The 461,373-nt window shown below is 51.5% G+C and carries 441 protein-coding genes, 3 tRNA genes, 9 pseudogenes and 1 riboswitch (1 of these 454 cut by a window edge); of the genes and pseudogenes, 97 read left to right on the top strand and 356 right to left on the bottom strand.

The annotated features are described in order from the left end of the window. A pseudogene (locus tag MKY58_RS19945) lies at positions 1-237 on the top strand (tyrosine-type recombinase/integrase) (its annotated part extends 9 nt beyond the left edge of the window); the annotation flags it as partial. A 637-nt stretch (positions 238-874) separates the two neighbouring features. Here the strand turns inward: MKY58_RS19945 and MKY58_RS19950 are convergent. The 9 genes from MKY58_RS19950 to MKY58_RS19990 form a co-directional block, all read right to left on the bottom strand. Then, positions 875-1,822, bottom strand: a complete 948-nt coding sequence (locus MKY58_RS19950) for a hypothetical protein (RefSeq protein ID WP_339321782.1) — start codon at positions 1,820-1,822, stop codon at positions 875-877. Then, positions 1,819-2,340 (bottom strand): hypothetical protein, encoded by a 522-nt coding sequence (locus tag MKY58_RS19955; RefSeq protein ID WP_339321783.1) that lies wholly within the window; start codon positions 2,338-2,340, stop codon positions 1,819-1,821. The genes MKY58_RS19950 and MKY58_RS19955 overlap by 4 nt, the downstream gene beginning before the upstream one ends. Before the next feature lie 174 nt (positions 2,341-2,514). After that, positions 2,515-5,568, bottom strand: a complete 3,054-nt coding sequence (locus MKY58_RS19960; RefSeq protein ID WP_339321784.1) for a DEAD/DEAH box helicase family protein — start codon at positions 5,566-5,568, stop codon at positions 2,515-2,517. Between the two features lie 15 nt (positions 5,569-5,583). Next, on the bottom strand, positions 5,584-7,440 hold the full coding sequence (locus MKY58_RS19965) for a site-specific DNA-methyltransferase (protein WP_339321785.1): 1,857 nt from the start codon (positions 7,438-7,440) through the stop codon (positions 5,584-5,586). Positions 7,441-7,461: 21 nt separating this feature from the next. Continuing rightward, positions 7,462-8,118, bottom strand: coding sequence for a DUF4391 domain-containing protein (locus tag MKY58_RS19970; RefSeq protein WP_339321786.1), 657 nt, complete (start codon positions 8,116-8,118; stop codon positions 7,462-7,464). Further along, the gene (locus MKY58_RS19975) at positions 8,115-11,369 is read right to left on the bottom strand and encodes a helicase-related protein (protein WP_339321787.1); all 3,255 of its coding nucleotides are present in this window, start codon (positions 11,367-11,369) and stop codon (positions 8,115-8,117) included. Before MKY58_RS19975 ends, MKY58_RS19970 begins: the two co-directional genes overlap by 4 nt. A gap of 419 nt (positions 11,370-11,788) precedes the next feature. Further along, positions 11,789-12,145, bottom strand: coding sequence for a hypothetical protein (locus MKY58_RS19980; RefSeq protein WP_339321788.1), 357 nt, complete (start codon positions 12,143-12,145; stop codon positions 11,789-11,791). Between the two features lie 92 nt (positions 12,146-12,237). After that, complete coding sequence (locus MKY58_RS19985; RefSeq protein ID WP_339321789.1) at positions 12,238-12,435, bottom strand: hypothetical protein; 198 nt, start codon at positions 12,433-12,435, stop codon at positions 12,238-12,240. A gap of 86 nt (positions 12,436-12,521) precedes the next feature. Beyond that, a complete protein-coding gene (locus MKY58_RS19990; protein ID WP_339321790.1) occupies positions 12,522-14,249 on the bottom strand; it encodes an S-layer homology domain-containing protein in 1,728 nt (575 codons plus the stop codon). Positions 14,250-14,468: 219 nt separating this feature from the next. Here MKY58_RS19990 and MKY58_RS19995 point away from each other — a divergent pair, with 219 nt between their 5' ends. From MKY58_RS19995 to MKY58_RS20025, 7 genes are all read left to right on the top strand, one after another. Continuing rightward, positions 14,469-14,831 carry a helix-turn-helix transcriptional regulator gene (locus MKY58_RS19995; protein ID WP_110841797.1) on the top strand — a complete coding sequence of 121 codons (363 nt, stop codon included), beginning with the start codon at positions 14,469-14,471 and terminating at the stop codon, positions 14,829-14,831. Between the two features lie 240 nt (positions 14,832-15,071). Continuing rightward, complete coding sequence (locus MKY58_RS20000) at positions 15,072-15,785, top strand: hypothetical protein (protein ID WP_339321791.1); 714 nt, start codon at positions 15,072-15,074, stop codon at positions 15,783-15,785. Between the two features lie 85 nt (positions 15,786-15,870). Then, the gene (locus MKY58_RS20005) at positions 15,871-16,089 is read left to right on the top strand and encodes a hypothetical protein (protein ID WP_339321792.1); all 219 of its coding nucleotides are present in this window, start codon (positions 15,871-15,873) and stop codon (positions 16,087-16,089) included. 35 nt (positions 16,090-16,124) lie between these two features. Beyond that, positions 16,125-16,304, top strand: coding sequence for a hypothetical protein (locus MKY58_RS20010; RefSeq protein WP_339321793.1), 180 nt, complete (start codon positions 16,125-16,127; stop codon positions 16,302-16,304). A gap of 105 nt (positions 16,305-16,409) precedes the next feature. Continuing rightward, positions 16,410-16,592, top strand: coding sequence for a hypothetical protein (locus MKY58_RS20015; protein ID WP_339321794.1), 183 nt, complete (start codon positions 16,410-16,412; stop codon positions 16,590-16,592). 116 nt (positions 16,593-16,708) lie between these two features. After that, a complete protein-coding gene (radC, locus tag MKY58_RS20020) occupies positions 16,709-17,329 on the top strand; it encodes a DNA repair protein RadC (protein ID WP_339321795.1) in 621 nt (206 codons plus the stop codon). A gap of 97 nt (positions 17,330-17,426) precedes the next feature. Then, positions 17,427-18,299: a hypothetical protein gene (locus MKY58_RS20025; protein ID WP_339321796.1), complete on the top strand. Its 873-nt coding sequence runs from the start codon at positions 17,427-17,429 to the stop codon at positions 18,297-18,299. A gap of 313 nt (positions 18,300-18,612) precedes the next feature. On the opposite strand, the gene MKY58_RS20030 is transcribed toward MKY58_RS20025, so the two are convergent. Then, entirely contained in the window at positions 18,613-19,623 is a 1,011-nt protein-coding gene (locus MKY58_RS20030; RefSeq protein ID WP_339321797.1) for a phage/plasmid replication protein, read from the bottom strand. 184 nt (positions 19,624-19,807) lie between these two features. Between MKY58_RS20030 and MKY58_RS20035 the strand changes: the two genes are divergently transcribed. The 4 genes from MKY58_RS20035 (at position 19,808) to MKY58_RS20050 (ending at position 22,111) form a co-directional block, all read left to right on the top strand. Beyond that, positions 19,808-20,443, top strand: a complete 636-nt coding sequence (locus MKY58_RS20035; RefSeq protein WP_339321798.1) for a hypothetical protein — start codon at positions 19,808-19,810, stop codon at positions 20,441-20,443. A 16-nt stretch (positions 20,444-20,459) separates the two neighbouring features. Continuing rightward, positions 20,460-20,669 (top strand): helix-turn-helix domain-containing protein, encoded by a 210-nt coding sequence (locus MKY58_RS20040; protein ID WP_339321799.1) that lies wholly within the window; start codon positions 20,460-20,462, stop codon positions 20,667-20,669. A gap of 17 nt (positions 20,670-20,686) precedes the next feature. After that, positions 20,687-20,905 (top strand): hypothetical protein, encoded by a 219-nt coding sequence (locus tag MKY58_RS20045; protein ID WP_339321800.1) that lies wholly within the window; start codon positions 20,687-20,689, stop codon positions 20,903-20,905. Positions 20,906-20,983: 78 nt separating this feature from the next. Continuing rightward, positions 20,984-22,111 carry a site-specific integrase gene (locus MKY58_RS20050; RefSeq protein ID WP_339321801.1) on the top strand — a complete coding sequence of 376 codons (1,128 nt, stop codon included), beginning with the start codon at positions 20,984-20,986 and terminating at the stop codon, positions 22,109-22,111. Between the two features lie 256 nt (positions 22,112-22,367). On the opposite strand, the gene MKY58_RS20055 is transcribed toward MKY58_RS20050, so the two are convergent. The 5 genes from MKY58_RS20055 to nrdR all read right to left on the bottom strand — a co-directional run bounded on the left by MKY58_RS20055 (position 22,368) and on the right by nrdR (position 26,600). After that, positions 22,368-22,441, bottom strand: a tRNA-Ala gene (locus MKY58_RS20055). A 193-nt stretch (positions 22,442-22,634) separates the two neighbouring features. Next, the gene (locus MKY58_RS20060; RefSeq protein ID WP_339321802.1) at positions 22,635-24,002 is read right to left on the bottom strand and encodes an ABC transporter substrate-binding protein; all 1,368 of its coding nucleotides are present in this window, start codon (positions 24,000-24,002) and stop codon (positions 22,635-22,637) included. An 89-nt stretch (positions 24,003-24,091) separates the two neighbouring features. Then, the gene (locus MKY58_RS20065; protein ID WP_339321803.1) at positions 24,092-24,916 is read right to left on the bottom strand and encodes a carbohydrate ABC transporter permease; all 825 of its coding nucleotides are present in this window, start codon (positions 24,914-24,916) and stop codon (positions 24,092-24,094) included. After that, positions 24,913-25,797, bottom strand: coding sequence for a sugar ABC transporter permease (locus MKY58_RS20070; protein ID WP_339321804.1), 885 nt, complete (start codon positions 25,795-25,797; stop codon positions 24,913-24,915). The genes MKY58_RS20065 and MKY58_RS20070 overlap by 4 nt, the downstream gene beginning before the upstream one ends. 326 nt (positions 25,798-26,123) lie before the next feature. Beyond that, positions 26,124-26,600, bottom strand: a complete 477-nt coding sequence (gene nrdR, locus MKY58_RS20075; protein WP_339321805.1) for a transcriptional regulator NrdR — start codon at positions 26,598-26,600, stop codon at positions 26,124-26,126. Positions 26,601-26,744: 144 nt separating this feature from the next. On the opposite strand from nrdR, the gene MKY58_RS20080 reads away from it, so the two are divergent. Further along, positions 26,745-26,963, top strand: coding sequence for an alpha/beta-type small acid-soluble spore protein (locus tag MKY58_RS20080; protein ID WP_036707882.1), 219 nt, complete (start codon positions 26,745-26,747; stop codon positions 26,961-26,963). 127 nt (positions 26,964-27,090) lie between these two features. Here MKY58_RS20080 and MKY58_RS20085 read toward each other — a convergent pair whose 3' ends face one another. The 10 genes from MKY58_RS20085 to MKY58_RS20130 all read right to left on the bottom strand — a co-directional run bounded on the left by MKY58_RS20085 (position 27,091) and on the right by MKY58_RS20130 (position 38,567). Further along, positions 27,091-27,663 carry a lytic transglycosylase domain-containing protein gene (locus tag MKY58_RS20085; RefSeq protein WP_339321806.1) on the bottom strand — a complete coding sequence of 191 codons (573 nt, stop codon included), beginning with the start codon at positions 27,661-27,663 and terminating at the stop codon, positions 27,091-27,093. Continuing rightward, entirely contained in the window at positions 27,660-28,256 is a 597-nt protein-coding gene (gene coaE, locus MKY58_RS20090; protein ID WP_339321807.1) for a dephospho-CoA kinase, read from the bottom strand. Before coaE ends, MKY58_RS20085 begins: the two co-directional genes overlap by 4 nt. 13 nt (positions 28,257-28,269) lie before the next feature. Continuing rightward, positions 28,270-28,998: a manganese efflux pump gene (locus tag MKY58_RS20095; protein WP_339321808.1), complete on the bottom strand. Its 729-nt coding sequence runs from the start codon at positions 28,996-28,998 to the stop codon at positions 28,270-28,272. 151 nt (positions 28,999-29,149) lie between these two features. Next, a complete protein-coding gene (gene mutM, locus MKY58_RS20100) occupies positions 29,150-29,980 on the bottom strand; it encodes a DNA-formamidopyrimidine glycosylase (RefSeq protein ID WP_339321809.1) in 831 nt (276 codons plus the stop codon). A 51-nt stretch (positions 29,981-30,031) separates the two neighbouring features. Then, positions 30,032-32,698, bottom strand: a complete 2,667-nt coding sequence (gene polA / locus MKY58_RS20105) for a DNA polymerase I (RefSeq protein WP_339321810.1) — start codon at positions 32,696-32,698, stop codon at positions 30,032-30,034. 289 nt (positions 32,699-32,987) lie between these two features. Beyond that, entirely contained in the window at positions 32,988-33,647 is a 660-nt protein-coding gene (gene phoU, locus MKY58_RS20110; protein ID WP_339321812.1) for a phosphate signaling complex protein PhoU, read from the bottom strand. Positions 33,648-33,696: 49 nt separating this feature from the next. Continuing rightward, entirely contained in the window at positions 33,697-34,452 is a 756-nt protein-coding gene (gene pstB / locus MKY58_RS20115; protein ID WP_339321814.1) for a phosphate ABC transporter ATP-binding protein PstB, read from the bottom strand. A 169-nt stretch (positions 34,453-34,621) separates the two neighbouring features. Continuing rightward, the gene (locus MKY58_RS20120; RefSeq protein ID WP_339321815.1) at positions 34,622-35,809 is read right to left on the bottom strand and encodes a methyl-accepting chemotaxis protein; all 1,188 of its coding nucleotides are present in this window, start codon (positions 35,807-35,809) and stop codon (positions 34,622-34,624) included. 113 nt (positions 35,810-35,922) lie between these two features. Further along, entirely contained in the window at positions 35,923-36,651 is a 729-nt protein-coding gene (locus MKY58_RS20125) for a response regulator transcription factor (RefSeq protein WP_339321816.1), read from the bottom strand. Positions 36,652-36,779: 128 nt separating this feature from the next. Next, a complete protein-coding gene (locus MKY58_RS20130; protein ID WP_339321817.1) occupies positions 36,780-38,567 on the bottom strand; it encodes an ATP-binding protein in 1,788 nt (595 codons plus the stop codon). 169 nt (positions 38,568-38,736) lie between these two features. On the opposite strand from MKY58_RS20130, the gene yfbR reads away from it, so the two are divergent. After that, positions 38,737-39,348, top strand: coding sequence for a 5'-deoxynucleotidase (gene yfbR / locus MKY58_RS20135; protein ID WP_339321818.1), 612 nt, complete (start codon positions 38,737-38,739; stop codon positions 39,346-39,348). 101 nt (positions 39,349-39,449) lie between these two features. On the opposite strand, the gene MKY58_RS20140 is transcribed toward yfbR, so the two are convergent. The 13 genes from MKY58_RS20140 to MKY58_RS20200 all read right to left on the bottom strand — a co-directional run bounded on the left by MKY58_RS20140 (position 39,450) and on the right by MKY58_RS20200 (position 54,132). Then, complete coding sequence (locus MKY58_RS20140) at positions 39,450-40,319, bottom strand: SDR family oxidoreductase (protein ID WP_036707864.1); 870 nt, start codon at positions 40,317-40,319, stop codon at positions 39,450-39,452. Between the two features lie 211 nt (positions 40,320-40,530). Continuing rightward, positions 40,531-40,956 (bottom strand): hypothetical protein, encoded by a 426-nt coding sequence (locus MKY58_RS20145; RefSeq protein WP_212951956.1) that lies wholly within the window; start codon positions 40,954-40,956, stop codon positions 40,531-40,533. Positions 40,957-41,096: 140 nt separating this feature from the next. After that, positions 41,097-42,038 carry a malate dehydrogenase gene (gene mdh, locus MKY58_RS20150; RefSeq protein ID WP_339321819.1) on the bottom strand — a complete coding sequence of 314 codons (942 nt, stop codon included), beginning with the start codon at positions 42,036-42,038 and terminating at the stop codon, positions 41,097-41,099. Positions 42,039-42,049: 11 nt separating this feature from the next. Continuing rightward, positions 42,050-43,342, bottom strand: a complete 1,293-nt coding sequence (icd, locus tag MKY58_RS20155) for an NADP-dependent isocitrate dehydrogenase (protein ID WP_036707858.1) — start codon at positions 43,340-43,342, stop codon at positions 42,050-42,052. A 117-nt stretch (positions 43,343-43,459) separates the two neighbouring features. After that, on the bottom strand, positions 43,460-44,575 hold the full coding sequence (gene citZ, locus MKY58_RS20160) for a citrate synthase (RefSeq protein ID WP_212951968.1): 1,116 nt from the start codon (positions 44,573-44,575) through the stop codon (positions 43,460-43,462). A gap of 250 nt (positions 44,576-44,825) precedes the next feature. Then, a complete protein-coding gene (locus MKY58_RS20165; protein ID WP_339321820.1) occupies positions 44,826-45,215 on the bottom strand; it encodes an FxsA family protein in 390 nt (129 codons plus the stop codon). Beyond that, positions 45,215-45,727 carry a thioesterase family protein gene (locus tag MKY58_RS20170; RefSeq protein ID WP_339321821.1) on the bottom strand — a complete coding sequence of 171 codons (513 nt, stop codon included), beginning with the start codon at positions 45,725-45,727 and terminating at the stop codon, positions 45,215-45,217. Before MKY58_RS20170 ends, MKY58_RS20165 begins: the two co-directional genes overlap by 1 nt. A gap of 242 nt (positions 45,728-45,969) precedes the next feature. Beyond that, positions 45,970-47,394: a pyruvate kinase gene (gene pyk, locus MKY58_RS20175; protein WP_339321822.1), complete on the bottom strand. Its 1,425-nt coding sequence runs from the start codon at positions 47,392-47,394 to the stop codon at positions 45,970-45,972. A gap of 126 nt (positions 47,395-47,520) precedes the next feature. Then, complete coding sequence (locus MKY58_RS20180) at positions 47,521-48,504, bottom strand: acetyl-CoA carboxylase carboxyltransferase subunit alpha (RefSeq protein ID WP_339321823.1); 984 nt, start codon at positions 48,502-48,504, stop codon at positions 47,521-47,523. Continuing rightward, complete coding sequence (gene accD / locus MKY58_RS20185) at positions 48,505-49,398, bottom strand: acetyl-CoA carboxylase, carboxyltransferase subunit beta (protein ID WP_339321824.1); 894 nt, start codon at positions 49,396-49,398, stop codon at positions 48,505-48,507. An 85-nt stretch (positions 49,399-49,483) separates the two neighbouring features. Further along, positions 49,484-49,672: a hypothetical protein gene (locus tag MKY58_RS20190; RefSeq protein WP_036707848.1), complete on the bottom strand. Its 189-nt coding sequence runs from the start codon at positions 49,670-49,672 to the stop codon at positions 49,484-49,486. Between the two features lie 130 nt (positions 49,673-49,802). Continuing rightward, the gene (locus MKY58_RS20195; protein ID WP_339321825.1) at positions 49,803-50,306 is read right to left on the bottom strand and encodes a phosphatidylglycerophosphatase A; all 504 of its coding nucleotides are present in this window, start codon (positions 50,304-50,306) and stop codon (positions 49,803-49,805) included. A gap of 226 nt (positions 50,307-50,532) precedes the next feature. After that, a complete protein-coding gene (locus MKY58_RS20200; RefSeq protein WP_339321826.1) occupies positions 50,533-54,132 on the bottom strand; it encodes a DNA polymerase III subunit alpha in 3,600 nt (1,199 codons plus the stop codon). 148 nt (positions 54,133-54,280) lie between these two features. On the opposite strand from MKY58_RS20200, the gene MKY58_RS20205 reads away from it, so the two are divergent. The 3 genes from MKY58_RS20205 to MKY58_RS20215 are packed head-to-tail and all read left to right on the top strand — an operon-like array spanning position 54,281 to position 55,465. Further along, positions 54,281-54,607, top strand: coding sequence for a YtrH family sporulation protein (locus MKY58_RS20205; RefSeq protein ID WP_339321827.1), 327 nt, complete (start codon positions 54,281-54,283; stop codon positions 54,605-54,607). A 2-nt stretch (positions 54,608-54,609) separates the two neighbouring features. Beyond that, on the top strand, positions 54,610-55,104 hold the full coding sequence (locus tag MKY58_RS20210) for a hypothetical protein (protein ID WP_036707845.1): 495 nt from the start codon (positions 54,610-54,612) through the stop codon (positions 55,102-55,104). A 52-nt stretch (positions 55,105-55,156) separates the two neighbouring features. Beyond that, positions 55,157-55,465, top strand: coding sequence for a YtpI family protein (locus tag MKY58_RS20215; RefSeq protein WP_339321828.1), 309 nt, complete (start codon positions 55,157-55,159; stop codon positions 55,463-55,465). Between the two features lie 85 nt (positions 55,466-55,550). Here the strand turns inward: MKY58_RS20215 and MKY58_RS20220 are convergent, their stop codons facing one another. From MKY58_RS20220 to MKY58_RS20230, 3 genes are all read right to left on the bottom strand, one after another. Further along, positions 55,551-56,885, bottom strand: coding sequence for a DRTGG domain-containing protein (locus tag MKY58_RS20220; protein ID WP_036707840.1), 1,335 nt, complete (start codon positions 56,883-56,885; stop codon positions 55,551-55,553). Positions 56,886-57,017: 132 nt separating this feature from the next. After that, the gene (locus MKY58_RS20225) at positions 57,018-57,305 is read right to left on the bottom strand and encodes a hypothetical protein (protein ID WP_339321829.1); all 288 of its coding nucleotides are present in this window, start codon (positions 57,303-57,305) and stop codon (positions 57,018-57,020) included. A gap of 124 nt (positions 57,306-57,429) precedes the next feature. Then, the gene (locus MKY58_RS20230; RefSeq protein WP_339321830.1) at positions 57,430-57,777 is read right to left on the bottom strand and encodes a YlbF family regulator; all 348 of its coding nucleotides are present in this window, start codon (positions 57,775-57,777) and stop codon (positions 57,430-57,432) included. Between the two features lie 166 nt (positions 57,778-57,943). On the opposite strand from MKY58_RS20230, the gene MKY58_RS20235 reads away from it, so the two are divergent. Genes MKY58_RS20235 through MKY58_RS20260 form a run of 6 tightly spaced genes read left to right on the top strand, consistent with a single transcriptional unit; the run spans position 57,944 to position 64,560 of the window. Continuing rightward, a complete protein-coding gene (locus tag MKY58_RS20235; RefSeq protein ID WP_339321831.1) occupies positions 57,944-59,311 on the top strand; it encodes a YheC/YheD family protein in 1,368 nt (455 codons plus the stop codon). A 12-nt stretch (positions 59,312-59,323) separates the two neighbouring features. Further along, positions 59,324-60,445, top strand: coding sequence for a YheC/YheD family protein (locus tag MKY58_RS20240; protein ID WP_339321832.1), 1,122 nt, complete (start codon positions 59,324-59,326; stop codon positions 60,443-60,445). After that, the gene (locus MKY58_RS20245) at positions 60,445-61,815 is read left to right on the top strand and encodes a YheC/YheD family protein (RefSeq protein ID WP_339321833.1); all 1,371 of its coding nucleotides are present in this window, start codon (positions 60,445-60,447) and stop codon (positions 61,813-61,815) included. Before MKY58_RS20240 ends, MKY58_RS20245 begins: the two co-directional genes overlap by 1 nt. Further along, the gene (locus MKY58_RS20250) at positions 61,812-62,927 is read left to right on the top strand and encodes a YheC/YheD family protein (RefSeq protein WP_339321834.1); all 1,116 of its coding nucleotides are present in this window, start codon (positions 61,812-61,814) and stop codon (positions 62,925-62,927) included. Before MKY58_RS20245 ends, MKY58_RS20250 begins: the two co-directional genes overlap by 4 nt. Before the next feature lie 20 nt (positions 62,928-62,947). Then, positions 62,948-63,466 (top strand): GNAT family N-acetyltransferase, encoded by a 519-nt coding sequence (locus tag MKY58_RS20255; RefSeq protein WP_339321835.1) that lies wholly within the window; start codon positions 62,948-62,950, stop codon positions 63,464-63,466. After that, positions 63,448-64,560, top strand: a complete 1,113-nt coding sequence (locus MKY58_RS20260; protein WP_339321836.1) for a YheC/YheD family protein — start codon at positions 63,448-63,450, stop codon at positions 64,558-64,560. Before MKY58_RS20255 ends, MKY58_RS20260 begins: the two co-directional genes overlap by 19 nt. Positions 64,561-64,615: 55 nt before the next feature. Here the strand turns inward: MKY58_RS20260 and MKY58_RS20265 are convergent, their stop codons facing one another. The 15 genes from MKY58_RS20265 to MKY58_RS20335 all read right to left on the bottom strand — a co-directional run bounded on the left by MKY58_RS20265 (position 64,616) and on the right by MKY58_RS20335 (position 80,337). Beyond that, positions 64,616-65,317, bottom strand: coding sequence for an HAD hydrolase-like protein (locus tag MKY58_RS20265; protein WP_339321837.1), 702 nt, complete (start codon positions 65,315-65,317; stop codon positions 64,616-64,618). A 208-nt stretch (positions 65,318-65,525) separates the two neighbouring features. Continuing rightward, the gene (locus MKY58_RS20270) at positions 65,526-66,572 is read right to left on the bottom strand and encodes an S-layer homology domain-containing protein (RefSeq protein ID WP_339321838.1); all 1,047 of its coding nucleotides are present in this window, start codon (positions 66,570-66,572) and stop codon (positions 65,526-65,528) included. A gap of 106 nt (positions 66,573-66,678) precedes the next feature. Continuing rightward, the gene (locus tag MKY58_RS20275; RefSeq protein ID WP_339321839.1) at positions 66,679-67,938 is read right to left on the bottom strand and encodes a hypothetical protein; all 1,260 of its coding nucleotides are present in this window, start codon (positions 67,936-67,938) and stop codon (positions 66,679-66,681) included. A 2-nt stretch (positions 67,939-67,940) separates the two neighbouring features. Beyond that, positions 67,941-68,666, bottom strand: coding sequence for an RNA polymerase sigma-I factor (sigI, locus tag MKY58_RS20280; protein ID WP_212950434.1), 726 nt, complete (start codon positions 68,664-68,666; stop codon positions 67,941-67,943). Positions 68,667-69,007: 341 nt separating this feature from the next. Then, positions 69,008-69,205, bottom strand: a complete 198-nt coding sequence (locus tag MKY58_RS20285) for a YqaE/Pmp3 family membrane protein (RefSeq protein WP_036711879.1) — start codon at positions 69,203-69,205, stop codon at positions 69,008-69,010. Between the two features lie 176 nt (positions 69,206-69,381). Next, a complete protein-coding gene (locus MKY58_RS20290; RefSeq protein WP_036711877.1) occupies positions 69,382-69,951 on the bottom strand; it encodes a manganese catalase family protein in 570 nt (189 codons plus the stop codon). A gap of 88 nt (positions 69,952-70,039) precedes the next feature. Continuing rightward, on the bottom strand, positions 70,040-70,507 hold the full coding sequence (locus tag MKY58_RS20295) for a spore coat protein CotJB (protein ID WP_339321840.1): 468 nt from the start codon (positions 70,505-70,507) through the stop codon (positions 70,040-70,042). Further along, on the bottom strand, positions 70,507-70,731 hold the full coding sequence (locus tag MKY58_RS20300; protein ID WP_339325211.1) for a spore coat associated protein CotJA: 225 nt from the start codon (positions 70,729-70,731) through the stop codon (positions 70,507-70,509). Before MKY58_RS20300 ends, MKY58_RS20295 begins: the two co-directional genes overlap by 1 nt. Before the next feature lie 189 nt (positions 70,732-70,920). Continuing rightward, a complete protein-coding gene (ytvI, locus tag MKY58_RS20305) occupies positions 70,921-71,952 on the bottom strand; it encodes a sporulation integral membrane protein YtvI (RefSeq protein WP_339321841.1) in 1,032 nt (343 codons plus the stop codon). A gap of 11 nt (positions 71,953-71,963) precedes the next feature. Beyond that, complete coding sequence (locus MKY58_RS20310) at positions 71,964-73,319, bottom strand: hemolysin family protein (RefSeq protein WP_339321842.1); 1,356 nt, start codon at positions 73,317-73,319, stop codon at positions 71,964-71,966. 17 nt (positions 73,320-73,336) lie between these two features. Further along, positions 73,337-74,449 carry a radical SAM/CxCxxxxC motif protein YfkAB gene (yfkAB, locus tag MKY58_RS20315; RefSeq protein WP_036711871.1) on the bottom strand — a complete coding sequence of 371 codons (1,113 nt, stop codon included), beginning with the start codon at positions 74,447-74,449 and terminating at the stop codon, positions 73,337-73,339. 109 nt (positions 74,450-74,558) lie between these two features. Next, positions 74,559-76,796 (bottom strand): MMPL family transporter, encoded by a 2,238-nt coding sequence (locus tag MKY58_RS20320; RefSeq protein ID WP_339321843.1) that lies wholly within the window; start codon positions 76,794-76,796, stop codon positions 74,559-74,561. 12 nt (positions 76,797-76,808) lie between these two features. Beyond that, complete coding sequence (locus MKY58_RS20325; protein WP_339321844.1) at positions 76,809-77,918, bottom strand: HD-GYP domain-containing protein; 1,110 nt, start codon at positions 77,916-77,918, stop codon at positions 76,809-76,811. A gap of 133 nt (positions 77,919-78,051) precedes the next feature. After that, positions 78,052-78,879, bottom strand: coding sequence for an undecaprenyl-diphosphate phosphatase (locus MKY58_RS20330; RefSeq protein ID WP_339321845.1), 828 nt, complete (start codon positions 78,877-78,879; stop codon positions 78,052-78,054). Between the two features lie 21 nt (positions 78,880-78,900). Beyond that, positions 78,901-80,337 carry a bifunctional UDP-sugar hydrolase/5'-nucleotidase gene (locus MKY58_RS20335; RefSeq protein WP_339321846.1) on the bottom strand — a complete coding sequence of 479 codons (1,437 nt, stop codon included), beginning with the start codon at positions 80,335-80,337 and terminating at the stop codon, positions 78,901-78,903. A gap of 136 nt (positions 80,338-80,473) precedes the next feature. Between MKY58_RS20335 and MKY58_RS20340 the strand changes: the two genes are divergently transcribed. Continuing rightward, the gene (locus MKY58_RS20340; RefSeq protein WP_339321847.1) at positions 80,474-81,196 is read left to right on the top strand and encodes a molybdenum cofactor biosynthesis protein MoaE; all 723 of its coding nucleotides are present in this window, start codon (positions 80,474-80,476) and stop codon (positions 81,194-81,196) included. A 92-nt stretch (positions 81,197-81,288) separates the two neighbouring features. After that, the gene (locus tag MKY58_RS20345) at positions 81,289-82,338 is read left to right on the top strand and encodes an HD-GYP domain-containing protein (RefSeq protein ID WP_212950441.1); all 1,050 of its coding nucleotides are present in this window, start codon (positions 81,289-81,291) and stop codon (positions 82,336-82,338) included. Between the two features lie 180 nt (positions 82,339-82,518). On the opposite strand, the gene sufB is transcribed toward MKY58_RS20345, so the two are convergent. The 6 genes from sufB to MKY58_RS20375 form a co-directional block, all read right to left on the bottom strand. Further along, entirely contained in the window at positions 82,519-83,916 is a 1,398-nt protein-coding gene (gene sufB, locus MKY58_RS20350) for a Fe-S cluster assembly protein SufB (protein WP_339321848.1), read from the bottom strand. 21 nt (positions 83,917-83,937) lie between these two features. Further along, positions 83,938-84,369, bottom strand: coding sequence for a Fe-S cluster assembly sulfur transfer protein SufU (gene sufU, locus MKY58_RS20355; RefSeq protein ID WP_036711864.1), 432 nt, complete (start codon positions 84,367-84,369; stop codon positions 83,938-83,940). Next, a complete protein-coding gene (locus MKY58_RS20360) occupies positions 84,369-85,580 on the bottom strand; it encodes a cysteine desulfurase (RefSeq protein WP_212950445.1) in 1,212 nt (403 codons plus the stop codon). Before MKY58_RS20360 ends, sufU begins: the two co-directional genes overlap by 1 nt. Then, positions 85,577-86,881, bottom strand: a complete 1,305-nt coding sequence (gene sufD / locus MKY58_RS20365; protein WP_339321849.1) for a Fe-S cluster assembly protein SufD — start codon at positions 86,879-86,881, stop codon at positions 85,577-85,579. The genes MKY58_RS20360 and sufD overlap by 4 nt, the downstream gene beginning before the upstream one ends. Positions 86,882-86,903: 22 nt before the next feature. Further along, positions 86,904-87,686 carry a Fe-S cluster assembly ATPase SufC gene (gene sufC, locus MKY58_RS20370; RefSeq protein ID WP_212950446.1) on the bottom strand — a complete coding sequence of 261 codons (783 nt, stop codon included), beginning with the start codon at positions 87,684-87,686 and terminating at the stop codon, positions 86,904-86,906. A gap of 407 nt (positions 87,687-88,093) precedes the next feature. Then, the gene (locus MKY58_RS20375; RefSeq protein ID WP_339321850.1) at positions 88,094-88,555 is read right to left on the bottom strand and encodes a DNA starvation/stationary phase protection protein; all 462 of its coding nucleotides are present in this window, start codon (positions 88,553-88,555) and stop codon (positions 88,094-88,096) included. A 307-nt stretch (positions 88,556-88,862) separates the two neighbouring features. Here MKY58_RS20375 and mtnK point away from each other — a divergent pair, with 307 nt between their 5' ends. Further along, positions 88,863-90,089, top strand: a complete 1,227-nt coding sequence (gene mtnK / locus MKY58_RS20380) for an S-methyl-5-thioribose kinase (RefSeq protein ID WP_339321851.1) — start codon at positions 88,863-88,865, stop codon at positions 90,087-90,089. Further along, positions 90,086-91,165 (top strand): S-methyl-5-thioribose-1-phosphate isomerase, encoded by a 1,080-nt coding sequence (gene mtnA / locus MKY58_RS20385; protein WP_339321852.1) that lies wholly within the window; start codon positions 90,086-90,088, stop codon positions 91,163-91,165. Before mtnK ends, mtnA begins: the two co-directional genes overlap by 4 nt. Before the next feature lie 131 nt (positions 91,166-91,296). Here the strand turns inward: mtnA and MKY58_RS20390 are convergent, their stop codons facing one another. Continuing rightward, positions 91,297-91,599 (bottom strand): DUF1805 domain-containing protein, encoded by a 303-nt coding sequence (locus MKY58_RS20390; RefSeq protein ID WP_339321853.1) that lies wholly within the window; start codon positions 91,597-91,599, stop codon positions 91,297-91,299. Positions 91,600-91,798: 199 nt separating this feature from the next. Here MKY58_RS20390 and MKY58_RS20395 point away from each other — a divergent pair, with 199 nt between their 5' ends. After that, positions 91,799-92,335, top strand: coding sequence for a hypothetical protein (locus tag MKY58_RS20395; protein WP_339321854.1), 537 nt, complete (start codon positions 91,799-91,801; stop codon positions 92,333-92,335). Between the two features lie 55 nt (positions 92,336-92,390). Here MKY58_RS20395 and MKY58_RS20400 read toward each other — a convergent pair whose 3' ends face one another. Further along, on the bottom strand, positions 92,391-92,771 hold the full coding sequence (locus tag MKY58_RS20400) for a DUF423 domain-containing protein (protein WP_339321855.1): 381 nt from the start codon (positions 92,769-92,771) through the stop codon (positions 92,391-92,393). 173 nt (positions 92,772-92,944) lie between these two features. On the opposite strand from MKY58_RS20400, the gene MKY58_RS20405 reads away from it, so the two are divergent. Genes MKY58_RS20405 through MKY58_RS20415 form a run of 3 tightly spaced genes read left to right on the top strand, consistent with a single transcriptional unit; the run spans position 92,945 to position 95,033 of the window. Beyond that, positions 92,945-93,313, top strand: coding sequence for a hypothetical protein (locus MKY58_RS20405; RefSeq protein ID WP_339321856.1), 369 nt, complete (start codon positions 92,945-92,947; stop codon positions 93,311-93,313). Between the two features lie 5 nt (positions 93,314-93,318). After that, positions 93,319-94,170 (top strand): DegV family protein, encoded by an 852-nt coding sequence (locus tag MKY58_RS20410; protein WP_339321857.1) that lies wholly within the window; start codon positions 93,319-93,321, stop codon positions 94,168-94,170. A gap of 11 nt (positions 94,171-94,181) precedes the next feature. After that, positions 94,182-95,033: a DegV family protein gene (locus tag MKY58_RS20415; RefSeq protein ID WP_339321858.1), complete on the top strand. Its 852-nt coding sequence runs from the start codon at positions 94,182-94,184 to the stop codon at positions 95,031-95,033. Positions 95,034-95,179: 146 nt separating this feature from the next. Here the strand turns inward: MKY58_RS20415 and MKY58_RS20420 are convergent, their stop codons facing one another. The 20 genes from MKY58_RS20420 to MKY58_RS20515 form a co-directional block, all read right to left on the bottom strand. Continuing rightward, positions 95,180-96,328 (bottom strand): phosphodiester glycosidase family protein, encoded by a 1,149-nt coding sequence (locus MKY58_RS20420; protein ID WP_339321859.1) that lies wholly within the window; start codon positions 96,326-96,328, stop codon positions 95,180-95,182. A gap of 177 nt (positions 96,329-96,505) precedes the next feature. Next, positions 96,506-97,072: an undecaprenyl-diphosphatase gene (locus MKY58_RS20425; protein WP_339321860.1), complete on the bottom strand. Its 567-nt coding sequence runs from the start codon at positions 97,070-97,072 to the stop codon at positions 96,506-96,508. 244 nt (positions 97,073-97,316) lie between these two features. Beyond that, positions 97,317-98,069 carry a delta-lactam-biosynthetic de-N-acetylase gene (gene pdaA, locus MKY58_RS20430; protein ID WP_339325212.1) on the bottom strand — a complete coding sequence of 251 codons (753 nt, stop codon included), beginning with the start codon at positions 98,067-98,069 and terminating at the stop codon, positions 97,317-97,319. A gap of 135 nt (positions 98,070-98,204) precedes the next feature. Then, positions 98,205-99,302 carry a DUF4349 domain-containing protein gene (locus MKY58_RS20435; RefSeq protein ID WP_339321861.1) on the bottom strand — a complete coding sequence of 366 codons (1,098 nt, stop codon included), beginning with the start codon at positions 99,300-99,302 and terminating at the stop codon, positions 98,205-98,207. Between the two features lie 134 nt (positions 99,303-99,436). Then, positions 99,437-100,303 (bottom strand): class II fructose-1,6-bisphosphate aldolase, encoded by an 867-nt coding sequence (gene fba, locus MKY58_RS20440; protein WP_036711843.1) that lies wholly within the window; start codon positions 100,301-100,303, stop codon positions 99,437-99,439. 75 nt (positions 100,304-100,378) lie between these two features. Next, positions 100,379-101,359 (bottom strand): ROK family protein, encoded by a 981-nt coding sequence (locus MKY58_RS20445; protein ID WP_339321862.1) that lies wholly within the window; start codon positions 101,357-101,359, stop codon positions 100,379-100,381. 46 nt (positions 101,360-101,405) lie between these two features. Continuing rightward, positions 101,406-102,197, bottom strand: a complete 792-nt coding sequence (locus tag MKY58_RS20450; RefSeq protein ID WP_339321863.1) for a DeoR/GlpR family DNA-binding transcription regulator — start codon at positions 102,195-102,197, stop codon at positions 101,406-101,408. Positions 102,198-102,219: 22 nt separating this feature from the next. After that, the gene (locus MKY58_RS20455) at positions 102,220-103,281 is read right to left on the bottom strand and encodes an SIS domain-containing protein (RefSeq protein WP_339321864.1); all 1,062 of its coding nucleotides are present in this window, start codon (positions 103,279-103,281) and stop codon (positions 102,220-102,222) included. Between the two features lie 145 nt (positions 103,282-103,426). Then, the gene (locus tag MKY58_RS20460) at positions 103,427-104,212 is read right to left on the bottom strand and encodes a helix-turn-helix domain-containing protein (RefSeq protein ID WP_339321865.1); all 786 of its coding nucleotides are present in this window, start codon (positions 104,210-104,212) and stop codon (positions 103,427-103,429) included. A gap of 20 nt (positions 104,213-104,232) precedes the next feature. Further along, entirely contained in the window at positions 104,233-105,966 is a 1,734-nt protein-coding gene (locus tag MKY58_RS20465) for a histidine kinase (protein ID WP_339321866.1), read from the bottom strand. A 43-nt stretch (positions 105,967-106,009) separates the two neighbouring features. Next, positions 106,010-106,354 carry a hypothetical protein gene (locus MKY58_RS20470; protein WP_339321867.1) on the bottom strand — a complete coding sequence of 115 codons (345 nt, stop codon included), beginning with the start codon at positions 106,352-106,354 and terminating at the stop codon, positions 106,010-106,012. Continuing rightward, positions 106,355-109,339, bottom strand: a complete 2,985-nt coding sequence (locus MKY58_RS20475) for a glycoside hydrolase domain-containing protein (RefSeq protein WP_339321868.1) — start codon at positions 109,337-109,339, stop codon at positions 106,355-106,357. 100 nt (positions 109,340-109,439) lie between these two features. Next, positions 109,440-110,330: a carbohydrate ABC transporter permease gene (locus tag MKY58_RS20480; RefSeq protein WP_339321869.1), complete on the bottom strand. Its 891-nt coding sequence runs from the start codon at positions 110,328-110,330 to the stop codon at positions 109,440-109,442. 20 nt (positions 110,331-110,350) lie between these two features. After that, entirely contained in the window at positions 110,351-111,205 is an 855-nt protein-coding gene (locus MKY58_RS20485) for an ABC transporter permease subunit (protein WP_339325213.1), read from the bottom strand. 107 nt (positions 111,206-111,312) lie between these two features. Continuing rightward, on the bottom strand, positions 111,313-112,965 hold the full coding sequence (locus MKY58_RS20490; RefSeq protein ID WP_339321870.1) for an extracellular solute-binding protein: 1,653 nt from the start codon (positions 112,963-112,965) through the stop codon (positions 111,313-111,315). Positions 112,966-113,268: 303 nt separating this feature from the next. After that, a complete protein-coding gene (locus MKY58_RS20495) occupies positions 113,269-113,961 on the bottom strand; it encodes a copper homeostasis protein CutC (RefSeq protein ID WP_339321871.1) in 693 nt (230 codons plus the stop codon). Then, entirely contained in the window at positions 113,958-115,421 is a 1,464-nt protein-coding gene (locus MKY58_RS20500; RefSeq protein WP_339321872.1) for a leucyl aminopeptidase family protein, read from the bottom strand. The genes MKY58_RS20495 and MKY58_RS20500 overlap by 4 nt, the downstream gene beginning before the upstream one ends. Positions 115,422-115,466: 45 nt before the next feature. After that, entirely contained in the window at positions 115,467-116,894 is a 1,428-nt protein-coding gene (gene pepV / locus MKY58_RS20505) for a dipeptidase PepV (RefSeq protein ID WP_339321873.1), read from the bottom strand. 39 nt (positions 116,895-116,933) lie between these two features. After that, complete coding sequence (locus MKY58_RS20510; RefSeq protein WP_339321874.1) at positions 116,934-117,932, bottom strand: asparaginase; 999 nt, start codon at positions 117,930-117,932, stop codon at positions 116,934-116,936. Between the two features lie 32 nt (positions 117,933-117,964). Beyond that, the gene (locus MKY58_RS20515; RefSeq protein WP_339321875.1) at positions 117,965-119,149 is read right to left on the bottom strand and encodes an ROK family transcriptional regulator; all 1,185 of its coding nucleotides are present in this window, start codon (positions 119,147-119,149) and stop codon (positions 117,965-117,967) included. A 184-nt stretch (positions 119,150-119,333) separates the two neighbouring features. On the opposite strand from MKY58_RS20515, the gene MKY58_RS20520 reads away from it, so the two are divergent. After that, positions 119,334-120,557: an MFS transporter gene (locus tag MKY58_RS20520; protein WP_339321876.1), complete on the top strand. Its 1,224-nt coding sequence runs from the start codon at positions 119,334-119,336 to the stop codon at positions 120,555-120,557. 58 nt (positions 120,558-120,615) lie between these two features. On the opposite strand, the gene MKY58_RS20525 is transcribed toward MKY58_RS20520, so the two are convergent. The 7 genes from MKY58_RS20525 to MKY58_RS20555 form a co-directional block, all read right to left on the bottom strand. Further along, complete coding sequence (locus tag MKY58_RS20525; protein WP_339325214.1) at positions 120,616-121,509, bottom strand: carbohydrate ABC transporter permease; 894 nt, start codon at positions 121,507-121,509, stop codon at positions 120,616-120,618. A 36-nt stretch (positions 121,510-121,545) separates the two neighbouring features. Further along, a complete protein-coding gene (locus MKY58_RS20530) occupies positions 121,546-122,457 on the bottom strand; it encodes an ABC transporter permease subunit (RefSeq protein WP_036711825.1) in 912 nt (303 codons plus the stop codon). Between the two features lie 87 nt (positions 122,458-122,544). After that, on the bottom strand, positions 122,545-124,158 hold the full coding sequence (locus MKY58_RS20535; RefSeq protein WP_339321877.1) for an ABC transporter substrate-binding protein: 1,614 nt from the start codon (positions 124,156-124,158) through the stop codon (positions 122,545-122,547). Between the two features lie 400 nt (positions 124,159-124,558). Next, entirely contained in the window at positions 124,559-126,853 is a 2,295-nt protein-coding gene (locus tag MKY58_RS20540) for an AraC family transcriptional regulator (RefSeq protein ID WP_339321878.1), read from the bottom strand. Positions 126,854-127,229: 376 nt separating this feature from the next. Continuing rightward, positions 127,230-127,772 carry a YcxB family protein gene (locus MKY58_RS20545; RefSeq protein ID WP_339321879.1) on the bottom strand — a complete coding sequence of 181 codons (543 nt, stop codon included), beginning with the start codon at positions 127,770-127,772 and terminating at the stop codon, positions 127,230-127,232. Between the two features lie 165 nt (positions 127,773-127,937). Next, positions 127,938-130,676 (bottom strand): DUF5704 domain-containing protein, encoded by a 2,739-nt coding sequence (locus tag MKY58_RS20550; RefSeq protein ID WP_339321880.1) that lies wholly within the window; start codon positions 130,674-130,676, stop codon positions 127,938-127,940. A gap of 572 nt (positions 130,677-131,248) precedes the next feature. Then, positions 131,249-132,196, bottom strand: a complete 948-nt coding sequence (locus MKY58_RS20555; RefSeq protein WP_339321881.1) for a copper amine oxidase N-terminal domain-containing protein — start codon at positions 132,194-132,196, stop codon at positions 131,249-131,251. A 390-nt stretch (positions 132,197-132,586) separates the two neighbouring features. On the opposite strand from MKY58_RS20555, the gene yhbH reads away from it, so the two are divergent. Further along, positions 132,587-133,744: a sporulation protein YhbH gene (gene yhbH, locus MKY58_RS20560; protein WP_339321882.1), complete on the top strand. Its 1,158-nt coding sequence runs from the start codon at positions 132,587-132,589 to the stop codon at positions 133,742-133,744. A gap of 88 nt (positions 133,745-133,832) precedes the next feature. Here yhbH and MKY58_RS20565 read toward each other — a convergent pair whose 3' ends face one another. Together MKY58_RS20565 and MKY58_RS20570 are read right to left on the bottom strand one after the other, a co-directional pair. Beyond that, positions 133,833-134,414, bottom strand: coding sequence for an NADAR family protein (locus MKY58_RS20565; RefSeq protein ID WP_339321883.1), 582 nt, complete (start codon positions 134,412-134,414; stop codon positions 133,833-133,835). A gap of 35 nt (positions 134,415-134,449) precedes the next feature. Continuing rightward, entirely contained in the window at positions 134,450-134,878 is a 429-nt protein-coding gene (locus MKY58_RS20570; RefSeq protein WP_339321884.1) for a DUF1992 domain-containing protein, read from the bottom strand. 244 nt (positions 134,879-135,122) lie between these two features. Between MKY58_RS20570 and MKY58_RS20575 the strand changes: the two genes are divergently transcribed. Beyond that, a complete protein-coding gene (locus MKY58_RS20575; RefSeq protein ID WP_339321885.1) occupies positions 135,123-135,650 on the top strand; it encodes a CPBP family intramembrane glutamic endopeptidase in 528 nt (175 codons plus the stop codon). 53 nt (positions 135,651-135,703) lie between these two features. Then, positions 135,704-135,961, top strand: coding sequence for a CPBP family intramembrane glutamic endopeptidase (locus MKY58_RS20580; protein WP_339321886.1), 258 nt, complete (start codon positions 135,704-135,706; stop codon positions 135,959-135,961). 107 nt (positions 135,962-136,068) lie between these two features. On the opposite strand, the gene MKY58_RS20585 is transcribed toward MKY58_RS20580, so the two are convergent. After that, positions 136,069-136,638 (bottom strand): Uma2 family endonuclease, encoded by a 570-nt coding sequence (locus tag MKY58_RS20585; protein ID WP_339321887.1) that lies wholly within the window; start codon positions 136,636-136,638, stop codon positions 136,069-136,071. Positions 136,639-137,068: 430 nt separating this feature from the next. Here MKY58_RS20585 and MKY58_RS20590 point away from each other — a divergent pair, with 430 nt between their 5' ends. After that, complete coding sequence (locus MKY58_RS20590; protein WP_339321888.1) at positions 137,069-138,502, top strand: SpoVR family protein; 1,434 nt, start codon at positions 137,069-137,071, stop codon at positions 138,500-138,502. Between the two features lie 242 nt (positions 138,503-138,744). Here the strand turns inward: MKY58_RS20590 and MKY58_RS20595 are convergent, their stop codons facing one another. From MKY58_RS20595 to MKY58_RS20615, 5 genes and pseudogenes are all read right to left on the bottom strand, one after another. Beyond that, on the bottom strand, positions 138,745-139,437 hold the full coding sequence (locus tag MKY58_RS20595; RefSeq protein WP_339321889.1) for a response regulator transcription factor: 693 nt from the start codon (positions 139,435-139,437) through the stop codon (positions 138,745-138,747). 109 nt (positions 139,438-139,546) lie between these two features. Then, positions 139,547-140,212 (bottom strand): annotated as a pseudogene (locus tag MKY58_RS20600) (IS3 family transposase); the annotation flags it as partial. Positions 140,213-140,320: 108 nt separating this feature from the next. Continuing rightward, positions 140,321-140,602 (bottom strand): type II toxin-antitoxin system RelE/ParE family toxin, encoded by a 282-nt coding sequence (locus MKY58_RS20605; protein ID WP_339321890.1) that lies wholly within the window; start codon positions 140,600-140,602, stop codon positions 140,321-140,323. Continuing rightward, positions 140,603-140,836 (bottom strand): hypothetical protein, encoded by a 234-nt coding sequence (locus tag MKY58_RS20610; protein ID WP_339321891.1) that lies wholly within the window; start codon positions 140,834-140,836, stop codon positions 140,603-140,605. Between the two features lie 115 nt (positions 140,837-140,951). After that, positions 140,952-141,536 (bottom strand): restriction endonuclease, encoded by a 585-nt coding sequence (locus MKY58_RS20615; RefSeq protein WP_339321892.1) that lies wholly within the window; start codon positions 141,534-141,536, stop codon positions 140,952-140,954. 127 nt (positions 141,537-141,663) lie between these two features. Here MKY58_RS20615 and MKY58_RS20620 point away from each other — a divergent pair. Then, positions 141,664-141,817: pseudogene (locus MKY58_RS20620) on the top strand (SpoVR family protein); the annotation flags it as partial. 151 nt (positions 141,818-141,968) lie between these two features. On the opposite strand, the gene MKY58_RS20625 reads toward MKY58_RS20620, so the two are convergent. The 3 genes from MKY58_RS20625 to MKY58_RS20635 all read right to left on the bottom strand — a co-directional run bounded on the left by MKY58_RS20625 (position 141,969) and on the right by MKY58_RS20635 (position 146,282). Further along, positions 141,969-142,976, bottom strand: a complete 1,008-nt coding sequence (locus tag MKY58_RS20625; protein WP_036714951.1) for a LacI family DNA-binding transcriptional regulator — start codon at positions 142,974-142,976, stop codon at positions 141,969-141,971. A gap of 149 nt (positions 142,977-143,125) precedes the next feature. After that, a complete protein-coding gene (locus tag MKY58_RS20630) occupies positions 143,126-144,139 on the bottom strand; it encodes a globin-coupled sensor protein (RefSeq protein ID WP_339321893.1) in 1,014 nt (337 codons plus the stop codon). A gap of 247 nt (positions 144,140-144,386) precedes the next feature. Beyond that, positions 144,387-146,282: a PrkA family serine protein kinase gene (locus MKY58_RS20635; RefSeq protein ID WP_339321894.1), complete on the bottom strand. Its 1,896-nt coding sequence runs from the start codon at positions 146,280-146,282 to the stop codon at positions 144,387-144,389. 238 nt (positions 146,283-146,520) lie between these two features. On the opposite strand from MKY58_RS20635, the gene MKY58_RS20640 reads away from it, so the two are divergent. Further along, positions 146,521-147,264, top strand: a complete 744-nt coding sequence (locus MKY58_RS20640; RefSeq protein ID WP_339321895.1) for a DUF2161 family putative PD-(D/E)XK-type phosphodiesterase — start codon at positions 146,521-146,523, stop codon at positions 147,262-147,264. On the opposite strand, the gene MKY58_RS20645 is transcribed toward MKY58_RS20640, so the two are convergent. Both MKY58_RS20645 and MKY58_RS20650 read right to left on the bottom strand, forming a co-directional pair. Further along, positions 147,261-148,484 carry a PLP-dependent aminotransferase family protein gene (locus MKY58_RS20645; RefSeq protein WP_339321896.1) on the bottom strand — a complete coding sequence of 408 codons (1,224 nt, stop codon included), beginning with the start codon at positions 148,482-148,484 and terminating at the stop codon, positions 147,261-147,263. The two genes, MKY58_RS20640 and MKY58_RS20645, sit on opposite strands and share 4 nt — an antisense overlap. Before the next feature lie 80 nt (positions 148,485-148,564). Beyond that, entirely contained in the window at positions 148,565-149,221 is a 657-nt protein-coding gene (locus tag MKY58_RS20650) for a response regulator transcription factor (protein WP_036714954.1), read from the bottom strand. A gap of 324 nt (positions 149,222-149,545) precedes the next feature. Between MKY58_RS20650 and MKY58_RS20655 the strand changes: the two genes are divergently transcribed. Together MKY58_RS20655 and MKY58_RS20660 are read left to right on the top strand one after the other, a co-directional pair. Further along, entirely contained in the window at positions 149,546-149,953 is a 408-nt protein-coding gene (locus tag MKY58_RS20655) for a hypothetical protein (RefSeq protein WP_339321897.1), read from the top strand. Continuing rightward, the gene (locus MKY58_RS20660; protein ID WP_339321898.1) at positions 149,950-151,017 is read left to right on the top strand and encodes a phosphodiester glycosidase family protein; all 1,068 of its coding nucleotides are present in this window, start codon (positions 149,950-149,952) and stop codon (positions 151,015-151,017) included. Before MKY58_RS20655 ends, MKY58_RS20660 begins: the two co-directional genes overlap by 4 nt. 290 nt (positions 151,018-151,307) lie before the next feature. Here MKY58_RS20660 and MKY58_RS20665 read toward each other — a convergent pair whose 3' ends face one another. The 24 genes from MKY58_RS20665 to metA all read right to left on the bottom strand — a co-directional run bounded on the left by MKY58_RS20665 (position 151,308) and on the right by metA (position 179,768). Further along, entirely contained in the window at positions 151,308-151,562 is a 255-nt protein-coding gene (locus MKY58_RS20665; RefSeq protein WP_036714958.1) for an AbrB/MazE/SpoVT family DNA-binding domain-containing protein, read from the bottom strand. 282 nt (positions 151,563-151,844) lie between these two features. Next, on the bottom strand, positions 151,845-152,309 hold the full coding sequence (trmL, locus tag MKY58_RS20670; protein ID WP_339321899.1) for a tRNA (uridine(34)/cytosine(34)/5-carboxymethylaminomethyluridine(34)-2'-O)-methyltransferase TrmL: 465 nt from the start codon (positions 152,307-152,309) through the stop codon (positions 151,845-151,847). 129 nt (positions 152,310-152,438) lie between these two features. Then, positions 152,439-153,527, bottom strand: coding sequence for a 3-phosphoserine/phosphohydroxythreonine transaminase (gene serC, locus MKY58_RS20675; RefSeq protein WP_036714961.1), 1,089 nt, complete (start codon positions 153,525-153,527; stop codon positions 152,439-152,441). A 215-nt stretch (positions 153,528-153,742) separates the two neighbouring features. Next, a complete protein-coding gene (gene glnA, locus MKY58_RS20680; RefSeq protein WP_036714962.1) occupies positions 153,743-155,167 on the bottom strand; it encodes a type I glutamate--ammonia ligase in 1,425 nt (474 codons plus the stop codon). A 252-nt stretch (positions 155,168-155,419) separates the two neighbouring features. Continuing rightward, positions 155,420-156,472 carry a 3-deoxy-7-phosphoheptulonate synthase gene (gene aroF, locus MKY58_RS20685; RefSeq protein ID WP_339321900.1) on the bottom strand — a complete coding sequence of 351 codons (1,053 nt, stop codon included), beginning with the start codon at positions 156,470-156,472 and terminating at the stop codon, positions 155,420-155,422. A gap of 406 nt (positions 156,473-156,878) precedes the next feature. After that, positions 156,879-157,826 (bottom strand): 4-hydroxy-3-methylbut-2-enyl diphosphate reductase, encoded by a 948-nt coding sequence (locus MKY58_RS20690; protein ID WP_339321901.1) that lies wholly within the window; start codon positions 157,824-157,826, stop codon positions 156,879-156,881. Positions 157,827-157,882: 56 nt separating this feature from the next. After that, positions 157,883-159,346: a HAMP domain-containing sensor histidine kinase gene (locus MKY58_RS20695; RefSeq protein ID WP_339321902.1), complete on the bottom strand. Its 1,464-nt coding sequence runs from the start codon at positions 159,344-159,346 to the stop codon at positions 157,883-157,885. Between the two features lie 2 nt (positions 159,347-159,348). Further along, positions 159,349-160,038 carry a response regulator transcription factor gene (locus tag MKY58_RS20700; protein ID WP_036714965.1) on the bottom strand — a complete coding sequence of 230 codons (690 nt, stop codon included), beginning with the start codon at positions 160,036-160,038 and terminating at the stop codon, positions 159,349-159,351. Positions 160,039-160,174: 136 nt separating this feature from the next. Continuing rightward, the gene (locus MKY58_RS20705) at positions 160,175-161,788 is read right to left on the bottom strand and encodes a trypsin-like peptidase domain-containing protein (protein WP_339321903.1); all 1,614 of its coding nucleotides are present in this window, start codon (positions 161,786-161,788) and stop codon (positions 160,175-160,177) included. 485 nt (positions 161,789-162,273) lie between these two features. Then, positions 162,274-162,933 carry a response regulator transcription factor gene (locus tag MKY58_RS20710; RefSeq protein ID WP_339321904.1) on the bottom strand — a complete coding sequence of 220 codons (660 nt, stop codon included), beginning with the start codon at positions 162,931-162,933 and terminating at the stop codon, positions 162,274-162,276. Then, on the bottom strand, positions 162,930-163,976 hold the full coding sequence (locus tag MKY58_RS20715) for a sensor histidine kinase (protein WP_339321905.1): 1,047 nt from the start codon (positions 163,974-163,976) through the stop codon (positions 162,930-162,932). The genes MKY58_RS20710 and MKY58_RS20715 overlap by 4 nt, the downstream gene beginning before the upstream one ends. Positions 163,977-163,992: 16 nt before the next feature. After that, entirely contained in the window at positions 163,993-165,072 is a 1,080-nt protein-coding gene (gene liaF, locus MKY58_RS20720) for a cell wall-active antibiotics response protein LiaF (protein ID WP_339321906.1), read from the bottom strand. Between the two features lie 217 nt (positions 165,073-165,289). Then, the gene (locus tag MKY58_RS20725; RefSeq protein WP_339321907.1) at positions 165,290-165,499 is read right to left on the bottom strand and encodes a hypothetical protein; all 210 of its coding nucleotides are present in this window, start codon (positions 165,497-165,499) and stop codon (positions 165,290-165,292) included. A 113-nt stretch (positions 165,500-165,612) separates the two neighbouring features. Continuing rightward, positions 165,613-166,404, bottom strand: a complete 792-nt coding sequence (locus tag MKY58_RS20730) for a 3D domain-containing protein (protein WP_339321908.1) — start codon at positions 166,402-166,404, stop codon at positions 165,613-165,615. Positions 166,405-166,670: 266 nt separating this feature from the next. Beyond that, complete coding sequence (gene thrS, locus MKY58_RS20735) at positions 166,671-168,611, bottom strand: threonine--tRNA ligase (protein WP_212950533.1); 1,941 nt, start codon at positions 168,609-168,611, stop codon at positions 166,671-166,673. 382 nt (positions 168,612-168,993) lie between these two features. Further along, positions 168,994-169,896, bottom strand: a complete 903-nt coding sequence (locus MKY58_RS20740) for a putative sporulation protein YtxC (RefSeq protein ID WP_339321909.1) — start codon at positions 169,894-169,896, stop codon at positions 168,994-168,996. Between the two features lie 248 nt (positions 169,897-170,144). Next, the gene (locus MKY58_RS20745) at positions 170,145-171,722 is read right to left on the bottom strand and encodes a hydantoinase/oxoprolinase family protein (protein ID WP_339321910.1); all 1,578 of its coding nucleotides are present in this window, start codon (positions 171,720-171,722) and stop codon (positions 170,145-170,147) included. Beyond that, positions 171,722-172,849: a DUF917 domain-containing protein gene (locus MKY58_RS20750; protein ID WP_339321911.1), complete on the bottom strand. Its 1,128-nt coding sequence runs from the start codon at positions 172,847-172,849 to the stop codon at positions 171,722-171,724. Before MKY58_RS20750 ends, MKY58_RS20745 begins: the two co-directional genes overlap by 1 nt. Before the next feature lie 4 nt (positions 172,850-172,853). Further along, complete coding sequence (locus MKY58_RS20755; protein WP_339321912.1) at positions 172,854-174,176, bottom strand: cytosine permease; 1,323 nt, start codon at positions 174,174-174,176, stop codon at positions 172,854-172,856. A 49-nt stretch (positions 174,177-174,225) separates the two neighbouring features. Next, the gene (locus MKY58_RS20760; RefSeq protein WP_339321913.1) at positions 174,226-174,807 is read right to left on the bottom strand and encodes a TetR/AcrR family transcriptional regulator; all 582 of its coding nucleotides are present in this window, start codon (positions 174,805-174,807) and stop codon (positions 174,226-174,228) included. A 197-nt stretch (positions 174,808-175,004) separates the two neighbouring features. Continuing rightward, a complete protein-coding gene (gene mqnC / locus MKY58_RS20765; protein WP_339321914.1) occupies positions 175,005-176,138 on the bottom strand; it encodes a cyclic dehypoxanthinyl futalosine synthase in 1,134 nt (377 codons plus the stop codon). A gap of 294 nt (positions 176,139-176,432) precedes the next feature. Continuing rightward, on the bottom strand, positions 176,433-177,614 hold the full coding sequence (locus tag MKY58_RS20770) for an aminotransferase class I/II-fold pyridoxal phosphate-dependent enzyme (RefSeq protein ID WP_339321915.1): 1,182 nt from the start codon (positions 177,612-177,614) through the stop codon (positions 176,433-176,435). Further along, positions 177,607-178,797, bottom strand: coding sequence for an aminotransferase class I/II-fold pyridoxal phosphate-dependent enzyme (locus MKY58_RS20775; RefSeq protein ID WP_339321916.1), 1,191 nt, complete (start codon positions 178,795-178,797; stop codon positions 177,607-177,609). Before MKY58_RS20775 ends, MKY58_RS20770 begins: the two co-directional genes overlap by 8 nt. A 35-nt stretch (positions 178,798-178,832) precedes the next feature. Next, positions 178,833-179,768: a homoserine O-succinyltransferase gene (gene metA / locus MKY58_RS20780; protein WP_036715519.1), complete on the bottom strand. Its 936-nt coding sequence runs from the start codon at positions 179,766-179,768 to the stop codon at positions 178,833-178,835. A gap of 114 nt (positions 179,769-179,882) precedes the next feature. After that, positions 179,883-180,006: riboswitch (SAM riboswitch) on the bottom strand. Positions 180,007-180,450: 444 nt separating this feature from the next. On the opposite strand from metA, the gene corA reads away from it, so the two are divergent. Then, entirely contained in the window at positions 180,451-181,386 is a 936-nt protein-coding gene (corA, locus tag MKY58_RS20785) for a magnesium/cobalt transporter CorA (RefSeq protein WP_036715518.1), read from the top strand. A gap of 227 nt (positions 181,387-181,613) precedes the next feature. Here corA and MKY58_RS20790 read toward each other — a convergent pair whose 3' ends face one another. The 13 genes from MKY58_RS20790 to MKY58_RS20850 all read right to left on the bottom strand — a co-directional run bounded on the left by MKY58_RS20790 (position 181,614) and on the right by MKY58_RS20850 (position 191,596). Then, entirely contained in the window at positions 181,614-182,618 is a 1,005-nt protein-coding gene (locus MKY58_RS20790) for an HRDC domain-containing protein (RefSeq protein WP_339321917.1), read from the bottom strand. Positions 182,619-182,804: 186 nt separating this feature from the next. Then, a complete protein-coding gene (locus tag MKY58_RS20795) occupies positions 182,805-183,476 on the bottom strand; it encodes a stalk domain-containing protein (RefSeq protein ID WP_339321918.1) in 672 nt (223 codons plus the stop codon). A gap of 202 nt (positions 183,477-183,678) precedes the next feature. Continuing rightward, positions 183,679-184,560, bottom strand: coding sequence for an ROK family protein (locus MKY58_RS20800; RefSeq protein WP_339321919.1), 882 nt, complete (start codon positions 184,558-184,560; stop codon positions 183,679-183,681). Between the two features lie 190 nt (positions 184,561-184,750). Then, positions 184,751-185,605, bottom strand: coding sequence for a 5'-3' exonuclease H3TH domain-containing protein (locus MKY58_RS20805; RefSeq protein WP_339325215.1), 855 nt, complete (start codon positions 185,603-185,605; stop codon positions 184,751-184,753). A gap of 129 nt (positions 185,606-185,734) precedes the next feature. Continuing rightward, on the bottom strand, positions 185,735-186,094 hold the full coding sequence (locus MKY58_RS20810; protein ID WP_036715513.1) for an arsenate reductase family protein: 360 nt from the start codon (positions 186,092-186,094) through the stop codon (positions 185,735-185,737). Positions 186,095-186,148: 54 nt separating this feature from the next. Next, positions 186,149-187,171: an RluA family pseudouridine synthase gene (locus MKY58_RS20815; RefSeq protein ID WP_339321920.1), complete on the bottom strand. Its 1,023-nt coding sequence runs from the start codon at positions 187,169-187,171 to the stop codon at positions 186,149-186,151. Continuing rightward, on the bottom strand, positions 187,168-187,737 hold the full coding sequence (locus tag MKY58_RS20820; RefSeq protein WP_339321921.1) for a cob(I)yrinic acid a,c-diamide adenosyltransferase: 570 nt from the start codon (positions 187,735-187,737) through the stop codon (positions 187,168-187,170). Before MKY58_RS20820 ends, MKY58_RS20815 begins: the two co-directional genes overlap by 4 nt. A 32-nt stretch (positions 187,738-187,769) precedes the next feature. Beyond that, complete coding sequence (locus tag MKY58_RS20825; RefSeq protein ID WP_339321922.1) at positions 187,770-188,306, bottom strand: hypothetical protein; 537 nt, start codon at positions 188,304-188,306, stop codon at positions 187,770-187,772. A 202-nt stretch (positions 188,307-188,508) separates the two neighbouring features. Continuing rightward, positions 188,509-188,733, bottom strand: a complete 225-nt coding sequence (locus MKY58_RS20830; protein WP_246537324.1) for an aspartyl-phosphate phosphatase Spo0E family protein — start codon at positions 188,731-188,733, stop codon at positions 188,509-188,511. 274 nt (positions 188,734-189,007) lie between these two features. Further along, positions 189,008-190,219, bottom strand: a complete 1,212-nt coding sequence (locus tag MKY58_RS20835; RefSeq protein WP_339321923.1) for an aminotransferase class I/II-fold pyridoxal phosphate-dependent enzyme — start codon at positions 190,217-190,219, stop codon at positions 189,008-189,010. 13 nt (positions 190,220-190,232) lie between these two features. Continuing rightward, positions 190,233-190,733 (bottom strand): Lrp/AsnC family transcriptional regulator, encoded by a 501-nt coding sequence (locus MKY58_RS20840; protein ID WP_339321924.1) that lies wholly within the window; start codon positions 190,731-190,733, stop codon positions 190,233-190,235. A gap of 211 nt (positions 190,734-190,944) precedes the next feature. Beyond that, a complete protein-coding gene (locus MKY58_RS20845) occupies positions 190,945-191,337 on the bottom strand; it encodes a spore coat protein (RefSeq protein ID WP_339321925.1) in 393 nt (130 codons plus the stop codon). 22 nt (positions 191,338-191,359) lie between these two features. Then, the gene (locus MKY58_RS20850) at positions 191,360-191,596 is read right to left on the bottom strand and encodes a hypothetical protein (protein ID WP_212949062.1); all 237 of its coding nucleotides are present in this window, start codon (positions 191,594-191,596) and stop codon (positions 191,360-191,362) included. A 150-nt stretch (positions 191,597-191,746) separates the two neighbouring features. Between MKY58_RS20850 and MKY58_RS20855 the strand changes: the two genes are divergently transcribed. Next, a complete protein-coding gene (locus MKY58_RS20855) occupies positions 191,747-192,988 on the top strand; it encodes an FAD-dependent oxidoreductase (protein WP_339321926.1) in 1,242 nt (413 codons plus the stop codon). Positions 192,989-193,008: 20 nt separating this feature from the next. On the opposite strand, the gene MKY58_RS20860 is transcribed toward MKY58_RS20855, so the two are convergent. The 10 genes from MKY58_RS20860 to MKY58_RS20905 form a co-directional block, all read right to left on the bottom strand. Next, complete coding sequence (locus MKY58_RS20860; RefSeq protein ID WP_339321927.1) at positions 193,009-194,451, bottom strand: HAMP domain-containing sensor histidine kinase; 1,443 nt, start codon at positions 194,449-194,451, stop codon at positions 193,009-193,011. Continuing rightward, positions 194,448-195,161: a response regulator transcription factor gene (locus MKY58_RS20865; RefSeq protein ID WP_339321928.1), complete on the bottom strand. Its 714-nt coding sequence runs from the start codon at positions 195,159-195,161 to the stop codon at positions 194,448-194,450. The genes MKY58_RS20860 and MKY58_RS20865 overlap by 4 nt, the downstream gene beginning before the upstream one ends. Positions 195,162-195,306: 145 nt before the next feature. Beyond that, positions 195,307-197,511, bottom strand: a complete 2,205-nt coding sequence (locus MKY58_RS20870; protein WP_339321929.1) for a M1 family metallopeptidase — start codon at positions 197,509-197,511, stop codon at positions 195,307-195,309. 66 nt (positions 197,512-197,577) lie between these two features. Continuing rightward, positions 197,578-197,946 carry a YxeA family protein gene (locus MKY58_RS20875; protein WP_339321930.1) on the bottom strand — a complete coding sequence of 123 codons (369 nt, stop codon included), beginning with the start codon at positions 197,944-197,946 and terminating at the stop codon, positions 197,578-197,580. Positions 197,947-197,958: 12 nt separating this feature from the next. Next, a complete protein-coding gene (locus MKY58_RS20880) occupies positions 197,959-199,890 on the bottom strand; it encodes an ABC transporter permease (protein WP_339321931.1) in 1,932 nt (643 codons plus the stop codon). Continuing rightward, positions 199,877-200,644 (bottom strand): ABC transporter ATP-binding protein, encoded by a 768-nt coding sequence (locus tag MKY58_RS20885; protein WP_339321932.1) that lies wholly within the window; start codon positions 200,642-200,644, stop codon positions 199,877-199,879. The genes MKY58_RS20880 and MKY58_RS20885 overlap by 14 nt, the downstream gene beginning before the upstream one ends. Before the next feature lie 291 nt (positions 200,645-200,935). Then, positions 200,936-202,156: an MFS transporter gene (locus tag MKY58_RS20890; RefSeq protein WP_339321933.1), complete on the bottom strand. Its 1,221-nt coding sequence runs from the start codon at positions 202,154-202,156 to the stop codon at positions 200,936-200,938. Positions 202,157-202,253: 97 nt separating this feature from the next. Further along, positions 202,254-202,808 (bottom strand): hypothetical protein, encoded by a 555-nt coding sequence (locus tag MKY58_RS20895; protein WP_339321934.1) that lies wholly within the window; start codon positions 202,806-202,808, stop codon positions 202,254-202,256. Between the two features lie 104 nt (positions 202,809-202,912). Then, on the bottom strand, positions 202,913-203,332 hold the full coding sequence (locus MKY58_RS20900) for a DUF350 domain-containing protein (protein ID WP_339321935.1): 420 nt from the start codon (positions 203,330-203,332) through the stop codon (positions 202,913-202,915). Between the two features lie 53 nt (positions 203,333-203,385). Beyond that, positions 203,386-205,752 carry an endonuclease MutS2 gene (locus tag MKY58_RS20905; RefSeq protein ID WP_339321936.1) on the bottom strand — a complete coding sequence of 789 codons (2,367 nt, stop codon included), beginning with the start codon at positions 205,750-205,752 and terminating at the stop codon, positions 203,386-203,388. A 311-nt stretch (positions 205,753-206,063) separates the two neighbouring features. On the opposite strand from MKY58_RS20905, the gene MKY58_RS20910 reads away from it, so the two are divergent. Continuing rightward, complete coding sequence (locus MKY58_RS20910; protein ID WP_081992225.1) at positions 206,064-206,417, top strand: phage holin family protein; 354 nt, start codon at positions 206,064-206,066, stop codon at positions 206,415-206,417. A gap of 63 nt (positions 206,418-206,480) precedes the next feature. On the opposite strand, the gene MKY58_RS20915 is transcribed toward MKY58_RS20910, so the two are convergent. Further along, complete coding sequence (locus tag MKY58_RS20915) at positions 206,481-207,623, bottom strand: GGDEF domain-containing protein (protein ID WP_212949081.1); 1,143 nt, start codon at positions 207,621-207,623, stop codon at positions 206,481-206,483. A gap of 272 nt (positions 207,624-207,895) precedes the next feature. Between MKY58_RS20915 and MKY58_RS20920 the strand changes: the two genes are divergently transcribed. Then, positions 207,896-208,285: a cupredoxin domain-containing protein gene (locus tag MKY58_RS20920; RefSeq protein ID WP_036708543.1), complete on the top strand. Its 390-nt coding sequence runs from the start codon at positions 207,896-207,898 to the stop codon at positions 208,283-208,285. Between the two features lie 194 nt (positions 208,286-208,479). Here MKY58_RS20920 and MKY58_RS20925 read toward each other — a convergent pair whose 3' ends face one another. The 16 genes from MKY58_RS20925 to xylA all read right to left on the bottom strand — a co-directional run bounded on the left by MKY58_RS20925 (position 208,480) and on the right by xylA (position 238,346). Further along, entirely contained in the window at positions 208,480-211,554 is a 3,075-nt protein-coding gene (locus MKY58_RS20925; RefSeq protein ID WP_339321937.1) for a hypothetical protein, read from the bottom strand. A gap of 113 nt (positions 211,555-211,667) precedes the next feature. Beyond that, positions 211,668-214,115: a phenylalanine--tRNA ligase subunit beta gene (pheT, locus tag MKY58_RS20930; protein WP_339321938.1), complete on the bottom strand. Its 2,448-nt coding sequence runs from the start codon at positions 214,113-214,115 to the stop codon at positions 211,668-211,670. A 49-nt stretch (positions 214,116-214,164) separates the two neighbouring features. Then, the gene (gene pheS, locus MKY58_RS20935; protein WP_339321939.1) at positions 214,165-215,199 is read right to left on the bottom strand and encodes a phenylalanine--tRNA ligase subunit alpha; all 1,035 of its coding nucleotides are present in this window, start codon (positions 215,197-215,199) and stop codon (positions 214,165-214,167) included. A 643-nt stretch (positions 215,200-215,842) separates the two neighbouring features. Further along, positions 215,843-217,189, bottom strand: coding sequence for an ISLre2-like element ISTco1 family transposase (locus tag MKY58_RS20940; RefSeq protein ID WP_339320778.1), 1,347 nt, complete (start codon positions 217,187-217,189; stop codon positions 215,843-215,845). A gap of 132 nt (positions 217,190-217,321) precedes the next feature. Continuing rightward, a complete protein-coding gene (gene abc-f / locus MKY58_RS20945; protein WP_339321940.1) occupies positions 217,322-219,163 on the bottom strand; it encodes an ABC-F type ribosomal protection protein in 1,842 nt (613 codons plus the stop codon). 504 nt (positions 219,164-219,667) lie between these two features. Beyond that, positions 219,668-221,698: a beta-galactosidase gene (locus MKY58_RS20950; protein WP_339321941.1), complete on the bottom strand. Its 2,031-nt coding sequence runs from the start codon at positions 221,696-221,698 to the stop codon at positions 219,668-219,670. 30 nt (positions 221,699-221,728) lie between these two features. Further along, entirely contained in the window at positions 221,729-223,075 is a 1,347-nt protein-coding gene (locus MKY58_RS20955; protein WP_339321942.1) for a GH1 family beta-glucosidase, read from the bottom strand. 1 nt (position 223,076) lies between these two features. After that, positions 223,077-225,461: a glycoside hydrolase family 95 protein gene (locus MKY58_RS20960; RefSeq protein WP_339321943.1), complete on the bottom strand. Its 2,385-nt coding sequence runs from the start codon at positions 225,459-225,461 to the stop codon at positions 223,077-223,079. Positions 225,462-225,631: 170 nt separating this feature from the next. Further along, positions 225,632-227,956 (bottom strand): alpha-xylosidase, encoded by a 2,325-nt coding sequence (yicI, locus tag MKY58_RS20965; RefSeq protein WP_339321944.1) that lies wholly within the window; start codon positions 227,954-227,956, stop codon positions 225,632-225,634. Between the two features lie 103 nt (positions 227,957-228,059). Next, positions 228,060-229,781: an ABC transporter substrate-binding protein gene (locus MKY58_RS20970; RefSeq protein ID WP_339321945.1), complete on the bottom strand. Its 1,722-nt coding sequence runs from the start codon at positions 229,779-229,781 to the stop codon at positions 228,060-228,062. A gap of 109 nt (positions 229,782-229,890) precedes the next feature. Beyond that, positions 229,891-230,799, bottom strand: coding sequence for a carbohydrate ABC transporter permease (locus tag MKY58_RS20975; protein WP_339321946.1), 909 nt, complete (start codon positions 230,797-230,799; stop codon positions 229,891-229,893). A gap of 72 nt (positions 230,800-230,871) precedes the next feature. Then, positions 230,872-231,837 carry a sugar ABC transporter permease gene (locus tag MKY58_RS20980; protein WP_339325216.1) on the bottom strand — a complete coding sequence of 322 codons (966 nt, stop codon included), beginning with the start codon at positions 231,835-231,837 and terminating at the stop codon, positions 230,872-230,874. A 169-nt stretch (positions 231,838-232,006) separates the two neighbouring features. After that, positions 232,007-233,560, bottom strand: a complete 1,554-nt coding sequence (locus MKY58_RS20985; protein WP_339321947.1) for a response regulator transcription factor — start codon at positions 233,558-233,560, stop codon at positions 232,007-232,009. Continuing rightward, positions 233,553-235,346, bottom strand: a complete 1,794-nt coding sequence (locus MKY58_RS20990) for a sensor histidine kinase (protein WP_339321948.1) — start codon at positions 235,344-235,346, stop codon at positions 233,553-233,555. Before MKY58_RS20990 ends, MKY58_RS20985 begins: the two co-directional genes overlap by 8 nt. A gap of 77 nt (positions 235,347-235,423) precedes the next feature. Then, entirely contained in the window at positions 235,424-236,920 is a 1,497-nt protein-coding gene (gene xylB / locus MKY58_RS20995) for a xylulokinase (protein ID WP_339321949.1), read from the bottom strand. Positions 236,921-237,029: 109 nt separating this feature from the next. Beyond that, a complete protein-coding gene (gene xylA / locus MKY58_RS21000; protein WP_339321950.1) occupies positions 237,030-238,346 on the bottom strand; it encodes a xylose isomerase in 1,317 nt (438 codons plus the stop codon). Positions 238,347-238,650: 304 nt separating this feature from the next. Here xylA and MKY58_RS21005 point away from each other — a divergent pair, with 304 nt between their 5' ends. Further along, the gene (locus tag MKY58_RS21005) at positions 238,651-239,811 is read left to right on the top strand and encodes an ROK family transcriptional regulator (protein WP_339321951.1); all 1,161 of its coding nucleotides are present in this window, start codon (positions 238,651-238,653) and stop codon (positions 239,809-239,811) included. Between the two features lie 457 nt (positions 239,812-240,268). On the opposite strand, the gene MKY58_RS21010 is transcribed toward MKY58_RS21005, so the two are convergent. From MKY58_RS21010 to MKY58_RS21020, 3 genes are all read right to left on the bottom strand, one after another. Beyond that, a tRNA-Gly gene (locus MKY58_RS21010) sits at positions 240,269-240,342 on the bottom strand. Between the two features lie 81 nt (positions 240,343-240,423). Then, positions 240,424-240,497, bottom strand: a tRNA-Pro gene (locus MKY58_RS21015). 99 nt (positions 240,498-240,596) lie between these two features. After that, on the bottom strand, positions 240,597-242,669 hold the full coding sequence (locus MKY58_RS21020; RefSeq protein ID WP_339321952.1) for an EAL domain-containing protein: 2,073 nt from the start codon (positions 242,667-242,669) through the stop codon (positions 240,597-240,599). A 235-nt stretch (positions 242,670-242,904) separates the two neighbouring features. On the opposite strand from MKY58_RS21020, the gene MKY58_RS21025 reads away from it, so the two are divergent. Next, positions 242,905-243,228 (top strand): YbjQ family protein, encoded by a 324-nt coding sequence (locus MKY58_RS21025; RefSeq protein WP_036708518.1) that lies wholly within the window; start codon positions 242,905-242,907, stop codon positions 243,226-243,228. 11 nt (positions 243,229-243,239) lie between these two features. After that, on the top strand, positions 243,240-243,491 hold the full coding sequence (locus MKY58_RS21030; RefSeq protein ID WP_036708513.1) for a hypothetical protein: 252 nt from the start codon (positions 243,240-243,242) through the stop codon (positions 243,489-243,491). 85 nt (positions 243,492-243,576) lie between these two features. Here MKY58_RS21030 and MKY58_RS21035 read toward each other — a convergent pair whose 3' ends face one another. Together MKY58_RS21035 and MKY58_RS21040 are read right to left on the bottom strand one after the other, a co-directional pair. Beyond that, positions 243,577-244,536 (bottom strand): aldolase catalytic domain-containing protein, encoded by a 960-nt coding sequence (locus tag MKY58_RS21035; protein ID WP_339321953.1) that lies wholly within the window; start codon positions 244,534-244,536, stop codon positions 243,577-243,579. Between the two features lie 220 nt (positions 244,537-244,756). Beyond that, a complete protein-coding gene (locus MKY58_RS21040) occupies positions 244,757-246,304 on the bottom strand; it encodes a leucyl aminopeptidase (RefSeq protein ID WP_339321954.1) in 1,548 nt (515 codons plus the stop codon). Positions 246,305-246,525: 221 nt separating this feature from the next. Between MKY58_RS21040 and nfi the strand changes: the two genes are divergently transcribed. Together nfi and MKY58_RS21050 are read left to right on the top strand one after the other, a co-directional pair. After that, positions 246,526-247,200 (top strand): deoxyribonuclease V, encoded by a 675-nt coding sequence (nfi, locus tag MKY58_RS21045; RefSeq protein ID WP_339321955.1) that lies wholly within the window; start codon positions 246,526-246,528, stop codon positions 247,198-247,200. Positions 247,201-247,281: 81 nt separating this feature from the next. Then, positions 247,282-248,130 carry an MBL fold metallo-hydrolase gene (locus MKY58_RS21050; RefSeq protein ID WP_339321956.1) on the top strand — a complete coding sequence of 283 codons (849 nt, stop codon included), beginning with the start codon at positions 247,282-247,284 and terminating at the stop codon, positions 248,128-248,130. A gap of 164 nt (positions 248,131-248,294) precedes the next feature. On the opposite strand, the gene MKY58_RS21055 is transcribed toward MKY58_RS21050, so the two are convergent. The 4 genes from MKY58_RS21055 to leuB all read right to left on the bottom strand — a co-directional run bounded on the left by MKY58_RS21055 (position 248,295) and on the right by leuB (position 252,479). After that, positions 248,295-249,407, bottom strand: coding sequence for an ATP-binding protein (locus tag MKY58_RS21055; RefSeq protein WP_036708508.1), 1,113 nt, complete (start codon positions 249,405-249,407; stop codon positions 248,295-248,297). Positions 249,408-249,794: 387 nt separating this feature from the next. Then, entirely contained in the window at positions 249,795-250,202 is a 408-nt protein-coding gene (locus MKY58_RS21060; protein ID WP_036708505.1) for a hypothetical protein, read from the bottom strand. Between the two features lie 281 nt (positions 250,203-250,483). Then, on the bottom strand, positions 250,484-251,029 hold the full coding sequence (locus MKY58_RS21065) for a peroxiredoxin (protein ID WP_036708501.1): 546 nt from the start codon (positions 251,027-251,029) through the stop codon (positions 250,484-250,486). Between the two features lie 370 nt (positions 251,030-251,399). After that, a complete protein-coding gene (gene leuB, locus MKY58_RS21070) occupies positions 251,400-252,479 on the bottom strand; it encodes a 3-isopropylmalate dehydrogenase (RefSeq protein ID WP_212949115.1) in 1,080 nt (359 codons plus the stop codon). 243 nt (positions 252,480-252,722) lie between these two features. Here leuB and MKY58_RS21075 point away from each other — a divergent pair, with 243 nt between their 5' ends. Beyond that, positions 252,723-253,703: an aldo/keto reductase gene (locus MKY58_RS21075; protein WP_339325217.1), complete on the top strand. Its 981-nt coding sequence runs from the start codon at positions 252,723-252,725 to the stop codon at positions 253,701-253,703. A gap of 125 nt (positions 253,704-253,828) precedes the next feature. Here the strand turns inward: MKY58_RS21075 and ilvC are convergent, their stop codons facing one another. The 3 genes from ilvC to ilvB form a co-directional block, all read right to left on the bottom strand. Continuing rightward, the gene (gene ilvC, locus MKY58_RS21080) at positions 253,829-254,821 is read right to left on the bottom strand and encodes a ketol-acid reductoisomerase (protein ID WP_036708497.1); all 993 of its coding nucleotides are present in this window, start codon (positions 254,819-254,821) and stop codon (positions 253,829-253,831) included. A gap of 141 nt (positions 254,822-254,962) precedes the next feature. After that, entirely contained in the window at positions 254,963-255,448 is a 486-nt protein-coding gene (gene ilvN, locus MKY58_RS21085) for an acetolactate synthase small subunit (RefSeq protein ID WP_339321957.1), read from the bottom strand. Positions 255,449-255,450: 2 nt separating this feature from the next. Further along, positions 255,451-257,196, bottom strand: coding sequence for a biosynthetic-type acetolactate synthase large subunit (gene ilvB, locus MKY58_RS21090; RefSeq protein WP_339321958.1), 1,746 nt, complete (start codon positions 257,194-257,196; stop codon positions 255,451-255,453). Positions 257,197-257,988: 792 nt separating this feature from the next. On the opposite strand from ilvB, the gene MKY58_RS21095 reads away from it, so the two are divergent. Continuing rightward, positions 257,989-258,435 carry a GNAT family N-acetyltransferase gene (locus MKY58_RS21095; RefSeq protein WP_306433227.1) on the top strand — a complete coding sequence of 149 codons (447 nt, stop codon included), beginning with the start codon at positions 257,989-257,991 and terminating at the stop codon, positions 258,433-258,435. Positions 258,436-258,522: 87 nt separating this feature from the next. Here MKY58_RS21095 and MKY58_RS21100 read toward each other — a convergent pair whose 3' ends face one another. The 15 genes from MKY58_RS21100 to MKY58_RS21170 form a co-directional block, all read right to left on the bottom strand. Then, on the bottom strand, positions 258,523-258,852 hold the full coding sequence (locus tag MKY58_RS21100) for a hypothetical protein (protein ID WP_339321959.1): 330 nt from the start codon (positions 258,850-258,852) through the stop codon (positions 258,523-258,525). 173 nt (positions 258,853-259,025) lie between these two features. Further along, positions 259,026-259,988 carry an ABC transporter permease gene (locus MKY58_RS21105; protein ID WP_339321960.1) on the bottom strand — a complete coding sequence of 321 codons (963 nt, stop codon included), beginning with the start codon at positions 259,986-259,988 and terminating at the stop codon, positions 259,026-259,028. Next, positions 259,989-261,068, bottom strand: coding sequence for an ABC transporter permease (locus MKY58_RS21110; RefSeq protein ID WP_339321961.1), 1,080 nt, complete (start codon positions 261,066-261,068; stop codon positions 259,989-259,991). Further along, positions 261,068-262,603: an ABC transporter ATP-binding protein gene (locus MKY58_RS21115; protein WP_339321962.1), complete on the bottom strand. Its 1,536-nt coding sequence runs from the start codon at positions 262,601-262,603 to the stop codon at positions 261,068-261,070. The genes MKY58_RS21110 and MKY58_RS21115 overlap by 1 nt, the downstream gene beginning before the upstream one ends. Positions 262,604-262,720: 117 nt before the next feature. Beyond that, complete coding sequence (locus MKY58_RS21120; protein ID WP_339321963.1) at positions 262,721-263,755, bottom strand: BMP family ABC transporter substrate-binding protein; 1,035 nt, start codon at positions 263,753-263,755, stop codon at positions 262,721-262,723. A 422-nt stretch (positions 263,756-264,177) separates the two neighbouring features. After that, on the bottom strand, positions 264,178-264,537 hold the full coding sequence (rplT, locus tag MKY58_RS21125; protein ID WP_036708477.1) for a 50S ribosomal protein L20: 360 nt from the start codon (positions 264,535-264,537) through the stop codon (positions 264,178-264,180). A gap of 30 nt (positions 264,538-264,567) precedes the next feature. After that, on the bottom strand, positions 264,568-264,768 hold the full coding sequence (gene rpmI, locus MKY58_RS21130) for a 50S ribosomal protein L35 (RefSeq protein WP_036708474.1): 201 nt from the start codon (positions 264,766-264,768) through the stop codon (positions 264,568-264,570). 18 nt (positions 264,769-264,786) lie between these two features. Next, positions 264,787-265,284: a translation initiation factor IF-3 gene (infC, locus tag MKY58_RS21135; protein ID WP_036708471.1), complete on the bottom strand. Its 498-nt coding sequence runs from the start codon at positions 265,282-265,284 to the stop codon at positions 264,787-264,789. A 270-nt stretch (positions 265,285-265,554) separates the two neighbouring features. Beyond that, on the bottom strand, positions 265,555-266,793 hold the full coding sequence (locus MKY58_RS21140; RefSeq protein WP_036708467.1) for a glycosyltransferase family 2 protein: 1,239 nt from the start codon (positions 266,791-266,793) through the stop codon (positions 265,555-265,557). Positions 266,794-267,271: 478 nt separating this feature from the next. Further along, positions 267,272-267,682, bottom strand: a complete 411-nt coding sequence (locus MKY58_RS21145) for a hypothetical protein (RefSeq protein WP_339321964.1) — start codon at positions 267,680-267,682, stop codon at positions 267,272-267,274. Between the two features lie 12 nt (positions 267,683-267,694). Next, a complete protein-coding gene (locus MKY58_RS21150; protein ID WP_339321965.1) occupies positions 267,695-268,111 on the bottom strand; it encodes a hypothetical protein in 417 nt (138 codons plus the stop codon). Then, entirely contained in the window at positions 268,104-268,622 is a 519-nt protein-coding gene (locus tag MKY58_RS21155; protein ID WP_339321966.1) for a MauE/DoxX family redox-associated membrane protein, read from the bottom strand. Before MKY58_RS21155 ends, MKY58_RS21150 begins: the two co-directional genes overlap by 8 nt. Continuing rightward, positions 268,619-269,005, bottom strand: coding sequence for a hypothetical protein (locus MKY58_RS21160; protein WP_339321967.1), 387 nt, complete (start codon positions 269,003-269,005; stop codon positions 268,619-268,621). The genes MKY58_RS21155 and MKY58_RS21160 overlap by 4 nt, the downstream gene beginning before the upstream one ends. Next, entirely contained in the window at positions 269,002-270,795 is a 1,794-nt protein-coding gene (locus MKY58_RS21165; RefSeq protein WP_339321968.1) for an ATP-binding cassette domain-containing protein, read from the bottom strand. The genes MKY58_RS21160 and MKY58_RS21165 overlap by 4 nt, the downstream gene beginning before the upstream one ends. Then, positions 270,779-271,261 (bottom strand): hypothetical protein, encoded by a 483-nt coding sequence (locus MKY58_RS21170; protein ID WP_339321969.1) that lies wholly within the window; start codon positions 271,259-271,261, stop codon positions 270,779-270,781. Before MKY58_RS21170 ends, MKY58_RS21165 begins: the two co-directional genes overlap by 17 nt. Positions 271,262-271,842: 581 nt before the next feature. Here MKY58_RS21170 and MKY58_RS21175 point away from each other — a divergent pair. From MKY58_RS21175 to MKY58_RS21185, 3 genes are all read left to right on the top strand, one after another. Continuing rightward, positions 271,843-272,619, top strand: a complete 777-nt coding sequence (locus MKY58_RS21175) for a LytTR family DNA-binding domain-containing protein (protein WP_339321970.1) — start codon at positions 271,843-271,845, stop codon at positions 272,617-272,619. Between the two features lie 198 nt (positions 272,620-272,817). Then, complete coding sequence (locus MKY58_RS21180; RefSeq protein WP_036708445.1) at positions 272,818-273,345, top strand: phosphatase PAP2 family protein; 528 nt, start codon at positions 272,818-272,820, stop codon at positions 273,343-273,345. A 51-nt stretch (positions 273,346-273,396) separates the two neighbouring features. Next, the gene (locus MKY58_RS21185; protein ID WP_339321971.1) at positions 273,397-274,530 is read left to right on the top strand and encodes a glycosyltransferase; all 1,134 of its coding nucleotides are present in this window, start codon (positions 273,397-273,399) and stop codon (positions 274,528-274,530) included. A 153-nt stretch (positions 274,531-274,683) separates the two neighbouring features. On the opposite strand, the gene trmB is transcribed toward MKY58_RS21185, so the two are convergent. Together trmB and MKY58_RS21195 are read right to left on the bottom strand one after the other, a co-directional pair. Continuing rightward, a complete protein-coding gene (gene trmB / locus MKY58_RS21190; RefSeq protein WP_339321972.1) occupies positions 274,684-275,433 on the bottom strand; it encodes a tRNA (guanosine(46)-N7)-methyltransferase TrmB in 750 nt (249 codons plus the stop codon). Between the two features lie 207 nt (positions 275,434-275,640). Continuing rightward, positions 275,641-275,829 (bottom strand): hypothetical protein, encoded by a 189-nt coding sequence (locus tag MKY58_RS21195; protein ID WP_036708437.1) that lies wholly within the window; start codon positions 275,827-275,829, stop codon positions 275,641-275,643. A gap of 266 nt (positions 275,830-276,095) precedes the next feature. Between MKY58_RS21195 and MKY58_RS21200 the strand changes: the two genes are divergently transcribed. The 4 genes from MKY58_RS21200 (at position 276,096) to MKY58_RS21215 (ending at position 279,782) form a co-directional block, all read left to right on the top strand. Beyond that, positions 276,096-277,049, top strand: coding sequence for a TIGR01212 family radical SAM protein (locus tag MKY58_RS21200; protein ID WP_339321973.1), 954 nt, complete (start codon positions 276,096-276,098; stop codon positions 277,047-277,049). Further along, on the top strand, positions 277,050-277,634 hold the full coding sequence (locus MKY58_RS21205) for a class I SAM-dependent methyltransferase (RefSeq protein ID WP_339321974.1): 585 nt from the start codon (positions 277,050-277,052) through the stop codon (positions 277,632-277,634). Positions 277,635-277,761: 127 nt separating this feature from the next. Further along, the gene (locus MKY58_RS21210) at positions 277,762-278,733 is read left to right on the top strand and encodes a type I phosphomannose isomerase catalytic subunit (protein ID WP_339321975.1); all 972 of its coding nucleotides are present in this window, start codon (positions 277,762-277,764) and stop codon (positions 278,731-278,733) included. Positions 278,734-278,822: 89 nt separating this feature from the next. After that, the gene (locus tag MKY58_RS21215; protein WP_339321976.1) at positions 278,823-279,782 is read left to right on the top strand and encodes an alpha/beta hydrolase; all 960 of its coding nucleotides are present in this window, start codon (positions 278,823-278,825) and stop codon (positions 279,780-279,782) included. 77 nt (positions 279,783-279,859) lie between these two features. On the opposite strand, the gene MKY58_RS21220 is transcribed toward MKY58_RS21215, so the two are convergent. The 5 genes from MKY58_RS21220 to MKY58_RS21240 all read right to left on the bottom strand — a co-directional run bounded on the left by MKY58_RS21220 (position 279,860) and on the right by MKY58_RS21240 (position 285,381). Beyond that, positions 279,860-281,641, bottom strand: coding sequence for a DUF4080 domain-containing protein (locus MKY58_RS21220; RefSeq protein ID WP_339321977.1), 1,782 nt, complete (start codon positions 281,639-281,641; stop codon positions 279,860-279,862). 18 nt (positions 281,642-281,659) lie between these two features. Then, positions 281,660-283,522, bottom strand: coding sequence for a DNA helicase RecQ (recQ, locus tag MKY58_RS21225; protein ID WP_339321978.1), 1,863 nt, complete (start codon positions 283,520-283,522; stop codon positions 281,660-281,662). A gap of 240 nt (positions 283,523-283,762) precedes the next feature. Continuing rightward, the gene (locus MKY58_RS21230; RefSeq protein ID WP_339321979.1) at positions 283,763-284,299 is read right to left on the bottom strand and encodes a hypothetical protein; all 537 of its coding nucleotides are present in this window, start codon (positions 284,297-284,299) and stop codon (positions 283,763-283,765) included. Further along, the gene (locus MKY58_RS21235) at positions 284,296-284,592 is read right to left on the bottom strand and encodes a DUF6509 family protein (RefSeq protein ID WP_339321980.1); all 297 of its coding nucleotides are present in this window, start codon (positions 284,590-284,592) and stop codon (positions 284,296-284,298) included. The genes MKY58_RS21230 and MKY58_RS21235 overlap by 4 nt, the downstream gene beginning before the upstream one ends. 168 nt (positions 284,593-284,760) lie before the next feature. Next, a complete protein-coding gene (locus tag MKY58_RS21240) occupies positions 284,761-285,381 on the bottom strand; it encodes an NUDIX hydrolase (protein WP_339321981.1) in 621 nt (206 codons plus the stop codon). A gap of 128 nt (positions 285,382-285,509) precedes the next feature. Between MKY58_RS21240 and MKY58_RS21245 the strand changes: the two genes are divergently transcribed. Together MKY58_RS21245 and MKY58_RS21250 are read left to right on the top strand one after the other, a co-directional pair. Next, on the top strand, positions 285,510-285,665 hold the full coding sequence (locus MKY58_RS21245; protein WP_197069936.1) for a hypothetical protein: 156 nt from the start codon (positions 285,510-285,512) through the stop codon (positions 285,663-285,665). A gap of 236 nt (positions 285,666-285,901) precedes the next feature. Continuing rightward, positions 285,902-286,951, top strand: a complete 1,050-nt coding sequence (locus MKY58_RS21250) for an LCP family protein (protein ID WP_339321982.1) — start codon at positions 285,902-285,904, stop codon at positions 286,949-286,951. A gap of 208 nt (positions 286,952-287,159) precedes the next feature. On the opposite strand, the gene odhB is transcribed toward MKY58_RS21250, so the two are convergent. The 11 genes from odhB to MKY58_RS21305 all read right to left on the bottom strand — a co-directional run bounded on the left by odhB (position 287,160) and on the right by MKY58_RS21305 (position 301,255). Then, complete coding sequence (gene odhB / locus MKY58_RS21255) at positions 287,160-288,416, bottom strand: 2-oxoglutarate dehydrogenase complex dihydrolipoyllysine-residue succinyltransferase (protein ID WP_339321983.1); 1,257 nt, start codon at positions 288,414-288,416, stop codon at positions 287,160-287,162. Between the two features lie 6 nt (positions 288,417-288,422). Beyond that, complete coding sequence (locus tag MKY58_RS21260; RefSeq protein ID WP_339321984.1) at positions 288,423-291,299, bottom strand: 2-oxoglutarate dehydrogenase E1 component; 2,877 nt, start codon at positions 291,297-291,299, stop codon at positions 288,423-288,425. Positions 291,300-291,648: 349 nt separating this feature from the next. Then, positions 291,649-292,530: a DUF72 domain-containing protein gene (locus tag MKY58_RS21265; RefSeq protein ID WP_339321985.1), complete on the bottom strand. Its 882-nt coding sequence runs from the start codon at positions 292,528-292,530 to the stop codon at positions 291,649-291,651. A gap of 86 nt (positions 292,531-292,616) precedes the next feature. Then, a complete protein-coding gene (locus tag MKY58_RS21270; RefSeq protein ID WP_339321986.1) occupies positions 292,617-293,159 on the bottom strand; it encodes an AAA family ATPase in 543 nt (180 codons plus the stop codon). A 185-nt stretch (positions 293,160-293,344) separates the two neighbouring features. Further along, the gene (locus tag MKY58_RS21275; RefSeq protein WP_339321987.1) at positions 293,345-294,328 is read right to left on the bottom strand and encodes a family 43 glycosylhydrolase; all 984 of its coding nucleotides are present in this window, start codon (positions 294,326-294,328) and stop codon (positions 293,345-293,347) included. A 78-nt stretch (positions 294,329-294,406) separates the two neighbouring features. Then, positions 294,407-294,667, bottom strand: a complete 261-nt coding sequence (locus MKY58_RS21280) for a hypothetical protein (RefSeq protein WP_339321988.1) — start codon at positions 294,665-294,667, stop codon at positions 294,407-294,409. Positions 294,668-294,729: 62 nt separating this feature from the next. Next, the gene (locus MKY58_RS21285) at positions 294,730-296,214 is read right to left on the bottom strand and encodes an alpha-N-arabinofuranosidase (RefSeq protein ID WP_339321989.1); all 1,485 of its coding nucleotides are present in this window, start codon (positions 296,212-296,214) and stop codon (positions 294,730-294,732) included. 31 nt (positions 296,215-296,245) lie between these two features. After that, positions 296,246-297,091, bottom strand: coding sequence for a carbohydrate ABC transporter permease (locus MKY58_RS21290; RefSeq protein ID WP_339321990.1), 846 nt, complete (start codon positions 297,089-297,091; stop codon positions 296,246-296,248). Between the two features lie 51 nt (positions 297,092-297,142). Next, positions 297,143-298,018 carry a sugar ABC transporter permease gene (locus tag MKY58_RS21295; RefSeq protein ID WP_339321991.1) on the bottom strand — a complete coding sequence of 292 codons (876 nt, stop codon included), beginning with the start codon at positions 298,016-298,018 and terminating at the stop codon, positions 297,143-297,145. An 86-nt stretch (positions 298,019-298,104) separates the two neighbouring features. Beyond that, a complete protein-coding gene (locus MKY58_RS21300; RefSeq protein ID WP_339325218.1) occupies positions 298,105-299,319 on the bottom strand; it encodes an extracellular solute-binding protein in 1,215 nt (404 codons plus the stop codon). Between the two features lie 421 nt (positions 299,320-299,740). Next, positions 299,741-301,255: an alpha-N-arabinofuranosidase gene (locus MKY58_RS21305; RefSeq protein WP_339321992.1), complete on the bottom strand. Its 1,515-nt coding sequence runs from the start codon at positions 301,253-301,255 to the stop codon at positions 299,741-299,743. A gap of 357 nt (positions 301,256-301,612) precedes the next feature. Here MKY58_RS21305 and MKY58_RS21310 point away from each other — a divergent pair, with 357 nt between their 5' ends. Continuing rightward, positions 301,613-302,530, top strand: coding sequence for a winged helix-turn-helix transcriptional regulator (locus tag MKY58_RS21310; protein ID WP_339321993.1), 918 nt, complete (start codon positions 301,613-301,615; stop codon positions 302,528-302,530). Between the two features lie 105 nt (positions 302,531-302,635). On the opposite strand, the gene MKY58_RS21315 is transcribed toward MKY58_RS21310, so the two are convergent. The 3 genes from MKY58_RS21315 to MKY58_RS21325 all read right to left on the bottom strand — a co-directional run bounded on the left by MKY58_RS21315 (position 302,636) and on the right by MKY58_RS21325 (position 305,774). Further along, positions 302,636-303,469, bottom strand: a complete 834-nt coding sequence (locus tag MKY58_RS21315; protein ID WP_339321994.1) for a carbohydrate ABC transporter permease — start codon at positions 303,467-303,469, stop codon at positions 302,636-302,638. 3 nt (positions 303,470-303,472) lie between these two features. Then, complete coding sequence (locus tag MKY58_RS21320; RefSeq protein WP_339321995.1) at positions 303,473-304,366, bottom strand: sugar ABC transporter permease; 894 nt, start codon at positions 304,364-304,366, stop codon at positions 303,473-303,475. Positions 304,367-304,439: 73 nt separating this feature from the next. Next, positions 304,440-305,774, bottom strand: coding sequence for an extracellular solute-binding protein (locus tag MKY58_RS21325; RefSeq protein WP_339321996.1), 1,335 nt, complete (start codon positions 305,772-305,774; stop codon positions 304,440-304,442). Positions 305,775-306,339: 565 nt separating this feature from the next. Here MKY58_RS21325 and MKY58_RS21330 point away from each other — a divergent pair. Then, positions 306,340-307,257 carry a winged helix-turn-helix transcriptional regulator gene (locus tag MKY58_RS21330; protein WP_339321997.1) on the top strand — a complete coding sequence of 306 codons (918 nt, stop codon included), beginning with the start codon at positions 306,340-306,342 and terminating at the stop codon, positions 307,255-307,257. A gap of 108 nt (positions 307,258-307,365) precedes the next feature. Here the strand turns inward: MKY58_RS21330 and MKY58_RS21335 are convergent, their stop codons facing one another. From MKY58_RS21335 to araA, 5 genes are all read right to left on the bottom strand, one after another. Continuing rightward, entirely contained in the window at positions 307,366-308,490 is a 1,125-nt protein-coding gene (locus MKY58_RS21335) for a sn-glycerol-1-phosphate dehydrogenase (RefSeq protein WP_339321998.1), read from the bottom strand. A gap of 115 nt (positions 308,491-308,605) precedes the next feature. Continuing rightward, positions 308,606-310,276 (bottom strand): ribulokinase, encoded by a 1,671-nt coding sequence (locus MKY58_RS21340; protein ID WP_339321999.1) that lies wholly within the window; start codon positions 310,274-310,276, stop codon positions 308,606-308,608. Between the two features lie 181 nt (positions 310,277-310,457). Beyond that, positions 310,458-311,153 carry an L-ribulose-5-phosphate 4-epimerase gene (araD, locus tag MKY58_RS21345; RefSeq protein WP_339322000.1) on the bottom strand — a complete coding sequence of 232 codons (696 nt, stop codon included), beginning with the start codon at positions 311,151-311,153 and terminating at the stop codon, positions 310,458-310,460. 87 nt (positions 311,154-311,240) lie between these two features. Continuing rightward, a complete protein-coding gene (locus MKY58_RS21350) occupies positions 311,241-312,329 on the bottom strand; it encodes a GntR family transcriptional regulator (RefSeq protein ID WP_339325219.1) in 1,089 nt (362 codons plus the stop codon). A 131-nt stretch (positions 312,330-312,460) separates the two neighbouring features. Beyond that, positions 312,461-313,948 carry an L-arabinose isomerase gene (gene araA, locus MKY58_RS21355; protein WP_339322001.1) on the bottom strand — a complete coding sequence of 496 codons (1,488 nt, stop codon included), beginning with the start codon at positions 313,946-313,948 and terminating at the stop codon, positions 312,461-312,463. A 216-nt stretch (positions 313,949-314,164) separates the two neighbouring features. Here araA and MKY58_RS21360 point away from each other — a divergent pair, with 216 nt between their 5' ends. The 4 genes and pseudogenes from MKY58_RS21360 to MKY58_RS21375 all read left to right on the top strand — a co-directional run bounded on the left by MKY58_RS21360 (position 314,165) and on the right by MKY58_RS21375 (position 319,058). Further along, positions 314,165-314,893, top strand: a complete 729-nt coding sequence (locus MKY58_RS21360) for a TIGR02206 family membrane protein (protein ID WP_339322002.1) — start codon at positions 314,165-314,167, stop codon at positions 314,891-314,893. Between the two features lie 236 nt (positions 314,894-315,129). Continuing rightward, positions 315,130-316,053, top strand: a complete 924-nt coding sequence (gene cysK, locus MKY58_RS21365) for a cysteine synthase A (RefSeq protein ID WP_339322003.1) — start codon at positions 315,130-315,132, stop codon at positions 316,051-316,053. 153 nt (positions 316,054-316,206) lie between these two features. Next, entirely contained in the window at positions 316,207-316,971 is a 765-nt protein-coding gene (locus tag MKY58_RS21370; RefSeq protein ID WP_339322004.1) for an SDR family oxidoreductase, read from the top strand. 819 nt (positions 316,972-317,790) lie between these two features. Further along, positions 317,791-319,058 (top strand): annotated as a pseudogene (locus MKY58_RS21375) (IS1182 family transposase). A gap of 159 nt (positions 319,059-319,217) precedes the next feature. On the opposite strand, the gene MKY58_RS21380 reads toward MKY58_RS21375, so the two are convergent. From MKY58_RS21380 to MKY58_RS21455, 16 genes are all read right to left on the bottom strand, one after another. Then, positions 319,218-319,742, bottom strand: a complete 525-nt coding sequence (locus MKY58_RS21380) for a hypothetical protein (protein WP_339322005.1) — start codon at positions 319,740-319,742, stop codon at positions 319,218-319,220. Positions 319,743-319,956: 214 nt separating this feature from the next. Then, on the bottom strand, positions 319,957-320,670 hold the full coding sequence (locus tag MKY58_RS21385) for a YjjG family noncanonical pyrimidine nucleotidase (protein ID WP_339322006.1): 714 nt from the start codon (positions 320,668-320,670) through the stop codon (positions 319,957-319,959). A gap of 186 nt (positions 320,671-320,856) precedes the next feature. Continuing rightward, a complete protein-coding gene (locus MKY58_RS21390) occupies positions 320,857-321,057 on the bottom strand; it encodes a DUF4177 domain-containing protein (RefSeq protein ID WP_339322007.1) in 201 nt (66 codons plus the stop codon). A 104-nt stretch (positions 321,058-321,161) separates the two neighbouring features. Next, positions 321,162-321,914, bottom strand: a complete 753-nt coding sequence (locus MKY58_RS21395) for an enhanced serine sensitivity protein SseB C-terminal domain-containing protein (RefSeq protein ID WP_339322008.1) — start codon at positions 321,912-321,914, stop codon at positions 321,162-321,164. Between the two features lie 99 nt (positions 321,915-322,013). Continuing rightward, a complete protein-coding gene (locus tag MKY58_RS21400; RefSeq protein ID WP_339322009.1) occupies positions 322,014-322,901 on the bottom strand; it encodes a TIGR01777 family oxidoreductase in 888 nt (295 codons plus the stop codon). Positions 322,902-322,921: 20 nt separating this feature from the next. Further along, positions 322,922-323,362 (bottom strand): hypothetical protein, encoded by a 441-nt coding sequence (locus MKY58_RS21405; protein ID WP_339322010.1) that lies wholly within the window; start codon positions 323,360-323,362, stop codon positions 322,922-322,924. A 49-nt stretch (positions 323,363-323,411) separates the two neighbouring features. Continuing rightward, complete coding sequence (locus MKY58_RS21410; protein ID WP_339322011.1) at positions 323,412-323,846, bottom strand: VOC family protein; 435 nt, start codon at positions 323,844-323,846, stop codon at positions 323,412-323,414. A 42-nt stretch (positions 323,847-323,888) separates the two neighbouring features. Continuing rightward, positions 323,889-324,470, bottom strand: a complete 582-nt coding sequence (gene pgsA / locus MKY58_RS21415; protein ID WP_339325220.1) for a CDP-diacylglycerol--glycerol-3-phosphate 3-phosphatidyltransferase — start codon at positions 324,468-324,470, stop codon at positions 323,889-323,891. Between the two features lie 32 nt (positions 324,471-324,502). Next, positions 324,503-325,159 (bottom strand): HD domain-containing protein, encoded by a 657-nt coding sequence (locus MKY58_RS21420; RefSeq protein ID WP_339322012.1) that lies wholly within the window; start codon positions 325,157-325,159, stop codon positions 324,503-324,505. A 69-nt stretch (positions 325,160-325,228) separates the two neighbouring features. Further along, positions 325,229-325,648 carry a GNAT family N-acetyltransferase gene (locus tag MKY58_RS21425; RefSeq protein WP_339322013.1) on the bottom strand — a complete coding sequence of 140 codons (420 nt, stop codon included), beginning with the start codon at positions 325,646-325,648 and terminating at the stop codon, positions 325,229-325,231. A 36-nt stretch (positions 325,649-325,684) separates the two neighbouring features. Beyond that, complete coding sequence (locus tag MKY58_RS21430) at positions 325,685-326,158, bottom strand: NUDIX hydrolase (RefSeq protein ID WP_339322014.1); 474 nt, start codon at positions 326,156-326,158, stop codon at positions 325,685-325,687. 21 nt (positions 326,159-326,179) lie between these two features. Further along, positions 326,180-326,518, bottom strand: a complete 339-nt coding sequence (locus MKY58_RS21435) for an HIT family protein (RefSeq protein WP_339322015.1) — start codon at positions 326,516-326,518, stop codon at positions 326,180-326,182. A 47-nt stretch (positions 326,519-326,565) separates the two neighbouring features. Beyond that, positions 326,566-327,036 (bottom strand): GNAT family N-acetyltransferase, encoded by a 471-nt coding sequence (locus MKY58_RS21440; RefSeq protein WP_339322016.1) that lies wholly within the window; start codon positions 327,034-327,036, stop codon positions 326,566-326,568. A gap of 57 nt (positions 327,037-327,093) precedes the next feature. After that, positions 327,094-327,816 carry an SDR family NAD(P)-dependent oxidoreductase gene (locus tag MKY58_RS21445; RefSeq protein ID WP_339322017.1) on the bottom strand — a complete coding sequence of 241 codons (723 nt, stop codon included), beginning with the start codon at positions 327,814-327,816 and terminating at the stop codon, positions 327,094-327,096. 138 nt (positions 327,817-327,954) lie between these two features. Next, a complete protein-coding gene (locus MKY58_RS21450) occupies positions 327,955-328,464 on the bottom strand; it encodes a hypothetical protein (protein ID WP_339322018.1) in 510 nt (169 codons plus the stop codon). A 23-nt stretch (positions 328,465-328,487) separates the two neighbouring features. Continuing rightward, positions 328,488-328,874, bottom strand: a complete 387-nt coding sequence (locus MKY58_RS21455) for a hypothetical protein (RefSeq protein WP_339322019.1) — start codon at positions 328,872-328,874, stop codon at positions 328,488-328,490. A 123-nt stretch (positions 328,875-328,997) separates the two neighbouring features. Between MKY58_RS21455 and MKY58_RS21460 the strand changes: the two genes are divergently transcribed. From MKY58_RS21460 to MKY58_RS21470, 3 genes are all read left to right on the top strand, one after another. Further along, complete coding sequence (locus tag MKY58_RS21460; protein WP_339322020.1) at positions 328,998-329,300, top strand: putative quinol monooxygenase; 303 nt, start codon at positions 328,998-329,000, stop codon at positions 329,298-329,300. A gap of 219 nt (positions 329,301-329,519) precedes the next feature. Further along, positions 329,520-330,098, top strand: a complete 579-nt coding sequence (locus MKY58_RS21465) for a sigma-70 family RNA polymerase sigma factor (protein WP_339322021.1) — start codon at positions 329,520-329,522, stop codon at positions 330,096-330,098. Positions 330,099-330,105: 7 nt separating this feature from the next. Further along, on the top strand, positions 330,106-331,563 hold the full coding sequence (locus tag MKY58_RS21470) for a DUF4179 domain-containing protein (RefSeq protein ID WP_339322022.1): 1,458 nt from the start codon (positions 330,106-330,108) through the stop codon (positions 331,561-331,563). A gap of 545 nt (positions 331,564-332,108) precedes the next feature. On the opposite strand, the gene MKY58_RS21475 is transcribed toward MKY58_RS21470, so the two are convergent. From MKY58_RS21475 to MKY58_RS21580, 22 genes and pseudogenes are all read right to left on the bottom strand, one after another. After that, positions 332,109-332,756: an HAD-IA family hydrolase gene (locus tag MKY58_RS21475; RefSeq protein ID WP_339322023.1), complete on the bottom strand. Its 648-nt coding sequence runs from the start codon at positions 332,754-332,756 to the stop codon at positions 332,109-332,111. 237 nt (positions 332,757-332,993) lie between these two features. Beyond that, positions 332,994-333,509, bottom strand: coding sequence for a GNAT family N-acetyltransferase (locus tag MKY58_RS21480; protein ID WP_028612721.1), 516 nt, complete (start codon positions 333,507-333,509; stop codon positions 332,994-332,996). 58 nt (positions 333,510-333,567) lie between these two features. After that, positions 333,568-333,809: pseudogene (locus tag MKY58_RS21485) on the bottom strand (IS1595 family transposase); the annotation flags it as partial. A gap of 67 nt (positions 333,810-333,876) precedes the next feature. After that, complete coding sequence (locus tag MKY58_RS21490) at positions 333,877-334,470, bottom strand: DJ-1/PfpI family protein (RefSeq protein WP_339322024.1); 594 nt, start codon at positions 334,468-334,470, stop codon at positions 333,877-333,879. 121 nt (positions 334,471-334,591) lie between these two features. Further along, positions 334,592-335,404 carry a class I SAM-dependent methyltransferase gene (locus MKY58_RS21495; protein ID WP_339322025.1) on the bottom strand — a complete coding sequence of 271 codons (813 nt, stop codon included), beginning with the start codon at positions 335,402-335,404 and terminating at the stop codon, positions 334,592-334,594. Between the two features lie 16 nt (positions 335,405-335,420). After that, a complete protein-coding gene (locus MKY58_RS21500) occupies positions 335,421-335,603 on the bottom strand; it encodes a hypothetical protein (protein ID WP_339322026.1) in 183 nt (60 codons plus the stop codon). Positions 335,604-335,628: 25 nt separating this feature from the next. Then, entirely contained in the window at positions 335,629-336,246 is a 618-nt protein-coding gene (locus MKY58_RS21505; protein ID WP_339322027.1) for a cyclase family protein, read from the bottom strand. Positions 336,247-336,271: 25 nt separating this feature from the next. Continuing rightward, positions 336,272-336,832: an AAA family ATPase gene (locus MKY58_RS21510; protein WP_339322028.1), complete on the bottom strand. Its 561-nt coding sequence runs from the start codon at positions 336,830-336,832 to the stop codon at positions 336,272-336,274. Next, on the bottom strand, positions 336,723-337,595 hold the full coding sequence (locus MKY58_RS21515) for a GNAT family N-acetyltransferase (protein ID WP_339322029.1): 873 nt from the start codon (positions 337,593-337,595) through the stop codon (positions 336,723-336,725). Before MKY58_RS21515 ends, MKY58_RS21510 begins: the two co-directional genes overlap by 110 nt. Before the next feature lie 64 nt (positions 337,596-337,659). Then, the gene (locus MKY58_RS21520; RefSeq protein ID WP_339322030.1) at positions 337,660-338,907 is read right to left on the bottom strand and encodes an aminopeptidase; all 1,248 of its coding nucleotides are present in this window, start codon (positions 338,905-338,907) and stop codon (positions 337,660-337,662) included. A gap of 20 nt (positions 338,908-338,927) precedes the next feature. Continuing rightward, the gene (locus MKY58_RS21525; RefSeq protein WP_339322031.1) at positions 338,928-339,524 is read right to left on the bottom strand and encodes an AAA family ATPase; all 597 of its coding nucleotides are present in this window, start codon (positions 339,522-339,524) and stop codon (positions 338,928-338,930) included. A gap of 21 nt (positions 339,525-339,545) precedes the next feature. After that, positions 339,546-339,890, bottom strand: a complete 345-nt coding sequence (locus tag MKY58_RS21530) for a cupin domain-containing protein (protein ID WP_339322032.1) — start codon at positions 339,888-339,890, stop codon at positions 339,546-339,548. A 26-nt stretch (positions 339,891-339,916) separates the two neighbouring features. Continuing rightward, complete coding sequence (locus tag MKY58_RS21535) at positions 339,917-340,417, bottom strand: GNAT family N-acetyltransferase (protein ID WP_339322033.1); 501 nt, start codon at positions 340,415-340,417, stop codon at positions 339,917-339,919. A gap of 343 nt (positions 340,418-340,760) precedes the next feature. Continuing rightward, entirely contained in the window at positions 340,761-341,294 is a 534-nt protein-coding gene (locus tag MKY58_RS21540; protein WP_339322034.1) for a GNAT family N-acetyltransferase, read from the bottom strand. A 50-nt stretch (positions 341,295-341,344) separates the two neighbouring features. Continuing rightward, positions 341,345-341,503, bottom strand: coding sequence for a hypothetical protein (locus tag MKY58_RS21545; RefSeq protein ID WP_156124707.1), 159 nt, complete (start codon positions 341,501-341,503; stop codon positions 341,345-341,347). 256 nt (positions 341,504-341,759) lie between these two features. Further along, positions 341,760-342,794 (bottom strand): glycoside hydrolase family 18 protein, encoded by a 1,035-nt coding sequence (locus tag MKY58_RS21550; RefSeq protein WP_212949207.1) that lies wholly within the window; start codon positions 342,792-342,794, stop codon positions 341,760-341,762. A 23-nt stretch (positions 342,795-342,817) separates the two neighbouring features. Continuing rightward, positions 342,818-345,430: a transglutaminase domain-containing protein gene (locus MKY58_RS21555; RefSeq protein WP_339322035.1), complete on the bottom strand. Its 2,613-nt coding sequence runs from the start codon at positions 345,428-345,430 to the stop codon at positions 342,818-342,820. After that, positions 345,427-346,458, bottom strand: a complete 1,032-nt coding sequence (locus MKY58_RS21560) for a carbohydrate-binding family 9-like protein (protein WP_339322036.1) — start codon at positions 346,456-346,458, stop codon at positions 345,427-345,429. Before MKY58_RS21560 ends, MKY58_RS21555 begins: the two co-directional genes overlap by 4 nt. Positions 346,459-346,477: 19 nt before the next feature. After that, the gene (locus MKY58_RS21565; protein WP_339322037.1) at positions 346,478-349,609 is read right to left on the bottom strand and encodes a beta-galactosidase; all 3,132 of its coding nucleotides are present in this window, start codon (positions 349,607-349,609) and stop codon (positions 346,478-346,480) included. Continuing rightward, positions 349,606-350,925, bottom strand: a complete 1,320-nt coding sequence (locus tag MKY58_RS21570; protein ID WP_339322038.1) for a glycoside hydrolase family 125 protein — start codon at positions 350,923-350,925, stop codon at positions 349,606-349,608. The genes MKY58_RS21565 and MKY58_RS21570 overlap by 4 nt, the downstream gene beginning before the upstream one ends. 106 nt (positions 350,926-351,031) lie before the next feature. Continuing rightward, complete coding sequence (locus MKY58_RS21575; protein WP_339322039.1) at positions 351,032-352,318, bottom strand: alpha-L-fucosidase; 1,287 nt, start codon at positions 352,316-352,318, stop codon at positions 351,032-351,034. A 92-nt stretch (positions 352,319-352,410) separates the two neighbouring features. Beyond that, on the bottom strand, positions 352,411-353,799 hold the full coding sequence (locus tag MKY58_RS21580; RefSeq protein ID WP_339322040.1) for an alpha-L-fucosidase: 1,389 nt from the start codon (positions 353,797-353,799) through the stop codon (positions 352,411-352,413). A gap of 281 nt (positions 353,800-354,080) precedes the next feature. On the opposite strand from MKY58_RS21580, the gene MKY58_RS21585 reads away from it, so the two are divergent. After that, positions 354,081-356,378 carry a helix-turn-helix domain-containing protein gene (locus tag MKY58_RS21585; protein WP_339322041.1) on the top strand — a complete coding sequence of 766 codons (2,298 nt, stop codon included), beginning with the start codon at positions 354,081-354,083 and terminating at the stop codon, positions 356,376-356,378. 69 nt (positions 356,379-356,447) lie between these two features. Here the strand turns inward: MKY58_RS21585 and MKY58_RS21590 are convergent, their stop codons facing one another. The 6 genes from MKY58_RS21590 to MKY58_RS21615 form a co-directional block, all read right to left on the bottom strand. After that, positions 356,448-358,058, bottom strand: a complete 1,611-nt coding sequence (locus tag MKY58_RS21590) for an ABC transporter substrate-binding protein (protein WP_339322042.1) — start codon at positions 358,056-358,058, stop codon at positions 356,448-356,450. Positions 358,059-358,112: 54 nt separating this feature from the next. Continuing rightward, the gene (locus MKY58_RS21595) at positions 358,113-359,021 is read right to left on the bottom strand and encodes a carbohydrate ABC transporter permease (protein WP_339322043.1); all 909 of its coding nucleotides are present in this window, start codon (positions 359,019-359,021) and stop codon (positions 358,113-358,115) included. A 16-nt stretch (positions 359,022-359,037) separates the two neighbouring features. Continuing rightward, positions 359,038-359,970, bottom strand: a complete 933-nt coding sequence (locus MKY58_RS21600) for an ABC transporter permease subunit (RefSeq protein ID WP_339325221.1) — start codon at positions 359,968-359,970, stop codon at positions 359,038-359,040. A 486-nt stretch (positions 359,971-360,456) separates the two neighbouring features. Continuing rightward, positions 360,457-361,194, bottom strand: a complete 738-nt coding sequence (locus MKY58_RS21605; RefSeq protein WP_339322044.1) for a DUF4184 family protein — start codon at positions 361,192-361,194, stop codon at positions 360,457-360,459. A 4-nt stretch (positions 361,195-361,198) separates the two neighbouring features. Continuing rightward, positions 361,199-361,705 (bottom strand): GNAT family N-acetyltransferase, encoded by a 507-nt coding sequence (locus MKY58_RS21610; RefSeq protein ID WP_339322045.1) that lies wholly within the window; start codon positions 361,703-361,705, stop codon positions 361,199-361,201. Positions 361,706-361,711: 6 nt separating this feature from the next. Beyond that, positions 361,712-362,356, bottom strand: coding sequence for a zinc dependent phospholipase C family protein (locus MKY58_RS21615; protein WP_339322046.1), 645 nt, complete (start codon positions 362,354-362,356; stop codon positions 361,712-361,714). A gap of 145 nt (positions 362,357-362,501) precedes the next feature. Between MKY58_RS21615 and MKY58_RS21620 the strand changes: the two genes are divergently transcribed. Continuing rightward, complete coding sequence (locus MKY58_RS21620) at positions 362,502-362,717, top strand: excalibur calcium-binding domain-containing protein (RefSeq protein WP_339325222.1); 216 nt, start codon at positions 362,502-362,504, stop codon at positions 362,715-362,717. Positions 362,718-362,732: 15 nt separating this feature from the next. Here the strand turns inward: MKY58_RS21620 and MKY58_RS21625 are convergent, their stop codons facing one another. Together MKY58_RS21625 and MKY58_RS21630 are read right to left on the bottom strand one after the other, a co-directional pair. Next, complete coding sequence (locus tag MKY58_RS21625; RefSeq protein WP_339322047.1) at positions 362,733-363,017, bottom strand: aminoglycoside 6-adenylyltransferase; 285 nt, start codon at positions 363,015-363,017, stop codon at positions 362,733-362,735. 13 nt (positions 363,018-363,030) lie between these two features. Beyond that, entirely contained in the window at positions 363,031-363,579 is a 549-nt protein-coding gene (locus MKY58_RS21630) for a GrpB family protein (RefSeq protein WP_339322048.1), read from the bottom strand. Between the two features lie 168 nt (positions 363,580-363,747). On the opposite strand from MKY58_RS21630, the gene MKY58_RS21635 reads away from it, so the two are divergent. Genes MKY58_RS21635 through MKY58_RS21645 form a run of 3 tightly spaced genes read left to right on the top strand, consistent with a single transcriptional unit; the run spans position 363,748 to position 366,587 of the window. Further along, positions 363,748-365,052 carry an SPFH domain-containing protein gene (locus MKY58_RS21635; RefSeq protein WP_339322049.1) on the top strand — a complete coding sequence of 435 codons (1,305 nt, stop codon included), beginning with the start codon at positions 363,748-363,750 and terminating at the stop codon, positions 365,050-365,052. A gap of 17 nt (positions 365,053-365,069) precedes the next feature. Next, complete coding sequence (locus MKY58_RS21640) at positions 365,070-365,831, top strand: hypothetical protein (RefSeq protein WP_339322050.1); 762 nt, start codon at positions 365,070-365,072, stop codon at positions 365,829-365,831. Between the two features lie 27 nt (positions 365,832-365,858). Beyond that, complete coding sequence (locus tag MKY58_RS21645; protein ID WP_339322051.1) at positions 365,859-366,587, top strand: hypothetical protein; 729 nt, start codon at positions 365,859-365,861, stop codon at positions 366,585-366,587. A 146-nt stretch (positions 366,588-366,733) separates the two neighbouring features. Here MKY58_RS21645 and MKY58_RS21650 read toward each other — a convergent pair whose 3' ends face one another. The 16 genes from MKY58_RS21650 to MKY58_RS21725 all read right to left on the bottom strand — a co-directional run bounded on the left by MKY58_RS21650 (position 366,734) and on the right by MKY58_RS21725 (position 377,728). After that, on the bottom strand, positions 366,734-367,102 hold the full coding sequence (locus MKY58_RS21650; RefSeq protein ID WP_339322052.1) for a hypothetical protein: 369 nt from the start codon (positions 367,100-367,102) through the stop codon (positions 366,734-366,736). Positions 367,103-367,489: 387 nt separating this feature from the next. Continuing rightward, the gene (locus MKY58_RS21655; protein ID WP_339322053.1) at positions 367,490-368,059 is read right to left on the bottom strand and encodes a YdcF family protein; all 570 of its coding nucleotides are present in this window, start codon (positions 368,057-368,059) and stop codon (positions 367,490-367,492) included. A 121-nt stretch (positions 368,060-368,180) separates the two neighbouring features. Beyond that, on the bottom strand, positions 368,181-368,747 hold the full coding sequence (locus MKY58_RS21660) for a histidine phosphatase family protein (protein WP_339322054.1): 567 nt from the start codon (positions 368,745-368,747) through the stop codon (positions 368,181-368,183). A 79-nt stretch (positions 368,748-368,826) separates the two neighbouring features. After that, positions 368,827-369,483 (bottom strand): DUF3885 domain-containing protein, encoded by a 657-nt coding sequence (locus MKY58_RS21665; RefSeq protein ID WP_339322055.1) that lies wholly within the window; start codon positions 369,481-369,483, stop codon positions 368,827-368,829. A gap of 38 nt (positions 369,484-369,521) precedes the next feature. Beyond that, positions 369,522-369,986 carry a hypothetical protein gene (locus tag MKY58_RS21670; RefSeq protein ID WP_339322056.1) on the bottom strand — a complete coding sequence of 155 codons (465 nt, stop codon included), beginning with the start codon at positions 369,984-369,986 and terminating at the stop codon, positions 369,522-369,524. A 54-nt stretch (positions 369,987-370,040) separates the two neighbouring features. After that, positions 370,041-370,937 (bottom strand): alpha/beta hydrolase, encoded by an 897-nt coding sequence (locus tag MKY58_RS21675; RefSeq protein ID WP_339322057.1) that lies wholly within the window; start codon positions 370,935-370,937, stop codon positions 370,041-370,043. A gap of 34 nt (positions 370,938-370,971) precedes the next feature. Then, positions 370,972-371,598 (bottom strand): hypothetical protein, encoded by a 627-nt coding sequence (locus tag MKY58_RS21680; RefSeq protein WP_339322058.1) that lies wholly within the window; start codon positions 371,596-371,598, stop codon positions 370,972-370,974. A gap of 42 nt (positions 371,599-371,640) precedes the next feature. Continuing rightward, on the bottom strand, positions 371,641-372,144 hold the full coding sequence (locus MKY58_RS21685) for a GNAT family N-acetyltransferase (RefSeq protein ID WP_339322059.1): 504 nt from the start codon (positions 372,142-372,144) through the stop codon (positions 371,641-371,643). A 30-nt stretch (positions 372,145-372,174) separates the two neighbouring features. Further along, positions 372,175-373,365, bottom strand: a complete 1,191-nt coding sequence (locus tag MKY58_RS21690) for a kanamycin nucleotidyltransferase C-terminal domain-containing protein (RefSeq protein ID WP_339322060.1) — start codon at positions 373,363-373,365, stop codon at positions 372,175-372,177. 23 nt (positions 373,366-373,388) lie between these two features. Beyond that, positions 373,389-374,045 (bottom strand): hypothetical protein, encoded by a 657-nt coding sequence (locus MKY58_RS21695; protein WP_339322061.1) that lies wholly within the window; start codon positions 374,043-374,045, stop codon positions 373,389-373,391. Positions 374,046-374,092: 47 nt separating this feature from the next. Then, a complete protein-coding gene (locus tag MKY58_RS21700; RefSeq protein ID WP_339322062.1) occupies positions 374,093-375,082 on the bottom strand; it encodes a serine hydrolase domain-containing protein in 990 nt (329 codons plus the stop codon). 70 nt (positions 375,083-375,152) lie between these two features. After that, on the bottom strand, positions 375,153-375,635 hold the full coding sequence (locus MKY58_RS21705) for a GNAT family N-acetyltransferase (RefSeq protein ID WP_339322063.1): 483 nt from the start codon (positions 375,633-375,635) through the stop codon (positions 375,153-375,155). A gap of 55 nt (positions 375,636-375,690) precedes the next feature. Next, the gene (locus tag MKY58_RS21710) at positions 375,691-375,987 is read right to left on the bottom strand and encodes an antibiotic biosynthesis monooxygenase (protein WP_339322064.1); all 297 of its coding nucleotides are present in this window, start codon (positions 375,985-375,987) and stop codon (positions 375,691-375,693) included. A gap of 40 nt (positions 375,988-376,027) precedes the next feature. Next, entirely contained in the window at positions 376,028-376,534 is a 507-nt protein-coding gene (locus MKY58_RS21715) for a GNAT family N-acetyltransferase (RefSeq protein WP_339322065.1), read from the bottom strand. A gap of 269 nt (positions 376,535-376,803) precedes the next feature. Next, the gene (locus MKY58_RS21720; protein WP_339325223.1) at positions 376,804-377,133 is read right to left on the bottom strand and encodes a protein tyrosine phosphatase; all 330 of its coding nucleotides are present in this window, start codon (positions 377,131-377,133) and stop codon (positions 376,804-376,806) included. A gap of 46 nt (positions 377,134-377,179) precedes the next feature. Next, positions 377,180-377,728 carry a short-chain dehydrogenase gene (locus tag MKY58_RS21725; protein ID WP_339322066.1) on the bottom strand — a complete coding sequence of 183 codons (549 nt, stop codon included), beginning with the start codon at positions 377,726-377,728 and terminating at the stop codon, positions 377,180-377,182. 218 nt (positions 377,729-377,946) lie between these two features. Between MKY58_RS21725 and MKY58_RS21730 the strand changes: the two genes are divergently transcribed. Then, complete coding sequence (locus tag MKY58_RS21730) at positions 377,947-378,444, top strand: GrpB family protein (protein ID WP_339322067.1); 498 nt, start codon at positions 377,947-377,949, stop codon at positions 378,442-378,444. Between the two features lie 62 nt (positions 378,445-378,506). On the opposite strand, the gene MKY58_RS21735 is transcribed toward MKY58_RS21730, so the two are convergent. From MKY58_RS21735 to MKY58_RS21750, 4 genes are read right to left on the bottom strand one after another with little or no spacing between them, the layout of a single operon-like run. Continuing rightward, on the bottom strand, positions 378,507-378,881 hold the full coding sequence (locus MKY58_RS21735) for a hypothetical protein (RefSeq protein ID WP_339322068.1): 375 nt from the start codon (positions 378,879-378,881) through the stop codon (positions 378,507-378,509). A gap of 36 nt (positions 378,882-378,917) precedes the next feature. Next, a complete protein-coding gene (locus tag MKY58_RS21740) occupies positions 378,918-379,382 on the bottom strand; it encodes a hypothetical protein (RefSeq protein ID WP_339322069.1) in 465 nt (154 codons plus the stop codon). A 7-nt stretch (positions 379,383-379,389) separates the two neighbouring features. Continuing rightward, the gene (locus MKY58_RS21745) at positions 379,390-379,791 is read right to left on the bottom strand and encodes a hypothetical protein (RefSeq protein ID WP_339322070.1); all 402 of its coding nucleotides are present in this window, start codon (positions 379,789-379,791) and stop codon (positions 379,390-379,392) included. Positions 379,792-379,822: 31 nt separating this feature from the next. Further along, complete coding sequence (locus MKY58_RS21750; RefSeq protein ID WP_339322071.1) at positions 379,823-380,563, bottom strand: class I SAM-dependent methyltransferase; 741 nt, start codon at positions 380,561-380,563, stop codon at positions 379,823-379,825. 160 nt (positions 380,564-380,723) lie between these two features. On the opposite strand from MKY58_RS21750, the gene MKY58_RS21755 reads away from it, so the two are divergent. Then, positions 380,724-381,521 (top strand): TetR/AcrR family transcriptional regulator, encoded by a 798-nt coding sequence (locus MKY58_RS21755; protein WP_339322072.1) that lies wholly within the window; start codon positions 380,724-380,726, stop codon positions 381,519-381,521. 71 nt (positions 381,522-381,592) lie between these two features. On the opposite strand, the gene MKY58_RS21760 is transcribed toward MKY58_RS21755, so the two are convergent. The 4 genes from MKY58_RS21760 to MKY58_RS21775 form a co-directional block, all read right to left on the bottom strand. Further along, positions 381,593-383,140 carry an MFS transporter gene (locus MKY58_RS21760; RefSeq protein WP_339322073.1) on the bottom strand — a complete coding sequence of 516 codons (1,548 nt, stop codon included), beginning with the start codon at positions 383,138-383,140 and terminating at the stop codon, positions 381,593-381,595. Positions 383,141-383,379: 239 nt separating this feature from the next. Beyond that, a complete protein-coding gene (tnpA, locus tag MKY58_RS21765; RefSeq protein WP_007128375.1) occupies positions 383,380-383,853 on the bottom strand; it encodes an IS200/IS605 family transposase in 474 nt (157 codons plus the stop codon). Positions 383,854-384,045: 192 nt separating this feature from the next. Beyond that, complete coding sequence (locus MKY58_RS21770; protein WP_339322074.1) at positions 384,046-385,077, bottom strand: ketopantoate reductase family protein; 1,032 nt, start codon at positions 385,075-385,077, stop codon at positions 384,046-384,048. A 16-nt stretch (positions 385,078-385,093) separates the two neighbouring features. Beyond that, positions 385,094-385,834, bottom strand: a complete 741-nt coding sequence (locus tag MKY58_RS21775) for an acetoacetate decarboxylase (protein WP_339322075.1) — start codon at positions 385,832-385,834, stop codon at positions 385,094-385,096. Positions 385,835-385,978: 144 nt separating this feature from the next. Here MKY58_RS21775 and MKY58_RS21780 point away from each other — a divergent pair, with 144 nt between their 5' ends. Then, positions 385,979-386,869 carry a LysR family transcriptional regulator gene (locus tag MKY58_RS21780; protein ID WP_339322076.1) on the top strand — a complete coding sequence of 297 codons (891 nt, stop codon included), beginning with the start codon at positions 385,979-385,981 and terminating at the stop codon, positions 386,867-386,869. 63 nt (positions 386,870-386,932) lie between these two features. Here the strand turns inward: MKY58_RS21780 and MKY58_RS21785 are convergent, their stop codons facing one another. From MKY58_RS21785 to MKY58_RS21800, 4 genes are all read right to left on the bottom strand, one after another. Next, a complete protein-coding gene (locus MKY58_RS21785) occupies positions 386,933-387,544 on the bottom strand; it encodes a hypothetical protein (RefSeq protein ID WP_339322077.1) in 612 nt (203 codons plus the stop codon). A 40-nt stretch (positions 387,545-387,584) separates the two neighbouring features. Continuing rightward, positions 387,585-387,761 (bottom strand): hypothetical protein, encoded by a 177-nt coding sequence (locus MKY58_RS21790; protein ID WP_339322078.1) that lies wholly within the window; start codon positions 387,759-387,761, stop codon positions 387,585-387,587. Between the two features lie 56 nt (positions 387,762-387,817). Then, the gene (locus MKY58_RS21795; protein WP_339322079.1) at positions 387,818-388,558 is read right to left on the bottom strand and encodes a class I SAM-dependent methyltransferase; all 741 of its coding nucleotides are present in this window, start codon (positions 388,556-388,558) and stop codon (positions 387,818-387,820) included. A gap of 68 nt (positions 388,559-388,626) precedes the next feature. Then, a complete protein-coding gene (locus MKY58_RS21800) occupies positions 388,627-389,412 on the bottom strand; it encodes a hypothetical protein (RefSeq protein WP_339322080.1) in 786 nt (261 codons plus the stop codon). A gap of 229 nt (positions 389,413-389,641) precedes the next feature. On the opposite strand from MKY58_RS21800, the gene MKY58_RS21805 reads away from it, so the two are divergent. Next, positions 389,642-390,199 (top strand): hypothetical protein, encoded by a 558-nt coding sequence (locus tag MKY58_RS21805; protein ID WP_339322081.1) that lies wholly within the window; start codon positions 389,642-389,644, stop codon positions 390,197-390,199. Positions 390,200-390,421: 222 nt separating this feature from the next. Here MKY58_RS21805 and MKY58_RS21810 read toward each other — a convergent pair whose 3' ends face one another. The 6 genes from MKY58_RS21810 to MKY58_RS21835 all read right to left on the bottom strand — a co-directional run bounded on the left by MKY58_RS21810 (position 390,422) and on the right by MKY58_RS21835 (position 394,077). Then, on the bottom strand, positions 390,422-391,279 hold the full coding sequence (locus MKY58_RS21810) for an MBL fold metallo-hydrolase (protein WP_339322082.1): 858 nt from the start codon (positions 391,277-391,279) through the stop codon (positions 390,422-390,424). A gap of 172 nt (positions 391,280-391,451) precedes the next feature. After that, positions 391,452-392,153 carry a YjjG family noncanonical pyrimidine nucleotidase gene (locus MKY58_RS21815; RefSeq protein ID WP_339322083.1) on the bottom strand — a complete coding sequence of 234 codons (702 nt, stop codon included), beginning with the start codon at positions 392,151-392,153 and terminating at the stop codon, positions 391,452-391,454. Positions 392,154-392,492: 339 nt separating this feature from the next. Next, positions 392,493-392,771, bottom strand: a complete 279-nt coding sequence (locus MKY58_RS21820; RefSeq protein ID WP_339322084.1) for a hypothetical protein — start codon at positions 392,769-392,771, stop codon at positions 392,493-392,495. Positions 392,772-392,793: 22 nt separating this feature from the next. Further along, positions 392,794-393,300 carry a homoserine kinase gene (thrB, locus tag MKY58_RS21825; RefSeq protein WP_339322085.1) on the bottom strand — a complete coding sequence of 169 codons (507 nt, stop codon included), beginning with the start codon at positions 393,298-393,300 and terminating at the stop codon, positions 392,794-392,796. Positions 393,301-393,352: 52 nt separating this feature from the next. Further along, a complete protein-coding gene (locus MKY58_RS21830) occupies positions 393,353-393,514 on the bottom strand; it encodes a hypothetical protein (RefSeq protein ID WP_339322086.1) in 162 nt (53 codons plus the stop codon). An 89-nt stretch (positions 393,515-393,603) separates the two neighbouring features. Next, a complete protein-coding gene (locus MKY58_RS21835; protein ID WP_339325224.1) occupies positions 393,604-394,077 on the bottom strand; it encodes a DUF4830 domain-containing protein in 474 nt (157 codons plus the stop codon). A gap of 187 nt (positions 394,078-394,264) precedes the next feature. Here MKY58_RS21835 and MKY58_RS21840 point away from each other — a divergent pair, with 187 nt between their 5' ends. Further along, the gene (locus tag MKY58_RS21840) at positions 394,265-394,837 is read left to right on the top strand and encodes a sigma-70 family RNA polymerase sigma factor (RefSeq protein WP_339322087.1); all 573 of its coding nucleotides are present in this window, start codon (positions 394,265-394,267) and stop codon (positions 394,835-394,837) included. Next, positions 394,827-395,891, top strand: a complete 1,065-nt coding sequence (locus tag MKY58_RS21845) for a hypothetical protein (RefSeq protein ID WP_339322088.1) — start codon at positions 394,827-394,829, stop codon at positions 395,889-395,891. Before MKY58_RS21840 ends, MKY58_RS21845 begins: the two co-directional genes overlap by 11 nt. Before the next feature lie 136 nt (positions 395,892-396,027). Here the strand turns inward: MKY58_RS21845 and MKY58_RS21850 are convergent. The 4 genes and pseudogenes from MKY58_RS21850 to MKY58_RS21865 form a co-directional block, all read right to left on the bottom strand. Then, positions 396,028-397,202, bottom strand: a pseudogene (locus MKY58_RS21850) (alanyl-tRNA editing protein). 224 nt (positions 397,203-397,426) lie between these two features. Beyond that, positions 397,427-397,966, bottom strand: a complete 540-nt coding sequence (locus MKY58_RS21855) for a GNAT family protein (protein WP_339322089.1) — start codon at positions 397,964-397,966, stop codon at positions 397,427-397,429. A 112-nt stretch (positions 397,967-398,078) separates the two neighbouring features. Then, positions 398,079-398,459, bottom strand: coding sequence for a hypothetical protein (locus tag MKY58_RS21860; RefSeq protein WP_339322090.1), 381 nt, complete (start codon positions 398,457-398,459; stop codon positions 398,079-398,081). Positions 398,460-398,527: 68 nt separating this feature from the next. Then, a complete protein-coding gene (locus tag MKY58_RS21865; protein WP_339322091.1) occupies positions 398,528-399,046 on the bottom strand; it encodes a DNA topology modulation protein in 519 nt (172 codons plus the stop codon). 147 nt (positions 399,047-399,193) lie between these two features. Here MKY58_RS21865 and MKY58_RS21870 point away from each other — a divergent pair, with 147 nt between their 5' ends. Then, complete coding sequence (locus tag MKY58_RS21870) at positions 399,194-399,712, top strand: GNAT family N-acetyltransferase (protein WP_339322092.1); 519 nt, start codon at positions 399,194-399,196, stop codon at positions 399,710-399,712. Between the two features lie 181 nt (positions 399,713-399,893). Here the strand turns inward: MKY58_RS21870 and MKY58_RS21875 are convergent, their stop codons facing one another. The 9 genes from MKY58_RS21875 to MKY58_RS21915 all read right to left on the bottom strand — a co-directional run bounded on the left by MKY58_RS21875 (position 399,894) and on the right by MKY58_RS21915 (position 405,497). Continuing rightward, a complete protein-coding gene (locus tag MKY58_RS21875) occupies positions 399,894-400,433 on the bottom strand; it encodes a GNAT family N-acetyltransferase (protein ID WP_339322093.1) in 540 nt (179 codons plus the stop codon). A 25-nt stretch (positions 400,434-400,458) separates the two neighbouring features. After that, entirely contained in the window at positions 400,459-400,884 is a 426-nt protein-coding gene (locus MKY58_RS21880; protein WP_339322094.1) for a DUF1801 domain-containing protein, read from the bottom strand. A gap of 142 nt (positions 400,885-401,026) precedes the next feature. Further along, the gene (locus tag MKY58_RS21885; RefSeq protein ID WP_339322095.1) at positions 401,027-401,485 is read right to left on the bottom strand and encodes a hypothetical protein; all 459 of its coding nucleotides are present in this window, start codon (positions 401,483-401,485) and stop codon (positions 401,027-401,029) included. A 173-nt stretch (positions 401,486-401,658) separates the two neighbouring features. Continuing rightward, a complete protein-coding gene (locus MKY58_RS21890; RefSeq protein ID WP_339322096.1) occupies positions 401,659-402,453 on the bottom strand; it encodes an aminoglycoside phosphotransferase family protein in 795 nt (264 codons plus the stop codon). 33 nt (positions 402,454-402,486) lie between these two features. Then, positions 402,487-402,843: a GNAT family protein gene (locus MKY58_RS21895; protein WP_339322097.1), complete on the bottom strand. Its 357-nt coding sequence runs from the start codon at positions 402,841-402,843 to the stop codon at positions 402,487-402,489. After that, complete coding sequence (locus MKY58_RS21900; RefSeq protein ID WP_339322098.1) at positions 402,840-403,052, bottom strand: GNAT family N-acetyltransferase; 213 nt, start codon at positions 403,050-403,052, stop codon at positions 402,840-402,842. The genes MKY58_RS21895 and MKY58_RS21900 overlap by 4 nt, the downstream gene beginning before the upstream one ends. A 66-nt stretch (positions 403,053-403,118) precedes the next feature. Beyond that, the gene (locus MKY58_RS21905) at positions 403,119-404,024 is read right to left on the bottom strand and encodes a DUF5050 domain-containing protein (RefSeq protein ID WP_339322099.1); all 906 of its coding nucleotides are present in this window, start codon (positions 404,022-404,024) and stop codon (positions 403,119-403,121) included. A 72-nt stretch (positions 404,025-404,096) separates the two neighbouring features. Further along, positions 404,097-404,477: a hypothetical protein gene (locus MKY58_RS21910; RefSeq protein ID WP_339322100.1), complete on the bottom strand. Its 381-nt coding sequence runs from the start codon at positions 404,475-404,477 to the stop codon at positions 404,097-404,099. A gap of 120 nt (positions 404,478-404,597) precedes the next feature. Further along, a complete protein-coding gene (locus tag MKY58_RS21915; protein WP_339322101.1) occupies positions 404,598-405,497 on the bottom strand; it encodes a phosphotransferase in 900 nt (299 codons plus the stop codon). A gap of 152 nt (positions 405,498-405,649) precedes the next feature. Between MKY58_RS21915 and MKY58_RS21920 the strand changes: the two genes are divergently transcribed. Next, entirely contained in the window at positions 405,650-406,873 is a 1,224-nt protein-coding gene (locus MKY58_RS21920) for an ISL3 family transposase (RefSeq protein WP_036715897.1), read from the top strand. Positions 406,874-407,239: 366 nt separating this feature from the next. Here MKY58_RS21920 and MKY58_RS21925 read toward each other — a convergent pair whose 3' ends face one another. From MKY58_RS21925 to MKY58_RS21950, 6 genes are all read right to left on the bottom strand, one after another. Then, entirely contained in the window at positions 407,240-407,785 is a 546-nt protein-coding gene (locus MKY58_RS21925; protein ID WP_339322102.1) for a GNAT family protein, read from the bottom strand. Positions 407,786-407,819: 34 nt separating this feature from the next. Then, positions 407,820-408,254, bottom strand: coding sequence for an NUDIX domain-containing protein (locus MKY58_RS21930; protein WP_339322103.1), 435 nt, complete (start codon positions 408,252-408,254; stop codon positions 407,820-407,822). A gap of 204 nt (positions 408,255-408,458) precedes the next feature. Next, positions 408,459-409,052, bottom strand: coding sequence for a YdeI/OmpD-associated family protein (locus MKY58_RS21935; RefSeq protein ID WP_339322104.1), 594 nt, complete (start codon positions 409,050-409,052; stop codon positions 408,459-408,461). 322 nt (positions 409,053-409,374) lie between these two features. Further along, positions 409,375-410,136, bottom strand: a complete 762-nt coding sequence (locus MKY58_RS21940) for a DUF3600 domain-containing protein (RefSeq protein ID WP_339322105.1) — start codon at positions 410,134-410,136, stop codon at positions 409,375-409,377. After that, on the bottom strand, positions 410,126-410,710 hold the full coding sequence (locus MKY58_RS21945) for a sigma-70 family RNA polymerase sigma factor (RefSeq protein WP_339322106.1): 585 nt from the start codon (positions 410,708-410,710) through the stop codon (positions 410,126-410,128). The genes MKY58_RS21940 and MKY58_RS21945 overlap by 11 nt, the downstream gene beginning before the upstream one ends. Positions 410,711-411,728: 1,018 nt before the next feature. Further along, positions 411,729-412,001: a type II toxin-antitoxin system Phd/YefM family antitoxin gene (locus MKY58_RS21950; RefSeq protein ID WP_339322107.1), complete on the bottom strand. Its 273-nt coding sequence runs from the start codon at positions 411,999-412,001 to the stop codon at positions 411,729-411,731. Between the two features lie 320 nt (positions 412,002-412,321). Here MKY58_RS21950 and MKY58_RS21955 point away from each other — a divergent pair, with 320 nt between their 5' ends. Then, the gene (locus MKY58_RS21955) at positions 412,322-412,498 is read left to right on the top strand and encodes a hypothetical protein (protein WP_339322108.1); all 177 of its coding nucleotides are present in this window, start codon (positions 412,322-412,324) and stop codon (positions 412,496-412,498) included. Positions 412,499-412,591: 93 nt separating this feature from the next. Then, on the top strand, positions 412,592-413,023 hold the full coding sequence (locus MKY58_RS21960; RefSeq protein WP_339322109.1) for a stalk domain-containing protein: 432 nt from the start codon (positions 412,592-412,594) through the stop codon (positions 413,021-413,023). A gap of 730 nt (positions 413,024-413,753) precedes the next feature. On the opposite strand, the gene MKY58_RS21965 is transcribed toward MKY58_RS21960, so the two are convergent. From MKY58_RS21965 to MKY58_RS21975, 3 genes are all read right to left on the bottom strand, one after another. Continuing rightward, positions 413,754-413,891 (bottom strand): hypothetical protein, encoded by a 138-nt coding sequence (locus MKY58_RS21965; RefSeq protein ID WP_339322110.1) that lies wholly within the window; start codon positions 413,889-413,891, stop codon positions 413,754-413,756. A gap of 157 nt (positions 413,892-414,048) precedes the next feature. Further along, positions 414,049-414,918: a copper amine oxidase N-terminal domain-containing protein gene (locus tag MKY58_RS21970; protein ID WP_339322111.1), complete on the bottom strand. Its 870-nt coding sequence runs from the start codon at positions 414,916-414,918 to the stop codon at positions 414,049-414,051. Between the two features lie 240 nt (positions 414,919-415,158). Next, positions 415,159-415,335 carry a hypothetical protein gene (locus MKY58_RS21975; RefSeq protein ID WP_339321510.1) on the bottom strand — a complete coding sequence of 59 codons (177 nt, stop codon included), beginning with the start codon at positions 415,333-415,335 and terminating at the stop codon, positions 415,159-415,161. Between the two features lie 169 nt (positions 415,336-415,504). On the opposite strand from MKY58_RS21975, the gene MKY58_RS21980 reads away from it, so the two are divergent. The 5 genes from MKY58_RS21980 to MKY58_RS22000 all read left to right on the top strand — a co-directional run bounded on the left by MKY58_RS21980 (position 415,505) and on the right by MKY58_RS22000 (position 419,230). Then, a complete protein-coding gene (locus MKY58_RS21980; RefSeq protein ID WP_339322112.1) occupies positions 415,505-415,837 on the top strand; it encodes a sigma-70 family RNA polymerase sigma factor in 333 nt (110 codons plus the stop codon). Continuing rightward, positions 415,792-416,109, top strand: a complete 318-nt coding sequence (locus tag MKY58_RS21985; protein ID WP_339322113.1) for a hypothetical protein — start codon at positions 415,792-415,794, stop codon at positions 416,107-416,109. Before MKY58_RS21980 ends, MKY58_RS21985 begins: the two co-directional genes overlap by 46 nt. A 295-nt stretch (positions 416,110-416,404) precedes the next feature. After that, complete coding sequence (locus MKY58_RS21990) at positions 416,405-416,704, top strand: hypothetical protein (RefSeq protein ID WP_339322114.1); 300 nt, start codon at positions 416,405-416,407, stop codon at positions 416,702-416,704. A gap of 325 nt (positions 416,705-417,029) precedes the next feature. Continuing rightward, complete coding sequence (locus MKY58_RS21995; RefSeq protein ID WP_339322115.1) at positions 417,030-417,416, top strand: BlaI/MecI/CopY family transcriptional regulator; 387 nt, start codon at positions 417,030-417,032, stop codon at positions 417,414-417,416. Continuing rightward, positions 417,416-419,230, top strand: a complete 1,815-nt coding sequence (locus MKY58_RS22000; protein WP_339322116.1) for a M56 family metallopeptidase — start codon at positions 417,416-417,418, stop codon at positions 419,228-419,230. Before MKY58_RS21995 ends, MKY58_RS22000 begins: the two co-directional genes overlap by 1 nt. Before the next feature lie 66 nt (positions 419,231-419,296). Here the strand turns inward: MKY58_RS22000 and MKY58_RS22005 are convergent, their stop codons facing one another. Beyond that, positions 419,297-419,929 carry a glycoside hydrolase domain-containing protein gene (locus MKY58_RS22005; RefSeq protein WP_339321504.1) on the bottom strand — a complete coding sequence of 211 codons (633 nt, stop codon included), beginning with the start codon at positions 419,927-419,929 and terminating at the stop codon, positions 419,297-419,299. A 470-nt stretch (positions 419,930-420,399) separates the two neighbouring features. Here MKY58_RS22005 and MKY58_RS22010 point away from each other — a divergent pair, with 470 nt between their 5' ends. The 3 genes from MKY58_RS22010 to MKY58_RS22020 all read left to right on the top strand — a co-directional run bounded on the left by MKY58_RS22010 (position 420,400) and on the right by MKY58_RS22020 (position 422,461). Beyond that, positions 420,400-421,035: a hypothetical protein gene (locus tag MKY58_RS22010; protein WP_339322117.1), complete on the top strand. Its 636-nt coding sequence runs from the start codon at positions 420,400-420,402 to the stop codon at positions 421,033-421,035. A 1-nt stretch (position 421,036) separates the two neighbouring features. Further along, a complete protein-coding gene (locus MKY58_RS22015; RefSeq protein ID WP_339322118.1) occupies positions 421,037-421,594 on the top strand; it encodes a hypothetical protein in 558 nt (185 codons plus the stop codon). 345 nt (positions 421,595-421,939) lie between these two features. Then, a complete protein-coding gene (locus tag MKY58_RS22020) occupies positions 421,940-422,461 on the top strand; it encodes a VanZ family protein (protein ID WP_339322119.1) in 522 nt (173 codons plus the stop codon). A 2,388-nt stretch (positions 422,462-424,849) separates the two neighbouring features. On the opposite strand, the gene MKY58_RS22025 is transcribed toward MKY58_RS22020, so the two are convergent. The 4 genes and pseudogenes from MKY58_RS22025 to MKY58_RS22040 form a co-directional block, all read right to left on the bottom strand. Beyond that, a complete protein-coding gene (locus tag MKY58_RS22025) occupies positions 424,850-425,332 on the bottom strand; it encodes a hypothetical protein (protein WP_339322120.1) in 483 nt (160 codons plus the stop codon). A gap of 580 nt (positions 425,333-425,912) precedes the next feature. Next, positions 425,913-426,437 (bottom strand): pilus assembly protein, encoded by a 525-nt coding sequence (locus MKY58_RS22030; RefSeq protein WP_339322121.1) that lies wholly within the window; start codon positions 426,435-426,437, stop codon positions 425,913-425,915. A gap of 473 nt (positions 426,438-426,910) precedes the next feature. Then, a complete protein-coding gene (locus tag MKY58_RS22035; protein ID WP_339322122.1) occupies positions 426,911-427,543 on the bottom strand; it encodes a M23 family metallopeptidase in 633 nt (210 codons plus the stop codon). Positions 427,544-427,553: 10 nt separating this feature from the next. After that, positions 427,554-427,621, bottom strand: a pseudogene (locus MKY58_RS22040) (lytic transglycosylase domain-containing protein); the annotation flags it as partial. Positions 427,622-428,166: 545 nt separating this feature from the next. Here MKY58_RS22040 and MKY58_RS22045 point away from each other — a divergent pair. Beyond that, on the top strand, positions 428,167-428,361 hold the full coding sequence (locus MKY58_RS22045; protein ID WP_339322123.1) for a type II toxin-antitoxin system RelE/ParE family toxin: 195 nt from the start codon (positions 428,167-428,169) through the stop codon (positions 428,359-428,361). 314 nt (positions 428,362-428,675) lie between these two features. Here MKY58_RS22045 and MKY58_RS22050 read toward each other — a convergent pair whose 3' ends face one another. Further along, positions 428,676-428,996, bottom strand: a complete 321-nt coding sequence (locus tag MKY58_RS22050; RefSeq protein ID WP_339322124.1) for a hypothetical protein — start codon at positions 428,994-428,996, stop codon at positions 428,676-428,678. Between the two features lie 84 nt (positions 428,997-429,080). After that, the gene (locus tag MKY58_RS22055; protein ID WP_339322125.1) at positions 429,081-429,518 is read right to left on the bottom strand and encodes a DUF6557 family protein; all 438 of its coding nucleotides are present in this window, start codon (positions 429,516-429,518) and stop codon (positions 429,081-429,083) included. On the opposite strand from MKY58_RS22055, the gene MKY58_RS22060 reads away from it, so the two are divergent. Beyond that, a complete protein-coding gene (locus tag MKY58_RS22060; RefSeq protein WP_339320778.1) occupies positions 429,510-430,856 on the top strand; it encodes an ISLre2-like element ISTco1 family transposase in 1,347 nt (448 codons plus the stop codon). The genes MKY58_RS22055 and MKY58_RS22060 overlap by 9 nt on opposite strands. Positions 430,857-431,414: 558 nt before the next feature. Here MKY58_RS22060 and MKY58_RS22065 read toward each other — a convergent pair. From MKY58_RS22065 to MKY58_RS22100, 8 genes are all read right to left on the bottom strand, one after another. Further along, positions 431,415-432,965 carry a hydantoinase/oxoprolinase family protein gene (locus tag MKY58_RS22065; RefSeq protein ID WP_339322126.1) on the bottom strand — a complete coding sequence of 517 codons (1,551 nt, stop codon included), beginning with the start codon at positions 432,963-432,965 and terminating at the stop codon, positions 431,415-431,417. Beyond that, entirely contained in the window at positions 432,958-434,061 is a 1,104-nt protein-coding gene (locus tag MKY58_RS22070; RefSeq protein ID WP_339322127.1) for a DUF917 domain-containing protein, read from the bottom strand. Before MKY58_RS22070 ends, MKY58_RS22065 begins: the two co-directional genes overlap by 8 nt. Beyond that, positions 434,062-435,327, bottom strand: coding sequence for a cytosine permease (locus MKY58_RS22075; RefSeq protein WP_339322128.1), 1,266 nt, complete (start codon positions 435,325-435,327; stop codon positions 434,062-434,064). It lies immediately after the preceding gene. Between the two features lie 131 nt (positions 435,328-435,458). Continuing rightward, positions 435,459-437,042: a PucR family transcriptional regulator ligand-binding domain-containing protein gene (locus tag MKY58_RS22080; RefSeq protein ID WP_339325225.1), complete on the bottom strand. Its 1,584-nt coding sequence runs from the start codon at positions 437,040-437,042 to the stop codon at positions 435,459-435,461. A gap of 322 nt (positions 437,043-437,364) precedes the next feature. Then, complete coding sequence (locus MKY58_RS22085) at positions 437,365-438,018, bottom strand: lysozyme inhibitor LprI family protein (RefSeq protein ID WP_339322129.1); 654 nt, start codon at positions 438,016-438,018, stop codon at positions 437,365-437,367. A gap of 51 nt (positions 438,019-438,069) precedes the next feature. Continuing rightward, a complete protein-coding gene (locus tag MKY58_RS22090) occupies positions 438,070-439,566 on the bottom strand; it encodes a serine hydrolase domain-containing protein (protein ID WP_339322130.1) in 1,497 nt (498 codons plus the stop codon). Between the two features lie 929 nt (positions 439,567-440,495). Further along, positions 440,496-440,981 (bottom strand): DinB family protein, encoded by a 486-nt coding sequence (locus MKY58_RS22095; RefSeq protein ID WP_339322131.1) that lies wholly within the window; start codon positions 440,979-440,981, stop codon positions 440,496-440,498. Between the two features lie 263 nt (positions 440,982-441,244). Continuing rightward, positions 441,245-441,403 (bottom strand): hypothetical protein, encoded by a 159-nt coding sequence (locus MKY58_RS22100; RefSeq protein WP_339322132.1) that lies wholly within the window; start codon positions 441,401-441,403, stop codon positions 441,245-441,247. A gap of 416 nt (positions 441,404-441,819) precedes the next feature. On the opposite strand from MKY58_RS22100, the gene MKY58_RS22105 reads away from it, so the two are divergent. After that, a complete protein-coding gene (locus MKY58_RS22105) occupies positions 441,820-441,903 on the top strand; it encodes a putative holin-like toxin (protein WP_220687457.1) in 84 nt (27 codons plus the stop codon). Between the two features lie 525 nt (positions 441,904-442,428). On the opposite strand, the gene MKY58_RS22110 is transcribed toward MKY58_RS22105, so the two are convergent. The 16 genes and pseudogenes from MKY58_RS22110 to MKY58_RS22185 all read right to left on the bottom strand — a co-directional run bounded on the left by MKY58_RS22110 (position 442,429) and on the right by MKY58_RS22185 (position 456,567). Then, entirely contained in the window at positions 442,429-442,584 is a 156-nt protein-coding gene (locus tag MKY58_RS22110) for a DUF1572 family protein (RefSeq protein ID WP_339322133.1), read from the bottom strand. 398 nt (positions 442,585-442,982) lie between these two features. Then, complete coding sequence (locus MKY58_RS22115) at positions 442,983-444,185, bottom strand: hypothetical protein (RefSeq protein WP_339322134.1); 1,203 nt, start codon at positions 444,183-444,185, stop codon at positions 442,983-442,985. Between the two features lie 360 nt (positions 444,186-444,545). Further along, positions 444,546-445,248, bottom strand: a pseudogene (locus tag MKY58_RS22120) (IS256 family transposase); the annotation flags it as partial. A gap of 595 nt (positions 445,249-445,843) precedes the next feature. Continuing rightward, positions 445,844-446,170 carry an NUDIX domain-containing protein gene (locus tag MKY58_RS22125; protein ID WP_339322135.1) on the bottom strand — a complete coding sequence of 109 codons (327 nt, stop codon included), beginning with the start codon at positions 446,168-446,170 and terminating at the stop codon, positions 445,844-445,846. Between the two features lie 271 nt (positions 446,171-446,441). Next, on the bottom strand, positions 446,442-446,978 hold the full coding sequence (locus MKY58_RS22130) for a GNAT family protein (RefSeq protein WP_339322136.1): 537 nt from the start codon (positions 446,976-446,978) through the stop codon (positions 446,442-446,444). 255 nt (positions 446,979-447,233) lie between these two features. Then, a complete protein-coding gene (locus MKY58_RS22135) occupies positions 447,234-447,872 on the bottom strand; it encodes a YdbC family protein (RefSeq protein ID WP_339322137.1) in 639 nt (212 codons plus the stop codon). Positions 447,873-448,180: 308 nt separating this feature from the next. After that, a complete protein-coding gene (locus MKY58_RS22140) occupies positions 448,181-448,657 on the bottom strand; it encodes a DinB family protein (protein WP_339322138.1) in 477 nt (158 codons plus the stop codon). 227 nt (positions 448,658-448,884) lie between these two features. Beyond that, positions 448,885-449,268: a hypothetical protein gene (locus MKY58_RS22145; protein ID WP_339322139.1), complete on the bottom strand. Its 384-nt coding sequence runs from the start codon at positions 449,266-449,268 to the stop codon at positions 448,885-448,887. 235 nt (positions 449,269-449,503) lie between these two features. Next, a complete protein-coding gene (locus tag MKY58_RS22150) occupies positions 449,504-449,953 on the bottom strand; it encodes a hypothetical protein (RefSeq protein WP_339322140.1) in 450 nt (149 codons plus the stop codon). A 156-nt stretch (positions 449,954-450,109) separates the two neighbouring features. Next, positions 450,110-451,234, bottom strand: a complete 1,125-nt coding sequence (locus tag MKY58_RS22155; RefSeq protein ID WP_339322141.1) for a hypothetical protein — start codon at positions 451,232-451,234, stop codon at positions 450,110-450,112. Between the two features lie 211 nt (positions 451,235-451,445). Continuing rightward, entirely contained in the window at positions 451,446-451,994 is a 549-nt protein-coding gene (locus MKY58_RS22160; RefSeq protein WP_339322142.1) for a hypothetical protein, read from the bottom strand. Positions 451,995-452,118: 124 nt separating this feature from the next. Continuing rightward, positions 452,119-452,349, bottom strand: a pseudogene (locus MKY58_RS22165) (tyrosine-type recombinase/integrase); the annotation flags it as partial. 320 nt (positions 452,350-452,669) lie between these two features. Next, the gene (locus tag MKY58_RS22170; protein ID WP_339322143.1) at positions 452,670-454,208 is read right to left on the bottom strand and encodes a copper amine oxidase N-terminal domain-containing protein; all 1,539 of its coding nucleotides are present in this window, start codon (positions 454,206-454,208) and stop codon (positions 452,670-452,672) included. Positions 454,209-454,503: 295 nt separating this feature from the next. Continuing rightward, positions 454,504-455,013 (bottom strand): N-acetyltransferase family protein, encoded by a 510-nt coding sequence (locus MKY58_RS22175; RefSeq protein ID WP_339322144.1) that lies wholly within the window; start codon positions 455,011-455,013, stop codon positions 454,504-454,506. A 130-nt stretch (positions 455,014-455,143) separates the two neighbouring features. Then, positions 455,144-455,695, bottom strand: a complete 552-nt coding sequence (locus MKY58_RS22180) for a DUF2569 domain-containing protein (RefSeq protein WP_339322145.1) — start codon at positions 455,693-455,695, stop codon at positions 455,144-455,146. After that, entirely contained in the window at positions 455,692-456,567 is an 876-nt protein-coding gene (locus MKY58_RS22185; RefSeq protein ID WP_339322146.1) for an SDR family oxidoreductase, read from the bottom strand. The genes MKY58_RS22180 and MKY58_RS22185 overlap by 4 nt, the downstream gene beginning before the upstream one ends. Before the next feature lie 232 nt (positions 456,568-456,799). Here MKY58_RS22185 and MKY58_RS22190 point away from each other — a divergent pair, with 232 nt between their 5' ends. Further along, a complete protein-coding gene (locus MKY58_RS22190) occupies positions 456,800-457,537 on the top strand; it encodes an MBL fold metallo-hydrolase (RefSeq protein ID WP_339322147.1) in 738 nt (245 codons plus the stop codon). A 158-nt stretch (positions 457,538-457,695) separates the two neighbouring features. Continuing rightward, positions 457,696-458,787, top strand: coding sequence for a Xaa-Pro peptidase family protein (locus tag MKY58_RS22195; RefSeq protein WP_339322148.1), 1,092 nt, complete (start codon positions 457,696-457,698; stop codon positions 458,785-458,787). A 154-nt stretch (positions 458,788-458,941) separates the two neighbouring features. On the opposite strand, the gene MKY58_RS22200 is transcribed toward MKY58_RS22195, so the two are convergent. Both MKY58_RS22200 and MKY58_RS22205 read right to left on the bottom strand, forming a co-directional pair. Beyond that, positions 458,942-459,664, bottom strand: coding sequence for a queuosine precursor transporter (locus MKY58_RS22200; RefSeq protein WP_339322149.1), 723 nt, complete (start codon positions 459,662-459,664; stop codon positions 458,942-458,944). Positions 459,665-459,974: 310 nt separating this feature from the next. Beyond that, positions 459,975-461,369 (bottom strand): L-cystine transporter, encoded by a 1,395-nt coding sequence (locus MKY58_RS22205; RefSeq protein ID WP_212952801.1) that lies wholly within the window; start codon positions 461,367-461,369, stop codon positions 459,975-459,977. Positions 461,370-461,373 lie beyond the last annotated feature (4 nt).

Here is a 461,373-nt window from a genome sequence, read left to right on the forward strand (position 1 = left end):
AAGCGAAAAAAGCTGAAACCAATTCGCTTCCATGACCTACGACATACTTCTGCAACTTTACTTATTAATCAAGGTGTCCATGCTAAAACAATTTCAAGCAGACTAGGGCACGCAGACATTAGATCGACAATGAATGTTTATGGACATGTACTTCAATCCGCAGATCAACTTGCTGCAAATACATTTAATTCAATCCTATTCTCAGTGGCAGAAAACGTCTCAAATATTGATTCCTAACACTCTCATCCTTTAAGTGAATCGAATCGCGTTGTATAAAAAGAGCGCCTACTAATGGCGCTCAGAGTGTCGAGAAAGTCCAACGGACTTTTCGACACTCTAATTTTTATATGGGGAAACCATATCTTTTAAAATAAAAATCGATTTAAACCGCTCTGAGAACCCTACTTCAGTGACCGGTGAGGCAATTTTAAACCCCCTGTAAAAAAACATGGGGGTTTCTCGACAGCCTGAGCGCCTACTAATGGCGCTTTTTATCATCTGTAGCAAAATCATAACAGTTCATTGGAAATTTCGTCCCCACCTTTAACTTCATCAGAGCATAACATTTTGTAGTAAAACAAAAAAACCCTTGATTCCCAAGGGTTTTCTTTTATGGAGCCTAGGGGGATCGAACCCCTGACCTCATCGCTGCCAGTGTGGAGATGTACTGTCCTCTTGTTTTCCATGATGCCCGGAAGCCTACTCCCATAAGGCTTTTCGGGCATCGCTCTGTTTTGGTGTATCCCTCTGTTTCCGGCTGTTTTCGGGGGTTATGTGACCACAACTGTGACCACGGTAACAATTCACAGTATCTGTTGATTTCGGAAACTAAACGAAGAAGATGAGACTAGATCAGACACTCTTTAGCACACAATTATTCCACATCTTCGACGTCGTTTAAAGTCCACGACACTTTTTCTTGTCCAGCGGAGCTTCGGGTAATAATTTTTAATAACTCCGCACGACAACTTTTATCAAGATATCCTGCAGATTTTGAAACTTTATCTTTAACTATCCTGCCTACAATTTTGTTTCCATCAACTGTACAAAGCTCAAAGGAATTTGTCCTTACGTTAATTCCAGTTAATCTTCCTTGAAGGATAATCTCTTCCTCTCTCGAAGTTAATCTCTCATTAAGAATGGTGAAAATCTTATCCGCCTTATCTGGGTCAAAAGATACTTTTACTTCCTCATTTTGAGCTTGTGTTGTAGTCCAATTAATTTCTACTGGAACATTTAAATCACGTATACTCTTAGTCCAGTCCGTATAATATTTTAGGGTTCTCGTTCCCAATGATGAGATTGCATCAAGTAATGGTTCTTCATCATCGGAAGCATTGAATAGACTATAGAGTTCTGAAATAATCTGATGTTGAGGCACTTCATCCATGGACATTTGGTTTTCATGCTTCAAGTCAATAACTGCAATAAACGATCCTGCTTTAACAGTCTTAAGCACCCACGAGTTGCGTTCAATAATATCTTGTGGAATTGGACCACGGTTACTTGGCTGGTTGAATAATGTATTCGCAACACTGTCAGTAAGTGCTTGTAAACCACCAAGTACTGTTGTAAGTGTCCTTACTGGAATTTGTCCAGAAGGAAGATCTCTTGTTTCTAATCTAACCTCTAGTTCCTCTGAATGGCTTCGTACCTCTTCATTAATTTGACTTTTCAGATCAGTAAGTCTCTGCTGTAGTGAAGCAATCTCCAAGTTTGAGATATAATCTGGTAACCCTATAGCTTTATGATTCGCTTTGCAAACTTCAATAATTTCTTCTGTCTCTTTAATACGATTTGTTAGCTCATCGAAGGCGTTCATGGTTTTACACCTCCTGCCGTTATTGATATCAGCTCTTGCTGTTCTATCTGTACCATTCCCTTTGGTTCCCGGGATCTGTCAAAGCCGAACTGTCCCATCCAATAGGTCTGCATTATTGTATGATTCTGTTGTGGAAAAGCTTGCAGTTGTTGCGGGCTCCAATGCTCAAATGAAAAACAAAGATAAGCATCACAATCATAACCTCTGGAAACACGATTAATTAAATCTCCAAGTATAGCAGCTTGTTGCTGATCCTGAATATCCTCGGGATAGTAGAACAACACAAGATCAATATCATTAGGATCAATTTTTTGGGTAAGATAACTTCCATCTAGCCACACATAACGTGGAGGAAGGACTTGAAGTAATTGATCAAGCCACTGTCTGAAATTATTATAAATTGCTGTCCGACGTGTTGAAGTTGAAAAGTCATGTACAAATTGTTGTTCGAACTCATCTATTTTATAGGTGTGAATCCCAGGTGTCAGATTGCCATTCGGCGAGAATTGTTGTATCATAACCTGTTCTCCTCATTTTTCCCATTTCCACTTTATTCTATCCCCTAATTATAACCTAGTGCTTAATACTGTCAACGCTCTTTAAAAATTGTCAAGATAAAAACTTCTCCTGTTGTCCAACTAATAAAAAACCGAGGATCAGAAAAGATTAATCCCCGGCCCAATATAATATTGTTACCCCTTCACAATCTCCATCAACTTCTCGTAGTTGTTTACAACATCATACTTCAACTGATCTGAATTGAGCTTGGCAAAATGCCTCCGTGCACATTCAATCTTCGCCTTCTCTACTTCACGCAGCTCCATGGAGTCCAAAGAACCTTTCGTCTCAGCAATAAAGTAGATGTGCTTGATATCGCCTTCTTTGAATACAATCGCCCAGTCCGGGTTGTAGTCACCGACCGGGGTCGGGATGTAGAATCCGCGTGGAAGCTTAGCGTAAATGTTTACTTCCTTGCTCGTATCCAGCTCTTTCGCGAAAGCCCGCTCGATCTTCGAATCCGTCACCACATAGTCATAAATGTGCTTCTCAACAGCTATCGCGTTTTGCCCAAGCTGACCCTTCAGCGTGTTCTTCGTGAACACATCGGTATCGAACGTATCATTGATCACATCATACGTAATGGATTCAATGATCGTCGTCGCCTTCTGCTCGTTGATCAGTCTGGACGCCCGAAGTATAAACTCCTCGGGATTCTTCTGGAACAGCATGAACTTCGCTTGTTTGATGCCTTTCAAGATAGCCACAATCGTTTTTCTGGTGAGCTTTGTTTCATCCATCAGCTTGCCGATCAAGTCGTATTTGATCTTCGACGCCGCAGCTTGATGAACATAATCCGCGTCCGTCTCTCGAATTACGAACGCTTCTCCCTGCTTCAATTGTTCACGAGATTCGATCTCATTCATTTCACCATGCTTGATGGAATAACGAATAGAAGGCACTTCCAAGTTCATATCAATCGCCATGATGCTTTTCCGCACCAATTCTTCCGAATCGAACTGAACCGTGTAAACCGATTTCTTATTGATTCGGCTCCACAACTCCTTGAATTCTTTCTTATGGAAGTTGCTGTTCACCGTGATATTCGGAACTGTATTCTTCCGATCATCGTTCGTCATATCCGACTTGCCTTCAACATAGATCGATTTAACCAGTTCAATAAGCTGCTCTTGATGTGCATTCAGCTCGTCAGGTAGTTTGATGGTTTGTTCTTCTACAGCAGCAAAATAAGCATCCGTCAGATTGTAGTCATCATCGGTATAGCCGTTACGAATAAACGCATTCTGCAGCTTGGTTGCGAGTCTCTCATCAATCTTCAATTGTTCGCCGCGGGCATTCACAAGTACTTTTTCCAAGAAGAAGCTATTGTCTGCCTTTCGTGGGCGATCCGACAATGTCGCGGCAATCTCGCTCTGAAGCTGCTTGGCAAATTGCTCATAAGATTCACTGGCGACAACGGTCAATGCATTAATCTCGTGAACGTCAATACCCGGAATACTCGAATCGATCCGTTCGCCATACTTGTTCACGCAGAGGCGTAAACCTCGTCCAACTTCCTGCCGCTTCTTGATCGTAGAATCACTGTGCTTGAGCGTGCAGATCTGGAATACGTTCGGGTTATCCCAGCCTTCCTTCAACGCCGAGTGGGAGAAAATAAACCTTGTCGGTTCCTCAAAGCTGAGAAGTTGCTCCTTCTGTCGCATAATCAGGTCATATGCGTCTGCATCATCGGAGTCCGTTTCTCTGGCAGACACTTTGGAGTCAACGAACCGATTGCTCTTTTTGTCGATGGAGAAGTACCCTTTATGCGTATCCTTCACTTGAATGTTATTCAAATATTGAACATATGGGTCATCTGCGAACAATGACAGTTGTTCGTTCAGGAGTTCCATGTACTCTTCTTCAAAAATATCCGCATAATCGCCGTTCAGTTCGTTGCCGTCTTTATCGTATTTTCGATACTTGGCAACTTCGTCGATAAAGAAGAGCGAGAGAACTTTAATCCCTTTATGAAACAGTACCCGCTCCTTCTCGAAATGAGATTTCAGCGTCTCCCGAATCTGGATTCGCCGGAAATGAAGCTCGCTGACATCACCTTGCACGTCTCCGGCGAACAGCGTGACTCCATTAATAAAGCTGATGCTGTTATTCTGACCGTTGATCTCGGATACCTTGTAACCTTTATACTGCTCCAAATTCTCGGACAATTGATAGAGGTCATCGCCTGTGACGATCTTCTTGGATACTTTGGTTAATCCGGTTTTGGTTCGTTTTTCATACTCAAGTCTAGCAACGGGAGCATGCTTGTCGCTGACATCAATGCCTTCGAGGTAGACGTAGCTGTTCGTTCCGCTTGATCCTTTGACCGAGATGCCTTTCACACTAATTTTCTTGACCAGTTTCATGTTGTAGGCATCCAGAGCATCGAGGCGATAGACTTTGTTGTAGTCTTCCCGATGAGTTGCCGAATATCGCAGCGTAAACAACGCTTTGAAATCCTTCAAAGCCTCTTTCGTCTTCTTCCCCTCAACGGATTGTGGCTCATCGATGATGAGTATAGGATTTGTGCTGGCGATTACATCAATTGGTCGTCGAGATTGAAAGTCATCCAGCTCCATTGTAATTCTTCTTGCATCCTTACCTCTCGCATTAAACGCTTGAGCGTTAATAATCATAACGTTAATGCCAGCGTCACTTGCGAACCTATCAATATGAGGCAAGTCCTTGGAATTATAAACGAAGTAACGTGCCTTCGATCCATACTCCGCCATGAAGTGGTCTTCGGTAATCTGAAATGTCTTCAGTACACCTTCACGAATCGCGATCGAAGGAACAACGATAATGAATTTGCTCCAACCGTACTTTTTGTACAACTCGAACATCGTCCGAATATACGTATAGGTTTTACCCGTACCAGTTTCCATTTCAACCGTCAGATTGTACTTACCCTCAAGCCGCTCCGATAGTTTCAATCCATTCTGACGTTGTATCGCTTGAATATTGCCCAGGACTTCCTGATCGACTAGCTTGATAGGATTGTTCTTGAACCCATATTCCGAATCGTTGCCGCTTGTTTGCTGAAAGAGATCACCGATTTCCACACTCTTCTGACGACGACCTTTATCAAGCGTAAAGCGAGAGGATTCGTTGGGCTGTCCTTGAAATACGTCAACAATGCTCTTTACTGCATCCAATTGGAACTGCTGGTGTTTGAATTTAATCTTCATCGCTGCTCACCTTCCTTACAGCACTTGAATTTCAGTGCTTGGTGAGAGTAGCTTGAACAATTCTTCAACATTGATGCGAGCAGAATCATCCCGGAAGGAGCTGTCACGGAATACAACGCGAAGAGGTTGATCCTCTGCAATCTTCTTAATAACCGTCTCGGACACCTCTTCATCAAAGCTAGCGATTAAAGAGTTGCCTGCAACGTAATGGATGGTCTTCCCTTCTATTTCTCTGGATTCCATAGGCAATGAAAGCTCTAGTCCACACTCCAGCATCACTTGAATCAGCAAGTCTTCCCCAGTACGGTCTTCTTTGATGTTCGACGCCATATCATCTAGATTCATCTGGCCAAGCTTGTCCGGCGTGTAATACACATCTTTCATGTTACTGGAGTCAACTCGGTATACACGGAAACCGTAATCGATGTCTGCTCCTGTTTCTTCTTTGATCTTATTCGCTGCACGACGGATACGTTCTTTTCCGATTTCGCATATATTCTTGAAACCGGATTTGTACGCCGCTGATGTTTCATCTGTTTTCTCTGGAAGCTGTATCAATATATACTTTCGATTTCCACCATCTTCAGAATTCAGTTTCATTACCGAATGAGCCGTTGTTGCGGAACCGGAGAAGAAATCAAGAATCAGATCTTCCGTATTAGTTGTCTGTTCCAATAATGTCATAACTAAATCGGTTGGTTTAGGGAAATCAAATACGGACTCAGGAAATAGTTCTGACAATTCCCTTGTGCCGTGGACAGTATAGATGTCTGTTGAGATAAGACTACTGAATCCTGTATACTGACTACTCATTTCATTTAGAAAAAGTTTATGGCGTGGACGGCCCTCTGGACTTGAAGGAAACAATATTCTTCCTTCGTTTATTTTCTTCGTCATGGTCTCTCTGTCATATCTCCACCCCTTAGGTGGGCATGAATATGAAATACCTGTTTTAGGATCAATTAGATCGTAGTGTAAGTTTGGCCGCTTATCTATTGTAGCTAGTCCAGTTAAGTCTGCACTTCTCCAAGGACCTCTAGGGTCATTATCTGGATTAGAAAACTTGTCCAAATCCTTCAAACTACCTCTGAGAGTCGACAAATTACTTCTGCCATAACAGATAATATATTCATGATCTATTGAGGCTCCTGTCTTTGTCCTATTATCAACCATCTGTCTGCTCTTCCATATAAATTGACAAATAAAGTTTTCATTCCCGAAAATATCATCCAGTACCTCTCTCATATTCTTAGCTTCATTGTCATCAATAGAGATTAAGATAATGCCATCCTCAGTTAATAAATTTCTTGCTATTTTCAGTCTCGAATAAATAAATGTCAGCCAATCGCTATGAAATCGTCCATTTGATTCCGTATTTTGAAAAAAGCGAACGCCTTCATCATCAACTTGCCCTGAGTTCTCAAGATACTCATCTAAGGGCTCTTTGAAATTATCTTTATATATAAAGTCTTTACCCGTATTATATGGAGGATCAATATAAATACATTTTACCTTGTTTAAATAAGATTCCTGAAGCAATTTCAATACTTCAAGATTATCCCCTTCAATATATATGTTCTGAGTATTTTCCCAGTCAACACTGTCCTTTGGAAGTGGTCGTAAAGTCTTATCGATAGGGGTATTCGCATTAATAATTGATTCCTTCTTCCCCGGCCACGTCAATTGATACCGTTCTCTTTCCCCTTCAACAAGGTAGTCAGATAGCTCCTGTCTCAACAAATCAAAATCAACCGCACGTTTGATCTTTCCTTGTTCATCTCTTGCTTCTGTAATTACGTTAGGAAACAATTCTGCAAGCTTGTCGATATTGACCTGAGTCAGATCGACTGATTTCATCGTCAGTTTGTTCATGAAAGATTGACCTCCAGTTACTTAATTGAGAAGTTGATTCAATTCTTTACGTTTACGTTGCAGTTCCATATTCAATTCGACCTTGCGATTGAACTGCTTTTCGCCGCGAATCTTGGACTCCAGCCGTTGGCATTCAAGCCTCAGTTTATCTATGCTTGCTTGCCGCTCTAGAACGGCTGCAAGCTCCATTTCCGGCTTCGAGTTAATCGGCAACAGTTGTCGGATGATGTTCTCGTATACGGCCTTTAAATCAAGTCCTTGAATGATGTTCAGCTTCAATTCTTCTACAGGCTGCCATTCCGATTCGTGATAGGAACGTACAACGGAGCGGTTATCATCGGTCTGATTCCGCTCCTTGTAGGCGATTGCGAGCTTTGCCTGATCTTCATATATAATGACGTGCAGTATGGGGTAAGGAATCGCCTTGTCGATGCTCCGCAACAAATCAAGTGAGTAGGTTCGCTCTTTCAAGTGAACCTCAAACACCTGAATTTCCTCAATGTCATCTTTCGGTTCGAGACGAATCGTCTCTTTGGATAGTTTGTGCTTCCAGATGATCGACTCGACTTGCTCGGTAAACAGTTCCTTTAGATGTTGATTGGCGTGAAGCTTCTCATAGAACTTATTTTTCGGTATTTTGCGATTCACAAGTGTGCTTGATGGTAGCTTGAACATCATGCATCCACCTGCCGAATAACGACAAAGGTAATGAGTTCAAAGTCTTCAAGCCCTTTGACCGAATCAATTAAAGCCGTTGTGCCGCCCGAACTGAACAAGCTATCCAGATCGCCTTCTTCTTTAACCTGTACAATAGAGCGGATCGCTTCCTCAAGCAGCATGGAATAGGCATCCATCTTCCTGCCGTCTTTTGTCGCTTGATTGAAGCTGCGACATGCCTCCAAGACAGGTTCAGATTGTCCTCTGCACAGGGCTCGCAGAGCATCGAGTGTCTTCTTGACATCCATATGATTGGTGACGACTTCACCATCGTCACTCAAGTAGACCAGGTAGAAAGGATGCAATCGATTCTGCTTGTCCGGGTTCAATTCTTCATTCACATTGCGAAGAACGAAAATGACGCCGGGCTGTACTCCTTTATCTTCATCAGCAGATACAACGGCATGCAGTCCGCTTGGAACGGTATCGAGTTCGCCATTCTCTTTAACATAGTTCACCAAATCCATGCGGAAATCATTAAGACCTAAATCCGTTATGGATACACCCGTATTCATGTCGTCCAGATCGACGACTTCCTTCTGCAAGCGATTAAGCTGCTGCTTCCGGTATTCCAGATCGCTGGACTGATTGAACAGGACGTTGTCGTCGCCGGTTGCCGTCATATCCATGATGACCATGCGGTTCTCGACCCGTTCTTTCAACTGAATGTACTCGTCCAGCGTCATGTTGGGCCAGAAATTCACGAGTTGAATGGATTTGTTTTGCGAGCCGATCCGATCCACTCGTCCAAACCGCTGGATGATTCGTACCGGATTCCAGTGAATATCATAATTGATGAGAAAGTCGCAATCCTGCAAGTTTTGCCCCTCGGAGATGCAATCGGACGCAATGAGCAGATCGATTTCGCCATCGACATCAGGCATGGTCAGCTTCTTCTCCTTGGATCGCGGGGAGAAGCAGGTGAGTAATGTACTGATGTCATTCCGAAGTCCGGCGGTATTCTTGTTCTCATCGCTGCCGACAATTTTGGCGGTATCGATGTTGTATTTAGACTTCATGTACGCAGATAGATGGTTGTACAAATACGCCGCGGTATCCGTGAATGCACTAAAGATGATCACTTTACGATTGCCTGGATTGATAGGCTGTCTGATTTTATCATCGATGACATGTTTCAAAGCATTCAGCTTCTCGTCATGTTCGGGCGATACTTTCTGCATCTCTTCATGAAGAGCAGATAGAATGTGGTGATCGCTCATCAAATCTTCTTTCCATCGAAGCACATCCATATCGGATAGATTGATCTTGATGGTATCCCCGATGGTAAAATCATCATCCAACCAATCGTCATCATCGAGACTGGTATCTTCAATCTCGGTGTATCCAACCGCATCTGATTTTCCGCTTCGCTGATAAGCCTCAATTCTCTCCAATGTCTGACCGAGCTTGGATATCATCTTGGATAGCGTCAACCGGAAAGATTCCACGGAACTCTCTAACCGTTTGAGTAAATTGATCCGCATCAGGAGCTGCAAGCTGCCTTCCCGGTCCAATTGCTTGAAGCTCCCACTGCCGCCTTTTACACTCGTATCGTACATTTCTTCATACAGTCGCAAGCGACTCGGTTGAATGTACTTGAACGGAGCATAAATACCGAGGTTGATTCTGGACAACTCCATAAAAATATCATTATAGCCGATGACATCCGTTCTGTCTGTCAGATTGCAGAACTTGGATAAAGGCGGCAATCGCTTAGGAAATTCGCCGATCTCCTCCGCCTTGTAATACTTCTGAATGTGCTTACGGGAGCGAGCGATGGTCAGACTGTCTAGCAGTTCGAAGAAATCAAAGTCAAGCATACCTAGCAGCGTCTCCGTCGTCCGTTCAGCGGCATCCAGCTTAGACCACTGATTGAAGGCAGACTGGGCCCGTTTAAAGATGTCGTTGATGCCCCGCTCCGTTCCCAGCTTGTTGTTGATCTCTTCTGGATTTCCTTCATAAGCCAGTGCAAGCTGATTGCGAAGATCCATGAATTTGTTATTCACTGGAGTTGCCGACAACATCAGTACTTTCGTCTTAACACCGCTCTTGAGCACTTTCCGCATCAGCTTCTGATATCGGGTCTCTTTGTCCTTCTTCGCTTCGTTATTGCGGAAGTTATGCGATTCGTCGATGACAAGCAGGTCATAGTTGCCCCAGTTCAATCTGTCGAGCGGAATGTCATTGGACTTGCCTCTCTCACGAGAAATGTCGGTATGGTAGAGCACATCGTATCGCAGACGGTCGGCGTACAAGATGTTGTTGGTCACGTTCTGTTTGTATGTGAGCCAGTTATCGCCAAGCTTCTTCGGACATAGCAACAAGACAGACTTGTTGCGAAGTTCATAATACTTGATAATGCCAAGAGCAGTAAATGTTTTCCCGAGGCCGACGCTGTCTGCAAGGATACAGCCATTGTATTTCTCAAGCTTGTTAATGGCACCGAGCACCGCATCTTTCTGAAAGTGATAGAGCCGCTTCCAGATTTCCGTTTCCTTGAAGCCAGTTGCTTCGTTCGGCAATATGTCTTCCGTAATGTCCGACAAGAACTCATTGAAGATATTGTACAGAATAACGTAGTAAATGAACTCCGGCGAGTTCTCTTTATAAACGGATGAAATATGCTCGGCCACCTGATTTGTCACATCTTCGAGTTTGCTCTTGTCATTCCAGACTTGATTGAACAAATCGAAATACATTTTGGTAAACGGAACCTCATTGAATTTGTTCACCATCTTGGATAGAGCATTGCCTTTCTCATATCCAAGATCGACCGTCGTAAAGCCATCGACTGGCATGTATGTGATTGCATCGTCAGATGTCTGCAAATTCAACATCCCTTGCATTGCACCTGAAGTGCGATTCGACTTGAATGTGACTTTCTTACGAATCCAGTCGCTGCATTCTTTTGCAATCGCTTTGAGGTTCATTTCATTTTTTAGCCGGATTTCAAACTCTGAACCATACAGGTTCTTCTCCCGGGTCAACTTCGGAATGTAAAACTCTCGCTTCTCTTTCTTAATGCTATCCGCGATAAAGGTAGGTGAAGTGAATATAAAACGCACTTCTTCCACCTGATTCAGCTCTTTCATTAATGCTTCATAGGCGTAAATCGAAAAGCAGGATGCTGCAATCGATAGCCGCGAACCTTTTCGGATCGATTGTTTAAGGTCATCGCCGAGTAGACGGTCGATGTTATTGATAATGTCCATTGCTCACCTCTTGTTTACCGGGAAGTCAAACAACATTCTTTATTCGGCATTCATTGCCAGAATTCCTGTTGGACTAGTTCTTACTACCCATTTCTCCTAATGTATTTATCGGTAGGAGATCAGTTGTACTAAAGGGCCTCCAGATTATATATAGGCCGATCATTAATAATGTAACGTGAATTGGGTGTTGAATCGGCGTTTTATTGATTTATCCCTTCAGTACCGCCGCCAGAAGCACTGGGAGGCGATGAGAACGGTATTTTTTCTTACGTAGTCAACTGTTGTTGTTTCACATCGCCTAATCAATATTCTATCTATCGTAGGAATCGGGAAATTGTAACGTAGGATGAAATAAAAAGCCGACTTCGTCTTGAATCGGCTCGGGAAATTGAAACAAAAGCCGGATGTAACAGAAACATCTACATCCAGCCTCTTTTATGTGCGTACCATCCGAACCAGATGATTCCGGCAAGCATTATAGTGAGGAACGGAATTTCCTTTAGACAGTAGAGAACAAACCGAAGAAGATGGTAAGTAATCCATAAGCCAATGATGTACAGCGGCCATGTATAGATGTGTTCATACCAAAATGATCCGACCTCCAGCCGTGGCTTCAGCCAATAAATACCGATAGGATAGAGAGCAATCATCAAGATAATGATCAGACATCCGATACTTCCGGCAGTATCCTTGGGCCGCTCAGGCTTATGACCTAGCAACTTATGCAATCCCACTTTAAATGCTTCCCCTAAAAACAATTCGATGAGCTTATCCAATGTATATCCTGCCTCCCGGCTAAGTCCTTAAATGCAGACAAAAGCGGAAAGAACAGTTCGTCCTCTCCGCCGCGATGTTTCTTCCAGTAACTTCAGTATCCGTATCCTCCGCGAATACGGTCTTCCATGTGCGTAGCCTGAGTCAATAACAGACATGCGACAATGAACAAAGCAACGCCGATCCAGATATGTTTTCCCCTCTTTTTCGATATTGCAGTGATCGTGTAGACAATGCTGCTCACTTGAATGATTGCTCCGACGATTTTCAATAACAATGCTGTTGTTGCCATAATTCAGACCTTCCTTCTTACAAAGACATCATCCATTCTCCCACTCGTATAGTGAATTGCATTTTTCATGCGGATGGATTCACATTTTACAAATTGATTCTGCGGATGGATTTGCTGTCGTCATCGTAGAAAATGACATTGCCATTGTTGTCGAAACTCAACTGCTTCATTTTCTTGATCGGTGTACCATCCTTGTATTTCAGATTGCTCTCGTCAACGAAGGTAATCATATTACCACCCGTTCCCATCTCATACACCGTTCCCGCGTTCGTCATATACAGCTTGCCATTGTTCGCGGCTACGCTGTCAAAACGAATATCTTCATATTCAGATACCTTGTCCACCTTTACCGGAAACAGTTGCAAGCTGTACATTTTGCTCCGCCCAAACACATACAAGTTGTTGTTTGTCGCGAATGCCCCGGCAACTGGAGCGTAGCCGTAGTAATCAGACAGATCAATTGTACTGTAGTCCGTGCTGCTGGCTACCCGTTCCACCTGAGTCTGATTAAGCTGGCCCTCATACACATGCGATTCATGGGTGCCTGTAACACCGTACAGAACGCTCTTGGAATCAGGAAATGTGATGAAGTCATAGAACCGGGCTTCCTCATGGTTCAGGTCATACGCTACTACACTGACGCCGGATGTGATGTCGTAGATGATGGAACGAGCCGACACCTTCGCGGCAAGGTACAGCTTGTTGTTTGCATTGTTGTAAGCCAGCTTCATCGGTGTCAGACTTTTGTAGTCAAAGTGCTTGTTCTGCCCATTGGCATCCTTGTAATCCCAGTTGAAGTCTTTATCAATGGCTTTGTAGGTTTCTACAGTTCCATTAGAGTTGTTGAATTTACGAATCTTCATCTTCTGGCTGTCCAGAAAGTAGATGTTATTGTCCTTGTCGACAACCATGCTGTCGATCTGATTGATCTTGGCCATCCGTACTGGCCCGTCTACATCACCTGCACCTGATCCGCCAACAAGCGTTTCTACACTGAATTTCTCTGCTTGTGACGGCTGTTGCGGTTCGGTAGATGGTGATGAACCAGTTCCTGATGGGTTCGCGTTTGTTGTCGGAGGCGTTGGCGATGTAGTCGACGGATTGCCGCCCCCGACTTCTTTATTGTCACTTCCATATTGGTACGCCCTCCAGAGCATTACTGTAGCTTCAGCACGAGTAACGGTTGCTTGCGGACGGAATGTTTCATCGGGGAATCCGGAGACCAATCCATTCTCGACTGCGATGGCTACGTAATTTTTGGCGGACTCGGATATGCCGTTGTAATCTTTAAACATCGCTTGAATGGTGCTTTGATCTGGCAAGCGGCTCATATCGTATCCTTTTAACTTGACGAGGGCTACTGTGATATCTTCACGCAAGGCAGGTCCAGAAGGATTGAAAATGTACTGACCGTTCGCCGTACGGTACCCGTTCAGGTAGTCCTTAACCGCTTCTGCAAACGGTGATGCCCAGTTTGTAGCCGGAATATCGGAAAATGATGAATAATTCACCTTGTTTGGCTGAATACCTGAAGCCGTTACCATGATCTTTGCGAATTCAGCCCGAGTGATGGTGTTCTCTGGTCGAAACTTGTGATCTGGATAACCGTCAATCACTTTCCGATTAACCATTTCAGCTATGTACTTGTAAGCCCAATGGGTTGCCGGAAGGTCTGTAAATGACACTGATGGTGTCTTTTCCGGTGCATTCTGCCATTCTTCTCCGTACTCAGGTAGTGCTGCCGATGCTGTTCCAAGCATGCTGAACATTAAAAGTGCTGTAATGATTAGCGATGTCATTCTCTTCATTGACATGGTGTGTTTCTCCTTTCGATGCAGATGATTGTTTTTTCAGATTCTCTTTGGATGATTTTTTGTCTCTGGTTTTAGCGACACCTCCCCATTTGTAGTATTCTGGCAGTAGCCAGTCAGGGCTATTATACAGTTATTTAACTTATATGTGTAGTTAGAATGTCACTATGATAGGATAAGCGTATCAGTCGTCCTCTACTAATCTGAAGTAGGGGTGACGTAATGGTAGAATTCAAACAATTGGTTGGGGATCAAATCCGCAACATACGAAAGCTTAGAGGGATGACGCAAGAGCTGTTGGCGGAGCAATCCGGCCTTAGCTATAGCTATATAAGCGACGTGGAAAGAGGAACCCGTAATATATCACTGGAATCGCTGGGCAAGATCATTGCAGCACTCGGAATCAAGCCTGCCGAGCTATTTGAGATTGCAGATGGCAATGCAAAGCATCCTGATGCAGATGAGATTCAGAATAAGATCAGGGCTTTGAACACATTAATAGCTGATCGTAGCGTAGATGAGGTCAATTTCGTGCTTACAATGGCCCGCGAATTCCTGAACGCTATGGATCGCAAAGGACGTTAAAAGAAGACTGCATTCGATAAAAACGGCCCAATAGGGGGAAAAATCACATATATTTTCCGGTGGTACCACCCTGCATTATTTGCGAGGGGGTGGCCTGCCGTTTCATGCCCTACCCCTGTTGTACGAAAGACTTGGTATCAGTCGCTTGCCGACAGTGATCCAAGTCTTTTTTCGTTTTGAAACCCGGATTGTTGATTCTCGTAGACAATCACCATAACCGAATGAAAGGATTGCTGTTGAATGAATCAGATCGGAGAGCAGTTACAGGTGATGTATTTGGAATACTGGAACCGGTTGAAAAGAGCACTTGCAGATGGGAACGTTAACCTGCACAGCTTATCTAATCCGTTTCTGATCGATGCGGATGAGCCTTATCAAGAGGCTTCGATCAAAGTACTATTTGTTGGGAAGGAAACAAACGGTTGGGGACAATATATTGATCACGTAGATCGAGAACCGGAGGAGGCAATTTGCGACTTACAGAACGATTACATCCGGTTCAGGCGGGATGGTAAATGGGGACATACACCTTTCTGGAGAGCATGCAGAATCATCTATGATAAGCTAAATCCCGGCGGCCCTAAAGACGGTTATATGACCAGCAATCTAATCAAGCTCGATCAGAACAGGACAAGACCCTCACCCGAAGTTGAAGAGATTTTCTGCAACAATTTCCCGTTGCTACCTTATGAGATTAAGGTACTTAGTCCTGATGTTGTTCTCTTTTTTACCGGGCCGTATTATGACGACAGACTGCAACGAACTTTTGCCGGGTCGGTTCTGGATTCAGTGAATGGAATGCCGCTCAATCTGTTATGTCGAGTCATCCATGATAAGCTGCCGTATCACTCTTATCGTACCTATCATCCGAGCTACTCGTTGCGAGGAAATAAGGCGAAGGTAGCCAGATTCGATCCGGTAGTCGATGCCATCGTCAATCTTGTACAGCAATAAAATATTGATTTCCAGCGAGTCAGGGAGCGATCCTTGGCTCGCTTTGTTTTTATACCGCTATTCCACTTGAAAGGGGGTGAACAACATGGTTGTGAAAAAAGGATTGCCAAAAGATGTTTCTACCGTTCTGAAGCAGCTTGTTATGAATGGACACTTCAGTATGGCTGGCCGCGTTCTTCTAACCTACTGCCGCCGAACCTATGGCGTAGATGAAGAAACCGCCGCTCGCTGGACCGTTGCCTACTTTCAACGCGAATTTCCTCAACAACTGCAACGGCACAGGAAACGACTGGCTGGGGCGTGAGGATGTACGATTTTGGGAGAAAGGAGACTGGGAAGATGACTTATGAATCATTCAAGCGTAACAGCCAGAAAGAATACCTCGGATTCTGCGAACAAAAAGGATACATCTACTCTGTGACACTGGATGCAGGGAAGTATGCCGTTGTCGCACTTCGCAATGGGCAGGTCACGGTTCTGATTACTTACACCGTTCAGACATCGCCGATCTTTAGATGAATGGCGAAGCTCGCCGGAAACAGTTCATACAGATGATTGCAGATAGCCGTGCTGTTGTATCGACAGGAGGGTTATTTTTCATGCCATTGAAGGGAGGTAAGACACATGGAGAACGTGCAGGAGTTGTTAGCCAGAAGGAACCAATTGATGACAGCAATGCGGATGATGGATCGAAACGCCCGCTTTGACACTGAGGAAGGCAGGGTATATGCCCAAACACTGATCAAGCTGGTCATGATTGAAATGCAGATTGAAGCCCATGAAAAAGAAAAAATCGCCCGCAAATAGAGACGAGGCGATCAAGAAAAAAAGTATTGTCATCATCATAATTCAAATTCATCAATCACGCAACTGGAGGAGCCGCCGCGGTTTCTCCTTTTTGCATTTCAATGGAGGTCAACCACATGAATGTATATGAAATGCCGTCAATCAAAACGCTGTTTAGCGAGGCACTCGCCGAAAAGCCGGACTCCTATGTCGTGGATCAAATCTTTGCCCGTTTCCCGTCGCTGACCGATCTGATGAATGTCACGGAGCAGGAACTAACCGCCATCAAGGGCATCGGCAAAGTGAAAGCACGCCAAATCATCGCCGCCCTGCAACTCGCACGGAGATTGAATGCACCTGTTTACAGTCATCCGCATGTGATCCGCTCCCCCAAGGATGCAGCCGATTTGCTGGTTCCTGAGATGCGGTATCTGCAACAGGAGCACTTCGTTGTTCTTTTTCTGAACACCAAGAACCATGTCATCGGGCGACCGGAGACGATCTCGAAGGGTTCGCTCAATGCAGCCATCGTGCATCCACGCGAAGTCTTTCGAGCTGCCATCAAGCGATCCGCAGCCTCAATCGTAGTTTCGCACAACCATCCGAGCGGCGACTGCACACCGTCACATGAAGATATTCAACTCACGGCTCGTCTGGTCGAAGCCGGGGATGTTACCGGCATTGAAGTGCTCGATCATATCATTGTAGGCGGAGACCAATTCATCAGCCTCAAGGAACGTGGTCTTATGACTTCATAAACGACGGACATTGAACGCAATCCCATCCGCAGCGGCTCGCTATTATAGCTTGCCGCTGTATCTTTGACCATCAAATTCACATTGGAGGAATATACGCATGAACAACCATCAGCAACAATTTCAGTTACCAGCTGCAACGAACGGAAGCAAGGTCGAACTTCATCCGCATCCGGCAGTTTCAATTACGACAATTGTTGTTCTGCAACACATAACATTACCCGACGCTTCAAGGAAGCTCGTATGCGAATCGGAATGCCGGAATGAACGGATTGAAATCATGGTGCCGAAGGATGTTCCATTCAGCGGGCTGCGAGTCAAATTCAGGTTCATCCGTGAAACAATCGAGCAATTGAGCGGCTGGAAGGTATATCTGTTCAAAATGTACAGTCCCGGAGCAGTCAGCGGTGGAATGTTTGCAGATCGCCAGATGAAGGAATTGTACATCAATGTGGATTTATTGCGGATGCCTCTGCGGGCGATAGTCAAGCTGATCGGCAGCTTGCCTGATCTGCTGTCCGCATTATCAAAACGAGTGAAATCGGCTTTAGACGGATTGTACAAGTCAGACAGGACAAAGACCTTCCGAGTGAACCAACAAGCTTCTGTGGGGCTCACAGTAAGCGAGAATGGCCTTTGCTTCCCTTCCCATTATGTCTTTTCTGCGGACGAACTCTTTGTACATGTTTCGATCAACGACAATGAGGTTTATCTGCGGTTCGACAACGGATTGAGGATGTTCTTTCAAACGCATTTGCAGTTGCCCTTCTATGCTTACAAAACTCCCATCGAGGTCAATAACCAAAGCTACACCATCCCGTTGCCACTTGATGTTTGCAATGAACTGAAACGTGACCAGCAGGAATTGCGTTTTCGTGGTGTATACGGATTAAGGTTGTCCATATCCTGCATCAGCAACCGAAAAGCGGCTCGTTTCGCTCGCCAATTAAAGACCACCCTCTCCGCTCCCTGAGGGAGGACGTAAAGGGTTAACACCCTTTACAATCCCGTCACTCGCCGTACGGCGTTCCTCAGCTAACGCTGAGGACAAGTAAGAGTGTCGGCTTGTCGCACCGCTCAGTCAAGGGTTCGGCTTCGCCCCTACGGCCCTTGACTGGCTTCATGCGACTCGTTAACCAGACTCAGGTCCGTCGAAACTGACAAGAGAAGGGGCCCGCTCACTTCGTTCGCGGGCCCCAGACGCAAAAGCATGAAGATCGCTTTTCCGGATACAATGCATTCGTTATAATAGCATTATGGATGAACTACTTGGCTGCCCCATCTCTTTAGGTGAGGGCAGTTCTTTTTTTATCCCGCTTCTTAAGCTTCAGCGGTGGCAGATCAATGTCACTGAATACGATTTTGTCGGTTCCTAGCAGTTTATTCAGTTTATTGTAGTGGCTGTGGAAAGAACTGCGACTTTTGCTAAAAGCACGCCTACATGCACCTTCTCCTTCAAACTTCATGCGAGTCAGGAAACCAATAAGTGCATTTTTCGATTTGCCGCCCATATCCGCACGATTAATAAGGTCAAGCATAGATTCCATAGAGGATGCTTTTATTGGCTGGTCTACGCCTAATTGCGACAACTTCTGTTTTAGAATCTTCCTGGCATACGCTGGATCAAGCAGCTCGCCAACAAGACGGTGACTGCTCTTCTGACGCATTTCATAATCAGTCAGCTCCACTTCAAACCGCAATAAGCCTTTTGCATCACAGAGATGCTGTGCATGATCCGGTGACTTGTCTTTCTGATGCACCTCAGCGAACTTATTGTAAAACTTGATTATACTCTTGCCTTGCTTCCAAATTACCGATTCCGGTTGCCTGCTCCCCTTCGCACAATAGGTTGTTGGCTTGTAGCCGGGCAGACTGATGGAAGATAGTATCCTCAAGTAAGCTTCCAAATGGTTGTCAACCTTGAAGTTGTGGCAGACGTGGAGTTTTTCGACCTCACATTGTTCAATTCGTGGAATGTCAGACAACCGCAAACGCAGTTGGTATGCCAAGTGCTTCCGCAGTTTGCGATAAAAATGCTTGATGTCGGCAGGCGTAATCTCATACACATTGCTTCCATACATGTAATGTGGGATGGATACTTCGACTTTCATCCAACCCTTTTCGCTATCCTTCTTGTAGGTGTATGTAATACGCGGAACAGACTTGTCCTTAGTGTCAAACAACCTGCAAAAGACTGTGTTCGTATTCGGGTCTTCCTTGATGTCCGTCCATGGAACACTGTCTATTTCTTGCTGAGAAAGCTGCATACCAATATCGATTTTCACTGTATCTATCAATCTACTCACTCCCTATTGTTCTGTTAAAAGTACAGATGTTCACCTATTAGTGAAACTCGCAATTTTATCTAGCTTGTGAAAGTAGATTATCATCCTTTAATCTAATATTCAAGATAACCATGTCTTGAATTTTGGATTATAGTGGTGTATAGTATGGCTACAGAGTGAACAGGAGGATACCAGAATGAACAAGACAATCAAACTAAATCGTGAGCAATTCGAGGAATTAGCCGTAAAGGATGTTGGGCCAAGAATCCGCTACATAAGAGAGCTTCTTCAGAAGGAGTTTGGCGACCAATATTCAAGCAGGAGTGTGGCATTACGCATTGAGATTATCTCTCCGCAGGCATTGTCAGTAATTGAACGCGGGGAAACAAAGGATTGCCCTTACAAAGTCGCATGTGCGATAGCAAAGGATTTTAATGTCGATGTTACTTTGTTCAACGATGATTTTTATGAGCAAGGATTTCGCGTCATCAGCATTCCGTTTCAACAAGAAAAATACAGAACACCTAAGTACAGAAGACGCTTAGGGCTTATGCTCTTTGAAGTTGATAGTGATGATCGGCGTCAAATCATCCACTATGATATTTCTGAAAGAAAGCTGAATAGTGTCTACATGAAATTTGTTGTGTCAATGGCATATTCGTTGTTCAGCCTTTTTAATCTGAAGAATTATTCGAAGTCACACAATAAGATGGCCGCTGAAAGCTACTTGGACTGGAAGAAGTCGTCTCGTTGGATAACTTCAGATGAGTGGAGTAAACATTTTGATCAACTGACAGAGTCCAGTAGCCAACGTAAAACTTCAAAACAATAGAAAGGGGATTTTCAAAATGACAGTGCAAGCACAGAAGAAGAAAATCAAAGACTATCCATCCGTACTCAGCGTTGCCGACATTCAATCGATCTTGGGCATCGGACGCCGCCAAGCATATGAACTGGTCAACTCCGGCTGTTTTCATGTTGCACGAGCAGGTCGAAGGATCATGGTATCAAAAACGGTGTTTCTGACGTGGCTGAAGGGCTCAGCCAACCAAGATTGAGGAGGGAACCTAGCTACATGATCACTGGGAGAATCCGGAAAGGCGAGAAGTGGATCAATTTCATTGCTCCACTAATTGAGCCTGAAGAAAAAGCAAACCGCAAGCCGAAGTCAAAGAGCAGACGTCGAAGCAAGATCGAGGATAGGTTCTTTCTGCTGGAATGTATCGAACAAGGACTTATCTCACGAGAGGATTACGATTACATCATCAAGCATCCCAAGAAAGGGGGTGATTAAATTGAGCTGCAAAACCCGGTGGGCTGCTGAAGCTCGCCTTTTTTTGTCCGAACAATTATAAAGATGGAGGTTAACAGAATGAGTGTTAAGAAAGATGAAAAGCGAGGAACTTTTTACTTTGTCATTGATGCCGGAAAGGACGAGCACGGCAAGCGGAAGCAAATCAAGAAACGCGGATTCCGTACAGAGAAAGATGCCAAGCGTGAAATGCGGAAAGTGCAGCAACAATTGGATGATAACACGTATGTGAAACCATCCAATATGTTGTTTTCGGAGTTTTTGAAGGAATGGCTTGTAAGTAAGTCTGTTAAGCTCCGCAAGGTTACGCTTGAATCCTACACCCAACGTGTCGATCATCACATCAGCCCTGCACTTGGCCATTATGAGCTAACCAAAATTTCAACAGCCATGATTGAGAAGTTTTACATTAAGTTGAAAACGGAAAAGCAGTTGTCCGAGCGTAGCATCCTCGATATTCATAAAGTCTTGAAAAGTTCTTTTGATGCCGCAGTCAAGCGAAAATATGTATCTTACAATCCCGTTAAGGATGCTGAGACTCCAAAAGTATCTCAAAAGGAGATGACGGTCTGGGACTTACCGGAAACCTTGGCGTTCTTGCATGCAGCACGCGATAATCGACTGTATATTGCTTTCTTGTTGGCACTCAACACAGGAATGAGGCAAAGTGAAATTCTTGGCTTAACATGGAAGGATGTTGACCTTGAGAACGGTACTCTTACTGTAAGACAAACATTAAGCCATGACGGCAAGGAGTTGTCCCCACAAACAAAAACAAAAGCGAGTACACGAAGCATAAGCTTGAATAACAAGCTTATTGCCGAGTTAAAGAAACACAAGCGAATTTTAGCCAGAGAAAAGCTTGCCTGCGGGCCGCTGTACAAAGATATGAACCTTGTCGTCTGCACAAGCAACGGAACGCCGGTCATTCCGAGGAATGTATTACGAAGTTTTTATGCAATCATCAAGAAAGCAGAAGTTCCTCGAATTCGATTCCACGATCTCCGGCATACAGTTGCAACACTAATGCTGAAGGAAGGGATAAACCCAAAGATTGTAAAGGAAATTCTAGGACATTCGGATATCAGGATCACCCTTGATACTTACAGTCACGTATTGCCAAGCATTCACAAAGATACAGCTCAGAAATACGGTGACATGCTGTTTGGAAAAGAGAATATGCTCTGATCAAAAAGTTTTGTTGTATGACAGGTGCGGTCATGCGAACGAAACTTTTTGTCGTTTCCGGGGATATTTGTGACCACTGTGACCACGCTGACGGTTGAAATTTTTTGTGACCACAGTTGTGACCACGGCCGTTTTTGAAGAGTTTATTTTAGAATAGTTGAAGTCAGTGCAGTTCATTGCAGCATGCCTCACCACTCATCAAAAGCCGCAGACAAAAATAAAAAACCCTTATGTAGCAAGGGTTTGCAGACTTTTTTGGTGGAGCTAGGCGGAATCGAACCGCCGACTGATCGCTGCCAGCGACCTGTTTTCCCCCTAAACTATAGCCCCGTTTTAAGTTGTGACCTCTACACTGCCAGCGATGCGCTCTCCCAGCTGAGCTAAGGCCCCGTAGTATGTATCGCTCTTTTGAAGAGCACTCCTATAATATATCATAGCGGATAGAGTTGTGCAATACTTTTTTTCAAAAAAAGAAGACGCCCCGGCCTTAGAGGCCAAAAGGGCATCTCCTTCCACAGCAGTTTTATTTCACCGTCCGGTTATACTCCTGGATTTTGGCGGTAATCTCTTTCGCCGCGTCGTCCAGCGCCGCCTTTGGCGTCTTTTTGTTGTTGAGCACCTCTTCGATGGCGCCTTCGACGATTTGTCTCGCTTCCGGAAAAACGCCCATGACGGCGCCCTGCGTAGCCCGGTTCAGTTTGGTATTATGCAGCTGGTCGATCGCCGTCTGGAATTGCGGGAACTTCTTCAGATTTTCCTTCACGCTGTCCTGTTCATACGCTTTGGTCGTGATCGGGAAATATCCGGTGTTGATGTGCCAAAATGCCTGCTGCTCTGGCGAGGTCAGGAATTTGATGAATTCCCAGGCCGCCTTTTGCTCCTCGTCGGGACGGTTGTTCATCATCCACAGACTCGCGCCGCCGACGATGACGCCGCCTTCTTTGGCATCTGCCGGTTTCGGCAAAAAGCCCGTTCCGACCTCGAATTTGCCTGTCGTGCCGTCCACCAATCCTTTGAGCGCCGCCGTGGAGTCGAGGATCATCGCCACCTGGCCGGCGGAGAACGCTTTTTTCGAGTCGTCGGTTTTCCGTCCGAGATTGTTGGCTGCTTTTGTGTCGATCAGATCCTTCCACCACGTCATCACCTTCACGCCTGCGTCGGAGTTCACCAGCGATTCAGTCGCCAGGTCGTCCCGGCCGTTGCCGTTGTTGACGTATTCCGCTCCCTGGTTTGCGAAAAACTGCTCCATGAACCAGCCGTAAATCGCGAAGTTCGCGCCGACCGCTTTGCCCGTTTTTGAAATTTTGTCCGCGGCAGCTTTCAGCTCTTCAAACGTCTTCGGCGGGTTTTCCGGATCAAGTCCGGCTTCCTTAAACAAATCCTTGTTATAATACAAGATCGGATTCGACGTGTTAAACGGCATTGAATACAGCTTGTCGTCGAACGTATAATAGCCGCTGATGTTCGGTTCAAGCTGGCCGACGTCCCACCCGTCCTGATCGATAAAGTTTTGCATCGGCGTAATCAGCTTGGAATCGACCATGAACCGGCTGCCGATTTCGTACATCTGCACGACCGTCGGCCCTTCGCTGGTGCCCATTGACGCCTTCAGCTTGCTCAGCAAATCGTCATATGTTCCCTGGTACACCGCTTCCACCTGGATTTTATCCTGCGACTTATTGAAGTTGTCCACCAATTGATCCACGACCTTCGTCGTCGCCCCGCCCATGGCATGCCAGAACACGACCTTTTGCGCCCCGCTTTTCGTTTCGGCGCCTTTCGTACCGGGATCCGCCGCTTTCGGCTCTTCTTCTCCCATGTTCACGCTGCAGGCTGCCATCAGCAGCATTACCGCTGCCAGCATCAAACTTACAAGCCTCTTCTTCCCCATAGTCTGCATCATTCCTCCCCTTTTATTAAAAAACCTGCCTATTGCCTTGTATGACAAGCCCCGCCGCAAATCAAGGCCGATCACCGCTTTTATCCTTTTACCGCCCCCGCCGCGATGCCGCGCACCAGCTGCTTGACGCCAAAAGCCAGCAGGATGAAGGACGGCAGCAGCACCAGCGTCACCCCGGCCAAAATCAAATTCCAGGACATGACCTCGGCATGCTGCAGCATCGCCACCCCGATTTGGACGGTCCGCATGGACGCCCGGTTCGTAATGAGCAGAGGCCAAAGATAATGGTTCCAATGCGTCAAGAACACGTAGACCGAAAGCGTGGCCAGCGCCGGCCTGGAAAGCGGCAGCACGATCGAAAAATATTGCCGCAAATGCCCGCATCCGTCGATTTTTCCTGCGTCGAACAATTCGCGCGGCAGCTGCAGAAAAAACTGGCGAAGCAGAAACACCCCGAAAGCTCCGGCCATGAAGGGAACGATCAGCCCCTGGTAGCTGTCCATCCAGCCCCAGCTTTTGATCAGCAAATAGTTCGGAATGATCGTCACTTCCCAAGGGATCATCATCGTCGACAGAAACATCGCAAACAGTGCGTTTTTGCCTTTGAAATTCAGGAACGAAAAAGCGTAAGCCGCTAGGCTCGACGTCACGACCTGGCTGATCATGACCGCGGCCGATACGATAAAGCTGTTCAATATGAACCGGACGATCGGAAATCCGGCAATGGCCTCCTTGAAGTTCTCGAGATAGAAACGGGTCGGAAACAACGGCGGCGGAAAATTGGACACTTCTTTTTCGGTCATAAACGACGAAAACACCGTAAAAATAAGCGGATACAGCACCATCAGCGCCAACGCGGCAAGCAGGACGTACAGCAGCAGCGCAGTCGTTCGTTTCGCAATCATTGATAGTGCACCCTCTTTTCCAGAACTTTAAACTGCAGCACGGTCAGCGCCAAAATAATCAAAAATAGGATGAGCGCTTGCGCGCTGCCGATCCCGAAGCGGAAGTTCACGAAGGCGTCCTGGTATATGGAGTACACGATGACGTTGGTGGAGTTGATCGGACCGCCTTTGGTCAGGATATGAATTTGGCCGAAAGCCTGGAAAGCTCCAATCACCGACACGATCAAGGCGAAAAAAATCGTCGGCGACAACAGCGGCATCACGATCCGCACAAACGTGCGTACAGGTCCGGAACCATCGATTTTAGCGCTTTCATAAAGCTCCTCCGGAATGCCTTGCAGCCCGCTGGACAGCACGATGTACAGAAAACCCATGTTCATCCAAACCGTCATGATGGAAATGGAAATGAGCGCCCAGGCCGGGTCGGTCAGCCACGGAATCGGGCCAATGCTTACGAGGCTGAGAAAATAGTTCAACATCCCCGCCGTCGGATGGAACAGCAGAAACCAGATGATGGAGCCCGTACCAACCGAAATGACGATCGGCAGCGAAAATATGAATTGGAAAATCTTCATTCCCCGCAGCTTGTTGTGGGTAATCGCCGCCAAAAACAAGGACCAGATCAGCGAAGTCGGCACCGTATACAAAATAAACAACAGCGTAACGCTCAAATTCGAATACAACTGATGCGATTTGAACAGGGTGACGAAATTTTCGAACCAGACGAACTCGGCCACCTGTCCCCGAGGATCCGTAATCGTCATGCTCAAATAAACGGATTTCAGCATCGGGTAAAACAAAAACATGATAAATAAAATGATCGAAGGCGCCAGAAAAGCGTAAGCCAAGACATGCTCTTTCCAAACGTTCCGTTTGGACATCCTTCTTTTAGGATTTTTTACATTTAAAACGCTTTCATAATTAGACAAATCGATGACCCCTCCCATGTCTCCCGATGTATTTTCGTCATAACCAGCCCATATATGTTATTATCTTACATTTGATATTTTGCCGTTGTCAACGAATTTTCACAATTTATTTTCGAACAACCTTGACAAAATTAAAATAAATTTCAGAACTTTACAACGGCACATAAGTAAAGAATGCACCGAGAATGCCGTGTTTTTGCCGGTTAACCCCGGAAAATAAAAAAGACGCAAGCGGCTTGATGTCTTCCACCTAGCCGTTTGCGCCTTCGGACATCCGGTCATTCGACCGAGTCGGGCATCGTATTCTTCGAAAGCAGCCCCTTCAGCTCTTTCATGAACATGTTGATGTCTTTGAACTGCCGGTATACGGAGGCAAAACGCACATAAGCAACCTCGTCCACCGGATACAGCTGCTCCATGACCAGCTCGCCGATGTGGCGGCTTTCGACTTCCGCTACCGCGGTGTTGCGAAGCGCTTTTTCTACCTCGGACACGATGGCTTCAAGCTGTTCCACCGATACCGGGCGCTTCTCGCATGCGCGGATGAGGCCGCGCAGCACTTTGTCCCGGCTGAATTCCTCGCGGCTTCCTTCTTTTTTGATGACGATCAGCGGAGTTTCCTCCACCATTTCGAACGTCGTAAAACGCCTGCTGCATTTTTCGCATTCGCGTCTGCGGCGGATCGATTTGTTGTCGTTGGCCGGACGGGAGTCGAGCACCTTGGTGCCTGCGTAATCGCAGTAGGGACATTTCATGCATACTCACTTCCTTTACCTTGAGGGTGGATGGGATGATATCAAAATTACTTATAATTTCCAACTGAAAAACATCTAAAAAAGTGATGAAGTTTGAATCTTTGAGACATACTACTTTTACAAACAGCAAGGAGGTGAACATCAATGGCTCAAAACAACAACTCCAACAACCTGGTAGTACCTAAAGCTACTGCAGCCCTGAACCAATTGAAATACGAAGTTGCTCAGGAACTGGGTATCTCCATCCCACAAGACGGATACCAAGGTAACATGACTTCCTATGAGAACGGTTCGATCGGGGGACTCATCACTAAACGTCTGGTGACCCTGGCTGAACAACAACTGGCTGGTCAATTCCAATAATACATGCATCCAAAGAAGTATTGGGGCAGCCGATGAGGCTGCTTCAATACTTTTTTTGCCATGATGGGAAGCGTCAGAGCAAAACCCCGCTCATGGAATTACTTCGGATGGCTTGTCCGCCCCAAATTCAAAACTCGTTGTATATCCGCGTATATTGATTATAATAATAAATCACCCGCTGAACATAGTGCCTTGTTTCGCCGATGGGAATATCTTTGACGGATTCCAGCGTTCCGTCCCAAACTCCCTTTTTGAGCCACCCGTCCACCTTGCCCGGTCCTGCATTATAGGCCGCGATGACGGCGATGCGGTTCCCTTTGAACTGGTTGCTCAAATTTCTCAGGTACCAGGTTCCGATGGCAATGCTCGCCTCCGGTTTATGTTTGATATGGTCCATCGTCACTTCCGGGAGCTTGGCCTGCTCCATGACCCACTGGGCTGTATCGGGCATCAGCTGCATCAAGCCGAGCGCTCCTTTTTTCGATTCCTTGCCCAGCTTGTAGTTGGATTCCACGCGGATGATCGAGGCGACCAAAAACGGGTCAACGTCATAGCGCTCCGCCTGCTGACGAATGTTATCCTTGTAATAGATCGGGTAAAACCAGGACATCCAGTTCGTGCTGAAAAACAAAACCGCGACAAAACCGATGAACAGCAGCAGCAGGACTCTTTTTTTGCGCAAAAATCGAAAAGCCTTCATACATATCCCGCTTGAAGCCAGAACCGATCCACTTGCCGCTCCGTTTCCTCAGCGTCCCCGCTGTTGTCGATCACGATATCGGCCTTCCGCTTCTTTTCCTCAATATCCATTTGCGACCGGATCCTTGCCGCCGCTTCCTCCGCCGTCAATTGGTTTCGCCGCATCAATCGCTCCAGCTGAACGTGCTCCGGGGCATAAACCACCATGACGCGTTCAAACATATGTTCAAGTCCCGATTCGTATAAAAGGGGAATGTCCACGACCACCAGCTTGTCCGGATGTTCCCGCTGCAAATCGTCCATCCGCCCGCGGATCTCCTTCCGGATGGCAGGATGCGTGATGTCATTCAGAGCTTTGCGCTGGGAAGGGTCGCGGAATACGATATCCCCAAGCTTCTTCCGGTCGAGGGTGCCGTCCTCAAGAATAACGGCTTGTCCAAAATGCCCGGCAACCGCCGCCAAAACGGGATGACCCGGGAGCATGACTTCCCGGGCGATCGCGTCGGCATCGACAAGCAGAGCCCCTTTGTTGACAAGGAGCGCGGACACGGTGCTTTTTCCTGTTGCAATACCTCCGGTTAACCCGATATTCATGTGCAAAACCACCTCATAACAGCTTTATTATTCCCATGGCGATCAATAACAACGCCGGAAGCGCGGTAAAATGCCGCATCCATGATCTTGCCGCGAATTTAAAGCCGGTTTTCATGCCGACCACCAAAAACGTTCCGCTGAACAGCGCGATGACGAGCGCGGTCCAAACGGGCGAAAATCCCAGCAATGCAGCGCCGAGTCCGGCCCCGAAAGCGTCCAGCGATAACGCAATGCCAAGCCACATCGCCTCGAATCCCGAAATGCTGCCCGATTTATCGATATCGGCCGAAGACGGCGTCCGCAAAATGCGGATGACGAGGCCCAGCTTGCGGATTTCGAGCGAAAATACCGTTTGCTCCGGCATTTCCCTGGAAGCCGTCGACAACGCGGCCCCGCTTGCACGGCTTTGGTCCGAAGCTTTGATGTTTGCCGTATGTTTATCGTCATGTTTGTCGTCCCGTTCCTTTTCCTTCTGAATCACCAACTGGATCAAGGACCACGACCCCATGATGATCAAAATGACGGCCCCGACAACCGAAGCAGCGTCCGGTGATACGACGCGGGCCAAAAGCACGCCGACCTGCATCGATATATAAATGATGACGCCGGAACATATGGAGATGATGACGACGGACAACGACGAAATCTTCATCTGCCTCAACCCATATGTAATCCCGACCCCGAAACTGTCCAAACTTAAAGCAAACGCAAGCAGGAGCAGCGAAAAGACATGACTGAGCACCCCTGGTTTCCCTCCCCTTGTCGAAACGGCCGATCCCGAACCCGCGGCTCTGAAAAAGAACCGGGGTCTTGAAGCTTCCGTTTCCCCTGAAGTCCACTACGGTCTCAGTATATGGGAGGGACAAACAAGGAGTGCACGCCCATGCTTTTATTTAATCCAGGGTCTGGCAGACCGGGCAATAATGCGTACCGCGTCCGCCGACCACGGTCTTTTCGATCGGCGTTCCGCAGGTGACGCAAGGCTCGTTTTGGCGTCCGTAAATTTTCAGCTGATGCTGGAACATCCCCATTTCCCCTTGCCCGTTGACATAGGATTTGATGGAGGAGCCGCCAACCTCAACCGACTCCGCCAGCGTGGCCACGACTGCCTGGTGCAAAGCTTCAAACTGCTTGTCCGTCAGCGTGTTCGCCGGCTGCTCGGGGTGAATGCCCGCGCGGAACAGCGACTCATCCACATAAATATTCCCGATGCCGACGACATATGCTTGGTTCAGCAGAACCGCCTTGATTTTCGAAGTTTTTCCTTTTAGCGCTTCTTTAAACTTCCCGGGGGTAAAATCCGGATCCAGCGGCTCCAAGCCGAGCTTGTTTAGCGGCGGCAAAGCAAACTCTTCCCCCGGCTGGAATAAGTGCATCGTTCCGAACTGGCGGACGTCCTTGTAGCGAAGTTCGGTCCCGTCGGTAAAATGGAAAATGACATGCGTATGTTTTTCCACGGGATCGGAGCCGGCGTACACGCCGTATCGCCCCTCCATCCGGAGATGGGATACCAGGACCAGGCCGTCCAGGAGAATCCGCAAAAATTTGCCGCGGCGCTCCACGCCTTCGATCCGATGTCCTGCCAGCATAAAAGCAAACTGATCTATATCGTCAGGGCGCTGGATAATCCGCGCCAAATTTACGGTAACCCGGTCAATGACCTTGCCTTTGACCAATTGATTCAACGTTCTTTTGACTGTTTCAACCTCCGGCAATTCCGGCATGATGTCTTCACCTCATCCCCATTATAACGGATGCGGGGCCTTCATGGGGCATTATTTCGCTTCGTACCAATTCATGCCATAGCTGACTTCCGCTTTTAACGGCACGGACAGCTTCAGGGCATTTTCCATCGTTTCCGGCACGAGTTTTTTCATCAGCTCCAGCTCGTCTTCCGGCACTTCGAATACAAGTTCGTCATGCACCTGCAGCAGCATGCGGCTTTTCAGTTTTTGCTCCGCCAAAGCGGCATCCATATGCACCATGGCCAGCTTGATGATGTCCGCCGCGGTTCCTTGAATCGGGGTGTTCATCGCCGTACGCTCCGCGAACGAACGCAGATTGAAATTGCTTGCGTTGATTTCGGGCAGGTAACGCCTTCTCTCCAGCAGCGTCTTCACGTACCCGTCCCGTTTCGCATCGCGTACGATCTCGTCCATATAGCGCCGGACGCCGCTGAACGCATCGAAATATTGGTCGATGAAACGCGCGGCTTCCTTCCTGGTGATGTTCAGGTTTTGGGACAGGCCGTAATCGCTGATGCCGTAGACGATGCCGAAGTTGACCGCCTTGGCCGAACGCCGCATATTGGCATCCACTTCGTCCGCGGTGACGCCAAAGACGTCCATCGCCGTTTTCGTATGGATGTCCATGTCGTGCAGGAACGCTTCTTTCAGGCCTTCATCGTCGGAAATATGGGCAAGCACGCGCAGCTCGATTTGCGAATAGTCCGCCGCCAGGATATACCAGCCCGGCTCCGACGGCACGAACACCTTGCGGATTTTCCGGCCTTCCTCGAGGCGGATCGGAATGTTTTGCAAATTCGGAAACTGGCTGCTGAGACGGCCCGTCGCCGCGATGGTTTGTCGGTAATAGGTATGCACTTTTCCCGTTTCCGGCGAAATCTCCTTCAGGAGACCCTCCACGTAGGTCGATTGCAGCTTGGCGATCGTCCGGTATTGCAAAATGAGACGCACGATATCGTGGTATGGCGCAAGCTTTTCAAGCACCTCGGCATCGGTGGAATAACCCGTCTTCGTTTTTTTGATGACCGGAAGGCCGAGCTTCACGAACAAAATTTCGCCCAGCTGCTTCGGCGAATTCAAGTTGAATTCGGTGCCGGCGATCTCGTAAATATTTTTGACCAGCTCGTCGATCTGCGCCTCGAACTCTTTGCCCAGCTCCGTCAGATCGTTCTTGTTCACCGAAATCCCCTGTTTTTCCATGTCGGCCAAAATGCGCGACAACGGCATTTCGAGGTCATGGAACAGCGATGCCATTTCGTTGCCCTCAAGCTCTTTTTCCTGCAGCGGAATCAGGTCCAGAATGGCCGCTCCCTTGGCGGCAAGATGTTTGCTCAGGACCTCCGTCTCAGGCACCTTGTATTTTGCGCCTTTGCCGAAGACGTCCTCGTCGGACGCCAGCGTCTGCAGCCCGTATTTCGCCGCAAGCGCATGGAGGTTTTGATTGGATTCGGTCGGGTCGAGCAGGTAAGCCGCCAGCTGCACGTCAAACGATGCCCCGGCAAACGCAATGCCTTTCCAGTGCAAAGCCAGATCCGTCCGGTGCAGGTCATACCCGCGTTTTGGAACCCCGGCGTCCGCAAGCCACTTTCGGACAGGCTCCGCGGCTGCGGATTTCAAAACCTCAAACGGTACGTAGAAATGCTTCTCCGGACCGGAAAAAACCACGCCGACCACATCGGCATGATGGGGATTTTCCCCGTTTGTTTCCACATGCAGCGCTTCGATGGAGCCAAGCGCGTCGTTCAATTCGGCGATCCGGTCCTCGGTCAAAACCTCCACGTTCACTTCCTTGGCCGGAGCCTGCTGCGGGCCGGATGGGTCGGAGGCGCTGCCGTCTCCCTTGAACGACAAACGTTCGAGCAGCGATTTGAACTCCAGCTTCGCCAGCGCAGGACCTGCGCTTTCTTCCTTTAATCCATCAAAGATCATGTCGTCGAACGACTTGTCCAGCGGCACCTCGCGGTAAATCGTCGCCAGCTTTTTGCTGAGGACGGCATCCTCCGCGTGGGTTTCGATTTTTTCTTTCATCTTGCCCTTCAGCTCAGCGGTGTTCGCGAGCACTTCCTCGACCGATCCGAATTGATGAAGGAGTTTGAGCGCCGTTTTTTCCCCGACGCCCGGAATGCCGGGGATATTGTCGGAAGCGTCGCCCATCAGCCCTTTCAGGTCGATGATCTGCAGCGGCTTCAGGCCGTATCTTTCATGAATCTGCTCAGGACTGTACGTCTCGATTTCCGTTACGCCCTTGCGGGTAAGCCCCACCTGGACTTGGTCCGATGCAAGCTGGAGCATATCCTTGTCTCCGGTGACGACGAGAATGTCGTGTCCCGCTTCCTCCGCGATCCGCGATACGGTGCCGATGATATCGTCCGCTTCGTAACCTTCAAGCTCAAACTGCGAAATGCCGAATCCCTGCAGCAGCTCCTTCAGCAGCGGAAACTGTTCGGACAGCTCCGGAGGCGTCTTTTCGCGGCCGCCTTTGTATTCCTGGTATCCTTCGTGGCGAAACGTCACTTTGCCCGCGTCGAAAGCCACCATCATATGCGTCGGTTTATGGTCCTCGATCAGGCGAAGCAGCATATTCGTAAATCCGTACACGGCGTTCGTGTGCAGTCCCTTGGTGTTCGTCAGCGGGGGCATCGCAAAAAATGCCCGGTAAATGATACTGTTTCCGTCGATCAGAATCAGTTTGCTCATACAGCACCTTCCCTTTTTTAAACTTCCTTATTTCGAATGAAAATGACCCGTCGGATGTATTTCAATGAAGACGCACCGCTTGGTTGCGGAATGATCCCTTGCTTGATTTCTCAGCGGTTCGAGCGTTCGATTTCTTGTAAGCCATGCCTTCTAATATCTTAACACATGACCCTGTATTCGAGAAAAAAATCGGGGGCATAAATAGAAAAACACCGGAAAAATTTCCGATGTTTTCATCCATTTCAATGTTTAAAGCCAAATTGCTACCTTCTATGCGTTAAACAGCGTTTTACCGGTTCAAATCCGGGCGTTTTCCCGTCACGAGATACACGGCGCTTTCCCCGATGTTTGTCGCGTGGTCCGCGATCCGTTCGATATAACGGCCGACGAGCGTGAGCAGCAACGCTTGGGACAGCGAATCCGGATGGACTCTCATATGATCGTATAATTCCGTTAAAATGCGGCTGTACAACAGATCGACCTGGTCGTCGTCCTGCGCCATTTTGTAGGCAAGGTCGGTGTTTTCGTTCAAGTAGGACGTGATCGCTTCCTCGATCATCACTTTGACGATTTCCGCCATTTGCGGAATGTCGATCAGCGGCTTGATCAACGGCTCGCCCTGCAGGCGCAAAGTCACTTTGGCCACGTCAAGGGCAAGGTCGCCCATGCGTTCAAGATCGCTGGAGATTTTAAAAGCAACCAAAATTCTGCGCAAATCCTTGGCAACCGGCTGCTGGGTAACGATCAGACGCGACCCGATATCCATAATTTCCTCTTCCATCTGATTGAGCAGCACGTCCGCCTGCACGATTTCCTGCGCCTTTTCGCTATCCTGCGTCTTGAGGCTGAGAACCGCTCCGTCGAGCGCCTCAACGACATGCTCCCCCATTCGAACAAGCAGCGAACGCAGCTGGTCCAGGTCGTGATCCAATTCTTTTCTCCGAATCATGGCCGATGTTTCCCCCTATACAATTTTATTGACGTTGTTTCCTTCTGTATCAGCCGAAACGCCCGGAGATATAATCTTCCGTTCTTGCATCCCGCGGATTGCTGAACAGCGTTTTCGTCTCATCCGCTTCGACGACTTCCCCGTTCAGGAAAAAGACGGTCCGCCCGGATACGCGGGCAGCCTGGTGCATGTTATGGGTCACCATGACGATGGTGTATTTTTCTTTCAGCTCCTGCACGAGCTCCTCGATTTTCAACGTGGAAATCGGATCGAGCGCGGACGTGGCTTCGTCCATCAGCAAAATATCGGGGTTAACCGCCAGCGCACGCGCGATGCAAAGACGCTGCTGCTGCCCCCCGGACAAGCTGAGCGCGGAACGCTTCAAATAATCTTTGACCTCTTCCCACAACGCCGCTTGGCGCAGGCTTTCTTCCACGATGCCGTCCAGCGTGCTTTTGCTGCGGATGCCGTGGAGGCGCGGGCCGTAGGCCACATTGTCGTAGATCGATTTCGGGAACGGGTTCGGCTGCTGGAATACCATGCCGACGCGCTTGCGCAGCTCTTCCACGTAGACGTCCTTGGCATAAATGCCGACGCCGCCGATTTTGATGGAGCCTTCGATGCGCGCGCCGGCAATCATGTCGTTCATTCGGTTCAGCGTCCGCAGCAGCGTCGATTTCCCGCAGCCGGACGGGCCGATCAAGGCGGTGACCGTATTTTTCGGGATATCCAGATTTATATTTTTCAAAGCATGGAATTGTTCGTAATATAGATTCAAATCTTCGATTTCGATAATGTTTTCCATGTATAATTCAGGTCTCCTTCGTTCAATGGGATGTCCTGTCGATAAGCCGCTTGGGGCAGTTGGACCTGCAACTCCATTTCATTGTATAACGGTTATGTAAAAGCTGTGCGCCGCGATTGTAAACGCAGTGTAAAATGTAAAACCGAAAGATTCCGTTTTTCCCGCTATTTCAGTCTAATGTCCGCTCCAATTCCTGTTTTACGCTGAATGCCTGTTTGGCCGTATCCTGGGCGAGCCGGTATACCGATTGTCCCGTCTTCTCGACCTGATCCGTGGCTTGTTCGAGTTCCCCGAATATCCGGCTGCCTTCGGCCAACCGCTTCGCTCCGGACTCGATCCGGCGGACTCCCGACGCGGTCAGCGTCCCGGTTTCCCCGGCCAGCTCGCTGATGGATTCGAGCAGCTGCGAAATATCCGCGGCAAGCTTCCGGGTTTGGGAAGCCAGCGACCTGACCTCCGCCGCCACGATTTGGAAGCCCCGGCCCTGGCTGCCTGCATGGGCGGCTTCGATCGACGCGTTGATGGCGAGCAGGCCGCTTTGATCCGCCAGGTCGGCGATGCCTTTCGTCAGCGCGGAAATCTGCCCCGCATGTTCGATGAGGCGCTCCGCCTGCTCCTGATTGCGGTTCATGAGGGCTACGGCCTCGGTGTACGATTCGCCCGCTTCGTTCAGCCTCCGCCGGCCTTCCGCCGTCCATTCCTTCATCCGGAGGCATTCGGTTAACGTCAGGTTCGCCGCCTCTTCCACCTCGGATAAGGATTGTTCCATTCCGCTTACATGCCCGTAATTTTCAAGGACGGTATGCTTTCGCCGCTCTTCCGCTTCCTCCTGCAGCTCCCCGGACATTTTCATCAGGTCGAGCACCGTCAGCACGCCCGTGAACCGGCCGTTGTCGGTTACGATAACGCAATCGTAAAATCGCGACTCCGGTCTTGCCAAAGCGCTTCGGATCATCAAGGCCGGATCGTCATGGATGTCCAGCGCGAGAATTTCTTTTTCGCCAAAATCCTTTACCGGGCGGCGAAAATACAAATCGGCGGCAAAACGGCCGGTCAGCCTCCGGTAAAACGCCTCCTTCATCAGCAGTCCTTCCGGACGCATCCCTTCCCCGCAGATCACGATGCACGGAAGATGCGGCTGCTCCTTCAGCAGGTCGAAAGCTTCCCTGCAAGTCATGTCCGGGTCGACCCCCGGCACGTTTCGCAAATATCCGGCAGCGGACCGTCCGGGTCCCTTTGTTTTCGATTCGATGGACGCTGCTGTTTTGCCGGTTGCGGCGCGGCCGTTCCGTGCGCTCCCGGTACCTCGCCGATGAAGATCGTTTTCTGTCTTGTTCTCCATGTGCAGCGTGCTCAAAGTCGACTCCCCCTAAATATGTCTGTTTTAGCTGCATCATACCGCGGAAGGATTAACGGAGAATGCAGGAAGGATTCGGGGATTGTAAATTCCATAAAAAAAAGAAGCCCCCATCATTGCGGTTGATGATGAGCGCTTCCTTTGTTGATGACAAGTTTATATCCGACCCCGCGGATGGAGTCGATGTGCACCGATTCGGGTTCCAGCTCCAGCTTTTTGCGGAGCGAGCTGACATGGACGTCCACCGTGCGCTGGCCGCCGATGTAATCGAAGCCCCAAACGGCATTCATCAAATCGTCCCGGGTCAACACGACGCCCGGCTTGCGCGCCAAGTAAAGCAGGACCTCAAATTCCTTCGGCCGCAAACTGATGCTGGTTCCGCCCAGCAGCACTTCGTATTTCTCGGGGAAAATCTCCAGCTTGCCGAGACGGATGGCCGAGTCCGAGGTTTGCGGCGCAGCTTCCTCCTTCACTCCCGATACGCGGCGCAGCACCGTGGCGACTCTCGCTAGCAGCTCGGACACGCCGAACGGCTTGGTAATGTAATCGTCGGCGCCGAGCTTCAAGCCCTGGACGACTTCTTCTTCGGCATTTTTGGCAGTTAAAATAATGACCGGCGTCGTGATGCCTTTCCCGCGCAGCTTGCCCAGAATGTCGAATCCGTTCATTCCCGGCAGCATCAAATCCAGCACGATCAAATCGAACGGCTCCTGCACCGCGCGCTCGAAGCCGGTTGTCCCATGATCCGACGTAGTCACTTCATACCCTTCCTGCGTCAGATTGTAGGACAGCAATCTGGCGAGCGTCGGTTCGTCTTCGATAACCAGCAAACGCTGTGACATGTATTGTACCCCCGCTTCCATAAACAATGGTTTCTGCTTTAGCAAGTCCATTGTATCATTTCATTGTAAACGCTGTGTAAACAAACGCAAAAAGAGACGACCACGCTTGCAGCCATTTTACATTCATTTTATTCCTGCAGCATCGGCAGTTCAACCGTAAAGGTGGTTCCGATGCCCAGTTCGCTGTCCACGGAAATATCGCCGTGATGCAGCTCCACCAGGTGCTTCACGATGGACAGCCCTAAGCCGGTTCCGCCCGAACTTCGGGATCTCGCCTTATCCACGCGGTAGAACCTCTCGAAAATGCGCGGCTGGTCTTTTTTCGGGATGCCGATGCCGGTATCGGTCACCTTGATCACGACCTTTTCCGTTCCTTCGGCGTCCTGCAGCTCGCGGACCTTCAGCTCGACCTTGCCGCCGTCCTGCGTGTAGCTTACGGCATTGGACAGCAGATTCAGCAAAATTTGGCGCAGCTTGTCTTCATCCGCTTCGATAAACAGCTCCTCGGGAATATCGGCATGGAGCGCAATCCTTTTTTTCTCGGCCACGGTCGCCATCGTATCCATGATCGATCCGCAAAAAGAAGCCAAATGAACCGGCGCGTAATCCATCGGAGAACGCCTGGATTCGATTTTGGACAAATCGAGAATGTCGCTGATCAGCCGGTTCAACCGCTCGCTTTCGTCGTAAATGATCTGCAGGAAGGACCTCGCGGTTTCCTCGTCCTTGACCCCTCCGCCAAGCAGCGTCTCGGCAAATCCTTTGACCGCGGCCACCGGCGTCTTCAGCTCATGCGATACGTTCGCCACGAATTCGCTTCTCATGTTCTCGAGGCGGCGGATCGCCGTAATGTTCTGGAGCAGGAACAACATGCCTTTAAAACGGTCGTCCTCTCCGAACATCGGCACGCCGTCCAGTCGAAGAATCGTTTCCTCCGGCTGGTAGACGATCCGTTCCTCATGGATGAAATCCCGCTGCCCGATCCCATCCTGAATGAGGCGCGTCAGCTCGTAATACTGCTTCATTTCGGTGACGGAACGGCCCGTTAACTGCCCGCCTTTCAGATGCAGCATACGCTCTGCGGCCGGATTGATTAAAGCCACCGTACCTTCGGGGTTGACCAGCAATATGCCGGTGGTCATGTTATCCAGCACGCTCTGCAGCAGGTTCTCATTGTCGCGGATCGTTTGCAGCTGATTTTGCAGGCTGTCGGCCATGCCGTTGATCGCCTTCGCCAGCTCGCCGATTTCGTCCTTTCGCGTGATGTTGACCCTGGCGTCGTAATCCAGCTTCGTAATCCTTCCCGCCACTCTCGTGATTTTTTCCAGGGGGGACGTCAGTCCCGCCGCAACGCGGTAGCTGACAACCGCCGCCACGACGAACAAAATGGCCAAACCTCCCGCCATCAGCGTCCAGCCTTTCCGCACGCCCTGATCGACGAACGCCAGGCTGACCGACAGCCGAATGAAGCCGTCATAATCTTCTCCGGCCACGACGGGGACCGCAACATACAACATATCTTCCTTCAACGTGGAGCTATGTCTGATCGCATACCCCGATCCCTTTCGGGCGGCATCGACGATCTCTTCGCGTCCGCTGTGGTTGTCCATTTGCCGCGGATCGCTCTCCGAATCCCCGATGACCGTGCCGTCTTTCGATATAAAAGTGACCCGGGAGTCCGTCAAAGCCGCCAGCTCCCTGGCTTCGCGGGTATAATAAGCCATGGCGTCCCCGCCTTGCGTCGGGCGGAAATCAAAGGTCCGGCTGAGCAGCTGGATTTCCCGGATCATGTTTTCCTCCAGCGCCGATATATGGGATTTCTCGAATACCCGGGCCATGGTGAATCCCGCCCCGGCCATGGATATCCCGATCATGACCATTAAAATCAAAGTAAGCCTGATGCGAAAGGGTCTCATGTCATGTCTTCCTTTTCATGGATTGGCATTAATTCCTTCTCTTATCCTATCCCGAAATCTTCCCAATGAAAAGCATGCCGTTTCGGGTAGCCCGCCGTCCGGGCATAAGAGTATAATAATAACCGAATGTTAAGGCTGGATTAAATTTTTACCTAAGGAGCGTATTTCTTTGGACTTTCCGATGACTGCTTATTTGTACCGATTGCAATACATCCGGCGCTGGAGCCTGATGCGAAACACAAGAACCGAAAACGTCGCGGAGCATTCGTTCCACGTATCGCTGTTGACCCATCTGCTGTGCCTGATCGGGAACACGTATTTCGGCCGGAATTTGAACGCGGACCGCGCAGCCACCCTAGCGTTGTACCATGACGCCGTCGAGGTATTTACCGGCGATATCGCGACGCCGGTTAAACATAACAATCCCCAGCTGCTGGCGAGCTTTCGCGAAATGGAGAGCATTGCGGCACAGCGGCTGGCGGCGATGGCTCCTCCCGAGCTTCAAGGGGAATACGCCGCCCTGTTCCGCCAAGATTCGGGCGATGAGGAGCAGCGCGAGCTGCTGGGGTATGTCAAAGCCGCCGACAGTCTGGACGCCTATCTCAAATGCGCCTTGGAGGTCGCTTCCGGCAATCGCGAGTTCGCCGTAGCCAAAGAGCAGACCTTGGCCAAAATCAAGCAGCTTCAGCTGCCTGAAGCCGACTATTTCCTGGAGCATATGGCTCCGAGCTTCGACATGTCGCTCGATGAGCTGTCGCAGCTTGTGCCGGATTCGGAGTGACTTTTCGAACAACGCTGAAAGGAAACCGGAAACCGAACGCAAAAAAAAGGTTGGGCGGATCTTACATCCGCCCAACCTTTTTTGTTTTTTCGAGTACGCGATTAACCGTTGACGATCTCCCCGCCATTGACGTGGATGACTTGGCCGCTCACGTAAGAAGAATCGTCCGACGCCAGATAGACGTACGCAGGCGCAAGCTCTTCCGGCTGCCCCGGACGTTTCATCGGCGTATCTCCCCCGAATTGGCTTACCTGCTGCTCGTCGAACGTGGACGGGATGAGAGGCGTCCAAATCGGTCCGGGCGCCACCGCATTGACGCGGATGCCTTTCGGCGCCACGTTCATCGACAAGGCGCGCGTGAAGCTGACGATTGCGCCCTTGGTGGAGGAGTAATCGATCAGCGTCGGGTTGCCTTTGTAAGCCGTCACTGATGCCGTGTTGACGATGGCGCTGCCGCTCTTCAAATACGGCATCGCCATTTTCGTCATAAAAAACATGCCGAATATATTCGTACGGAACGTGCGCTCCAGCTGCTCCTTCGTAATATCCTCGATTTTCTGCTGCGGATGCTGCTCGGCGGCGTTGTTGACCAGAACGTCCAATCCTCCCAGTTCCTGCACCGTCTGGTTCACGGCGTTTTTGCAAAACGCCTCGTCGCCGATATCGCCCGGAATCAGCAGGCATTTGCGCCCTTCCTGCTCGATCTGCCGTTTCGTCTCCTCCGCGTCCCCGTGCTCGTTCAGGTATACGATCGAGATATCCGCGCCTTCTTTCGCGAACGCAACGGCCACGGCCCGTCCGATCCCGCTGTCGCCCCCGGTGATAATGACCTTTTTGTTCTTCAGCTTTCCGGCGGCAACGTAATCTTTCGGCTCGTATTTCGGCCGCGGATTCATTTCCGATTCGATCCCCGGCTGTTGGTTCTGGTGCTGGGGAGGCATTGTTTGTTTGCTTTGCTGATTTCCTGACATGATTCATGCTCCTTTCCGTGTTGATCTTGGCTTTGGGTCCATTTCTGGCACACAGGATACCATTCCCATATTAGGATGCAAGTAAAACAAACCCTTTATTCGTCCGACGATGTTTACTTACCCTGATATCCGGATCAATAAACACCGAAAAAAAACATCCTTCCCGCCATGGGAAGGATGTTTTTCCTTTATTTCAGCAAGTTAGTTCAAGTTAGATGATGTGGTTGTACACCATGAAAAACAGCATCACAAGCACGCAAATCGCCAGCAATGCGCTGAGCGTGCGGATTTTTCCGGTTTCGACCGAAATGTCGCGGTTATTTTTAATCCCGTCCACGGCAAGACGAAGCGGTTTGCCCATCATGCCGCTGATGGCTCCGATCGCCAAGAACAAAATAACGACAACGATCATCCAAGGCACGGAGTATTCCCCTTGGCTCATCAAATATCCGCCGGTAAGCAATTGAATGATCAGCGCGATTTGCGCATACGTGTTTAATCCGCGGATGGCCGTCGCGCTGCCTTCCTGGGCAGACAGGGACAATTTGGTCACTTTTCCAACGACGAACGGCAAAATCAAATAAAATCCCAGAGCAGCGGCACCAATAATATGTATGAATAACATTACCATTGCCATGAACAGTATCCCTCCACTAGTGTCTATGATTTAGATTACACTCATTATCATTTTACACCAACCAAAAGAAAAGAAAACCTCTAAATCGTGAACAAAATTAGAGGTTTTCTTAAAATGATGCATGCTTTACAAGCGGTCCGTTACGCGTTCACCACGGCGATGACGCTGCGGACGGAATCTGCCGATTTGTCGAGCGCCGCTTTTTCTTCGGACGTCAGCTCCAGCTCGAACACCTTTTCGATGCCGTCGCCGCCGAGAATCGCGGGAACGCCGAGGAACAAATCGTTGTAGCCGTATTCGCCTTCGAGGTAGGCGATGACCGGAATGATCCGTTTTTTGTCCTTAAGGATGGCTTCGGCCATCTGGACAAGGGAAGCCGCAGGCGCATAATATGCGCTGCCGTTGCCGAGCAGGTTGACGATTTCGCCGCCGCCCACGCGGGTCCGCTGCACGATCGCCTCGATGCGGTCCGCAGGGATCAGCTTGTCGATCGGGATGCCGCCGACGTTCGAATAACGAACGAGAGGGACCATGTCGTCGCCGTGTCCGCCAAGCACGAAGCCGCGAACGTCCTCCACGGATACGTTCAGCTCCTGCGCGATAAACGTGCAGTAACGGGCGGTATCCAGCACCCCGGATTGGCCGATGACGCGGTTTTTAGGGAAACCGAGCGTTTGGTACGCGACGTACGTCATGGCGTCCACCGGATTGCTCAGGATGATGACGATCGATTCCGGAGCGACCTTTTTTACGTTTTCGCAAACCGATCTCATGATGCCCGCATTCGTGTTCACGAGATCGTCGCGGCTCATGCCCGGTTTGCGGGCTACGCCGGCCGTGATGATGACGATGTCGGAGCCGGCCGCGTCGTCGTAGTTCGAAGTGCCGATAATCTGGCTGTCGAAGCCCTGCACCGGACTCGCTTCGAGCATGTCGAGCGCTTTGCCTTTCGTCGGGTTTTCCAGTTGAGGGATATCCAGCAATACCACGTTTCCTAGTTCTTTTTGAGCCAGCATTAAAGCCGTAGTCGCGCCGGTGAACCCGGCGCCTACAACCGTAATTTTTTTACGTGTTAATGCCATTTACCTCACTCCTACATGTTTTTGATGACTTCATCTGCAAACTCGGAGCATTTCACTTGGGTTGCGCCGTCCATCAGGCGGGCAAAGTCGTAAGTAACGGTTTTGTTGTTGATCGAAGTTTCCATGCCTTTGTAGATCAGGTCGGCCGCTTCCTGCCATCCGAGGTGCTCAAGCAGCATAACGCCGGACAGGATAACGGATCCAGGGTTCACCACGTCTTTGTCCGCGTATTTCGGAGCCGTGCCGTGCGTAGCTTCGAAAATTGCATGGCCGGTTACGTAGTTGATGTTCGCGCCCGGAGCGATGCCGATGCCGCCGATTTGGGCCGCAAGCGCGTCGGACAGGTAGTCGCCGTTCAGGTTCAGCGTCGCGATGACGTCGAAGTCGGTCGGACGAGTCAACACTTGCTGCAGGGCGATGTCCGCAATCGCGTCCTTCACGATGATTTTGCCTTCGGCTTCCGCAGCGCTTTGAGCGGCATTTGCGGCGTCTACGCCGTCTTTTTCCTTAATGGCGTCGTATTGGGCCCAAGTGAACACTTTATCGCCGAACTCCTGCTCGGCCACTTCGTAGCCCCAGTTTTTGAACGCCCCTTCGGTGAATTTCATGATGTTGCCTTTGTGAACGAGCGTAACGCTCTTGCGGCCGTGTTTGATGGCATATTCGACCGCGGCGCGGACGAGGCGCTTGGAGCCTTCGGAGGAAACCGGCTTGATGCCGATACCGGAAGTTTCAGGGAAACGGATTTTGTTGACGCCCATTTCTTCCTGAAGGAATTTGATGACCTTTTTCACTTCTTCGGAGCCTTCTTTGTATTCGATCCCTGCATAAATATCTTCGGTATTTTCACGGAAAATAACCATGTCGACTTGCTCAGGATGCTTAACCGGCGAAGGCACGCCGTTGAAATAACGCACAGGACGCAGGCAGACGTACAGATCGAGCTCTTGGCGAAGCGCCACGTTCAGGGAACGGATGCCGCCGCCGATCGGCGTAGTCAAAGGTCCTTTGATCGCAACGATATATTCACGGATGGCTTCCAGCGTATCGTTCGGCAGCCATTCTCCGTATGTATTAAAAGCTTTTTCGCCGGCGAATACTTCATACCACGCGATTTTTTTGGAGCCGCCGTAAGCCTTGTCCACCGCAGCGTCCAAAACGCGTTTCGATGCTTTCCAGATGTCGCGGCCGGTGCCGTCCCCTTCGATAAAAGGAATGATCGGGTTGTTAGGCACCTGGAGCTTGCCGTTTACGATTTCGATTTTTTCACCCTCGGTAGGAAGTGCGAACTTTTCCAATTTCATTATGAACATCCTCCTTCGTTTTCATAAACATGATTTCTGGATCCATAGACAGCCGCATAGGGGCTCCGAAAACGCGCGGCATGCGGCGCTTCGGTCCCCTGCATCATCTTTTGCCCGTTAAGCGCGTTGTTCCACCGGCACGTATTTCTGATCGGTCAAACCGACGTATTCGGCACGCGGACGGATGATCCGGTTGTTCTCGTATTGCTCGAGAATGTGCGCGGTCCATCCGGACACGCGGCTGATGGCAAAAATCGGAGTAAACAACTCGTGATTGATCCCTAGCTGAGTATACACAGAAGCGGAGTAGAAATCCACATTTGGACGCAAACCTTTTTGGCTCGTGACCAGGTCGTCGATCTTGACGGACATTTCGTACAGCCGCGTATCGCCTTTCATTTCGCCGAGCTCGCGGGACATTTTTTGCAAATGCTTCGCGCGCGGATCGCCGTTTTTGTAGACGCGGTGGCCGAAGCCCATGATCTTGTCGCGGTTTTCCAGCTTGTTCATGATGTACGGTTCCACGTTTTCGATCGATCCGATTTCGTTCAGCATTTTCATGACGGCTTCGTTGGCTCCGCCGTGCAGCGGCCCCTTCAAAGCGCCGATCGCCGAAGTCACGCCGGAATAGATGTCTGAAAGCGTAGCCACGGTTACGCGCGCGGCAAACGTGGATGCGTTCAGCTCATGGTCCGCATGCAGCACAAGCGCCTGATCCAATGCTTTCACCGAAACCTCTTCCGGCTTTTCGCCTCTCAGCATGTACAGGAAGTTTTCGGCAATGGACGCCCCGGCCAGCGGCGCCACCGGCTCCTTGCCGTCGCGAATGCGGGCCAGCGCGGCGATGACGGTAGGCAGCTTCGCCTGAAGGCGGATCGCCTTGCGTTCGTTCGCCTCACGGCTCATGTCATCGGCTTCCGCGTCGTACAAGGCAAGTGCCGATACCGCCGAACGGAGAGCAGCCATCGTGTTTGTATCTTTAGGATATGATTTCATTTGCTGGATGACTTGATCCGGAATGGTAGCTTCGTTGCTTAAATCCTGTTGGAGCTGTTTCAGTTCTGCCTCGTTAGGCAGCTTTCCGAACCACAGCAGATAGGCTACTTCTTCAAAACTTGCGTTCTGCGCAAGGTCATCGATATTGTAACCGCGGTATGTGAGCACACCGTCCACGATCGAACTGATGGAAGAAGCTGCGGCGACAATTCCCTCAAGGCCTTTCGTAGCTGTCATCGTACATCTCTCCTTTGTAAAACGGATTTTAAAACAGATCAAACGAGCCGTGAAAACATTTACATTTTATTTGAAAGAAAAAAGACGGCCGTCCGCCATTCTACCTGACAATGAAGGGCGCCAAGTAATGGAATCACTATTATCATAAAGTATTTTGTCGGATATGTGAACATAAGCGCCCCCGATAAGAGCATCAAATTGTTTTATCGGGTGAATAAAATAATTTTTATCATGCAGCCAAACGCTGCATTTAACGGCGATAAATCGTGATTTTTCCGTCTTTCATTTTCCGCTCGAGCCATCTCAGGATCAGGAAACGGTACAGCGGGCGGGTCAGCGGGAACACCATCGTAAAGCCCACGATGTCGGTAAGGAACCCCGGAACGACCAGCAGCACACCGCCGATAAACACGCATAACCCGTCGACGAGGTTTCTCCCCGGGACCTGCCCGGCGTTCATCCGAGCGCGCGAATCTTCCAGCACCTTGCGCCCTTCGAAACGCATCATGACCATCCCGATGACGGAGGTTACGATGGTTAACAGGAACGTGTTGCCGGCTCCGACCCGGCTTGCCACCAGGTCAAAGCCGTAAATTTCGGCAGCCACGACGATCAATACGGCAAGCGGCCATTTCCACATTACGAAACGCCTCCCCCGGCGAGCGCCCTCTCCAGTGCGGCATAAAGCTCCGGAGCGCTTTTGTCCAGCCTGACGGGCTGCCATTCGCGGCTTACCCATACGTGGCTCGTCGAACCCGACACCAGCAGCTCTCCGGGCAGCTCCAGCCCCTCTGCGCAGGCCATGGCATCCCATCCGCCGCGTTCCTCGGCCGAAAGCCTTCTTACCTCGTATGCATATTTGATCCTTAATTTCGAAAAGGAGGTCATCCGCGTAAAAATCGTAATTTCATCGTCATAGCGGGCAGGCTGGCTGAATTTCATGTCGAGGTCCGTGACGGGCAGCAACACCCCCTGCTCCTCCATGCTTCGGTATGTAATGCCAAGCTCGCGGATCATTTCGGTCCGCCCGATCTCAAACCAGTTCAAATAATTGGCGTGGTAGACGACACCCATCTGGTCGCTTTCCTGATAGCGAACCCGGATGGTTGTGCGGTACCAACGGCTGAGCTTGTCTCCCATGTCTTTTCCCATGTCTGCCAAAGTCCCTTCTTTGAAAATTCATGCATTGTTTCCAGTATAACATAGGGCTTCGCAACTCTCGAATTTGCGGCAAAAGACACCCCTATAACAGCGCCCGTTAGGTATTTTGTTCCATTTCATCTCCATATTATTCAATTAAACTCAGGCCTCCCGGAACCACAAAAAAGCTGCGCAGGAATCGTCCTGCACAGCTTTTCATACGGTCATACGGTATTTTCTAAAACCCCGGCAGCTTACTCGTTCGGGATTTGGCTTACTTTCACCAGGTTCGTCGAACCGGATTGTCCAAGCGGAACGCCTGCGGTAATGACAACCAGATCTCCCGGTTTTACCAGGCCGGATTCCAATCCGCCCTTCAGGGAGTATTCGAACATTTCGTCCGTGGAGCTTGCCGTTTTGCCTTGGATCGGCGTTACGCCCCAAGTTAAAGCCAGTTGGCGAAGCGTACGCTCTTTGGTCGTTACGGCGATGATCGGAGCCTGCGGACGGTATTTGGACACGACGCGGGCCGTCAAGCCGGATTCCGTGGAAGAAATGATCGCTTTTGCGTTCAAATCGAGCGCGGAGATCGCCACCGATTGGCTGATCGCTTCCGTCACGGTCGTTTCCTGCGCGATTCTTTGCTTCAGGAAAATTTCGCGGTAATTCAGCGCGGACTCCGCTTTTTCCGCGATGCGGGACATCGTCAGCACGGATTCTACCGGATATTTCCCTGCAGCCGTTTCGCCGGAAAGCATGATGGCGTCGGTGCCGTCAAAAATGGCGTTGGCCACGTCGCTCGCTTCGGCGCGGGTCGGACGCGGGTTGCGCTGCATCGAATCCAGCATTTGCGTCGCGGTAATGACCGGCTTGCCTGCAAGGTTACATTTCTCGATCATGCGTTTTTGCACCAAAGGCACTTCTTCCGCAGGAATTTCGACGCCGAGGTCGCCGCGGGCAACCATCAAGCCGTCGGAAGCTTCGAGAATTTCGTCGAGGTTGTCCACGCCTTGCTGGTTCTCGATCTTGGAAATGATTTTGATATGGCTTGCGTTATGCTTGGCCAGCAAATCGCGAATTTCTTGAACGTCGCTTGCTTTGCGGACGAAGGAGGCTGCGATAAAATCGATGTCCTGCTCGATCCCAAACACGATATCGTTGGCGTCTTTTTCCGTGATTCCCGGCAAAGAAATCGCCACGCCCGGCACGTTAACGCCCTTCTTGGATTTGATTGTGCCTCCGTTGACGATGCGGCATTTGATCTCGGTGCCTTCGACGCCGACAACCGTCAGCCCGATCAGACCGTCGTCGATCAAAATGGTGGAACCGACCTCCACGTCGTTAGGCAGGTCTTTGTAAGTAATGGAGATGCGGTCCTTGTCTCCCAGAATTTCTTCCGTCGTCAGCGTGATGTATTCGTCTTGAACAAGCTCGATCGGCTCTACGGCCAGTTTGCCCGTGCGAATTTCCGGACCTTTCGTGTCCAGCAGGATCGCTACGGTTTTGTTAAGCTCCTTGGCAGCCTGGCGGATGTTTTTGATCCGGTTGCCGTGCTCCTCGAAATCGCCGTGCGAGAAGTTCAGACGAGCGACGTTCATGCCTGCGAGAATCAGTTTCTTCGTGTTTTCCAACGATTCGCTCGAAGGTCCGATGGTACATACGATTTTAGTTTTGCGCATTTGGGTCTCCTCCGTTTTTCATAAAAAATCTCTCTATCCTAAACATCTATAACCAAAAACTTAATTTACTACAAATTTAAGGCTTTGTATAGGAACTTTGTCATATCTATCTTTGACAAGAAGTGCCTATTCTATTGCTGTGGCAGCCGAAGATTGCTCAAATGCGAATTTTCCGATTTTGCGGAATTTCCGGTATCTGTCTTCTTTCAGAGCTTCGCCGTCCATGCCGGACAGTTCCTCCAAATGCCGGATCAGCGCCTCTTTGATCGCCGAAGCCGTCCATTCGTAGTTTTTGTGGGCGCCTCCGACCGGCTCGGGAACGATCTCTTCGATCACTTCGAATCCAAGCAGATCCTTGGCCGTAATTTTCATCGCCTCGGCGGCCTGATCGGCCTTCGAAGCATCCTTCCACAAAATCGACGCGGCTCCGTTCGGCGAAATCGCCGAATAAATGGCATGCTCAAGCATCAGCACACGGTTGCCTACGGCCAAAGCAAGAGCACCGCCGCTTCCACCTTCGCCGATGATCACACAAATGACGGGAACGCCGAGCGCGGCCATATCCCGCAAATTGCGGGCGATCGCTTCGGATTGTCCCCTCTCTTCTGCTGTATTGCCCGGATACGCGCCTTTGGTATCGACGAACGTAATGATCGGGCGTTTGAATTTGTCTGCCTGCTGCATCAGCCGCAGCGCTTTGCGGAAGCCTTCCGGATGCGCGCTGCCGAAGAAACGGGCAATGTTATCCTTGGTATCCTTGCCCCGCTGCTGGCCGATGACCGTCACCGGTTTTCCGTCCAGCTTGGCAAGACCGCCAACGACGGCAAGATCGTCGCCGAACAGCCGGTCGCCGTGGAGCTCAATGAAATCGGTAAAAATAAGCTGAATCAGGTCAAGCGAGGTCGGACGCTGCTGATGTCTGGCCACATGCATTTTCTGACTCGGAGAAATGTTGGAATAAATTTCGTGTTCCAGCTCCGCATAGCGTTCTTCCAGCCTTGAAATTTCGTCGGAAAAGTCGATCCCCTTGTCCTGTCCGAACTGCTTCAGCTCGTTGATTTTTTGCCGCATCTCGACAAGGGGTTTTTCAAAAGGCAATTCTCCCGCCATTTAGTACCCCCCTTTCACGCTGTGCATCTCAAGGAGCTTGTACAGCATGGAACGAAGCTCTTTGCGATGGACCACCAGATCGAGCTGGCCGTGGGCCATGTTGAATTCCGCGGTCTGAAAATCATCCGGCAGCTTCTGGCGGATGGTCTGTTCGATAACGATCCGTCCCGCAAAACCAAATAGTGCTCCCGGTTCTGCAATGATGATGTCGCCAAGCATCGCAAAACTGGCGGAAACACCACCAAACGTTGGATCCGTGATCACGGAAATGTATAGACCGCCCTTTTCGTTAAAACGCGCCAGGGCAGCGCTTGTTTTCGCCATCTGCATCAGGCTGAGGATGCTCTCCTGCATGCGGGCCCCGCCTGAGGTCGAAAAGATGATGAGCGGCAGTTCTTTCTCCGTCGCGACTTCCACGGCCCTCGTAATTTTTTCGCCGACGACGGAGCCCATGCTGCCGGAAAAGAAATCGAAGCTCATGACGGCCACGACAACCGGCAGTTCATCGATCGTTCCTTGTCCGGTAACGACTGCCTCGCGCAGGTCGGACTTCATTCGCTGCTGCTCCAGCTTCGTCGCATACCCCGGGAATTCCAGCTCGTCCACCGATACCATGCCGCCGTCAAATTCCTGAAAGCTTCCTTCGTCCAGAAGCATATGGATCCGTTCCATGGCGTTCAGGCGCATATGGTACCCGCAGCTCGGGCAAACCTTCAAATTTTTCTCCAGCTCTTTGCTGTATTGAATCGTACCGCACTTCGGACATTTATTCATGAGCCCTTCGGGAACTTCCCGCCGGGGTCTCTCGCTTTCGCCAGGCTCGCCGCCTCTTCCTACACGATCTGAAGGAATGGTCGCGTACTTCCTTTTTTTCTGAAACAAGTCTTTAAACACAACTACACCTCTCCAGCCGTTTATTTACTCAGCCGCATCAATCGTTCAACCAATCTGAAACGCCGTTTACATTTATCCCGGGAGATTAAGGATGCAATATAGAATTCAGCACTTCCTGGACTTCCTCCAGCTCCCCGGAGGGAACCAGAATTTCAAATTGCTGCTTGGATAAGTTGACCGGACGGCTTTTCACCAAAAATCCTTCTTCGGTTAGCTTGGCCTGGATCATTTCCGCAACCTTCGCGGTTGGCGCGATATAGATGACCGTCCACATGCCTTTCGTCAGCCCCCTAATCTCATGTTTCTTTAGCCCGCATAATGAAACAATGATAACATAACTCTGTTTTTTCCCGCAAGAAAGAACGGTTCGGCGGATCAAGGGGCGTCGAAAGGCCCGGGATTGTTCAGGAGCCGGAAAGGCCGGAGCCGGGATATGTTTTGGCGCCTTCATGCCTGTGGGCGATGCGGGCCGACGCCGCAGCAGCAAGCCCTGCCACCAGATCGTCCAAAAAAACGTGGATTTCGCCCTTTTTATCGTTCAGCTCCGCGATGATCCCGGTTTTTTCTTTATCCAAATATCCAAAGCTCGTCAATCCGATCATACCATACACGTTGGTGATGCCGACAGCCAAAGTCTCGTCGACGCCATACAGCGGTTCATCCGCCTCCATGATGGCCTGAAGCGGCTGAGGCAGCAGCTTTTGCTCCGCCAGCTCGTCGAGGGCGATCCCCGTAAAAAGCGTATACTGCACCTCCCGCTTCCCAAGCACGGCTTTGACGCTTTCGATGCAATCCTGCACCGTCAAAAGAGGGTGGTAAGCCAGCTGGAGCTGGAGCACGATCTCCGCAATGTCCTCGACCTTGACTCCACGCCGGTTCAGCATGGCTACCGCTGCTTCATACGACATCCGTCATTCCCCCCGCATACGCCGCCGGGGCCTATGGTTTTCGAAAAAAAGCTCCCGGCGCTTCAAAATGTTGTCCCCAAAAGGGTGTTTCTAAGTGTATGCGGAAACGTCCGGAAACGTTCGTAAAATCGGGGTAAACGCCGGCGCAAGCGAGATATCGGCCGACCCGGGCAGTGCTTGATCGGAAGTCGTACAAGGCGCATGATCCCGTTAACCGAATTTTTAATTATTTGATCCGGACCGTCCCTTCGCCGAGCATCCGCTCCATCTCGGCAATGAGCCCGGACGAAGGATCGATCCGGTAAGCGTCGCTTAAAGCTAGCAGCTTCTGGCTTTGCTCATAGAACAGCACGGTCTGCGCCGGGCCCGGATGCTCCTGCAGGAGCACCTTCAAGCGGACAAGCAGGTCGGGATTCTGCTCCGTCTGCGGCGTTATTTTGACGAATACGCGCTGCGAAGCGGTTTTCCCCTGCCCCGGTGCAGCCGGCCGGTTGTCCGGAGCGGCGCCGCCGGCCCGCGGCTCTTCGGGGGCGGGCGCCGGTTTTCGTTCCGGCCGGGAATAGCTCTTTGCCGGGGCGGACTTGGCCTTGGAACGTCTCGCCAGCTGCGCGAGCGCCGCTTCGTCCAGCGGCAGCACGTCCTCTGCCAGCAGCTTGAAGCCCTCGTCCTGCTGCTGGACCTTGGCGCGGAGCGCCAGCAGAGCCCCTTTGCCGACATGCTGCGAGCAGCGCCTCCACACTTCCGGGAACAGCACCACTTCGCAGCGCTCGATCTGGTCCTCCACTTCCATGAAGGCCATCGCTTTTCCCTGCTTGGTCGTAATGGTTTTGACCGAAATGACCATGGCGGCGACGATCGTTTGCGATTCGTCGGCCGCCTCCGCCAGATCCATCAGGCGGTCGACGCCGGGGACGTCCAGCGCCGCATCGTAATCGTCGAGCGGATGGCCGGACAAATACAGGCCGAGCAGCTCCCGTTCGAGCTCCAGCTGCTGTCCGGCCGAAAACGGCGGGATGTCGGGATATTCGATATCCCAGTTCGGCGTCTCGACAAAATCAAACAGCTGGATCTGCAAATCTTCGCGCTCCTTGCGCCATTTCACAGCCGCTTCGACCGTTTCGTCGAGCATGGCAAGCAGCTGGGCGCGATGGCCGGGCAGCGAATCGAAGGCCCCGGCCTGGATGAGCGATTCGATCACCCGCTTGTTGCACACCCGCAGGTCGATCCGACGGCAGAAATCCAGCAGGCTTTCGAAAGGTTTTTCTTCCCTGACGAGCATCATGTTTTCGACGGCCTGCGTGCCGACATTTTTGATGGCCCCCAGCCCGAAACGGATATGGCCCGGGCCGTGCTGCGAACCCGCTTCGTCCGCGACCGGCGTAAAAAGCACGCCGCTTTCGTTGACGTCCGGCGGCAGCACCTCGATGTTCATCCGGCGGCATTCGAGCACGTATTCCGCGACTTTGCGGTGGCTGCCCATGACGGCCGTCAGCATCGATGCCATGAACTGCACCGGGTAATGGGCCTTCAGGTATGCCGTCTGGAACGCGAGCACCGCGTAGGCCGCGGCGTGGGCGCGCGGAAAGCCGTAATCCGCGAAGCGCACGATCATGTCGTAGACGCGGTTTGCGTCCTCTTCGCTGTATCCCTGCTTCAAGCTGCCGGCGACGAAATGGCTTCGCTCCTGATCCAGCACCTCGCGTTTTTTCTTCGATACGGCGCGGCGGAGCAAATCCGCCTCCCCGAGCGAAAAGCCCGCCATCAGCGAGGCGATTTTCATGATTTGTTCCTGATACACGATGATGCCGTAGGTATCGCTCAAAATCGGCTTCAGGTCCTCATGGGGATAATCGACGTCCACCAAGCCATGCTTGGACTGGATGAACTTCGGAATGAACTCCATCGGACCCGGGCGGTACAGCGCCACGACCGAAATGATGTCCTCGAAAACGGAAGGCTTCAGCTCCTTCAACACCCTGCGGATGCCGGCCGATTCCAGCTGGAAGATCCCCGTCGTTTCCCCGCTTCCGAGCATGTCGTACGTTTTTTCGTCGTCGTCGGGAATGCTTTGGAAATCCGGGACTTCCCCCGTCATTTCCCCAATCCATTTCATGCAGCGTTCGATGATGGACAACGTCCGGAGCCCGAGAAAATCCATTTTGAGCAGCCCGATGCTCTCCAGGTTTTCCATCGAATACTGCGTCAGCGCCGCTTGTTCGCTGCCTTCCTGCAGCGGCACCGCATCGGTGAGCGGATCGCGCGATATGACGACGCCCGCGGCGTGTGTCGAAGCGTGGCGGGGCATCCCTTCCACCTTCATGGCCATGTCGAGCAATTCGCGGATTTTCGCGTTTTGCTGCGCGTAAGCCTGCAGTTCCCCGCTCATCTCGAGCGCCCGTTTAATACTGATGCCGTGCGCGGACGGGATGAGCTTGGCCGCCTTGTCCACTTCCCCGTAAGGCACGTTGAGCGCCCTGCCGACGTCGCGCACCGCTGCCCGCGCCGCCATCGTGCCGAACGTAATGATTTGGGCCACATGCTCGTGGCCGTATTTGTCGGCGACGTAGCGGATGACCTCGTCGCGCCGCTCGTCGCTGAAATCGATATCGATATCCGGCATCGTCACGCGTTCCGGATTCAGGAATCGTTCAAAGAGAAGATGATATTTGATCGGATCGACATTGGTGATTTCAAGCACGTACGCAACGAGGCTGCCTGCCGAAGATCCCCTGCCGGGCCCCGTCACGATGCCTTGGCTGTGGGCGTAAGCGATAAAGTCCCAGACGATCAGGAAATAATCGCTGAAGCCCATGCTTTCGATGACGCCGAGCTCATAGTCCAGGCGTTTGTCCAGTTCCTCCCGGCCTTCGGGCGAGGTCCACAGCTCCGTTTTTTCATAGCGTTTGGCCAGGCCCTCGCGGCACAGGCTGCGCAAATACGCGGCCGAATCCATGCCTTCGGGCAGCGGCCGGTATTCCGGGAGAATGGACCGCCCGAATTCCAGCTCGAGGCTGCATTTGTCCGCGATCGCGGCCGTATTGGCGACGGCCTGCGGCACATGCGGAAACAAGCGGGCCATTTCCTCCCCGCTTTTTAAGTACAATTGGTCCGTCTGGATTTGCAGCCGGCCCTCATCCTCGATCGTTTTGCCCGTCCCGATGCAGATCAGCACGTCCTGCATGGCGGCGTCCTCGCGTTTCAAATAATGAACGTCGTTGGTTACGGCCAGCTCGATGCCAAGCTCTTCCGCAAGCTCGATCAACTGCGGGTTGACGCGCTTTTGTTCGGGCAGCCCGTGATCCTGAAGCTCCAGGTAGAAATCTTCCCCGAAAATATCGCGGTAACGGATCGCCGCCTTGCGCGCTTCTTCCGTCCTTCCATGCAGAAGATGCTGCGGCACTTCGCCGCCGAGGCAGGCGCTAAGGCAGACGATCCCCTCGTGGTGGGCCTTCAAGGCATCCATGTCGATCCGCGGTTTATAATGGTATCCTTCCAAATGGCCGATCGAGCACAATTTCATCAAGTTCCGGTAACCGGTCTCGTTTTTGGCCAGAAGGATCAGATGGTAAATCGGCTGGTCTTTGCGGCTGCCCCGCTCCTTGCGCGAGCCGGCCGTAAGATAAGCCTCGCAGCCGATGATCGGCTTGATGCCGGCCGCAACGCAAGCTTTATAAAAAGGCACGGCGCCGTACATGACCCCGTGGTCGGTCAGCGCCAGCGCCTTCATCCCGTATTCGGCGGCCCCGCGGACAAGGTCCGAGATCCGTGCCGCTCCATCCAGGAGGCTGTATTCGCTATGCACATGAAGATGCACAAATGAACTCATAACACTTCTCCTTTTGGTCCGCTTGGGATGCGGAAAGCGCCATCCCTTTATATTATTTTATCATAAACGCCGAGGCACCGCCCATAGAATGGAATAGAGACCATCGGACAGGCGGTATGCCCGTACCCCTCTGAAAGGAATGGATATGATGAGTACCTTTTTATCCAGAGCGATTCTCGATTTTTTCATCGCCTTCGGCATTGTCATCGGGGGGGCGATGGTGGGAGGCGTCGGAGCGGTCATTTCCCTTCAGCCCCCCACCCAGACAATGCTCGACGTGGCGGACCGGATCAAGATTTGGGCTCTCGCCGCAGCCATTGGAGGCACGATCGATCCGATGCGGGTCATCGAAAGCAACGTTTTGGGAGGAAATCTGTCCCCGGCGATCAAGCAGATTTTGTTTCTGTTGTCGGCCTTTCTGGGGGCCCACATGGGTAGCGAGCTCGTAAAATGGGTCTGCGGCGGTAAAGAGTAGCCATGAGGATCCCCCCATTCAACCGCTACCGCCATATTTCGCAGATCGCCGCCGTTTTCGTTTTGGGCGCCGTCGTCGGCGCGGTCGTATACAACGCCATTTTTCAGAACAGCTACAATTTGCTCTGGCTGTCGAATCAGGACTTGGAGAGCCAGCTCCAACAATACGATGACGATATTAAAACGTTAAAGAAGTACAGGCATCAGCAAACGGTCATCCGGGAGATCAAAATCCGCAGCGAGCAGCAGGAGCCCCCGCTCGATCCCGTCGTGGAAAAGGCCATCATCGTGAAGCTCGGGGACGATTTGGACGTGCTTCGCGGCCAGAACGTGTTCGAAATCGACACGTACAGCAAATTCGTCCGGAAGCTGCTCGACAAAAAAATATACCTTGTCCGCGAAAAGGAATATACCGTCGAAATCAAAACGCTGCTGCTGATGGAAGGGATGCTGCAAATCTGGGTGGAAATCCATCCGGTCAAAGTGCGAAATCCATAGAATCATGGTACAATGATCCTCATTAGGATTTAAAAGGGGATGTAAGCGACTGATGGTTATTTTCCTCCGCTATTTGCTTTTTGCGCTGCTGGTCGTTTCCTGCATCGGCGCGGCTCTGTACAGCAGCCGCTCACGGCGCGCGAAAGATGCCAGGGAACGCGGAATATACGGAGCCATCATGAATATTTTCATGGGGATCATGCTGGTCGTGCTGGCGCTGATTGCCATGTTCATGTTCAGGGGCTCGACGGTGGCCGTCATCATCGAAGCGGTGTTCCTGGTCCTCGGGGCCTTCAATATTTTTGCCGGCATCCGCAACCGCAGCTACTTTGGGCGCATGAAATCGAACGACGCGGGTTAAACCGGGCCCGTACCGCAAAAAGCCGGACGCTCCGCAAAGGTGCGTCCGGCTTTTTTGCTGCGCTTTTAAAACCGTCCCTGCAGCCCTAGCCGTGTTCGATGGACTGCAGCGTCAGGACCGCTTTGGCCACCAAGCTGTCCATGTGCGTCATTTCGATTTCCATCTTGCACGTCCGGCGGCTCGCCTCCAGCAGGCGCGGCATGACAGCGACGGGATCTTCGATCTGGACGGGCCGCACGAAATAGGTGGACATGTTGTCGAGCACGAAATCGTTGCCCGTCATGTCCTTCGCGGCGCGCAGCGCGGCCTGCGTCATGACCGTCGTCAGGATGCCTTCGGAAATCGTCCCAAGATCCGTCGCCATCTGCGGCGTAATGAAGCCGTGGAAAAACAGCCGCCCCTCTTCGTCCCGCTCATCGGCAAAACCGTTCCAGATCAAATGATCGAACGTCTCCCCAAGCTGCGGCTGCTTGCGTGCGTCGCGCATCGCCTGCAGCACTTCCTTGCGCGAAACGGTGGCCACCAGCTTGCGGTTTTTGTCGATGATCGGCAGGAAGTCGATGCCTTCCCACATCATCAGCTGCGCCGCCGACGCCAGCGAGGTTTGCAGCGTCGCGGTCACCGGATTGCGGACAAGCACCTTTTCGATGCTTTGCTCCGGCGGCAGGTTCCTCAGATCGCTGCGGTTGACGATGCCGAGCACCCGGTTCCATTCGTCGACGACCGGCAGCCGCGTATCGCCTTTTTGCTCGGACAACGCCAGGCTTTCGCCCGCCGTGCTGGACAGCTTGAGCGCATGGATTTTCGGCTTGCTGCCGACGATATCCTCCACGATCATGATTTTTTTCTTAATGAGCCGGTCGAAAATGGCCCGGTTAATTAGCGACGCCACGGTAAACGTATCATGCCGCGACGAAAAAATCGGCAGATTGAGCTGATCGGCCAGCGCCTTTACCTCTTTGCTCGTGCCGAAACCGCCCGTGATCAGCACCCCCGCTCCCTGCTCCAATGCCAGCGTGTGCGCGTTCTCGCGGTTCCCGACGATGAGCAGGCTTCCGGCGTCGATGTAACGGGCCATGGCATCCACCTTCATCGCCCCGATCACGTACTTATGCAGGTTTTTATGCAGGCCTTCGGCCCCACCGAGGACATGTCCTTCCACGATTTCAACGACATCCGCAAAGGTAAGCTGCTCGGATATGTTGCGCGGCTTCTTTTCGACCCGGACGGTGCCGATCCGCTCCTTCGTCACGACGATGCCGAGATTTTCCGCGTCCTTGAGCGCGCGGTAAGCCGTTCCTTCGCTGACGGACATTTCCCTGGCCAATTTGCGGACGGAAATTTTCGTGCCGACCTTCAGCCCTTCGATATGCAGCAGCAGCTGCTCGTGTTTCGTAATCGCGTCATCACGGCCTTCCAAGCTGTTACACCCCCATCACTTCAACTGTACTATTCTGTATCTATATCATAGCATTCCAAGGCGCGCAAAAAAAGCCGAAGCGCAAAGCGCCGCGGCTTTTTTCGTACTTTCATCCGGATTTTTGCAACATCCTCACATATGTTCCTGGCTATGCTGTTTTTCCTCCGGCCATTTCAATTGCCATTGACGCAGCTTCTCCGCCTTGATCCGGTCAAGCGTCTTCTGCTTCTCTTCGTCCACGCCGAGCAAATAATGCAGATGCGCCCCGATGACCAGAAAAGCGAACAGCGCCCAGGCGACCCCGAACGCCGACGTCCAGGACCAGCCTCCGCTAAAGGAAATCAGGGGCAGGGCATACACCAGCATGGCCAAAGCCACGATCAGATACAGGGAATGTTTGATTTTCTTTGCTTTTTTCATTTTGCGGCAGCTCCTTCACTCGTAAATCTATATTTCTACTCTATGAAGGCCGGCCGGAAAATATGAGACAAGTTTTGAAAAACATGCCTGCCAAAAAAAACGTCAGCGCGTCACCCGGGGGATATTACAAACTTTGCCCGCCGTAAAGGTCCTGAAGGCTGTCCGAAATCGTTTTGTTGATATCCTCGATGATCGTGCTGAGACGGCGTTCCGCATCAAACAAGCGGCGGATGTTCAGGTTGAGGCTGAGCACGTCGAAGAGCTTTTCCATCTGTTCCATTTCATCCTGGGACGGCATATCGCCGGACATCATCCGCTGCTGGATTTCCATCTGGCGTTTTCTGAAGTCCTCCAGCATGCGCTTGCTTTCGAGGTCTTGCTCGATCAGGCTCATCGCCGATTTGATGTCCTTTACTTCCTGGCATTCCTTCAGCGCTTTGGCCAGTTCATTCGTTTTGTCATAAATATTCATGTGTGTAGTTCCTCCTTACGAAATATGAAAGCTGCAGATCCCCGATTTTATAAAAATGGGTCAATCACCAAGGGATATATGTCCTCATATGATACATTACATGCAAAACGCAGATGCACCTTATCTGCCCTGTAGACATCAAGTTGCTGTTGGAAGGAGATCCACGATGTCCAAAAAAACGCTACCGGTCCAAATGTTCACTCCGGGCAATCTGAAGGAAAACGCCATTGTGCTCGGAGAGAAGCTGGTCAAACAGTGGAAGATTCCTACCGACCGTCCTCTGCAGTTGGCATTTGGTTCCTTCAGACAAGAGATCACCGTCGTTCCCGCAGCCAAATCCAGCGGACTGCGAATCAGTGAGCCTCTGGCCCGCCGAATGGGTCTTTTTTCTCGTCCGGTACTGAGGGCGGCCTATCATTCTACGAGTCGCACGCTCAGACTGGGACCGCTCATCAGCGTGCTGATCAGTCGGGACAATCCGGAACAACCCGATAAACCGTTTGGCTCCATATCCATGTTCTGCCGGGAACTGGTTAACGCCTGCCGGAAGCAGGGAGCCTATGTATACTTCTTTACCCCTGACCACATTCGGGAAGGAGCGGGCAGTATACAGGGTTGGGTATATGACGACGGGTGGCGCCAGGCGTCCATGCCGATCGCGGATGTCATCAACAACCGTCTCACCACCCGCAAAATGGAGAATAAACCTAGCGTACAGCATTTTATGAAAGAAGTAAAATCGCTCTACGGCGCGCATGTTTTTAATGAAAGGTTTCTGGACAAAAACGAGGTCTTCGATACGCTCAAAACCGACTCCTCCCTTGCCAGGTATATGCCCGAATCTTACTTGCTTACCGGTTTTTCCATGCTCAAAAAAATGTGCCAGCATTATCCGGTCGTGTTCCTAAAGCCGGTGCGCGGCAGTCTCGGCAAAGGCATCATCCGCATCGCAAGGCAACCGGACGGTACCTACCAGACGCTGGCCACTTCGACCGCCGGTGCCCGCAGGCAGACTTACTCCAGCATCACGAAGCTGTTTTCGGGTTTGTCCGGCAAAATGAAAACGACGCGCTACCAAATCCAGCAAGGGCTCAACCTGATCGACCATGCCAAAAGACCGATCGACTTTCGGGCTCTGGTACAAAAAAACGGGTCGGGGAATTGGCACGTGACATCCATCGTAGCCCGGATCGCCGGCGGCAACCATTTCGTTTCCAATCTGGCCCGCGGCGGCACCCTCAGCTCAGTCAAAGATGCAGTGAGCAAGTGCCTGCTGCCTTCGGAGGTCAAAAATACGGCTTACGTCAAGCTGCACCGGGCGTCCCTAGACATCGCCAGGGGAATCGACAACCTGATTCCGGTGCATTTCGGGGAGCTCGGCATCGACCTCGCGATGGACAATTCCGGGAAAATTTGGCTGCTGGAGGTCAACTCCAAGCCTTCCAAAAACGACAATACCCCGCTTAACGAGCAAAAAATCAGGCCCTCGGTCAAAAGGCTGCTCGAATACTGCTGCTATTTGTCCGGTTTTTAAAGGAGGCGCATCATGAAAAGCACCACGCTCGGGACGCTCGGCATCATGTGCTGCCGCCGCGCGGGCAGTCCCCCGTTTTCCGATGAAGGCTACTGCCGGAAACTTTCGGTTCTCGGCAAAAAATACGGCATCCGGGTCATCGTCTTTCGCCCGTCGGACGCTTCCAGGGACCGCACCTTCGTTCACGGTTTCATCTACGGGGAAGGCGGCTGGAGGCAAAGCCGGTTTCCTTTTCCGGATATCGTATACGACCGCTGCCTGTTCCACACCGGAAGGGAATTCAAACTGGCGGCAAGCCTGTTGTCGGATTCCCGGGCCGCCAAGGATTGGACCTTATGGTCGCGCGCGCTTCCGGGGAAGTGGCAGGTCTACCGGATTTTGAAAAAAGACCCCAGCCTTCTGCCTTACCTCCCTCCCACCGAGATCTACCGGGGGAAAAAAAGCCTCCTGGAAGCACTCGAATCCTACGGCGGCGAAGCGTTCCTGAAACCGAAGGGCGGGTCCCAAGGCAAAAACGCGCTCTATGTCCGGGTCGACCGGGAAAGCGGGACCTGGACGGCCAAAGGCAGGGACTCCCAAAACCGGCCCGTGGAAAAAATCTTCCGGTCCGAAGCTGCGGCGGTGCGGTGGGTGACGGAATTTACGGAAAACCGAACGTATATCATCCAGCCGTTTCTGCATTTGCAGGGCAGGAATGGCCGGTCTTTTGATACCAGGGTGTTAATGCAGAAAAATGAAAAAGGGTTGTGGATGCGAACCGGTACCGCGGTTCGGGAGGGCGCCTCGGGTAGCATCACATCCAATCTTCACGGCGGCGGAAAAGCCCTTCCCGTCCTGCCGTACCTCAGCGGACAATTCGGAGCCGATCAGGCGAAGCGGTTGACGTCCGTCATCTCGCAGCTGTCGGAGAAGATTCCGCCGATTCTGGAAAGTCATTTTGGCCGGCTCGGAGAACTGGGCATCGATTTCGGAATCGATACGAAAGGGAACGTTTGGCTGCTCGAAGTAAACTCCAAGCCGGGACGCACCTCCATCCGGCAGGCAGGTGATCCGGACAGCGCCGTTCTCGCGTCGGAAAATCCGCTCCGTTACGCCCGCTATCTACTGCTTCGACAACTTAGGAGGGTAAATTGATGAGTTTGACTTTTTGTAATGTTCATTTTTCGCAGAAGCCCGAGAAAGTCGTCTACGTTTCCAACAACTTACTGAAAAGCTTAAAGCTGTCCGGCAAAAAAAACATCCAGCTTCGTCTCGGGAGAGACGTGATCCATGCTGCCGTAAAGTCCATCAACAAACCGGGGAAACATCTGTACCTCGGCTCGGGCGTCCGCAACGGCATCCGCGTGCCTTCGGCCGGCGGCGTTTATATACGCAACCAGGATAACGAGTTTCAGCTCGGCCCGCTGATCGGCGTGCTTTCGGATGGGCCCACGAACACCTCCCAGCCTTTCGGGTCGCGCACGCAATTCATCAAGCAGCTGCTCCGGGAAGGCAGGAAAAAATGCTATATTTTCGCTTTTACGCCCCGGGACATCAATTGGCAGCAGGAAACGGTCAACGGTTACTTTCTCAGCGAAAACGGCAGCTTTTACAGGAGAACCGTCCCGCTGCCCGACGTCGTGTACAACCGGCTCCCGAGCCGGAAGGCCGAAACCTCTTCCCCGATCATCCAGCTGCGCGAACGCCTGGGCCGCAGGAAAATCCCTTACTTCAACTGGAGCTTTTTTAACAAATCGGATATCTACCGCCTGCTCGAAAACGATAATACCGTCAACAAATACGTTCCCGAGTCCCATATGAATCCGACCCCCGAAAAAATCAAGGAAATGCTGGAAAGGCATCAGTTCCTGTACTACAAGCCCTCAGGCGGCAGCTTGGGAAAAGGCATCTACCGCCTGACGTACCTGCCGAAAAAAGGCTATTTCGCCCGCTACCGAAAAGGAAGCGGCAACGTGCTGCTCCGCTTCAGTTCCTTTAACAGCATGATGCGGATGCTTCAGGCGAGGCACGGCCGGTCGTTAAGCTCCTATGTCATCCAGCAGGGGATCCGTCTCGTCGAAATCGACAACTGTCCCATCGATTTTCGCTTCCACATGCATAAGAACGGAAAAAACAACTGGGTGGTCGTCGGCATAGGCGCCAAAAAAGCCGGACGGGGCAGCGTAACGACGCATTTGAAAAACGGCGGTTCCCTGCTGACCCCGGAACAAGCGCTGAGCCGGGCCTTCGGGCCAAGATCCGAAGAAGTGCTGCAAAACGCCAAAAAAGTCGCCATTACGCTTGCCGAAGCCATCGAGTTCCACCACCAGCACCTGCTTGGCGAAATCGGATTCGATCTCGGGATCGATCAGGATGAGAAGGTATGGATGTTCGAAGCCAACGCAAAACCGGGCCGCTCCATCTTCAGCCATCCTTCCCTCAGGTCGGAAGGGAAAGCTTCTGTGGAGCATATTCTCGAACATTGCCTTTACCTAAGCAAATTCCGCAGGAGGGATTCCGAGTGACAACGACCATCAGCGAAGAAAACGGCAAACCCGTCGTCGCGATCCTGACGGTGTCGGGCGGACCGAAGTATTTCCGGGGAAACCTGGCCAACTTTGAAGATATCGTCAAGACCGGACAGGAAATGGGATATTTGGTCTATGTCGTGACGATCAGGGATCTCAAGCTGCAGGAAGAGCGGTTAAGAGGCTACACCCTCAATCCGGACGGCGAATGGGAGAAGCAGCTTTTCCCCCTCCCGAACGTCATTTACAACCGGATTCCTCAGCGGGAGGATGAACTGAAGCCCCAGGTCCGGAAAAAAATCAAGGAGTGCCTGGTCCATCCGACGATCAAGTTTTATAATCCGTATTTTTTCAATAAATGGCATCTGTTCGAATGGCTCAAAAAATCGAAAGCCACCGGGCATCTCGTGCCCAAAACCCGAAGGCTGCGGGGAGAGTCCGGCTTGCAAAAGATGCTTGAACGTTATCCGTCCCTCTATCTGAAGCCCGAAAGCGGCAAAGCCGGCAAAGGCATCATGATGCTGAAATACCAGCAGGACAAACCGCTTCCGTACCGCCTGAAGGTTCAGCATCATCGAAGCAGCACGACGTACAAGGGGGCCAGCATTCACCGGCTGTGGAAACGGATTAAAGCGGAAACCGGCACCAGCCGTTATATCGTCCAGCAAGCCATCGAGCTTGCGTCCATTGAGCAGCGCCCGTTCGATTTGCGGGTGCTGCTGCAAAAGACGGGAAAAGGGCAATGGGGCGTCACGGGCGTGGGAGCGCGCATGGCCGGCTCCAAAAGCATTACGACCCACGTCCCCCGGGGCGGCAGCATCGAAGATCCGGGCAAATTGCTGACGGCCGTGTTCGGCGAAGGCAGCGCGCCCGGCATGATCAACCGCGTCAAAACGACCGCGATCGTCATCGCCAGGCAAATCGAAAAGGCTTCCGGCCATCCGCACGGCGAAATGTCCATGGATCTGGGCGTTGACACCTCGGGCGGCATCTGGTTTTTCGAGGCCAACGCCAAACCGATGAAATTCGACGAGCCGCATATCCGCCAAAAATCGCTTGAGCGGATTTTCCAATACAGCCATTACCTTGCGAACGCCCAGAAGCCGTAACGTTAAAAGGAAGTGAGCAGATGCAAATTTCATCCCTCTCCCCGCAGGACGACTGGAACCGCCAGCACGCGCGCGTGCTGCGGTTTCTGTTCGACCACGGCGGGATCCGTTCGATGCGCGAAGATTATTTGCGGCTTGCCAGGGCTACCGAACATGAGCTGCAGGCTCCCGGCGCCTCCCTGCTGCTGGCTACGCTGCGGGGGGAAGCCGGACCCGTTCTGGCTGGAGCGAGCTTTGTGGCCGGCTACGGTAAAGACGCTTTTCTTATTGCGGTCCATCCGCTGTACCGCCGCAAAGGCGTCGGCTGCGCCCTCCTGAAAGCACAGCTTGACCGGCTCGGCAGATTGGAATGCCGCGCAGGGCTGAACCAGGTCCCCTTCCTGGGGCTTTGCTTTAAAGCCGGACTCACTGCCTCCTCCCTGGCCATGGCATCGACGGGCAGAACGCTCCTCCGTCTCGAAGGAAACGCGCCAAAAACAGACCGCCGCATAGCGGCCCCAACCAAAGAAGGTGAAAGATTGTGCCGGTTCCCGTCTTAGGCATTTTGACGCTATATCTGAACGACCATAAAGCTCTTGAGGAAAAACCCGTATACCAGAAAATGATCATCGAAGGCCGCAAAATCGGCCTGGACGTATTCGTATTTACGCCCATGGATGTCAGCGATTCGAAGCAAAAAATTCACGCCCTGGAATATGACGCAAAAAAAGGCGCATGGAGGCGCAGATGGCGTTCGTTCCCCGACATGATCTATGATCGCTGCCGAATCCAAAAAAGCTCCCGTTTCGAGCAGCTGCTTCAATTTCGCCGCCGATACGGGCATATGCAATTCCTGAACCGCCCGCTCCGCAATAAATGGACGATTTACGAGGTGCTTTCGCGGAGACCCGAATTCAAGAACTACCTCCCCGAAACCCATTTGTTCCATGGTTTTTCCGATGTGCACCATATGCTGAAAAAAACGCCGATCGTTTACCTGAAACCGATCAACGGCACCGGCGGACGCGGAATTTTGCGGGTCGAACGGATCAGAGGAACGCCATATTACTATATACAGGGCCGCAATCAACAGCGGAAAATCATCACGCCGCAGAAAATCCACGCTTCCCGCCTGGGGGCCGTCCTAAGCAGCTGGAGCATGAAAAACCGCTATTTGGTGCAGGAGGGAATCGCGGTCGATCTCCCCGACGGCAGGGTTCACGATTACCGGATGCTGGTGCAGAAAAACAGGGAAGGCGCCTGGGAGCTTACCGGCATCGCCGGAAGAGTCGGGGCGCGGCGCAGCGTCACGTCCAACCTCCATGGCGGCGGGCATGCCATCTCCTTCAACGAAATGATGGAACGATGGATCGACGATGAGGAGAAACGGCGCAAGGTGCAGCGGAGAGCCGAAAGGCTCGGCGTCGAGGTGGCTTCATTCCTGGAAAAGCAATACGGGGCTTTATGCGAGCTGGCGCTCGACCTGGCGATCAACAAAAAAGGGGAGATTTACCTGCTTGAAGTCAACCCCAAACCCGCCAGGGAGGTGTTCTCGCAAATCGGGGACGCCGAGCTGTACCGGAAGGCGATCGTGAAACCTTTGGAATACGCCGTGGGGTTATACGAAAAAATGCATGAGCCCTCGCACGAATAAAAACGGACGGACCGCGGATGACTCCGCGGCCCTGTCCGTTTTTTTTGCTGCAAGGTTATGCGTCCGGCTGCTCTGAATCCGCTTCCTCATAGAGCTTTAAAAGCTCGGCGAACGAAGAAATGAGCACGTCCGCTCCCTTGAGTTCTTCGTCGTTGCCGAAACCGGCATATGCACAGCCGACGGCGCACAACCCGTTTTTCTTGCCCGCTTCGACGTCGGAAGACCGGTCTCCGACCATCCATGCGGACTTTACGCCGTTTTCGTCCAGCAGCAGCTTCACCAAATCCACTTTGGAAAGCGTGCCGTGTTTGCCTGCGCTGTACAATCCGTCAAAAAGCGCGGCCAAGCCATGCGTCTCCACGATCCCGCTTATGTAATGCTCAAGCCCGTTGCTGGCGACAAACAGCTTTACGCCCCGCCGATGCAGCTCCTCGAGCGTTTCCTTTACTTCCGGGTACAGCAGCGTTTCCCCGCCTGCCAGCCCTTCCAGCTCCAGCTGCAGCAGCAGCTCGTTCGCGCGGGCGTGGGCCTGCGGGCTCCCGTCGGGCATAACCACTTTCCAAATATCTTCAAGCAGCATGCCCAGGCTTCCCAGCAGCCGCTCCTGCGGCGGCGTCGGAGACGTATAAAGCCCTTCGCTGCGAAGCGTGTCGAACAGCTTATGGTATGCCGGCAGAAGCACCGTTTCCGTTTGGAACAGCGTACCATCCATGTCGAAAATCATGGCCTCGGGACGGGTCCGTTTGCTTTGGTTCATTGGTTTTACCTCTTCCCTTCTGTCACTTCGATGTCTTTCGCTTGCTTATAGCTTATGATAAGGGAAGCCCTTCGGGATGTAAACCAAGGAGGACCGCTTTTGCTTGATCCCGCTCCTGCCATGAATTCTTGTTGAAAAAGGCCAGGAACGCATCATAGTCGATTTGTCCTGGCCCCGTTTCGCAAGCAATCCCTCTCAACGGAAAGGTTTACTTGCCGGTTTTTTTATCGGATTTTTTGCCGTTGCCCGCATTTTCGGCTTTTTGCGGTTGATCGTTGGCCGCAGGTTTCTCGCTTCCTTTGGAGGCCAGCAGTCTGGCGTCGACCACCTTTTGATCCAGAACGGTCAGAACCACCTTATCGTTAACGGCCAATTGATCTGCCTTGATCGCTTTGTTGTGATCGCCCACGAGCAATCCGCTTTCGATTTTGAAGGTGCCGATCTCCTGGTTTGCCGTTTCGACTTTGATCTCCCCGTAGGTATCCGCCGTTACCGACGCCGCGGGAAAGGAAATTTCCTTCACGGTTCCGTTCACTTTCACCGCACCGGCTTTTTCCATCAGGTCTTCGTTCGTTCTGTCGAGCAATGCCGCCATTTCGGCGCGGGTCACGCCCTTGTTCGGAAGGAACGTTCCGTTTGGATAACCGCTGATGAGCCCTTTCTCCATCGCGACTTTGACATAACCGACGGAAGCGGCGGGAATGGCGCTGGAATCTTTGAAGCTCAGCTTGGCTGCCGTTTGGGCCGACGCCTCTTTTTCGAAACCGAGAGATTTGACGAGCAGGCTGGATACCCAAACGCGGCTCGCCGGCTTTTCCGGCTGGATCTTTTCGTTCGCATCAAGCAATCCGTGGTCTAGAGCGGCAGCCACGTAACCTGCAGCCCAAGGATATTTCTTGCTCAAATGATCCGCATCCTGGAAAGGAAGGCTCGGGCTGGCAGATTTGGATTTCGCCTCCTCATCAAGCCCCATCAGGCGAACGGCCATGACGATCGCTTCAACGCGGGTCACAGGCTTGTTCGGACGGAACGTGCCGTCTTCAAATCCTTGGAAAACGTGTTTCGATTGCATTTTGAGAATGTTTCCTTCCGCCCAAGGCGCGTCATTGATATCCTTAAACTTCAGCGCGGCCTGAGCGCGAACCTCCGGCTTGGCGGAAGATGCGGCTTCGTTAGCCGATGCGGCTTGAACGGACAGGCTCAAGGCCAGCGATACGGCAAAGGTGGACAGCAGAATGTGTTTAACTTTTTTCATTTCTTCATCCCTCGCAAACGATAAAATTTAGGCTGCTTTTGTAGTAAGCACATATTTCATTACGCCGCGTCCCATCGTTTTGAGGGGGTCTTTCAAAAAAAATGAATCATTTATTTTTCGGACCGTTTTTCCCGCTGTGTTCTTCTGCCGCGTCCTCCGGAGCGTTCGCCGATTTGCCGCTGTCGGGCCGTACGCCGCGGTCGGCCGGCAGCTCCTCCTTGGGTTTGCCGTTTTTGGCTTGAGCGCCGCCTTTCGCCTGTTCGCCGCTTTTCCCTTGGACGTTTTTCTTGGCCGAATTGCCATCCGCTTTTTTCTCATCATGCCGCATCGTTTTGCTTTCGCCGGATTGCGGAGTTTCTTTAGGGTTCGAACCGCCGCTGCTTTTAACCGGATCCTCCGGCTTGCTTTTGGCAGAATGTCCCGTATCCGCCTTTCGAGCCGCGCCGTCTTTTTGCTCCGAGCTGTCGGCAGGATGCTCTTTGCTTTGCAGGGAATGCTTTTGGGTCTGCTGCGGCTGTTTGACTTCCTTTCCCTTTCCCGTCTCGGCTTGCGCCCCCTTGCTTCCCTCAGGCGCCGCTTTCGCGGGATCGGATGGCGGCACGGTTTCGGCATGGCTTCCCGCTCCGTCAAAAAAGCGCTGCGGGTCCACCCCTGCCCCGGCAAGGGCCGCGGCGACGGAACGGGAACGCAGGTCATCGATGTTCAGCCGGATGCCCTTTTCCCCCGCTTTTTCGTAAACGATATACTTATTGAGCGACAACTTCGCTTTTTGGGCTTTCTTCATCAGCTCCCGGTCCGCCTCGAACCATTCGAGGTCATATCCGTTTTCCGACGTCTCGACCTTTTGCTTGTCCGGCACAAACGGAGCGGAGCGGAGTTCCACCGTCGACAGCAGGATCCACTTTTTTCCCTCGCCGGCGTTCAAAAACCCCTGTTTCGCCGCCTCATCGACGATGGCATGAACCGCATCGTAAAAATTTTGCCCTTTGAGCTCACGTTCGGATAATAGCTTTTTGGCATCATCGTTCAGCGGCTTGACCCGGTCGATTCTTCCATCCTGCCGGACATACAATTCCATGCTCGGATTGATGTCGATCGCGACCATCATGGATGCGTTGCCCGTAGAGGGCTTCCATAAAAAAACGGCGCCGATCAACAGCACGATGGAAGCCGCGAGCCACCAGGCTTGCCTCAGCCAGCGGCCGGCATGACGCTTTCGTGCGGGTACGGATCTGGCCGCTTCCACCGGAATCCGATCCCCCAGCTGAGGCATATCGGGCAAATGCGGCAGGTTTCGGAAGGTTCCATCCTCGCAGAGAACGACGATACACTTCTCGGTTATTTTCATTACGACTCCATGCATCATCATCACTCCTCCATGTTTGCAAAAGAAACGGTGCTGCGTATCCGTTCGAATTCCGGACATGCGTAGATCAAAACAAGCGCTATGATATATTTACGATTCCGCTCCAGCGTTTTGTGACCCACTTTAAACATTTTCAGCATGTTTTTGATCGGCAGCCTTTTGGTTTGCTTCAGCACATCGAGCCATTCCGGCTGTTCGCTGAACCGCTTGGCGATTTGGATCATCTGCTTCCGCGTATCTCTATGCTTCGGGGAGCAATCCTCCAGCTCCTCCAGCGACACGCCGTATTCCTGCAGGGCCTCGTCGTATGCAAGCAGCTCCATCGCCAGCTCGCTGGCCGATTGCTCCCTGTCGTAACGTTCGAGAGAACTGGCGATTTCGCTCGGGGTCTGGTCGAACAGGTCCCCCGGCTCGTTCAGAATGACGCTTTCCGATTTTAAAATTCTCCCTTGTCTCCGGAACTCGTCCACAAGGCGGTTATGGATCATCATATAAGCAAAATTGTCGAAGGATTTTTTCATGCCGCTGTCGTATCGGTCGATGGCCTCGTTTAACGCGATCATCCCGATGCTTGCTTCGTCGCGCTCCCACCCGATCGGGCTTTTGCATACTTGGGAGACGGTCCGCAAAATGAAGGGACGATATTGTTCGATGATCCAATCGCGTTCCGACCGGTTTCCTTCTTGGGCGCTTTTGATCACAGATTCGATCGATCTGCCGTCCAGCACAAACCATCACTTCCTAAACGTAAGTCCCAGTCTAGCTGCTAGATTGAGTATATTGTATTTTAATAGGGTTGGTCTCATTTTGCACTCCTTCTCCTAAAAAAATTGCGATTGGGAATTGATGGATGGGCGATTATGGCAAAAAACAACGCATACGTGCGGCAAATTCAAACCCGGCCTCAAAACGATCCTTCTGTAGCAGACGGCAGCATTGAACCTCTCATCCGACAAGACAGTCCGGCCCGGTAAGAAAAATAAAAAATCGGCCCCGGTTCCGTATTCCATTGGACCAAGGCCGTGTATCCCCCTATTTTATTGTGCATGGCATCGTGTCGTTTTTTTCCCTACCGATGTTGATTTTCTATGGCCCGGACGATTTTTTCCGTCCGCTGATCCGCTTTGTATGCGTTCACCACCAAAATGGCATGAATGACGCCCGGGACATATCCGATGCAGGTGAGTATGATGCTCAGAATAAATTGTCCGAGCTTACCGCAGCTTAGAACTGCCAGCGGCGGGAGAAAACATAATAAATATCGCATGGCGTGACCTCGTTTCGTTGAAAGTACTTATAATACGATCCCCCCATCGCGATGGTTCCATCTCTTCGTTATATAGGCGCTGCCGGCCCCCCTTATGTATCGATCACGCAAAAAAACGAATGCCCCATAGGAGGACGCTGCTGCAGGCATCCTTCTTACGGGGCAACATTCGGAAATTAAAAGTATTTCTTTTTGCCGCGGTCGTCCTTAATGATCTCCACCGCCTCGCGGAAGCGCAGCGAATGCACGATTTCCCGTTCGCGCAAAAACTTCAGGCTGTCCTGCAAATCGACGTCATCGGTCATGTCGATCAGCCACTGGTATGTAGCCCGGGCCTTTTCCTCGGCCGCGATGTCCTCGTACAGGTCCGCAATCGGATCGCCCTTGGCCTGAATATAGGTCGCCGTCCACGGCACCCCTGCCGCGTTTTGGTAGAACAGGGCCTTATCGTGATTGGCATAGTGGTCGCCCAGGCCGGCTGCTTTCAGCTGTTCGACGGTAGCATCCTTCGTCAGTTTGTATACCATGGTGGCAATCATTTCCAGATGTGCGAATTCTTCCGTGCCGATATCGTTCAACAAGCCGATGACCTTATCGGGAATCGTATACCGCTGATTCAAATAACGCAGGGCGGCCGCCAATTCGCCGTCCGCGCCTCCGTACTGCTCCAGCAGGAATTTGGCCATCATCGGATCGCATTTGCTCACCCGAACCGGATACTGCAGCTTCTTCTCGTATACCCACATGGGTGTGGATCGCCTCCTTTACATCTTCCGCAGATTTCTGGCTTTTTCTCCGGTGTTTTTTCAGGTTGCCAAAGCTTAAGTCCTCCCTTTACACCTGCCAAGGCCACGGCGCTTCCGGCCATTCGAAAGGGAATCTGGAATAGGCGTGGCCGAAATGCATCAGCGGGCCGTACAGCTCCTGAAACTTTCTCACCAGCGGGATGCGTTCCTGCGCCAGCCGGTTGTACTGCTCGATGCGTTTCAAATCGTCCGGATGGGTATCCAGATACAGATTCAGCTCGACCAGGGCGAAATCGATCACCTGAAGCTGTTCCAAAAGCTCGTAATACTGGCGATCCACCGTCCCTTTGGTTTCCGGCTTCATCCCGGCCGGACCGACGTTTTCATGCATGTGATGAGGGGCGGGACCGGCATTTTCATGCACGTGGTGGGCGGGACCGACGTTTTCATGGGCGTGATGGGCGGGACCGGCGTTTTCGTGGTGCGCATGAGCCGAGCCGACATGGCCGGGCCCGTTCGCCGGACCCGAATTCCGCGGGATTCCTTGTTCAGACATCAAGCTCCTCCTTCCTGCGAATTCCGCTTGGGATTGTACGGACTGAACAGATTGGGCCAAAGCGTTCCCCGCGTCAGGGCTTCCTCCAGACTGTATTGCGGCCAGTCCCTCGGTTGAAAGACGATATATTGGTTCGGCGGTACGACGTATGTCCTGTAGGGCAAAGGCGGGCAAGGATCAAACGGTCCGATAAAGGGCTTGTAGACTCGGATCTGGTTGTTCATTGGATCGTTCACGAACGGAGCCTCCTTCTGGTTCGTATTTAAGCCGGACGAGTCTAGGACTCCTCGTTGGGCTCTTCGTAACATACATATGAGGGTTTCGCGAAAACTGAACAAAATTTATCGAAAACAACCAAAAAACTCCCTCGAAACAAGCCGAAACTTGTCCGGGGAGTCCTTGGAAGGCCCGCTTTAAAATTTGATTTTGATCTGAAACAAACCCGCTTTGCGCACGGCCGAATAGATGATGACCACCAGCGGTCCGATAAACACGCCGATGACGCCGACCAGTTTAAAGCCGACGTACATGCTGACCAGCGCCGATAAAGCGCCGATGCCGACGGAGTCGCCGATGATCTTCGGCTCGATGACCCGCCTGGCCACCGTAATGACGATAAACAGCAGCAACAGCCCGAAGCCCGTATAGTTATCGCCGACGATAAACAAATAGGCGGCCCACGGAATCAACACGGAACCAACGCCGAGAATCGGCAAAATGTCGACCAGCATGACAAGCAGCGCAATCGCAAGCGGATAACGGATGTCGAGGATAAGCAGTCCCGTCAACGTCACCACGTACGTAAAAGCGCTCAGAATCATCTGAGCCTGCAAAAAACCGAAAATCGACTTTTTCAGGCTGTGAAGCACCTGCTGAATCTGCCCCTGCATCTCATCCTCAAACAAGGAAAGAATGCCGGAGCGGATCGCCGGCAGACCAAAGCTGAATAAATACACCGCGACAAAAAAGACGACAAAAAACACGAACGTGCCGGGAATCCCCCTGGCGAAATTGAGAAAGGCAGACGACAGCGTATTCGCAAAGGATTCCGCATACTGCGTGAGATTGGAAAGCAGCGCCCTCAAGCTCTCGGCCAAGTCGGGCCGGATATTGTCGAGCCACCCCCGGGCCTGGATCATCGTATGCTGCGCAAAGTCGTTCGCTGCCGCAAAATACGATGGCGCATTTTCCCAATACTCTACCAGTTGACCCAATACCTGCAGCCCCAGCATGTACACCAGGAGCAGAACTAGAAGCAAAAACAGAGTACATGTGAGGGAAGCGGCCGCCACCCGGTTCCATTTCAGTTTGCCCATCATCATGACGTGAACAGGCTCAAGCGAAATGGCGACCAGTGCAGCCAGCAGAAACGGGGCCCCTGCCGTAAACATGACGTACAGCAGGGCCAGTCCGATTCCGATGAGAAGCAGCTGTTTCCCTGACACAAGCTCCCCCCTTAATCCCCGTTTTCCGCCTCCGTTTCTTCTTTGTTTGGTTCGGCGGCGGCAACGCGGTGGATGTTGACCCTTGTGATCCGGAGCCTCGTCGATTCTTCGACTTCGAAAACGTAGTTGGCCAGCTGAACCTTTCTGCCTTTCACCGGATTTCCTTCCAGCTCCTTGAACAGCCAGCCGCCGATGGAATCGACTTCGTCATCTTCGATAATGACGCCCGTCAGATCATTCACGTCTTCGATCAGCATACGCCCGTCCACCGAAATGAAATCCTCCTGAATTTCCACGTCTGGACGCTCGTCCTCGAACTCGTCGTAAAGTTCGCCCACGATTTCTTCCAAAATCTCTTCCGCCGTAAGCATGCCCGCCGTGCCGCCATACTCGTCCACGACCAGCGTCAGCTGAGCGTGTTTTTTCTGCATCAACCGGAGGACATGGCTGATTTCCATCGATTCCGGCACGTTCAGAATCGGCCGCACCAGCTTCGCCAGCTCCTTCTGGTGCTCTTCATCCGCCAGCAGGAAATCGGTGATATGGACAAAGCCGATGATCTGGTCCTTGTCCTCCACGGCAACGGGATAACGCGAATGTTTGGTTTCGCTGATGATTCGCAGGTTTTCTTCCAGCGTATTGTTCGTGTACAGGCAGTCCATGTCCGTACGGGGCAGCATGATCTCGCGCGCCAGCAGATCGGAAAATTCAAAGATGTTGTCCATCAGCTTCATCTCGTCTTTGTCGATCACACCGCTTTTGGCGCTCTGATTCATTAATATGCGGATTTCCTCTTCGGAATGCGCAGCTTCCGATTCCGTCGCCGGCTGTACCCCGAACATACGCAAAATGATGTTTGCCGAAGCGTTCAGCAGCCAGATAAACGGAAAAAAGATTTTATAAAACAACATCAGCGGACCGGACAGCAGCAGCGCCGCCCCTTCCGTTTTTTGAATCGCCAGGGACTTTGGAGCAAGCTCCCCTAGTACGATATGTAAAAAGGTTATGACGCAGAATCCTAGGATCACCGACACGGAAGAAATGACCGTTTTGTCCGTGATTCCGATCTTGTACATGAGCGGCTGCACCAAGAGATGCGAGACGGCGGGTTCGCCGATCCAGCCGAGTCCCAGCGATGCCAGCGTAATGCCGAACTGCGTAGCCGACAAATAGGCATCCAGCTTATTGTTTACTTTCAAAGCATAATTCGCCATGCGGTTGCCTTCGCTCACCAGCTGCGTAAGCCGGGACTGGCGCATTTTGACCAGCGAAAACTCCGCGGCGACGAACACCCCGTTAAAGAATACAAGCAGCAAAACCAGGAAAAGGTTGAATAATAGCTTGCCTATTTCAAACTCCCCGTCCAAATCCAACGCCTCATTTCTTAGATGATGTTAGCTTGCCTTATGCTAAAATCGGTTTCCTTGTAATACATATCCTTCACCAGCAGATTCGGTCCGCAGCAGCCTGCCGCGTCGCAGTGGCAGTTTACGGTTTTGTTCAGCGGGTGATCGTTTTGCCATTTGGCAAAAACATCGTCGAGCCGGCTGTCCATGATGTTGCCGAAAGGCGGGACGTCCGAAAAGTCGGTGACATAGACGTCGCCCGAAAACAGGTTGACGTTGACGCGGTTGCGTCCGTCCGGGTCGTTGCGGACCGTCACGTTCGGTTCGGATGCCAAGCGGCGGATCAACGCAAGCTCCTCGGGATCGTCGCTGCAAGCAAAAAACGGAAGCGTCCCGAACAGCATCCAGATGTCCGGATTGCGGGCATCAAGCAAGGAATGGATGGCCTTCCGCGTTTCCTCGAGCGATAACACCGGCAGCGAGCTCGCGAAGTTGGACGCATACATCGGATGGACCTCATGGCGTTTGCAGCCCATTTCCTCGATTAGTTTGTGAATTCCAGCCAGTTTTGTATGCGTGCGATAATTAATCATCGATTCGGCCGAGATAAACATCCCCGCTTCGCTTAATTTGACGGCGTTTTCGATCATTTTGTCGTACATGCGGTAGGCCGTTTCCTTCGGAACGGGATGGCTGCTGTTCGCGAAGCCGACCTCGTGAAAATCGTCGCCGTTCAAATAGTTGAACGAAATATGCATGACATCCAAGTACGGAAGCATTTTTTCGTACCGGCTGATATCGAGCGTCAAATTCGAGTTGATCTGCGTCCGGATGCCGCGTTCTTTGGCGTAGCGGAGCAGGGGAACGATCACTTCGTTCACCGTTTTTTCGCGGAAGGACGGCTCGCCGCCGGTCAAGCTGATCGTTTGCAGATGCTCGACTTCATCGAGCCTTTTCAGCATCAGATCAAGCGGCAGAAATTCGGCCTCCTTCATGACGAGCATATCCCCTACGGCGCAATGCTCGCAGCGCATGTTGCACAAATGCGTGACTGTCATTTCCACGCTCGTCAGCACGTGACGTCCGTATGCCCGCAGGGAGCCGATCGGATCCCACGGATCATAGCTTGGCGACAGTTGTATCGTATTCATTTTTTCCTCACCTTATTTCTTTATTTAACCGAGGATTTTGCAAATCCTAAAGCCTAGTCCCTTATATCATACCATGAAGCGACAAAAAACTCTCCCGCCTCGCCCCGCGTTACGGCCGCGCATTTTCGCCGGGCGCTTCCCCCTCGCCCTTTTTGGCCAGAAACGATAGCCACCCCGGAAGCCACCAGTTGGCTTTGCCGAGAAGCTTCATCAAAGACGGCACGAGCAGGATGCGCACGACCGTGACGTCGATCAGCACGGAAGCCGTCAGGCCAAGCCCGAGCGCTTTCATCAGCTCGTTATCGGTAAACATGAACGCGCCGGCCACGACGGCCAGAATGAGCGCCGCTCCGGTGATCATCCCCCCGGTTCTTTGCAATCCTATGGCGGTGCTGCGCTCGTTATTCCGCTCCATTTTGTAGGCTTCGACGATCCGTGACAGCATCATGACCTCGTAATCCATGGAAATGCCGAAAACCACGCAAAAAATAAGAATCGGCAAAACGGCGAACACGCTTCCCGTATACGTGACGTTCAGCCATTCTGCGCCGTACCCGAGCTGGAACACGAGGGTGACCAGGCCGAAGCTGGCGCCGAGGCTGAGCAAATTCATCGCCACCGCCTTAAGCGGGAGCAGGACCGAGCGGAAGGCCGCAAACAAAATGATATAAGTGAGCAGCAGGACGACGGCAAGCACGTAAGGTATCCCGCTTTGGATCCGATCCATGATATCAAGCTTGTAGGCCGGGGAACCCGTCACGTAAATATGCATGCCTTCCGGCGGATGCTGCCGGATTTCCCGCACCAGCCTGACGGTATTCGGGGAGCTTTCCCCCTCCTCCGGCACGACGACGATGACGGCCGCACGTCCTTTGGCGGCATGGCGTTTTTCGATCTCGGATTTCAGTTCCGGGCTGACGCCGCTTGCCTCCCCCTTGATATAACCCGCGTAGCTTTCGACGCGGTGAACGCCCGGAAGTTCTTCAAGCATGGTCATATATGATTTCACCAGACGGACGGATCGTGAATCTTCGTAATGCCGGTCCAGCTCCGCTGCAATCATGATGCTGTTGGCTTCTTTCATGTCGTAAGCCTTTTTCATCAGTTCGGCTCCATATCTGGATTCATAGGACGGCGGCAGCACCTCGGCCGACGGGATGCCCAGCTTCATTTGCAAGGAAGGCAGCATGGCGATGAGCAGCGCTGCGGTAACGACGGCCGCGATGACGCCCGGGCGCGACATGATCCATTCCGAAAGCCGCACCCACGCCTTGCTGCCGTAACCGGCACCATCGGCATGCCCTCGGCCAAGCTTGATCGGCAGCGAAAAAATCCGCCGTCCCAATATGCCGAGCAGCGCAGGCAGCAAGGTGCTTGCGGCAAGCACCGACACCAGCACGACCAGCATCCCGCCGAGCGCCAGCGAACGGAAAATGGGGAGATCGACCAGACACAGCGCAAGGAGCCCGGCCATGACGGCCGCACCCGAATAAAGCACCGATCTTCCTGACGTGCGGCATGCAGCCGCAAGCGCGTTGGGGACGTCCTTTTCCGCAAGCTCCTCGCGAAAGCGGCTCACCATGAACAAAGCGTAGTCGATCCCCACAGCAAGGCCCAGCATCGTCACCATATTCGGCAGAAAATTGCTCAACGCGGCGCCGTTTGCCGCCACGAAATACAAGCCGCCCATCGTCGCCGCAACGCTCCCGACGCCGATCACGACCGGCAGCAGCGCGGCGGGAAGGGTCCGGAACAGGAGCAGCAAAATAACAAGCGCCGCCGGAATCCCGAACGACTCCGCCCGGACGATATCGTGCCTTACGGCCGCGCTCATATCGTGATAAACCGCCAGATTGCCGGTGATATACGTTTCGGTTCCGGCGATCTCCGGCACCGCCGCTTTGATCTCGTCAAAATGCTTGAGCGCTTCGCTTGCCGTTTCGTTCAGCAATACCGTGTAAGAGATGATGCCGTCTTCCCCGGCTTTCCGCGTCACCATGCTGGCGTACATATCCTGGACGAACGGTTTGTCCCTAAGCGGAGCGAGTTCCTCCCAAATTCGGTCCTGCGCCTCCGAGGCGGTCAAATTTTTGCCCTCCGTGCTTTGCAGCACGATGTCGAGCGAAGCGGCGGACATATCCAGGTTCTCTTCAAGAAAAGCGATTCCGCGTTCGGATTGGCTGCCCGTCGGCGTAAATCCGCTGTCCTGCAGCAGCGACGGGGTCCTGACGGCGAATGCGCCGAGAACAACGATAAAAAAGACCCACGCGATCGCGACCGCCCAACGGCAGCGGTAGATGATGCTCCCCCACTGCCGTTTTGGCGTTTTATACTGTCGCTCCTTCATGGATCTTCCTCCTTAATGCTGAAAAGAAATCGGCTGTACGTCGGCGTCGTCCACCTCCGTGATGATGACGGAAAGCTTTCGCGCAAGGTCTATTTCATAAGGCGCCTTCAGGTTATGCCCCTCCGCATCCGAGAGTATGCGGATCACCGGGCGATGCGGGGTGCTTGAATGGATGCGGGAGACGACGCCTGTTTCGCCCGTGTTTAATTTGACCGTTAGTCCCGGCGGGTAAATCGCCACCTTGTCCCGGAACAGCTCCAGCTTTTTTTGATCGTATAACGTCCCCGATCCTGCGTACAGAACCTCTACGGCCTGATGAGGCAGCATAGCGGGTCTGTACACACGATGCGAAGTCATGGCGTCGTAGGAATCGGCAAGCGCCACCCACTGGGCGTACTCATGGATTTCTTTCCCCTGGACTCCGCGCGGGTAGCCGCTTCCGTTCAGCCGTTCATGATGCTGAAAGGCGCAATGGGCCGCCAAAAGCGGGATGTTAGGCTCGTCTTTTAAAATTTTGTATCCGATCTCGGCATGGGCCTTCATCACCCGGAATTCGTCATCCGTCAACTTTTGGGGCTTGGACAGCACCCGCTGCGGAATTTGCGTTTTGCCGATGTCGTGGAGCAGCGCCCCGAGGCCGAGCTGCATCAGCCGGTCCTCCGGATAGCCGCTTGCGATCCCCAGCACGAGCGAATAGACGCAGACGTTTAATGAATGCTTATACAAATAATGGTCCGCGGTATTCATGTCCATGAGCAAAATCATGGAATCCTCCTGCCGGCTGACATCCTTCAAAATCGCTTCCATCACCCTGGTGAAATCTTTGCCGAGATGAAAATAACCTTTGGCGATTTTCGAAGTTCCGGACAAACGTTGAAAGTTTTTCCGGATATTTTGCAGCGCCTCGCGGCGCGTATCCTCATGAAGCAATTCCGGTATTACGATTCCCTCTGTCTGTTCGTCTTCTATGTAAACATAACCGATATCCAATTCCACGAGCCGGCGGATCAGCGGAACCGTCAGTTCCACGCCGTCCGCCAAAAGGACGACGCCTTCGTCGTTATATATCTTTTTGCCGATCCTCATACCTTCCTGAAGCTTACGAACGGGTACCAAACGCAAAGCATATCCTCTCCTGCCCTAAATCACGGATTCCGCGGTTCCGTCATGCCGTTATCCGTAAAAAGTCTCAAACCATGAACACTGATCCCGTTTTTCAGGAAAGCCCATCTTTTGGCCGGGGCAAACTTACGAATCAGCGCATAATGAATAGCCAAAAAACAACCGCCAAAACAAACCGGTACACCGCAAAATGGGTCAGCCGGATTTTCTGGATCAATTTCATGAATGCAAGCACCACGACATAGGCAACGACAAAAGCAAGAATGAAGCCGATCGCAAACAAGCCAAGCGTATCTTTGGTCAAATTTTGATAGGAGTCCAGCATTTCGTACCCCGACGCCGCAACCATGATTGGGATCGCGATCAGAAACGAAAAATCGGCGGACGCTTTATAACTGGCACCGGACAGCATGCCGCCGGCGATCGTCGAACCCGAACGCGAAAAGCCCGGCCAAAGCACGGATAAAATTTGATAAATGCCGATCAAAAACACCTGCTTGTAACTGAGATCATCGATCGTTTCCGCCGTGATTTTCGCCTTGGACTTATTGAACCATTCCGCAAAAATCATGAACACGCCGCCCGCCACGAGCGCCCAAATGACCGTGCTTGCGCTGAAGAGGCTTTTGATGAAATCCCTCGCAAAAAACGCGACGATCAGCGCGGGAGCGATGCCGATGATGACATGCAGCAGGTTCAGCTTTTTCCCTGGAGCCATGCGATGTCCGCCGGAATCGATTTTCTTAATCCCCAGCAGGTCGAGGATCCGGCGCCAGTATACGAGCGCGATGGCCAGAATCGCCCCCAGCTGGATCACGACCTCGAACGTTTTCATCGTAGGATCCTGATCGTTGTAGCCGAGCAGCTTCGAAGCGAGAATCATATGACCGGTCGAAGAAACGGGAATGAATTCCGTAATGCCCTCCACAATTCCCAATACGATTGCTGTTATTGTATCCATGGTTTCCTCCCCAAGGAAATTTTAATGGCTCTGTGCCCATCTGCGTCTTTCGCTTTCCGCAAGGCTTCCCGGACGGACCAGCTCGAAGCGCAGCAGATCCCGAAGAAATTCGGGCAGCAAAAATTGCGGGTCGCGCCCTAACGCAAGCGATTCGTAGCCGATGCCGAACGTGAACATGTCAAGCGTTCCGACCTCGTATTCCTGCTCGTCCAGCAGTTTCTCCCCCATATGCGTAATTTCGACAATCCTATCATAAGGGATTCGGACCGGATCATACAAGACTTCCAGACCATCTACCGCCACATTTCCCAAAATCTCCCCCCGGAAGCCGAAGCCCTTGATCTCCCTGCCCCAAAAATCGGGCAGCAGGCTTTCTTCCAGCGCGTTCCGAATGTCCTTCCCTTTCAGCTTGACGATGCACGCATTGACCGGGGACGGACACAGCGTATGAAGCATTCCGGCGGATATTTCTCCCTCCGGCAGCGGACCGAGCAGCTGGCCCGTGTTGACAATGGAAATGCCGGTACCGGCAAATCTGCGCACGGCCTGCGCCAGCAAATTCCCGAACGGGGACTCCGACGTATAGTCAAGCGGCAGCTCCCGATCGGTAACGGCGACGGTTTCCTGCAGGTATTCCTCGGCCCGCAGCCGATGCCGGTTCAGCGCGCTGCTGACGGTTTCGTCTAATTTATCGGTATCGACGGGAATGACGCATCCTTCCGCCATTCGGAAAGCACCGTCAGGCTGCTGCTCCAAGCGGATTTTGCCGATATAGTCCCCGAACTTCCCTGCCGCGCATATGGCGGTGTTGCCAATCACCAGCGGTTTCTCCAGCAGATGGTGCGTGTGCCCGCCAAGGATCGCGTCGATCCCTTGAATCCGCTCCGCCAGCCGCTGATCCGTTGCCAGCCCAAGATGGGACAACACAACGACGATGTCCGATTGGGGCCGGAGCAGCTCGACTTCCCGCCTGATCGCCGCTTCCGGCTCAAGCGCTTTGAAGCCAAGCAGTTCGTAAAAGGCCGAAAACGGCGCCGTCGCTCCCGTAAGGCCGATTTTAACGCCCCCTTTTTCGAGGACGACGTGCTTTTTCATCCATGACGGCGGCTCGCCTGTCGTTTCTTCCAGCAAATTGCAGCAGACCACTTCGGCCTGCAGTCCCGAATATACCCGTGCCAAGTCTTCCGGCGTCAGCGTCAAACCTTCGTTGTTTCCGATCGTAATGGCGTCGTACCCGGTCAAATTGAGCAAATCGACGTTCACCCCGCCCATCGTTCCTTCGGTTTCCATCGCCGAGCGGTCCATATGGTCCCCGATGTCCACCAGCAGCAAAGGGCTTCCTTGGGCCTCTTCGCGCTCCCGGGCAATATGGGCCGCGATGGAGCTGACCTTCTCGAAATGACTGTGGATATCGTTCGTGTGCAGAATCGTTATCGTTTTAGGTTCGTTGCGCTTCATAAGCTAAAGTCCTTCCTTTCTCGCGCAGGTGCAAAAGTCGCCGACATCAGCGGGTCTCTAATGGATAAGCATAACATTTTCAATATGGATATGGTATATTGGATAGACATGAACATCAATGGTTGAGGTGAAAATCATGCAACTTCGCATTCAATTATTCGCAGGCCTGGCGGAACGATTGCAGACCCGGGTGCTGGATTACGCCGTCGAACAGCCGGAAATTACCGCGGATCAGCTGAAAATAGAGTTGTCCAAGTCCTTTCCGGAGGCTGCCTCGCAGATCTCCGTTTCTTTTGTGGCCGTAAATCAGGAATATGCTCCAGGGGACTTCCTTATTACGGAAGGTTCCGAAATTGCCCTCATTCCGCCGGTATCCGGAGGCGACGGCCAATCTCCCGTTCGCGCCGCATCCAAGGATGGGCGCTTTTGCATCACGGACCAGCCGCTGTCGGTCGAGGAAGTGACGACCAAAGTGCTTCATCCGAACCATGGCGCCACCCTCTCTTTCGTCGGAACGACGCGCGAAATGACGGGAGAGCAGCGGACGGTTCATCTGGAATACGAAGCTTACGTCCCCATGGCGCTGGCCCAGCTCGAAGCCATCGGCAAAGATATTGATACCCGGTGGCCCGGAACCTTATGCGCCATTTCCCACCGGATCGGCAAAGTCGACATTAAAGAAACGAGCGTAATCATCGCGATTTCGACAAGCCACCGGGAGGATTGCTACGAAGCGAGCCGGTATGCCATCGAAAAGTTGAAGCAATCGGTCCCGATCTGGAAAAAGGAAATCTGGGACGATGGTTCGGAATGGAAGGGACATCAGAAGGGTCCGTGGGACCCGACAGCAAGGCTTTAGATCTAGTATATTGGCATTGTCAATCCATTTTTTTCTTGATATGATAGCAGGTAACAGATGTCGAATTTTGAAGAAATGGAGTGACGTATTGCTTGAAAGTGCATGTCACAGACTTAAAACCGGGCGACCGCCTGGCAGCGGATGCGTTTAGCGCATCGGGACTTCACGTAATGCAAAAAGGAACGCTGTTGACGGACGAAGACATCCGCAAGCTGATGAAGCATGCCGTGGACTACGTCGATATCGAGCCCGCAGCGCATCAGCCCGCGGTCACCCTGATTCACTCCCAACAGATGGAGCTCTTGCAAAAGACAAAGCCCTTCATCGAGCAAGCCGTGGACGGATTCGAGTCGATGTATTTGGAAGCGTTAACTACCGGAAGATTCAACGAAACGATGGTAGACGATATCATGGAGCCCCTCGTCGATCAATTGAAGGAACATACGGACATCGTCTCCCTTATGCTGTGCATTGATCAAAACGACGATTATACATATCACCATTCGATGCAGGTCGGCATTTTATCTTATTATATTGCATCCTGGCTCGGATTTTCCAAAGAAGAGGCCTATGAAGCGGGACGTGCGGGTTATCTTCACGACATCGGCAAATGCCAAATTCCCGGAAGCCTGCTGAACAAGCCGGGCAAACTGACGCCGGAAGAATTCGAGATCATGAAAAAACATACGGTTTACGGGCATGACATCATCCGTAATTCTTCTCCGGACTCCATTCCGGCGCTTGTTGCCCTTCAGCATCACGAACGGGACGATGGCAGCGGTTACCCCCACGCCATCGAAAAAAACGAAATCCATCCGTTTTCGCGAATTACGGCGGTGGCGGACGTATTCAGCGCGATGAGCATGAACCGCGTGTACCAGTCCAAGCAGGAGCTGCTTACCGTCATGCGCGAGCTGCACACCATGAGCTTCGGCAAATTGAGCGCCAACGCCACTCAAGTCTTTATTCGTCATATGCTTCCCAACTTCATCGGCAAAAACGTCCTGCTCTCAACCGGAGAACAAGGCACGATCGTGATGACCAATCCTGCCGATTTTTTCCGGCCGCTGGTGAAAACCGATAACCGCTTCGTGGATTTGTCCCTGCAGCGGGAAATCGGCATCGTTAAGATCTTTCTATAATCATGGCTTAGTCCAAACAAACGCCCGCCCCGGCAGACTTCCGGGACGGGCGTTTTATATTGGCCGGCGCCACGTGGACGCTTATGGACATGAGGCTATTCGCTTGCAAAAAAATACGTATCTGCTTTCGCCAAACCAAGCTTGGCGAAGCAGATACGTATTGGCCGACCGGTTCATGAATTAGCCGATCGAACCTTCCATCTCGAATTTGATCAAACGGTTCATTTCGACCGCATATTCCATCGGCAGTTCTTTCGTAAACGGTTCGATGAAGCCCATGACGATCATTTGCGTCGCTTCGGCTTCGGTCAAACCGCGGCTCATCAGGTAGAAGAGCTGATCTTCGGATACCTTCGAAACCGTCGCTTCGTGTTCAAGCACGATGTTGTCGTTTTTGATTTCGTTGTACGGAATCGTATCCGACGTGGATTCGTTGTCCAGAATCAGCGTGTCGCATTTGATGTTGGCTTTGGCGCCGTCCGCGTTGCGTCCGAAGGAAGCCAAGCCGCGGTAAGTGACCTTGCCGCCGTGTTTGCTGATCGATTTCGATACGATCGTCGAAGTCGTGTCCGGAGCCAGGTGAATCATTTTAGCGCCGGCGTCCTGGTGTTGACCTTTGCCTGCCACCGCGATCGACAATACCATGCCTTTCGCGCCGCGTCCTTTCAGGAGAACCGCAGGGTATTTCATCGTCAGCTTGGAGCCGATGTTGCCGTCAACCCATTCCATCGTTGCGTTTTCTTCGGCAACGGCACGCTTCGTAACGAGGTTGTAGATGTTTGGCGCCCAGTTTTGGATCGTGGTGTAGCGAACGCGCGCATCTTTTTTACAGATGATTTCCACGACCGCGCTGTGCAGCGAGTTGGTGCTGTAGATCGGAGCGGTACAGCCTTCGACGTAGTGCACGAAGCTGCCTTCGTCCGCGATGATCAGCGTCCGTTCGAATTGTCCCATGTTTTCGGAGTTGATCCGGAAGTAGGCCTGCAGCGGAATTTCGCATTTGACGCCTTTTGGAACGTAGATGAAGCTGCCGCCGGACCATACCGCGCTGTTCAAAGCCGCAAATTTGTTGTCGGATGGAGGAACGACGGTGGCAAAATGCTCTCTGAAAATTTCAGGATGCTCTTTCAGCGCCGTATCGGTGTCCATGAAGATGACGCCCTGATCTTCCAGATCCTTTTGCATGTTATGGTATACGACCTCGGACTCGTATTGAGCGGATACGCCGGCGAGGAATTTTTGCTCCGCTTCCGGAATGCCCAGCTTGTCGAACGTTTCTTTGATTTCCGCGGGAACCTCTTCCCACGTTTTTCCTTGTTTCTCGGAAGGTCTCACATAATACTGGATATCATTGAAGTCCAGCTCGTCAAGGTTGCCGCCCCATTTCGGCATCGGCATTTTTTCGAACTGTTCAAGCGACTTCAGACGGAACTCAAGCATCCATTCCGGTTCGTTTTTAATTTTGGAGATCTCGGTGACGATTTCGCGGGTCAACCCTTTACCGGTTTGGAAAACCGCTTTGTGCTCGTCGCGGAACCCGTATTTGTATTCTTCTATTTCAGGGGCCTTTTTAGCCATGGGTATGAACCTCCCTATCAATTAATGGTCGTGCTGCTTCTCGTCGATCCCTTTGCGCAACGCATTCCACGCGAGCGTGGCGCATTTGATGCGGGCCGGGAACTTGTTTACACCGGACAGGGCTTCAATATCCTCGTAGTCGTCGAAATGGACGTCTTCCCCTTGCATCAGCGCGGAGAACCGGGATGCCAGCTCCCTTGCTTCCTCGACCGTTTTGCCTTTGACGGCTTCGGTCATCATGGAAGCGGAAGACATGCTGATCGAGCAGCCTTCCCCCGTATATCTCGCATCCTGTACGATTCCATCATCCACCTTGAGCTGCAGCGAAATTTTGTCGCCGCAAGTCGGGTTATTCAAATCGACTGTAACGGTTCCGTCTTCGAATTTTCCCCGGTTCCGCGGATTTTTATAGTGGTCCATAATCACGCGCCGGTACAAGTCATCAAGTTGCATTAGCCAAAATACTCCTTTGTCTGGATTAATGCGCTGATCAGACGGTCCACATCTTCCTTCGTATTATACAGATAAAAGCTTGCGCGTGCAGTTGAACTTGCTTCCAGCCAGCGCATCAGCGGCTGGCAGCAGTGATGGCCGGCCCTGATGGCGATGCCGCTGGCATCCAGAACCGTCGCCACGTCATGCGGGTGAACATCGCCCAGGTTAAACGTGACCAGCCCGACTTTCCGCGCGCGGGGACCGTAAAGCTTCAGTCCTTCAATCTCGGACAGACGGCCCACCGCGTATTCGGCCAGTTCATGTTCATGGGCCGCAATGGCGTCAAGCCCGATGCTTTCGAGAAAATCGATGGCTGCTCCAAGCCCGACGGCTCCGGCAATGATCGGCGTGCCCCCTTCAAACTTCCAGGGGAGCTCCTTCCACGACGAGTCGTAAAGCCCGACATCGTCGATCATCTCGCCGCCGAATTCGACCGGTTCCATCTTCTCGAGCAGCGCCTGCTTCCCGTACAAAACGCCGATCCCTGTCGGACCGCACATTTTATGGCCGGAAAAAGCATAAAAATCGCAATCCAGGTCCTGCACGTCTACCTTCATATGCGGCGTGCTTTGGGCGCCGTCAACGACCATGACGGCTCCGTGGCGGTGCGCCAGAGCGGCGATTTCCTTGACCGGATTAATGACGCCCATGACGTTGGAGACGTAAGCCATCGTTACGATTTTCGTTTTGTCCGAAACCACCTTCTCGACTTCGGACAAGGTCACTGTACCGTCTTCTTGCAGTTTAACATATTTGAGCACGGCGCCGGTGGCTTTCGCCACCTGCTGCCATGGAATCAGATTGCTGTGATGCTCCATCGGGGTCAGGACGATTTCGTCGCCCTCGGACAAAATGGAGCGTGCGTAAGACGAAGCCACCATGTTCAGGGCTGTCGTCGTCCCGCGCGTAAACACGATTTCCTTCGTGCTCTTGGCATGAATGAATTTAGCCACTTTCTCGCGTGCGCCTTCATAAGCATCGGTAGCACGGCTTCCGAGCGTATGCACGCCCCGGTGAACGTTCGCATTATCGTATTCGTAATAATGCCGCAGCGCTTCGATGACGGCCAGCGGCTTCTGGGAAGTCGCCGCGCTGTCCAGGTAAACCAATGGATGGCCGTTGATCTCCTGCTTCAGAATCGGGAACTGCTCGCGAATGGCGTTATTCATTGTCCCAACTTCCTTTCGATGACCGTTTGCAGCTGTTTCTGCAAGCTTTCCATCGGAATTTGGGATACGACAGGCGCCAGGAATCCGTAGATAATCAGGGATTCGGCAACCTCGCGGGAAATGCCGCGGGACATCAGGTAATAAATTTGCTCCTGGTTGACTTGGCCAACCGAAGCCGCGTGGCCTGCTTTAACGTCATCTTCGTCGATCAGCAGGATCGGGTTCGCGTCCCCGCGGGCTTTCGGGCTCAGCATGAGCACTTTTTCCGTTTGCTGTCCGTCGGATTTCGTTGCGCCTTTTTCGATCTTCGTAATCCCGTTGATGATTGCCGATGCTTCCTCGCGCATCACCGCGCGAGTAATCATTTGGCTTTCGGAAGATTTGCCGAAGTGGTTGGCGCGGGTCGTGTAGTTCAGCTTCTGGGAACCGGAACCGACCGCGATGACTTTCGAGTCGGACGTCGATCCGTTACCTTTCAGCACCGAATACGTATCGCTCACCGTGTCGCCGCTGTTCATTTCGCCGACGATCCATTCCATCGATGCGTCATTGTCGATGATGGCGCGGCGGTAGCTCAGATCCGTGACGTTGGTTCCCATTTGGTGAATGGTTGCATACCGGACTTTCGCTCCCTGCTTGGCGAACACTTCGACGGCACCGTTATGGGTAACCGCCTGGTTGCCTTCGCCGGAAACGTAATTGTCCACGTAGGTTACCGAGCTGTTGGCGTCGGCAATGATCAACACATGCGGAGCAAACGTCGCTTCGCCGTCGTCCGTAAGCAATACGGCCTGCAGCGGCACCGTGACTTCCACGTTTTTAGGAACGTAAACGAACACGCCCCCGTTCCAAATCGCGGCATGAAGCGCCGCTACGGAGTTTTCGTCCGCTTTGACCGCCGTATGCAGGTGGGCTTTGACCAGATCCCCATGCTCTTTCGCGGCGGTTTGCAAATCCGTAAAAATAACGCCTTTTTCAGCCAGCTCCGGTGCAAGCTTCGAATATACGACGCTGGAATTGCGCTGGATCAGCAAGCTTCCGGACTCCTGATCCTGGATCAGCTCTTGAATGGATGCCGGAACCTCCGCCAGCGATGCGATGCCCGCATCCGCTTTATAGCTTCCGTAATTTTGAATGTCCCAACGCTCGATTCTCATTTTCTCGAGTTTAGGCAATTCAAGGCTCGCGGCAAGCTCCAAAGCCTTCAGACGGTTTTCCGTTAGCCAAGCCGGTTCTTGTCTTTGTTTGGACAGTTGACCAAGGCTCTCAGCGTTTACCGGAAGAATCGTTTGTGTTGTCATTTCGGTTTCCTCCTTCCGTTGTTTACGCTTCTTGTCCTACAGTCTCGTCTTCGATGCCCAGTTCTTCCTTCACCCAATCGTAACCTTCCGCTTCCAGGCGTTCGGCCAGCTCAGGACCGCCGGATTTCACGATGCGGCCTTGCATCATGACATGGACGAAGTCCGGTTTGATGTAGTTAAGCAGGCGCTGATAGTGGGTAATGATCAAGAAGCCGCGGTCTTCGCTGCGCATCGCGTTGACGCCGTTGGCAACGATTTTGAGGGCGTCGATATCCAGGCCCGAGTCGATTTCGTCCAAAATGACGATGCTTGGTTCGATCATCATCATTTGCAAAATTTCGTTCCGTTTCTTTTCGCCGCCGGAGAAACCTTCATTGAGGTAGCGGTGCGCGAATTCCGGATTCATGTCGAGTTCTTTCATTTTCGCTTCCAATTGGCGGATAAAACGGATCAGGGAAATTTCCTGACCTTCTTCACGGCGGGCGTTAATGGCACTGCGCAAAAAGTCGGAGTTTGTCACGCCCGTAATTTCGCTCGGGTACTGCATTGCAAGGAACAGACCTGCGCGTGCGCGCTCGTCGACTCCCATTTCGAGCAGGTCTTCGCCGTTCAGCGTAGCGCTGCCCTCGGTAACTTCGTATTTAGGATGCCCCATCAGAGCGGAAGCCAGGGTACTTTTACCGGTACCGTTCGGACCCATGATGGCGTGGATTTCTCCGCCTTTCATTTCCAGGTTGATGCCTTTCAGGATTTCCTTGCCTTCAATTTCCGCTTTAAGGCCTTGAATTGAAAAGTGAGTAGCCATGTACGTTATTCCCTCCGTTATTGTGTTTTACCGAAATCAGACAGTCTATTTAAAACAGGGATGACCTACCCTGATTTCAAGCAATCATAATTATCAATTTAAAATGAATCTAAACTGATTCTCACTGATTATCAATAATTTTATAATAAATACAGTTCCATATCAACCTTCATAGGCCGATGTTTCCGAAATAATCGCAAAAGCAGGCCCGGCCTACACAGCCAAGCCTGCTTTCGTATACGCGAAACTTAAGGCAAAACGCCCTCCAGCCGGGACCGCGGCTCTTGCCGCGGCAGGATGAAGCCGCTTGAAATATGCCGGACACGCACCGCCGTAACGTTCCATAATTAAATAAGGAAGTTTTTCGTCGTGCTCGATAACGTTCCGTTTGCGGCCTTCTTTCAACCTTATCCCAGGTAAGAACGCAGCATCCACATATGCTTCTCCAGATCGTTTTTGATTTTGATGAACAAGTCTCCGGTCGGCTCGTCTCCCGTTTCGTCCGCGATCCGAATGCCCTCCTGCAGTTCTTCGGACACCGTGGCGAAATCCTCGATCAGGGTCTGCACCATTTTGCGGGCGTCCTCTTTGCCCGATGCCTCTTGGATCGTCGCCAGCTCCAAATATTCCTTCATCGTGGCGGCCGGGCTTCCTTTAATGGTTAAAAGCCGCTCGGCCACCTCGTCCATTTTGAGCGTAATGTCGTCGTACAGCTCTTCGAACTTCGCGTGCAGCGTAAAGAAATGCTCGCCTTTGACGTACCAGTGGTAATTATGGATTTTGACGTACAGGACGTTCAGGTTCGCGACCTCCTGGTTCAATATTTGCTCCAGCGTCGTCGTTTTCGTTTTTGCGGTTGTTTTAGCCATGTCGAATCCCTGCCTTTTCATGAATATAATCGGCCTGCGCCGGGCGCGCAAAAGCCGTTTGCACTCTGCATGTCATCGGCTTCGGGCAGCACTCTGCCGCTTGTCCGCCTTTGTTCATATATTACCCTGCTGCTCCCGACATGAAACAAAAACGCCCCATCTTTCGCATGGAAATCTGTGCAAGCAAAAAAATGGTTCAAAAACCTGCCGTTATCCGATATACTGAATAATAATTTACAATACCAAGCGATTAAGTTGGAATTAAATTTGGTTTATGCGGTTCTTTACTTAGCGGAGGTGACTTTTAGTGTCCACTTATCATCCACTCACGATCGAAGAAGCGATCTCATTTGCCCGCGGCATTCCGGGTCATTTTCCTGCAGATGCCGCGCTTGCCTGCGAGGAAATCGGCGACGGCAATTTGAATCTGGTGTTCCATATCACCGACCAAAACGGCGGCAAAAGCCTCATTATCAAACAAGCGCTGCCTTATGCTAAAGTCGTCGGCGAATCTTGGCCCCTGTCCCTGGACCGCGCAAGAATCGAACGGGAAGCCCTTCAGCTTCAGTACCGGCTATGCCCCGGCCTCGCCCCGGAAGTGTATGCTTACGACGATCACCTCGCCATCACCGTCATGGAGGATTTAAGCGATCATACCATCATGCGCAAAGGGCTCATCGATGGCGTCGCTTATCCGCTTTTTGCGGAGCATATCGGGGAGTTCCTGGCGAGAACGCTGTTTTTCACGTCGGACTTGGCCATGAACCCGCAGGAGAAAAAGGAACAGGTCAAAAAATTCATCAATCCCGATTTGTGCAAAATTACCGAGGATTTGATTTTCGAAGATCCGTACAAGCTGTCGGCCAACAACAATTACCCGGAATACCTTGAGGACGAAGCCCGGAGCCTTCGCGAAGACGCTGCCCTCCACCTTGAGGTGGCGCTGCTGCGCGAAGCCTTCCTGACCCGCGCGGAAGCGCTGCTGCACGGCGATCTGCACACCGGAAGCATTTTCGCGACGCCGGAGTCGACGAAAGTCATCGATCCCGAATTTGCGTATTACGGGCCGATGGGCTTCGACGTCGGGGCCATCATCGCCAACCTGTTGCTGAATTACGCTTCCCGCCCGGGATGGACGAAAGACCCGGCGGCCCGCCGGGAAACGGAGCAGCGGCTGCTTTCGATGGTGTCGGATATCTGGCAGGAGTTCGAAACCCGCTTCCGCAAACTATGGGACGAAGAAGCCAAAGATCCGATGGCGGGATCCCCCGGTTACCAGGACGTATACGTCGCCAAGGTTTTGCGGGATACGGCCGGTTTCGCCGGCTGCAAAATGATCCGCAGGATCGTCGGCCTCTCGCATGTCGCGGACATCGACGCCATCGAAGACGAGCGGCTTCGGGAAGAAGCCCAGCGCAAAGCCCTTGCCATCGGCAAACATCTCGTGAAACACCACCGCACCGTGACGAACGGAGAAGACATTCTGCGGCTCGTGAAACAAGCGGCACAACCATTCGAAGGAGCAGTACGATGAGCATCCAGGAATCTACGCCAAAAGATAGATATCAACCGCTGATCTCGGTAGTATGGGAAGAGGATTCGCTGAAGCTTTTGGATCAGCGCCTCCTGCCTGAAAACATCATCATGCGAAAACTCGTCACGCCCGAGGAGGTATGGGAAGCCATCCACTCCATGGTCGTGCGCGGGGCGCCCGCGATCGGCATCGCGGCCGCCTACGGCGTCGTCCTCGGCGCCAAGCGGTACGCAGGCGCGGACAAGCTGGAATGGCTGCAGCATATTCAGCAGGTATGCGCCTATCTGGCAACGTCCCGTCCGACGGCCGTGAACCTGTTCTGGGCGCTGGACCGGATGAAGGAAAAGGCCTCCCGCCTTGCCGCTTCCGAGGATGGGATCGCCGGCTTCCCGGATGCCCTTCTCGCCGAAGCGGCGTCGATCCAAGCCGAAGACGAGGACGTCTGCCGCCGGATCGGCGAGCACGCGCTGCCGCTGTTTTCGGACGGCATGGGCGTCCTGACGCATTGCAATGCGGGCGGCCTCGCGACGGCCAAATACGGAACCGCGACCGCCCCCATGTATCTCGCCCATGAAAAAGGCATGAAGCTGAAGGTGTTCGCGGACGAAACCCGCCCCGTTCTCCAAGGCGCGCGCCTCACCGCCTTCGAGCTGCAGCAGGCGGGCATCGACGTCACGCTGCTTTGCGACAACATGGCCGGCATGGTCATGTCCAAAGGCTGGGTGCAGGCGGTGATCGTCGGCACGGACCGCGTCGCGGCCAACGGCGACGTGGCGAACAAAATCGGCACCTACAGCCTCGCCGTTCTGGCCAAAGCGCACGGCATTCCTTTTTACGTGGCTTGTCCGCTGTCAACGATCGACCTGAATACCGAATCGGGCGACCTGATTCCGATCGAGGAACGGCCGGAGCATGAAATTACGGAAGGTTTCGGCAAAAGAACGGCTCCAAGCGGCATCAAAGTCTATAATCCGGCATTCGACGTGACGCCAAACGAATACGTCACCGCCATCATAACGGAAAAAGGCATCGTCCGCGCACCCTACCGGGAACATCTGGCTGCGCTCTTCCGCTAGAGGCGGTACGCAAACGATTTTTATCAAATCCCATCATGCCAAAAACGAAACCAGCCCCTGGTGGGCTGGTTTTTTCGCCGCACTTTTAATCAGTCAGCTTCATGAAAATCTATGACCATTGAACCAGTTGTCTATAGCATTTTAAGAAGCGCTTCATGTCCGGGCATGCCCGGAACGATACCCAGGGCGGCTGCTTCCGACGTGACGGATTCGAGCGGCGATTCCAGCAGCTCCTTCAACGTCCGGACGCCCACCGCTCTTCCCGCAATGATCTTGCGGTCGCCCAGGCGATCATTTAAAAGTCCGATGTCGAGCGCCCCGCACATGATGTAACCCCGCGAGGTGCTGATCGTCAGCAGGGTCGTTTTGGGGAGCTTGACTTCCACTCCGACAAGGGTGTGACCACCGACCGTAATAGGTTCCATCGTCACCATAGGCTCACACCTCCCTAATAGGATAAATGCTCAAATTATGTGTATTCCCGCAAGGCGCTTCCTGTGTAGGCGACCTTCCCGCCGGCTAGGAATAAAGTTACGCACGCATCCGACATTAGGACTATTCACGTTTACGTGTTCATGATATGATTTATTCAGTTTCATACATATTTTTCACATGGTATAGGCTGGGGGAATTATGGAGAATAAACAAAATGTTGAAGAGTCAGGGTATTTGTTTAATGTCGATATCCTGGTCAAAGGCCGCTCGAATGCGCTTGCATTGCAGGCGATGATCGAAATGTTTAACAAATGCGAAAGCATCGCGGACTTCCGGATCAAATCCGGAATGGAGCTTGGCCAGCTGATCGATTCGATGCTTCGGGACAAACGGAAATCCCTTGTTCACAAGTCAGGCGCTTCCGCAGATTTGCCTGTGCCTGACAACAACCGCACTCAAAAAGCAAAGACTGGACAACCGGCGACCAGCCCCAGCTCCCCCGCTGAGAAAAAAACGATTTCCGCGGATTACGGCTCCCAGCTGTATGAATGGATCACGGAATGCATCCGCGACAACCGGCTGACCCGGCTGACGATCAGCCGCGGCGGCACACGGAACAGTATGCCGTGCCGCATATTGAATTTTGACGAAACCAATCAGCTGCTTAACGTCTACCACGTTGACGAAAAGCAGGTCTATTCGTTTAAGCTTAGCGAAATCATTGAGGTCGTCTAATACGAGCAAAGCCCTTGTCCTCCTGTGAACAGGAAGCGCAAGGGCTTTCTTAGTCTTATCGTTTCTTTCGCGACGCCGCATCGGCGATCAGGCATATCCATCCGGCGATGAACGCCACGCCGCCGATCGGCGTAATCGCTCCAAGCAGCTTGATCCCGGTAACGGTCAGCACGTACAAGCTGCCGGAAAAAAGAATGATGCCCGCAAACAAAAGCCAGCCGGCCCAGGCCAATTTTCGCGAATCCCCCCAGATGCCGGCCGCTATCGCGATCAAAATGATGCCAAGCGCATGCGCCATATGGTATTGAACCCCGGTTTCATAAACTTTCATCGCATCTTCGCCGACGATCGGTTCCAGCAAATGGGCACCGAAAGCGCCGATCGCCACGGAGAGCATGGCCATGATCGCGCCGATGATCATAAACTTGCGCTGCATGTGTCGTCTCCACTCCTTCGCTTAGGTTTTGCAGTCTGTCATCATATTACCCGATCCGGTATGCCTTTTCCACCGCTTCCCCGGGCCGAAAGCCTTCGCCCGTCTTGATTTTTGCTTGATAATATGGAAGAGTAAGAAGCATACATATCTATTCACTTAAGGAGAGAAAGAACATGGAACCACACCAGCAGCCGCTCCGGCATAAACGGCACTCCGGTCCCGGAATCGCCTCGTTTATCATCAGCCTCGTGTCCATGCTGGCCTATATCATTAGCGTTGGCGCGATGGGGGCCGTTTTCGCCCAAGGCCTCGAGACCGACAGTTCCTGGACCCAGAGCTCGACCACGGGCGTCACGGTCATCACCATGATCCTGATCGGCCTGTTCGCCGCGAATGTCATCGGCGTGATTTTGGGCATCGTCGGGACGATTCTCCGGAACCGCAAAAAAATCTTTGCCGTATTGGGGCTCTCCCTGAACGCCATTATCATTTTCAGTTTTGGCCTGATGTTTGTCGTACTTATGTTAAGAGCAGGAAGGTGACCGAAATGACGAAAGTTAAAATTTTTGCCGACAGCACTTGCGACCTGCCCCGGGAGTGGATCCGGGACTACGGGATCGGCCTGATTCCGCTTTATGTCACGTTCGGGGACAAGACCTACAGGGACGGCGTGGACATTAGCGTGGCCGAGCTTTACGCGGAAGTGGACAAGACCGGCAGCTTGCCGAAAACGGCCGCTCCGTCGCCGTCGGACTTCATCCAAGCGTTTACGCCGGACATCGAGGAAGGCCGGGACATCGTCTACATCAGCCTTTCGTCGGAACTGTCCTCCACGTATCAAAACGCGGTGATCGCCGCGGGCGAATTTCCCGACGGAAGGGTGACGGTGGTTGACTCATTAAACCTGTCCACGGGGATCGGGCTTCAGGTGATGAAGGCGGTCAAAGCGGCCGAAGCGGGAAAAGGCGCGCGGGACATCGCCGAATTGGTGCAAAGCGTCAGACCGCTTGTCGAAACCGAATTCGTGATCGATTCGCTGGATTATTTGTATAAGGGCGGAAGATGCTCCGGCATGCAAAATCTCGTCGGCAGCCTGCTGAAAATCCGTCCGGTCATCAAGGTCATCGACGGAAAAATGACCCCGGCCTACAAAGTCCGCGGCAAACGGGAAAAAGCGCTGGAGCAGCTGCTGACTAACGCCCTGGCCAACCGGGACCAGATGGATCAAGATCTCATTTTCGTCACCCATTCGATGGCGGAGGAAGACGCCCGGGAGCTCAAACGGATGCTTGAGGAACGAACCGGCGCCCGCGAAGTCGCCATCTCCGATGCGGGCTGCGTCATTTCCTCCCACTGCGGGGCCAAAACGATCGGGATTTTATACGTAAAGAAAAACTAAGGGAGATGTTCATGTCTAACATCAAAATATTTACCGACAGCACGAGCGACCTGCCGAAAGCGTGGGTCCAGCAATACGACATCGGAATCATTCCGCTCTATGTCGTTTTCGGAAACGAGCAGCTCCGGGACGGGGTGGACATTACGCCGGCCGAGCTGTATGAGCGGGTGTCCCGAGGCGGAAGCCTGCCGAAGACGGCCGCCCCTTCTCCTGCGGATTTCATGGCTGCATTCGAGCCGCATGTCAAACAAGGGGAATCGATTTTGTACATCAGCTTGTCCTCCGCATTATCGGCGACCTATCAGAACGCTTTGATCGCGGCGGGCGAATTTCCGGAAGCTTCGATCCGCGTCGTGGACTCGTTGAACCTTTCCAGCGCGATCGGCCTCCTGGTCATGAAAGCGGTGTTTGCCGCCCGGGAGGGAAAAAGCCTCGACGAGATCGTAAAGCTGCTCGAAGCCGTACGGCCCCAGGTGGAATCCGAGTTTGTCATCGACACGCTCGAATATTTGTATAAAGGCGGCCGCTGCTCCGGCGTACAAAATTTGCTGGGAAGCCTGCTGAACATCCGCCCTGTCATCAAGGTGATTGACGGAAAAATGACCCCCGCCTACAAGGTAAGGGGCAAAAAGGAAAAAGCGACGAATCAAATGCTGCAAAACGCCTTGGAAAAAAGCGGCCTCATGGATAACGACCTGATCGTGGTCGTCCATTCCTTTGCCGAAGACGAAGCGCTCCGGCTGCAAAAGGTGCTCCAGGAAAACACGAACGCCCGCGAAGTGGCGCTTTCCACGGCGGGCTGCGTCATCTCCAGCCACTGCGGCCCGAAAACGATCGGCATCATGTACTCTAAAAAAGCTTAATGCCATCATCTTCCTTTCCTATATTCACGCCGGCATCCACGTCGGCATCGCACGGACCAATACGCATACGATAAAAGGACAGCCCTCAGGCTGTCCTTTATTTTGCCGCTCAACAAAACCAGGCTGGGGCCGCATGCAGCAACGGCTTACTTTTTCCCGGGATCGATGTCCTTCGGATTCAAACCGGCCCAAATGTTCGGGATGTTCGCTTCTTCCGGATGCTCGAACACGAGGAAAGCGGTCGGCAAATACCGCTCTCCGTATTCGGACGAAGGCCGGTTCACGATTTCGTTGTCCTTCACGAGCACCGTCGATGAACCGCCGTCCAGGTTGGCGGCGATCACGGCTCCGCGCTTCAGCATGATTTGCTGCACGTCGTACAAATTCGCGCCGATGCTGTAGGTCGGCTGGCGGCCGTCGATGACGACGAACAGGATGGCACCGTCGGCCCGCTGTCCCATCGCCGTCCGCGGCGCAATGCCCCACCCCTCTTTCGCATTCCGGATCAGCCCTTTGCCGTTGACGATGATCCGCGGCTGAAAGGTTACCGCCTCCTTGATCCCCATGTCGTTCAGCTCTTTTAAGGAATAATGGCCGGCAACCATCTTGCCGTTTTTGTCGATGCCCACGACCTGGGTCGATTTGCTGTTCCCGAGGCCGTTGTAATAAAGCTTGCCCTGGGAAATGACGATCCCGATCGGCTTAAATCCGTTTCCTTTCCAATTCGGATCGGCGAAACCTCCAGCGTTTACGCCGGCAATCGCGCCGGTTCGTTTCACCATGCTCGACACTTTTTCGCCTTTCCCCCGGGCATGCGGCACGCCGAGGCGTATTTTCGTCGGATCGTTGACGGTCATGACGTAGCCGTGGTAGCCTTTGCCGGAAATCTCCTCGATTTCGACTAGCGGCTTTTTCTGCACGGCCGCCTCCGGGCTTTCCGAGGCAGTCGGCTCCGGAGCCGGCAGATGGATCTGGTGCGTATCTTTTTCCTCGCCCATCGATTCGAAGCGTTGGTTGTATTCCGCGACCCTCCGGTCCAGCTCGGCCTGCCCGATGATATATTTGGCCCAATGCCGGTGCTGCGTCGTGATCAGCGTGTCCGCCATCAGGAACCGGTATTCGTTGCCGCTCGGCGTCAAGAAAAACCAGCCGGCTCCAAGCGCTCCCGCAATCAGCACGGTCCATACGAAACGGGAAAGGAACCACCCGAACCCTTTTTTGCGTTTTTTGCGCTTTTTATGTTTATAGGATTGTTGTCTCACGGTAGATCTTTTTGGCAATGAAGCTTGGTCCATCGTCTGTGATCCTCCATTTTTCTGCAAGCTTTGAAAATAAGACGTATCCTTTCACTAAAAAGTTACATCTTCTGCCAAGAAAAATCTGCAAGAAAAAACCAACCCCTTTTTCAGGATTGGCGTGAAAATGCGATCTTTATAATGCGGCTCCTTGCCTCATTTGCTCCGTCGCTGCCCTTACCGTGAATAGTTGCCGGGGAACGTCCGCCACGATCCGAAACGTCTGCTCCAAACCAGCTTATCGAACAGCTTGTAAACGACGGCCGACACTACGATGGCAATGATGGCGCCGCTGATGACGTCCGTCGGGTAATGGACGCCGTTCCAGACCCGGGAAAAGCCGATCAAGGCGGCGAGAAGCAGCCAGAAGGCCCCGTCCTTTTTGCGGCAGAGGAAAATCGAAAACGCGATGACAAAAGAACCGATCGAATGATTGCTCGGGAACGACGCATTGGCCGCATGGTCGATCATTTGATGCACGTGATGGGCGACGAACGGACGATCCCGGTAAAACAAATGGCCGAGAACAGATCCGATCCCGAAAGCGACGAAGGCGGAAACAAGCGCCTGTACGACCATCCTCCGGTCCGTTCCCCTCCGGGTAAAGCAATACACGATCACGGCCAAATAAAACAGATATTCCGCATCTTTGGATAAAAAGCGCATGATTGCGTCCAAGGCCGGGAAACTGCCAGCCGCATTGTTGATCCAGCTGAACAGCGAGTAGTCCCATGATTGCAGCAAAAAAATCCTCTCCTTCCTTTTGCGGCAGCTCATACGGTGAAACATTTGTGCCTACCAAAGTTTTTTGCACGTTGTCCAGTATAATGGATCCCTCCCGTTTAATACAAATCCTGCCCTGAATCCAAGCGGCTTAAGCCAGCCTGGAATACGCCATTCCTTCCGGCCGGACAGTGGTTTCAATCAGGCTCCATGCACAAAAAAGCATCCCCTTTCGGGAATGCCTTTTAATCTTTCTCGCGTTGAATCAGTAGGTTTTCACTTTAAGCGCATCCAGGCTTTTGAACTCGTAGCCTTGCTGCCGCGCCCCGTCGATGATTCTTCCCAAAGCCTCCGTGTTGTCCCGGGAGATGGAATGCAGCAAAATGACCGCCCCCGGATGCAGCTGGGCCATCACCTGCCTGTAGGCATGGTCTGCGCCTCGCTGGTCGTTCACGTCCCAATCCTTATAGGCCACCGACCAAAATACGCTGACGTAACCTTCCTGGCGGCTTACCGCCAACGCGCGATCGTTAAAAATGCCCCGCGGCGGGCGGAGGAAGTTCATGGCCTGCTGCCCGGTCGTGGCCGCTACGGCATCCTTTACCCTCTTCAGTTCTTCTTTGAGCTTGGCGTCCGAAATTTGCGTCAGGTCGGGGTGGGACCAGGAATGGTTGCCGATCAGATGCCCTTCCGCCGCCATCCGTTTCACCAGCTCGGGTTTATCCTCGACGTAATGGCCTGTCAGAAAGAAAATGGCCGGGACCTTTTTTTCCTTCAGCACATCCAAAATTTTAGGCGTAAACCCGTTTTCGTAGCCGTTGTCGAACGTCAGGTACAGCTCCTTGCGGGAAGTATCGCCCAAAAATATCGCTTCGTTTTTCTGCAATACTTCCTTGAAGCCTTCTTCGTTAATCGAAGGAAGCTGGCCGTTTTTGCTTTTTTTGAAGCCGAAATGGTAAGGACCGTCCGCCGACGCGGTTTGCTGGTAGCCGCAGCACAGCAGCAAAACCGCAGCCAATGCGATCACAAAACGCTTCACGTGGATATCACCTCTCCATCCAAAAATGGACTCAATTTGCAAACTAGAGGTAATATGCCACAATGCAGGCCAAGTTATGTGCATTTTTTGGCGAATTGCGGCTTGCTTTTCCTGTTACTCGTCTTTCCTGCCTTCTTCCCCGTCCTCCGGGCCTTCGTGGTGTTCCGGAGCGGCAGCCCCTCCGTTATTGATCAGCTTGCGCTTTCGGGCCGCCTCTTCCCGTTTCCGCCGCCCCGATTTTCGCGCCAGCCAAAGGATGAGCAGGACGATCGCCGCGATGACCAGGACGGGAAGCGATCCGGACAGGATGACGATGATCCATTGGGCGATGATCGCGATCACGTCGACGCTGCCCTGAAAAGCTTCGGAAACGCGCTGCCCAAGCGGGGCTTGAACGGCGGACGCTTTCGGGTCCTCCTTTTTTTGGGGCGTCTCGTAAAGCCTGATTTCGACCGTGGAATAAGCCACGTTTTGGTCAATGTAACGCATGCGGCCTTTCATTTGCTCGATTTCCGCCTGGATGCGCTCCAGCTCGTTGGCAAAAGCGACAAGGTCGGTCGTTTTGGTCGCTTTTTTCATGAATGCAACGTATTGCTCCTCCATGATTCGCTTGGCCTTGAGCCTGGATTCCAGATCGACGTATTCCTCCGTCACGTCCTGCCCTTCGATGCTGCGCTGCAGGTTTTCGTGCGCGATGTTCTCCAGCCGGCCTAAAAAGGAGGAGAAACCGTTTGCAGGAACTTTGACGATAAACGTGCCGCCTTTTTCGCTGGCGGACTGGGTTTCGCTGAAATTGACGATATAACCGCCGGAAAGCGTCACCGTGTTCCGGACTTCCGACTGCGCCTTTCCATAATCCTGAATCTCCATCACGATGTTCGCTTTATACATCAGCTTTTTGTTCAGGCCGCTCGACAGATCCTGCGAGTTAAAGCCTGCGCCCGCAACCTGGGACGGCGAAGGCGCATTCGGCAGCCGGGCATCCGCTGAAGCCGGTTCTTCGGCGCTGTTGTTGACCGCAGCCTCCGCTTCACTAGTGGATTCCGTCGTCGCCTTCCCTTCGCTTGGCGCCTCCGCCATGTCCGCCGAGGAAGCTTGGCTGTTGACCGACGCTGCATCTCCCGCGCTTTTGTCTTGCGCTCCCGACGAACAGGCGCTGACCAACAACGCGAGCAACAGCAATGCAGCGATCCATGACCCCCGATATCTCATACCTAATCCCCCTCGAAGATGGATGAATTCCATTTTATCTACTAACGGTCCCATGATCTGGAAGGTTGCAGGCGGCACAAAAAAAGCCCCCCGGGATTTTTCCCGAAGAGCTATGGAATCGTTCCGGCCTCCGATTAACGGAAGTCGCCGGCGCGTCCGGCGCAGCCGCAAAGCTGCATTTTTTCGATGGCCGCTTGTTTCAGCGCCTGTTTGGCCGGAATCATGTATTTGCGCGGGTCGTTTTCTTCCGGATTGGCGGCAAATACCGCTTTGATGGCATCCGAAAACACGATGCGAAGTTCGGTCGCCACGTTCATCTTCGCCATGCCGAGGGACACGGCCCGTTTGACCTGCTCCTCCGGAATGCCGGAGCCGCCGTGCAAAACGAGAGGCACGCTGACGACGTCGGCGATGCGTTTGATGCGGTCGAAGTCGATGTTCGGATCGCCTTTGTAAATGCCGTGCGCCGTCCCGATCGCCGGGGCGAGCGTATGAACGCCCGTGCGCTCAACGAACTCGGCGCATTCGGCCGGATCGGCCAGCAGAGCGTCCCGTTCGTCCACGACGATGTCGTCTTCGACCCCGCCCACTTTGCCGAGCTCGGCTTCGACGTTGATGCCGACCGCATTGGCCGCTTCCACCACTTTTTGCGTTATCGCCACGTTGTCTTCGAACGGCGAATGGGAAGCATCGATCATGACCGACGTATAGCCGGCACGGATGCAGCTCATGATGACGGCAAAATCGGAGCAGTGGTCGAGATGGAGCGCGATCGGCACGCTCGCGCGGTTGGCGGCGACGGTCGCGGCTGCGGCGATGTAGTCCGCTCCCAGATGTTTGACCGTGCCCACGGTCGATTGCAGAATTAGCGGTGACTGTGCCTCTTCGGCCGCTTCGACGACGGCCTGGAGCATTTCGAGCGTATGGACATTAAAAGCGCCGATCGCGTATTTGTTTTGTCTGGCGGTTTGCAGTAAGGAAGTTGAAGAAACAAGTGCCATATTCATATTTCCCCTTCGTTTGTATGAATTTCGATGCATGATGGCCGGTTAGAACCGATGCTTGTTTTCCGGATATCAAACGGTTGCGGCATGTCTTTGTTTCGCGTACATGGCGCTTCCGGTGACGCCTGCATCGTCGTTGTTTAAGGCCGGGGCCACCTGAAGGCCCTCCCTGTAATCCGGCAATATCCGGCTGTACAGCTCCTTCCGCAGCGGCTCAAGCAGGCGTTCGCCCGCAAGCGCGCCCCCGCCGCCGACGATGATCAGCTCGGGACTGTACAGCGGGACCGCACAGGACAACGCGCGGCCGAGCAGCGTTCCCGCCTTTTCCATCACGCTGCGGGCGAGCGGATCGCCTTGATCGTAGGCGCGTGAAAGGTCCGCGGCGGACAGTTCCGCAAGCCGCTCCCCCGGATACCATTCCTGCAGGATGGACGCCTCCCCGTCTTGCATCCGCTTTTTCGCCTGGCGCACCATCCCCGAAGCCGATGCATAAGTTTCAAGGCAGCCATGCAACCCGCAAGGACACGGATCGGAAAGTCCGTCCATCACGATGTGTCCAAGCTCGCCGGCCATGTTCCGGTAGCCGTAGTAGAGCTTGCCGTCATTGACCATAGCCGCAGCGATGCCGGTGCCTACCGTCAGCCCCAACACATCCTTGAAGCCTTTGCCCGCTCCATGCATCGCTTCGCCGTATACATAAGTACGAACGTCGTTGTCAATGTACACCGGCAGGTTCAACCGCGCCTGCAGCCGCTGGGCCGCGGGCAGGTTTCGCCAGCCGAGGTTGCCCGCGAACCGGGCGATCCCTTCTTCCGGATCGACGAATCCCGGCAAGCCGATCCCGGCCGCGGCGACCGAGACGGCAGCCCCCGTTTGGCCGGCGAAACCGACGGCCGCTTCTTCGATCATGGATGCGATTTTTTCCAAAATGGCGTCCGGGCCTTTGGAAACCTCCGTGGCCCGTTTGATTCGATGCACGACCTCGCCGGAGGGCGTTACCAAGCCGCATACGATGTTGGTTCCGCCCACATCCACGCCTGCATATATTTCCATCTTCACACCCGCCCTGCATTATTCGATAGATTTTGAAATAATGATGTTACCGGGCTTGCGCCACGTAAACCTGAACCTGCTCCGCCTCCAGGCGCGCCCGCGTGTCCTCTCCGGGTTCTTCGTCCGTGATGATCCCGTGAAGGGCAGATAACGGCGCCACCTGGAACAACGAGTTGCGTCCCGATTTGGTATGGTCGAACACCGCGATCGTCCGCTCGGTCCGTTTCATCATGATTTTGGCGGTGTTCGCCTCCAGCTCGGAATAGGTGCTGACGCCCTGATCCACGGAAAATCCGTCGATGCCCATGAACATGATATGGATATTCAGCGCTTCAAGCGTCCGCTCGGCCAGCGGCCCGCACAGCTCGAAGTTTTTGCTGCGCAGCATACCGCCGGTGAGCACCACTTGAATTTCCTCGATCGCGGCCAGCTCCATCGCAATGTTGACGGCATTGGTGACCACGGTAATGTTCCTGCGGCTTTTTAAAGCCCGGGCGATCAGATACGTCGTCGTGCCTCCCGTCAAGCCGATGACGTCCCCCTCTTCGACCAGGGATGCGGCGAGCTGGGCAATGCGTTCTTTTTCCCGATAGAGCTTGTTTTGCTTTTCGTGGAATGGAATCTCCCTCCCGGCAATCAGTCCCGCGGGTTTCGCTCCCCCGCCCATCGTCCGGATGACCTTTCCGGCCTTTTCCAACGCCTCCAGGTCCCGTCTGGCCGTCGCCTCCGAGCAGTCGAATTGCTGGACGACTTCCTGAAGGGATATCGAACCGTTCTCCAGGATGAATTCTAAAATATGCTCCTGACGTTCTTCTTTCGATCCATTCCGTTCTCGCAAAACCATTTCGCTCCTTTATATGTCAGATTTTAACCACTTGGGTCAAATTCCGCGGGCTGTCCGGGTTTCTTCCCTCCCGCAGCGCGGTGTAGTAACCGATATATTGAACCAGCGGCATATTCAGCGCCGCTCTCGCCTCATCGCTGAGCTGCCGGCCGCCCGTGGCAAAGACCAGGTCCGCAAAAGCAGTATCTTCGCCGGCTTCGGCCGTCACGAGAACGACGTGCGCGCCGTATTCTTTCATTTCCTGCGCAACTTTGATTTCATAGGCTCTGGCCGTTTCGGACAGGAACAGGCATACCATCGTGCCAGGCTCCACCACCGATTTCGGACCATGCCGGAATTCCATTGTACCAAAACTTTCCGTCCATACGCAGGACATTTCCTTCAATTTCAGGCAGGCTTCGTGGGCCAGGCCGTTGTATGCGCCCATGCCGAGATAGATGAACTTGTTCAGCTCCGGATGGCCGTCGATCAGCGCTTTGGCTGCCGCATCGCCTTTCTCCACCGTTTGCTTGCTGAGCGCCATCACTTCCTTCAACTCGGAGAGATGGGCTTCGCTGCCCGCCGCCTTCGCCATCGCCGCCTGGAGCATAAAGGTCATGCTGCTGAACGATTTGGTCATGACGGTGCTTTTTTCGTTGCCGAGCGGGGACAACAGGCACGGCACGTTTTTCGCCATCGTGCTCTCTTCGTGGCAGGTTATGCCGCAGGTCGTCCAGCCGGCCAGCCCTTTGACCGAATCCAGCGCCAAAATCACTTCGGAGGATTCGCCCGAACGGGAGATGCCGACAAGCAGCACTTCCTTTTTCGCGGCGACGGCCTGCTCCCGGAACAGGTAAATTTCCGAGGACGGATGGGCGCTGGCGCTTTTGCCCGTCCATTTGCGGAAGGTGCTGGCCGCGGTTAACGCAAGATAATAAGAGGTTCCCGATCCGATAAAAACGACCTCGTCGAATTTGTCGCTTTTAAAATAGTTGTCCACCCAATCCTGCTGCCGTTCAAGCTGCTCCCAGGCGGCGGCAAGCGCCTCGCTTTGCCCTCCGATTTCCGGATACGTCAGTACGCCAAACTGTTCTGCCAATACGAACACCCCAGTCTTCAAAATGTAATGATAAGTCTTTATGCTGACATTATATTTCACTATAATGAAATTTACAATCATATATTTGATTGATTTTTGCAATATTTGCGAAATGAAATGATCTGCCTGACCGAACGCTTCCCCTCTATTGCCGCGATTTTTTCCGGAACTCCCCCGGCAGATAACCCGTCATTTCGCGGAATACCTTAAAAAAATATTTTTCGTTCGGATAACCGGACTGGACGGAAATCCACTGCACCGGTTTGTTCGTCTGCCGCAGCAGCTTTTTGGCATGTTCGATCCGCAGCTCGCGCACGTAGTCGTGAAACGTTGTACCGACGATGTCTTTGAAGCAGCGGCTGAAATAACTGCGGCTCATGTTGACCCGCTGGGCGACGTCGGGCAGCAGCAGTTCGGTTTGGTAATGCTCGCGGATAAAACCTACGGCATTGCTTATGCATTCTTGCACCTCCGCCGAGTAGGAGAACCCGGCTTCCGCATCCGCGTTGGCGGCCCGGAACGGTTCGGGGTCCGCCGCGTTGTTGCCCTTGACCTCGCGGATCCGACCCGCGATCCGGCTCAGAATGCCGTCTAGCTGCTCCTGCTCCAATTCGATTTTCGTGATGTAATCCACCGCCCCGAGCCGCAGCGCTTCCTGGATCAAAGCAAAATCATGATGAAACGTCAGCACCACCATGAACGTCCCGGGATATTTTTCTTTGACTTCCCTCATCAGTTCTAGCCCCGACATGACGGGCATCGCCAAATCCGTGATCAGGAGGTCCACTTTCGTGTTTTCCAGCAGCTCCAGCGCCTTTTCGCCGTTACCCGCTTCTCCCGCGACCGTAAACCCGTATTTTTGCCAAGGCATAATTCCGATAAAACCTTTTCTCACCAAATGGTCGTCATCCACAACCAGCACGCTTGTCATCGGCAGCATCTCCTTTATCTTCAAATCGGTATAGTCAGCATGACCGTCGTCGAAACGCCGGGAGTACTTTCGATGGAAAAAAGGGCCCCGCCGCCGTAATGGCTTTTCAGCATGCGCACCACGTACTGCAGCCCGATGCCCATCCCCACCTTCCCCGCTTCCGGGCGGCCTTCGATGAAACTGCGGATCGTCTCTTCATCCATGCCCCTGCCGTTGTCTTTGACGGCAATTTCGAGCAGTCGCCCCGTTTCCGCTTCGCGGATTTCCACTTCGATGACGCCGTCCCCGTCGAGGCCGTGGTACAGGGCATTTTCCACGAGCGGCTGCAAAATAAAACGCGGAATGGGCAAATCCAGAACCTCCGCTTCCACGTCGATATGAACGTCGATGCGCACGTTGTACCGGACTTCCTGCAGGGAAATGTAGCTCCGGATGGCCTCCAGCTCCGCCCGGACGGTCGGTTCGCCGTTTTTGCCCAAATTGTAGTACAGCAGCTTGTTCAGCGTGGACACCAGCCGGTCGATCTCCGCATGCCCTTCGCCTCTGGCGATCCAGCGGATCGTATCGAGCGTATTATGGATGAAATGCGGATTGATCCGGTTCATCAGCTTCTCCAGCTCAAGCGCGGACTTTTCCCGTTCACTCCGTTCGATATCTTCGATCAGACCCGAAATGCGGGCACGCATATGGTTCAGCTGCTCATGGATCATGTCGAACTCCAAATTGCCGGGGCGGCTCGCCGGTTTGGCCGGCCTTTGATGCTTCACGTCCCGAATTTCGCGGACCAACCCCCGCAGCGGATCGTAAATCATGCGCCAGGTAACCAGGGAAAACAAGACGCTGATAAAAATGGCCGCGACGACGGTGCCCGTAAATTTGCCGATCCATTTGTTCACTTCATGCTCATACGAGGACTTGGAGATGACCGTCACGACCCGCCAGCCTTGATTGCTTGGTTCCGAAAAAGCGTAATATCCGTTAACCGGCGTTTTCTCTTGCCGAATGTCCGGGAAAAGCCCCCCTTCCGGAAACGCATCTTCCGCTTCCGTAAAGGCAATCCGTCCTTTGGCGTCTACGATTAAATGCTCGTACCCCTGGGACCTCTCCTGATTCCGGATCAGCGCCTCCACCCATTTGTAATTCGTTTCGATATAGACGTAAATATCGTCCCGTTCCTTCAAATCCACCTTGCGGACCGCCGAAAACACGAGATGTCCGTCGAGCGGATTAAAGGACTTGTGGGGACCGTAATACGTGATCCGGTTGGCCTGAAGCAAAAGCGGCAGCTTGTACAGCGAAAACGACGGATCCGCCATGTAATTTTCGAAAAAACGTTCGTTCGTTTCGGCCGAAAAATAAAAGATCATGCCAAGGTTCGGATTCGTGAAGCCGATGACGCCAAGCTCCCGTTTGATTTCATCCTGCAGCGCCTTTTTGCCGTAAGCGTTCGCCTGCAAATACCTTTCGACGTCCTGGCCTACCTTCCCCTCGAACGCCAGCTGCTGGGAGACGTGGTTCATTTGGGAAAAGGTGTTGTCGAGCGACATTCGCACCTCATGCAAATGGCTGATCACGCTTGCCTTGGTTTTGTTTTCAAGCAAAGACAACATCGAATAATAGGTAATGCTGCCAAGGATGGCGAGCGGGAGCAGGGACGTCAGCGACAAAATGATGAGCAGCCGGTTTTTGAGCGAATAGGGCAGCTTGAACCGATGCTTGAACCGATGATACAAGGGCCGTTTTCGTTTCTCCATGCCATCCTCCCGAACACGTTTTTGAACATATTTTTGTATCCGCTTACAAAAATGATATGAATTTGATTATAGGTACCCTGGCAGCAGGCGGCAAGGCAAAACAGGGACGATTTTCGCTTGAAACCGCGCCGTTTCCTTCATTATATCCCGGCGAAAATCCTGCAAAGTCACAATTTTGCTTCTTGCTTGTTGCATTTTGTGCCGAAACGGCGGCCAAGCGGGAGACGAATGTGGACCTTCCGTGGACGAAAGTGGACTTTCCGCTCCGGAAAAAGGGTACCTCCTGACCGGAACCGGCCTTGAGATACCCTTCTGCCCGATATAAAGCTTCATGAAAATCGACCGATCCCGCCGATTGAGGCGGAAGTGACGCCGATAATCCTTCCATTTACCGCCCCGTCACCTGCACGTCCAGCTCGCCGTGATCCGGCAGCTGATACAGCTCCAGCTCATAAAGCGCGTACATGTTCCATGTTCGGTAGTCGGCATCGTTGATTTGAATCCGCAGCTTTTTGACCTCCGAAACGTCCGGAATCGCCGCAAACGTCTTTTCCATCACGTTGTCGTCTTTATCGCTCCTCCATTGAATCGGAACATGCCGGGCGACGGTATCGAAGTTCACGCCGTCCGTGGATACCTGCACGTCGATATCGGTGATGCCCTGCAGCAGGCCCGAGGTGGTTGCCATGACGATCGCGTTAAACGATTGCGGCTGATCCCAGGACAAGACGATGTCATGCGGGAACGGATGGGTGTCGTTATACCCTTGGGGGCTCGCAAACATCGTGCCGTAATCGCTGTCGGCCATTTTGGACGGGCCGTAGGTCACGCCTTGATCGCCGGTCCGCGTTGCGGTCGCGGTCACCTGCGCGCTGCTTCTGGCCTTGTTGATGCCGGGTTCATTTACGGCACCTTTGATCAAATGAAGCGTATATTCCTGTTTGGTTCGGCCGTCCGAAGCCGTGGACACGATCGTCATGCGGCTCATGCCTTCCGGAACGTCGGCGGTCGCCGCTTCGCCGCGGGCAACGGGCCGGCCGTTTACCGACATCGTGCCGTTTTCGTCGGTTTGGGTCGGTCTGACCGTCACGACATCAACCCCATCAGGCAGCGACAGGTGGTATTCGCGGACGCTGCTGTCGAACCGCAGCGATGGCACCTGATCGACCGCGATATTGCTGAGAGAGGCGTCGTACGCTTGCTGTCCTTCCGCCATGTACACGCGGAATGCGTCCAAATACAGGCCCTTGTTTTCCATGTTGACCACCTTGATCTTATGCCTGCCCGGCGTCAGATCGCGTTTGGCATAGATCGTAAAATAATCATGCTGCACCTTTTCGTACGCATCGGCTATGACCGGCTCCGCACCGTCGATCGAAATCGCCATGTTGCCGGAAGCTTCGTTTTTCTCGACGACAGCGTCGATCCCTTGGCCTTCAAACTCGTATTCCACCGCATCGTTTGCCGTTTCCGTCACCCGCACGCCGCCTTGGTAGGCGTACTGCCGGCTTTTGTCATACCAGGTGCCCGAATAGTTCAAATCCCCGCTTGCGCTGTCGGCCATGTACGTCAGCGGCAGCTGCTGTCCGTCGTACGGGCTGCCCGGGGCCGGTACGTCTCCAACCTGTTCGCCCGCCGCTGCCCTGACCATGTAGTCATGGAGCGCCTTGACGTATTCCGGCGAGAGCGTATACTTCCTTGCATCCGCCGGACTCACCGCGCTGTCGACGATTTGCTGCGCCAGTTCCGGACGGGTTTCCTGGATTTTGCGCAGCAGTTCGTACTCTTCAAGGCCATCCCTCTGCGCCTCGTAGCGGATGGAGCTTTTAACCGTCATATTTTTCTTGTCCGGATAGACGATGGTCGAATCCCCATACCAGCTGCCGACGTACCACGCGTTCCACGCCCAGTGCAGATGCCCCTCCACGCCATGCTGGAACAGGTTCCAGTACAGCAGTCTGCCCGTCAGCGTCGGCTGCGTCCAGAAGCGGTTCAGCCAAGGCGGCTGGTTGACCTCGCAGGTATACACCCACAAATCGCTGCCGGATGCTTGCTCAGCTTTGTACTGGACCTCTTTTTCCTGGAACGCGGGCGTTAAAGGAACCCATACGTCGACGTAAGGTTTCGTTTTATCATTTAATAGAATCCCGTGCGGATCGGCATCCATCGTTTTAAAGTCAGGGACGATGGATTTCACTTTTTTCGCGACGTATGTCCAGTAATTGGTTGCATTGTCGTCGATCGGCTCATCCCGGATGTGCTGGTACCAGGTAAAGCCGTTTTCGCTCGTCCAGCCTTTTTCCTGCAAATGGTCATGCAAGGCGGTGAGATAGTTGTTCAGAAAAGCGTCAGTTTGCGGCAGCGCGTCCGGCAGCTTTTCGTTCCAGGAAGGATCGGGCTTTTCGCCGGCCGGCATGTAGTTCAGGATGTGGATCAGATGGGCGTTCGCGAAGTTTCGCATGCCTTTGTCGATGAAAATTTGCATGTACCTGTCAAACAGCGACCAATCGAGATCGTCCGGCACGCCGCTTAGAAATTCGGAAAGATTCGTTCCCGTTTCCTTCAAGAACAAATCCGTCCGGACCCAAATCATGTTCTGCCGGTAATCCGTCATCACCTGCGCGAAATTGTCCATCAGCTTAAACCATTTGTCGCTGTACGTTTCCACTCCGTAATAATACTTTCCGACGTCGTACGCGTCCGACGAGGCGTCGCCGAACTGCATGCCGTCCCATGTAAAGCCGTTGGTCATCGCCCAAATGTAATTGATGAAACGGGTATCCGAGGTTTGCGGAATTTCTACGTCGGCGACTTCGACCTCGAGCGGAACCCGATAGTCCCCGCGATTCGTTTTGACCGTCACGCTGCCTTGATACCCCCCGGCTTCCGCAGTTGACGGCACATACGCCGTGATCCAAATCGGCTGCGTCGAGTTGGCGGCTGCCTTCATCGATTTTTCGTTCGACAACGGGTCCGGGATGTCCGACAGGGGATAGATCGGATCGCCTACCCGTTCGGGAAAAAAGATGTTCGGCTGAACCGTGTCCGGCAGCCCGTATTCGGCAAAATGGTACTTCAGGTTGCTGCTCGCGATGGACTTGCGTCCGCCGGAGACGAGATTTGAAAATTCAACCTTCGTGATTTTAAAATCGGACGTCCCCCGGACGGCGATTTGGGCGTTTTCGTATTCGTTTTTGGCCGACACGATGCGGATGCCCGTTTCCGGATGTTGCGGCAGCGTGCTGGTGCGGTATACGGTTTTGAGCGCATTGACGACCCATACGTCAAGACCCGATGGGGCCGCCTCCGAAACGGGTGCCGCGGACAGCAGCAGAAGAAGGGCAAGCATCAACGACGGTAATTTTTTTCGCACGGTACATCATCGCCTCCATGATTTTATTGCAAATCATTTCTCGCCTGTAAGACATGACGCCACCATAATATTCGGCAAAGAAGGCCAAAGCTGCTTCCCCCTACTCCTTCACCGACCCGAGCAAAATGCCCTGGATGAAATATTTTTGCAAAAACGGGTACACGACGAGCACCGGAACGACGGCCACGACGATTTTCGCCGCGTTCAGCGTCTGGTCCGACAGCTGCCTCATCAGCTCGTATTTGTTCGGGTCCGAGGCCATCGTGCTGATGCTCATTTGAACGACCAGCTGCTGGATGTAAGTCTGAAGCGGATAATGCTCCACGCTTCGCATAAAGATCATGCCGTCGAAAAACGAATTCCAATGTCCGACGATGCTGAACAAGGTAACGGTCGCAATCGAAGGCAGCGACAAAGGAATGTACACCCGAAACAGCATGTACCACGGACCCGCCCCGTCCATGCTTCCGGCTTCGTTCAGCTCCTTCGGAATGCCGCGGAAAAAATTCATGAGCAAAATCACGTTGAATACCGGCACTGCGGACGGCAGTACCAAAGCCCAAATCGAATCGAAGAGCCCGAGGCTCTTCACCAAAATGTAAAGCGGGATGACGCCTCCGCTGAACAGCATCGTAAAAATCAGGAACCACATGTAGATATTGCGGCCGGCAAACTGCTCGCTGGTCCGGGACAGCGGATAAGCCATGAGCACCGTCATCAAAAAGTTTATCGCCCCGCCCAGCAGCACCCGTTCGACCGACACCATAAAGGAATGGAGAAATTTCGAATCGGCCACGATCTGCTTATACGCGTACAGATTGAAGCCTTTCGGCCAAAACGATACGGCTCCTGCTGCGGCGTAAGCCTTATGGCTGAAGGACACCGCCACCGTATGAACGATGGGCGCAATGGACGTCAAAGCGATCAGCACCATGCCGACGATTAACAGGGCGTACCAAATTTTGGCCGATACCGTTTGGCTGCGTACCACGAGCTTCACCTCCTTCCCGGTTAGAAAATCCGGTAATTCGCATACTTGTACGCGAGCGAGTAGGAAAAAATGATCAGGACGAACGCGATGACCGATTTCATCAGCCCGATGGCCGTCGCGAACCCGTATTGGCCGTCCAGAATGCCCGCCCGGTACACGTAGGTGTCGATCACGTCGGAGGATTCATAGACGATCGGGGAATACATGTTGAAAATCTGGTCGAAGCCGGCGTTCAAAATATTGCCGATGGCCAGCGTCGCCAGCAAAATGATCGTCGCCCGAAGCAGCGGCAGCGTGATCAGGCGGGTTTGCTTCCGCCAATCGGCTCCGTCGATGGAAGCAGCCTCGTACAGATGGGGATCGATGCCTGCCAGCGCGGCCAAATAAATGATCGTGTTGAACCCGAATTCCTTCCACACGTCGCTGCCGATCAGAATGTACGGGAACACGCGGTTGTCCCCCAAAAATTGGATCGGGCCGATTCCGAAAACCTCCAGCATCCGGTTGACGATCCCGTCGGTCAGGAGCAGCTCCGAGAAAATCCCCGCCAAAATGACCCAGGACAAAAAATGCGGCAGGTAAACGATCGTTTGCACCGTCCGTTTGAACGCCCGCTGCCGGACTTCGTTCAGCAAAACGGCAAATACGAGCGGCACGATCAGGTTGGCCACGATTTTGGATATGGCGAGAAACAGCGTGTTGCGGATAATGACTTTGCTGTCGCTCAGTTCGAAAAAATAGGTGAAGTTTTCGAGCCCGACCCAAGGGGATCCGAAAATACCCTTGCTGATTTTGTAATCCTGAAACGCCATCAGCAGGCCGAACATCGGAACGATGGAGAAGACGACGAGCAGGATGACGCCGGGCAGCAGCATCAAGTGGTAATGCGTTTGGAACGGTTTTCTGCGCTTCTTGCCCGGCTTGAATGCGGAAAGCTCCGTTTGCGGCCGGACCGGCAGGCGGGTTTGCTCCGCTTTTCCCGTCATTTCTGAACGGCCTCTTGGACTTCCTTCATGATTTGCTCCCCGCCCTGCGCTTTCCAATCGGCCACGAATTGATCAAATGCATCCAGCGGCAGCTCGCCGAGGACGATTTTGAAATAGGTTTCGTTTTCCAGCTTCTGCAGGTTGCTCCAGCGTTTCTCCATCGTTTTCGTCGTGGCCGTGTACAGCGAATACACCTCATTGAACTTTACGTCCGCCATCGGCTGCCCGCCGACCAAATACGCATACGGAGGCCCCCATTCACCGATGTTCGCTTTCGGGTCGGCTTTATATTTGTTCCAGCGCTCCAGATGGCCCTGCATCTCCGGAGACAGCTGGTCCGGCGTCAGCTTGCCCTCGATCGCGCCTTTGATCATTTCATGTTTTTTCAACACCGCGTCGGGATCGCCGATGTTCAAATCGATCGGACGCAGGCTGACATAGGTTTGGTCCAGCTTTTTATCGTCGGGCGTCGGCGTTTGCAGGAATCGGGTATTGTAGTTGAAATACGTCATGACCGCTTCCGGGTGCTTAAAGCCTTTTTTCACCACGAGGAAGCTGCTGCTCGGAGGCACGACGGTCGCATTGTACTGCCCATGGCCGTCTTCGATCGCGTAGGCTCTCCAATCGGCCTTCGGATCGGACATCATGGCGTTTGTCAAGGTGCCGAACGGCATGTACCACGGCCCGAAAAAGATGCCGCTTTTCCCGCCGACCACCAGCTCGTCGGGATTTTTGCGGAGCGCGAAGTCCTTGTCGATCAGCCCTTTTTTGTACCATTCCGCCAGCTTGCCGAGCGCCTGCTTGGCTTCCGGCGTGGTGGAGCCGTATACGAGGTTGCCCGAGCCGTCCTTCAGCCAAATGCTTGGATAAGCGCCAAAAGCATTAAACAGCGCCTTGAAATCATAGTTCCAGCCGTAATCGGTCGTGACGACCCCGTTGTTGCCGGGCAGCCCGATCGTGTCGTTTTTGCCGTTGCCGTCCGGATCGCGGGTAATAAACGCCTCGGCGATCTTTTCCACGTCGTCCACCGTCTTCGGAGGCTGCAGGCCCAGCTTGTCGAGCCAGTCTTTCCGCACCCATATCTCCTGGAAGGAATCTCCCTTCGGCACGATGTTCGGAATGGCCAGCAGCTTGCCGTCGATCGTCGCTTTGTCGAGGGACAAGCCGTCGTTCAGCTCATAGATTTGCTTGACCTGATCGGACGCATAAGTTTCGAATACGTCGGTCAAATCCTCAAGCTGATCGGCGTCCGCCAATTCCAGAAACGTCCGTTCGTCCACGACCATCGCATCGGGCAGATCGTTGCTGGCCACCGCCAGCTTCAGTTTTTGCGTGTAATCGTCGCCCGAGGCGTACCACATATACTTGAACTTCACGTTCGTTTTTTCGGTGAAATGGCGGGTGTACATATTGTCTTCGATCGTGTCCCCCTGCGGGATTCTTTCGTTCGGCGACACCGCTTTGATCGTGCTCACCTCGACGAGCTCCGGCAGCCGGAACGGATCGATTGCCGTTTCCGTTTTCGCTTCGGGCGGTTTGCCGGGGTCCCTGCTTTCCTCTGCCGTTTCCTTCTTGCCGGACGTGCAGGCCGACAGCAACAGCATCACGGCGGCCAGCAGCACCAGCGCCGACTTCCCCTTTTTATTCATTAGCTTTCCTCGCTTTCCTGTAGGATTGATTCTAATGATACAAGGCGGATGGGCCGGCAGAGTCAGTTTCCCTCTTTAAATGGGTGCCGGTTGATCTTTAAAATAGCGCTTACATCATACGAATGTGCACTTCATTAGGATAAAAAGTGACCCCGGGTTGAGGGGATCTAAGATGGCGGGCGGCAAAAAAAAGGATGCGCAAGCCGCCATGCGGTCTTGCTGCATCCTTTCGTGGAATTCCTTATTATTCGCCATACTCGCTGCGGTGCGGCCGGGTCTGGCCGGCCTTCCCCTCTTTTGCCCCTATTCGAACCCGCGCAGGATATCCTTCGCCGCTTGTACGCGGGACGGCTCCACGGGCCTCAGGTTATCTCCGTCCCTGCGCAGGGCCGATCCGAAATGGACCTCCGGAACGCCCGTTGCCTCGATGAACTCCTGCAGCACCGGCACGGAAAGCCCGTATCCGGCGAGAATCGCGGTTCCCGTTCCGCGGGACGCCTCGACGAGCCGCTTGATTTGCGGCGCGGACTTCGGCGCCGGCAGCGGGCCGCCGGACGTCAAAATGCGATTGATTTGCGGATAACCGGCAATCACCTGAAACGCGGTCAGCTGATCCTCGATCTCGTCAAAGGCGCGATGAAACGTCACGTTTAAGCCTTCCGTGTCCTGAAGGAGATATTCCAGCGCTGCCGTGTCCACCTTTCCGTCCCCGGTCAGGGTGCCGAGCACGATGCCGGCCGCGCCGCTCGCCTTGATGAAAGCAATGTCTTCCTTCATCGTTTGAAGATCATGTTCGTCGTACACGAACGACTGGCTGTGGGGGCGGACCATGACATGGACCGGGATGCTCACCCGGCGCACGACTTCCCGGATCAACCCCGGTCCTGGGGTTAACCCGCCTTCCAAAATGCCGGTAACGAGTTCGATCCGATCAGCCCCGCCTTGTTCCGCTATGAGCGCATCCGTCAAAGTCGTGGCAATGACCTCAAGCTTCATCGGGAAGTCCCTCCTTCGCCCGTTCCCGCCGCGGCCCGCTCGCACACGAAATCGGCGAGCAGCCTTACGCCGTAGCCCGTCGCTCCCGTCACTTTGTATCCGCGCGAGCTGGGAACTTGAACGGTGTTCGCCATGTCGATATGGCACCAACGCGCTTTCCCGTCCACGAAACGGCGCAGGAACAGCGCCGCCATATTCGCGCCGCCGTACGGACTTGACGCCAGATTGGCCATATCGGCATAAGGGCTGCCGAGAAGCTCTTCGTCTTCGTCCACCAGCGGCAGCCGCCAGATCCGATCCCCGTTGCGGTCGCCGATACGCATCAGCTGACCGGTGTATTCATCGTCCCCCCATACGCCGGCAACTTTCAGGCCCAGCGCGTGGCCGACCGCTCCCGTCAGCGTCGCCACGTCGATGATATGCCGGGCGCCGCAGCGGAGGGCATGGAGAATCCCGTCGGCCAGAATCAGCCTGCCTTCGGCATCCGTATTGACGACCTGCACGGACAGGCCATTCGGGTATCGGATGACGTCGGACGGCAGGAACGCGCCTCCGTCCGGCACGTTGTCGGCAATCGGAATGATGGCCGTGATGCGGGCCTTTACCTCAAGGCGCGTCAGCAGATCCATCGCGCCGATCACCGCCGCCGCGCCGCCCATGTCAAAGCGGGCGTCGCTTAAATCGCGGGCATCCTTCAGGTTCATGCCGCCCATGTCGAACGTGATGCCTTTGCCGACGAGGGCCAGATGTTCCGCATGCGGATCCCCTTCGTAGCTGATTTCCACCATCGCGGGCGGATGCTTGCTGCCTGCGCCTACCGCCAGCAGTCCGTTCATCTGACGCTGCTTCAGCTCCTCCCCTTGATAGACGGTAAGCTTGACGTTCCGGCCGGCAAAAACCTGCCGGATCCGGGCCACGAAAGCGGAAGGGTTCAAATCGCTTGCTGCTTCGTTGCACAAATCGCGGGCAAGCGCAGTCGACTCGGCGCGCATGCGTCCAAGCTCCGCTGCCGGTCCGTCCTCCGGTCTGCTTTCCGGGCTTATCCGAACCCGTTGGATCGGCTTCGGTTTGGCACTTCCTTTGTATTTGTTGAACGCATACGTTCCGAGCTGCCAGCCTTCCGTCCAGGCCGTGATCGCTTCCGCCGGCCACGCTTCGGAACCGAACAGGTCCATGAAACCGTCCGGGTTCAGCTCCGCCGTCGTCCTGCCGATGTCCTGCATCGCCCGGCCCGCGTTACCCGCCGCCTCCCGCAATATTTCCATCCTGAAACGCTCCCGGGCCCCGAGGCCAATGACTAAGATATCCTGCTCTCCGGCATGGCGTCCGTAAAACCAGGTCTGCCCGCCGCGCTCCTTCATTTTGGCCGAAAGCGGAAGCGAAGGGGCGTATTCGCCATCGCTGAATACAAGTTCTATCATGACTTCCGCTTGGGCATGTGTCCCCGTATTGATCTCCATTATCCATGCATCCCTTTGCAAAAAGATTTGTGCCTAGCAGCCTGTTTAAATCTCCAAGTTTCCAAGTTCGTTTAAGGCGCGCGCGTATATCGCCGTGCATCGCAGCAGCAGCTCGATATCCATGTATTCGTTCGGCTGATGGGCCGTGGATTCCATCCCCGGAAACAGCGGACCAAACGCGACGCCCATCGGGAAATGGGCCGCATAGGTGCCGCCGCCCGTCGACAGCAGGTTCGCCCGCTCGCCGGTTTCGGCCTCGTAAACCGCCTGCATGGCCTGGATCATCGGATGGTCCCCCGGCACATGGTGCGGCTTTTTCAAGCTTGGGGGCTCCATGGCCAGGCGGTGCTCCTCCAGCTTCACCGATATGCGCTTCAAAATCTCCTCATAGCTGCCGCAAACCGGAAAACGCAAATTCATATAAAAAAACGTTTCTCCCCTCGGGTCAAACTGCAAAATGCCGCTGTTGACGGTCAGTTTCCCGCTGAGTTCATCCTCCATCGCAATGCCCAGGGCACGCCCGTGCACATCGTCGTACAAAAGCGTATCGACGGTATGCAGGTAATGTCCTGCGCTTTTGCCCCATGAATAGTTTTTCAGGAAATGAATCAGCGCTAGCCCCGCATTCATCCCCAATTCGGGCTCCATCCCATGCGCGGCTTTTCCCGCCATATGCAGCTTGATGGCCTGCTCCCCGGTTTCGACTCCGCCTTTGCATCCGTTATCGTTGCAATATGCTCGATACGCCTGCTCCAGGGCTTGGAGGGCTCCCTCTTCACCCGCAACGATCGCCTCGGCCGCTTCCGGAACCATATTGGCGACGATGCCGGACCGGAACGAAAGCAGTTCGTACTCCCCCTTCGCATCCGGCGTTTCCGGCTCCTGCGGGAACAGGATTCGGGTATTGATCTGCCCTTTTTCGGCGCTGACGATCGGAAAATCGGCGTCCGGCGTAAAACCGAATGCGGGCATCGGCTCCAGCTCCTTATATTTCTCCATGCATCGGTGCGTTTTTTCCTCATCCGTGCCGAAAATGAGGCGGATTCGGTGCCTGAGCGGCAAGCCGAGATCCTTGACGATTTTTAATGCATAAAAAGAAGCCATCGCCGGCCCTTTATCGTCGATCGCCCCGCGGGCAAAAATTTTGCCGTCGCGAACGTCGGGCTCGAAAGGAGGCTTCGTCCATTCGCCGGACACGGGCACGACGTCGAGATGGCTCAACACCGCGATGTAATGCTCGGCATCCTCCGGGCCATATTCGGCGTAACCGACATATCCGTCCAAGTTCCGCACGCGGAAGCCCTCGGCAGCGCACAGGTCCAGCATAAACCGGAGCGCCTCCCCGATTCCCCTGCCCATCGGCTGCCCGGGAGCCGCCGTTTCGGCGTCGTAGACGCTCGGAATCGCCAGCAGCCCTTGTAAATCGTGCAGGATCGCCGCTTTCCGGCCGGACGCTTCCTGATACCAATCCATTATTTTCAACCCCTTCTTACCGACCCGTGACGATCGACTTTAGAATACAAAAGAAGCTTTCCGCTCGCCGACGAGGACGTGATTGTCGTTTTTGATTTCCTTCGGCACCACCGCATACAATCTGTCGATCGTCTCCCGATTGCCGTAGCCGATTTGCTCCAAAATGGATGCGACGATGATCGGCCAAGGTGTTTCCGAACCATCGATGACTTTCAGCGCAAAGGCCATGCGTTCCCGGATCAGCGAAAAACAGTAGACGCCCTTGGCTCCGCCTTTGGCGACGATATTCGGATCGCGCAGCAGCTCGGAACAGATGAAATTGTGGCTGGCGATGCTGTCCGGCGCATCATGCATATACGCCGTCATCCGTTTAACGGCCTCGCGGGTGGCTGCATCCGGGATCAGGTCCGGGCAGGCCAGCTTAAGATACGCTTTGGCGATATGCTTCAGCGGCAGCGCAAAAACCGGGAACCCGCAGCCGTCGACGCCGACCTCGATCCGATCGGCCGGGTATTCCGCCATATCCGCGAGGGCCTGCAAAATTTCCTGCTGAATCGGATGGGACGGCTGCCAGTACGTTTCGGTGTCGTATCCCGACTCCCGCGCCGCGGCAATGATGCCGAAATGTTTGCCGGAGCAATTGTGGTAGATCCTTCTCGGCGCCTTTCCCTCGCGCATGCAGGCGAACTTCGGCTCGTCGTTCAGCGGATACGTAGGGCAGGTCAGCAGTTGTTCCTCGGCCAATCCGATTTTGCGCATGATCGACTCCAAAGCTTCGATATGATAAGCTTCGCCCCGGTGGGACGCGGCGAACATCGCCGCCTCGGCGGCGGTCAGGCCGTATTTTTCCGCGATGTTCCGTTTCATGACGGGAATGGCCTGGAACGGCTTCGCCGCGGAGCGCAAGTAGGTGACATGCTCGGCGCTGCCGATCTCGTGAACGACCTCCCCTTTGTCATTGACGCCGCACAAGACGCCCAAATGAACGTTTTCGAGCACGCCTGCGCGGTATTCTTCCACTAATGGTTTGAAGTACATGTTGGTTCCTCCGTTTTTGGATTGGATTGTTCCTAGTTTTGCTCCATCTGCTCGATTTGGCTGGCGATGTCCAGGAAACGGCCTTGCGCAAGCAGGCCCGATCCGATGATGACGCCATCCTGTTCGAAAGCAGAATAGGCGATGCGGAACGTGCCGCGCAGCGGCTCCCATACGTATTCGCTCATGCATTTTTCGGCGATGAACGCCCTGACTTCCGGATAACGCTCGACAAGCTTGCCGGTGAGGATGACCGTATCCGGATTGTACATGCAGGCGACGTTGCCGATCGTGACCGCGATAAAAGCCATCGCCCGGTCCACAATGTCCGCGGCCCACCTCTCTCCGTCCCGCCTTGCCTGAAACAGCTCATCCAAGGATGCGACCGGCTTGACTCGGGACGCCTGTTCGATGAGCGCGGCTTCGGCGATATAAGTCTGCAAACATCCTTTTTTGCCGCAATCGCATCGCAGGCCGCCCGGGTCGACGACGGTATGGCCGACCTCTCCCGCGCTGTTGGACTCGCCCCGGTAAATGTCGCCGTCGATGATCAGCGAGGAACCGACGCCGCTGCCGAAACCGATCAACACTGAACGTTTCGACCCTTTGGCCGCCCCGTACATATGCTCCGCGAGCGACTTGACCTTCAGTTCGTTGTCCACCGCCACCGCAAGTCCGGTACGCGCCTTCAGCAGCCCGGCGATGTCGGCCTGCTTCCAGCCCAGCTGGGCCGACAGCACAGCCTTTCCTCCGGCATGATCGATGATCCCCGGCAGCCCTACGCCGATGCCGACGATTCTCCGGCGGTCCAGGCGCTCATCGTCGATCAAGGCGTTGATCCCTGCCGCGATGCTGCCCAGCGTCGCTTCGGAGCTCTCCTCTGCGTTTCTGGCGATGCTTTTGCCCCCGATCACGCTCCCGTCCAAATCGACGGCGCCCATCCGGATGACCGTTTTGTCGATTTCCACGCCGACCGATAACACCGACTTCGGGTTGACCTTCAGCAAAATCGCTTTGCGGCCGACGCTCGTCGTCTCCTGCTCGATTTCGTGCATGAAATCGAGGTGATCCAGTTCGGCGACGATCCGGCTGACCGTTGTCGGGCTCATGCCCGTCAATCGGGCGATCTCAGCCCGCGACAAGGGCGAATGGTTTTTGATGATTTCGAATACGGTCGTCCTGTTTTTTCTTTTGATAAAATCCTGGTCATGCTTTTGCATGGACGGACTGCTCCTTACCTTAATTAATTTCTCCAGTGGTGTTATTAATTGAACTTTAAAAGGTTTGCCTAGAGCTGTCAATCCTTTTTACACAAACTAGTTCTTGAAAATTTTCATGAAAAATAGAATAATTACAGTTAGTATTTTCATGGATAGAATCCTACAGAAAGGTTGTTTATACAGCATGAATCCATCCAAAACGAAACCCGAAAAACCGAAAGAGCCGTTTCCGGTTTCGATCCTGTCCCTGACGGTAGGCGCCTTCGCGATCGGCATGACCGAGTTCGTCATCATGGGCATCCTGCCGAACGTTGCCGAAGATTTGAACGTCAGCATCTCCACCGCCGGGCAGCTGATCACCAGCTATGCCCTCGGCGTCGCCATCGGAGCGCCGATTATGACGATCCTTACCCACCGGCTGCCGCAAAAGCTGCTGCTGTGCCTGCTGATGCTGGTATTTATCCTTGGCAACGGCATCGCGGTCATCGCCCCGAATTATGATGTGCTTATGGGAGCACGGATGATCAGCGCGCTTTGCCACGGCACGTTTTTCGGGGTCGGCGCCGTCATTGCGGCCAATCTCGTTAAACCGCATAAACGGGCCGGCGCCGTCTCGATCATGATGGCGGGACTCACCATCGCGAACATTATCGGCGTACCTGTCGGTACCTTTATCGGCCAGCATTTGGGATGGCGGGCTTCGTTTGCCGCCATTGCGCTGATGGGCGTGATCGCGCTGATCGGCATCGTCGCTTTTATCCCGCGCATCCGCCAGGATCAGGCAGCCAGCCTGACCAAGCAGTTCAAAGCCCTCGCCCAGCCGAAGCTGCTCGTCATGCTGCTGGCCTGCGCGGTCGGCAACTCCAGCCTGTTTGCGGTGTTCACGTACATCGCCCCATTGCTGGAGCAGGTTACCGGGTATCATGAGCGCAGCGTGACCTGGATTCTCGTCCTGTTCGGCATCGGCGTGACCGTCGGGAACATCGTCGGCGGGAAGCTGGCGGACTGGAAGCTGATGCCGGCGGTATTCGGAATTTTCTTCAGCCTGTGCGTGCTGCTGACCATCTTCACGTTTACGGTCCACAGTCCGGTCGGCGCCGTCATCACCATTTTCCTGTGGGGAGCCGCCGCGTTTGCGGTTATGCCGGGCATTCAGGTCAAAATCATGAACCTGGCGCAGGAGGCCCCGGCGTTAGCCTCCACCTCCAACCACTCGGCAGGCAATCTGGGCAACGCGTTTGGCGCTTTTTGCGGCGGATTGGTCATCAATCATATGGGATTGACTGCCTTACCTTGGGTCGGCGCGGTCATGGTCGGGTTCGCGTTTGTGATCGCCCTGGCCGTTTACCTGTCGGAACGCAAGCAGCACATGCCGCTATCGGTGCATACCTCCGGCAAACACATGTAACGAAAAAAGTTGCCCCTCCGTGAACACAAACGGAAAACGGGCAACTTTTTTTTTCGCCTTACCCTTTGACCGAACCGATCATGACGCCTTTTTCGAAATATTTTTGCAGGAACGGGTATAACACGAGGATCGGCAGCGACGACACGATTATGACGCCGTATTTGATCTGGTCCGCGTAACGCTGCGCATAACCGCCGGCAGCCCCGCCCGTGCCCGCCCCGTTTTGGAACGCCTGGTTGGACAGCAAAATGTCCCTCAGGACGATTTGCAGCGGCTGCAGGTTGTTGTCCCGGATGTAGACGAGCGCGGTAAAAAAATCGTTCCAATGCCCGACCAAATAATACAGCGCAATGACGGAAATCATCGCTTTCGAAAGCGGCAGCGCCACCTTCACGAAATATTTGAAATGCGAGCAGCCGTCCATCATCGCGGCTTCGTACAGCTCCGGCGGCAGCGAGCTTTCAAAAAACGTCCTGGCGATGATCAAATAAAAAACGTTGACGCAAAACGGCACAATGAACACCCAAACCGTATTCGTGATATGCAGATCCTTCATGAGCAGATAGGTCGGGATCAGCCCGCCGTTAAAAAACATCGTCACGACGAACAGAAACATGATCACCCGCCTTGCCTTGAATTCCCTCCGCGACAAGACGTAAGCGGCCGGCATCGTAAACACCATATTGACGAGCGTGCCGAACAGCGTGTAAAAAACGGTATTTCGGTATCCGGTCCAGATGCGGCTGTCCTGAAAAATTTCCTTGTATCCGAACAAGCTCAACCCTTTCGGAAACAGCAGCACTTTGCCGGTCGCCACCAGCGTGGAATCGCTGAACGACGCAATCACGATGAAATAAAGCGGATAAGCGATGACCAGAAAAATAAGCGTGCATACCACGAAGAGGGCCATCCTGAAAAGAAGCTCCTTGCCGTCCATGTTTTTAAGCGCCATCATGGATATTCCTCCCTTTTAGGCGAATCCGTGTCATTAGTACAAGCTCGTATTGGACACTTTTTTCGAAATGGCGTTGACGCCGAACAAAAAGATAAAATTAATGACGGTATTAAACAGGCCGATGGCCGAAGCGTAGCTGAACTGGTTGGAAATGATCCCGATTTTGTACACGTAGGTGGAAATCACTTCGGAAACGGGCAGGTTGAGCGAATTTTGCATCAAAAATGTCTTCTCGAACCCGGTGCCCAAAATGCTGCCCATGCTGAGAATGAACAAGATGACGATCGTCGGGACCAGCGCCGGCAAATCCACGTAGCGGATCATCTGCCACCGGCTGGCGCCGTCCATTTTGGCCGAGTCGTACAGCTGCGGATCGACGGTGGACAAAGCCGCCAAATAGATGATGCTGTTCCAGCCGCAATGCTGCCAGATATCGGACAACACGTACACAGGGATAAACGTATTCGTCGAGGCGATCAGGTTGATATGTCCAAGCCCCATCGCCTTCATCATATGGCCGACGACGCCGGTTTCCGGCGACAGCAGCACGTTCATCATGCCGACCAGAACGATGATCGAAATAAAATGAGGCAGGTAAACGACCGTCTGCATCACGTTTTTCATCCGCTTGCGCCGGATTTGGTTCAAAGTGAGCGCCAGGATAATCGGGGCGGGAAACCCGATCACGATCGTCGCCAGGCTGATCAAAAACGTATTCCGCATCAAATCCACGAACAAATAGCTGTCGATAAACTGCTTGAAGTAGTGCAGCCCCCGCCATTCGCCGCCGGTAAGCCCTTTCGAAAAATCGTAATCGCGAAACGCGAGCTGAATGCCGTACATCGGAATATAGTTGAAAATAAAAATGACGGCGATGGCGGGCAAAATCATGATCCACAGCTGGTAATCGCGTTTGAGCGTCTGCAGTCCTCCCCGGTTGCGCATCGGAGCATCCCCTTTCTTCTTGCGGGGACCTCCGTGCCGCCGCACATAAGGAGTGCGGATGCACGAAGGTTCTCACCGCTCAGACTTTTATTGGTTTTGCTTGTATTCGTCGTAATACTTCTGCATGATTTCAAGGTTTTGCTTCAGTCCGGCTTTTTCGCTTTCCTTGACGTAGGTGTCCCACTCGGCTTCGACGCCGCCTTTCGTGACCCATTTCGCAAAGCTGGTGTTGGCAAGATTCATGACGTTCGTATTGTTTAACGCCATCGTGTTGTTGTCCGCCGTCGAATATTTCATGAACGTACTTGGCAGCACATCGTTGTCGACGTCGATTTGGATCGCTTCAATCGGCTTGGACTGTCCGATAACCTCCTGCATGTCCTTGCCCAGCGTCAGCTTGAGCGAGTCCGGAATATAAAAAGCGCCGTTGTCCGCCATGGTCGACGTCCATTTCCACGTGCCGGGGTCCATGTTCGGATCGGCCGGCGGCAGCACGGCGTAAGAGCCGTCCCCGTTATCCTTGATGTTCGGACCGATCGACCCGAAGAGCACCTGCATGCCGACCTCCGGCGCATACAATTCGTTGATGAACCGCATGGCCGCTTCTTTGTTTTTCGATGTGGCCGACATGACGATATGATTGACGCCGTAGTTCAACGAATTGTAATCATAGCTCCACGAAATCTCGCTGTCCGGCGCAGCTTTCGGCGGCGTTATCGACGTATACTGCGGCGCAAGCTTTTCGCCGAACCGGTCCGACGCCACCCACCCGAGCGTAAAGCCGACCTTCGCGGTATCCCCGTCTCCGCGGGCGACCGATTGATATTTCGTGTAATCATGCGTGAACACTTCCGGATTGATGAGGCCGGCTTTGTAAAGCTTGTTCAGAAACATGACAAGCTCTTTGTAACGATCGTCGGTCAGGAAGTTTTTGACCTTGCCGTCTTCGACGAAGTAACCTTGCGGGCTGCCGTCGGTCAGGGTCATGCCGGTACCGCCGAGCAAATATGCCGCGTTGAAATATCCGCCGATGCCTCCCGGCCAATCCATCGGAATTTCGTCGTTCGGGTCGCCGTTGCCGTTGGCGTCCTTCTCCTTGAATGCGACAAGCACGTCGTACAGCTCATCCCAAGTGGTCGGAACCTTCAGACCGAGATTGTCGAGCCATTTTTGATTAATGTAGAGGCGGGACGCGGAGCTTGGCCAGAACCGCTGGTATTTCGGCAAACCGTAAATTTTGCCGTCCGGTTGCGTTGCAATCCGCTTCGTGTCCGGTTTCTCTTCGAACATTTTTTGAACGTTGGGCGCCTGATCCAGCATGCCGGACAAGTCCTGGAACAATCCCTGGAACTGGGCGAAATCGGCGTCCGTGATGACGTTTGGTCCGACAAACAAATCGGGCACGTCCCCGCTTGCGAGCATCGTTCCTTTCTTTTGCCCCCAATCCGCTGTTATTTCCTGCCATTCGATATCGACGCCGGCTTTTTCCTCGACCTTCTGCAGCCACTCCATCTCCGCCAGCGGCTTCGTTAAAGCATGTTTCGTCATGATCGCCGTCAACTTTACCTTCTTGCCGCTGCCCGCAGGATCGGTCGATGCACCATCCTCGGCATTGCCGCCTCCCCCCGAACCGCTGCAGGCCGTCATGACGACGGACGTTGCCAAGAGAACCGACGTGAAACCGATTACTTTTTTTCGCATGCCAAATCGCATCATTTTGCCCCCTCATAAAAGAATAATTCGAAGATGTTCATCTCATCCGGATGGGATGTCCGCGAAGGACGCGTCCGTCCCTTGCCACCACTTTAATCGCCGGCGCGAACGGCCGTAAACGAACAGTTTTCAAACCATGCGCATTTATTGAAAAGCTTGAAAACCGGCAGCCGTCAAACCTTGCGGGAGCGGCATTTTCCGGCAGATTCAATTTTTGAATATGTTCAAAAAACGGCACCGGCATGGGAAGGACGAACCGCGCTTGAAGGCGCCGCGCCCGCTTGCTCTTCATCCCGGAAAAGACGCAAAAAGGCCGAGTTCAGGGGCTGGCTTATTGCCCCGAATCGACCTTCAATGTTTCCTGTAGCCGCGCCGTATGGATGCCCCTTCACACCGCCTTATGCGTTTCCCGGTATTGTCCCGGCGTCGTACCCACGATTTTTTTGAACGAACGTATAAAACTCGACGTATTGGAGAATCCCGTCTTGCGCGATATTTCATCCAGCGTCTGATCCGTCTCGCGCAGCAGCCGCACCGATTGCTGAATGCGCTGCAAGTCGATATATTCCTTGAAGTTCTGACCGAAAGTCTTTTTGAAATAATGGCTGAAATTCGAGGGCGACATCTGAAAATAGTCGGCGATCAGCTGCAGCGAGAAATCAGGCTCCATCCCCTTTCGCTCGATAAAACAGACGATTTCGTCCCGCGAAACTTTGCGGGAGGACGGCAGCGTGCTTTGGATCATGTCGCACAGCTTGCCGCAGCTCTCCCTGACGATGCCCGCCATTTGTTCGAACGTATAACGGTGCCGAAATGCCGCATCCGTCAGCCGGAGCAGGTTGGCATCATCATGGCTGAACCGGTGCAAGCCGTTCAGGATGACGCTGACCGTGTTCAAATAGACGCTCCGCACGACATGCGGCGGCGCCCCTTCGCTGCCCATGCCGGCCACCAACCGCTCCACGATGGATTGAACCGAAGCGGCGTCGTTTTTTAATATCGACAGCTCCAACGATTGCAGCAGTTCGGCGAAGTAAGATACCGTTCCTGCCTTCGGGGCTTCCATCTCGCCGAAAAAAAGCACCTGGCGTTCGCGGCGGAAGCGCAATTGCTCGGATGCGCGCACCGCCTGCAAATACGATACGTGAACCGCTTCGACCGATTCGAGCTTGCCCGGTATGCCGGCCCCGATAAACACGCGGCCCCCGGTTTCGGCCTCCAGCTCTTTCCGCACGTCATCAAGAAATGCTTTGATCGCAAAATCAGGCGCAAAGGAACCGATAAAGACCATTTCCTGATTGTAAATGCTTTTAAAAAAATAACATTGAAGTCCCTTCTCCGGCCGCTTTTCGATCTGCCGGAGCAGGTTCGCCGCCCCTGCGAACGCCTGCCCGCCGGCATCCGATCCTTCCGCCGTACCGCCTGCTTCAATGGACAAAACCGCAACAGCCATGGCCGGATGCGGAAAGGCGATGCCGTAAGCCTCCGCTTCGAGGCAAAACGTCTCCCAATCGGGCGCCCGGCCGCTGACGAGCTCGAACAGCAGATTTTCCCGGATGATCGGGATCGTCTGCTTCACTTTCGCATCCAGCGTATGATTCGCCGATGCAAGCTCGCCAAGCGCATAGCGGATCGTTTCGATTTCGCCGAGCGGCTTGCGGTCGGCAGGCTCGAAAATATGTACCGCCAAATCGACGAGCCTTTTGATCGGATGGTAATTTTTGCGGATCGAAATATAAATCACCAGCCATTCGAGGAGCAGCATGAGCCCGATCAAAAGCACCGTGTTGCGCTGAATCGTCCGAATGCCGTGCAGCGTCTCGGTAACCGGCAGCATGCTTACATAATGCCAGCCGTTGGTTCCCGACAACGTGTGCGACACGATGTAAGATTTGCCGTTCACCCGGTAAATGCCGCCTCCTTCCGAACCCTCCTTCAGTTCCGGCATGAGGCGGCGAACCCCCTCCGTTGCGGCGTCATCCGTTTTCTCCGAAGCCAGCAGCTGGCGGCCCTGCTCGTCAAAGATAAAAAATCGGCCCGTATATTTCTCGGAAAGGGATTGAATCATGCGTATCACCGTGTCTTCGCGGACCATGATCAGCACCGCGCCCGGCGGATCGTATCCGCCGACCGGCAAAGGGAAAGCAAAAGTCAACATGCGGACGCGGTTGCTGCCCGGGATGATGACGTCCTCGACCGGACGGACCATCGGCGCTTTCAAATGCTGCAGCGTCTCGAACATTTCCCGGCGCGGCCAGGTTTCGTAATAATATCCGATGCCCGGCTTATCGAAATCCTCTTCCTTGTAAGCGCTTCCTGTTTTGGCGAACAAATAACCGCTGCTTTCGATGTACAGCAAGGTATTGTCGATCAGACCGTCCGTGGCGTTATATTTGCGCATTTCATTCGCAATCAGGACCCGGCCGTAGTCGCTGTTGTCGTACATTTTGATTTCGCGGTTTTGCACGAGTTCGGAAGGCAAGCGGTAAACATATCGCATCAAGGTATCCATCGAAGTCATCAATTGTTCCGTAATATGGGTATTCCAATCCGTATCCTGCTGCTTCACGACTTCGGTTGAATGCGGATAATAATAAACGAGGATGATGGAGACAGGGAATAAAAGAACGAGAAGATAAGAGGCAAGAAATTGAGTCAACAGACGATTCCGTTTTTTTCTCAATGGACAACCACCTTTCTTTTACCGGGCGTGTGAAGCGGCAAGGATGGTCATTTTCTCATCGTTAATGGATATTATACCAACTCGCGCGAAAAAATGGTACGTACAACTTATGTTGAAAATTCAGTTGTATTTACAGTCATTTCCTGCCGGGCACGCTCTTGCTTTGGCGAAAGGCGGCATTGCACATTTAATTTTATGGGCTTGGGAACCCGCTTCTTTTTCAGCACCTCTTTTTCCGTACATGACGTACTTATGAGCCCCCCAATGGAACAGGCAAACCGCCGGCTAAAAACCGTATCCCTTCTTTCGGGAGGCCGCATACCATCATTTTCTTAAGCAAAAAACGACCGCATGAGACGGCGTGAATTTAAGCGCTTTAACTTTTGCTACTTGTCGCTTCCCTCCGCCAGTGAAACCGGCTGGTTTTGACGTTCGATTCCACGATTCCCCTGAACTGCGCCCGATCCTGTTCCGTCGCAAAACCATCCTTCGGCACGATGAACGTCCGGCTCGACGACAGCAGAATCAAAAACAAATTCCGGGATTCGCGCACCTCATAAATATCGCTCCAGCGGACCTTGGCCGATTCCGATTCGGATGCGTATCGAAAGCCCGACTCCGAAAACATGAACGTATGGCGCTGCCGCATCAACCGGTCGCTGAAAAACGCTTTTACGGATTTCCGGCGAATGCTCCACCCGTACGCGAACCATAAAATGACGCTGAGCAAAACATCCAGCAGGAACGCGATCATAAACTCCATGCCGGTCCGGCTCTCGTCGACCAAGAGGACAATCCCGATGACCATCAGAAAAAACACGACAGCCAGCATCAACCTGGACGTCCTCGTAAAAAAGAGGTTCACCTCCTGCACGTCCTTCAACTCCAGCGCGGCTTCAACGATGATTTCATGATTCAAGCGGTCCTCCTCCTTTGGATCAAACTTCCCCTTACTCCTAAAACAACGCAAACGTTGCGAGGTTAGGGCCGGTCACGCGGAAGCCCAAAGTTTAGGCCGGGAGGCCGGGGCAAACCCGTAGAGTTTCCATAAAACCTTCGGATTTGCCTCCGTTTCCTTGCCTGTTTAATGCGGAACCTGGGAGCTGAAGTCGTCCCGGCTCGATTTGTCCGCATGGTAAAAGAGAATATCGCCGTCTTTCAGCGCAAAGCGATGGCCGTAAGCATCCTGGATGCTCCGGTTAAAACCTTCAAGCTGCCACTGGTTCATCAGCGGGGCATGAATGTATTGCAGATGGGGATTTTTCAAATTCCCCTGCTGGATCGATTCAATGTTGAAGTTCACGATGATATACCCGTTTTTGAGAAAAATAGGAGACTTGCTGTCCAGCCCGCCGTGCGTGCGCCCGTATTCGGCCACGTTCAATCCCGCTTCCACCACGAAGGGTTCGGCCGGCAGGGAGTATTCCCCGTACCATTTTTGCACGGAAACATGGGCGCGTTCCGGATCGACGGACGCCGGGATGTTTCCTTGCAGCCTGAGAAACGTCCGGAGCTGTTCCGGCAAAATGAGCAGGCTGTAGCTGCCGACAGGCGTTTTTTGCTTCGTAAAGGACTGGATATAGTTTTGGATATATTCGTTTTTGCCCATGCTGCCGGCTTGTCCGTAATGCCCGTATTTGTAGTCGGCGGTATCGCGGAGCTCCGTGGCCGGTACGTTGCGCAGCCGGTCGTTCAGGATGACGTAACGCTTGACCTGGTCCTGCGCCGAGCCGATTTTGACGAAGTTGTTTTTGCTGGTGTTGTAATAAAGGTCTACCGGAATGCGGGTGTCGCCTTTGGCGTTGACGGCTTTGCCGTCCTTCCGGACGAAATAAAAGCTGGGCGTGATCCGGATGCCGTCAAGCGGCCCGAACATGTTGCCTTTGGTTTTGAAATCGAATTTGAAATGGTAGCCGGTTTTGACCGATACGTTTTTGTAACCTTGCAGCGGATGGCTTCCCGGCCTTATCGGCAGCGTATACACCGCTTTATTGCCGCGGGGCTCCCCGTCGATCAGGTTTTGGCCGACCCAGTAGGACACCCCGGTTGGATTCGCGCTGCCGGATTGGGTGCGGAATACCTTTTCCCAGTTATAATCGGCGATATCGGTCACATGGAAATCATACAGCCTGCCGATCACGTCCACCGGGATGACGTCCGTGGCCGCATGATGGGCCAAATTCAGGTTGGCGTGCGATTCGGAGGTATAGTCCGGAGGAGCGTTTTCCGCGATGGTGCGGAACTGGATGTCGTAAAAGCCTTCGTCCACCCACACCGGCAAAAAAAACGTCTCCGCCGTTTGCATGACCGGAATCGAAACCCAGGTGTTTTTCGGAATAAACCGGCTTTTATCGGCGGTATACACATCAAACGGAAACTTGACCTGCTTGTCCCGGATGTATTTGGCGTAGTCCCGGTTGCCGTATCCTGGAATGTTGCGGTGCTGTCCGCCGGTCGGCATGTAAATCGTAAACGGCCGGTCCAATATGGTCGCGTTGCGGCCGGCGGCCGGATTCGTTTTTTGGTTATGCGCCCGATCATCCGTCGTGGAGGCGTAAATGACGACCGGCGTATGCACCGTCACCGGGTTGATGCCCGGGATCGGGAAGGATCGGTTCGAACCCCCGTTGATGCTGCCGTCCATCAGGTTGTAAAAGATTTCGCCAGTGCTGGGCTGGCTGTTTTTGTTCGTTTTCGTTTTGCTGATCACATGTCCCGGACTGTACAAAACGTTGTCGTTAATCATCGTCGGCTCCGGAATCCGGCTTGGCGTCGGGCCGTTTTCCTGGGTGCGCGCGCCGCTGATGATCGTCTGGCCTTTGAACACCAAAGAATCGTTCTGGACCTCTACCTTCTTCACCGCCTGCTCCGCCATGCCCTGAAAAGCGCCTTGCTCGTTCGGCACGCTAGGTTTCGTTTTGCCTCCTGACTTGGTTTCCGAGGGAGCGGTCAGCGTCCCGGGCGGGTCCGGCGGGAAGTAGTTCCCGTCCTGGGTGGCCGCATATTCCGGCGGATGATAGCCGGCCGGCTGAATCGTCACCGTATCCCAGGCGTAGTTGGTCAGCGTGGCCCGATCGATATCATAAACTTCGAGATTGTCGATTTTCCAAAAAGAATACGGGCGCTGAATCGTGTAGGTGTACTCCCTGTCTTCGGTTTCGCGCTGCGGGTCGGGTTCTTCATGGCTGCCTTTGCCGTCGGGGTTCGGCACTGTTTTGCCCGGGTCCCATTCCAGGATGTACGTCTTTTTCACCTTGACCTCAAACGTGCAGACGCCTTTCATCTGAGTGAAGGCATGTTGGTATAAATACTCCTTCGCTTTCACGTTCCCGTACAAGCTCTCGGAGGTCGGAATCCCCTGCAGCACGTCGAACTTCTCGCTCCCCCTGCTGTCGGCTTTAATGACCGCGGACACGTTCGGGTCCATCGTTTTGCCATTCACCGTCTGGGCAGGAGCAGGCTTGGTGCATGTAGGTTCCGCCGGTGGCTTAGGTTCAGGTTCGCAGGATTGGCCGGGAGGGCAGCCGTTGTCGGTGCCGTCCTTCTTTTTGTAATACATAAACAGCGTGTACTTTTCAAAGGTGCCGTCGTAAGTAAAGGAATACGGATTCCCCGGCGTGATATTGCCGCTTGGCGAAGCGTCCGTCGTTGATTTTTTAAATCCAACGTATTCGTAATCCGGATGCGTTGGCGGCGTGAAGGAATAATCCTTCCCTACGACCATCTCTTCATCGATCCGCGGCGTAAAAACGTTTAGCGGCTTCGCGTCGGTCGTGAAGTATTTGACGTTGAGTTGGGAGGCGAGTTCGATTTTGAAGAGCATGGGGACAAAAATCCGGTATGCTCTGACTTCAGGAGCACATGTGGGGCATTGCTCGTTTTTTACATCTCTTGGATTGGCAGCATCAAGAAGCATATTTACTGTGATCGGGATGGTCGTCGTATCCGTTCCAATTCCCTGTTTGCTGAATGGTCTTATGTCTGCATCTGTTGTACCGATGCTTACTGCGTCTCCATAATCCGAGTATGAATCCGATCTAGATTCTTGAAAATAAACTTCCGGATCGGCAGGATATTTATAAATCCGTGCTTCAACATTCTTTATCTTCCGGTTAGGAAACTGAAATTTGTAGGTGAAGGTCGCCTCGCCTCGCATTCCTTTGTTCGGCTGTCGTCCTCCATCCGTCCAAGATCCATCCGTGCTCCTCCACATTTCGTAATACATCATGCCGACGAAATATCGATAATTGCTTTCTTTATGGTATCCGAGCGGAGTAATTTCGGTCGCCGCGTACGCTTCCTGTACTTGAAATGGAGAAAGGGGCATCTGCAAAAAGAGCAGCAGCCCAATTAAAGATATGGCAGTAATTCGCTTCAGTATTCGTCCCACGGCCATTACTTTCCTTTCCATGGGCTAATCATCATAGGAATATAATCTGGAGAGCCAAAGCGAAACCCAATATATTCGATGTCCTTTATCGTAAGTCGTTTATCATCAACGATACCGTCAAGGTCTTCGTCGGCGCTAGACCATATTTTATAAAAGCTGTATTTAGTACCATCACCGTTATTGATTGTTAAAGAGTCAATCGGATTTCGATAACGAATGTCGTTTTTATTGGTTAAATAAAATAAATTACCAGCTCCAGATGTAGTTTTTGCTCTTACTTTGAGATACGGTACCTTTGTTTTAGGATCAGTGTAAGGTTCAATGCTGTAAATATCCCGTACTAACGATGTCGGAAGATCTGTAATTTTAAAAATTAATGTACTTTTATAAGGTTGATCCTCTAAATTCTTCAGCAGGTACTGCTTCTTGGTAAACCACTTCCTATACGGCTCTATACTCACCGGCTTCAACCCTAACTCCTCCAGCGTCGGGGCCTTCTTCTCCCCAATCCACACCCATCTTCCGATCTTGTCCCACTCCACCGGCTGCCCCAGTCCCTCGCTCACCAGGCGCAGCGGAACGAACGTCCGGTTTTGCTTCAGCTCGATTTTGGTGCCGTAGGATTTATCCTGTCCGTCCACTTTGGCCACCTTTTGCCCGACCGTCATCTGGACGTTATGTTTTTCGTTATTCACCGACACGGTCATTTGGCCGTTTACCTTTTCCCAGCCTACCTCGGCTCCCAAAGCTTCGGACACGAAGCGGATCGGGACCATGACGCTCCCCTGCGCATCCTGATAAGGTTTCGCGTCCGGAAACTGAATCTTTTTGGCGTTTAACAACACTTCAATATTGCCCGTCGATGAAGCTGCGGCAGTCGCGGAACCGTTCGCAAACAAACCGCCGGATAACAACAAAGCTCCTGCCAAACATAATGGCGCGATTTTTTTCATCCATTACACTCCCTATCAATCACATTTTTCTTGTCCAACAACCGTCTCCGTTATCAATCTACTTTGATCTTGTCTTATCCTACGGGACTGCTTGCCCACGTGAATGATCTGGAGCACACCCCCTCAAAAGCTATGTAATTGGTCATGCTAGACTTATGAGCGATCCGTCCTAAATCATAGGACAATTGCATTATACTACAAGATTCTTGAAATATTTGTCATAAATAGTCGAAAATCTCGGGAATGAGCCTGAATATGGATTTTTTTGCAATGGCTTGAACTTGCGAATTTGCTTTTGTCCGTATCACATATCATCCCCGCGCGTGAATATACTTGATTAATAATGGCTTATTCGTTAACCGAGTACGCGCATATGGGAGGTGCTGAACAATGCCATCTGACGATCATTCGCTGTTTGTCGTATCCAAGGAGGACTGGTCGCTGCACCGCAAAGGATACCAGGATCAAGTCCGGCATCAGGAAAAAGTGAAGGAAATGATTAAACAGAACCTGCCCGATCTCATTACGGAAGAAAGCATTATCATGTCGGACGGTAAACAGATTATCAAGGTGCCCATCCGGAGTCTGGACGAATACCGTTTTATTTATAACTTCCAAAAGCAGAAGCATGTCGGCCAAGGAGACGGAGACAGCCAGGTAGGGGATGTGCTGGGACGGGATCCGGCGCAAAAGCCCGGACAGGGCGAAAAAGCCGGAGACCAGCCGGGATACGATATCGTGGAAGCCGAGGTCAGCATGGAAGACCTGGAAAATATGCTGTTCGAGGAAATGGAACTCCCGTTCATGAAGCCGAAGGACCAGCAGGATGTGGAGACCGAATCAATCACCTTCAACGACATCCGCAAAAAAGGCATGCAATCCAACATCGACAAAAAGCGGACCATTCTCGAAAATTTGCGCCGCAACGCCACGTCCGGAACGCCGGGCATCCACCATATCAGTCCGGACGATCTGCGGTACAAAACATGGGAGGAAGTCGTGGTGCCCCACTCCAGCGCCGTCATCATCGCCATGATGGACACTTCAGGCTCTATGGGCTCCTTCGAAAAATATTGCGCGCGCAGCTTCTTTTTCTGGATGACCCGTTTTCTGCGGCGGCAGTACGAAAAGGTGGATATCGTGTTTGTGGCGCATCATACGGAAGCGAAGGAAGTTTCCGAGGAGGATTTTTTCACAAGGGGGGAAAGCGGCGGCACCATTTGCTCGTCCGCGTACCAAAAAGCGCTTGAAATCATCGACCGGCGTTACCCGCCGTCCAAGTACAACATTTATCCGTTCCATTTTTCCGACGGCGACAACCTGACCTCCGACAACGAACGCTGCGTGCGCTTGATCGGGGAGCTGCTCAAAGTCAGCAACATGTTCGGTTACGGCGAAGTCAACCAATACAATCGCAGCAGCACGCTGATGTCGGCATACCGCAATATTAAACTGGATCAGTTCATGTATTATGTCATCAAGGAAAAAGGCGAGGTGTACCAGGCGCTGCGGACGTTTTTCCGCAAACAGGAGGCCGCGCTGAACTGAAAGTTAAGACGACGGGTGGATCATAAATAAAGACGCTGCCGGCATGCAGGCATTGCAGCCGGGCAACGTCTTTTTTGGTTACGATAAACTACGACAGAAATGCCCCGTGTCCCTTCCCGTCGGCATCGGCCCGCAACCGGTCCCGGACATCCATCAGAGCAAATCCGAGCAGGTTGTTTCCTTGCCACAACAGCGGATTTTCGATCCGCTCGTCATCGGCTGCAAGCCCGACTCCCCAGATGCGGTCGACGGGACTCGCCTCCACCAGCACCCGCGTTCCGGTACCAAGCAAAAACTGCCCTAATTCCTCGTTTTGGGAAAATTTCGCCAGGTTGCCGCGTACGACGATGCGATAACCTTCCTCATCCCATACTTTCGGATCGAAACCTCTCACCTTCCGGCCCAAGTCTTTTGCCTGCTTCGGGTGTTTGGCCGCCAAAATGCGCTCCAGCATCTCTTCGTCCCCAAAAAGCCTTGCCTTCCCGGCCATCATATAATGTTCGGCGCTGGTGTACGAGACGCCGTCCTCGGTGAACCTGCAGGGCCACCACTGGCTGAAACAGCTTTTGGTAACGCTGCCGTCTGCTGCGGGCTGATGCCCCCAGAAAAAAACGTATTTCAGCTTCCGGCCTTTTTGGAATTGCTGTCTTATTTCTTGAATGGAATACATGTTACCTCCTACATCATTCAGCCGTGGTCGCCGGGTTAAACCCATTTCTCGCAAGCCGATTCAACGTTTGCGGCCGACACGAGCCCTTTTTGCAAGAGGGAATTCGGGACCAGCCGATTGTATTTCCGGATCTTCTGATTAATGGCTTCAAGCTCGGCTTCCATCTCCGCCACCGACGGCTTCCGGTCTGCGACCCGCTTCAAATCCGCGGCGATTTCCTTCCGGAGCTCGATCCAGGGCGGCTGAACATTGGCGTTTTTCAGGATGGACGTCAGCACGTCCCCTGCTTCGATTTTGATCGGTTTTCCTTTGCCGGGCAAATCGTTAAACCCGCCGTTTTTGGCGAATGCGTCGACAGCCGATTCGATCATGCCTTCCCGCGCGGATAGATGTTCATGCCTCTCATCGGTCGTGTGCTGCTGAACTTCCTGCGCCGCTTTCTTTTTACGGTCATTCCAGTCCAAAACGCGCCACCTCATTTCAAGAAAATGGATGAACCTCAAGAATTTAAAAATGATGCATTTTCAATTTTATTGTAGCACGGGGCGTGCGGCAGGCCGCCAAACCATATTTGAAAATTTTTCAAATTCTAAAAAGCCGGAGAACGGGATTCGAAAAAAATCCGATCCAAATCCAGCGTCTTTATAAATTCTTGATAATCGTCTTCTACAATGGGTCCAACACATACATGAAAGGAACGAATTTCCTATGAATAAATCATTTGCTTTCTCCGGTGCGGCCTTTAGCATCCTTGTGTTACTGCTGACGCTGCTTGCCAATCTATCGAAAATTACGGCCTTGGTTGCCATCAGCCAGCTCGCGCCCCTGATTACCGTCATGCTGCTGCTCATCGTCCTGCCCGGACGAAAGGAAGCCCTGAAGCTGCTCGGCATCACCAAAATCGGCGGGTTGAAATGGTACGCGGCTGCACTGCTGTCGATCGTTCCGATTACGGTCGGTTTTCTCGGCGCTTGGGCCTTCGGCATCGTGGACCTGCCTTCCGCCGAATTTCTCGCCAAAGGCGCGGCCCATTTTACCGTTCCCCAATACGTAGGGTATATCACGCGGAACTCCTGGGCGCCGGTCATGCTGATCATGATGTTCATTTTTTCCTTCGGGGAGGAAATCGGCTGGCGCGGGTATTTGCAGCCCAGACTGACCCAAGCGTTCGGCATCAAAAAATCGATCCTGATCACCGCAGCCGTGTGGACCTGCTTCCATTATCCTTTTATCTGAACGGCTATAACGAGGACGGGAACGTCTGGATCAATTTGTTGCTGTTTACTGTCATGATTTTTCCTTTGTCGGTTTTTATGGGTTGGGTTCGCTGGCGGAGCCAAAGCGTATGGCCGGCCGTCGTCATTCACATGATCATCAATTTGTCGCGCAGCTGGCTGGAGCAGTTGTTTTTCGTAAAATCCGCGGGCTGGTCTTACGTCGCCGGAGAAAGCGGGATCGTGACCATCGTAGTTTGGGCCGTCGCTGCCATATGGATTTGGAAGAAGCTGCTTGTGGAAACCAAGCCGAACCCAGGCTCGCATGATTAAATCGCACATCCGCCGTAATCAATGTACTGGGAGTTTTCCAGGGAGAACCGTGCTTAATTTTTGGAAGAAAAAAGCCGACTCTCCCGCTGGAATCGGCTTTATCTATATTAGGCTTCCAAGTTAAACAACTTGCAAAGCGATATCTGAAAATCCTTGAAGATGTTCGACCGTACGTCATCCTGCTCTGTATATAAGTTTCGCACCTGGTACAAGCCATCCTGCAGCATATTGACATGAACCGTGCGATTGCCGGGATCGACGATCCAATATTCCTGGACTCCGTATTTCTGATAAAGATTGAACTTCTCATTGAAATCCTTCAGTGCAGTTGAGGGCGACAACACTTCGATAATCATCGTCGGCGCGCCATGACAGCCGTTTTTGGAAATCTGATGCTTGGAGCAGACCACCGACAAATCCGGCTGCGTCACATGATCAGGCACATCATTTGAATCGCTCTCACTGAAGAACACGTCGAACGGAGCAACAAACACATAACAGCTCTGATTCTGCAAGTGCGTCCGCAGCGCGAAATGGAGCTCCCCCACAACAAACTGGTGAAGGGCTGTCGGAGCCGGCGACATGTTATACGCCTTGCCGTTAATTAGTTCCCATGCCCCGTCCCATGTCAACCAATCTTGATAGGTGTGCAGCTTCTTCTCATCCGGATTCGACATAAGTCTCAAACCTCCTTCGTATTCAATCCGTACAAATGGCTAAAGTGATCCTAATTTCACCCGTTCAATTCATCTCTGATCTAAACTTTGTCATGTTTGCGATCCGCTTCAGAGCGGATCTAAAAATTCCGGTTGCTGAACCCATCAGTAACTGAATTATAACATAAATCGTCCGAGGAACCCCGGGTCGGAATGTTCCCTTACGTAACCCTTAGAGAATGGTCAATTCAAATTTCACATCCAGGACAATCGTCCATCGTTGCATTATTAAATCGCACATCCGCTGCATACAATGTACTGGAGGATTTTCAAGGAGAACCGCCCCCGGCGCTAATCGCAGCATCCATCCCGTAAAGCTGTAACATCATGATTTTAACCCGTTCGGCGCTTACCGGCGTTCTTCTGGACACTGGGAAGGAGCTACTTACTCATGAGCGATGAAATCAAACAACTCGAATATGCCATCCGCGAAATCATGGAAATTGCCGACGGTTTTGGCCTGGATTATTATCCGATGCGTTACGAAATCTGCCCGGCAGACATTATTTATACCTTCGGCGCCTACGGCATGCCGACCCGATTCTCGCACTGGAGCTTCGGCAAAACCTTCAACAAAATGAAGATGCAATACGACTTCGGGCTCAGCAAAATTTACGAGCTGGTCATCAACTCCAACCCCTGCTACGCGTTTTTGCTCGACGGCAATTCCCTGATCCAAAACAAGCTGATCGTCGCGCACGTCCTCGCCCACTGCGATTTTTTCAAAAACAATTACCGCTTCTCCGCTTCCAACCGCAACATGGTGGAGAGCATGTCGGCCACGGCCGAACGGATCAGCCGCTACGAAATGGAATACGGCACCGAAGCCGTTGAAAATTTCATCGACGCCGTCCTGAGCATCCAGGAGCATGTCGATCCGCAGCTCATCAAACCGCAGCATTTCGATAAGCAGCAATACATGGAATACAAAATCAAAGAACAAAAAGAATCGGCCAAACGCGAGCCGAAAACCAGCGAATACGACGATCTGTGGAGCCTGGATGAGCCCAGAAACAAAGAAAAAGGCGAACCAGGCCCGCGCCGTTTCCCGCCCGAACCGGAAAAAGACATCATGTGGTTCATCCAGGAGTTTTCCGAAGTGCTGGAGGACTGGCAGCGGGACATCATGAGCATGCTGCGCGAGGAAATGCTGTATTTTTGGCCGCAAATCGAAACGAAAATCATGAACGAAGGCTGGGCTTCGTATTGGCATCAGCGCATCATCCGGGAGCTGGACCTCGCGAGCGAGGAAACGATCGAATTCGCCAAACTGAATGCCTCCGTCGTGCAGCCGTCGCGCAACAGCCTGAACCCGTATTATTTGGGGCTGAAAATTTTCGAGGATATCGAGCGGCGCTGGGATCACCCGACCCGGGAAGAGCAGGAGCTTGCCGGACGCAAACCCGGGCAGGGGCGCCAAAAAATATTCGAGGTACGCGAGTACGATTCCGATATTTCCTTTATCCGCAACTATTTGACGAAAGAACTGACCGATGATTTGGATTTATACGTATTCGAGAAAAAAGGCCCGGAATGGAAAATTACCGACAAAGCCTGGGAACGCGTCCGCGACCAGCTCGTCGTCTCCAGGGTCAACGGCGGCAACCCGTACCTGGTCGTGTCCGACGGGGATTACATGCGGAACGGGGAAATGGTCATCCGGCATGAATACGAAGGCACCGAACTCGACCTGAAATACATGGAACGCACGATGCCCTACGTGTATCAGCTGTGGGGACGCACGGTGCATCTCGAGACGGTGATCGAAGATAAAAAAGTGATGTTTTCGTACGACGGCAAAAAGCTGCACCGCAAGTTTGTGTGATGTTTGGGTTTTAAGGCCAAGAAAAAGCCAAAGGTACGAAGAAAAAAAGTGGTCTTGCCCGGTAAGAAGCCGGCGCAAGGCCATTTTTGCAATGAGGCGGAGTACGCGAGAGAGAAAAGGCGAGGCCTCGTCGACTTAGAGCCTCTTGCAGCCCTCATAAACAAGCAACGGCAATAAGCAACCTTGGCTTCGGTCTACACCGGAAGCGAGGTTGCTTATTTTTTGTCCGTCCCACGTTCCGCTTATTTCTCCATCGCCTTATACCCGATCCCGTATACCGTTTGCAACAAATAATGGGCGTCCCCAAGCTTTTTGCGCAGGCGCTGAATATGGATGTCCACGGTGCGCGTACCGCCGAAATACGCCATCCCCCATACGAGATCGAGCAAATCCTCGCGGGTATATACACGTCCGGCATGGGACACCAAAAGCGCCAGCAGGTCGAATTCTTTCGGCGTCAAATCCATCGGTTCGCCGTTCATCTCCGCCGTTCGCCGGACCGTATCGACTTTTAAGCCTTCGAGGCGGTATACCTCCGAGTCGGGCGAAGACGTCCCGTCGCTTCCTTTGTCCAGCCGGCGGACGATCGATTTGGCACGGGCGACGAGCTCGCGGATATCGAACGGTTTGCTCATGAAATCGTCTGCGCCAAGCTCGAGTCCGAGCACTTTGTCGACGATATCGTTTTTCACCGTCAGCAATAGGATGCCAAGCCCTTTCTCATGTTCCAGCCTCCTGCAAACCTCGTAGCCGTTCAGTTTGGGCATCATGACGTCCAGGACGATCAGATCGGGGCGGAACGAAGCGGCCTTTTGCAGGGCCTCCTCCCCATCCGCCGCCGTTGCGACCTCAAACCCTTCGCGTTTCAATGCATATACGATAGCGCTGCGGATGCTTTCCTCGTCGTCTGCAACCAGCACTTTTTTTTGATTCATCAGTCAGCCCTCCCGCTGCCTGCAGCAGCCGTTTTTCCGGTTGTACCTATTATAATGAATGGTGTCCGGATGTGGAAATTTTGCATCAAAAAAGAACATGCTCCCGAGCCTAAACTGTACCGCTTGTAAAGGACATTCTTAAAAAAGCCCAGGCAGATTGAAGAAGATGATCTCTGTATTGAGAACAGGGGTCATCTTTTTTTAAATTCCATTGATATCTATAGTGGTTGTAATAGGTCATGTAGGACTTGATCTCCTGTTTTAACTCGTTCAAAGTCAAACAAGATTTAATGGAGGCCTGATCTTTAAAATGGCCAAAAAAGGATTCCTGAGGGGCGTTATCCCAGCAGTTTCCCCGCCTGGACATGGATTGTTTCAATTTCATTTTCTTAACCATTTTTTGAAAATCCGGATGTGTATAATGAGATCCCTGATCAGAATGAATGAAGGCACCATCGGCCTTTTTAAAGCTTCTGTTTTTCTTAAGCTTAAGAAGGGTATCTGTCGCAAGGTCCATTGTGATCCGGTCTGATACATGATAGGCCAGAATTTCATTGGTTGAACTGTCCTTGATTGTTGGTAAATAGGCTTTCTTACTTGAACCGTAGAATAGATAGGTGATATCCGTCAGCAATACCTTACCAGGAACATTCTGCTTAAATTCCCGATTCAGCAGGTTAGGAACGACCCGGTGCTCATGAGTAGCTTTCATCATTCTCTTATAGGGATTTGCCTTCCTGAAAGGGCACAAAATGCCGTATTTTTTCATGATCCGCCAATTCCCCCTCCCCATCGTTTTGCTTATAAACAAAAGTACCCTACCGAGAGACTTTTTTAAAGTGTCTTCTCGATAGGGTACAGTTTAATATGGATCCGGCTTTCGTTAAAATTTAAAAGTGCGCTTCATTGCCCCGTGCTTGAAAGAGGTAATCACATATCGCTCACCATTATTCAGCACCTTGTAAGACACAATATAGCGGTCAACCATGCAGTAGAAAATATTACGGTATTCCCGAGATGGCATGGTCGTTCCCATCCTAATCACTTTATCTTCTACGCGTCGAATGAGATTAATCTTGTATTCCACCGTTTCTTGTTCTGTGTAATGATCGCTCTTGATTTGATGGAGTCGGCGCACTGCCGTTTCGGTCCACTGAACAATCAATTACACTTCACCACGCTTTACCGCTTCAATCAAATCATCTGTCGAGTAAAGTTTTCCTTGGTGAATGTCCTTTTCAGAAGCTTCGATCATTTGTCTAATCTCAGGGTCGGAATCTAAATCATCTACCGGATTGTACACTTCATATTCCATGCCATCAATCCGAATAAATTCTTTGCGGTCTTTATGATACGATTCAATCACCGTACCGTCAGGAGCTCTTAGACTAAAATTCATCCTTGCAACCTCCTTCGAAGATATCGCTAGCCTGCTAAGCATAACTCTCATAGCTGAATTATAGCATATATTCAACCTGCAGCTCATTAGTAAATAACTGTCGCTTGAGCGTCAATTACATTTGCGGTATTGGATTTAGCACCTCAACCTCTTCACGTTTGGTCTCCAAATGTTCCAGCCATAGCTCCACCAACTGTCTGCCGTTAATTAAGTCAATATTTAATCCTTCAGCGTAGATACGAGCATTAGATGTAAAATCACTTGTCGTCACCACATAACCCCCTACCGCACCTTGCTTAACCATCTGGGAATGGATAATCGCGATTGGTCCAAATCCAACCAGATTCATATCGTTGTAACATTTCACTTGCCCCAGGTACAATCCGTTTTCAGTTTGTTCTTCAATATCGACACCAAAATCTCCTGAACTCTTAGTAACGTAAGTGTTACCACCTCGAACGGTTGTCAAGATATCAGCAACAAAATGTTCAAACATTAACGGATCATTGTCTTTCTCCTGCTCCAACTCCCGCTTGAAACGATTATACAAACCAATACGAAGGGTCTCCTTCATATCTTCGTGTGACGAGAACGCATCGAGCGCATTGCTGTGATAATTCTCTAACATGCGTTTTTGATTGTAATACAGATACAGTATATAACAAATGGCTATTATCGATAAACTGAACAGCACCGTCATTTAGCATCACTCCCTTATATCCATCCTTACCAACCGACAGGCATTTCAATCAGCCGCTTTGCTGCAAGCAGATAACCAACATCAGAAATGGAGGAATGGAAATGTTTTCTTTAGATTTAAAGGAGCTATTGCTGAAATTACAGAGTTCGCAACTGGACTCGGACTTGATTTCTATCCCAATGCGGAACGAGATTTACCCGTCCGATATCATCTATACCTTTAGAGCATACGGCATGCCCACAAAATGGAGCTTCGGCAAAGCCTTTAACAAAATGAAACTGTAATATGCTTTCGGGCTTTGCAAAATTTATGAGCTCGTCAATAACTCCCGATCCATGTTATGCATTTGCCCGGATGTGGAAATTTTGCATCAAAAAAGAACATGCTCCCGAGCCCTCCTCGAGGCATGTTCTTCCTTCTTCCTTCCCGGCATTATGCATCCTTCGCTTTCCCCGTCGATTCGCGGACGATCAAGCTGGACGGTTCCGTCAAGACCGGCGGCGGATCTCCGGGATGTTTGATCATGGCAATCAGCGCTTCGATCGATTTGACGCCGATGGCATGAATATTTTGGTTGATGGTCGTCAGCCTGGGTTTAAACAGCTCCGCTTCGAAAATATTATCGAAACCGACGACGGAAATATCGCCGGGAACGGATAACCCCCGCGCTTCGACCGCCCGGATCGCCCCAAAGGCCGCCATGTCGGAGGTGCAGATGACCGCCGTCGGAGGCTGGGCCAGATCCAACAGCATATTCATTCCGCGGATGCCGCTGTCGTAGGAATAGTCGCCGTCCGCGACATAATCGGCCCGATAGGGAAGCGAAAAAACCTCCAGCCCTTCCCGGTATCCCGCCAAACGCAATTCGTTGACGTCCTGGCCGGAAACGCCCGCCAAATAAGCGATCCGGCGATGTCCCAGCTCGAACAGATGGCGGACCGCCATCCGGATGCCGTTCCGGTTGTCCGTCGTAATATTGCCCGCCCGGAGACCGGTGGCGTCCGTGTCCACGAACATCGTCGGAATGCCGGACTGGATCAGTTCCTGGATGCTGCGGTGGTCCTTTTCCACGCCGAAGACGACAACCCCGTCCAAATTCCGGCTTTGGCAATGGTCGATGAAGGAATAGTCCGGATCGTTCAGCCGCGCGGACAAACGCATCAAATCATACCCGCTATGTTCCAGCGCCGTTTTGATTCCTTCCAGCAGCATCGATACGTACGGGTTCGTAAAAGGAACGTGAATGAGGACCCCGACGGTCCAGGATCTGCCGGTGACGAGGCCTCTCGCAATGACATTGGGACGGTAACGAAGCCGCGCAATCGCATGTTTCACTTTTTTTCTCGTTTTTTCGCTGACATCCGGGTAATGGTTTATTACTTTGGATACGGTTGCAACCGATACCCCTGCTTCCTTAGCCACATCATGGATCGAAGCCATTCAATCACCCCAAACGACGGATTGCCGAAACGCTTTTAATGTATCGTCTGCCTCATCCTCATGATGCCATACTCTATTATACTAGAATGGTGGAGCGAATATACGATTTATTTTGCAGGAAAATGGAAGATTAAACAATCCGTTCCAGGTCAGCTTTGGCTTCGTTTCTGGATTTCCGCCAGATCCTGCGTCAGCTTTTCGATCACGTTCACAAACGATGCCAGTTCTTGCGAGCTGCTCGCCTGTTCCCTGGCATGAACCGTCGTTTTTTCCGTTTCCGCCTGGACGCGGCTCAGCCGTTCCATAATGCCCGATACCTTGTCCTGGATCTGCTCGAGCGCTTCCCGCGAATGCGCCGCCAGCTTGCGCACCTCGCCCGCGACCACCGCGAAACCTCTGCCCATGTCCCCGGCGTGCGCGGCTTCGATCGCGGCATTGAGCCCCAGCAAATGCGTCTGGTCGGAGATCGCTTTGATCAAGGCGCCCATGCTTTCGATCTGCTGCACGTCCTCGTGCAGCTCGTCCATCAGCGCGTGAGCCGTCTCCTGGGAATCGGCCGTTACCTGCGCGGTCACCGCGATCTGTCCGGCGCTTTCGTTCAGCTCCGCAATCATGCCGGTGAGCTGCTGCACGACTTCGGTCACCGCCTGCAGCACATGCTCTTTTTCGTCCGCCAAATCTTTCAGCTTCTCTTTTTCTTTCATCTCGTACGCTTCAAGCACCAGCTGGGAGTCGAGATTGAACATTTTGCTGAGCGAAAACACGACCTTGGTCCACTGATCCGGCACGGCCTGCCGGAGCAAATCCGTCGCGATGTCCAGATAAGTCATATAACTGCCGAGATAATATTCGACGCCGAGCCCGACGCGGGAATGCACAAGGCCGATCGCGACCCGTCTCTCCAAATACGCATCGTCGATCCTGCCTTCGGCCAGCGACAGCCAGTACTTCCTTTGCGTTTCTTTTAATCTATCGGTGGTGGTGAATCTGCCGATGATCTCCATCAGCTCCGGCTCCGTCGCAATATGGGCGTAAAAACGGTTCACCACCTCTTCGACGACTTTCTCGAATACGGGACGGTGTTGCGCCAGAATTTCCATATCCTGCTCGGTCAACTTGATGTAATTCAGCTGCTGCTGCCGTTTCGGGGATATATTGATCATGGATCAGGCATCTCCTTCTTTAGTCCTAAATTTTTCCGTTTAAAATGCTAACTTTGTATATTATAGACTATATCGACGCGTAATCCACTAGATTTGAATCATTTTTTTGCAAATCTTTTCTGTACCTGAAAAATCCGGCGGGAGCGCCTGCCCCTCCCCTGGCTCTAGCCCGAACGTTTGAAGGGGCTCCGAAACGGAGATCCGGAACCGAAAAAAACCGCCCTCTGTCCGAGGACGGCTCCGCTTTTTACCGGTTCAGCAAACTTCCCACGTATCTCAGCAATTCATTCGCGCAGACCGGGCAATATCCATGGTCATCCATCAAACGTTTGCTGACTTCGTTGATCCGCTTCAGCTGCGTTGCATCCGGCGTTTTGGTGGAGGTCGTGATTTTGACGATGTCTTTCAGATCGGCAAACAATTTCTTTTCGATTGCTTCGCGCAGCCGGTCGTGGTTGTGGTATTCGAATTTTTTCCCTTTGCGCGAGTAGGACGATATGCGGATCATGATTTCTTCCCTGAACGCCTTTTTGGCGTTTTCCGAAATGCCGATCTGTTCCTCGATCGAACGCATCAGGCGCTCATCCGGATTCATCTCCTCGTCGGTCAGCGGATCGCGGATTTTGGACATGTTGCAGAAAGCTTCGATATTGTCCAGGTAATTTTCAAAAAGCGTTTTTGCCGACTCGTCAAAAGAGTACACAAACGCTTTTTGGACTTCTTTTTTGGCGAGCTCATCGTATTCCTTGCGGGCAACGGCGATAAAATTCAAATAACGCTCCCGTTCGTCCTTGGTGATGGAGGCGTGCTGGTCGAGTCCGTCCTTGATCGCCCGCAAAATGTCCAGCGCGTTAATGCACTGAAGGTCCTGCTTGATCAAAGCGCTGGAAATGCGGTTGATGACATACCGCGGATCCACGCCGGACATGCCTTCTTCCAAATACTCGGACTGCATTTCCTTCAGGTCGGCTTCCTTGAAGCCTTCGATTTCCTCCCCGTCGTACATCCGCATTTTTTTGACCAGATCCATGCCGTGTTTTTTCGTTTCCTTCAGGCGGGTCAGGATGGAAAAAATGGCTGCGGCTCGCAGCGCATGCGGCGCAATATGCACATGCTGCATATCGCTTTGCTTGATCAGCTTGTTGTAGATTTTCTCTTCCTCGGAAACCTTCAGGTTGTATGGAATCGGCATGACGATCATCCGCGATTGCAGCGCTTCGTTTTTCTTGTTGGAAATAAACGCTTTGTATTCCGCTTCGTTCGTATGCGCGACGATCAATTCATCCGCCGATATCAGCGCGAAACGGCCTGCTTTGAAATTGCCCTCCTGGGTCAAGGAAAGCAAATTCCACAAAAACTTCTCGTCGCACTTCAGCATTTCCTGGAATTCCATCAGCCCCCGGTTGGCCTTGTTCAATTCGCCGTCAAAACGGTAGGCCCGCGGGTCCGATTCCGAGCCGTATTCGGTGATCGTCGAAAAGTCGATGCTGCCGGTCAGATCGGCGATATCCTGCGATTTCGGGTCGGAAGGGCTGAACGTGCCGATCCCCACCCTGGCATCCTCGGAAATGATCACGCGGGTTACGGGCACCTTTTCGATGTCACCGCCGTACTCCAGCTTCAGGCGCATTTGGCAGGAAGGGCATAAATTCCCCTCGATGCGGACGCCAAGCTCCCTCTCCACTTCGGGCCTGAGCTCGATCGGGATCAAATGCAGCGGTTCCTCGTGCATCGGGCAGCCGTCTATGGCATAAAGCGCTCCCTGTTCCGTTCGCGAGTATTTTTCCAGGCCCCGTTTTAGGAGAGTGACCAGCGTAGATTTGCCGCCGCTAACCGGGCCCATCAGCAGCAGGATCCGTTTGCGGACGTCAAGCCGGCGCGCCGCGGAATGGAAATATTCCTCCACGAGCTTCTCGATGGACCGGTCCAGGCCGAAAATCTCCTGCTCGAAAAATTTATAACGCTTATGGCCGCCAACCTCCTCCACGCCGTACGACTTGATCATGTCATACACGCGTGCATGAGCCGTGACCGCCGCCGAAGGATTTTTACGGAGCAGCTCGATGTAATCTTTAAAGGTGCCGTTCCACGCAAGTTGATCACTTTCTGCCCGATAGGCCGCAACGCGTTCGAAAATATCCATGCTAGTACCTCCTATGACTACGTTATGAGTTGTCAAAAATTCCATCAAAGCGTCAAGGGTCAACTTTCATCCCGTTTTTCTTTGTTCATATTCGCAAATCCATTGATCGAAAAGTGTATTACATACCTATGCGGAACCATGGGATTAGTTGACCTATTTTTTCGCGAAAGGAGGATTGTCTTTTATCGAATGTTATAATATAGGAAATCAACCGTCTTGGAAGCAAAGGGGAATGATCATGACCGTACGGCATGAAACCGAGCTGTATGAGCCGCTGAAGGCTTTTTTCGAACAGCGGGGCTACGAAATCAAAGGAGAGGTGCGGCACTGCGATTTGGTCGGGGTGCATCCGGCGGAGGCGGAGCCCTTGATCGTGGAAATGAAAAAAACGTTCAATCTCGCGCTGCTGCTGCAGGGGATGGAACGTCTTCAGCTAAGTTCCCGCGTTTATTTGGCGGTCGAACGGAGCAGGGCCAAGCGCGGAGCTGTCAATCAGCGTTGGGGCGATATTGCGAAATTGTGCCGCAAGCTGGGATTCGGCCTCATCACGATTACGTTTTATAAAACGAAACAACCTTTTGTCGAAGTGCTCTGCGAACCGGGCGTCCAGGAGCCGGCGAAACCCGTCAGGCAAAAACGCAAGGAGCGCCTATTGTACGAGTTCCACGAACGCAGCGGGGATTATAACGTCGGCGGAAGCAGCCGGGCAAAGCTGGTTACCGCCTACCGCGAAAAAGCGCTGCGCGTCGCGCAAGCCCTGGCGGCCGCACCTCCGGAAGGCGCGTCTCCCGCCCAGCTTCGCAGCCTGACCGGCATCGGCAACGCGGCGGCCATCCTGCAGCATAATTATTACGGATGGTTTGAACGGATCAGGCGCGGCCGTTACGTGCTCTCGGCAGCCGGAACCGAAAGCCTCAAGGAATATGCCGGGGTGCTCGAAACCGCTTCTTCATCCGCGGCGGAACCGGCCGGCAAACGTTAACTCCGGGCCGTGAATTCCGAGATCGCTTCGCCGATCAAATTCATCCCGAGCAGCAGCTCATCCCGGCCGGGATGCGTGAAGTTCAGGCGGATATATCCGCTGCCGCCCCCATTCGGATAACACAATGAGCCCGGCAAAAACGCGGCGCCTTTATCCAGCGAACATTTCAGCAGGGCGACGCCGTCCAGGGCATCCGGGAGCTTTACCCACAGGAACATGCCGCCCCGGGGCACCTCGAAGCTTACTTGTTTCCACGCCGGGCGCTTCAGCAGTTCCGTCATCAGCTTGAGTCTCGTTTCGTACTCGCGGTTCAGCATCCGGATATGTTCATGGATATTAAAGGTAGAAGATTCAAGCAGATAGTGGAGAAGGCACTGGTTGAAATGGCTCGACTGCCAATCCGCCAGCTGTTTGGCCATGACCATCGTATCGATCATCTTTTTGTTGCCGGCCGCCCAGCCCGTACGAAGCGCGGGAACGACCGTTTTGCTGAAGGAGCCGATATGCAGCACCTGCCCCCCGTTTCCCGCATCGTCCAGCGAATACAGGGAGGGATGCTCGCGGTAAAACGCCTTTGCCCCGATTCCCCCGAAATGAAGGTCGCCATAGGAATTGTCCTCCACGATGAGGATTTTCCGCGATTTACATATATCCAGAACCTCCCGCCGGCGTTCCAGACTCCACAATATTCCGGTCGGATTCGTGAAGTTCGGCGATACGAGCAGAAGCTTCGGTTTCAGCCTCTCCGCTTCCTCAAGCAACCGCTCCGGGTTGATCCCCTCCGCATCCCCTTCGACCGGCACGATCGACGCTCCTTGCATCTTCAGGATTTGCAAAAATCCCGGAGCCGTCGGCTGCTCGACCAGCACCGGATCGCCAGGCTCAACGTATACGCGGGCTAAAAGGTCCATCGCCTGCTGGCTGCCGGTCGTGAGCAGCACCTGTCCCGCATGCACATCCGTTCCCTTGCGTTCCTGAAAATCCTTGCACAGCCATTCCCGAAGCGGCAAATAGCCCTGCGGCTCGCCGTATTGCAGCGCCGCAGGGCTTTTGGAAATGACGGCTGCCGCGGCAGCCTCCAGTGACGAAATCGGGAACAACTCCTCGGCGGGAAGTTCCTCGGCAAAAGAAATGAACGATTCCCGAGTAGACAGCGATCTCATGAAGTGAATCGGCGACGAAAGCATCGCCTTCGTGCGCTCCGCAAAGGAATACTGCATGATATCTCCTCCTTCTCCCAGTTCCAATCACCGGCGATCCGGTATGTATCTTCTCTTCTACATGTTATATATATCCCGGATCAATTGAAAACAGGACTTTTTTGTCTCATGGTCAGCGCGAACTTTTCGATCGCTTGGGCCCGGGTGGACACGCCGAGCTTTACGTATATTTTACGCAAATAATTGTCGATCGAACGCCGGCTGACGGAAATTTCCATCGCGATTTTATCATAGGTAATGCCCTGTACGATCCGTTCCATGATGAAAATTTCGGTTTCCGTCAAATGATACAACCCGCCGTCGATCACCGCCGGCTGCACCTGCCAAATCCCGTTTTTCAGCCAATCCATCGGCAGCATCGCAAGCCCTTCGCGCAGCCCGTCGATCATTAGCATCAATTGGGCCGCGGACGCCTGTTTCGACAAAATTCCGCTTCCGCCCAAATTGACGATCGAATGCAACAGCTTGATCCCGTCGGTATCGGTCAAAATAATCACGTGGCTGTCCGGCGACGCATGTTTGATTCTCTCCAGCAGCGTTTCCGCCGTTCCTTCCGGCATTTGGTAGTCCAAGAGCACCAGTTCCGGCTTTTGTTCGGCCACGAGCACCAGCCCTTCCTCCCAGGTGGAACCCATGCCCGTAACCCTAAGTTCTTCCCTTTCTTCTAGAATCAATTTGGTTCCCAGCATACTCGTGGGGTGACTGTCAACAATCACGACCCGCCAAACCTTCGTCATTTCGATTGAAACCCCCTGATCGATAAAAGTGGAATGAATGTTTGATCATCTGATTTATGATTAGTCATGAGCGCGTTAAATGCTTGTTTTCAGACGTATAAAAGGTAGATCGTGGCGTCAGAGGCATAATTAGGAAAATAATGTTAAACATACCATGCCCGCTCCCTGCAGCAAATAAATCTAACAAGATTGTATCGCAACGCTTCCATATGGCGCAATCTCTTTTTAGGCTTTTCTGTGACTTTAGATTCATTTTTGCGAAATTGGTAGGGGAATGTTAGAATGAGGACTGGCAAAAAAACCAATTGTAACCGGGGTGATGATATGCAAACGAACACCGATCCTTCCTCCGCCTATCAAAACCGGACAAGCCGGGGAAAATCCCCTTCCGTCATGCTCGTTTTGATCATTTGGGTATTGCTTATAGCCGCAGGCATAACCAGCGCTTATCTATACAGCAATCATATGAAGCAGGAAATGGTCCGGCAGATTCAGGCCGACACGCACAAACAAATGGATGAGCTGAAGCAAAGCTATGAAGCCAGGTTTGCGGAATTGTCCGGGGAAGTAAAAGAGCTCGAAAGCAAGGTGCAGTCGTTTAACGAGCTGCTGACGTTCACCAAAGACAACGCGACCAGCAAAACGGATAACAGCAATAAGCTGTACACCCAGCTGAACGAAGTCAAAAAACAGCTGAGCGAACTTCAGCGGAAAATGGACTTGCTGAAATGATTTCGACGAAAAAGAAAATCAACCGGTTTTTCCTGCTTGCGACCGGACCTTTTTTGGGCATGTTCGCGTTTATGTTGTTCAGCTTCAATTCGATGCATGTGGAGGTACATACGGCCTCCTACGTCCCTAAGCAAACGCTGGCGGCCCAAACGGTGCAGCTCAAGCAAAACCTGGACAAGGCCGATCAAACCGTAAAGGCGACCATTTCTTCGATTCGCAAAACTTCGGCCCTGTATAAACAGACGACCGCCGCCATGAATGCCATCGTCAAGACGGCGCAAACCCAGGCGGCGCGACCCGAGTCCATTTATAATCGCAGGATCAGCGTCAAGCTCGGTACCCCGTTCGAGCGGGTCGAAAGCAGCCGGATCCGGATCGAGCTGTACCGCGTGAATCCCGGCGTATACCAGGGGTACGCGATGAAAGTGAAGCTCAAGGACCCGGACGCCATGCAGATGGCGCTTGGCCGCGACAAAGTCGGCGGGGCGGAAACGACGCTTCAGGCCGTCAACCGGAAAGGCGCCGTGGCCGGCATCAACGCCGGAGGGTTTGCCGATAGCGGCGGCAAGCGTTACCCGCTGAGCACCACGGTGCTGAACGGAAAATACGTCAACGGATTCGAGCCCAGCTTCAAGGATCTGTTTTTTGTGGGCCTGAACGATGCTGGCAAGCTGATCGGCGGCAAATTTTCGAACCAGGCGGATTTGGATCGCCTCAAACCGAGATTCGGGGCTACGTTCGTGCCGGTTCTGCTGAAAAACGGGCAGCCGATGCCGATTCCGGAAAAATGGAAAACGTCCCCGTACCGTGCGCCGCGTACCTTGATCGGAAACTATAAGGACGACCAGCTTTTGATCCTTGTCGTCGACGGTTACAACGAAAGCGGCAGCTCCGGGGCGACTCTGCAAGAGCTTCAAAGCAAACTGTACGGGCTTGGCGTCATTGATGCCTATAATCTTGACGGCGGCGGTTCTTCTTCCCTTATTGTGAACGGAAGAGTCGTCAACCATCCGTCGGACGGCAGCCTGCGGCCGGTGCCGACCCACTTTTTATTTTTCAAATAAAACGATATTCATTTATTTTTTGCCGAAGTGTGGGTATAATATGGTTTATGAGCATGGTAGATTAGCGGGAGGTGGCCTTCATGTCGTTCTCATTAACGTTTTGGATTATTGCACTGGTGCTTGCTATGTTCCTGGCAGGCATTCTAACCGCGGCTTATAACGATGATAAGACCAAAGGCCTTTAATCCACGGCCCAAAAGGCTTCCTGAACCAGGAAGCCTTTTTTTCGTTTTCTTCAGCCGCTAAAAAAGAAACATCACGAATGCATTCGTGATGCCTGATTTTGGTCATTATGCGTGCCTTTGCAGCTGCGCCATGTCGGATTGGCACTGCCCGCAAATATAACGTTCCTTGAACTCGCTCACTTCTTCCATGGAGCCGCAGAATACGCATTTCGGACGATAACGCTCCAAAATGATATGATCTCCCTGCACCAAAATTTCGACAGGGTCCCCCTCATTCATCTGATACCGTTTTCTTAACGATTTGGGCAAGACGATTCTCCCCAGCTGATCGACTTTGCGAACTACGCCAGCAGGTTTCATAGACAAACTACACCTCTCCTATTTAACTATTCAACTTATGGGATTATAGACATGATTTGCGAACGGGGCCGAACCATCTCTACAATCGCGAAGAAAACGTCGATTCGCGCGGATTCATATGCTCGAATGCCGTCGAAGGACATTTCCCCCCTGATTAGAAAGTACTCCTTACGGCCAGGATGCCTTTTCCAATCACAAAAATATGGGTCTTTTTTAATAGTTCGATGTACGGATGTCGAATCCTGCTAACGATAAACATTTTTATTTCTTTCTTTTAGAAACTTACTTCATGCCGGGAAAATCGAGCTGGCGCAGCGCTTCGTACACGATGATCGCCGCCGAATTGGACAAATTCAAAGAGCGCACCTTGTCGGTCATCGGCATGCGGATGCAGGTGTCGGGATTCGCGGCAAGCAGCTCCGGCGGTAGTCCCTTGGTCTCTTTTCCGAACACAAGAAAATCCCCGTCCCGGAACTCGACGTCGGTATAGCGTTTGTCTGCTTTTGTCGAAGTATAGAAGAAACGGCCTTCCGGGTATTTCTCCTGCAGCTCCGCAAACGAATCATGGTATTCGATGTGAACGGCATACCAGTAATCCAGGCCCGCTCTTTTCAGCTTCGCATCATCCGTGCTGAATCCGAGCGGACGCACCAAATGCAAATGGGTGCCCGTCGCCGCGCAGGTTCTTGCGATATTTCCGGTATTGGCCGGTATTTCAGGTTCTACAAGCACGATATGCAGTGCCATAATCAATCACTCCATCCTTCAGATTCAAGATTCAAAGCGGGAAACCGCCGCCATAAAGCAACGAAAAAGCCCTTCGCCGTTGGGCGAAAGGCTGTCTGTTCCACAGGCTAAAGTCCGTTTCAGCTTGCCTTATCCATGACGCTTTTGGAAATCGGCCATGAAATCGACCAAAGCTTTGCAGCTTTCATAAGGCACCGCGTTGTAAATCGAAGCGCGCAGTCCGCCGACGCTGCGGTGACCCTTCAGGCCTACGAATCCTGCCTGCTCCGATTCCTTGATGAACTGCTTTTCGAGTTCTTCCGATGCCAGGCGGAACGTAATGTTCATGATCGAGCGGCTGCCGGCATCCACGGGACCGCGATAGAAGCCTTCGCTGCTATCGATTATATCATAAATAAGTCCCGCTTTCTTGCGGTTGGCCCGTTCGACTCCGGCAAGGCCGCCCTGCTCCTCGATCCATTTCAAAACCTCGTTCACCATATATACCGAAAAAGACGGAGGCGTGTTGTACAGAGAGTCGTTTTTCGCATGCGTGCTGTAACGAAGCATCGTCGGAATGTGGCTCGGAGAATCGGCCAGCATGGCCTCCCGGGCGATGACGACCGTAACCCCGGAAGGTCCCAGGTTTTTCTGAGCGCCCGCATAAATAAAATCGAACTGCGTCGCGTCGAATTCGCGGCACAAAATGTCGCTGGACATATCCGCGATCAGCGGCACGTTTCCGGTGGCCGGATACTGCTGGTATTGCGTCCCTTCAATCGTTTCGTTGGAGGTCACGTGCAGGTATGCCGCGTTTTCCGGAATTTCGATGCTTGCAAGATCGGGAATCTTCATATACTTGTCCGCTTCCGAAGAGGCTGCGATATGCGTTTCGCCGATCAGCTTCGCTTCCTTGATCGCTTTGTCCGCCCAGCTTCCGCTTTTGACGTAGCTTGCCGTTTTGCCTTCGGTCAAAAAGTTCATCGGAATCATCGCAAACTGCGTGCTGGCTCCCCCTTGCAAAAACAGCACCTTGTAGCCTTCGGGATTGCCGAGAAGCGACAACAGGCGGCTTTCCGCTTCATGGTGGACTTCTTCGTATACTTTGCCCCGGTGCGACATTTCCATGATGGACATGCCCGTTCCCCGAAAATCAACAAACTCCGCTTGCGCGCGCGTCAACACTTCAAGCGGCAGCGCCGCCGGCCCCGCATTGAAATTGTATGCTCTCTTGCTCACGTTAACTCTCCATCCTCTCTCTGTACTCGAATTTTTGAATTCAATGATAGCAGGTATCCGGGAAGGCATCAAGTACCAAAATGCACAAGCACCAGGTCCCGGTTTGCCATCGTTCCTTATCCCACTTTAGCATATTTCCCTAATTAAAGCTTTAAAGAATTGCAAAACGAAAGAGACTGCCCCGTGCTGGGACAGCCTTTCGCCAACATCTTCGATTAGCAGTCAAAATACAGACTATATTCATGCGGATGAATCCGGATCGATACCGCTTTGGCTTCGCCGCGTTTCAATTCGATAAAGTTATCGATGAATTCTTTCGTAAATACGCCGCCTTCAAGCAGGAACTCATGGTCCGCTTTCAGCGCGTCGAGCGCTTCGTCCAACGTGCCCGGCACGCTGCGGATTTCGGCTTTTTGCTCGTCGGAGAGCTCGTAGATGTTTTTGTCCATCGGTCCGTAGCCGAGCTCAACCGGGTTGATTTTGCGCTTGATGCCGTCGAGGCCGGCCATAAGCATCGCGGAGAAGGCCAAGTAAGGGTTGGCCGTGGAGTCCGGCGTGCGGAACTCGATGCGGCAGCCTTTCGGCGTTACGGCAGCGACCGGAATGCGGATGGCCGCGGAACGGTTGCCCTTGGAGAATACGAGGTTTACAGGCGCTTCGTAGCCCGGAACCAGACGTTTGAACGAGTTGGTCGACGGATTCGTGAGCGCAAGCAGCGCAGGCGCATGGTACAGGATGCCGCCGATGTAGTGAAGAGCCATCTCGCTCAGGTTGGCGTAGCCGCCTTTTTCATAGAATAGCGGGGTATCGCCGTCGAAAATCGATTGGTGCACGTGCATGCCGCTGCCGTTGTCGCCGAAAAGCGGTTTCGGCATGAAGGTTGCCACTTTGCCGTATTGGCGGGCCGTGTTGTGCACGATATATTTGTAGATCAGCAGGTTATCCGCTGTTTTCTTCAGGGTGTCGAAACGGAAGTTGATTTCGGCTTGGCCTGCGGTTGCCACTTCATGGTGATGGCGTTCCACGCGCAGTCCCACTTCTTCAAGCAGGCGGCACATTTCGCTGCGAATGTCCTGCTGCGTATCGACAGGAGCGACCGGCACGTATCCGCCTTTCACTCTGACCTTGAAGCCGAGGTTGCCGCCGTCTTCCTTGCGGTTCGTATTCCATGCGGCTTCTTCGGAATCCACATAGAAGGAAGAGCTGTTCATGCTGCTTTCGTAACGTACGTCATCAAAAATAAAGAACTCGGACTCCGGCGCGAAAAATGCAGCTGTTCCGATGCCGCTGGCTTGCAGATATTCCTCCGCTTTCGCCGCGATGCTGCGCGGATCGCGCTCGTAACGCTCGCCGTCCGGCGTATAGATGTTGCACATGATGTTGATGGTCGGATGTGCGGTAAACGGATCGATGAATGCCGCTTCCGGATCGGGCATCATAACCATGTCGGATTCTTCGATTCCGCGGAATCCGGCGATGGAAGAGCCGTCAAACGCAACCCCGTTTACGAACGTTTCCTCATCCACTTCTCTGGCAGGCAAAGAAATGTGATGGGCACGGCCAGACAAATCCACAAAACGAAAATCCACCCACTCAATTGCATTATCTTTGATCGTTTTCAACACATTTTCAACCGACATGTTCTCTTCCTCCCATTATCCGAACATTTACCCGCATTTTCTACGTGAACGTTCAGTATCTACTATTTATGTCGTCATTATAAAACGCAAAACCTGACATCGTCAATATCCATGTCAGGTATTTTTTTGACCTGTGTCAGGTATTCTTACACATTTGGTTTCAAGCCTATGTTATCCGCACGCAAATAGCCTGCCCACCCGGTCTGGGAGCCGGTGAGCAGGCTTGTATATCGCAAGTTATGAACCGGCCGATTAGACGACAAACGCCTCAGCCGGGGCCTTTTCCGTGTTGAAGGTGCGTCCGACGAGCGGAGCGAGCTTTTCCAAATCCTTCAGCAGCGCCGCGAATTGGTCCGGGAACAGCGACTGCACGCCGTCGCCCGTCATCGAGTTGTCGGGATCGGTATGCATCTCGATAATAAGCCCGTTGGCTCCGGCGGCCACGGATGCTTTGGACATCGGTTCCACCAGCTCGCGGCGGCCCGTGCCGTGGCTTGGATCGGAAATGACCGGGAGGTGGCTGAGCTGCTGCAGCACGGGAATCGCCGACAGGTCCAGCGTGTTGCGCGTGTAGCTCTCGAATGTGCGGATGCCGCGTTCGCACAGCATAACGTTCGGATTTCCGCCGGCAAGAATGTATTCGGCGGCATTAAGCAGCTCGTCGTAGGTCGCGCTGAAACCGCGCTTCAGAAGCACCGGCTTGCCGCAGGTTCCCAGCTTGCGCAGCAGGTCGAAGTTCTGCATGTTGCGCGTGCCGACCTGCAAAATGTCGGCGTATTCCGCACAGATATCCACGTATTCCGGCGTCATGACTTCGGTGATCGTAAGCAGGCCGTGTTTTTGCCCCGCTTCGGCCATCATGATCAGCCCCTCGACGCCGACGCCTTGGAAGCTGTACGGGCCTGTGCGCGGTTTAAATGCGCCGCCGCGCAGCACCTGTCCGCCGGCCGCTTTCACGAGTTTGGCGATTTCGTCGATTTGGGCCGCCGATTCCACGGCGCAAGGTCCGCCCATGACGACCAGCTCGTCGCCGCCGATTTTAACGCCTTTAATGTCGATCACCGTGTTTTCCGGATGGAAGTCGCGGCTTGCCAATTTATACGATTTCGTGATTTTAACGACGTTTTCGACGCCTTTCATCTGCCGCAAATGTTCGGCGATCGACGGGTCCACTTTCCCGACGAGCCCGATCACCGTACGGTCCGAGCCTTTGGAAATATGGGCCTGGAGCCCGTTCTTTTCGATGACGCGAACGATATCTTGGATTTGTTCTTCGGGAGTTGTATTGGATGTAATGACGATCATGATTACCATTCCTCTCTATTATCAGGTTGTTTATGCCGAATCGAATCCCGGAAGCCGGGTTCCGGAAAGCTTGATAAGCCGACACTCTTCAATCCGATCAATTCGGGGGTGACATTCACCTATTTGCTTAAACGCGTTTTAGCTTTTTAGCTTTTATGCTTTTAATCGATAAAGTAACAATAAACCATTTTCCGCCCCCCGTCAAGACCGGGCCATAAAATCAATTGGTTCCTGGCGTCTGGTCATCGGGGATTTTGCCGATACCTCGCGCGCTGCTTCTATCGTTTCCGCCGCTTCGTCTCGTATTTTCTAGAAAACGGACTGATGTAAGGAAATAAAAAAACAGCGGCACAAGACGTGGATCTCTTGTACCGCTGTTCCCTAATCGCTTATTTGGCATCGCTTTTTACGATCTGATGTTTTTGACCGGAGGCAAAAGCTTTTGCATGTTTACCGTCCGTTTGATTTCCCAGGTTTCTTCGTTATTCGGATCGTATTGCTCTAAATAGTTGATGACTTCTTTCGTGATCGGCGTCGGCGTCGATGCCCCCGAAGTCACCGCCACCTTGGTGACGCCCTCCAGCCATTCGCGTTTCAGCTCGGTAATGTCCGCGATCCGGTACGCTTTGACATGGGCGATCTCCTCGGAAACCTGCGCCAATCGATTCGAATTGTTGCTTCTCGGGTCGCCCACGACGATGACCAGATCGGCCTGGCCGGCCTGCTCAGCCACCGCTTCCTGCCGAACCTGCGTCGCAAGGCAAATTTCGTTATGCACTTCCGCCGACGGATACAGTTCGAGCAGCTTTTTCACGATGTGCTTGATATCCCACTGGCTCATCGTCGTCTGGTTCGTAATGACGATTTTGGAAGAAGGAATGTCCAGCTGATCGATTTCTTCTTCCTTCTCAATGAGATGCACGTGTTCCGGCGCAATGCCGATGGCGCCTTCCGGCTCGGGATGGCCTTTTTTGCCGATGTAAATAATCTCGTATCCGTCCGCTACCTTCTCGCGGATCAAATCATGCGTTTTCGTTACGTCCGGGCAAGTCGCATCGACCGTCGTCAGTCCCTTTTCCCGGGCAATACGCCGTACTTCGGGCGAAACGCCGTGGGCGGTGAAAATGACCGTCCCTTTATCCACCTGGTTCAAAATGTCCAAGCGGTTGGTTCCGTCGAGCGTGATGATGCCTTCGTCTTCGAAAGAGTTCGTCACATGGCTGTTATGAACAATCATGCCGAGAATATATATAGGCCGCGGGAGATCCAGGTTCTGGGCCGCCTGGCGCGCAAGCACCATGGCGTCCACGACGCCGTAGCAGTATCCGCGCGGTGATATTTTAATAACTTCCATGCCTGACTTCACCTGCTTTCCTTATGCTGTTTCAGCTAACATCTATTCATTATACCCTATTCGAGTGGCGTCGGAAAGACGATCGGCAGCCAGATGATAAACGTCGTCCCTTCTCCGAGGCGCGTCACGACCTCCACCGAACCTTCCAGCTCGTCGATGATCCATTTGGCGATGGACAAGCCGAGGCCGATGCCTTCCGTCACGCCGCGCGATTGGTCGGCCCGGTAGAAGCGGTCGAAAATATGCGGCACTTCTTCTTTGTCCATGCCGATGCCGGTATCGGATATCCGAATGCCTACCTGGTTTTTGTAAATAAAGGCATCGAACACGACCTGGCCTTCCGGCGTATATTTGAACGCGTTTTCGATAAAAATGAACAGCATTTGCTGCATGTAATCCTTGTTGCCGTTAATATAAACGCCGTTCAGGACGGAAAAGTCCCCCGTAATCCATTCGGCCGTGCGCGGCAGCATTTTGGCCCGGCGGGCCACTTCCTCGACGAGAATTTCCAGCGGCACCGGCTGCTTCTCGAAGGTCCGCCCGGTATCGGCGCGGGCCAACGACAGCATATCGCTGACCAGCCTGCTCATCCGCTTCGATTCGTCCGCGATGTCGCTGACCGCTTCGAGCGTCATCTGATGCATGGTCTCTTCATCCAGATTCGGCCGTTCGGAATCGTCCTTGGACCACATCTTTTGCAGCAGATCGACGTTGCCCCGGATCGTCGTGAGCGGCGTGCGCAGCTCATGGGACGCGTCCGAGACGAACCGACGCTGCGCGGCGTAGGATTCCTCCAAGTTTTTATAAAAGCCTTCCATCCGGCCCAGCATGTTGTTGACCGTATTGATCAGCTGCCCGATCTCGTCCTGCGGCCCGTCGTAAGCGATTCGGACGCTCAGGTCTGAGCCCTTCTGGATTTGGTCGGCCGCTTCGATGACTTTCCCGATCGGGGCTATCGACTTGCGGGCGAGGAACAAGCCGAAGGTGGTAGCCATGAGTACCATGATGGTGGCGCTGATGATCAATATGGAACGGAGAAGGCTTAGCAATTCCTCCTCGTGACCGGTCCAAACGGCGAGTTGCAAAAATCCGATTAACTGATTCTGAACAACAACCGGCTTTTGATAGACCATAAAAGGATTGCCGTTTAAGCGGAAGGTCTCAAATGTATCGACGTTAAAAGCATTCTTTGCGGAAGGGACGGGAAAGGTCTTTTTCATCCTCCCCAAATTTTCCGTGATCAGGTCGCGATTATTATTATAATCATGCAACTGTCCAAAGATCTGGGATGATTGAAAACCCGAAGTTGCAGACAACCCGCCAATATCAAATTTTAATTCACCTTGGGAAATGTACAACACCAGATTAGGCTGAATTTGTTTGCTCTGCTCTTCAAGATTGCTCTTCACTTTAGAAAAAGTATAAAAATGAACCACCCCATACACGGCAGAGCCAAACAAGATCAGCGTCACGGCCAAGATGCACGTATACCAGGCTGTCAGCCGGAGTCGTATGGACATGTTTAGGAGTCACCTCTCAGAATATAGCCGGCCCCCCGAATCGTCTGGATTACGCGTTTGCCTCCATGTTCCTCGGTTTTTTGCCGCAGCATCGCGATGTAGACCTCAAGCACGTTGGATTCGCCGCTGTAATCGTAGCCCCAAATTTTATCCATGATGAGGTCGCGGGACAACACGCGTTTCGGATTTTGCATAAACAGATGCAGCAGCTCGAATTCCTTCGCAGTCAGCTCCAGACGCTGGCCGCCGCGGAGCACCTCCCGGGAATCGACGTCAAGCACGATGTCCTCGAAGGTCAAGCGATGGTCTTCCGCTTCCTCCTGGCCGGGCTTCCGCCGCAGCAATGCGCGAACACGGGCCAAAAGCTCCTCAAGCGCAAACGGTTTGACCAAATAATCGTCGGCGCCAAGATCCAGCCCTTTCACGCGGTGCTCGATCTCGTCTTTCGCCGTCAGCATCAGGATCGGCACGCGGATTCCGCCTTCGCGCAAACGGCGGCACACCTCGAATCCATCCACCTGCGGCATCATCACGTCGAGGATCACCAGATCGGGTTCGCTGTTCAACACGCTTTTTAACCCTTCCGCTCCGTTGCTGGCCGTAATAATATCGTACCCTTCAAACGCAAGCCCTCTGCGCAGCATGGAAATGATTTTTTCGTCGTCGTCAATTATCAATACTTTCGATCGCATAAACGGATGGCTCCTTTATTTCTTAACTAAGTTCGTTGTTATTTCTATTGTAGCAGTGAAGTTTTGCGTTTGCATCCTTGTACGCCAACAGCGGAAGGGACCTTCCCTTCCGCTGTTGATTGTAGCCTTCCGATGATCACTGATTGCTGTCTTCAGAAGGAATGTTGTATTTGTTTTTGTCGCCGATGGTGACTTGCATATCCATCTTTTTGCCGTTGCGGACGACATGAAGCGTAACTTTCGCGCCAACTTTTTGTTTTTGGATATAATTTACCAAATCGGTGTTGGTTTTAACGCTCGTGCCGTCCACGCCGGTAATAATGTCATATGGGCGCAAATCAGCTTCATATGCAGGCGATCTAAACGTCACTTCCGCAACCACGCTTCCTTCCGTAATGTCCGTTCCCATCTGTTTGGCTACTTCATCCGTCAAAGTAATCAGCTTGACGCCAATAAACGGTTCCGGATCTTTCGGAATTTCCTGGTTGTTTTCAAGCTTCTGAACGACGTTTTTGATCGTGCTCGCCGGGATGGCAAACCCGATGCCTTGCGAATCTTTGCTGACGGCGACGTTCATGCCGATGACTTCGCCGTTCAGGTTCAGAAGCGGACCGCCGGAGTTGCCGGGGTTGATGGAAGCGTCGGTTTGCAGCAGATGCTGGTATTTTCTCGTATCCGAACCGTTATCGTCGCCAACGTCGATCGTACGCTCGCGGGCGCTGAGAACCCCTGTCGTAACCGAGTGGTCAAAACCTTGCGGGTTGCCGATCGCAACGACCGGCTGACCGACTTTCATGTTGCTGGAATCGCCGAGCGGCACGACCGGGAAGTCCTTGCTGCCTTCGATTTTCAGCACGGCAAGGTCAAGATCCTTGGATTTGCCGAGCAGTTTGGCTTCATACGTTTTGCTATCGTTTTCGATCGTTACCTGGATGACATCCGCGTTTTCAATGACGTGCTCATTCGTTAAAATGTAGCCGTCTTTTTTATAGATGAATCCGGAGCCGATGCCGTACGGAACCAGCTGCGATTTTCCTTGATTCTGCGAATTTTGGCCGGATCCGGAATCCCCACCGTTGTTGCCGTAATAATCGCTCTCACCGCCGAAGAAGAACGAAAACGGATCGTTCATAAACGGCGATTGGGACTGCGAGTTCCGGCTGTTCGATTTCACGAGCGTTTCGATCTTCACGACTGCCGGTCCGGCTTGTTCCACGACGCCCGAGACGTCAAGCGGCTTGTTCAACGGAAGCGAAGCGGGTTGATTGCTGCCGTTGCTGTTTTCCGGAGCCGCCGTTACCGGCGCGCTGGTTTGCTCTCCAGACTGGGCGGCCGTGTCCGGCGTAAACAGGTTCATCCGGTCGGATGTAAACATGAGCGCCGAAATGACGACCACGCCGGCCAGGAACGAAATCAACACCGTTTTGACGGAAGTTTTCTGCGGCGGCTTCTGGTTAAATTGCCAGTTGCCGCCGCCCCCTCCCGTTCCGCCGGGATTGCCGGAGTCGGCCGATGAACGGTATGCATTTGCTGTCGGGAGCGGCCGGACCGGATTCGGAGGCGTAATTTCGACGTCCTCCTGTCTGCCGTGGCTTTCGGCGCCATGCTGTTCGGCGCGATCCTTGCCGATCGACTGAAACGGTCCATAGGAATAATAATATGAAGAACCCGATTCGGAAGATCCTTGACGTTTGACGCCGTCGTTTTGAAATTCGTCTTCAGGTTGACCCGATCTGTTTCTTTCGTCCATAATAATGCCTCCTGTGCACCCTTGTTATATATCAATTTCGTAGGGGAATTGTTTATCTGTATATATGATGTACTATAAACCTTAACCACAGATTAAAAACAATTAAAAAGGAGATAAGAAAAACAAGATCGATGTAATTTCAAAGTCGACAGACCGCGTTCAGAGGTTGTTTTTCTTGCGAAATCAGGATGCTCCCCACGGGGTAATTTCAAACTGATTTCTAAAAGAAAAAGGATCGACGAATTTCCTTGGGAGCCAGACCGCATTTAAAAGGTGGTTTTTCTTGCGAAATCAGGACGCTCTCCACGGGGCAATTTCAAACTGATTTCTAAAAGAAAAAGGATCGACGAATTTCCTTGGGAGCCAGACCGCGTTCAGAGGTTGTTTTTCTTGCGAAATCAGGACGCTCTCCACAGGGTAATTTCAAACTGATTTCTAAAAGAAAAAGGATCGACGAATTTCCTTGGGAGCCGGACCGCTCTCATTTACCCTCCCTGCACCCATCCTTTGCGGTGCGCGTAAATGGCCAGCTGCGTCCGGTCCTCCAGCTCGCATTTCATCAGCAGGTTGCTGACGTGGGTTTTGACGGTTTTGATGCTGATGTGCAGCTCTTCGGCGATCTCTTTGTTGCTTTTGCCTTCGGCGATCAGAAGCAGCACCTCTTTCTCCCGTTCGGTGAGCCCGGAGGAATCGCCCTGGACGGTACGCTGCCGAATGCCGCGGGCCAGCGCCTGCGACACGTCGCCGGTCATGACCGGCATGCCGCGGTTGGCGCCCTGAAGGGCATAGATCAGCTCATCCGCCGACACGGTTTTTAGCACGTAGCTGACGGCGCCGGCCTCCACCGCATCCACGACAAGCTCATCCTCGAGAAAGCTGGTCAAAATGACGATTTTCATGGCGGGGAATTCGGCCAAAACCGCCCGGGTCGTTTCCACGCCGTTCATCACCGGCATCATCAAATCCATCAGGATCAGATCGGGAAACTGCTCGGGCGCGGCGTTTTTCAGCCAATCGACCACCTTGGAGCCGTTGTCCGCTTCGCCCACGACCTCGATGGACGGCTCCAGCATCAAATACGTCTTCAGCCCCATCCGCACCATTTCATGATCGTCGACGATCATCACTTTCAAAACATCCGTCATTGTTCCTCATCCTCTCCCTGTGGTTGTTCCCCGTTCATTCCTTCCACAAATTTAGGTATATGTACGCGAATCGTCGTTCCGGAACCTTGACGGCTGATGATTTCCACTTTTCCGCCCAATTTCTCGGCGCGCTCCTGCATCGTGGACAAACCGTAAGATCCCGTCTTATGCGGCACCTCGTTAAAACCCTGTCCGTCATCGCTAATGCTGAGCACGACCTGTCTTTGCTCTTCGCGCAGCGACATGCTGACCAGACGCGCATGGGCATGTTTTACGATGTTCGCCATCGCCTCTTGGATAATCAAAAACAGCTGATGTTCGATCGCTTCGGACAATTTGCCCTGCAGTTCGACTTCCTTCATCCCTTTGAGCGCGTTTTGGCGGCAGTAATCCGGGAACCATACCTCGAGCGCATCCTCCAGGTTTTTGCCTTCAAGCTCAACCGGGCGGAGCTGGGCGATCAGCGCCCGCATCTGCTTTTGCGCCATCTGGGACATGAAAATCAGCTGATCCATCACCACTTGCCCCTGCTGGGCATTCCGTTCCAACACTTTGGGAAGCGAGGAGGCGGACATATGAATGGCGAACAGCTGCTGGCTGACCGTATCATGCAAGTCCCGCGCCATGCGCCGGCGTTCCTCCAAAACGGCCCGTTCGGCTGCTTTTTCCTTTTCCACGACCTCCTGCTCGCCCATCCGCTGCAGCAGCATCATTTTTTTCTCCATCGCATCCATCAGGTTGTCGAACTCATGGTACAGCCGCGCAAAGGTCGGGTCATCGCACTCCCCGATCCGTACGGATAAATTGCCTTTGGCCACTTGCAACATGTTGTATTCAAGAACGTCGACCCTCCGCTGGATCCGCTGGCCGGCCACATAGCCGATCATGATCGACAACAGCAGGAAGCCCAGGCTTGTGTAGACCCAAACCCAGGTTCCCTTTACGACCAGATATCCGCTGTCCGCCCCGATCACGAGCACCGCGCTCATCAACAGGCCAGTCAGAATAAAATAAAACAGCAGCACCCACTTCGTATTTTTCATAATATTCCGCATGCGCTTAACCCACTTTGTTCACTTTAATGTCCCCGATAAACGCGCTGACATGAATCCGGATTTTTTTCCGGGCTTCCTTGTAAAACGGGGTTTTCGTCTGTACGCTGCTCATGAATCCGCTGCGTGATTCGTTAAGCACCGACATGTCGCCGATAAACGAGCTGGTATGGATGGAAATCCCGAGGTCCGTATCGTCGGGCACGTACACCTTGATGTCGCCGATGAACGCCGAAATGTTGATTTTCGTCTCGCCGTAAGGAATATGCGCGTTCGTCAAATCCAGGACCGTATCCCCGATGAATTGCGACAGATTCGTCGGCTTCAATTGGAAGTAATCGCGTCCCAGGTGAATGTCGCCGATAAACGAGGACCGGTTGATTTTCCCGCCGTCGTGGTCATGTCCGTCCCATTCGCCATGGTGGCGGTGATGGTGGCGGTGTTGGTGCCGGGCTTCCTGTCTCATCTCCCGATATTGTTTTTTTTGCTCGCGGTATCTTTTTTTATATTGCTTGTATCGATCCTTCTCATCATCGTCGTCCATGTCGTCCGGATCAAAGTCATCGTCGTCATCAAAGCCCGCATCGGCATGGGTCGTTTTGTGCTCGGCCTGCTGTTTCGTGTACGGAATGCCGAACTTTTCCTCGAATTGCTGGTCCAATGTCGACTTTGCAGTCAAATCCTCCGGTTCGGGCGGGTCGGGCGTAAACGCCGGCGGCTCAACCGTCTGATTCGGCCGGGACGGCGGCTTGCTGTCATTCGGTTTGAAGATGACGTACAAGCCCGCCAGGATCAGCAGAGACGGGATGATAATTTTAAAGAAGCTGCCCGGGGTCACCCAATCCCAGCCTTCGTTCCTTCCCAGAAAATAAGTTCCGAACAGCAGCAGGATGGCCGCTCCCGCAAAGGCTCTCCGCCCTTTCAGCAATTCCTTGACGCCAAGGACAATGAGTATGACGGGCCAATAATGCTTGAATACGTAACCGAGACTGATATCAATGACGTTCAGCTGGTTCAACAGGAAAATCACGCCGATCCCGATCAGGACGACGCCGCCGAACAGCCGGTCCAACCATCGTTTTTTCATAAGCCGTATCTCCTTTAAACAGTCAACTTAGGGGGCTGGATTTCGCTCCAAGCCTCTTCTGCAGCTTTGATCTAAGTGTACAACAGGTTGGCGTAAGAACGATAGCGGCGCGGGAATGAAATCGTCCTCCGTCCCGGGACCGAGGCAAATGGTACAGATTTACAAAAAAATAAAACACCCGCCCTTTCAGGCGGATGTTTATGCTTCGATATGTTCCTTAAGCTTGGTCAGTCGGTTTGAATTCTTCGTCAAACTTCTCGTTTGGCGTTTTGTAGCTGCTGCTGCCTGCGCTTCCTGCGCTGCCAGCACCACCGCTACGAGCTGCGCCAGTCGTTTGCGTCGTAGGCGTGTTCGCAGTGTCTTCGCCAAATTCCGTTTTGAACTTTTCGTTCGGAGTCAAATAGCTGCCTTGTTGTTGCTTTTTCATGGCCGTTTCACCTCCCTGAGCTTGTCGTAAACGGCAAACCTCGGTTGCCGGGGGGTTTTTTCCCCAGTCAGTAGTATGTGAAATGCCAAGAAAATTATGCAGCGGCAGTCGCTCTAAATGACTTCTTCCAGCAATGAAGCCGGAACCGACTTATAGGTCTGAATCGCTTTGCCCAGCGTATTCAGCATTTTTTCGTTGCACTTGCCGTTGCCGCGTTTGATGACCTGCACCTCGACCTCTTTTTTGCCCCATTCCTTATAAACCTGCTTGGTCGTATCGAAATACAGGTCGATTTTCCGTCCCTTAATGGCGGAGCCGACGTCGGCGACGATCGCGTACCCGTAACCGGGAATGTACAAAATGGTGCCCAGCGGAAACACGCGCGGATCGGCCGCAATCGTCGAGATCGTGTTTTTGTCCCTCCGCACCTTCACGCCGGAGTAGGTAATGCCGTATTGCGGGTGCGAAGGGCGTTTGCCCGTGGACTCGTAACCGGCGGTATAACCCGTTGCCATGACTTTGACGGTATGGATGACCTGCTCTCTCCTAGGAGCCGTCACCGCAACCGCCCCCTGCTTTTTCGCCGGGACCTTTGTTTCGGGTTTCGTCATTGCAGGCCATGCCTTCGCGGCAAATTTGGGCAACTCGTTCTGGGACTTCGCGGCGAATTGCGACGCTTTGCTCTTATTGAGATCGACGATCATGAACATTTCCGGGTTCGAAGCATATTTTAACGGTTTCAGATAATAATCGTTTTTTGAAGCAATCATCGAATTGGGGTTGCTGTCCTCGACGTAAGACGGCATCATCGAAAACGACCCCGCATACAGACTCGGCGTTTCCGCGAACAACCCGACCAAAAGTATGCAAAACAAAATCCTCTGCCATGTTTTTACCTTCATCATTGAAAATCCTCCCCCTTTACTTCCGAGGATGTCCAGATGATTTGGCGTTTATACATGAATGTTGAACCTGAGGTTCAAGGCAGAGGATGATGTCGCTCAAAATTGGGAACGCATTTTCAATAGGCGAGAGCAGCTGCTGCGGTTACGGATCCTTCTTCCGATCGCTGTTGTCTTCAAAATTTCCTTTGGAAAGCTTCTAGGCGACCGCAGCACATGCGCTACTTTCGGCTCATTCCCGTTCTTACCCAATTTCGAGTAATTTGTATTTAAAAAATTTCGCGGTTTGCGATTTGCTCTTTCAGCATCGCCACCGCTTCGGCAAGCGGCTTCGCGCCCTGGTCGCCTTCCCCGCGTTTGCGGATGGAGACGGACCCTGCGTTCATTTCGTTTTCGCCGACGATGAACATGTAAGGGATTTTTTCCAGCTGTCCTTCGCGGATTTTGTAGCCCATTTTTTCGTTGCGAAGGTCGGCGTCAACCGTGATGCCGTTCAGCTGGAGCTGTTCGGCGACTTTCTTCGCATAGTCTTCGAAAGCGTTCGATACCGGAATGACTTTGACCTGCACCGGGGACAGCCACAAAGGCAGCGAACCGGCGAAGTTTTCGAGCAGGAAGGCCGTAAAGCGCTCCATCGTGCCCAAAATGCCGCGGTGGATGACGACCGGACGGTGTTTTTGCCCGTCATCGCCGACGTATTCCAGCTCGAAGCGTTCAGGCAGCAGGAAGTCGAGCTGTACGGTCGACAGCGTTTCTTCCTTGCCGAGCGCCGTGCGGATCTGCACGTCCAGCTTCGGTCCGTAGAAGGCCGCTTCCCCTTCCGCTTCGAAGAACGGAATGCCGGTTTCCTCGACGACCTCGCGCAGCATGCGCTGGGACATTTCCCACATTTCGTCGTTCGGGAAATATTTTTCGGTGTCTTCCGGATCGCGGTAAGACAGACGGAAACGGAAGTCCTTGATGCCGAAGTCTTCGTACACCTTCGTGATCAGCTGGATGACGCGCAGGAATTCTTCCTTGATTTGGTCCGGACGGCAGAAAATATGCGAGTCGTTCAGCGTCATGGCGCGCACGCGGTGCAGGCCGGTCAGGGCGCCGGACATTTCGTAGCGGTGCTGCATGCCCAGTTCGGCGATCCGGATCGGCAAGTCGCGGTAGCTGTGCATTTCGCTCTTGTAAACCATCATGTGGTGAGGGCAGTTCATCGGACGAAGGACAAGCTCCTCGTTATCGAGCTCCATTTTCGGGAACATGTCCTCCTGGTAATGCTCCCAGTGGCCGGATGTTTTGTACAGCTCGACGTTGCCGAGCACCGGCGTGTAAACGTGCTGGTAGCCCAGGCTTTCTTCCAAATCCACGATGTAACGTTCCAGCGTGCGGCGGAGTTTGGCGCCGCGAGGCAGCCACATCGGCAGGCCTTGTCCCACGAGCTGGGAGAAGGTGAAGATGCCGAGCTCCTTGCCTAGCTTGCGGTGGTCGCGTTTTTTCGCTTCTTCCAGCATGTGCAGATGCTCGTCCAGCTGGGCTTTTTTCGCGAATGCCGTGCCGTAAATCCGCTGCAGCATTTTGTTTTTGCTGTCTCCGCGCCAGTATGCGCCGGCCACGTTCATCAGCTTGAACACTTTGATTTTGCCCGTCGAAGGCAGATGCGGACCGCGGCAAAGGTCAAAAAACTCGCCCTGCTCGTAAATGGAGATGACGCTGTCTTCAGGCAGCGCATTGATCAGTTCCAGCTTGTAAGGGTCGCCGAGCTCGCCGAACATGTCCAGCGCTTCCTGGCGGCTGACCTCCTTGCGTACGATCGGCAGGTTTTCGCCGACGATGCGTTCCATTTCCTTTTCGATTTTTTGCAAATCCTCAGGGTTGAGCGGATGCTCAAGATCCATATCGTAATAAAATCCGCCTTCGATGACCGGTCCGACGCCAAGTTTTACCTCTTTGGCGCCAAACAGGCGTTTCGTCGCCTGAGCCATCAAGTGGGCCGTGCTGTGACGCATCACTTCCAGGCCTTCCGGCGAATCAAGCGTCACGATTTCGATTGTTGCGCCCTCTTTGAGCGGGGTGGACAAATCTACGACAATCCCGTCCATTTTGCCAGCTGCCGCATTTTTCTTCAGACCGCTGCTGATCGATGCGGCCACATCCTCGATCGTGCTTCCTTCCGCGTATTCCCGGACCGAACCGTCCGGCAGTTTGATACTTACTGACACCTTTCATTCCTCCTTCAAAATTCAACCAAAAGCATACAAAAAAACACCCATCCCTAAAAACATAGGGACGAGTGTCTGTACCCGTGGTTCCACCCAATTTTGATAACGCCCCAAAATCCGAATTTCCTAATGCGGAGCCGAAGCATTATCCTTCGTCAGCATCTGATAACGGAATGACCCGGCGGCCCATTACTTGCTTGCCCGAAAGGGAAAACGTTCCTGGCCGCAGCTACAAAGGGGTAGACGCATAAGCCGGATGCGTGAGGAATTTTCAGCCGCCGGTTCCTCTCTCTGCAACGCCCGTTTCTTAGGTCCATGTCTTTGTCGAAGCTTTTATCGAATTATGTGTGTTATTATAAGTCCCAAGCTTTTGACAGTCAAGTCAGATCTTCCCCGTCTCGCGGAAATACCCGTGGCAATCGGGGCAATATCTGCATATTTCCACCCGGTCTTCGAATATTTGCGTCAAGGTCCGGATCACCGCCATATGCGGCTCCCGGGTATGAATGACGATTTTGGCCGGGGACACGGAAATCAGCGTCGTCACGACCGCGTCTTCCATCTGCAGGTCCTTCTGATCCAGCCGCTCCACGACGACGCCTTCGTCATAGCGGTAATCCAGCGGCTTCAAATTTTCATCCAAAAGCAGCACGTCCTGGCCGCCTTTATGGATCAGATGAACCAACGGGACCTGCGGCTGCTGGAAGTACACGAAATATTTCAGCATGCCAACGAATTCCTCGTACTGACGGTCCATAATAAATTCGTCCACCGCGTATTCCACGATTTCCTTCAGTTCCTTCATGTAGCTATGAGCGCGAAAGGTCAGGAACCCGTCCACGTGCAGCAGCGGCCTTTCGCTCAGGCATTGTTGGATGCCCTGCTCCAGCATCGCGCAGCGGCGGTTCCACGATGCGCCGAACTCGGGATTTTTCTCCAGGATCATGCGGCAGTGTTTTAGGATTTGCTCATGCTCTTCCGGTTCGGGAAAGTCGAACTCCTCGTTCAATATTTTTTCCGCCAGCTCCCGCTCTTTCTCCTGCAAAATATACTCGGCAAGCGCTTTGGCCGCGGTCCCGTAAATCTGCTGCAGCACGTTGCCTTTGATAAAACGCGGATCGTCCTCGCGGCAGCGCCAGAAGGTCATCCCCTCATGGACCGAACAGCTGATGCTGAGCGTTTTGTACTTTTTATGTAAAGCCTGGTTCGCTTTCGTAATGATGCTGATGTAGCGCTCCTCTTCCTGCGGATCGGAGGTTCGGGCTGCAATGCTGAACAGTTCCATGGAGTTCACTCCTTTCAAAATCCTTCTTACAAAGTATATGTCTCTGCGGGGGGGATATACGGGAGGGATCGATGGAAAACAGGCTAACATTTCTCAGGCTGAACCCGACTTGCATCCGCTGGAAAAACCGGGCGGAATTCGAGTTTCCGGCTGCCAAATTCCGGGTGTTTCCGAAGCCAAAAAGGCTCCCTCCCCTGTCTGTCCGACAAAGGAAGAAGCCTCCTTGTTTCAATCGTTTTCGGATGTTTTTACAAACGTCCCGCCGCCTTCACTTTCACGAGCAATGCATTGCCCGGCATATATGCAAGCGGAATGTCCTCCGAAAGCACGATTTGCACCGTCGCCCGGTCGGCTCCGGCAAGCACCGCCTGCTCGATGGCATGGTTTTTGGCATCCGTCATCGCTTCGTCGTAGGTCATTTCATCGAGCGAGTAAATGCGTTCCGTCTCCCCGCTGACCTCGCCGAGCGCCGCGCCGATCGCATTCGCCGCATCGTAATGGTCCGGTCTGACGATCCGGGCGACGCCTTGGAGCTTGTCCGGGACAAGGATGCTTCCGCCTCCGACGAGAATGACGTCTACGTCCTCCGCGCTCGTTTTCATGCGGTCGATCGCGTCTTCGATGTCGCGCGTGATGATCTCATCCGCTTGACGGCAAACCGAAGCGTCGAGCCCCTCCGTCCGCGCGCCGGCCCACTCGTAACGGCCGAGCTTCACGGCCACGTCGGTTGCCGTCAGCGTATCGCCGCCAAAAATGCGGCCGCGTTTCAAAAGCTCGTACCCGACGCTGTCCGGTCCGACCGTGACGGTTTCGCCCGCGCCGCCGGCCCGTACGATCGTGCCGCCGCCGATGCCGATCGACAAAATGTCCGGCATGCGGAAGTTCGTGCGCACGCCGCCGATTTCGACCGCGGCCGACGATTGCCGCGGGAAACCTTGGGCCAGCACGCCGATATCCGTCGTCGTGCCGCCGATGTCGACGACAAGCGCGTTGCTCAGCCCGGACAGGTGCGCCGCGCCGCGGATCGAGTTCGTCGGTCCGCAGGCAATCGTCAGGATCGGGTAACGGAGCGCGTATTCGCTGCGCATGAGCGTGCCGTCGTTTTGGCAAATATACACGCCGGCGTCGATCCCGAAGCTTTGCAGCGCCTGCTCGAAGCCGCGCACGACGCCCGCGATCACGTTCAGCAGCGCCCCGTTCAGCAGCGACGCGTTTTCGCGTTCCAAAATGCCGATGCTGCCGATTTCATGCGAAAGCGTCACCGGCATGCCTTCGCCGAGAATCTCTTTCGCAAGCTCCGCGACCCGCTTCTCCTGCGACGCGTTGACCGGAGAAAATACGCCGCAGACGGCGACGGCTTCCACTTCGCCTTTCATTCGGGCCAGGTAATCCTTGATTTCGGCTTCGTCGAGTTCGACGATCGTGCGCCCGTCATATTCGTACCCGCCCCGTGCAACATAGGCATGCGGGCCCACCGCGGCCTTCAGCGTATCGTCCCAATCCGCCAGCGGAGGCACGGACGTCGTTGCCGGCGCGCCGATCCGGATCAGGCCGACTTTGCCCAGATGCTTCCGCTCGACGATGGCGTTGGTGCAATGGGTCGTACCCAGCATGGCGTACTGCACCCGGGCCGGATTCACGCCGCTTTCCGCGAGCAGGCGGCGGATCGACTCGACGATGCCTTCGTTGACGTCGCGCGTCGTGTGAACCTTGACCGTATGAATCGTGTCGAGCTTCGAATCGAGCAGCGCGGCGTCCGTATTCGTCCCGCCGACGTCGATCCCGATGCGGTATTTTTCTTCGTTGTTCATCATCGTCCAAGGCATTACAGATTTCCTCCTTTTCCGGCTGCCAGCTCTTCGATCGGAACATAGGGAATATCGTAGCCAAAGTATTTCGGCCCGACCGTCTCAAGCCCCTTCGGCGTCCGCCATCTCGGGTCGCAAGGGAAGCCGACCGCCGTCACCCTCGCGCCGTATTTCAGGTTTTCGGTCGTGATCGGCATTCCGGTGTCCTGGTCAAGCAGCGAAATCAGATCCGGCGTCACGGCCAAGGACCGTCCGTCCTCCGTCGCCAGAAGGAATTCGTTCTGGAAGAAGAGGCGCATCGTGCGTCCTTTTTCGGCATCGGTGCCTTCAAACACCGCTTCGCCCCGCGTAAAACCGCCTTCGGTCCGGCGCCGGATGTCCACGGCTTTGCCGTTGAACAAGGCGTAACCGTGAAGCTGCTTCAGCAAAGCTTCGATCGGGTTTTGCTTCTGCTCTTTGGATTCAAACAGCGTTTTCCCGATTTCATAGGCCAGCGTCAGCGTGTGCGGCACGGCGCTTTTTTTGACCTGTGCCCCCGACACGGGATAATCGCAGATCGAAGCCGAACCGCCCATCTGGATCGTCAGCGCGCGCGCCATCCGTTCCTCCCAAACGCCGTCGATCGCATGCATAAGCACGCCGTTGCCCCGTTCATCCGCCATCGTGATCGGGCTGCAGTCGATGCCGTCGAGGTAAAACGTCACCATCTGCGATTCCGGGAAAGCGCGCCCCATCGCATCGGCATCCAGAATCGGAATGCCTCGTTCCGCTGCCGCGATGACAGGCACCAGCGAATTGCCGCCTCCGACCTCGATCGGCATAACGGCGCTCACTTTGCGGCCAAGCTCCTTTTCGATCAAATCCAAAGGCCGCGTCATCTGCTCGATGGAAGGGATTTTTTCGTTCATGACGGTCGGCGCCCCAATCATCGAAAGCGGGACAACGAGACTATCGTCCTCCAGTTCTTCGGGTCTAACCAATCGAACCGGGCCGTATTTGCGGATGGCTTCCAACGCCATCAATTTCCCGATATGGGGATCCCCGCCCCCGCCCGTGCCAAGCACCGCCGCGCCGACGGCGATGTATTGCACGGCCTGTTCGTCCAATTCCGTCAAAGTATTCTGATCCGTATTGTTGTTAGCCATGATGTTATCCTTTCTGTTCTTCTTTTTTGCTCAGCAGTTTTCCGACGATCCACTGGACGATAAATGCGAATATGAAGGCGTCCAGCGCCGGAACGCGCGTCAGCTGGAACAACCCGAAGCCGTCCGGCGCCGGTGTCGTCATGTATGCAAACAGCGTTGCAACCACCCAGACGATCAACGAACGGATGATCCAGTTTTTGTTGCTGTCAATGCCTTCGAACGTAAACTTCGCACGGTTCACAAGCAGATACTCCGCGGTATACAGGCCGCCGATCGGCGACACGAAGCTCGTAATGACGTTCAGGAAAGACAAAAACTTGTCATAGATGCCGAACACCGCAAGCAGCGTGGCCAGAATGCCTGCGATGATGGTGATCAGCTTTTTCGGCACCCGCTGAAAGACGACGGAAAAGCCGAGGGAAGCGGAATACAAATTGTTCGTATTCGTCGTCCACTGCGCCAGCGTCAATACGATAATGGCAGGAAGGCCCAGCCCCAGCGCAATGAAAATATTCGTCAAATCGTCCGTGTCCATCAGCCGGGACAAAAAGATCGCAATGACCGTCATAAAGCTGTTCCCGACGAAAAAGCCGATAAAAGCCGCGGTTACCGCATGCATCGGCGTACGGGCCCAGCGCCCGATGTCCGGCGAAAGCACGGTGCCGACGATAAAAATCCCGATGACGAGCGAAATCGCGGTTCCCATCGGAATCGGCGAGGCGCTGATCGGCTCCCAGATGGCCGCGGTGCCTTTCGTTTTAAACGCGGTAAACACGGCAATCCCGATAAAAATAACGAGCAGCGGCACCGACCATACGCTTAATCTTTCGATGGAGCGGTAACCCCAAATCGCGGTCGACATCATCAGCAACCCGCCGATAAAAGAAAGCAATCCCAAAGGCAGGTCCACCCCCACAAGCTTATCGAAGGCCGTATGCATGTTCGAAGCAAAAAAACCGACCTGGACGCCAAACCAGCCGAGCGAAAAAATCCCCAGCACGATCGACACGATCCGCGCCCCGACGTTGCCGAACAAAAACCGGCTGATCATCGCCGTGGACAATCCCGTCTTCGCCCCGACAAAAGCGCACAAAGCGCCGATCAAGCCGAGAATGACGGAACCGATCACCGTCGCCGTCAGCGAATCGGACAGATTCATGCCATTGCCGAGCTCGGCTCCCAAAAACATGGCCGACAAGTCGATGCCGATCGCGATCCAAACCAGCGACATGGACAACCACTTTTTGCGCATATGCGCGGGAACGGGCTCCCTTTCAAAATCCTGCGCGCTTGCTTCATTGCTTTTCACTTGACTCGCTTCACTCAATGTACCCATCCCCTTGTCATGTAAATTCTGGTTGAGGTTTGTCCATCGCCTACGAGCGCACGCCGTTCCAAAACGTTTCAAAGACATGGTTCAGCTTGCGTTCATAAACTTCCTTGGAGGAGTAATAGAAATATTGAATGCTTAATCCGTCCATCACGTTCAAAAAAGAATCTACCAGCGGCTGCACCTTCTGCTCGCGAATGACGCCCTCTTCCATTCCCCGAACCATCCATGCGCCGACGAGCTTCGTCAGCAATTGGTCCGAATGGAGAAAAGCCTCCTCGATCGTATCTTTCAGAAACGAAGGCGGGAACACCATATACCGCAGCACGATTTTGCTTGCCTCGGGACACTCCCGGTAAAATTCGTATTGCCTGCTTAAAATCCCGTACAAGCTTTCCCGGACGCCTAACTTCTCCCGCCCTTCGGCCAGCTCCTGAACGTACGAATTGTATGCATCCATCGCCTCGCGAAAGACCGTCATGAACAAATCTTCCTTATTCTCGTAAAAGGCGTAAATCGCCGGCGTTTTCACGCCGACTTCCTTGGCGATTTCGGATAGTGCCGTGCCGTCGTACCCTTTTTCCCCGAATAAACGCATCGCGGCTTCCTTCAACTTATTTCTGGTCATGGATTACCTCAGCTCCGATTTAATTAACGTTAATTAAGTAAACTATACGAAAAGACGCATAAAAATACAATACTTTTTTTCGCAAAATTCGACATTCCCTCGTTTCCCTAAAAATAAAAAAATCCCGCTTCGCATTCGAAGCAGGATTTCGTATAAGGATTTTTCCCATTTTTACAATATCTTCATTATAGTATGGATTAGTTCTGCATGACAAAATCGCGTTCGATTTCGGTTCCTTCCTCAAACACGCGCAAAATGTCGTAACGGGTGTTCCGCTGCGCAGGAATTTTCCCCGCCTCGCGGATCAGCTGAAGGATCGAAGCGATATTCACTTTATGCACCGCGCCCGCCGAGGAAACGACGTTTTCCTCCATCATCGTGCTGCCGAAGTCGTTGCAGCCGTAGCTGAGCGACAATTTGCCCACTTCCGGGCCCATCGTGACCCAAGAGGATTGCAGATTCGGCACGTTGTCGAGCACCAGGCGGCCGATCGCCACCGTTTTCAGGTAGGCTTCAGGGGTTTCGCGCTCCCGCTTCAGGCTCGTATTGTCCGGCTGGAACGTAAACGGAATGAACGCAAGGAACCCTTTCGAATCATAGCCGTTCGCGATGCATTCGTCCTGCGCGTCGCGGATGCGCAGCATGTGCAGCGCCCGCTCTTCCATCGATTCGCCGAAGCCGATGACCATCGTGGCGGTCGTGTTCATGCCGATTTTGTGGGCCATCTGCATGACGTCCATCCAATCGCGCCAGGTGCCTTTATGGCGGCTGATTTTTTTGCGGATGCGGTCATCCAAAATCTCGGCTCCGCCGCCCGGCAGGGAATCGAGTCCGGCAGCTTTCAGCTCGCGCATGACCTCTTCGAGGGAAAGACCCGACACCTCCACCATTTTGCGGATTTCCGCCGGGGAGAACGAGTGCATCGTAATGTTCGGGAACCGCTGCTTGATGCCGCGGAGCAAATCCGTATAGTAGCTGAACGGCAAGTCCGGGTTCGTGCCGCCCTGCATCAGAATTTCGGTTCCGCCCACATCCTCGGTTTCCTTAATCTTTTGGAAGATGACTTCGTCCGGAAGAAGATAACCTTCTTTATGTCCCGGGACGCGGTAAAAGGCGCAAAACGTGCAGTATGTATCGCACACGTTCGTGTAGTTGACGTTCCGCCCAATCACAAACGTTGTGATCGGTTCCGGATGCTGTCTCTTCATCATGATATCGGCGGCGTGGCCGATTTTTTCGACTTCGTTGCTTTCAAACAGGGTAACGCTGTCCTCCAGGTTCAACCGTTCCCCGCGCAGCGCTTTGTCCAGGATCTGATCTACTGTGCTCATCTCCGGAAGCCTCCTTATCATATGGCAAAATATATATACGTTTAGCAGACTTATATCATTAAACCGTCTTCATCATCTTAACATACTTTTGGTTTGAGAAAAACTTCACTTTCTTGGATGACAGGCGGCATGTGAGGCAAAAACCGTGATTTTCAAGGATTTGGCATCGCCGCCGTCACAAAATGGTCACGAAATGGACATAAATTATCCCTGGCTCGCGATGAATCCGGCGATTTCGCTCACGGCAAACGGCAAAAAGGAAAACGCCGCGTCAAGCGGCGCTTTCCTTCCTTGTTAAGATCCTTGCAAAGCCTGATCCAAATCGGCGATCAAATCGTCGATATCCTCCAGGCCGACGGAGAAGCGCAGCAACCCGTCCGCAATCCCCCGCTCGTGCCGGACTTCGGCCGGCATGGCGGCATGGGACATCATGGCCGGATAGGACAAGATGCTTTCCACCGCTCCCAGGCTGACGGCGACAAGCGGAATGCGGACTTTGTTCAGCACCTGCTTGGCGCGTTCGCCCGAACCTACGTCGAACGAAACGACGGCTCCGTAACCCGTGGATTGCTTTTCATGAATTTCCCGCCCCGGATGATCGAGCAGTCCCGGATAATATACCTTCTCGATGTCCGGACGCCCGTTCAGCCATGCGGCCAACACGGCCGCGCTTTGCTCGCTGTGGTTCATCCGCGCCTGCAACGTTTTCATCCCGCGCATCAGCAGCCAGGAATCCTGCACGCCAAGCACCGTTCCGAGCCCGTTTTGCAGCTGCTTCAGCTGCCGGCCGATGGAAGGGGTGCGGGCAACGGCGAGACCGGCCAGCACGTCGCTGTGTCCGCCCAGAAATTTCGTCGCGCTGTGCAGCACGATATCGACGCCATGTTCGATCGGACGCTGGTAATACGGCGTCATGAACGTGTTGTCAAGCATCGTGAGCAGGTCATGTTCTTTCGCCCAGGACGTGACGGCCGCAATGTCGGTAATTTTCAGCGTCGGGTTCGACGGCGTTTCCATATATACCGCTTTGGTGTTCGGTTTTAATGCCGCCTTCACCTGATCCAGGTCGGTCATGTCCACAAACGTGCTTTCGATGCCGAGCCGGTTCAAAATGCTGGTCAGCAATCGGTATGTACCGCCGTACACGTCTTCGGTCACGATCATATGGTCGCCTGCGGACAGCATCATGAAGGTGCTGGAGATGGCAGCCATGCCGGAGGAATAAGCAAAACCTCTTACGCCGCCTTCCAAAAGCGCAATATAATCTTCAAGCGCCTGGCGCGTCGGATTGCCCGAACGGCTGTAGTCGTGAACCGGAGGGTTAAACACGTCCTCGTGGTGAAAGGTCGATGCCTGGTAGATCGGTACGCTGGACGCCCCGGTATTGCGATCGATTTCCGAGCCGAAATGAAGAAGTTTGGTCGCGAACTTCCGCGATTCTTGGCCGTTTTGCTCTTTGCCGTGCCGCTCACTCATGGCGTTTTCCCCCTTCGACTTCCTCAATGGCTGCGTTCAACGCGCCGCCGAGATCGGCGATCAAATCGTCGATATGCTCGATGCCGACGGAGAAGCGAAGCAGCCTGTCATCCACGCCGACCGCCTTCCGGATTTCTTCCGGGATGTCCGCATGGGTTTGCACGGCCGGATAGGTCATCAGCGACTCCACGCCGCCCAAGCTTTCGGCAAAAGCGATCAGCCGGATGTGGCGAAGAACCGGCTCCACGTAGCGGGCATCCTTGACCTTGAAGGAGAAAATGCCCGTGTTCCCGCTGGATTGTTTCTTTTGTATGTCATGTCCCGGATGCTCGGGGAACGCCGGATGGAACACTTCGGCCACGGCCGGATGCGTCTTCAGAAACTCGGCAACGGCGATCGCGTTGCTCTCGTGCCGCTCCATCCGGAGCGCCAGCGTCTTCATGCCCCTCATCAACTGGTACGAATCGCTTGCTCCAAGTACCGCTCCGATCGAGTTGTGCAGGAAAAACATTTCTTCCGACAGCTCTTTTCCTTTCGTGATGATCAGGCCGGCGAGCACGTCGTTATGTCCGCCCAAATATTTGGTCGCGCTGTGAATGACGATGTCTGCGCCAAGTTCGATCGGGCGCTGGAAAAACGGCGTCAGCAGCGTATTGTCCACGATGGTCAGCAGTTCATGGCGTTTCGCCCAAGCAGCCACCTTCTCGATGTCCGTAATCATCATCAGCGGATTGGTCGGCGTTTCGATGAAGACCGCCTTCGTTTCCGGGCGTCTCGATTTTTCGAGCTCATCCAGATCATTCGTATCGATGTACGACGCGCTGACCCCGAATTTCGAAAGGATCCGCTCCAGCAGCCGGTACGTTCCGCCGTACAAATCAAGCGATACGATCAAATGATCGCCCTGCTTGAACAGGGAAAAAATCGTTTGAAGGGCAGCCATGCCCGAGCTACACGCAAAAGCGGCGTCTCCGGACTCCAGTTCAGCGGCAGCTTCTTCAAGAACTTTGCGCGTCGGGCTTTTCGTCCGTGCGTAATCGAATCCCGTGCTTTGGCCGAGCTTCGGATGGCGAAACGCCGTGGCCTGGTAAATCGGAAAGTTTACGGCTCCCGTGGCCGGATCCTCCTGCGAACCGATTTGCGCCAATCGGCTTTCGATGTTTAGTGCTTTTCTTTTCTCCATGTCGGTTTCCCCCATAATCTCCTCAAGTATGCAGCCTAGATCTGCGGCCAAACTTCGGCGACCTCGCCGATGTCGTAGGGCGTTTCTTGATATACATAGTAATTCAGCCAATTAGAGAATAATAAGTTTGCATGGGCGCGCCAGATCGCCGGCGGGGTTTGGCTCGGGTCGTCATTCGGGTAATAATGCTTCGGAATGTCCATCTCCATGCCCTTGGCGATATCCCGTTCGTACTCCCACTTCAAGGAATAGGCGTCGTATTCGGAATGACCCGTGACGAAAATCTGTCTGCCGTCTTTCGTTGCCACCAAATAGATGCCCGCTTCCTCGGATTCGGACAAAATTTCGAGTTCGTCGATGCCTTCGATGTCTTCGCGGCGGACCTCCGTATGGCGGGAATGCGGTACATAAAACACTTCGTCGAAACCGCGAAGAAGCTTTACGTTTTGCCGGTTGACCGTATGCGGGAACACGCCGAAGCATTTTTTGGCCAAATCCCACTTCGGCACCCCGAAATGATGATACAGGCCGGCCTGCGAGGCCCAACAGATATGCAGCGTAGAGGTGACGTTCGTTTTGGACCAATCCATGATTTCCTCGAGCTCATCCCAATAGAACACGTCTTCGAAATCCAAACGTTCCACCGGCGCGCCGGTAATGATCATCCCGTCGAAACGGCGGTGGCGCACTTCGTCGAACGTCTTGTAAAATGCCTCCAAGTGTTCCACGGACGTATTTTTCGACGTGTGCGACTGCGGATGCAGCAGCGTAATTTCCACCTGCAGCGGGGAGTTGCCCAGCAGGCGGAGCAGCTGCGTTTCGGTCGTCTCTTTGGTCGGCATGATGTTCAGGATGGCGATGCGAAGCGGCCGAATGTCCTGATGGTACGCTCTGCTCTCATCCATGACGAAAATATTTTCTCCGTTTAGAATTTCTTTGGCCGGCAGGGCATCCGGAATTTTAATCGGCATGATTCAACACTCCTTTTTGAAGGTGGCGAAAATCATACGGGGGAGCAAGGTGCATATAAAACAAAAATGACCTTCCTGCATAGAGAAAGGTCATGTTCGTTATATTTTACGCCTCTCTCATCTGTCAGAAACCGCTGCGCAAAGCAGCTTCACGTTCCTGCAAGAATTAGCACCGTGCGCATTCGCGCCGGTTGCCGGGTTTCATTGGGCTAGTCCCTCCACCTGCTCTTGATAAGATTTCGCTGTATTCAGTTTTATTTGATCTTGTTCCTTACTTTAAATCATAATCCCATCCTTCGTCAAGAAGCTTTCGGGCAAATGCCGCAAGAGGAGCCCACACGTTTTTCCAGCCTTTGTCATACGCTGTAACAGGACGGCGCCAGGCGCGATTTTTTTCTTGAAAGGTCCATGGCCCGGCGTTATACTAGACAAGTGTTTGAACCTAAAACAAGAGGTGACATGAGATGGAAGGCGACCCGAGCCCGAAGCTGAATGCAAATGAACACAACCGCATAGAACTGAAATCGGCTTGCCGGCGCAGGGAAGTTTTCGCTTTTGTCTACCGCGGATTCCTCTTTTAATTCCCCGAAAAAAACGACCGGCAACGCTGATTTCTTTCCTATGCCCTAAACAAGCGTTTCCTGAACATGCGCCGCATGTCGGGATAAAGGAGTGAGATCAGATGAAAATCCGGTTGGTAAACGAGGGCGTTTTCAGCCCGATCGATGACATCCAAACCACGCTGACTGCCCCGCCTGCAGGATTCTATTGGATCGATGCGGACGTGGAAGATCTGGCGCTTTTGCAGCCTTTATTTTCCCTTCACGATCTGGCGGTGGAAGACTGCTTGAGCGAAGAGGAACAGCGCCCCAAACTCGAAATTTACGAAAACCATTATTTTATCGTCGTGAATTCCATCCGTTTCGATGACGAGGAAATTTTCCTGCGTGCGCTGAACGTCTTTTTGGGCCGCCATTTTATTATCACGGTGACCAAGCAAAAAATTCACGAGCTGCGCTCCCTGAAGCCGATTTTATGGGAGCAGGAAGTCAGCACCCCCGACCGCTTTTTGTATTTGCTGATCGACCTTGTCGTTGACAACTACTTCACCGTAGGCGACCGGATCGAAGCCAAAATCGAAAAGCTGGAAGAAGATATCCTGATGCACACGAAAAAATCGCACCTGAACGAAATCATCGGTTTGCGAAGCGAAATCCTGTGGCTGAAAAAGGTGCTGGGACCGCAAAAAGAACTGATCAATACGCTCAATAAACGGGATCTTCGGTTGATCGACGATCAGCTGCAAAAATATTTTAGCGATATTTATGAAAATGCCGTCAAAATTTCTGAAACCTTCGATACGTTCCGCGATCTGATGGGCAACCTTCGCGAAGCCTACCAGTCCAGCATCGCCAACCGCGCGAATGAAATCATGCGCGTGTTTACCGCCATCACGACCATATTCATGCCGCTCACGGTCATTACCGGAATCTATGGCATGAACTTCGACAACATGCCCGAAACGCATACGGCTTACGGATATTTTGTCGTGATCGGAATCATGGCCGTGCTCGCCGTCAGCATGCTGCTGATTTTCCGCAAGAAGGACTGGATCTGAAAGACGGTCGATTTAGAATAAGGACGAAGATTGGCTTAAGCTGCATTCCACGTGCACGTAAAGCATCTTCGTCCTTTTTGCTTCTTAAGCGGCATGGATAAGAAGCAGTGATCCGTGTTCATTCGCGGTACGGCCCGTCATCCCGGCATTGTCACCGCGCTCCGTGCCCCACACGTCCTTCTTCCGTTTATCGCCGCACCAAACGCCCGGAGCCCGCGACCTGCAGGTTATCCCGCATGCCGGCGGCTGCCCGTTTCCTTCCGGAACCGGATCCGGATCAAACGCAGGCGTTCATACCGGAGCTCCATCAGCGGTCCCGCCGCTGCTTCCTGACCGTATACGCGGTGCATGACCGGCTTCAGCAGCGTGTCCCCCAGCTCCTCGAAAGCCTTCCATACCTCTTCCTGCTCCGCTTCCGGCATTTCCTGCAGTTCCCCGGCGATCAGGCTTTCGGCGTCGTAACCTTCTTTCTCCAGCTGTTCCAGCGCTTCCACCAGCTCCCGTCTCGTCAAGCCGGTTTCCTGCTCCATTGCCTCAAGCCTTTTGCCGTTTTGGATGCCTTGGAGCAGCATTTGCTTGGTCCGGTATCGATCGAGATCCTGCTTATATTTCAGCTCCTTCTGCTTGTATACCCAAGCCTCGTAGGTCGCCTCGTCCAGCTCGTCCTGCACCCAATCCAGCGGGAAGCCGTGGCTGCGTTCACGCCCTGCTGTTATTTCCAGCAGCTCCGCGCCGTATTCCGCCGCCTTGTTGTCCCCGACGCCGGGCAGCTGCAGCAGCTCGTCCAAGGTCATCGGCACGAACGTGCCGATCAGCCGCAGCAGCCGGTTCGTTGCGATAAAATAGGGCGCTTTCCGCTCGGCCGCCGCTTTTTTGCGCCGCCAGGCGCACAGCTCGTTGTAAAGCTCCTCGTCGTAGTTCAGCTCGCTGTAGCAATACAGCTTTTGCGCGTTTTGGCTTTTTCCTTTTTGCTCCTCTTCGTCGTGAAAGATGCCGTCAATGACCGGACGGAAACCCTCGCCCAATTTCACGGCCAGACCGTGGCGGTATATATGGAGCATCTCATTCCAGGAACCGCCTTCATACCAGGTCTGTTCCGTTACGCTGCCGCCCCCTTCCACATCCCTCCAGCCAAGCTTCCAGACGCCTTCCCCCTCATCGATCCATACTTCGGCCCATTTTCCCCCTTGTTTGCTTTCCTTCACCATTCGGTTCATAAATACGGTCTGCATCTTACTACCTCCCTTTAGAATCAGCACAACAAAAAAAGCACCCCCTTGAAGTTCAAGAGAGGTGCTTCCCCGTTATTATGCTGTTATTCCAAATGATACCACATCATCGAAAATGGTCAATCCTTTTTGAAAAAACGGCGGCCTTGGTTCATCAAAGGCGCATGCCTGTCGGATTCCTGCAATGGCTTACTTATAATAAGACGTGGTCAGAGGAACGAACAAGGCTCCTTTGTTCTCCAGATCCGCATAAATGAACAGTTCGTTGACGCCGGAGATGTCGACGACGATCGTTTTCAAGCCGTCTTTTACGGCAAGCTTTTCGGTTTTCAGCTTGACGTCCTTCTCACTGTCTTGAATGAAAAAGTTGTCGATGTCTTCGCCCACGGCAGCCACCTGCAGGTACAACTTCTGGTATTTTCCTTTCGGGAACAGCATGAAGCTGCTGCTGCGTTTGCTGCCGGCATTATCGAAATACGCTTCCTTGTAATCCTTGCCCTGATATGTCGTTTGCGCCGGGTCCTTCGTATAATACATGCTTTCGAACCCTTTTGCGATCGATACGCCTTCCGACTTCTCCCCGAGCTCCACCGTGTGCGTTTCCGGGTTATACGATACGGCGATTCCCATCACGTCCCCGACGGCCCGAACCGGAAGATACGTCGTTCCGTTGTATGTAATCGGCAGCACCGCATTTCCTTTCTCGTCCCGAGGCTGGACGGGCGTTCCGTTGTATTTGAGCTGGATGCCGCTGTTCAAATACGCCTTGACCTCCTGAAGTTTGGCTCCGGCATAAACGCCTGAAGCCGCTGTTAGCAGCATTGCGGCCGCAGCCGTCGTCAGGATCCATTTCTTTTTCAAACTCTCCACTCCTTGCCATAAAATGAATTTCATAATCAATATATATGAACTATAGAGCTTTGCATTTCTTCTAACAAGCGCCTTTTTGACTAAAAAAAATTGCAGCAGTAGATCAAATGGACGGCATAAACGCGAAAAAGGAGGCTTTACAGCCTCCTGCCTGAATCTGTTTTAATGAAGCCCGTCCCTTAGACGACGAGGGTTAAACCGCAGCCAGCGCCTTTTTGGCCAGAGCGAGCGCGCCGCATAATCCGGCGTTGTCTCCGAGCTGCGGAGGAACGATATAGTCCGCGATTTGCTCGTTGATGGCCGGAAGCTGCACATAACCGTTCAGCAGCTGTTGCAGCTTCGTGTGAATCAGCGGGAACAGCTGAAGCTGTTTCATGACGCCGCCGCCCATGACGATTTTTTGCGGAGACAAAATCAGGATATAGTTCATCAACGCTTGCGCAAGATAATAGGCTTCCATGTCCCAAGCCGGATGATCCGGCGTCAATTCCGCACCCGGAACGCCCCAGCGTTTCGACAGCGAAGGCCCGGCGGCTACGCCTTCCAGGCAGTCGCCATGGTAAGGGCAGAACCCTTCGAATTTGTCCTCCGGATGGCGGCGGACCAAAATATGTCCCATTTCCGGATGCGACAGACCATGCACCAGTTCGCCGCCGACAACCGCGCCGGCGCCGACTCCGGTGCCAACCGTAATGTACAGGCAGCTGTCATAGCCTTTGGCCGCGCCCCACGTATATTCGCCCAGCGCCGCACCGTTCACGTCCGTATCGAATTCGATCGGAACCTGGAAATGCGAGCCCAGATGGCCGACGATATCGAAGTTGCTCCAATGCGGTTTAGGGGTCGTCGTAATGCGTCCGTATGTAGGACTTCCTTTGACGGGATCGATCGGTCCGAACGAACCTACCCCGAGCGCTTCCACGCCTTTATTTTGAAAGAAAGAAACCACCTGTGCCATCGTTTCTTCGGGCGTCGTCGTCGGAAAACTGATCCGCTCCAGCACGGTTCCGTCTTCCTTCCCGATACCGCATACAAATTTCGTACCTCCGGCTTCAATCGCTCCCAGAATACTCATCGTTGCAATCCCTCCTGCACCATTCTCTTGTCTGTTTGCCCGTCTGCGGCATCAAATAGCGAATCCTATCCAATAACCACGGGCATTATAGCCCAGTTGTTCCATGAAAGTCAATGCGCAAGCGCACGGAAAAGGGGACGCCGGGCGTGATTGCCGGCATCCCCGTGTGTGGCAAACTTCTCGTTTTGTTTTAGACGACCCCGAGCAGATGGCACAAACTCTTCATCTCAAGCTCTTCGAATTTATCGACCACCGCCTGCTCGTCGAGCGACAGCTGGCAAGTCTCCAGCGCGCACGCCACAGGGGCTGCGCAATGGATTTCCGCCAGGCGGCGCGAAAGATGCAGCATCTCGAGATCGGCTTCGATTTTGGCGCGGATGCTCTTCGATACCTGATCCAGATTGTCGAGCAGCCCCTCGATGGAACCGTACTCCTGAATCAGCTTATGCGCCGTCTTCTCGCCGATGCCGCGAACGCCTGGATAGTTGTCGCTGGCATCGCCCATCAGCGCCTTGACGTCGATGATTTGGCGCGGATGAAGCTGCCGTTCCTCGTACAACGTCTCCGGCGTGTACACCTTATAGTTGCCGTGGCCTTTTTTCATGATGATGACGGTCGTGCGTTCGCTTACCAGCTGCAGCAGGTCATGGTCGCCGGACAAAACCATCACGTCCATGTCCTGGCTGAACTTCGCGGCCAGCGTGCCGATGCAATCGTCGGCCTCATACCCTTCGGCGCCGATATTGGGGACGCCCATGCTGTCCATCACATCCCGAATCAGCGAAAACTGGGGCACCAGATCCTCCGGCGCCTCCGGCCGGTTTCCTTTATAAGCCGAAAAATGCTCCCCGCGGAACGTTTTGCCCCCAAGATCCCAGCAGCAAACGACGTGGGTCGGATCAAAATTTTGCACCGCGTCCCAAAAATACCGGATAAACCCGTAAATCGCATTCGTCGGAATCCCCGATTTCGTCCGGCGGATATATCCGCTGGTTGCGGTAGCGTAATAAGCTCTAAACAACAATGCCATCCCGTCCACCAACATAACGGATGGTCGTTTTTCATTCGTGATCAATCTTCGTTTCTCCCCTTGTCTGCCTCATCCCTGTTTCAAGGGCGGGCAATGCTGCCTCTAGTATAACACAACTAGGGGGAGCTTTTGGGCGGTTTCCTGTTATCCCCAGGCGGACTCGTATTGATCCTCTTTAAAGCCGACCGTTACTTTGCGGCCGTCGGTCACGATCGGACGTTTGATCAGCATGCCGTTCGAAGACAAAAGCTCGATCTGCTCCTTTTCGGACATGTCTGCCAGCTTGTCTTTGAGGCCCATTTCTTTGTACGCTTCGCCGCTCGTGTTAAAAAACTTTTTGAGCGGCAGGCCGCTTAAGCCGATCAGTTTCTCCAGCGTTTCGGGCGCCGGAGGTTCTTCCTTGATATGGTGAAGCTCCAGCTCATGGCCATGGGACTGGAGCCATTTGATTGCGTTGCGGCAGGTGCCGCATTTCGGATATTGGTAAACTTGCAGTTTGCTCATCTGTCATTCCACTCTCTTTGTCGGTATTTGATGCTTGCTTCAGGCCCTTCGGCACTACAGCCCTTCCTCCAGCCGCTCCCGCAATTTCCGCATATCCGCGGGCAGCGGCGCCTGAAAGGTCATTTGCCTGTGCGTGACCGGATGCTCGAAGGAAAGTTCATAGGCGTGGAGCGCCTGGCGCGAGATCGCCCGGTCCAATTGAACGATGTTCCGCGCAGCCGCCGGCATAGGAGGGTCATTCGTTTCAATAACGGAATCGGCACCCTCTGACAAGTCCGCGGCTTCGATCCCGATTTCTTTATAAACGTCATGCCGATACAACTTGTCCCCGATCAAGGGACAGCCGATGCTCGTCATATGGACGCGGATTTGATGCGTTCTCCCCGTTTCCAGCTTCAGCCGGACAAGCGACCCGTTATTCCAGCTTTCCAGCACCCGGTATTTGGTCAGCGACGGATAACCGTTAGGCGTGACGATCCGGCGGTGCGGCTCTTCGGGGTCCCTGTCGATCGGCCCGTCAATTTCGCCCTCCGACGGGGCCGGGGTCCCATGCACCAATGCGAGGTACGTTTTGTCCACGCGGTTTCCGATCATTTGCTCGGATATATGCTGGTGCACGTATGGATTTTTGGCTATCGCAAGCACGCCGGTCGTCTCCTGGTCGAGGCGGTGTACGGCGCGGAAACGGAACGACTCGCCTTTTTGGCGCCAGTAGTCCACGACCCCGTTCGCAAGCGTGCCCGTATAATGCCCGTGCGTCGGGTGCACGATCATGCCCGCTTCTTTATTGACGACCAGCAGATGCTCGTCTTCGTAGAGGATTTCAAAAGGGATCGGCTGCGGCAAAATGTCGTCGGAGATTTCCTGCTCCATGCGGATCGCCACCACGTCCCCGGCCTGGACGGGAACGCTGGTGTACACTCGGCGGCCGTTTAACGTAATTCCCTGTTCCGTCAGCTTCAGCCGGGACTGCAGCTTGCGCGAAACATGCATGCGCCGCAGCAGGATGGCCTTGAGCAGCCAGCCATCCTCCGCTTCGGGCACGATATAAGTGATGGGCGGATAATAAGCTGTCATTTTTTGTTGCCGAACACCTTTTTGCTGCGGACGTATTCGATGTCCGGGACGCCGCTGCGGACGTTGGCCGTGCGGGCCGCGACGAAGAAATAATCCGACAGCCGGTTCAAGTACCGGCGGACTTCCGGATTGATCTCCTTCTGTTGGCCGAGCGTGACGACTCTCCGTTCCGCACGGCGGCATACGGTTCTGCACACATGCAGCGTCGCCGCCAGCTGCGTTCCCCCAGGCAAAATAAACCGCTCCAGCTCGGGGGTCTCCTCCAGGTATCGATCGATCCACTGCTCCAGCCGCTCCACCATGTCGGCACGCACTTTATATTTGCTTTCGCTCAGCTTGACGAACGCCAGGTCCGACCCGCAGTCGAACAATTCATGCATGATTTCGATCAGGTTGTCCCGCAAATCGGCAAAAACCTCGCCCTCCATCAGGCTTGCGGCCTGGCCGACGAAACAGTTCAGCTCGTCGATCGTTCCGTAGGTTTCCACCTGCAGATCATCCTTCGAAACGCGTCCGCCGATGACGGATGTCTGGCCTTCGTCGCCGGTCCGTGTATAAATTCTCATTCGTTCGTTCCTCCCTTAAGCTCCAAAGCCGCCTACTCCGTCATTTCTTTAAGCGCCTTCACCGCGTTATCCATATGCTTCGAGGACACCGGGATGGTGACGAACAGCTTGTCAGGCGTATATTTCAAATCCTTGAACATCTTCATGTCCTTCACGGGGATCCCGTAAAGATGTTCCGTTTTGTCGATCGTTTTGTCATCCTTTTCTTCCATGCTCGCAAATACGCCTTCCGGATATGTTTTCGGGTCGAAATGGTCGTCCAGCACCACATGGCCTCCCATTTTGCCGTAATTTTTCATGTCCTCTTCAGGCAAAATCATGATGTCGTGGCCGCCCGCGGCATATTCGACCATCAGCTTTTCCGGATTGTACAGCGGACTTGCGATCACTTCGACCTTGATCTCCTGGCCCAGACGTTCCTGCAGCGCTTTCTCAAGCGGCTCGGCGACTTGGGTGGGGTCGGACTTGTCGTCGATCATGAAAATCGACAGGTCCGGCTTTTCCTTCCCGCAGCCCGCAAGCATAAAAACAGCGAAAATAACCAGCATGAGTTTACCGTACGCCTTCACTCTCTGCTCCTCCTCTATTCTCCAATAGGTTCAATATATCATACCTGGGAGAGACAAAAAAGCGGCCCCTTCATAAAGGCCGGACAGCAAAAATCCCCTCCCGGGGCAAGAGGGAAATTCACCGGAATGAACTTCCTTCTCCTGCGCCCTGAAGGGGACGGGATAAGCGTAGCGACTGGATGTCTGCAAGCTTTTTTAAGGCTTACGATTTATTTTTCTTCGGGCATGATGATTTCATGTATTCGTTGATTTTGAGGTCGAGCAAGCTGCTGATTTCGATCACGACTTCCGAGGTGAAGGATTGTTCCTGCATGAAAATCTGTTCCATCTTGTTGCGGAGCATCAAAATTTCGTCTTCCAAGGAAATATTCTTCGCAGAATCCGTCGTTTTGGCCGACCAATCACCGCGCTGATCGCCTTCGGCAATGTAGTCGCCGCGATATGAGGGCAAATCATATTCGGCACAGAACAAAGGTAACCCCTCCCTGGTAAGTCTTTTCTTGCTCCCGAAGCAAAATTATAACATATAAATCGATAAAAGAAAGTGAATAATTTGTTAAATTATTCAAAATCAGTATAAAACCCTGAGACAGGTTTTGCAAATATCCATAGGAGCGGCCTTCAGACCAGAAGAAAAGAACATCGTGTACAAGGAAGGCTTACAATATAATAACCAGAAAATTCCTAAAATGAAACTTTTTTTATGACTCCTGCTTGAGCTTGTGCAAAAATTTTCCGATCCGGTCAAGCGCTTCGGTCAGCTGGGCAACGGAAGTGGCGTAGGAGCAACGCAAAAATCCTTCCCCGCTCGCGCCGAAGGCCGTTCCGGGAACCGCCGCGACCTTCGCCTCCAGCAGCAGCCGGTGCGCGAATTCTTCGGAGCTCAGTCCGGTCGAAGCAATGCTCGGGAACGCATAAAACGCGCCCTGCGGCTCGTGGCAGGAAAGCCCGATATCCTGGAAGCCCTGGACGATCAGGCGCCGGCGCTGGTTGTAGGACTCGACCATCCGGTCCTTTTCCTCCATGCCGTGCTTCAGTGCCTCCAGTGCGGCGACCTGGCCCATGACGGGAGCGCACATAATCGTGTACTGGTGGATTTTCAGCATGGCTGCGATCAGGTCCGGGTGGGCGCAGACATATCCCATCCGCCAGCCGGTCATCGCAAACGCCTTGGAAAAACCGCTGACCAGGATGGTACGGTCCATCATGCCCGGAATGGACGAAAAGCTGACATGCTTTTGGCCGTAGGTCAGCTCGGCATAAATCTCGTCGGCAATGACGATCAGATCGTGTTTTTCCACGACTTTCGCGATCGGGAGCCAATCCTCGTAGGTCATGATGGAGCCGGTCGGATTGCTTGGATAGCAAAGGATCAGCACTTTGGTTTTCGGCGTGATTTTGGCTTCCAGCGCTTCGGCCGTCAGCTTGAAATCGTCCTTGGCATAGGTTTCGATGCCGACGGGAACGCCGCCCCCGATCGAAGTGATCGGAGAATAAGGCACGTAACAAGGTTCCGGAATCAGAATTTCGTCCCCGGGAACGATCAGCGCCCGCAAAGCCAGGTCAATCGCTTCGCTGCCGCCGACGGTCACGATAATTTGATCCTTCGGATCGTACGCGACCTTGAAATTGTCGTTCAAATAGTCCGAAATCGCTTCACGGAGTTCGATCATCCCCGCATTGGAAGTGTACGCGGTCATTCCGCGTTCCAGGGAATAAACGCAAGCCTCCCTGACATGCCAAGGCGTCGTGAAGTCGGGTTCGCCCACGCCGAGGGTGATGATATCCTTGCTGCCGTTCGCCAGGTCGAAAAACTTGCGGATGCCTGACGGCGGGATATTTCTGACTAGCGGGGACAAATACGTTTCCATCGATTTGACTTGCTGTTGTTTGGTATCTTCATTCACGATCATGACACATCTTCCTTTACGGCGAGACTATGAGACGGTTATCTTCTTCACGGTCCTCAAAAATAATGCCGTCCTGTTTATATTTTTTCAAAATAAAGTTGGTTTTCGTCGACAATACCGAATCGATCGGCGACAGCTTCTCGGAAACGAAGTTCGCCACTTCCCTCAGATTGCGTCCTTCCACTTCGACGAGCAGGTCGTACGCTCCGCTCATCAAATAAACGGACTTCACCTGCGGGTACAAATAAATGCGCTCCGCGATTCCTTCAAAACCGCGTCCCCGCTCAGGGGTGATCTGCACTTCGATCAGCGCCGTCACGGTTTCTTCCTCAATTTTGCTCCAGTTGACGACGGCCGCGTATTTTACGATGACATGGTCCGCCTCAAGCTCGGCAATCGCCTCTTTCACCGCCTCCTCGTCCACGCCAATCAAGGTGGCGAGAAGTTTTGGGGATCGTCTCGCGTCCTCATTCAGCAGGTCGAGGACTTTCAGCTTCAGTTCGGTAAGTTCTTTCATAAGTATCCTCCAGCATTCGTTTCGCGGGTTGCTTACAAAACATGTCATACCCGGGAAAGAGATTAATACTAATATTACAATACTTTAGGGTGCATGCAAAGAAAAACCGTCTCCACGGCGTGGGCCGAATTTGAGACGGTAAAATTGTGCCATGCCCCTTGCCCCGCCCTTTTCCATCACATGTTTGAGCAGGCGGGAAGCAGGTTATGTTTTACATGTAGTAAGGATTTTGAGCGTTTTGCTGCGGAGGCTGGATTTGCGCGGCCTGCGCGTATTGCCCCATGTTGGACGTTTTTTGCTGCACGAATTGCCGGGTTTTTTGCTGCGTGTTCCGCGCACTCTGAACCTGCTTGTCGAGATCCTGGCGCAGGGCCTTGGAGGAAGTCGAGTACATGTTGAGCTGCTTCATCAGGTTATAAAGTTCGCCTTGCATGCGGAGCGTATCGTTGGTCAGCTGCGTGAACAGGTTCCGAACGGCCGGGCAGGAGGATTCCGTCGTCGCCGTCGTATATTCCCTTACCGTCCGTTTCAGGTCTGCGAGGATGGTGTAGAGCAGGTCCTCATCCTGCATAAAGGCGGAATAGCCGGATTGTTGATAATACATTTATGCGTGCCTCCTTTGAAATTTATTGCTGCGGCTGCGTCGGCGCAAGCGGCTGATGCTGCTGCAGCGCTTGGACGAGCAGGTCCAGATGATGGTCCATCGAGCGGATATATTGCTGCAGAGCCTGCTGAATCGTCGGGTTTTGGGTCGTAGCGCACGTCGCGGCGCACTGCTTGATCAGCAAATCTTCATTGGATATCGAATCGACGATATACTCCAGCTCTTTGCCGGTGATCGGCTGCATTTGACCGGATTGCATAACGTTTTGCCTCCTCTGGGGATATTTAACTCGTGCTTATTATATCCCGGTCATTTTTTTCTATGTGCAGCCGATAAACGGCATGAGATCGAGAAATACTGAATTGGGAGCAAACGAGGCTGGTATCTCAAGGGAAAGGAGCGAAAAACGATGATCTTGAACAGCGGAAATCCGGCATGGCCCCATACGCTGAAGCCCGCACCCGAATATCCCGCGCTGGATCAAGACGTGGATTGCGATTTCCTCATCGTCGGCGGCGGGATGAGCGGCGCGATGATGGCCTATCAACTCGCGGCGCGCCATCAGAACATCGTACTGATCGACAAAAGAAACATCGGGGGCGGCAGCACGGCGGCCAACACCGGTTTGCTTCAAAGTTCGAACGACAAATCCCTGACGTCCATGATCCACACCTTCGGCGAGGAGATCGGCGTCGCTTTCTATAAAAAGTGCGAACAAAGCATCCGCCAAATCCGGGAGATTTGCGCCAAGCTTTCGCCGGAACTGGAGTTCGTCCCCCGCAGCAGCCTGTATTTTGCCAGCAGCGAAGACGACGTGGAAATGCTTCGGGAGGAGTATCAAACGCTTAGAAAATACGGTTTCCAAGTACAGTACTGGGATAAACAAGAGATCGGAAAACGCATGCCTTTCACGAAACCGGCCGCGCTCTACAAGGACGGCGATGCGGAAGTCAATCCTTACCGCCTGGTTCACGCTTTGGTTCAAGCCGCGGCGGAGCAAGGAGCCGGCATCTACGAACAGACCGAAGCGGTACACTTCGAATTTGCCGAGCACGGGGTCACTTGTTATGCGAACGGCAAGAAAATCCGCGCCAACAAAGTCATTTTTTCGATGGGGTATGAAACGCAGGAATTGAAAAAGGATAAAAACGCCGTCATCAACGTTTCTTACGCGGTATTGACCAAACCTGTCGGCGATTTGTCCGATTGGCATGAACGCTGTTTGATTTGGGAAACGGCAAGGCCTTATCTCTATATGCGGACGACCCCGGACAACCGCATCGTGGCGGGCGGACTGGACGAGTCCCCTCCGGCCCCGGAGAAACGCGAAGCCCGCCTCCTGCACCAGACGAAGTTGCTGATTGAAGAAATCCGCAAATTATTTCCCGCTTACGCCCGCCTCGAAGCGGATTACGCGTGGGCTTCGATTTTCGGGACGACCCATGACGGAATGCCGATGGTCGGCCCGCACCCGGATTACCCGAATTGTTATTTTATCGAAGCGTACGGCGGCAACGGCACCGTCTACTGCATGATCGCCGCGGATTTGCTGGGGGACGAGCTCACGGGCCGGCCGCGCCCGGAGCTGAACATGTTTTCCCTTAAGCGGAGCAGCAAACCTTCGCCGTCCGACTCGTTGACGATTCGTTGACATGGAAAAGCAGGCCAACGTCATCTGTTGACATCGCCTGCTTTTGCCATTCCCAACATAATTTCGATGCGGGTTCCCCGGCCAAGCTCGCTGTCCACATCGATTTTGCCTCCGTGAGCCTGGACGATATCGTGCGCGATGGCCAGGCCCAGGCCCGAACCCTTGTGCAGCTCGCCCGTATTGGTCCCGCGATAATAGCGGTCGAACACGCGCTCCATTTCTTCCTCCCGGATTCCTTTGCCCTGATCCTCCACGACGATGGAGACCGTTCCGTCGTGTTTCTCTACGCTGACTTGAACGGCCGTATCCTCCGCATTATGAACGACCGCATTATAAATCAAATTGCTCACGGCCCGTCGGATCAAAATCTCGTCCACATCCATGATGACCATCTCGTCGCTGTACCGAAAATCGATGTTTCGGCTCCCGTAGCGCGCATCGTTCAGCATGTCGATGACGGTATTCCGGACAAGGCTTACGAGATTCGCCTGTTTTAGGTTGAGGGATATGTTTTTGTTTTTCAGTCGGGTCGACAGGTTCAAATCCTCGATGACGTCTTTGAGGTACAGCGACTTCCGCTCGATCACTTCCGCATACTCGCGCATCTCTTCGACCGTAAACTCGTAGTCCTTGTCCCTCATCATCTCCGCGTATCCTTGAATCGATGCGAGCGGCGTTTTGATGTCATGCGTGATGTTCGCGATCCACTCCTCTTTCATCCGGTCCAGCTTTTTTCGTTCCGCTTCGCTTGCGCGCAGTTCCTCGCTTAACACGTTTACGTTATAAAACACGTCCTTGTAGATGCCCTTGGCTTCATACCGGATCCGGTAGTTTTTATGGGCCAGCTGCTTAATCCCGTCAATCAGGGCGTGAAGCGGCCGGGTTAACCTTTTGCCGAACAGGTAAGCGATGCAAAGCGCGATGAAGCCGTCGACGCAAAGCACGGTCAGGATTCCGATCTGCAAGACGCGTCCCACGGACCGGATATCGTAAGTTAATATGTTTCGTTCCAGATAAGGATCTTGGAAGCCGATCAAATAGCTGTAGTGTTTGCCGTCGATCGCCTTTTCCCCGATAAAAACCGTCGACATCAGCTCTTTTTCCATATACTTGTAAGTCTGGACGATGTCCAGCGGCGTATATTTGGTTTTGGCCCCGGACGGTACGAGATAGCCATAAACCTGCCTGCCGTTATCGTCCAAAATTTGAATCCAGGCGCCATGGCCCTCCAGCGTTTTCTTTCCCTGCCCAGTGATGGCCAACCCCGATCCGGAAACGACGATCTCTTGGGCGAATGAGCGTGTGATGCCCTCGGCCGAATCTTCTCCGTATTTGAGCGGGGATTTGGGGGATACGTTATGGTATACATACAACCCGGCCAAAATCAGGAAGTTGATGAAAATGACGATGACGACGATCAGGACGACGGATGCCAAGTACCTGCCGGTCAGCCTCCATTTCATCGTTTCGTTTCCTCCAGGGCGAGCTTGTACCCGAGTCCCTTCACCGTCACCAAAAACTGCGGATTCGAAGGATCTTCCTCGATTTTTTCCCTCAGCCGCCGGATATGGACCATGACCGTATTGTCGTATCCGAAGGATTCCTCTCCCCATACTTGATCGTACAGGCTTTCTTTGCTGATGATCCGGTTCGGGTGCTTGAGCAGATGGGTAAACAGCCCAAGCTCCTTCGGTTTGAGTTCGATGATTTCGCCGTTTTTTTTCAGTTCGAATGTTTGTTCGTTGAGCTCGAACGGGCCTGCTTTCAGGATGTGGTCCTTCTTCTCCTCCTCCGGCACTGCCTCCGCTCTTCTGAAACGGGCTTTGATCCGGTAAGCCACTTCCTTCGGGCTGAACGGCTTGGTGATGTAGTCGTCGCCGCCGATGGCAAATCCGAGTATTTTATCGATTTCCTCGGTTTTGGCCGACAAAAAGAAAATCGGCACGTTCGAAACGCTCCGGATTTGTTTGCAGACGTCATACCCTTCGCCGTCCGGGAGCATGATATCCAAAATAACGAGATCGGGTTGCTTGTCCTGAAACTGGAGCCAGCCTTCGTTCGCCGTAGCGGCGGTATGTACGTGCTCGAATCCTTCCTTGATCAAAACCGTTTTCAGGAGCTTCAAAATATCTTCTTCATCGTCCACGATCAGTATTTTTTGGCTTAGCGACAATTCCGTTCGACCTCCTATTCTAACAATGCGGAACAAAAAAACCGCGAGGCCGCTCCCCGCGGCCTTGCAGTATCATCTTCCCCGCCCTGCCGATTACTATAACCATATCTTGAATCCGGCGTTTTGGCTAGCGGCTCGCTTGATCTTAATTTTCGGCAAAAAATTTCGCCATCGGGTTGGCCGTCTTTTTGTCGGACGCGATTCGGCCTGCCTTGTCCAAGACGTAATATTGAAAAAAATCGCTGCTAAAACTGATCGATTTCAGCATCTGCTCCGCAAACGGTTCGACCGCGTTGCCGTTCAGGGCGTCGCCGTTCCAGAAAAAATGCAGGAGCAGGCGGTTCTGATTGTATGGATGTTTAATGACATAAGCGCCTGAAGAAGCTTTTTGGTTCATCTTGCTTTTCCAGTCGAAGCCGAGGGCTATCGATTTCTGTATGATGCCGGGTTTAAGCGCCTGGATGAGTCCGTTCGTTTTCGCGCTGCCGATGGCAATGATATTGCTGCTTGGCAGCTCCTTTTTCAGCTTTTTCTTAAGTGTTTGCCGGTCGGAAATGACCTCGTATGGAATGCCCATAATTCCAAGCGTCCCTTCAAGCTGCGTCAGGATCGTCTGCTGCTGCTTTTTCGCTTGGCTGCCGGCCTGGTCGCTCACCACGATCGTCAGCGGTTCGCCCTGCAGCGCCTTATCCAAGATGCGGCTCATCGTTTCCGCCGGAAGATTCGCAACTTGGGACAGGGAAGAACGGTACATGGTTTTGAACTGCTCACGCCAATACGCGGCTGCTTCCGCCTCGGACAATAGATATTCGGGCTTCAGGACAAAATGCGGATCATGGAGCGCCTTGTCCATTTCCTTTCGGGCCTTATCGCCGAGCGTATCCTGGATCGTCTGCAAAAGCCCTTCGATCGTCGCGTTTTTGAACTCGTACCGTTTGAAATATTCTTTCATGAACGTGTCGAATTTCTCTTCGCCCACGGTCCGGTACAGCTGATAGATGGCCTGGCGTCCTTTATTGTAAAAGGTTGGACTCTGCAAGTCTCCTACTTCCGTATTGGTTCCGGCGATCGGCTTATCTATGGAAGACAAATCGTCGATTTGGATCGATTTGAACCCGTTCAGGTCGTCCCCTTGTTTTTCCGCAAAATAAACCTTCGAAAAATCGGCAAATCCTTCATCCAAAAACGATTCTTTCTCCGAGTTGTTGCCGATCAGGGCATGGAACCATTGATGTGCGATTTCGTGCACGAACACGTAATCATGGGCCGGGTCGCTGTTCGGCCGGATTTGTCCCATTTGAATGACCCGGGCAAACTCGACCGCCACCCCCTCTACGTACGACTCCGCGATCCGGAACTCAGGATAAGGGTATTTCCCGTATTTTTCACTAAAAAATTGAATCGCCTTAAAAGCGGTGTCGATGTATTCATCGACGATTTTTTTCTTGTCCGGCATGTTGTCGAAATAATAATATTCAACCGTCAAGCCGTCACGCGTCACACTCTCCACCTTATAATTCGGGCTGGCAAAAAAGACGAGCTCTCGGGTGTTGTCCGCCACGGCAGACACGATTTTCCGGCCGGGCTCCTGCGGGTCCGCCTGCGTGGAGATCGTACCCGGCATCAGCACCCGGTAGGAATCCGGCACGTTGAAATGAACTTCGAAATCCGAGGAGTCGTAATAATCGGTTTCGAAGATTTTGCTGTACGGCGTTTTATCCCACTCATGCTTCTCCTTGTCATAGACCGACATGACCGGGAACCAATGTGCGCCATTGACGATATCCTTGTAGTAGGACAGGCGCTGCATGCCGAAAGGAATGTTCACCTCAAAGCCGATTTCTGCCGTTACCGCTTCCCCTGGCTTTAGCTCCTGCTTCAATTCAACGGTCAGAGCCTGATTGCTGTTTTGGTAGGCCAATGCTTCCCCGCCCGCCGACGCACTCAAGATGTCGATGCCTCCAAGGAAATCGTCCGCCTTTTTCTCCGGATGCTCCTTCCGGATCTCCTCGTTGTTTTGCTCAAACATCGAAGTTTGGGTCGCTTTGGACCGGTTGGCATCGGCAAACGTATGGAAGACGATCTTCCGCAGCGTATCTTTGGACGTGTTCCGGTACGTGACCGTTTCTCTCCCTTGGATGCGCATATTTTTTTCGTCGAGCCTAGCGTCAATCCGGTACGCGACTTGGGTGTGGGTCTGCACCTGCGCAGCCTCTACGGAATCCGCGGATGCCGCTGCCGGCGCGGCCAGAACATGACCGGCGCTGGCCAGCGGGCAAGCTGCAAGCGTAAATGCGAGCGAATAAGCCAGCGTTTTTTGGGATACGGTTTTAAAGGCCGTTTTTTTCATCGTTTTCTCTCCCTTGATCCAAAAATAAGATTGATATTTATGAAAGCTCTCAGGCGGCGCAGGTCCCTATTTCCCGGCTGTTTCCAGCTTTCGTTTTGCCCCGTCGGGCAGCTCCGCGGCCTGCACCTCCTGGTAGGAGCTGACTTCATCCCCCTTCACATAGATTCGCAGGTATGCTTCTTTGCGCAGTTCTTTGAATGCGGTAAAGGTCAGGCTTTTTTCCTTCCCGTCAGCATCAACCCCCTCCAGGGTGTATTCGTAAGAAACATACTTTTGTCCACTGTCCGACTTATCTTCCACTTTCTTTCCTTCTTGGTTCACCTGAACGTAATATTGGTGCGCGCCCAGGCGGTTGATATTCACGTTTTGGATGAAAACCACAAATCCGACCAGAACGGCCAAAACGACGATTGCAACGATCCAGCCTTTTTTCATTCGATTCGCTCCTTACTTCACATTCGTGACGATTTTGTAGTAGCTGTTGACGGTCAACAGATAATAGACCAAATAAATGCAGACATAGATTCCCATGCAGCTGACGACCGGAACGACCAGGCTGGTCATCATCAGCTTCGATAAAGCCATCAGCGCGACGGCGCAATGGGCGATGCCGAAGGCAAGCGGAAGCGCGAAAATAAACAAGACCTGCTTGGCTACCGTTTTGCGGATTTCCCTCTTTTTGACGCCGATTTTATGCAAAATCAAATAACGGGCTTTATCGCTGCTGGCTTCCGTCAGCTGTTTGAAATAAATGATGCTGCCTGTCGCGGCCAGGAAAACCAAACCGAGAAACCCGCCCATAAACATCAGCAAGCCGCTGGATTCCATCCCTCGCGCATATTGGTCGTAAAAGCTCGAAAGTTCCGCTTTCTCCGGCAAGATGCTTTGCAGCTGCCCGGTCAGTTCCTTCGCCTTGTCCTGGCGCGAAATGCCGTAAGCTTCAATCGTAGTCGTTTGGGCCTTCGGCTGAAGGGCCGCAAACATCTCGTCGCCGACAACGATGGTCGAGTAGACCGTTCCAAGGTTCAACACGGTGTACTCTTTGAGCGCTTTGAACCGGATGACTTCGTTGATGCCTTTTCCCTGCAGCTTGACCGTCGAACCCACGTAGTCCGGGGAAATCCCCTCCATGTACGCCGGATCCAGTACCGCGGCTTCGCTTCCTTCAAGACTGACGAAGTCGTCCCGGCCTTGCAGTTTGGCCAATCGGTTAAAATCGCGGCTGGCAATCACGCTGTACGTTTGCTCCATCGAACCTGCGTTTTGCTTCAGGCCGGAGATGTCGGCATCCACTTCAAGAACAGGAACGGACTCGTGGTAGAGCACCTTATGGCCCGCAGCCTGCTCGATCGCCTGATCGGCCTTGGCGGTTGTTTTTCCGTCCACGCCGATAAACGTAAAGCTGTTCGGATTCGCCATCTCCGCGTTCATTCGGTTGTTGTAGTACAAGCTGTACGCCGTTCCCACCGCCGTCAGCGTCGTCGCGCTCAGCACCGCAATGACAGTCAGCGTGCGGGCATTCCCTTTCATCCGGTACAACAGCTGGGACGTGCCGATCAAATTCAGGCCCTTCCAGTAGCTTTTTTTGTTTTTGCGCGACAGCTTCAGCAGCGTTACGGTCAACGTGTTAAACAACAGATACGTGCCCAAAATGACGGTGATCAAAATGACCAGCGGCGTCAGCATCAAACCAAGCGTTGCCCAAGCTTTTGACGTGACCAGGTTTTGCAGCGCGAGCCAGTAGCCGAAACCGATCAGGATAACGGACAGCAGAGCGATCAGGACGGAAGACCTCGGTTCCTTTTCGTGCTCTTGATCCGCATGGAACAGCTCGATCAGTTTGAACCGGTAAATCAACCGGTAACCCTGAACCGACGTCAAAAGCGTAATGGCCATAAACACGATGACCGTATTGACGATCGCGGCCGGGGAGATGGAAAAGTTCGCTATGACGCCGTAACCCATGACCTTCATCAAAATCATGACGAAAAACCGGCTGAGCACGAAACCCAGCGCGACGCCTACGATCAGCGCCAGGACGCCCATCAGAAAGTTTTCGTAAAAAAGCATCCGCCCGATCTGTTTTTTGCGCACGCCAAGCAAGGAATACAGCCCAACTTCTTTTTTGCGCTTGCGGGTAAAAAACGAATTCGAATACCAGATGAACATGGCGACGAACACGATCAGCACGACCGCCGCCCCGCTGAAAGCCGAGCTGATTTTCGGCGATCCGTCCGATGCCGACTGAATGGTATTGTCGTATTTCAAAGACACGAAAGTAAAATAAATGACGATGCTGAAAATCATCGATGCGAAATAAAGAAAATAGTTGGTGAAATTTTTCCGGATGTTTTTCCCGGCGATCCTAAACAGCGTCATGATGTTCACCTCCGAGCGATGCCAGCACCTCGAGAATCCGTCCGAAAAACTCCTTCCGCGTTAATTCGTCCTTATGAAGCTCCCGGAACAGCCTTCCGTCGTTGATGAAAATGACCCGCTTGCAGAAACTCGCGGCATAAGCGTCATGCGTTACCATCAGGATGGTCGCTTGGTTCCCCTGGTTAAGCTTGCTTAAGCTCTCGAGCAGACTGGTGGCCGATTTCGAATCAAGCGCCCCGGTCGGTTCGTCCGCCAAAATGAGGCTCGGATTCGCCACGATCGCCCGCGATGCCGCCGCCCGCTGCTTTTGGCCGCCCGAAATATGGTACGGGTACTTATCGAGGATCTGACGGATGCCGAACGTATCGGCGATGGCCTCCACCCGCTTTTCGATCTCTGCCGCAGGTACCTTGGACAGGGCCAGCGGAAGCAAAATGTTTTCCTTGACCGTCAGCGTATCGAGCAGGTTGTAATCCTGAAAAATAAACCCGAGTTTATTCCGGCGGAAATCGGAAAGCTTCTCTTCGTTCATGGCGACGATGTTTTGCCCGTCGATCGTGATTTCCCCGGACGTCGGGGTATCGATCGTGGAGAAAATGTTCAGCAAGGTCGATTTGCCGGCGCCCGAAGGGCCCATGATGCCGACGAATTCGCCTTGTTCGATGCTCAGGTCGATGTTTTGCAGCGCCGTATATTGGTTTCCTTTTGTACCAAAGGTTTTGTTGACGTGTTTAGCTTGGAGGATCGTTTTCATTGGTGTTCTCCTTATATGAATCATTTTTTGGCCTACTTATTTTGGTTCCCTATGCGAGATGCGCTATAGGATGTAGGAGTTGATCACAAACCTAATCTTAAGGCCCGAACCTTACAGCGTTTTAATGCCAACCTTACAGCAACCTTAAATTTAAAAATAAATACAGCCCCAACAAATGGGGCCGGAATTCGCAGCCGATTCGGGCAACTGTGCGGGGATCATCCCGAACAGGCACAAAAAAACCCCGGGACGCTGGTTAAGCGTTACCCGGGGGGTTTGCAATTGGATGTGCTATTTGTTGGTTACGGCCGACTTCTCCGCCTTCAGCAGCTTGCGGACGAATATCCAGCTGGCGATCGGCGACGCGCCGAGGATCAGCATCAGCACCGTAATGGTCAGCGGCGTCTTGCTCACCATCAATACGGCGATAAAAATAAACGTCCCCAGCAGCCGGCCGGCCATCAGGCTCAGCTCGCGCAGGACGACCAGCTCGACCCGTTTCTCCACCGTTTCGTCGCTTGTGCCCATCAGGTCAAACCCCGACGATATCATCGGCAAAATGTACAGCGGCATAAACACGGACGTTCCGATCCCGAACACGAGCAGCGTGCCGTAGCCGGTTTTCCAGAGCAGCGGGACGATGACGATCCACAGCAGCAGCGCTCCGACAAGCATCCCGGCGCTCCGGAACTTGGGCTTGAACCATTTTCCGGCAAGCCAGTATGTCAGGAGCGAGATGGCGGACGTGATCAGGGTAAACTGTCCCAGCTTGGACTCCTGTTTCGTCGCCACGAAAACGAGCAGGCCGATCAAAAAGGCGAACACGCCTTCGCGCACCCCTTGCGCAATCAGTCCCGGGGCCATAAGCCGCCACGGATTTCCTTTGCTCCGCAGCTGCGCGATCGGTTCCATCCAATGATAGCCGCTGCCGTTTTTCCGCTTTTTCAGAAAAAAGCTTAACACGACGCAGAGACCGTAAATCGCCAGCGAAATGGTAAATACGACCCGGTATCCGCGGTCGCCTTTGAGCCATGTAATCAGCAGCCCCGAGAACCAAGGGCCGACGATGCCGGTCACCGATCCGAGCAGCCCGACCCAGCCGTTGAACAAATCGCGGTTGGCCCGGTCGGTCACTTCGAAATACACCACGTTAAACGAAAGCCAGAAAAGTCCCATCGCAATGCCGAGCAGCAGCCCCAGCGGCCAAATCCACCGGACGGCGTGAGGGCCTGCCCATAAAACGAAAAGATAAAACAAACCCGAAAGAACGATGCCTGCACGCAGGGCGTTCATCTTGTTGTATTCTTTCACCCATTTGCCGCCCAGCCAGAAGGTAAGCCCGACAGCCACCTGCTGGGCGACGGTGAACCAGCCGATCATCGCGTAATCCTGCTTGCTTTTCCATAAGTATACATTCAAAAACGTGCCGGAAAGGGCTCCGGCCAACACGATCAACCCGTTCACGGCCAGTAAAAGCAGCGATTGGCGGTTCAAATGTGCCGTCGTTTTCATAAGTCCCCCCTTTGGATCGCCGGACATGCTCGGTCTTAACATGCCCCAAAGGGAGGGATATCATTTTGAAAATTTCAAACCATTCGGTTGGTGCAGATCAGGCCTTTTCCCGGCTTAAATGATCCACCATGCGCAGCCGGTCTTCCTCGGTCAAATTGGTTTCGACATGGAAGCAGCCGGTGCAGATATACATATTGACCCGGAAAGGGGGCTGAATGACCGGGGACTTCAGGGCGCGATATTGCGCGGGTTTAAAGCCGTCTCCCGTCACTTCCTGCGTGCCGGCCAAAATCATGTAATCTCGGCATTTCGGACATTCGGGCACTTCTTCCTGTTCATCCAAAATCTTTTCCACGGTTTCCTCGTAATTCATCAAGTCGTGGCTTTCTTCGAATTTATCCAGCGTACGGATGGAAGGAGGGAGACTGTGACGCATATCCTCTTGCCCCCAAAACGCCGCAGCGTCCTCCTCATCGGCTTCGTCTTCCCAATCCACCTGCTCTTCGGGTTCTTCTTCCTCGTCGCCGAGCTGGATGTTCAGCGTACGGTACCCTTTCAATTCGTTCTGGCAGTGCGGACAGGTATCCTCCGGTCCAATTTCTTCGTCCCAGACGATCTCCGTCTGGCACCAAGGGCAAACGGTCGTTTCCATTGCCATTCATCTCCTCAATGATTCATTAAATAATAGATGCCAACGATAAAAAAGATTAAAGCGGCCACGAATAAAATTCTTATCAGGTTCTTCATGTTATCCCCCTAATAAATGCAAGCGCCGATCACGTAAGACAAGGATACCGAGATCAGCAGGGAAATGATCCCTACCGCGCGGTTATCCTTCCGGATTTCCTCGTCGACCGAAAAAACCGGAGTCAAAAACTCGAACAGCAAATATGCCGCAAACAGCAAAACAAAACCAAAAAACGCCCACTTCATCGTATCGTAAATGGAGGTTTTCGCCTCGATGCTGTACCTCAACACGTTGCCGATGGCGAAAATTTTTCCGCCGGTCGCCAGAGATGCCGCGACATTGCCGCGGCTGATCTCGTTCCAGCAATTATATCTGGCCACCAGCTCAAACAGGTACAAAAATACGATCAAACCCAATATGGCTACCGAAAAATAACCGATCAGAATCCCAAGCGGATGGGAAAGCATCTGATCTACCCAGTTTTTCATCGTCCTGCCTCCTTCATATCTGCCCGCAGCTGCAGCCGGCAGCAACCGGCCGTTTACTTCAGCTCCGCTACCGTCACGCCGGTTCCGCCTTCGCCATAATTGCCCAGACGGAAGCTTTTGACGTGTTTATGCCTGCGCAGATAATCCGTAATCCCTTTCCGCAAGATGCCGGTGCCTTTTCCATGGATCAGGTAAACCTGCCCCAAATTGCCCAGGAAAGCTTCGTCGATGAAGCGGTCGACTTCGATCAACGCCTCTTCGAGATTGGCGCCGCGCAAATCCAGCTCGCTCCGGACATTCTCGTCCCGGGTCCGTTTGACGGTCGTTGCCTGGCGCTGAACCTGCTTGGCTGCCGCTTCATGCGTCTGAACCAGCTCCAGGTCGTCCAGACTGACTTTCATCTTCATGATGCCGAGCTGCACGACGGCTTCCTTCGATCCGGCCAGCTCGACGACATGGCCTTTCTGATTCAGGCTGTACACCATAACCTCGTCGCCCGCTTCGATTTTCCGCGGAGCTTTCGGCGTGTTTCGCGCTCCCGATTTTTTGCGCTGCTGCGGTTCGGCATCCTCCAGCCTTTTCCGCGCGGCGATCAGCTTATGCTCTTTGACCGAAGCGCCTTCTTCTTTCGCGAGCTGCCGAAGCTCTCCGATGATTTCCTCGGCTTCGCGTTTCGCTTTGGCAATAACCTCTTTCGCCTCGGCCTGCGCTTTTTCGATGTAGCGGTCGCGCTGCTGCTCGAGCTTCTCCAGCTCCTGCTGATGCCGGGTGCGCAGCTGCTCCATCTCCTGGCGCAGCTTTTCGGCTTGCTCCCGCTCCACTTCCGCGCCAAGGCGGTTTTCCTCGAGGGAAGCGATCATATGCTCCACGCGCTGATCCTCTTCATTGACTTGGCCGCGCGCAAAATCGAGGATTGGGTTCGGCAGCCCGAGCCGTTCCGCGATCGCAAACGCGTTGCTTCGTCCCGGCACGCCTACGAGCAGACGGTAGGTCGGGCTGAGCGTATTGACGTCGAATTCCATGCTGGCATTGATGACGGATTTCCGTTCATAGGCATAGGCCTTCAGCTCGCTGTAATGCGTCGTTGCCACCATGCGGCAGCCGGTCCGGTGAATGTGCTCCAATATCGCGATCGCCAGCGCGGAACCTTCCGCAGGGTCGGTGCCCGCGCCGACCTCATCCAGCAGCACCAGGCTTTTTGGCGTCATGTTTTTCAAAATACGGATGATGTTCGTCATATGGCTTGAGAAGGTACTCAGGCTCTGTTCGATGCTCTGTTCATCCCCGATATCGGCGTAAATGGCGTCGAAGACGCAAAGCTGGCTGCCTTCCTCGGCAGGCACGAACATCCCCGACATCGCCATCAGGCTGAGCAAACCGATCGTTTTCAGCGTGACCGTTTTGCCCCCGGTATTCGGCCCCGTCACGATGATCGAGGTGTAAGAGTTCCCCAGCTCGACGTCGATCGGGACGACCTTTTCCATATCGATCAGCGGATGGCGCCCTTTGCGAAGCTTCAGGAACCCCCGGTCGTTCATGATCGGCTTGGAAGCTCTCATGGCATGGGCCAGACGGCCCTTCGCAAAAATAAAGTCAAGCTGGCCGACCAAATCCAGGTCGAACAGCAGCAAATCCGCTTGCTCCCCGACTTTGGCCGTCAGCTTCTGCAAAATGACTTCGATTTCCCGTTCTTCCTTCATCCGGGTCTCGCGAAGTTTGTTGTTCATCGCCACGATCGATTCCGGTTCGATGAACAAGGTCGCGCCCGAACCGGATTGGTCATGCACGATCCCGCCGAAATACGAGCGGTATTCCGCTTTTACGGGGATGACGAACCGGTCGCCGCGGATCGTAACCAGCTGATCCTGCAGCATTTTTGCGACGGACGAGGAGCGGATCATGTTATCCAGCTTCTCGCGGATGCGCACTTCGCCGGAACGCAGCTCGCGCCGGATCTGGGCCAGCTCGGGACTCGCCGTATCCAGCACCTCCGCCTCATCCGATATGCACGCTTTGATCGCGTCTTCCAGCGCTTTTTGCTCCGAAATGTTTTCGCTGATGCCCGCAAGCAGCGGAAGCGGCTCGTCTTCATTCATTTGGGAAATGAAACGTTTGATGCGTCTTGCCCCGTATGTCGTGTTGCTGATCGCCAGAAGCTCGTGGGGATTCAGCGTGCCGCCGATTTTGGCCCGTTTCAGGGCCGCCGATACGTCGCTGATTCCGCCAAAGGTCGGCGTTCCTTTCAGCCGCTCCACGGTGTACGCCTCATCCGTGGCCTGCAGCAGCCTTTTGACGGATTCAAGGTCGGTATCCGGCCTTACGTTTTCCGTGATTTGTTTGCCCATGGAGGTTTGGGTATAGCCGGCGCATGTATTTAAAATCTTGCGGTATTCCAATGTATGCAAAATTTTATCGTCCAAGAAATTTCACTGCTCCTCTCATGCATCGGGATGGCCAGAATACGATAGCTTCTCCATCCGCCTCGATTCTGCAATCCCCATATCGCTTTTATTATATACGAAACGGCTGCGCCTTCGCTATTTGCAAGTCAAACGCTTGATTCCGGATTATTCCGGATTTCCAATAAATCCGGCCAAGCCCGGTACATAACATTTTATAAATTGAATACAATAAACGATGCATACAGAACCCATTTCCTAATGAACGTAAACAGGACGCATTATGAAATGGATTCATATTACGTATCTTTTACGCAAAGGAGGCCAATTGCATGCATTTTCTGGGTCATGTCGTGCGATTTATCGTTTCTGCGATTGTGCTTATGATTGTCGGCTGGATCGTTCCGCAATTTTCCGTGGGTGGATTCTGGAGCGCCCTGCTGTTGGCCCTGGTCATCGCATTGCTTGGCTGGGTCATTGAAGGAATCTTCGGTAAACGAGTCACGCCGTTCGGTCGGGGCATTGTCGGTTTTATCGTCAGCGCGCTGGTCATTTACATCGCCCAATTCATCGTTGGCGGCGTCAGCGTCACCATCCTTGGTGCGATCCTTGCCGCTCTCGTGATCGGGATTATCGACCTGTTTATTCCGGTTTCTGCCTTCAACGCAGCCAAAGACCGTAAATAACGCTCAAGCGAAAACACCCCGTTCCATGGAACAGGGGTGTTTTCGTCTCGCCCGGCCCTAAGCTCAGATGGAAGCGACCTTGCCTTGGGGCGAGTCGGCCGGAATCGCATCGGAAACCGTCACCACTTTGTTTTTACCTGTCCGCTTGGCTTGATAAAGAGCGCTGTCGGCCTTGCGGAACAACGTTTCCTTGTCGTCCCCCGGCTGGTAATTGCAAAGTCCGATGCTGACGGTGACCGGAGTGCCTTTCATGTTGGAAAGCTCGACGACGGCGATCTCTTTTCGCAGCTCTTCCGTAATGCGCTCCGCCTCCGCCAGCGTTTTATCCGCAAAAATGACCGCAAACTCTTCCCCGCCGTAACGGGCCGCGAAGTCATTCGGCGTCATGATGGAAGTGATCGTCGACGCCACTTGCTTCAGCACAAGATCGCCGACCCAATGTCCGTACGAATCGTTGACCTTTTTGAAACCGTCGATATCGATAATCGCCAGCTGCAGCGGCAAATGATATTTCTCCGAATGCTCCAGCAAAGCGTCAAGGTATTCATGAAACGTTTTATGATTGTAAAGTCCCGTCAACGCATCCATTTTGAGCAGCTTGTCCGAAATGGTTTTTTCGACCAGCAGCTGCTGTTCCGATTTCATTACCGTTTTCAAATAGGCGAAAAATTCCTTGACCCGGATCAAAATGGTTCTCCCGAAAATCAGGCAGACCACAAACACGCTTTCGACCTGGATGAATTCCGGGATCGGTTTCTCGTACAGCGGGCGTTCCAGCAAAAAATAGATCGGAACGTACATCAGTATCGTAAACATGCCGAAGCCGTACATCATTCTCCGGTCGAAATACACGATCGAAATCAACACCGGGAGCAAAAGCGCCACCTGAGAACCGTCCGCGGCCGGCTCCATAATGAAATAAAACAGGTACGAGATCAAAAACCCGCATGCCACTATGGCTTTTTTATGATGTTTCGTCCAGCGCCGCAGCCACGTTTCCGTCATCCCCAGCAGCAATAAGGTTAGCCCGTTGGAGCACAAAAGCCGGGGCCAGAACATGCCGCCTTTCTCAGCCACCCCCTGCGGGATTCCGCCGAACAGCAAAAAAACGGCCTGCGCCAAGAGAAACATCCCCATGACAATCCAGTAAGCATTTAATATTTTTCGGTGCCACCGATCCTCCAAAAGAACATTGTTCCCATCCATGAAAAAGTCAATCCCCTACTCTTTAGGAAAGAATAAATCTTGCAAGGAATAACAAATGAAATCGTGATTATCATTATAGCTTACCGTCAGGCCAAAATACATCTTTAATTGTAAAAATATTGAAAATCAGGCTGATATTCGTTCGATACGGGCGGCAACCGGCGCCGAGTTCACCAATTATTCAAATGCCGATGGCTCCGCGCTTCCATTTTTGGGGTATGATGACTACTAGAATCGTTACTTCAAATTTAATGCTTTGAGGAGGGTCCATCTTGAAAAAGGCCATTGCTTTGGTTCTTTCCTGCACGCTTCTCTTGGTCCTTGCCGCTTGCGGGGAGAAGAACAAAAATGCTTCGTCGCAAGACAGCGGTGTCGCCGAAACGGGCGTCGCCCCGAGCGAAGAACTGGTCATCAAAGCGACCAATTATGCGTTCGATAAACAGGAATATCATCTCAAAAAAGGGGTTCCCGTCAAAATCACGTTCGAGAATGAGGAAGGCACCCACGGCGTATTGATCCCGGGTCTCGAACTCCAGCTCGACAATAAACATAAATCCCAGGTCGTGACGCCCCAGAAAACCGGCACGTTCGAAATGACCTGCTCGGTATTTTGCGGTGCCGGCCATACCGCGATGATCGCCAAGGTGGTCGTCGACGAATAACCCGGCGCCGGGAGACGCCGCAAAACAGTCCCGTAAAACCAACGCTGTCTTTAAAGGGTTTGGTTTCGCGGGACTTGGGCGGTTCGACGGCTTCAAGCAAATCCCCCTACGAAAACTGCAGGGAGGAACTTCAACGATGATGTTCCTGCTTGCCCGGTTTGTAGGGGGATTTGCGTCTTTTTAAATCGCAACAATCAGCTTTGGTCCTGTTCGATCAATTCGATCCATTCGTTATATTCCGTTTGCAGCTTGGCATATTCATCCTGAAGCAAGCTGTGTTCTTTTTGCAGTTCCTCCGTTTTTTCCTTCTGGAGTTCAAGCTCCGCTTGAAGGAGCCGATATTGATGGGCTACGAGCTCAAAGCTTTCGCCGACTTCGCGCAGCTCGGCGGCGGCGCGCTCCTTTTCGTCCTGCAAGCGGTCCAGCCGTTCTTCCCCTGCGGCGATCTGGCGCTGCCATTCCGCAAGTTCGGCTTTCAGTTCCTGCTCTTTGCTGTTCCAATGCTCCTCGCGACTCATCATCTCTTCCAGCTTCTCCTGGTAGGACTGAATCGCCAGCTCGCTGCTGCGAAGCAGTTCGCGCTGCTCGTTTTCCCTGTCGGCCGCGTCGTCCAGCATCCGCGTCAGCTCTTCCACCTTGCGGACGGCCTCATCCTTTTCCTCCAGCACCAGCAGGTATTCGATTTCGGTGTCTTCCTGCTGCCGCTTCGTTTCGGCAACCTTTTGCTGCAGTTCCTCATGTTGTTTTTGCAGGCCCTGATACTGCTGCTTCAGGTTTTCGTACTGCTTCAAGTGCTCCTGATAGAGCCGTTCCATGTCGCCCTGTTTCTGCCTGAAATCGTTGGCCTGGCGTTCCGCATCCCGGTAGGCCGCCTCGCGATCCTCAAGCTCGCTCTGCAGCCGCTCGCACTGCTCGCCCAGGTCGGCCAGTTGGTTCAGCAGCTCATCCAGTTCGCGAAGGCGCTGGTCGTATTGGTCCCTGAGCACCTCGTGCTGCTGCAGCGTTTCGCCATGCTGGCGCTGCAGCTTCCGGTACTGCTCTTCTTTATCTTCGATCGACTGCCGGAGCTGTTCAAGCAACGCTTCTTGCTGCGCCGCGGTCTGCTCCAATGCGGCATGCCGCGTTTCATGTTCTTCCAATGCCGCCTGCAGGTTGGCCCGCTCGGCTTGGCTTGCCTCAAGCGACTGCTGGAGCCGCCCGGATTGGGCTTGGCTCTCGTCTAAAGCCCGCTGAATCTGCTCATGCAGGACTTCCTTCTCCTCCAGCGTCTGCCGAAGCTGAAGTTGTTGCGCTTCCTTCTCCTCCAGCGTCTGCAGAATCCGATCCTTTTCGGACTGGTTCTCTTCGAGCTTCCGTTGGAGATTCTGATATTGTTCTTCCTTCTCCTTCAAAGTCTGCCGAAGCTGACCATACCGGGCTTCGTTCTCCGCCAGCGTCTCCTGAAGCTGCTTATATCGACCTTCGCTTTCTTCCAGCATCTGCAGAAGCTGATCGCTTTCGGTTTGACCCTCTTCGAGCTTCCGTTGAAGATCACGATGTTGTTCTTCCTTCTCCTTCAACGTCTGCAGAAGCTGTTCGTACCGGGCTTCGTTCTCCGCCAGCGTCTCCTGAAGCTGCTTATATCGACCTTCGCTTTCTTCCAGCGTCCGTTGAAGTTCGATGTATTGATCTTCCTTCTCCTTCAGCGACTGCTGAAGCTCCCCGTACCGGGCTTCGCTTTCTTGAAGATTCCGCTCAAGCTGCTGCCGAACGCCGTTTTGCTCGCTCAGCGACTGCTGAAGCTTCTCGATCAGCCCATGGCTCGAATCCAGCTGCTCCTGCCGTTCACGGAGCTGCAGCTCCTTGGCCGCAAGAAGCTCCTGCTGCTCCTCGATCGACAGTTCCTGCAGCTGCAGCGTTTCGTCCAGGTCCTCGAGCTTTTGGTTCTGGTATTCGATCTGCCGCTGCTGCTGTTCCAGCCGGGCCTGCTGCTCCTCGTAGTTCCGCTCTGCCGATTCCGCCTTCCGGATTTCCTCCGCGAGCTGCTCCTTCAGAACGCTCAGTTCGTCATGGAGCGATTTCATGCCCGCTTCCAGCGTATCGTTCTGCTCTCCCGCCTCCAGCAGACGGAGTTCCAAATCGCCGATTTCTTCTTTTTGCTTGTCGGCTTGGCTGCGCCAAGAGGCTGCCTCGGCAGCCAGCTTCTCAAGCTCCGCTTTCTGCTTCTGGGCGGATGCGCCGTATTCTTCAAGAAGTTTTTGCATCCGGCGATGCTCCTCTTCCGAAAGCGCCGCTTCTTCTTTGAGACGGTTGATCTGACCGTTCAGCCGAACCTGCTGCTCCCTGAGCGTCTTCAGCTCGGTCTGGGAGACTTCTTCCTTCTTCAGCGCAGCCTGGTGCTGCTCCTGCAGCTTGGCATACGCGTTTTTCGATTGCTGCAGCTCCTCTTGCAGACTGCGGAGCTTCCCTTGCAGCTGGGCGTTTCCTTCCCGAAGCTCGCTCAATTGCTTGTTTAAGCCATCGATGGCCGCCTGATGTTTTTGCTCCGCCTCGCGCAGGGAAGCCTCATGCTTGTCGCGGGCTTCCTTTAATGCGGCCAGATGTTTGTCTTCGGCGGTTTTGAGCAGCTCCTGCTGTTTCTGCTGCGCCGCTTGAAGCGCCGCGGCATGCCTCTTCTCAAGCTCCTGGACCGCCGTTTTATGCCGCGCTTCGAGCGATTGCCGGTCTCTTTGGTACTGCTCGGCCGCCTGCTTCTCCTTCCGCTGCAGCGTTTCCTTCATTTCCGTTTCCTTCTTGAGCAAAGCGCGCGCTTCCTCCAGCTCTTTGCCGAGCGAAGCCCGGGTTTTCTGCAGTTCCGCGCCAAGCGAGGTTTTCGTGTCTTCCAGCTGCTTCTTCAGCTCCGCCTGCTCGGTTTCCCACTGCTTGCGAAGCTCCTCCTTTTCCTTGACGCTTGCATGATGTTCTTCCCTAAGCTTTTCGTAAAGCTCCTGCTGCTCGGCGCGGAGCGTATGGAGCTTCGCCAGCTCGCTCCGCAGCTCGCTTCTTTCGCCGGTCAGCATTTTGACCTCGTTTTGAAGCTCGTTCACCTGAAGGGCTTCCTCGGCCATATGTACGGCTGTCAGCACGGCAAGCTTCATCGTATCGAGCCGGGCGTGGTTTTTGGAAATGGCGTTCATCCGCTCATCGACGTAAGCGGCGATCTTTTTCATATAGTCGGCACTGCTGCCCACCAATTTATAAGAAGTCCCGTAGATCTCTACGGAGACGCGTGTACGATCGGGTGTAGTCACTGCTTGCGCCCTCCTTCATATGTGTGTTGGTCTGAGATGTCTGTTCTTTTCGCAAAAAAAGCCACATCGAATCGTTATGTACATGGATTCGATGCGGCTTTGTTCAATTCCTGCTATTTTCTCAATTCTGCATGAAAAGTTTGCTCAAGCCGGGTGACTACGGCTGCATGCGCTGCGGATACCTCTTCATCCGTAAGCGTACGTTCGTTGTGGCGGTATACCGTCGAAATCGCGACGCTCTTTTTGCCTTCGCCGAGCTTACTGCCCGTATACACATCGAATACCTGCACGGACTGCAGCAATTCTCCGGCCGCTTCGCGGATGGCTTCCAGCATCGCTCCGGCTTCCACGCTTTCGTCGACTACGACGGCGATGTCGCGTTCGGATGCCGGGAAGCGAGGAAGCTCGCGGTATCTGATGTCTTCGCTCGTATGATCATATAACGGCTGAAGCAAAATTTCCGCCGTGTATACATCGCCAAGGTCGCGCTCCTGCTGAAGCTGCGGATGCACCTGGCCCATCGTACCGATCAGAATCTGCTCCGTGCCGTGCTGCAAATAGACGGAAGCGGAACGGCCCGGATGGTATCCCTCCGGCTGGTTCGCCACGTAACGGATGACGTCCTCCAAGCCGAGGAATTCGAACAGCGTTTCCAGCGCGCCTTTCAGGTCGAAGAAGTCCACGCTCTCCGGTGCCTGATTCCACTGCTTATCCACGCGGTTTCCGCACAACATCAGCGACAGCACCGGCAGCTCCTTCGGCTGAACCGTCACCTGTTCCTCCTGCGTATAGAACACGTTCCCGATTTCGAATACGGCAAGGTCGTTTTGCTTGCGGTTGGCGTTATACGCGGCAACGTCGAGCAGGTTCGGAATAACGCTGGTGCGGAGGACGCTGCGCTCCTCGCTCATCGGCATCAGCAGCTTGACGGCATGGCTGCCCTCGGTCAAGGCCGGGAACAAGCGGGTCGTATCCGGATGCGTGAAGGAATACGTAATGACCTCCTGCCATCCGCCATGCGTAAACAGCTTGCGGATATCGCGGCGAATCGCCTGCGCCTTCGTGTAAGCGCCCGGCGTCGTTTGGCCTTCGATCGCCGTCGTCGGGATGTTGTCGTAGCCGTACAGGCGGGCGATCTCTTCGATCAGATCCACGTCCAGCGTAATGTCTCCGCGCCGCGTCGGCACTTTAACTTCAAGCACGCCCTGCGCGGTGTCCGCGCAGCTGAAATGAAGGCGATTGAAAATCGTTTTGACCTCCAGCATCGACAGGTCCGTCCCGAGGAAACGGTTCAGCTTGTCGAACGAAAGCACGATCACCTTCTCTTCGGTTTGCGCCGATCCGGCTTCCACGATGCCTTTATGAATCGCGCCGGACGCATAACGGCAGATCAGCTCTGCGGCCCGATTAAGCGCAGGAATGACGGCGCTTGGATCGACTTCCTTCTCGAACCGCAGGCTCGCTTCGGAGCGGAGCCCCAGCTGTCTGGACGTTTTCCGCACCGTACCGCCGTCAAACTTGGCGGATTCCAGCAGGATGTTCACCGTGCCGTCCGTTACTTCGGAATTCAGTCCGCCCATGACGCCGGCAAGCGCGACCGGTTTTACGCCGTCGGTAATGAGCAGCATATGCGGCTCCAGCTTGCGTTCCTGCCCGTCCAGCGTGACCAGCGTTTCGCCTTCCTTGGCAAGGCGGACGTCGATCGCGCCGCCCTCCAGTTTATCCGCGTCAAACGCGTGCAGCGGCTGGCCGTATTCCAGCATGACATAGTTCGTGATATCGACGATGTTGTTGATCGGTCGCACGCCCGCGGCCATCAACCGGTTTTGCATCCACTGCGGGGACGGCCCGATCTTCACGTTCGTAATGTATCTGGCGGCATAGTGACTGCATTGCTCCGGAGCGCTGATTTTAACCGAAATATGGTCGGCCGCCGCGTCGCTGACTTCAACCAGTTCCTTTTCCGGCTTCGGCAGCTTCACGTCCCGGCCGAGAATGGCCCCGACTTCATAAGCCGCGCCGATCATGCTGAGGCAGTCGGAACGATTCGGCGTCAGGTCGAATTCCAGCACCTTGTCGTCCAAGCCAAGTACCGTTCCGATCGGCGTGCCGACCTGTACGTTCTCTTGCAGCACAAGGATGCCTTCCTGCTGTTCCTTCGGCAAAAGCTTGTCGTTCATGCCGAGCTCTTTCGCCGAACAAATCATCCCTTGCGACGCGACGCCGCGCAGCTTGGCTTTCTTAATTTCCAGCCCGCCTGGAAGCTTTGCTCCGACGAGCGCCACCGGCACCTTTTGGCCTGCCGCGACGTTTTTCGCGCCGCACACGATCTGCAGGTCTTCTTCTTGTCCGGCATCAACGATGCAGACGTTCAGCTTATCCGCATCCGGATGTTTTTCCTTGCTTTTTACGTAGCCGACAACGACCTTCGAGACGCCTTTGTTGCGGTTTTCGATTTCATCGATTTCGATCCCCGCGCGCGTGATTTGTTCGGCAAGCTCTTCGGCCGCCACGTTTTCAAGCGAAACATAGTCCGCTAACCATTCTGTTGATACTTTCATCCCGGGTCCCTTCCTTCTTTCCTGATTTCATGTCCGTTCGCAGTTTCCCTTATCGGCGGGCGAACTGTTTCAAAAATGCCATATCCCCATTATAGAAATGACGAATGTCGTCAATGCCGTACTTGAGCATCGCGATCCGGTCCGGCCCCATGCCGAAAGCGAATCCGCTGTATACCTCAGGATCGTAGCCGCCTTTGCGCAGCACTTCCGGGTGCACCATGCCGCACCCCAAAATTTCGAGCCAGCCGGTCTGCTTGCACACGCGGCAGCCGCTGCCTCCGCATCTTGCGCAGGTCACGTCCACTTCGGCGCTTGGCTCGGTGAACGGGAAGAAGCTTGGACGCAGGCGGATTTGGGTTTCAGGCCCGAACATTTTTTGCACGAACTGGAGCAGCGTGCCTTTCAGGTCGCTCATCCGGATATTTTCGCCGATGACCAAACCTTCGATCTGGTTGAACTGGAAGGAGTGCGTCGCGTCATCGTCGTCGCGGCGGTACACTTTGCCCGGGCAAATAATTTTGACAGGCACATGCCCCTCCATTTTTTCCATCGTCCGCACTTGGACAGGCGACGTTTGCGTCCGCATCAAAATGTCTTCCGTAATGTAGAACGTATCCTGCATGTCGCGCGCCGGGTGGTTTTTCGGCAGATTCAGCGCTTCGAAGTTGTAATAGTCCGTCTCCACTTCCGGCCCTTCGGCGATTTCATAACCCATGCCGATGAAAATTTCTTCGATTTCCTGGATGACCCGGTTCAGCGGATGAACGCCGCCCTGCTTCATTTTGCGTCCAGGCAGCGTCACGTCGACTTTTTCCGCCTGCAGGCGTTTTTCCGTTTCGGCTTTCTGGAATGCTTCCTGTTTCGATTCGATGACCGCTTCAATCGCGCCGCGCACGTCGTTGGCCACCTGGCCGATGACCGGGCGTTCCTCCGCGCTCAGCGCGCCCATGCCCCGCAAAATTTCCGTCAGGGCGCCTTTTTTGCCTAAATATTTGACGCGCAGGTCATTCAGCTGCTGCACGTCCTCTACTCCCTGCAGCTGGTCCAGAGCTTCCTGCCGCAGCGCTTCGAGTTTCTCCTTCATCTTTTTCCTGCCTCCTTCTCAAAATGAACGTACCGCTTCCGCTCCAAGGGCGATTCGGCATGCCTCCCCGCAAGCGGAGAGGAGCAGCGCAACCGAACCGTATCCCTGAAACTTTACAGAAAACAAAAAAGGCCTTTTCTCCCGAAAAGGGACGAAAAGACCGTGGTACCACCCTTGTTAGAACCGCGCATCGCCCGCGAACGGACTCGCCTGTTCTCACTCTGATTCGTCGTTAACGGCACGAAAACCGGTTTCCCCTACTGCCCCGTGCCGGCCGCGCCGGACAAAAGGTTCAGGGAACTGCTCCGGAGGGAATTTCGGCAGCCCTGTCCCTGTAGAAACGCTCTCAATCTCCGGCGTCTCCTCCCTGTAAAGCGGCACTGCGTACTTGTCTCCATCATGGCATTTGCTTTTGTTGTTGAACATCATCGTATGACGTTTATTTCATCTTGCACACTATAGTCAACTATTATAAGCAAAAAGGGCGGCGGTGGCAAGTCACCGCCCCATTCGGTCAGTGTCAAGCTAGCGTGGGCAGTCATTTAAGATGCCTGGAACGCGAACCCCGAAGGAACCTCTTCCTTGTAAGCGCTTTGCTTCGTTCTTTCATCAAACACAAGTGATTTGTCAGAATTTTTTGCCGTTATCCGCGAAGTGCTTTGAGTGCCATACCCGTTGTGCTGCTTTGCTTCGGTCCTTGCAGCATGCGAATCATTCCAGCGATACAACCCTTGACCGGTTGCGTCACGTTCTTGAGCAATTGCCGCATGTTTATCGACTGCTGCGGCGTTGCCTGCTTACTCGCTTGTCCTTCAACCGTTCTTACCACCGTGCCCGCTTCTTGAATCCTCATCATCGTCCTCAGCATCGCCCTGACGCCTCGCTCACTCCAACTGTACCCGCCACGCTTCGTCCGCTTGGCGAATATACGCATCTGCGATTCCGCGCTTCCCATCGGGCGCATGCCGCTTGTGTCGATCCCCTTCGCCTGGAGTGTTTTTCGGTAGTCGTCCAAATGCTTCTCATGCCGCTTTAGAAATCTTTTATACGGCTTCCAATCCTTCCGGTTCTCTTCCGCTATCTCTTGCTCCGACACGCCTTCCAGGACCGCCATAAGCGCGGCTGCATCCTGTTTGGCCAAAGACCGTCTCACGGTCTCCCACACCTGCGGCAAATGACCAACAAAGCGTTTCAAATCACGCGCCACATGAAAGCGGTCCAGCATGTACAGACATTGGTGAAAGTAGGATGTACATTCCCCGATCCACGCCGCGCCGTCTCCGTTCACCACAAGCCACGTGTTCTCGTCGATTTCGTAACGCTCCACCAGAAAGTCCCCGAACCCTTCCCAGAAGTCGCCGCCGCTCGTATGCAGGTAATGCTGTTTGTTCTTCAGCTGTACCCGCTTGCCGTTCTTCTCCCAGCCTTCGTGTACGACTGCAATTGCGTTCTCCATCCCGCGCTTTTTGCTCCGCTGCAGCTTCGTGTACAGCCCATCCACTTCCACGAACAGCACGCGGGCAGCGCGCCGTTTCACCGCTGGCATCGGCTGTTGCGCACGCTCCATCAGTTTTTCCCTGATCGCTTGGTGGCTCAGCACATTGTAGCCCAAAAGCTGCTCCAGCCGCTTTGCGCTGTCCCGGTACGACGGTCCTTGGCTTGCGAATGCGATTGCTGTCTCTTCCAAATGCGGACTGACTTTCCCGCGCCCTTCGAATTGCAACAGCTGATCCAGCAGATACACGTGTTTGCCGCTTCTACGGTCACAGTACAATCTCCGCTTAAAGCGCACATTCCCGAACACTGTGTTGACGCTTGTTTCACGCTCGTCCTTTACTCGATAACGCTCTCGGTCCCGTTGCTCCAGGATCTGCTGATCCAGCGCCTCCAGCACCTGCTTCATCGCACGAGCGAATTCCTCCTGCATTTTCCGGAAAATCCATTGCTCAATCTCTTTCATCGTCGGCATTATTGTGGTAAAGTGGCTCACAGGAGCTTCCTCCTTCTTGGTGTGTTGTGCGTCAAACATCACTTTACCAAGGGAGAAGCTCTTTTTCTATATCCGCTTTTTCCAATTCCTACACCCACAGAGATTTTACACTATCCCCCATTCGCATCGGGATTAAAGGCTCTCCAGTTCCTTCCGCAGCGAACGGATTTGCCGGATGCGCTCCTCGGCGCCCTCCGCCTCTTCGATCTCGAGCAGCCTGGCGATTTCCCATTCAAGCGCGAGCCTCCGGTTTTCCCGCTCTGGATCTTCCTTTAAAGCTCCCCCATGCCTTGCCATACGTTCCTCTTCTTCCTCCACCGTGCCTTCGAACAGCGCAGGTTCATAATCCGGGGAAAGCGTCAGCAGACGGTTCGCCAGCTTGCGGACCAGCATCCGGTCATGGGACACGACGAGCAGGGCCCCGGGATACGAAGCCAGCGCCTCTTCGACGACCTCGCGCGTCTGGATGTCCAGGTAGTTCGTCGGCTCATCCAGCACAAGCAGGTTCGCGCCGCTGAAATAGAGCTGCACGAACGCCGCCCGGCATTTTTCGCCCATGCTCAGATTGCCGATTTTTTTGAACACGTCTTCCCGCGAAAACAGAAAGCAGCCCAGAATCGTGCGCGCATGCGTTTCCGTCATGTCCGGCAGGCGCAGCAAGCTGTCCAGCAGCGTTTCATCCAGATTCAAGCCTTCCAGCTCCTGCGAAAAATAACCGATGCGGACCGCCGGGTGCATCCATATTTTGCCCTGATCCGGTTCAAGCTCGCCGAGCACCAGCTTCAGCAGCGTCGATTTGCCGCTGCCGTTCGGGCCTCTCACCGCCATCCGGTCGCCGCGGGACAGATCAAAATCCAAATCCCGGAACAGCGGCATATCATCATAACCAAAGGTTACGCCTTCCAGCCGCAGCAGGTAGCGGGCCGCAAACCCTCCGTCCCCAAGCTGCATATGGACCTTCGGCGTGTCCCTCGGCTTTTGCACGCTGTCCTTTTCCAGGCGCTCCAGTTCTTTTTGCTTCGCATGGTACCTGGAAATGTTTTTCTTCGCTTTTGCTTTGTAATAAGGGGTAGCGGCTTTGGTTTCGGTATTTTTGTCTGCCGATTTTTCGGCATGGTGAAACCATTCCTGGTAACGGCGGATCGACTCTTCCAGCGCTTCCTTCGCCTGCTTTTGCTTTTTGTACAGCGCCTCCTGCTCCCTCAGCTCCCGCTCCTTTTCCCGTTTGTAGTCGGAATAGCCGCCTTTGTATTTCTTCGCGCCGGTTGCGGTCAGCTCGCAGATTCCCGTCGCCACATGGTCCAGAAACGTCCGGTCATGGGAGACGATCAGCACGGTACCGTCATATTGGTTAAGCCAAGTTTCGAGCCAGGCCATGCTTTCCCCGTCGAGATGGTTGGTCGGTTCGTCAAGCAGAAGGAACGCCGGGCGTTTGGCCAGCAGCGCTGCCAGCCGGACCCGCGTTTTCTGGCCGCCGCTCAGGTCCGCAAAAGGGAGCTCCCATAGCTCCGGTCCGATGTTCAGCATGGTAAGCACTCGCTCGAGCTCGATTTCCCACTGGAACCCGCCGAGCTGTTCATAACGCTCCAGCGTTTGCCCGTAAGCTTCAAGCACGGTGCCGTCTTCCGAAGCGGATGGATCCGCGAGCCGCTGCTCAAGCTGCTTCAAGCTTTGTTTCGCGTGCCAGACCTCGCCGCTGTCGCATCCCGCCGCATCCAGCGTTTTTAATGCCATCAGCGATTCGGAGCTCTGCTCCATCATTCCCCACTGCTCGAGAGGCAGTCCGCGCTCCACGCTGCCGCGGTCCGGGGCCAGCCGTCCCGTCAGGATGTTGAGCAGCGTCGTTTTGCCGGCTCCGTTGGTGCCGAACAATGCCAGCCGCTCCCCTTCGAAAATTTCAAAATCCACGTTTTCAAAAATCGTTTTGCCTTTAAACTCCTTGGTTAGCTGTTTTGCTTTTATAATGTTCATCATCTATGCATCATCCCTTTGAAATCAAAAATAAGAAAAAACCGCAGGCAGCACGCCTACGGCAGGGATTCGAAAATATGATGATGCCTATTCGCTCATGCGCGGGCATACGGAGCCAAATGACCCGGAATGGACTGCCATCCGGAACGATTCTCCATATATGCCTTCAAAAACGCAGAAAAAAAGCACTCTGCATCCGTAACAAGGCCCACGAGTCCACAAAAATAGACATAACCACTCTCTTCCCTGCGCTTGGCGCGAGAAAACTGCCTGTGCAACATATTCATGTCGTCATGCAGATTAAAGAGAATAGCCATGTGTATCCATTGGTATTGTGGTTACCTCGTTTCGTTAGGATGAAATGCTCCATGCCATTGTATCAAATTTAGCCGGGGAAGGAAAGCCCGGAAAAACGGCCGCGTACATCTACGGATATACTCTCCTAACGAATAAAGAACAGCCCACCCCTGACCACCAGGAATAGGCTGTTCTATCGATGATGCAGCTTTAAACCTCTTCCAAGATCATGACCCCGCGCCCCGGCAGCTCCACGGTTCCCGTCAGCATTTGCCCGGAAAGCAGATCCCGCCGCTTGCCGCTGCCGACGTCGACGGCCGCCTGCTCCGCGTTATGGTTCAGCAGGAAGAGGAATGACCGGCCTTCCTTCACGCGCCTTGCGGCTTCCACCCCTTCGGGGAGCCGCTCGACCAGAGGCTTGACCCCTTGATCCGCGCACAGCTTGGCAAGGAACGGACGCAAAAACGCCGGAGCCGCGCTCGTGGCTACATAATACGCCTTGCCTTTGCCGAAGGCGTTGACGGTCAAAGCCGGCATGCCCCGATAAAAATCCGAGCCGTATTCCGCCAGCACATCGGCGCCTTCCGCGTGGATCAGATCGAACAGCATTTCGCAGTCGTAGGAGCCCTCCAGTTCTCCGAAGGTCTTCTTTATGACGATCTGATTGTACTGCCCCCGCGGGAGGGCGTCGATCTCCTCCGCCCAAATGCCGAGCAGCGGACGAAGCTCGCCCGGATATCCCCCGGTGGTGACGCGGTCGTTTTCATTGACGATGCCGCTGAAAAACGTCGTCACGAACGTGCCGCCTGCCGCCGTAAAGGCTTCCAGCTTTTTTGCGACCCCCGGTTTGACCATGTACATGACCGGCGCGATGACGATGTCGTACCGGCCGTAATCGGCCTCAACGCCGATCATGTCCGCCTGAATGCCCAGCTTGAAGAGAGCGTCGTAATATTTATGCACCTCGGCGACGTACTGCAGTTCCACCGTCGGGCCGCTCGAAAGCTCGATCGCCCAGCGGTTTTCCCAGTCGTATAAAATCGCCACTTTCGCGTCGCTGCGGGCGTCCAGCAGCGTGTCCCCCAGCCGTTTCAGCTCTTCGCCAAGCGCGGCCACCTCGCGGAACACGCGCGTATGCTCATGCCCCGCATGTTCGATGACCGCGCCGTGAAACTTTTCGCAGGCCCCGATCGAACGCCGCATTTGGAAAAACATGACCGTATCCGCGCCGCGGGCGACCGCCTGATAGCTCCACAGCCGCATGACGCCGGGTCTTTTCAGCGAGTTGTAAGCCTGCCAGTTTTGCTGGCTCGGCGTCTGCTCCATCAACAGGAACGGCATCCCGTCTTTCAGCCCGCGCATCAAATCGTGGACCATCGCCGTCTCGCTGACGGGCGTCGTAAGCGACGGGTAGTTGTCCCAGGAGATGACGTCCATCTCCTTGGCCCAATCGAAATAGTTCAGCTCCGGGTACGTGCCCATCAGGTTGGTCGTAATCGGCACGTCCTTGCTGTGCTCGCGGATCGCGTCCGCTTCGATTTTGTAGCAGGCCAGCAGGCTGTCCGACATAAACCGGCGAAAATCAAGCGAAATGCCTTGAAACGCGCTGACGTTGCCCTCTCCCTCTTCGCTTAGGCCGCTGGGCAGCACGATTTCGTCCCAATCGTAAAAGGTATGTCCCCAAAAGCGCGTATTCCATGCGTGATTGACGGCATCAAGCGTTCCATAGCGGTTTTGCAGCCATTCGCGGAATGCCGCCTCGCATCGTTCGCAGTAGCAGTAACCCCCGTATTCGTTCGATACGTGCCAGAGCAAAAGCGCGGGATGATCTTTGTAGCGCTCCGCCAGCTTGCCGGCGATCCGCCCGGAATATTCGCGGTACGTCGGACTGTTCGGGCAGGAATTGTGGCGCCCGCCGAACTTTCGCTTCCTCCCGTAAAAATCGACCCGCCTGACGTCGGGGTAACGTTTCGCCATCCAGGCCGGATGCGCCGCCGTGCTTGTCGCAAGCACGACGCCGATGCCGTCCGCATGCAGGCGGTCCATCGTTTCGTCCAGCCAGGCAAAATCGTACGTATGTTCATCCGGCTGATTCAGCGCCCAGGAAAACACGTTGATCGTCGCGACGTCGATCCCGGCGAGCTTGAACATCCGGTGGTCTTCTTTCCACTCTTCCGGCCCCCACTGCTCCGGATTATAATCTCCGCCGTACCAAATTTTCGGCAGTTTTGGATGGATCACATCGGCCGCCTCCCCTTATCGCATCGCTGCTTATTCCGTGACCAAAAAATTGTTTTTCGCCAGCTTCTGGTACCAGTAGAAACTTTCCTTCGGCGTGCGTTTCAACGTTCGGTAATCGACATGGATCAATCCGAAGCGCATGCCGTAACCTTCCGCCCATTCGAAGTTATCGAGCAGCGACCATTCCATGTACCCTTTCACGGGCACGCCATCGCTGATGGCGCGGTGCATGGAAATGATATGCTGGCGCAGGTACTGGATGCGGCGGATATCGTTTACTTTTCCGTCCACCGGCTCGTCGTTGATGCAGGCGCCGTTTTCCGTGATATAGATCGGAACGTTGCCGTATTTATGATGCGTGTACCGCAGCGAATCGTACAAGCCGACCGAATCCAGCGGCCAGCCGATATCCGTCCGGTCGTAGCCCATGTTCAGCTCCTCGTCGTCGAACAGGTTATTGCCTGGCGCGTAACGGCGCACGCTTGCGGTGTAATAGTTCCCGCCGATGAAATCGACCGGCTGGCGGATCGTTTCCATGTCGCCCGGCTGCACGTCCGGTTTCGCTCCCCCTTTTTCGAAAACCTTCAGCAGCCCTTCCGGATAACGGCCGAAATAGATCGGATCGAGGAACCAGTCCCACGTCCATTCGATCGCGCGCCGGCATACTTCCTTGTCCTGCTCGCTGCTCGTATACGGATAAGCCCACGTAATGTTCGGGGCGATGCCGATTTCCCCGTCATAGCCGTATTCGCGGTAGCTGCGGACGGCCTCGCCGTGCGCCCGGAGCAAATTGTGGGCCACGTTGACGGCCAGCTGCAAATCCCGGTTGCCCGGCGCATGCACGCCCAGATAGTTCGAGAGGAAGGAGCTGCACCACGGCTCGTTCAGCGTGATCCATTTTTTGATTTTTCCGGAAAATTCCTTGAACATCGTTTCGGCATACTGTTTAAAAGCGATCGCCGTAACGCGGTTGTTCCATCCGCCTTCGTCCTGAAGCGCTTGCGGGAGATCCCAGTGGTAAAGCGTGCAGAACGGTTCGATACCGTTCTCCAGCAGCTCGTCGACGAAGCGGTGGTAAAAATCGAGCCCGGCTTGGTTGATCTCGCCCCGTCCTTGCGGGTAAATGCGCGGCCAGGACACGGAGAAGCGGTACATCGTAATGCCAAGCTCCTTCATGTAGGCGATGTCTTCCTTGTAACGGTGATAGCTGTCGCAGGCCACGTCCCCGTTGTCCCCGTTTTTCACCTTTCCCGGCGTATGCGAAAACGTATCCCAGATCGAAAGCCCGCGCCCGTCCTCGGCGTAGGCCCCTTCGATCTGGTAAGCGGCCGTCGCGGCTCCCCAGCGGAAATCGGACGGAAATTGAAATATGCTCATGTCATTTCTCCTCCATCATCGTTGTTATCGTATACGTCTCTCCCGGCTGCGTCGCAAATCCTTCCGCGGCTGACACGGAAGTCCCGTCTTGGCGCCGGACGACAAAAGCATCCCCGTTCAAAATCCGGCAGGCGCGTCCATGCGTGGACGTGATTCGCGCCCGGATCAGCCGGCTTTCGGCCCACTCCATGTCGACGGCAAACCCGCCGCGGGCGGCAAGTCCCCGAACCTTTCCGCAGCTCCAGGCTTCCGGCAGCGCCGGAAGCAGCTCGAGACCTTCGGCATGGCTTTGGAGCAGCATCTCCGCTACCCCCGCCGTGTAACCGAAGTTGCCGTCGATTTGGAACGGGGGATGGTTGCCGAACAAGTTCGGGAGGGTCGAATCGGTCAACACCCGGCGGATGCTGCGGTAAGCCCGCTCCCCGTCGCCCAGCCGGGCGAACAAATTGATCATCCAGGCCGCGCTCCAGCCGGTATGGCCGCTGCCGGCGGCAAGTCTCGCCGCAAGCGTCAAGGAGGCCGCTTCGGCAAGCTCCGGCGTCAGCCGCGGATGGATGGCGCTTCCCGGATACAGGCCGTATAAATGGGAAACATGGCGGTGTCCCGGTTCATGCTCGGCAAAGTCCCCGCTCCACTCCCTGAGCCGTCCGTCGGGCCCGATGCCCGGATGGGCAAGCCGTTCCCGCCGTGCCGCCAGCTCGCCGCGGAACTCGGGATCCGCGTTCAAAATCGTCGACGCCTGGATGCAGTGGCCGAACAGCTCGTCGATCAGCGCCATATCCATGGCGGAGCCCGGTGCCACGCTGCACGGCGTCCCGTCCGCCGTCCGAAACACATTCTCCGGCGACGTCGACAGCGGGGTCGTCCATGTGCCGTCCGGGAGCTGCACCAGCCAGTCCAGGCAAAACAGCGCGGCTCCTTTCAGGATCGGATACGCCGTTTCCCTCAGAAACTCCGGATCCGGCCGGAAGGCATACCGCTCCCACAAATGCCTCGACAGCCATGCGCCGGCCATCGGCCAAAACGCCCACTTGGCACTGCCGGCCGATGGCGTCGACATCCGCCACAAATCGGTGTTATGATGCGCCGTCCACCCGCGGCAGCCGTAATGAACGGCAGCCGTGCGCCCGCCGCTGACGCTCAGCTCGCGGATGAGGTCGAAAAGCGGCTCGTGGCACTCTCCCAAGCTGCATGTTTCCGCCGGCCAATAGTTCATTTCCGTATTGATATTGGTCGTATAGTTGCTGTTCCACGGCGGCTGAAGATGCGGATTCCAGATGCCCTGCAGGTTCAGGGCCTGGGTGCCGGGCCGGGAGCCGGCGATCATCAGGTACCGCCCGTAATGGAAGAGCAGGCTTTCAAGCTCCGGATCGGACGCTCCGCCTTGGTAGGCTGTCAGCCGCTCATCCGTAGGGAGGTTCGCGGCTGCTCCCGCTTCCGTCCCCGGTGGCTCCGTACCGAGAAGCAGATCGCAGCGGTCGAACAGCGCGCGGTAATCCTGCACATGCCGCTTCCGAATCTCTTCATACTTCGCCGGCGCGTTCCGCAAAATCCGCGAGCATTTTGCAGCCGGAGACACCCCGTCCCGGCCCGGCATGACGTCGTAACCTGCGAAATCCGTCGCAGCCGTAAGCAGCAGCAAAACCGAGTTCGCCCGGCGGATGACCAGCCGCCCGTTTTCGGTTTTCGCTTCGCCGCCGCGGGTGCGGGCTGTCAGCACGACCGCGAAGCCGATCCCCAGCCCCTCCTCATAAAGGACCGGGTTCGGATGGTCGCCGCGGTAATTTTCCGCGACATGGGACGGGCCGCGGCCTGTCAGGACCAGCTCCCCGTCCCCCTCGATCCGGAACGGATGCGGCGAAGATAACCGGACCTCCATATCGGGCAGCAGCGCTTCGCCGTTTCCGTCCGCATTTTCGGCATGAATTCGCACGGCGATGACGTCATCCGCATGGCTGGCGAGCACCTCCCGGAAGATTTTGACGCCGTCTGCCTCATAGCTGACTTCCGCCACCGCTTCCTCCAAATGAAGCGCCCGGCGGTAGTTTCGGATCTCGCCTTCCGCGCGGATGGCGATATGAAGATCGCCAAGCGGCTGATAGGATTCGCTCCGCCGCCCGATCATGCCCCCTTCGATCAGCGCTTCGGCTTCCTTGTATCTCCCTTCGGCGGCCAGCGCCTTGGCCGGGTTCAGATGACGGAGCGCCTCGTAATTTAACGTATCCCGCGGGAAGCCGGACCAAAGCGTGTCTTCGTTCAGCTGAATCCGCTCTTCCCGGTCTCCTCCGAATACCATGCCTCCCAGCCGGCCGTTCCCGACCGGCAGCGCTTCGGTCCATTCCCGGGCCGGCCTCCCGTACCATAATTGCTTTTTGTTTTGGCTCATGCGACTTTTCCCCTTCCAGAGACCCATGTCAACTCATCTTTCTTGCCATGAGCTTTCCATAGGCGTACGGGAGGTTCCTTCCTCCGAATGCATTTTCAGCAAAATATTGCACGCAAGGATGATGCAAAAATCCGGACGCTAAAATCTTTGCGGGCTTTCAGCTTCCCGGTTCAAAAGCCGATCGTCAGCTCCGAAGCGCCGGCGTCCGGCGTCACGACGATTCCTCGTTCCGTGTTCGCCGCCGTGCCGCCTTTGACGCTCGCCACCCGGCTCACGCCCGGCAAAACGGCCTTCCAATTCGCGGCTCCGGATGCCTCGACGCAAACGGAAAGTTCGCCCCCGCCTAAAACCGCCTTGGCCTGCAGCGCAGGCTTCCCTTTCAGGTTCGGAACGGTTACCCGCATCTCCTTGCCTTCTTCCGGCGCAAAGATGTGAAGCTCCACGCCGTCCGCAAAATCATAATCCGGTTTGTCGTCCACGGCCCCGACCGGAATGATGCTGCCCGGACGCACGTATAGCGGCAGGCTCATGAAACCGTGCTGCTCGGTGATCCATCGGCCGCCCTGCACCTTCTCTCCCGTCAGGAAGGAAGTCCACGTACCCGGCGGCAAATAAAACTCGACTTGTCCGTCTTCGCTGAAAACCGGCGCAACCAACAGCGAATCGCCCAGCATGTACTGCCGGTCGAGCGTACGGCATCCCGGATCTTCCGGGAACTCGAGCACCATCGCCCGCATCAACGGCAGCCCCAGGACCGAAGCGTCCACGGCGGCGCCGAACAGGTACGGCATCAGGCGGCATTTGAGCTTCGTGAAGAAGCGCATCACCTCGACGGCTTCTTCCCCGAACAACCACGGCACGCGGTACGATTGGTTGCCGTGAAGGCGGCTGTGGCTCGACAGCAATCCGAACGCCGCCCAGCGCATATAGACGTCCGCCGGCGCCGTGCTTTCGAAGCCGCCGATGTCGTGGCTCCAGAAACCGAAGCCGGACAGGCCCAGGGACAGGCCTCCGCGCAGGCTTTCCGCCATCGAATCGTAGTTGGCCGTGCAATCCCCGCCCCAGTGGACCGGGAACTGCTGGCCGCCGGCCGTTGCCGACCGGGCGAACAAAGCCGCTTCCCCTTTGCCGAGCTTTTCCTCCAGCACCTCAAATACCGTCCGGTTATAGAGCTGGGTGTAATAGTTGTGCATCCGGTGCGGGTCGGAGCCGTCGAAATAAACCGCGTCGGTCGGAATCCGCTCGCCGAAGTCCGTTTTGAACGAATCCACGCCCATATCGATCAGCTCGCGCAGATAATCGCCGTACCAGCGGCAGGCTTCCGGATTGGTGAAATCGACGATCGCCATGCCCGGCTGCCAGCGGTCCCACTGCCATACGCCGCCGTCCCGTTTTTTCAGGAAGTAACCCCGGCTCGCCCCTTCGTCGAACAATCGCGACTGCTCGCTGATATACGGGTTGATCCAGACGCAAATTTTCAGCCCTTTGGCTTTCAATCGTTCCAGCAATCCCTTCGGATCCGGGAACACGGCCTCGTCCCACTCGAAATCCGTCCAATGAAGCGGCTTCATCCAGAAGCAGTCGAAGTGGAACACATGCAGCGGAAGGTCCCGTTCCTTCATGCCGTCGACAAAACTCATGACCGTCTGTTCGTCGTAATCGGTCGTAAAAGAAGTGGTCAGCCACAAGCCGAAGGTCCAGGCCGGAGGCAGCGCCGGCTTGCCGGTCAAAGCCGTGTAATTTTGCAGCACATGGCGCAGCGTTTTACCGCCGACGATCAAATACTCCAGCTTCTCCCCTTCGACGCTGAACTGCACCTTCGAAACCTTCTCCGAGCCCACCTCAAAGGAGACCAGGCCCGGATTGTTGACGAATACGCCGTATCCTTTGCTCGACAGATAAAACGGAATGTTTTTGTAGGCCTGCTCCGTGCCCGTGCCGCCGTCGCGGTTCCAAATATCGAGCGATTGCCCGTTTTTGACGAACGGGGTGAACCGTTCCCCGAGTCCATAAATATGTTCGCCTACGCCCAAATCGAGTTGTTCGCGCATGAAGGTCTGGCCGTCCGAGCGCGTAATGTATGCGAGCGCCTTCAGCCCGCTGCCGGTGATCCGCTTGCCGTCCTGGTAAAAGGACATCTCCCAGCCGCCGCTGCGGCGGATGCTCGCTTTGAGCCGCCCGCTTTGCAGCCAAACCTCTTCGTCGCTTAATCCCGTTCGTACGGCATGCTCCTCCGTTTCGTGAATCGGGAATTCGGGCTTCAGCGGAGCGCCGCCTTTATGATGATGAACGGACACGCGAATGACGTCCTCCATCGGGGAAGAAAGGCTCACCGTCAGCAGGGGAACGTCCAGCATCGCCCAGCGGGGCGTCAAATCCCGGGGCGAAGCATACACGCTTACCGTTTTGTCTTGGGCTTTCGGGCCGTAAGCCTGAATCGGGCTCATGATCTCGAAGCCGGGCAGAGTCAACCAATTGCCGTCGCTAAATTTCATCTGTTAAGCTCACCTCAGTTAACGGCGGGAAGCCCCGGCCTTGACCGGCCAACACTTCCCGCCATTCTTTTTTTTGCAGCCATTCACGGCTTCGCAAGCCGCCCTATTCGTTCCACAGCTTCACGCGTTGTTTCACGAGCTCCTCGCGCAGCGTTTCGGCTTTGTCGACGCCCGCCTTTTCGAGGTCCTTCATGTACGCGTCCCATACCTTATCGAAATCGGCAGGTTTGGCCAAAATTGCTTCCGGAATCCGTTTCCACGTAATATCCTTCAGCTTGTTATCCAACACGACGATTTCGCTGTCGCCCGGAATGGCGATATTCCATGCCGCGCCCCAAGGTCTGACTTTAAACTCTTCTTCTTTCGGGAACAGCTCTCTCCACGACTTGACATTGTAGGCGGCCAGCGTTTTCTTTTCGACTTCGTTGTACGAGTTCTGAATCTGCTCTGGGAAATTGGTCGTGTAATAGTTTCCGGACGGATCCTTCACGCCGTCGCCGTAATGAACGCCAAGCGTGTTATACAGGCCAATGCCCGTTTCCTTCGTGAAGTTGGTCGCATCGTTGACCTTGCGGTCGCTGATTTCCTTCGGAATGACGCGTTTGCCGTTTTCGACTTTGTAGTGTTTGCCTTCGATTCCCCAGTTCAGCAGCACTTGCCCTTCGTCGGAAGCGAGGTAATCGAGGAATTTGATCGCCCGGACCGGATCTTTGCAGTCTTTGCTGATGCCGATGCCGTAACCCGCCATGAAGCCAGTCGGCCAGAACGACGTTTCCTTGTATTCTTCGGTTAACGTAACCGGGTAGTGGCCGTAACCTTGGTCGAATTTGCCCGCCGCTTTCAGCGCTTTTTCGGCGTCGCCGTAAGCCCAGTCCTGGTCGATCAGGCCGATAACGCGCCCGGTCGCGATTTTTGCTTTGTATTGGTCGTATTTTTGAACGAAGCTCTCCGGATCAAGCAGCCCGATATCGTTCATATGATTGAGCCAACGGAAGTATTCTTTTTCCGCGGGACGGCGGAAATGGTACGTGACCTTCTGCGTATCCACGTCGATCGCGTATTCCCCGTCGTCCGGCGAGCCCGTCGTGTAAAAGGCCGGATTCGTGACCGTGATGTACATGTACCAATCGTCGGCGTTTAACGTCAGGCCGATATTTTTGTTGCCATTTTCGTCCGTCGGGTGTTTTTCGATATAATTTTTGATAACGTTCTCATAATCCTTGACCGTCCGGATCTCCGGATATCCCGCTTCAGCGACCGCGCGGTGCTGGAGTTCGAAGCCGCCTCCGGCCTGAAAGTACTGCTGGCCTACGCCCGCATAAGTCGGAATGGCGTAAATCGCATGGTCTTCGTCGCTGTAGCGCGCGCGTTTTATCGAGTCCCCGAGCACTTTTTTAATGTTCGGCGCGTACTTGTCGATCAGATCGGTCAGATCCAGCATCGCGTCGGCGTCGACAAGTTTGCTGATATCGTTTTTCGCGCTGATGAGATCGGGATATTCGCCGCTGGAAGCGATCAGGGCCACCTTTTGCTGCGGATCGCCGACCGCGAATTCCGCGTCCAGCGTCACGCCGGTTTTTTCGGTGATCACTTTCCCGATTTCGTCCTTCATTCCCGTCCAGTTCGGACTCGGGTCGGCGCTGAAAAGGGAAAACGTGATCGGCGCATTATCGTTGCCCGTCGCGGCTTCCTTGCCAGAACCGTTCTCCTTGGATGCTACGCCGTTGCCGCCGCTTCCCCCGCAGCCGGCCAGCAGGCCGACGAACAAGGCAGATACGAGCAGCAGGGCGGAAGCTTTTGTCTTTCTCTTTCTTTTGCTTTCCATACTGAAACACCCCTCCTGATGAATTCGAATGGATTTTCAAGCGAGAATCTATGCGTATAACAAGGGAGCCGGCAAGCGCCCCTGATCATACCGCTTCGGATAGCACCGGTCAGCTTTTGACCGCGCCGAGCGTCATGCCTTTGACGAAATACTTTTGCAGGAACGGATACACCAATAAAATCGGTACGGTGACGATGATGGTGATGGCCATCTTGATCGACTCCGGAGACACTTGGTTGACCGCGGTCGCCACCACGTTCGTCCGGTAATCCCCGCCGCTGCCCGCCGTCGTGCTCTGCAGCACCTTCATCAGCTCGTATTGGAGCGTCGTCAGCGATTCGCTGGATCCATTATACAGGTACGTATCGAACCAGGCGTTCCACTGCCCCACCGCCAGAAATAACGAGATCGTCGCCAAGGCCGGTTTGGTGAGCGGCAAAATGACCCGCCAGTAAATCGTAAAGTCGTTCGCTCCGTCAAGTTTGGCCGATTCCTGCAGCGCATACGGGATGCCGTCGATAAAAGAACGGATGACAAACACGTTAAAAGCGCTTACGACACCCGGCAAAATATAGACGGCAAACGTGTTCATCAGGCCCAGATCCTTCATCAGCATGTACGTCGGGATCAATCCGCCGGACACGTACATCGTCAGCGCGAGAAACGTGGACACGAATTTGCGTCCCTGAAAATCCGCGCGGCTGATCGTAAAAGCAAGCATCGATGCGCTGAGCAGCCCGAGCACGGTCCCGAGCACGGTACGCAGCGCCGAGATTTTGAAGCCCGTAACCAACCCGCTGAACGTAAATATTTTAATGTAGTTGTCCCAAGTAAACTTCCGGGGAAAAACGGTAATTCCGCCGCGCACGCTGTCGATGGAATCGTTCAGCGAGATGGCGAGCACGTTCAGGAACGGATAGACGGTGACCACGACGACAAACAGCACGATCACGTAAACCACCGTGTCAAAAATCCGGTCGGACCACGATTTGCCGCGCGCAAAAGCTGCATTCCCCACGACCCTCGTTCCCCCTTTCCAAAAATATCTGCACGCCAGGCAGCCGTATGTATGGACAAATCGCCTGGTGCCCTATAACAAGCTTTCTTTGGTCGTGCGCTTAAAGATGCCGTTAATGGTAAACAAAAGCGCGACGCTGATGACCGAGTTGAAAATGTTGATCGCCGTGCCGAAGGAATAACGGCCCATGCCGAGCCCGTATTTCAGCGAGTACAGATCAAGCACCTGCGAATAATCCGTCACCAGGTTGTTGCCGAGCAGGAACTGCTTCTCGAAGCCGATGTTCAGCAAATTGCCGACGGACATAATGAGCAAAACGATGATCGTCGGCCGGATGCCCGGCAGCGTGATATGCCATATCTGGCGAAAACGGCTTGCCCCATCCACCCGGGCGGCTTCATACAGCTCAGGCCCGATGCCCGCGATGGCCGCTAGATAAATGATGGCATTCCAGCCGGTTTCCTTCCACACGTCCGACAACGTCACGATGCCCCAGAACAGATGGCCTTGGGCCATAAACTGGATCGGTTCATGAATGAGGCCGAGGCCCAGCAGCACGTCGTTGACCAGACCGTTATCGGTCGACAGCATTTTGGTGACGATCCCGGCTGCCACGACCCAAGACACGAAATGGGGCAGGTACGAAATCGTTTGGGCAAAACGCTTGAAAAAGCTGAGGCGAACCTCGTTCAGCAAAATGGCGAACAGGATCGGAAACACGAAGCCGGCAATCAGGCCCATGGTGCTCATCGCCAGCGTATTGCGCAAGGACAGCAGAAACTGTTCGTCGTGGAAAAGCGCCTTGAAATGCTCGAAGCCCACCCATTCCTGCTCGAAAAAGCTTCGGGCCGGTTTATATTTCTGAAAGGCCATCGTCCATCCCCATAACGGGAGATAGCTGAACACGAACACCCAAATGACGAACGGGATCGACATCAGATATAAATACTTCTGGTTTCGGAACGTTTTCCAAAAACGTTTTCGGGATGCCGCCTTGCTTTCGGTCCTTTTCCCGCGATTCGGAGTGCCGTCTGGTATGTTGGCTGCCGCTCTCAATGAAAATGCCCTCCTCTCTATACCCCCATTTTAATTCTCTGTAAGCGATTGCAGTACCCGAAAAATTAGAGATAAAATCCTGTGAAAATTAGACATTCCGCCATATCCCTGCCTCTTCGCCCACTTTGCGGCAAGAAAAAACCCCTTACCGTCATTTTCCCTTGCGGTAAGAGGTTGGAGAAACCCCGACATATTTGCGGAATTTCATATTAAAATAATCCGGATTCATGTAACCCACTTTTTCGGCGACCTCGTACACCTTCATGCCTTGGTCCAGAAAAGCCTTGGCTTTTTCGACGCGGACCTTATCCAAAAACGTGTTAAAATATTCGCCCGTCGTATTTTTGAACATTTTTCCGAGGTAAGCGCTGTTGTAATTAAACAGCTCCGCCAGCGTTTCGAGCTTGAGGTTCTCGTTGTAGCGCCGTTCGATCAGTTCGATCATTCTTTGGATTTCGTTCCCGCGGCTTTCGCTGCGCATCCGTTCGGAAATTTCCCGCAAATACGCATGCGCCGAAGCCATCAGCTCGCCGATCCGGCCGCATGCATAAAACGCGCCGACCGGGACCCCGTGCTCCGTCCAAAAGGCGCGCATGTCCGGGTGGGACGACTCCAGCCGCGCCAGCACGCTTCCCGCTAGCCGGATCAGGTTCTCCTTCAGCTTCAGCTCATCCATCCCGTCCGCTGCCATGCGGCGGCAGATCGCTTCGACCAGTTTCTCCAGCTTGGCGGTATTTCCGGTTTCCAAAACAAGCAGCAGCCGGTGTTCGGCCTCGTCCGGATCGAAGTCCGGCAGATCTTCGGCCTGAAAGCCGCTCCAGCCTGCCGCCGCTTCCTCCCGAATAAGCGTATCCCCTTCGAAGAAAAAACTGAACTTCAACGCCTCGCTTGCCGCCGACAAGGATATATGCGCTTCTTCCGGCCCCGCGGCCTTTCCTCCGGCCGCCGCGCTGAACGTCAGGCATTCCGCGGATACCCGCTCCGCAATCATCCGATACAGCTCCCGGTCATCCTCCCGGCTCGCCGGCGGTTTCGTTAGAAGGATTCCCAAATGCGGGGGAAGATGAAAACATAGGCCCGCTCCGCTTTGCCGGACGGCCTCCTCCAATGCCTGGCGGACACGGGAGTAAACCTCCTCCGTCACGGACGGCGCCGGTCCGAGCCGCAGCAAGACGACTTCGCACGGCCCTTCCGGGAGTTGAAGCGAAGCCGCGAGCCGTTTCAGCCGTTCGCCGCCGAGTTCGGCAGGATCCGGCAGCAGCAGCTCCTTCAGCGCCGCCTCCTTGCCGCGGGCCGGTTCCTCCCGGGTCCACAAGCTGAGCTGCCGCTCTTTTTCGATCGTCTCCCGGATCTGCCCGAGATAAGAAACCAATTCTTCCTCATCCACCGGTTTAAGCAGATATCCGTCGACGCGGTATGAAATCGCCCGCTTCGCGTATTCGAAATCGGCATAACCGCTCAAAATCAGCACATGGCTTTCCGCCCCCCGGCCCCGCAGCTTCGAAATGAGCTCCAATCCGTCCATGCCGGGCATCCGGATGTCGGCCAGAATCAGCTCCGGCTGATGGACCTCGTATTTTTCGAGCGCCTCCTGCCCGTTCGCCGCCGTATCCGCCACCTGATATCCATGCTCTTCCCAAGGAATCAGCATCCGCAGGCCTTCGCGGAGCTTCGGTTCGTCATCCACGATCATCACTTTAAGCATCTATCATTCCCCCCTCGAGCGGAATGGCAAAGGAAATGGTCGTACCGCAGCCGGGCTTGCTTCGAATGGACAATCCGCAGGACTCCCCGTACGTCAGCTTCAACCTGACATGCACGTTTCGCAGCCCGATCCGCTCGCCTTCCCTTTCCTCCGCGTCTTCCAGCGTCTGCATGAGTTTATCCATCCTCTCTTCCGGGATGCCGATGCCATTATCCGTAATCGTGAACATGGCCGCATTTCCTTCGCGCATAATCGCGACGTTGACGGACGCCCCTTCCGCGTTGTTGTCGAGGCCATGCACGACGGCGTTTTCGACGAGAGGCTGGATAATGAGCGGAGGCACGTACAGCGCTTCCAATGCCGGATCGACGTGAAACTCGTAACGCAGCCGGTCCTCATACCGGAACCGCTGGATTTCCAGATAACAGCTGACCATCTCCAGCTCCTGCTTCAGCGGGATTTTGCTGTTGCCGGCCTCGAGGTTGCTGCGCATCATTTTGCCGAGCAGCCGCACGATTCTGGCAATTTCCGTCTGGCCTTTCATATGGGCCTCCATCCGGATCGATTCCAGCGCATTGAACAGAAAATGGGGATTAATCTGGCTTGCCAGCATTTTAAAGCGGATTTCGCTCTGTTTTTGTTCCAGCAGCCGGTTCCGTTCATTGGACTGCGTCACTTCCTCCATCAGGTCGTGAATGTTGCGCACCATGGAATTGAACTGCCTGGACAATAGTCCGATTTCATCCTTGCCGTCGATTTGCAGCGTCGTATCGAAATCCCCGAGCCCGACCCGGGTAATATGCCTGCTGAGCCGCAGCATCCGCCGGGAGAACAGGGAGGACACGCTGTAGATCAGCAGGAAGGCTAGAACGATGCTGATCACGATGACCGTCAGCGCGAGCCTGATGATTTTGTTCGGTTCCTTCACGATGCTGCCGATCGAAAACACGGAAATGATCCGGATCCCGTTTTCGCTGGAAGCCGGTTTGACCTCATCGATCAGCACTTTCGAAGGAATGCCGTTAAGCGTCGCCTCGAACGTGCCGCTGCGCTGCGTCATCATGTTCCGGTCCAGCGACAGGTCGGTCAGTTTCTTGTTTTTCCAGTCGCCGCGGTTCGCCGCAACGATGTTGTCCTGATCGTCCACGATCATCGTGTCGAACGTTTCCTGGCTCAAAATCGAATTCAGCATGTTGGCATTGACGTTCAGCACCAGCACGCCGTATTTTTTCAGGCTTTCGAGCTCGATCGTCCGCACCAGGCTTAAATATTTTTTATGGTCGCGTTCATCCTCGATATACCGCCAGCTGACCAGGCTTTCATGATCAAGCGCATGCCGGTACCAGTCGCTGGCCTTAATTTCGTCCGAGGCGTTGATGAGCTCCCAGTTGTTCAGCAGCGTGGCGTTGTCGGTATACAGCCTGATGTTCGAAATTTCTTTGTAGAGCCTTAAATACTCCCGCATGTCGGGATAGTCCCTGTAGGCCTCGACCACGTCGTATACGCTTTCATAATGCCGGTTGGCCAGCTTTTTGAGCCTGGCGTCATTGGACAGCCGGTAAGAGATGTCCAGCGAGACGCGGATGACCTCCTCCGTTCTTTTTTTGATCCGGTCGACGTTCGTCGAAGCCTGCTCCATCGCGTTATTGAACGCCATTTGCCTCATTTCGGCCGTGAGATATCCCCCGACCAGCAAAACGGGCAGCAGCGCCGCAAGCAGGAAAGACAGCAGCAGTTTATTCCGAATTTTGATGTCGTTTAATAACGTTACGAACCGGTGCCACATGTCTATTCCCCCACGGCAGTCTTTGCCGGACCCTATCCCGGCGGATGATCGTCCCTCTCTCTTTTAAACTTTATATCTTATTGGCGGTAGGCCGCAAGCCTTTCGTTCAATTCCCGGGTTTGGCCGTAGACGTCCCGGTATACCGAAAACAAACCGTCATACCGCTTCACTTGCTCCGGATTCGGTGAAAAGACTTCAGCCGGACGGATGAACTTTTTCGCGCATGCTTCAAGGGACGGAAACCATCCGCAGCCGTACGCGGCCAGCATCGCGGCGCCCATGGCAGGCCCCTGCTCGCTTTCCAGCTTCACGATGTCGGCATTAAAAATATCGGCCTGCATCTGCAGCCATGTTTCGTTTTGGGCCCCGCCGCCGATCGCGGTCACCTCGGCAATCTCCCTGCCGGACTCGCGGATGAGGTCGATCGACTCGCGCAGCGAAAACGTGATGCCTTCCAGGACGGCACGCGCAAAATGCTTCAGCGTATGGCCCGAATCCATCCCGATGAAGCTGCCGCGGATGTCCGCATCCGGATGGGGCGTGCGTTCCCCGGAAATGTAAGGCGTAAACAGCAGTCCGCCGCTTCCCGCCGGAACGTCTTCGATCCCCTCCAGCAGCTCGTCGAAGGAAGACTCTTTCGCAAACGTTTGTTTGAACCAGGAGAGGCTATGCCCCGCCGCCAAAGTAACGCCCATGACGTAAAAAGCGTCTTCTTCGCCGTGGTTGAAAAAATGCATTTTGCCCTGCGGATTCACGTCCTTGCGGCTTTCATAGGAAAGAACCACGCCCGACGTGCCGATGCTGCACATCGTTTTGCCTTCGCCCAAAATGCCAGCGCCGATTGCTCCGCACGCATTGTCCGCCCCGCCCGCAAACACCTTGGTCGCCGGCAGCAGCCCCGCGGCTTCCGCCACGTCCGGCAGCAGCGTGCCCGTCAGCTCGGAGGATTCCGCCAGCTTCGGACAAAGGGACAAAGGCAGATCAAACGCTTGTGCGATGTCCGCGCTCCATGTTTTGCCCGCGACGTCCAGCAGCAGCGTGCCGGCCGCGTCCGAATAATCCATCGCAAAGCCGCCCGTCAGGCGATATCTGACGTAATCCTTAGGCAGCAGGAAAAGCGACGCTCGGGACAAAATTTCCGGCTCATGTTCCTGCACCCACAATATTTTCGGAAGCGTAAAACCTTCCAAAGCCCGGTTGCGGGCGATATCCAGCAGCTTGGTTCCAAGGGTCTGCTCGATCCGGCGGCATTGCGGCGTCGTCCGCGTGTCATTCCACAAGATGGCCGGACGAAGCGGCTTGCCTTCCGCATCCACCAGCACCAGCCCGTGCATCTGTCCCGAAAAGCTGATGCCCTCCACGTCGGACGGCGCAACCTGCGATTTCTCCATCAATTTGCGCAGGCTCGTAATGGTGCGCTCCGCCCAGTCCTCGGGATTTTGCTCGCTCCAGCCCGGATTCGGGCGATGCAGCGGATAACTTTCCGCATGTTCGCAAACGACCTGGCCTTCCTCCGACACAAGCACGGATTTGACCGCGCTGGTTCCGATATCGATACCGATTACATACTTCATCTATAGCGCCTCCTTAAGGCTAAAGTCTTTTATGAAAAACAAGAAAGAGGCTGCCGAAGAATGCTTCTTCAGGCAACCTCCGCCGCATGCATGATTGCTCGCGTACCGTTTATTCCGCCAAAATGTATTGGTTCAGCAAAGACTTCAGCATTTCCTGGCGTCCGGACTCGTTTTTGCGTGGCTGCTCGTTGTTCAGCGCATATTCGGACAGGGATGCCAGCGTCGCTTTGCCGGAAACGATCTCGGCGCCCACGCCTTCCTTGAAGCTGCTGTAGCGTTTTTCGATGAAGTCGTCGAACACGCGGTCTTCGATCAGTTTGGCGGCTACTTTCAGCCCTTTGGCATACGTATCCATACCGGCGATGTGGGCCAGGAACAGATCTTCCGGCTCAAAGGACGGACGGCGCACTTTCGCGTCGAAGTTGATGCCGCCTTTGCCGAGGCCGTCGTTCTTGAGCACTTCGTACAAGGTCAGCGTCGCGTCGTAGATGTTGACCGGGAATTCGTCCGTGTCCCAACCGAGCAGCATGTCGCCTTGGTTGGCATCCAGCGAGCCAAGCATGCCGTTGATCCGCGCCACGCGCAGCTCATGCTCGAACGTATGGCCGGCCAGCGTCGCATGGTTGGCTTCCAGGTTCAGTTTGAAATGTTTGTCGAGACCGTATTTTTGCAGGAACGCAATCGTGGTCGCCGCATCGAAATCATATTGGTGTTTCGTAGGTTCTTTCGGTTTCGGTTCGATCAGGAACTGGGCGTCGAAGCCGATTTCCTTCGCGTAATCCACCGCCATGGAGAACAGGCGGGCCATGTTGTCCATTTCAAGCTGCATGTCGGTGTTCAGCAGCGTTTCGTAACCTTCACGGCCGCCCCAGAACACGTAGTTTTCGGCGCCGAGGCGTTTGCCGACCTCAAGGCCTTTTTTGATTTGGGCCGCAGCATACGCATATACGTCGGCATTGCAGGTCGAACCTGCGCCGTGCATGTAACGCGGATTCGTGAACATATTTGCCGTGTTCCACAGCAGCTTTTTGCCGGACGATTTCATGCCTTGTTCGATCAAATCCACGATCGTGTCGATGTTGCTGAAAAACTCCTTCAGGCTGCTGCCTTCCGGCGCGATGTCGACGTCATGGAAGCAGAAGTACTGCAGGTTCATTTTATCCATGAATTCAAAGGCGGCTTCCACGCGGGCTTTCGCTTTATCCATGCCGCTGAGGTGATCCCAGCCGCGGACGGCGGTTTCGCTGCCGAACGGGTCGGTTCCGCCCGCGGTCAACGTATGCCAATAAGCCATGGCGAAGCGGAGATGCTCCTCCATCGTTTTGCCGGCAACCTTTTCTTCCGGATTGTAATACTTGAACGCAAACGGGTTGGTCGAGCGGCTGCCCTCGTAATTGATTTTTCCGACGTTTTCAAAATATGCCATAACGCATGTTCCTCCTTGGATACCGTATGATTTATTCTGCTGTTTTTATCGACGAAAGCCTTTACAACACCATCCTAACACAAAGTTTCGACTTTGTATATTGGTTAAACTAAGTTTTTTTATCCTATTGCAATTTGCCCAGGAAGACACTAGACTAGGGGGATACAGGCGTAAACGACTCCCCGTCTTGACAGGCGGGGATGCCGTTTCGCGGATGAAATGCAAGCCTGATTCTATGTATGAATCGCATACATTGTTGTATTTTTGAAACATCGAAAGGTTCCTTGAAGGATGTGTTTTTGACATGAACGTGACCGGCGACCAGGCGCTCGTCAAAAAAATAAACAAGTCGCTGATCCTGCACACGATCCGCAAACATCCCGAGCTGTCGCGCGCGCGGATTTCGGAAATTACGGGACTGAACAAAGCGACCGTATCGAACTTGGTGGCCGAGCTGCAGCAGGAGCAGCTGGTGCTTGAAGCCGGGCCGGGCGAATCCAGCGGCGGACGCAAACCCCTCATTTTGCATTTTAACGCGATGGCCGGGTGCGTGATCGGCATAGAGCTGCGCGTGAAGCAGATGACCGCGGTTTTATGCGATTTGAACGGGAACGTGCTGTCGGAGACGGAAGTCCCCCTTCGCCGGCATGATTTGGCCTATACGATCGAACTCATGAAAACGATGATTGCCGGGCTGATTGACGAGGCCCCTCCGACCCACTACGGCATGGTCGGCATCGGCGTCGGCGTTCCCGGCATGGTCGACGAGGACGGCGTCGTCCTGTTTGCGCCCAACCTGGGATGGGAGATGGTCCATCTGCGCAGCATGCTCGAAGAGCATTTTGCCATTCCCGTCATCATCGACAACGAAGCCAACAGCGGAGCGCTCGGCGAGCTTCATTTCGGCCGGGGCCAGGATGTGCGGCATTTGCTGTATATCAGCGCCGGTTCGGGGATCGGTTCCGGGATCATCATCAGCGGGGAGCTGTACAAAGGTTCAAGAGGATATGCCGGCGAAACCGGGCATATGAGCATCGAAGCGGAAGGCATGCCCTGCAGCTGCGGCAGCCGCGGGTGCTGGGAGCTGTACGCTTCGGAGAAGGCGTACGACCTGGCGGCGAGCGAGCTCCCCGCCTATCAGACCCGGGAGCTTGTCCGCCATGCCGCCGAAGGCGATGAAGCTGCGCGCAGCCAGTTCCGCGTCATGGGCAACTATTTGGGCATCGGCCTGACGAACCTGATCAACGGCTTCAACCCGGAGCTGATCGTGCTCGGCGGGGCGTTGTCCGAAGCCCGGGAATGGCTCGAGGAGCCGATGCAGCAGGTCGTGGCCAAACGGACGCTGCCCTACCACAAGCAGCAGCTCGAAATCGCCTTTTCCGCGCTGGGCAGCCGTGCGACGATGATCGGTGCCGGCTTCTCTGCGGCGATGCATTTTCTGGGGCATACGAGGGTGATGGTGTAATTAGTAAGAAAAAAAAACGCCCATAGGCGTTTTTTTTTCTTATTTGGAGCGGGTGATGGGAATACTCAACATCCTGATTAAAAAGGCGAGCCTTCGGCTCGCACCTAGAGGTAGATGTTGACGCGCGTCCTGATCGGGTCATTCCCGGAGATGTCTGCACGGACGGTCGCACCCACGCACGTGGGTTCTCTTCCCCACAACCGCTCCAAACAAAAAAACGCCCATCGGCGTTTTGGTTTTTTCTTAATTTGGAGCGGGTGATGGGAATACTCAACATCCTGATTAAAAAGCGAGCCTTCGGCTCGCACCTAGAGGTAGATGTTGACGCGCGTCCTGATCGGGTCATTCCCGGAGATGTCTGCACGGACGGTCGCACCCACGCGCGTGGGTTCTCTTCCCCACGAACCTCCATATAACAAAAAAAAAAAAAACGCCTTCGGCGTTGTTTTATGTTTTATGGAGCGGGTGATGGGAATCGAACCCACGCTACCAGCTTGGAAGGCTGGAGTTCTACCATTGAACTACACCCGCACGTATACTCTCAAAAGTGACGATACGCTCCGCAGTAAATTCCGATTACTTTTGCGGGGCCCGTACCAGAAAAATTAAAGATCGGGACGACACGATTCGAACATGCGACCCCCTGGTCCCAAACCAGGTGCTCTACCAAGCTGAGCTACGTCCCGCGGTTACTCACGTCTTCAGATATTGAAGACAAGAAATAATATACCATGAGTCCGCGGGATATGCAACTCTTTTTTTGTTCAAAACATGTTATGTATGTGCTAATGAAGCAAAAACGTCTTCTCGAAATCCGCCGGCGGCACCGGCTTGCTGAAGTAGTACCCCTGCCCTTCGTGGCAGCGCTGCTCCCTTAGGAAATGAAGCTGTTCCTCGTTCTCCACGCCTTCGGCCGTCACTTTCAGCTGCAAATGATGGGCCATGGAGGTAATGGTGGACACGATCGCCGCGTCGTTATGATCGCTCATCACCTCGTTGACAAAAGAACGGTCGATTTTCAGCCGGTCGATCGGCATGCTTTTCAAATAATGCAAGGAGCTGTAGCCCGTCCCGAAATCGTCGATGCTGATGAACACGCCGAGCTCTTTCAGCCTCCGCAGCTGTTCAAAAGCCGTCTCTTTATCAAAGGTCATGCTTTCCGTAATTTCCAGCTCGACGTATTTGGGTTCCAGGCCGATTTCCTGCAAAATCTGTCCGATCCGATCCGCCAGATGCGGCTGAAGGAATTGGCGCATGGACAGGTTGATCGACACGCAAATCGGCTTGTAGCCCGCATCCTGCCACGTTTTGTTTTGTTTGCAGGCGGTCCGGAGAACCCACTCGCCAAGTTGAACGATCAGGCCGCTTTCTTCGGCCAGCGGAATGAATTCCTGCGGCGAAACGTTGCCGCGTTTCGGATGCCTCCACCGCAGCAAAGCCTCCATGCCGACGATCTCGCAGTTTTCCAAGGAAACGAGCGGCTGGTACTCGAGGTAAAACTCGCGGCGTTCCAGCGCCTTGCGCAAATCGTTTTCAAGCTTCAATCTTTCCTTCGCCTTCCGCTGCATGGACGGCACGAAATGCCGTACGTCGATCCCGTAATCCTTCGCGTGGTGCACCGCCGTGTCGGCATTCTGAATCAGCTGCTCCGCCGTATCCCCGTCCTCCGGATATAAGGCCAATCCCGCGCATAACGTAATATGATAATCGCCGTCATCGATCGTCAGCGGCTCCTCAAACAGCTGCATCAAACCTCGGATTCGCTTGATTGCCGATTCCACGTCGCCAAGCTCCGGCATGATCAACGCAAACTCGTCGCCGCCCATGCTGAATACCTCCTCCTTCGGAAGGGTATTCCGCTTCAAACGGTCGCCCACCTGCTGCAGCAGCCGGTCACCCGCCTGGTGCCCCAGCGAATCGTTGATGTTTTTGAAACGGTTAATGTTAAACACGACGACTCCGGTCGTACCGTTGTCCTGGGCCTTCATCACCTTGTCCAGACGTTCGGTTAACCTCCGCTTGTTCGGGAGACCCGTCAGATCGTCATGAAAAGCCAAATAATTCATTTTGGCTTCCATTCGCTGCTGTTCGCGGAAAGGGTCTTCGATCGTCAGCCGGTATACGCCTTTTAGCATCAGGTAATAAGACATCGCGGCCCCCAAGCTTCCCAGCAAATAGTTGATTTCGTACATGCTGCCTGCGGACAAAATCATCCCTTGGCCAATCGCCGTGTAAATCAGCGCCCGGATGATGATCAGCAGCGAAGGGGCCCGCTCTTTTCTGCCGCGGTAAACGATTGAAGCGATGCCGCCCAGCGCCGTCAGCGCGGTAAAAAACACGGCGTACTTGACCGCCGGGCCCATTCCCCCGTCGACGAGCAGCGGCGGCAGCATGCGGCCCCACGCGATGAACGCCGCCGCCGCGGCAGCCGTAGCGACCATGGTGACGGTAAGCACGAAGCTTTTATGAGCGACATTGACCATAAAATCTTTTAACGAATAAATGCAAAATATGCCTGCCGTGAGCAGCAGCCTGGAAATCAAAGACAACCAAAGGGCGTCGTTGTCGTTCATGGCGGAGCCGATCAGCGGCATGCCCATCAGGCTCAGCATTTGCAGCAGGTCCAGCACGGCCACGCATAAGAATAAAGCCGCCGTATACAGCCGGTACCGCGACAATTTATGGGAGAACAAAAGCCATCCCTGCGAAAAGATGGCAAAGCTTGCGGCTGTGCAGCAGCTGCCCAGCAAAATATATGCCGTTTGAAATACGCGGGGATCCAATCCCGGCAGCGGATACAACGATTCCGCAAGCAGGACGGCGGCAAACATCACTATTCCCCACAGGGCCGTTTTCACCGTTCTTATTTCCTCAACTCTTCTTGGACGCATAAAGCCATCTGACCCCCGGGTAATAAAGATATGAAGATGGATTCGTGTTAAATAATTCCACGTATCTGACCTTATTCCTGCTGATACCAGATAATATTTTACGCGCTTTGGCAATCTTCGACAGAAAACGCGGTCTTCGGTCTGAATCTTTTTTGCGTTTTATCCGTAATATGAATTATAACGATGAAGGAGTGAATGCGAAATGATCATTACGACCACGGAAAATATACATAACCATGAAGTCATCGAAGTGCTTGGAACGACGTTTGGCGTGGTGGTGCGGGCGCGGGGAATCGGCGGCGATATTATGGCTTCCCTGAAAGGGCTTGTCGGCGGCGAAGTCAAGCAATATACCCAAATGATTGAAGACGCGCGCCGTCAGGCGATCGACCGGCTGGTGCAAAACGCCCATGCCATGGGCGGCAACGCCATTATCATGATGCGTTTCGACAGCGGGGACATCGGCAACAACATGAGCGAAATCGTCGCCTACGGCACCGTCGTAAAAACAAGGCCGATCGGTTAGCCGGGATCCGCATGGGTGCGATCGTGGCCGTCGTCATGATTTACGGATTGCAAATCGTCGTCTTTCTTGTCCTGCTTTGGCTCAGTTGGCGCTTCTTCGACCGCCGTTACCGCAGAAAAAACGAACAGTCCAGCCGGAGCGACCTTCTCAGCGGCAAATTTACGCCGACCTCCGAAATATTCGTGGACCCGCGGGACGGAATCAAATATCAGGTGTATTACAATCACGAAACGGGCGAGCGGGAATACGTTCCGATCAGATAGCCCGCCCTACTCGAAAACTCTCGTTCCGCAATCAAAAAAGCTTGGCCGCAGCGGATGCGGTCAAGCTTTTTATCGTATTCCGGCTTTATTTGCTATCAAAATTGACTTCGGGCGTCGTCAACTTATCGTAGAACTCCACGTAATTGTCCTTGTCTTTCGAAGCGCGCTGCGCCATGGCGGATCGCGGATGCTCGTCGAGCGTGCCCGTGATCATGTACGGGATCAGATAGCCCCACTCCTCTTTTTCGCGCAGAGGGATCATGTAGCGTTCGATGATATCCAGAACCGGACGAAGATTATAATGCGTGTTTTTCAAATGCGTCACGAGCAGCTCCGTCGGGCAGTTGCCCGCCGCGCGTCCCATGCCGTACACGGATGCATCAAGCAGTTCAACGCCCAGCTCGGCGGCAATCAGCGTATTGGAGAACGCCAGCTGCATGTTGTTGTGCGTGTGCACGCCGAGACGTTTGTTCGGCAGGTTCGTTTTGAACTTTTCCACCAAATATTTGACGTCCTTATGATCCAGGCTGCCGTAGGAATCAACGATGTACACGACGTCGACCGCACTGTCCTTGATCATCTCAAAAGCCTCGGCCAGCTCGTTTTCCATGACGTTGGACAATGCCATGATATTTAACGTCGTTTCGTATCCGCGGTCATGGAAGGTTTGGATGAGATCGAGCGCTTTATCCACGTCCTTGATGTAGCAGGCGACGCGGATCAGGTCGAGCATGCTTTCGGAGCGCGGAAGAATGTCGCCCACGTCCACCCGCCCGATATCCACCAGCGCGGATAATTTTGTTTTTCCTTTTTGGGGAATGACCTCGCGCAGGAAATCATCGTTCAAAAAACGCCATGGGCCCACCTGATCGGCGCCCTTCAGCAGCTTGGGGGAGTTTTTATAGCCGATTTCCATATAATCAACGCCCGCCTCATTCAGCCCGGCGTACAGATTTTGCACAAATTCAACGCTAAAATCCCAATTATTCACCAGTCCACCGTCACGAATCGTACAATCCACAATTTTGCAAGGGTTCGTCTTCAACCAAAACTTCTCCTTCCGGCGTAAAATTTATTATTTCATCATACTTGAACGGCAGTCGAAAAGTAAAGATGAATATGACATTTTCTCATTAAAGCGTGGACGCTTTTACGCAAAATATCAAAAATACGGGCTATTCACCTGCAATCCGTTGCGAATCACAATAAAAAAGCAGCCGCGGAAGCCGTGCGGACGACTCCGAAAGCTGCTTTTGCCTTCATGGTTATTTTTCTTTGGCCTCCTGCGCCAATATCCATTCCGTAATGCTACGAACCATCGCCCCCGTCGCCCCTTTCGGGTTCACGCCCCGCTCTTTGGCGAGAAAAGCCGTTCCGGCGATGTCCAAATGGATCCAAGGCAGCCCCTCGGCAAAAGTCCCGACGAACAGTCCGGCCGTAATCGCCGCGCCCCTGGAGCCCGTGCTGTTTTTGATGTCGGCCACATCGCTTTTCAGCATATCCCAAAATTCCTTGTACGCAGGCAGCGGCCATACCTTTTCTCCGGCACGTTTGGAAGCGAGGATGAACTCCTCGAGCATCGTGTCGTCATTGGCGACGGCTCCGGTCGCCACGTCCCCCAAAGCGGTCAACACGGCCCCCGTGAGCGTGGCGACATCGATCAGCTTTGAAGCTCCCAACTCCCGTGCGTAAGCCATCCCGTCCGCCAGCACGACGCGCCCTTCCGCATCGGTGTTTAACACTTCGATCGTCCGGCCGCTGTAGCTTCGGATGACGTCCCCCGGTTTAAAGGCGCCTCCGCCCGGCATATTTTCGGCTGCGGGAATCACCATCACGACGTTGACCGCGGGCCTTAACGTCCCGAGCGCGTTCATGACGCCCAAAACCGCGGCCGCCCCGCCCATATCGCTGATCATTTCTTCCATCCCGGCCCGCCTTTTCAGCGAAATGCCGCCGGTATCAAACGTGATGCCTTTGCCCACCAGCCCGATCACGTCGTCCCATTTGTCCCTGCCCTGGTACCTGATCATAATGAGCCGCGGCGGATGCACGCTGCCCTGCCCGACGGCAAGCAGTCCGCCCATCCCCAGCTCCGCCAGCTGCCGTTCGTCCAGGACGGCAGACTCGAAGCCGTGTTTGGCGGCAACGTTTAACGCGGCTTCAGCCAACCCCTCCGGCACGAGCATATTCCCGGGCAGATTGGTCAAATCCCTGGCGAGGCAAGTCGATTCGGCATAAGCCACCCCCCGCCGGATGCCTTGCTCCCATTCCGCCTTTTCAGCCGCCGAAACCGATCCTTTGCGCAAAAATAAAAGCTGCTCGATTCCGGTATAAGCAGAGGCGTTTTGCTTATATTGCCGCTGGCGATACGCGCCGAGAATCATCCCCTCGGTCAGCGCCTGAGCCGCGGCCGCGGCGTTTTGCTCCGCCGTAAAAGCGACCAGAGGCGCGCTCAACTCCCAGGCCAGCGTTTTGACCCTCATTTTTAATGCCGCCTTTGCCGCTTGGGCCGCCGCCACCCTTAACTCCTCCGACGTCAGCGGCCGCTCGCCGGCTCCGACGAAAATGACCGTCCGGGATTCTCCCCGGCCCTGCAGCGGCACGGCATAGGTCTGAAAGGGCGCTCCCTGGAACAAATGCCGTTCCATCAGCGGCAGCAGCAGCGAGTTCCATGCCTGACGCATGCTGCCGTCCTGGGCGCCTTGCGGCGAAACCAATACGATAAACGCGTCCACATCCGCCCTTGCCGCATCCGTCTCCCCGATCCACTCAATCGAAACCTGCATGGTTTCGGAACAGGAATATCCATCCATCTGTCATCTTCCTTTGTCATGAAGTTTTCGGACGATAATCATATATATTATTCCACGTTTGTCCAAAGCAACTCGGAAGACGGGCCGTTTTCCAATCATGGCGGGAATCCATCGCGGTTTACAAAAACGGTCCCATGCGGATACAATGATTCCACACCTGTATACAAATGATTTCCAAGTTGGTTTTATCATTTTTCATGCAAACAAATGGAGGCAAGTTTATGGAACTACGGATGCGGCACTCATGGCAATTGGACGAATCCGAAGCCGCTGCGCTGCAGCGGGATCTGGCGCAAAAAGTGATTCAGGAAGACTCTTTTTCATCGGTTGAATATGTCGCCGGGGTGGACGTCGCCTACAGCAAGCATAGCGGCAATCTTGTCGCGGCCGTGGTGATTTTGGATGCAGGCTCGCTCGAGCTCGTCGAATCGGCCACCGTCGAGGACACCGCCGCTTTTCCTTATATCCCGGGCTTGTTTTCATTTCGGGAGCTTCCCCCGGTGATCAAAGCGTTTGAGAAAATAAAGATGACGCCCCAGCTGGTCGTCTGCGATGGCCAGGGCGTCGCCCATCCGAGACGGTTTGGATTAGCCAGCCATTTGGGCGTCCTTTTGGAACTCCCTACGATCGGATGCGGCAAAACGAGGCTTATTGGCGAGTATGCGGAACCGGATTTGAAACGGGGATCCTATTCTTCCTTAGTGGATCATGGCGAGGAAATCGGAAGCGTGCTGAGAACCCAGGAAGGGGTTAAACCTATTTTCGTGTCCGTCGGGCATCGCATATCGCTCGCATCCGCCCGCAAGTGGATTTTAAAGCTTTCTCCCCGCTACCGTTTGCCGGAAACGACCCGCCGGGCGGATCACCTGGTTAAGACGGCTTTGGGGAGAGATTAAAATCTGAATTCTTCATATAAAGGGAATTGCATCGGTTCCCCAAAGGATGATAAGTTTGATGTGTGGAAAGGAGAGATGGACATGAGCCCGTCGCTGCAATCACCAAAAGGCCAGCTGCTGATCCAGGAAATCGAAAAAACCGTCGTGCCTTACGGCATGGTCGCGGTTTGGCCGCTTGGACAAGCCAGTTTTATCCTCAAAGGCGGAACAACCGTCATTTATATCGATCCGTATGTCACCCATAACCCGGACCGCATTTATCCGGCTCCGATCGACCCGGAACATATTACGAATGCCGACTACTGCCTGATTACGCATGAGCACATGGATCATTTGGATCTGGACGCGATTGCCGCCATGGTGCGAACCGGCAGGGACACCGTTTTTATGGCTCCGGCATGCTGCTGGGAAGATATGAAAAAGCAAGGCGTGCCTCGCGAGCGCTTCCTCATCGCGGATACCGAAAAAGAATTCGGCGATGAAACGATCATCCAGCCGATCCCGGCTGCGCACGAAGAACTGGAAACGGACGAGCAAGGTTATCACCGTTACGTCGGTTACCTCATCAAGCTGAATGGCGTTACGGTCTACCATGCCGGGGATACGGTGGTCTACGAAGGCCTGGCGGACCGGCTGCGCAAGGAATCCATCGACCTCGGGCTGCTGCCGATCAATGGCCGGGACACATTCCGGAACAGCCGCGGCATTGTTGGCAACATGGACTACCGTGAAGCAGCCGAGCTGGCGAAAACGGCCGGCATCGGGATGACGATCCCCATGCATTACGACATTTTTGCAGGGAATGCGGAGCGTCCGGGATATTTCGTGGATTATGTATACGACCATTTTCCCGGGATGCGCATCCACGTGATCGCCCGGGGCGAGAGGTTTATCCATGTTACGGAGGCGGCCCTCCAAGCCTTGAAATAGCATCGAACCGCTTTAAGTCAAGCTGCTCCCGTCTTCTTAGGAAGGCGGGCCTTATTCTTATTTTCCGTGCAGCAGCCGGCCGGCAGAATTACATGTTCGCCCGAAAAAAAGCCCGTTCCCTCAACCGTCTTGCGTGAAGGACCAGGCTTATTTGGGCATACCGGTTATACCACTTCCACGATCGGCAGCGAAATGACGAATTCCGTGCCTTGGCCGACGGTGCTGTTGACGGCGATATAACCTTTATGGTTTTTGATGATCCGGTAACTGACGGACAAGCCGAGGCCCGTCCCGCTTTCCTTGGTCGTAAAAAATGGATCGAAAAGATGGGAAAGCGTGTTATGGTCCATCCCCTTGCCGTTATCGGATATGCAAATATGTACGTTTTTATTGTCCCGGTTCGTTTGGATTTCAATAAGCCCTCCGTTTTCGCCGCTTAAATGTTCGATGGCGTCCATCGCATTTTTGACGATGTTCAAAATCACCTGTTTAATCTGCTTGACGTCTACCGAGATGTGCAGCGGCTGCTTGTCCTCGTGCAGGATGACCTGGCAGCCTTTCATCAGCGCTTCGCTTTCGGTCAGCAGCACGACCTCCTTCAGCAGCGAGGAGACCGGAATAACGGTGGTTTGCGGAGCGGACGGCTTGGATGAATTCAGGAACTCGTATATGATATCATTGGCCCGATCGATTTCGGTCAAAATGATGCGGGCGTACTCGTCTTTACCCAGTTTAATGAGATGGGGACGCAAAAGCTGAATGAAGCCGCGAATGGCAGTCAGCGGATTCCGGATTTCATGGGCAATGGAGGCGGAAATTTTGCCCAGCATGGCCAATTTGTCGTTGCGGTAGGCAGTCTGCTCGATCTGTTTGAAATCCGATACGTCCTTGACGCTGAACAAGTAGTCGCCGTCCATTTGGTCGCCGTCGGTCACCGTGAGCAGCCACTGCCGCCCGGACTCATCCGTCAACTCGTGGTATTTTTTGCGATGAATCAGAGTTTCGCGATAAATCCGCAAAATCTTCTTTTTCTTGTAGCGGCTCAGCTGCGGATGGCGCAAAATCTGTACGATCGTGCACCCCGTTAATGATTTGCGGGAAACTTCGAGCAGTCTTGCCATTTGGACATTGATAAACGTCAGTACACCCTCGCTGTCAAACAGCATAACGCCGCTGTCGAGATGCTCCAGAATGTTTTCATACTTGTTTTTTACCAGCTGCGTAGATTGAAAAGCCTCAAGGGACTGTAACAGCGTCTCTTGGATATCGCCCAACACGATACTCCCCCTTTCAGAAATGAAGGATGGCCTCCCCCACTTCCTATTCTTCACCTACACGACAAACAAAAAGAAAACGTCGATCGACGTGACTTTCTTAGATGACGGTCCACATTATCAATGTTTCTCCTTGCGATTACAGAAATCCTTCAGCTTCTCAGTAAACTTGGTAAATTCTACAATCTAAAATGATAGTTTTATCATAGACAAGGTAAGCCGAAAACTCAATCGGAAAAACTGTCGAAAAATCGAAGATACAGTTAAATTTACCCATTTCGGCACAAAATAAAAGCATCAAATACATGAAGCGCATGTACCGATGCTTTTCTTTATCTATCCAATCAGGCATTTCTGCTTCTGTAATAGACTTTCTGTCGTATCATGTTTTTATGCCTTATGCTGCAGCCGCAATCTTCGCTGGCTCATCACGGCCAATCGTCTCTTTAATTCGCCCTCCCATTTCTCGTCCTTCATCTGTTTGGCGATGGTCAGCAGGTCCAGTGCCATATCGATCTGGCTTTGTACGATGTCTTTCGGATCCTCCTTTTCGCAGTTGACGACGTTTTCGAAGATGGCCTCATCGTCCTCCACGACGTAATCCTGGAAATCAATCTCCGCCGTCCCGTCTCCATGCGCATATTCAGCTAAAATTTCATATTCGTTTTCGACTTTATAATGAACTTCAACCCGGTGGCACACGGGACAGAACAGCAGGGGAACATTATGGACTTGGGTGCGGTAATGCTTCAACGTTCCCTTCGTTCCAACCATACTCGCTCCGCAGCAATAACTCATGCCAGTTCACCCTCCTCTTGATTCCGCCGCATTCCTCATTAATGTATTCGCTTTTATTTATGTCGATTCCTTTTTTTCAGTTCGATGCGGCCGGATAAAAATCCTGCAACCCCAGGCCGGATTTAAGGCAAAAATCGGAATAAAGGCCTAGGTCGCGCCGGATCTCGTGCTTTTGACGCACAGTCGCCGTTTTTCGCCGACAGGTATAAAAAGCCCCCGTTGCCGGCATAAGGTTCATCCTTAGGCTTGGCAAAGGGGGCTTGTCTTATGTTAAAACTGAATTAGACAACAAGGTTTTTGTCGCCTGGTTTCCAGTTCATTGCGCACAGTCCGCCGGATTGCAGAGCTTGCAATACGCGCAATGTTTCTTCAACGCTGCGGCCGATATCGTTGTGGTTCACCACTTGATATTTCAGTTCGCCTTCAGGGTTGATGATGAAGAGGCCGCGCAGCGCTACGCCTTCTTCTTCGATGTATACGCCGTAGTCTTTCGAAACGGATCTTGTGATGTCCGAAGCCAGCGGGAAGTTGATTTTGCCGAGACCGTTAGCGTCTGTTGGCGTGTTGATCCAAGCTTTGTGGCTGTGGATCGAGTCCGTGCTTACGCCGAGGATTTCAGCGTCAAGCGCTCTGAATTGGGAAGCGGCTTCGCTCAGAGCCGTGATTTCCGTTGGGCACACGAAAGTGAAGTCCAAAGGATAGAAGAAAAATACGAGCCATTTGCCGCGGTAGTCGGACAGGCTGACTTTACTGAAATCGGAACCGTCACCAAGTACGGTTTCCATCGTGAAATCGGGAGCTGGTTTACCTACTAAACGTTCTGCCATGTTTAAAAATCCTCCTTTATGATATCTATAGAACAGCCGGACGGCGAAAGCTCTCCCCTGTTCTATATGAAAGAAAAACATATGTTTTTCTTGTTTCAAAGTATGTGCGATCCCGGCGGAACCTACATTTAAAATGTTATCATCCGCCCATTTCAAAGTCAAGATTATATTCGTTATTTATTTATAATAATTATAAACAGAACGATTTCGTGAACAAAAGCTTCCTATTATATATGTCTTTATCTGCACCTTATTTTTTGCACTTATTTTTAAGGGTGCTCCTTAGGGTTTCCCGATATACGGCAAAACGGACACCGCCTCATAAAGGCGACGCCCGTTTGGTTTTGTTGCAGCCCGGTTAAGCTTTAAATTATTTCTTCATCGCTGCCACGATCAGATCGCCCATCTCGCGGGTGCCGATGGCTTTGCTCTTGTCCACGGCAATGTCGCTTGTGCGATGGCCGTCGTTCAGAACCTTCGCTACCGCCGCTTCAATGGCGTCCGCCGCGTCGGCATAACCGAAGGTCAGGCGAAGCATCATCGCCAAGGACAAAATCGTCGCGATCGGGTTCGCCAGATTCTGTCCGGCGATGTCCGGCGCGGAACCGTGCACCGGCTCGTACAAACCGAACGCCCCTTCGCCCATCGATGCGGAAGCCAGCATGCCGATGGAGCCCGTAAGCATCGCTGCCTCATCGCTCAAAATATCGCCGAACATGTTCTCCGTCACGATGACGTCGAAGCTTGCCGGACGGCGGAGCAGCTGCATCGCGCAGTTGTCGACGAGCACGTGTTCCAGCTCCACGTCCGGGTAATCCGCCGCAACGCGGATGACGACTTCCCGCCACAGGCGAGAGGTTTCCAGGACGTTGGCTTTGTCGACGGAAGCGAGCTTTTTGCGGCGTTTCTGGGCGATTTCGAAGGCTTGGCGAACGATGCGCTCCACTTCGGCCACGTTGTACACGCAGGTATCGACCGCTTCTTCCCCGTGTTCGCCTTGGCGTCTGAATTTATCTCCGAAATAAATTCCGCCGGTCAATTCGCGAACGACCATCAAATCCGTGCCTTCAAGCACTTCCGGTTTCAGCGTCGAGGCATCCTTCAGGCAATCGAACACAACCGCCGGACGAAGATTGGAAAACAATCCGAGCGCTTTGCGGATTCCGAGCAAACCCGTTTCCGGCCGCAGTTCCTTCGGGTTGCTGTCCCATTTCGGTCCGCCCACGGCGCCGAGAAGCACCGCGTCGGCATTTTTGCACACCGCCAGCGTTTCCTCCGGAAGAGGCGTTCCTTTCTCGTCAATCGCAATCCCGCCGAACAGAGCGTGTTCCGTTTCAAACGAATAACCAAACAACTCTTCCGTACGTTTAAGCACCTTCTCGGCTTCGGCTACGACCTCCGGTCCGATTCCGTCCCCGCTGATCACGGCAATTTTCTTCACTTCTGGCATGGTTTCCGTCACTCCTTCTGGTTCCTTCACTCACTGATCACTATTCTTATCTACTGTTGTATCATATTCCGCGGGGCATTGACCAAGATATAGAATCTATCACCTTTATAGTATTTTCCTATAAGCTGCTGCAGGAGCAACCGATTCGCCATCCATCGTAATTTCCGACATTCCTATTCCTTCGCGATCGGGCTACAATGGTATCGTATAGACCCAAATTCACGCTGAAGGAGTTGAACGATGTTGCAATATACCTATCTCGGCAAATCAGGGCTGAAGGTCAGCCGCTTATGCCTTGGGACGATGAATTTCGGACCGGCGACGGACGAAAAAGAGGCGTTCCGCATCATGGATGCTGCCCTCGATGCGGGAATCCAGTTTTTTGATACGGCAAACATTTACGGCTGGGGGCAAAACGCCGGGCTCACGGAAACGATCATCGGCCGCTGGTTTGCGCAAGGAGGCGGACGCCGCGAAAAGGTCGTCCTGGCGACGAAGGTTCACGGCAATATGCATGATCCCGCCGACGGGCCGAACGGAACGGAAGGCTTGTCCGCATACAAAATCCGCAGGCATCTGGAAGGTTCGCTGAAACGTCTGCAGACCGACCATATCGAGTTGTACCAAATGCATCATATCGACCGCAACGTATCTTGGGACGAACTCTGGGGCGCATTCGAGCTTGCCGTATCGCAAGGGAAAATCGGATACGTCGGTTCCAGCAACTTCGCCGGCTGGCAAATTGCCGAGGCGCAGGGCAAAGCGCAAAACCGCCGCTTCCTTGGCCTTGTCGCCGAGCAGCATAAATATAATTTGAACTGCCGCCTGCCGGAGCTTGAGGTGCTGCCCGCAGCCAAAGCGATGGGGCTCGGGGTCATCCCCTGGAGCCCGCTCGACGGGGGCATGCTGGGACGCAATGCGCTGAAAAAGCTGGAGGGCACTCGCAGCGGCGGCAATCCGAACAAAATCGAAAAACACCGCGCGCAGTTGGAAGCTTTTGCCGAGCTGTGCAGCGAAATCGGCGAGCCGCAGGACAACGTCGCGTTGGCTTGGCTGCTTACCCATCCGGCCGTCACCGCGCCGATTATCGGGCCGCGGACGCTGGAGCAGCTCGAAAGCTCGCTGCGCGTGATCGACTTGAAGCTGGACGAAGCCATCTTGAAGCGCCTGGATGAAATCTTCCCGGGACCGGGCGGCGAAGCTCCGGAAGCATACGCGTGGTAAGCCGGCCATTGATGAACCCGTAATCAGCAAAAAAAGCAGTCCGCCGTTTGGCGGTCTGCTTTTTTTATGATCGCAAGGTGCGCTTTCCCCTTCCGGGAATAAGCTGATGATGGGTATAAGTTTAATTATTTCTTGATCCAATGCATCATTTCGCGCAGCTGGGAACCAACGATTTCGATCGGATGGTTTGCTTCGTTGCGGCGGGTCGCATTGAGGAATGCGCGGTTGGATTGGTTCTCCAGGATGAAGTCGCGCGCGAATTTGCCTTGCTGGATGTCCGCGAGCACTTCTTTCATCGCTTTTTTCGTTTCGTCGGTCACGATGCGAGGTCCAGTCACGTAATCGCCGTATTCAGCGGTGTTGGAGATAGAGTCGCGCATGTTGGCCATGCCGCCTTCATAGATCATGTCGACGATCAGCTTCATTTCATGCAAGCATTCGAAGTATGCCATTTCAGGAGCATAACCCGCTTCCACCAGCGTTTCGAAGCCGGCTTTGATCAGGGCGGTTACGCCGCCGCAAAGTACGGCTTGCTCGCCGAACAGGTCGGTTTCGGTTTCTTCGCGGAACGAAGTTTCGATAACCCCTGCGCGGGTACAGCCGATGCCTTTGGCATAAGCAAGGCCGATTTGCTTGGCTTGTCCGGTAGCGTCTTGTTCGATGGCGATCAGGCCAGGCACGCCGAAACCTTCGACGTACGTGCGGCGAACCATGTGGCCCGGCGATTTAGGAGCTACCAAAAGCACGTCCGCGTCTTTAGGAGCCACGATTTGTCCGAAGTGAACGTTAAAGCCGTGGGAGAACATCAAAGCTGCGCCTTTTTTCAGGTTTGGTTCGATGTCGTTTTTGTAAACCGAGGCTTGAGTTTCGTCCGGCATCAGGATTTGTACGATGTCCGCTTTGCTTGTCGCTTCGGCAACGGAATATACTTCAAAGCCGTCGTTTTTCGCTTTATCGAAGGATTTGCCTTCGCGAAGTCCGATAATGACTTTCACGCCGCTGTCGCGGAGGTTTTGCGCTTGGGCATGGCCTTGGCTTCCGTACCCGATGACGGCAACCGTTTTCCCTTTCAATACGCTGAGTTCTGCATCCTGTTCATAATAAGTCGTCACTGCCATTGTATAAATCCTCCTTTGTTTTTAAAAGAACCCTTATGAAGAGCGGGTGTTTCAAGAGACCTCCGCCGTATTGCCGCCAGGCATGATCCCTTCAAACCCCCGCTCTCCGGCGGGCGGTATGCATATGATACTCGTGAATAATTATACGTTTCCGCGAATCATCGCGGTGACTCCCGTGCGGGAAAGCTCGCGGATGCCGTAAGGCTTCAACAGTTCGATCATCGCGTCGATTTTGGTGGTATCCCCCACCACCTGCACCATCAAATTATGGCTGCCGATATCGACGACCGAAGCCCGGAAGGTTTCGACCACGCCCATGATTTCGGGGCGCTCCGACGGTTCGGCGTTTACCTTGATCAGGGCCAGTTCCCTTGCCACCATCGGATTAGAGCTGAGATCGACTACTTTAATAACGTCGATCAGCTTATACAGCTGCTTTTCGATCTGCTCCAAGGTGTGTTCGTCGCCAATCGTTACGATGACCATGCGGGAGAGCCCGGGTTCTTCCGATTGCCCCACCGTGATGCTTTCGATATTGAATCCGCGTCTGCCGAAAAGTCCGGAAACTCTTTGCAATACGCCCGGTTGGTCATTTACTAGAACGGCAATGGTATGTCTCGTACTCATATTTATGCATCTCCCATCAGCATTTGATCAATGGTCGAGCCTTGAGTTACCATCGGATACACGTTTTCACCCTTGCTGACCACAAACTCGACAACGACGGGTCCCGGCGTTTCAAGCGATTCCGCCCAAGCTTGGCGGGCTTCTTCCTTGTTCGTCGCCCGGAGTCCCTTCACGCCGTATGCTTCAGCCAGTTTGACGAAATCCGGGCTTCCTTCCAGATCGATATGGCTGTAGCGGTTGTCGTATATCAATTCCTGCCACTGGCGAACCATGCCGAGCACCTGGTTGTTGATAATCACGATTTTGACCGGAATGTTGTTGATCGCGCAGATTGCCAGCTCCTGGGAGCACATCTGCATGCCGCCGTCTCCGTTGATCGAGATGACCAGGCGATCCGGCTGCGCCATCTGGGCGCCGATCGCCGAAGGCAATCCGAAGCCCATCGTTCCGAGGCCGCCGGAGGTGATCATCGAACGCGGCTGGCTGAATTTGTAATATTGCGCCGCCCACATTTGGTGCTGGCCGACGTCGGTTGTCACGATCGCTTCGCCTTTTGTCGTTTCGTTCAGCATTTCGATGACCCACTGCGGTTTCAGCACTGTGTCGGAATCCTGATAGCTAAAAGGCTTCTCCGCTTTGGATTCCCGGATCCACGCTCTCCATTCGTCCGCTTTGTCCGCGCGTTTCACTTCCGAATTGAGCATTTCCAGAACGGTTTTGACGTCGCCGACGATCGGAATGTCCGTTGGAACGTTTTTCCCGATTTCCGCCGGGTCGATGTCGATGTGCACGATTTTGGCATTCGGAGCGAACCCGTTCAGGTTGCCCGTTACCCGGTCATCGAAACGCGCCCCGATGTTGATCAGCAAATCCGACTTTTGGATCGCCATGTTCGACGTGTACGTTCCGTGCATGCCCGGCATCCCGGTCCAAAGCTCATGGCCGCTCGGGAAAGCGCCGAGTCCCAGCAGGGTCGTCGTGATCGGAATTTCGGTCCGTTTGACGAATTCGTACAGCGCTTCATGGCCTCCGGAGTAAATGACGCCGCCTCCTGCAAGGATTAGCGGACGCTCCGCTTCGGCAATCGCCTGCACCAATTTGTCCAGCTGAAGTTTGTTCGGCACCATCCGCGGGTTGTAACCGCGAAGATTTACCGCGTTACTGCTGGGCTCAAACAAAGTCAGCGCTGCTGAAACATCCTTCGGAATGTCGATCAGGACCGGACCTTTGCGTCCCGTCGAAGCGATGTGGAAGGCTTCGTGGATAATCCGCGGCAGATCCTTGACGTCCCTGACCAGGTAACTGTGCTTCGTGATCGGCATCGTGATGCCGGTAATGTCCGCTTCCTGGAAGGCATCGGTTCCGATCAAGGACGTTGCCACGTTGCCGGTAATGACAACCAGAGGAACGGAATCCATATAAGCGGTGGCAATTCCTGTGACCAGATTCGTCGCCCCCGGTCCGGACGTTGCGATACATACGCCGACCTTGCCGCTGGCCCTTGCATAACCGTCAGCCGCGTGGATCGCTCCCTGCTCATGACGAGTCAGCACATGTTTGAAATCCTCGTATCCATACATCGCATCGTAAATGTAAAGCACTGCCCCGCCTGGATATCCGAAAACACACTCGACGCCTTCAAGCAAAAGGCTGCGAAGCAATATTTCCGAGCCGGTAATGACTTCCGACTTCATCCATTTCTCACGTAATTGTTCTGTAGACCGCACTTCAGGAATTTGCGCGCTCATCAGTCATCCTCCTCCTCAAAATTTACATACATGTGACATGAGTCAATTTCAAAACATCATCGGCAGTTCAATGGTGACGATCTATAGATTCAAAACGTTGACTGGCCTACACATCGTTTCATTGCTGCCTTTTGAACCTTATGAAATTGATTCGCATCTAAGAAAAACGTCTGTTCGACGTACTTTCACGAAAGAAAGGTTATGCGTGCCGGGAGGTTTGCCTTAGGATCTTCGGGCTGCCATTGCTTGGGTGCTCATTTCATTCCGATATCCGAAAAACAAAAAAACCTTCCGCCCTCCACACAGAATTCCATCTGCGTGAGGGACGAAAGGTTGCGCTTCCGTGGTACCACCCATATTTGCCAAACATCTCGCGATGTCAGCCTCACCAGGTAACGGGATCAGGGCCATAACTTAATCATCACCAGCCGTTCCCATACCTTAAGTCCGTAACGTGGACCCTACGATTCTCCCTAATAGGCTTTAACGCGTTTCAGGAGAACAGCTCCGAGGTGAGCTCGTATAAAAGGGATTTTGGTGGAGGTTGCAGCAATTCCTCACACTCTCTGAGCAAAAGAGCCCTTTAAACTTCGTCCTCTTCATTGCCGTTGCTTTATGTTCGTTAAAATGTTTAGACACATTATATGATCCCACGAACTTAAAAGTCAATACCCATATTTCTAAAAAAATGAAAAATCGCCCCCGGGAAGGAGCGTACACCGGATGTCGGCTTCACTCATATGATGACATAAATTCATCTTCGAAGAAGCCCAGTTTGAAGGGAGGTCAGACATGATGATCCGCTATCGGAGACCGAAACAAGACGATGCGTTCATTATGCGGTTAATCGATTCCCAGCTTGTCCCCATCTCGCATTTGTCTCCGTCCCAGATCGAAACCGTTCGCAAAGAAATCCCAAAAAGACTCAGCCGCGGCATTACCCTAATCGCCTGCCAACGCTATGAGGATGATCCGCTTGGATTCGTCCATTTCATATTGCACGGCAATCTGCTTTACATCGATATGCTGGCCGTCACACCCGAATCGCAGCGCAAAAGATGGGGCAATATGCTGATGGTGCATGCCGAAAAATTTGCGGCGTCACGCGGGTGCACCCGGTCGAAAGTGATGGTCGATGCTGGTAACGCCAGCGGCTTATCTTTTTACCGGAAGCTAGGTTATGTTACGGTGCGGTATCACACGCTGAACCAATGCCATGAACTTGAAAAGAAGCTTTGACTGGTCTAAGATCCTATCAAACAGAACCCTACGGTCGTTCAAATCATGTTTGCACTTTTTTCAGTGCACTGTTCTCTTATTTCTCTTTTAGAAAAATCCGAACGCTCCAGGATATCCTGCCGGGTAACCTCCCGGATAAGGTCCGTATCCGTATCCCGGAACCCCGTAAGGTCCGTATCCATACCCTCCGCCGTAATATCCTGCATAAGGAGCCGTACCGATGGCCAAAAGATCGAACAATACAAGCGGAATGATCGCCTTTGTTTGCACTTTTTCACCTTTGCTCCGCCCGAGAATCAGACGGTTTCCTGATATCCGAAGAAGTTTGCCTGTAACCAAGTTGCCGTCTTTTTTGACAGCCACTATATGTTGACCGATCAGCTTTTGCGCTTGTTTACGGGTAACAGTCTGCTGCATAAGATCCCTCCTCCAAATGTGTTCAATGGCAGTCTATTCCGCCTGCCCCCCCTCCGCTTGTTCCATAGCCCGGTATACCGTCAAGTTTGGTGCCTATTCCGCCGGAAATTCCGGCGCAAAAAGGCCGCATTCCATTGGAATGCAGCCTTTTGGTTTCACTTGCATATAACGTTTTACCGTTTCCCCGGATCGTACGGTTCCCCGAGCGAAGCCGGAGCGGAAGATCTTCCGACCGCGGCGACAAGCACGATAACCGTCAACACGTAAGGAAGCATGTAGATAAATTCCTGAGGAATTTCCTTCGACCAAGCAAACAGCTGGAAGTAGTTCCCGATCGCTTGCGAAAAGCCAAAAAATACGGCGGCCCCAAAAGCGCCCAGCGGATTCCACTTCCCGAAGATCATCGCGGCGATCGCGATAAAACCTTGGCCGGAAATCGTATTATGCGAAAACGTATTGGTCGTCGTCAACGTAACGGTCGCCCCGCCGAGCGCCGCCAAAACGCCGCTGACGATCACGCCGATGTAGCGCATCCGCAGCACTTTGACGCCAACGGTGTCCGCGGCGCTCGGATGTTCGCCGACGGCGCGGAGACGCAGGCCGAACGATGTTTTGTACAGCACGTAAAATACGACCAGCACCAAAATGATCGCCAAATAGGTCGTGATATAGTTGTTGAACAGCCCTTCCCCGATAATCGGAATATCCGACAGCAGCGGAATCGGCACCTTCGCGAGCCCTTCCTTGAGCAGCGTCGTTTCGCCTGCCCCTTCAAACAAGAGCTTCACCATGTACAGCGTGCTTCCTGCAGCCAAAAAGTTAATGACGACGCCGCTGATGACCTGATCCGCCTTAAACGTGATCGATGCGACGGCATGAATCAAGGAAGCGATGGCACCCATGACCAGCGCGGCCAAAATGCCGATATACGGCGAAGCTGCGCCCATGCCGGCATCCTCGGCATAAAACGACGCCACGCCGGCGGCAAACGCGCCAAAGGTCATAAAGCCTTCAATCCCGATGTTGATGACGCCGGAACGTTCAGAGAAGATGCCTCCCAATGCGGCAAAAATGAGCGCGGTAGAAAAAACAAGCGTCGTATTAATCAGCTGGCCAATTGTTGTCATCCAATCCATTTACAACACCTTCTCTTTCTTGCGCTTAAGATAGAAGGGCTTAAGAACCCAGCGCACGATGCCCTGTGCGGCAATAAAGAATATGATCGAACCGATGACGATCCGGATGATTTCGGGCGGTACTTCCGCCCCGAAGCTCATGCCCGCCGAACCATATGTCAATATGCCGAACAACGATGCGGACAACAAAATGCCGAATGGATGGTTTAATCCGATCAATGCGACGGCAATGCCGTCAAAGCCGATTCCCGGAGATCCGGTGAAAATCGCTTGATAGTGGAATACGCCCAATACCTGGAACGCTCCGCCCAAACCGGCAAACACGCCGCTGATAAACATCGCTTTGACGATATTCTTTTTTACGCTCATGCCCGCATATTGGGCAGCATGCCCGTTATGGCCGACGGCCCGGAGCTCGTATCCTTGCTTGCTTTTCCACATATAGATAAAAAAGAATACGGCTGCCAAAATGGCGATGATCGTGCCCCAATGCATGCGCGCATTGTCAAAAGCCGTAGACAACCAGCCGATGGAAATGGATGCGGTATCCTTAATTTCCTCGGATCGTTGCTGGCCTTTTTCGAGAAGGAAGTTACGCACGATGTAGTTGCTGAAGTACAGCGCCGTCCAGTTCAGCATGATGGAAATAATAACCTCGTTGACGCCGCGTTTCGCTTTCAAGTAGCCGGTAATGCCGGCCCAAATGCCGCCGGCAAGGCCGCCTGCAATGATGGCTACAAGCGCATGCACCACGATCGGCAAGCCCGACAGCTTAATGCCCACCGCCGTGGCAGCCGTCATGCCGACGATGTATTGCCCTTCGGCGCCGATATTAAACAGGCCTGCCCGGAATGCAAACGCGACGGCAAGCCCCGTCATGATCAACGGCGTGATTTCGCGGATCGTTTCCCCGAAATCATAAACGTTGCCAAAAACGGTTTTAAACAGGGAACCGTATGCGAGCAGCGGATCATAACCGCCGATCAGCATAATGATCGCCCCGACGATCAGACCCAAAACAACGGCCACAAGCGGCACCAGGAGGCTGTTCACGGAAAAAATCTTAAACAATTTGCTCATTATGCTTTCCCTCCCGATTTCTTGCTGCCCGCCATCATGAGACCCAGCTCCTGATCGTTGGTTTCCTCAGGCAATACTTCGCCCACGATTTGGCCTTCGTAGATGACGGCAATCCGGTCGGAAACGTTCATGATTTCATCCAGCTCGAAAGAAATCAGCAATACGGCTTTGCCTTGGTCGCGCTGGGCAACCAGCTGTTTTTGCACGAATTCGATCGCGCCCACGTCCAAACCGCGGGTCGGCTGGGCAGCAATCAGCAGATCCGGATTTTTATCTATTTCCCGGGCTATAATCGCTTTTTGCTGGTTACCGCCCGACAAGGAACGGGCTTTCGTCTCGATGCTCGGCGTTCTGACGTCAAACGCCTCGATCAGTCGTTTCGCCTGCTTGTCGATTTCCTTTTTGCTCAAAAACCCGGCTTTGTTATACGGCGGCTTGTAATACGTCTCCAACACCATGTTTTCGCTCATCGAAAAATCAAGGACAAGCCCGTGTTTATGACGGTCCTCCGGAATATGGGACACGCCGCTTTCCGTAATGAAGCGCGGACTTTTGTTCGTGATGTCCTTGCCGTTGAGCATAATGATGCCGCTGTCGACCTGGCACAGCCCGGTGATCGCTTCGATCAGCTCGCTTTGTCCGTTGCCGTCGACGCCGGCAATCCCGAGGATTTCACCCGCACGAACGTTCAAATTCAAGCCGTTCAGCACGGAAACGCCCTCTTTGTTTTTCATCGTCAAATTTTGCACTTCGAGAACGTTTTGCTTCGGCGAAGCCGGCTTTTTGTTCACTTTAAAAGAAACGCTCCGTCCGACCATTTTCTCCGCAAGCTCATTCGGATTCGTCTCCGAGGTTTTGACGGTATCAATGACCTTGCCGCGGCGAATAATGGTCACATTATCGGAAATCTGCATGATTTCCTTCAATTTATGCGTAATGAGAATAATCGATTTTCCCTCTTCGACGAGACGTTTCATGATCCCCATCAGATCGTTGATCTCTTGCGGGGTTAAAACGGCGGTAGGCTCGTCAAAAATAAGGATATCCGCTCCGCGGTAAAGCGTCTTCAAAATTTCGACGCGCTGCTGCATCCCGACGGAAATATCTTGGATTTTGGCATGCGGATTTACCTTCAGCCCGTACTGATCCGACAGCTTCTGGATCTTGGCGACCGAAGTTTTGTAGTCCAGCTGGAACCCCATTTTTTTCGGCTCCATGCCCAGCACGATATTTTCGGTCACGGTAAACGGCTGGACGAGCTTAAAGTGCTGATGCACCATCCCGATCCCGAGTTCGATCGCTTTGTTCGGGCTGTCGATAATGACAGGTTTGCCGTTTACTTCGATGCTTCCTTCGTCCGGCTGGTACAATCCGAAAACGATATTCATGAGCGTGGACTTGCCCGCGCCATTTTCGCCGAGCAATGCATGAATTTCTCCCTTATGCAGCTTTAAGCTGATAGAGTCGTTGGCAACTATGCCGGGAAAGCGTTTGGTTATTTGCTTCAACTCAACGACAGGGGTCGCTGCACCCATGAGATCACCCTTTATCATGATTTGGTTTCAGGCCAAAAGCAAAGAAAAGGCCAGTTATACAACCAGCCTTGTCGTTTCGCAACTTTGGATCCGTTTAGATGGTAAGCTCAGGCAGTATTATTCTTCAGGGACTTTGATTTCCCCGCTGATGATTTTCTCTTTGAACTCGTCAACGGCTTTCAATACGTCTGCAGGAACGTTTTTGCTGGAAGTGTCCGCAAGACCTACGCCGTTTTCTTTCAAGCCGAGAACCTCGGAGCCGCCTTTGAATTGACCGTCGATCACTTCTCTTGTGACTTTGTCGACAGCCGTCGTTACGCCTTTAACCATCGAAGTCAACGTTACGTCATCTCCGAATTCAAGGGATTGGTCTTTGTCGACGCCGATGACCCAAACTTTGCTGCCGCCGGCTTTGTTGCGGGCGATCGCTTCGTTGAACACGCCGGTACCCGTAGCGCCGGATGCGTGGAAAATAATGTCTACGCCGTCGTTGTACATCGTTGCTGCCGCTGCTTTACCTTGGTCAGGTTTGTCGAAAGCGCCTGTATAGTTGATTTTGACTTCGACATTAGGGTTCGCAGCTTTGACGCCGGCTTTGAAACCAGCTTCAAAACGTTTGATGACAGGAATTTCGGAGCCGCCTACGAAGCCGACTTTGCCTGTTTTCGTCATTTTGCCTGCAACGACGCCCACGAGGAATGCGCCTTCGTTTTCGGCAAACGTGATGGAACGAACGTTAGGGGAATCGACAGTAGCATCAATGATTGCCAAATGCGCGTCAGGGTTTTGGTCCGCCACGGTTTTCATGTCTTGTCCGAGGTCGAAACCGATGCCCCAAGTCAGATCGTATTTGCCTTTAACGTATTTATTCAGATTCGTAACGTAATCTTCTTTGGATTTACTTTGCAAGTACTGAGCTTCGATGCCTTTGTCTTTTTTCAAAGCATCGAGAGCTTCCCAAGCGGATTCGTTAAACGATTTGTCGTTTACGCCGCCCACGTCGGTAACCAGGCCGACTTTGACGCTGGACTTCGCGTCGCCTGCAGGCTCGCTGCCGGTTGCGCCTGTCTCTTCATTCTTTTTGCCGCAGCCAGCGAGTACCACTGAAAATGCGAGCAGCATGATCAGCGACAATTTGAACATTTTCTTCATTGCTGTATGTCCCCCTAAAATTTTTTTGCCCTATCATTTGCGCAAGATCCCTTCTACCAATTAATTTACCACCTATCAATTAGAAATAGAGAGCTTGTTTCAAACGTGGACATTTTACATTCAGATTATACAATCTCGCATCCTCAAAATCCAGCAAATTTGCGTCGGATTCAAAAAACTTTTTTTGAATAAAAGTAAAAGAAAGCGCTTTAAGAGTTTTGAATATACCAACACATGTCACATTTATCTCGAAATACATGTTATGTATAAGCGATAAGGGGTAATTCCTTGGTTTTATCTCATTCCATCACGAAATTCACGTCATGTTTCCTGCCATCAAGAGAAACAATGCCCCATAGCGGCTTATTTCGAAGCATAAAAAAAACCGCCGTAAGGCGGTTTTTCCATTTAATGTTAAACAATTACGCGTTGATTTTTTCTTTCGCAACGGTTGCGATCGAGTTGAACGCGTTGATGTCGTTCACGGCGAGATCAGCCAGCATTTTGCGGTTGATGTCCACGCCTGCCAATTTCAAACCATGCATCAGTTTGTTGTAGGACAAGCCGTTCATGCGTGCAGCCGCATTGATCCGGACGATCCACAGTCTGCGCATGTTGCGCTTGGTTGCGCGACGGTCACGGTATGCATATACCAAAGACTTCATCACTTGTTCGTTAGCTGTTTTAAAAATGCGGTGTTTGGAACCGAAATAACCTTTTGCAAGTTTCAATACTTTTTTATGTCTACGACGAACAACGAATCCGCCTTTTACTCTTGCCATAATAATAAACCTCCCAAAATTGTGTTATAACTATTTCAAGTTAGCCAAGCCTTGCTTCAAACGTCTTACGTCTCCAGGAGCCATCACCGGGTTGCCGGCGAGCACGCGTTTAGCGCGTTTGGACTTGTGGGACAGCAAGTGGTTTTTGTAAGCTTTGTAACGAGTTACTTTACCGGAACCAGTTACTTTGAAGCGGCCTTTCAAGCTGCTGTGTGTTTTCATTTTAGGCATAGTACTTCCTCCTCAGGACTATTGGGCTTTTGGAGCCAGAATCATAATCATACTGCGGCCTTCCAATTTCGGTTGGCGTTCGACGACGGAAAGTTCGGCAACCTCCGTTTTGACGCGTTCCAGAATCTTTTGGCCGATGTTGGCGTGAGTGATCTCGCGTCCGCGGAAACGGACGGAGCATTTCACTTTGTCGCCTTCTTTCAAAAACTTGACGACATTGCGAAGCTTGGTTTGGAAATCATGCTCCTCAATGTTAGCTCGGAACCATACTTCTTTGATATCCACGATTTTCTGATTCTTACGGGCTTCTTTTTCTTTCTTTTGCTGCTCATAGCGGAACTTGCCGTAATCCATGATGCGGCACACCGGGGGCTTGGCCTGCGGCGCCACGTTCACCAGATCCAGATTCAAATCCGCCGCCATCTGGAGAGCTTCCCGAATCGGCTTGATGCCGATCTGTTCCCCGTCAGCTCCGACCAGACGAACCTCTTTCGCCCGAATTTCCTCATTAATCATATGATCCTTACTAATAACCGTCCACCTCCAAATTCGAATGGTGATGCTTTTGCAAAAGCAAAAATAAAAGGGATACCGGTGTCTACGACCAGCATCCCTATGATCAATTCTTCATGAAATTTTGCATTCATAAATCATCGGATCATGACCCGCCAACCTTCGTCGGCCAGGTGAGAAGCTGGTGCCTCTGCTTGCAAATCCATTTTGTTTTAACGTACTTGAGTAATGTACCACAAAGGACAAGCCTTTGTCAACAACAATAAATCATCCTTAGCCCTGCTTGCTTTGCACTTCTTCCAGACGAACCACGCGAGTATGCTTCGTATGGCTCCACTGTTTGTTGTTTTGCGTGAAGAACGCCCAGAACGTGATCGGCCACCAGGAAATCAGGAAAATCGGATAAAACACGAGTCTGAGGTACGTTTTCCACGGCACCTTTTCCAGATACATGGCCAGCGGACATTGCATGATCCCGTAGATCGAGAACGGAATCGACACCCAAAGAGGCAGGTATCCGTAAATCGAAATCAGGTTCAGATCCGTCGGAAGCATGTAATTGATGTAATAAATGATCGTCAGCAGGAACCCGATCAGGAAGTTGTAAGAGTTGAACACGTACAGAGCCGCATCGATTTTCGTCAAGCTGCGCTCCTTGATGCCCTGTTTGAGCAGCGGGAACATATACTTCCGGGTAACCTCGAAGTGGCCTTGCATCCAGCGCAGGCGCTGTCTGGCCGACGCTTTGAACGTCAACGGCTTTTCGTCGTACACCCGTGCGTCGAAATTGATTTTCGGATATACGTTGCGCTGAATGCAGCGTACCGTAAATTCCAAGTCCTCGACCAGGCTGGTCGCGCCCCAGCCCATTTCCTTCAGAAGCTTGCTTTCGAAGCACATCCCGGTTCCGCCAAGGAAGTTGGAGAGGCCAAGATTGTATCTCGGAAGCTGCCATAAACGGTTACAGAACCAGTAGTTGATCGCGTTCGACGCACTGATCCAGGAATCGTTAGGGTTTTTCGTATCCAAGTATCCTTGAATGACCTGCTTGCCGTTGCACAAGTCATCGTTCATGTATTGCAGGAAATCGACGTCGACGAGATTGTCGGCATCAAAAACGACAACTGCGTCATACGACTTCGGCATTTTCCACAGCTTGTCGAGCATCCACTCGAGAGCATAGCCCTTGCCCCGTTTGTCCGGGTTATTTCTGACGCAGGCGGTTACGCCCTCAAAGCTGTTGGTGATTGCTACCGTATTGTCGGTACAGTTATCGCAAATCACGAAAATATCGTACATTTCTCTTGGATAGCGCATCTTCTGTAAATTTTCTAACAATGCGCCGATCACTTCTTCTTCATTGTGCGCTGCGACGATGACAGCGAAAGTTTTTTGCGGAGAATGCGATTTGGATTCTTTTTTGCGATACCATCCGAAAAAGGAAAGGACCAGCTGATACAGTCCTACAAGCCCGAAAAACACTTGGAGAACGATCATAATCTTTTCAAACACTCTCTTGACCCCCCATATCCTTGTTGAGTTGTACCCCTTTTTTATTCTCGATGCTTTAAACGGCCATTTTTATATTTGTACTGGCATCCGTTATTTTTAAAATCCGAAAACAAAAAACGTATACTGATTGTCGGCCATATGACAGCTCATTGTCAAATTGCCATTTAAGAGCTTAAGCCAAAAAACATTGTCAATCAAGATGTATTTGCCCAACTAACCTCCCTTTATCATGAATTATCTTAGTTTTTGCTTATTTTTGAACTTTTAACAAAAGTTTATGATTAGAAAAGGTACCCACTACCTCTTTAACCCACTTTTGGGTACTTGAATCATTTTAATCGCTTCTTCAGGCGAAGTCAAAAATTCGAAAATATGCGCATCGCAGCGGGAAAAAACGCAAACAAAAGGGACCCTTGAATCAGGGGCGGCGAGATTTCAAAAACCCGAGCTCCCCTTCATGGTCCCACAACGCTCACGATCAGTGCAGTGACGGAAGTTTCGAAAAATGTAAATTTTTATCTTCGCATTCCAGTGCATATGTATATTTATAGACAGGTTGTCCATGATTAAACAAAACGATTGAAAATTCTCCCTCTTTGCAGTGGACCGTTTGAAGCGTGCAATGGGTCTTTAATTCCGTCTTGCCGGCCACGATCCGGTTCCTCTCCGTAAAGGCGATGAGTTGCCCTTGGTCGTCGTACAGCTGCAGCTCGATTTCAAGCGATTCGTTAACGGTCAAATCCTGAAGATGCACAACGACCCGCAGATTCGAAACGTAAGGAAGGGTTTCAACGAGAACGGACGGGACGGGTGCAGAATGGTTAAGCTTCATGCCTTGTTCCGACTGCACCATTTCGCAATAATCGACGATAAAACAGGAAAGTTTCACGAAACGCACTCCTTACATGATTTTTTTGACCGATGCCTTGGAATAATTCAGCCTGAGCAGGCTAGGATACTTTTGGACGTCCAGCGCCTGTGCCAGTTCTTTGCCTGCATCCCCGCAAACGATCATATGGCCAGGCAACTTTTTTCGAAACAGATTCATGCGGTATTCGGGGGCATGATAGAACACGACGGCCATTCTGCCGGAATCGTACGCGGCCCGGTTTCGCAAAAATTCGGGCTCGGATTCGGCGTCGATAAAAATAATGTCGAATGCCGTTTCCAAACCGGCTGCCGGCACCTGGTTCCTGTAAAGCATCTCCCCGGTTTTCAGCAGCTTTTCAAGGGCGGCGGCCCGCCTGACGTACCCTATCAATAGAACGGCCAGCCCCAAGGAGACAAGGCTCAGCGCATATGGGAGCGTTTCATGCATGAATCCCCATCCCCCTTTTATACCAATACTGCTTGATCAGGACCGCGAACAGCGAGACATTCGCCAAAATGGCATACATCATGACGTTTTCCGATAGAGAAAAGCGCGGGCTCGCCTGAAACGTCCAGCAAAACAGGATGAGCACGATTATGACGACATTGCGCCCGATGGCGTAAAGCTTGTTCGTCGGTTTGCGGCTCTGTCCGAAACAGTTGCAGTGCACCGTCTTTTTTTCGAACGATACTTTAAGCAGCGCGGCGACAAACGTCGTCATGAGCGCCATGGTCAGGACAAGCGTAATGACCCGGCCGAAAGCAAACACGATCAATACGGATGCCGCAAACTCGCCCAAAATAAACAAGTAAGCGGCCGCGGCGATCGCCCGTTCGTTGGTTATGATGCCGAATTGCCGGATGCTGATCCTGAATTCGCCGACATCCAGGCTTTTGGAAATGGCGGATATGCAAAATACGAATACCAAAAGGCACTGACCGATCGAAGACAGGATCATAACAAACTCTCCGAAACGAGCCGGTCCTCGTATTTCTCCCACTCCGTCAAAGAGGCTCCCAGCACTTTTTGGCGGTTTTTGACCAAAATCATGTAGGGGAAAGATTCAACGTCATACGTCAGCGTCGCATCTTCCGGCTCCAAATAGACGATCGGAAAGTCCCAATGAAAATAGGCCTTCAGGTCCCGGTGCTCCTCTTCATCCCCGTTGCAGAACAGCACGAGTCCCATTTCGGGGATTTTGCTGCGGAGAACGCTGATTTGCGGCAAAAACTCGACGCAATGGTTGCAGAATAAAGACACGAACAGAAACAGTTGGGGGCGGCCGTCGGTGAAGCGGATCTCATTGCCTTCAAAGTCGACGACCGAAGCAAAATCGGTCATGGGTAAGCGACCTCCATTTCCTGCTTGTTGTACAGCTCTTTTTGTTTCATCCACATGTCGAAATAATAGCCTTGGGCATGGACGAGCTCCGAATGGCTTCCGACTTCCTTGATTTCGCCGTTTTGCATCACGACGATCTTGTCCACGTTGGCCGCAATGCCGATACGATGCGTAATGACGATTAGCGTTTTTTCGCCGGACGCGTCCAGCAAACGGTTTAGCAGCTCCAGCTCGCTATTGGGATCGATGGCTGAAGTAGGCTCGTCCAAGACGATGAGCGAAGCTTGTTTGAACAGCGCCCTTGCCAGCGCGATTCTTTGCCACTGGCCTCCCGAGAGATTGATGGAATCCTCCGTCAAGTAGCCAAGTTCCGTTTCGAGGCCCCGCTCCGGAAGCATGATATTCGCGATGCCGAACGCATCGGCGAGTTCGTACAGCCTTTTGTCGTTGTGGATCTCCTTCAGATCGGATGCCGCGATATTGTGGCGAATGTCGAGTTCATACTTCGAGAAATCCTGAAACACCGCGCTGACCTGGCTCCAGACCGAGGGCAGATGGATGTCGTTCAAATCCGTTTGATTGTAAAATACGCTGCCGGGCTCAGGCGGATATAACCCCAATATTAGCTTGACAAGGGTGGTTTTTCCGGATGCGTTGTCGCCCACGATGGCGATTTTTTCGCCTTTGCGGATCGACAGGCGAATGCCGTTTAAGGCATTTTCGGCTCGATTCGGATATCGAAAAGAGAGATTCCGGACCTCGATCGACTGGATATCGTCGATGATGCTGCCCCGAGAACCGGCGTCTCCGCCTTCGGCAGACAGCATGTCCCCGGCCAGCCGGAGATAACTGGTATTCTCGTAAAATTTTCCGCCAAGATTAAACAGGTTCAATATATTGGATTCGATCAGCGGCGCGGCCATCGTGACAGCCATGTAATCGCCGATCGTCAATTTTCTATTATAAATGTAATAGATGATCAGGACGGCAAGCCCGAGTTTGAACAAACCCGACAGGATCTTGCTTAACGTAACGAAAACGATTGTCTTTTTTTCCAAGCCGTATTGCAGCTCAAAGGCCTCCCGTTTCCTTTCAAGCCAAAGCTTTTTAAAGAACGGGTATGCCTGGTTTACCATCATTTCCTTATGTGCCGTAAAATTGCTCAACAACTGATACAAATAACCGTACGTACGGTGCGAAGTTTGAAGGACGTTCGTGACTTCGACTCGGTTTCGGATCGTTTTCAGCTCCAAAATGCCCCTAGCGACGCACACCGCCAATAGACAGATCATCGCAGCCGGACTTAGATTCCGCAGCAAATAAAGAGACAGGGAGATGCTGATCAGCAGCGAAGCCAAGGACAGGAACGATTGGTAATTGCTTTCGATTTTGGACAACGCGAATTCATTGAATTGCGCCTTGCCGTGAAACGACGGATTTTCCTTTTCCACGAGATCGATCGAATAATAATAATCCAGCAATCTCGTTTTTTGCCTAAGCGAGAACTTTTCCGTAAACGCCAAGTTGAACTTTTGCTGAAGCTGACCCAGTACCGTTACCGCCAGTTCCATGCCGACGATAAGAACGATCAGCCGGAGAACCCCGCCGAACTCGAAGTTCGGGGAAGAGAGATCGTTGATCAGCGCGGAGCCGAGATAAATCGAAGCATTCATTTGGAAAGGAATCGCGATCAGCATCAGGAGGTTGAAGTAGAAATAGGTTTTGTCCGCGATCCACACTTCCTTAAAAGATAAGGCGAACAATCCGAGGCCTTCACGAAATGCTTTCATTCAAAATGCTCCCGGAACCGAACACCTCGATCAGCGGCGAAATCTTGCGCGTCAGACTCTCGTAAGTATTGAACAGCCCGCCTCCGACGATTTGGCCTACCTTATTGACGGCATATACCAGCGGAACCGCTTCGACTCTGATTTCCTTGAACAACACGGTCAGATCCGATTTGAAAACTTCAAACCCGGGGTACATTCTTGCAATCTCACTCGCAAAATCGTCGTCGGCATCCACAAACAAGTACGTTTTGAAACGAAAGGTTTCGGAATATTGGCTTAACAGCGAAAAATCGCATTTTTCGCAAGTTTTGCTCATAAAAAAGATTACCGTTCCGGTTGGCCCGAATTCGATCGCGGCTTCGTGCCCGGCTCGGTCAAACGCAAACTGGGTCGGCATGTTCTCCCCGATCGGAATCGGCGCCATCGTCCGCTTTTTAAGGAATTTCATATATTCTTGTTCCTGCATGTTCGCGTCACCCTTTCCGGAGCATGGATCAAACAGGCGCCCAAAACCTTGGGCACCTGTCGATATGGCCTACATGACTAGCAACAATTTCCCCATTCGGAGTTGCAGTATTTCCAAACCTGGATCGAACCATTTTGGTAGCAAGGGGTATAGTACTGGTAAATATAACGTGTTCTGACGCAATCGGTGCTGGATACGCAACCGCTGTCGTCACCAGGCACTGGGGTGCCGCCGGACATTCCGCTTGGGCAACTGTATTTACATACCATATTATGAAACCTCCTTTGTTTTTTGCCGGCCAGGCAATAGGAACGTAGCTACATGATTCATGATAAATAATTTTCCGGCTCTAGTTAACAGTTTTTGGGTAAAACACTAATATCTGAGGATATGTTGTACATCGTCTGACGAAACTCATCAATTCATGTGGTTCAATGTCGAATTTTCCCTTTATATTCCTATTTTTGATTTATTCATCATTAATTAGTATAATAATTAATAGATTCCAATTATAGGTAATTCAGGCGAAAATATTCTTTTCGCTCCCTTGCGATCACGACTACGATTAGGAGGTTAATCATTTGCTGCCCTATTTTCCGGATGTAGCCGTCTATTCATCGAACTATTCATTGAAAATCAAATTGTCAGCTCACCTCAAAAACAATAGGGTATACAACCTGAAGAATCCCAAGGAGTTTCTGGATTTCGCCCGTAAAAACGACGGTTTTATCTTCATATGGGAATTATCCAAGTCCACGTTATGCCATCTGCGGATTTTGTTTGCGAAACTGTGCGAACAGGAAAACAACATCGAAATTCTTTGCCTGTGCGGCGATGAGGATTGCGGGGAATTCATGAAAAAAATCATTTCTTATGCCAACGAAAAGCCGCTTCGGCTTCATTTTTCCGGCTATAATACGTTGTTGTCATCGATTAAGTTGGCGTCCAGCCGCCTTCTGGAAAGCAAATTGGCCGCAATTGCCGAAAACGAAGACCGCCTGAACTACATTACGCTCAAGCATGACAACAAAAAGCTGATCCTGGTCGAAAATCTCATCAAATGCGTGGAGAAAACGGGTAAAAACGTGATTCAGGTGACCTTGTCCAACAACGAGAAGATCGAAAGCACGTCCAATTTAAAAGACATCGCCAACCAATCGACGCCATGTCTCTTTCAGTGCCATAAAAGCTTTCTGGTCAACATTAAATATATCCAAGCGATTTCCCCGAACGAATGGAACCATTACGACATCACCCTGGATGGCGAGCTGACGATTCCGCTGTCGAAAGGCTTCTTCCCGCACTTCACCGTTGCCAAAAACCTCCTTAAGTCTTCGGCAATCCAAACTTTTCGTTAAACGGGCCGGGCCTCCCCTCGGATCCAACCGCATACTCCCCATATACGTTTCAGGGGTCATTTTCAGGAATAATTGTTCCGAAAATGACCCCTTTTCGCGATCGTTCTTGAAAAGCCGACGGATTCAAAATATGATAAATTCATGAAAAAAATATCAAACCAGCGCCCACTATGGCTAAACTACGCCCGGAGGTATCCCATGATCCGTCTTATTCAGAAATTAAAACGTTTGGACCAACAGTTATTTACAAAGGTGAACAGCAGCTTGCACCGGAGCATGGTAAATCGCTGGCTTTATTATATTACCCATATTGGCGGCGCTTGGTTTACAATCTTGTTTTCCCTGTCCATGTGGCTTTTAGCGCCCAAACCGTGGAGCACATACGGACTGCAGGCCGGCGTGGCGCTCGCATTAAGCCATATTCCCGTAGCCGTGTCGAAAAAAACATGGCCCAGGCAACGGCCGTATTTGACGCTGCCGGGGACGAACACGTTTCGCAATCCGCTGACGGACCACTCTTTTCCGTCGGGCCATACGACCGCCGTTTTCTCGCTGGTTACGCCTTTTGTGGCCGCATGCCCCGTTTTGGCTTGGGTGCTGGTACCGGTCGCTTTGTCCGTAGCCGTATCCCGGATGTATTTAGGCCTGCACTACCCCTCCGATTGCCTCGCAGGCGCGACCATCGGCACGGCCGTTGCCGCGGGGACGGTTGCATTATGGCCCTAAAGCGGATAAGGTGTAATTAGACCAAAACATGCAGGAACAGGTGAATTGAGAGTGAGCAAAAAAAGGGTATTGTTATTATCTGAAGGCTTCGGTGCTGGACATACTCGAGCTGCGTACGCACTCTCAAGCAGTCTACGCAAACTCTCACCGAACGTTCAGACGAGAGTCCTTGAACTTGGAAGTTTTTTGAACCCGAAGGTTGCGCCTTTGATCATCACCGCATATAAAAAAACCGTGCTTTCGCAGCCCAAGCTGGTCGGCATGATGTACCGCCATCAATACAACAAATCATTGAACCGTTTCACGACGCTTGCGCTGCACCGCATTTTTTACACGCATACGAAAAACGTCGTCCACCAGCTGCGTCCGGACATCGTCGTCTGCACGCATCCGATCCCGAGCGCCGTCATCTCGCGCCTGAAGCGGCTCGGAGAGCAAATATTGCTGTGTACCGTCATCACGGACTATGACGCGCACGGCACATGGATCACCCCGCAGGTCGACCGTTATTTGGTTTCCACCCAGGAGGTGCGGGCCAGAATGATCCACCAAGGGGTTCCCCCTTCCAGAATCAAGGTCACCGGCATCCCCGTCCATCCCAGCTTCTGGGAGCATCCCGGGAAGGAAGAAATCCGCGAACGCTTCGGGCTGAAGGACATGCCTACGGTCATGGTGATGGGCGGGGGCTGGGGCATCATGAACGACGAGGTCATCAACGATTTTTTGACCCGCTGGAAGGACAAGGTCCAGATTCTGTTCTGCCTCGGCAATAACGAAAAAGAGCTGAAAAAGTTGGAGCAGGACCCCAAATACAATCATCCCAACATCCATTTGATCGGGTTTACGCTCGAAGTGGACAAGCTGATGGAAGTGTCGGACCTCCTCGTCACGAAACCGGGCGGGATGACCTGCACGGAAGGTTTGGCGAAAGGCATCCCGATGCTGTTCCACCATCCCCTTCCCGGGCAGGAGGAAGAAAACTGCCATTATTTCACCGCGCAGGGGCTGGGCGAGCCGATTTCGTCGCTGGACGTCATCGTAAAATGGATGGACAAGCTCGTCGGCGATTTGGACGGCATCCGGCGGCGGCGGGAGGAGCAGCTGCAAAGCATTGCCCGGTACCGCCCGATGGAAAGCGCGCATAGCATCATCGAAATGCTGGATTCGAAAACGGTGTCCTCCTGAGAAGGAAGGCGCCGTTTTTTTTTGCGCGTACAAAAAATCCCCGCAAACGGGCCCCGCGGCCAAACCGGCCGGCGCACGTTCGCAGGGATTATTTTTGTCCTGCTTATTTTCCTTATAAAAGACCGGGCTGCATCGCAGCTCTAAGTTCCCGCGTTACTCCTGCCCGCTTTTGTTCGCTTGGGGCGTGTCCTGCAGGCGGTAATTATCGAGCCGGTGTTCCTGGTAACGCTGCAGCGCTTTTTCCCCGACGATGGCCTCGCAGCGGTGGATATTCACGCCTTGCCCGTGGAATTTCGTTTCGTATTCGGTCATGACATGCTGTTCGTTGGGACCTTCGCGGTGAAGGTTTAGCGAAATGTTCTTCATTTGCAGGCCGAAATCGGCAAAAGCGTTCAACGAAAACTCGAACAGCGTCTGCGAGTCGGTCTTAAGATGAATTTCTCCGTTTTCGTTCAGCAAGCGGCGGTATTTCTCCAAAAAACGGGGATGTGTCAAACGGCGACGGGCATGTCTTGCTTTAGGCCAAGGATCGCTGAAATTCAAAAAAATCCGCTCGATTTCCCCTTCTTCGAACACCTCCTCCAAAAATTCCACGTTCGCAAGCGCGAGCCGCAAATTCGGAGGCGTTTCGACATTCCGCTCGGACCAGGCCAAACGGGCCTTTTCGCTCGCCCGGCGGATCAGTTCGTCATACATATCGATGCCTATAAAATTAATGTCCGGATCACGGAAGCTCATCTGGCTGATAAACTGGCCTTTGCCCATGCCGAGCTCCACGTAAATAGGACGGTCGTTGCCGAATAACGTATGCCATTTTCCTTTATGGGACCGGGGATCAAGAATAACGAAGCCGGCCTGGGCCTCCAAATTCTCCCGGATTCCTTTTCTGCCGCGTAAACGCATTTCATACCTCCACTTTCATCGCTTTAATATCCGCGCAGGTATTCGCGGACAGCTTACTTGCAATATTGTGCCGAAGATACAGTCAAATGTAAAGAGCATCCCCGGAAAAAAAGAAAAAGAATTCCGGCCGCCCGGCATCGATGCCAAGGGGCGCAGAATTCCTTTTCCAAATCTATTTGGAATTGGGGTCCAACGAATTCTTTGTTGTTAGTCTAACCTATCTTGATACTGAAAATCAAATGTCTTTTCGAAGGCTTTGCGAATTTTTCGATGCGCCTCCGCTTTCACCTCCGGATTTCCGTTAAATTTGACGCCTGTCAACGCAAGCGCCTCCTCCGGAGTCAATTCCACAGCAATTTTACCTTTTCCTGAAGCTTCTGCGGTTAAATAACTCATCATGATCACCTCACGGATTATGGTTGCCGAGATTCGTTTCTTTTATGAATCGGTGCCGGTGTTACGAAAACGGGAGCGCTCCGACTCTCACTTTTAATATAACATTTCATGTAAGTTTTTTCAATAAATCATATGCTCGGCCGCCGATAAAAATGACTCGGTTTCGCCCTCTCATACCCTTCCCCGATTTTTTTTGCTACAATAGAGCAAGCAGTAAGCCATCACGGTTTAACCTTTGCTGATACGCCAAAAAGGAGCACCTTCACATGCATTCGAAAGCAGCAAGCCCTCCGCTTCTTTGGGGAGATAAAAGATTCCATACCTGGAATTACGAAATGCGCCGCGAGTTCGACGAAAAGGTGTTCAAGGTCATGCTCGATGCCGGCTTCACCTGCCCGAACCGCGACGGCACGATCGCCAGGGGCGGCTGCACGTTCTGCAGCGCGCGCGGATCGGGAGACTTCGCCGGCAAACGCCGTGACGACCTCGTCACCCAATTCAATGAAATCCGGGACAAACAGCACCTGAAATGGCCGAACGCGAAGTACATCGGATATTTTCAGGCTTACACGAATACCTATGCGCCGTTAGAGGTGCTGAGGGAATATTACGAAACGATCCTGCAGCAGCCCGGCGTCGTCGGCTTGTCGATCGCGACAAGGCCCGATTGCTTGCCGGACGATGTCGTCGAATATTTGGCCGAGCTGAACCGGCGGACCTACCTCTGGGTCGAAATGGGGCTGCAAACGGTTCACGATTCCACCTCCGAGCTGATCAACCGCGCCCATGATACGAAATGTTTCGTGGATGCCGTCGCCAAGCTCCGCAAGCATGGCATCCGGGTCTGTGCCCACATCATTTACGGACTTCCGCAGGAAACGCATGAAATGATGCTCGAGACCGGGTACGAAGTAGCCAAAATGGACGTGCAGGGGATCAAGATCCACCTGCTCCATCTCATGAAAGGCACGCCGATGGTGCGCCAGCATGAAGCCGGCTTGCTCCGCTTTCTGGAGGAGGACGAATACATCAAGCTTGTCGTCGACACGCTCGAGATGCTGCCGCCGGACATGATCGTCCATCGCCTGACGGGCGATGCGCCGCGCAAGCTGCTGATCGGACCGATGTGGAGCCTCAATAAATGGAAAGTGCTCAACGGCATCGACGCCGAACTGAAAGCGCGGGATACATGGCAAGGGAAATATTGGAGGAACGCGTAAATGGGTTTTTTATCCGTACTCAGCTTCGCGCATAAGCAAATCGAAGGACGCCTGGCGCCCGGCGACATCGCCGTCGACGCTACGGTCGGCACGGGAGCCGACACGGCGTTCCTCGCCAAGGCCGCAGGGCCTAAAGGCCGGGTGTACGGCTTCGATATTCAGGAGCAGGCGCTTCGCCTTGCCGAGGAACGGCTGTCCCGGGAGCCTGCCGGCGGCATGGCTTCCGTTTCCCTGTTTCTTGCAAGCCACGCGCGGATGACGTCATACATCCCCCCGGAGTGCCGGGGCCGCGTCGGCGCCGTCATGTTTAATTTGGGCTATCTGCCTGCGACGGATGCCGACAAACATATCATAACGAAAACGGAAAGCACGCTTGAAGCGCTGGAAGCCTCGCTTTCGCTGCTCCGCCCCAAAGGGATCATTACGGCCGTGCTGTATCCCGGCCATGCCGGCGGGGCGGCCGAAGCGGAAGCGGTGACGGCCTGGGCCTCAAGCCTGCCCCAGGATACGTGCCAGACGGTGATGTACAGGCAGCTTCAGCGAAACGACGCGCCGTACGTCGTCGCGATCGAAAAAAAACGGTAAACCGCGGGTGACACATCCAAGCATGTGCGCCTGAAACATATAGATCTCGGATCTAACGAATCCGAATGCAAGCGGTTTGATTCAACGATTCATGTTCAGATTAATGACTTGAAAGGAAGATGCAGCTATGACACAACCTTATCCATTATTGTTCCAACCCGAATTCAAAGAACGCGTATGGGGCGGCCGCGCCCTTGAACGTTTCGGCCTCACCCCTCCGGAAGGGCATATCGGCGAAGGCTGGATGATCGCCGATCATCCGAACGGCACCACGACCGTCGTCAACGGCGAACTGGCCGGAAAAGGACTCGATCAAATCCGCGAAGAGCTCGGCAAGGAATGGTTCGGCAGCAAAGGCTTTTCCGAGAAAAACGGGCGTTTTCCGCTCTTGATCAAGCTCCTCGACTGCAACGACAACCTGTCCGTGCAGGTTCACCCGACGGACGACTATGAAGGCCTGCCGAAAGGCGAGCTCGGCAAAACGGAAATGTGGTACGTCCTCGACGCCAAACCCGGAGCCAAAATCATTTACGGCCTGAAGGAAGGCGTCACCCGCGAAAGCATGAAAGCGGCGCTGGAAAACGGAACCGTCATGGATACGCTGCGCGAAGTATCCGTCGAAGCCGGCGATACGTTCTACATCCCAGCGGGTACGGTTCACGCCCTTTGCGCGGGCGTCGTCGTGGCGGAGATTCAGCAAAACTCCGATACGACCTACCGCATTTACGATTATGACCGTCCGGGCCTGGACGGCAAACCGCGCGAGCTTCATATCGAGGATTCCCTGAACGTTACCGCGTTCGAAGGCTCCGGCGCAACGACGATGAAAACGGGCGGCCTGGGTGCCGGAGAATGGCTGCAAATCGCCAAATCGCCTTATTTTATCGTGGAAAAAGGCATCGTGGACGGCGCCTGGAATTTGAACACGACGCCGGAAAGCTTTACGATCCTGGTCGTATGCGACGGCAGCGGCAAGCTGGGCTGGAACGGCGGTTCCCTGGACATCAAGGCGGGCCAATGTTTCCTTCTTCCGGCCAACCTCGGCGCATACACTTTGGAAGGCGACGCAACCGTGCTTCGTTCTTATTTGCCGGAATAATCTGTTCGCTTTTATATATTTTCGAACCTCGGCAGCCGATCCCGCGGCCGGCCTGAGGGTTCCTAATGGATAACGAGGAGGGATGGCGCATGCTTGAGCAAACCTTTGCGATGACAGATCCGCACGGAACGAAGCTTCATGTCTATCAGTGGCTTCCCGATCCGGAGGCCGAAATCGTTGGCATCGTCCAGATCGCCCACGGCATGTGCGAAACCGCCGAACGTTACGGCCGCTTCGCTTCGGCGCTGACCGGCAAAGGATATGCGGTATACGCCCATGACCAGCGCGGACACGGCTTGACCGCCGGTTCGCTCGAGCGGTTGGGAGACGTCGGAGAAAACGGATTTCAACTCATGGTTCAAGATATCGTCCAGCTGGGCCGGCTGGCGCGAGCTCAGCATCCCCGCGTCCCCTTGTTCCTGATGGGGCACAGCATGGGATCCTTTCTCGTGCAAAAGGTCATCATGACGCAATCGGACGGGTACGACGGTTTCATTTTATCCGGCACCAACGGTCCGCGCGGCATGCTTCGCGCAGGCAAAACGCTGGCCGCCCTGCAGCGGGCGCTGCAGGGCGATTCGCATCGCAGCCTGATGATGAACGCCATCGTATTCGGCGGATTCAATAAGGCCTTTGCCCCTAACCGCACCCGGTTCGATTGGTTGTCGCGCGACCCGGCCGAAGTCGACCGTTACATCGAAGACCCCTACTGCGGGGCGATTTGCACGACAAGATTTTTCCGGGATTTTTTCGGCTTGCTCCAGGAAATCCAGCAACCGGAAGGGTATCAAGGCATTCCGAAGCATAAGCCCGTCTACCTGTTCAGCGGGGAAAAAGATCCGGTCGGCCTGAACGGCCGGGGGGTCCGCCGCCTCGAAGCGGTTTACCGCAACCTGGGCCTGGCCGACGTGGAATGCCGGCTCTATCCGGAAGGACGGCATGAAATGCTGAACGAAGTCAACCGGGACGAGGTTACCGCGGACGTCATCGACTGGCTCGACCGCCATACCCCGTCTTCTTCGCAAACGAGGTCCGAAGAGGAATCCTAATCCTTTCCACGCAAAAACGCTCTCGGCTCCATAAAGTTCGACTTTATGGCCGAGAGCGTTTTTTATTCGTTAAGGAATCAGCTTTGCGCCGAGCCGGCCGGTTCCAGCTCCATCGTGTAATAGACCGGCTGCTCGCTGTCGTCCTGCTGGTACAGCACCATCAGAAGCTGCCGCAGCGGCGTTCCTTCCGGCGTTTCGCCCGTACCTCCCGCGAGCACGTCTTCCAGCCTGAAAGGAAGCACCTCCAGAACGGCATGCTTTTGCAGCTCCCTTTCGCCGATTCCAAGCCCCGCGAAGCTGCCGGATACGTTTTCGGGATGGTCAAGCACCCGCCGCATCAGCGTGCTCCACTCCTGTTTATCGATCGGCTCGCTCCACCAAATTTTGCGCGGCTTGTATTTGTGGTTCAGGAAATAATCCAGCTTCATCAGGCCCAGCGCCACGTCCATCCGCCGGATGCCCCGGTGCGCGAGAAAAGCGGACAGGCGCATGAACAGATCCTCCAGCTGGTGGCCGATTTTTTGCCATCCCTGCCCTTCCCAATAATCGCCGAATTCCTGAAAGAAATCGAACGGCGAGTCGAATTCATGCTTCATTAAATAGTTCAGCGTATGATCCATCCGGTGCGCGTTCCAATACTTCTCGAGCACGTCCTCGAGCCTTTTCAGCCGCACGATGTCTTCGAACGGAAGCTTGTGGCTGCCGAGAATTTCGTAAGGCGCCTGATCCATGTAAGTATATTCGTATTTTTCGGCGTCGTGCCGGAGGCCGGTCCCGCGCAGCATTTTCAGGAAGCCGAGCTGCAGCTCTTCCGGCCTGAGCGCAAACACGTCGTTGAACGTTTTTCGGAACGTATCGTAATCTTCCTCCGGCAGGCCTGCGATCAAATCGAGATGCTGCGCGATCCGGCCGCTGTTTTTGATGATATTGACGGTCCGGGACAGCTTCTCGAAATTTTGCCGGCGTTTTACCAGCACGTTGGTCGGGTCGTTGGTGGACTGCACCCCGATCTCGAAGCGGAAGATGCCGGGCGGCGCGTTGTCCGCCAAAAATTGCAGCACCTCGGGGCGCATGATATCGGCCGTAATTTCGAACTGGAAAATGCAGCCGCGGTTATTTTCGATCAGGAACTTGAACATTTCCATCGCATAGCTGTGGTTGATGTTGAAGGTCCGGTCCAAAAACTTGATCACTTTGGCGCCCTTGTCGATCAAATACGTAATATCCGCTTTGACCCGCTCAATGTCGTAATAACGCACCCCGTTTTCGATGCTTGACAGGCAAAACTGGCATTGGAACGGGCAGCCCCGGCTTGTTTCGAAATAAACGATCCGTTTGCCGAGGTTCGGAATGTCCTCCTGAAAACGGTGCGGGGACGGCAGCGAATTCAAATCGCTTTTCGGGCGGGGCGGATTGATGATTACCTCTTCCCCTTTCCGGTAGGCGATGCCGTACACAAAATGGTATTTCCGGTCGCCTTCGATCACCTGCAGCAGATGATGGAACGTCTCCTCGCCTTCGCCCATGACGATAAAATCGACGCCTTTCGCGCGCTCCATCCAATACCCCGTGTCATAAGAGACTTCAGGACCGCCGAGGACGATTTTGACTTCGGGCATGACCTTTTTGACGATGTCGATCACCCGGAGCGTCTCTTCGATGTTCCAGATGTAACAGGAAAAACCGATCACGTCGGGGCGCCGCTGGAACAAATCGGAGACGATGTTCATCACCGGATCTTTGATCGTATATTCCGCCAGCTCAATATCAAACGCATGCTCGCTGTAGGCCTTCAGGAGGCGGATCGCCAGCGAGGTGTGGATGAACTTGGCGTTTAAGGTCGATAAAATGACTTTCATGGGTTCACATTCCTTCTATTATTCATAATCGCCGTCGTAACGGTCGTCGCCCATCTCCCGGAAAAAATCCAGGAACGGCTTGCCGTATTTGCGGTATTTCACTTCGCCCACGCCTTTTACTTTCAGCATGGCTTGTTCGGTCTGCGGGCATACCACGCTCATCTCGCGAAGCGTCGCATCGTTAAAGATGATATAGGAAGGCACGCGCTCCCGCTCCGCAAGCTCGCGCCGGATCAGGCGCAGCTGTTCGAACACCGTCTCGTTGACGGCCGACGGCGAATAGTCTCTACGCGAACTGCCGGAGCGCCCGCCCGCACCGTCTCCGGAAGCCGCCTTGGCCGGCAGGCGCTGCATCACCTTCCGCTGCCCTTTCAGCACCTCCGCAGCCAGCGGCTGAAGCTTCAAGACCGGATATTGTCCCTCCGAGAGGGATAAGTATCCTTCCGAGGCCATGACGTTGATGATCTCCGAAATTTCCTTTTCCGTCCGGTCCGACATCGCGCCGTAGGTCGACAGCTCATCGAACCGGTATTGAAGCACCTTCTTGTTGCGGGAGCCCTTCAAAACGGCCGCCACCATGGATACGCCGAACCGTTCACGCATGCGGTGGATGCAGGAAAATATTTTTTGCGCATCGATCGTCATGTCGACCAGCTCGCGTTCGTCCGTGCAGGAACTGCAGATCCCGCAGGGCTTGTCCTCATGCTTTTCCCCGAAATAATCGAGCATGGCGCTGCGCAGGCAGCGTGTCGTATAGCAGTAATCGACCATCTGCTGCAGTTTGCGGTAATCGTTGGCTTTACGCTCCGGGTCCTGCGGATTTTGCTCGATCAGAAACTTTTGCGTGATGATGTCCTGGGCGCCGAACAGCAAAATGCACTGGCTCGGTTCGCCGTCGCGGCCCGCGCGGCCCGCTTCCTGGATGTAAGCCTCCATGTTTTTCGGCATGTTGTAATGGATGACGTACCGTACGTTCGATTTGTCGATCCCCATCCCGAACGCGTTGGTCGCGACCATGACCCGGATATCATCGTACAGGAAAGCCTCCTGGCTTGCCGCCCGCTCCTCGTCGCTCATGCCGGCATGGTATCTCCCCGCGGCCAGCCCGTTGCTGCGCAAACGTTCGTACAAATCGTCTACGTCTTTGCGGGTGGCGGCATAAATGATTCCCGGCTGATGCGAATGAACCTCGGCATATTTCATGACAAAATCGCGTTTGTTTTCCCCGCGCAACACCGACATCGCCAAATTATCGCGGCTAAGCCCCGTGACGAACACTTCGGGCTCTTCCAAACGGAGCAGCCGGACCATATCGTCCGTGACCTCCGGCGTGGCCGTGGCCGTAAAGGCGGCGACGATCGGCCGGTCGCGAAGGCTCTCGACGAACGGCGCCACCGCCAGATAGCTCGTCCGGAAATCATGCCCCCATTGGGACACGCAATGCGCCTCGTCCACCGCGACGCAGGAGATGGAAAGCTGGTTCATCTCGTCGCGGAACCATTCGACCTCGAGCCGCTCCGGCGCCACGTACAGCATCTTCAAATCGCCGCGTTTGGCGGCGCGGATCCGCTCGTTGACTTCCTTGCCGCTCAGCGTGCTGTTGATGTACGCAGCCGGAATGCCCATCGCCGTTAAAGCATCCACCTGGTCCTTCATCAGCGAAATCAGCGGCGAAACGACCAGCGTCAGCCCCGGCAGCATCAGCGCCGGAATCTGGTAACAGATCGATTTGCCCCCGCCCGTCGGCATAATGCCCAGCGTATCGTTTCCTTCCAGCAGACTGAGGACGATCTTTTTCTGGCCCTCCCGGAAATCCGGGTACCCGTAATAGGTTTGCAGCAGCTGCTGCGCCCTCTCCATCGTCATCGTTTCCACACTCATATATTTAAAAACTCCTAACGAAATCTAGTTCAAAACCGTTACTATTAAGTTTACCGGGCTTTACGGGAATGAGCAACCATCCGAAGGCGGCGCGTCCGCAACAAAAAAAAGTAAGACAACCCGGTATCAGGGCCTCGATTTCAGCCCGTTCTCGTATTTTTCGGAGCCCGGTGCAACAAACATCCTTTGCATTTAAAAAACCGGCACGAATGCCGGCTTTGTCTACATACCATGAATAGCTTATTCCCCTGCCTTGGGTTCTCCCGATACATCCCAGCGGTTTTGGTATTCTTCAAGCAGCGGGTGTACCCGCTCCGGGCGCTCCGACAAAATGAGCCGCAGCCGGACGATCCAGTCTTTAAAAGAAGCGTAGGACGCAAACAGGTTTGCCATGTCCGGCGTCAGGTACAAAAAATGCGGCGCCGGGTATTTCTCCGTCAAATGGCGCAAAGCCGTGTCCATGGGGGTATATTTTTTCCGCTTGGCTTCAAATCCCTCGATCACGGCGGAGGAACGATGTTCTTCCTTCCAGCTCTCCAGCTGCCGCTCGCGTTTGTAATAAGCACTGACGGCCGCTTTCAACATGCGTTTGGCCGTTTCTTCATGCAGCGGATACAGCACCAACCGCGAAAACGCGCGTTCTTCCGCCGTTTTCTCCGCTTTAAGCAGTCCTTGGGCGGTGATGTCCTCAAAGGCGTCGTAAAAAATCAGCGTCCCCTTGTTTTGCTCTGCGGGAGGTTCATAGCCGTAAGGGACCGTCACGGGCGTACGTCTCATGCTTCCGCATCCCCCAGATGCTCGCGGCAAAACGCCTCGATCATCCGAACCTCGTCCTCTTCCAGATCGAAGTCGAGGTAGCGGTCCGTCGATTTTTCGTACAAGTCGTACTTGACGAGATTTCCGCCCTCTTCCAGCTCGTTATATATGGCCCGGACGTACAGCCCGTTTTCGGAGTAAAGCTCGTCGTCCTCCGGAACCTCGAGATCCAGCTTGTATTCGTAACGTTTGCCCGCCAAAATGCGGAACGGGTCTTTAATATGCTCCACCTCATATTCGGTAATCGTCAGCATGATGTCATCCTTTCTCAGCTTGAATTCAGCTCGTTGCCGCCGCTTGTTGCGTTCCTTCTTATTCTAACAGACATGCTCATGGAACATACAACCTTTTCCCGCAGCCGCATTTTCGTACCGCTTAGAAAAGTCAGGACTCCCTTGACGGTGAAGGCGCTGCTATCCCTTCTAATCGATCACCGGGATGCGCTCCGGATGTTCCAGCAGTTCAAACATCAGGCGGATCTGCGCTTCCGTATTGCGGCTGCGCGATAGCTTGGGAAGCTCCTCCCTGCCAAAAAACCTTACGCCGCTCGTCTCCACGCCTTCCTGCGCCCGGCCCCCCGTAATCTCGCATTGAATAAACATTTTATAGACATGATAGGGAGCGGGCGGATTATGTTTCTGGTTGTCCATCACGGCCAGCAGGCGCAGCGCCTTCACCTCGTAACCCGATTCTTCACGCACCTCTTTGACCGCAATTTCGGTCGGGGACAGCAGCAGGTCGGCCCATCCGCCCGGCAGCGACCACTCCCCGTCTTCCTTTTCCCGAACCAGCAAAATTTCGCCATTTCGAATGACGACGCCCCGGATATCCACCTTCGGGGTGGCATAGCCGTGTTCGCCCGCAAACAATTCCGCCAGCTTGCCGGTTTCCACTTCCGTATATTCCGCCATGATCTCCAGGCTGAGCGCCCGCAGCTGCTCGTACCGTTCCCTGTCGTATACGTCCTTGGCGTAGGCCAAGCCCGTCTGGGCAATGCCCTGAATTTGCTTGGCCCAATCAAGCCATTTGAGTGGTTTCTCCATACTACGCACACGCTCCTTCGCATTAAAAAATTCATTTTTTCATTGAGAAAGATTATCACTACCCGAATGAAGTGTGATACAATGATGTAAGAATCGCAATCAACACCAACGGTAAGGAGTCGACGAGCATGGTAAACCCATCGGCCCAATGCGCCGAACTGCGTATTGACGATTATTTGGATTTGCTGAATCTTGCCAAACAGCTGGACGACGCCAGATGGCAGAAAGAAATCATCCGCAAGCTGGAGCGTCTTCAACACAAACATTTTGCCCTAAATTCATAGAATAGCGGCTTCGCTATAACTCAATTCCAATACTAGCGGATATTATTTTTTTGTTGAAAATAACATTCGCTTTCCGATCGGCGGCTCCTTCAACGGCCGTCTTTTTTGCTGTCAAAAAACGAAAAAACGCCGCTGGTGACGAACGATCGCGAACCCTCGGTTGATTTTGGTTAAGAGAATACTATAAAATGATGGAAAGCGGAAGAAAATTTTGTAAATCAAAACAGGAGTGACCGATGGAAAATCAAGAGCCGACGCGGCTTACCCGCCCCAGGAAAAGGAAAAAGAAGCGAAAAGGAAAAACGTGGCTGCTCGTTACGCTGATCTGCCTGCTGCTCGTGGCAGGAGCCGGATATATCTTCAGGAAACAAGTCGCGCTGCTCGCTTTTGATACGCTGATGAAAGATACCGTTGCCGAGACGCTTGACCAATCCTATGAAAAAATCGACGAGGAGGTAAAACCGGAAAAGGTGCAAAACCCGTTTTCGATTTTGCTCCTTGGCACGGATGAACGCAAAAACGAACCGGGACGTTCCGATACGATCATCTTTTCCGTCGTGCGTCCGAAGGACGGCAAAGTCCTCCTCATCTCGATCCCGCGGGACACCTACACCGAAATTGCCGAGGAAAACAAAAAAAGCAAAATCAACGCGGCGTATGCCCGCGGCGGGATCAAACGCAGCGTCGATACGGTGGAAAACCTGCTGGGAAGCAACGTCGATTTTTACGCCACCATTAATTTTCAAGGCCTGAAAGACGTCGTCGACAAGCTCGGGGGCGTACGTCTCCCGATCACCAAAGTGATCGAAAACAAACAGAAATACCACGAAAAGCTCCGGATCGAACCGAACAAACCGATTTACGACGGCAAGGACGCGCTCAGCTACGCCCGCTACCGCGAAGACTCCGACTTTAACCGGACGATGAGGCATCGCGTGCTGATCGACGCGATTCTGGCAAGAGCGCTTGAAATCAAAAATATTACGAAACTGCCGGATTTGATGAAAGTCGCGGGAAGCAATTTCAAAACGAATATGACGTCCACCTTTATGATCGATCTTGCCAAAACCTTCTATGAAGGGGGCAGCATGCCGGCCATCAGCAATTACATGCTCAAAGGCGAAGGAGCCATGCGCGACTCCCTTTGGTATTACGATCCGGACGAAAAAGACATCGAATATATTCGCAAGCTGATCGCCAATTGGCATGATCCGAATACGCCCGCCGATCAACTGATCGAGCCTGCTTCGGATGATGACAAAGCGAAAGCGAGCGGGAACTCATAACATCATACGTCAAAAAGGCCCGCTTGTCCTTCCGGTCTCCGGAAGAACGAGCGGGCCTTTGCTATGGCGGGCTTCAGCGCTTTTCGATGCCTGACGCCATCTCAGAGGTTTCCGTTAAGGTATTCGCTTTGCCCCACCCTCGCAAAAAAGCCGCCCCGGTCGCAACCTTCGGGCGGCTTTAAGTTCCTAGTAAGTGTTATGAATATCATTAACCTTCGAGCAGCAGCGATTCCGGATCCTCCAACAGTTCCTTCACCGTTACCAGGAAGCGGACAGCGTCGCTGCCGTCTACGATGCGATGATCGTAGGAAAGCGCGATGTACATCATCGGACGGTTCTCCGAACGTTCCGCGTCGATCGCAACCGGACGGAGTTGGATTTTGTGCATGCCGAGGATGCCTACCTGCGGCGCGTTCAGGATTGGCGTGGACATCAGCGAACCGAATGTGCCGCCGTTCGTAATCGTGAACGTTCCGCCTTGAAGTTCGGACAATGCCAGCGTGTTGCTGCGCGCTTTGGAAGCGAGCGAAGCGATTTCCTTCTCGATATCGGCGAAGCTGAGGCGGTCCGCTTCACGGACGACCGGTACGACGAGACCTTCCTTCGCCGCGACGGCGATGCCGATATCGTAATATTTTTTCACGATGATGTCTTCGCCGTCGATTTCGGCATTGAGCAGCGGGAACTGCTTCAGCGCGCCGACGACCGCCTTCGTGAAGAAGGACATAAATCCGAGTCCGATGTCGTGTTTATCCTTGAACGCATCCTTGCGGCGTTTGCGGATGTCCATAATCGCGGTCATATCCACTTCGTTGAAGGTAGTCAGCATAGCGGCCGTGTGCTGTGCTTCCACCAGACGTTTGGCGATCGTTGCCCGGCGGCGGGACATGCGCTGACGTTCGGCAGGTTTTCCGGGCTGGCCGGTTACGGCCGGCGCTGCCGTTTGCGCTGCAGGCGCTGCGGCTGCCGGACGAGGAGCCGGAGCTTCCGCGTGGTTTCTCACGTTCTCCTGGTAGATGCGCCCTTTCGGATCGCGGTTCACCTGTTCCAGATCGATGCCTTGCTCGCGGGCCAGTTTACGCGCCGCCGGGGAAGCCGCAAGGTACGTTTCCCCTTCCTTCGCAGGCTCGGCCGGTACGCTTGGCGCCGCCGGAGCAGCCGGAGCGGCTTTTTCTTCCGCTTTCGGCTCTTCCTTGGCCGGCGCGGCGGAAGCTGCGGCGGCAGCTTCGCCGCCTGCCGCCAATCTTCCGATCACTTCGCCGATTTGGACGGTTTCGCCGTCTTTTCTCAAAATCTTTTCGACGACGCCGGACTCCTCCGCGCTGATTTCCAGGTTAACCTTGTCGGTTTCCAGCTCAAGGAGCACATCCCCCTGATTGACGGCGTCCCCTTCCTGAACATGCCACTTATAAATTGTTCCCTCGGTAATCGATTCACCCATTGCCGGTACTGTAATTTCGCTCACGGCCTGCTACCTCCCCAATGCGATGTTATGCTTGATAGATTTTTGGTTCAAAGCTGTAGATACGATCTGCTGCTGCTCAAAGCTGTGTACCTGCTGGAAGCCGCTGGCCGTGCTCGAACGTTCAGGACGGCCGTTGTAATTTACAGGCGTGCCTTGAGGCGCCAGCTTGCGGAGATGAGGTTCGATGTAACGCCATGCTCCCATGTTTTCCGGTTCTTCCTGTACCCACAAAATTTCTTTGGCATTCGTATATCTTGCGAAAATATCGCGGATTTCTTGTTCAGGGAACGGATACAGCTGCTCCACGCGCACGATATGCAGCCAATCATGCGGTCCCTCTTCCTTGCTGAGCGCTTCCTCGAGTTCGACGGCGATTTTGCCGCTGCAGAGAATGAGGCGCTCGACGCGTTCCGGATGTTTGCCCAGTCCCTCCTGCTCAAGCACGCGTTTGAACTGCCCTTCGCTCAGTTCCTTGCCGCTGGAGGCGACGCGGCTGTTGCGGATGAGGCTCTTCGGCGACATCACGATCAGCGGACGCGCGTCTTCGCTTTCGGTCAAGGCCGCCTGACGGCGGAGCAGGTGGAAATATTGAGCCGCGCTCGTCAGATTGACGACGGTAAAGTTCTCTTCTCCGCCAAGCTGAAGGAAACGTTCCAGGCGGGCGCTGGAGTGCTCAGGCCCCTGTCCTTCGTAGCCGTGAGGCAGAAGCATGACCAGGCTCGATTTTTGCCCCCACTTCGAACGTCCGGCCGAAATGAACTGGTCCGTAATGACCTGCGCGCAGTTGGCGAAATCGCCGAATTGCGCTTCCCAGATCACCAGCGTTTCCGGGGAATATACGTTATAGCCGTATTCGAATCCGAGCACGGAGGCTTCGGACAGCGGGCTGTTATGAATCGCAAAGGATGCTTTCGCCTGCGGCAGCTCATGCAGCGGGCAGTAGGTCGATCCGTTTTTCACGTCGTGAAGCACGAGATTCCGGTGCGCAAACGTTGCGCGTTCGGCGTCCTGTCCCGTAATGCGGATCGGCTTGCCGTCGGCGATGATGCTGGCGAACGCCAGCGTTTCGGCCAAGCTCCAGTCCACCTTTTCCCCGTCGTTCAGCGCCGTTTCGCGGCGTTCCAAAATGCGCTGCAGCTTCGGATATACGTTGAAGCCTTCAGGCCGCTTCAGCAGGTCGGCGTTGATCTCGCGCAGCTTTTTCAGCGGCACTCCGGTTTTGATCGCTTTGATGCGATCCTCCGCAGGCGTCTGCTGATGCGAAGTCGCCGGCTCCTGCTCCTGGTCCTTGATTTTGTCGTACGCTTCCTTCATGCGGTTCTGCACGCCTTGGATCAAGCGGCTGTTGTGCTCCTTGCTGACCAGACCCTGTTTCTCGAGCAAGCCCGCATAGATGGAGGCGACGCGCGGATGGCTTTTCACTTTATCGTAAATGAGCGGCTGCGTCGTATCCGGATCGTCCGTTTCGTTGTGGCCGTAACGACGGTAGCCCACCAGGTCGATCAGGAAATCCTTCTTGAATTTGTTGCGGTATTCGCATGCCAGGCGGATCGCTGCGATGCATGCTTCCGGATCATCCGCGTTAACGTGGACGATCGGAATTTCGTACCCTTTGGCCAGGTCGCTGGCATAATGGGTCGAACGCGAATCCCGGCTTTCCGTCGTAAATCCGATGTTGTTGTTCGCAATGATATGGATGGTGCCGCCGTTCTGGAAGCCCGGAAGCTTGTTGAAGTTGAGCGTTTCCGCCACGATACCTTCGCCAGGGAAAGCCGAATCCCCGTGAATGAGCACCGTTGCCGCCTTGTTGACGTCCTGCTGCGGGTAACCCGGCTTCGAACGGTCCTCTTGAGCCGCGCGCGCGAAACCTTCGACGACCGGATTGACGAACTCCAGGTGGCTCGGGTTGTTCGCAAGCGTGATGCGGGTTTGCACGACGCTGCCGTCCTTCAGGACGCGCTTGGCTCCCAGGTGGTACTTGACGTCGCCGGTCCATCCGAAGTTGATGCCCATCGATCCTTCGGAAGGGAACAGCTTTTTGTTCGGCGAGTGATGGAATTCGGAAAATATCTTTTCGTAAGGCTTGCCGAGCACGTGCGCCAACACGTTCAAGCGGCCGCGGTGGGCCATCCCCATCAGGATATGCTCCGCTCCGTCGTCGGCCATGCTCTTCACCAGCTCGTCGAGCATCGGAACCAGCACGTCGTTCCCTTCGATCGAGAAACGTTTCTGCCCGACGAAAGTGCGGTGCAAAAATTCTTCGAATTGCTCGACTTCGATCAGTCGTTCCAGCAGATTCACTTTCTCCGTTTCGCTCAGCGGCGCCGGGAAGTGGCCGCTTTCGACGTGACGGTTCAGCCATATGCGTTCTTCGGTTTCATGCACGTGGCTGAATTCGAACGCAATCGTTCCTGTATATGTTTGACGCAGTTTCTGGATTGCTTCCCAGCCCGTTTTGACGTTCTCCGGCGCCCCGTCCCAGATCAGGGATGCGGGAAAAGCCGCGAGATCGGACTGGCTGAGACCGTATTGTTCAGGTTCAAGCACGCGCGTATCCGGCTTCGGAATGATGCCGAGCGGATCGATGTCGGCCGCCAAGTGGCCGTATGCCCGGATGTTCCATACCAGCTTGCCGGCATCCACGCCCTTTTTCAGCATGCTCGGGTCAAACGGCGCGCTGGCAGATACTGCGCTTACAGGCGCCGGCTGTGCCGATGCCATCGGAGGCGCGCCCCATGTTTCAAACACTTTGCGGTACGTTTCGTCTACCGATTCGGGATCGTTGACGTAACGTTCGTACTGCTCCTGAACATAACCCAGATTGGGGCCGTAGTAAGATTCCCAGGCACCCTGCGTTTGTGTGTCGCTCTTATTGGTTATCATCGCTAAAGTAATACCTCCGCCTTGATTTTTTAATAGTCATATAGAATGAGAATCGTTCGAATCATTCAATCTATACGTTGGACGGAAATCTGAAAAAATGATTCTTGTAAGCCGTTTCAGCAAAATGTAAGCGGCTCAATTTCTATTATAAACAAATCCTCTCCATACCTGAAATAACCATTTAATATAGTTATGATCTAAAAAACAGATCAATCGGGACAAAAACGCCCGTTTGCCCGTCAAACGATATGGCAACATTGACAGCACCCATGCAAATCCGGCATCGATGCATGACGCCCATGGAAAAATGGGCGACGTTGACGGGCCCGGGTACGGGACGATCGGTTCTCTACGCCTCGTCAAAAAGCGAAAGCTGATCCGGCGGCAGCGCGGGCACGTCCAAGCCGAATAAACGCATCAGCTGCATCGCGTTGTCCGCCGCGTCTCCGCCGGAGTTGTTGTTGAACACGATCCAGCACGCCTGCGTCGATTCGAGCAGCGTCATAATATTCGCCTTCCATTCCGAAAGCTCCCGCTCGTCATAGCGGTACAAGTATCGAACCTCTCTCCAGTTCGGCTGGCCGCCGGATTGCCATCCTGCAGCGTTCCTCCCGTGCAGGCGGACGAGCGTGAAGTCCTCCCGCGTCGGCGCAAGGACCGTCGGGATGGAGCCCTCCCCCGCCTGAGGTTCGTCGCACACCGAATGAATCCATCCTTCCTCGCGCATAAAGGCGAGCGTCTTCTCCCGCATCTCCCCGGCAAACCAGCTCTGATGGCGGAACTCCAGCGCAAGCGGCAGCCCGTCCATCCACTGCCGGGTTCTGCGCAGCACTTCCACGTTTTTGCGGTCGCAATCGAACCAGGGCGGATACTGGAACAGCACGGCCCTCAGCTTGCCCTCGGCTTGAAGCGCTTCCGCGGATTCCCGGAACGCCTCAAACATCGATCTGGCGTCCGGGAACGGGATTTTGCCGCGGGTATGTCCCGTCATCCCCTGATAGGCTTTGACGATAAATCCAAAGGAATCCGGCGTCTGTTCGCTCCATTTCTGCATTCTTTCCGGCGTTGGAATCGCGTAAAAAGAGCTGTCGAGCTCCACGATCGGAAAACGGCGGCCGTACTCCTTGAGCTTGTCTACCGTTTTCGTTCCGGGCGGGTAAATGCCGTCATGGTCTCCCCAGCCCGCAAGGCCGATTTGGACCTGTTTGTCGCTTATGTCTGCATGTTTCAATGGCAATCGACTCCATCATGACTTAGTATGACCAACTATTTCCTTCCAATAACGTTATACCCAAAAAACGGGCTTTCCGCTTTTGTCTACGAAATAACTCCTTGCTCCCACACGGATTTCAAGATTTCATCGGCCGTCTGTTCGGCCGTCATCGACGAAGAATCAAGCCACATGCCGATCCGCGGGGTTTCGCCGAGCAGCACTCCATGCAGCTCTTCCACCGTCCAGTCCCCGTAGCCTTTTTTGGCCCGTCCGGCTTCCCTTTGCGCCACGACGGAAGGATCGGGGTTTAACACGACGACGTAAAAAGGGCGGCTATGTACATAAGAGACAAAATCCTGAAGCATCCTGCCGATCACCACGTCCTGCACGACCACGTTGAATCCCGCGGCAAAATAGGCATCGGCGGCCTGCGCCGTCAGCCGGTAGCGCAGCGAAAGCTGCTCAAGCTCCGTTTGGCCGGCATCCGGCCGCACCTCCCTGCGATCGTTTACGATCATTTTTCGGAACACGTCCCCGCGCAGGTGCACCGATCTGTCCAATCGTTCGGCCAACAGCTGGGCGACGGTCGATTTTCCGCTGGCCATGATCCCCGTGATCAAAATGATGGCCTTCCGGCTGGTTTCCATCGCTTCGGCTCCTCTCTTGAAAAAACGTAATTTAGTCTTTCTACTGCTAGTATACAAAAGGCCCGCCGGGTTTAGGAGCGTTTATTCGAAAGCTAACGCAAAAATAAACCCGCAATTCGGGGCTTTCCAAAATGAGCAAAAAGAGCCCGCTGCCATCGCAGCGGACCCTCGCAATTTCGTTGCTATTAAGCTTTGACCTCGTCTTCGCGTTCGGCGCCGTCCGGCACCGGAATGCCGAAATTCGGCGTTCCGTCCTCGTTCCAGGTAAATACCTGGGCTCTCGTATGCCGGTTCGGATCGTACAGCGGATCTCCCGTAATTTCTTTGTAATTGCGGGCATGGTAGACGATGACGTCCTCCCCGTCCTCGGAGACGGTGAAGCTGTTGTGCCCCGGCCCGTATTGCCCGGTCGCTTCCGACGTTTGGAACACGGGTTCCGGCGACTTCACCCAGGAAGCCGGGTCCAGCAGATCCGCCGATTCGTCGGCATACAGCAGCCCCATGCAGTAGTTATGGTCGGTGGCGCTGGCAGAGTAGCTGATGTAGATGCGTCCGTTGCGTTTCAGCACGGCGGCTCCCTCGTTCACCTTAAAGCCGATCACTTCCCACGGATACTCCGGCGTCGAAATCATGACCTGCTTGCCCTTCAGCGTCCATGGATTGCTCATTTCCGAAATGTACAGATTCGAATTGCCTTCGATTTCCGGATCCTTTTGGGCCCAGACGTAATAGCGCACCCCGCGGTGTTCGAACGTGGTGGCATCCAGCGCGAAGGATTCCCACTGGGTACGGACTTGCCCTTTTTCGACCCACTCGCCTTCAAGCGGATTCTCCGACCCGTTCTCCAAAACGTACATCCGGTGGTCGAACAGCCCCTCCTTCGTTTCGGTGGTCCGGGCGGCGGCAAAATAGATGTACCATTTTCCGTCGATATAATGAATCTCCGGCGCCCAGATGTTCGCGCTGAGCGGGCCGGTTTCGTATTTGCGCCAAGCCACGATCGGCTCGGCTTCCGCCAGCCCCTGCAGCGTTTTGGATCTGCGGACTTCGATGCGGTCGTATTCCGGAACGGAGGCCGTAAAATAGTAGTAATCGTCGCTATGCTTATACACCCAAGGATCGGCACGCTGCAAAACGATCGGGTTGTTGTATGTTCGGTTTCTCTCCATATCAGGTTCTCCTTTATAACGTATTACCGATTTTTCGGACCGGGGACCGGTCCTTTTTCTGCGCTTGCTTTGCCCCCTCTAGCCCCATTTCGGAGCAAAAGGGTACGGACAAGCGGAATCCAGCAGCCGGGCTTTTACGGCAACGAGGCACCCGCAATATTGGCATGTCGTGCCATATTGAAGCCCCGGGCAGCGTTCGCACTGGGCGATCCGCTGCCGGTATACCTCCTCGGAAGCCGTTTCTCTGCCGCGCGTCGCAATCTCGACGAGCCGCTCCAGCTTTTCCGGCGAAACCTGGACGCTCGCGCTGCATCCCTTGCAGCCTTCCTGACGCTCCATGACGGCTCAGCCTCCTTTTTCCCCGCCTGTCGGCATTGGGGTTTATGGCGCGCTATCAATAATTATTGAATAGCCAGCGTGACCACCGACATCGCCGGAAGCTTCACGTTCAGCTTGCCGCCTTCCACGGCTGCGCCGTTGAATGCCGCCGGCGCAACGACGTTCGGCTGCTCGAACGTGTTATGCGCGTTCAAGCGGTCCGCCGTCAGGATCGTACCCGACACCTGCGGATTTCCGGCTTGAAGCCCGCGGAGCTCCAGGCTGACGACGGCTTCGTTTTGATGGTCGATGTTGACCAGGCTGACATGTACTTTGCCTTCGGCATCCTTGGAAGCCGACACGGTCACCTGCGGCAAGGTTTCCCCGCCCATTTCATACGTGCCGATCGAACCGTCCACGGCCAGCAGCTCGGCGTCCTGATGCACCTTGAACATATCGAACACGTGATACGTCGGAGTCAGGATCATTTTTTCGCCTTCGGTCAAAATCATCGCCTGAAGCACGTTTACCGTCTGGGCAATATTCGTCATATGCACGCGGTCGGCGTGTTTGTGGAAAATGTTGAAATGCACGCCCGCCACCAGCGCGTCGCGGATCGTGTTTTGCTGATACAGGAATCCCGGATTCGTTCCAGGCTCAACATCGAACCATGTGCCCCATTCGTCGATGATCATGCCCACGCGTTTCTCCGGATCGTATTTGTCCATGATCGTGCTATGCTTCGTGATGAGTTCGTCCATATGAAGGGCCTTTTTCATCGTGATGAACCATTCGCCTTCTTCGAAATCAAGCGCTGATCCTTTGCCGAGCCAGAAATCGCCCGGAATCGTGTAATAATGCAAGCTCAAGCCGTCCATGAGCCAGCCCGCGTTTTTCATGAGCACTTCGGTCCAGTTGTAATCGTCCACGTTGGCGCCGCCGGCGATTTTGTAAATTTTGTTGTCGCCGTAATTGCGGACGTACGTCTGGTAACGGCGGTACAGATCGGCGTAATATTCCGGACGCATGTTGCCGCCGCAGCCCCAGTTTTCGTTGCCGACGCCGAAATATTTCAGCTTCCAAGGCTCTTCTCTGCCGTTTTCCTTGCGCCAGTTGGCCATCGGGGATTCGCCGTCGAACGTCATGTATTCGACCCACTCGGACATCTCCTGAACGGTCCCGCTGCCGACGTTGCCGCAAATGTACGGTTCGCATTCCAGCAGGTCGCACAGCAGCATGAATTCATGCGTGCCGAAATGGTTGTTTTCGACCACGCCGCCCCAGTGCGTGTTTACCATCCGTTTGCGGCTTTCTCTCGGGCCGACGCCGTCCTTCCAGTGGTATTCGTCGGCGAAGCAGCCCCCCGGCCAGCGCAGAACCGGCACCTTGATGTTTTTCAAAGCTTCCAGCACGTCATTGCGGATCCCTTTCGTGTTCGGAATCGGGGAATCCTCTCCGACCCAAATGCCTTCGTAGATGCATCGGCCGAGATGCTCGGCAAAATGGCCGTAAATATGTCTGCTGATTTTTCCTTTTGCAATGTCCGTGCTCACGATAACGTTATGCATATTCTGAATCCTCCAATGAGATGTTGTATTTTTATCCTTTGATGCCCGAATTCAAATTGATCGATTGAATGAAGTACTTTTGGGCAAACGCAAACAGCAGCAGCGTCGGAATGATGGCCAGCATCGCCGAACCCATCAATTGCCCGATCATGCGGTAGTTGCCGTAAATATCCTGAAGCAGCAGCAAACCGGCCGTAATCGGCATTTTGTCGACATCCGTATACACGATGACCGGCCACAGGAAGTCGTTCCACGATCCGACGAAGGAAAACAGGCCGCAAACGATCAGCACCGGCTTGATGAGCGGCAGGATGATGGAGAAATAAATCCTGAAATCGCCTGCGCCGTCGACGCGCGCGGATTCGTCCAGCTCGCCCGGAATCCCCTTCAGGAACTGTCTGACAAGGAAGATGTTCCCCATTCCGGCCAGACCGGGAATAATCATCGCAAGCGACGTGTTTACCCAGCCGAAGGCATCGATGATTTTATAAGAAGGGATGATGTTGACGACGCCCGGGAAAAACGAGATGCCCAGCAGCGTGAAAAACAGCGCATCCCTGCCTTTAAAATTCATGCGGGCATACCCGTAACCCGTCAGGGAAATGATGACGACGACAAGCAACGTGTGCGACACCGCGATAAATACGGAGTTGAACAGCCAGCGTACGATCGGCGCCGTGGATGTGTTGTCCAAAATGGCTACGTAGTTTTCGAACGTCCATTCTTTCGGGAAAAGACGGAAACCCGAAGATACCACTTCGGTTTGCGATCGGAAAGATGTCGATATCCCGAACAATACCGGGACCACCCAAATGACACAAAGAACGATTAAGAATAGGTACGCGATATACTTGGAGATGCTCACTTTTTTCGACATTTTGATTAACCCTACCTCTCGTTTCCTAAATCCAGCATCTGCTTAAACGACCTACTTCGTGTTCCGGTTCATGACGTAATATTGCAGCGCTGAGATGACCAAAATGACCACGCCGAGCAAAACGGCCATGGCGGAGGCCATTCCGGCAATCGATTCCCCGTTGCCGAAAGCAAGCTGGCGAATATACATCATGAGCACGTGCGTGCTTTGCTGAGGTCCGCCTTTGGTCATCATGAGCGGTTGTCCGAACACGTTGAAAGCGCCCGCCGTCGTCATGACAAAGGTGTAGATTAACGGGAAATTGATGGAAGGCAAGGTAATGCTGAAAAATCTCCGTATCGATCCGGCTCCATCCATCTCTGCCGCTTCGTACAATTCTTTGGAAACACCGGCGATGGAAGCCCGGTAAATGATCATGTTGCCGCCGACGCCGCCCCATACCGTAATGACGAAAATAATGATCCAGGCATAAGGCTGCGTTGCCGCCCAGGAAACCGCCGAATTCAGCACGTTGCCGGTAATCCCCAGCTGTTTATTGAAAATCAGCAGCCAAATCAAGGCGGCCGCGGATATCGAAATCAGACCCGGAATATAGATGATCGATTGAATGACGCCCTTCAGCTTCACCTGCTTATGCTCCAAAGCGACCGCAACCATAAGCGGGATGACGATCAGGAGCGGGACGCTGATGACGACAAAAATCAACGTGTTTTTCAAACCGTTAAAAAATTGGGTGTGAAACGTCGAAGTCGTGTCGAACAAAATCGTTTTATAGTTTTCAAGGCCGATCCAAACCGGATCGTTCATGAGATTCCACTGCGTAAACGAAGCATAAATCCCGTAAATCGTCGGGATCAGGATGAAAATCAGAAATAAAATCAGATGAGGGCCGACAAAGAAAAACGGTGCAAATGATTTCTTTTTCATAGCCTTGTAAATTCTCCTTTTGGAGAAACAATGCGCCAGGCAGACTTGTCCGGCACATTGTTTCTATCTTTCTATTTTGCTAAGGCTTACTTGGAGCTTTGTTTGCTGCTTTCCGCGATCTTATCCTCTACGAATTTCTGCATTTTCTGAAGCGTTTCATCCAGATCCACGTTGCCGCGAACGATATCGGCGCAATACGTGTCAACCGCTTCGGCTACGTATGGGTAATATTCGTAAGTGTAGATGTAGAGCGATTTCGTTTCCTGATCATTCGAAGTGAAGAAGGACTGCATGAATTGCTTGTATTCAGGGCTTTCATTGACTTGCTTACTTGCTACGATTTGTCCTGCTTTCGCCCATTCCAGGGAGTGTTCGCGAACGAACTCCAGGAAGGCGCCGATTCCTGCTTCTTTTTCATCCGTACGCTTGTCGTTTTTGAACATCGCGAACAAGTGGGAGGATGCGCGGTTGGTAAACTTGTCGGCCGTCGGCGAGTAGACGTTCGTCACGCCGAAGTTCAAGCCTTCGACTTTGGCATGGGCCGTCGAGCTCCAGGTTCCGTCCGTCGAGAAGAGCACTTTGCCGGATTGGAACATCAGGTAGCCGTCTTCGCCGAACGGCGTCATCAGGCCGGCGTCGGCAATCTTTTTCACGTTTTCGAACGCTTGTTTCATCACCGGCGTATTGACGGCCGGCTTGCCGTTTTCTTGGATGTCTCCACCCAGGTCTTGGACCTGCGCCAAAATAACCCAACCAAGCAGCGCGTCGTTGACGACGTATTCGTCCGGAGCCAGCTTCCCTTTCAAGGAAAGCATTTCGTCGATCGTGACGACGTTGTCGTCGAGGATGGACTCGGCATTGTATTTTTTAAGCAAATCTTTGTTGTAGTACATCACGTTGCTGTGAATATCGAGCGGTACCGTATACTGCGTGCCCCCCACGTTTCCTGTCGACCACGCTTGCGGCAAATAGTTCTCCTGCTTGATTTCCGGCTGCCCTTTAATGGCGCTTTCGATCGGCTCAAGCACGCCCTGCTTCGCGAATCCCGGCACGCGGTCGGCGTGGATGATGGCCAAATCCGGAACGCCTTTGCCCGAGTTCAGCACGGTCGAAATTTTCGTGTACATATCGGACGTAATGACGTGTTTGACTTTGATTTCAGGATTCGTCGCATTGTACGCCTTGACGATTTCGTCCATATAGGCACCGTCGTCGCCCGTCAGCGGCGTCCAGAACGTAATTGTCTTGCTGTCGTTGCCCCCGCCGCATGCCGACAGCAGCATGCTTGCCGCGAATACCATCAACAATGTAGCCACAAAGCCTTTTTTCTTCAAAACTTCCGCCCCCTAAAGATGGATTCTCTCGTTTCCTTCGAGATTTTTTCTTTTTTTTGATAGCTTGCTTTCACTGCATTTCGAAAACTTGTAAAGCATTGCGTTTTTTTATAAGACCCGCCTTCAACTTGTACGTACATGTTGATGTGCATTGAACCTATGACATTCATGTTCCTGGTCCCTTGCCGGCGCCCGGATCGTCCCACCCCCCAAAGCAAAATCCTGAAGACCCGCCGTTCCTTTCGGCCCGATCGTTTCTTTTGCCGACGGACAAAAAGGAAACGGCAGATCCACACCTGCAATCTATGAAAATATGAGGTAATATCCAAACTTCATATAAACGCCTCGGCCCCAGGCCGCCCGAATCCATCCAAAACGTCTCTTTGAATTATCCCTTTTTCAAACGGATCACGTTCCAGGAAGCCTTGCCAAGACGGGCGTTCACGAATCCGTCCTTGCATTCCGCGTTGCCGCGCGAATGAGGTTTGACGTTTTCCGCGTCGGCCGTATTGACGGCTTTCACGTCGTCATGCTCCAGAACGATATGTTCCGCGACCCGGTACCCCTCGAAACCTCTGACGTCGATTTCAACGTCGAGCGCTTCCTGCAGATGGCGGTTCAGCGCAAAAACGGTCAGCTCTTCGTCTTCTTCGTTGTGTACGACCGCGCTTTCCAGGTACGGCACGTCCGTGTAGTCCTGCGCGTCGTATTTCGGCGAATCGATGATCGGCAGCAGCGAGGTGCCGCGTCCATACATTGAAGCATGAAGGTACGGGTAAAAGATCGTCTGCTTCCAGGAACGGCCGCCGTTTTCGGTCATGATCGGCGCGATGACGTTGACCAGTTGGGCCAAGCAAGCCATTTTCACGCGGTCGGCATGGCGCAGGAAGGAGATCAGGAAACCTCCGACCAAAAGCGCGTCTTCAAAGTTATAGATATCTTCCAGCTGCGGAGGTCCGACCGACCAAGGCTCGATTTTCGTATCCGCCTGGTTGGAATGATACCAAACGTTCCATTCGTCGAAGCTGAGATACATCGTCTTTTTGCTGCGCTTCTTCGCTTTTATGTAGTCGCATGTCGAAATGACGGTGTGGATGAAGTGCTCCAGATCCATCGTTCGCGCAAGGAAGTTGGCGGTGTCGTTATCCCGGTTGCCGTAATATTGGTGCAGCGATACGAAATCGACGACGTCATACGTATGGTCCAGCGTGACCGCTTCCCATTCGGGGAAGGTCGGCATCGCGGTGCTCGAACTTCCGCAGGACACGAGCTCGATGTCCGGATCGACGAGGCGCATCGCTTTGGCCGTTTCATAGGCCAGCCGCCCGTATTCGACCGGCGTCTTCTGCCCGATCTGCCAAGGGCCGTCCATTTCGTTGCCGAGGCACCACGTTTTTACTTTGTGCGGCTGTTCGAAGCCGTGGCTGCGGCGCAGATCGCTGTAATAGCTGCCGGAAGGATGGTTGCAATACTCCAACAGGTTGCGGGCCGCGTCCACGCCCCGGGTTCCCAGGTTGACGGCCATCATCACTTCCGAGCCGACTTCCTTCGCCCAGCGCATGAATTCGTTGGTCCCCACTTCATTCGGTTCGACCGTTCTCCATGCGAGTTCCAAACGTTTCGGCCGGGATTCGACCGGCCCTACGCCGTCCTCCCAATTGTATCCCGATACGAAGTTGCCTCCGGGGTATCGGATGATCGGAACGCCCAGCTCCCGAACGAGCTCTTTGACGTCGCTGCGGAAGCCGAAGGCGTCGGCCGTCTCATGCGAAGGCTCATAGATTCCGCCGTACACCGCGCGTCCCAAATGTTCGATGAACGAGCCGTATATCCGTTTATCCACTTCCGCGATTTTAAAAGCTTTATCTATGACGATGCGGGCTTTTTGTCCTGTCGATGACATCGTTCGACCACCTTCCGTTTTAACGATATATGAATTAATTTAGAAAACTTGATTGAATCCGCTTACAGATATAAAATAACATATGATCAGCAAAATGTAAACATAAAAATCTAAAACATTTTATGTTTTACTAAAATTAATTGTCGATCCGGCGCTTATTACGTAGATTTCATAGGGAAATCCCACCCGGTTTTTGCTTATTTTTTATATTTATATAAAACAAATGGGAAAACAAACGTTAGGAACCGGTATCTGCCGATCGGCCGCCGGACTATCATTAGCAGTTCCGTTCGTTTATAATGATGTGAAATGAATCATTTATTTTTTCCATATCTACCGGAAGAAGGGTTCGATGATATGATTTATATTAAGGATTTAATGAGTGGCATTGATATTTTCAAAGCATTAAGCTCGGAAATCAGAATTCAGATTCTGCAATTGCTCGCCCAAAACCAGGCGCTTAACCTCAATGATTTGGCCGGCAAGCTCAATTTGAGCAACGGGGCCATCACCATGCACGTCAAAAAGCTGGAAGAAAGCGGGCTCATCGAAATCAACACCAGCGTAGGCAAACACGGCATCCAAAAAATTTGTTACCTTAATAAAGACAAACTGATGGTCGACCTGCGCAGCAAGGATTTCGACAATCTGTACGAAGTCGAGATCCAGGTCGGGCACTACAGCAACTACCGGGCGGAGCCGACCTGCGGCCTCGCCACCAAAGACAGCATTATCGGCGACTTCGACGATCCCCGGTATTTTGCGGATCCGCAGCGGATCGACGCGGAGATCATCTGGCTGACCGAAGGCTTTCTCGAATACCGCATTCCCAACTACCTAAAGCCGAACCAGGCCTTCCGCGAAATTCAGTTTTCGATGGAACTCGGCTCCGAAGCCCCGGGGTTTTGCGACAACTACCCGTCGGACATTTATTTTTACGTGAACGGCGTTGAAATCGGTTTCTGGACCAGTCCCGGCGACTTCGGCAATGCAAGGGGCACGTTCAACCCGGACTGGTGGCCGCCCCATTTGAACCAATACGGCATGCTGAAGCTGATCCGCATCAACCATGAAGGCAGTTATATCGACGGCTGCCGGATTTCGGACGTGACGCTGGATCAGATCAACCTCGACTACAAAAGCGAGCTGACCTTCCGGATCGCGGTCACGGAGCATGCCGAAAACAAGCGGGGCCTGACCATCTACGGCAAACATTTCGGCAACTACAGCCAGGACTTGCTGGCCCGCGTGCTGTATGACGTAAAACAGGATTAAGCTCAAGCGTTCGCGGAAGACAACGCTAAAGGGGACCGGGCCATATTTTGCTCCGTGTCCCCTTTTGGGCTTGAATGGCGTGAGGCCGTTCCCGCAGCGGATGCATCAGCCTTTTACCGCCCCGGCTGTCATGCCGTCGATGAAATACTTTTGGAAAGCGACAAACAGGATAAAGATCGGAATGATCGAAAAAAACGAGCCGACGATCAGCAGGTCGTAGTTGTTGCCGTAAGGCGTCAGCAGCGTTTTCAATCCGATCGGCAGCGTATATTTTTTGTCATCGCTCAGAACCATGAACGGCCACAGGAAATTGTTCCAGCTGTTCATCCCGTTCAAAATGGCCATCGCCGCAAAGGACGGCTTCATCACGGGCAAAATCAAGCGGGCGTAAATGCCGTATTCGGTGGCGCCGTCGACCCGTCCCGCCGCGATGATTTCCTTGGGTACGCCGCTGAGGTACTGCCTGAAAAAGAAAATCGTGGCCGCGCTCGCAACGCCCGGCAAAATGATGGCCGAATAGGAATTCATCAGTCCCATGTCGTAAATCAGCCTGTACAGCGGAAGCAGCAAAATTTCAAACGGCACCATCATGATGAGCAGCACGCAGACGAACAACATGTTTTTCCCTTTAAAATCGTACGCCGCGAACCCGTAAGCCACCGTGGCGCTGACGATCAGCGTCAGGGCCACCTGGACGACGGTCAGCAGGAGCGAATTGAAAAACCACTTGAAATAAGCATGATCGCCGGTGAACAGGTAGGCGAAATTGTCCAGGCTCATCGCGGATACGTCGAACCGCAGGTTCAGGCCGTACCGGATCAGGTCCTCCCCGGGTTTAAAGGAAGCGATCGTCACCGCGTAAAACGGAATGAGGATCAGGAGACAGATGACCGCAAACAGCGCGAAAATGGCGATTTTGGCTGCCAGCTCTTTTTTCATGGACTACTCCTCCTTCTTGAACATGCCGGAGAATGCCAGCTGGGCGAGGTTGATGATCATGGTGATGGCCAGCAGCACGACCCCGACGGCCGCCGCGTAACCAAGGTTGTTTTTCTCGATGCCCTGGCGGTACAGGTATCCGACGATGGTAAGGCCGATGTTTTTGGGCGAATTGTTGCCGTTCCACAGCATCATGCTTTCGATAAACATGGCGAGTCCCGCGTAGATGCTGATCGTTACGACGTAGATCGTCGTCGGCTTCAGCAAGGGCATCGTGATTCTGGTGAATTTCTGCCAGCTGGAAGCGCCGTCGATCGAAGCAGCCTCATAATAATCGTCCGGAATGCTTTTCAGGCCCGACAAAAAATAGAGGATATTAACCCCGGTCCATCGCCACGTGGCCAGCGCGACCAACGCGATATAACCCGTCGCCTGCCCTTTCAGAAACTTGACCGGGTCCAAGCCGAACCAGCCGAGGATGCTGTTGATCAGGGAGCCTTCCATTTCGCCGAACATCAGGCGGAAAATCGTGCCGGCCACGACCACCGAGGTCAGCGCCGGGAAGAAAAAGGACGATTTGAAAAATTCCTTCCCCCACATCAGCCTGCTGTTGATCAGCACCGCAAAAAGCATCGGGAAAGGAATGAGAATGACAAGCGTCAGCACCATGTAGACCGCGCTGTTGGTTACCGCTTTAAAAAACGTCTTGTCGCCCATCAGCTTCGCATAGTTGTCGAAACCGATCCACTGCGCCTCCTGCCCGAGCGTCACCTTCTGAAAGCTCATGCCTACCGAACTCGCAAGCGGGTAAATCCAAAATACGAGAAAAACCAAAACGAACGGCAGAACAAAGACATACGGAGCGACTTTCTGCGAATACAAAAATCTTTTTACCATAGCCTCCGACCCCTTTTGGAGGAAAGCTGCCCAGGTCCCCGGGCAGCTTTCCTGATTTGCCATCACGACGGCTTTATTTCAATTCCTGTTCGATTTGCGCCTGGGCATCGTCAAGCGCCTGCTTGATGTCCTTGCCGTCCTCGAATATTTCGTTCAGCGTCACCGTGCAAAGCACGTTGTTGATCGTCGGGCTTGCCGGCGTCGATTTGATCAGCCGGATTTCGTCCTTGATTTCGTTCAGCACGTCAAACGGGTTGTTGACGAAATATTTGACGAACTTGTTCTCCGGATTGTGCGTGACGTCCTTCATGTTCCAAACGTCCATGTTGACCGGGTCAAACCCGAGCGTGTTCCAAATTTCCTTGTTCGCGTCCAGGCTCAATTTGGCGAATGCGAGAAAATCTTTGGCCAGCTTCACGTCCTTCGCCGTTTTCGTAACGACCGTGCCCGTGCCTCCGCCGCCGACGGAACGAGGCATTCCTTTTTCCATGACCGGAATCGGCGCGATCGCGATTTTCCCCGCCAGATCGGTCATGTAGTTCGTGTACCGCGACATTTGCCAAAGCGGCATGAAAGCCGTAGCGTAATTCCCGGAATTGAATTCCCCGTAAGCTTCCTCGGTGTCCGGCTGGCCTCCGGCAATGGTCGCAATGACGTTGTTGTCCTGCAAATCCTTCAGCAGCTTCAGCGCTTTCACCATCGCCTCCGAATTCACCACCGGATTGCCTTGGTCGTCCGTCAGGTCGGTTCCCTGCTGGGCGAGCAGCTGGGAAACCTGCCAGAGCGCGCTGGTGTCCGCGGTTCCCATATATTTTCCCGTCTTCTCATGCACCTTGATGCCCGCCTGTTTGAAATCTTCCCAGGTGACGATCTTCGTGTAGTCGACCCCGGCTTCCTTCAAAATTTCCGTATTGTAAAATGCGACCGATGCTCCGACGTGGGTCGGAACGCCGTAATTTTTGCCGTCTTTGCTGTACAGGTCGATTCTCGACTTCACGACCGTGTCCCGGTAAGGGTCGATCACGTCGTTCAGCGGCTCCAGCTGCGGGGTGCCCTTCAGGAAGTCCGGGAATTTGCCCAGCTCGATATCCGCGATATCGGGAGCCCCGACGCCGGTTTGCACCGCGATGGACAGCTTGTTGTGCATGTCGTCGTAAGGCATGACCGTCACGTTCAGCTTGATCTGGCGTTCCGGGTTTGCCTTGTTCCATTTTTCAAGCATTTTTTCGAAATGCTGTCCATGAAGCTCCACGAACGTCCAATAGGATAATTCCGTCGCGCTTTGACCGGCGCCGCCATCCAGCACGGAGGTTTTCCCTCCCGAAGTCGACGGCTTGCCGCCGCCGCAGCCCCATAAAATCGTTGTCATCGTAAGCACCAGAAGCGTAATCAGCCATGTTCTCTTCATACTTGACCCTCCTGAATGATTGATAGGCTTGAAGCCTTGTTCAAACTTATAACATTCCGGTTTCAGGCCCAAGCAGGCGCAAGGTCCCGCGCTTTCAGCCTGATTCGGAACGAGGTTTGACTTCATCATTTCATTTCATCATGAACCGCTTTCAAATGAACCCTGTTTTAAGGCGCTGGCGTGTCGGCGTTTCGCAACCCTTTATTTTACTTTATAGTGAATCATTTTATGTATACCACAATGAATTCGCTTACATGTATAAAATATCATACCGAATTTCGGTTGTAAATAAATAACTGTAAAACTTTTTATTGTTTATTAAAACAAATAAACGATCTACTTAACGAAAACGTTACATACTTCTGTTACACTTTTTACCTCACCTATATAACTTTATCTTTTTATGAAATGAAATGTCTTAAAATCTATCATTTTTCCTAGAAAGATTGTGATTTATTAAAAAAATAGGCGTCGCACTATCTTTAGCCGTTATATTAGTTTATAATTATTTAAAATAAAAGAATTAGGGATTAATCCATTACCTATTGAAGAAGGGTTCGATGAAATGATTTATATCAAGGATTTAATGAGCGGCATTGATATTTTCAAAGCGTTAAGCTCGGAAATCAGAATCCAGATCCTCGAGCTGCTGGCCAAAAACCAGGCCCTGAACCTGAATGATCTGGCGGGGAAGTTAAACTTAAGCAACGGGGCTATTACGATGCACGTCAAAAAGCTGGAGGAAAGCGGACTGATCGAAATCAATACGAGCGTCGGCAAACACGGCATCCAGAAAATCTGCTATCTGAACAAGGACAAGCTGATGGTCGATTTGCGCAGCAAAGACGTGGATAATCTGTACGAGGTCGAAATCCAGGTCGGGCATTACAGCAACTATCAGGCGGCCCCGACATGCGGACTCGCAACCAAAGACAGCATCGTCGGAGATTTCGACGATCCCCGGTATTTTGCCGACCCGCAGCGGATCGACGCGGAAATCATTTGGCTGGCCGAGGGTTTCCTGGAGTACCGCATTCCGAACTACCTGAAGCCGAACCAAACCTTCCGGGAAATCCAGTTTTCGATGGAGCTCGGTTCCGAAGCCCCGGGGTTTTGCGACAACTATCCTTCGGACATTTATTTTTACGTCAACGGCATCGAGATCGGCTGTTGGACCAGTCCCGGCGATTTCGGCGATGCCCGCGGCACCTTCAATCCCGACTGGTGGCCGCCGCATCTGAACCAATACGGCATGCTGAAGCTGATCCGCATCAACCAGGACGGCAGCTTTATCGACGGCTGCCGGATTTCGGACGTGACGCTGGACCAAATCAACCTCGACTACAAAAGCGAGTTGACCTTCCGGATCGCCGTCACGGAACAGGCCGAAAACAAACGCGGCTTGACCATTTTCGGCAAAAATTTCGGCAACTACAGCCAGGACCTGCTGGCCCGCGTGCTTTATGACGTAAAGCCGGATTAAACCGCGCCGTTTCGGGCGATCGCGCTTATCCATAAGGGACCTCGAACATGCACCTGTTCCGGGTCCCTTTTGCTTTCGGATATGCGCCCTGTCAACGGGCGGACGGGACTATGCTTCATTGAGCGCCCGCAGCAGCGTATGGCGGTCGCGCAGGCGATGGGCTTCGCGCACGCTATCCGCAAACAGGCCGTCGTCTATGCCAAGCTCCTGCAAGCTTGCAGGGCCGCCTGCACGCTGCAGCAGCGAGCGGATATCGGCTTCCCCGGGCACCTCGTTCAGCCATTCCCGGACCTGGGATTCGTGCTTTTTCAGCATCTCCGGCTCCCGTCCCGGATAGACGCCGCGGAAGGCTGCATCGTGGTAGAGGCGCGAAATTTCCGCGCAGGCGACGCCGACCTTCGCGCCATGCAACAGCGCGCGGCTGCCGCGGCGCAAATATTCCATCTCCCAGAAATGGGAAAGATGATGTTCCGCGCCGGAGGCCGGATGGGATTGCCCGAACTTCAGCATCGCAATTCCCGATTCGATCAGGGAAGTCATCAAGATCCGGATGCCTTCCTCGGTCCGCTTCCCGATCTCGTCGACGTGCTCCACGCAGGCGCGAAGCGCTTTTTCCGTCATGTCGGCGACTTCCTCGTCGTATGGCTCCTGTGCGGCAAGATGCGAGAACTTCCAATCGAACAACGAAGTGTACTTGCCGAGCATGTCTCCGAAACCCGCGGCAACAAGCTGCTGAGGCGCCTTCGTCAGAACGTCCACATCCGCGAAGATCGCCACGGGCCCGATGGCCGGGAACGTCTTTTTGACGCCGCGGACGATCAAGGGAGCCCCCTTCGACGTGAAGCCGTCCACCGACGGAGCCGTCGGCACCGAAACGAACGGTTTGCCGGTTTTGTAACAAACATAACGAACGATATCGTGGATCGTTCCCGAACCAACAGCAATCACGGCATCCGTCGTTTCCGGATTCACCTCGATCAGCAGCTGCAAAAGCGAAGTTTCGTCGGCCACGACGTCGCCGGAAGCTCCGGGTTCGATGAGGCACAACCGAACGGTAACCCCGGCTGCCTTAAGCTCCTCTTTCAGCTTCTTGCCTGCGGCTTCGTAAGTGTTCGTGTCGGCCGCCATTATGACGTCCCGGCATCCTTTGTCCTTAAGATAGAAGGCCGCTTGCTTTAAAGCCCCCTTCTCGAGCACCATCCGATCCAGACCGTATTTTCCCGGAATGTTCATGCTGATCCCCTCCTTTTAAATCTGCTCGCAAACGAAACGACCGCCGGTTTGAGGAAAACCGTCTGCCCCCCATTGCATGGAAGGCAGACCAGCGTCTTTGCAAGTTTCCTCCCGGCTACTCGACCGACTTTTTGATGTTCTTGAGCCGCTTCATCACGTCGTTCGCGCCGCGGCCAAAGTAATCATGGAGAAGGTTGTATTCCTGATAGAGGCGTTCGTACACCTCAACGTTTTCCGGAATCGGCTTGAAGGTTTCTTCTTTGACCCTCGCCATTTTTTCGGCTGCGGCGATGACCGTGTCGTAACCTCCGGCTTCTTTGTCGGCCGCAACCGCCGCGAAGATCGCCGCTCCGAGCGCCGGCGTCTGTTTGGAATCCGCAACGAAAATTTCCCGGTTCGTCACGTCCGCGTAAATCTGCATCAGCAGCTTGTTTTTCTGCGGCAGACCGCCGCATGCATACAGCACATCCACGTTGACGCCGCTCGAATGGAAGGCATCGACGATTTTGCGCGTGCCGAAAGCCGTCGCTTCAAGCAGCGTGCGGTAAATTTCCTGCGGCTTGGTCAGCAGCGTCATGCCGAGGATCATGCCCGTCAAATCCGTATCGACGAGCACCGAGCGGTTGCCGTTCCACCAATCCAGCGCAAGGAGTCCGGTTTGGCCCGGCTTATACTGCGCGGCTTCCCTTTCGAGCCAAGCATGAACGCCGATGCCCTCTTTGTCCGCCGCTTCCTTCACGTAAGCCGGCAGCGCTTCTTCCACGTACCATTCGAAAATGTCGCCGACGGCCGATTGACCGGCTTCATACCCGTACAATCCCGGAATGATGCCGTCTTCCACGACGCCGCACATGCCTTCGACCTGCTTTTCTTCCGTGCCGAGCAGCATATGGCAGATCGAGGTTCCCATCGCCATGACGAGCTTGCCCGGCGTCACGACGCCAACGGCAGGCACGGCCGCATGGGCGTCCACATTGCCGGCCGCAACGGCGATGCCCGGCTTCAGCCCCATCATGGCCGCCATGTCTTCCGTCAATCCGCCGACGTTTGTTCCGAGCGGAATCACTTCGCCGCGGAGCTTCGTTTCGGTCAAGTTCTCCAGACGCGGATCCAGCGCTTTGAAAAATTCCTTGCTTGGATATCCGTCCTGTTTATGCCAAATCGCTTTGTAACCCGCGGTGCAGCTGTTGCGCACGATTCTGCCGGTCATTTGCGAGATGACCCAATCCGTCGCTTCCAGGAACTGATCCGCCTGATCATAAATCTTCGGAGCTTCGTTCAAAATTTGCCATACTTTGGCGATCATCCATTCCGAAGAAATTTTGCCGCCGTAACGCGCCAGGAACGCTTCGCCGCGCTCGGCCGCGATCCGGTTGATCGCATCCGCTTCCGGCTGGGCCGCATGGTGCTTCCACAGCTTCACCCAGCTGTGCGGATCGTCCTGAAGTTCCGGCTTCAGGCACAGCGGCTCGCCCTTTTCATCGACCGGCAGCATGGTGCAGGCCGTAAAATCGATGCCGATCCCGATGATGTCCGCCGGATCGACGCCGGATTCTTGGACGACGGCGGGCACCGAACGGCGCAGCACTTCGATGTAATCGGCGGGATGCTGCAGCGCCCAGTCATGCTCCAGCTTTTTCCCCGACCCCGGCAGCCTTTCGTCGATGACGTGATGCGGGTAAGGCGTGACATGGTCCGCGACTTCGCGCCCATTGGACAGGTCGACCAATACGGCACGGCCGGATTGGGTTCCGTAGTCCACCCCGATCGTATACTTTTTGCTCATTTGAGTCCCCTCCAGCTCGATAACGAGTTATCATGAGAAATTTCTATATCCGAAAATAACCTTCCCATCCAGCGCTGCCTAGCTCGAAACCGATGAACTTGACAATATCTTACACAGAAGCGGCTGGAATGCCTATTGCAAAATCATAAAATGATGGCAGTAAACGTTGCCTGCTTTTCGATTATTTTTGGCCGTAATAAGCATTGGCTCCATGTTTGCGCAGAAAATGCCGGTCGAGCAGCGTTTGGTCCATCGGCTTGCTCTCCGGATTGAGCTGCAGCTGCCGGGCCGTGATTTTGGCGACTTCCTCCAGCACCACCGCATTATGGACCGCATTCAGGGCATCTTTCCCCCATACGAACGGCGCATGCGCATGCACCAGGATGCCGGGCACCTGCATCGGATCCAAGCCAAGCTCCTGAAACCGCTCCACGATGACATTCCCGGTTTCCAGCTCGTAAGCGCCTTCGATCTCCACCTTCGTCATCGGGCGCGTCACGGGAATTTCGCCGTAAAAATAATCGGCATGGGTCGTTCCCGACGCCGGCAGCGGCCGTCCCGCCTGGGCCCAGCTGGTTCCCCACGGCGAATGGGTATGTACAACCCCGCCGATCTCAGGGAATGAACGGTATAACACCATGTGCGTCGGCGTATCGGATGAAGGCCGCAAGTCGCCTTCGACGACCCGTCCCTCCAGATCGACGACCACGAGGTCTTCCGCTTTCAAATCCTCGTAAGGAACGCCGCTCGGCTTAATGACGAACAGCCCTTTTTCCCGGTCGATTCCGCTTACGTTCCCCCATGTAAAAGTGACAAGGCCGTGTTTCGGCAAAGCCAAATTCGCTTCCAGCACCTGTTGTTTTAATGCTTCCAGCATGTCGGACACATCCTTTCTTATCAATGGTTGTACGTACAAGCGAAGGCGGGGAGAGCCCGCACTTAAGCAGACCCGTCCCTCTTCGCGTCAATTTCTTTTCGCTACGGAATCCCGCACGATGAGTTCGGGTTCGTAAATCGTATCCCGTGCCGGTTTTCCTTGTTCGATCATCGCGATCAGCTGGCTCGCCGCCGCCTGCCCCATCTCCGTCTTCGGATGCGTCAGCGTCGTCAGCTTCGTTCCCGAAGCGGTGGCCAAACTGGAATCGTCGAAGCCGATGATGGACACGTCTTCCGGCACCTGCAGCCCGCTTTCGGCAACCGCCTCCATCAGCAGCACCGCCAGCTCGTCGTTATAACACACGAATGCCGTCGGACGGTTTTCCCCTTCCCCAAGCATTTGCAAAGCCTGGCGGTAAGGCAGGCTGTTTTTCTCCTCCGTCGTGTAGGTGACGACCCTTTTCGGGGAAGCGCTCATTCCAGCGGCTTTATGCGCCGCCAAAAAACCCTTCAGGCGGTTTACGCCCTGCAGGTCGTCCCGCTTGAAGAAACCGGCGATCTGGGTATGCCCCATCTCGAGCAAATACTGGACCGCCTTGTAGCCCCCGGCTTCGTCGTCCACCTTCAAGCAGGCGCATTCCAGCTCCCGGTATTTTTCATTGATCATCAGGTAAGGGATTCCCTTTTCCTGAAGCTCCAGGAAATAGGCCAGGTTCGGATTGCCTTCGGCGCTTTTCGTCGGCTCGATGATCAATCCGCTGAGCGGCTGGCTGGTCATCAGCTGCAGGCTTTCCATTTCCTTCTCCTTGGTGTTGTCCGTGCTGGACAACAGCAGCCGGTACCCTTGGCTGCGGAGCTCCGCTTCGGCACCCCGGACGATATGCGGAAAGATGTAATCCGATATATACGTCGTAATAATGCCGATCGTTTTCGCCTGTTCGGCTTCGCGGCGCTGCGGATGGCGGGCAAAAGTGCCTTTGCCTTGAATCCGCTCCAGCCACCCTTCTTTCTCCAGCTCGCCGAAGGTTTGGCGGACCGTCTGGCGGCTCATGCCGAACTGCTCCGCGATCTCGTTCTCCGAAGGGACCTGCTGTCCCCGCTGCAGCTTGCCCGATTCGAACCAGGACAACAGCTCTTTCTTTAATTGAATATATTTGGGAATCCGTCTATTATTCATCATTCACCTCAGCGAAACAATTCGAGTATAGAGCCTGCCGTGCCCGACGCCAGGTTCGGTGCAGCCGGGCAGGCCCTTCCATATATAGTTATTGTATCATAGGCTGGGCGAATAGAGACAAACTGCCCTTTTTATCTTAAGCGATATGCCGCGTCGCTCCACAGAAGCTCGTTCTTGAAGCGCTGAACCGACGTGTTTTTGTCGATGACGACGGCTTCGATGCCGGCCATTTCCGCAAAGTCCGTCAGGTTCTCCGCCGTAATCGCGTACGAGAGCACGGTATGATGCGCTCCTCCCGCCAAAATCCACGCCTCGGCGGATTCGCGCAGGGAAGGCTGCGGCTTCCAAAGCACGCGGGCAACCGGCAATTTCGGCATCGCCTTCTCGACTTTCACGCCGTCCACGACATTCACGAGCAGGCGGAAACGGTGGCCGAGGTCCACAAGGGACGCATTGACCGCTTGGCCGTCGCGGCCGTCGAATACGAGGCGGGCAGGATCTTCCTTGCCGCCGATGCCGAGCGGATGCACTTCCAGGGACGGACGCGTAGCCGCGATGGTCGGGCATACCTCCAGCATGTGGGCGCCGAGGATCATATGGTTGCCCGGTTCGAAATGGTAGGTGTAATCCTCCATGAACGACGTGTCCTTATTGTTCGCGAGCACTTTCAAAACGCGCGTCAGCGCGGCGGTTTTCCAGTCGCCTTCGCCGCCGAAGCCGTATCCGGCTTCCATCAAACGCTGCACGGCAAGGCCCGGAAGCTGCTTCAACCCGTGAAGGTCTTCGAACGTCGTCGTGAAGGCGCCGAAGCCGCCCTCCTCGAGGAAACGTTTCATCGCGATTTCAATGCGCGCCTGGTATGCGATCGCATCCCGAACCGGTCCGTCGCTGAGCCCGGCCTGGGTAATCGTATACTGCTCCGCATATTCGTTCAGGAGCGCTTTCACTTCGCTGTCGCTGACTTCGTTCAGGACCTGCACCAGATCGCCTACGCCGTAGCCGTTGACCGACCAGCCGAATTTGATCTGCGCTTCGACCTTGTCGCCTTCGGTTACGGCCACTTCGCGCATGTTGTCTCCGAAACGGGCCACTTTCAGGCGGCGGCTTTCGGCAAATGCGGCTGCGGTGCGCATCCAGCCGGCAATGGAATCCCGCACTTCAGGGTCTTCCCAATGTCCGACGACGATTTTGCGGGCAATGCCGAGACGGGCTCCGATATGGCCGTATTCTCTGTCACCGTGGGCGGACTGGTTCAGGTTCATGAAGTCCATGTCCATCGTTTCCCACGGAATATCGCGGTTAAACTGCGTATGCAGATGAAGCAGCGGCTTCTGCAGCTGCGAAAGGCCGGCGATCCACATTTTGGCCGGGGAGAAGGTATGCATCCACGTAATGATTCCCGCGCAGCTTTCATCGCTGTTCGCTTGGATGATCAAGTTGTAGATTTCATCCGGCGTGGTCACGATCGGCTTAAAGACGACCGGATACGTAAACGAAGCGTCCTGATCCAGTTCTTTTGCGATAATTTGCGAGTGCGAAGCTACTTCTTCCAAGGTTTCGGGTCCGTATAAATGCTGGCTGCCTGTCACAAACCAAAATGAGTGCGGTTTCAAATTCATTTTGTTAGCCCTCCTATATTGATGCTTATGGGTTCATTCACTTGTACATACCTATATGATTAAAATTCGTTAATTATTCATACTTGTACGTACATTTATCTATGGCTTTATCATATGCCTGCCGCCCCAAAAAAGCAAGCAAAACATTTTTAAGCTTTTCGGTCGGAGCGCTGACCGTTATCATGGGAATAACAACCGTTTCCAGGAGGCATGGCCATGAGCGAACCGTTTGTCCCATTTTCAGCTTCCCATCTGCTTATGCTTCTTACGCTTGCCGTTTTCTCTTTTCTGCTTTACGCCTTCCGGGTTCCTTTGCGCACGCGCCCACAGCTCAAGCATCTTCTCCGTTATGCCTTAGCCGCGCTGCTGGCCGTATCCCAAGCCGTCCTTGATGCATGGAATATCGCCGAGGGCGCATGGAGCGCAACGTATACGCTGCCTCTGGAGTTATGCAGCATCACTCTGCTTCTATCCGTCGTCATGCTGCTGACACGCAGCCGGGTGCTGTACGGCATCCTCTTTTTTGCCGGGATCGGGGGCGCGCTGCAGGCGCTGGTCACGCCCAATCTGGCCTTCGGCTATCCGCACATCCGCTTTTTCCAGTTTTTTGTCGCCCATATGCTGATCATTTTGGCTTCGCTGTACATGACCTGGATCGAAAACTACAAGCCGACCTGGAGATCGGTGGGGATGGCGATGATTTTCCTGAACGCCGCCGCCGTGGTCGTCGGGACGCTGGATTACCTTCTCGGCGCCAACTACATGTTTTTGATGCATAAGCCTTCCACGCCCTCCCTGCTCGATTATCTCGGTCCCCATCCTTTCTATCTGCTGGTTGAAGAAGGCATCGCCCTGCTTATTTTCGTTCTGATGCATCTGGTCTGCTTTGTTCTCCCGGAAAAGAGGGCCAAAACGGGAAAATCCCGCGGCCAATCGGCCATGTAATTATCCAACCTCCACGCAGGGCTTGGTGTTGCCGCCTTTTCGGCCGCTTTTGCGTCGATCCTAGGGGAATACATATACGCTGTACGCAATAAAGCGGTCGCTCCTGCCTGAACCCTGCCGCGGCAACGCCTTCCGCCTTCAGTCCGCCTTCATTGTGGAATCGCCCGCCTGGAATTATAATGGTCTGAAAAGCTTGTCCGCAACGTGCAAAAAACGCGAAAAGGAGCTTTGCCGTCATGACACGACCTAAAGTGGTACAAAACATAACCGAACTTATCGGCCAAACCCCGGCCGTCCGCCTGCACCGTCTCGCGGGCGCGCAGGAAGCCGAAGTGTACGTCAAACTCGAGTATTTCAATCCGAGCCGAAGCGTCAAAGACCGGGCGGCCTTCAACTTGATCGCCCAAGCCGAAAAAGACGGGCTGTTGAAGCCCGGCTCCACGATCATCGAGCCGACGAGCGGCAATACGGGCATCGGACTGGCGATGAACGCCGCCGCCAAAGGATATCGAGCCATTCTGGTCATGCCCGACAACATGACGAAGGAGCGGATCAACATTTTGAAGGCTTACGGCGCGGAGGTCGTGTTGACCCCGGCCGCCGAACGCATGCCGGGCGCCATCCGCAAAGCGCTTGAGCTGAGCCGGGAAATCCCGGACAGCTTCATCCCCCAGCAATTCGAAAACAAAGCCAACCCCGACATTCACCGCCGGACGACGGCGCTGGAAATCCTCGAGCAGATGGAGGGGCGCCTGGATGCCTTTGTGGCGACGGCAGGGACCGGCGGAACGATTACCGGCATCGGCGAGGTATTAAGGGAGCGCATCCCGGGAATCCATGTATACGTCGCCGAGCCCCAAGGCTCGCCCGTGCTGTCCGGCGGACAGCCGGGCCCGCATAAGCTGGTAGGGACGAGCCCCGGCTTTATTCCGCCCATCCTGAACACGGACGTATACGACGAAATCTTCCAGGTGAGCGACGAGGATGCGATCGGAACGGCCCGCCGGCTCGCCAAGGAAGAAGGAATACTGGTCGGACCGTCCTCCGGCGCCGCCGTCTGGACCGCCCTGCAAGCGGCTAAGCGCCTTGGTCCGGGCAAACGGGTGTTGTGCATCGCCCCGGATACCGGGGAGCGTTATCTCAGCATGGGGATTTTTTAGGCTCGCCTGTAATCGCCAGAAAAGGCAGAACTGGAGGATCAGGGCCCCTCCCGAATGAGAGAGCAAAATTTTAACATTCCCCTTATGTTATAACTGTTGTCAAACAGGAACATCCAACAAGGCGCCTGTTAAACATAAAGGGAGCTGAAGGTTATGAGTACATTGGCAGGAAAAACCGCGCTGGTGACGGGCGCAAGCCGCGGCATCGGACGCAGCATCGCGCTGCGTTTGGCGGAGGAAGGCGCGCTTGTCGCCGTTCATTACGGAAGAAACCGGGCCGCCGGCGAAGAGGTCGTTCGGGAAATCCGGGAGCGCGGCGGAACCGCATTCGCCATAGGCGCGGATCTCGCGTCCATGGAGGGCATCCGGCAGCTGTATGCATCCCTGGATGCATCGCTGCAGGAACGTTCGAACGACCGCCTCTTCGATATATTGGTCAACAACGCGGGCATCGGGCTGCCGGTTCCCATCGAAGAAACGACGGAACAAGCCTTTGACGAAATCGTGGCGGTAAATGTGAAAGCTCCCTTTTTCATCATCCAGCAAGGCCTATCCCGCCTGCGGGACGGCGGGCGCATCATCAATCTTTCATCCGCCACCACCCGAATTTCCCTCCCCGTCGTTCCCGCCTACAGCATGACCAAGGGGGCCGTAAACGTTTTGACGCTTTCCCTTGCCAACCAGCTGGGCAGGCGCGGGATCACGATCAATGCGATTCTTCCCGGTTTTGTCGAAACCGACATGAATGCCGGAAGCCTGGAAAGTCCCGAAGGCCGGAAGTTCGGCGCCGATTTTTCGATTTTCGGACGCTGGGGCCAGCCGGGCGACATCGCCGGCATCGCCGCTTTCCTTGCATCGGAAGACAGCCGCTGGATCACCGGCCAGCTCATCGACGCCAGCGGCGGATCGCATCTCTAAGCACCGGCCTGCATGAATCGCGCTTTGTAACGCCGCATGAAAAAAATCCAGCACGTCAAAGTGCTGGATTCAGGCAGTCGAGAAACCCACGCCTTGGAGACGCTGGGTTTCTCTTTTTTTCTTTACACTTGCTAAAAAGCCAAAGCAAAGCCCCTTAAAAAAGTTGTCTGATTTACTATTGACAGTCCAGTAAAAAGACCATTGAACGCAAAGAGATATAAGGAACCATGGAGACCAATTGAATGTGAGGAGACGTAGGGAATCGAGGGTACAATTGGACGCGAGGAGATGTAGTCAAGGTGAGGAGGCAAGTCAAAATAGGGAAGTAAATTTCTAACGATTGCCACAGAGGTTAATGCCGGGAATATGGAGGTTATGATATTTTAACGGTTCTGGTTGACGTTATTTGGGCATTATGGTGGAACTTCATATGGTAATCTTGCAAATAACCCCATTGGTAACCGTTAGAACTTACAGAGAACCATTTGAAGCCACATAGGCGCTGTCACAACCGTTAGAATTTGAGAACAGCTTACGCACAGCGATCTAACCCTGTTTGTGCCTCCGTAGACATTTCAGAGGATGATGAATTTCTCCATGAACTGCCCGGCGACGCTTGTCTGCCTACCCTTATCTGCTAAAATGCTTGTTTACCGACGTCATTCTATCGATGCTTATCTACGACACGTTCTCCCCCTAACGAAAAATAGCAACTCTGTGGCGCTCTCCGTCCTCCCCTATACGGCGAGGCCCCGCTCCCAGTGTGGGACCCGCCGCACTTGCAAGATTCACCCCTCAGCTCCGAAACAAAAACACTCATTGGAGTGGCAGGCTGTCGAGAAAGTTCTCGACAGCTATTTTTATGTCCATTTAGTTCAATACGACACCGCGTTAATTTTGTATAATATTTATTGTGAAGACAATGGACGCCCCGCCATCGAACTGTGGTCTTTTCAAAATGATTTTTCTCGGATATTTTTACGGCATTCGCTCGGAACGCCAGCTTGAACGCGAGATACAGACCAACCTTGCATACCGCTGGTTTCTCGGTTTGGGACTCACCGACAGAGTTCCAGATCACTCCACCATTAGCTGGAACCGTCGTACGCGTTTTAAAGATACGAACATCTTTCAGGATATTTTTGACGAGATCGTACTTCAAGCCATTCAACACCGTATGGTAGGAGGACGTGTTTTAATTACAGATTCCACTCATGTGAAGGCCAGTGCCAATAAGCATAAATACCCAAAAGAACAAGTCCTGCAAAACACGCGGGATTACATCAATGAACTGAACGCAGCCGTGGAGGCAGACCGGAAAGCCCATGGAAAAAAGCTTTGAAACCTAGAGAGGAAGTGGTCGAGGAAAAAGAAGTTCGCGTGAGCACAACAGATCCGGATAGTGGTTATATGATTCGGGATGGGAAACCGGAAGGGTTCTTCTATTTGGATCATCGTACAGTAGACTTAAAATACAACATGATTACCGACGTCCATGTGCCCCCGGGTAATGTACACGACTCCGTAGCTTACTAATCTCGATTGGATCACCAACGGGAGCAATTTGGTTTCGAAGAGAGGCGGTTGCTCTGGACTCGGGTTATTTAACTACGCCCATTTGCAGAGGTTTGAAGAGCCGGAATATTTTTGCGGTCATTGCTCATCGGAGATTTCACCCTACTCAAGGGTTATTCCCAAAATGGAAATTCACCTATGATAACGAACGTAATGTGTATATTTGTCCGGAAAAACATGAGTTAACCTACCGCACGACCAACCGGGAAGGTTACAGGCAATATGCATCTGACCCGAAGCATTGCAAAAGCTGTCCCATGTTACAGTGCACCAGATCCCGAAACCACCAGAAGGTGGTGACTCGGCATGTATGGGAAGACAGCAAGGACTGGGTACGAGGCAACCGACTCAGCCGTGCGGGTAAGTATTTGTACCGAAAACGAAAAGAAACAATTGAGCGAAGCTTCGCGGATGCTAAAGAGCTCCATGGGTTTCGCTATTGCCGTTTGCGCGGGTTGGCTAACGTCAGGGAGCAAGCCCTGATGCCAGCAGCCGTGCAGAACATGAAGTAGATGGCGATCCACCTGGATCGTCTGGAAAGACAGGGGTAATCCCTGTTTTTCTGAGTTCTAGGGCTCCTAACAAAAGAAAGAAACCCTGTTCCTCCGATAAAAGGACAGGGTTTCTCAACAATCTGAATCCAGCACGTCAAAGTGCTGGATTCTTTCTGTTTATGGAATATATTGCTGAACGATTTTAACCACTTTGCCGTCCCGTATCGTCAGGTGGTACGGGAAGCTTTTCATGTCGATCAGCTTGTCGTTGTTCATGATGGCCAAATATTTATCCATCGATACCGGTTCGTTCCACTGGATGTCCATCCCTTCGTACGTTCCGTCGTGATCGTACAACTGCATCAGCACCTGGGCATCCGGCGCAATGTCATACGTTTTCAGCGTCGGATCGTCGTTGACGATGTAATAACCGTCAGGCGCGCCGCCCAATTCTTCGGCGGCTTCTTTTTCCCGTTCCATGAACTTTTGGTCGGCCGCGGCGCCTTCATACCATTCGATCGGATCGGCCTGGACGATGATATGCCCGTTCTCCTGTTTTATCGAAGAAATCAAAGCTGTCACTGTATCCTCGCTCGGAGGAACCGGCGTATATTCCTTGTCCGTTCCGACTGCACTGGCCGACGTCGTCATGCTTAACAGAACCGCGATCATGAGGGTAGCAAACAGCGTGATTTTTTTCATTGAAAATATCTCCTTTAATGGACATGTATTGATTTCCATATTATCCATTACCCTGCCGAGTTTATTTTCAAACGGAATTTTGCGTAAAAACTCCGGAATAGCTCCGTTCGGGCGTGGTCTTCTTATAGTTTCACTATAAAACATCCCCCGCGCCAAATCGTCACAATAAGGTTACAACCACGTCAAATTGTTGTCATGATCGAGTGCGCTTTCATCAGGTTCTGGCTTTGGCTTTGCCGCGCTGCAAAACCGACTTGAGTTCGTCCAGCTTGTGGATTTCATACGTCGGAACGATGCCGGTCGGGTTCGGCAGGCGTTCCGGATTATACCAGCACGTATCGATGCCGATGTTGTTTCCGCCTTGGATATCAGAGGTTAAGGAATCGCCGACCATCAGCATTTTTTCTTTTTCGTTGCTGCCGATTTGGGTAAAAGCATGCTCGAAGATCCCCGGCTGCGGCTTTTGGAAGCCCGTATCCTCGGAAACGATCACCGCTTCGAAAAAGTCTTTAAGCGCCGAACGGTTAAGCCGCCCGAACTGCACCTGCTTGATGCCGTTGGTGACGGCGGCGATGCGGTAGCCGTTGTCCTTCAAATATTGCAGCAGCTCAAGCGCCCCCTCAAACACGTACGAATGCTCCGAGAGGGATTGGATGTAGCGGTCGCTGACGATTTGCGCATCCTCCTCCAGCTTTTGCTCCTGGCAAAACCGGCGGAAACGCTCCACTTTCAAATCGGTCGAATTGATTAATCCCTGCTCAAGTTCCTTCCACAGCCCTTTGTTGATCCGGTTATAGCAATCGATGATGCCGGCATCCTCCGGATCGAGATTCAGGCTCGAAATGACGTAAGCCAAGGCGCGCGCCTCGGACATTTTAAAATCAAACAACGTTTCATCCAAATCGAATAAAATCCATTCGTAAGACAAATTGCAGGCCTTCCTTCTATGTAAAATCGGCTTCTTGCAGCCTTTATCCTAACTAGTTTAAGGGAAAAAACGCATTTTATCCACCTTCGCCGGGACTTCTTCCGGGCCCGCAGGTTTCCGTCAACAAAAAAGCACCCGGCCCGCCGGAGGTTTCTCCGAAAGACAAGCCGCGTGCTTTGCTGCAGGTTAATATGACGCCTTTCTTTTGAACACGGCGATGACATCCCTGGAATGTCCTTGGCCCGCGCTGGTGTCGAAGCAGGAGGTCAGCTCCCAGCCTTCCATGCCGCATTCGTTCAGCAGTTGTTCGAATTCCTCTTCGTCCACCTTTCCTCCCAAAAAGCCGCCGGTTTGGTACTTGACCGTTTTGTACTCCCATTTTTCCATCGTCTAACGCATCCCTTCGAATATCGACTATATTCAACCCCGATGACCGCGTCGCCCATGGACGGAGCAGCGCGGTACCGGGAATCCAGCAATCCGTTGACAGCTTAGAACGTTTCCTTCAAATAAAACGGTTTGCACTTGCTTTCAAAATAACTTTCAAGCCCGGAGCTGCCGTTCAGCTCGATAAACTGCACCGGAGGATACTGCACTTGAACCGATTCGGCGACTTTCCCAGCCTCGGCAATGATTTGATCGCCTTTGCCGATGTAGCTGACCGCAATGAGCGTGTGCGGCGCCTGATCCGTACGCGGGTTAAACACCTGGGCGTTGTAGGCGCAGATGACGTTTTTTAATCCCTCAAAAACCTTGCTCAACTCGGTCAGCAGCTCGGTCGGCGGTTCCGCAGGGGGACCGATCATCGTTTGGGTGTTTTTTTCAACGACGTAAGCTTCTTGGGCGTTAAATACGGAGCCGTTCAGGATCGCTTCGATTTCCTGCGCGGTAAACTCTTTGCCGAACTCGGAGCCCGGATTAAGCAGAAGGTCGGCTCCCTTCGTCAAATTAAAAAAATGCACCGCATTAATGGCCAAATATTGCACGGGCTCTTGAATGAAGGCCTGCATGCGGGTCAATGAAGAAAATATCGGGATGTATCGTTTCCCGTTCATTTCAACGCTTAACAGCTGGACGGATTGCCCCGCTGCCAGTTCGGTTTTTTCCTGAACAGGGTTTGTCCCGCCCTGGATCGCGTAAATTTCGGAATTCCGGAGTTCGTAATAAAAATCAGGTCTGGCGGAAGGCTCGTTGACCGCTTTGATCAACTTTTCCTCCAGCGTGTTCGTTGCCTCAAAAGACATGGTTGATGCTCCCTTCAGGAAAGTATCGGATAAGGACCAATATAAGTAGTGTACCTTTCTTTGGCTGTGAACTAAAGCCCTAATTCCTTCGAATGGCGTTTAGGGAATGATTTCTTGGAGAGCTTCTCCCAACGTTTTGTACTTGAAGTCGTACCCCGCCTGCAGTAATCGCTCCGGGACGACCCAGCGGCTTTTTAAAACCAATTCGGTTTCGGTTTGAATGATTCTCGCCCCGATTTCGAGCATCCAGGCCGGGGCCGGCAGCCCGAAAGGCATGTTCATCGCCAGGCGCAGCTCCTGCATCAGCTCCTTGTTCGTGACCGGATTCGGGGCAGAAACGTTAAAAACGCCGCTGAGCTCCGGATGCTCCTTCAAGAACAAAATGACGCCCAAAACATCGTGAAGATGAATCCAGCTGAATCGTTGGGTGCCGGGCCCCTGAATGCCGCCGAGGCCGAAACGGACGAGATTGCGGTAGGGAACCATCACCCCGCCGCCGCGTCCCAACACGATCGCGATCCGCAAGGCCGCCTGACGGGTACGGGGAAGCTTAAAAGAGAAAAAAGACCTCTCCCAGGCCGTGGCGACATCCACCGAAAATCCCGAGCCGATCTCGCCTGCTTCCTCGGTCATCGGACGGTCTTCGGCATGCCGGTAAATGGTGGCGGTGCTCGAATTGATCCATAGCTCCGGCGGCTGCTCGCAGGCCAAAACGGCCTCCCCGAGGATCGTCGTCGTTTCGGTGCGGGAGTTCAAAATTTCGGCTTTGTTTTTGTCATGATAACGGCAGTTGACCGATTTGCCCGCCAAATTGACGAGCAGGTCCGCAGACTCCAGCGCCTCGCGGATTCCTTCCCGGTCCTGCCAAGAGATATGGCCAGCCCGTCTGGAGATGATGCACACCTCCCATCCGCGCCGTTTGAATTCTTGTTCGAGGTACGTCCCGATAAAACCGGTTCCGCCGGCGATCACGATTTTTTGTTTCACCGCTGCTCTCTCCTTTTCCGTCAAGTAGGCCGATGGCGCGTCCTATGGCGATGGTAGAAAAACATGCCGGCTGCGGCCAGCAGCGCAATGACGAGAATGCTTAACCAGACCTCTCCCGGCCTGCCTGCCGGTCCGGCATACGGTCCCCGATATTCAGCCATGACGTAGGCTTCGGTGCCCGTTTTTACGGCAATCTGCTTTTGGGGGCTGATCCCTAGAATTTCATGGTACGTCGTCCCCTTCGGGTAAACGTTCGAAAAGTTGCCGCCGTATGTGCCTTCGCGGTCGGAGTAGCGAGTCACCTTCCCCAGCTTTTTCCCGATGCGATCCGAATCTACCTGCTCCCCGGTCACTTCATAAGTCCCGTGATTGTACACGACAAACCGATACGCCCAGCTTGCCGAAACTTCCGTGGATATATATAGGAAAAAGATGCAGAACAGCAAGGTTAGCTTTTTCATCGCAACCTCCGATCAACGTCGACAGACGTTATTTCCCAAAGAAGACGGACTATGCCTTAAAATGTTCCTTGATGTCATCCTGCGGATCCCATTTGGACCAGGCCGCTTCCAGCAAATTGCCTTCCGGGTCCCGGAAATAAAAATATTTGGCTTCGCCTTGGCCAAGCGCACAGAGTTCATCCACCTGAACCCCAGCCTGCTTCAGCTTATCGTAGGTATGCTCGATGTTTTCGCAATTCAGGGCCATGATCGGAAAAGGCTTGCCGTTTCTTCGGATTTCCAGCGGCTGCTTGTCGCGGGTTTCGATCAGCAGCAGGGCAATCGAGTTCACGTGTGGATGATGCAGGACGGCCAAAAAGGAGCCGCGGTCTTCGAATTTCTCCATCAGCTTGAAGTCCAGGTGCTGCGTATACCACGCAACCGATTCGTCGAGGCGGGTCGTCGGCACGTACACGTAACCGATCCGCAGGAAAGAAAACGCCATAAATAACCTCCCTGAAGATTATTTTTCGTCGTTTTGCGATGTTCACGTTTCGTTCAGCTTCAGCGCTTTAAAATTTTTGATCAGATAGTGCATGCCCGAAGCAAGCGTCATCCACACGGCAAGCAGCATCAACGCCTGGTCCACCCGAATGGAGGTAAACCACTGGAACGGGACATTTTCAAGCATGACGGCCACGATGGCGACAACCTGCGCCACCATTTTCCATTTGCCGAACTTGTCGGCGGCCAAAGCGATGCCCTGCGCGGAAGCGATCATCCGGAGGCCCGTGATCACGAATTCGCGTCCGATCATCAACACCGCTGCCCAAGACGCAATCATGCCGGACTGCACCATCATGATCAGCGCGACGGAAATGAGCAGCTTGTCCGCCAGGGGATCAAGCAGTTTTCCGAGGTTGGTGATCTGGTTGTATTTTCTGGCAATATAACCGTCCAGTTTGTCCGTTCCGGAGGCCAGCACAAAAATGGCTACGGCAATGTACGATCCGTAATCGTCCAAAAAACGGAATACCGCCACATCCGCCAGTTTGGCAGGCCACTCGGCAAAAAAGAGCATAAACAGCGGAATGAGCGCGATCCGTGCCAATGTGATCCGGTTAGCCATATTCAACGCAACGTCCCTCCTTTGTTTTTTTCCTATGGGTTTCGGCTTCCCCACTCGCGGTAAAACTGCTGCAAATACTGTTCCATAAACGCGTGCCGCTGCTCGGCCAGCTCCTTGGCGTACGGCGTATTCATCAAGCTTTTAAGCTTCAGCAGCTTTTCGTAAAAATGGTAGATAGCGGTCTTGCCGGCGGACCGGTAATCCTCCTGGGCAAGGTCATCCAGGCTCAGCTCCGGGTCATGGATGATGCGGCCTTTGGCCCCCGAATACGCAAACGTTCTGGCAATGCCGATCGCCCCGATCGCATCCAGACGGTCCGCATCCTGTACGACCTGCCCTTCCAGGGTGGTCATCGGCGGATTTTTGCCGCCGTTAAAAGACATGTTCGCGATGATGTCCATCACCTTGTCGGTCAAATCTAAGTCAGCGGCTTGTTCGTTCAGCCACGCCCTCACTTTTTCCAAACCCGCTTCCTTGCTTGCATTCAATTTTTCGTCGGCCACGTCATGCAGAAGCGCCGCCAGCTCGCACACGGTCCGGTCGGCGTTCTCCTTGGCGGCGATGTCGAGCGCCGTATTCCGCACCCGTTCGATATGCCACCAGTCATGGCCGCTCGCCTCCCCGGAAAGCACCTGTTTTACGAATCGTTCTGCCTCTTTGATAAGCCGAGAATGATCTGCCACCTTCATGTTTGCCTCTCTCCTTCTGCGATTGCGGCATTGTTTTTTGCCTGTTGCGGCATCTCCGCACGTTCCATGCTACAGCGTTTTTTTGAAAAAAACCTCGCCGATCCCGCCCTCGTTAATGCCCGAAACGATCCCCGCTTCCTCGAAGCCGACATGCCTGTGCCAGCTTTGCGGCTCCGCTTCGTTCACTTGCGATGAGCTGTACAGGTAGCGATGACCGCGTTCTTTTAAATGGTCCGACGCCATAGCCAGAAGCCTTTTCCCGATCCCCTGCCCGCGGCTGCCTTCTTTTACGATGATGAGCCCGATATACGGAACCGTGGACCAAATGTATTCCAAACGCAAATATCCGAGCAGTTCCCCCTCGTTTTCGGCCAAAAGCACCTCATGGCGGCCCAGCTTCCACCTCAGAAACTCGGGATCAAAATGCGGGTCCATCTCCCGTGCCTTCACAAAATCTTCGGGTTCACCGAAACGTGTGACAATCTGCACAAACCAACCCTCCTTCAAAATATCGCTTTTGTTTCGTTATCCATTTTCAATTCTTGTTACCAAGCGGTATGACGGGGCGACCTCCCATGTCTCATACGGAATCATACCCTTGGCCCTCATCGCGTCGAGCGTTCGGGATTTTTGCTGCGGGCGGGTAATATAGTCATCGATGTTGGATTCGGTGATTCGAACGTATCCGGCTTCCTGAATTTCTTCCGGCTGGATGCGGATCTCCCCGCTCACATATTCGGCTTTAAAAACAACCGAAAGGACGCGCTTCGTCGCATTGTAATAAACGCCCGTAATTCCGACCGGCCGAATCACGACCCCCGTCTCCTCCAGAAATTCCCTGCATACGGCCTGGTCCAAAGGCTCCCCTTCATCCACGTTTCCTCCAGGCATCTCCCATGTGTCGCTCCGCCAGTGCGTTCTCACGAGCAGCACCTCGTCGTGTTCGTTCATCAACAAGGCGGAAACCGAAACCGTGTGTTTGGGCGGATTATGCTCCATGCCGATCGTCCTCTCTTCGCGTTATTTTGATCCGGTCCGTTCGCCGCTCACCACATGCCAGTGAAAATGCTTGGAGTCCTGGTAGGCTCCGAGGTTGGTGATCACTCTGGCCGCGCCCGTGCTTGAGGTCATGTCCGAAGCGACCTTTTTCACGACGGCCATGAGCTCCAGCAACAGCCGATCGTCGTTGCTTTCTTCATCGGAGACGAGCGAACCGACGTGAATTTTCGGAATGACGACGACATGATGTTCATAGGACGGTCTTGTGTGATGGTACGCCAAAACCCGCTCCGTCTCCATCACTTTACGGACGGGCATTTTCCCGCTCAAAACCTCATCGCAATAAAAATCATGAGTCATATGGGCCTCCTGTTCCTGCATCCTACCGGATCATGGATTCAACCGTGCTAAACGATATCCTTTTGATACACGATAATTTCTTTCCCGTCTTGATTAATCACGGATTTTACGGGCGCCATCCCCTGTCCCTTCCAAAACCGGTGTCCCGGTTCATTTTCGGCGATCACCCCCAGGCGAAACGTTCTGACGCCTCTTTCCTTCATGATGTCATAAAATAAGTCCATCGCCCGGCGGCCGTACCCCTGCCCCTGAAAGTCCTTTCGTATTTGCAGCAGCCCAAGCCACGGATAACCGTCTTTGGGATTGTTCATCAACAGCTCGAGCACGCCGACGTACCGGTCTCCGTCTTGGATGACAAACCGTTCTGCGCCCATGTTTTGGCCTTCTTGAAGCTCTTCGCGGATCTCTTCTTCCGTGAACACGTCCTTCTCCTTCGACACCCGGTTAAAAAAAGGATCCGAATTCAAAATGATGACTTCCTCGCTAAACAGTTTTGGCGTAGATGGTATCAGTATCATAAGTTGCTCCTTTCGGCGATCCAATTTATAGTCAGCCTCATCCGGCGGTAACGCAATTCATATTTTTTCAATGGTCCCAGGCTCCGAACGGTCGTCAATGATGTCTGCGATCCGCTTCGCGACATCGCCCGGTTCCAGTAGCTGACCCTCCCGGTAAGCCTGCTCGAAATACGGAGCCAGCCCAAATTCCTTGCCGCCTTTGTTTCTGGCGGATTCCTGCAGCGATGTGTCCACCATGCCGGGATCTACGGCTATCACTTCGACGCTGCCCGCAAGCTCCGTTCCGGCACACATCGTAAACATATTCAGTCCAGCTTTGGCCGTAGAATAAACGCTCATGCCCGGATTGGCGTAAGAGCCTGACCCCGAAGTCACTTGAATGACCTTTTTCCGCAGATCCCACGCTTGGGTCTCCCTCACGAATACCGAGGTCAAAACCATCGGCGCCACCAGGCCGACACGAAGATTGGCTTCCATCTCTTCCGGCCGGATGGCATCCATCCGCTTTAACGGCTCCAGCATCGCGGCATTATTCACCAAGCCGATCATGTCCAATTCATCCGGGTTGATCCGCGCCAATATGGATTGAAGCATACGCTCAAGCCCTGTTGTTTGCATCAGATCGAATACGACATGCGTATAGCCGGGGCAACGTTCCAACGATCCCGCTTCGCTTCTTGAAATGCCTACAACCATGTCCCCTTGCGCCAGCAAATTTCCGGCAAGCGATGCACCGATTCCTTTGGATGTCCCCGTAATGATAAAACAGCGCTTCGGCATGTACGTTCCTCCCTGCAAAAAGCATATTATTTTAATCTCTGACGTACTTTTCCGTCCCTGCCGTCCATTCGACTAATATTTGGAACAAAGCCATTCCGGCGATAACGACCAAGGCGAGGTAAATCAGCGTGCTTTTTTTCATCGGCTTTCACGCGCTTGTATGTATGTTAAAATCTCTTTATTGCTCCGTACGACCATCCGTTTCGCCTTAAACGGTTCCGTCATTTCCAGAATCTCCTCCATGTGCACCCTGTCAAATTTCCGGTTCCATACCCAAGCCATCTCGAACAAATTTTTGAAAGACTGCTTGTAATTCGCCCGCTCGAGTCCAAGCCTGGTGCGCAAAAAGCGGCGGATGACCCTAAAATCCCGGACCCAGCGGTTGGGCGTTATAATAAAAATAACATCGGCATGCTCGAAGCTCTCTTTTCCCCATTTATGATGCACGCCTTCAATGACCCAAGCCTCGCTGCAGGCCACCAGCCTTAACAAGGCATCCCTCGTTTCCGCCGGAAATCTGCGCTGCACCTCGCCGCGTTCCCACACGAAATTGTCCGTTTCATAGTGAGGGATGTTCAGCCTTCGCGAACATTCGCGTGCGATGTAAGATTTGCCGCTGCCGCATGAACCTATAATCCGGATTTTCATCGGTGCCACCCCCTTCAGGCTTATTAGCCTCTTGGCAATATCTTTTGCAGCATCAAAACGTAAATCAATGAAGTCATCAGGCCCGCTCCGATGAAGACCGAATTCCCTCCGTAAAGGACTGCGGCAAGAACCGCGCCTATAACGAGATAGATCCATACCCTTAGCCCAACCCCGGCTTTATTTGCCATTCGTTCAAGCAACCGGTTTAACAGCCATTCGTCCAGAATGAAAGATAGCGCCGTTAATGAGATCATCCCTTTAAAAGCCATGTACAGCCCGAAAACGAAAAAAAGAACGGCACTGGCGACCTCCATCCGCAAAAGAAGATATCCGAGGTAGGGGACCAGGCACAGGACGCTGGCCATGGACGCACAGCCGAATCGGCATAACGCCTTTGAGATCCATTGCATCACGTTCCCTCCCGAGCGGATGACTTTGGAAGCATATATGATTCCAATTTTAATCTATGTTGGTTGTTATTGTATACGATTTCAGGGAAAATAGAGAGAAGCACTTTCAAAGGAGAGTTGAAATTGAGCAAATACGGAGCCTATGTGAAGTTCACGGCCAAACCGGGGCAGCGGGATGCGTTGTCCGACATATTGCTGGAGGCTGCCGCCGCGGCTCGCACCGTAAAGGAATGCGAAGTGTACATCATCAATGTGTCGGAATCCGAACCCGATGCCGTTTGGGTTACGGAAGTATGGAGCAGCGCCGAAGCCCATAAAGCTTCGCTCGATGATCCCGAAACGAAGGCGTCCATCGCCCGTGCCATGCCGCTCATTGCCGGCGTCGAGTCCATCCCCGTGGTGCCTGTCGGCGGGAAAGGGCTGTAAGTTGTCCTCTGGAAAATGCATAAGGATCTCTTGGAATGGACCAGCCGTCAATGGCTGGTTTTTTTCTATGGTAAAGTAGAGTTCGGCGTAGGTCCAGGGGACCAACGAGCGCTTTTTTTCAGATCGAAGATTATTTTTGGGCTTGAACTATGAAAAAAATGAACCGAAACCCGGCGGCTTTCGCCTATAGAATAAGATCAACTTTAGGAGGTGACCCTGTTGCAGGATGAACAGGCGTGGATGCAGCGCTGCCGGAGCGGCGACCGGGAGGCGTTTTACCAGTTGGTGGAGCCTCTGCTCGACCGTGTTTACAGCACGTCCACCGCGATGCTTCGGTCATCGCATTTGGCGGAGGATGCCGTGCAGAATGCCATGATCGAAGCCTATCAAGCTATTATGAACGGAAAGGAAATCCGTAATTTTACCGCCTGGTTCAAACAATTGGCTGCCATGAGAACGATGGATTTGGCAAGGAAACGCTCGCGGCTTCGCAAGATAACGGAGAGTCTGGACGATATGGATCCCAGGGATCCGCAAGCGCAGCCGATGGAGGCTTTATTGAAAAAGGAGGAACAGTCCGGCCTGCTCTCCCAGGTGATGTCCCTGGATATCAAGCTCCGTTCCGTCATCCTTCTTTATTATTATCAGGAAATGTCGATCGAAGAAATTTCAGCCGCGCTCGGCGTAAAAGCGGGAACCGTGAAATCCCGTCTGCACCGCGCCCGGAACATATTGCTCAAACGCAACCAATCCCTTAGGAAAAGGAAGGTGATGACGCATGTTGGATGCAAGGAATGAGAGAGAATTGCCAAAGGAAATCGGCCGTTCGTTCGAACGACTAGCCGCACCGGAATCGCTGCGGGAATTTGCCCGGAATATCGATCTTCACGCCACAGGCAAGACCGGAACCCGTCTTCCTAATAAGAAACGGCCGGGGTGGATCGGATTCGCCGCCGGGGCGGCCGCCGTTTCGCTATTGTTCGTATCGGCTGAGGTGTCTCCTGCGTTTGCCGGCATGATAAAACAAATTCCGGGCGTTTCGGTCGCCGCGTCCTGGCTGGATTCCATCCGCAGCCGGGACGGGGTGGAGAATGCCGCCGTTCATCAGTATACGCCTTTTGAGCCGGTGGCCCAGCAGGTTGGAGATATGAAGGTCACCCTGGCGGACGTGTATCTAACCAGCGACAAGCTGACCTATAAAGCGTTTATCCGGACGGATGGATTGAAGGACCATCTTGCCAAAAATCCTGACGGAAGTCTGGGGCTCGACCGGACGGCGCATTTTTATGCCGTGGAAAGTTTGGATTTCAAGCAGATCGAAGGTAGCGGCAGCAAAGAAGTGATTGCCGATCAAGAGACGGGGGATCCGATTTTGGTCATTTCCGATACCATTGAGCTGAATGCCGAAGAGGTTCGCGCTTTTCTGGCAGGGAATCCCGACACCCTTCATTTCAAGCTGTTTGCCAGCCATGATGCTTCGGGCCGCGAGGCGCAGGAATACGCCATGAATGTGCCGTTTTCCTCGTCCCAATGGATGAAGGATCGAATCATTCCCGTACATCAAAGGCTCGAAATTACGGGGGATCCGGATATCAAAGAACTTGTGCTGGAAAATATCAAGATCACTCCGCTGAATACTTTCGCCGAGCTTCGGCTGGACCAGAGCGCCGATTACGGGCTCGATCTTGATTTGACCGGGGACGCTGTTCGGCTTACGGACGATCATGGCAAGACATACCCCCTCAAGACTTACCGGACGAAGTATCAGCCTGCAAACGAGAACTTTCAACCCGGCGTAATCGAGCTCGCGTTTAATTCCTCTCCTTTTTTTGACGAGACGGTAAAAAGCTTGACGCTGCATATCGGCGATATCAAAGTATCGGACTGGACCAGAAGCGATTCGTTTACCCTTAGCCTGAACGAAAACATGCCGAAGCCGATCCGCTTTAAAGACAAGGAAATGGCCATTGCCCAGGCGCGGTATGCAGATGGTTTTCTGAAGCTTCACGTGCGGCAACCAGAGAAAGATCGCATGAGCGTACGTTTTCGTATACCTACGTTCCAGCCGGAAGGGGAGCTTAGGGACAAGTATTATGGAGAAAAAGCGGATCAAAGAAAAGATCTGCTCGTTCCGGCCGAAGGAACGGATGCCTATGATCTGTCCATTATGGCCCCGCAACAGGAGACTTACGAAATCCGCATGATGCGGGAAACGGATGCCGTTCGAATTGACCGGACGCTGAACATCGATTTGAGTCCATAATATTCTATCGGTCCAATAGATGCCCCAAAAGGACGTTCGCCTAGAACGTCCTTTTTTTCGGGCTTATTTTTGCTCAACGGATTCATCCGAAAAATTCACTCGGTCTTATTCATTTCATGGTTCAACCGATCTATTTTCTCTTCCAATCTTCTCAAGCTTTCTTCCGTGTTTTTCGTATGCTGGATGAGTCTATTTACAAAGCGGTACAATCCAACAAAAAACAGAATTACGATCAACATGAATATGATTTGATATAACGCGGCCGCCCAAGAGAAATTCAAAATATCCGCTCCCTCAACAACTACAGTTTATTTCGCCATTGCAGCATGCATGCTAACTGGTATTTATAGATGAAATCAGACCATGTTCCATATCATATGAATATAAAAAACGCTCTTCCCTCTAACCATCGATCAAACTGTCATTTAATATAACCATTTGGTTTTAGTTTAGTTACCATATTTTTTATATTTTTCGTCCTAATTCATATGAAGATAACAACAATTAATTCAGATTGTTTGTAAAATACTTTTACTTTTGATGCGTTATCCTACAAAATCCCTTAACTCTCTTATATCCACAATCGATGTGTACGGATGTACGCCCATCCTGTTCATCTTCGCGATGTCTCCTTGATAGGATATGAATCGAATCCCCGCGGTCATCGAGGCTTTTCCATCGATCCAAGAGTCGCCTACCGAAATCCATTCCCCGGCTGAAATATCGCTGCACCGATCCAAAATGTAATGAAAGCCGGCAGGCGAAGGTTTTAGGGAGGACATGGTTTCTCTACCGACGACAATATCAAAAAAATGCAATATATCATGATCCCTTAAAGCGGCTTCCGCGGCAATGTTCGAGTTATTCGTCACAACGGCCATACGGTATTTCCCCTTCAACTCTTCCAGAGTTTCAGCAACGCCGTCCTCCAATTCGGCCCCCTTCATGCCTTCCATTTCAAATCTTCTGGGGATCTCCCACATTTCGGCGACCCGTTCCTCCGTCATCCCGCCGGTTTTCGTAGCTTCTTCAATTAAGGTGGAGGTGGTGTGCTTCGATATATCGAGCTGCCGGGAAAGCAGTCCCCGGGAAACCAAAAAATGAAAGGTCTCGAGTTTCATGGCCGCAAAATCAATTTTGGATTTCAATAACGTATTATCCATGTCAAAAATAATGCCTTTGATCTCGTTCAACTTGCAGTTTCCTCCTCTCTTGCAAACGCGGGACTGTGGCGGATGGTCCGAGTTGCGAAAACCTGGAAAAGGCTTTGTGGCCTTTTAAAGTTAAGGCTATGTTAAATTCTAATGTTGGCATTAACCAAAAGAAAACCGCCTTGCTTGAAAGGCGGTTTATTAAGCTATCGTCTCCCGTTTGCTCAATTTCAAACAGTATATGGGTTCATCATGGAAACCTTTTTCAATTTCACCTGCTCATTTTGTTCGCTCTACAGAATACAGAAAAAATTCCATATCTATATTCCTAAAATTCTTAGTATCTTTATCAATAATATTCATACCGTTTCGAACAGCAACTTTTTGAGCGGCTATATTTGTGTCCCTAATAATAGAATAAACCCTATTTGCATTAAGAACTGAAAAAGCGTATTCCTTGCAAGCAATTGCCGCTTCTGTTGCGTAACCTTTGTGCCAATACGCTTTTTGAAACAAAAATCCTATTTCCAAAATTTCTTTTTCTCTCCAGCCTTGCATTGTCAAGCCACATTGACCAATCATTTCGTTTGTTTCTTTTAATACAACAGCCCAAAGTCCAAAACCATATTCTTCATATCTTTTAAGATGTCTGTTAAGCCAATTTTGTGCTTCTTCTAAGTTGAATGCACTTTCATAAGCAGCACGCATTACTTCCTCATCACACAATATTCCGCACAATGCATCATAATCGGACTGCACCATTTCTCTAATTATAAGACGTTTTGTTTCTATCAAAAATCTCCCACCTTTCTATTGTATCAATAACCTTTCAAAAATTCCTTATCCTGCCCCGTTAGCTTAGCAAGAATAAGCAGAAAGCTCGAAGTTTGGTATTCGTTTCGGTTACAGTAAACAGGCACGATTTCACCAACATATTCTTCTTATTCGAAATGAGGTCTTCTCATATTCCTTGCTATCTATAAAAAGAAACCATGCCAAATAATGTTGCAAATATTTGGTGGCAACACCATTAAAGCGGTCCATCCATTTCTTCAAGCGACTGTGGTAACTGTTTACGTTCTGGATATGGTACATACATAACCAAAGTTAAAAATAAGATGGCCCCTTTTTCAGGTGAGCCATCTTATGTGCTTATGTACCTTTATAGCCCCTCAGGGCCTTCCACGATCCCGACCGCCGTATATGGATAATCAATCTGTTTCTTCACAACATCGGCCGCTTCTTTTCCCGCAAACAATTCCGTGATAAATAGTCCTAGATCGATTGATGTTGCGACTCCCCCGGCCGTAATGACGTTGCCATCCTTCACAATCCGGGACGGGATCACCTCTGAACAATAGGGCTCCAACAAGTCATATACATTCGGATGGGTCGTTGCTTTCCTGTCCTTCAAACATCCTGCGGCTCCCCACAACAACGAACCTGTGCATACCGATACTTTGTACTTCACCGGTTCCGCGGTCTTGATCCATTCGATGAATCCGGCATCATCCTTAAGTTTTCGTGTTCCCATTCCTCCCGGAATAAAAACAAGGTCATATTCGGACAAGTCGGGCTGAATGACATTGACCTTTACCTGCATGCCAAGTTCATCCGTTACTTCCCCGGTGACACCGCAAATGTCCCAAGTCGTTCCTTTCGTCTTGTCAAAAAGGTTCAAACGATAAATCACGTCATAAAATCCGACAAAATCAAGGAATGTCACTCCGTTGAACAAAACCAAGGCCATCTTCATCGAACCCACCCTCTCTACATATATTCCCGTGCCTTCAGATCTAATGGTTATCATCGTTACGCCATGCCGTGCCTTGCAAAAAAAGAGCCTTTCAGGCTCCCTTTCAAATCATGCGCTCCATTCAAACCTTCCTCCCGATATAAAGCAGATGCGAAGCAGTACCGAGCGAATAGGGATTTTCGGATTCTTGGATGACGATGTCCAAAACTTGGCGATATGCCTCATCTCCCTGCCGGCGCCAGTAGTCCCACTGTTCCGGTGTCATGGCACCCGCAACGCTGCTCGAGCCGATCAATTTTACGGATTCAAACCCTTGGGACTCCATAAACGGATTTACCTCGGCGATGTCAAAATAATAGGCCCCGGTAAACCGTCCTTCGTCCGCGTGATCGAACGTACCGGTCTGCAAAAACCGGCGGATGCCTTCAACCGTATGGTTCGGTTTCCAATGCTCGGGCTGCATGAGCGAATTCATTAAAAACCTTGTTTTGGACATCACAGCGACAAACACGAGTCCGCCCGGCTTCGTTACCCGATGCAGCTCCTTCACGGCGCTAACTCTGCCCTCTTCCGTCTGCAGATGATACAGCGGCCCAAGCATCAGCGCGGCGTCGACATGTTCATCCGGCAGCATGCTTAAATCCCTGGCGTCGGCGGCATAAAAACCTTCAAACTGATCCAGGACCCCGAATTCCGCGGCTTTCCTTTTGGCGGCGTCCACCGAACTCGGCGTCAAATCCGTCAGCGTCATCCGGTACCCGAGCCTCGCCAGCTCGACCGCATATTTTCCCGGCCCGGCCCCGTTATCCAAAATATGCCCCTGCGGCGGCAACATGCTTTCGATATGATGAAGGTTGATGATAAATTCGATCGGCTCGCGGTCGAGCCGTCCCCATTCGTCGAAACGATCGTAATATGCGATCACTTTATTCATGCGGCTGCCTCCTTTTTTACGTCCCGTTCACCCGCAAATGCCGCGATTCTTGAATCCGTTTTTGGATGTCCTCCAGCATGCGCCGGTATTGCGGCCGATCCGGGTTGATCTTCACGAGCAGCCGGTACGCCCATAATTTCAAATATACCCACATATTCGTTTCGGCCTTGCGCTCATCATAGAAAAAACCTTTTCTCATCTCCAGCCACTCCCCTGGAAAAAAGTTATTTAACCCTTGCCACAACCCTGGCGATGGAAGAGTCGGCCTGAATGTAGAGCGGCATCGCGATGACTTCGAACGAACCGGCCCCTTCCATCCCATCCAAATTCGTCAAATTTTCGATCAGCAAAATGTCGTGCTCAAACAAATACTTATGTACTTCAAACGGAAATTTGTCCGGCGACGGGGTATCCAGGCCGACCAGCTTCACGTTTTTGCGCACGAACAACTCGGCCAGCCCCAGGGTGAGCACCGGATAATCGGTAAAATAATCGCTGTGTCCGTACCGCTTGCCGTGTCCCGTATGCAGCAGCACGATCCCGTGTTCCTTGATGCGTTCTTCGTACGCCGGTTGATACCCGATTTCGCGCTCGCCGCGCACGTTCAGCAAACAACCCTCTCCAATGAACTTATCGGGAGAATATTCGCTGAGATAGACCCGCCGGTCGGTCAAATGCATCGGGCCGTCGATATGGGTTCCGGCATGCATGTTGATGTTCAGTTGATGGTTGTTATAATGGTCCCGCTGCAGCGTTTTGTGCGGCTTGAGTTCCGTTACCGTGTCTCCGGGGTACCCCGGCAAACCGTCTTGGATGAGACGGGACAACTCGATGTATTTCATTGGACGTAAGCTCCTTCCGCTCCCGTTACCAACCGAATTTCTCCTTGATCATCCGAGCGACGGTTTCCGGACCGAGACGGGTATTGTTGATCCGCAGATAATGGGAGTGCGTGATTTCTCCTTCCAGTGAGTTCAGCCGATAATTCTCCATCGAATCCAGCAGGTCCCGCTCGGAGAATTCCAGATCGCGTTTGGTCGGTTTGTGGGCCAATCGGTGAGGGCTTTTGTTCCGGGCAAGACGCTCGTTTACATCCGCTTCCAGCTCGACGTAATAGACCGTACCGCCCTGCTCTTCGAAAATACCGCTGATGTGCTTGATGTAATCCCAATCGCTCGGCAAATCAAATGCCCATACAAACGTAAAAATCAGCCCGGCCAAATCGCTTTTGGCCACCTCCTCGAAAATTTCCTGGCGGAACAGCCCGACCAGCCGTTTCCCGGGAGCCGATCCGTAGCTGAAAAAGTTGGAAACGAGGTCAATCGTCATATGGTTGTGGAACAGCTTTAAATCCGTGATTTTGGCGAGCTCCTGCCCCACCGTCATTTTTCCGACGGCCTGCGGCCCGAATATAATGACCAACTTCATGCGTGCGCACCTCCTTTACTTTAATCTTTTTACCCGGTACCAATAGGAATAGATTTAGGCGGTAACCGAGCTTTTCGTACAACCTGTGGGCGGGCGGATTATGCCGAAGAACCTGAAGGTAGCTTTGCGTTGCCCCGTTTTCTTTTGCCCATCTCAACATGTTCCGGATCAGCTGCTCGCCGTATCCCCGGTTCCGGTGCTGCTCGGACGTGACGATATCAAACAAACCGACCATATGGTCCTCGATGACGCCGATGCCGCAGGCAACGGGAACGGCCCCTTCATACAGCGTAAAACATCCGGTTTGCAGCACCGTACCGGACAGCATTTTCGCGGTGACGGCAAGATCATGCTCCGACAGCTTGGGATTCAGTCTTGCCAAGGTCTCCAGCCATGCGGAAGTCGGCGCTGCGAACACTTCGGCGTCCGTGAGAAGCGGTTTTGCCGATCCGTCCAGATCCTCCAAGAACATGTTGCAGGAAGGGTCGACAAGCGTATATCCTCCGGATTCAAGCGCCCGGTCCAATGAAGGAGGACCAAACGACGTGACTTTAAACACGGCCGGCAGCCCCGCCTTAGCGTACAACTCCTCGCATTTGGCGATTTTCCGTTCAAGGCGTTCTTCGTCCCGGTTGTACAGCGCGTTCACGGAATTGGACCGTTTCGTATACCCGTCGGCAAAGCGGAGCAGCCATCCGTCATAGACCAGCGTTTGCAGCGCGGGCCAGGCATTAAGCGAGTATTCTTCGATCTGCAGTTGCAACGGGGCCACCCCTTTCAAAGTAATTGGTAGCATCATACAACAGGATGGCAAACCTGCTCAAGCATTATTTTGGGTCAACGTCCGCAGCCCAGTTTCCGTTCCGGAACAGCGCCTCCATCGTCCCGTCCTCCAGTTCGGCGTCGATTCGGAGTTCAGGCGACCCGATCATAAAATCCTCGTGAAACGGGCTGACGTTTGCGCCGCTGAGGAGCAGTTCTTCTTTCGAGTAACCCGTACCGTTGGTCATATTGGTCGGATACGCGTTTCCTAAGGCAAAATGGCAAGAGGCATTTTCGTCGATGCCGATGTTGTAAAACAGCCTGCCGGTATTCGAGATCGGGGAATCGTAAGGAACCAGCGCCACTTCGCCGAGATACCGGGCCCCTTCATCCGATTCCAGGAAACGTTTCAGCGTTTCATAGCCGGCTTCGGCGGCGAAATCCGTGACCCGGCCTTCCTTGAAGGTCAAGCTGAAGCGATCCACGATCTGTCCGTTCAGCAAAAACGGTTTGGTGCCGGCCACTACGCCGTTGGTTCCGGTCCGCAGCGGCATGGTGTACACCTCTTCCGTCGGCATGTTCGCCACAAACGGAAAACCCGCCTGCGTGAGCTGTCCGCCGCCTGCCCAAATATGATCCGGATGAAGTTCCACCGTCAGGTCCGTCCCGGGGGCTTGGTAATGAAGTCTGCGGTAACGCTTGGCGTTCAGGAGATCCGCCCTCCGTTTAAGGGCCTCCATATGCTCCCGCCAGGCCTTGACCGGATCAACCTCTCCAATGCGGCTCATGGAAAAGATCGCTTCCCATAATGCCGACACCCGGCTTTCGCTCAGCAATTCCGGATACGCCGCATCCGCCCAGGCCCGGGTCGGCACATTGACGATGCACCAGTTCAAATAGTTGCTCCGCACATACCCCAGATAGGTTTGCCGGGCTGCGGCGGCAGCTCTGCGGGAAGCGGAAAGCTTTGCCGGATCCACCCCGTCGTACAGATTCGGATCCTCTCCATCCAGCAGAAGAACGGCACCGCCGGATTCGGCTAGCTGTTCCATCGAGGAAGCGACCCATGTCGGATAATAGTCGAAGGTAGCCTCCTCCGCTTCATCAAAACGCAGCCGCGTTGATACCTCGTCCTGCCATGCAACCTGGACATACCTGGCTCCGGCACGATAGGCTTGCTTAACGACGAGGCGCGTGAATTCGATCGTTTCGATCGGCGATTCGATGTACAGGACCTGCCCGGCCCGCAGGTTCACGCCTACCTGAATCAGCAGCCTGGCGTAGTCCTCAAGTTTTTGTTCGAATGTTTTCAAATCCATCCCTCTTCCATGGTTTAATTCAAAAAGCGGATATGCTTGATTTGCGTCATGATCCTGTCGTATTTCTTGCGCAAGTTGCCGCGCGGATCGGGCAGCAACGGAATGTTGACCGCTGCCGCAATGGTCTCCGCCACTTCGGAAATCGTCATGTCGTCCGTCTGCAGCTGCCGTTCGAATGCGGGAAGGGAAAGCCCTTCGATGCAGCGGTCGATCTGCCGGGCGGCCCAGGAACGGCCGTTTTCTCCGCGGCTCCGCAGCCTTTTCAGCAGCGTCTCCCTGCCGGCGCAAAGCGCAAAATGATGAACGGCGATCCCGTCCCGCCTCAATCTGCCGACAATGTCGTCAAAATATTCCGGATTCACGATCGTCATCGGAATGATCAGCGTTCCGTCGTATTCCTCGTGGATGTATTTGATCATGCCATAGTTCGTGTCGCGCCACGCCTTGTGGTCCTGAAAATCGCTTTTGGCCATGGGTTTGGGGACGTTTTTGCGTATAAAATAGCCCGCGTTCTCCGGATCATAGATGTACGAATTCGGAATCCGCCGGTGAAGCTCATGCGCCGTTTGCGTCTTTCCCGCGCCGAACGCGCCGTTTACCCAAATGATCAATCTTGTTCACCTCATCCATCGCTATTCCAAATATAACTTCAACGATTCCCCTTCAATGACGATGGCGGTCAGTCCCTGCTCCGTTTGCGTCTCATGCCATTCGCCCGCTTCCCAATAAGCGGCACTGCCGGCCTGAATGGGCATCTCCTCGTTTTCGCTCCCTCTGACGACGCCTTCGCCGCTCACAACCAGAAATAACTGCGGCATCGTCGCTTGATGGTACCCCACGACGCCGCCGGGACCAAGATGCATGCATCCCGTCTGCAATTCGCCCGAACTGCTTAAAATGCGGGTCATAACAAGATGCCGGCTGCCGTATGCGTTGATGGTTTTTCCTTTTTCGCTGCCGAAGTGATATATGTTCACGCTATCCGCTCCCTTTGCTGCGCAAATTAATTCCCGCGCTTCACGTCGGCCACCATGGTGATCGACGTATCCACGACGCCTACGTCCGTAAAACCGAAACGCCGATAAAGCTTGACCGCCGCCTCGTTATTGGGGTCAACGCTGAGCGATACCCGGGAAATCCCTCTTTTCCGGAGTTCATCGAAAAGCGCCTTCATGAGCGCCGTCCCGATGCCCTGCCCCCGATAAGATCGCGAAATCGCCATGCCGAGCTCCGGCACGTCCGGGCCGACATAACCATATCCCCGGTTGCTTTCGTCAAACAAACGCGCCGTGATCGTCCCCATCGGCTGTCCGTCATCCGTGACGGCGATCCATCCGATGTCGCCCGGACGCCCCCAATGCTCCGCGTATTTGGCGATCGCCGGGTCCTGCAGAATCTCCCTTCCGAACGGTTTTCCGCCTTCCGGGACATAAAGCGATTCATACAGCATATCCCACATGAAAGGGACATCCCGCTCCGCAATGGGTCTGATCGTGTAATTCATCGCCGCCCCTCCTTTTTTGGCTTGTTTTTCCTTTTTCGAGGCCTTACACGATCATAACAAATGCCTTGGGATAAAAATAGCCTTAAACGAAGCAGAAAAACGCCTACTCTTCTTCCCCATAAAGTGAAAACCTGAGCCCGATGGCCGTCCCGCGATTCTTTGATGGCCACATGGCTGCCTAAACGGCCCTTGCACATATAAAATACAAAGGCTGGCGAGCAAAAAAAAACGCCCGTTCCCTGTACGTTAGGGTTCGAACGTTTTGCCGGGCCGCGTGCCGTCGCTTTTTCGTCGTTGGCCATTTATTCGATGGCTTCGCCGAATATTTCCTGCCGCATGATCCTCACGATTTCTTTGGCACTCCATCAAGCTCTTTGATCAAATATAAAACCAGGTCGTCATCGACCATGACGCTTTCGCCCGGCTTCACCTTTACGTTTTTATAGGTCAAACCCTGCCCGTCCAATACGTACCCGCGTTTCGTATACATCCGCTGTGCGTTTCCGTAATCCTCGTACAAGCCGACGCCAAGGCCGATTCGGGAATACTCCCTTGCCGCGATGCGCTCGAACTCGTCAAACATACGGCTGGCGATGCCTTTGCGCCGGAATTCCGGGAATACGTTCAAGTCGTTAATCTCCGGAATGCGCCGTTCCTGAAAATACGGATATTTGGACTGATAAATGAGATGGCAGCATCCGGCCAATTCCTCTCCGCAAAAAGCCATCAGCGTAACCCGCTTCCCTTCCCGGTTCTCCTGCAGGCAGCGCTCGAAATAATCCCCCTGCCGGTACCAGCCGTAGCGGGTAAACTCCTGATTCAGCATCTCCGCCTCCGACGGATCGGTTAACGGCTTTATCGTAATAACGTCACTCATTCGATCACCTCATATCGGCTTTGCATGTGGGCAGTCCCATGGTTAGCCGCTTATTTTTCCAAAATGACAAGCGAATACGCTCCGGTAGTCTGGCCCGTGCCCATCGGTTTTTGGCTGTGTACCTTCCACCCTTCGGACAGCAGCCGGTTCAGCTCGTCGAGGTTATTCCGTTTTTCCGTCCAAAAGTAGAGGATAAATGCTTTCTGCATGCCGTTTCCCTCCTTCGCCATCATGTATATGCTGTGAACCGCCTTAATCACTTCCATATGCCGACAAAAATCCCTTTAAAATTGCATCATGAAAGATATGGCCCGGTGGACTGGAGATGGAGGATCGGCCAACCTCTTTCAGAGAGCCCGCCATGATAAAAAAGGCCGAGGGCTGCACACCCGACGATGCCGCAAGCCTTCAGCCTTTTTTAACTTGATGATATGGATCAAATGACAGCAGGTTTCAAAACATCAGTTACTTCAGTCCGCGATGCATCGCGTCAAGCAATTGATGGGTGTCGTCGCAGCCGTATTCCCAGAACATGATGCCTGCCAGGCCGTTGTCTTTGACATAGCCGCATTTATGCCCGATCGACTCCTCGTCGTCATAGGAAATGAGACTCGAACCGTTGAACAAGTACGGCGCGCGCGCCTCTTCGTCCCAATAACGGGTGTAGCCGTTTTTGTTGATATATTCTCTCGTGAGCGTCCCGAAATCCGGTCCGTACCCGCCGGTCGTGCCGGCCATTTGGTGCAGCCCGTTGTTGCGGTCCGGCACTTGATGCCAGACGCGGGAGTAAAAAGCGGCCCCGATGACGATTTTCTCCTTCGGCACGCCTGCGCGCATAAACATCTTCACGGAGGCGTCCGTGCTGATGCGGAACAAATCTCCCGTCGGCGTGTACAGGTTCGTGTGGTGACCGGTCAGCACCTGAAATCCGCCGCGCATATCATAGGTCATCAACTGAACGAAATCGAGATATTTCTGCACCTCGTCCATTTCGGTGCCGTCCACGTAATATTGGTCCGCGCCCGCCGCAATGGTCAGCAGGTAATGGCGTCCGTCTTCCGCGCCTTTGCGGTCCAGCGCCTCGCGGATCGTCTGGAGCAGCAGCGTAAAATTCCTTTTGTCGTCCGGGCTGGACGCGATTTCGGCTTCCCCGTAACACGGATATTCCCAATCCAGGTCGATCCCGTCGAACGGATGGTCCACGATGGCTTGAACCGCCGACTCCGCCATGCTTTGTCTTCCCGCTTCGGTCGAAGCCGCTTCGGAGAAACCTCCGGCGCTCCAGCCGCCGACGGACAAAACGATGTTCAGCTCCGGATGCTCGTCCTTGATCTTCCGCAACACGGCCGCGTTTTTCAGATGGGCCGTCGAAATCCGGCCGTCCACGACATGGCCGAAAGCCACGTTGAGATGGGTCAATTTCATGAGGTCTTCCCGCGTCATGTCAGGAAGCTTGGCGTCGACGGCGTAACCCGCGACGATATATTTTTTCTCGGTCATTCGATTTCACTCCGATTCGTAGTTTACTGCCATACGCCGGACAAAACCTGCAGCGCTTCCTTGCCGGTTCCGATTTTATAACCCGATGCCGTATAGCGAATTTGATCCACTGCATCCAGCACGAACAAATGCGGGTAGCCTGCATCCCGGGCAGGGGACTGGGCAATGAAATCCGGCAGCGCCGCGTAGGAGGCATCCCGGACGAACACCGTGCCGGACGGCAGGTTCGGGTAAGCCGCCGGATCAAACGAAGCGGTCCACTCGGCATTGCCGATAATAAGCACGATCGGTGCGCCAAGCTTCGCATACGGCTCCGCCAGTTCGCCGATTTCGCGGAACAGATGTTTCGTCGGCTCGCGCTCCGGCTCGATCCAGGCGACGATGGCCCCGGAGCCGCCGATCAGCTCGCCAAGCGTTGCATCGGTTCCCTCCAGCGTTGTCAACGCGCTGGTCCGGTCGATCTTTCCGAGCACCGGAATGTCATGCTGCGCTTGGCGGTACGTCAGAACAACGTCGGTCGTTTCCCCTGCCGTGACCTTGAAATAGGCGAAACGCGCTTGCACCGTGCCGTCCTTCAGCCGTACGCCCGAAGTCAGCCGGTAAAAGCCCGGCTCCACCTCGAACGGCTCGTCATATACGTCTTTTTTGCCGTACGGATAGACCAGCGTCTTGTACCTGCCGTTCTCCAGACGGGCGAACGTGAAATTTTCGTAATATGAAGCTTCGGCCGTTTCCGGCGCAGCCTCCGGATCGCGCAGCAGGCGCAGCGACCCCCATGCCTTCGTTTCCTCTTCCTGCGGCGCATGCGCGGCAAACATGGCGTCTTTCCATGTGCCGCCTTCGAGATATTGCGGCTTCAGCTCGCTTGGATGCAGGCGGGCCGGGATGCCCAGGCTCCGGCATACGGCGACGAACAAAATGTCGAGCGATACGTCATCCCCGTGCATCAGCTTGTACGTGCCGACCGGATTGCCTTTGCCCTTCAGGTTTTGAAGGTCTTCCCACACAGCGTATCCGTCTTCCAGCTTGCGGACAAGCACCGAAGGATCGGCTTGGATCGCCGCGGCATCGACCGCAAACGTCTCTTGGAAAAAGCGCTTATACGGCACGATCATTTCGTACAGCACGCGCGGACAAAGCACGTATGAAACGAACGTCGTTTCGTCGAGTTCCCCGCGCTGCGCCAGCCCGCCGATCAGATGATCGTCAAGCGAAGGACGGAACGTATCCACCAGATCCTTTTCGTTCAAGCTTTCCAGCAGCCGCAGCGGCCACTCGCCGTATTCCCCCGAACGCTCGCGGAGAAAAGCGGCGATTTCGCGGTCGTTGCCGCGAGCCTTGCGCAGCACGTCCCACACCCGGTCTGCCGGCAGCCCGAATTCCGCGGCAAGTTCCGTCGCATCCGCTTCGGTCAGGAACGTGGCTTCGTAATTGGTCCGGATCTTCGTGCCTTCTTCCAGGCGGCGGTTATGCCTTTGGATGCTCTCTTCGGATAAAGCTTCCGCTTCGTCTCCTTCGCGCTCCGGCGGCGGAACCATGTCGAGATCCAACGTTCCGGAAGGCTGCTCCGCCTGATCCAAAACCAGTTCGATCCGGTCGCTTTCGGCCACGGTCACTTTGCGTTCGCCCCACGCGCCGTCCCGGACGGCGCGAATGAGCAGATCGCCGTATCCCGTCTTGAACGAAGCCTCTCCAAGTTCATTCGTCGGAATCGTGGCGATCGGATAAAACTCGGCCATATTGTACAGCTCGAAGTGCACCTGTGCCCCGCTGACCGCCTTCCCTTGGCGATCCTTGACGGCGACCGTGATCGTCCGCGTCGGCGCATAGTTTTCCAGCAGGTTGATTTCCGTAAACCATTCGTCGGCAAGCGTGATGTCTTCCGGACCCGGATAATCCGCGTAAATCCGCGTGTTGATCAGCATTGCGCGCCGGGCCGGCGGACTGAACCAGCCTTGGTTCAGCCGGGCTTCCGGTTCGCAGGCGCCGAAATAATACCATTTCCCGTCGGCCCAAGCCTCGACCCAAGCATGGTTGTCGTCGCAATGCGCCCAGCGCGGCGTGTATACCTGGCGCGCCGGGATGCCGATGCTGCGCAGCGCGGCAACCGCCAGCGTCGATTCCTCGCCGCAGCGGCCGCGGGCGTTGCGGATCATCGTCAGCGGCGAAATCGTACGGAGATCGCTGCCGATATAAGTCGCCTTTTCATGGCACCAGTAGTTCGTTTCCAGGATGGCATCCGCCATGGACAAGGATTTCGTGCGTTCCGCCAAAGCTTCGTGCAGAATGCCGCGGGAATCCTCGATATTTTCGGTATTGACCCGGTACGGCAGGACGAAATGCAGGAACAGATGATCCGGCACGCGCTCCCCCCAGGGCATTTCCTTGCGGATCGCAAGCGTCGTGCGCACATGGCTCAAAAACAGCGCACCGTCGTAGTCGGCCATGTCGTTGACCGGCATATACGCGTACAAGTACTTAAGCGCCCAAGTCTCTTCTTCCGTCAGTTCTTCCTGAAAAATGCCAAACAATTCCTGTTCCCTTGCCGCGGCCATCCGGCGTTTCTCGCCGAACTTGCGTTCAATCAGCCCGATCGCCGCCTGATCCAGCGAAAAAGCAGAGGTCTGCATCGTCATTTCCGTTCCTCCTTCCACAACTTTCCGTCCTGCCGGATGCAATATACCGCCGTTCCGTCCGCCGAAGGGGCCGTGATCTGGAACAGGCTCCGCGTCGTCTCGATGACCGGTTCGATGCTCCAGGCATCATCGCCCTTCAGATGCTCCATCTCCTTCGCGAATTCGCCGCGTGCCTCGAAATGATTGCGCTGGCGGTAATACAGCTTGCGCAGCTCCCACTTGATGCGTTCATCCCGCGGCAGCTCGAACGAATCGGGCCCGTCGGCATCGGCAAACACCACATATCCCCAAAGCTCCGGGTAATGCATGTTGATGATGCCCATCGGCGACCATACCCAGTTGTCTTCCAGATAAGGCTTGCCCGTCTCGGGATTGATCACCTTTTCGTATTTTCCGTTCCGAACCTCGGCCTGCCACTCGACGCGGGAGAAATTGACGCGCCAAAATTCGCCTTTGACCGGCATACGGCCTGCGGGCGCGCATTCCTTCAAGATGTTCCAAGGAATCGCTACTTCGACGCTCCACTTCCGGTTGTCCGCTTCGGGATTGTTCAGTTCCCCGTCGATATGGACGGCCGTTTTCAAACCTCTGATATCCCAGCCGTTCACCGGAGGTCCACCGTCGCGGTATGGCTGCACGAGCATCAGATCCCACACCGTATTCAGCGCGTTGATCTCGAACTCGTAATATTGATGCGTATCCCCGTCCGGATCGATGAAAATTTCAAAATCGTTGTCATAAAAAATGACCGATTCGCGTTCCGTGAGCGTCGCCCAAATCTGATCCTCGATCAGCTCCGCCCCGAAATAAAAATATTCGTCGTCCCAGAGCATTTTGACTCGGGTCGCTTTCGCCGGCTTCGGACGCAGGTCGCCTTCGATGTCGACGAATTCCTCCGTCCAGGCCGCGGTTTCCCAAAACGGCTTGTCGAGCCTTCCGTCCAGTTCGAGCGGCCCGGCCGCCCGGCGGCAAATATAATGCTTCGGAGCGTATTCGATCTTCGGTTCAGGCACTCCGCTTAAGTTCATGTCGCTTCCCTCCGGCAATTCATGATTTGATGTGGATTTCAACCTCGTGCGGGCGATAAACCGAAATGATCCGCCCTTCGCCGTCCGCCGCGAACAGGACGGATCGTTCCCGTTCCAGTCCGAATGCGTAGGCCACGCCCGTGTCGGCATCCTTCACTTCAATGTTCGTATCCCAGGCATATTCCGATACGAAAACGTACAGATACCCGTCCCTGAATTTCAGCTTCCGGCCGTATACGCCGGGTACATCGCCCCGGATCCATTCAAGGCCGCTTTGGCAGCCTGCTTCGTCAAGGGCGTACCGGTACAGCGCCGCCATCGAATCCGTTCTGTCGTTTAATTCGATCGGAAGCGGACACCAGATCAACCGCCCGTTGCCTAACCGGATATTCCGGACCGCGTCGCCCGCGGCCGGGGCATCGGCCGCTTCAGCCGTTCCGCCGCTCCGGGCCTCCTTGCTCACTTCCGCAATCCGGCGTTTGCCGTAAGATAACGGAATTTCATGTCCGTCCACGTTCAGCAGCTCTTCGCGGCGGACATTGCAAAGCCGTCCTTCCCCAAGCAAATCGGCCAGCCGCTCCGTTTTACGCCAGTAGGCGTCGATGCTGATCGGCCCCGTCACAAGCAGGGTCGCTCCCGTCCGCTCCACGATGCCGAGCAGGCGATCCCAAGCGGCATCGTCGAAATTATGGGCGCTAGGCAGCAGGATCAGCTTCGCCGGATCCTGTTCCAGCGGCTCGAGATGATATTCCGATACGCCGCGAATCGGCATGTTCAGTTGGTAGGAGAACACGCGCGTCAGGCGCGTCGTCGCCTCGTACGCCAGCTTGCGGTTGGAGAAATCGTTCGAGTAAGGAAAAATAACGGCCACTTCCTCCAGTTCGCGTTCCTGGAACAGGTCCCGGATTTCGCCCATAAACTTGCCGAACCCGTACGAGACGTCGGTTTCCGGCTTTTCCGTCCCGTCCGCCCGGAGCGCGCCGATATGCGACTCGTTGGCATTGTCCATGTAAAAATTCGTATTCCAGATCCAATGGATCGCCCCGGCTCCTCCGGTCGCGAAGGCATAAGCGTATTTGCGCTCCAGGATGCTCCGCAGCTCCTCCTCGGTTCGTTTGGCCCGTCCTTCCGGCGTTTCGACGTACATGATGCCGGTTTCCTGAATGACGTTCGGCTTGTCCGCCGTTTTCGCGAATACGCCGTCCCAGACCAGGTCGTCGTTGAGCCACCACGAATGGACCGTCGTATAGTCGACCGCCTCCTGGTAGAAAAACGGCGAAGGACGCTGCGCGCCTAACGCTTCATCCTGCCCGACCGTGACGAGCTGATCCGGACTCAAATGTTTGATTTCTTCGTATAACTGCTTGGCCCACCGATTGTGCATGTCCATGGAGAACAAGCAGTAGTCGAGCCACCGCGTGCCTTTTTTCTCCAAGATCATGTCCTGCACGTCGAAGTTGATTTCCTGCGGCCCGGGAATCGCCGCCGCCTGAAAGCTCGGCAGCTGCTCCGGCGTCATGTTCCAGCGCTCCTGCAGAAGCTCGATCCGTCCGTGGCGTTCCTCGAGCCAGGCCGAGAAAGCCGCCCGCTCGAACCGGTCGCCGCAGGATCTCGGTCCCGATGCGAAAATCCGTTTCGGATCGAACATCGAAGGTTCGTTGATCAAATCCCAATCGACGTTGCTCGTCGCCCGGTGGCGATGCACGATGGAACGAATGAACCGCTTTTGCGCTTCCACGCTTTGCGGGTCGAGATAAGGGTTCGTGCCTTCCCAAGTTTCCGGCGTAAAAGAGAAGAAAGTGAACGTCAACTGCAGATCATGTTTTTTGGCGGTGAGAATAAACGCGTCGATCGCCCGAAGCACCTCTTCCGACGCATGCCCGTCCACCTGCATCACGTTGCGGTAAGCGGTCCAAAGCCCCGTCCGGATCCAGTTGATCCCGGCCTGGGCCATCTGCGCCATATCCCGGTCCCAAACATCCGCGTTCGGCAGAAACAGAAATTTGCGGGCCACGTCGGAGGCCATGTAAGTCATGCCGACGATCGGCAGCGGCCGTCCGTCCTTCACGAAATAGTCGCGGCCGCAGCTGACCGGGCTTCCCTTCGCAAGGAGCTCCGGATCGTTCCCCCAGAAGCCGTGACGGAGCACGCGCGTCTCCCCGTCTTCGGAGGTCGCCCGGCATACGACGCGGTAAAGCCCGCTTTGGATGTCCAGCGGCACCGGAATGCGGACGAAATCCAGCGATTTCGTCACTTCGGCGCCGAAACGCTGCACCCAAAACTGGTCGCCTTCATCCTGCTCCACGGTGATTTCGAACGTCCAGCGCTGATCCGAAACCTCCGCCTCATTCGATTTCGCGATCCGCTGCATCTGCAGCATCAGCACCGCCTGTTCGCCCGGCTCGTAAGCGGCATAATTGGTTTTGATCGCAAGCTCCGTCACCGGTTTCGCGCAGAAGGCGCTCCATTCCGCTAACGCATCGACGCCGCCCTGTTCCCAAAACGCCTTCGATAACGGCAGATTGACGAACAGCCATCTGGAACCCGCAAAGTCGCCGCGGGAATGTTCCCATAAGACGACGGGAGCGGCCGCTTCCCGTCCTTCGCCGCTGATCCCTTTCAGGAGCGGGTAGACCTGCGTGCTCATCGTTCCGGCCGAACCCATTTCATGCGGAAAATCGCTGTTTCGGGTCGTATGCGGCACCAGATTCCACGTATCCCGAATCTCGAAAAGCGCCTCCCGGCCGGCCAACAGCGGAATCTGACTGGACGCAGCAAAAGACTGCACGGGCCCTGCGTTCACGCGCAGCGTTTCGTGGATGAACAGCTCGCGATGGTAGGCGGTTTGTTCGGCTTCAGGCGTCCAGCCTCCTTCTTCGCAGCGAACTGGGACTTTGAAAGGCGCTCCGCCAATGCTGATAAGCCCCCCGCCGCGCCGCAGGAAGGCGTGAATCTCCGGCCAGGCCGCTTTTGGAAAATACGGCGCGTGCAGATTGACGAAACAGCCGTCCCGGCTGGAGCCGAGAGCTCCGGCCAAATCCGCCGCGCCGACGACCGTGCCGATCTGCCGCAAGGCCTTGACGGCCCGATCGTCAAGCCCGGGGCTGCCCGGAAATGCCGAGTCGTAAAATACGATGACGTTCCGGCTCATAGAATCCCTTCTTTCATCGCTTGATGCACGAGTTTGGAGAACAGGCTGTTGGACCATGCAAACCACTTTCTCGTGAAATTCGCCGGATCGTCCGCATGGAAACCTTCGTGCATGTAGCCCGTGTCCGCATCGGTCGCCTCCAGCATCTCGATCATCGCCAGCTTCTCTTCTTTCGTCGTAGCCGTGATGCCCTGCATCGACAGGGCCATATGCCATACGAAGCCGTCCGGCGTGTGCGGGCTGCCGATGCCCTTAGCCGCTTTGCCTTCGAAGTAGAACGGGTTCGCCTTCGACAGGGCGAAACGTCTCGTATTCTGATACACCGGGTCGTCCGCCGACACGTATCCGAGATACGGAATGGACAGAAGGCCAGGCGTGCCCGCGTCGTCCATCAGGCAGTAATTGCCGTATCCGTCCGTTTCGTACGCATAGATCGGCCCGAATTCCGGGTGCCTGTAAATGCCGTACAATCGAATGCCGTGATCGATGTCCTGCTCGAGCAGCTTCAGCTCATTCAGGAAATCGGTGTCGCGGAACACCCATTCCGCAAACTCCTGCATATGGCGAAGGGCGACGACGGCAAACATGTTGCCCGGAATGTTGTAATGGAAATCGCAGGCGTCGTCGCTGGAACGGAAGCCGGACCAAACCATGCCCGTATAATTGACCGGCATGCCGAGCCCGCCGTTGGCCAGCGTATCCTGGCGGATGCCGTCATTTCTCATGAAGCGGTACGGAGATCGCTCGAAATGGCGCTGCTCCGTCTTAAACAAGTCATAAATCACGCGCATCGCCAATTTGAAGCCGGCGTCGAAAATATCGGTGAGCCCGGTTTCCTTCCAGTAAGCATAAGCAAGGCGCATGGAGAAGCAAAGCGAATCGATCTCAAACTTGCGTTCCCACACCCATGGGGACATTTCGGTCTGATCGGCCGTGTTCCAGTGCCAATCGTTCGCCGACTCGTTAAACGCGTTCGCGTAAGGGTCAATCAGAATATACCGGATATGGCGCTTGATCAAGCCGGACAAAATGCGCTGCAGATCCTCGTCGTCTTTCGCCAGCGGCACGTAATGCATGACCTGCTCCACCGAATCGCGCAGCCACATGGCCGGGATATCTCCCGTAATGACGAAGGTCGTGCCGTCGTCCATCAGCTTGGTCGTCGTCTCCAGCGTGTTCGGGAAGCAGTTTTTGAACAGCTTCAGCAGCTTCGGGCGATTGCTAAGCTTTTCCTCCGCTTCGCTCAGGACGTCCTGCACGGCTTTCGGAAGCTCGAAGCTGGTCATTTGGATTTTCGGTAATCTGAATTGCTCCATTTGAATCTCCTTTAAATAATTGATGATTGGTCCAAAAATGCAGGGGAGCGGCACCCGGACCTTTTCGAAAGCCTTTCATCCGGCTGCCGGCCCCAAGCCAGGCTCTTTAGTTATGCGTAACGACCGCTCCGGAACCGCCGTACATTTCCACTTCCTCGTCGAATTCCAACTTCAGCACGGTTACGTGCTCATGCGTGTCTTCGGCCGTCAAAGGAATCCAGGTCGTTCCCGGAATGTTGAACCAAGGCACGCCGCCGTGGATTTCGTGCGTCAGCTCTTTACCGGAATGCAGCACGGTGATCTTTTTGATCGGGTTGCACAATCCCTTCAAGCATATGCTTTCTTTCGGATCGTCGTAGACGAAGAGATACAACGTCTTTTTGTCTTTGGACAGCGTGCTGCCGCCAAGGTAATAACGCGTCATGATGCCTTCCTGCGTGCCGTACACCGCCTCGGCATGCGTACGGATCCAGTCGCCCAGTCCGAGCAGGATCTCTTCCTGGCGTTCGTCGATCGTTCCGTCTTCGCGCGGCCCGATGTCAAGCAGCATGTTGCCGCCCATCGAAATGCAGTCGCAGAACATGCGGATGATCTGGTTCAGCGATTTATAATGATTGTCCGTCGGCACGTACCCCCACGACGAGTTGATCGTCGTGCAGAATTCCCACGGCCCTTCAGGTCTCGTGATCGGCAAGCCCTGCTCCGGCGTTTTGTAGTCTCCGTGCCCTTGAAGCCTCGAATTGATGATCAGGTCCGGGTTGAACGATTTCAGGTAATGCTTGAACTCCGGCAAATTCCACTGTTCGGCGCTCCGTTCCCAGTCCCCGTCGAACCACAGCAGGTCGACCTTGCCGTAATTCGTCAAAACTTCTTTCAGCTGGTCGTTGTTGAACTGCAAAAACTTTTGCCATCTTTCTTCGTCCTGCACCCCGTCCGGCGGGCTCGAAAACCGGTTGACCGTGCTCAAATCGTCCGGCACTTTGCCGCCTTCGTAGACGCTCGGATAATCCGGATGCGACCAGTCGATAAGCGAGTAGTACATGCCGAGCCGGATTCCCCTTTTCGTAACCGCTTCGGCGTACTCCTTGATGATATCCCGCTTGGCAGGGGTTTTCTTCATGACGCTCAGATCGCTGTACTGCGTGTCGAACAACGCTACGCCGTCATGGTGTTTGGTCGTCAGCACCGCGTATTTGGCGCCGGATTTTTCGATCAGGTCGGCCCATTTGTCCGCGTCGAATTTGGAGGCGGTAAAGCCGTCCAACTGCTTCATGTATTGCTCGTAAGACATTCTCCCGTTGTAAAAAGACCAGGATTCGGCGACGCCGTCCACTGCATAAATCCCGTAGTGAATAAAAATGCCCAGCTTTGCGTCTTCAAACCATTGTTGCATATATGTTCAGCACCTTTCAGATCAAATGGTCGGCTCTATCCATGCTGAGCCTAATACCTCATACGGTTATGTCAAACTTGCGATATTCTGCGTTATTGAATCCGGAACGCATGCGCGATCGGCGCTTTGGCTTCGCGCTCTTTCGCCGGAAGGCGCACGGCGATGCCGGTGTCCGTCTTGCGGTACTCGAGCCCTTCCGGCCCGCCGATCAGGTCGATCCGGCTGAACTCCTTCTGCAGCGGCAGATGAATTTCTTCCGGAACGTTTTCGTTTTCGTCCTTGTACAGGTAGAAGGCATAGATTTTGCCGTCTTTTTGCGTAAACTGCACGTTGCCCACCGAATATGGCTCGCAAACTCTTGTTCCGTAGATGCCTTCGCCATGAACCTTCAGCCAGGCTCCCATGCCCTGGATGCGAGAAATCGCCGTTCTGGAGATTCTTCCGTCCGGCTGCGGTCCGACGTTCAGCGCCAGGTTGCCGCCTTTGGCCACGATTTCGACGAGCAGATGAATCAGCTGGCGCACCGACTTATAGTTATCCTCGTATCGGAACGAGAACGCCGATCCCATTGTGATGCAGCTTTCCCACGGCACGTGAAGCGCGCGCTCAGGCAGCGTTTGCTCCGGCGTAATCAGGTTTTCGTAAGGCCCGCCGACCGTGCGGTCCGCCGAAAGCAGCCATGGCTGGATTTGGCGCGCCTTGTCCACCACTTCGCCGAGGCGGATGTTCTGGTCACGGTAGTCGTTAACCCATCCGGCGTCCAGCCACAGCACGTCGATGCGGCCGTAGTTCGTCATCAGCTCCATGATCTGCTCGTGGGTGAATTGCACGAATTGCTCCCACAGCCATGGATATTCCTTCGGATCATAGGTCGGACCGCGCGACGTCGTCGTTCCCGGCCGCATGCCCGGCGCCCAATAATACGGCGAATGCCAATCGGCTTTGGAGAAATAGGCGGAAATGCCGAGGCCTCTCGCCCGGAACGCATTAAAAAGCTGTTTCGTGATGTCGGCGTATTTATGCGTATGGAAAGGGCAATCCGGACCGGTAATACGGTAATCGGTGGTACGGGTATCCCACATACAAAATCCGTCATGGTGCTTGGTCGTAAAGTTCAAATATTTAAAACCGTTGTCCGCCGCAAGGTCCGCCCAAAGGTCCGGCTGAAAACGAAGCGGGTTAAACGTTTTGTTCAGATCGAAATACTGCCGCTTCAGCTCCTCCGCGTCGATATCCCAGTCGATCTCGTTGCGCGACCATTCTTCGTCCACGTCGCTTAGCGCCCAGGACTCGACCAGGCCCAGCTGGGAATACGGCCCCCAGTGCATCATCAGCCCGAGCTTCTGGTCCTTGAACCATTCGAGCCGCTCCAGAAGAAGCGGATCTTCGGGTTTGACCCACTGCTCCTCGCTGCTGTAGTTGTGCACCCCTTGCACGACGACGGATTCTTCTTCCTCGATCAAATGCTCCTTTTCACTCATGGTCATCCTCCATATCACGATTGGTTTGGTTTCCTTGCAAAAACGGATGTCACGCGGTTTCCGGCCTTGCCGCCGGATTTATGAAAACGCTATCTTTGAGAGATAACTTCTTCGAAGCGGCGCCGATTCCTTCATTCGCCAACCCGAAAAACTTGATTTGCCCGCTTTTTCTTCCGAGGACGCATTTCGAAACTTTCCGCCCCTCTATGTCCAAACCGCCGATTTGTTGGTATCATGGATAGGTACCTGAAGATTATCAGCTGACACAGGAGGCAGAATTGTTGAAACGAAACTACTTTAAATCCAGGCTGTTTTTGAAATATATTTGGTCCTATTTGTTTATCCTGCTGATTCCTCTCGTCTGCATGACGATTTTCATTTATGAAAACGCCGTCACGAATCTCCGTTCCGAAATCGAACAGTCCCGCCTTGCCCAATTGACGCAAGCGAAGGTCATCATCGACGGAAGGATGAAGGAGCTCAGCGAAATCGCGACCCGCATCTCCTACGACAAACGGCTGGCACGTTACCAGGTCCATGATCCGGTCTCCAGCTGGGAGTCGATTCAAGCGCTGGACCAGTATAAGTCCACCAGCTCGATCATCGGCGAAATGTACCTGTATTTCCATCAAGACGATAAAATTTACTCCAGCAAAGGCCTCAACAATTTTGACGTCTTCGCGAAAAACATTCGCTTCAAAAACTGGAGCAAAGATACGCTTTACCGGGACTTGAACGAAGCTACGTATCCGATCATGCGACCGGCGGACATCGTAACGAACTCTTCCGGCGTCCAGGAAACGATGCTTGCCTATTTGATTCCGATCACGCCGGGAAGCTCCTCCCCCCACGGGACGGTCATGTATTTGATCAAGGAGTCCGAGCTCAGCAGCCTGATCGACTCGATTCTGGGAAGCTACCAAGGCCAAACGTACATCCTCGATAACGAGGGACATATCATGGTCGACAACCGCCAGGGGGAAGCTTTGACCGAAAAAGACGCGCAAGCGCTTTTCGATAATTTGTCGCCCGGCATCGAGGACCGGAACATCAACGGACAAGCTCATTCGATCGTCTCCGTCAAGTCGGCAAGCAACGGCTGGAGCTACGTGACGATCATGCCGAGCGCCCAATTTTTCAGCAGCGTTTTGCATGTTCGCAGCTTTATCATCATGCTGTTTATCATCGTGGTGCTGGTCGGCGCAGCCATCGCCGTCGTGCTCGCCCGCATGCAATACCAGCCGATATCCATGCTTGTCGAGTTCGCGGCTTCCAAAGCCGGCGCCAAACGCCCGGATGGGGCTTCCGCCTCGGGCAACGAGCTGGACCGAATCCGGACGGCGCTGCAGGAATACAGCTCGCGCGTCGATTTGCAGGAGCCTTTCGCCCGCAACCATTTTCTGTCCATGCTGCTCAAGTACGGCAGCGCCCAGAGCCTGACGCCCGAACTTCAGGAAGCCTTTGATCTCCGGTTCGACCGCACCCATCATTTCGTGATGGTCATCGGCTGGGACGAAGACAACATGAGCGAAACCGAAAAGCAGGAGCGCCAGGACATGATCGAGCTGCTCGCCCAGATCGAAATTCCGGAGCTGAATGCCCATGGATACGGCGTGGAGCTGTCTCAGCTGAACCAGTTTGGCCTGATCATCAGCTTCAATCTCGGCGGCCAGGACGAATTTTCCCATATCCGGCAAATCGTCGAAGCGGTACGCAGCAACATTCTCGAAACCTTCGATACGATTCCGATGATCGGCGTCGGTACGTGCTACCCGAGCCCGGATCAGCTGAACCAATCGTTTATCGAGGCATGCTCGGCGTTTGAGCTCCGCGTATCCAACGATTACGGCTCGGTCACCTATTTCGAAAAGCTGTCCCAAACGCAGGACCAGGAATTTTGGATCCCGAACAACACGCTGCTCAAGCTTTCGCAAAGTTTGAAGCAGGGAAGCTACGATGTGGCAGCCCAGATCGTTCATTCGGCCATCCAGAACCTGCATACGTCCGAACATTCCGCGCTGCTGATCCGCTGCGTTTGCTTCGACCTGCTGAACAGCATTTTGAAAACCGCGTCGGAGCTCGGCCATCACGGCATGCTTCAGGAAGTCGCGCCGAACATGATTTACGGCAACTCCCTGGACGAGCTGGAACGCAGCCTGCTGAAGCTTTGCGCGCAAATATGCGCCCAGGTCGAGCAGAATACGCAGCAGGAAGAACAGTCGATCATCGATCAGATCGTTGCTTACATCGACGAGCATTACGCGGACAATACGCTCAGCCTGGAGACCGTCGCTTTCGAGTTCAGCATTTCGCCATCCCATGTCAGCCGCTCGTTCAAGGAAAAGATGGGGCTGAACTTCATCCAGTATATCTGGCAAAAAAGAATGGAAGAGGTCATGCATCAGCTGAAAACGACAAGCGATCCGCTGAAGGACATCATCCTTCGGGTCGGTTATCTGGACACGCCGAATTTTATCCGCAAATTCAAAAAGGAAACCGGTTATACGCCGGGCCAATACCGCAAAATGTTTTCGCCGGACGGCCAAGCCGCATCCGAGTCCGATTTGGACGGCGAATAATGATGAAAGCCAACATCCGGTCGTCGAGACCGGGACATGTTGGCTTCATTTTTTTGTGCTGCTAATCGATTATTTCCCGGAATTCCAGCGGTCGTACGCGCCTTGGTAAAGCTCTACGATACGGTCTGCGCCCATCTTTTTCAGCTGAGCCACGTATTTGTCCCAATTGGAAAGCGGCTCTTGTCCGGTCACGAACTTCGCTTCCATTTGCTGAACGTACGTATTGAGGTCGGAGAGCAGTGCCGTTGCTTCGCTTTGCTCTTCATTCGTCAAGTACACGTTAGGGAACGGCGTTTTGCTGATCGGTACAAGCTTCTCTGCATTTTCCTTGTCGATCCACTTGTCGAAGTCGCTCTTCAGACCTTTGGTCAGTTCGGCGGAGTTCATGCCCGGCGTCAGGATACCGTAGTTCGGCGTCATCGTGCCGCGGAATTCCTCGCGGTCTTTTCCTCCCGGAACCGGAAGCCATTCTTTTTCATGCGTTTCTTTGTTTTTGTATTTCCACAGCAGGTTTTCAGGGCCTTGGGCGAACAACGTTGCGCCGTCATAGCCGTATTGGTAGTCGATCCAGCGCATCGTCGCTTCCGGAGCAGGGTTTTTGCTCGTGATCGCGAACGTGCCGTTGGCCGAGATGCCCGGGTGTTTGCCGTATACCGGAGAATCCGGGATTTCGCTCTTCACCGGCGTCATAAGCGGGTTGTCGCTGCTTGGTTCGCCGCCGAGCGTAAAGTAAGGGAAGTAGTCGTTAAATACGCCAAGCTGGTTGTTTTGCCCCTTCGCCTTTTTCTGTTCAGGCGTTTGCGAGAACGTTTCGTGGTCGAGAAGGTCTTCCTTCCACAAACGGTTCATGAACGTCAGGTAACCTTTGTAGCCTTCCTCTTGCGGCGTGTAATGCACCTTGCCGTCTTTATCCGCGTAAATCACTTCGTCATAGATGCCGAAGAAGCCGAGGAAATACATGCGCAAATCGTCCAGCTTTACGGAAGTCAGCGGAATTTCGTCCTTCTTGCCGTTGCCGTTCGGATCTTCTTCCTTCACGCGTTTCAAATACGCGTACAATTCTTCCGTCGTTTTAGGCAGTTCCTTTACGTTGAGCGCTTTCAGGAATTTGCCGTTATACCACATCGGGCTCCGGTACCATACGGCGGACAAGTCGACGTTCGGCAGCGCATAGATATGTCCGTCCGGCGTCGTAAACGATTTGCGGATATCCGGATGCTCGTCAAAGATTTTTTTGATGTTCGGCGCGTAACCTCCGTCGATGTATTGTTCCAGAGGAATCAGCACGCCTTGCGTTCCGTAAGTGACCTGCTCGGCAGGCTTAAGGTCCGCGCCGTAGAATACGTCCGGCAAGTCGCCGCTCGCGAACACGAGGTTTTTCTTCGTGGCGAAGCTGTCGATCGGCGAAAGCTGGTAGTTGAATTTAATGTTCGTCAGTTTTTCCATTTCTTTAAGCACGGGCATTTGGTTCCAGTCCGCCACGCCGGCGTCCTGCGACATCATGGTCAGCGTCAGCTGCTTGTCCACGATCGGAAAGCCGTCTTTTTTCACGCCTTCAGCCTGAGTCTGCGCCGAAGAGGATGCGCCTTCGCTGCCTTTCGACGAGCCGCATGCTGCAAGCAAGGACGCGGAAAGGGTAAGGCAAAGTAAAATGGATGAAGCCTTGCGAATGTTTTTCATCTGTATAACTCCCCTTTGTTGTATTCGGGATGGCAAAATCCCTATTTGGCAAGATCAGCCCTTTACGGAACCAATCATAACACCTTGCACGAAATAACGCTGTAAGAAAGGATAAATCACAATAACTGGAAGCGTTGCGACGATGATGACCGCATATTTGACCAGTGCCGCAATTTCGGCTTTGCTGTTCATCGCCGCGGCCGTCGAGGCATCGATCGCCCCTCCGCCTTGGGCCGCCATCTCCTGCAAGACGAGAATTTGGCGCAAGACGAGCTGCAGCGGATACTTGTCGGAATCATTCAAATAAATGAGCGCCGAGAAGTAGCTGTTCCAGTTGCCGACGCCGTAAAACAAGGCCATGACCGCGATAATCGGCATCGACAGCGGCAGAATGATTTTGACGAAAAGCCGCATATTGGTACAACCGTCGATTTGGGCCGCTTCCTGCAGCTCTTTCGGAATCGAGCTTTGGAAAAACGTGCGGGAGACGATAATGTTCCAGATCGATGCGGCGGACGGAATCACAATCGCCCACATCGAGTTGATCATGCCAAGCTCCTTGACGAGCAGGTAAGTCGGCACCAGACCGCCGCCAAAGAACATGGTCACCATAAACATGCCCATAAAGAAGTTGCGTCCGACGAAGTCCTTGCGGCTCAGCGCATACGCTGCAGGCAGCGTTACGATCAGGTTGATCGCGGTACCCACGACCGTGTACAAAATCGTATTGCCGTAGCCGATCCAAATGCTTGAATTTTCGAACACGCGCTTATAGCCGTCGAAGGTGATGCCTTTCGGCCACAGCCACATTTCCCCGGAGCCTACGAACTTCGGATTGCTGATCGATGCGCTGATCATGTAGATGAGCGGATAAAATACGATCAGGAAAGCCAGAAGCACGTAAATGTAGTTGCAAATTACAAAGATCTTGTCGCGTTTGGTTTCTTTTACGCCTGTTAACATCCGTGCCCCTCCTTTTCTACCACAAACTATTCTCGCTCGTCCGGCGCACAATCTGGTTCACGACGATCAGCATCACGCAGTTGATCACGGAGTTAAACAAGCCGATCGCTGTCGAGAAACTGTACTGCGCATCCACGAGCCCGGAGCGGTACACGAACGTGGAAATGACGTCCGACGATTCCATGTTGAGCGGGTTTTGCAGCAGGAGAATCTTTTCAAAGCCTACCCCCAGCAAGCTACCCATGTTCAGAATGAGCAGGATTGTCATCGTAGGGATCAGCGTCGGGATGTTAATGTGGCGAATGCGCTGGAACCGTGAGGCCCCGTCGATGATCGCCGCTTCGTGAAGCCCCGGATCCACCCCGGAAAGCGCTGCCAAGTAAATGATGGTGCCCCAGCCTGCGCTTTGCCACACGCCAGACAATACATACATCGTTTTAAACCATCTAGGATCCGTCAAAAAGTCCGGCGCCTGGAATCCAAGACCTTCAATGATATGCGTCACGATCCCGGTCGACGGGGACAGGAAGGAAATAATCATCCCGGCCATAACGACGACGGAAATAAAGTGAGGCGCATACGTCACGGTCTGAGCCAGCTTCTTGAAGAATCCGTTTCTAACCTCATTAAACGCCAGTGCCAGAATGATCGGAATCGGAAATCCGATGGCGAGTTCGTACAAGCTGATGCTCAGCGTGTTCCATAACAAATCCCAAAAGTAATAGGAATGGAAGAAGCGCTCGAAATGGTCGAAGCCGACCCACGGGCTCCCCGAAATCCCTTTTGTCGGAATAAAGTTTTTGAACGCGATCTGAATGCCATACATCGGTCCGTAAGAGAAGATGAGAAAGTACAGAAACGCTGGCGCAATAAAGATGTACAATTCCCAGTTCGTGACGATTCTCTTCCAGACGCCCTTGCCGGTGCCGGCCTTTCCCGGTTTCAACATTGCATTGCCCGGAATAGCAGCTTTTGTATCCTGCATAGGATCACCCCTTTCATATGATTTCTTTCTGTTTGTTTTCTCTCGAAGTTATGCAGGGTTGCTAGCGCTTACATGTTTAACGATAGACAACCTGGCAGGCATCGTAAATATGTCATTTTAGGAGCGCCGGAAACCCGCGCCGCATCAAGGTTTTTGGGTGCTGACAATCGCGGCTGACATGCTGACAATATGTCGTTTTTGCTTACCGGAAAAGGCTTTCAGAATGACATCAAATATGACCAATCGACACCAAATGACAACCCTTTCATATGCCTTTGGCATTTCTCCCGCAGAATTTTCAGTTCCGATGATAGCGTTCGCGAAAAAAATGGACATACGCAAAAAGACCCAAGGGACTCTCTCCCCCGGGCCTGCACGTGGATATATGGCAAACCATAACCGGCACAACCGAATGGTCTTGCAGCTTAAAATGTCATCTTCCCATCAAGTCTAACGCGCTTTTCCAAACAACGCTCCCGCCGCAACCAACCCTGCAAAACATCCGGATATCGGCGACACGACGAGAATTCCCAACAGGTTCGAACTGGAAGTAAATAGAAGTTTGGCGCAAACGACAACGATCATCATGATCGCCACCGTGATCCAATACCTCCGCTTTCGCTTTCCCGCGACCCTGGCCGCTCCTGCAGACGAGTATGGGACATTGGCCAATACGTAGAGCAGGATCGCCAATTCCAGCGTCAAACCGAAAATGGACAAGGCATGCTGCAGCAGCTTATAAACAGGCAAATCGGCAACAACGACGCTGCGCAAAGCGGGATACCTCATCACAAAAAAGCCGGAGGCGTGCGTAAACCCATCGATCAAAATATGGCTGTAAAATCCGACCGCAACCGAGACGATAAACACGACGCAGCTTCGCATGCGGCGGAAATCAAAGGGTCGAATCAGCGCGGACACCCGCAGATCCAAATCGAAAGCAGAAGGCAAATGCATGGCCAGCGGCTTCAGGACGACCTGAAGCAAAAACAAAAGGAGGGTGCACAGCACGAAGGCTTGCAGCAATCCTGGGTGTGTATGCCCGATCCACTGGTAAGGCTCCATCGCCAAAAAATACTCGAAATCCGGGGCCATGCTGCCAAGGACAAGCCCTGCCAGGCTCATGTAACCGGGACGGATCCACTTGGCAGGAGCAATGTATAATGGATGCGCGAAGGTAAACGGCATATCGCTATCCTAAAAAATACGCCATAAACTCTTCGTCATACAGGCGTCCGTCTACCATCAGAGCTTCTTTTTCCAAGCCGTAACTTACGAACCCCAGCCCTTTATACAATGAGGCTGCAGCCGTATTGGCCGTAACCACCGCCAGCTGGATCTGCCGCAAGCCTTCGATGGCTTGTCCCCGGCGCAGAATTTCCTGCATAAGGGCTTTGGCGATCCCTTTCCCGCGATGCGCCGAAGTGACGTACACTCCCCATACCATGCCTTTATGCCTCATCTTTCGTCCCGCCTCCCTCCGGAACCCGGCCATCCCGATGAGTTCGCCTTCCTCCGTAAACGCGCCCAGTATATAATTGTCCGGTTCATCGTTAATCCTTGATTCGACTTCGTTCATTGGGGTATGGACCTGTTCCTCGTAGGAGGAACCAAAAGCCTCGGGCTGCGTTTTTAGCGCCTCAAGCCGCAGCTTCCAGAATTGCTCCGCTTGTTCCCGTCGTATGTTTTGAATGTGCATGATTCGTTAAACTCCTCTCTGGGGGACCTTCCACGCTTGGAATAACTCGGTTAATTCGAGTGCCGTATTTTCGGTAAAATCGCTCACGTTTTGCGCATGGAAATACTTATTTTGAACTCCCGGCTCTTGACGTTCATCTTCCAGCCAGGCCAGCTTCATGTCCCTGTACCGCCCGACTTCGTCTTGCGTGAGGAACGGTTCGACCGCAAACGCCCGCGCCCGCCGCAATTGTTCGAGCGCATCCTTCGCCCACGGCTCCTGTCTTAACAAATGGAATTCCAATTGGCTGACTTCCCTGTTATACGTCTCCCGGATCCCGCCCGGGTCTCCGTCGTATGCTCGCTCAAAATCCGCATAAACCGTCTCCGTCCACCGGATATCCGTATAAATGTGCGCAAAATAGCCTAAAACGAAGGCCAGCCATTCGGAATTTCGGTCTTGGGCCAGATAGGAATTGCAGGCTGCCTGCAGTGCAGCGATGCTTGGAAAACGCCCCTCCTGAACGAGGTGGGTAGCGCCCTTTTCGCTTCGGGTAACGTGTTCTCTGGCATGGATGGCATCCGGCGAGATGCTGCCGAGCAAAAAAGCGGGCGCGGGATGGGGCAAAGACAGTTTTTGGGCAACCGCAAAATGGACCATCGGCCACGGCATGGCGTAAACCTCCTTCGGGATTCAATTGGTATTGTCTAAAAAATAATCATCGTTTACGATAATGGCATCATCATTGTAAAGGAGAATGCATATGTTCCGAAAAACTTTCCTATGGGGTATGAGCATCGTTCTGCTCGGAGGCGTGATGTTTTCCGTATCGGATGCCAGCGCCGCGTCCCAGACGAAAAAATTCAGAAACTGCTCCGAGCTCAACCGCGTTTACAAGGGCGGCGTCGCCCAAGCTCCGGGAGTCAAAAACAAGGGCGGAAAAACGAAATACGCGCCGTTTGTATCCAAATCCCTGTACGATGCCAACAAAAAGCTGGATCGCGACAAAGACCGGATCGCCTGCGAAAAATAACCCAGGCGCTTGCCGCTACAAAATCTCTTTCGCATCGGCAGGCAGCAGGCGGACATGCTTAAGGTATGGGGTCATGTTGGCATCGTCCTGCAGCGGGTATGTATAGGAGAGCTCTTCTGCCACTTCGCAGGCTAACTTTCGGAACAACCGGCACGCCGCAAAAACGGCGCCGTCCGAAAAAGTTGCTTTATACATATCCCAGTAAGGCCCGGGGAGATATCGCTTGAGATATTTCCCCATCTTGCCTGCCAGAAACCCGGCAATCATGCCCGGTCCCAATCCACCATGATAACCTCTCATCTTATCCTCCAGCTCAAAAATCCGCAGGCCCCGGCTTCCATCCGACCCGCTGGCTCCACCGGCTTGCCCTGCGCATGATCTCCCAGATGACCGGTTCTTTTTCCTCCACGTACTTTTGCCGCTCGTTCGGATACAAAAGCATAAGTCTTTGTTTTTCGGCGGCGTATATTTGGCCTTCATCCGGGTGTTCTCTCAAATAGTCCCTGAACAATAACGCAAACTGTTCGCCGAAACTCCCCTTCTCCCGGATATGGATATGCACCCTTTTTCCGCCGGGCGACTCCCTGAAATACCGTTTGGTCAACTCCTCGTTGTCCGCCCGGTGGATGAAGCCGATGGCTTCCATTTGCGGTTTGTACAGCTCAACCGGTTCTAGGGAGGCCACCGAAACCTGAATGTCGATGATCGGCTTCGCTGCAAGCCCCGCCACGGAGGTCGAGCCGATATGGTCGACCCGCAGGGCCGTATCCCCCAACGCATGTTTGATGCGTGCTCCAAGCTCCACGAACTCTCTTTTCCAGTCCGGGTCGTATGGAGCAAGGTAAAAGGTATGGTCCGTCATCATATTCTCCTTGGTTCTTGGTTGTTGTCCTCAGAAACTTCCCTTCCCGCAGAATCTTTCGAATTTTTCCAAATATTCGCATCCGCATAGGCCTTAAATCGTATACAATAGTAGATAAGTACCTTTTTCCATATGAATGAAACGAATGGTGTTAAAGGAGTGCAACGAATGGCAATCATTGATGTCGTCAAATTTGAAGGTCCGCCGGATGTTTATGCGTGGCGCCATCCCAACCAGGAATTAAGCACATGGTCCCAACTGATCGTTCATGAAACGCAGGAAGCGATTTTGTTCAAAGAAGGTCAAGCGCTGGATTCCTTTTCTGCGGGACGTTATACGCTAAGTACCGCTAATATACCAATTTTGTCCAACTTCGTAAACCTGCCATTTGGAGGGGAGTCCCCTTTTACGGCAGAGGTATGGTTCGTTAACAAGCTCAGTTCGTTGGACGTCAAATGGGGCACCAGCTCTCCTCTCGAGCTTCAGGATCCAAAGTTCAATATTATCGTATCTGTAAGGGCTTACGGCCAGTTCGGCATTCAAATCGTCGATGCCCGCAAGTTTCTGCTCAAACTTGTAGGAACGCTTCCAACCTTTGATCAGGATACGCTCATTAAATATTATCGCGGCGTGCTCATGTCGAACATTACCGAAATCATATCCTCCTATATCGTCCATAAAAAGATCAGCGTGGTCGAAATCAACGCGTATGCCGCTGAAATTTCCAAACATATCGAGAAGGCCATCGCGCCGGCATTCGAGGAAATGGGGATTTCCTTGCTGAACTTCTATGTCGATTCGATCAACACGCCGACGGACGATCCCGCCGCCCAGCGGATCAAAGCAGCCTTGGCCAAAAAAGCCGAAATGGACATCATCGGGTATACATACCAGGAAGAACGTTCTTTCGACACGATGGAAGATGCCGCCAAAAACCCCGGCAGCAGCGCCGCCGTCATCGGTTCTGGACTTGGGTTAGGATTCGGCATGGCCGCACCGATGTACGAAGCCGCCCATCAAATGGCCGGAAATCTGACCATGCAAGCTGCTGCCGTTGCAAGCACCAAACAGAGAAGCTGCTTGAACTGCGGAAGCCTCAATTCGGAAACGGCCCGGTTTTGTTCCGATTGCGGCCAGGCTTTGACGGCCCCTGCGGCGAACCGGCAGCAGCAGCGCACTTGCAGCGACTGCGGGAATCCGCTTCTTCCCAACGCCAAGTTTTGCGAGAATTGCGGAGATCCCTACAATCCTTGCCCTTCTTGCGGATATGATTTCGCGATAGGAATGTCCTCCTGCCCGAAATGCGGAACATCGCTTCCGAAGGTCTGCAGGGAGTGCGGCGAATGGGTGGATGCCAAAGCGAAGTTCTGCCCGAGCTGCGGCGCGAATTGCATCCTGAAATGCGGCAGCTGCAATCACGAAATATTGCCCGGACAGAAATTCTGCATGGAATGCGGCGCGAAATTAACATAAAGCGGGGGATCACTTTGATGACCGGAATCGTTCGCAGAGGCTGGATCAGATCCCTGATCTTCCTGCTGCCTTTGATTACGCTATTGTTGTTTGGGTTGAGCGGCGGATGGATTCGGGCGCATGCCTGGATTTCGGGCGCCGCCGTCGCCTGTGCCGAGGCCGCCCTGCTTATCGGTTGGCTGCGGCCCGGCGGCAGAGGCCAAGGACATGAAGCGGCGCCTGCTCCTTTTCGTATCGCTTTAGGATTTCTTGACGTTGCCTATTTGATCGCCGTGCTGGCATGCGTCCTGCTGCTCGGTTATGTGTTCGATATCTCAGCCGCCGCGTATTTCACGGTCCATCTTATTCTTTTGGCCGGGTATGCAGTCGTTGCTGCCCTTCTGAGATTTAGCGGCAAATTTGCCGGGTCTCAGGATCAAAAGCAGCGCGATCAACGGAATATCAGAAACAATTTGCTCAAACGATTGACATCCATGCGCGCCCACGTACGGGGCATGTCGGCCACGCCGGGCCAAAGCGATCTAATGCAGGAACTTGCCCAATTGGAAGAAACCATCGCTTATGGCGATCCGGCGGTCATTGCCGCCCGGGCCGGTCTGACCGGCGTGGTCGAACAACATCTTTCGCTTCTAGAGGACCAGATTCAACTGATTCAGGCGGTCGACGATTCCAAAAAAGAAGCGTTAACTGCCGAAACGGTCTTGCTCGTCCGGAAAATGCGCGAACTTTTTCTTGACCGGAACAACCTTGCTTCTCCATTCAAGTCCAATTCGGTATAGAAGAAATTCGGGAGGTATGCTGCAGCAATGGACTTTAAATATACATCCAAACTAACTGCTTTTGACCGGGTCATTCTTTGCACTACGGTGCTAATCTTTCCTGCCGGCTACGTGATATTTCCCCTCGGCTTGGTCATCGCTCTTATTCGTGTGTTTTCTACTCACTTTCACCGCAGTTGCAAAGGGAGAAATCACAGGTTGTTAGGTTGGGCGTTTACTCTCACCTATCTTGTTACGATGTTTATCTTTCTCATCACATATGATGAATTCGGGCCCGCGGAAGCCGCGGAGTCGATTGCCAATGCGGTCGTCTATGGGGCGCTCCTCCTGCTGCCTGCTTTCATATTTTTCTCGTTGATCGGTCCCTCGGATCGAAATTTCAATCGGCTGCTTTCGCAATACCACTGGTTGGTCATGGAAAAGGGGATCACCAGCGTTCGGCAAATAGCGTTGGAAACCAGACAATCCCCGATCCCTGCGGAAAGGGACCTGAATTTTATGATCAATCATCGGATGCTGCCGCTGGGCGTCATCGAAAATGGCATGCTTAAATTTATGCCGGGAAGTTATCCGTTTGAGCAGCAAGCCGAGCCTAGCGAAGAAGCTCATCCGCAACCCGGCATAGGTAACCATGAAAATCCTGATATGCGAGGCCCCCGAGCGTTGGAATGCCCGGGCTGCGGCGCCAGGGTCGTTGTTGCTCCACACGAGCAGAAGGAATGCGAATATTGCGGCAACGTCATCATCTGCGCGTAATGGTTGGACCCTGAACCCCCTATAGATACAAATCGGCCTGCCCTGCTAACGTTTGACGTCAAGCAAGGCAGGCTAAATATCTCACTGCATATTTTGGCGTAATCCTGGATTTCTTTTAGCGTCATGCTCCAATCTTATCCAAAGCCTCAATCATCGACATTGTCCTTTTCCCCTTTTACGTTGCTTTCGTTCTCAATATGTTTGGATCCGTTAAAACCGTATTGCTGAATATTCCCTTCAGGATCCTCACTGTAGTAGTAATGCCTCGACGCTTCATCCTTAAATTGAATATCAACGGAGTAGTCGTTCATTCCGTCGAATTTTACGGTTTTTATCGTTGTCATCGTATACTGGTCCGGAGTATATCCTTTTTGCTTCAAGTATTTGACTGTTCGCCGTTCCAACGATTCTTTTACCGCCGCATTCACTTTGATATAGTCCGTGTACAAACGCCCGGCGCCAAATCCGATGAATACAGCTATTACGATCGCCGCAACCATCCCTGCTTTTTTCACCTGATCACCTCATTCGAGTTCCGATCTGCGAACCATCTTTTTCCGAATCCGACTGCCAAATACAGCAATGTCGCGACTGCTCCGCTGATCAGGGCAATAACGTTCTACTTCCCGGCGGTAATGTGGATATATCCGGAAATGACCAGCGGATTCACGAGCGAATCCTCTACCATATGTAAAAAAACGCGAGGCCAAATCGATTGGGTCACAGAAATCATTGATTCCTTATGCAAATATCATTCCGCTTGGAAAAAATAAGGGGGCAGAAAAACTTGTTAAGTTCACTGGCTTCATGATGATTTGGATCAAAAAGGAGGTTTACGGAGCCGATTGCGACACAGAGAGGTTTGGGCGCCCGCCCCCTAATAAAGCATGATTCCTTCGATCTCAGCGCTTTTGGCTTTGTTTCACCCAGTTCGGGATATGGTCGGCAAAATAAGTCGATATTTTCTGGGCTTCCGCCAGAACCCATCGAATGCCTTCCTCGTCCAAAAACCAGTTTTGCCGGCTGATCCGGCGATCATCCTGAAGAACTTGAAAGGCAACGCTCGGCGGAAAAACCGTCTGATAGGTCATAAGCGCTCTTCTCGAAAAATAAGACTTGCACACAAGAATGGCACGTTTCACTTCGATATGCTGCTCCTGCAGAACCCTCCAGGAATTTCTGGCGTTATCGAATGTATGTCTGGCCTGATCTTCTTTCAAAATTCGGGACTCGGGAACGCCCAGCGACAGGCCGATTTCCTTAAAATGTTCCCACTCCGTTGTTCCAAGCTTTCGGTTGTATCCGCCCGACGGCAAAATATAAGGCGCCATCCCGGCATGGAACAATCTCGCAGCCATGCTCATCGGTTCCGTGTGGCTCCCCCCGGGAACAAGGATGACATCCGCCGGAAGGATTTGTTTCTCTTCTTCGACAAAAACCAGATCCGTCAGACAATCAAAAGGATATTTCATATCCGTCACCTCCTGCCGTTTCCTTCGGATATTCTATCAATCTAGCTGCAACAGATTTCCAATATAGCATATGTAAGGAGCGTCCGAAGGTTCCATCACAGGAATCTATCATTTTTTATACTTAACGATACGTCGTTTCGTATACCCCTGCTTCTCCAAGAAAATCGCTGCGGGTTAGGTCTTTTTCGCCAAGCAACAGCCGGTAGCTCGTAATCGTTCCATCGTGGGAAATCATGATCAACCGTTTGGTCTGGCCAAGGCACCAATCCAGCAATTGTTTTGCACAGGTTTCAAAATCGCCTTGATCCATCCGATTGATTCCTTCGGTTCGCCACTCCATGCCTGACTCCAACATTTCGATCTGCGGATAACGTTGGATCACCTCTTCTTTGGGGTATATTTCATCGCAACCAAATGCCGGCAAATCGGGATGTTGCGGAAACATGCGGGGACCAACGAGCGGTGTCGCATACAGCTTGCTGTCTTCGCATAATATTTGGGCGGTTTCGATCGTCCGCTTGGTCGGACTAACCAAAACCAGATCCTCTGGATGTACCGGCATCCGCTTCCGCAACTCCCGTACTTGCGATAGACCTCGACCGGTTAACCCCGGATGCTGCATATTCAATTGATGGGGATAGTTAACGAGATGTTCTCCATGACCATGACGAATAAAAATAATCTCCACGGAATCACTCCTCAAAGAGTCTCTGTCGGCTGTATGAAAATAACTCCATTTCAAATGCGGATCATCTTCGCTTGCTCCATCATTCCGCTTTCCCGTTAAAAACGCGATCAATCGCTTCGCGGTCGTGCTCCAATATCCATCCGTTGTATTTCTTGTAAACTTCCCTCAATGTATCAGGTGTTACGGATATAACGTCACACCCTCGATCATCGTAAATATGGAAGATCGTCCCTTGAGTTAGATTGATAAAAAACACCCTATGCTTCATCTTGGGCCTCAAAGCCATGTCCTGGTTACAAATCGCTTGGATGAGCGGCATGTATTTAATCTCCCCCGTTTTGCAGGCAAGCCAATATCGATGAATATACCATGGGGGATCGATGCTTGCATCGTCGCTTTCATCCGAATCGTCCGGGATCATTTCCATTCGGATATGCCGCAATATCTTTTTGTTTTTAATATATCGTTGGTACAGATTCAATTTATGGGCCTGGCCTTTTGAAACCTTCGTAAAAAATGCATCGGCTACGAGAACGATATCATCTTCGGGATGATGGAGTGCCTTAAACAGCTCCGCCGCTCGAACATATACCCGTTCCAAATAATGCTCTCCATCAATGCCAAATAACTCCGGGTCTCCCAATTCGAATCGGATGGCCGTTTTCCAGCCATAAAATAAAGGCGGTTCAAGCGACAACCCCGGGAATTTTGCGTTCAAATAATCCGTAATGTTCATGTATAAAGTCTCCGTTTTAAAACTGTTCACTTCTTTATTCAAGCCCTGAACTTTTTCCACATCCGCTCAAAAAAACTTTCCCCTTGGATCACCCAATACCGCTCACGTTCAGGCACCAGCGCATAAAAATCCCGATATTCCCCCGTCCATCCGTCGGGTACGTAATGTTCAAAGGACATGGGCTCCGGAAAAAGGGAATACAGCACTTTGTCATCGAAATTCACGTAGATCGTAGGCATAAACTCAAGCACGTCGTCGTAACTCTCAAACGCTTCTTCAAGCTCGATCAGCATGCGGGTCAGGTCGCTTGTTGCCGCCTTATATTCCGCAATGTTCTTGAAAAACGCCGCCGCCGTCGTTTCATCCAACACTTCAATGCCAAACCGGTCCTCCATTTCGACATTCAGGAACCAATACTCCCTTTCGGTAACGTACCAGCTCCATTGGTTTTGAAAAACGACGCCGGCGATCAAGATTTTTGCATACTCGGGTAAAAGCTTCATGTTGTTCTCCGTACTCCCTTCCAGTCGACTGTCCATCCTGTCCCATGACACAGACTATGCCAAAATAAACTTCAGTACCTCGTCGGTATATTGATCCGGCTCTTCGATTCGCGGAAAATGACCGCTGTTTTCAAAGATGACGATTTTCCCGTTCGGGGTTACATCCCGGAATACACGGGTTTGTTCTTCGCAGCAGATCGGATCGTATTTGCCCGACAATAGAAGCGAAGGCTGCCGAACCTGGGCTAGCAAAGGCAGCAGACTTTCAAAGAACTTCCCTTCTTCCTGCAGCCGACCGCCATGCGTACGACTCCTGCCCCACTGTTCTTCCGTTAGCTCGATATTTTCGAATATGGTATTGTAGCCGTTTGGATCTATCCCATAAAAGTAAACCAAATCCCGCTTGTTTCCCAACAGGCTCCCGATATGGATCCAAGCTTCCCAAAGCTCTTTCGGCGAAAAGGAACCGTCGATGTATTGGACGCACTTTTGGGCCTGGTCCGCCTGATTTTCCTGTTCGAATAATGGCAGGGCGCGTCGGAATAATGATTTCATCGAAAGCGTCGGGTCAAACATGGGAGCTTCGTAGATGACCTTATGTATCGAATCCGGATGCTGGCTTGCATACATCAGCGCGACATAACCGCCAAAAGAATGCCCCAAAACCGACCAACGTTCGATCCCTAATATTTGCCGGATTTCTTCGCAATCCTCGATGATGTCTTGAATGCCGAATGCATCCTCCTCAAGGATTGGATCGGACCGCAGCACCCCTCGCTGATCAATGGCGATTACCCGGATCGATGAAGACAACGCCTGTGCCTGGTGAAACGTAAAATCGATACAGCTAGCGCCGGGGCCTCCGTGCAAATAGAGCAATGCTTCCTCATGCTCCTGCCCAAGTTGCTCCATATAAATCCTAGTTCCGCGAATATGCATTAGTTGGGTCAAAAGTTTTATCCTCCGTTAGGCTGAATAAGCCGCATTATTTTAGACGAAGCTCAACAAAAAATGTATCGATTTCCCTCAAAACTTGTTCAAGCATCTTCAATGTTTTCATTGGATCCTGCGTCTCTAATCCGTGATCGGCCCCGTCAACGACAAGCATTCTGGCGCTTGCGATTTGATTTCGTTCTTTTTCGGTAAATACCGGATCCTCGCTTCCCGTCACAACCAAACTATTATTTTCGCGAATATAAGGAATGGTCCGGCTGATCGGGGTCAGGAACACATGTTTTACATCCATCCCCAGTTTCTCTGCCAGCAAGCCGGCGACAACCGTCCCTAGACTTTTGCTCAAAAAGACGATCCGTTGATAGGTCGAAAAATCGATTGTTTGAAAAGCTTCTGCCAAATCGGAAACGATGCTCCCGATCAGTTCATCGCTGAATTCAGGCTTCAGGCGCGCGCTTTGGTAGCCGTATTCAAGCGATAAAACATCGAATCCGTATTGAAAAGCCAGTTTTCTCGGGTAATGAAAAAGCGGCAGTTCGGTGCCGTATTGGGCACCCGGAAATTCGACGACGAGCGTGGTGGATGCCTCATTTTCGAATTTTTTAAATCTCGCCTGAGCATTCCATGAAGTAGGGAACGTTAACTCCTGAATTTTCATGCTGTTCATCCTTTCGATTGGTATTTGCGAGACTCGAGCCTCTTAAGCCGACGTCTGTGATTTTGTGCTAAAGCGCTGTATGAATTTCTTTATATCTTCCCTATACGTTTCTTTGAAAGCATCACCCGTAAATTCGCCGATGACCTTTCGCCAAAAGGATATGGCAGGCGTATTCTTTTCCATTTGAGCTACGGCCCAGTCGGCCTTAAATAATGCAAACGCCTTTTGGGCGGCGGCAGACCCAACCCCGGTCCTTCTGTATTTCGGCAACACCATAAAATCATAAATGACATGCGTCGGATCCGGATCCGTATCCAAATTTTCAAATAAAACGACCGCAAAACCGGCGATTTTTCCCGACAGCATAATAAAATACGGGTTCCACCTATGATCGCCTTCCCAAAAATAATCGATATTGGCATCAAATCTGCCATCTTCATTCAAATCTTCTTCAGTATATGGGCTGAACTCATAATGATAAAATTGATACAAATTCGATAAAAGATCTTTCTCGGCATAACGTACCGGGCGAAGTTCCACTTCCATGGGTTCCTCCTTAGGGGGATATGATGTTTTTTAAAAAGGAAGCTCCTTGCTCCGATATTCGATCCCCAGCTCCTCGTACCAAGCATTCAAACCCGTCCATAGATTTTCGCAGAGCCGGTACACATGCTCTTTATCCATGAGCTTTCCCTCCATGACGCGGGTGACCAGTTCCGCATATCCGGCAGGTTTGGACGCCATATTCAAAGATTCCTCAAACGTTTTTGCTCTCGTGCTGTAAAATTGCCGATTGGCCAGCCCGATCAGCTTCGCGGTTTGCCAAGTCAGATCTTTGGCTCCCATCGGAAGATACCCCCAGTTCCCTGACGTAAAATTGTTTCGGATCTTGCCCATCGTTTCGTAAGGCTCCCAGATCATAAATTCCCTCATGACCGATCTTATGGCTTCCTGGGGGACCTGCATCGGGATTCGGGATAACTCTTCGAAAAAACGTCCGGGATCGTAAACCGGCAAAACGTTTATGTACACGCCTGCTTTGATTGGCCAGGAATCGTCCACTTCCGCTGCCTGCCTTATCATCTCGCTTTTTTGTTTAGGACTGATTTCGATTTTGAATCTATCGTAAATGAATTCGTGACCTTGGATCTGTACCCCATCTGCGGAAACCACATGCAGCTCGATATCCGAGAACGGACCTTCTTTTCCTAAAGCGGTAGAGCCATATATTCCGATTGCCAAAATATCGTCCCCATGCAGCTCCAGCAATCGGTTTTTAATCTCGTCGACCATTTGCAGCTTTTCTTCCCGGGAAGCCGGAAAAGGAAATAGCAGACATTTAAGGTAAGCCTCTTCCGCCAGATCAAGCACTTTTATCCGGTGGCTGTCCCCTTCTAATCGCCTCACCATTTGCCGTGCCGTCTCAAAATTCATAATCACTCTGCCCGTCGTTTCAAAGCCGTCCGGTACGGCGGTGTAGTCCTTTACCTTAGCGGCTACAAAAACCGTGTACGTGTCCGTATTCTCCCAATACCAGGCTGCAATGGGGATTCGGACCGCGTCCAAAATGACGCCTGCTTCTTCAATCGCTTCCCGATTCAAGGCTTCATGGATGCCTTCATGTTGCTCCAGCCTTCCGCCGATGGTGGTCAGGACCTTTTCGTTTTGATCCCATACCATCACCACCATGCCGTCATCGGTAATGGGAACGCTGTGAATGCCGGCTATTTTTTTATCGACGGGATATTCGCTGATTGGTATTAACATAGGTTCACCTTCTTGTTCTTTATTTATAGAGGGATGCCTGAGCCATCCCACCGCTCCTTTGTCGACCCGACCCATAAATCCCCCGTGCTGATAAAATGCGACTTCTCCATCTTGCCGGCGATCATGTATTCCTTGGTTTCAACCGCTTTTTCCCGTGCCTCCCCGATCTCTTCTTCCGTTTCCAGATCGCTTTCCCATACGTAATATCCGTTGACGCGTCTTTCCCATGCAAAAAGGTCGAAGGCAGGATGCTTAACCCGGTAAGGAAAAGGCTTCGGCTCCGGGTTCGGCATAAAAAGCTGCTCATAATAATCGATTTCCGAACGGACGGCCGCTACGACCTGCGAATCCATAAATTGGGGATCCCCCACCCAAATTTTCAAATAATACGGCTTCTTCAGCTCGATGAGTTTCTTTTCCCATTCCAGATATATTCCTATAAGCTGCTCCAGAACCTGCTTTCTGAATTTATAAGGGGGATTTTTTTTGCCGACCTCGTTTTCGCTGATTTGATGCAGGTTATAAAAGGGGCTGATCCATAGTTTCACGTATTCTTTTTGGTGTTTGCACAAGCCTTCTACATCCAACTCTTGATGATACGCTCCCCAATCCGGGAGTTTTCTCGCCCTTCTGCTCATTCCTCTCGTCTTCTTGCGGATGGAGGTGAATTTATGCTCCATTGATGTCTCCTTGTAAAACAAATGAAATTCCATGATTTTGCGTTTAACTAAGCTTCTAGTAGCACCGGCCTAATCAGACGGAATAATTGATGCGAATCGACCTTTTCGTAATTCCACAGCATAATCACCCTTAAATCATTTGCAGGATCATGCCAAATTTCGGAGCGGAATCCCGGCGTGCCGCCGCCGATCAAACGAATATCAGGTCTCAAAAACCAACCGTACCCGTAACTCAAATTCGGATCAAATGACGTAGTATAATACGGCGTAAGCATCTTATCCATCGTCTCTTGCTTGAGCAGCTCCCCGCTGAACAAAGCCTGGCACCATCGGTCCAAATCGCGAACGGTTGAATAAAGCTCTCCCGGCGCATCAACATCGCTTAACTTATCATTGTCTGCATTGGTTATTTTTTCGCTCTCCAAAGCATGTCCGTATGCACGTCCCGGGTTGATGTTTCGCGGGTTATCCGCTCCGGTAGATTCCATATGTAAAGGCGAAAAGAACCATGAGTCCAAAACTTCCTCATATGCCATCCCCGTCAATGCTTCCAAAATGTATCCGAGCATAATGAAACCGGTGCTGCTGTACGCCCATCGCTCACCCGGTTTGAATTGCTGCTCCAGCTGGATGAAATAGTCGATAAAATCCCGCTTCTCCGCCTTCCATCGGCTCATTTCCAAACGCAAGTCGGGCACCGCGTAAATGTCCTGCAGCCCGGAGGAATGACTCAGCAAGTGATGGATCGTGATGTCCGGATGAAGGCCCTTAAACTTCTCAACGTATGCTCCCGGATGCTGATCCAAATCAATCCGCCCTTGTTCGTACAGCTTAAGTGCCGCGGCGGCAATAAACATTTTCGTGACGGAAGCAATGTGGAATTTGGTGTCGATCCCGTTCGGGACGTTTAGCTGCATACTGGCATGGCCATAGGATTTGCTGAACACTTCTTTGCCTTCTTTGGAAATGAATACGTTGCCGGATAACAGATGTTCCCGCTGGTAATTTTCGATGATTTCCTCGATGCGTTCGAACAAGTGATCACCTCTTTCGAATTGGTTCGTATTTCCTCGATGAGTTTCGTTTGGTTTGCTTCGATCCTATCTTTCAACATGGCTCGCAATATTTTTTCATCAAAATACCAACAATCGGCTGTTCGTTGTAGTCGACCATTTCTTTGAGGCCATAAGGGATAAAGCCGTTTTTATGGTAAAATTTGAGCGCCGCCGTATTCGGGTTGTGACAAATCAGGTGCAGTTCAGGCAAACGCAGCTCGTCCCTGACGGTCGTAAGCATCGTATCCAGCAAAAACTTCCCGGCTCCCCGTCCCCGGTAACCCGGGTTGATGATCACGTTCCCAAGCCAGCAGCGGCTGTCCGCCTCCACATCATACAAATTGCAATAGCCTGCAATCTCTTCCCCGCTCAAAATGACGGTCCGATGCACCCTTTCCTTCGCGACCTCTTCCAAATGTACCGGATCAAGCGGAAACGTTCCCCGCGGAAACATATAAAACTGTTCGTCTTGGTTTTGAGGAAAAGAGGCGATGATTTTAAAATCTTCTTTCTGGACTCTGCGTGAAGTAAACATGGCTCGCGATTCTCCTTTCCATGGCGTAGTTTTAATGCCTTTTGCTGCATTGATGTTATTCTAGTTCAATGTTTTCATAATGTTCAACCGTTGGAAACGGATCGTAAAAATGATGAAGCAGCCTTTTCCACTCCAAATATTCTCGCGACTGTCTGAAGCCGACCGTGTGGTCTTCAAGCGTTTCCCATCTGACCAGCAATATATATTTATTGTTTTCTTCGAGGCATTTTTGGAGTTCATGGCCGATATACCCCTTCATGCCGGAGATTATTTTGGATGCCTGGCGAAAACTGTCTTCGAACTCTTGCTCCTTGCCTTGGATGACGTTAAGCATCGCGACTTCTAAAATCATTTTGGGTACACGCTCCTTGAAGGATACTCTTTTGGCTCTCTCACAGCTTTATTCCGCTTGTATTATTCGATATAAACTCTTGTGCCGGTTGAGACCCTAGTTTTGACTCGATGTAGTTGCCCGCCGTGTACTCGGAAATGACTCGTTTCCAAAAATGGCGGGATGTTTCGTTAGTTTCGATTTGAGCAACAATCCACGGGCCAAAAAAGGAATCGAAGACCTGATACGCAGCGCTGCGTCCAATTCCGCGCTTTTGATATTTTTTCAAAACGAAAAATTCCGACATCAGCCATTTATAATCTTCGTTCCCGCTGTAATCAAACTTTCGAACCAACATAAATCCCGCCAGTTTTGCATCCCCAAAAATAAAAAAAGGATATCTGTCTTTCTCGGTCCAATAATGATCTAAATAACGATAACCAAAGATGCCGTGTTCATTCATTTCGATCTGATCCGTATATATGCTCAGCTCGTATAAGTAAAATTCGAGTAAACGTCTCAATATTTCCTTTTCATGATAACCTATCGGTTTTATCTCAACGTTCATATTCACGACATCACCCTTTTTCTTTGAATTACACGGCCGTTCCGCCCGGCATTGACTTACTCATAAACCTTTCCCATATACAGAATTTGGGTGCATCTTTTCCATGGAGGCATTTCCTCCCTTGTCAGATGAATTCCATGGATATCCTGATTTTACCTTTATTTCATAGAAGTTTGTATCCTAATAAAAAAGCCGCGGATTCCGCGGGCCAAGAAATAAACGATGCATCCATTTTGTTTCGCTTTCGGTTGGTTTTAAAAAAAAGCCGGCTACTCGGGAACTTCAATATACCCGGAGACCCTCTCTTTTAATATCTCGATCAACTCTTCGTCCATAAACTCAAAATCATCCGGAATGTTCAGGCAAATCAACCGCTTGCCCGAGCATTCGCTAGAAAATCTATCCCTTAGCCTTCGAACATGCTTTTTCTCCATGGCAAAAATGATATCGGCCCATCCCACATGACCGGCGGTTACTTTAATTCTTGCTCCTTCTTCCGTTCCGGCCGAACGAACTTCATATCCGTTAAAACCATGGAAAATCTTCTCGGCGGTTAAACTCCGCCATTTGTTGCGACTGCAAATAAATAGTAGTTTAATGTGTGTCACCTGTTCCCATCAAGGGGCAAGCCCTTTATTTTAATCATTAGCCTTCGGGTCTCTTTTCCCAGGGCGTCAAAGTGCCTACAACCGTTCTTTTGGCGCCGCTTTTGATGCAGTTGATGACTCCGTTTGATATTTCTTCGTGCGTAAGCCAGCGGGATGCCTCATCTTCAATGACGAAACCAAGCTTAACCTGATGAACGGTACGATTTGGTATGTCGCCGATTTCTTTCGCGATTTCATCGAGGTTCGAACGGCTGCCTGTAACGTGATACAAGCTCCACTCCCGGCCCGAAGCCGATTTGATTTCGTCACTGATGGTGTGGATGATTTTCGGGTAATTCCCGCGAATCCAGGCAACGACAATGTTATAGGCGCCATGGGCAGCAATAGAGCGGCGGATCTCGCCGGTTAACGATTCTTCGTCATTATAATCCATCAGAAGGGGAATGATGTTTGGACTGGCCTGGGTCAGCTTCTCCATCTTGGAACGGCTTCGGCCAATGACAGATACCGTATACCCTTGATCAGCCAGCCATAAAGAAGCTCCAGCAAGCATTCCCGAACCGCCTACGACTAATGCATGTTTCACTTTAGCTCCTCCTTTTTACGGTAAAATACGGCCCGCACATCGATTCGTTCGTATGTATGAACGGCGGCTTAAAATGTTTATCAGATACGTCCATGTCCTGCTCGGAATCAAAATCGGCGGATATCCCCTTCGTAAAGATAGTCACTCTATGTTAATGATATTATAATGATTAAAAAACAAGTAAACTACATCATCTTTTTAAGACGAGGTATGAATATATGGAGATTGTAACTTTTTTGGATCACAATACTTTTAAAACAAAAGCTGACCATTTGTTTATGGAGCAAAGATCAATCATAAAGGCTGTGTTACCCAATGCAGATGTACAACACGTAGGAAGTACGGCAATTCCCAACAGTTTAACGAAAGGGGATTTAGACATTCAGGTTCGCATTGAGCCCCCCGAATTTGAACATGCAGTTGAAGCATTGTCAAAGTTGTATGCGCCTAACGAGGGAAGTACACACACCGAATCGTTTAGAGCATTTAAAGATGATACAACGATTCCGCCTTTAGGAGTTCAATTAACCGTCGTTCACTCCGAGTTCGATTTTTTTTGGAAATTCAGAGATGTGCTGTTAAGCAATGATCGGTACAGACAGAAATACGATGAGTTAAAGAAAAAATACGAAGGCAAAGACATGGAGCTTTATCGTCAGGCCAAAAATGATTTCTTCGAATGGCTAATGGAAACACCTGAATTTACCAGGTTATAAGAGCTTCTCGTGCCAATGTAATTTCGCCGAAATATGCCGTTATGATTTAGGCTTTTGCTGGTTTATTTCCCTCTGCTTTCCTCATAGACGCGAAGCCATTCCTTCCCGGAAGCCCACTGGGCATCCGGAGCTTGATCCTTTAACATGTCCTCGCATGCTTTGGCGATGATCCATTCTCTCAGGCCGTTGTCCGGGCTTTCTTTTAATTCATGTAGCAAATAATCTACCCCTGGGTTCCCCGTATCTAGTATTTCGCCGTATCGTTCCGGGTTTGCGTGAATATAGTCGGCAGGATTGCTTGAAGCTTGAATCTTGCCGTTAGAAATGATCGCATCCAAATTTCGATCAATGATCGAAAGAGCTTGCTGCTTCGATGAATTTAGACTGCAGGCAGTAACCAAAGCGAATATAAAAAGGGAAAGCAAAATGCGTTTCACGATGCCTCGCCTCCATTTTCCAAAGTCCTTGCGCCATTACTTCGAATGCGGCTTCACACTCCTAGCCTTCAAATATGCCTCGATGATTTCTTCTTCCGCTCCCCTGGTTGTTTTTAAAGAATACCATACCCCTTCTTCAGGATACTGGTACACTTTATCCCTTTTGCTCCCAAATACCGTATATTTATCATTCCCGATAAGCATCTGGTTTTCGTCCATTCCTTCAAAGCCGACCGATCCAGTTGAAAGCAACAATTCAATGCCGTTTGCAAAATACACCGTACATGTGGGAGCCGTAAAATGATCGTCGTAGGCCATAATTTTTTGTACTTCCCATTCAGGAATGTTAGGGGATTTGCCGATCTTTAAAATACCCGGTATTTCAGTTACACTGATCCATATTCTGGATACGTCCTCATTGACCGTCCGGTGCAGAATGAAGCCCACCATCGCAATCAGCAGCAATACCGTTGCCACAGAACTTAAAATTATTTTTTTCATCGCTCTCTTAGTCCCAATCCATAAAGGCCTGAACGGTTAACTTCTCTTTCCGGCAATCCGGGCAATGCAGCGCGGCATCCTCAGGGATATATTCTATAGGTTTTGGCGGCATGGGCGCCGAGCAGCGCGGGCAGGCATACCGATTGGTGTAAGAATCGGCGGCCGACTCCATATGCAAATAGATTGCATTTAAAAGGTAACCGCAGGACTGGCATACATACAAACCGTCAAAGCAATCATAGGTCGATTCCTCTTCATGTTGAATAAACTCTGCGATTCGTTTTTTGCCCTCTTCTTCCTCGTACCATTCCTGAATCATGCTCAAACTGCAGTATCTAAATCCGATGCCTAAAAATACCTCTTGCTTATAGGAGCACCGCCCGCAGTTTAATTTGTATGCTTCACCCATGAACTCGCCTCCCCAGCTTTATGCAAACCGATCATCCCAAAACCTTTCTTGCTTTGATCAACAGAAACAACGGAATTTTCATTCTTCGATGATACGTCTCCGGATTGTGAAAGTTCTCTTCCCGCGGTTTGGATTCCTTCAAACTTTCGATGACAAACCCCGCTTTTTGCAGTCCGCCAAAATAATCCTCGATGGTGCGGTGGTATTTGATCACCTTTCCGCCCAGCCAATCCTGCTCCCGGGGGCCGGTATGGAAATATTGGTCCACGACCCAGCTTTGCTTCAAACCTTCCGTTTTGACCGTTCCGTAGGAAGATGTGATGACGGGGTGCTCTACCGAGAAAATAAAGGCGCCGTCTTGCGCAAGCGTGTCGTAGACCTGACCAAAAAGGGCATCGATGTCGTTGATGTAATGTAAAACAAGCCGCGAAACGACCAAGTCATAAGCAGATGCAGGAAATTCCCATGCCTCAATCGCGGTATGAATGACTTTCCCGCTAACTTCCGGCAGCGTCTCCTGCGCGAGCTCGACCATTTTCTCCGAACCTTCGATTCCCGTATAAGAACGGGCCCCTAACCCTAAAAGCTCTTTGCCGAATGCAGCGGTGCCGCACCCCAGGTCCAAGACGTTTTTTTCTGTGACATCGCCTATTAAGTCCATGAAAACAGGTTTTTCGATCGTATCGTTTGCGTTTTCGTTCCATCGCCTTCGTTCAAGGTATTTGTTCAGCACTTGTTCGTCGTCGTAAAATTGCGATCCTTTGTAAGCCATAGCGGGTGGTTCCCTCCTTTGCTCTCTGGATGATATTCCGCTCTCATCACCGTGTTTTCCTCCCGAAAAACGAAAAAAAGCTGCGCAACTGTGATATACTGTTTATATTATAAACACTTTTAGGAAAGACGGCTATGGTCGAATGAGGGGGTACTTTCTGATGAGCAATGACGATATGACGCCGGAAGAAACAGCAAAGATGCTTCCCGCAGGCGCGGCGCTCGGCTGGGGTTTGGTGAAGCCGCCGCAGCGGGGGCCCAAGCGGGAAATGAGCATCGACCTGATCGTGTCGAAGGCGATGGAGATCGCGGACCAGGACGGCCTCGCCGCCGTCTCGATGAACCGGATCGCGTCCGCGCTCGGCTTTACGGCGATGTCTCTCTACCGCTACATCCCGAGCAAAGACGACCTGCTCATCCTCATGCAGGATGCAGCATGCGATATTCCGCTGCCTCCGGAGCGTCCTCCGCATGAATGGCGGGAGAGCATGCGCGAGTATGTGCTGGGAACGGTCGCTATTTTTCGGAAACATCCATGGTATGGGGATATTCCGATTCTCGGCATTCCGATCACGCCTAACAATCTACGGATTGTCGATTGGGCGCTCCGGCCGCTGCGGGATATGCCCCTGGACGATTTCGAGAAAATGTCGATCGTTCTTCTGCTGAGCGGCTATGCCCGCAATTGCGGGATGCTCCGGCGCGACATCGATCGGGCGGTTCAGGCCGGTTCGAGCGAGGAAGCGTTCAGCGGCATCAATTATTCGGCGGCGCTTCGTACGCTGGTCAAGCCGGAACAATATCCGAACTTGTATCCGATCGTCATGTCAGGGGTTTATTCGGGTGAAAAAGAGGCCGAAAACACCGTGGGCGACGATTTGGAATTTGGACTGGAACGGGTGCTGGACGGGATCGAACAATATTTGAACCGGAAAATGGGCGGCGGCAACGCCCCATAAAGCTGCAGCTAAAAAGGCTGCTTCCAGGAATCCATCCTTGGAAGCAGCCTTTTTTCATTAAAATGCCGAGTTTACGCGGCGGTGCTGACGGCCTTTTTCTTGTCACGGAGCAGGATGACCGTGACTGCAGTGGCGAGCAGCAGGATAACCGCGGAAACGATGCAGGTCGCATGCATGGCGGTGATGAAGGCTTCCCGGGAAGCCTTCATCATTTGAGCCGCGGCTTCCGTCGGCAAATGCCGGGCGGCGGCCGATGCTCCGGCGATGGTCTGCCCGGCTGCCCGGGCAGCCTCCGGCGCAAGCTCCGTGGGCAGGAACGGAGTGACCGCATGGCGGTAGACAGCGGCGAGGACGCAGCCGAGAATCGCGATGCCGAACGCCCCCCCGAGCTCATTGGACGTTTCGATGAGGCCGCCGACGGCTCCGGCGCGGTCAGCCGGGGCTACGCCCACGACATAATCGGTAACGAGGGTCATGACGGAGACGATTCCGGCCGCAACCAAACCGGCTCCAATGAGTAAAACGACCAGCGGCGAGAAGCCTTCCAGGCGGATCTGGGACAATACGCCGAAGCCGAGCGCCGACAGAACGAAGCCCCCGGCCATCACCCGCGGTCTCCCGCAAGTTTGCGACAATTTCCCGGCAATCGGCGCCGCCGCTGCGACCACGATCGAAGGCGCCACGCTCCAAAGGGAAGCGACGAACGGGGAATAGCCAAGAACCGACTGAAGAAACTGGGTACAGATCAATGAGCTGGCCATAAGGGTGAATGCAGCGATAAAGTTCACGAGAATCGAACCGCCGGTCCGCCGCTCCATCAGCGCGCGGATATCCAGCAGCGGGTTGGGGATCGTCCATTGACGCCGCACGAACAGGACTCCGACGAGCAAGCCTGCTGCGAGCAAAGCGGCGGGAATGATGGCCCAGCCATCTTCCGCAAGCGTCTTAACACCGTAAGTCATGGGAAGGATCGCGGCGAGAGCAAGAATGGAGCTGAGTAGATCGACCTTGACTTTTGCCGTGCTGCGGGACTCCGGCAGCAGGAACGGCGCAATGACGAGCAGCAGCGCCATCGCGGGGATATTGATGAGGAACACGGAACCCCAGGAGAATGAGTCCAGAAGCAGGCCGCCGATAATCGGCCCGATGGTGACGCCGCCGGCCATGACGGCGCTCCAAATGGCCATCGCCTTCAGCCGCTGCGCCGGATCTTGAAACATCGTGCGAACAAGAGCCAGCGTCGACGGCATGAGGGTCGAACCGGCGATGCCCAGAATGGCCCGGGCGAGAATCAAGGTTTCGGCCGTCTGGGCATACGCTGCAAACAACGAACTAAGCGCGAAGCCGACCGAACCGATCATCAGCAGCCGCCGGCGTCCGATCCGGTCGCCGACGGCGCCCATCGTGAGGAGCAGGCCGGCGAGAATGAAGCCGTAAACGTCGAAAATCCACAATTGCTCGGTGGCGGTCGGCAGTAAATCCGCGGCAATGGCGGGCGCGGCAAAAAACAGAATGGAAACGTCCATCGATACGACCATCAGCGGGAGACACAGGATGCATAGCGCGATCCATTCTTTGCGGCCGGCCGCTCCGGCCGTTGCGGGGGTTGCAGTGCTCATCATAAATCCTCTCCTTATTGTTTATGATATAAACAGTAACTTTTGAAAACAGTATATTATATAAACAGTATATGGTCAACACAAATTCTGCGCATATAATCAGAACCACCCGTCAAACGGGTGGTTTGCTCTTGGGGTATAACCCCTTGTTGCCAAACTGCGCCTAAAGACGCTAGCCTGACAATAAAATTGTTCAGGCTCAGTGTAATTTGTCACTTTCACTTACCAGTTAAACTGGTTTACTTCTTCTTGCTACTGTTTTTGCTGAATGGGTCTTCATACTCTTTCACACTCAGTTTATCAATTGCTTGGTCGTGTGCTTCTTGCTCACGGATATATTTTGCCACGGTTGCTTCATTCAAGCCCACTGTGCTGACGTAGTATCCCTCCGCCCAAAATTTTCGATTGCCATATTTATACTTCAAGCTAGCATGCTTCTCGAATATCATGAGTGAGCTTTTTCCCTTCAGGTATCCCATAAATGATGATACTGAGATTTTTGGGGGAATTGCTACCAACATATGTACATGATCGGGCATCATGTGGCCTTCGATTATCTCCACTCCCTTGTATTTACATAACCGTTTGAATATTTCGATTAAGTCTTTCCTCACTTGATTATAAATCTCTTTCCGTCTATACTTCGGGGTGAACACAATGTGGTACTTGCACATCCACTTCGTGTGAGCTAAACTATAGCTCTTGTTTGCCATCTAAGACCATTCCTTTCATTATTGAGCCTGAACATCTCAATTTTATCGGAATGGTCTTGTTGGTCAAACCCTCGATCCCTCCACCCGCATAGCGGGTGGTTTTATGTTTCGCACGCTTCGCGAGCTCAACTGGCTAAAGCCACTAACAAAAAAAGGCGCAGCCTTGTGGGCCGCGCCTCTTGCACTACAAAATTATTTTTGATGGTTTAGTTGTTCGAAAAACCGAAGGTTCGTGTCGAAATCCGGTACGCTTTGGGTTGCTTCGGCTTGTTTTACCAGTTGAACGACCATGTCATTATAAGGCGTCAAAATGCCTTTCCCCTTTGCAAGCCGCGGTACGACGCCATTAATATAATCGATTTCCGTCTCGCGTTTTTTCTCCAGGTCCTGCAGCATGCTTGCTTTGAGCCGTCTCGACGATTTCATGAACCCCCGAAGCGTTTGCACGCGTGCCGGAAGGTCCTCTTCGCTGTGGATTTCCAAAGACGCCAGATCAAATCCGTTCATTTGGGCAAAGGTTACGCCGTTCGCATGGCCGACTTTGATCGTCTCATCCGCGATATGCGCGGCGCTGACAACGCTGACCTCATGATCCAACACCCCGCCGAACTCGGTATTCAGCGCAGCCGATAACCCGCTAAACGCGTTGTTGATCAGCAATTTGGACCATTTGGTCCCCACCAAGTTGTCGGAAATGTGCGTGCCCCCCACAAGATCCAAAATCGTTTTGATCCGCTGTATTCTTTCCGTCCGTTCGCCGTTTAATTCCCCGATTTGAAAAGCATAGCTTTTAAAATGGCTGTACTCTGTCGTAAGGCTTGAAATTCCCGGTTCCATGAACGTAGCGCCAAATTCGACCGACCCGGCGATGACGCGTTCCCGGCCGACAATGGAAGCCACCTTTTCTTCAGGAATGCCGTTTTGCAGGGAAAGCACGACGCTATCATCGCCTAAAAACGGCAGCAAATTCTGCAGAACGGAATCGTTATAAAGCTGCTTGGTTAACAGCAACACCAAATCATAAGTTCCGGACATGTCATCAGGAGTGATGGCTTTCACCTTGGATTGAAAATCCGTCGTGCCGGTAATTTTTGCGCCGGATTGATTCAACGCGTCCACATGGGCTTGATAGACATCGATCAGCTCCACGTCTTGTCCACCCGCAGCCATGTAGGCTCCGGCAATGGTTCCCAATGAACCCGCTCCTAAAACTGCAATTCGCATTTGAAAATCCCCCTTTTTACTTTTCGGCCAAATAGTCGTACACAACCGTTGGAGAAGCCAACGACAGCTCGGTGACGATATGGGAAGCCGACACGACCTCCAGCACAGGCAAATCGGCCATCGGCGCAAGCGCATGGGCGAATAGCTCCAGCCTAGCGGGGCCTGACCAAGCGCCAAGGATTTGAATATCCGTAATTTGGCTCCGGACCAATTCGCAGATTCTGGGGTAACCGTCATACCCCGGCATTTTTTTCAGCATATAGTTCGGTTTTACGATTTCTTGAAGGGCCTCCGCATGATCCATCGGGAAATGCTTATACCCCATGGTAGCCGTAGCGACCCTCAAAGTGCTGTAATCCAGAAGCCCTACCAAGGTGTCGGAATCGACGTATAAACTGGGTTTGCCCAGCTTTTTAGGATAGGCCGCGATTTCCCTGCCGGATGCAATGGCCGGAAAGCTGTCCACATACATGGCATGAAGGTAGTCGCCTTCCTCCCCTTCAAAGCTTACCGGTATGACCTGCCCGCACTCCGTGTACGATCCAAGCCCGGTCACATCCGGCATTTTCATAATCTCGAACCTGACGAGCGGCTCTGTAACCTCCAACGGTTCCGGAACGATTTTTTTCAATCTATCCAGATCCGTTTTATATAAAATGTTCAAATATTCGCGATGATAAAATCGATACGGGCCTAAAGGAAACGCCCCCGCATCAAGCGGAGTCGTAAACTGCTTCACCACTTCATCCTTTTTCACCTGAATGCACCTTCCTTTTGCATTTATGCTGTCCTGCTGTTCGATCCCTATCCCTATTTTACATCGCGGTTTTACATTTAATCTAATACATAATAAAATATAAATGCATTTATCAAAATAAATGAATGAGGTGCAAAAAGATCCATGGAGCTGCTCCAATTAAAATATTTTCAGACGGTGGCCTATACCGAGCATATTTCCAAGGCCGCGGAACAACTGAATATTGCCCAGCCTTCTTTAAGCCTGACCATCAAGCGGCTGGAAGACGAATTAGGCACAAGCCTTTTTCTCCGAAAAGGAAGGAACATCGAGTTAAGCCCCTCCGGAAAAATCCTTTTAAAACATGTGAACAAAATTTTTACCGAGCTTGAAAATGCAAAAACGGAAATACAGGCGCAGGGGTATGAACATGACCGGACCATCAGGATATCGATCTCCAATCCGAGATTTCTCTCGGGATTGATCAGCGAATACATTACCCGGCATCCGGATACGAAAATACACCAGGAAGTCGGGGAAAGAACCGAAATCATGACCCGCTTAAAAAAGAGGGAGATCGATTTAGGCATCGCAGGCGGTCCGCCGACCGCGGATGAAGAAATCGAAAGCTGCGTGCTGGTGGATGAGGACATCGTGTTGGTCTTGCCTTCAAGCCACAAGCTGGCGGGCAAATCCGAAATTTCATTAAGCGAAGTTGCCGCCGAACCGTTTATATCCTTGGCCAACAACGAAGAATATCGCGATTTTACGACAAGCCTTTGCGAAAGGGCCGGTTTCGCGCCCAGCAACAATTTCGAAGTGGATTCTCATCTATTGGCGGAAATCATAAAACTGGACCAAGGCGTGGCGCTGCTCCCCATTTCGGCATGCAGAACACTCGGCTTGCATTACGTCAAAATCACGGACATCGACCCTGCCTATACCGTCAGGTTGTCGTGGGTCAAAGATCGTTTGTTGTCTCCGGCCGTGACAGAGTTCCGGGATTTTATCATTTCCTATTTCAAAGAAAACAATGATATGTATAAGGTGTATTGATGCGGTGATATCCGTGTAAAACATAAAAGCCGGCGGCTGCCGACTTCCACTGTCTAACGTTTTTTATTCAAAATCGACCTGTTTATCCAAAATCAGCTCTTCGATTGGATGTTCCATAAACACGGCGCTTGGTACCAAAGAAAACTCAATATGCTCTAGGGGTTCAGGGAGAGGCGGAGAAACAACGAATTGCAGTTTCGAATGTGATCCTCCTCCATAGCTCCCGTGTCTTCCTACAGCAAACGGCCGATCGCTGAAAACTTCGAGCATGAGATTTGGCTTTAAATGAACCCCGCCGCTTTTTTCCTCATCCAAAAGATTGATTTCCACATGCACAATGCTTACTTGTTCATGCTGCATGGCATGGGTAAGGATGTACTCGCATGAATCGACGACGGTTTTCTTCATGATTGACACCACATTCAACAGGGGGCCGAACTCATTCGGAAAATGAGGAGCCATCTTCGGCTGCAAATGATGGAGAATTAACCGGATTTCTAATTCATCCATTTCGAACGCTTTTGCCCATTCCGTTAGTTGCTCGTTTGGCGGAGAAAATCTTTTGCCTGTCGTCATCGACCGGCGAGTCGAAATCAATTTAATAATCTGCTCATCGATTGCTTTGACCTCTTCATTATATTCATGTCGAAATTCTCTTACTTCACCCCAGCCCATTAATTCATCTCCTTAATTTCTATTTTAGCGATTCGCCGGCTTAGTGATGCGGAGGATGTGGAGGATGTTCGCGTAAAAGCTCCTTAATTTCCCTCAATTCCTCCAACATTTCCTTCGTAAGCTTATGGGTTTGAGAGTTGTCGATCCCCAGCTTCACGACGAATACGCCGAAGAACAAAGACAAAACCAGCAGCAAAATAAATTGGGTAAAATCCAAGGTATGACCTCCTTTTTTAGGATACATCTATAGTGCCCATGACCTTATCCATGCCCTTATTTATCTGCCAGAACCGTAAACTCCCAAGGGATATTTTCATTGTTCCATCCGCGATGTTCGTCAAACCTCTTCAAGGTAAAACCTGCTTCAAGAACGGCATTGATAATATCACTTAACGTATACAACCGCACGGATACATCGGGAAATTCCGTCTGCTCTTGCTCATCAAAAAATCCCTTGTACGCTACGTCACCGCTTTTTAATTCCGTATCAAAATATTCAACCTCTCCTTGGCTCAACAAACATCTTCTTAACGGATGGAAATCGCTGAGAATCATTTTTCCTCCGTCTTTTAACAACTCATATAGGATGGACATGAACATGCCGAGATCGCCAAAGTAATGCAGAATCCCTCCCTCCAAATAAAGAAGGTCAAAATATCCCCTGTACTTGTCCAAATCGATGTCATAGACATCCGTAACGATATATTCAATGGAAGTATTTGCAGCTTCGGCCAATTCCAAGGCATATTTTTGGTTTTCCTCGGAAATATCGAAGACGGTGACCTCTGCTCCCAATAAAGCTAACGGCACCGCCTTCCTCCCGTTCGAACCGCAGAGATTGGCGATCTTGTTGCCTGCAATGTTTTCGAAGTGATGTTTGTGCTTTTTCAAGCTGGCCAGCGGGTTTTCTAAGATTTGAATGGCTTTCTCCGTTGGCGAACCGTCTCTTTTATGCCAAAACTCATAGGCTCGATATTCCCACGCTTTTTTGTTTTGCTCACTTTGTCCGTTCAAGTGGATGGCCCCTCTCTAATGGTGAATGGTTGTTTCTCCCGACGGTTTGCGGATTCGGGTCTTATTTTTCAAGAAAGCCTATGTAAAATCGTTGCCATCATCTTGTCCCAGTCCCGATCCGTGTTGTCAATCACCAACGAACCAATCGGGAGCACCTTGAGGGCGTCCAGTTCCAACGTTTTGCGGCGAATATAATAGGCAATGGTTTCTTCGCTCGCCCACTTCGGTTTGGATCGAATACGGGCCGTATGTTCCAGAGACTCTCGCACGCTGCGTTGAGACATATAAAATAACACCGGGTTTAACGGTCTGAGGATCTCGGCTAATATGGCCAGGTAATCAATGATTTCACGTCCGCCGGCTTCGGGATACAACCTGTGGATGTCATGAATTTGGTGCTGAAATAAGACGCTCTCGAAAATCGTGACGCGCTCTTGTTTCATCGCTGCCGCTGCAAATTTTTCAAATCGTCTGCAAAATACCTGCTTAAATGTATCAAACGGAACAACGGGACGATCAGAATAACAAAATTCTTTGGCGCGCAAATCCTTCAGCAGCGTATCATCCCGGGGATCCGGTTCAGGCGATTGGTATGGCGCGAGCACATATTCATCTTCTATAACGGAATGATGCTCTAACCAGTCCGCTTGCCGTGGATACTTCGAAAGCAGTTCCTTAAACTCGTTCGTAGTCAGATAAGCGTAAAATGGAAGATCAATCGGATGCTCGCTGCCTTCCACAAAAACGACGGATTCCGTCCGCTTTTCTTCAAAATAGGTGTGCAGCAGCTGTGAAGTGGTGGTTTTCCCCGATCCGGGAATCCCCTCGAATAAAATCAGTTTTGCAGCGGTCACAGATTGTCCTCCTAGTGAAAGTTTCTATGTACTATAAAACAACACATCACGGTCTTAGGTTACTCTTAACTTGGCATGCATACGTTCCATTTCGCGCCAATTTCAGATAATCAAAAGAACCAGCACCTGGCCGGTTCCACAATTTAAATAAAGCAAGTAACTTATTCCATTTCCGAGTGTTTTATATATTGTTCCACAAAACACTTTTATTTCAAAGGAAATGTAGCTCATGAATTTGAAAAAAATTGTATTAACGACTTTCATGGCAGGAACTATTTTAGGTCTTCCTTCTGTATTTGCTGTGTTTCTTGCACCAGTGAAATCAGTAGAATCGTCGGGGTCCGATGTTATTGTACCGTATTCTACAGATCCAGTTATCATAAATGAATCAATCTCGAATACCACATATGTAAATAACTTTACTATTAATCCGGGATGGGGTTATGTAAAAGTGACCATTAAGAACACTGGACCTAACCCAATCACGTTTACGGTTAACCAAAGCAGCCAGACAGGTCCGCAAAAGATGTTTTACACCGTCCCGGCTGATAAAATACCGCACAGTTATTACACCCAAGGTGCCCCATGGTCTACGGGCATGTTCTTTATCACTATTTCCTCTGGACAAAAGATGTCTGGAACGGTTGGCGTCCGTTTAGGAACCAATCTAGATGACCTGAAAAACACGGGTAATGAAGATTGGTTAACGATCAGTACAAAAAAGAAGGATATGATGCCCTATACTTTCATCGTTGAATTAAAAGATAAATCAATGAAAAAGGTTTAAAACAAGGTGATAAAGTTACACTAAAAGCATCCCTTGATTCTCGTGGTGATAAAACTTTGCAGTTCAACTGGAAGCTGTACGAAGGTGAAGTAGTAAAGTGAATTGTATACATATTTTATGTATTCCGTTCCCCTTCTTGCTAGACGATAATAAAAGACCCAGCTTAGAATAGCCTTATCTGAAGCTGGGTCATGTGTTGTTTTGAGCTTTATGATAATCCGTTCATTCTGATTGCGATTTTAATATCTGATCGTTCACGAATGCTTTGAGGAAAAAGAGTTCATTTTCATTGGGTTTCCGGTCGTGATCCGCCTCAAAAGCTGCGATGGCTTCCTCTAATGATGCGGATGTTACCGCTTTGCTCGTGGAAATGAGCTCTTTCCAATACTGGTCCATCTCCTCTGTGTCGCATACTGACTCATGTCCCAGCAAGAAGTGAGTCGCATCATACTTCCGAATATCTTCGATCATCGGCAATAACAGGGATTGCTTAAAATGATACAAAGAATTTTTCGTGGTTCCGTAAGCGCTATCCCCCAGAAAAAGAACTTTTTCATCGGGAATATATACGACGGTTGAATCCTCCGTATGCGTGCTTCGAATGGTTTCAAGAACGCAAACTTTATTCCCCAAGTCCAGACGCAGCGAGCCCTCAAAAATGATATCAGGTGAAGTTAACTGGAAGGTGTCTCTCTCCGGTATTTCGCTCCTGATGGTCTCCACGCATGTTGAGGTCATCTTCTTGGCATCTGCATATTTCTGGAGAGATTGATCGTCAAACGAAAGGCTGCGCCAATCCTGAATGATTTCATTCGTTCGGGTATTCACAACGATGGCAGCAGCTTCAAATTCGTTCATCCCTAGAATATGGTCCCAATGCGCATGCGTGATCGCCAAATATTTAACCGGAGGGACTTTTAACTTCTCGATTTCATTCAAAAAGTCCCTTGCGTGCTGAACTGAATTGCCGCTGTCTATAACCAAGCTGTATCGGTCTCCGCAAACCAATCCAAGCGTCGGTCTTTCTTTATCGTCGTGGTGCGGCAAGTAATACATGGATTCGCCTATTTGATTTAGCATGTCAAATCTCCTCTATGTTTTATTTTCAACGGTAAAGAGAAAATCCGCATGCTATTTTTGGGGCTCAAGCGCATTTAGATTTTCCCATTTTATTTGGTTACCAATGGAATCGCCTCCTACGTATTTAACATGTGATGGATGAAGCCATGGGCTTGCCGAGGCCCTCACGGAGTCAAACAACTCCCAATAATTCTTTTAATTCCCTTACGATGTACTTCGGTTGATATTCAATAGATATGGAATGACCGTTCCTGTTATAGTAGCAAAAATCGATCCCCGCGTTCCGGGCGCCTTGGTAATCGTCGGTTAATGAATCGCCCACAAAAAGCACTTCATGACTTGAAAGTTGCAGCTCATTGAGAGCGATATCAAATATCTTTTTCTCGGGTTTTCGAATCCCCACTTCGTCGGAAACCACAATGGACTCAAAAAAGTGATGAAGATCCCCCACCGCCAACCTCTTCCTTTGGGCCATGCCGATGCCATTGGAGATAATCCCCAGCTTATACCGCGGTTTGATGGACTGAAGGACCTCCTGAGCTCCCTCTTCATAAATGCAAGTATTGCAAAAATAATCCCAATAGGTATTGGTGAGCATGTCATGATCGGACGGATTCATGTTCAAAGCGTCACGGAACGAACTATGCAAGACGTCTTGAATCGAACGATGCATGCCGCTTTTGTTGACGAAGTCCAGCCAATGTTTGGCGTTATGCTTCAAAAACGACTGCCAAAACTCATCCCATTTCCGTTCTTCGTCTACGAACAAGTTGTGATCCCGAAGCGTTTTTTTCATGGAATCCAATTCGCATAAGGAATAATTTAATATCGTATTATCCAAATCAAAAATTACGGCTTTATACATATGTATCATCCCCGACCCCGAATAATATTTACTTTATAACAACATGCTCATTATGAAAATGTATTGTTTGGTTTAAATTGTTTTGGAGATGAGATCTTACGGTTTGTTCTTGTATTCAATAATCATTCTTATAATCGCGAGGACCAGGCAAAAGATGCCCGCAGCCAGCCCTATATACATGGATGTATAAGCAAACCGGGGAATTTCCCCATCTCCCACCGGCCCGACTTTAGGCTGATCTAAGGACCATAATCTGTATGAAGCCAAGGCAATGATGACCAAGGATATGAATACAGAAATCATTCCCCTTTTCATAAGCCGCCCCCCTTTTGATTAAATGATCATGATCTATTCTCTTTTGTTCTCTTCCGAATCGTCCGAATCCAGGTATTGCTCCAATTCCTTTTCGATCTCTTCATTGCTTGCTTGAAATTCCTTGGTTTCGTCTATTCCATTCAGCTTTTCGAGCTTTTGCAGTCTTTCTTTTAATCTTTGAATCTCGCCGTACAGATAGCCTATGATGCCGGTTAAAAGCAGCAAGAAAACCAATCCGCCCATTCCGCCCAGTATCATTGTCAGAACAAAATAAACGATCACGCTTATGATGATGCCGATGATAAAATACATTGTACAGGGCCTCCAATCAATTTTAATGGCGATGATGTTCTTGTATGCTCACGATCATTTCTCTGACGCACTGTTCAATATCTTTATTCGAGCAATCGATCATGATATCGCTGTGCTTCCTGTATAACGGAACTCTTTCCTCGTACACGTCCTTAAGACTGCTGCCGTTTTTGATGACAATACCTCGGGTGGTTATGTTTTTTAGCCTCCTTTCAATTTCTTCGAACGGGACATGCAAATAAATGATGCTCCCATGCTGTTTCAGGACGTTCATCGCTTTTTCTGAATAGACGACGCTTCCACCTGTAGATATAACGCAATGGTTCAGCCGCATGTCGGACACGATGGTTTCTTCAATCTCCAGAAATTTTTCCACGCCATCATGATCGATGATATCCTGTAACATTCTGCCCTCATGTTGTTGGATCACGATATCCGTATCCACGAAATCCATTCCCAAAGCTTTGGCAAGCAAAACGCCAAGGGTGCTTTTACCGGCTCCGGACATGCCTATAAGGATGATATTCATGCGTCACCTCCTACTCCGCCCTATACCATTTTCTAAGCAGATTGATGTGGGCTTAATGATACCGGTTAGGGTCGGCCATATGCCATAGACCCCAACGGATGGTTGCTTCCTTTTCATTGTCATGTCCAAAAGTGACCACTTGATCGAGATCAGCATCCGATAATTGCGTGCAGGTCTCCTTCAGCATTTCGATCACGCCTTCGTATTTAGACATCAGCGTATTCCAAAGCACGCCTTGGATCATCAGGAGTTTATGATTTTCATCGATTATCGGACCATATACCTCTTGCAAAAAGTGATGGCCTAATCGTTATTTGCGTTTACGAACCGTCCAATGCCATATTGCTCATCCTTTTGGTTTGAAGGGAACATTGGCGTGGTTTGGCCGGCGTTCACTTGAATTTCTCCGTTCGGTTGTACCACTTCATGGTTAAAATCCAAATAGCTTCCGATGATGGCTCCCCCTGATTCTAAGATGTAAACTACAATATGGTTGTAATGATCCGTTTTTTCCTTCAGCACGTACCCGGTTTCGATTACATCCCGATCCAGATACGGAGACAAATCAACATGTCCTTCGGTTCGGATCTTATCGACATGCTCTTGATAATCCTGCAAGGTGTTTGCCTGAAACCTTGTTTCCGAGTAATATTGCCCAATATGCCATCCATATTGTTGCAAATATTCCGTATGCTGCGGATTGTAAATCTCAACAGATTCTTTTGTATGTTCTTTACATCCCGCCAGTGCCATCAGGACAAGCAACATCAGGATCATGGACCGCACGCGAAGCACCTCCTTTTGTTAGCAAGCTTTCCGGCCGAGGTTATTCCATAATTATACATTTAATAACAAAAGAGCGGTAGGTTTACATGGCCTCCAAAAAAAATAATCAAGAACCGAACTTTTTTTCGGGAGAGAGACAATATAGGGTGTAAGCTGCTTACCCAGGAGGGCCCTCTGAATGCAAAACGATGATATGTACCAATTACTTACAAAAATGATTGAAGGAGATCAGCAGGCGTTTCACACGCTGTATGAGATCACCTATCGGGATGTCTATCGGACCGTCTCCTTTCTGGTGGATCATCAGCAGGATCGGGAAGATGTCATGAACGAGATCTATATGCAAATGTGGACCTCCCTGGCCAACTACGATACGAACCGTCCTTTCAAGTTCTGGCTGCACGGCCTGGTCATCCGCCAAGTGCAGAGATTTCGGGTCAAGCGTTGGAGGAGATTCCGAATTTTTGAACGCATCCGTGCCTTCTCCCGGGAAGAGCATCATTGGGACCGCCCCACCGTTGCGGAAGATGCTGACCCTGAGATATCGCAGGCTATCCACAAACTGACCGACAAACAGCGAGAAGTGATTATCCTCCGCTTTTATCACGACTATACGCTGGAGGAAATCGCGACGATGCTCGGTATTCCGCTGGGTACGGTCAAGTCCCGATATCATGCCAGTCTACAGGCGCTTCGAAAACACTTAGGGAATCTCCCCCTGGAAAGGATGAGCAAAAACAATGCCTATTGAACGCCAGATCCGTGAATACCTGCATAACGAGGCAGAGAACCGGGAGTGCCCGCCGGCGCTTTCCAAACGAATCGAACAATCCTATTCTCAATATTTGCAACGAAAAAGGAGCGAAAAACCGATGAAAAAACGTCTGATTGCTGGAATGGTTGCCGCTGTAATTATGATTCCTACTGCAGCATTTGCCGCCCCTACCCTGATTGAAATGGTGACAAGAACGCCGATCACCGCTGAACAAGTCAAGGTCGATGAAGTAGGAAAAGCCGCGCTCGAGAAGTTGTACAGCGCATTTCCCGAAACCAAATCGTTTGAAATCGTCGAGGCAAGCCAGCTTGGCGGCGACCCGAATGCGGCAAAAACCAAAGCGATCCAAACGAGCATCGTATTGCAGGAAAAAGGAGCCGCAGGCAAAAAAATCAGGCTGGATATCAACGGGGTGACGGGCGAGATTGAACACGTGAATCAAGAAAATTGGGAGCCCCAGGCGAAGCCGGTCATTTCTTTAACCGATAAGGAAATCAAGGCGAAGGTAGATCATCTCATTGACAAAATATACGGCAACGTGAAGCAGTACGAGTTCAGCATGGAACAGATGGGGAATCCGAATCAAAAAACGTTCATGTTGAATTACACCGAAAAGGGATCCGCAACACCGTTCTACCAGGCATTCGTTCAGGGGAATACGATCAGCGTATCGTTGATCGGAGGCGGTCCTGCTCCATCGGTAGAAGGATTCTTCTCCGCAAATGGCAAACCCGATTATACGGCCGATGCATTTTTGAACGATGACAAACTGTTTGCTTTACTAAAAATGAGCCCAAGCGAATTAAAACAAGAGCTGGCGAAAGGCAAATCCGTGGTCGAGATTGCAGCAGCCAAACATATTTCCAAACAACAAGTCATCGATGTCATTGCAACTACGCAGGCTGAAGGGCAAATTCAAGCCGAACAAACGGGAAAAACGAAAAACGATCTTTTAATGAAACAAATCAAAAAGGCGCTTGAGCCCAAAGTATTGCAAGTGATTGAACATAAAACCGAAACGCCGTGGTAAAAAGAAGATGTTCACACTTTTAAAATTGCAGAAGCAATCCGTGCCGGGAGATCCTGAGCTTGGATTGGAAACGAAAGAGGCGCCAGAAATGGCGCCTTCGTTTTATTTTACATAATACTATGCCGCTTATTCCTCATCAATCGCCGCTTAAGGACTGTGCCGCAAAATGGTAGAACGCCATGGCGTCCTCCGCATTGGCAAAACCGGCCTGCGCCATTTTGTCGCTGCCTCCGCCTTTGCCGCGATAATCGGCCAAATGCTGCTTAAAAAACGCGCCGCAGGCAAGTCCGCCCCTTCTCCCCGGGCAAGAAGCACCTTATGCTCCGAGTTGGAGGCAAAAAGCATGATCGCATCGGCTTGTTCGGCGAGTTTGGCCGCCAGGTTTTGCATATCCTTCAACGACTTGTCCGCGAATACATGCTGGATGAGGTTGCCCTGACGGTTTGCCAGCAGCTTTTCGGCCAGGTAAACGTCATTTTCCGCCTTTACCGCGTTTAGCTCCCCCTGGAGCTGCTTCTGCTCCTGATCCCATTTGGCAATCCGGTCCAAAATCTCTTCCTTGCCGGTATTGAATCGGGCCGACAGACTGCCCAAAATCTCCATGCCGGCATTAAATTCTTTCAGCGCACGATAACCGCATTTAAAATAAAGGCGCGTATGCCCCTTTTGCTTCTCCGCCCGCAGCAGTTTGATCATTCCGATCTCGCCGGTTGCGGAGACATGGGTTCCGCCGCAGGCATTGTATTCGATCCCTTCGATTTCGACGATCCGGATATCCTCGGTGACCTTCGGCTGCTTCACCAGCGGCAATTCGGCTGCCCGTTCCCGGCTCACAAAATAACTCGTGACCTTCCGGTTCAGGTATATCTGATCATTCACTCCGAGTTCCAGCATCATCAGCTCGTGCTGCGGCAAATCGGCGCGGGCGACATCAATGGTAGCGTAATCCTGGCCCAAGTGGAAACTGAGCGTTTCCGCTTGGCATACCTTTAGACACATGGCCGACAGCAGATGCTGGCCGCTGTGATGCTGCATATGGTCGAATCTTCTGTCCCAGTCCAAACGGCAGTTGACCGCTTCTTTTTCAGGGAAACGCTCGACTTTATGCAGAATTTCTCCTTCCTCCAGCACGACATCCAGCACCGGGATAGCATCGATCCACCCCAGATCACAAGGCTGCCCTCCGCCGTGCGGATAAAAAGCCGTCTCCTCCAAAACCACATAGGTTCCGTCTTCCCGCTCCATTTTGCGCGTGATTCGTGTCTCCCATTCCCGGATATAAGCCGATTCGTAGTATAACTTCTTCGTCATCTGTAATGTCCTCGCTTGTTCCCAGTTAAATTTTATTTTAGTTTCAGCTTACTACAAAAACGCCCCGCAACGCCAAATTCCCCGAAAAATAAAAAAGACCGCCTGTCAGCGATCCGAACAGCAAGGTTTTCATGATTGGTGACGACGATGCAATACAATTCAGCCTTAGCTCATATCTTAAGCCGCGCCGCGAAAGGTTTTATTGCACGTTTGGCATGAATGGTTTACGTAGCCATCTCATGCTGCATGCCTTCACTGCTTTCTAAAAAGCTTTCCCGCTCCACATAATACAAATCGAAGCAATGCTGCGGTTGATTGATCGATTGATATACCTGCTCATAGATGTTGTTTCCTAATTTGACGTACGGCAGCTTTTCCACCGCTTTTCTCGATCGGATGTTTTGCTTCCGGATCTTCAAATAAACCGTTTCGATAGGGTGTTCAAGAAACAGTTCAGCCAAAAAAGCTTCCTTCGCCCGCGCGTTATACCCTTTCCCGAAATAAGGGGCACCGATCCATGTGGCCAGGAAGCCCGTTTGATGCGCAATCTGATATAAATCAATGGTGCCGATGGGCTGTCCCATCTCGTCCAGAATCGTCCTGGAGATACAAGTTCCCTGCTCTTCCTCAACGATCAGCTGCTTGGTTATGAACAGATATTCTTCGTAAGATTGGCATGGATAACGAACAAAAGGAAACACCGCAGGATCCGTCATGAGGTTGTACAGCGCATGGCATTCGTGCAAATCGCGTTTTTTTAACATCACATCGACCACCTAGTCCTTTTGATTTGCGCATAAACATTTCAAGTATATAAAAGGACTTGGGGCATTGGATAAATGCTGTATTTTCCGGGTGTAAAAATGCAGTTCGAAATCATTCATGGATCAGCCATGTTTTGGCATCTTCAGGATCGGCATAAAATGATATCCTTGGGTTCATCCCCAGCTTCTTCATTCCTCTTCTTAGTCTCCATGCATTGAGACTCGATAATCCGACAAACGAAATTTTGTCGATATGGTCCTTTAGATTGTACATATGGTTTATGAGCTCTTGACGTACTCGCTTCGTAACGGATGTATGATACATATCCACCCATATTTTAAGCCTTTTGTTTGTTTTAAAAATGAATTCCTCTTCTTGTTTCATCAATGCAAAAAGCTGTTCTTCGTTGTTATATTTGCTTCCGTACTTCAAACAATGGATTGCTCCGCCCTTATAGTAATAAGGATAGATGGAACCTCCCGGCGATTTCATGACGATATCACCTCCTAAAGTTTAGAATTCGGTACAACGATATTTGTTATGTGGGGCTGAAATAGCTCTTATCGTTCGCCCTTGTCCATTCGATCCAAAAAATGCCGCACCTCTTTTCTTGACCTTAAGATGACAACTTGTTTGCGCTCTTTGGCTTGCTCAAGCTCTTTTATCACCCGTGGCCTGGTTCTCTTCCGATAATTCCAGACCCAATTAAAAAACTCCCAATCCAATTTTTCGGGGCATTCCTCATTGAGATCGGGTCGCGTTTTTCCATGGTATATGATTCTTCTTTTGATGATCCGATAAATGCATAAGAGCGTGGGCATGTCCAAAAATATCACCGCATCTGCTTCATTCAATCTCATCCCTAGCGTTCTTGAATAATTTCCGTCCATGATCCACCGATCTTGGCTTACGGCAGCTTTAATAAAGTCATCCCATTCTTCATTTGGGGTCGGGGTCCAATGGGGTTTCCAATAATACCGGTCTAAATGAATCACCGGCAGCGATAGGATTTTACTGAGTTTTTGAGATAAAGTCGATTTTCCTGAGCCGGCCGAGCCTATAACGATGATTCGATTCACCAATGGTCACCTTCTTTCGTTCTTTACTGATTTTTTATGCTTCTTAATGACGTATCCAGGAAATCGTGATACAATCCAAAAAGAGGAACAAACGTTCCCTGTCGTGGTATGCAGGAAAGTTTACCATACTATTATAGGAGTGAAAAAATGGGGAGCCGAATGAGTGTACGAATTGAGCCCTGGTCAGACGCCGACCTTGCTTTACTTTATCGCCTGAATACACCGGAAATGCTAGAGCACTTGGGCGGCCCGGAATCCGACGAACAGATCCTTGCACGCCATAAGCGGTATCTTGAGATTGGCATGAAGGGAAACGGACGTATGTTCAGCATCGTCCTGCTCCCGGAACTTGAAGCAGTCGGTAACATCGGGTACTGGGAACGAGTTTGGCAGGAGGAAACGATTTACGAGATCGGCTGGGGGGTCTTGCCGCCTTTTCAAGGCAGAGGCATAGCTGCTTCGGCTACGGCGGCTGCGCTCGCAAGTGCCAGTGCAGAACAGAAACATAGGTACATTCACGCATTTCCATCCGTTGATAATCCAGCGTCAAACACCATTTGCAGGAAGCTCAACTTCTCGTTGATCTCCGAGTGCGCGTTCGAATATCCGCCAGGGAACGCCTTACGATGCAACGACTGGCGCATAGATCTCAATGAGAAGTTCTAAATTGGCCATATCGGTTTATTAACGAGTTAGTTTTATTCTAACTGGTTTAAAGCGACGAAGTCGCGGACTGTGCATGGAAGTCAGCCTTGCTGTGCGGTGTCCGCCTGATTCTCCTCGACGTGCCTCGGGCGGACCGATGGTCCAAAGTCCCGATTCGTGAATGGCGTTTCAGGATGTCAGCTTAATAAAAATAGCCTAAAAAATCCAGATCCCCTTCGCTCCAAGCGGTCTTTCCTACTTCCTTAATCATTAACTGATCGACCTCTTCATGGCCTATACCGTTGGTTGTCTGCGTTTCATAGTTAATTTTCATCCATTTACATTTATTCTTTACCGGCTTATATCCATTTTTCAAATAGAAGTTCGTCTTATCTGTAAATAAAAGTATAAAATCGATATTTCGGCCCTCAGAAAATTGATCAACTTCTAAAAGCAGCTTTGAACCCACACCCTGTGAACGGCTGTTTTGTGAAACGCAAAAATCAATGACTCCCAGTATTCTTACGGGTTTTCCGTTTAGATTCATGACCCTATATTCTAACCCTACGTGTCCTATGAGTTGGTTTTCCTGATTCAAAGCCAGAAATCTAAAGTGCGGCAATTGCTTGAAATAAATCCGATCCTTGGGATAGATATCCGGAAAACTGTCGATTAATAATGTTTGTATAGATGCTTGCAACTCAGTGCTGATATCATATTCAAATACTTTTTCGATCTTCAAAGTCACCTCTCCTGTCCGATATATCCTATATATCTTTCGTAACAACGATCCATTTATTTATAACTTGTTTTAAACTTTCCTTTTTTAGTTCTATTTCATCTAATGACCTGAATCTAACGGCAGCGCGATCCCCGGCCAACCATTCCAAGAGCTGTGTGGAGTCTTCAAAGAGGGGCCTTCCTTTTGCGTGCGGAGTCACTTTCGAACCACAGTGGAAAATCAGGCGAAACCCGTCTTTGCCATGTAAGTTAAACGTTATTCGATCGTCACCATGAATAAAATAGCTCGGTGCATTCCATTTTATGTGCTCTGACAACTGGGCATTCGCTTCTCGAATGATGCTTCTTACATATTCAATTTCAGGCTTTAATGGATGGTTAAGTTCCTCTAGAAATTTTTCTACTTGTTCTTGCCCGTTTTTCGTTTTATTACTATCCTTTTTGGCAGTCATTTTTTCCTCCTTGAAAAGGGATAGTATTTATCCTAATTTCCTTCTCCGGAATTTACATATCTCCTCTTAATTCCTTATATCTTTCATCCGACCAAGGAAAGCAAGTGAATACGCGATGTTAGGCGATGCAATTTCCTCCAAGTTACTCCTTATCCCAGGGCCATTTAAACGATCCAATTCCTTTCGAATTTATTATCGCCTCCTTATACTCATCAAGATTAAAGTGAAATGCTTCAATTTTTTCGAAATATTGAACAGTATCCTTTAGGTTATCCTGTAATCCAAATCTAGACCATTTGACCATACCATTTGTAATTTCAATTTCTGTTGTGACGGCGCCGCAACCCAAGTCAGCACATACTGGACAAATATAAATTGAATTACGATGATTAGGGAAATCCGAAACGTCTCGTAGTAATAATCTTCTTATTTGCTTTTTTTGAAAGTCTCTATCTCCCCATCCTAAACACGAAACGAAATCAAACTCTTGTGCTATTCGCTCATATAGTGAAATGCCATTAATAATAATATCCCCGTAGTGAATGGTGCCGGGATATCCTTCTCTGATTCTTTTTTGTATTGTAAGTTTTGATGTCTTCATATCCCATACCTTCTTATTGCTGATGTAAATTGGGGACGAATGGCCCTATAGGCTTTAACGCGCCGTGTTATTACGTTGTTAGAAGAGTTTATTTATTATTCTCTTTGAAAAGAGAACTGAAAATGAATTGAATACAATATGTAATATAAGCGAAAAAAATTGGTCTGCACCAATTAACTCCAATCATCGAAATGTTTGTCAAGGAAGATTAATTCCTTTTTGTAATGATCCAGATGCCCTTCTTGAACCAGCTTGATAAAAGCAGGGTCCCCGGCTGCGGCACGATCCGACAGTGTGGTGCACATGAAATGGATACGAGAAACAACCCACCATTTTAGATCCATAGGTACATCCATGCCGTAGGAATCAAAAAATAACTTTATTCGTTTTTTCCGTACGGATGCATGATCCGTTTTGTTATATTCTACAACCGAAAAATCTTCCCCGCCTGGCGCGAATCCGGCTAGAGGAACTGATGTGTAGAGAGTGTAAGCAATATCCCAAATACGAGGCCCGAATCCCGCCATATCAAAGTCAATCATTCCAACGGGGATCTCGTCTTTGAACACAACGTTATATAACGCAGCATCATTATGACAGACGACTTCGTGCTGGGATTCATCCGGAAAATCATTTGAAGATTTTTCAGAGGTGGAGAATCCTACAGACGAGTCATGGAACCGTCTTAAGATCCTGGCCAATTCAGCCAGCGCCAAATCCGACCACATATAACTTTCATTTTCAGGGTAGTTGTTCCCGGGAACCACGCCTTGAATGTAAGAAAAAACCTCTCTCCCCTTCTCGTCAATTCCTAAATATCTTGGGACGTGCGGGCAACCTGCAGACTCAAGATACCTAAGAAGATGATTTACATACGGGTTTGGTTTGGATTCACGACGTACTGTCTCTCCTACTTTTACGACTCTGTTTATATTTCCTCCGGTCAGGATTTCCTCGTGATCTTTCAATCATTTTGCCTCCTTTGAATACTGTGACTGGTTTCAGAGTGCCTTCTCCATGAAATCTTTCTTGAGCATTGAAAAAATCAACGTATCCGTGATGATCTCACCAAATATATAGTCCCGAAGTAAACCCTCCTGTACGAAGCCCAACTTTGTTAGAAGTTTTGCAGATGCATTGTTTTCCGGCATGACTTTAGCTTGTATTCGATTCATATCTAGCACATGGAAGGCAAAGGGTATAATGGTTTCAAGCGCTTCGGTCATGATTCCCTTCCCCCAGTATTCTTTTGATAAATTATAGGATAAGTTAACCATGGAGGCTCTAATAAAATCGTTCAATATGCATGTCCCAACAATTTTATCCTCATCTTTTGTAGCTATGCCCCAAGTTATCATTTCTTTTCTATTAAATGTTTTTGAAACCGCGTAAATGTCTTCGCGGCTGTCTCCATATTTTTTGGACCTTCATATCCCCAATATTTTGTTACTTCATGATCTGAGAAATAAGTGTAATATTCCTTGGCATCATCCGAGCGTAATTCTCGCAATATAAATCTTTCCGTTTCAAGCTTAGGAAAAGTAATGAACGCATCTTTAAATGGCATATGAATCCTCCGACTTTCGAATTTTTATATTTCATCTCCAATTTCGGCTTTCGCAACCCAAGCCATTCAGTTGATTTTTCGTTCATCCTTCACCATATCGTGAATATCAACCTTCACCATCTTGGATAAATCATGAAAAAAAACATAGTGATCAATGAGATGGATATAAAATGATTTTATTTGATTTAATTCTTGTCTTTCCGTCCCATCTGTTTTGATTCGGACCAGATTCTTTTTCTTCGAATGATCACTATAATAAATCCAGCCATCCGAAACATTTATATATCGCGCATTATCGCTAGACAACATCGTTAGCTTGGTGCCGTCCGTTTTCATTTTGTATAACTTTTGGTCATAATTGAAGTACAACCAATCCCCTTCGATATTTAATTCGTTAATCAATTTCCCTTCTAAAAGTTTTACTTTTGAATTCCCATGGATATCGATCTTAATTAACTTATTGTAATATGACGTATAATACAGCGACTTACCGCTAACCACAATTTGGCTTGCATGATCATTATTCAATTGTATTTTGCCGGTCCCGTCTAAATTCATTCTATAGATGAAACCATCCTGAGGCCCTATATTGGTATAAAAAATATATTGATCTGTGACATTGACATGAAACGCAGAATTGGCTAATACTTGTTTTTCTGTCCCATCGATTTTTGCTTTCGTCAGCTTCCAGCCGTCAGAGTAATACAAGTAATCTCCAACAATATTGATATAGCCGGGAAACCCATCCATTAATTTTGTTTTTTCAGTTCCATCTTTTTTTACCTTATATAGCCCTCCTGCCGAAGAAAAACTTCTATAGTAGATCCATTCCCCCTTACTCGCATAGAATCCATCATTATTCAAATTCCCCGTACTATTTCCCGCAAAGGATGAGTTTTGATTTGAGCCAGCAAAAGTAACGTTCATGTTCACCAATAAAAAGAGCGCGATTATGAATATGGTTTTCCTCATTTTTTTCTCCTTTCTTTTTTGTGAATTGGTTATCCATCCGCTTAATAGCACCGCACCTGTTACTTTCATCCATTACCGTGTTATTATTTCATAACTTTTGGCTAACACCCAGCCGTTCATTCCGTACGAGGACATTAGAATGAAATATTTGTATCCTTCTTGAACCAATTCCTTTTCGACTTCATCCAAAGAATTAAACGTCGTCGGCCAACCATAATTTTGCCCCCTTAATATGAGCTCAGAGTTCTCTTTGATAAAACTGCTAAGGTCTGATTCACAAATATCAAGAATAATACTGTCTTTCAAGTGATGTTCAAAGAAATGATTAAATACACCATTAAAAATAATATCCGCCTCTTCTAGATTTTCTTTACCTTCATGTACTGTATGGATTGCAATGATATCTTTCTGAAAATCTACTTGATAAGACAGAATCGTATGATCGTGCACCATAGACAATTTTTTTCTCCTTTATGCCCTTTTACGGGAATATCACTTTCTTGTATGTGACGAATCAAGGGTGGAACCGCCGCTTAGATACAACCATGTTAACTGATGTCATACGCCATCCTGCTATACTAACGAAACCCCCAAATAAGTTTTCCGGTTTATTAATGATTGCTCCATTTCTTTTAAATACTTAAGCTGTTGTTTATTCAACTGATCTTTTTGCGAAAATTGATGATGATAAACAAATGAATAAAGATGCCTGAAGTTAACAAAAAAATTGACGTGTTTCAAGATTTCATTCACTGAATTCTCCATTAAATATCCCTCAACGAATGAATTAAAAAATACAGACGCAAACCGATCCCGCTCAGCTCTATCTTTAATCGTTTGCGAAGCATGATATACAGCAATTGCGATATCGTATGCAAACCAATGAAATTCACTGTCTCCAAAATCAATATAGGTGATTTCGTCCTTATCATACAGGAAATTATGGTGATTTAGGTCGCCGTGTATGATTCCATATGATTCTATAGACTTGCTCATTGATTTGATATCTTCAATACACTGCTCCCATTTCTCTTTAATCCTACTGTCAAACGAATCCATACTCATCTGATAAATCTTATGCTCATTCCATTCTGGCCGTTTGTACTTCCCTTTGTATATCTTGGATAAGGAATGCATTGTCCCCATCCCCTTGCCCCATTGCTTGAATAATTTTTCGTTCCAGTCTTCACCGTTAATATCAATATGGACTCCCTTCACCTTCTCGTAAGCTACGAAAAATAGATCATCCGTCAAATTATGGATATAGGATCTGCCACTTAGGATTATAGGAACCGTTACATTGACTCCATTTTCATGAAGGAATTGCGTCCATTCGATCTCAGACAGAACGTCCTCCTCAGTATGAATCCCTCTACTAAAAATCTTAACAACGATTGGTACTTCAGAAGAGATTTCGTAAACGTTATTATAATACCCACCAAGTATATGAATATCGGTTCCGTGATCGTCCAATACATCAAGAATTTGATTGAGTACAGATTTATGCTTCCTCGCTATAGTTCATGGCTAATGTCTGCTTAATAGAAATTTAGTCAATACTGCTCTGTAAGATGATTAATAGGGCGGGATGACTAGTGTGGACTACATTAAGCAGTAGTGACAATATGATTTCAGAGATGTTCAAAGTGGCGTTACAGTTGGAAGAACCATGGAAATTGACGCATGTTGAGTTTGACGATATGGATCAAGCTTGGCACCTGTTTATCGACTTTGCACGAGGAGCAACCTTCGCTTGTCCCTTATGCGGGATCGCTTGTAAAGCATATGACTCCGAGAAGAAGACCTGGCGACACTTGGACTTCTGGAATTGGAAAACATATATGCACGCCAGAATGCCACGAGTAAAATGCAAGGCGTGTAACAAGATAACGCAAGTATCGGTGAAGTGGGCCAGACCGCTTTCTCATTTCACTTTGCTCTTTGAAGCATGGGCGATGCGATTGATGGCGGAAATGCCCGTCAATGCGGCAGCCCGTGAGCTGAGAGAACATGACACACGGATGTGGCGCATCTTCCATCACTACGTCGATAAAGCGATGGCAGAGCTTGATATATCCAAGGTGAAACGGATTGCGATTGACGAGACGTCATCTAGGCGAGGGCACCGCTACATTACCCTGTTTGTTGATGTTGATCGCAAAACCGTGCTGTTTGCAACTGAAGGCAAAGGAATGGATACGTTGGAGCGCTTTAAGTCGTATCTGACAACAAAAGGTGCTGCCGCGCAGCAGATTGAAGAAGTATGCTGCGATATGTCACCCGCCTTTATCCGAGGCATTGAGGAATATTTTCCTGATGCCGAGATCACCTTTGACAAATTTCATGTGATGAAGCTGGTGGGCGAAGCCCTAGATGAGGTTCGAATTCAAGAGCAGAAGCAAACGCCAGAACTGAAGCGAACGAAATACATCTGGTTGAAGAACGAAGCAAACCTCAAAGCGGAGCAGAAAGAAACCTTACTGCGCCTAAAGGACAGCAACCTGCAGACTGGGCGGGCTTACCGTCTTAAGCTGGCCTTACAGGATCTCTGGACTACCCCGCATATTTTGGCGGATGTGTATTTGCGGGAATGGATTGGCTGGGCCACTCGATCAAAGCTCTCACCCATGATTAGCTTAGCCAAGACGATCAAGCAACATGAGGAAGGCATATTACGCTGGTTCCACAGCAAGATGACGAACGGTTTGCTCGAAGGTATTAATGGTCTGGTGCAAGCAGCCAAACGGCGAGCCAGAGGTTACCGCAACGTAGAAAATCTGATCGCCATGGTCTACATGACCGCGAATAAGCTCCGACTTCCAACGCTCGGAGCACGCCGAGCACAATAACCCTTACCGCCTTAACACCACGCTTCAGAGATTGAAACAGCGGTCAAGTGCTCTTCTTGAGGGCTGTTTCAATCTCTGAAATTCTCTTAGAGGCGGAAGGGTTATAAAACTAATATTTGCGCCTCTACCCACCCAGTAGAGCGAAGAGCCAGATTTATCAACCTTCATGGATCTCCCCTCCCCTAATTGTCGGATATGAGTTTAGTTCCCGTCATTCACGAATCGAGCCGGCCTTAGATCGCTCTATCTATGGGCCGGCTCGTGTATCGTCTGAAATATCTTCCATAATTATACATTGAATAACCGCGGGCGTCAGCCCCGCAGCGTGAATATGATGTACATGATGTCATATGGATTTCTTCAAAATTATGGAATTCTCCACTCATTAGCTTTTAATCCATAAATTGTTCTATCTATATATCTCCCGTTAATGTATTCATAATCTCTTAGTTCCCCTTCAAGTTTAAACCCTAATTTTTCAGGAATTGCACGGCTTTTTATATTGTCTGAAGCTGCTCCTATTTCGATTTTATTTAATCCAAGCTCCTCAAAGGCATAGTTTATTAATATTTTAGCGGCCTTCGTAATGAATCCCTTGCCCTCATATTCCTTCCCCAGCCAGTATCCAATTTCAGTTTTTTTATTTTCATGGTCTAAGTATAAGTAACCAATTGATCCCACAAGCTGATCTCCACACCATATTCCTAACCAGTAACCTTCATCCTTAGCGTATCTGAGACGTGTTCTTTCTATAAAAGTTCTTGAATCGTCCGCTGTTAATGTCATACTCGGGAACTTTAGCCACTTACCAATATGATCCCTGTTTCTGTCAATCAAATCATACAATTTTTCTGCATCTTTAATCTCCAATAACGACAAATAAGTAGAGTCATCCACCTCGTATTTAAACATCGTTTTTTTCTCCTTTGCTTCTAGGTAATAAGTTCTATATAATTTCCCCTAAATATGTTGTTGCATGCTTTCCTTTACTGTAAGAATCAATAAGACTTCTGAATCCTGCCGGAAATAACGGCTCTTCCATTATGTTGTCAATTTCTATCCATTCGATTCCTATCTGGTTTTTGTCCATTGCTGTCCCATCGATTACATCAGCTTCTTTCAGAATCGCGCTAAATATAAATTCAACCCTATGGATGCCTTCATCTAAAAAGCATTCCCTTACATATAGTAATTCTTGTACTTCAATTTCATATCCTGTTTCCTCTGTACATTCCCTGACCAGACATTCCTTAAGCATCTCGCCAGGCTCTTGCCCTCCTCCAGGCAATAAATAAAATACTTCATCCTTATCTTTAAGTTTGGTTACAAGTAATTTATTATTATGTATGATTACAGCTTTCGTTGAATTCCTTATCCTCATTGAAATCTCCTTTAGTATGTTTTGTATTGTTTGCAAGAATCTCTGATAGCCTTGTGCGGACCGAGAGATGGCGTGCAATTCAACCCTTTTTCAAAATAAGGAATCCAGGTAGCCGGGAAGCCAGTTTGATGCGCGATCTGATATAGATAGATCAACTGCTTCGTGATAAATAAGCATTCCTTGCAATGCCCTTCCCACCGGATGTTACCGTTCGTTTAATCCCTTGCCGTCGAGAATTTGCTGCGTACATTTTTCGACCCGGGACTCTCTGGTTTTGGATTGTTTGGGCGCCGAAAAGTAATACACGTACGCTCTCTGCCGCCCTGGCGTCAAGGCATCAAAGGCCGCTTTCAAGGCAGGGTTTTCATCGAGTTTATGTTGAAATTCTTGGGGAATATCAAGTTCTGTTTCTTTGATGATATCCACTTTCACGCCGGATTGTTCTACTTCAATGGCTTCGGCAATATAAGCTCTCAAGATGGGTTCCAGCCGTACGATTTCTTGGGTATCGTTGAACCGAATCTGGCGTCCTACCTTCGTATTCTCCCCGGTTTTGACAAGAATCCCATGAGGGTCTTGCAACAAATAACCTTTAAAAAACAGAAGCGCCAAGTAAGCTTTAAACCCTTGGATGATCACGATGTTTCGTCCCTGGGACGAATAACAAGGCTTCCCCCACTTCAATTCTTCGGTAAGCCCACAGTCCAGCAGGATCTCTCTCAACTTCTCCATTTCTTCAAGCCACTTCGTGGCTCTGCCTATATATGCATCTACTTTGGGATTCATTTTATTTTCCATGGCTATGCCTCATTCCTTTTCTCGCAGCAGTTAAGGTATATCATATTTGTTTACAGAAAGTTGTTTGCGGATACGGGGTGGGACGGTTAGCTGAATTCATCTCACAATCGGTTGGGTAGATTAGGAAATGATAAGATCATTTTAATGTGCATTGACCATGCAGCTCAACACCCTCCATTTTACCCTTTCAAAAGAGTCCCCTCATCGTTTCAGTTCCGTTCAAACGGATTGGTTAAAAAAATCGGGCAAATGTTGTTTTGCCCGAAACAGTTTAAAATGGATATATGGAACTGAGGCCGAAGGAATTCGATCAACCAGGAGGTCAAGATTTTGGTTTAAACGTAATTCCCAGCTTCTTAAAATACGGCTCCAGCTGCTCTGTCAACTGATCGATCTTCGATTCATCTTCCTCTGAGATTCGTTCTACATGAATGCTTCCATCCGGATCAAGCGTCTTGTCGTCATACGCCTTCAACTCATTGATCAAAGTTTGGAACTCATCGAATTCCTCTTTACCGAATGCCTGCCTGGCTTGGTCTACGATTCCTCCCCAGAAAGCAGCGTTATCTACCATTTTAACTTCCCTTTTTGGGGTTGATTGAATTTCGTTTAATTTATTAAAGATAGGCTCCAGCTCAGATGTTAAGCTTTTATAGCGTTTAAGCTCCTCTGCGCTCAAGCGCTCAGGGTGAACATCCCCATTAGCATCGGCAATGTTCAAATTCATTGTTTCCAACTCTTGAAGTAAAGACAGCCATTTAGTAAATTCCTCTTCACCGAGTTTTTGTTTGGCGCTCTGCAGCTTTGCCTCGAGCTCTTCGTACTGTTTTGGACTTACCCCATACTTGGAGATATTCTCCTGCGAACCGTAGATGGAATCCGCAATGTAATTGTACCCGGCATATGCACCAGTCGGGATTAACAAGGCCGCGGCCAACATGCCCGCAGCAATCCATTTTTTCATTCGCCGTCCAGTTTGAACAGTTACGACCTGGTTCAGTATTTTCCCCTTAAGATCAGCAGGTGCGCTCCAATCTTTGGTTTCTTCCGTAAAAGCCGTTTTTAATCTTTCATCAAGACTCATTTAGTTTCTCCACCCTTCCCAACGCCGGAATGTTCATATTCTGTTTGTTCCGTATCTTTTGCAGCGCAGCATGGATCCTTGATTTTACGGTACCGAGAGGGATCTCGAGTATGGCTGCAATCTCTTCTTGCGTGTAATCGTTTAAATAATGCAGGGTAATTACGATCTTCAGCTTAAAAGGAAGCCGGTCTACGCATGCAAGCAGCGAACGGTTCGATACCTTGTTCACCACTTCATTGGAGAAATCATAGGCCACCAGTTGTTCAATCTGTTCCACTCTTTTGATGATTCGTACATGTGTCCAACTTTTTCTTCGGTGGGCTTGAATTTGACGCATCACGATGCCCATGAACCAAGGCCGAAACGGCCTGTTTGCATCAAACTTGCCCAGAGACCGATATGCTTGAATGTAGATCTCCTGAATGACATCCTCTGCGTCAGACTGTTCTTTAACAAGAAAACAAACGGTTTTGTAAACGTCCTTGATGGTTGCTTCATACAGCTCGCCAAATGCATCTCGGCTTCCCGCTAATGTCAGTGCAACGAGCTTTGCATAATCAGTTGAATGATTCATCTGCCACCTCCCCCTTAGGCCTTACAGTATTTATTGGTAAAATCGAATGATATCGTTCGAATTATTTTCAAAATAAATCTGCTGAATGGTCAAAAAATGATAAAAGCCCTCCGTTTATAACCATCGAAGGACTTTTTTGGGGGTGTATTTAATTAAATTGGATTGTGGGGTATCTCCTATAAACTCTCTAGCCCGTATGGGATTTGTGCCTTTTGTCGTTCTTGCGAAAGACCATAAGTGAAAATAAAAGCCCCCATATAAAACCGGTTATATGACCGCTAATACTTATACGTTCCATAAGAAACGTACTGCCCCAACCAAGGAATGACCAAACAAATAACATAATAACCGTTTCTTTTCTGAAAACAACCCGTTTAGAAATCATGATGCAATAATATACAGCCATGATCCCAAAACAAATTCCCGAGGAGCCGACCAGACTGCTCGTTGACAATATTAAAAAGTCACCCATTGGAGTTAGTATGATATTCATCAATATGAAAATCATAAACTTGCCTCGCCCTAATATGTATTCAATGGGAGGAGCCATGATATATAGAAACAAATTGTTGCTTAGATAGTGTTGAATTCCATTATGTAAAAAAGCATAGGTGACGAACCTCCAAGGCTCATACCTTCCAGAGGTAATTCCAAACAAGGATTGGACATAGCCGCTTCCACAAATTCCATTGAAAATGACCGTAATGAAAAATAAGCAAGTGTTAATTGCAATGATATAAAACGTAACAGGATATAGCGTCCTAAATTCCTTAAGCGTATTCCCATATTCAATGTTCATTTGATTATTCCTCTTTGACCTCAGTTTCGGGCCACAGCGTCATCACGTTTCATGAACTAAACGCCAAACTGTTTTAAATGATGGGTTTCACAAACTTTCCTATAACCACCCCGAGCCAGCTTTTGGAGGAAGGAGAGTTCCCCGTCGCGATCTCCTGAAAAAGATATGAATGAAAAAATTTCATCCATATCATCAACCGCAGCCGGAGCATATTGGACCCTATTCCTTGGTTGCATCGATCTTCCTCCGGATTCTTGAAATAACCTGGTCGTGATCGAGTAATGCTTCCCCTTCGGTTACCTGTTTCTCAGCAATCAAAAGCTTTGACTGTAATTTAATCCGAGCTTCCATCCGGCGATAAGCCTCATGGCTCATAACAACAAGATCAGCTTCGCCATTTCGTGTTAAAATAACCGGTTCGTCGAGTTCATGACAATATTTTGAGAAACCATTATAATCCTGCCGGATTGTGGTTGAGGGCTTAATGTTCATTTTGCACTTCCCTTCTCCAAATGACATTATTCTATCATTAAAATCAAAACAATAACCACCAAAAGGGAAAATGTGCTAAGTACAGTTAGATTTCTGTTATGAAATTTTCATATAGTGAAATTTTAATCTATGCCAAGATCACAACCATAAGTGATTCGAGCTACTTCCTTACAAGCAGCGCCCTATTTCTTTTTTCTTATCACTTCAATCTTTCTCACTTCTCCTCTGATATAATCTTCATTTTTTTGCACAAATAATTACAGCAACACTGTTGCGGTGTTGCAGACTTAATATTGGATTTGATCGGGGGAGGGCAGAGTATGCTTACTATTTCCCGTGGCAATACTAAAACCATGGGAGGGAATGCTAAAATGAAAAAGACTAATCAAGAAGTTGAAAAATTGGTTCAACAAATCCTTAAAACAGCCCACGATGTAGGCCTGAAAGTTAGAAAAAAACCACAAAAAAAAGATGGCACAAATGCATCTTCCCAATAAATAATATTTTGTATTCTTCATGTGCAAGGCCATAGATCAGTGGAAAGCACCGAAATTTTCGAGCGATAATCACTCACTGATGGAGGGGAAGACTTGAAAAAAAAGTGGATAATAGCCATCTCTTTAGCTCTATGCCTATTTGTTTCAAGTATAGTGTTCGCTGAAAACCCGATAAAAGTTATTTTTCATAACAAGGAGATTCAATCTGCCGTTTCCCCGCAAATCATAGAAGGAAAAATCATGGTTCCTCTTCAAGCCATTGGTGAAGAACTCGGATATGATGTAAAATTTGACCATCAAAAAAACACATTGCATATCATTGAAAAGATGCCTCCTCTAAAATTAGTTGCATCCTTACCAGAAGCTAATGCTGCCCTTTATGCAACTGAAAAAAATTGTGACTTTACAAATTTGGAGCTCCGAGTTAGGAATCAAACAAAGCATTTTCCTTACTGGCGAAGTTCAGCCAATCGAGACATAAAGATTTTATATTCAGATATCAATAATGATGAAAAAAAGAATTAATTATTGTCCTAACGCCTGGAACCGGAACTGGTGTATCTGAAAGAGAAGTCCATGTTTTTGCTTTAGATAAATACTTACACGAGAGCCTTGTAGAAAACCCTGTTATTGTTTCCCAAAAGTACGTAGAAACCAAATTAACACCATCAGAAGCTGAAATTATTATTGGTCCAAAGAAAAACACCATCAATCTGAAGATTTTGGGAATCCAACCTTCCCATCTATTAAATGATATTGCTTACGGTAGTGTCATTGATTTTGATGTGTTAAACGAAAGTTTAAGAGCAATAATGCCAACACAGCTTACTCCAGGAGGAACCAGCGCTGGAACCATAATAATTACTTATGGGTTCAAAAATAACTTATATTATGCTAAAAAAATTGAATTTGAACCGTTATTCAATTAAACAAAGCCTACCAAATGGTAGGCTTTGTTTAACACGCTCAATACCCTTGAACTCGGAAAAAAACATGATTTCCCAATACAACTTTTTCAACAATAAGTTTGTAATTCTTGCCGTCAAATGTATACATCTCGTTAATGTCTACTTTGATTGTTTTTTGTTCCCATATCGATGATTTTACAAACCACAGACATTTACCGATTGGATTATTCTGAGCTGTATATTCTGTGCAATAGCAAGGCTATCTTTCCATGCTTGTGAATTTCTATCTGGGCATCGAGCAAAAGACGTTGTCATTCCTTGGAAAGCTGCGATACCATTGTTCGTCTTCAAAATTCCCCTTCTAAGGTTGCTCCCCCAAATTCATCAATATTTTTCTCTTTTCTGTTTTTAATGCAGTGTGCAACTCCTTGTTTTCCAAAAAAACCTTCCCCTTGTGCCTCTGAATAAATAACTCGCGCCAGCAAATCAGCTCCCGTCCAGCGAATTCTGACAAACCTGTACTGTCAGCCAAACAGGTGGGGCATCTACTCCTGCACTCATTGTATTCCAAACTGTATAAACAAAAAAACCAAGCAAAGAAGCCCTACGAAGGGGCTTCTTTGCTTGGTCTGAATAAACTAATTATTCATAAAATGCGTATCCTGTAATCAGAGTTCGAGATCCCCTGCTAACACTGTCCACCTTCCATACCCCATTTGTAAACACAAGCGTAATTGACCGATCCTCTATATATTGGTCTTCCCCCATCAAACCATTTGCTAGTATGACAGACTGTGAAAGTAGAGCTTTTGTCTGACTGATATATTCAGGCAAAGTAATAGGAGCTGTATAAGTATTTTCTGTACCCAGTCCTTTATTTTGAACAACCGATTTTATCAGTTTATCAGTAAAATACGGTTTAAAATGTGCACTAACATTTTTCAGTGATGCTGTATTCCCTGCTTCGTTTAGCTTCTCGGACAACACCTTTAAACGTGCATCCGTAATTTTTTGTTTTTCTGGGATTTGAACAGACGGTTGATCCATGTTAATAATGATGTGCTTTCCATCCAATACGACGCTTGCTTTCTTCGCTTTATTATCCCATGTAACACTGGCTCCGAGTGATTGACTTACAAATCCTAACGGAACATAAGTCGTTCCTTTCATAATTTGCGTAGCAGTATCGAGACTAATGTATTCCCGATGAGGAGTATTAGGAAATTCAGCAGTCGGCGGCGTTTCAACAATAGCCCCCTTGAAATTTGCAGCAAGGCGAATTGTCGAGTCGCCCTTTTGAATTTTAACTTCTTTGTTTTCTTGAGACCATTTTACATTCGCTCCCAGATTTTCAGAAACGGCACGCAGCGGAATGAGGACTCGACCACTATTAATTTGACCATTATTAATTATCACTTCTTTTGATGCATCCGCAGCATAAATCGGAACAGATGTCATAGGCAAAGCAAATAAGGCGAAGGCAAGTACGGATGCAGTCCACTTTTTAAGCATAAAAATCCTCCCAACTTTCATGTCATCAGATATATAGACACTATTTCTTTCTACTTTGTTACATTACCCATGCAAAAAGACCATGATCCATTGACCATGATCTTCCGGAAAAAATATAACGAGAAGAATGAACAGAAAGCCTAGACCGACTTCTCATTAACCAGGTAATTTCGCAGATCCTGTTATACAAAATTGAAATTAACTTCAAAGTAATCACTTCAATTCATATAGACAACACCTTTAATCTTGTGTTTCTTTATGAACCGATTGAATGGCTTGAGCAAGCTGCTTTAAGGAGAAGTCCAAACGATCCAGTTTCTCACCTATCGTCTGTAAGACATAGCGTATCAAAATGAAACACAAAGTTACCGGAAAACCCACATTTGTAATTAATGATATTGTATCCGTAACTTCCATATACCGTACCCTCCTTTTCGAATTTCTATCTATTAGGAAACTCGATTTACCATTTAACAACAAAAAAATGATACAATAAAAAATGGGAACAAACGTTCCTATTTTAGTTGTAAAATTACCCCTTGTTTTCCCTATATATACACGATGATCACAAAAGGGAGAGATACAAATGGAACAAACAGAAATTTATGAACACTATAAAACAGAAATTTATCGTATTGGTTGGAGAGTTCAATATCAAGCCAGAAAAATACGAAATCGTGAACGTTCCTTCAATGATAAAGAGCCCTCCTACTCAAACTTTGCTACGGAAACAGAAGAAAAAATGTGGGTTCGCCAATTGCTTGACACGTTACCTCCTCAGAGAAAATCAATTATAGAAAAAATATATCTACAAGGCCTTACGGAAGTTGAAGTAGCGAAACAGCTTAACATTAGTCAACAGGCGGTGAACAAATGGAAGCGAAAAATGCTTGCACAACTATCTCTAATAGCGAAATGATAAAACTTCTTGAAGCTGCCAAACAAAAGGATCGTACTGCGATGTTGAAACTCATAGACCTTTTTAGAGATGATATTTTGAGAATTAGTCAATTTATCCATTTGCCTAAGGAAGACGCCATATCAACTATCATTACTGAGTTTCTTGAACTTGTACAAGCTTCAGATAACAATGGTGTAATGCAATACAACAAGAATATTACAAAAGTGCATTCCAACTTTAGAGCCATTGGCCATTTACCTCGACCTGACCCCAGAAAGACTGTGAATTGACCTCGGCTAAAATCAGACAAGTCAGTTCTGAATAAGAGCTCTTCGATCAACTTGAGCTTGTTAACAAAAAATACGGAATAACCCGCATTATAATATGACCCTAGGGGGCCTCATTTCGATGGACCACGATACTTCATCGTATTGCAGTAAAACCATGAAATTATTGAATCTAGACAAATTAAAACGAAAATAGCCGAATTTTATCACTCTATGTTATTATGTAGGAAAATATTGGTGTGAGGAGCCGCATGGGGGCTAAAAACGCGGTTATAGCAGGTGACTATCAAAAAAAATAGTGTTAAATACAGGCAAATGTATTGCGATTGCGACTGGTTTTCTCAAGAGAGTAGAGCTTACAAAAGATACGGTAGAAGCATATGAAGTTGTAGATGAAAGCAGTCAGACCAGCGCTGTTAGTGCTGTAGGTCGCGGATTAGCTGGCTCGCTTCTTTTGGGGCCTGTCGGAATGCTGGCAGGACTCTCGGCGAAAAAGAAAGGAACGCATACTGTCGCAGTACAATTTAAAGATGGTTCAAAAAGCTTGCTCGAAATCGATGATAAAATGTACAAAAAACTTATGACAGATTTATTTTAAAAGAAACTACAGAGAGCATAGAGCCCTAAAAGGGGCTCTTTTTTCTACTAGGGAGGTACGCCTTCTTACGAGGCCCGTAAAAAATCCCAATGGAACCTGCCGCTTTTTCCGGAAATAGTTGGAATTCAAGGCCGTGCTTAATTAAACAGAAGGCTGAACGGGTTTCCGCTTGCATGCTTACACGAAACGTCCCCCACATGCAACCTTTCATCCTTTCGGGACGTCAAAGATCAGGGAAACAAAAATTTTAGGAATAACTTGCATTTCAATTATACAATTGTATAATTAATTGTATTAGACAATTGTATAACAGTGAGGGAAAACCATGGAAAAAATAAAACGATTGCCAGATGCAGAACTGGAAGTAATGCTAATCATCTGGAAGACGGGGCAATCGATAAATTCCTCTTACATTCTGGATCAACTTCGGGATAAGCGGAATTGGTCATTGCCTACTCTTATGACTGTCCTTGCACGGTTAACGGAAAAAGGATTTCTAATTTGTGAGAAAGAAGGTCGAAATAACAGGTACTCTGCAGCCATATCGGAAAGCGAATATAAGGAGAGCGAAGGCAAATCCACATTGATGAAACTGTTCGGCAACTCGGTTCAAGACATGGTGATGTCCTTGTACAACGGGAAAGCGATTAACAAAAACGATCTTGCCGAGCTGCGGGAGCTCATTGATAAAGTGGAAAGGGAGGAGAGCTGATGATCAGCCTGTTTTCAGACTATCTGAACATTTCGATTACGACCAGCTTACTCATTGTAATCTTACTTTTCCTGACTCCCCTGTTGCGCAAACATTATTCGGCAAAATGGACTTACTGGATATGGATGGTTTTGGCGATCCGATTGCTATTGCCTTTCCATTTTTCATTTGACAAGAGCTTAATCGATATTCCGTTACCCAGTAACCCAATTATGAACCCTACCGCTCAAGGCATGTCGCAAGTAAACACGCAAGTAGAAAATCCACTTGCAGCACAGCCCATACAGGTACAGACATCCGTCGAACCGGCCGTCCATGCCCCGTCTCTTTTCTATATTCTAGCTACAATCTGGCTGATCGGGGCGGTGTTGTTTCTCGCGTATCATGTCGCAGGATACTACACGTTCAGAAAACAGGCGCTTCGCTGGAGCAGACCCATCGAGAGTAAACTAATCGCAGCCCGAATCCGAAACATGATGCTCGAAATGGGCGTCCCCTTGTCTATCCCTGTGCTAACCAGCGAAAAAGTGCCAAATCCGATGCTTGTCGGTTTCAGAAAACCACTGCTGCTTTTGCCGCATGAGCAGTATTCCGAAGAAGAATTGACGTTCATCATCAAGCATGAGCTGGTCCATTATCAGCGCCATGACATTCTGTATAAGTTGCTGCTCGTAACGGTGCATGCTCTACATTGGTTTAATCCTTTTGTATGGCTGCTCGTCCGGGAAGCCAGTCGAGAAATTGAATTGTACTGCGACGATACTGTCGTGTTTAAGCAAAGCCTAGCCTATCGCAAAAAATATTGCGAAGTCATTCTCTCTGTCATGCAGAAGCCGAGTCCTCGCTTTTTAGCATTATCCACGAATTTTTTAGGAGGGAAACATACCATGAAACAAAGATTCAAGTCCATCCTGAGTATGAAGAAGAAACGAAGTGGACTTATGCTGTTCTGTGCCGTTGTCCTTTCGCTGGGCGTATTAGCAGCCTGCGCCAATGTTACAAGCGGAAACAGCGCGGCCTTCAAACCCGGTACGATCTATTCTAACCTCGTCGGGGACCAAGTTGTCTCCTATGACGCGGGCAATTCCTATTCGATTGATAAGGAAGGCCATGTTTCCATCTCATATCGAAATGGGAAAGTGACTGCAAAAACGCCTTTACAATTAGATATGGCAAGGGAATCCTTCGACCGAGGACTAAGCGAAGGCAGCTTTTTCATCTCCGAAGATAAAACTGCCATTGTATATAATCCCGATCCTGACAAATTCGCTCCGGTTCATGTTCTGATCAGCGACAACATGGGCAAGACATGGAACGAGACCGTCGTTCAAAACGAAGACGCCAAGGGTGATGAGCTATTCATCGGTTTCACATCGGAAAAAGAAGGCTGGATGGTTGTCGGCCACGGATGCGGAGTCGCATGCGCAGAAAACTTTGTCTTTCAGACTTCGGATGGCGGAAAAACATGGATCGAAACAGGAAATCCGAATGATCAGTATTCGGAACATTTAACGGGGGTCGGTTTCGCTAACCCCGATACCGGCTTTTTAGGATACAGATATTTCACAGCGCCCGATCCGATCATTTATTGGACTAAGGATCGAGGAAAGACTTGGGATCGACTCCCTGTCAGCCTGCCAGAAAAGTTTGAGAATTATTCAAAAAACCCGCTCTCGCCTTTCTTTAACGGGAAAGAAGGACGTTTTCCTATTAGCCTGTCCGGGGATAATGGAATTATTGGAACCATTTATTTATCCAGCAAGGATGGAGGCTTAACTTGGGCTTATGACGCATCCCTGGATAAGTTAAAATAACCAAAAAAATTAAAGAAAGAGCGGCTGTCTATACAGGCCGCTCTTTCTTTTGCCATTCATGAAAAATTACTTTTTCCAACCTCCGCCGCCATTAGAAGAAGACTCTACATAGTCTACTTTAATTTTTGCAGCATCAGTGCCAAGGTCGGTGTTGTATTTATACTGCCGAAGGTTCCAATCATCGAAAGTGCCAGGCCAACTATCTACGATGAACGTATACCGTTCGGTAGCCGAGTAAGCGCCACGGATGTAAGAACAAACTGCTCTTGAACCGTAAATACCCATTTTGTACCCGTGCGGATTCTTGGAACTGTTATTCAAGACCGACAGTACCCCTTGAAAATAAGGAACGACCTTATCCTTGATCTCCTGTGTAGTCCAATCCCGAGTGTCCACTGTGAAATAAATGGGAGTTCCATTGGGTTGTCCCAAGTTGCCTGCCAGCTTTACAGCGTCTGTGGCATCGCTAACACCATTAGCGTTAGTAAAATAGTCTTGTTTGGTAGCCCCATTCTTTTCATAAATGGATACAATGAACAATCCGCCGTCCGAAATGGTGTCCACTTCGGCAGTTGTCAATTCGTCATGCGCTCCCTCAACGCGGTTCAGGTAGCGGCCAACAAAGGTCATTTTGTAATCTTTAAGCGTCTTCAACCGTGCCGCCGTCACTCTTGTTGCTGTATCACAACCAAGTGCCATATGAAAACAACTCCTTATTTAATAGTTTTGACAATGAAAAGTCCGTTCCCGGGTTTGAACTTTTCTCGCCTTCACTTAATAAGGAGATTGATCAGTATGAATTACAACCAAATGAAGTGCCCTTTTATTCTTTTAGTACAAAAAAAGTGAATCCTCCCCTAAAAAGAGCAATGAATGTCCCGCGCGGGTGCTGATTCCATTACGTTCTGTGTCGGAGCATATGGGCGCGAAGGTTGATTGGAATCAACAAACCAAGCAAATCACAATTACCAAGGATAGTACGACCATAAAGCTCACGATTAATTCCCCGAAAGTGTCGGTCAACCAATCGCAGCACCTTTGACGCATCAACGGCGGCTATAACATGATTTGCATTGCTTCCGCCAGCTCCGTTCAGTTTGCGGCTTAAATTGAGGAAGATTGCCCAATTACTATTATTATCCTTAACACTTGTTCTCCCAAGCACTACTATGGCCTACGGTAGCTCGCTTTGGGTCGGGGGGATCGGAGCCTATTCCGGCGGTTCTATCCAACAAATTCAAGGAGCCCAAGCTGTAATTACTATGCCCAGTAGTTTCCCTTCAGTACTTTCTGGTCAGATAACAACAGGGTATGTCGCTGTCACTAACGCTCCCGCAATTGTTCAAGCAGGGTTTGCGTTCGAACCTAGTGTAAGTTCGGTAAATCCTCACCATTATTTAGGATACAGGGCATCAAATACTAGCTATCAAGAGATTCGTTTATTATCAGGACCTGCCAAAAGTGCCAGCACCACATATACAGTGAAGAAAGAAAGTGGTTATTGGAAGGGATACTATAATGGGAGTCTGATTGGTTCGACAAATACGAACGTATCTCCGATAAAAGTGGAATATTTAAATGAAACATACGATGATGCAGAAAAATGGATGGGGACAAGCAGTTCTAACCCATTAAAATTCTCTCAAGTCCAGTATTGGGATGGGAGTGCCAGTTCAAGCGATACATCAAAATGGGTCTGGAGAAAACCTTCTTTGCAGTTCATGAACGATGGTGCATCTGGTATTAATTATAACAATTATAGTTCATCCGGATATTGGACATCATACGATTTAGGAGGTATATAACATGATGAAGACAAAAAACATAATTATTACACTGGTGATACTTACGGCTTTGGCTGTACCTTCAATCTCAGCAGTAAATGCTGCTGATACTGATTACGAATCAACGAGGACTACAGTGGAAGATACAGCACCTCAAGTTTTGGATAATCCCGAGACTTCAATTGATTTAAACGCCCTAAACAGATTTAATATAAAACTAAACAAGCCAAATGGAATTACCACACAAGCAATCACAATATCGGAAAATGATGCTATTAAGGCAGCATCTGAGCACTTCCCAATGTCGTCTTCTGCAAAAAATATTAAGGTGGAATATCAGCTTTTAACTGCTCCAGACATTCAGACCTTTCCTGAAAATGCTATTCGTAAAAACGAAAAGCTGAAAAGCAATGGTTTGAATGGAACACCTGTGTATATTGTTATTTTCCAAGGAGTCTTTTTCCCTTCAGCAGGAGGAGCGATTAAAGAAGGTAAAACGCAGCATGTGACTTTTACAGAGAACAATGTTGTTGTAGACGCATCTTCTGGTGAAGTATTATTCTCTTTTAGCTACAGATAAATATTTTCCATAACCCGTACTCACCCTTCTTTTGTGAAAAAGACGAATCCTTTGTTACCTTTGAAGAAATGCACCTTTTCATTAGTGCTGTTTCTAGTACGAGTTTAGATATGGATACTTCATCAGCAAGCGTTAGTTTCACAGGTCTTGATCCAGGTACGAGGTATTATGTTTTGTTCTCGACAGCAACCAACGGAAACATATACTCCTTTAACGGATCAATCAGTAACAATTAAGTCATCCTATTTAAAAAGCTACGACCTCTAAATAGGAGGTTGTAGCTTTTTAAACTTTTTTTGATTTCTATTGTTTATATATATAACAAATGACTTGGTGGAGGTTGAAATGAAGATTAAGAGAAGACAAATTAAGTGGGCTTTTCGTTTGTATTTATTCTTGATTTTTATTCTTGTTGGTGTAAAGTTTACTGGAAATCCAAATGAATTAATAAACCGAATTAAGGACAGGCTCGTACTCATAAACGAAGGATACTGGCATATACAACTGACCCCCTTTAAAACGATCTGGTCAGCAACAATTAAGTTATACATTTTATATGGTCTTGGTGGGCCTGTATTATTTAATTTAATGGCCAACATAATTTTATTTGTACCTATGGGTTTCTTGATCGCATTACTTTTGCCAAAGTCTAACTTTTGGAAGGTATTTGTGTACTCACTTGGAATAGTTTTGTCTATAGAAATATTCCAATTTATTACTATACTCGGAGTTGCTGATATAGATGACGTTATTTTAAATACTCTAGGTGCCTCTATTGGATACATTGTTTATCTGGTTTTCAAACCATTAGTTGATAAACACACTGAATCAATCTCAGATAGAACATCTTCTGTAAGTGGCCTATGACGTCCGGATGTTGACCGGGCCGGGTGGCCGGTACAGGGCTGCTCTGCTCGTCCAGCCAGATCGGAGGAAGCAGCAGCGTGCCGGTTCCTCACCAGCTCCGTGTCCGCGCCAAAGTTCCTGGATGCCGTTAACGTTCCGAGAGGAAAGCACCGGTTGCCCGGATACACTGGCCGGCCACCGGTATCGGAGCTGCCCGGAATATAACATAATATCCATTTTGTTACTAACTCCCATTCTGTATTGCACGTTTCACAATAAGATGAGATTTGTGTCTAGTGTAGATCGGAACTTAATTTTAGAACCCCATTATAAACTATGGGAAGATTGCATAGAAGGCCTGAGAGAACGTCGTGATAAGATTGATCCGAATTTCTGCATACATGGAAATTGTGCTGTTTGATTCCCGAGTGGCGCAAGCGGCAGCCAGCTGCAGACAATTAAAGCTGTTGCTACTGTGATAGCGGCCCGTTTCAAATACCGAAAGTTCATTTTTCAACCTCCTTCATGTTCAGTGACTACTTCTTTTTAAATGAAGGCATTCATATGTATCTTTCATTCGCCTCAGGTGCACCAACTAAGTTTTATTTTTCCCTAAACATTCCCTCCCGCATGGTTAATTATTATCTATAGACAAAGCTTAATGCCCCGACTATCACTAATTCAAACCTCAGGCGTGTTCGCGTAGCATTCCGCCGGATCTGCGACCGTCATCGAAGTTCAAGCATTATATTTTTTTCATTAAATAGCTTGATTAATGAAGGGATAAAAATGGGGGGACCGGGGGAGCAAATTTGCCCCCGCCGCCGGCATTTACCTTGGAAACGGGGGCCTTAACCCCCGTCCGGCCTCTAAACTTAATATTCCGAAGGAAGCAAAATCGTCGTTACACTCCGGCCGTGCCCCGTAATAATCCAAAACTTTTCACCTGCCGCCGTCTGATACACCAACAAAAGCCGTCCACCCAGGCGCAACGCTTCATCATTAGCATCCCGGTCCGCATCGCATACATCTCCCCAATTACCGCCAATGTGCCGAGTCAGCGCAGATATACGTTCATCCTCACTTATAGCTTCAAGCGCCCCCATCGTGATGACTTGTACCCCTTGACCGTTCGGCCGCCTACTTAGCCTTTGACAGGTTGAGGGTGCAGCCGAGGAGGCACGGCCTGGCAAAGGCTAGTAGGCCTTGCTCGCGTTACCATGCGGTTGGCAAAAGGGAAAAAACGCCCTAAAATCAAAAGAACCGGCCACCTGGCCGGTTCTCTCCATTCATCCCTGAGCTATCCCTCAGCTTTAGTTTTCTCCCCTGCTTTTCCCTTCTCCGCCCTTTCTACCTTGATTTGCTCAAGCAAATCCCCATGCTCAAGCATGGATAAAAAGGGCCTCCTGATACGTCAACATCCGTAGTTCTACTTTAGTATTGGCCCCAAGACACGCTGATGAAGCGTTTAGCGGAATCAGGGTGTCCCTTGCCTTTGCATGAATACATGATGAGAAGTAGAGCGTAGCGAAACGGATCATGATGTATTCATGCCTCCCTTGCCCCTACCCACAGAAGCTTCTCGCTCCGTGCGGGGGGTGAAGCGAGGGACAGGAACGTAGAGCGCCTTAGCCGGCGCTTTTTCCGGTTTAGGCGCTTTCGTTATCGGCCCGAGTCCCCCCGCAGCGGTGCGTACCGGCTCTTAGGTGGCGTTTTTTGCCGCCTTAGAGCCGGTAGCATGAGCCTATGTGATTGTCATTTTTCTCTTTACAACCCTTTAACCAATCCAGAAAAAAATAGGCATGAACTTCTCTCTCCATATCGCCAATACTCGCTTATCAAATATCCTCCTGCAGCCGATCCCTTCCAAAATCAGTTGAACCAATAGCGGACAAGTGATAGAATTTAAGTATAAAGAAACCATTTTCCGGCATACACTAAAAAGAGCCTTTGCCGTTCCAGCGGCAAAGGCTCCAAGGACAAAAAGGCTGTGGAACCCACGGCGTGCTAGGTTCATTTACCTAAGCGAGAAACCCACCGAAGGCGGTCAACCTTTATGCGGTGGGTTTTCGCTTGTTTAGCTTCCGTTTAATCCATCGATAGAGCTTCCGAATACTAAACGCAAGGCTTAGTAAGGTCGCGATCCATTTAAGGATATCCAGTAGCGCCACAAGTGCGGCCATGGCAACACCTCCTTCCGGAGTGTGCTACGCCGTGGCCGCTCCACCGCTTTAAGTCCTTGATCTATTATATCATGAAAGACTTGGAAAATCGTATTCTCATGCATAATGCCAAGGTGATATGAATATACTGATAGTATTAGACAACTGCCAAAAAAGAAGCCAGGGGCGAAATTCGCTCTTGGCTTCTTTTTTTCAATGCAACCTCACACTAACCATCCATTTCGTATCATCTATGCTTTCGAATCATTTGGCTGACTCGACCTTGGGAAATGCCCAATTGCTGTGCCCATTCCCTTTGCGATGCATCCGGATTGGCTTCCATTACCTTCACCAAGTCTCCCCACGAAACCTTTTCTTTTCTTCCCCTTTTACGTATTGTTTCATGTAAAACGGAATCAGATCCTTCGTCTACAACTTCTAAAGTTACTGCCACCTCGGGCTCACTCACTTCATATCCATAAGCAGCATTAAATTCTGCTAAACAAGAAGCACATATAAACTTCGCACGAAAGTAAGTAAGCCTCTCGATCGAGCCACAAAATAAGCACTCTTGCGACCTATATTTCCGGAACATGATTTGCCGAGACTCTTCATCGATAAAGATTTCAAGGGGATCTCCAACTCCCACATCAAGTGTGCGTCGTAATTCAATAGGGAACACAATCCGGCCCAGCTGATCTAGCTGGCGAGTGATACCCGTGCTTTTCATTCTTCGGCCCTCCCGAACATTTATTTATCAATATAGCATAGATCACAATATGGATTCACGTAGGATATCAAGAGTTTCGCAGCTTGTTCCAATCATGTTGGTGGTCTAATAAAAATAGAGAAAGCGTAAAATAAAAAAGACACGATGCTGACACATCATGTCTTTAACAAAGGTCGGCGGGCAACCACGGCGAGATTTTCACAAAGCTAATGAAAAACAACCGGATAGTAGGCTCCCAACCTATTCTGAAGTGACCCCGTAAAGTTAGACAGGTTATATTATTAGGCGGCTTGTTGGGCAAGAGTCCGGTACAGTACCGGACTCCTACCGGTTACTTTATCCTCTTTATTATACCAAATTATCCTACCATTTTTCGCTTCTTAATCTCTCCCTAACCTAAATGGTTAATAATGAACATTTGTGGTACCTAATATCTTAGAAAACAGTTGGTTTTGACGCAAAAAAACTCCATCTGTTCGCATACCTGGAACAAAGGACATTATCTGTCTGTGTGGCCTGCACTTTGTGCAATAAAAAAGCCCCCGGAAATCGAGAGGCTTTCTCAACAGCAAAACTTGAATTAATTTCTAACATCGGAAATGGATGAACCCGTTTTTCCAAAAAATTCCCCATTAACGGGAGTACCGGCACCACTCCATTGAAGCGTATATTCTCCACTACGCATGCCTTGTCCGAAACCTTCTTCAAAATTTTTCCATGTTATTTGGTCGTTTGCTTTAATTTCTCTAACAAAATATACAAGTCCAGTAGCATTGTGTGTCAAGGTAACCATAACGGGTTTGCTACTATAGTTTTTCATTAAAAGTTTAATATGACCATATCCGCTATTTATTTTAAAGGATTTTTTTACAATCGCGCCTCCTGATACGGTATCGCCAATGGGGTTGGACGTATCAATAACCATTGGGCTGATCAAGTGATCTTCGACAAAAGGATTATTAATGGGACTAGGGGTTTGGCTTTCTACTACACTAGTTTCGGGAGTTACCTCTTCCTGAGTTGTACTTGGTGAAGCAAAAGCAGTTATCGCTGTTGTTGCCATAGCTAAAGATAATGTTGCAAAAAAAGCACTTTTTTTCTTCATAAAACTAAATTCCTCCTTGGTATTCTTTGATATGTATTAAATGGTTAATACTGTATTTAGTATGTATTTTTAGTGAAATATTGTCAAATATATAATTAATTTGATTAATAGAGTCTCTTTTTGGCAATCTACCTCAAAAAAACACTTGTTCCTCGTTTTTTAACATCTCCACACGCCTTGTTTTTAGAGCATTTCACGTAAAGTGGCTAATTTCTCCTTAAACGTAATTTTCGCCAAACCATAAATCTTTACCTTGAATATCTGGGGGCCTCTCTTAAATTAAAAAATTGGCCCTAATTAAGATGCAGCTTTCCTAGAAATAATTCTGATAGCGTCCATTAGTTCAACATATCAATGGAGTGTTTACTTGCATCTAGGAATACCAGGCCGCAGATCACCTGGTTTATAAGTCATGCACTAAAAGAATGGTTCATACCCACTAAATTTAGATCAACCGAAAAACCACCGGTTTTTCAAGTTTTCCGGTGGCCTTTTATTGTTCTGATCTTACTTCCAAACATAATCCTATCATTTTTCACTTCTAAAATATCAGCATCTTGAATGGTAGGGTTAAATACCATAAGATAAGGCAGCGGATCAACCGGATTTCCATCGATCCAAATTTCAAAATGTAAGTGAGCCCCTTGAGAGCTCCCCGTATTACCAACATTCCCGATATGCTGACCGGCAGCTACCTTTGTTCCGGTAGAAAGCGGTGATGGGTTCTGCATATGGCCATACAAAGTAACAACACCGCCCCCGTGATCAATCATAATGCAATTCCCATAGCCCCCGCGAACACCGCTAAAGGTGACGGTCCCCGGCATAAAGGCGACTATCCCAATTCCCGTCGAATCGCCAGGCGCCGCAATGTCCACGCCGGCATGCTGTCTCCCCCAGCGGATTTTAAATCCGGAAGTGATGATCGTCGCCTCTGGAGATGGCCAAACCGACCCATCTGCAGAAACGATCCCAGCTTGTACATAGTCATTAGCAAAAGCCAAGACATCTCTGACGTATTTTTTGGAGTTATTGTACGCATAGAGTGCTTTTTCAATATTTCCAGACGCAGCTCCGTTAGCGGCGAGATACTTCGCCGCCGACATGATCGCGTCCTTATTATTCCAGGGATCCGGAATCCCATCGCCATCTCCATCAGTACCATAGCCGCCATATCTGGCGATTAGTCCGGATTTCTCAGATCATTCTCTGGTATATTCCCTTTCCCTAAGCCACCGCAGGTCGGGTGACTCCATCCCATCCAAGTACAAGGCATGAACTGCATCGGTCCGATAGCGCCGGCGTAGCTTTCGGAAACATCAGTCGAAAACACTGTTTAAACCCGGTGGACCGCAGCTAATATATTCCACGGAACTCCATAGATGGTTTCGGCTTCGTGGTAATACTCCAAAAACTCAGGCGGGATGGCAGCGAGCCCTACTTCCGAGATCTGTCCCCCGTAACGAAATGAGGTATTCCCGGATTGAGATACGGCCCCGATGAACATCCCACCAATAAATAAAATCAAAACAACAATCAAAATAAGGGCAATCCCGAGTATCAGTAGGATCTTCATCCCTATCGGTGGTGTGTGGTGGTCGAAGGGAAGGTGACTCCAGCGAAGGGGAGCCCATACACCGAACAACTGCAGTATTTCGTAACCTTGAGAAAATCCGATGATGAATGGAAGGTACGCGAGTTTACGATTGAGGAAGGAGGAGATTAGTTCATGGAGGAGGCTACAGTCCCCCAGGAACGAACTCCTGGTGTTGCAAGGGATTTAACCAATAAGGCAGCAAAAAAGGACAATGTTTCAGCTGCAGAAAATTTGTTGCAAAAACTAGACGATCACATTTCAAATCTTGCGGAGTTCCCTTATATGGGGTCCGTTTTGTCGGAAGATGATTTTCCCTTACTGCAATGAGGTTACCGATTCATTGTCGTGCACCCTTATTTAGTGTTTTATCGGGTAATTGAAGATACGGTGATTATTCATCGGATTTTTGATGAGCAATGAGCCAACATTTGCGCGACATTCATGTTACCCCAACGTGGTTGTGAATCCGGGCGTAATCGTTTGATACGGGCAATAATGTCATTGGTGTGGCATTGTTCAAAAATGCTATTCATTAGAACGGCTCCTCCCGAAAAAAAGGTTTTTTATGCGCTGAATTCGTATAACGTTCGTGTATTCACGAATTGCTGCTGAATATCCGTTCTGAACCCGCTTCTTACTCATCAAGTTTCTAGATCCAAGTATTTTTTCCACTCCTTTTTTTGAGAACGGATAGATCGATCAAATTCTGTTTTGGCTATGCCCTTCAATTTTTTATAAATCTGTTCTTCAAATCTGTTTTTCTGTATAAAAATCATCGCAAGGGATTCTCCACAGCTTGCTTTAATCATGTCGTTAGCCGAATCATCATTGATTGTTACCGCTAATGCCTCGATAACTGTTTCATGGCTGTATCCACTTAGATCCATCGCAGCATCATCCCGCTCGGCCTCTGAAGCTCTTTCATCTAGCAATATTTCAATGAGTCTTTCCCATGGCTTCATAAAGCCCCCCGAAAGTTTAGGTATCTTCCTTTTTACAAGTTCTTAGGGGAAGGTTTTTCATCATGATCCTCAAGGTTATCAATTTTACTCATGATTAAGTTCTTCAGAAAAACCAAACCAGGTCATTTCATACAAACAAAGCGCCGCTATTTGTTCGCTTGAAAAGCGCTCAAGTACGTTATGATCTATATAAAAGCCTAGCCACTCCTCCCAATTGTTTGCGGAGATGTCCCAATATCCATCCCACTCGGATGAATTATTTTTTCCATGTACCCGATACTCCACATAATCTTCGTGAAGAGAAGCATCAGAATCAACCTTGTCTATATGTATGATCATCTCCTCTACATTTTTTGCCGGATCTTTTGAAAGTAAGGATTTATATACAGTTAGATATTGATAGTGTAAAATCTCTGTGGGTGTAGGAATTGGAAAAAGCGGATATAGAAAAAGAGCTTCTCCCTTGGTAAAGTGATGTTTGACGCACAACACACCAAGAAGGAGGAAGCTCCTGTGAGCCACTTTACCACAATAATGCCGACGATGAAAGAGATTGAGCAATGGATTTTCCGGAAAATGCAGGAGGAATTCGCTCGTGCGATGAAGCAGGTGCTGGAGGCGCTGGATCAGCAGATCCTGGAGCAACGGGACCGAGAGCGTTATCGAGTAAAGGACGAGCGTGAAACAAGCGTCAACACAGTGTTCGGGAATGTGCGCTTTAAGCGGAGATTGTACTGTGACCGTAGAAGCGGCAAACACGTGTATCTGCTGGATCAGCTGTTGCAATTCGAAGGGCGCGGGAAAGTCAGTCCGCATTTGGAAGAGACAGCAATCGCATTCGCAAGCCAAGGACCGTCGTACCGGGACAGCGCAAAGCGGCTGGAGCAGCTTTTGGGCTACAATGTGCTGAGCCACCAAGCGATCAGGGAAAAACTGATGGAGCGTGCGCAACAGCCGATGCCAGCGGTGAAACGGCGCGCTGCCCGCGTGCTGTTCGTGGAAGTGGATGGGCTGTACACGAAGCTGCAGCGGAGCAAAAAGCGCGGGATGGAGAACGCAATTGCAGTCGTACACGAAGGCTGGGAGAAGAACGGCAAGCGGGTACAGCTGAAGAACAAACAGCATTACCTGCATACGAGCGGCGGCGACTTCTGGGAAGGGTTCGGGGACTTTCTGGTGGAGCGTTACGAAATCGACGAGAACACGTGGCTTGTGGTGAACGGAGACGGCGCGGCGTGGATCGGGGAATGTACATCCTACTTTCACCAATGTCTGTACATGCTGGACCGCTTTCATGTGGCGCGTGATTTGAAACGCTTTGTTGGTCATTTGCCGCAGGTGTGGGAGACCGTGAGACGGTCTTTGGCCAAACAGGATGCAGCCGCGCTTATGGCGGTCCTGGAAGGCGTGTCGGAGCAAGAGATAGCGGAAGAGAACCGGAAGGATTGGAAGCCGTATAAAAGATTTCTAAAGCGGCATGAGAAGCATTTGGACGACTACCGAAAAACACTCCAGGCGAAGGGGATCGACACAAGCGGCATGCGCCCGATGGGAAGCGCGGAATCGCAGATGCGTATATTCGCCAAGCGGACGAAGCGTGGCGGGTACAGTTGGAGTGAGCGAGGCGTCAGGGCGATGCTGAGGACGATGATGAGGATTCAAGAAGCGGGCACGGTGGTAAGAACGGTTGAAGGACAAGCGAGTAAGCAGGCAACGCCGCAGCAGTCGATAAACATGCGGCAATTGCTCAAGAACGTGACGCAACCGGTCAAGGGTTGTATCGCTGGAATGATTCGCATGCTGCAAGGACCGAAGCAAAGCAGCACAACGGGTATGGCACTCAAAGCACTTCGCGGATAACGGCAAAAAATTCTGACAAATCACTTGTGTTTGATGAAAGAACGAAGCAAAGCGCTTACAAGGAAGAGGTTCCTTCGGGGTTCGCGTTCCAGGCATCTTAAATGACTGCCCACGCTAGCTTGACACTGACTAGATATTTTCTCTTTGTGCGGTTCATATTCGGATAGTATTCAATCAACTTGTCCCAAATCTCTTCGAAAACGACTTTGTTTAAAATCTCTTTAAAGGTAATCATGTAATTGAACTCCTGTTATTTAAGGCTCCGTTCGGAGCCGCTTTGTGAAAATATATGCTTCTCGAAATCCATGAAATTCTTTCATTAATACAAGATTAAGATTGATACCACCTATCCTTTCGCCTTAGATCACATAATCCAGGCTGGGGCGTACGCTCTATTCCATGTCTTCCTAGATTATACATCTGACAACCATGGAACGATAGTCCCGCAGCATAGACGTTGAGTAAGTCAAACCTCTTCTCCGCTCATCACACTGCACTTTACCGATAACAAAAAAAGAGCCCCACACAAGTTGTCCAAACTCATGTGAGGCCTCTCTTCTACTTCATGTTTCCTACGACTTTCACTCTCAGTCTCGTCGCATTTCCCGGATGATAAGCCAGCGGGGTTTCTTCCACTTCCACGAGTTCCACCGTAGCCGGATCAGCGCCGGCCAGCACCGCCTGCTTCACGGCTTTTTCACGCGCATCTCTTAATGATTCCTCGCGCGGCTCCGTAGAATAGATGTAAATTTGCTCATATTGTCCGCTGATTTGGGCAATACACGCGCCAATGGCGTTGGCTACGCCCCCGTTCTCAGGCTTAATCATACGGGATACCCCGCGAATCGTGTCCGGTATAACGACACTGCCGCCGCCTACCAAAACAAGCTCAACATCTCCCGACGATGTCTTCATTTTATCAATGGCCTGCTCTATGATGGTTGCAATTTCAGCTTGTACCTGTTTAGCGAAGTCTTCATCCAGATGCGCTACCAGACTCTTATCCCCGACATCCGCAAGACCGAGCCGAACGGCAATGTCCGTCGTAGTCAGCGTATTCCCGCCAAAGACCAGCGCTTCTTGTCCAATCCTGTACCCTACGCTGTCAGGGCCAACCGTAATTTTGCCGTTCTCCGAGCGCACAATGCTTCCGCCGCCCAGCCCGACGGAGATAATATCCGGCATGCGGAAATTCGTGCGGATATCCCCAACCTCGACCGCAACCGAGGATTCTCTCGGGAAGCCGTCCTGCAATACCCCGATGTCCGATGTCGTCCCGCCTACATCGAGAACCATCGTATCCTTGATCTTCGCTAAGTAGGAAGCCCCGCGAATACTGTTCGTTGGCCCGCAGGCAATGGTCAGGATCGGAAACTGTTTGGCATAATCAATCGACATCAAGGTTCCGTCATTTTGGCATAAAAACACCGCTGCGTCCGAGATGCCCTCTTCTTCCAACGCCTGAACAAAGCCCTCGGTCGTCGTTTTAATCACTTTGCACAATGCCGCATTGAGGATGGTCGCATTTTCCCGTTCGATCAAACCGACCGAACCGATCAATGAAGAACAGGAAACAGGAAATTCCGCTCCGTACATTTGATGGATGAGATCGCGAACTTGGAACTCCTGGTCATTTTTAAGGGATGAAAATACGCCGATGACCGCAATGGATTCAATACGACCGCGCCACTCTTCCAGAAGAGCCGTAATTTCGGTCTCATCGACTTCACCAAGCACTTGGCCGTCGTATTCATATCCGCCATGGACGAGAGCGTATTTACCCGACAGCTTCTCCACCATATCCTCAGGCCAGGACGTATACGGGGCCACGGAAGCCGTTGCCGGGTAACCCAGACGAATGACGCCGACTTGGGCCAGCTTTTTACGCTCCACAATCGCATTCGTGCACTGTGTCGTACCTAACATGGCATGCGTAATTTGGGTTTTATCGATGTCCGCTTCCTGCAGCAACCTCCGGAGAGAGGTTTCGATGCCCGTTTTAATATCCAAGCTTGTCGGTGATTTCACCGCATGGATCAACTGGTGATTCTCATCCAAAATGATGGCATCCGTATTGGTGCCGCCCACATCGATCCCGATTCTATACATTTTCAGCCACCGCCTTTTTTACCAGTTCCTCGATCGGAACATAATCGTAATCATATCCGAAGTATCTTGGACCTGCCGTCTCGATTCCTTTTTCCGTTCTCCACCTTTCATGGGCCGGCAGCCCGATCACCCGTACGCGTTTCCCGTATTTCAGGCTCTCCGTGGTCACGGGCAACAAGGTTTCATATTCGACCAGACAGATCAAATCCGGAGTGATCGCGGCCACTTGACCGTTCCGTTCGGCAACCAGGTTTTCATTTTGAAAATGAACCTTCATCTCCCCGGATTTAAACGCTTCGATGCCTTCGAGATGCATCCGGCCGAGATTAAATCCGCCCTTGGTCTCCCGGATGACATCCACGATTTTACCTTGGAAAAGTTCATAGCCGGACACGAGTTTCAGCAGTTCTTGCAGCTTATCCTTGGTATCCCGGTTTTTCGATGTAATGATTGCGCCAATCTGTTCGGATAGAGTCACGATATGGTGAACGCCGCTTTGCTTGATTTGAGCACCCGTTGCAGGATACAAGCTGACTAAAGCGCTGGCTCCCATTTCTACCGTAGCCACCCTTGCCAGCCGTTCCGTCCATTGATTATCGATGGTCTCAAAGATGCCGATGTTCCCTTTTTCATCCGTAATCGCCATCGGCGTCGCCGGAATGCCGTCCAGGTTAAACGTCACCATTTGCAGCTCCGGGAACGCCCGTCCCATACCGTCGCAGTCGATCAATGGCAATCCCAGCTGCGCCGCAACGACGATGGGAATCATGGAGTTGACGCCTCCCGCTTCCATCGGAAACGTTCCGGCGATCTGTTCTTTTCCCAAGTAATTCGCTAATTTTTGGAACACCTTCACAAACTCGTCCCCTTTAGGAAACTTCTCCACCAATACGGAAGGCGCCCCCATCATCGCGGCCGGAATAAAAAAGTCCTCATCCTGAATCTCGTCGACCGAGTATAGTTTTACAGGACCATATTTATCAATGGCCGAAATAGCCATCAATTTGCCGATATAAGGGTCTCCCCCTCCGCCGGTTCCCAGAAATGCCGCGCCGACGGCGATGTTTTCAACAGCTGCTTGATCTATATATCTCATTTACGTTTCCTCCAATATGACAGTCTTCTGAGCCGATAAACGATAACCGACATAATACACGACAAAAGAAATCACAATCCCGGCCAGCGGCTGATTCGGTACCTGCAGCAAGCTCGGGAAAAAGGACAACACGACAGGAGCACAAGCAATGACCGCGCCCGCAAGCCAGGAGACAACGCCCAAAGCATTCACGCCTTCGACCTCCTGCCAGCGGCTCTTATCCCCTTTGCCAAGCACCCAGTACGAAGCGATCATCACGCCCGCCACCGGCGGAATCATAGCCGACAGGATGGACATGATCGGAGTGAAATAGTTGAGTATGCCGACGACAGCCAATACGGTCCCGATGGTTCCCGCGATGCCGATGGCCCACTTTTCTTTCTCCTTCGAAACGTTGAACACGTTGATTAAGGCAAAACCGCCTGAAATAACATTCACAAGGTTCGTCTTCCAGGTAGCCAGGATCAAAATCACACCGCCAATAAACGGCGTCGTGATGCTCAAAAAAGTGGCTGTAATATCACTGGCCCGGTAAGCGATCGTCAGGACGGCTCCTGCACCGATCATCAGCAAACCCGCCGGAATAATTCCGAAAAGAGCAGCTTTCAGCACATCGGACCGTTTTCTCGAAAATTGCGAATAATCTCCCGCGATGACCGCTCCCAGCGCAAATGAACCCAGGGTTACCGCGAGTCCGTCCGTAAAGCTCATCACCGCCGCAGGTTTATAATTCTTGATGATCTGCAGGGAATCACCGGTCAAAGCTTCGATCAGACCAAATATGCTGATCCCGATCAATAAAGGAACGGCAATATAACTGATCACCCGCAGCACTTTAATGCCGTACATGGCTGAAACTACCATCACGAGACCGCAGATGAGAGATGCCAGCGGCACCCGAAGGTGCATGCCGATCTCGGCCAGCAAGTTGGCCAGGGCTGCGCCGCACACATTCGCCTGGATGCCGAACCATCCGAGGCACGCAATGGCGAGGATGATCGAAAGAATCGTCCGAGATCCTTTTTTGCCAAACACTTGACCTGCGACCTGAACGGTCGGCCTTCCTAAATCCGTGCTTTGAATCCCCTGCAAAATCATGAGCAGCACAATGATGGCGTAGCCTGCCAACGTGACGAGCAATGCCTTTGATAACCCCATTCCTGCAACAAGTGCGTTCCCCACCAACAAACTCGGGATGCTGATGACTGCACCAGCCCAGATGATCCCCAGACTGAACCAGGATTGATATTCTTTGGCGGATTTCATATGACCCCTCCTCACGTTTGTTCGTTCGAATCATTTTTCTCATTGTATAAGATGAAGCAGGGCAGCGTCTTTTTCAGAAAATAAAAAAAATCCCGAAGTTTTTGTCTGATTCGACAAAACCTCGGGACTTTTTAGTTATGAATAAGACGATAGACCATGCAGGCGGTGTAAACATCGTACGATTCCGAATTGACGGTGACGTCATATCCGATGAGCTCGCTAATTTTTTTGATGCGGTATTTCACCGTATTTTTGTGGACGAACAAAAGCTTGCTGCATTCATCCATATTTCCCTTCGCATCCAGAAGAAAAGTCATCAGGGTTTTCAAAGCATCCGGGTCGTCCATGATCGGCTCCATGACGGACAAGCATTCCTCCGTAACCTCTTCCCCTTGCTTGCTGAGGTCTATGGCCCGTTTCATGGAACGGACTTCAGCCGCGGTATACAGTTTGCGGTGATGATAGATGCGGTGAACCTCTTTTTCTACGCCGTTAACGAGTTGATACATCCGCCGTACGTCCTGCGTGTTCCGCATTCTCGGGGAATACACGACGCTAGAGATTTCAGCGACGAGACTCGTCGTTTCGATATATTCGGCTGCGATTTCATATTCATTGTATTTATAGGAGCAATTCCCCAGCAAAACGACAACGCAGTGATCGATCGTTTGAATGACCGCGGTTTTATAATATTGCGAAAGATGCGCTTTTAAGTCTTCCCTTATCCTTCTTTCCTCCGACAAATCCCGAATGTAAACGAGCCACATCATTTGGATGGCGGAAACGTCGATATACAGCAAACTGGCCAATCTGCGCATTTTTTCGCTTTCATCATTCACGATCGCTTTGACCAAAGCGTATTCGCTGACCTCGTTATGCTTGTCTCCCCACAAATTGATGGCCACCTGCACCACCTCGCTGATTTGATCCATCGTCTTCGGAGGCAGCTTCGCATTCTCTTTAATGAGAAACAGGTAAAGGATCTCCCCGTTTTTTTGATGAACACGTTTGTATTCAACAAAGCAGGATGAATTCAGCTCTCCTTCTCCCATTCCGCCGTTCAAGATGGAAGGCGCCATGGACCGAATAAGACTCGCCACATCAAGCGATGAATTCCGCGGCCACATGACCCGGTTGATGATATCCAGGTTGCTGTTGGTCAGCACGATGTTCGCTTTCATCCGGTCCGACAGCAGTTTAAGGGTAATTTCCACGCTCCGCAAATGTTCCGGCAACAACGAGACCTTTTCCAGCGATTCATTTACGAAATGCTCATTCACATTCTGATTGCTGACGATCGCCTCCATGACTTCATAAATGACTTCATTATACCTAAGAGTGTAGTCGTTTCTCGGCATGCAGATGATAATAAAATTCAGGGATTCGGCCAGCTCGACCACTTCATCGGCGATATCCGGCATCACAATGCCGACATAGTACAAAATCAATCCCACTTCGCCCAGGTCATGCAGATACTGAACCGTTTTGCACTGCTGCTCCACGCTGTCCTTAATGGAATAAAAAGAGCTGATGACCAGCTCTTCGGCATACCACTCTTCCTGAACGGTTTGAATGATTTGCGAAAAGAAATTGACATCCGCTACCTCTAAAACAGATAAAGAGGAAACGGTCTGATGAAGCCTGCTTGCTCCGGTGACCACCTGAGCCCCTCTAAATGAAGGCAGCTGCAGTAAATCCTTAACGGTTACCCCAATTTAACCACCACTTTTTTGTTCGATTCAAGCTGCATTAGATAGGCTTTATTAATATTAGTATAACCCTCGTTAGGATAAGCAACCAAGTAAGTTCCATAATGTTCTTCCCTGTTAAGGATTTCTTATTACGAACCCAAATTCACGACAAAACCCAGCCCTGGATAGCTCTTATTTTAGGCCGGGTCGTTTATTGTCTGAGCTTTCTTCCATGATTATACATCTGACAACCAAGGGGTGGTAGACCCACAGTGTGTAAACATTGTGATGCACCGTTACTGTATTTCGAAACATCACCTAAAAACCATTGATCAAGATTCCAACTCTATTTTTTACTTTGGTATAAAAACTCAACTTCACCATCCAGCAAATATCGATATTCCAATAATTGCATTGTTCTTTCCCTTATTCTCTCCTTTATATCCGTGGCTAGACTTACAGGTCCTCGTGATCCAAGATATCCATTATAAATAAATGTCTCCTCTACAAATTTTGTCTCCTTTAAGTGATACTGTAACCATTCTTTCTGCGATTCAATGAGTGCTTCTCTTGGTTCTCTATCCAACTTCGAAAGAAGCTTTTTATATATTTGATTCAACTCTTTATCCCAAATCTCTGTATATTTGCCTTCCAACGCCCCCCATCCCAATGTTGTATTAATCTCTTTGGAATTTATTAATTCATTTAATTCGACTTCATAATCATGATCTATAGGATTTCGAAGCATTTCATCATAAAATTCTCCTTTCAATTCATAGTTCCCAATGCTCATGGTTAACACTTCATTGTTAGAAGAATCTGATCGACCTTCAGTTATTTCTTTCGATTCATTTCCATTACCTGTACTCACTACATCAGGAGGCAGTTCAGAATTCGTTATTGATTTAGTCTCGCTGTGCAAGGTAGTCGATTGACTACTATTTTGACAAGATGAAAACACTATCGTAATAAAAAATAGTAAGAGTATCTTACTTTTCATAAATGATCTCCTTAAATATTATCTACCGGTAATGGCGCATAACGTTATTTTTTATAAATTGCTTCTAATAATTCCGATTTTTTTAATATTAATTATGATCGATAAAATACAATTGATAGAAGTAAGCCCCATCCAAATAAATATTGAATACGACATCCACACCCATACCATTAAATAATTATTGTTTAATAAATAAGGAAAAATCATTACCAATACCAAAAGCATAATGCTTAAGATTAGTGCGATACTACTACCTGTCATTTTTCTGAATCTTGTCTTTTCATCTTTAATATTTAGTTCTATTCCTCTAGAGAATTTAATTACTTGTGCACATAAGATAACGACGGCTATTATTACTAAGAATGAAAATACCAAATCAATGAATAGATACACGTCATCATAATTAAATTTATTCATGTGATTTCCATTCATATTCTCATAAATGTTATTAGCAATTTGCGATGGTGCAGTTGAATTCAAATTAGCCAGAACAAATATGGCCTGCTGCTTTTCTAAATCAATAAGAACCTGTGAGGAGTAATTAGGATTAGATCCATTATGACTAACAACTCTATTTTTCGTATCTATACTCCATCCGAATGAATAGTATTGATTTTCATCTTCGTATCCCGCCGTTTTGATGTCGACTTGATGAGATTGTTGTATCGCTTTCAATAAATGATCTGGTATGTCGCCTATCCCCATTTGGGCATTAATCCAGCGTTCTAAATCTTTTGTATTCGTTACCAAATAACCTGCAGCGATATTCCCATAATATCTAGGGGCATCATATTCTAAACTTTTTCCAAAAAATACACGATATCCTTTGGTAAGTTTATCAGTTTTCTTTTCTTGACCTGTTGAAAAATAACTATCAGTCATCCCTAAAGGAACCAGTATGTTTTCAGTTATGTAATCCTGATAAGGTTTGCCTGTAACTTTTTCAATAATCATCGCTAAAATATCATAATTAACTGTAGCATAATTATATGCTGTCCCAGGATACGTATCTAACGCAATGTCTGACACATTATGTATCGTCTTTTCAAGCATGTCCTCCGTGGTACCTTCAGGAATTAACCGAATACTCCACGGTGGAATTCCACTTGTATGAGCTAACAACTGATGAATCGTAATATTAACTTTCTCACCCTTAATAGTTGGCTCAAATGATGGAATATAATCTGCAGCAGAATCTGAAAGAGATAAGTACCCCTCATTTTCTAATAGAATAACGGCCAATGCCGTAAATGCCTTTGTAGTCGATCCCAACTCAAATAATGACTCTTCAGTTACCATCTTCTTATTATTAACATCAGCATATCCGTAATTTTTATATATTGTCTTGCCCTGCTCTGATACTACCATAGCCACCCCTGGAGTCGCTGATTTGGCCATTATGGTTTCCACCATATTATCCGTATTATCATAATTCCCTGTCCTTATCAAACTTCCAAGTTCATCCCAACACGCTATAGTAGTAATGATTGCGATAAGTAGGATGACACATACTGTTGATGTGCCTGTTTTACTTAGCATTTTCTTCATGGTGGTTCTCCCTATTGTAAGTCTTCTAAAAAAATAATGAACCAAACTATATCATTAAACACCATCCATAAAAACCTTCTTTGTGCCGATATGGCATAGAGAGAAACATGTTCTTAAAGCCATTTAATTCTTTGCGCTGATTTCCGATTACGTTCTTGTATTCACGAACGAACCCAAGAGCCTTAAGGCGACATAGTCGCCGGCTGCGCTTGAGCAGTTAGACAGGGTTGTCAGCCCGGGTTCACTTCCTCGAAACCGCTTGGGGCGGACCAAGGGACGAAGCCAGCCTGCCCGTAGCGTGAATATAATGTTAGCTGATGCCAGTGACATCTAGAGCTGCGTCCAACATCTTCTTGATTAAAATAAACCATCCTTGATATAAGGAATAAAAATATAGTTTTGATCTATATAAATCAGGTAGTAAAGATAGCTTGCAATAATTATATGAACCAAAAAAAGATAGTAATAAACTCGCGGCTTTCTATAAAATAAATACAATAAAATCAGATTTACTATAATTCCGGCACAAATCCCTATGTATCTACTATAGATATTTATATTCAATATATGAGCTGCAGAGACTTGTTTGGTTTTTAAAGCCCATTCGAACGTAATTTTATCAGCTATTAAATAAAAAGAAATTGAATATATAAAAATCAAAAAAACTGTTAGAAGTACAATTAAAGCTACTTTTATTATTTTCAATTTACCTTTCCTTCCTTGTATTGTTTAGATCGAATTCCCACAGTTGCTGCTAACGTTATTGTATCTACGAACCCGAGTACCTGCTGACCAAGGAGTGTCAGCGACACAGCGGTACTCCTGGTTACTTATCTCCTGACCTTGTAATTTTTCATGCCTATCATTGGGCGATGCCCGAAGTAGGAATATTGGGTTATCCGAAGAAACCGACTCCTCTGAAATAATCGTTATTTACCTATACTTATCAATTGTTTTTTGAGCAGCATGATCTGACCAATATGATATGCATTATGAATACATAAATTTGATACTACTCCCCACCAAGGTGCATTGAAATAGGAAGGGATTTCTTGCATAAGTTTGAGATCTTCGCTTTCTTCAAGTGCCCTATTCCAACTATTAAAGACTGTTTCAAGTCTCTGTAAGGTCTTCTTCCACTCAATATCATTTATTGTATGTGGATTCACGTAAAAAGTATCATCATTGTTTATTGAATTTTCTAATTCAAATTGTTCGACGTTATATCTCTCAAGCCACTTCTCATTCCAAAATATGAGATGATTCACGATCGACCAAATTGATTGTTTACTTTCATTCTCCCATGCAGCTTGTGTAGCATTTAAATCTTTTAAAATTTCATGGAGCGGAATGAACCAACTCTTATCGTTATAACAGGCGTTTAATTGGTCTATGAGAATATATTTATAACTCATCTTTGTACCTCACTATTCGATTAATCTTTTGGTTATTTCGGATAACGTTCCCGTATTCACGACGTCCCACCGACTTATGGCTGCGTCAGGAGCCGGTCAACGATACGGTTAGGTGGTGCGGATGTGTCCGGCTAAATCTACCTCTCTGCTGCCGGTAATACTTCTCTGATCCTCTTCTAACTTTGCCGTACTCAGCGGCAAATGTCCCGAAGCGTGAAGATTGTGTTATGCGATGCCTCGGACTTCTTCGAAATATATTCCAGTCATTGTCTTCTTAAATGCACTTTATATATCTTTAATGCAGTTTCTTCCTCTTCTGATTTATCTTCAATTTCTTCGATTGATAACCCATGCTTTGGTATTTTATCCTTTGTATAATTATCCATAATTTTACTTATTCTTGTTTTCGTAAATTCATCCATGAGATTGCTCCTCCTGGCTTGAATTTAGATACTTTGGCGTTATTATACGTGTTCTCTAATATCGAATGCATTGATTTCTTATCACGTTACCACATCTATGACGCGACCCGGCTTTAGATAGCTTTTATCTTAGGCCGGGTCGTTTGTTGTCTGAATTTGCCCCTATGAGCTTCTTCTGACCAAGGGGCGAATGCCCCGCAACATAGATGCATTGTGAAGTGATATTACTGCCTTCTCTGTATTTACATTCCATATACGGTTTAGATAAATACATTTGTTTCCTATTATTTCCTATGTATTCTAGTTATTTATCGTATTTTAATGATATTTCATCATGTTTTATATGTTATAATTTTCTAGTACAATATACGGCTATAAGGGCGGTCGGCTAATCTCCCAGAAGGGAGGTGATGCCCATGGAGGTCAAAGATGCTCTTTCCTTAATGTTCATGTTCGGCATGTTCATTTTGGCATTGCTCACCTACATGAAAAAGAAATAGACCGCCCTGGCTAGGATAACGGTCTATTTCCGACCCATCTTACGTGGCCGACTGCTCTTTATGCAGTTATTGTGCTTTGGAGTCGTGTTCCCGCACGGCTCCTTACTTATTCTTACCTCAGTATAACTCATTTTATAACGCTTTTATAGGTTTTGTTGATTATTTTTATCTATATAAGTCCGTAATGTTGTCTGCAGTAATTTCACTTGACGGTTCCGTGTTTACGAAACGACCCAGCCTTAGATCGCTCTTATCTTAGGCTGGGTCGTTTGTTGTCTAAGCTTCATCCAACATTATAGATCTGGACATCCGTAACGTGAATAAGCTGTGTGGGTTCGCCTAGCGTTCTTGTATTCACGAACCCGAGAACCTTAAGGCGCTGCCGGCTGCGACGCGGTTACGTTCACAGGGTTGTCCGCCTGACTCCGCTTCCCTGTCATTCTCCCCTGGCGGACCAAGTGTCGGCTTCAGACATCAACCGCGTGAATATTGTGTTATCTGAAGTTATTATCATCTGTGATTTGCTCACATCGGTCTATTCTTCTTCGGTATTGATGTCATTACATATTCATTGTTCTTTATCAATTTTCCAATATACATAATTTGTCCTAAATGTTCAGAAAAATGAGTTGCACATTGTAGAATCATATCTAAATTGGTCCTCTCCTTGTTCCTTACCAACTACCCGCATTTCATTGAAAAGTAGTCTTAAGTTGATGAATTCGTAAAAAAGACCGAATAGCGATAAAAGCTAATCGATCTGATGGTGTCAGAAACTATTAATCATTGTTTTTTGGATGATATTAATAAAACTACCCCTATGATAATTAACAGAACAGGTATGATAATCCACCAGATACTAAGATCGAATAAACTATATCTGAACGCACCACTATTGTTATTGTTAATTGCTTTTTGTACTGACTCTAATGCAGATACAATAAAACCAGTACAGAGAATTACGACAGAAGACAAGAAAGATACACAAGCTAGTAATTGTTTTATCATTAATCCTCCTCCAAAATAGATTCTACCTAGAGAATTTGAAGAACTCCCTCAGGTAGAAACATTATAATTGGTTATGGACTGTAAGACAAATTGGTTGCTGTAGTGGAATACCATGTAGGGCCATCTGTAAAGAGGGTTTGCGTTCTAAATTGATGGCTTGATGCAAAAGACAAGATTTTATTTGTAGCATTAATCAGAGCACCATGGCCAGTAGTGAAGGATTTGCTTGCTAATGACGAATTATTACTTTTATATAAATACTCTGTCGTTAGTCCTGTTAATTTATCCCCAATCGCATCCATTTTGGTATTAGAAGTTCCTTGCCAAGTATAGTTAAAGCTCAATTCGATGCCTTCTTTACTTGCAGAGATCCCAACCTGATATTGAGTATTATTGTCCAAGTTTAAATTCGTAGTGTTTGGGGACCAGTTAATCAAATAATTTGAACTGGAGTTCGTCCTAATATTTGATTTATATCCTGAAGTCCAGACGTTTGGATTAGAGTCAGCTACTCCCGCAGGATAAATTTGAGAGTCCGCTAATACATAATAGTGAGTTTTTGCGCTATTCGCATAGAATAAATAATCGGTAACTGCTTTACCTGCAATAAATGTCACAACCGAACCATTCACGCTTGGTTTATATGTTCCATTTACTGAAAAGGTTTTTCTTACACTAGTAAGTAAATCACCTTGTTGTGCAGCTGCAAGAGAATTTGAATTCGTAGTATATTCAGTTGCAGAGGAGAACAATTTATCCATATCATTTTTAAAATCATTAATAAAAGAAGCTAAATCATTTGTTTGCACAAATGAATTAAATTTCTTGAGCTGTTTAGCTTCGTTATCTATCGGCTCATCGTTTTCAAGTACTGCAATTTTACCATGGGAATTATAGAGAGCAATAAGTGTTGTTTTTGTTGGAACTACGATGTTTTTTTGACCATCTATTGTCACTTCATCATTTTGAATGACAGCATCAGGATTTAGCTGTTTAAATTCGTTGTTGTCAAGAAATAAAGGAAGATTTAATTGCTCAAACACTTTTTTATATAACGAGAGTTTATCAATATCATTCCCCGTAAATACCACAGTGTTTCCGGGTTGATTAATTTCCGATTTAATATCATTGAGAGAAATCGAATTGATACCACTATCTAAGCTATAGCTATACGTTTCAACTTCGTCATAACTAGTTGCACTTGCATTTTGCACATTAAGCGGAATAATCGTTGCAGCAATAAAAAGTGAGAGGAAAAGTTTTAATTTTTTCATTAAAGACCCTCCTGCAAATGTATTTGTCGCGACATATTACATTATTAACATAGTAAACAAATAATGTCCATAAATTGTTAAAAAACAGGAATTTAGACGGTGTTATGTGTGGTGGTCGTATAATAATATAGTCCTTGGACTCCAGTGGGATAAAATGCCTAATTTGTGTTTTTATTCTATGAGTAAAGGAGGGTACAAGGAAACAAGTTCAGCGAATTGAATCCCATGTACTGAAAAGCAAAAACTGTATGAAAAAGTGTATTGAGGACTTAGTAAACGTATCGATCTGAATAAAGAGATTGTGAAGTATAGAAAGTGATTACAAACAATTAATCCCCCCGCGGGGAGGATTTGGCGTTTCTAACGTAAGTAGTTACTGACCCGATCCGGAAAGAAGACCGAAAGCTGAAGCAGCATCTGTCCCCAGTTTTGGACACGGCCTGTCCATTTTAGTGTCACATCCATCGTGCTCAGGTAGAGCATTTACAGCAGGGCTTCATCGGTAGGGAAGATACCTTTCCTAGCGAAGCTGCCGGTGGTAACTCTCAATCATATTTGTGGTGTAGATAAGTTTGCGAATCTCAGATGGGTACTTGAAAAAGGTAGAGAGTTCCCCCCCCAATTGTTGCGCCAAGAGCAGATAATAAGCGGATACTTGACGCCCCAGACTTCCTTGAAGCGGTCCAGTTCAAGCAGCGCCCCTTCCTCAGTTGCAGCTTTGTAAATCGGCTTCAGGTCAGCGGTGACTTTCTTGAGATCCTTGTACGACAGTTAACAGGTGGAGTTGCGGATCTGGTGAATGATGCACTTTTGAATCTCGGTCTTTGGATAGCAGGCCGCAATCGCTTCGGAGGACCACTAAGATTATCCACACAGATAATGAGAATGTCTTGGACACCACGATTTCGCAGGTCATCTAGGACGCTTAGCCAGAACTTACTGGATTCATTCTCCCCGATCCACATACCGAGCACATCCTTGTTTCCGTCCAGGTCGATGCCGATCACCATGTAGGCCGCTTTGCTTACATCAGTGAACTATCATTTTGTAATTTTTTATACAGCTTGTATTCTTCAATATCCAATGGTCTATTTATAGGATATAACAATAACCTCAACAATGATTTCACTTCTTCAATACTTTCATTAATTATTCCATCAATATAATCTTGTAACCATTCTTCATATGGTATTCTTAATTGAGGGTAAACCTCGTCACCATTTTTTACGAGTTAATACCACTCATCAAAAGTATCATAGTTGTCTGAATACAAATTTTCATTCAATTCCATTGAGATATATCCCCTTTACAATTTTGCTGGTATTTCAGTTAACGTCTTTGTATTAACGAACCCGAGAGTCTTAAGGCGACCAACGGGAGCCAGGTCGAAGACTTAGCCTCGTAGGAGGTTGTCTGGCTGCCTTCATTTCTCCGAAATGCCTTCGGTCCAGACCAAGGGCGAATGCCCGCCGCTTGAATACATTGTTAGATGATGGTGACGGCTTCTTGAATTACTTACAAATTCATTCTACTAGTAGTTCAATAATTCCCTATCAATTTCGTCAATAGATCCAATATCTTTTATTCCATCCCAAAAAAGACTATTTCGTTTGCCTCATTATTTCTTATGAAGGGTCTTTCCTAATTCAATGTCTGCACTAAAAAAGCCCAGCATACTCTACCTTTCCAGTCTTAAGCGTAAATTTCATTAGTCCTTTAAATCTAATCCTCTCTGGAATCTGATTGGTTTCTTCGAGCATCTCCCTCAATACACATTCTCTTAGAGTTTCCCCAGGTTCCCTTATACCGCCGGCTAACTCCCAATTATTCTTCCAACTATTATACAAGAGTAGAAATCCGTCATTATTCTTCGCAACAACAAATGCATGTGTAATTGGACTTAAATCTATATTATTTATCTGATCTTCTGTAATATTAATAAGCTCTTCAAATACATCTCCATTTTTGTTTTTACATATTGGCACCACTGATCTCCCCCAGAAAAATATAGTCCTTCGTCACTTTCACCTAACGTTCCCGTATTCACGACGTCCCACCGACTTAAGGCTCCGTCAGAAGCCGGCCGCGATGCGGTTAGTCGGTGCGGATGTGTCCGGCTGATTCTGCTTCCTAGGTGACTGCCAAATGCCTCATTGAATCTACTTCTGACTGCTTCGGCCGGACCAAGGATCGGCGCCAGCCGATCCGCAGCGTGAATATTATGTTATATGACGTACCACACTTCTTGAATTGCATTCAATTAGTAATGATTCTTCTCCATTCAGCTTCTAGTATGCTCATTTCTATCAAATTCCAAAATGAGTCTTTATATCTTCTAGCATCTCTAATAAGTCCTTCTCTTACAAATCCAACCCTCTCATAACAATTTATAGCCGAGGTATTAAAATCAAATACACCTAAGCTAATTCGGTGTAATTTAAATTCTTCAAAACCGATTCTAAGAACACTATTAATCATCTGCTTCCCATAGCCTTTACCTCTATGATCATTACTTAGTAGTACTTTACCAATTCGTGCTGATCGATTATATCTATCGACGTTTCCAAGGGAGATATGACCTACAAGTTGCTTTGTGTCTTCTTCAACTGCTTTATAAATGAATTTAGTAGAGGTTGTCTTATCGTTAGCATCATTTAAATAATCATTCAATTGGTCTGTAGTTAGAGGATAAGTAAATTGAGGACCAGACCATTGAAGTAAGAATGCTTCATCTCCACTCCATTCAATAAGTTTATCAAAGTCTGGAGGCTCAAAATACATAAGAGTAATCATATGAATCTATCCTTTCTGCGCTTGTGGTATGTCTTATAACGTTCCAGCATTCACGACGCCCCACCACCAAGGTTCCGGAGGACCCGGCCGCGATGCGGTTAGGTGATGCGGGTGTGTCGCCTGAGTCCTCTTCCTCGAAATGCTTCGGGACCGAGGAACGGCGAATGTCGGCCCGATACGTGAATGTAGTGTTATTGGAATTCAGCGCCTTCTTCGAAATTACTAAACATAAAATGTTTTCTTACATGTGTTAGTTCAAGGTAGCACTTTCCACGAGTCCTCACTTACAAAGTGTTGACTTGAAATTCTAATTATGTCTAACTCCGTGTTCGCTCTCAATTTAAGATTAGTGAAAAGATGATTTGTGTAATTCTCATGTGCTTCTCGACTTACCCAACCAGTTAGGGTTAAATACCGATTATTGTCTTTAGAAGAACAGGCAAACTTTCCACCAAGCATCGTATTAGTCGTTTTCATTCCTGGATTCCAAACTTGATTTTGGACCTCTTTAAAATGATTAATTCTATCTTCTTTTACATCGGTTATTGCAGTTCGAATGAACTTACTTTTTCTAAGAACTGAAATAAAATCATCTAAAAGCCCTGTGATGTTATTTACTTCTTCAAAAAGTTCAACATTAATTGATGAATACGTCCTTGACTGATTAGATTCTGAGACTATCTCATCATGTACATTGCCCATAAAGTAATCATAATCTTCTTTATTTTCCCAAAATGAATATATACAAGCCGATAACTTATTTTTTATATCCCAACCGCCTATTTGGCCTATGAATCCTTTTAGGTTATTTATTAATTCCCAATTTGTTTGTAACCTTGAAAAAGTATCAACTTCATTGCTTTTTACTTGACATGTAATTCTTTTAATTAACATTTCGATGTACTCCTTTTGAATTTTTCATCTCTTGCTGGTTTTTTTATTTCTCTTATAAATCCGCTTTGCAAATTAATATTTTCACCCTCTTCTTGTGCTTACTATCAATAAGTATATTGCACCAATTTCTTATAACGTTGTTGTGTTCCTGACGCCGATTCCCCTTAGATAGCTCTAATCCTAGGGGAATTGATGTGTCTGCCTGAATCTGCTTCCTTGAAATGCTTCAGGCAGACCGAGTGGCAACAGATTCAAAGCTGGAACACAGTGTTATAAGATGTTGGATCCATCCCTGAATTGCTTACACTTTATTGTATTGACTTTACGTACTTTTTAATTTGTTTTTTATAGTGTTTATCGTGGGGAATAAATCCTCTTAAATATCCCCTAATCGAAAACTTCTTTCTGTCTCCGTCTTTATATTCCTTTATATAATCTTCCTCTGGTAATCCGGTGATATCATCAATGATCTTGTTTCTGTATTCAAAGAATTGGTTAATGATAGAATCTCTTGTTTGAGTCTTTGCATATTCCCTTGCATTAGCGTTGAATTCATCAAAGTTCAAATGCCTTACAGTCACGGATTGACCAAGCTTGATCTTCTCTATACCTTCCTCATAAAAATATTTGTCCCAAAGCATGATATGACTTATAACATCTTTCAATGACCATTTCCCTTCTGAAATGGGACTATTCCAATGTTCCTCATCTATAGTCTTTAACTCTTGTACAAAGTCAATAAAGGTTTTGAATTCTTCTACCATTTCCAAAGAGGTCTTCGCCATGTACATTACTCCTTTGAGTTGTTTTTTTATATCCTTTGCCCCAATTTCTTATAACGTCATTGGATTCACGAAACGCCCCAGCCTTAGATAGCTCTTATCTTAGGCTGGGGCGTTTGTTGTCTGAGCATCTTCCATGATTATACATCTGACAACCTAGGGGCGATAGCCCCAAAGCGTGAATACTATGTTAGACGAAGTTATTTCCCACTTCGAAACTCAAAAAATATTTATCTAATCATTCTATTGTTCCAGAGTTCAATTACTACATCCATCTGTGAATTATGTACCTTTTCCTCTGGTTCTATCGTTCTTTTCCATAGTTCTTTCTTATTATTAATTAATTCTGGGTTATTCTTGATTAGTTCTATTGCTTTTAATCCGTATTTTTTATTCTTATCTGATTTTGTATATTCCCCTTTTGGTATTCCATGCACAATTCCTGTTTCACATAATCCTAAGAACGTTGTTTTCGGACACCCTTTTGCTTGTGAAGCTGTTCCAACTCCAAATATCTCTCTAGTAATGACTTCCCATGCTTCTCTTGGATTTACAAAATTATTATCTTTTATGTATTTTACTGTTTTTACAGCTGCTTCCCCGTATTTACTCAATTTAATTCCTTCTTTCTAAAGGATTTAACCTTGCAATAATTTCGTCTAACGTTCCCGTATTCGCGAACCCGAGAACCTTAAGCCCCAACAGGGGCGGACGCGACTGCGGCTAGGTTCGCAGGGTTGTCCGCCTGACTCCACCTCCTCGAAATTCCACTGACGGACCAAGGGACGGTGTCAGCCGGCACGCCGCGTGAATATTGTGTTATAGGATGTCAGCGTCTTCGTCGAGATACTACCCATCGTCAATAGTCTCTAAAAAATCTTCAAGGTACATTACATCATAACTATTATTCTTCATTCTTTTATAGAGATCTTTATCTTGAGTTATTAATGTGCAGCCTTCGAAAACGGCTGTATCTGCGATAACCGCATCATCAATATTATTCTTTGAATCATTTAGTATCTTTCGATAGACTTCGCCTTCTCCCAATCTTGCATATCCAAATCTAGCTCGACCATTCAATATAAATAGTGATATTGGTACCAAGGTTGCGCGAAGGTCAACTAACATTAATATATTTGTTTTTCGAATATCCTGTTTTGCATCTGGTATTTCACATAGCTCCTCAACCTGAATAGAAGTTATATAGTATTCAAATTGTTTTCTGCTAGAGTTCTTTACTTTATCGATGAATTCAGGCAATTTATCAAATACATTTGAATCAAACATAATTTTCTTCATTGAAAATGCCTCCTACTAATTCTTCACGCCGATTTCCTTAACGTTCCTGTATTCATGAACCTCCAAGGGGTTGTCTGCTGAAATTCCTACTCGAAATCCATCCGCAGGCCAAGGCTCAGAAGGAGCCGCAGCGTGAATATATTGTTATCGGATGTTTCATTCGTATTCCTCGATAAGCATATCTGCTTTATTTTTCACGGTTGAAGCTGACTTTTTATTATGCCGGGCATCAATCGGAAAGAAATCTATAGTAATCTCATAATCCTTTGAGATTTTAATTGCTTCTTTTTCAAAAGTCTCTTTCTTCTCGTAAGACTTTTCATCGTAACAAATGATTGAAAATATGCCGTAATCAATTCCGGTTACGTGTTGGTAAAGTGGAAGTTGATATTCTAAACCTTTTTTTAGACTGCTATGAGAATCTACTTTAAACTCAATAAGAGCTCTATATCTTTTTCCACAGCTGATTTTGAAGTCAACATAGCCTCTACCTGTGTGACTTTCTCTGGTTATATCCAAGTTATAATTCTTTAAATACAAATCAATATAAAAATCAAAAAGGATTTGAATCTCATCTTCCGAAAAAACCTTCTGTTTATTGTTTATTAATTTATACAATTGCTTATGCTTTACATAATAATCAAATTTCCTCATCATACCTCTGACTATTTCAATGAATCCTTCTTTTGTTTGAATGTCAATAAAGGCTTCTCCAGTATTAGTTTTTCTTACCTTCTCATATTCTTTTTTTATGTCCTGAGGCATTAGATCAACATAATCATCTAGATTTACATTAAATCTTTTTTCAAAGTTAAGCGGGTCTCTAATATACATTTGATAAAGTATACCAACGTCAAGAAAATCAACGTCTTCAAAAATTAAACCAATTAAATAGTTTATGTCCTGAAATGAATCCAATATATCCTTAGTCTCATCAGATATTTCGTTATCTTTGTCGTAATACTTCTTAATTTGGTTGTTAAAAATCTCTTCTTGTTCATCCAAATCTATTGCATCACTCATGTAATCCAATAATTTATACAGTATGAATTCATGTATAGGCTTTAAAGTGTGCGGGAAATCGTCTGTAACGTATTGACGTAATTGCATCAATTCATTTTTGCATTTTTCTTCACTGCTCATCTCCTTTGGGAAAATATCAGCATACATTTCTTCAAATGGTAGATTTCCTGCAAACTCAATAAACAATTCTATAAAGACATCTAAAGTTGAGTTCGTTAATTGGTTTAATTTATTGCTCTCTTGAAAAATTGTTATCACTTTATATTCTCCTTTAGAATTAAATTTCCGATAACGTTTTTGTATTCACGAAACGCCTCAACCTTAGATAGCTCTTATCTTAGGTTGAGGCGTTTGTTGTCTGAGCTTCTTCAATGATTGTACATCTGACAACCGAGGGGCGATAGCCCCGATGCGTGAATATATTGTTATCTGAAGGACTTGTCATCATAGAATAACCCTTAGTAGATTATCAGCTCTTTAAAAACATGGATAAAAGAATTCCTTCCTTCAAATTTTTATTCTTATGCCCAACGTCTTTCCTAATTGTTAGTAATAATTTTTCGAGCTCTTTAAGTATAATATTCGGATCATTGGCTTCTTCTTTTCTTTTTGATATGTTTCGATAGTTTGACCATTGAATAATTACTTCATCGGATCCCCAAACTAATATCTTCTTTGTAAAATCTTTAATAAAATCATTCATTTCAACTGGAGTTTTACTATGAGGATTGTCCATTAAATCAAACATGAAATCTATTAATTCATTATAAACCGGTATTTTCTTTTCCCTCATTTCCTTATCTATAATCATTCTTCTCTCTAAATATTTTCCTAAAGTAATAGTCATGACAGCAACAATAAATGTTGTTACTGCAGTCACTATTGCAGGAACGTACTCTTTTGGAAGTCCAGAGAATGCTCTCCAGAGTGAAGATAATAGATACCAGAAGCCATATAAAAATCCAACTATTATTGCTAAACCTATAACTAAATTAATAATTTTTAATATACCCTTCACTGTATACCTCCATGACAGTAATTTATTCACAAGTCTTTCAGATAACTCTTATTCTGCGAATGTCGTAATCCCTTCTCTTTCCCGAATTATTACGACATTCGCATTACATCCATTTATTATAATGTTATGCGAAGTTTCCAGTATATTCAATTCGTTCTTGCATTCGGTTCAAAGGACTTTGGATTCGTCGGATATCTCTAATGCTCACATGAGTATAGATTTCAGTAGTCTTGGAACTCGTATGGCCCAGCATTTCTTGAATATATCTTATGTCTGTACCTGCCTCCAAGAGATGGGTAGCAAAGGAATGCCTCAGCGCATGAATAGTCGCGGGCCTTTGAATGCCTGCCTTTTGTATATCCCCAAGGTACGTTCATCAGCAGGAAAGCTCCACTGCTTTAGATCCGGATGCCACTTTCGTCCCGGAACGTTACGTATTCGCCGAACCCAATCCCGATCGGGAGAAAGTGTCAGCCATAGCCGCCCTTCAAAGTCATTTTGCACTTCAATACGTTTTACATGCACGGTTGTCCCCCCGATCAAAATGCTGGTGTTCTTACTCTACAGATACGCGTCTCCTAGAACGTAAAAAAGAGACGGTTTTTCAACCGTCTCCGATTCTTTCGGAACATATTGCTCTCTTCAAAAAGGTATAACCAAAACCAAAAGCCCCGCTTAATCCCTCTCAATCGTCAAAACTTTCCCCTTGGCATCCCAATGCCCTTGCGCGCCCAGTGCTTTGGTGATAAAACGCATCGGCACGTAGTTGGAGCCCTCGAAGTTTTGCACCGGCTCGGCAAGCACCTCGGCGGTACCGTTGATGGATGCCTGCTTGGAGCCTACTTTCAGGACGATTTTGGCGCCGGTCAGGTCTTCCGTGAGCGTGATTTGTTTGGTCGCTTTGTCCCAGGACAATTTTGCGTCCAACTGGTTCGCGACGTGTTTCACCGGCACCATCAGCGTGTTATTTACGATGACCGGCTCGTATCCCGGAACCAACATCATGGTCGGGTCATCTTCCGCATACATGTCGAACGATTTACGCGTGATCTGCATATCGTTCTTCAATAAACGGTACAGTTCCGACTTGCTGTCCAGATGGCGCAGCACCTCGCCCGGCGTTCCTTCGCCCGGAGCCACGTTCCAGAAGCCTTTGGAGCCGTCCACCGGATGGATGGTCACAGGCTCGTTGATTTTCCACGTTTCCGCTTCGGAATGCACCTTCACCTGCTTCACCGGAATGTCCTTGTTCGCCGGCAGCTGCACGGTCAGGTCCATGTTTTGCTTGCGGATATTCATTTTGCTGTCGAGCAGGAAGTCGAGCGAAAGCACGGTGTCTTTGCCCAAAACGGTGCGCAGCTCAGGCGTTCCCTCGAACAGCTGGTTTACGTTTTTATCGAAATCAGGCAAAATCTCGTTCACGGCGCTGATCAGCTGATCCGCAACGAGAGCGATTTCTTTCTCCTTCTCCGCACTGGTTAGCGCATCCTCTTCCATCCCCGGAACGCCGGCGTAGTAAGCAGCGATGATCGGATAATAGGTGTCGTATAAACGGGTAATCAGTTCTTTGAGGCCTTCTTTGTCCTTGGACAGGCTGGTCAGGAAGCCTTTGGCCAGGCCGGCCAGCTCATCCCCGCGGATTTCGACGTGCAGCTTTTGCAGCGACAGCGACTCCCCGTTCACTGTATCGTTCACAGGCGTAATCGAAATCTTGGACGGATTCGGCGTATGCTTCAGCAGAAAACCGAGCATGTCCTTGTACATTTGAATAACGCTTTCGTTGTTCATTTGCGGAACCGCAAAAGCAGGATCCAATGTTTCCGGTTCAAGCGATACGGAGATCGGCTGCGTCATGCCTTCGACCGACAGATTCAATGTTTTCGCATCCATCGCCAGGTGGAAAGGAAGCTTTTTGCCTTGGAACTGAACGGCCCCTTCCATAGACGCGTGATTCAAGTCCTGCGTAATGGCTTGGTCGATCGTAATGGACAAGGAGCTCAGCAGATCGATCGCCTTTTGGTCCTCTGCGCTCAGTTTGCCGTCAGCCGGAACCAGCTGCAAGGACACGGTCTGCTTGGACATCGACGATTTGACATCCAGCGAGCTCAGCGCCGCCTTGCCAACATCCACGCCGCCAACGGCTTGACAGCCTGCCATTACGACCAGGAGCAAGGACAGCATGGCAGCCAGTCCCCATTTGAAACGCTTCTTCATCATGTTCCTCCTTATGTACCCATCGTATTTTCTTGCCATAAAAAACACTCAGGAATCTCCCGATTGTATATAGTATGCCAGTGCGCGTAGGCCTGTGTAAACACTATTTTTGCATGATTTTGGAATCCGACACGAACTCCCCCAAACAAGCAAAAGCCGACTCTCGCACTGTTTCGTAACAGACAAGATCGGCTTTTGAATTTGAATGGTGAAAATGGAATGCGGCTTCCAGCGTATGTTTAGGGTCTGCTTTTGGCGACTCCGCTATCTTTATGCCTGGACTTTCATCTCGAACTTATGCCTCCACCTTTTTCCCCACGATCACGAGATCGCGCTCGATGCCATCCAGTTCGGCCACGCCCGGCAGCAATCCCCAATCCTCAAAACCATACTTTCTCAACAGCTTGAGGCTCGGATCGTTGTGGCCGAACACGAAACCGACCAGTCTTTTGAGCCCCAGACGCGGACAGGCTTCAAACGCTTTTTCCAGCAAAATGCCGCCCGCGCCCTTGCCGCGGCACTCCTCCGACACATAAATGCTGATCTCCGCCGTCGCATTGTAAGCGGCCCGTCCATAAAAGGATTGAAAGCTCAGCCAAGCGACCGTCTTCCCCTCCGACTTCATGACCCACAGCGGGCGGTGATGGCTGTTATGCTCGTCAAACCAGCGCCGGCGGCTTTCCACCGTTACCGGCTCCAAATCCGCTGTCACTTGCCTTCCGGCAACGGTTGAGTTGTAAATCGCGACGATGTCCGGCAAATCTTCAAGTACGGCATCTTCGATCGTATAGTTGTCCCATGTCATGCTGCAAACAGTCCTCCTCGAGCGAGTCCGATAGATTTTGTTTTCTATTGTAATGGAAGAACGGCGGGAGCGCTATACGGCAGATTTTAGGGATGACCCTCCGTCACAGGCCGGGCCTTCCCGTCATGGGTTAGTTCACGAACGTATTTTTCACCCGTTGGGAACGGAGCAAATACGCCGTCCACACGACGCAAAAGGTTAACCGCTGAATGACCAGCCCGGTTTTCGTATACTGATCCCGTTCGGCTCCGCCCAAATCCTCATACGTCAAAAACCGGTCGAACACCATGCTTGTTCCCAAATCAAACAACACGGTCAGCACAAAATAACAAATCATGATCCATGGAAACGCGGACTTTTTCCGGTAGAGCAGCACTAAGGCGACGACGAGCAGGCCCAGCATGACGGCCGTGGACAAGGTTTCCAGCATAAACAGCCGTTTGGCGTGCGGGTTGTAGTATGCGCCGTCCGGGGACGTCAAGGAATGCCAAGTCTCCGAGGAATAGATCGGAAGCAAGCCCCGAAAGAAATAATCGGAAAACAATAACAGCGAATAATACATGTTGATCTGCAAAAGCACTAACCATCCGCCCAGCCCTTGGGGCACATCCGTCCGCATGGATAACGGCGGCTGCCCCCTCGCCGGCCTCGTCTCGCGTTCCAGGTTATCGTTTGGATTCATCGCGTTCTCCTTTCGTTGCGCTCGACAGGTTCGTCTTCGATCCCCACCTGACGGCAGCTCCACGCCCACAGACGTTTGGCATCCTCCATGTTTTCGGCTTTGGCCGTGAGCGGCTGCGGTTTTTTCTTGTAAAAATATTGCCCGCTAAACTGCCCCGCCTCCGGCTCGGAAGCGAGATACACCGCCGTTTCGGCCCCTTTTTCCGGAGTGAGGAAAAACGGCTTCAGCATGGCCAGCACCGTTTTGCCGAACCCGGTATCGCGGTTGACGCCGATTTGGGTTCCGACCGCTCCCGGATGCAGGCAGTTGGCGGTGACCGAAGTACCGGCCACGCGCGAAGCGAGCTCCTTCGTAAACAAAATGTTCGCCAGCTTCGACTGCCCATAAGCTTTGGCCGGGTTGAATCCGCGCGTCAGGAACGGATCGTCGAAATGGATTTTCCCCGCCTTATACGCGCCGGAGGCGACCGTCACGACCCTTCCCTGCTTGGCGGCCAGCAGCGGCTCCAGCAGCAAATTCGTCAGCAAAAAATGACCCAGGTGATTGACCCCCATGTCCATTTCGAAGCCGTCGGCCGTCTCCTGCCTTTTCAGCATGACGACGCCGGCATTGTTGAGCAGCACGTCAAGCTTGCTGTAACGCTCCCGGAACGCCTTGGCGAATTCCCGTATGCTGTCCAAACGGCCCAAGTCGCAAAGCATCAATTGAATACGATCCGAACCGCTTTGCCGCACGGCCTCTGCCAGCGCTTCCTGCCCCCGTCGTTCGTTGCGGCACACCATCACGACGTCCGCTCCCTGCTTGGCCAGCGCAATCGTGGATGCAAGCCCCATGCCCGAATTGGCCCCGGTGACGACCATCAATTTGCCCATCGTTTCGTTCCTCCCGTCCCTTTTTTTAGCTTCACATCATCCCAATGTCTGCCCGCCGTCCAGTCTTTTCCTATTTCTCCCTATCTGTAATTAAACATGCCCGCACGAGGAAAGCAACCGTTGGTTTTCCTTTTGACCCAAGGCCTGCGTTTTTTATTTGCCGCTCTGACGGATTATAATGAAGTAGAATAGAAAACCGAAGGAGGTGTGCCGGATATTATCCGGAGAACATATGAAACTTGGAGAACGCATCGTGTCGATCGAACTATACGCGCAGCCTGGAGCTGCCCAGCCTTATTACCAGCCCGTGCTGCTGTGGGATCAAGAGGGGGCAACGCTGGTGGATACCGGCATGATCGGGCAAATGGACCAGATGACCCGGGCGATCCGCGAAGCCGGACTGCAGCTGTCGGACATTAAACGGATTATTTTGACGCATCAGGATATTGACCATATCGGAAACTTGGCGGCGTTTATCGCCGAAAATCCGGCGATCGAGGTGTGGGCGCATGCCGATGACATTCCGTACATCACGGGCGAAAAACGCATCATCAAAATGACGGACGAGCGCATCTCCCAAATGCCCGAAGCGGCGCAAACCGCCATCCGCTCCCTTTTCGACAAGCTGCCTTCCATCCGGATCTCCCGCGTGCTCGCAGACGGCGACGTACTCGATATCCACGGGGGCATGCGCGTCATTCATACGCCGGGCCATACCCCTGGCCATATCTGCTTGTATCTGCCTGAAGAACAGCTGCTGCTGGCCGCGGACGAGCTGCGCGTCGTTGACGGGGATTTGGCGGGACCTCCGGAAGGTTTTTTCACCCTGGACATGGACGAAGCCGTACGGAGCATGCACAAGCTGACCGGTTTGTCGCTGCAAAAAATCTTTTGCTACCATGGGGGCTTGTACGATAACCATCCATCCGAACGCCTTGCCGAGCTGATCCGCACGCTGGAACAGGCATAACAAACTGCCCGAACAAGCTTTCCTAAATGCGCCCTCATTTCCGCACGTAGTTTTTTGGGATTGAGAGCCAGAAAACGGTTCAGCCCAATCACGCTTGGGTGTACAATGGAAGAGCGATTCGCACGGGGGAGCTTTTTTAAAGAAAGGAAGATGGGATGATGAGCAGTCGTATCGAACAATTGGAACAATCCATGAATGAAAAGGGATGGGACAGCCTGCTGGTGACCGATCCCAAACATGTATACTATTTGACCGGATTTGCCAGCGATCCGCATGAACGTTTTCTCGGCCTGCTGCTCGTTCGCGGCGAAGAGCCGACGCTGATCGTGCCGGCCCTGGACGCGGAAGCGGCAAACGCCGCATCCAGCGTCAAAAACATCGTGACCCACAGCGACACGGACAATCCGTATGAGCTGCTGCAGCGGCTGTTTAAAGGCAGCATCGGCACGCTCGGCATCGAGAAGGAACAGCTGACCGTCGCCCGTTACGAAGAGCTGTCCGCAGCCGTTTCGGCCAAGCAATACGCGGATATCGGCCCGCTGCTGCGCAGCATGCGCGTGAACAAATCGCCGGAAGAGATCAAACGGATGAAACACGCGATGGAACTGATCGAAGAGGTGCTGCGCCAAGGGCTGAAAAGCGTCAAAACCGGCGTGACCGAAATCGAAATCGTCGCCGAGCTGGAATACTTAATGAAGAAACTCGGTGCGCAGGGCCCTTCCTTCGAAACGATGGTCTTGTCCGGACCGAAAACGGCCTTGCCGCACGGCACGCCGGGAGACCGCAAAATCCAGCACGGCGACCTGCTGATGTTCGATATGGGGGTTTACGCGGACGGCTACGCCTCCGACATTACCCGCACGTTTGCGGTGGGAGACATCTCTCCGGAACTGAAAAAGATATACAACGCCGTATTAGAAGCCAACCTTCAGGGCATTCAAGCCATCAAACCGGGCGTGACGCTCGCGTCGGTGGACAAAGCGGCCCGGGATGCGATCGAAAACGCAGGCTACGGCCCGTATTTCCTGCATCGCCTCGGCCACGGCCTCGGCATGGATGTGCATGAATATCCTTCCGTGCACGGCAACAACGCCGATCTTGTGCAGCCGGGCATGGTGTTCACCGTCGAACCGGGCGTCTATGTCGCAGGCCTTGGCGGCGTGCGGATCGAAGACGACATTTTCGTGACGGACAACGGCGTGGAAGTGCTGACGTCCTATCCGAAAGAATTGACCATTCTCGAAGGCTGACCAAGCGTTTAGAGCATTCGTTCGCCGCTTGAAAAACAACAAAAAACCGGAATGCCTCATCCTTGTCGGATGCTGCTTCCGGTTTTTTTATGCGTACAGAATGTATATGCATTCGCCGGCCGCTCTGCCGGCCGTTCAATAAAAAGGCTGCCGATTACGATTGTGCCGGACGGTTTGCGCCAGGTTCCTCATCGGCAAACTTGAAGTCGCGGGCGATATACAAAAACGGCGTCCCCACGGCGGTCAAAATGAACTTGATGATATACGTCGTCAGGAACACTTCCAGCCACACGTTCCACGTAAAACCTTCTCTTCCCGCAAACGCGATGACGCAAAAGACGAGCGTATCCACCAGCGAGCTGATCATCGTGCTGCCGTTGTTGCGGATCCAGAACTGATGGCGTTTGCCGTAAAACTTGCGGATCCAGCTGTACAGCTTCACGTCCAGGAACTGGCTCACGAAATACGCGGTCAAGCTTCCGAGCGCCAGACGCGGCATCAATCCGAAGATGTTTTGCAGCGCCTTCTGCATTTCGTCGTCCGCGCCGCCCATCGGCTTGAAATAAAGCGCCATCTGCATCAGCACGGTCGTGATGATCAGCGTAAAAAAGCCGAACCAGACGGCCTTCCGCGCCTCCTGCCTGCCGTATTTTTCGTTCAGCAGATCGCTGGTCATGTACAGGCTGACATACATCGTATTGCCCAGCGTCATGGCGATGCCGAACATTTCGATCGTTTTGGTCACCTGAATGTTGGCCACGACGGTGGCGACGCCGATCCAGGCGTACAGGCCTTTTTTGCCGAACAGCCGGTAACAGAGCAAGTACAGCGAAAAATTGACGAGTACGTACACGATACCCCAAAGCAAATTAAACATGATGTTTCCTCCTAGTTTTGATTACGCGGGATGGTTTCGAACCGCGGTTTCCGGGCGTCTTGGCCCAAAAACATGTTCTAATGTAACATAATTCGTCCCCTTGTGGCTATTGTTTTTTTCTGAAAAAACATGTGGGCAAAGCCGGGCGTGAACGAAAAAAAGAGCCCCGGCATCCGCCGAAGCTCCAAACCATCTATATGTCGGGATGTTGCAGGCAAGCCCTAGAGAGACCTCGTTCAACCTACGCACATGTTAAAACGAAGCGCCGCAAATCCCGGGAAAAGAACGTTCTGATTAAACGTTGACCGGATTATGCCTGGACGGCATGGTCCAGATCCACGTCCTTGTTGAAGACGTCATGGTCGTTTTCTTTCAAAATTTTGCTGGATACCAGCCCCGCGACCATCGAGTCGTTGACGTTCAGCGCGGTACGGCCCATGTCGATCAGCGGTTCAACCGAGATCAGGAGGCCGGCGAGCGCCACCGGAAGGTTCATCGTGGACAAGACGATCAGGGAAGCAAACGTCGCCCCGCCGCCTACGCCGGCAACGCCGAAGGAACTGATGACGACGATCAGGATCAGCTGCACGATAAAGCTCCAGCTCAGCGGATCGATGCCGACCGTCGGCGCGATCATGCAGGCCAGCATGGCCGGGTAAATGCCGGCGCAGCCGTTTTGCCCGATCGTGGCCCCGAAGGTTGCGGACAAGTTGGCGATCCCTTCCGAGACGCCCAGCTTCTTCGTTTGCGTCTCCACGTTCAGCGGAATCGTCGCCGCGCTCGAACGGGAAGTGAAAGCGAAGGTCAGCGTCGGGAATACCTTTTTGACGTATTGCACCGGATTAAATCCGAAGAGAGCAACGATAATCAAGTGAATGATAAACATCACGATCAAAGCGACATAAGATGCAATGACGAATTTGATCAGCTTCAGAATTTCGTCGACGTTAGTGGTCGCCACCGTCTTCGTAATCAAGGCGAGGATGCCGTACGGCGTCAGCCTCAAGACGAGCGTTACGATCCTGAGTACCACCGCGTAGACCGCTTCAACCATTTTTCGGAAGGTGGCCGCCTGCTCCGGCTTTTTGCGGTCGATGCCGAGCACCGCCACACCGATGAACGCGGAGAAAATAACGACGGCCAGCGTGGACGAACGGCGCGCGCCCGTCATATCGGCGAACGGATTCGTCGGCACGAATTCCAGGATTTGCTGCGGAATCGTTTTATCCTGGACATCGCCAAGCTTCTGCTCCAGCTTCTGTCCCTGCTGCGCCTCGCGGTCGCCCGCTTTGATGTCAATGGCTTTCAGGTTAAAGCTGAGGCTGGTCGCGATACTTACCGCGGCTGCAATCGCTACGGTGATCAACAGCACGGCGATGATCGAACCGCTCATTTTGCCGAGATTTTGTCTGCCCTTCAAATTCATGATGGCGGAAATGATCGAAACCATGATCAGCGGAATGACCACCATCTGCAGCAGGCCGACATAGCCGTAACCCGCCAAATTGAACCAGTCGACCGACTTTGATATCACTTTGGAATCGACGCCGAAAATCAACTGCAGTACGACGCCAAACACGACGCCGAGTCCGAGACCGGCAAACACGCGTTTCGTGAACGATACATGCTTTTTCTGCATCCACAGCAGAAGGCCGATCAAGGCCAGCATGACGATCACATTGACAACAACCCATAATGTGTTCATCTCT

This window comes from Paenibacillus sp. FSL W8-0194 (genome assembly GCF_037969745.1).
In the GTDB taxonomy this organism is placed as follows: Bacteria; Bacillota; Bacilli; order Paenibacillales; family Paenibacillaceae; genus Paenibacillus_AQ; species Paenibacillus_AQ cookii.

Excerpts from the sequence above, each read along its gene's own strand:
- MKY58_RS22010 (WP_339322117.1), top strand. The coding sequence starts at position 420,400 with ATGGCCTACGGTAGCTCGCTTTGGGTCGGGGGGATCGGAGCCTATTCC.
- MKY58_RS20240 (WP_339321832.1), top strand. The coding sequence starts at position 59,324 with ATGAAAAGCACCACGCTCGGGACGCTCGGCATCATGTGCTGCCGCCGC.
- MKY58_RS21325 (WP_339321996.1), bottom strand. The coding sequence starts at position 305,774 with ATGAAGAGAACATGGCTGATTACGCTTCTGGTGCTTACGATGACAACG.
- MKY58_RS20590 (WP_339321888.1), top strand. The coding sequence starts at position 137,069 with ATGAGCGATGAAATCAAACAACTCGAATATGCCATCCGCGAAATCATG.
- MKY58_RS20610 (WP_339321891.1), bottom strand. The coding sequence starts at position 140,836 with ATGAATTTTAGTCTAAGAGCTCCTGACGGTACGGTGATTGAATCGTAT.
- MKY58_RS20180 (WP_339321823.1), bottom strand. The coding sequence starts at position 48,504 with ATGGCGGGAGAATTGCCTTTTGAAAAACCCCTTGTCGAGATGCGGCAA.
- MKY58_RS21570 (WP_339322038.1), bottom strand. The coding sequence starts at position 350,925 with ATGGAGCAATTCAGATTACCGAAAATCCAAATGACCAGCTTCGAGCTT.
- MKY58_RS20725 (WP_339321907.1), bottom strand. The coding sequence starts at position 165,499 with ATGAAAAAGCAACAACAAGGCAGCTATTTGACTCCGAACGAAAAGTTC.
- sufC (WP_212950446.1), bottom strand. The coding sequence starts at position 87,686 with ATGGCTACTCACTTTTCAATTCAAGGCCTTAAAGCGGAAATTGAAGGC.
- MKY58_RS21900 (WP_339322098.1), bottom strand. The coding sequence starts at position 403,052 with ATGCCATTTAAAGATGCGTTCATTACTTTTCCTAAGCTTGAAACGGAA.
- MKY58_RS20290 (WP_036711877.1), bottom strand. The coding sequence starts at position 69,951 with ATGTGGGTATACGAGAAGAAGCTGCAGTATCCGGTTCGGGTGAGCAAA.
- MKY58_RS21920 (WP_036715897.1), top strand. The coding sequence starts at position 405,650 with ATGATTTCAGAGATGTTCAAAGTGGCGTTACAGTTGGAAGAACCATGG.
- MKY58_RS21945 (WP_339322106.1), bottom strand. The coding sequence starts at position 410,710 with ATGAATCATTCAACTGATTATGCAAAGCTCGTTGCACTGACATTAGCG.
- MKY58_RS22195 (WP_339322148.1), top strand. The coding sequence starts at position 457,696 with ATGAGCAGTCGTATCGAACAATTGGAACAATCCATGAATGAAAAGGGA.
- MKY58_RS20550 (WP_339321880.1), bottom strand. The coding sequence starts at position 130,676 with ATGCTCTTCAAAATCGAACTCGCCTCCCAACTCAACGTCAAATACTTC.
- MKY58_RS21910 (WP_339322100.1), bottom strand. The coding sequence starts at position 404,477 with ATGGTGCACGATCATACGATTCTGTCTTATCAAGTAGATTTTCAGAAA.
- MKY58_RS20495 (WP_339321871.1), bottom strand. The coding sequence starts at position 113,961 with ATGAAGCTTGAGGTCATTGCCACGACTTTGACGGATGCGCTCATAGCG.
- rpmI (WP_036708474.1), bottom strand. The coding sequence starts at position 264,768 with ATGCCTAAAATGAAAACACACAGCAGCTTGAAAGGCCGCTTCAAAGTA.
- MKY58_RS20630 (WP_339321893.1), bottom strand. The coding sequence starts at position 144,139 with ATGATCAATATATCCCCGAAACGGCAGCAGCAGCTGAATTACATCAAG.
- MKY58_RS21430 (WP_339322014.1), bottom strand. The coding sequence starts at position 326,158 with ATGGAGCATAATCCGCCCAAACACACGGTTTCGGTTTCCGCCTTGTTG.
- MKY58_RS21780 (WP_339322076.1), top strand. The coding sequence starts at position 385,979 with ATGGAGCTGCTCCAATTAAAATATTTTCAGACGGTGGCCTATACCGAG.
- MKY58_RS21545 (WP_156124707.1), bottom strand. The coding sequence starts at position 341,503 with ATGCAGAAAGCATTTATCCTCTACTTTTGGACGGAAAAACGGAATAAC.
- MKY58_RS21270 (WP_339321986.1), bottom strand. The coding sequence starts at position 293,159 with ATGGAAACCAGCCGGAAGGCCATCATTTTGATCACGGGGATCATGGCC.
- MKY58_RS20445 (WP_339321862.1), bottom strand. The coding sequence starts at position 101,359 with ATGGAAATATATGCAGGCGTGGATGTGGGCGGAACCAACATCGTATGC.
- MKY58_RS20710 (WP_339321904.1), bottom strand. The coding sequence starts at position 162,933 with ATGACGGATGTTTTGAAAGTGATGATCGTCGACGATCATGAAATGGTG.
- MKY58_RS21730 (WP_339322067.1), top strand. The coding sequence starts at position 377,947 with ATGGAGATTGTAACTTTTTTGGATCACAATACTTTTAAAACAAAAGCT.
- MKY58_RS21320 (WP_339321995.1), bottom strand. The coding sequence starts at position 304,366 with ATGGTAAAAAGATTTTTGTATTCGCAGAAAGTCGCTCCGTATGTCTTT.
- MKY58_RS21370 (WP_339322004.1), top strand. The coding sequence starts at position 316,207 with ATGAGTACATTGGCAGGAAAAACCGCGCTGGTGACGGGCGCAAGCCGC.
- MKY58_RS20195 (WP_339321825.1), bottom strand. The coding sequence starts at position 50,306 with ATGTCGTATGAAGCAGCGGTAGCCATGCTGAACCGGCGTGGAGTCAAG.
- MKY58_RS20885 (WP_339321932.1), bottom strand. The coding sequence starts at position 200,644 with ATGAAAACGATCCTCCAAGCTAAACACGTCAACAAAACCTTTGGTACA.
- MKY58_RS20265 (WP_339321837.1), bottom strand. The coding sequence starts at position 65,317 with ATGAACCAAAGCAAACGGACCCGTCCCGAGGCCATGATTTTCGACATG.
- pheT (WP_339321938.1), bottom strand. The coding sequence starts at position 214,115 with ATGAAAGTATCAACAGAATGGTTAGCGGACTATGTTTCGCTTGAAAAC.
- MKY58_RS21855 (WP_339322089.1), bottom strand. The coding sequence starts at position 397,966 with ATGTTAAAAAAACGCGATTTGCACGAATGCCATGCGCTGTACAACCTC.
- MKY58_RS20125 (WP_339321816.1), bottom strand. The coding sequence starts at position 36,651 with ATGTCACAGCGTTTGCTGGTTATCGAAGACGAACCGACGCTCGCCAGA.
- MKY58_RS20700 (WP_036714965.1), bottom strand. The coding sequence starts at position 160,038 with ATGCGATCGAAAGTATTGATAATTGACGACGACGAAAAAATCATTTCC.
- MKY58_RS20415 (WP_339321858.1), top strand. The coding sequence starts at position 94,182 with ATGTCTAACATCAAAATATTTACCGACAGCACGAGCGACCTGCCGAAA.
- MKY58_RS20005 (WP_339321792.1), top strand. The coding sequence starts at position 15,871 with ATGGTTGTGAAAAAAGGATTGCCAAAAGATGTTTCTACCGTTCTGAAG.
- MKY58_RS21510 (WP_339322028.1), bottom strand. The coding sequence starts at position 336,832 with ATGAAGTTGGTCATTATATTCGGGCCGCAGGCCGTCGGAAAAATGACG.
- xylA (WP_339321950.1), bottom strand. The coding sequence starts at position 238,346 with ATGGCATATTTTGAAAACGTCGGAAAAATCAATTACGAGGGCAGCCGC.
- MKY58_RS20985 (WP_339321947.1), bottom strand. The coding sequence starts at position 233,560 with ATGCTTAAAGTGATGATCGTGGATGACGAACCGAAGCTCCGCGAAGGC.
- MKY58_RS21600 (WP_339325221.1), bottom strand. The coding sequence starts at position 359,970 with ATGTTGAAACCGGGAAAGGCCGGCACCGGCAAGGGCGTCTGGAAGAGA.
- MKY58_RS20235 (WP_339321831.1), top strand. The coding sequence starts at position 57,944 with ATGTCCAAAAAAACGCTACCGGTCCAAATGTTCACTCCGGGCAATCTG.
- MKY58_RS21975 (WP_339321510.1), bottom strand. The coding sequence starts at position 415,335 with ATGGAAGTTACGGATACAATATCATTAATTACAAATGTGGGTTTTCCG.
- MKY58_RS21925 (WP_339322102.1), bottom strand. The coding sequence starts at position 407,785 with ATGTTTAAATACGAGGTGGATGACTCTACTTATTTGTCGTTATTGGAG.
- araA (WP_339322001.1), bottom strand. The coding sequence starts at position 313,948 with ATGAATTTGAAACCGCACTCATTTTGGTTTGTGACAGGCAGCCAGCAT.
- MKY58_RS21555 (WP_339322035.1), bottom strand. The coding sequence starts at position 345,430 with ATGACGATGCAGACCTCTGCTTTTTCGCTGGATCAGGCGGCGATCGGG.
- yhbH (WP_339321882.1), top strand. The coding sequence starts at position 132,587 with ATGCCATCTGACGATCATTCGCTGTTTGTCGTATCCAAGGAGGACTGG.
- MKY58_RS21040 (WP_339321954.1), bottom strand. The coding sequence starts at position 246,304 with ATGGATGGATATTCCTGTTCCGAAACCATGCAGGTTTCGATTGAGTGG.
- MKY58_RS22180 (WP_339322145.1), bottom strand. The coding sequence starts at position 455,695 with ATGAATCCAAACGATAACCTGGAACGCGAGACGAGGCCGGCGAGGGGG.
- MKY58_RS19990 (WP_339321790.1), bottom strand. The coding sequence starts at position 14,249 with ATGTCAATGAAGAGAATGACATCGCTAATCATTACAGCACTTTTAATG.
- MKY58_RS20045 (WP_339321800.1), top strand. The coding sequence starts at position 20,687 with ATGATCACTGGGAGAATCCGGAAAGGCGAGAAGTGGATCAATTTCATT.
- MKY58_RS20460 (WP_339321865.1), bottom strand. The coding sequence starts at position 104,212 with ATGACAAGCGTGCTGGTTGTGGATGACGACCATTTGGTGAGAAAAGGT.
- MKY58_RS20650 (WP_036714954.1), bottom strand. The coding sequence starts at position 149,221 with ATGACGAAGGTTTGGCGGGTCGTGATTGTTGACAGTCACCCCACGAGT.
- MKY58_RS21655 (WP_339322053.1), bottom strand. The coding sequence starts at position 368,059 with ATGAAATATCCTTTTGATTGTCTGACGGATCTGGTTTTTGTCGAAGAA.
- trmL (WP_339321899.1), bottom strand. The coding sequence starts at position 152,309 with ATGGCACTGCATATCGTGCTTGTAGAACCTGAAATACCGGCCAATACC.
- MKY58_RS21410 (WP_339322011.1), bottom strand. The coding sequence starts at position 323,846 with ATGGCGTTTTCTTTCCTGCGGATCGGTTACGTGTACGTGCCGACGACC.
- MKY58_RS20960 (WP_339321943.1), bottom strand. The coding sequence starts at position 225,461 with ATGAGCCAAAACAAAAAGCAATTATGGTACGGGAGGCCGGCCCGGGAA.
- MKY58_RS20615 (WP_339321892.1), bottom strand. The coding sequence starts at position 141,536 with ATGACGGTGCTGTTCAGTTTATCGATAATAGCCATTTGTTATATACTG.
- MKY58_RS22130 (WP_339322136.1), bottom strand. The coding sequence starts at position 446,978 with ATGATTACTCTTATGTATTTTGAGCCTCCAGACTTTGATAAACTTATT.
- MKY58_RS21445 (WP_339322017.1), bottom strand. The coding sequence starts at position 327,816 with ATGCCGAAGCGCTGTTTTATCATTACGGGGACATCCAAAGGAATCGGT.
- MKY58_RS21420 (WP_339322012.1), bottom strand. The coding sequence starts at position 325,159 with ATGAAGGTGGCAGATCATTCTCGGCTTATCAAAGAGGCAGAACGATTC.
- MKY58_RS20715 (WP_339321905.1), bottom strand. The coding sequence starts at position 163,976 with ATGAAAAATACGAAGTGGGTGCTGCTGTTTTATTTTATTCTGACTGGC.
- MKY58_RS20360 (WP_212950445.1), bottom strand. The coding sequence starts at position 85,580 with ATGAATAACGCCATTCGCGAGCAGTTCCCGATTCTGAAGCAGGAGATC.
- MKY58_RS20835 (WP_339321923.1), bottom strand. The coding sequence starts at position 190,219 with ATGATCGTGAATGAAGATACCAAACAACAGCAAGTCAAATCGATGGAA.
- MKY58_RS21450 (WP_339322018.1), bottom strand. The coding sequence starts at position 328,464 with ATGAAAATCCGGATTATAGGTTCATGCGGCAGCGGCAAATCTTACATC.
- MKY58_RS20465 (WP_339321866.1), bottom strand. The coding sequence starts at position 105,966 with ATGGAGAAACGAAAACGGCCCTTGTATCATCGGTTCAAGCATCGGTTC.
- MKY58_RS21360 (WP_339322002.1), top strand. The coding sequence starts at position 314,165 with ATGAGCGAACCGTTTGTCCCATTTTCAGCTTCCCATCTGCTTATGCTT.
- MKY58_RS20520 (WP_339321876.1), top strand. The coding sequence starts at position 119,334 with ATGAATCCATCCAAAACGAAACCCGAAAAACCGAAAGAGCCGTTTCCG.
- MKY58_RS20400 (WP_339321855.1), bottom strand. The coding sequence starts at position 92,771 with ATGCAGCGCAAGTTTATGATCATCGGCGCGATCATGGCCATGCTCTCC.
- MKY58_RS21295 (WP_339321991.1), bottom strand. The coding sequence starts at position 298,018 with ATGAAAAAGAAATCATTTGCACCGTTTTTCTTTGTCGGCCCTCATCTG.
- MKY58_RS21335 (WP_339321998.1), bottom strand. The coding sequence starts at position 308,490 with ATGAACATTCCGGGAAAATACGGTCTGGATCGGATGGTGCTCGAGAAG.
- MKY58_RS21580 (WP_339322040.1), bottom strand. The coding sequence starts at position 353,799 with ATGAGTGAAAAGGAGCATTTGATCGAGGAAGAAGAATCCGTCGTCGTG.
- MKY58_RS20050 (WP_339321801.1), top strand. The coding sequence starts at position 20,984 with ATGAGTGTTAAGAAAGATGAAAAGCGAGGAACTTTTTACTTTGTCATT.
- MKY58_RS21860 (WP_339322090.1), bottom strand. The coding sequence starts at position 398,459 with ATGAAATCGCCGGGAGGTTCCATCTATCCTTATTACTATAAGGGCGGA.
- MKY58_RS22115 (WP_339322134.1), bottom strand. The coding sequence starts at position 444,185 with ATGAAAAAATTAAAACTTTTCCTCTCACTTTTTATTGCTGCAACGATT.
- MKY58_RS20750 (WP_339321911.1), bottom strand. The coding sequence starts at position 172,849 with ATGGCTAACAACAATACGGATCAGAATACTTTGACGGAATTGGACGAA.
- MKY58_RS22140 (WP_339322138.1), bottom strand. The coding sequence starts at position 448,657 with ATGGCGAAGACCTCTTTGGAAATGGTAGAAGAATTCAAAACCTTTATT.
- MKY58_RS20660 (WP_339321898.1), top strand. The coding sequence starts at position 149,950 with ATGATTTCGACGAAAAAGAAAATCAACCGGTTTTTCCTGCTTGCGACC.
- MKY58_RS20775 (WP_339321916.1), bottom strand. The coding sequence starts at position 178,797 with ATGGAGAAAAGAAAAGCACTAAACATCGAAAGCCGATTGGCGCAAATC.
- MKY58_RS21550 (WP_212949207.1), bottom strand. The coding sequence starts at position 342,794 with ATGACCGAGAAAAAATATATCGTCGCGGGTTACGCCGTCGACGCCAAG.
- MKY58_RS20530 (WP_036711825.1), bottom strand. The coding sequence starts at position 122,457 with ATGCGCAACCGGGGAGGACTGCAGACGCTCAAACGCGATTACCAGCTG.
- MKY58_RS21635 (WP_339322049.1), top strand. The coding sequence starts at position 363,748 with ATGGCAATCATTGATGTCGTCAAATTTGAAGGTCCGCCGGATGTTTAT.
- MKY58_RS20860 (WP_339321927.1), bottom strand. The coding sequence starts at position 194,451 with ATGAAATGGAGGCTGACCGGCAGGTACTTGGCATCCGTCGTCCTGATC.
- MKY58_RS20815 (WP_339321920.1), bottom strand. The coding sequence starts at position 187,171 with ATGACAGCTTATTATCCGCCCATCACTTATATCGTGCCCGAAGCGGAG.
- MKY58_RS21905 (WP_339322099.1), bottom strand. The coding sequence starts at position 404,024 with ATGAGGAAAACCATATTCATAATCGCGCTCTTTTTATTGGTGAACATG.
- MKY58_RS20585 (WP_339321887.1), bottom strand. The coding sequence starts at position 136,638 with ATGTCGAATCCGGATGAGAAGAAGCTGCACACCTATCAAGATTGGTTG.
- MKY58_RS20850 (WP_212949062.1), bottom strand. The coding sequence starts at position 191,596 with ATGCAATCCGGTCAAATGCAGCCGATCACCGGCAAAGAGCTGGAGTAT.
- MKY58_RS20330 (WP_339321845.1), bottom strand. The coding sequence starts at position 78,879 with ATGGATACAATAACAGCAATCGTATTGGGAATTGTGGAGGGCATTACG.
- glnA (WP_036714962.1), bottom strand. The coding sequence starts at position 155,167 with ATGTCGGTTGAAAATGTGTTGAAAACGATCAAAGATAATGCAATTGAG.
- MKY58_RS20060 (WP_339321802.1), bottom strand. The coding sequence starts at position 24,002 with ATGGGGAAGAAGAGGCTTGTAAGTTTGATGCTGGCAGCGGTAATGCTG.
- MKY58_RS20285 (WP_036711879.1), bottom strand. The coding sequence starts at position 69,205 with ATGCGATATTTATTATGTTTTCTCCCGCCGCTGGCAGTTCTAAGCTGC.
- MKY58_RS20165 (WP_339321820.1), bottom strand. The coding sequence starts at position 45,215 with ATGTGGAAATGGCCGCTTGCCGTATTGATCGTCGTGGCTGCCGAAATT.
- MKY58_RS21760 (WP_339322073.1), bottom strand. The coding sequence starts at position 383,140 with ATGAGCACTGCAACCCCCGCAACGGCCGGAGCGGCCGGCCGCAAAGAA.
- MKY58_RS20840 (WP_339321924.1), bottom strand. The coding sequence starts at position 190,733 with ATGAAAGAACTTACCGAACTGAAGCTGAAAGTCCTCGACCTGCTGAAT.
- MKY58_RS21495 (WP_339322025.1), bottom strand. The coding sequence starts at position 335,404 with ATGAATAAAGTGATCGCATATTACGATCGTTTCGACGAATGGGGACGG.
- MKY58_RS21315 (WP_339321994.1), bottom strand. The coding sequence starts at position 303,469 with ATGAAAAAAGAGCTGGCAGCCAAAATCGCCATTTTCGCGCTGTTTGCG.
- MKY58_RS20705 (WP_339321903.1), bottom strand. The coding sequence starts at position 161,788 with ATGGACGAAAGAAACAGATCGGGTCAACCTGAAGACGAATTTCAAAAC.
- MKY58_RS20970 (WP_339321945.1), bottom strand. The coding sequence starts at position 229,781 with ATGGAAAGCAAAAGAAAGAGAAAGACAAAAGCTTCCGCCCTGCTGCTC.
- MKY58_RS21310 (WP_339321993.1), top strand. The coding sequence starts at position 301,613 with ATGATTTATATTAAGGATTTAATGAGTGGCATTGATATTTTCAAAGCA.
- icd (WP_036707858.1), bottom strand. The coding sequence starts at position 43,342 with ATGAAATTGGAAAAGTTCGCACTTCCTACCGAGGGTGAAAAAATCGAA.
- MKY58_RS20410 (WP_339321857.1), top strand. The coding sequence starts at position 93,319 with ATGACGAAAGTTAAAATTTTTGCCGACAGCACTTGCGACCTGCCCCGG.
- MKY58_RS20300 (WP_339325211.1), bottom strand. The coding sequence starts at position 70,731 with ATGAACAACCAGATCCGAGTCTACAAGCCCTTTATCGGACCGTTTGAT.
- MKY58_RS19965 (WP_339321785.1), bottom strand. The coding sequence starts at position 7,440 with ATGAACAAACTGACGATGAAATCAGTCGATCTGACTCAGGTCAATATC.
- MKY58_RS20130 (WP_339321817.1), bottom strand. The coding sequence starts at position 38,567 with ATGAGACCCTTTCGCATCAGGCTTACTTTGATTTTAATGGTCATGATC.
- MKY58_RS21950 (WP_339322107.1), bottom strand. The coding sequence starts at position 412,001 with ATGAACATTAAGCCCTCAACCACAATCCGGCAGGATTATAATGGTTTC.
- MKY58_RS21680 (WP_339322058.1), bottom strand. The coding sequence starts at position 371,598 with ATGAAAATTCAGGAGTTAACGTTCCCTACTTCATGGAATGCTCAGGCG.
- MKY58_RS21785 (WP_339322077.1), bottom strand. The coding sequence starts at position 387,544 with ATGGGCTGGGGTGAAGTAAGAGAATTTCGACATGAATATAATGAAGAG.
- MKY58_RS19950 (WP_339321782.1), bottom strand. The coding sequence starts at position 1,822 with ATGAACGCCTTCGATGAGCTAACAAATCGTATTAAAGAGACAGAAGAA.
- MKY58_RS21745 (WP_339322070.1), bottom strand. The coding sequence starts at position 379,791 with ATGGGTGAAGCATACAAATTAAACTGCGGGCGGTGCTCCTATAAGCAA.
- MKY58_RS20270 (WP_339321838.1), bottom strand. The coding sequence starts at position 66,572 with ATGAAAAAAGTTAAACACATTCTGCTGTCCACCTTTGCCGTATCGCTG.
- cysK (WP_339322003.1), top strand. The coding sequence starts at position 315,130 with ATGACACGACCTAAAGTGGTACAAAACATAACCGAACTTATCGGCCAA.
- MKY58_RS21205 (WP_339321974.1), top strand. The coding sequence starts at position 277,050 with ATGGGTTTTTTATCCGTACTCAGCTTCGCGCATAAGCAAATCGAAGGA.
- MKY58_RS19970 (WP_339321786.1), bottom strand. The coding sequence starts at position 8,118 with ATGATGTTCAAGCTACCATCAAGCACACTTGTGAATCGCAAAATACCG.
- pgsA (WP_339325220.1), bottom strand. The coding sequence starts at position 324,470 with ATGGCTAACCGGATCACATTGGCACGGATCGCGCTCATTCCGCTGTTT.
- infC (WP_036708471.1), bottom strand. The coding sequence starts at position 265,284 with ATGATTAATGAGGAAATTCGGGCGAAAGAGGTTCGTCTGGTCGGAGCT.
- MKY58_RS22100 (WP_339322132.1), bottom strand. The coding sequence starts at position 441,403 with ATGGATGAATTTACGAAAACAAGAATAAGTAAAATTATGGATAATTAT.
- MKY58_RS20145 (WP_212951956.1), bottom strand. The coding sequence starts at position 40,956 with ATGGCAATGGTAATGTTATTCATACATATTATTGGTGCCGCTGCTCTG.
- MKY58_RS20435 (WP_339321861.1), bottom strand. The coding sequence starts at position 99,302 with ATGAGATATCGGGGGTCATGGATCGCTGCATTGCTGTTGCTCGCGTTG.
- MKY58_RS20575 (WP_339321885.1), top strand. The coding sequence starts at position 135,123 with ATGAATAAATCATTTGCTTTCTCCGGTGCGGCCTTTAGCATCCTTGTG.
- MKY58_RS20820 (WP_339321921.1), bottom strand. The coding sequence starts at position 187,737 with ATGAGAATTTATACACGGACCGGCGACGAAGGCCAGACATCCGTCATC.
- araD (WP_339322000.1), bottom strand. The coding sequence starts at position 311,153 with ATGCTGGAAGCATTAAAACAACAGGTGCTGGAAGCGAATTTGGCTTTG.
- MKY58_RS20085 (WP_339321806.1), bottom strand. The coding sequence starts at position 27,663 with ATGAAGGCTTTTCGATTTTTGCGCAAAAAAAGAGTCCTGCTGCTGCTG.
- aroF (WP_339321900.1), bottom strand. The coding sequence starts at position 156,472 with ATGATCGTCATTACATCCAATACAACTCCCGAAGAACAAATCCAAGAT.
- MKY58_RS20655 (WP_339321897.1), top strand. The coding sequence starts at position 149,546 with ATGCAAACGAACACCGATCCTTCCTCCGCCTATCAAAACCGGACAAGC.
- MKY58_RS19960 (WP_339321784.1), bottom strand. The coding sequence starts at position 5,568 with ATGAAGATTAAATTCAAACACCAGCAGTTCCAATTGGATGCAGTAAAG.
- MKY58_RS21695 (WP_339322061.1), bottom strand. The coding sequence starts at position 374,045 with ATGGAGCATAAATTCACCTCCATCCGCAAGAAGACGAGAGGAATGAGC.
- MKY58_RS21170 (WP_339321969.1), bottom strand. The coding sequence starts at position 271,261 with ATGCAGGAACAAGAATATATGAAATTCCTTAAAAAGCGGACGATGGCG.
- MKY58_RS22070 (WP_339322127.1), bottom strand. The coding sequence starts at position 434,061 with ATGAGATATATAGATCAAGCAGCTGTTGAAAACATCGCCGTCGGCGCG.
- MKY58_RS21535 (WP_339322033.1), bottom strand. The coding sequence starts at position 340,417 with ATGAATTACACGATCAGACCCATTGCGGAGCGGGATGTCCCTTTCATG.
- MKY58_RS21895 (WP_339322097.1), bottom strand. The coding sequence starts at position 402,843 with ATGATAACTTGGGGCATAGCTACAAAAGATGAGGATAAAATTGTTGGG.
- MKY58_RS21180 (WP_036708445.1), top strand. The coding sequence starts at position 272,818 with ATGATCCGTCTTATTCAGAAATTAAAACGTTTGGACCAACAGTTATTT.
- MKY58_RS21215 (WP_339321976.1), top strand. The coding sequence starts at position 278,823 with ATGCTTGAGCAAACCTTTGCGATGACAGATCCGCACGGAACGAAGCTT.
- MKY58_RS21380 (WP_339322005.1), bottom strand. The coding sequence starts at position 319,742 with ATGAAAAAAATCACGCTGTTTGCTACCCTCATGATCGCGGTTCTGTTA.
- MKY58_RS22170 (WP_339322143.1), bottom strand. The coding sequence starts at position 454,208 with ATGAAGAAGCGTTTCAAATGGGGACTGGCTGCCATGCTGTCCTTGCTC.
- MKY58_RS20580 (WP_339321886.1), top strand. The coding sequence starts at position 135,704 with ATGATTTTTCCTTTGTCGGTTTTTATGGGTTGGGTTCGCTGGCGGAGC.
- MKY58_RS20255 (WP_339321835.1), top strand. The coding sequence starts at position 62,948 with ATGCAAATTTCATCCCTCTCCCCGCAGGACGACTGGAACCGCCAGCAC.
- MKY58_RS20485 (WP_339325213.1), bottom strand. The coding sequence starts at position 111,205 with ATGCTGCTGCCCGGCGTCATCCTGCTCGTCGTCTTCTCCATCGTTCCG.
- MKY58_RS20870 (WP_339321929.1), bottom strand. The coding sequence starts at position 197,511 with ATGAAAAAAACGGCCTTTAAAACCGTATCCCAAAAAACGCTGGCTTAT.
- MKY58_RS21685 (WP_339322059.1), bottom strand. The coding sequence starts at position 372,144 with ATGGAAGTGGAACTTCGCCCGGTACGTTATGCCGAGAAAGATCTTTTA.
- MKY58_RS20070 (WP_339321804.1), bottom strand. The coding sequence starts at position 25,797 with ATGTCCAAACGGAACGTTTGGAAAGAGCATGTCTTGGCTTACGCTTTT.
- MKY58_RS20395 (WP_339321854.1), top strand. The coding sequence starts at position 91,799 with ATGGAGAATAAACAAAATGTTGAAGAGTCAGGGTATTTGTTTAATGTC.
- tnpA (WP_007128375.1), bottom strand. The coding sequence starts at position 383,853 with ATGGCAAACAAGAGCTATAGTTTAGCTCACACGAAGTGGATGTGCAAG.
- MKY58_RS20230 (WP_339321830.1), bottom strand. The coding sequence starts at position 57,777 with ATGAATATTTATGACAAAACGAATGAACTGGCCAAAGCGCTGAAGGAA.
- MKY58_RS21350 (WP_339325219.1), bottom strand. The coding sequence starts at position 312,329 with ATGAATAATAGACGGATTCCCAAATATATTCAATTAAAGAAAGAGCTG.
- corA (WP_036715518.1), top strand. The coding sequence starts at position 180,451 with ATGAAAATCCGGTTGGTAAACGAGGGCGTTTTCAGCCCGATCGATGAC.
- MKY58_RS21245 (WP_197069936.1), top strand. The coding sequence starts at position 285,510 with ATGGTAAACCCATCGGCCCAATGCGCCGAACTGCGTATTGACGATTAT.
- MKY58_RS20205 (WP_339321827.1), top strand. The coding sequence starts at position 54,281 with ATGAGTACCTTTTTATCCAGAGCGATTCTCGATTTTTTCATCGCCTTC.
- MKY58_RS21870 (WP_339322092.1), top strand. The coding sequence starts at position 399,194 with ATGGGGAGCCGAATGAGTGTACGAATTGAGCCCTGGTCAGACGCCGAC.
- ilvN (WP_339321957.1), bottom strand. The coding sequence starts at position 255,448 with ATGAGTACGAGACATACCATTGCCGTTCTAGTAAATGACCAACCGGGC.
- MKY58_RS21710 (WP_339322064.1), bottom strand. The coding sequence starts at position 375,987 with ATGATTTTAGAAGTCGCGATGCTTAACGTCATCCAAGGCAAGGAGCAA.
- MKY58_RS21805 (WP_339322081.1), top strand. The coding sequence starts at position 389,642 with ATGAATTTGAAAAAAATTGTATTAACGACTTTCATGGCAGGAACTATT.
- MKY58_RS21100 (WP_339321959.1), bottom strand. The coding sequence starts at position 258,852 with ATGCAGCAGACTGTTACCCGTAAACAAGCGCAAAAGCTGATCGGTCAA.
- thrB (WP_339322085.1), bottom strand. The coding sequence starts at position 393,300 with ATGAATATCATCCTTATAGGCATGTCCGGAGCCGGTAAAAGCACCCTT.
- liaF (WP_339321906.1), bottom strand. The coding sequence starts at position 165,072 with ATGAAAAAACGATGGTTGGACCGGCTGTTCGGCGGCGTCGTCCTGATC.
- MKY58_RS19985 (WP_339321789.1), bottom strand. The coding sequence starts at position 12,435 with ATGGCAACAACAGCATTGTTATTGAAAATCGTCGGAGCAATCATTCAA.
- MKY58_RS21810 (WP_339322082.1), bottom strand. The coding sequence starts at position 391,279 with ATGCTAAATCAAATAGGCGAATCCATGTATTACTTGCCGCACCACGAC.
- MKY58_RS20565 (WP_339321883.1), bottom strand. The coding sequence starts at position 134,414 with ATGTATTCCATTCAAGAAATAAGACAGCAATTCCAAAAAGGCCGGAAG.
- MKY58_RS20140 (WP_036707864.1), bottom strand. The coding sequence starts at position 40,319 with ATGTCAGGAAATCAGCAAAGCAAACAAACAATGCCTCCCCAGCACCAG.
- MKY58_RS21395 (WP_339322008.1), bottom strand. The coding sequence starts at position 321,914 with ATGTCTTTTGAGGCAACGAACACGCTGGAGGAAAAGTTGATCAAAGCG.
- MKY58_RS20190 (WP_036707848.1), bottom strand. The coding sequence starts at position 49,672 with ATGTGGACGGTCATCTATATCGCGCCAACCGCGAAGGTTGCGGAAATG.
- MKY58_RS20245 (WP_339321833.1), top strand. The coding sequence starts at position 60,445 with ATGAGTTTGACTTTTTGTAATGTTCATTTTTCGCAGAAGCCCGAGAAA.
- MKY58_RS20875 (WP_339321930.1), bottom strand. The coding sequence starts at position 197,946 with ATGAAAAAAGGCTGGATCGTTGCAATCGTCGTTTTGGCCGTTCTGGTC.
- fba (WP_036711843.1), bottom strand. The coding sequence starts at position 100,303 with ATGGCACTTGTTTCTTCAACTTCCTTACTGCAAACCGCCAGACAAAAC.
- yicI (WP_339321944.1), bottom strand. The coding sequence starts at position 227,956 with ATGAAATTTAGCGACGGCAATTGGTTGACTCTGCCCGGCTTCGAGATC.
- MKY58_RS22175 (WP_339322144.1), bottom strand. The coding sequence starts at position 455,013 with ATGACATGGGACAACTATACGATCGAAGATGCCGTACTTGAAGATTTG.
- MKY58_RS20760 (WP_339321913.1), bottom strand. The coding sequence starts at position 174,807 with ATGACCAGAAATAAGTTGAAGGAAGCCGCGATGCGTTTATTCGGGGAA.
- MKY58_RS21120 (WP_339321963.1), bottom strand. The coding sequence starts at position 263,755 with ATGAAGAAAATGTTCAAATTGTCGCTGATCATGCTGCTCGCATTTTCA.
- MKY58_RS20040 (WP_339321799.1), top strand. The coding sequence starts at position 20,460 with ATGACAGTGCAAGCACAGAAGAAGAAAATCAAAGACTATCCATCCGTA.
- MKY58_RS20810 (WP_036715513.1), bottom strand. The coding sequence starts at position 186,094 with ATGAGCAAACTGCAAGTTTACCAATATCCGAAATGCGGCACCTGCCGC.
- MKY58_RS20740 (WP_339321909.1), bottom strand. The coding sequence starts at position 169,896 with ATGGAACTGTTCAGCATTGCAGCCCGAACCTCCGATCCGCAGGAAGAG.
- MKY58_RS20805 (WP_339325215.1), bottom strand. The coding sequence starts at position 185,605 with ATGTTGGTGGACGGGATGGCATTGTTGTTTAGAGCTTATTACGCTACC.
- MKY58_RS22000 (WP_339322116.1), top strand. The coding sequence starts at position 417,416 with ATGATCAGCCTGTTTTCAGACTATCTGAACATTTCGATTACGACCAGC.
- MKY58_RS20665 (WP_036714958.1), bottom strand. The coding sequence starts at position 151,562 with ATGAAACCTGCTGGCGTAGTTCGCAAAGTCGATCAGCTGGGGAGAATC.
- MKY58_RS22205 (WP_212952801.1), bottom strand. The coding sequence starts at position 461,369 with ATGAACACATTATGGGTTGTTGTCAATGTGATCGTCATGCTGGCCTTG.
- MKY58_RS22105 (WP_220687457.1), top strand. The coding sequence starts at position 441,820 with ATGGAGGTCAAAGATGCTCTTTCCTTAATGTTCATGTTCGGCATGTTC.
- MKY58_RS22135 (WP_339322137.1), bottom strand. The coding sequence starts at position 447,872 with ATGTTAATTAAAAGAATTACATGTCAAGTAAAAAGCAATGAAGTTGAT.
- MKY58_RS22020 (WP_339322119.1), top strand. The coding sequence starts at position 421,940 with ATGAAGATTAAGAGAAGACAAATTAAGTGGGCTTTTCGTTTGTATTTA.
- MKY58_RS21300 (WP_339325218.1), bottom strand. The coding sequence starts at position 299,319 with ATGGTATTCGCGGCAAGCATGCTGCTGTCGGCATGCGGCGGGGGCAAC.
- MKY58_RS21060 (WP_036708505.1), bottom strand. The coding sequence starts at position 250,202 with ATGAGTTATTGCTGCGGAGCGAGTATGGTTGGAACGAAGGGAACGTTG.
- MKY58_RS20800 (WP_339321919.1), bottom strand. The coding sequence starts at position 184,560 with ATGAGTATTCTGGGAGCGATTGAAGCCGGAGGTACGAAATTTGTATGC.
- MKY58_RS21390 (WP_339322007.1), bottom strand. The coding sequence starts at position 321,057 with ATGGAAAAATGGGAGTACAAAACGGTCAAGTACCAAACCGGCGGCTTT.
- MKY58_RS21610 (WP_339322045.1), bottom strand. The coding sequence starts at position 361,705 with ATGCACATTCAAAACATACGACGGGAACAAGCGGAGCAATTCTGGAAG.
- MKY58_RS21165 (WP_339321968.1), bottom strand. The coding sequence starts at position 270,795 with ATGAAAGCATTTCGTGAAGGCCTCGGATTGTTCGCCTTATCTTTTAAG.
- MKY58_RS21615 (WP_339322046.1), bottom strand. The coding sequence starts at position 362,356 with ATGCCGTGGCCGATGGTCCATTTTGCGGTTGCCCAAAAACTGTCTTTG.
- MKY58_RS20555 (WP_339321881.1), bottom strand. The coding sequence starts at position 132,196 with ATGAAAAAAATCGCGCCATTATGTTTGGCAGGAGCTTTGTTGTTATCC.
- MKY58_RS21605 (WP_339322044.1), bottom strand. The coding sequence starts at position 361,194 with ATGCCGTTTACCTTCGCGCATCCATTATACATTGCTCCTGCCAAGTGG.
- MKY58_RS20955 (WP_339321942.1), bottom strand. The coding sequence starts at position 223,075 with ATGAGCATATTTCAATTTCCGTCCGATTTCCGCTGGGGAGCCGCGACG.
- MKY58_RS20880 (WP_339321931.1), bottom strand. The coding sequence starts at position 199,890 with ATGACGCTGTTTAGGATCGCCGGGAAAAACATCCGGAAAAATTTCACC.
- MKY58_RS21575 (WP_339322039.1), bottom strand. The coding sequence starts at position 352,318 with ATGCAACAATGGTTTGAAGACGCAAAGCTGGGCATTTTTATTCACTAC.
- MKY58_RS21625 (WP_339322047.1), bottom strand. The coding sequence starts at position 363,017 with ATGAGAGGTTATCATGGTGGATTGGGACCGGGCATGATTGCCGGGTTT.
- MKY58_RS21200 (WP_339321973.1), top strand. The coding sequence starts at position 276,096 with ATGCATTCGAAAGCAGCAAGCCCTCCGCTTCTTTGGGGAGATAAAAGA.
- MKY58_RS21620 (WP_339325222.1), top strand. The coding sequence starts at position 362,502 with ATGTTTTCCGTATCGGATGCCAGCGCCGCGTCCCAGACGAAAAAATTC.
- MKY58_RS21195 (WP_036708437.1), bottom strand. The coding sequence starts at position 275,829 with ATGAGTTATTTAACCGCAGAAGCTTCAGGAAAAGGTAAAATTGCTGTG.
- MKY58_RS21770 (WP_339322074.1), bottom strand. The coding sequence starts at position 385,077 with ATGCGAATTGCAGTTTTAGGAGCGGGTTCATTGGGAACCATTGCCGGA.
- MKY58_RS22090 (WP_339322130.1), bottom strand. The coding sequence starts at position 439,566 with ATGAAGAAAATGCTAAGTAAAACAGGCACATCAACAGTATGTGTCATC.
- MKY58_RS20855 (WP_339321926.1), top strand. The coding sequence starts at position 191,747 with ATGATCTTGAACAGCGGAAATCCGGCATGGCCCCATACGCTGAAGCCC.
- MKY58_RS20990 (WP_339321948.1), bottom strand. The coding sequence starts at position 235,346 with ATGTGGCACCGGTTCGTAACGTTATTAAACGACATCAAAATTCGGAAT.
- citZ (WP_212951968.1), bottom strand. The coding sequence starts at position 44,575 with ATGACAGCTACGAAAGGCCTTGAGGGAATTGTCGCCGCAGCTTCTTCC.
- MKY58_RS21540 (WP_339322034.1), bottom strand. The coding sequence starts at position 341,294 with ATGAGTGACGTTATTACGATAAAGCCGTTAACCGATCCGTCGGAGGCG.
- MKY58_RS21220 (WP_339321977.1), bottom strand. The coding sequence starts at position 281,641 with ATGAAAGTCATTTTATCGACCTTAAACGCCAAGTTCATCCACACCTCG.
- MKY58_RS21505 (WP_339322027.1), bottom strand. The coding sequence starts at position 336,246 with ATGAAATACATCGAGTTGTCCCGTCTCATCCAAGACGGTTTGCCGGGG.
- MKY58_RS20625 (WP_036714951.1), bottom strand. The coding sequence starts at position 142,976 with ATGGCTTCGATCCATGATGTGGCTAAGGAAGCAGGGGTATCGGTTGCA.
- MKY58_RS20170 (WP_339321821.1), bottom strand. The coding sequence starts at position 45,727 with ATGGGAAAAGACATGGGAGACAAGCTCAGCCGTTGGTACCGCACAACC.
- MKY58_RS20790 (WP_339321917.1), bottom strand. The coding sequence starts at position 182,618 with ATGCAGACCGTATTTATGAACCGAATGGTGAAGGAAAGCAAACAAGGG.
- MKY58_RS20275 (WP_339321839.1), bottom strand. The coding sequence starts at position 67,938 with ATGATGCATGGAGTCGTAATGAAAATAACCGAGAAGTGTATCGTCGTT.
- MKY58_RS21565 (WP_339322037.1), bottom strand. The coding sequence starts at position 349,609 with ATGAGCCGGAACGTCATCGTATTTTACGACTCGGCATTTCCGGGCAGC.
- MKY58_RS21025 (WP_036708518.1), top strand. The coding sequence starts at position 242,905 with ATGATCATTACGACCACGGAAAATATACATAACCATGAAGTCATCGAA.
- MKY58_RS21280 (WP_339321988.1), bottom strand. The coding sequence starts at position 294,667 with ATGGAGCGTCAGGAAGGCTGCAAGGGATGCAGCGCGAGCGTCCAGGTT.
- MKY58_RS20405 (WP_339321856.1), top strand. The coding sequence starts at position 92,945 with ATGGAACCACACCAGCAGCCGCTCCGGCATAAACGGCACTCCGGTCCC.
- MKY58_RS21740 (WP_339322069.1), bottom strand. The coding sequence starts at position 379,382 with ATGAAAAAAATAATTTTAAGTTCTGTGGCAACGGTATTGCTGCTGATT.
- MKY58_RS21105 (WP_339321960.1), bottom strand. The coding sequence starts at position 259,988 with ATGGATTGGATGACAACAATTGGCCAGCTGATTAATACGACGCTTGTT.
- MKY58_RS21440 (WP_339322016.1), bottom strand. The coding sequence starts at position 327,036 with ATGATACTGATACCATCTACGCCAAAACTGTTTAGCGAGGAAGTCATC.
- MKY58_RS22030 (WP_339322121.1), bottom strand. The coding sequence starts at position 426,437 with ATGAAGAAAAAAAGTGCTTTTTTTGCAACATTATCTTTAGCTATGGCA.
- MKY58_RS20535 (WP_339321877.1), bottom strand. The coding sequence starts at position 124,158 with ATGCGAAAAAAAGTAATCGGTTTCACGTCGGTTCTCTTGGCAACGTCC.
- MKY58_RS19975 (WP_339321787.1), bottom strand. The coding sequence starts at position 11,369 with ATGGACATTATCAATAACATCGACCGTCTACTCGGCGATGACCTTAAA.
- MKY58_RS22065 (WP_339322126.1), bottom strand. The coding sequence starts at position 432,965 with ATGTATAGAATCGGGATCGATGTGGGCGGCACCAATACGGATGCCATC.
- mqnC (WP_339321914.1), bottom strand. The coding sequence starts at position 176,138 with ATGAGCACAGTAGATCAGATCCTGGACAAAGCGCTGCGCGGGGAACGG.
- MKY58_RS20375 (WP_339321850.1), bottom strand. The coding sequence starts at position 88,555 with ATGGCTAAAACAACCGCAAAAACGAAAACGACGACGCTGGAGCAAATA.
- MKY58_RS20690 (WP_339321901.1), bottom strand. The coding sequence starts at position 157,826 with ATGGAAGTTATTAAAATATCACCGCGCGGATACTGCTACGGCGTCGTG.
- MKY58_RS21630 (WP_339322048.1), bottom strand. The coding sequence starts at position 363,579 with ATGACGGACCATACCTTTTACCTTGCTCCATACGACCCGGACTGGAAA.
- MKY58_RS22085 (WP_339322129.1), bottom strand. The coding sequence starts at position 438,018 with ATGAAAAGTAAGATACTCTTACTATTTTTTATTACGATAGTGTTTTCA.
- sufU (WP_036711864.1), bottom strand. The coding sequence starts at position 84,369 with ATGCAACTTGATGACTTGTACCGGCGCGTGATTATGGACCACTATAAA.
- rplT (WP_036708477.1), bottom strand. The coding sequence starts at position 264,537 with ATGGCAAGAGTAAAAGGCGGATTCGTTGTTCGTCGTAGACATAAAAAA.
- pstB (WP_339321814.1), bottom strand. The coding sequence starts at position 34,452 with ATGGAAAACATTATCGAAATCGAAGATTTGAATCTATATTACGAACAA.
- pyk (WP_339321822.1), bottom strand. The coding sequence starts at position 47,394 with ATGCGCAAAACTAAAATCGTATGTACCATCGGACCTTCGAGCGAATCG.
- MKY58_RS20845 (WP_339321925.1), bottom strand. The coding sequence starts at position 191,337 with ATGTATTATCAACAATCCGGCTATTCCGCCTTTATGCAGGATGAGGAC.
- MKY58_RS22185 (WP_339322146.1), bottom strand. The coding sequence starts at position 456,567 with ATGGGCAAATTGATGGTCGTCACCGGGGCCAATTCGGGCATGGGGCTT.
- MKY58_RS20525 (WP_339325214.1), bottom strand. The coding sequence starts at position 121,509 with ATGGCGCTTAAAAACATGGACGGCAAGGAGCTTCTTTTCAGGATGGCC.
- MKY58_RS20295 (WP_339321840.1), bottom strand. The coding sequence starts at position 70,507 with ATGTCTGAACAAGGAATCCCGCGGAATTCGGGTCCGGCGAACGGGCCC.
- MKY58_RS21750 (WP_339322071.1), bottom strand. The coding sequence starts at position 380,563 with ATGGCTTACAAAGGATCGCAATTTTACGACGACGAACAAGTGCTGAAC.
- MKY58_RS21590 (WP_339322042.1), bottom strand. The coding sequence starts at position 358,058 with ATGAAAAACATTCGCAAGGCTTCATCCATTTTACTTTGCCTTACCCTT.
- MKY58_RS22015 (WP_339322118.1), top strand. The coding sequence starts at position 421,037 with ATGATGAAGACAAAAAACATAATTATTACACTGGTGATACTTACGGCT.
- MKY58_RS21880 (WP_339322094.1), bottom strand. The coding sequence starts at position 400,884 with ATGACTGCCAAAAAGGATAGTAATAAAACGAAAAACGGGCAAGAACAA.
- sufB (WP_339321848.1), bottom strand. The coding sequence starts at position 83,916 with ATGGCTAAAAAGGCCCCTGAAATAGAAGAATACAAATACGGGTTCCGC.
- MKY58_RS21560 (WP_339322036.1), bottom strand. The coding sequence starts at position 346,458 with ATGAACTTAAGCGGAGTGCCTGAACCGAAGATCGAATACGCTCCGAAG.
- MKY58_RS21835 (WP_339325224.1), bottom strand. The coding sequence starts at position 394,077 with ATGATCCTGATGTTGCTTGTCCTGATGGCACTGGCGGGATGTAAAGAA.
- MKY58_RS21970 (WP_339322111.1), bottom strand. The coding sequence starts at position 414,918 with ATGCTTAAAAAGTGGACTGCATCCGTACTTGCCTTCGCCTTATTTGCT.
- MKY58_RS20335 (WP_339321846.1), bottom strand. The coding sequence starts at position 80,337 with ATGAAGCGCAACGAACCTAAAACGATAACGATTCTGCACACGAACGAT.
- MKY58_RS20010 (WP_339321793.1), top strand. The coding sequence starts at position 16,125 with ATGACTTATGAATCATTCAAGCGTAACAGCCAGAAAGAATACCTCGGA.
- MKY58_RS20770 (WP_339321915.1), bottom strand. The coding sequence starts at position 177,614 with ATGAGTGAGCGGCACGGCAAAGAGCAAAACGGCCAAGAATCGCGGAAG.
- radC (WP_339321795.1), top strand. The coding sequence starts at position 16,709 with ATGAATGTATATGAAATGCCGTCAATCAAAACGCTGTTTAGCGAGGCA.
- MKY58_RS20640 (WP_339321895.1), top strand. The coding sequence starts at position 146,521 with ATGACCGTACGGCATGAAACCGAGCTGTATGAGCCGCTGAAGGCTTTT.
- MKY58_RS20595 (WP_339321889.1), bottom strand. The coding sequence starts at position 139,437 with ATGAATCAAAAAAAAGTGCTGGTTGCAGACGACGAGGAAAGCATCCGC.
- MKY58_RS21240 (WP_339321981.1), bottom strand. The coding sequence starts at position 285,381 with ATGGAGAAACCACTCAAATGGCTTGATTGGGCCAAGCAAATTCAGGGC.
- MKY58_RS20210 (WP_036707845.1), top strand. The coding sequence starts at position 54,610 with ATGAGGATCCCCCCATTCAACCGCTACCGCCATATTTCGCAGATCGCC.
- MKY58_RS22095 (WP_339322131.1), bottom strand. The coding sequence starts at position 440,981 with ATGAGTTATAAATATATTCTCATAGACCAATTAAACGCCTGTTATAAC.
- mdh (WP_339321819.1), bottom strand. The coding sequence starts at position 42,038 with ATGGCATTAACACGTAAAAAAATTACGGTTGTAGGCGCCGGGTTCACC.
- MKY58_RS19955 (WP_339321783.1), bottom strand. The coding sequence starts at position 2,340 with ATGATACAACAATTCTCGCCGAATGGCAATCTGACACCTGGGATTCAC.
- recQ (WP_339321978.1), bottom strand. The coding sequence starts at position 283,522 with ATGAGTGTGGAAACGATGACGATGGAGAGGGCGCAGCAGCTGCTGCAA.
- MKY58_RS22050 (WP_339322124.1), bottom strand. The coding sequence starts at position 428,996 with ATGAAGCCATGGGAAAGACTCATTGAAATATTGCTAGATGAAAGAGCT.
- MKY58_RS21030 (WP_036708513.1), top strand. The coding sequence starts at position 243,240 with ATGGGTGCGATCGTGGCCGTCGTCATGATTTACGGATTGCAAATCGTC.
- nrdR (WP_339321805.1), bottom strand. The coding sequence starts at position 26,600 with ATGAAATGTCCCTACTGCGATTACGCAGGCACCAAGGTGCTCGACTCC.
- MKY58_RS21490 (WP_339322024.1), bottom strand. The coding sequence starts at position 334,470 with ATGAAGATGGCCTTGGTTTTGTTCAACGGAGTGACATTCCTTGATTTT.
- MKY58_RS21095 (WP_306433227.1), top strand. The coding sequence starts at position 257,989 with ATGATGATCCGCTATCGGAGACCGAAACAAGACGATGCGTTCATTATG.
- MKY58_RS20065 (WP_339321803.1), bottom strand. The coding sequence starts at position 24,916 with ATGATTGCGAAACGAACGACTGCGCTGCTGCTGTACGTCCTGCTTGCC.
- MKY58_RS22150 (WP_339322140.1), bottom strand. The coding sequence starts at position 449,953 with ATGAAGAAAATTATGTTTGATTCAAATGTATTTGATAAATTGCCTGAA.
- MKY58_RS20490 (WP_339321870.1), bottom strand. The coding sequence starts at position 112,965 with ATGAATAAAAAGGGGAAGTCGGCGCTGGTGCTGCTGGCCGCCGTGATG.
- trmB (WP_339321972.1), bottom strand. The coding sequence starts at position 275,433 with ATGCGTTTACGCGGCAGAAAAGGAATCCGGGAGAATTTGGAGGCCCAG.
- MKY58_RS22025 (WP_339322120.1), bottom strand. The coding sequence starts at position 425,332 with ATGAAAAGCACGGGTATCACTCGCCAGCTAGATCAGCTGGGCCGGATT.
- MKY58_RS20080 (WP_036707882.1), top strand. The coding sequence starts at position 26,745 with ATGGCTCAAAACAACAACTCCAACAACCTGGTAGTACCTAAAGCTACT.
- MKY58_RS22200 (WP_339322149.1), bottom strand. The coding sequence starts at position 459,664 with ATGTTTAATTTGCTTTGGGGTATCGTGTACGTACTCGTCAATTTTTCG.
- MKY58_RS21985 (WP_339322113.1), top strand. The coding sequence starts at position 415,792 with ATGGAAGCGAAAAATGCTTGCACAACTATCTCTAATAGCGAAATGATA.
- MKY58_RS20500 (WP_339321872.1), bottom strand. The coding sequence starts at position 115,421 with ATGGAGATCAATACGGGGACACATGCCCAAGCGGAAGTCATGATAGAA.
- MKY58_RS21935 (WP_339322104.1), bottom strand. The coding sequence starts at position 409,052 with ATGGAAAATAAAATGAATCCCAAAGTAGATGCATATATAGGCAGAGCC.
- metA (WP_036715519.1), bottom strand. The coding sequence starts at position 179,768 with ATGCCGATTAAAATTCCGGATGCCCTGCCGGCCAAAGAAATTCTAAAC.
- MKY58_RS21595 (WP_339322043.1), bottom strand. The coding sequence starts at position 359,021 with ATGTTAACAGGCGTAAAAGAAACCAAACGCGACAAGATCTTTGTAATT.
- MKY58_RS20510 (WP_339321874.1), bottom strand. The coding sequence starts at position 117,932 with ATGTACTTCAAACCATTAGTGGAAGAATACCGCGCAGGCGTGCTCGAA.
- MKY58_RS21455 (WP_339322019.1), bottom strand. The coding sequence starts at position 328,874 with ATGCAATGGATCTCAAAGGCGTTATGCCGATTCGGCTGTGCGTCCATG.
- MKY58_RS21050 (WP_339321956.1), top strand. The coding sequence starts at position 247,282 with ATGAGCCCGTCGCTGCAATCACCAAAAGGCCAGCTGCTGATCCAGGAA.
- pepV (WP_339321873.1), bottom strand. The coding sequence starts at position 116,894 with ATGGATTGGTATCAGGAAGCGTCCGGCCGGAAAGCGGCGATCCTGCAC.
- MKY58_RS21930 (WP_339322103.1), bottom strand. The coding sequence starts at position 408,254 with ATGAGGATAAGGAATTCAACGAAAGCTGTAATCATACATAATAATAAA.
- MKY58_RS20025 (WP_339321796.1), top strand. The coding sequence starts at position 17,427 with ATGAACAACCATCAGCAACAATTTCAGTTACCAGCTGCAACGAACGGA.
- mutM (WP_339321809.1), bottom strand. The coding sequence starts at position 29,980 with ATGCCGGAATTGCCGGAGGTTGAAACAGTCAAAAGAACGTTGAATCAA.
- MKY58_RS20470 (WP_339321867.1), bottom strand. The coding sequence starts at position 106,354 with ATGGAAGGATTATCGGCGTCACTTCCGCCTCAATCGGCGGGATCGGTC.
- MKY58_RS21980 (WP_339322112.1), top strand. The coding sequence starts at position 415,505 with ATGGAACAAACAGAAATTTATGAACACTATAAAACAGAAATTTATCGT.
- MKY58_RS20745 (WP_339321910.1), bottom strand. The coding sequence starts at position 171,722 with ATGCCTTGGACGATGATGAACAACGAAGAAAAATACCGCATCGGGATC.
- MKY58_RS21275 (WP_339321987.1), bottom strand. The coding sequence starts at position 294,328 with ATGGAGAGAAACCGAACATACAACAACCCGATCGTTTTGCAGCGTGCC.
- MKY58_RS20340 (WP_339321847.1), top strand. The coding sequence starts at position 80,474 with ATGCAACTTCGCATTCAATTATTCGCAGGCCTGGCGGAACGATTGCAG.
- MKY58_RS20215 (WP_339321828.1), top strand. The coding sequence starts at position 55,157 with ATGGTTATTTTCCTCCGCTATTTGCTTTTTGCGCTGCTGGTCGTTTCC.
- MKY58_RS20635 (WP_339321894.1), bottom strand. The coding sequence starts at position 146,282 with ATGGATATTTTCGAACGCGTTGCGGCCTATCGGGCAGAAAGTGATCAA.
- MKY58_RS21250 (WP_339321982.1), top strand. The coding sequence starts at position 285,902 with ATGGAAAATCAAGAGCCGACGCGGCTTACCCGCCCCAGGAAAAGGAAA.
- MKY58_RS21645 (WP_339322051.1), top strand. The coding sequence starts at position 365,859 with ATGGACTTTAAATATACATCCAAACTAACTGCTTTTGACCGGGTCATT.
- yfkAB (WP_036711871.1), bottom strand. The coding sequence starts at position 74,449 with ATGAATACGATACAACTGTCGCCAAGCTATGATCCGTGGGATCCGATC.
- coaE (WP_339321807.1), bottom strand. The coding sequence starts at position 28,256 with ATGAATATCGGGTTAACCGGAGGTATTGCAACAGGAAAAAGCACCGTG.
- MKY58_RS21290 (WP_339321990.1), bottom strand. The coding sequence starts at position 297,091 with ATGTCGAAAAAAGTGAGCATCTCCAAGTATATCGCGTACCTATTCTTA.
- MKY58_RS21210 (WP_339321975.1), top strand. The coding sequence starts at position 277,762 with ATGACACAACCTTATCCATTATTGTTCCAACCCGAATTCAAAGAACGC.
- MKY58_RS20890 (WP_339321933.1), bottom strand. The coding sequence starts at position 202,156 with ATGAAAACGACGGCACATTTGAACCGCCAATCGCTGCTTTTACTGGCC.
- phoU (WP_339321812.1), bottom strand. The coding sequence starts at position 33,647 with ATGATTCGGAGAAAAGAATTGGATCACGACCTGGACCAGCTGCGTTCG.
- MKY58_RS21500 (WP_339322026.1), bottom strand. The coding sequence starts at position 335,603 with ATGAGAAAAGGTTTTTTCTATGATGAGCGCAAGGCCGAAACGAATATG.
- MKY58_RS20390 (WP_339321853.1), bottom strand. The coding sequence starts at position 91,599 with ATGGTGACGATGGAACCTATTACGGTCGGTGGTCACACCCTTGTCGGA.
- MKY58_RS20515 (WP_339321875.1), bottom strand. The coding sequence starts at position 119,149 with ATGCAAAAGCATGACCAGGATTTTATCAAAAGAAAAAACAGGACGACC.
- MKY58_RS21940 (WP_339322105.1), bottom strand. The coding sequence starts at position 410,136 with ATGAGTCTTGATGAAAGATTAAAAACGGCTTTTACGGAAGAAACCAAA.
- MKY58_RS21305 (WP_339321992.1), bottom strand. The coding sequence starts at position 301,255 with ATGTCATCGACAGGACAAAAAGCCCGCATCGTCATAGATAAAGCTTTT.
- MKY58_RS21640 (WP_339322050.1), top strand. The coding sequence starts at position 365,070 with ATGACCGGAATCGTTCGCAGAGGCTGGATCAGATCCCTGATCTTCCTG.
- MKY58_RS21260 (WP_339321984.1), bottom strand. The coding sequence starts at position 291,299 with ATGATAACCAATAAGAGCGACACACAAACGCAGGGTGCCTGGGAATCT.
- MKY58_RS21845 (WP_339322088.1), top strand. The coding sequence starts at position 394,827 with ATGCCTATTGAACGCCAGATCCGTGAATACCTGCATAACGAGGCAGAG.
- MKY58_RS20730 (WP_339321908.1), bottom strand. The coding sequence starts at position 166,404 with ATGATGAAGGTAAAAACATGGCAGAGGATTTTGTTTTGCATACTTTTG.
- MKY58_RS21815 (WP_339322083.1), bottom strand. The coding sequence starts at position 392,153 with ATGATACATATGTATAAAGCCGTAATTTTTGATTTGGATAATACGATA.
- leuB (WP_212949115.1), bottom strand. The coding sequence starts at position 252,479 with ATGCCAGAAGTGAAGAAAATTGCCGTGATCAGCGGGGACGGAATCGGA.
- MKY58_RS21150 (WP_339321965.1), bottom strand. The coding sequence starts at position 268,111 with ATGCATGAAACGCTCCCATATGCGCTGAGCCTTGTCTCCTTGGGGCTG.
- MKY58_RS21405 (WP_339322010.1), bottom strand. The coding sequence starts at position 323,362 with ATGAAAAAGCTAACCTTGCTGTTCTGCATCTTTTTCCTATATATATCC.
- MKY58_RS21705 (WP_339322063.1), bottom strand. The coding sequence starts at position 375,635 with ATGTTTACTTCACGCAGAGTCCAGAAAGAAGATTTTAAAATCATCGCC.
- MKY58_RS20910 (WP_081992225.1), top strand. The coding sequence starts at position 206,064 with ATGCATTTTCTGGGTCATGTCGTGCGATTTATCGTTTCTGCGATTGTG.
- MKY58_RS22075 (WP_339322128.1), bottom strand. The coding sequence starts at position 435,327 with ATGAAATCCGCCAAAGAATATCAATCCTGGTTCAGTCTGGGGATCATC.
- MKY58_RS20895 (WP_339321934.1), bottom strand. The coding sequence starts at position 202,808 with ATGGAAACGACCGTTTGCCCTTGGTGCCAGACGGAGATCGTCTGGGAC.
- sufD (WP_339321849.1), bottom strand. The coding sequence starts at position 86,881 with ATGACAACACAAACGATTCTTCCGGTAAACGCTGAGAGCCTTGGTCAA.
- MKY58_RS21160 (WP_339321967.1), bottom strand. The coding sequence starts at position 269,005 with ATGACCGATTTTGCTTCGGTCGTCGACTTTGAAGGCAATGAGATCCGC.
- MKY58_RS20320 (WP_339321843.1), bottom strand. The coding sequence starts at position 76,796 with ATGAAGGAGCGACAGTATAAAACGCCAAAACGGCAGTGGGGGAGCATC.
- MKY58_RS21235 (WP_339321980.1), bottom strand. The coding sequence starts at position 284,592 with ATGCTGACGATTACCGAATATGAGGTGGAGCATATTAAAGACCCGTTC.
- MKY58_RS22035 (WP_339322122.1), bottom strand. The coding sequence starts at position 427,543 with ATGTCGGCGGCGAAGTATCTCGCCGCTAACGGAGCTGCGTCTGGAAAT.
- MKY58_RS21670 (WP_339322056.1), bottom strand. The coding sequence starts at position 369,986 with ATGAAGCTTTTACCCGAGTATGCAAAAATCTTGATCGCCGGCGTCGTT.
- MKY58_RS21115 (WP_339321962.1), bottom strand. The coding sequence starts at position 262,603 with ATGGGTGCAGCGACCCCTGTCGTTGAGTTGAAGCAAATAACCAAACGC.
- MKY58_RS21330 (WP_339321997.1), top strand. The coding sequence starts at position 306,340 with ATGATTTATATCAAGGATTTAATGAGCGGCATTGATATTTTCAAAGCG.
- MKY58_RS21155 (WP_339321966.1), bottom strand. The coding sequence starts at position 268,622 with ATGATCCTGTCTTCGATCGGTCAGTGCCTTTTGGTATTCGTATTTTGC.
- MKY58_RS20035 (WP_339321798.1), top strand. The coding sequence starts at position 19,808 with ATGAACAAGACAATCAAACTAAATCGTGAGCAATTCGAGGAATTAGCC.
- MKY58_RS21340 (WP_339321999.1), bottom strand. The coding sequence starts at position 310,276 with ATGAGCAAAAAGTATACGATCGGGGTGGACTACGGAACCCAATCCGGC.
- MKY58_RS22045 (WP_339322123.1), top strand. The coding sequence starts at position 428,167 with ATGGAGGAGGCTACAGTCCCCCAGGAACGAACTCCTGGTGTTGCAAGG.
- MKY58_RS21955 (WP_339322108.1), top strand. The coding sequence starts at position 412,322 with ATGCTTACTATTTCCCGTGGCAATACTAAAACCATGGGAGGGAATGCT.
- MKY58_RS20200 (WP_339321826.1), bottom strand. The coding sequence starts at position 54,132 with ATGAGTTCATTTGTGCATCTTCATGTGCATAGCGAATACAGCCTCCTG.
- MKY58_RS22190 (WP_339322147.1), top strand. The coding sequence starts at position 456,800 with ATGAAACTTGGAGAACGCATCGTGTCGATCGAACTATACGCGCAGCCT.
- MKY58_RS20015 (WP_339321794.1), top strand. The coding sequence starts at position 16,410 with ATGGAGAACGTGCAGGAGTTGTTAGCCAGAAGGAACCAATTGATGACA.
- xylB (WP_339321949.1), bottom strand. The coding sequence starts at position 236,920 with ATGAAGTATGTAATCGGTATCGATATCGGAACCAGCGCGGTCAAATCC.
- ilvC (WP_036708497.1), bottom strand. The coding sequence starts at position 254,821 with ATGGCAGTGACGACTTATTATGAACAGGATGCAGAACTCAGCGTATTG.
- pheS (WP_339321939.1), bottom strand. The coding sequence starts at position 215,199 with ATGAAGGAGAAACTCGAAGCGCTGCGGCAGGAAGCTCTGGACCAGCTG.
- MKY58_RS21110 (WP_339321961.1), bottom strand. The coding sequence starts at position 261,068 with ATGAGCAAATTGTTTAAGATTTTTTCCGTGAACAGCCTCCTGGTGCCG.
- MKY58_RS21690 (WP_339322060.1), bottom strand. The coding sequence starts at position 373,365 with ATGTTAATACCAATCAGCGAATATCCCGTCGATAAAAAAATAGCCGGC.
- MKY58_RS21840 (WP_339322087.1), top strand. The coding sequence starts at position 394,265 with ATGCAAAACGATGATATGTACCAATTACTTACAAAAATGATTGAAGGA.
- MKY58_RS20645 (WP_339321896.1), bottom strand. The coding sequence starts at position 148,484 with ATGCAGTATTCCTTTGCGGAGCGCACGAAGGCGATGCTTTCGTCGCCG.
- polA (WP_339321810.1), bottom strand. The coding sequence starts at position 32,698 with ATGAGCAAACTGATTCTGATCGACGGAAACAGTATCATTTACCGGGCA.
- MKY58_RS21065 (WP_036708501.1), bottom strand. The coding sequence starts at position 251,029 with ATGGCAGAACGTTTAGTAGGTAAACCAGCTCCCGATTTCACGATGGAA.
- MKY58_RS21830 (WP_339322086.1), bottom strand. The coding sequence starts at position 393,514 with ATGTCTAAATACGAAGGCGTGATCGAAATGCTGAAGGAGACCTGCACG.
- MKY58_RS20900 (WP_339321935.1), bottom strand. The coding sequence starts at position 203,332 with ATGAAAAACTGGGTAGATCAGATGCTTTCCCATCCGCTTGGGATTCTG.
- mtnA (WP_339321852.1), top strand. The coding sequence starts at position 90,086 with ATGAGCATCCAGGAATCTACGCCAAAAGATAGATATCAACCGCTGATC.
- MKY58_RS20695 (WP_339321902.1), bottom strand. The coding sequence starts at position 159,346 with ATGTCCATACGACTCCGGCTGACAGCCTGGTATACGTGCATCTTGGCC.
- MKY58_RS20000 (WP_339321791.1), top strand. The coding sequence starts at position 15,072 with ATGAATCAGATCGGAGAGCAGTTACAGGTGATGTATTTGGAATACTGG.
- MKY58_RS21885 (WP_339322095.1), bottom strand. The coding sequence starts at position 401,485 with ATGAAGACATCAAAACTTACAATACAAAAAAGAATCAGAGAAGGATAT.
- MKY58_RS21285 (WP_339321989.1), bottom strand. The coding sequence starts at position 296,214 with ATGCATAACGTTATCGTGAGCACGGACATTGCAAAAGGAAAAATCAGC.
- MKY58_RS20225 (WP_339321829.1), bottom strand. The coding sequence starts at position 57,305 with ATGAAAAAAGCAAAGAAAATCAAACATTCCCTGTATCTGATCGTGGCT.
- nfi (WP_339321955.1), top strand. The coding sequence starts at position 246,526 with ATGGAACTACGGATGCGGCACTCATGGCAATTGGACGAATCCGAAGCC.
- MKY58_RS21230 (WP_339321979.1), bottom strand. The coding sequence starts at position 284,299 with ATGAGACGTACGCCCGTGACGGTCCCTTACGGCTATGAACCTCCCGCA.
- MKY58_RS21005 (WP_339321951.1), top strand. The coding sequence starts at position 238,651 with ATGAACGTGACCGGCGACCAGGCGCTCGTCAAAAAAATAAACAAGTCG.
- MKY58_RS21995 (WP_339322115.1), top strand. The coding sequence starts at position 417,030 with ATGGAAAAAATAAAACGATTGCCAGATGCAGAACTGGAAGTAATGCTA.
- MKY58_RS21435 (WP_339322015.1), bottom strand. The coding sequence starts at position 326,518 with ATGACTCATGATTTTTATTGCGATGAGGTTTTGAGCGGGAAAATGCCC.
- MKY58_RS21665 (WP_339322055.1), bottom strand. The coding sequence starts at position 369,483 with ATGAACATTACGGATTATTTGAACGCAAAATTCCCGGGGTTGTCGCTT.
- MKY58_RS22005 (WP_339321504.1), bottom strand. The coding sequence starts at position 419,929 with ATGGCACTTGGTTGTGATACAGCAACAAGAGTGACGGCGGCACGGTTG.
- MKY58_RS21755 (WP_339322072.1), top strand. The coding sequence starts at position 380,724 with ATGAGCAATGACGATATGACGCCGGAAGAAACAGCAAAGATGCTTCCC.
- MKY58_RS20915 (WP_212949081.1), bottom strand. The coding sequence starts at position 207,623 with ATGGATGGGAACAATGTTCTTTTGGAGGATCGGTGGCACCGAAAAATA.
- abc-f (WP_339321940.1), bottom strand. The coding sequence starts at position 219,163 with ATGATGAACATTATAAAAGCAAAACAGCTAACCAAGGAGTTTAAAGGC.
- MKY58_RS20420 (WP_339321859.1), bottom strand. The coding sequence starts at position 96,328 with ATGGACCAAGCTTCATTGCCAAAAAGATCTACCGTGAGACAACAATCC.
- MKY58_RS21715 (WP_339322065.1), bottom strand. The coding sequence starts at position 376,534 with ATGAACGTTGAGATAAAACCGATAGGTTATCATGAAAAGGAAATATTG.
- ilvB (WP_339321958.1), bottom strand. The coding sequence starts at position 257,196 with ATGAGCGCGCAAATTCCTGAAGTGCGGTCTACAGAACAATTACGTGAG.
- MKY58_RS21820 (WP_339322084.1), bottom strand. The coding sequence starts at position 392,771 with ATGTATTTTATCATCGGCATCATCATAAGCGTGATCGTTTATTTTGTT.
- MKY58_RS19995 (WP_110841797.1), top strand. The coding sequence starts at position 14,469 with ATGGTAGAATTCAAACAATTGGTTGGGGATCAAATCCGCAACATACGA.